The sequence below is a fragment of the Robinsoniella sp. KNHs210 genome (assembly GCF_000686105.1).
Taxonomy (GTDB): domain Bacteria; phylum Bacillota; class Clostridia; order Lachnospirales; family Lachnospiraceae; genus Robinsoniella; species Robinsoniella peoriensis.
This window is the reverse complement of the sequence record NZ_JMLZ01000002.1, coordinates 1,750,929-2,212,301: the sequence shown is the minus strand read 5'-3', so window position 1 is coordinate 2,212,301 and position 461,373 is coordinate 1,750,929. Positions and strand designations below refer to the sequence as shown.

367 protein-coding genes, 2 tRNA genes, 2 other RNA genes, 3 pseudogenes and 1 other annotated feature (2 of these 375 running past the window's edge) are annotated in these 461,373 nt (G+C 40.8%); of the genes and pseudogenes, 302 read left to right on the top strand and 72 right to left on the bottom strand.

From position 1 onward, the window contains the following. Positions 1–533: the final stretch of a 2-isopropylmalate synthase gene (locus CD03_RS0116560; protein WP_027294605.1), read on the top strand. Its footprint begins 1,129 nt before the window's first position; only the last 533 of its 1,662 coding nucleotides appear in the window; its start codon lies beyond the left edge, outside the window; its stop codon occupies positions 531–533. Positions 534–656: 123 nt separating this feature from the next. Here CD03_RS0116560 and CD03_RS0116555 read toward each other — a convergent pair whose 3' ends face one another. Both CD03_RS0116555 and CD03_RS33780 read right to left on the bottom strand, forming a co-directional pair. Further along, complete coding sequence (locus CD03_RS0116555; protein WP_027294604.1) at positions 657–845, bottom strand: hypothetical protein; 189 nt, start codon at positions 843–845, stop codon at positions 657–659. A 109-nt stretch (positions 846–954) separates the two neighbouring features. Further along, the gene (locus CD03_RS33780; protein ID WP_330373721.1) at positions 955–1,116 is read right to left on the bottom strand and encodes a DUF1540 domain-containing protein; all 162 of its coding nucleotides are present in this window, start codon (positions 1,114–1,116) and stop codon (positions 955–957) included. A gap of 605 nt (positions 1,117–1,721) precedes the next feature. Here CD03_RS33780 and CD03_RS36180 point away from each other — a divergent pair. The 3 genes from CD03_RS36180 (at position 1,722) to CD03_RS0116535 (ending at position 4,522) form a co-directional block, all read left to right on the top strand. After that, complete coding sequence (locus CD03_RS36180) at positions 1,722–2,543, top strand: cell wall hydrolase (protein WP_242849110.1); 822 nt, start codon at positions 1,722–1,724, stop codon at positions 2,541–2,543. A 118-nt stretch (positions 2,544–2,661) separates the two neighbouring features. Beyond that, positions 2,662–4,149, top strand: coding sequence for a threonine synthase (thrC, locus tag CD03_RS0116540; RefSeq protein WP_027294603.1), 1,488 nt, complete (start codon positions 2,662–2,664; stop codon positions 4,147–4,149). Between the two features lie 28 nt (positions 4,150–4,177). Continuing rightward, positions 4,178–4,522 (top strand): hypothetical protein, encoded by a 345-nt coding sequence (locus tag CD03_RS0116535; RefSeq protein ID WP_027294602.1) that lies wholly within the window; start codon positions 4,178–4,180, stop codon positions 4,520–4,522. Positions 4,523–4,590: 68 nt separating this feature from the next. Here CD03_RS0116535 and CD03_RS0116530 read toward each other — a convergent pair whose 3' ends face one another. Further along, positions 4,591–5,961 (bottom strand): citrate/2-methylcitrate synthase, encoded by a 1,371-nt coding sequence (locus CD03_RS0116530; protein WP_027294601.1) that lies wholly within the window; start codon positions 5,959–5,961, stop codon positions 4,591–4,593. 325 nt (positions 5,962–6,286) lie between these two features. On the opposite strand from CD03_RS0116530, the gene ssrS reads away from it, so the two are divergent. The 7 genes from ssrS (at position 6,287) to CD03_RS0116490 (ending at position 14,868) form a co-directional block, all read left to right on the top strand. Further along, positions 6,287–6,467: non-coding RNA, 6S RNA (gene ssrS / locus CD03_RS36770), on the top strand. Positions 6,468–6,627: 160 nt separating this feature from the next. Beyond that, on the top strand, positions 6,628–7,677 hold the full coding sequence (locus CD03_RS0116525; RefSeq protein ID WP_027294600.1) for an aldose epimerase family protein: 1,050 nt from the start codon (positions 6,628–6,630) through the stop codon (positions 7,675–7,677). Between the two features lie 197 nt (positions 7,678–7,874). Continuing rightward, positions 7,875–9,329 (top strand): SpoIID/LytB domain-containing protein, encoded by a 1,455-nt coding sequence (locus tag CD03_RS33770; RefSeq protein ID WP_052377837.1) that lies wholly within the window; start codon positions 7,875–7,877, stop codon positions 9,327–9,329. 134 nt (positions 9,330–9,463) lie between these two features. Then, positions 9,464–10,300, top strand: coding sequence for a YihY/virulence factor BrkB family protein (locus tag CD03_RS0116515; protein WP_027294599.1), 837 nt, complete (start codon positions 9,464–9,466; stop codon positions 10,298–10,300). Positions 10,301–10,360: 60 nt separating this feature from the next. Then, positions 10,361–10,587: a binding site (T-box leader), on the top strand. 194 nt (positions 10,588–10,781) lie between these two features. Then, complete coding sequence (gene pheS, locus CD03_RS0116500; protein WP_027294598.1) at positions 10,782–11,801, top strand: phenylalanine--tRNA ligase subunit alpha; 1,020 nt, start codon at positions 10,782–10,784, stop codon at positions 11,799–11,801. 29 nt (positions 11,802–11,830) lie between these two features. Next, positions 11,831–14,248, top strand: coding sequence for a phenylalanine--tRNA ligase subunit beta (gene pheT / locus CD03_RS0116495; protein WP_027294597.1), 2,418 nt, complete (start codon positions 11,831–11,833; stop codon positions 14,246–14,248). A 2-nt stretch (positions 14,249–14,250) separates the two neighbouring features. Continuing rightward, positions 14,251–14,868, top strand: coding sequence for a histidine phosphatase family protein (locus CD03_RS0116490; protein WP_027294596.1), 618 nt, complete (start codon positions 14,251–14,253; stop codon positions 14,866–14,868). A gap of 149 nt (positions 14,869–15,017) precedes the next feature. Here CD03_RS0116490 and CD03_RS33765 read toward each other — a convergent pair whose 3' ends face one another. Continuing rightward, positions 15,018–15,557 carry a DUF6512 family protein gene (locus CD03_RS33765; protein WP_052377836.1) on the bottom strand — a complete coding sequence of 180 codons (540 nt, stop codon included), beginning with the start codon at positions 15,555–15,557 and terminating at the stop codon, positions 15,018–15,020. 247 nt (positions 15,558–15,804) lie between these two features. On the opposite strand from CD03_RS33765, the gene CD03_RS0116475 reads away from it, so the two are divergent. From CD03_RS0116475 to CD03_RS0116405, 15 genes are all read left to right on the top strand, one after another. Next, positions 15,805–16,809: a LacI family DNA-binding transcriptional regulator gene (locus tag CD03_RS0116475; protein WP_027294595.1), complete on the top strand. Its 1,005-nt coding sequence runs from the start codon at positions 15,805–15,807 to the stop codon at positions 16,807–16,809. Positions 16,810–17,203: 394 nt separating this feature from the next. Next, entirely contained in the window at positions 17,204–17,677 is a 474-nt protein-coding gene (locus tag CD03_RS0116470; RefSeq protein WP_027294594.1) for an RNA polymerase sigma factor, read from the top strand. Between the two features lies 1 nt (position 17,678). Continuing rightward, positions 17,679–18,128, top strand: a complete 450-nt coding sequence (locus CD03_RS0116465; RefSeq protein ID WP_027294593.1) for a DUF3955 domain-containing protein — start codon at positions 17,679–17,681, stop codon at positions 18,126–18,128. Then, the gene (locus tag CD03_RS33760; RefSeq protein WP_044289430.1) at positions 18,125–18,760 is read left to right on the top strand and encodes a TlpA family protein disulfide reductase; all 636 of its coding nucleotides are present in this window, start codon (positions 18,125–18,127) and stop codon (positions 18,758–18,760) included. The genes CD03_RS0116465 and CD03_RS33760 overlap by 4 nt, the downstream gene beginning before the upstream one ends. Further along, on the top strand, positions 18,757–18,918 hold the full coding sequence (locus CD03_RS39985; protein ID WP_156042928.1) for a CD1871A family CXXC motif-containing protein: 162 nt from the start codon (positions 18,757–18,759) through the stop codon (positions 18,916–18,918). The genes CD03_RS33760 and CD03_RS39985 overlap by 4 nt, the downstream gene beginning before the upstream one ends. A 17-nt stretch (positions 18,919–18,935) precedes the next feature. Continuing rightward, positions 18,936–19,769, top strand: a complete 834-nt coding sequence (locus tag CD03_RS0116450) for a 4Fe-4S binding protein (RefSeq protein ID WP_052378083.1) — start codon at positions 18,936–18,938, stop codon at positions 19,767–19,769. Between the two features lie 548 nt (positions 19,770–20,317). After that, positions 20,318–21,649, top strand: coding sequence for an ABC transporter substrate-binding protein (locus CD03_RS0116445; RefSeq protein ID WP_027294591.1), 1,332 nt, complete (start codon positions 20,318–20,320; stop codon positions 21,647–21,649). A gap of 69 nt (positions 21,650–21,718) precedes the next feature. Further along, positions 21,719–22,591, top strand: coding sequence for a carbohydrate ABC transporter permease (locus CD03_RS0116440; protein WP_027294590.1), 873 nt, complete (start codon positions 21,719–21,721; stop codon positions 22,589–22,591). A gap of 9 nt (positions 22,592–22,600) precedes the next feature. After that, positions 22,601–23,440, top strand: coding sequence for a carbohydrate ABC transporter permease (locus CD03_RS0116435; RefSeq protein ID WP_027294589.1), 840 nt, complete (start codon positions 22,601–22,603; stop codon positions 23,438–23,440). Between the two features lie 69 nt (positions 23,441–23,509). After that, complete coding sequence (locus CD03_RS0116430; RefSeq protein WP_027294588.1) at positions 23,510–25,045, top strand: DUF5605 domain-containing protein; 1,536 nt, start codon at positions 23,510–23,512, stop codon at positions 25,043–25,045. Between the two features lie 403 nt (positions 25,046–25,448). Next, complete coding sequence (locus CD03_RS0116425) at positions 25,449–26,849, top strand: L-fucose/L-arabinose isomerase family protein (protein ID WP_027294587.1); 1,401 nt, start codon at positions 25,449–25,451, stop codon at positions 26,847–26,849. Positions 26,850–26,853: 4 nt separating this feature from the next. Beyond that, complete coding sequence (locus CD03_RS0116420) at positions 26,854–27,684, top strand: transketolase (RefSeq protein ID WP_027294586.1); 831 nt, start codon at positions 26,854–26,856, stop codon at positions 27,682–27,684. After that, the gene (locus tag CD03_RS0116415; protein WP_027294585.1) at positions 27,677–28,609 is read left to right on the top strand and encodes a transketolase family protein; all 933 of its coding nucleotides are present in this window, start codon (positions 27,677–27,679) and stop codon (positions 28,607–28,609) included. The genes CD03_RS0116420 and CD03_RS0116415 overlap by 8 nt, the downstream gene beginning before the upstream one ends. A gap of 1 nt (position 28,610) precedes the next feature. Then, on the top strand, positions 28,611–28,742 hold the full coding sequence (locus CD03_RS38915; protein WP_255348092.1) for a hypothetical protein: 132 nt from the start codon (positions 28,611–28,613) through the stop codon (positions 28,740–28,742). A gap of 255 nt (positions 28,743–28,997) precedes the next feature. Then, complete coding sequence (locus tag CD03_RS0116405) at positions 28,998–30,482, top strand: FGGY-family carbohydrate kinase (RefSeq protein WP_027294584.1); 1,485 nt, start codon at positions 28,998–29,000, stop codon at positions 30,480–30,482. A gap of 160 nt (positions 30,483–30,642) precedes the next feature. Here CD03_RS0116405 and hcp read toward each other — a convergent pair whose 3' ends face one another. Together hcp and CD03_RS0116395 are read right to left on the bottom strand one after the other, a co-directional pair. Continuing rightward, a complete protein-coding gene (gene hcp, locus CD03_RS0116400) occupies positions 30,643–32,247 on the bottom strand; it encodes a hydroxylamine reductase (RefSeq protein WP_027294583.1) in 1,605 nt (534 codons plus the stop codon). Positions 32,248–32,392: 145 nt separating this feature from the next. Further along, on the bottom strand, positions 32,393–33,142 hold the full coding sequence (locus tag CD03_RS0116395) for an ATP-binding protein (RefSeq protein WP_027294582.1): 750 nt from the start codon (positions 33,140–33,142) through the stop codon (positions 32,393–32,395). A 160-nt stretch (positions 33,143–33,302) separates the two neighbouring features. Here CD03_RS0116395 and CD03_RS0116390 point away from each other — a divergent pair, with 160 nt between their 5' ends. Continuing rightward, positions 33,303–33,968: a Crp/Fnr family transcriptional regulator gene (locus CD03_RS0116390; RefSeq protein WP_027294581.1), complete on the top strand. Its 666-nt coding sequence runs from the start codon at positions 33,303–33,305 to the stop codon at positions 33,966–33,968. A 36-nt stretch (positions 33,969–34,004) separates the two neighbouring features. On the opposite strand, the gene CD03_RS0116385 is transcribed toward CD03_RS0116390, so the two are convergent. From CD03_RS0116385 to CD03_RS0116365, 5 genes are read right to left on the bottom strand one after another with little or no spacing between them, the layout of a single operon-like run. Next, positions 34,005–34,253 carry an acyl carrier protein gene (locus CD03_RS0116385; protein ID WP_027294580.1) on the bottom strand — a complete coding sequence of 83 codons (249 nt, stop codon included), beginning with the start codon at positions 34,251–34,253 and terminating at the stop codon, positions 34,005–34,007. Continuing rightward, entirely contained in the window at positions 34,246–35,913 is a 1,668-nt protein-coding gene (locus CD03_RS0116380; protein WP_027294579.1) for an AMP-dependent synthetase/ligase, read from the bottom strand. The genes CD03_RS0116385 and CD03_RS0116380 overlap by 8 nt, the downstream gene beginning before the upstream one ends. A gap of 23 nt (positions 35,914–35,936) precedes the next feature. Beyond that, a complete protein-coding gene (locus tag CD03_RS0116375) occupies positions 35,937–37,463 on the bottom strand; it encodes an HD domain-containing response regulator (RefSeq protein ID WP_027294578.1) in 1,527 nt (508 codons plus the stop codon). 24 nt (positions 37,464–37,487) lie between these two features. Beyond that, positions 37,488–39,311, bottom strand: a complete 1,824-nt coding sequence (locus CD03_RS0116370) for a histidine kinase N-terminal 7TM domain-containing protein (RefSeq protein WP_242849109.1) — start codon at positions 39,309–39,311, stop codon at positions 37,488–37,490. A gap of 3 nt (positions 39,312–39,314) precedes the next feature. After that, entirely contained in the window at positions 39,315–46,676 is a 7,362-nt protein-coding gene (locus CD03_RS0116365; RefSeq protein ID WP_027294576.1) for a non-ribosomal peptide synthetase, read from the bottom strand. Positions 46,677–46,753: 77 nt separating this feature from the next. Here CD03_RS0116365 and CD03_RS36175 point away from each other — a divergent pair, with 77 nt between their 5' ends. From CD03_RS36175 to CD03_RS33720, 26 genes and pseudogenes are all read left to right on the top strand, one after another. Then, positions 46,754–47,317: a 4'-phosphopantetheinyl transferase family protein gene (locus CD03_RS36175; RefSeq protein WP_052377835.1), complete on the top strand. Its 564-nt coding sequence runs from the start codon at positions 46,754–46,756 to the stop codon at positions 47,315–47,317. A gap of 116 nt (positions 47,318–47,433) precedes the next feature. Continuing rightward, a complete protein-coding gene (locus CD03_RS0116355; RefSeq protein ID WP_027294575.1) occupies positions 47,434–48,246 on the top strand; it encodes an alpha/beta fold hydrolase in 813 nt (270 codons plus the stop codon). A gap of 255 nt (positions 48,247–48,501) precedes the next feature. After that, positions 48,502–50,724 (top strand): diguanylate cyclase, encoded by a 2,223-nt coding sequence (locus CD03_RS0116350; RefSeq protein ID WP_027294574.1) that lies wholly within the window; start codon positions 48,502–48,504, stop codon positions 50,722–50,724. Between the two features lie 169 nt (positions 50,725–50,893). Beyond that, entirely contained in the window at positions 50,894–52,768 is a 1,875-nt protein-coding gene (gene rlmD, locus CD03_RS33750) for a 23S rRNA (uracil(1939)-C(5))-methyltransferase RlmD (RefSeq protein WP_242849108.1), read from the top strand. Positions 52,769–52,797: 29 nt separating this feature from the next. Continuing rightward, positions 52,798–53,138 (top strand): annotated as a pseudogene (rhuM, locus tag CD03_RS39540) (RhuM family protein); the annotation flags it as partial. A gap of 74 nt (positions 53,139–53,212) precedes the next feature. Further along, positions 53,213–53,722 carry a hypothetical protein gene (locus tag CD03_RS0116340; protein ID WP_027294573.1) on the top strand — a complete coding sequence of 170 codons (510 nt, stop codon included), beginning with the start codon at positions 53,213–53,215 and terminating at the stop codon, positions 53,720–53,722. A gap of 83 nt (positions 53,723–53,805) precedes the next feature. Then, positions 53,806–55,092 (top strand): MFS transporter, encoded by a 1,287-nt coding sequence (locus tag CD03_RS0116335; protein WP_044289429.1) that lies wholly within the window; start codon positions 53,806–53,808, stop codon positions 55,090–55,092. A gap of 382 nt (positions 55,093–55,474) precedes the next feature. After that, positions 55,475–55,939: a VOC family protein gene (locus CD03_RS0116320; RefSeq protein ID WP_027294571.1), complete on the top strand. Its 465-nt coding sequence runs from the start codon at positions 55,475–55,477 to the stop codon at positions 55,937–55,939. Positions 55,940–55,974: 35 nt separating this feature from the next. Continuing rightward, the gene (locus CD03_RS33745) at positions 55,975–61,980 is read left to right on the top strand and encodes a DUF4011 domain-containing protein (RefSeq protein WP_242849107.1); all 6,006 of its coding nucleotides are present in this window, start codon (positions 55,975–55,977) and stop codon (positions 61,978–61,980) included. Positions 61,981–62,048: 68 nt separating this feature from the next. Beyond that, a complete protein-coding gene (locus CD03_RS0116310; RefSeq protein WP_027294570.1) occupies positions 62,049–62,894 on the top strand; it encodes a hypothetical protein in 846 nt (281 codons plus the stop codon). Between the two features lie 87 nt (positions 62,895–62,981). Next, positions 62,982–64,151 carry a UvrD-helicase domain-containing protein gene (locus tag CD03_RS38595; protein WP_242849106.1) on the top strand — a complete coding sequence of 390 codons (1,170 nt, stop codon included), beginning with the start codon at positions 62,982–62,984 and terminating at the stop codon, positions 64,149–64,151. Positions 64,152–64,273: 122 nt separating this feature from the next. Continuing rightward, positions 64,274–66,364: a UvrD-helicase domain-containing protein gene (locus tag CD03_RS38590; RefSeq protein WP_242849105.1), complete on the top strand. Its 2,091-nt coding sequence runs from the start codon at positions 64,274–64,276 to the stop codon at positions 66,362–66,364. 46 nt (positions 66,365–66,410) lie between these two features. Then, a complete protein-coding gene (locus tag CD03_RS0116300) occupies positions 66,411–68,162 on the top strand; it encodes an ABC-F family ATP-binding cassette domain-containing protein (RefSeq protein ID WP_027294569.1) in 1,752 nt (583 codons plus the stop codon). 162 nt (positions 68,163–68,324) lie between these two features. Next, positions 68,325–69,065, top strand: coding sequence for a GNAT family N-acetyltransferase (locus tag CD03_RS36170; RefSeq protein ID WP_052377834.1), 741 nt, complete (start codon positions 68,325–68,327; stop codon positions 69,063–69,065). A gap of 69 nt (positions 69,066–69,134) precedes the next feature. Continuing rightward, positions 69,135–70,277 (top strand): DUF429 domain-containing protein, encoded by a 1,143-nt coding sequence (locus CD03_RS36165; protein ID WP_052377833.1) that lies wholly within the window; start codon positions 69,135–69,137, stop codon positions 70,275–70,277. Positions 70,278–70,541: 264 nt separating this feature from the next. Further along, positions 70,542–72,146 (top strand): phosphoenolpyruvate carboxykinase (ATP), encoded by a 1,605-nt coding sequence (pckA, locus tag CD03_RS0116280; RefSeq protein ID WP_027294568.1) that lies wholly within the window; start codon positions 70,542–70,544, stop codon positions 72,144–72,146. Positions 72,147–72,592: 446 nt separating this feature from the next. Further along, on the top strand, positions 72,593–73,957 hold the full coding sequence (locus CD03_RS0116270) for an FAD-dependent oxidoreductase (RefSeq protein WP_027294567.1): 1,365 nt from the start codon (positions 72,593–72,595) through the stop codon (positions 73,955–73,957). A gap of 435 nt (positions 73,958–74,392) precedes the next feature. After that, a complete protein-coding gene (gene ku, locus CD03_RS0116260) occupies positions 74,393–75,172 on the top strand; it encodes a non-homologous end joining protein Ku (protein ID WP_027294566.1) in 780 nt (259 codons plus the stop codon). After that, positions 75,173–76,096 (top strand): ATP-dependent DNA ligase, encoded by a 924-nt coding sequence (locus CD03_RS0116255; RefSeq protein WP_027294565.1) that lies wholly within the window; start codon positions 75,173–75,175, stop codon positions 76,094–76,096. A gap of 149 nt (positions 76,097–76,245) precedes the next feature. Beyond that, on the top strand, positions 76,246–76,404 hold the full coding sequence (locus CD03_RS37905; protein ID WP_156042926.1) for a hypothetical protein: 159 nt from the start codon (positions 76,246–76,248) through the stop codon (positions 76,402–76,404). A gap of 492 nt (positions 76,405–76,896) precedes the next feature. After that, positions 76,897–77,268: an iron chaperone gene (locus CD03_RS0116240; protein ID WP_027294563.1), complete on the top strand. Its 372-nt coding sequence runs from the start codon at positions 76,897–76,899 to the stop codon at positions 77,266–77,268. A 13-nt stretch (positions 77,269–77,281) separates the two neighbouring features. Next, positions 77,282–77,818, top strand: coding sequence for a dihydrofolate reductase family protein (locus CD03_RS0116235; RefSeq protein WP_027294562.1), 537 nt, complete (start codon positions 77,282–77,284; stop codon positions 77,816–77,818). Between the two features lie 179 nt (positions 77,819–77,997). Next, entirely contained in the window at positions 77,998–78,576 is a 579-nt protein-coding gene (locus CD03_RS0116230) for a TetR/AcrR family transcriptional regulator (protein ID WP_027294561.1), read from the top strand. A gap of 356 nt (positions 78,577–78,932) precedes the next feature. Then, positions 78,933–79,880 (top strand): ABC transporter ATP-binding protein, encoded by a 948-nt coding sequence (locus CD03_RS0116225; RefSeq protein ID WP_027294560.1) that lies wholly within the window; start codon positions 78,933–78,935, stop codon positions 79,878–79,880. Beyond that, on the top strand, positions 79,873–80,643 hold the full coding sequence (locus tag CD03_RS0116220; protein ID WP_027294559.1) for an ABC transporter permease: 771 nt from the start codon (positions 79,873–79,875) through the stop codon (positions 80,641–80,643). Before CD03_RS0116225 ends, CD03_RS0116220 begins: the two co-directional genes overlap by 8 nt. Positions 80,644–81,031: 388 nt before the next feature. Further along, the gene (locus CD03_RS33720; protein ID WP_044289428.1) at positions 81,032–81,586 is read left to right on the top strand and encodes a GNAT family N-acetyltransferase; all 555 of its coding nucleotides are present in this window, start codon (positions 81,032–81,034) and stop codon (positions 81,584–81,586) included. A gap of 49 nt (positions 81,587–81,635) precedes the next feature. On the opposite strand, the gene CD03_RS0116210 is transcribed toward CD03_RS33720, so the two are convergent. Continuing rightward, positions 81,636–83,030 carry an aminotransferase-like domain-containing protein gene (locus CD03_RS0116210; protein WP_027294558.1) on the bottom strand — a complete coding sequence of 465 codons (1,395 nt, stop codon included), beginning with the start codon at positions 83,028–83,030 and terminating at the stop codon, positions 81,636–81,638. A gap of 174 nt (positions 83,031–83,204) precedes the next feature. Between CD03_RS0116210 and CD03_RS0116205 the strand changes: the two genes are divergently transcribed. Continuing rightward, positions 83,205–83,687 (top strand): peptide deformylase, encoded by a 483-nt coding sequence (locus CD03_RS0116205; RefSeq protein WP_027294557.1) that lies wholly within the window; start codon positions 83,205–83,207, stop codon positions 83,685–83,687. Further along, positions 83,684–84,382, top strand: coding sequence for an aspartate/glutamate racemase family protein (locus CD03_RS33715; RefSeq protein ID WP_044289427.1), 699 nt, complete (start codon positions 83,684–83,686; stop codon positions 84,380–84,382). The genes CD03_RS0116205 and CD03_RS33715 overlap by 4 nt, the downstream gene beginning before the upstream one ends. 12 nt (positions 84,383–84,394) lie before the next feature. Here the strand turns inward: CD03_RS33715 and CD03_RS0116195 are convergent, their stop codons facing one another. Continuing rightward, positions 84,395–84,727, bottom strand: a complete 333-nt coding sequence (locus tag CD03_RS0116195) for a winged helix-turn-helix transcriptional regulator (RefSeq protein ID WP_027294556.1) — start codon at positions 84,725–84,727, stop codon at positions 84,395–84,397. Positions 84,728–84,952: 225 nt separating this feature from the next. On the opposite strand from CD03_RS0116195, the gene CD03_RS0116190 reads away from it, so the two are divergent. Beyond that, complete coding sequence (locus CD03_RS0116190) at positions 84,953–85,501, top strand: flavodoxin family protein (RefSeq protein WP_027294555.1); 549 nt, start codon at positions 84,953–84,955, stop codon at positions 85,499–85,501. A 362-nt stretch (positions 85,502–85,863) separates the two neighbouring features. Here the strand turns inward: CD03_RS0116190 and CD03_RS38910 are convergent, their stop codons facing one another. From CD03_RS38910 to CD03_RS39980, 3 genes are read right to left on the bottom strand one after another with little or no spacing between them, the layout of a single operon-like run. Then, positions 85,864–85,986, bottom strand: coding sequence for a hypothetical protein (locus CD03_RS38910; RefSeq protein WP_255348072.1), 123 nt, complete (start codon positions 85,984–85,986; stop codon positions 85,864–85,866). Positions 85,987–86,009: 23 nt separating this feature from the next. Next, positions 86,010–86,093, bottom strand: a complete 84-nt coding sequence (locus tag CD03_RS39530) for a DUF6783 domain-containing protein (RefSeq protein WP_334291697.1) — start codon at positions 86,091–86,093, stop codon at positions 86,010–86,012. A gap of 30 nt (positions 86,094–86,123) precedes the next feature. Next, positions 86,124–86,189, bottom strand: a complete 66-nt coding sequence (locus CD03_RS39980; protein ID WP_442969739.1) for a DUF6783 domain-containing protein — start codon at positions 86,187–86,189, stop codon at positions 86,124–86,126. A gap of 183 nt (positions 86,190–86,372) precedes the next feature. Between CD03_RS39980 and CD03_RS0116180 the strand changes: the two genes are divergently transcribed. The 6 genes from CD03_RS0116180 (at position 86,373) to CD03_RS0116150 (ending at position 92,384) form a co-directional block, all read left to right on the top strand. Then, positions 86,373–87,782, top strand: coding sequence for a cation:dicarboxylate symporter family transporter (locus tag CD03_RS0116180; RefSeq protein ID WP_027294554.1), 1,410 nt, complete (start codon positions 86,373–86,375; stop codon positions 87,780–87,782). Between the two features lie 184 nt (positions 87,783–87,966). Continuing rightward, positions 87,967–88,254, top strand: coding sequence for an ArsR/SmtB family transcription factor (locus CD03_RS0116175; protein WP_027294553.1), 288 nt, complete (start codon positions 87,967–87,969; stop codon positions 88,252–88,254). Positions 88,255–88,270: 16 nt separating this feature from the next. Next, complete coding sequence (locus tag CD03_RS0116170) at positions 88,271–89,518, top strand: MFS transporter (RefSeq protein WP_044289426.1); 1,248 nt, start codon at positions 88,271–88,273, stop codon at positions 89,516–89,518. Positions 89,519–89,573: 55 nt separating this feature from the next. Further along, on the top strand, positions 89,574–90,320 hold the full coding sequence (locus tag CD03_RS33710) for an ABC transporter ATP-binding protein (protein ID WP_052377832.1): 747 nt from the start codon (positions 89,574–89,576) through the stop codon (positions 90,318–90,320). Continuing rightward, positions 90,317–91,222, top strand: a complete 906-nt coding sequence (locus tag CD03_RS0116160; RefSeq protein WP_027294551.1) for an ABC transporter permease — start codon at positions 90,317–90,319, stop codon at positions 91,220–91,222. The genes CD03_RS33710 and CD03_RS0116160 overlap by 4 nt, the downstream gene beginning before the upstream one ends. A gap of 451 nt (positions 91,223–91,673) precedes the next feature. Beyond that, positions 91,674–92,384 (top strand): DinB family protein, encoded by a 711-nt coding sequence (locus CD03_RS0116150; protein WP_027294549.1) that lies wholly within the window; start codon positions 91,674–91,676, stop codon positions 92,382–92,384. A 72-nt stretch (positions 92,385–92,456) separates the two neighbouring features. Here CD03_RS0116150 and CD03_RS0116145 read toward each other — a convergent pair whose 3' ends face one another. Both CD03_RS0116145 and CD03_RS0116140 read right to left on the bottom strand, forming a co-directional pair. Continuing rightward, complete coding sequence (locus CD03_RS0116145) at positions 92,457–93,998, bottom strand: response regulator transcription factor (protein WP_027294548.1); 1,542 nt, start codon at positions 93,996–93,998, stop codon at positions 92,457–92,459. Continuing rightward, positions 93,991–95,796 (bottom strand): cache domain-containing sensor histidine kinase, encoded by a 1,806-nt coding sequence (locus CD03_RS0116140; protein WP_027294547.1) that lies wholly within the window; start codon positions 95,794–95,796, stop codon positions 93,991–93,993. The genes CD03_RS0116145 and CD03_RS0116140 overlap by 8 nt, the downstream gene beginning before the upstream one ends. Before the next feature lie 155 nt (positions 95,797–95,951). Between CD03_RS0116140 and CD03_RS37900 the strand changes: the two genes are divergently transcribed. From CD03_RS37900 to CD03_RS33705, 6 genes are all read left to right on the top strand, one after another. Beyond that, complete coding sequence (locus tag CD03_RS37900) at positions 95,952–96,107, top strand: hypothetical protein (protein ID WP_156042924.1); 156 nt, start codon at positions 95,952–95,954, stop codon at positions 96,105–96,107. A gap of 61 nt (positions 96,108–96,168) precedes the next feature. After that, entirely contained in the window at positions 96,169–102,762 is a 6,594-nt protein-coding gene (locus CD03_RS0116135; protein WP_027294546.1) for an Ig-like domain-containing protein, read from the top strand. A gap of 218 nt (positions 102,763–102,980) precedes the next feature. Next, positions 102,981–104,339 carry an ABC transporter substrate-binding protein gene (locus CD03_RS0116130; RefSeq protein ID WP_027294545.1) on the top strand — a complete coding sequence of 453 codons (1,359 nt, stop codon included), beginning with the start codon at positions 102,981–102,983 and terminating at the stop codon, positions 104,337–104,339. A 78-nt stretch (positions 104,340–104,417) separates the two neighbouring features. After that, positions 104,418–105,317, top strand: coding sequence for a carbohydrate ABC transporter permease (locus CD03_RS0116125; protein WP_242849104.1), 900 nt, complete (start codon positions 104,418–104,420; stop codon positions 105,315–105,317). Then, positions 105,317–106,153, top strand: coding sequence for a carbohydrate ABC transporter permease (locus CD03_RS0116120; RefSeq protein ID WP_044289424.1), 837 nt, complete (start codon positions 105,317–105,319; stop codon positions 106,151–106,153). The genes CD03_RS0116125 and CD03_RS0116120 overlap by 1 nt, the downstream gene beginning before the upstream one ends. 9 nt (positions 106,154–106,162) lie before the next feature. Next, entirely contained in the window at positions 106,163–107,923 is a 1,761-nt protein-coding gene (locus CD03_RS33705) for a glycoside hydrolase family 36 protein (RefSeq protein WP_052377831.1), read from the top strand. Between the two features lie 1,005 nt (positions 107,924–108,928). Here CD03_RS33705 and CD03_RS0116110 read toward each other — a convergent pair. Continuing rightward, the gene (locus CD03_RS0116110) at positions 108,929–109,144 is read right to left on the bottom strand and encodes a DUF4177 domain-containing protein (protein WP_027294542.1); all 216 of its coding nucleotides are present in this window, start codon (positions 109,142–109,144) and stop codon (positions 108,929–108,931) included. 405 nt (positions 109,145–109,549) lie between these two features. On the opposite strand from CD03_RS0116110, the gene CD03_RS0116105 reads away from it, so the two are divergent. Beyond that, positions 109,550–110,218, top strand: a complete 669-nt coding sequence (locus tag CD03_RS0116105; protein WP_027294541.1) for a YkgJ family cysteine cluster protein — start codon at positions 109,550–109,552, stop codon at positions 110,216–110,218. Between the two features lie 106 nt (positions 110,219–110,324). On the opposite strand, the gene CD03_RS0116100 is transcribed toward CD03_RS0116105, so the two are convergent. Further along, the gene (locus tag CD03_RS0116100; protein WP_027294540.1) at positions 110,325–110,651 is read right to left on the bottom strand and encodes a hypothetical protein; all 327 of its coding nucleotides are present in this window, start codon (positions 110,649–110,651) and stop codon (positions 110,325–110,327) included. A 129-nt stretch (positions 110,652–110,780) separates the two neighbouring features. On the opposite strand from CD03_RS0116100, the gene CD03_RS0116095 reads away from it, so the two are divergent. From CD03_RS0116095 to CD03_RS0116085, 3 genes are all read left to right on the top strand, one after another. Beyond that, positions 110,781–111,200 (top strand): potassium channel family protein, encoded by a 420-nt coding sequence (locus tag CD03_RS0116095; RefSeq protein WP_027294539.1) that lies wholly within the window; start codon positions 110,781–110,783, stop codon positions 111,198–111,200. 117 nt (positions 111,201–111,317) lie between these two features. Next, positions 111,318–112,439 (top strand): ROK family transcriptional regulator, encoded by a 1,122-nt coding sequence (locus tag CD03_RS0116090; RefSeq protein ID WP_027294538.1) that lies wholly within the window; start codon positions 111,318–111,320, stop codon positions 112,437–112,439. A 238-nt stretch (positions 112,440–112,677) separates the two neighbouring features. Beyond that, positions 112,678–113,733 carry an NAD(P)-dependent alcohol dehydrogenase gene (locus CD03_RS0116085; RefSeq protein WP_027294537.1) on the top strand — a complete coding sequence of 352 codons (1,056 nt, stop codon included), beginning with the start codon at positions 112,678–112,680 and terminating at the stop codon, positions 113,731–113,733. 125 nt (positions 113,734–113,858) lie between these two features. Here the strand turns inward: CD03_RS0116085 and CD03_RS0116080 are convergent, their stop codons facing one another. Then, positions 113,859–114,425: a helix-turn-helix domain-containing protein gene (locus CD03_RS0116080; RefSeq protein WP_027294536.1), complete on the bottom strand. Its 567-nt coding sequence runs from the start codon at positions 114,423–114,425 to the stop codon at positions 113,859–113,861. Positions 114,426–114,618: 193 nt separating this feature from the next. Between CD03_RS0116080 and CD03_RS0116075 the strand changes: the two genes are divergently transcribed. The 8 genes from CD03_RS0116075 to bioA all read left to right on the top strand — a co-directional run bounded on the left by CD03_RS0116075 (position 114,619) and on the right by bioA (position 123,322). After that, complete coding sequence (locus CD03_RS0116075) at positions 114,619–115,695, top strand: mandelate racemase/muconate lactonizing enzyme family protein (protein ID WP_027294535.1); 1,077 nt, start codon at positions 114,619–114,621, stop codon at positions 115,693–115,695. A 25-nt stretch (positions 115,696–115,720) separates the two neighbouring features. Beyond that, a complete protein-coding gene (locus CD03_RS0116070; protein ID WP_027294534.1) occupies positions 115,721–116,890 on the top strand; it encodes a DUF819 family protein in 1,170 nt (389 codons plus the stop codon). Positions 116,891–116,905: 15 nt separating this feature from the next. Beyond that, positions 116,906–119,029, top strand: coding sequence for a CocE/NonD family hydrolase (locus CD03_RS0116065; RefSeq protein ID WP_027294533.1), 2,124 nt, complete (start codon positions 116,906–116,908; stop codon positions 119,027–119,029). A 55-nt stretch (positions 119,030–119,084) separates the two neighbouring features. Further along, on the top strand, positions 119,085–119,483 hold the full coding sequence (locus tag CD03_RS0116060) for a hypothetical protein (RefSeq protein WP_027294532.1): 399 nt from the start codon (positions 119,085–119,087) through the stop codon (positions 119,481–119,483). A gap of 176 nt (positions 119,484–119,659) precedes the next feature. After that, positions 119,660–120,229 carry a biotin transporter BioY gene (locus CD03_RS0116055; protein WP_027294531.1) on the top strand — a complete coding sequence of 190 codons (570 nt, stop codon included), beginning with the start codon at positions 119,660–119,662 and terminating at the stop codon, positions 120,227–120,229. Between the two features lie 16 nt (positions 120,230–120,245). Next, entirely contained in the window at positions 120,246–121,217 is a 972-nt protein-coding gene (bioB, locus tag CD03_RS0116050) for a biotin synthase BioB (protein ID WP_027294530.1), read from the top strand. Next, a complete protein-coding gene (bioD, locus tag CD03_RS0116045) occupies positions 121,210–121,890 on the top strand; it encodes a dethiobiotin synthase (protein ID WP_027294529.1) in 681 nt (226 codons plus the stop codon). Before bioB ends, bioD begins: the two co-directional genes overlap by 8 nt. Before the next feature lie 88 nt (positions 121,891–121,978). Beyond that, complete coding sequence (gene bioA, locus CD03_RS0116040) at positions 121,979–123,322, top strand: adenosylmethionine--8-amino-7-oxononanoate transaminase (protein WP_027294528.1); 1,344 nt, start codon at positions 121,979–121,981, stop codon at positions 123,320–123,322. A gap of 141 nt (positions 123,323–123,463) precedes the next feature. On the opposite strand, the gene CD03_RS0116035 is transcribed toward bioA, so the two are convergent. After that, complete coding sequence (locus CD03_RS0116035) at positions 123,464–124,060, bottom strand: TetR/AcrR family transcriptional regulator (RefSeq protein ID WP_027294527.1); 597 nt, start codon at positions 124,058–124,060, stop codon at positions 123,464–123,466. Between the two features lie 33 nt (positions 124,061–124,093). Then, positions 124,094–124,822, bottom strand: coding sequence for a DNA alkylation repair protein (locus CD03_RS0116030; protein WP_027294526.1), 729 nt, complete (start codon positions 124,820–124,822; stop codon positions 124,094–124,096). A gap of 257 nt (positions 124,823–125,079) precedes the next feature. Between CD03_RS0116030 and CD03_RS0116025 the strand changes: the two genes are divergently transcribed. From CD03_RS0116025 to CD03_RS0115985, 9 genes are all read left to right on the top strand, one after another. Next, positions 125,080–126,495 (top strand): ABC transporter substrate-binding protein, encoded by a 1,416-nt coding sequence (locus CD03_RS0116025; RefSeq protein WP_027294525.1) that lies wholly within the window; start codon positions 125,080–125,082, stop codon positions 126,493–126,495. A 32-nt stretch (positions 126,496–126,527) separates the two neighbouring features. Further along, positions 126,528–127,415 carry a carbohydrate ABC transporter permease gene (locus CD03_RS0116020; RefSeq protein WP_052377830.1) on the top strand — a complete coding sequence of 296 codons (888 nt, stop codon included), beginning with the start codon at positions 126,528–126,530 and terminating at the stop codon, positions 127,413–127,415. 18 nt (positions 127,416–127,433) lie between these two features. Next, a complete protein-coding gene (locus CD03_RS0116015; protein WP_044289423.1) occupies positions 127,434–128,285 on the top strand; it encodes a carbohydrate ABC transporter permease in 852 nt (283 codons plus the stop codon). Positions 128,286–128,443: 158 nt separating this feature from the next. Then, positions 128,444–130,228, top strand: coding sequence for a sensor histidine kinase (locus tag CD03_RS0116010; protein ID WP_027294522.1), 1,785 nt, complete (start codon positions 128,444–128,446; stop codon positions 130,226–130,228). Then, a complete protein-coding gene (locus tag CD03_RS0116005; protein WP_027294521.1) occupies positions 130,218–131,753 on the top strand; it encodes a response regulator transcription factor in 1,536 nt (511 codons plus the stop codon). Before CD03_RS0116010 ends, CD03_RS0116005 begins: the two co-directional genes overlap by 11 nt. Before the next feature lie 35 nt (positions 131,754–131,788). After that, positions 131,789–132,862 carry a hypothetical protein gene (locus CD03_RS0116000; protein ID WP_027294520.1) on the top strand — a complete coding sequence of 358 codons (1,074 nt, stop codon included), beginning with the start codon at positions 131,789–131,791 and terminating at the stop codon, positions 132,860–132,862. 160 nt (positions 132,863–133,022) lie between these two features. Continuing rightward, the gene (locus CD03_RS0115995; RefSeq protein ID WP_027294519.1) at positions 133,023–133,790 is read left to right on the top strand and encodes a GNAT family N-acetyltransferase; all 768 of its coding nucleotides are present in this window, start codon (positions 133,023–133,025) and stop codon (positions 133,788–133,790) included. Between the two features lie 62 nt (positions 133,791–133,852). Beyond that, complete coding sequence (locus tag CD03_RS0115990; RefSeq protein WP_027294518.1) at positions 133,853–134,557, top strand: DNA alkylation repair protein; 705 nt, start codon at positions 133,853–133,855, stop codon at positions 134,555–134,557. 14 nt (positions 134,558–134,571) lie between these two features. Beyond that, positions 134,572–134,829: a hypothetical protein gene (locus CD03_RS0115985; RefSeq protein ID WP_027294517.1), complete on the top strand. Its 258-nt coding sequence runs from the start codon at positions 134,572–134,574 to the stop codon at positions 134,827–134,829. A 64-nt stretch (positions 134,830–134,893) separates the two neighbouring features. Here CD03_RS0115985 and CD03_RS0115980 read toward each other — a convergent pair whose 3' ends face one another. Beyond that, positions 134,894–135,616, bottom strand: a complete 723-nt coding sequence (locus CD03_RS0115980) for a UTRA domain-containing protein (RefSeq protein WP_027294516.1) — start codon at positions 135,614–135,616, stop codon at positions 134,894–134,896. Between the two features lie 496 nt (positions 135,617–136,112). Between CD03_RS0115980 and CD03_RS0115975 the strand changes: the two genes are divergently transcribed. From CD03_RS0115975 to treC, 4 genes are all read left to right on the top strand, one after another. Beyond that, positions 136,113–136,391, top strand: a complete 279-nt coding sequence (locus CD03_RS0115975) for a hypothetical protein (RefSeq protein ID WP_027294515.1) — start codon at positions 136,113–136,115, stop codon at positions 136,389–136,391. A gap of 8 nt (positions 136,392–136,399) precedes the next feature. Next, positions 136,400–136,816 (top strand): hypothetical protein, encoded by a 417-nt coding sequence (locus CD03_RS33700; RefSeq protein WP_027294514.1) that lies wholly within the window; start codon positions 136,400–136,402, stop codon positions 136,814–136,816. 196 nt (positions 136,817–137,012) lie between these two features. Continuing rightward, the gene (treP, locus tag CD03_RS0115965) at positions 137,013–138,944 is read left to right on the top strand and encodes a PTS system trehalose-specific EIIBC component (protein ID WP_027294513.1); all 1,932 of its coding nucleotides are present in this window, start codon (positions 137,013–137,015) and stop codon (positions 138,942–138,944) included. 14 nt (positions 138,945–138,958) lie between these two features. Further along, entirely contained in the window at positions 138,959–140,659 is a 1,701-nt protein-coding gene (treC, locus tag CD03_RS0115960) for an alpha,alpha-phosphotrehalase (protein ID WP_027294512.1), read from the top strand. An 83-nt stretch (positions 140,660–140,742) separates the two neighbouring features. Here treC and CD03_RS0115955 read toward each other — a convergent pair whose 3' ends face one another. Further along, positions 140,743–141,129 carry a desulfoferrodoxin family protein gene (locus tag CD03_RS0115955; protein WP_027294511.1) on the bottom strand — a complete coding sequence of 129 codons (387 nt, stop codon included), beginning with the start codon at positions 141,127–141,129 and terminating at the stop codon, positions 140,743–140,745. A gap of 282 nt (positions 141,130–141,411) precedes the next feature. Here CD03_RS0115955 and CD03_RS0115950 point away from each other — a divergent pair, with 282 nt between their 5' ends. Both CD03_RS0115950 and CD03_RS0115945 read left to right on the top strand, forming a co-directional pair. Beyond that, complete coding sequence (locus CD03_RS0115950; protein WP_027294510.1) at positions 141,412–142,041, top strand: CatB-related O-acetyltransferase; 630 nt, start codon at positions 141,412–141,414, stop codon at positions 142,039–142,041. A 70-nt stretch (positions 142,042–142,111) separates the two neighbouring features. Beyond that, complete coding sequence (locus CD03_RS0115945; protein ID WP_027294509.1) at positions 142,112–143,125, top strand: nucleotidyltransferase domain-containing protein; 1,014 nt, start codon at positions 142,112–142,114, stop codon at positions 143,123–143,125. A 184-nt stretch (positions 143,126–143,309) separates the two neighbouring features. On the opposite strand, the gene CD03_RS33695 is transcribed toward CD03_RS0115945, so the two are convergent. The 3 genes from CD03_RS33695 to CD03_RS0115930 form a co-directional block, all read right to left on the bottom strand. Then, on the bottom strand, positions 143,310–144,533 hold the full coding sequence (locus CD03_RS33695) for a LysM peptidoglycan-binding domain-containing protein (RefSeq protein ID WP_044289422.1): 1,224 nt from the start codon (positions 144,531–144,533) through the stop codon (positions 143,310–143,312). A 180-nt stretch (positions 144,534–144,713) separates the two neighbouring features. After that, a complete protein-coding gene (locus CD03_RS37895) occupies positions 144,714–144,878 on the bottom strand; it encodes a hypothetical protein (RefSeq protein WP_156042923.1) in 165 nt (54 codons plus the stop codon). Positions 144,879–144,970: 92 nt separating this feature from the next. Then, a complete protein-coding gene (locus CD03_RS0115930; protein ID WP_027294508.1) occupies positions 144,971–146,578 on the bottom strand; it encodes a dicarboxylate/amino acid:cation symporter in 1,608 nt (535 codons plus the stop codon). Between the two features lie 320 nt (positions 146,579–146,898). Here CD03_RS0115930 and CD03_RS0115925 point away from each other — a divergent pair, with 320 nt between their 5' ends. From CD03_RS0115925 to eutJ, 5 genes are all read left to right on the top strand, one after another. Next, positions 146,899–147,237 carry a hypothetical protein gene (locus CD03_RS0115925; RefSeq protein WP_152614195.1) on the top strand — a complete coding sequence of 113 codons (339 nt, stop codon included), beginning with the start codon at positions 146,899–146,901 and terminating at the stop codon, positions 147,235–147,237. Positions 147,238–147,274: 37 nt separating this feature from the next. After that, positions 147,275–148,285 carry an NYN domain-containing protein gene (locus CD03_RS0115920; RefSeq protein ID WP_027294506.1) on the top strand — a complete coding sequence of 337 codons (1,011 nt, stop codon included), beginning with the start codon at positions 147,275–147,277 and terminating at the stop codon, positions 148,283–148,285. A gap of 106 nt (positions 148,286–148,391) precedes the next feature. Further along, entirely contained in the window at positions 148,392–149,210 is an 819-nt protein-coding gene (locus CD03_RS0115915) for a DNA-3-methyladenine glycosylase family protein (protein ID WP_027294505.1), read from the top strand. A gap of 70 nt (positions 149,211–149,280) precedes the next feature. Continuing rightward, positions 149,281–150,228 carry a 2-hydroxyacid dehydrogenase gene (locus tag CD03_RS0115910; protein WP_027294504.1) on the top strand — a complete coding sequence of 316 codons (948 nt, stop codon included), beginning with the start codon at positions 149,281–149,283 and terminating at the stop codon, positions 150,226–150,228. 19 nt (positions 150,229–150,247) lie between these two features. After that, complete coding sequence (gene eutJ, locus CD03_RS0115905) at positions 150,248–151,066, top strand: ethanolamine utilization protein EutJ (protein WP_027294503.1); 819 nt, start codon at positions 150,248–150,250, stop codon at positions 151,064–151,066. Positions 151,067–151,284: 218 nt separating this feature from the next. Here the strand turns inward: eutJ and CD03_RS38905 are convergent, their stop codons facing one another. Continuing rightward, positions 151,285–151,407: a hypothetical protein gene (locus CD03_RS38905; RefSeq protein ID WP_255348091.1), complete on the bottom strand. Its 123-nt coding sequence runs from the start codon at positions 151,405–151,407 to the stop codon at positions 151,285–151,287. Between the two features lie 306 nt (positions 151,408–151,713). Between CD03_RS38905 and CD03_RS0115895 the strand changes: the two genes are divergently transcribed. The 5 genes from CD03_RS0115895 to CD03_RS33690 all read left to right on the top strand — a co-directional run bounded on the left by CD03_RS0115895 (position 151,714) and on the right by CD03_RS33690 (position 158,470). Then, entirely contained in the window at positions 151,714–152,148 is a 435-nt protein-coding gene (locus CD03_RS0115895; protein ID WP_044289421.1) for a MarR family winged helix-turn-helix transcriptional regulator, read from the top strand. A gap of 18 nt (positions 152,149–152,166) precedes the next feature. Next, positions 152,167–153,894, top strand: coding sequence for an ABC transporter ATP-binding protein (locus CD03_RS0115890; protein ID WP_027294501.1), 1,728 nt, complete (start codon positions 152,167–152,169; stop codon positions 153,892–153,894). After that, positions 153,894–155,753: an ABC transporter ATP-binding protein gene (locus CD03_RS0115885; RefSeq protein ID WP_027294500.1), complete on the top strand. Its 1,860-nt coding sequence runs from the start codon at positions 153,894–153,896 to the stop codon at positions 155,751–155,753. Before CD03_RS0115890 ends, CD03_RS0115885 begins: the two co-directional genes overlap by 1 nt. Before the next feature lie 218 nt (positions 155,754–155,971). Further along, positions 155,972–156,325 (top strand): Hpt domain-containing protein, encoded by a 354-nt coding sequence (locus tag CD03_RS0115880; protein WP_027294499.1) that lies wholly within the window; start codon positions 155,972–155,974, stop codon positions 156,323–156,325. A gap of 15 nt (positions 156,326–156,340) precedes the next feature. After that, the gene (locus CD03_RS33690; RefSeq protein ID WP_044289419.1) at positions 156,341–158,470 is read left to right on the top strand and encodes a GGDEF/HDGYP domain-containing response regulator; all 2,130 of its coding nucleotides are present in this window, start codon (positions 156,341–156,343) and stop codon (positions 158,468–158,470) included. Between the two features lie 37 nt (positions 158,471–158,507). Here the strand turns inward: CD03_RS33690 and CD03_RS37890 are convergent, their stop codons facing one another. After that, complete coding sequence (locus tag CD03_RS37890) at positions 158,508–158,672, bottom strand: hypothetical protein (RefSeq protein WP_156042920.1); 165 nt, start codon at positions 158,670–158,672, stop codon at positions 158,508–158,510. 104 nt (positions 158,673–158,776) lie between these two features. Between CD03_RS37890 and CD03_RS0115865 the strand changes: the two genes are divergently transcribed. The 32 genes from CD03_RS0115865 (at position 158,777) to CD03_RS0115705 (ending at position 209,793) form a co-directional block, all read left to right on the top strand. Continuing rightward, complete coding sequence (locus CD03_RS0115865) at positions 158,777–159,016, top strand: FeoA family protein (RefSeq protein WP_027294498.1); 240 nt, start codon at positions 158,777–158,779, stop codon at positions 159,014–159,016. Positions 159,017–159,028: 12 nt separating this feature from the next. Further along, positions 159,029–161,176, top strand: coding sequence for a ferrous iron transport protein B (gene feoB / locus CD03_RS0115860; protein WP_027294497.1), 2,148 nt, complete (start codon positions 159,029–159,031; stop codon positions 161,174–161,176). Between the two features lie 655 nt (positions 161,177–161,831). Further along, a complete protein-coding gene (locus CD03_RS0115855) occupies positions 161,832–163,583 on the top strand; it encodes a cache domain-containing sensor histidine kinase (protein WP_027294496.1) in 1,752 nt (583 codons plus the stop codon). Next, positions 163,583–165,094 (top strand): response regulator transcription factor, encoded by a 1,512-nt coding sequence (locus CD03_RS0115850; protein WP_027294495.1) that lies wholly within the window; start codon positions 163,583–163,585, stop codon positions 165,092–165,094. Before CD03_RS0115855 ends, CD03_RS0115850 begins: the two co-directional genes overlap by 1 nt. 92 nt (positions 165,095–165,186) lie before the next feature. Continuing rightward, entirely contained in the window at positions 165,187–166,533 is a 1,347-nt protein-coding gene (locus CD03_RS0115845; protein ID WP_027294494.1) for an ABC transporter substrate-binding protein, read from the top strand. A 51-nt stretch (positions 166,534–166,584) separates the two neighbouring features. Continuing rightward, positions 166,585–167,472 (top strand): carbohydrate ABC transporter permease, encoded by an 888-nt coding sequence (locus CD03_RS33685; RefSeq protein WP_044289417.1) that lies wholly within the window; start codon positions 166,585–166,587, stop codon positions 167,470–167,472. Then, entirely contained in the window at positions 167,469–168,311 is an 843-nt protein-coding gene (locus CD03_RS0115835; RefSeq protein ID WP_027294493.1) for a carbohydrate ABC transporter permease, read from the top strand. The genes CD03_RS33685 and CD03_RS0115835 overlap by 4 nt, the downstream gene beginning before the upstream one ends. 13 nt (positions 168,312–168,324) lie before the next feature. Then, positions 168,325–169,317, top strand: coding sequence for a zinc-dependent alcohol dehydrogenase (locus CD03_RS0115830; protein ID WP_027294492.1), 993 nt, complete (start codon positions 168,325–168,327; stop codon positions 169,315–169,317). A 2-nt stretch (positions 169,318–169,319) separates the two neighbouring features. Then, on the top strand, positions 169,320–170,426 hold the full coding sequence (locus tag CD03_RS0115825) for a Gfo/Idh/MocA family protein (protein WP_027294491.1): 1,107 nt from the start codon (positions 169,320–169,322) through the stop codon (positions 170,424–170,426). A gap of 2 nt (positions 170,427–170,428) precedes the next feature. Next, entirely contained in the window at positions 170,429–172,555 is a 2,127-nt protein-coding gene (locus CD03_RS0115820; protein ID WP_027294490.1) for an alpha-L-fucosidase, read from the top strand. Positions 172,556–172,577: 22 nt separating this feature from the next. Continuing rightward, positions 172,578–173,219 (top strand): YesL family protein, encoded by a 642-nt coding sequence (locus CD03_RS0115815; RefSeq protein WP_027294489.1) that lies wholly within the window; start codon positions 172,578–172,580, stop codon positions 173,217–173,219. Continuing rightward, positions 173,206–173,358, top strand: coding sequence for a hypothetical protein (locus CD03_RS38285; RefSeq protein WP_197041667.1), 153 nt, complete (start codon positions 173,206–173,208; stop codon positions 173,356–173,358). Before CD03_RS0115815 ends, CD03_RS38285 begins: the two co-directional genes overlap by 14 nt. Further along, positions 173,358–174,572, top strand: coding sequence for a hypothetical protein (locus tag CD03_RS0115805; RefSeq protein ID WP_027294488.1), 1,215 nt, complete (start codon positions 173,358–173,360; stop codon positions 174,570–174,572). Before CD03_RS38285 ends, CD03_RS0115805 begins: the two co-directional genes overlap by 1 nt. Positions 174,573–174,948: 376 nt before the next feature. Next, entirely contained in the window at positions 174,949–179,475 is a 4,527-nt protein-coding gene (locus tag CD03_RS36160; RefSeq protein WP_052377829.1) for a glycosyl hydrolase family 95 catalytic domain-containing protein, read from the top strand. 514 nt (positions 179,476–179,989) lie between these two features. Beyond that, the gene (locus CD03_RS0115795) at positions 179,990–181,651 is read left to right on the top strand and encodes a sensor histidine kinase (RefSeq protein WP_027294487.1); all 1,662 of its coding nucleotides are present in this window, start codon (positions 179,990–179,992) and stop codon (positions 181,649–181,651) included. Continuing rightward, positions 181,632–182,414: a response regulator transcription factor gene (locus CD03_RS0115790; protein WP_027294486.1), complete on the top strand. Its 783-nt coding sequence runs from the start codon at positions 181,632–181,634 to the stop codon at positions 182,412–182,414. Before CD03_RS0115795 ends, CD03_RS0115790 begins: the two co-directional genes overlap by 20 nt. Positions 182,415–182,557: 143 nt before the next feature. Then, positions 182,558–184,222, top strand: coding sequence for an ABC transporter substrate-binding protein (locus CD03_RS0115785; RefSeq protein WP_027294485.1), 1,665 nt, complete (start codon positions 182,558–182,560; stop codon positions 184,220–184,222). A gap of 70 nt (positions 184,223–184,292) precedes the next feature. Beyond that, positions 184,293–185,234, top strand: a complete 942-nt coding sequence (locus CD03_RS0115780) for an ABC transporter permease (protein WP_044289415.1) — start codon at positions 184,293–184,295, stop codon at positions 185,232–185,234. Positions 185,235–185,245: 11 nt separating this feature from the next. Next, positions 185,246–186,145 carry a carbohydrate ABC transporter permease gene (locus tag CD03_RS0115775; protein ID WP_027294483.1) on the top strand — a complete coding sequence of 300 codons (900 nt, stop codon included), beginning with the start codon at positions 185,246–185,248 and terminating at the stop codon, positions 186,143–186,145. A gap of 45 nt (positions 186,146–186,190) precedes the next feature. Then, the gene (locus CD03_RS0115770; protein WP_027294482.1) at positions 186,191–187,126 is read left to right on the top strand and encodes a nucleoside hydrolase; all 936 of its coding nucleotides are present in this window, start codon (positions 186,191–186,193) and stop codon (positions 187,124–187,126) included. A gap of 24 nt (positions 187,127–187,150) precedes the next feature. Then, positions 187,151–189,556, top strand: a complete 2,406-nt coding sequence (locus tag CD03_RS0115765) for a glycoside hydrolase family 3 N-terminal domain-containing protein (protein ID WP_027294481.1) — start codon at positions 187,151–187,153, stop codon at positions 189,554–189,556. A gap of 171 nt (positions 189,557–189,727) precedes the next feature. Further along, positions 189,728–192,412, top strand: coding sequence for a leucine-rich repeat protein (locus CD03_RS38575; RefSeq protein ID WP_242849103.1), 2,685 nt, complete (start codon positions 189,728–189,730; stop codon positions 192,410–192,412). A 131-nt stretch (positions 192,413–192,543) separates the two neighbouring features. Continuing rightward, positions 192,544–194,904, top strand: coding sequence for an alpha-L-rhamnosidase-related protein (locus CD03_RS0115755; protein ID WP_027294480.1), 2,361 nt, complete (start codon positions 192,544–192,546; stop codon positions 194,902–194,904). Between the two features lie 81 nt (positions 194,905–194,985). Further along, positions 194,986–197,994 (top strand): alpha-L-rhamnosidase, encoded by a 3,009-nt coding sequence (locus tag CD03_RS0115750; protein ID WP_044289414.1) that lies wholly within the window; start codon positions 194,986–194,988, stop codon positions 197,992–197,994. Between the two features lie 78 nt (positions 197,995–198,072). After that, positions 198,073–199,149 (top strand): family 43 glycosylhydrolase, encoded by a 1,077-nt coding sequence (locus tag CD03_RS0115745; RefSeq protein WP_027294478.1) that lies wholly within the window; start codon positions 198,073–198,075, stop codon positions 199,147–199,149. Positions 199,150–199,307: 158 nt separating this feature from the next. Further along, complete coding sequence (locus CD03_RS0115735) at positions 199,308–200,861, top strand: DUF5060 domain-containing protein (RefSeq protein WP_027294477.1); 1,554 nt, start codon at positions 199,308–199,310, stop codon at positions 200,859–200,861. Positions 200,862–201,159: 298 nt separating this feature from the next. Beyond that, complete coding sequence (locus CD03_RS0115730) at positions 201,160–202,530, top strand: ABC transporter substrate-binding protein (protein WP_027294476.1); 1,371 nt, start codon at positions 201,160–201,162, stop codon at positions 202,528–202,530. 71 nt (positions 202,531–202,601) lie between these two features. Next, positions 202,602–203,462, top strand: a complete 861-nt coding sequence (locus CD03_RS0115725; protein WP_027294475.1) for a carbohydrate ABC transporter permease — start codon at positions 202,602–202,604, stop codon at positions 203,460–203,462. Then, positions 203,459–204,286, top strand: coding sequence for a carbohydrate ABC transporter permease (locus CD03_RS0115720; protein ID WP_141728679.1), 828 nt, complete (start codon positions 203,459–203,461; stop codon positions 204,284–204,286). Before CD03_RS0115725 ends, CD03_RS0115720 begins: the two co-directional genes overlap by 4 nt. A 53-nt stretch (positions 204,287–204,339) precedes the next feature. Then, entirely contained in the window at positions 204,340–206,010 is a 1,671-nt protein-coding gene (locus tag CD03_RS0115715) for a sensor histidine kinase (protein ID WP_027294473.1), read from the top strand. Then, complete coding sequence (locus tag CD03_RS0115710; protein ID WP_027294472.1) at positions 206,010–207,464, top strand: response regulator transcription factor; 1,455 nt, start codon at positions 206,010–206,012, stop codon at positions 207,462–207,464. Before CD03_RS0115715 ends, CD03_RS0115710 begins: the two co-directional genes overlap by 1 nt. After that, positions 207,442–209,793: an alpha-L-rhamnosidase-related protein gene (locus CD03_RS0115705; protein ID WP_081820258.1), complete on the top strand. Its 2,352-nt coding sequence runs from the start codon at positions 207,442–207,444 to the stop codon at positions 209,791–209,793. Before CD03_RS0115710 ends, CD03_RS0115705 begins: the two co-directional genes overlap by 23 nt. A gap of 38 nt (positions 209,794–209,831) precedes the next feature. Here CD03_RS0115705 and CD03_RS39975 read toward each other — a convergent pair. Next, a pseudogene (locus tag CD03_RS39975) lies at positions 209,832–209,890 on the bottom strand (DUF6783 domain-containing protein); the annotation flags it as partial. Positions 209,891–209,905: 15 nt separating this feature from the next. Here CD03_RS39975 and CD03_RS39970 point away from each other — a divergent pair. Further along, positions 209,906–209,968, top strand: a complete 63-nt coding sequence (locus tag CD03_RS39970; protein ID WP_442969738.1) for a hypothetical protein — start codon at positions 209,906–209,908, stop codon at positions 209,966–209,968. Between the two features lie 256 nt (positions 209,969–210,224). Here CD03_RS39970 and CD03_RS0115695 read toward each other — a convergent pair whose 3' ends face one another. Together CD03_RS0115695 and CD03_RS0115690 are read right to left on the bottom strand one after the other, a co-directional pair. Next, positions 210,225–211,706 carry a response regulator gene (locus CD03_RS0115695; protein WP_027294469.1) on the bottom strand — a complete coding sequence of 494 codons (1,482 nt, stop codon included), beginning with the start codon at positions 211,704–211,706 and terminating at the stop codon, positions 210,225–210,227. A gap of 19 nt (positions 211,707–211,725) precedes the next feature. Continuing rightward, positions 211,726–213,468 carry a sensor histidine kinase gene (locus CD03_RS0115690; RefSeq protein WP_027294468.1) on the bottom strand — a complete coding sequence of 581 codons (1,743 nt, stop codon included), beginning with the start codon at positions 213,466–213,468 and terminating at the stop codon, positions 211,726–211,728. A gap of 249 nt (positions 213,469–213,717) precedes the next feature. Between CD03_RS0115690 and CD03_RS0115685 the strand changes: the two genes are divergently transcribed. The 5 genes from CD03_RS0115685 (at position 213,718) to CD03_RS36150 (ending at position 230,525) form a co-directional block, all read left to right on the top strand. Continuing rightward, complete coding sequence (locus tag CD03_RS0115685; protein ID WP_027294467.1) at positions 213,718–215,130, top strand: ABC transporter substrate-binding protein; 1,413 nt, start codon at positions 213,718–213,720, stop codon at positions 215,128–215,130. Positions 215,131–215,226: 96 nt separating this feature from the next. After that, a complete protein-coding gene (locus CD03_RS0115680; protein ID WP_027294466.1) occupies positions 215,227–216,099 on the top strand; it encodes a carbohydrate ABC transporter permease in 873 nt (290 codons plus the stop codon). Further along, the gene (locus tag CD03_RS0115675) at positions 216,099–216,926 is read left to right on the top strand and encodes a carbohydrate ABC transporter permease (protein ID WP_027294465.1); all 828 of its coding nucleotides are present in this window, start codon (positions 216,099–216,101) and stop codon (positions 216,924–216,926) included. The genes CD03_RS0115680 and CD03_RS0115675 overlap by 1 nt, the downstream gene beginning before the upstream one ends. A gap of 14 nt (positions 216,927–216,940) precedes the next feature. After that, positions 216,941–223,825, top strand: a complete 6,885-nt coding sequence (locus tag CD03_RS0115670; RefSeq protein ID WP_027294464.1) for a chitobiase/beta-hexosaminidase C-terminal domain-containing protein — start codon at positions 216,941–216,943, stop codon at positions 223,823–223,825. A 103-nt stretch (positions 223,826–223,928) separates the two neighbouring features. After that, positions 223,929–230,525: an NPCBM/NEW2 domain-containing protein gene (locus CD03_RS36150; protein WP_052377827.1), complete on the top strand. Its 6,597-nt coding sequence runs from the start codon at positions 223,929–223,931 to the stop codon at positions 230,523–230,525. A gap of 100 nt (positions 230,526–230,625) precedes the next feature. On the opposite strand, the gene CD03_RS0115660 is transcribed toward CD03_RS36150, so the two are convergent. Continuing rightward, the gene (locus tag CD03_RS0115660; protein WP_027294463.1) at positions 230,626–232,200 is read right to left on the bottom strand and encodes a response regulator transcription factor; all 1,575 of its coding nucleotides are present in this window, start codon (positions 232,198–232,200) and stop codon (positions 230,626–230,628) included. Continuing rightward, positions 232,197–233,996, bottom strand: coding sequence for a cache domain-containing sensor histidine kinase (locus CD03_RS0115655; RefSeq protein WP_027294462.1), 1,800 nt, complete (start codon positions 233,994–233,996; stop codon positions 232,197–232,199). Before CD03_RS0115655 ends, CD03_RS0115660 begins: the two co-directional genes overlap by 4 nt. Positions 233,997–234,205: 209 nt before the next feature. Between CD03_RS0115655 and CD03_RS0115650 the strand changes: the two genes are divergently transcribed. The 11 genes from CD03_RS0115650 to CD03_RS36140 all read left to right on the top strand — a co-directional run bounded on the left by CD03_RS0115650 (position 234,206) and on the right by CD03_RS36140 (position 256,365). Further along, positions 234,206–235,579 carry an ABC transporter substrate-binding protein gene (locus CD03_RS0115650; RefSeq protein ID WP_027294461.1) on the top strand — a complete coding sequence of 458 codons (1,374 nt, stop codon included), beginning with the start codon at positions 234,206–234,208 and terminating at the stop codon, positions 235,577–235,579. 42 nt (positions 235,580–235,621) lie between these two features. Next, entirely contained in the window at positions 235,622–236,518 is an 897-nt protein-coding gene (locus CD03_RS33665) for a carbohydrate ABC transporter permease (protein ID WP_052377826.1), read from the top strand. 11 nt (positions 236,519–236,529) lie between these two features. Further along, positions 236,530–237,351, top strand: coding sequence for a carbohydrate ABC transporter permease (locus tag CD03_RS0115640; protein WP_052377825.1), 822 nt, complete (start codon positions 236,530–236,532; stop codon positions 237,349–237,351). Positions 237,352–237,361: 10 nt separating this feature from the next. Continuing rightward, the gene (locus tag CD03_RS0115635) at positions 237,362–238,468 is read left to right on the top strand and encodes a glycoside hydrolase family 172 protein (protein WP_027294459.1); all 1,107 of its coding nucleotides are present in this window, start codon (positions 237,362–237,364) and stop codon (positions 238,466–238,468) included. A 599-nt stretch (positions 238,469–239,067) separates the two neighbouring features. Then, the gene (locus CD03_RS36145) at positions 239,068–243,918 is read left to right on the top strand and encodes an Ig-like domain-containing protein (protein ID WP_052377824.1); all 4,851 of its coding nucleotides are present in this window, start codon (positions 239,068–239,070) and stop codon (positions 243,916–243,918) included. A gap of 96 nt (positions 243,919–244,014) precedes the next feature. After that, positions 244,015–245,727 carry a sensor histidine kinase gene (locus CD03_RS0115620; RefSeq protein WP_027294458.1) on the top strand — a complete coding sequence of 571 codons (1,713 nt, stop codon included), beginning with the start codon at positions 244,015–244,017 and terminating at the stop codon, positions 245,725–245,727. A gap of 74 nt (positions 245,728–245,801) precedes the next feature. Next, the gene (locus CD03_RS0115615) at positions 245,802–247,346 is read left to right on the top strand and encodes a response regulator (RefSeq protein WP_052377823.1); all 1,545 of its coding nucleotides are present in this window, start codon (positions 245,802–245,804) and stop codon (positions 247,344–247,346) included. Between the two features lie 95 nt (positions 247,347–247,441). Continuing rightward, on the top strand, positions 247,442–248,887 hold the full coding sequence (locus CD03_RS33655) for an ABC transporter substrate-binding protein (RefSeq protein ID WP_242849102.1): 1,446 nt from the start codon (positions 247,442–247,444) through the stop codon (positions 248,885–248,887). 21 nt (positions 248,888–248,908) lie between these two features. Then, positions 248,909–249,799 carry a carbohydrate ABC transporter permease gene (locus CD03_RS0115605; RefSeq protein ID WP_027294456.1) on the top strand — a complete coding sequence of 297 codons (891 nt, stop codon included), beginning with the start codon at positions 248,909–248,911 and terminating at the stop codon, positions 249,797–249,799. Continuing rightward, positions 249,796–250,641 carry a carbohydrate ABC transporter permease gene (locus tag CD03_RS0115600; RefSeq protein ID WP_027294455.1) on the top strand — a complete coding sequence of 282 codons (846 nt, stop codon included), beginning with the start codon at positions 249,796–249,798 and terminating at the stop codon, positions 250,639–250,641. The genes CD03_RS0115605 and CD03_RS0115600 overlap by 4 nt, the downstream gene beginning before the upstream one ends. Before the next feature lie 1,194 nt (positions 250,642–251,835). Beyond that, on the top strand, positions 251,836–256,365 hold the full coding sequence (locus CD03_RS36140; RefSeq protein WP_052377822.1) for a beta-L-arabinofuranosidase domain-containing protein: 4,530 nt from the start codon (positions 251,836–251,838) through the stop codon (positions 256,363–256,365). 78 nt (positions 256,366–256,443) lie between these two features. On the opposite strand, the gene CD03_RS0115585 is transcribed toward CD03_RS36140, so the two are convergent. Further along, the gene (locus CD03_RS0115585; protein WP_027294454.1) at positions 256,444–257,310 is read right to left on the bottom strand and encodes an AraC family transcriptional regulator; all 867 of its coding nucleotides are present in this window, start codon (positions 257,308–257,310) and stop codon (positions 256,444–256,446) included. A 142-nt stretch (positions 257,311–257,452) separates the two neighbouring features. On the opposite strand from CD03_RS0115585, the gene CD03_RS0115580 reads away from it, so the two are divergent. Further along, positions 257,453–258,739, top strand: coding sequence for a hypothetical protein (locus tag CD03_RS0115580; protein WP_052377821.1), 1,287 nt, complete (start codon positions 257,453–257,455; stop codon positions 258,737–258,739). A 93-nt stretch (positions 258,740–258,832) separates the two neighbouring features. Here CD03_RS0115580 and CD03_RS0115575 read toward each other — a convergent pair whose 3' ends face one another. Continuing rightward, entirely contained in the window at positions 258,833–262,747 is a 3,915-nt protein-coding gene (locus CD03_RS0115575; protein ID WP_027294452.1) for a glycoside hydrolase family 98 domain-containing protein, read from the bottom strand. Between the two features lie 350 nt (positions 262,748–263,097). On the opposite strand from CD03_RS0115575, the gene CD03_RS0115570 reads away from it, so the two are divergent. The 23 genes from CD03_RS0115570 (at position 263,098) to CD03_RS0115460 (ending at position 288,905) form a co-directional block, all read left to right on the top strand. Continuing rightward, the gene (locus CD03_RS0115570; RefSeq protein ID WP_027294451.1) at positions 263,098–263,850 is read left to right on the top strand and encodes an IclR family transcriptional regulator; all 753 of its coding nucleotides are present in this window, start codon (positions 263,098–263,100) and stop codon (positions 263,848–263,850) included. A gap of 94 nt (positions 263,851–263,944) precedes the next feature. Continuing rightward, complete coding sequence (locus CD03_RS0115565; protein ID WP_027294450.1) at positions 263,945–264,871, top strand: dihydrodipicolinate synthase family protein; 927 nt, start codon at positions 263,945–263,947, stop codon at positions 264,869–264,871. A gap of 4 nt (positions 264,872–264,875) precedes the next feature. Continuing rightward, the gene (locus CD03_RS0115560; RefSeq protein WP_027294449.1) at positions 264,876–265,766 is read left to right on the top strand and encodes a carbohydrate ABC transporter permease; all 891 of its coding nucleotides are present in this window, start codon (positions 264,876–264,878) and stop codon (positions 265,764–265,766) included. A gap of 20 nt (positions 265,767–265,786) precedes the next feature. Next, entirely contained in the window at positions 265,787–266,626 is an 840-nt protein-coding gene (locus CD03_RS0115555) for a carbohydrate ABC transporter permease (RefSeq protein ID WP_242849101.1), read from the top strand. A gap of 61 nt (positions 266,627–266,687) precedes the next feature. Further along, entirely contained in the window at positions 266,688–268,010 is a 1,323-nt protein-coding gene (locus tag CD03_RS0115550; protein WP_242849100.1) for an ABC transporter substrate-binding protein, read from the top strand. Between the two features lie 17 nt (positions 268,011–268,027). After that, positions 268,028–269,545 (top strand): FAD-dependent oxidoreductase, encoded by a 1,518-nt coding sequence (locus CD03_RS0115545; RefSeq protein ID WP_044289413.1) that lies wholly within the window; start codon positions 268,028–268,030, stop codon positions 269,543–269,545. Positions 269,546–269,776: 231 nt separating this feature from the next. Next, on the top strand, positions 269,777–273,964 hold the full coding sequence (locus CD03_RS36135) for an Ig-like domain-containing protein (protein WP_156042918.1): 4,188 nt from the start codon (positions 269,777–269,779) through the stop codon (positions 273,962–273,964). Positions 273,965–274,208: 244 nt separating this feature from the next. Further along, a complete protein-coding gene (locus CD03_RS0115535; protein WP_027294445.1) occupies positions 274,209–275,504 on the top strand; it encodes a bifunctional folylpolyglutamate synthase/dihydrofolate synthase in 1,296 nt (431 codons plus the stop codon). Beyond that, the gene (locus CD03_RS38280; RefSeq protein WP_176731149.1) at positions 275,501–275,647 is read left to right on the top strand and encodes a hypothetical protein; all 147 of its coding nucleotides are present in this window, start codon (positions 275,501–275,503) and stop codon (positions 275,645–275,647) included. Before CD03_RS0115535 ends, CD03_RS38280 begins: the two co-directional genes overlap by 4 nt. A gap of 10 nt (positions 275,648–275,657) precedes the next feature. Further along, positions 275,658–277,361: a tetratricopeptide repeat protein gene (locus CD03_RS33640; protein WP_052377818.1), complete on the top strand. Its 1,704-nt coding sequence runs from the start codon at positions 275,658–275,660 to the stop codon at positions 277,359–277,361. A gap of 156 nt (positions 277,362–277,517) precedes the next feature. Further along, a complete protein-coding gene (locus CD03_RS0115520; protein ID WP_330373713.1) occupies positions 277,518–277,943 on the top strand; it encodes an STAS domain-containing protein in 426 nt (141 codons plus the stop codon). Positions 277,944–277,957: 14 nt separating this feature from the next. Further along, the gene (gene spoIIAB, locus CD03_RS0115515) at positions 277,958–278,404 is read left to right on the top strand and encodes an anti-sigma F factor (RefSeq protein WP_027294443.1); all 447 of its coding nucleotides are present in this window, start codon (positions 277,958–277,960) and stop codon (positions 278,402–278,404) included. A 20-nt stretch (positions 278,405–278,424) separates the two neighbouring features. Continuing rightward, positions 278,425–279,141 carry an RNA polymerase sporulation sigma factor SigF gene (sigF, locus tag CD03_RS0115510; RefSeq protein WP_027294442.1) on the top strand — a complete coding sequence of 239 codons (717 nt, stop codon included), beginning with the start codon at positions 278,425–278,427 and terminating at the stop codon, positions 279,139–279,141. A gap of 68 nt (positions 279,142–279,209) precedes the next feature. Continuing rightward, positions 279,210–279,368 carry a hypothetical protein gene (locus CD03_RS37875; protein ID WP_156042916.1) on the top strand — a complete coding sequence of 53 codons (159 nt, stop codon included), beginning with the start codon at positions 279,210–279,212 and terminating at the stop codon, positions 279,366–279,368. Then, positions 279,365–280,000, top strand: a complete 636-nt coding sequence (locus tag CD03_RS0115500; RefSeq protein ID WP_027294441.1) for a stage V sporulation protein AA — start codon at positions 279,365–279,367, stop codon at positions 279,998–280,000. The genes CD03_RS37875 and CD03_RS0115500 overlap by 4 nt, the downstream gene beginning before the upstream one ends. A gap of 53 nt (positions 280,001–280,053) precedes the next feature. Beyond that, entirely contained in the window at positions 280,054–280,467 is a 414-nt protein-coding gene (locus CD03_RS0115495) for a stage V sporulation protein AB (protein WP_027294440.1), read from the top strand. Positions 280,468–280,585: 118 nt separating this feature from the next. Beyond that, entirely contained in the window at positions 280,586–281,056 is a 471-nt protein-coding gene (spoVAC, locus tag CD03_RS0115490) for a stage V sporulation protein AC (RefSeq protein ID WP_027294439.1), read from the top strand. After that, complete coding sequence (gene spoVAD / locus CD03_RS0115485) at positions 281,053–282,063, top strand: stage V sporulation protein AD (RefSeq protein WP_027294438.1); 1,011 nt, start codon at positions 281,053–281,055, stop codon at positions 282,061–282,063. The genes spoVAC and spoVAD overlap by 4 nt, the downstream gene beginning before the upstream one ends. Before the next feature lie 30 nt (positions 282,064–282,093). Beyond that, entirely contained in the window at positions 282,094–282,450 is a 357-nt protein-coding gene (locus tag CD03_RS0115480) for a SpoVA/SpoVAEb family sporulation membrane protein (RefSeq protein WP_027294437.1), read from the top strand. Between the two features lie 241 nt (positions 282,451–282,691). Continuing rightward, on the top strand, positions 282,692–283,792 hold the full coding sequence (locus CD03_RS0115475; RefSeq protein ID WP_027294436.1) for a glycerol dehydrogenase: 1,101 nt from the start codon (positions 282,692–282,694) through the stop codon (positions 283,790–283,792). 150 nt (positions 283,793–283,942) lie between these two features. Further along, positions 283,943–284,608 (top strand): response regulator transcription factor, encoded by a 666-nt coding sequence (locus tag CD03_RS0115470; protein ID WP_027294435.1) that lies wholly within the window; start codon positions 283,943–283,945, stop codon positions 284,606–284,608. Next, positions 284,592–286,259, top strand: a complete 1,668-nt coding sequence (locus tag CD03_RS36130) for a sensor histidine kinase (RefSeq protein ID WP_052377817.1) — start codon at positions 284,592–284,594, stop codon at positions 286,257–286,259. The genes CD03_RS0115470 and CD03_RS36130 overlap by 17 nt, the downstream gene beginning before the upstream one ends. A gap of 102 nt (positions 286,260–286,361) precedes the next feature. Further along, positions 286,362–288,905, top strand: a complete 2,544-nt coding sequence (locus CD03_RS0115460; RefSeq protein WP_027294434.1) for an ABC transporter substrate-binding protein — start codon at positions 286,362–286,364, stop codon at positions 288,903–288,905. A 969-nt stretch (positions 288,906–289,874) separates the two neighbouring features. Here CD03_RS0115460 and CD03_RS38900 read toward each other — a convergent pair. From CD03_RS38900 to CD03_RS0115445, 3 genes are all read right to left on the bottom strand, one after another. Next, positions 289,875–289,997: a hypothetical protein gene (locus tag CD03_RS38900; RefSeq protein ID WP_255348072.1), complete on the bottom strand. Its 123-nt coding sequence runs from the start codon at positions 289,995–289,997 to the stop codon at positions 289,875–289,877. A 67-nt stretch (positions 289,998–290,064) separates the two neighbouring features. Continuing rightward, positions 290,065–290,625 carry a chromate transporter gene (locus CD03_RS0115450; protein WP_027294433.1) on the bottom strand — a complete coding sequence of 187 codons (561 nt, stop codon included), beginning with the start codon at positions 290,623–290,625 and terminating at the stop codon, positions 290,065–290,067. Beyond that, the gene (locus CD03_RS0115445) at positions 290,622–291,185 is read right to left on the bottom strand and encodes a chromate transporter (RefSeq protein ID WP_027294432.1); all 564 of its coding nucleotides are present in this window, start codon (positions 291,183–291,185) and stop codon (positions 290,622–290,624) included. The genes CD03_RS0115450 and CD03_RS0115445 overlap by 4 nt, the downstream gene beginning before the upstream one ends. Positions 291,186–291,421: 236 nt before the next feature. On the opposite strand from CD03_RS0115445, the gene CD03_RS0115440 reads away from it, so the two are divergent. From CD03_RS0115440 to aroE, 3 genes are all read left to right on the top strand, one after another. Continuing rightward, positions 291,422–292,294, top strand: a complete 873-nt coding sequence (locus CD03_RS0115440) for a LysR family transcriptional regulator (protein WP_027294431.1) — start codon at positions 291,422–291,424, stop codon at positions 292,292–292,294. A 180-nt stretch (positions 292,295–292,474) separates the two neighbouring features. Next, positions 292,475–293,335 carry an NAD(P)-dependent oxidoreductase gene (locus CD03_RS0115435; protein WP_027294430.1) on the top strand — a complete coding sequence of 287 codons (861 nt, stop codon included), beginning with the start codon at positions 292,475–292,477 and terminating at the stop codon, positions 293,333–293,335. Positions 293,336–293,365: 30 nt separating this feature from the next. Beyond that, on the top strand, positions 293,366–294,223 hold the full coding sequence (aroE, locus tag CD03_RS0115430) for a shikimate dehydrogenase (RefSeq protein WP_027294429.1): 858 nt from the start codon (positions 293,366–293,368) through the stop codon (positions 294,221–294,223). 110 nt (positions 294,224–294,333) lie between these two features. Here aroE and CD03_RS0115425 read toward each other — a convergent pair whose 3' ends face one another. Continuing rightward, positions 294,334–295,329 (bottom strand): ABC transporter substrate-binding protein, encoded by a 996-nt coding sequence (locus CD03_RS0115425; protein ID WP_027294428.1) that lies wholly within the window; start codon positions 295,327–295,329, stop codon positions 294,334–294,336. Between the two features lie 191 nt (positions 295,330–295,520). Between CD03_RS0115425 and CD03_RS0115420 the strand changes: the two genes are divergently transcribed. The 4 genes from CD03_RS0115420 to CD03_RS0115405 all read left to right on the top strand — a co-directional run bounded on the left by CD03_RS0115420 (position 295,521) and on the right by CD03_RS0115405 (position 299,065). Beyond that, positions 295,521–297,461: an OPT family oligopeptide transporter gene (locus CD03_RS0115420; RefSeq protein ID WP_027294427.1), complete on the top strand. Its 1,941-nt coding sequence runs from the start codon at positions 295,521–295,523 to the stop codon at positions 297,459–297,461. 2 nt (positions 297,462–297,463) lie between these two features. Beyond that, complete coding sequence (locus tag CD03_RS0115415) at positions 297,464–297,826, top strand: PqqD family protein (protein ID WP_027294426.1); 363 nt, start codon at positions 297,464–297,466, stop codon at positions 297,824–297,826. A gap of 148 nt (positions 297,827–297,974) precedes the next feature. Next, the gene (locus CD03_RS0115410) at positions 297,975–298,697 is read left to right on the top strand and encodes a phosphatase (protein ID WP_027294425.1); all 723 of its coding nucleotides are present in this window, start codon (positions 297,975–297,977) and stop codon (positions 298,695–298,697) included. Positions 298,698–298,768: 71 nt separating this feature from the next. Next, positions 298,769–299,065, top strand: coding sequence for a YerC/YecD family TrpR-related protein (locus tag CD03_RS0115405; protein ID WP_027294424.1), 297 nt, complete (start codon positions 298,769–298,771; stop codon positions 299,063–299,065). A gap of 107 nt (positions 299,066–299,172) precedes the next feature. Here CD03_RS0115405 and CD03_RS0115400 read toward each other — a convergent pair whose 3' ends face one another. The 3 genes from CD03_RS0115400 to CD03_RS36125 all read right to left on the bottom strand — a co-directional run bounded on the left by CD03_RS0115400 (position 299,173) and on the right by CD03_RS36125 (position 300,564). Continuing rightward, positions 299,173–299,784, bottom strand: a complete 612-nt coding sequence (locus CD03_RS0115400; RefSeq protein ID WP_027294423.1) for a DUF1836 domain-containing protein — start codon at positions 299,782–299,784, stop codon at positions 299,173–299,175. Positions 299,785–299,902: 118 nt separating this feature from the next. Continuing rightward, positions 299,903–300,073 carry a hypothetical protein gene (locus CD03_RS37870; RefSeq protein WP_156042914.1) on the bottom strand — a complete coding sequence of 57 codons (171 nt, stop codon included), beginning with the start codon at positions 300,071–300,073 and terminating at the stop codon, positions 299,903–299,905. A 17-nt stretch (positions 300,074–300,090) separates the two neighbouring features. Beyond that, positions 300,091–300,564, bottom strand: coding sequence for a hypothetical protein (locus CD03_RS36125; RefSeq protein WP_027294422.1), 474 nt, complete (start codon positions 300,562–300,564; stop codon positions 300,091–300,093). A 386-nt stretch (positions 300,565–300,950) separates the two neighbouring features. On the opposite strand from CD03_RS36125, the gene CD03_RS0115385 reads away from it, so the two are divergent. The 30 genes and pseudogenes from CD03_RS0115385 to CD03_RS38895 all read left to right on the top strand — a co-directional run bounded on the left by CD03_RS0115385 (position 300,951) and on the right by CD03_RS38895 (position 335,897). Continuing rightward, positions 300,951–301,181, top strand: coding sequence for a hypothetical protein (locus CD03_RS0115385; protein ID WP_027294421.1), 231 nt, complete (start codon positions 300,951–300,953; stop codon positions 301,179–301,181). A gap of 104 nt (positions 301,182–301,285) precedes the next feature. Further along, positions 301,286–303,493, top strand: coding sequence for a DNA helicase PcrA (gene pcrA, locus CD03_RS0115380; RefSeq protein ID WP_027294420.1), 2,208 nt, complete (start codon positions 301,286–301,288; stop codon positions 303,491–303,493). A gap of 83 nt (positions 303,494–303,576) precedes the next feature. Continuing rightward, positions 303,577–303,792 (top strand): annotated as a pseudogene (locus CD03_RS0115375) (hypothetical protein); the annotation flags it as partial. 561 nt (positions 303,793–304,353) lie between these two features. After that, complete coding sequence (gene rlmD / locus CD03_RS0115370; RefSeq protein WP_027294418.1) at positions 304,354–305,715, top strand: 23S rRNA (uracil(1939)-C(5))-methyltransferase RlmD; 1,362 nt, start codon at positions 304,354–304,356, stop codon at positions 305,713–305,715. A 349-nt stretch (positions 305,716–306,064) separates the two neighbouring features. Beyond that, positions 306,065–306,817: a hypothetical protein gene (locus CD03_RS0115365; protein WP_156042912.1), complete on the top strand. Its 753-nt coding sequence runs from the start codon at positions 306,065–306,067 to the stop codon at positions 306,815–306,817. 11 nt (positions 306,818–306,828) lie between these two features. Further along, positions 306,829–307,269, top strand: a complete 441-nt coding sequence (locus tag CD03_RS0115360; protein ID WP_027294416.1) for a hypothetical protein — start codon at positions 306,829–306,831, stop codon at positions 307,267–307,269. A 104-nt stretch (positions 307,270–307,373) separates the two neighbouring features. Beyond that, a complete protein-coding gene (locus CD03_RS0115355; RefSeq protein WP_027294415.1) occupies positions 307,374–308,381 on the top strand; it encodes a PDDEXK nuclease domain-containing protein in 1,008 nt (335 codons plus the stop codon). Between the two features lie 379 nt (positions 308,382–308,760). After that, on the top strand, positions 308,761–309,498 hold the full coding sequence (locus tag CD03_RS0115350) for a hypothetical protein (RefSeq protein ID WP_027294414.1): 738 nt from the start codon (positions 308,761–308,763) through the stop codon (positions 309,496–309,498). A 14-nt stretch (positions 309,499–309,512) separates the two neighbouring features. Further along, positions 309,513–313,286 (top strand): AAA domain-containing protein, encoded by a 3,774-nt coding sequence (locus CD03_RS36765; protein ID WP_156042910.1) that lies wholly within the window; start codon positions 309,513–309,515, stop codon positions 313,284–313,286. A gap of 558 nt (positions 313,287–313,844) precedes the next feature. Further along, positions 313,845–316,739 carry a DUF3427 domain-containing protein gene (locus CD03_RS0115340; RefSeq protein WP_044289410.1) on the top strand — a complete coding sequence of 965 codons (2,895 nt, stop codon included), beginning with the start codon at positions 313,845–313,847 and terminating at the stop codon, positions 316,737–316,739. A gap of 22 nt (positions 316,740–316,761) precedes the next feature. Next, on the top strand, positions 316,762–317,148 hold the full coding sequence (locus CD03_RS0115335; RefSeq protein WP_027294411.1) for a (deoxy)nucleoside triphosphate pyrophosphohydrolase: 387 nt from the start codon (positions 316,762–316,764) through the stop codon (positions 317,146–317,148). Between the two features lie 57 nt (positions 317,149–317,205). Continuing rightward, on the top strand, positions 317,206–318,357 hold the full coding sequence (locus CD03_RS0115330; RefSeq protein WP_027294410.1) for an HNH endonuclease domain-containing protein: 1,152 nt from the start codon (positions 317,206–317,208) through the stop codon (positions 318,355–318,357). A gap of 42 nt (positions 318,358–318,399) precedes the next feature. Next, positions 318,400–319,470 (top strand): oxidoreductase, encoded by a 1,071-nt coding sequence (locus tag CD03_RS0115325; protein WP_027294409.1) that lies wholly within the window; start codon positions 318,400–318,402, stop codon positions 319,468–319,470. Positions 319,471–319,733: 263 nt separating this feature from the next. Beyond that, positions 319,734–321,623, top strand: a complete 1,890-nt coding sequence (locus CD03_RS37230; protein WP_052377816.1) for a sensor histidine kinase — start codon at positions 319,734–319,736, stop codon at positions 321,621–321,623. A 218-nt stretch (positions 321,624–321,841) separates the two neighbouring features. Then, positions 321,842–322,981 (top strand): ATP-binding protein, encoded by a 1,140-nt coding sequence (locus CD03_RS0115315; RefSeq protein WP_027294408.1) that lies wholly within the window; start codon positions 321,842–321,844, stop codon positions 322,979–322,981. A gap of 148 nt (positions 322,982–323,129) precedes the next feature. After that, positions 323,130–324,113 carry a 1-aminocyclopropane-1-carboxylate deaminase/D-cysteine desulfhydrase gene (locus CD03_RS0115310; protein WP_027294407.1) on the top strand — a complete coding sequence of 328 codons (984 nt, stop codon included), beginning with the start codon at positions 323,130–323,132 and terminating at the stop codon, positions 324,111–324,113. 133 nt (positions 324,114–324,246) lie between these two features. Continuing rightward, positions 324,247–324,723 (top strand): GNAT family N-acetyltransferase, encoded by a 477-nt coding sequence (locus CD03_RS0115305; protein ID WP_044289408.1) that lies wholly within the window; start codon positions 324,247–324,249, stop codon positions 324,721–324,723. Positions 324,724–325,021: 298 nt separating this feature from the next. Continuing rightward, a complete protein-coding gene (gene sufC, locus CD03_RS0115300; protein WP_027294405.1) occupies positions 325,022–325,786 on the top strand; it encodes a Fe-S cluster assembly ATPase SufC in 765 nt (254 codons plus the stop codon). Further along, positions 325,783–327,189 carry a Fe-S cluster assembly protein SufB gene (gene sufB / locus CD03_RS0115295; RefSeq protein WP_027294404.1) on the top strand — a complete coding sequence of 469 codons (1,407 nt, stop codon included), beginning with the start codon at positions 325,783–325,785 and terminating at the stop codon, positions 327,187–327,189. Before sufC ends, sufB begins: the two co-directional genes overlap by 4 nt. A gap of 15 nt (positions 327,190–327,204) precedes the next feature. After that, entirely contained in the window at positions 327,205–328,302 is a 1,098-nt protein-coding gene (locus CD03_RS0115290; RefSeq protein WP_027294403.1) for a SufB/SufD family protein, read from the top strand. Further along, positions 328,292–329,506 carry an aminotransferase class V-fold PLP-dependent enzyme gene (locus CD03_RS0115285; protein ID WP_027294402.1) on the top strand — a complete coding sequence of 405 codons (1,215 nt, stop codon included), beginning with the start codon at positions 328,292–328,294 and terminating at the stop codon, positions 329,504–329,506. The genes CD03_RS0115290 and CD03_RS0115285 overlap by 11 nt, the downstream gene beginning before the upstream one ends. Continuing rightward, a complete protein-coding gene (gene sufU / locus CD03_RS0115280) occupies positions 329,496–329,915 on the top strand; it encodes a Fe-S cluster assembly sulfur transfer protein SufU (protein WP_027294401.1) in 420 nt (139 codons plus the stop codon). The genes CD03_RS0115285 and sufU overlap by 11 nt, the downstream gene beginning before the upstream one ends. Before the next feature lie 241 nt (positions 329,916–330,156). After that, positions 330,157–330,489 (top strand): MmcQ/YjbR family DNA-binding protein, encoded by a 333-nt coding sequence (locus tag CD03_RS0115275; RefSeq protein WP_027294400.1) that lies wholly within the window; start codon positions 330,157–330,159, stop codon positions 330,487–330,489. A 72-nt stretch (positions 330,490–330,561) separates the two neighbouring features. After that, the gene (locus CD03_RS38275) at positions 330,562–330,708 is read left to right on the top strand and encodes a hypothetical protein (RefSeq protein WP_176731142.1); all 147 of its coding nucleotides are present in this window, start codon (positions 330,562–330,564) and stop codon (positions 330,706–330,708) included. 41 nt (positions 330,709–330,749) lie between these two features. Then, positions 330,750–331,424, top strand: a complete 675-nt coding sequence (locus tag CD03_RS0115265) for a uracil-DNA glycosylase family protein (RefSeq protein ID WP_197041666.1) — start codon at positions 330,750–330,752, stop codon at positions 331,422–331,424. A gap of 39 nt (positions 331,425–331,463) precedes the next feature. Further along, positions 331,464–332,210 carry an alpha/beta fold hydrolase gene (locus CD03_RS0115260; RefSeq protein ID WP_242849099.1) on the top strand — a complete coding sequence of 249 codons (747 nt, stop codon included), beginning with the start codon at positions 331,464–331,466 and terminating at the stop codon, positions 332,208–332,210. A gap of 21 nt (positions 332,211–332,231) precedes the next feature. Beyond that, on the top strand, positions 332,232–333,098 hold the full coding sequence (locus tag CD03_RS0115255; RefSeq protein WP_027294397.1) for an AraC family transcriptional regulator: 867 nt from the start codon (positions 332,232–332,234) through the stop codon (positions 333,096–333,098). A gap of 119 nt (positions 333,099–333,217) precedes the next feature. Further along, positions 333,218–334,561: a glycoside hydrolase family 30 protein gene (locus tag CD03_RS0115250; RefSeq protein WP_027294396.1), complete on the top strand. Its 1,344-nt coding sequence runs from the start codon at positions 333,218–333,220 to the stop codon at positions 334,559–334,561. 97 nt (positions 334,562–334,658) lie between these two features. Continuing rightward, on the top strand, positions 334,659–335,657 hold the full coding sequence (locus CD03_RS0115245; protein WP_027294395.1) for a LacI family DNA-binding transcriptional regulator: 999 nt from the start codon (positions 334,659–334,661) through the stop codon (positions 335,655–335,657). 117 nt (positions 335,658–335,774) lie between these two features. Further along, the gene (locus CD03_RS38895) at positions 335,775–335,897 is read left to right on the top strand and encodes a hypothetical protein (RefSeq protein WP_255348045.1); all 123 of its coding nucleotides are present in this window, start codon (positions 335,775–335,777) and stop codon (positions 335,895–335,897) included. Between the two features lie 210 nt (positions 335,898–336,107). On the opposite strand, the gene CD03_RS0115235 is transcribed toward CD03_RS38895, so the two are convergent. Both CD03_RS0115235 and CD03_RS0115230 read right to left on the bottom strand, forming a co-directional pair. After that, positions 336,108–337,121: an IS3 family transposase gene (locus tag CD03_RS0115235; RefSeq protein ID WP_027294394.1), complete on the bottom strand. Its 1,014-nt coding sequence runs from the start codon at positions 337,119–337,121 to the stop codon at positions 336,108–336,110. A gap of 11 nt (positions 337,122–337,132) precedes the next feature. Continuing rightward, entirely contained in the window at positions 337,133–337,552 is a 420-nt protein-coding gene (locus tag CD03_RS0115230) for an HTH domain-containing protein (RefSeq protein WP_027293389.1), read from the bottom strand. Positions 337,553–338,497: 945 nt separating this feature from the next. Between CD03_RS0115230 and CD03_RS0115225 the strand changes: the two genes are divergently transcribed. The 14 genes from CD03_RS0115225 (at position 338,498) to CD03_RS0115160 (ending at position 355,413) form a co-directional block, all read left to right on the top strand. Next, positions 338,498–339,967 (top strand): ABC transporter substrate-binding protein, encoded by a 1,470-nt coding sequence (locus tag CD03_RS0115225; protein WP_027294393.1) that lies wholly within the window; start codon positions 338,498–338,500, stop codon positions 339,965–339,967. A gap of 1 nt (position 339,968) precedes the next feature. After that, entirely contained in the window at positions 339,969–340,865 is an 897-nt protein-coding gene (locus tag CD03_RS0115220) for a carbohydrate ABC transporter permease (protein WP_027294392.1), read from the top strand. Further along, positions 340,865–341,695 carry a carbohydrate ABC transporter permease gene (locus CD03_RS0115215; RefSeq protein WP_027294391.1) on the top strand — a complete coding sequence of 277 codons (831 nt, stop codon included), beginning with the start codon at positions 340,865–340,867 and terminating at the stop codon, positions 341,693–341,695. Before CD03_RS0115220 ends, CD03_RS0115215 begins: the two co-directional genes overlap by 1 nt. A 4-nt stretch (positions 341,696–341,699) precedes the next feature. After that, entirely contained in the window at positions 341,700–343,367 is a 1,668-nt protein-coding gene (locus CD03_RS0115210) for an alpha-glucosidase (protein WP_027294390.1), read from the top strand. Positions 343,368–343,550: 183 nt separating this feature from the next. Then, positions 343,551–344,753 carry a class I SAM-dependent rRNA methyltransferase gene (locus CD03_RS0115205; RefSeq protein WP_027294389.1) on the top strand — a complete coding sequence of 401 codons (1,203 nt, stop codon included), beginning with the start codon at positions 343,551–343,553 and terminating at the stop codon, positions 344,751–344,753. 466 nt (positions 344,754–345,219) lie between these two features. Further along, the gene (locus CD03_RS0115200) at positions 345,220–346,614 is read left to right on the top strand and encodes an MATE family efflux transporter (RefSeq protein WP_027294388.1); all 1,395 of its coding nucleotides are present in this window, start codon (positions 345,220–345,222) and stop codon (positions 346,612–346,614) included. A gap of 205 nt (positions 346,615–346,819) precedes the next feature. Further along, entirely contained in the window at positions 346,820–347,551 is a 732-nt protein-coding gene (locus tag CD03_RS0115195) for an SIR2 family NAD-dependent protein deacylase (protein ID WP_027294387.1), read from the top strand. Between the two features lie 148 nt (positions 347,552–347,699). Further along, positions 347,700–348,725 carry a tRNA preQ1(34) S-adenosylmethionine ribosyltransferase-isomerase QueA gene (gene queA / locus CD03_RS0115190; protein WP_027294386.1) on the top strand — a complete coding sequence of 342 codons (1,026 nt, stop codon included), beginning with the start codon at positions 347,700–347,702 and terminating at the stop codon, positions 348,723–348,725. A gap of 203 nt (positions 348,726–348,928) precedes the next feature. Next, on the top strand, positions 348,929–350,887 hold the full coding sequence (locus tag CD03_RS0115185) for an EAL domain-containing protein (RefSeq protein WP_242849098.1): 1,959 nt from the start codon (positions 348,929–348,931) through the stop codon (positions 350,885–350,887). Positions 350,888–350,918: 31 nt separating this feature from the next. After that, complete coding sequence (locus CD03_RS0115180) at positions 350,919–351,341, top strand: acyl-CoA thioesterase (RefSeq protein ID WP_027294384.1); 423 nt, start codon at positions 350,919–350,921, stop codon at positions 351,339–351,341. A gap of 496 nt (positions 351,342–351,837) precedes the next feature. Further along, positions 351,838–353,202, top strand: coding sequence for a uroporphyrinogen decarboxylase (locus CD03_RS0115175; protein ID WP_027294383.1), 1,365 nt, complete (start codon positions 351,838–351,840; stop codon positions 353,200–353,202). 58 nt (positions 353,203–353,260) lie between these two features. Beyond that, positions 353,261–353,902 (top strand): cobalamin B12-binding domain-containing protein, encoded by a 642-nt coding sequence (locus CD03_RS0115170; RefSeq protein WP_027294382.1) that lies wholly within the window; start codon positions 353,261–353,263, stop codon positions 353,900–353,902. A gap of 11 nt (positions 353,903–353,913) precedes the next feature. Continuing rightward, positions 353,914–354,723: a methyltetrahydrofolate cobalamin methyltransferase gene (locus tag CD03_RS0115165; RefSeq protein WP_027294381.1), complete on the top strand. Its 810-nt coding sequence runs from the start codon at positions 353,914–353,916 to the stop codon at positions 354,721–354,723. Between the two features lie 27 nt (positions 354,724–354,750). After that, positions 354,751–355,413, top strand: coding sequence for a DUF1638 domain-containing protein (locus CD03_RS0115160; RefSeq protein WP_027294380.1), 663 nt, complete (start codon positions 354,751–354,753; stop codon positions 355,411–355,413). A 119-nt stretch (positions 355,414–355,532) separates the two neighbouring features. On the opposite strand, the gene aroA is transcribed toward CD03_RS0115160, so the two are convergent. From aroA to aroF, 3 genes are read right to left on the bottom strand one after another with little or no spacing between them, the layout of a single operon-like run. Further along, the gene (gene aroA / locus CD03_RS0115155; RefSeq protein WP_027294379.1) at positions 355,533–356,810 is read right to left on the bottom strand and encodes a 3-phosphoshikimate 1-carboxyvinyltransferase; all 1,278 of its coding nucleotides are present in this window, start codon (positions 356,808–356,810) and stop codon (positions 355,533–355,535) included. 42 nt (positions 356,811–356,852) lie between these two features. Continuing rightward, positions 356,853–357,950: a prephenate dehydrogenase gene (locus CD03_RS0115150; RefSeq protein WP_027294378.1), complete on the bottom strand. Its 1,098-nt coding sequence runs from the start codon at positions 357,948–357,950 to the stop codon at positions 356,853–356,855. After that, entirely contained in the window at positions 357,947–358,963 is a 1,017-nt protein-coding gene (gene aroF, locus CD03_RS0115145; protein ID WP_027294377.1) for a 3-deoxy-7-phosphoheptulonate synthase, read from the bottom strand. The genes CD03_RS0115150 and aroF overlap by 4 nt, the downstream gene beginning before the upstream one ends. Positions 358,964–359,191: 228 nt before the next feature. On the opposite strand from aroF, the gene CD03_RS0115140 reads away from it, so the two are divergent. Further along, positions 359,192–361,282 (top strand): elongation factor G, encoded by a 2,091-nt coding sequence (locus tag CD03_RS0115140; protein ID WP_027294376.1) that lies wholly within the window; start codon positions 359,192–359,194, stop codon positions 361,280–361,282. Between the two features lie 284 nt (positions 361,283–361,566). Then, positions 361,567–361,953: a DUF3783 domain-containing protein gene (locus CD03_RS0115130; RefSeq protein ID WP_027294375.1), complete on the top strand. Its 387-nt coding sequence runs from the start codon at positions 361,567–361,569 to the stop codon at positions 361,951–361,953. A 142-nt stretch (positions 361,954–362,095) separates the two neighbouring features. Here the strand turns inward: CD03_RS0115130 and CD03_RS0115125 are convergent, their stop codons facing one another. Beyond that, positions 362,096–362,719 (bottom strand): flavin reductase, encoded by a 624-nt coding sequence (locus tag CD03_RS0115125; RefSeq protein WP_027294374.1) that lies wholly within the window; start codon positions 362,717–362,719, stop codon positions 362,096–362,098. A 300-nt stretch (positions 362,720–363,019) separates the two neighbouring features. Here CD03_RS0115125 and CD03_RS0115120 point away from each other — a divergent pair, with 300 nt between their 5' ends. From CD03_RS0115120 to CD03_RS0115110, 3 genes are read left to right on the top strand one after another with little or no spacing between them, the layout of a single operon-like run. Then, on the top strand, positions 363,020–365,608 hold the full coding sequence (locus CD03_RS0115120; protein WP_197041664.1) for an HlyD family efflux transporter periplasmic adaptor subunit: 2,589 nt from the start codon (positions 363,020–363,022) through the stop codon (positions 365,606–365,608). A 10-nt stretch (positions 365,609–365,618) separates the two neighbouring features. Continuing rightward, entirely contained in the window at positions 365,619–366,287 is a 669-nt protein-coding gene (locus CD03_RS0115115) for an ABC transporter ATP-binding protein (RefSeq protein WP_027294372.1), read from the top strand. Next, on the top strand, positions 366,287–367,543 hold the full coding sequence (locus tag CD03_RS0115110; protein WP_027294371.1) for an ABC transporter permease: 1,257 nt from the start codon (positions 366,287–366,289) through the stop codon (positions 367,541–367,543). Before CD03_RS0115115 ends, CD03_RS0115110 begins: the two co-directional genes overlap by 1 nt. A 76-nt stretch (positions 367,544–367,619) precedes the next feature. Here CD03_RS0115110 and htpG read toward each other — a convergent pair whose 3' ends face one another. Then, the gene (gene htpG / locus CD03_RS0115105) at positions 367,620–369,695 is read right to left on the bottom strand and encodes a molecular chaperone HtpG (RefSeq protein ID WP_027294370.1); all 2,076 of its coding nucleotides are present in this window, start codon (positions 369,693–369,695) and stop codon (positions 367,620–367,622) included. Positions 369,696–369,898: 203 nt separating this feature from the next. After that, positions 369,899–370,366 carry a DUF5721 family protein gene (locus tag CD03_RS0115100; RefSeq protein WP_330377215.1) on the bottom strand — a complete coding sequence of 156 codons (468 nt, stop codon included), beginning with the start codon at positions 370,364–370,366 and terminating at the stop codon, positions 369,899–369,901. A gap of 351 nt (positions 370,367–370,717) precedes the next feature. On the opposite strand from CD03_RS0115100, the gene CD03_RS0115095 reads away from it, so the two are divergent. The 5 genes from CD03_RS0115095 (at position 370,718) to CD03_RS0115075 (ending at position 375,889) form a co-directional block, all read left to right on the top strand. After that, entirely contained in the window at positions 370,718–371,557 is an 840-nt protein-coding gene (locus tag CD03_RS0115095) for a DegV family protein (protein ID WP_027294368.1), read from the top strand. Positions 371,558–371,678: 121 nt separating this feature from the next. Further along, positions 371,679–371,933, top strand: a complete 255-nt coding sequence (locus CD03_RS0115090) for a hypothetical protein (RefSeq protein ID WP_027294367.1) — start codon at positions 371,679–371,681, stop codon at positions 371,931–371,933. Between the two features lie 72 nt (positions 371,934–372,005). Continuing rightward, a complete protein-coding gene (locus tag CD03_RS33620; RefSeq protein ID WP_052377815.1) occupies positions 372,006–372,914 on the top strand; it encodes a leucine-rich repeat domain-containing protein in 909 nt (302 codons plus the stop codon). Between the two features lie 59 nt (positions 372,915–372,973). Beyond that, positions 372,974–374,323: a vWA domain-containing protein gene (locus CD03_RS0115080; RefSeq protein ID WP_044289404.1), complete on the top strand. Its 1,350-nt coding sequence runs from the start codon at positions 372,974–372,976 to the stop codon at positions 374,321–374,323. Positions 374,324–374,338: 15 nt separating this feature from the next. After that, the gene (locus CD03_RS0115075; RefSeq protein ID WP_027294365.1) at positions 374,339–375,889 is read left to right on the top strand and encodes an ATP-binding protein; all 1,551 of its coding nucleotides are present in this window, start codon (positions 374,339–374,341) and stop codon (positions 375,887–375,889) included. Between the two features lie 99 nt (positions 375,890–375,988). Here the strand turns inward: CD03_RS0115075 and CD03_RS0115070 are convergent, their stop codons facing one another. After that, entirely contained in the window at positions 375,989–377,212 is a 1,224-nt protein-coding gene (locus CD03_RS0115070; RefSeq protein ID WP_027294364.1) for an argininosuccinate synthase, read from the bottom strand. A 555-nt stretch (positions 377,213–377,767) separates the two neighbouring features. On the opposite strand from CD03_RS0115070, the gene argC reads away from it, so the two are divergent. The 31 genes from argC (at position 377,768) to rnpB (ending at position 416,487) form a co-directional block, all read left to right on the top strand. Further along, positions 377,768–378,808 carry an N-acetyl-gamma-glutamyl-phosphate reductase gene (argC, locus tag CD03_RS0115065; protein WP_027294363.1) on the top strand — a complete coding sequence of 347 codons (1,041 nt, stop codon included), beginning with the start codon at positions 377,768–377,770 and terminating at the stop codon, positions 378,806–378,808. A gap of 64 nt (positions 378,809–378,872) precedes the next feature. Next, a complete protein-coding gene (gene argJ / locus CD03_RS0115060) occupies positions 378,873–380,093 on the top strand; it encodes a bifunctional ornithine acetyltransferase/N-acetylglutamate synthase (RefSeq protein ID WP_027294362.1) in 1,221 nt (406 codons plus the stop codon). 141 nt (positions 380,094–380,234) lie between these two features. After that, positions 380,235–381,149, top strand: coding sequence for an acetylglutamate kinase (argB, locus tag CD03_RS0115050; RefSeq protein WP_242849097.1), 915 nt, complete (start codon positions 380,235–380,237; stop codon positions 381,147–381,149). Continuing rightward, the gene (locus tag CD03_RS0115045; protein ID WP_330373772.1) at positions 381,133–382,332 is read left to right on the top strand and encodes an aspartate aminotransferase family protein; all 1,200 of its coding nucleotides are present in this window, start codon (positions 381,133–381,135) and stop codon (positions 382,330–382,332) included. The genes argB and CD03_RS0115045 overlap by 17 nt, the downstream gene beginning before the upstream one ends. Before the next feature lie 244 nt (positions 382,333–382,576). Beyond that, positions 382,577–385,477: a penicillin-binding transpeptidase domain-containing protein gene (locus tag CD03_RS0115040; protein ID WP_027294359.1), complete on the top strand. Its 2,901-nt coding sequence runs from the start codon at positions 382,577–382,579 to the stop codon at positions 385,475–385,477. 156 nt (positions 385,478–385,633) lie between these two features. Beyond that, positions 385,634–387,430, top strand: a complete 1,797-nt coding sequence (locus tag CD03_RS0115035) for a sensor histidine kinase (protein ID WP_027294358.1) — start codon at positions 385,634–385,636, stop codon at positions 387,428–387,430. Next, positions 387,420–389,039: a response regulator transcription factor gene (locus tag CD03_RS0115030; RefSeq protein WP_027294357.1), complete on the top strand. Its 1,620-nt coding sequence runs from the start codon at positions 387,420–387,422 to the stop codon at positions 389,037–389,039. The genes CD03_RS0115035 and CD03_RS0115030 overlap by 11 nt, the downstream gene beginning before the upstream one ends. A gap of 80 nt (positions 389,040–389,119) precedes the next feature. Further along, entirely contained in the window at positions 389,120–390,487 is a 1,368-nt protein-coding gene (locus tag CD03_RS0115025; protein ID WP_027294356.1) for an ABC transporter substrate-binding protein, read from the top strand. Positions 390,488–390,527: 40 nt separating this feature from the next. Further along, a complete protein-coding gene (locus CD03_RS0115020) occupies positions 390,528–391,394 on the top strand; it encodes a carbohydrate ABC transporter permease (protein WP_242849096.1) in 867 nt (288 codons plus the stop codon). Further along, positions 391,394–392,221 (top strand): carbohydrate ABC transporter permease, encoded by an 828-nt coding sequence (locus CD03_RS0115015; RefSeq protein ID WP_027294354.1) that lies wholly within the window; start codon positions 391,394–391,396, stop codon positions 392,219–392,221. The genes CD03_RS0115020 and CD03_RS0115015 overlap by 1 nt, the downstream gene beginning before the upstream one ends. Then, positions 392,218–394,296, top strand: a complete 2,079-nt coding sequence (locus CD03_RS0115010; RefSeq protein WP_141728583.1) for a beta-galactosidase trimerization domain-containing protein — start codon at positions 392,218–392,220, stop codon at positions 394,294–394,296. The genes CD03_RS0115015 and CD03_RS0115010 overlap by 4 nt, the downstream gene beginning before the upstream one ends. 282 nt (positions 394,297–394,578) lie before the next feature. Beyond that, positions 394,579–395,412, top strand: coding sequence for a PocR ligand-binding domain-containing protein (locus CD03_RS0115005; RefSeq protein ID WP_027294352.1), 834 nt, complete (start codon positions 394,579–394,581; stop codon positions 395,410–395,412). Positions 395,413–395,568: 156 nt separating this feature from the next. Then, complete coding sequence (locus CD03_RS0115000) at positions 395,569–396,633, top strand: sugar ABC transporter substrate-binding protein (protein WP_027294351.1); 1,065 nt, start codon at positions 395,569–395,571, stop codon at positions 396,631–396,633. 62 nt (positions 396,634–396,695) lie between these two features. Further along, a complete protein-coding gene (locus CD03_RS0114995) occupies positions 396,696–398,180 on the top strand; it encodes a sugar ABC transporter ATP-binding protein (RefSeq protein WP_027294350.1) in 1,485 nt (494 codons plus the stop codon). 78 nt (positions 398,181–398,258) lie between these two features. Next, positions 398,259–399,224, top strand: coding sequence for an ABC transporter permease (locus CD03_RS0114990; protein ID WP_044289402.1), 966 nt, complete (start codon positions 398,259–398,261; stop codon positions 399,222–399,224). Positions 399,225–399,321: 97 nt separating this feature from the next. Beyond that, positions 399,322–400,002 carry a D-lyxose/D-mannose family sugar isomerase gene (locus CD03_RS0114985; RefSeq protein ID WP_027294348.1) on the top strand — a complete coding sequence of 227 codons (681 nt, stop codon included), beginning with the start codon at positions 399,322–399,324 and terminating at the stop codon, positions 400,000–400,002. Between the two features lie 153 nt (positions 400,003–400,155). Next, entirely contained in the window at positions 400,156–400,578 is a 423-nt protein-coding gene (locus tag CD03_RS0114980) for a potassium channel family protein (RefSeq protein WP_027294347.1), read from the top strand. 88 nt (positions 400,579–400,666) lie between these two features. Further along, positions 400,667–401,095 (top strand): DMT family transporter, encoded by a 429-nt coding sequence (locus tag CD03_RS0114975; protein WP_027294346.1) that lies wholly within the window; start codon positions 400,667–400,669, stop codon positions 401,093–401,095. A 99-nt stretch (positions 401,096–401,194) separates the two neighbouring features. Next, positions 401,195–401,815 (top strand): ComEA family DNA-binding protein, encoded by a 621-nt coding sequence (locus CD03_RS0114970; protein WP_027294345.1) that lies wholly within the window; start codon positions 401,195–401,197, stop codon positions 401,813–401,815. 15 nt (positions 401,816–401,830) lie between these two features. Next, complete coding sequence (locus tag CD03_RS0114965) at positions 401,831–402,520, top strand: response regulator transcription factor (protein ID WP_027294344.1); 690 nt, start codon at positions 401,831–401,833, stop codon at positions 402,518–402,520. Positions 402,521–402,679: 159 nt separating this feature from the next. After that, the gene (locus CD03_RS0114960; protein ID WP_330377211.1) at positions 402,680–404,065 is read left to right on the top strand and encodes a sensor histidine kinase; all 1,386 of its coding nucleotides are present in this window, start codon (positions 402,680–402,682) and stop codon (positions 404,063–404,065) included. A 14-nt stretch (positions 404,066–404,079) separates the two neighbouring features. After that, entirely contained in the window at positions 404,080–405,150 is a 1,071-nt protein-coding gene (locus CD03_RS33615; RefSeq protein ID WP_052377813.1) for a GerMN domain-containing protein, read from the top strand. Further along, the gene (locus tag CD03_RS33610) at positions 405,147–407,363 is read left to right on the top strand and encodes a DNA internalization-related competence protein ComEC/Rec2 (protein WP_052377812.1); all 2,217 of its coding nucleotides are present in this window, start codon (positions 405,147–405,149) and stop codon (positions 407,361–407,363) included. Before CD03_RS33615 ends, CD03_RS33610 begins: the two co-directional genes overlap by 4 nt. A 168-nt stretch (positions 407,364–407,531) precedes the next feature. Continuing rightward, complete coding sequence (locus CD03_RS0114945; RefSeq protein WP_027294342.1) at positions 407,532–408,539, top strand: deoxyguanosinetriphosphate triphosphohydrolase; 1,008 nt, start codon at positions 407,532–407,534, stop codon at positions 408,537–408,539. A gap of 11 nt (positions 408,540–408,550) precedes the next feature. Beyond that, positions 408,551–410,317 (top strand): DNA primase, encoded by a 1,767-nt coding sequence (gene dnaG, locus CD03_RS0114940; RefSeq protein WP_027294341.1) that lies wholly within the window; start codon positions 408,551–408,553, stop codon positions 410,315–410,317. A 77-nt stretch (positions 410,318–410,394) separates the two neighbouring features. Beyond that, positions 410,395–411,495 carry an RNA polymerase sigma factor RpoD gene (gene rpoD / locus CD03_RS0114935; protein WP_027294340.1) on the top strand — a complete coding sequence of 367 codons (1,101 nt, stop codon included), beginning with the start codon at positions 410,395–410,397 and terminating at the stop codon, positions 411,493–411,495. A gap of 16 nt (positions 411,496–411,511) precedes the next feature. Beyond that, positions 411,512–412,204, top strand: coding sequence for a tRNA (adenine(22)-N(1))-methyltransferase (locus CD03_RS0114930; RefSeq protein WP_027294339.1), 693 nt, complete (start codon positions 411,512–411,514; stop codon positions 412,202–412,204). Further along, positions 412,201–412,998: a Nif3-like dinuclear metal center hexameric protein gene (locus CD03_RS0114925; RefSeq protein WP_027294338.1), complete on the top strand. Its 798-nt coding sequence runs from the start codon at positions 412,201–412,203 to the stop codon at positions 412,996–412,998. The genes CD03_RS0114930 and CD03_RS0114925 overlap by 4 nt, the downstream gene beginning before the upstream one ends. 83 nt (positions 412,999–413,081) lie before the next feature. Continuing rightward, complete coding sequence (locus tag CD03_RS0114920; RefSeq protein WP_027294337.1) at positions 413,082–414,323, top strand: cation:proton antiporter; 1,242 nt, start codon at positions 413,082–413,084, stop codon at positions 414,321–414,323. Between the two features lie 73 nt (positions 414,324–414,396). Beyond that, complete coding sequence (locus CD03_RS0114915) at positions 414,397–416,064, top strand: nucleoside kinase (RefSeq protein WP_027294336.1); 1,668 nt, start codon at positions 414,397–414,399, stop codon at positions 416,062–416,064. Between the two features lie 78 nt (positions 416,065–416,142). Further along, positions 416,143–416,487: RNase P RNA component class A (gene rnpB, locus CD03_RS36695), an RNA gene on the top strand. 109 nt (positions 416,488–416,596) lie between these two features. On the opposite strand, the gene CD03_RS0114910 is transcribed toward rnpB, so the two are convergent. Together CD03_RS0114910 and pyrB are read right to left on the bottom strand one after the other, a co-directional pair. Further along, positions 416,597–417,025 carry an aspartate carbamoyltransferase regulatory subunit gene (locus CD03_RS0114910; RefSeq protein ID WP_044290011.1) on the bottom strand — a complete coding sequence of 143 codons (429 nt, stop codon included), beginning with the start codon at positions 417,023–417,025 and terminating at the stop codon, positions 416,597–416,599. Between the two features lie 134 nt (positions 417,026–417,159). After that, positions 417,160–418,077, bottom strand: coding sequence for an aspartate carbamoyltransferase (pyrB, locus tag CD03_RS0114905; RefSeq protein ID WP_027294334.1), 918 nt, complete (start codon positions 418,075–418,077; stop codon positions 417,160–417,162). A gap of 298 nt (positions 418,078–418,375) precedes the next feature. On the opposite strand from pyrB, the gene CD03_RS0114900 reads away from it, so the two are divergent. Then, a complete protein-coding gene (locus CD03_RS0114900; protein WP_027294333.1) occupies positions 418,376–418,777 on the top strand; it encodes a PH domain-containing protein in 402 nt (133 codons plus the stop codon). Positions 418,778–418,830: 53 nt separating this feature from the next. Here the strand turns inward: CD03_RS0114900 and CD03_RS0114895 are convergent, their stop codons facing one another. Beyond that, on the bottom strand, positions 418,831–419,211 hold the full coding sequence (locus tag CD03_RS0114895; protein ID WP_027294332.1) for a putative ABC transporter permease: 381 nt from the start codon (positions 419,209–419,211) through the stop codon (positions 418,831–418,833). 219 nt (positions 419,212–419,430) lie between these two features. Between CD03_RS0114895 and CD03_RS0114885 the strand changes: the two genes are divergently transcribed. From CD03_RS0114885 to CD03_RS0114830, 12 genes are all read left to right on the top strand, one after another. Continuing rightward, a complete protein-coding gene (locus CD03_RS0114885; RefSeq protein ID WP_027294331.1) occupies positions 419,431–420,525 on the top strand; it encodes a LacI family DNA-binding transcriptional regulator in 1,095 nt (364 codons plus the stop codon). Between the two features lie 101 nt (positions 420,526–420,626). Beyond that, positions 420,627–421,970 carry a sn-glycerol-1-phosphate dehydrogenase gene (locus tag CD03_RS0114880; protein ID WP_027294330.1) on the top strand — a complete coding sequence of 448 codons (1,344 nt, stop codon included), beginning with the start codon at positions 420,627–420,629 and terminating at the stop codon, positions 421,968–421,970. Continuing rightward, positions 421,958–422,758: an HAD-IIA family hydrolase gene (locus tag CD03_RS0114875; RefSeq protein ID WP_044289401.1), complete on the top strand. Its 801-nt coding sequence runs from the start codon at positions 421,958–421,960 to the stop codon at positions 422,756–422,758. Before CD03_RS0114880 ends, CD03_RS0114875 begins: the two co-directional genes overlap by 13 nt. A 238-nt stretch (positions 422,759–422,996) precedes the next feature. After that, positions 422,997–424,286: a bifunctional folylpolyglutamate synthase/dihydrofolate synthase gene (locus CD03_RS0114870; protein ID WP_027294328.1), complete on the top strand. Its 1,290-nt coding sequence runs from the start codon at positions 422,997–422,999 to the stop codon at positions 424,284–424,286. Positions 424,287–424,291: 5 nt separating this feature from the next. Then, positions 424,292–424,846, top strand: a complete 555-nt coding sequence (gene folE, locus CD03_RS0114865; RefSeq protein WP_027294327.1) for a GTP cyclohydrolase I FolE — start codon at positions 424,292–424,294, stop codon at positions 424,844–424,846. A 10-nt stretch (positions 424,847–424,856) separates the two neighbouring features. Next, entirely contained in the window at positions 424,857–425,339 is a 483-nt protein-coding gene (locus tag CD03_RS0114860; protein WP_027294326.1) for an HD domain-containing protein, read from the top strand. Between the two features lie 36 nt (positions 425,340–425,375). Further along, a complete protein-coding gene (gene folP / locus CD03_RS0114855) occupies positions 425,376–426,185 on the top strand; it encodes a dihydropteroate synthase (RefSeq protein ID WP_027294325.1) in 810 nt (269 codons plus the stop codon). Positions 426,186–426,255: 70 nt separating this feature from the next. After that, positions 426,256–427,071: a 2-amino-4-hydroxy-6-hydroxymethyldihydropteridine diphosphokinase gene (folK, locus tag CD03_RS0114850; protein WP_027294324.1), complete on the top strand. Its 816-nt coding sequence runs from the start codon at positions 426,256–426,258 to the stop codon at positions 427,069–427,071. Then, a complete protein-coding gene (locus tag CD03_RS0114845) occupies positions 427,064–428,194 on the top strand; it encodes a bifunctional chorismate mutase/prephenate dehydratase (protein WP_027294323.1) in 1,131 nt (376 codons plus the stop codon). Before folK ends, CD03_RS0114845 begins: the two co-directional genes overlap by 8 nt. A 109-nt stretch (positions 428,195–428,303) precedes the next feature. Then, the gene (locus CD03_RS0114840) at positions 428,304–429,602 is read left to right on the top strand and encodes an ATP-binding protein (RefSeq protein ID WP_027294322.1); all 1,299 of its coding nucleotides are present in this window, start codon (positions 428,304–428,306) and stop codon (positions 429,600–429,602) included. Between the two features lie 25 nt (positions 429,603–429,627). Then, positions 429,628–431,151, top strand: a complete 1,524-nt coding sequence (locus CD03_RS0114835) for a Ppx/GppA phosphatase family protein (RefSeq protein WP_027294321.1) — start codon at positions 429,628–429,630, stop codon at positions 431,149–431,151. A 15-nt stretch (positions 431,152–431,166) separates the two neighbouring features. Then, the gene (locus tag CD03_RS0114830) at positions 431,167–433,287 is read left to right on the top strand and encodes an RNA degradosome polyphosphate kinase (RefSeq protein ID WP_027294320.1); all 2,121 of its coding nucleotides are present in this window, start codon (positions 431,167–431,169) and stop codon (positions 433,285–433,287) included. 865 nt (positions 433,288–434,152) lie between these two features. Here CD03_RS0114830 and CD03_RS38890 read toward each other — a convergent pair. Together CD03_RS38890 and CD03_RS0114820 are read right to left on the bottom strand one after the other, a co-directional pair. Then, a complete protein-coding gene (locus CD03_RS38890) occupies positions 434,153–434,275 on the bottom strand; it encodes a hypothetical protein (protein ID WP_255348072.1) in 123 nt (40 codons plus the stop codon). A gap of 112 nt (positions 434,276–434,387) precedes the next feature. Next, positions 434,388–435,389 (bottom strand): Cof-type HAD-IIB family hydrolase, encoded by a 1,002-nt coding sequence (locus CD03_RS0114820; RefSeq protein ID WP_052377811.1) that lies wholly within the window; start codon positions 435,387–435,389, stop codon positions 434,388–434,390. A 289-nt stretch (positions 435,390–435,678) separates the two neighbouring features. Here CD03_RS0114820 and CD03_RS0114815 point away from each other — a divergent pair, with 289 nt between their 5' ends. From CD03_RS0114815 to CD03_RS0114800, 4 genes are all read left to right on the top strand, one after another. Next, on the top strand, positions 435,679–436,524 hold the full coding sequence (locus tag CD03_RS0114815; RefSeq protein WP_027294318.1) for a PHP domain-containing protein: 846 nt from the start codon (positions 435,679–435,681) through the stop codon (positions 436,522–436,524). A 99-nt stretch (positions 436,525–436,623) separates the two neighbouring features. After that, positions 436,624–438,864 carry a heavy metal translocating P-type ATPase gene (locus CD03_RS33605; protein ID WP_052377810.1) on the top strand — a complete coding sequence of 747 codons (2,241 nt, stop codon included), beginning with the start codon at positions 436,624–436,626 and terminating at the stop codon, positions 438,862–438,864. Between the two features lie 29 nt (positions 438,865–438,893). Further along, complete coding sequence (locus CD03_RS0114805) at positions 438,894–439,196, top strand: metal-sensing transcriptional repressor (RefSeq protein WP_027294317.1); 303 nt, start codon at positions 438,894–438,896, stop codon at positions 439,194–439,196. A 55-nt stretch (positions 439,197–439,251) separates the two neighbouring features. After that, on the top strand, positions 439,252–439,431 hold the full coding sequence (locus CD03_RS0114800; protein ID WP_027294316.1) for a heavy-metal-associated domain-containing protein: 180 nt from the start codon (positions 439,252–439,254) through the stop codon (positions 439,429–439,431). Here CD03_RS0114800 and CD03_RS38885 read toward each other — a convergent pair. After that, positions 439,428–439,550, bottom strand: a complete 123-nt coding sequence (locus tag CD03_RS38885; protein WP_255348090.1) for a hypothetical protein — start codon at positions 439,548–439,550, stop codon at positions 439,428–439,430. The two genes, CD03_RS0114800 and CD03_RS38885, sit on opposite strands and share 4 nt — an antisense overlap. 75 nt (positions 439,551–439,625) lie before the next feature. Here CD03_RS38885 and CD03_RS0114790 point away from each other — a divergent pair, with 75 nt between their 5' ends. Both CD03_RS0114790 and CD03_RS0114785 read left to right on the top strand, forming a co-directional pair. After that, entirely contained in the window at positions 439,626–440,282 is a 657-nt protein-coding gene (locus CD03_RS0114790; protein WP_242849095.1) for a GNAT family N-acetyltransferase, read from the top strand. Positions 440,283–440,286: 4 nt separating this feature from the next. Next, on the top strand, positions 440,287–441,093 hold the full coding sequence (locus CD03_RS0114785) for an alpha/beta fold hydrolase (RefSeq protein WP_242849094.1): 807 nt from the start codon (positions 440,287–440,289) through the stop codon (positions 441,091–441,093). An 89-nt stretch (positions 441,094–441,182) separates the two neighbouring features. Here the strand turns inward: CD03_RS0114785 and CD03_RS0114780 are convergent, their stop codons facing one another. The 3 genes from CD03_RS0114780 to CD03_RS0114770 all read right to left on the bottom strand — a co-directional run bounded on the left by CD03_RS0114780 (position 441,183) and on the right by CD03_RS0114770 (position 441,927). Then, positions 441,183–441,650 (bottom strand): TspO/MBR family protein, encoded by a 468-nt coding sequence (locus CD03_RS0114780; protein ID WP_027294313.1) that lies wholly within the window; start codon positions 441,648–441,650, stop codon positions 441,183–441,185. Positions 441,651–441,774: 124 nt separating this feature from the next. Then, positions 441,775–441,845 (bottom strand) — tRNA-Gly (locus CD03_RS0114775). Between the two features lie 7 nt (positions 441,846–441,852). Further along, positions 441,853–441,927: transfer RNA gene (locus CD03_RS0114770), tRNA-Pro, on the bottom strand. A gap of 244 nt (positions 441,928–442,171) precedes the next feature. Between CD03_RS0114770 and CD03_RS0114765 the strand changes: the two genes are divergently transcribed. From CD03_RS0114765 to CD03_RS0114755, 3 genes are all read left to right on the top strand, one after another. Continuing rightward, on the top strand, positions 442,172–442,693 hold the full coding sequence (locus CD03_RS0114765; protein WP_027294312.1) for a hypothetical protein: 522 nt from the start codon (positions 442,172–442,174) through the stop codon (positions 442,691–442,693). Between the two features lie 144 nt (positions 442,694–442,837). Next, positions 442,838–443,383, top strand: coding sequence for a helix-turn-helix domain-containing protein (locus tag CD03_RS0114760; protein ID WP_027294311.1), 546 nt, complete (start codon positions 442,838–442,840; stop codon positions 443,381–443,383). 22 nt (positions 443,384–443,405) lie between these two features. Then, entirely contained in the window at positions 443,406–444,212 is an 807-nt protein-coding gene (locus tag CD03_RS0114755) for an alpha/beta fold hydrolase (RefSeq protein ID WP_027294310.1), read from the top strand. Positions 444,213–444,324: 112 nt separating this feature from the next. On the opposite strand, the gene CD03_RS0114750 is transcribed toward CD03_RS0114755, so the two are convergent. From CD03_RS0114750 to CD03_RS0114735, 4 genes are all read right to left on the bottom strand, one after another. Beyond that, complete coding sequence (locus tag CD03_RS0114750; protein ID WP_027294309.1) at positions 444,325–444,531, bottom strand: hypothetical protein; 207 nt, start codon at positions 444,529–444,531, stop codon at positions 444,325–444,327. Positions 444,532–444,902: 371 nt separating this feature from the next. After that, positions 444,903–445,166, bottom strand: coding sequence for a hypothetical protein (locus tag CD03_RS0114745; RefSeq protein WP_027294308.1), 264 nt, complete (start codon positions 445,164–445,166; stop codon positions 444,903–444,905). Positions 445,167–445,180: 14 nt separating this feature from the next. Next, positions 445,181–445,564: an SHOCT-like domain-containing protein gene (locus CD03_RS0114740; RefSeq protein WP_027294307.1), complete on the bottom strand. Its 384-nt coding sequence runs from the start codon at positions 445,562–445,564 to the stop codon at positions 445,181–445,183. A gap of 22 nt (positions 445,565–445,586) precedes the next feature. After that, a complete protein-coding gene (locus tag CD03_RS0114735) occupies positions 445,587–445,946 on the bottom strand; it encodes a DUF2089 domain-containing protein (protein ID WP_027294306.1) in 360 nt (119 codons plus the stop codon). Positions 445,947–446,283: 337 nt separating this feature from the next. Here CD03_RS0114735 and CD03_RS0114730 point away from each other — a divergent pair, with 337 nt between their 5' ends. From CD03_RS0114730 to CD03_RS0114715, 3 genes are all read left to right on the top strand, one after another. Beyond that, a complete protein-coding gene (locus tag CD03_RS0114730; RefSeq protein WP_027294305.1) occupies positions 446,284–446,712 on the top strand; it encodes a hypothetical protein in 429 nt (142 codons plus the stop codon). A gap of 478 nt (positions 446,713–447,190) precedes the next feature. After that, positions 447,191–447,403, top strand: a complete 213-nt coding sequence (locus tag CD03_RS0114720) for a helix-turn-helix transcriptional regulator (protein ID WP_027294304.1) — start codon at positions 447,191–447,193, stop codon at positions 447,401–447,403. Continuing rightward, complete coding sequence (locus CD03_RS0114715) at positions 447,396–447,719, top strand: hypothetical protein (RefSeq protein ID WP_027294303.1); 324 nt, start codon at positions 447,396–447,398, stop codon at positions 447,717–447,719. Before CD03_RS0114720 ends, CD03_RS0114715 begins: the two co-directional genes overlap by 8 nt. A gap of 161 nt (positions 447,720–447,880) precedes the next feature. Here CD03_RS0114715 and CD03_RS0114710 read toward each other — a convergent pair whose 3' ends face one another. From CD03_RS0114710 to CD03_RS0114680, 6 genes are all read right to left on the bottom strand, one after another. Beyond that, entirely contained in the window at positions 447,881–448,498 is a 618-nt protein-coding gene (locus CD03_RS0114710) for a DUF2812 domain-containing protein (RefSeq protein ID WP_027294302.1), read from the bottom strand. After that, positions 448,485–448,820: a PadR family transcriptional regulator gene (locus CD03_RS0114705; protein WP_027294301.1), complete on the bottom strand. Its 336-nt coding sequence runs from the start codon at positions 448,818–448,820 to the stop codon at positions 448,485–448,487. Before CD03_RS0114705 ends, CD03_RS0114710 begins: the two co-directional genes overlap by 14 nt. Before the next feature lie 826 nt (positions 448,821–449,646). Continuing rightward, positions 449,647–449,976 (bottom strand): cupin domain-containing protein, encoded by a 330-nt coding sequence (locus CD03_RS0114700; protein WP_027294300.1) that lies wholly within the window; start codon positions 449,974–449,976, stop codon positions 449,647–449,649. A gap of 57 nt (positions 449,977–450,033) precedes the next feature. Continuing rightward, positions 450,034–450,420 carry a hypothetical protein gene (locus CD03_RS0114695; RefSeq protein ID WP_027294299.1) on the bottom strand — a complete coding sequence of 129 codons (387 nt, stop codon included), beginning with the start codon at positions 450,418–450,420 and terminating at the stop codon, positions 450,034–450,036. A gap of 478 nt (positions 450,421–450,898) precedes the next feature. After that, positions 450,899–452,191 (bottom strand): hypothetical protein, encoded by a 1,293-nt coding sequence (locus CD03_RS0114685; protein WP_027294298.1) that lies wholly within the window; start codon positions 452,189–452,191, stop codon positions 450,899–450,901. Between the two features lie 23 nt (positions 452,192–452,214). Next, a complete protein-coding gene (locus tag CD03_RS0114680) occupies positions 452,215–452,571 on the bottom strand; it encodes a hypothetical protein (protein WP_027294297.1) in 357 nt (118 codons plus the stop codon). A 248-nt stretch (positions 452,572–452,819) separates the two neighbouring features. Here CD03_RS0114680 and CD03_RS36110 point away from each other — a divergent pair, with 248 nt between their 5' ends. The 7 genes from CD03_RS36110 to CD03_RS0114640 all read left to right on the top strand — a co-directional run. Further along, the gene (locus tag CD03_RS36110; RefSeq protein WP_052377809.1) at positions 452,820–455,264 is read left to right on the top strand and encodes an Ig-like domain-containing protein; all 2,445 of its coding nucleotides are present in this window, start codon (positions 452,820–452,822) and stop codon (positions 455,262–455,264) included. A 308-nt stretch (positions 455,265–455,572) separates the two neighbouring features. After that, positions 455,573–457,900, top strand: a complete 2,328-nt coding sequence (locus CD03_RS36105; RefSeq protein ID WP_052377808.1) for a S8 family peptidase — start codon at positions 455,573–455,575, stop codon at positions 457,898–457,900. Positions 457,901–457,935: 35 nt separating this feature from the next. Next, a complete protein-coding gene (locus CD03_RS0114660; RefSeq protein WP_027294296.1) occupies positions 457,936–459,015 on the top strand; it encodes a leucine-rich repeat domain-containing protein in 1,080 nt (359 codons plus the stop codon). Positions 459,016–459,108: 93 nt separating this feature from the next. Next, on the top strand, positions 459,109–459,495 hold the full coding sequence (locus CD03_RS0114655; protein WP_027294295.1) for a hypothetical protein: 387 nt from the start codon (positions 459,109–459,111) through the stop codon (positions 459,493–459,495). 13 nt (positions 459,496–459,508) lie between these two features. Continuing rightward, a complete protein-coding gene (locus CD03_RS0114650; RefSeq protein WP_027294294.1) occupies positions 459,509–460,579 on the top strand; it encodes a hypothetical protein in 1,071 nt (356 codons plus the stop codon). 68 nt (positions 460,580–460,647) lie between these two features. Beyond that, positions 460,648–461,013: a hypothetical protein gene (locus tag CD03_RS0114645; RefSeq protein WP_027294293.1), complete on the top strand. Its 366-nt coding sequence runs from the start codon at positions 460,648–460,650 to the stop codon at positions 461,011–461,013. Positions 461,014–461,116: 103 nt separating this feature from the next. Then, on the top strand, positions 461,117–461,373 hold the beginning of the coding sequence (locus tag CD03_RS0114640) for a hypothetical protein (RefSeq protein WP_027294292.1). 379 nt of this gene lie beyond the right edge of the window; 257 of the gene's 636 nt are visible here — the first part of the coding sequence; it begins with the start codon at positions 461,117–461,119; its stop codon lies off the right edge, out of view.

The following is a 461,373-nucleotide window of genomic DNA, read 5'->3' as shown; positions in this document are numbered from 1 at the left end:
TCCGTATCAACAGCCAGTCCGGAAAAGGCGGTATCGGATATATTCTGGAACAAAATTTCGGCCTGAATTTACCTGCAAAGATGAGAGAAGCAATGGGGTACGCAGCGAAATCCGTATCGGACGAACAGCACAAAGAACTTATGCCGGAAGAAATCTTCCAGCTGTTCAAAGACAAATACGAAGATATTACAACTCCATACGATATTACAGAAGTACATTTCAAACAGCATAATGGCATCATAGCAGAAGTTGTAGTAGATGTAAATGGAGAAAGCCGCACTGCTATTGCAGCCGGTAATGGACGTTTGAATGCCGTAAGCAATGCGCTTAAGAAACAGTTCCGTCTGGAATACGATTTAATTACTTACCAGGAACATGCATTAGAACAGAGTTCCAGCTCCAAAGCGATCGCTTATGTGGGAATCCGCAATAAAGACGGCGAACTCTTCTGGGGTGCAGGCGTAGATCAGGATATTATCCAGGCATCTATTCATGCATTAGTTACAGCAATTAATAATATGGTTGCAGAATAAAATAAAATTATATAAAAAGCCTTAATATTTATGTGTTTATCATAAATATCAAGGCTTTTCCAATGCAATGCAATGGTGTAATCATTGCCGTATTATTTGATGTGCTGCGGAATATAATAATTATCAGATAAGTCCGTTATCTTTACACAGCGCTTCGATACTGCGGTCATATGTGGCTTCCGCTTCTGCTGAAAAGAAGCAGCCGGGTACCCCTTCGTTATTGTCACGGTGATGAGCCACACATTCACAGCATTTACCGTGACGGGGGCAGTCGTATGTACAGGTACATGGTCTTTTGTTAGAACAGCCCATTAAATAGTCCTCCTTATGTTTAGTGAGACTATTTTATCAATAAAAAGTAAAAATTGCAAGTTAAGAGATATATAGAGAGGAGCATCAGGCCCCTCTCTGATAAAAAATCTTATTTGCTTTTGTTTACGAAAGATTCGCAGTCTGTACATTCGATCTTAGTTGGGTTAGATTCATGTGTTCCAACTTTGATAGCATTAAGTGTACAATAGTTTTCTGTTTCTGCATGATGAGTGCAATTGTTTACGGAACATTTGATGGATTCGTTTTTCATATTTTTCACCTCCTTGATAATGGTACTAAATAGTTTGCACAAAAATGAAAATTATATACCTGCTGAAGCACAAAAAAAAATATTTAGAACGAAAATCTAATGCTAAATTTTAAATGTTATCCACAGAAGAACCGACAGACAAACCCAGTAAATTACAAAATTATATAAAATATTTCAAAATAATTAAATTGTTGCAAAAATATTACTGAGAGATTAAATCAACATTAAAATGCCCAAAAACAAAGGGGTTTAGAGAAAAATGTTGTAAAATGTAGAAAAATAATCCATAAAAATAGTAAAAACTTGGAAAAAAGAACTAGTAATATTATATAAAAATATGCATATAAAATCATTAAAATATATAATAAGTGCACATATCAACAATGTGATAAAAAAATGTACATGTAAGATATTACAAAAATATGAATTCGTGCTTGACACATTCTTTTCTTTTCAATATAATTGCAATACACAGACAAGCGAGGGGGCTTTGTGTACATAATATTTGTTTTTAAATATTTAAAAATATAAAAATAAAGGGGAGCAATTATTTTAGGAAAGATGAGGAACGCCGTATGTGGCTGTTAAAATCGCTAGTTAGGAAGTTGTACAAATTAAAAAAATATTTGTTCAGACGAAGATACCGCGGATGCCGTATTAATTGCGTAGCTGCTACTTTTGTTGCAGTTATATGTACTGCAGTCCTGCTTTGTGCAGTCGGCTTCAGTGATGGCGGTAAAAACAAGGTATATGCCGTTACACAACAGAATGCGGTTTCAGACGAAACACCGCAAAAGGCGAAAGATAAAAAATTCCAGGCAGGCCTTATGGGTATCATGAATTGTATATCCAGTATGGAAGAACTGTCCATGTCTTCAAAAGCACAGGAAGTATCAGGAGCAGGAGAGGAAATACTGGTAGGTGCATCCAAAGCCAGCAGGAGAGAAGTAAACAGGATGACAATTGAAAAGGGAATGGAACAGGCCGGTGCAGTTGGTTACAGTGCTTCGCAGATTGTGAAGGACAACCATATGCCGGTGGAAGATTACGATGCACTTCTTCGCATAGTGGAAGCGGAAGCAACCGGCGGGGATATGAAAAGTAAGATTCTGGTGGCAAATGTAGTGCTGAACAGAGTGAATAACAGCCATTTCCCGGATAGTATTTATGATGTTGTATGGGAGCGGGTGAATGGTGATCCGCAGTTTTCGCCCACGGCAGACGGAAGAATTGACAGTGTTACGATTTCAGATGAAACAATTGAAGCAGTTGACCGTGCTTTAAATGGGGAAGACTATTCCGAAGGGGCATTGTACTTTATTGCAAGATCCAGTGCAGACCAGATTAATGTGAACTGGTTTGATACCAAATTGCAGAAATTGTTCGTGTATGGCGGACATGAATTTTTTACATACGAAGGTTATTGATAAATAGGCGGCTGCGTTTTTGTGCGGCTGCCTTTTTTCGTCTTGTGTACTTTGGAAAGGTATGCTATAATCTGTACTTAAAGAATATAATTTAAACCAAATGTAAAGGATGAAGATGATGGATTTGTTATACAAAAGTACGAGAAGTAATGAAACTGCAGTAACAGCTTCCCAGGCAATTTTAAAGGGATTATCCGCAGACGGTGGGCTATTTGTTCCATCCGGCATTCCTGCATTAGATGTAGACATGGAGACTTTGGCAGGTATGAGCTACCAGGAAACAGCATATGAGGTTATGAAGCTGTTTTTTACGGATTTTACAGAGGAAGAATTAAAATCCTGTATTGCCAAAGCATACGATGAAAAGTTTGATACTACTGAGATAGCACCGATTAAGAAAGAAGATGGCGCTTACTATCTGGAGCTGTTTCATGGCGCTACAATTGCATTTAAAGATATGGCACTTTCAATTCTGCCTCATTTACTTACAACTTCAGCGAAAAAAAATAATGTAAAGAATGAAATCGTAATTCTGACAGCTACTTCAGGAGATACCGGAAAAGCTGCTTTAGCCGGTTTTGCAGATGTTCCCGGTACCAGAATTGTAGTTTTCTATCCCAAAGACGGTGTTAGTCCGATACAGGAAAAACAGATGGTTACCCAGAAGGGTGATAATACGTTTGTTGTGGGGATTAATGGAAACTTTGATGATGCACAGACAGGTGTAAAGAATATATTCGGGGATAAGGAACTGGAAGCACAGATGGCAGATGCCGGATTCCAATTTTCTTCTGCCAACTCCATCAATATCGGACGTCTGGTGCCACAGGTGGTTTATTATGTATATGCTTATGCAAAATTATATGCGTCAAAAGAGATAGACAAATCTGAGAAAATCAACGTAGTTGTACCGACCGGTAACTTCGGGAATATTCTGGCTGCATATTATGCTAAGAATATGGGTGTGCCGATTGATAAGCTGATCTGCGCGTCTAATGATAACAAAGTATTGTATGATTTCTTTACAACCGGTACATATGACAGAAACCGTGAATTTATTCTTACCACATCTCCATCTATGGATATTTTGATATCCAGTAATCTGGAACGCCTTATTTATAAGATTGCCGGAGAAGATGCGGATAAGAATCTTGAAATGATGGCTGCCCTTGGCAAAGAAGGTAAGTACCACATTACGGAAGAGATGAAGGCACAGCTTTCTGATTTCTGTGGTAATTATGCCACGGAAGAAGAAACTGCACAGGAAATTGCTTCGGTTTACCAAAAAACCGGATATATCATGGACACCCATACAGCAGTAGCTTCCTGTGTATTTAAAAAATATGAAGCAGAGAAAAAAGATAATAACAAGTCTGTAATTGCATCTACCGCAAGTCCTTATAAATTTACAAGGAGTGTTATGGATGCTATTGATATGAAGTATGATGCTATGACTGATTTTGAATTGGTAGATGAGCTTTGCAAGATTTCTAAAGTGAAAGTTCCGGGTGCAATTGAAGAAATCAGAACAGCTCCGGTACTTCACGATACTGTTGTAGAAGTAAATGAGATGAAAGACATCGTGAAAAAGTTCTTAAATATATAAGCGGGTCTTGGAAAGGCAGGGTTTTGTTATGGATAGTATGTACATGCTCATGGATTTACTTTTCGTAGGCTGCGGCGTATATGTTTTATATGCTTTTTATCTTATGAAAACAAAAGGTGAGATAAAAGAAAATGTTTTGTTATCCAGAGATATCTCGGTTTCAAAATGTAAGGATAAAGCAGGTTACATCAAATATATGACACCAAGGCTTTTAGTCTTTGGTATTGTATTGCTGATCATTGGAATCGTCAGTCTTATAGGTGACTATTTTAAAATTTTGGGAATGGGGTCATTAATCATTCTGGCAATCGGACTGATTGTGATGGTATGGTTTGTAATGATTACCAGAAAGTCAATGAAAATATACTGGTAAATATTAAAAAGAGTTTCAACCGCTGTGTCATGGTGGTTGAAACTCTTTTTATAGATAATAAGATAAGCCTATTCAGCCGATCCGCGTTCATGGAGTGGTGTGTACTCTTTATGCTTGGCAACACTCTTGTAAGCAGGACGGATAATTTTTCCGTTATTTGCCAATTCTTCGATACGGTGAGCGCTCCATCCGACAACACGGGCGATTGCAAAGATCGGGGTAAATAACTCAGTCGGAAGATCCAGCATGCTATAAACAAATCCGCTGTAGAAGTCCACGTTAGCGCTTACACCTTTATAGATTTTACGTTCTTCGCCGATAACCTGGGGAGCCAGGCGCTCAATCATGGAGTAGAGCTTAAATTCTTCTTCCCGGCCTTTTTCTTTAGACAGGCTTTCTACAAAAGATTTAAAAATATTTGCTCTTGGATCGGATAAGGAGTAAACCGCATGTCCCATACCATAGATCAATCCGGCATGGTCAAATGCTTCTTTGTTTAACAAGCGTTTCAGGTAATTTTTGATTTCACCTTCATCGGACCAGTCTTTTACTGATTTTTTCATGTCTTCAAACATCTTAACTACTTTGATATTGGCTCCGCCATGTTTCGGTCCTTTTAAAGAACCAAGAGAAGCAGCCATAGAAGAGTAGGTGTCAGTTCCGGATGAAGAGACTACATGGGTTGTAAAGGTAGAGTTATTACCGCCGCCATGTTCCATATGCAGAATCAGTGCAACATCTAAAATCTTGGCTTCCAGTTTCGTGAATTTGCTGTTTGGACGTAATATGTGAAGTATGTTTTCAGCGGTAGATAGTTCTGGCTGGGGTGAGTGGATAAAAAGGCTGTTGCCGTCGTGATAGTGGCTGTATGCCTGGTAGCCATATACAGAAAGCATAGGGAAAAGGCTGATTAACTGCAGGCATTGTCTAAGGACATTTGGAATGGAAACGTCATCTGCCCTGTCATCATAGGAATAAAGTGTCAGGACGCTTCGTGCAAGGGTGTTCATCATATCCTGGCTTGGCGCTTTCATAATGATATCCCGGACAAAGCTGGTAGGCAGTGTACGGTATGTAGCAAGCAGGTTGGAAAAGTCACGTAACTGCTCTTCCGTTGGAAGTGTACCGAAAAGAAGCAGATAAGTTACTTCTTCGAAGCCATAACGGTCATCATGGATGAACCCCTGGACGATGTCTTCTACATCGATACCGCGGTAGAAGAGTTTACCTTCACAGGGAATCATTTCGCTGTCTACAACGGTATAAGAGCGGATCTCTGCAATGTCGGTCAGGCCTGCAAGAACGCCCTTACCACTAATGTCACGAAGACCTCTTTTTACCTCGTATTTTGTGTACAGCTCCGTGTTGATCTGGCTGGTATCAGTTGCCAGCTTAGATAGAGCGAGAATATCAGGTGTAATTTCTGAATACGTACTCATAGTTGTTTCCTCCTGTTCTGTTTTAGTGTGCTAAAGGATTAAAATCCATTCTTTATCATATCATAAATTGGAAAAGAAAAATAGTAAAATTTTTTAATTGTAAAATATGTATAAAATAAGAAAAATAGATTGTTAATTGCTTGACATTTAAAATTAATGATGCGATAATAAAAACAAATTTTGAACAGTGAGATCCGGGTGGATAACACCGCCCGGTATATTTATGCAATAGTACATAATTTCTGGTAAATCATTCTTTATTGAATTATATATTGAAATTGAATGAATACTAGAGTATAATATTTATATAATAACATAAATAGTAAGTTACCTGGGGTGTTCGACAATCCTATCATTTTGAACCTACATGTACTTTTATGGGATTCCTACATTGCTGTGAAGGATGTCAGGCCACCGATTGCAGTGGAAGACAGATGTCGCAGTTGCGGTTACCCACCTAGCTTTGCTAGGAGTCAAAAGATAGGAAACGGCACTTTGGGGCTTACAAAAAAGAGCATTTGCTTAGCAGATGTTCTTTTTTTGCGTTATTATGTTGTTTGAAAAATGTGGAAAAACAAGTTGTAAGCTTTTTAGACTGGGTGTATAATAGTGACATCGTATAAAGATCGATATAAGTACATAAAACTAAAAGGAGCAGACAGAGATATGGGGATGAAGACGAGTTTGTTTGGGAAAACCGGAAATGGCCAGGAGGCCAAAATTGTTACGATTATGAATAAAAAGGGCATGGGGATTGAAGTGACAAATTATGGAGCTACCCTGGTGTCTGCAACAGTGCCGGATGAAAAAGGCCATATTGAAGATGTGATATTAGGATATGAAGATGTTACGGATTATGCTGCCAACGGCGGTTTCTTTGGAGCTGTGATCGGAAGGAATGGCAATCGTATCGGTAAAGCAAAAGTAACGATTAATGGTGTGGATTATCAGATGGAACAGAATGAAAATGGCAATAGTCTTCACAGCGGAACCAGAGGATTTGATAAGGTAATCTGGGATATGGAGCTTCTGGAAGAAGAGGCAACAGTAAAATTTACCCATCATAGTCCGGATGGAGATGAAGGACTGCCCGGAAATTTTGATGTTACGGTATCTTATACACTGACAGATGAAAATGAAATCAGGATTCATTATACAGGGGTGTCTGATGCAGATACGATTGCAAATATGACAAATCACAGCTACTTTAATCTGGCGGGCCATGATAAAGGGACGATACTGGATCACACCTTATGGATGGATGCAGATGCCTTTACCGTAATCGATGAAGAATCTATTCCGACAGGAGAGTTGAGAAGTGTGGAAGGAACTCCTATGGATTTCCGGAAAACAAGACGTATTGGTGATGATATTGATGATACATATGAACAGATACAGCTGGCTCACGGCTATGACCATAACTTTGTATTGAATCAAAATGGTGAAGAAAAACTGCGTAAAATAGCTAAGGTAACAGATCCGTTAACCAAAAGAACAATGGAAGTTTACACGGATTGTGTAGGTGTACAATTCTATACCGGAAACTTTATTGAAAAAACACAGATAGGAAAAGGCGGCATCGCATATCAGAAGAGAAGCGGATTGTGTCTGGAAACACAATTTTTCCCGGATGCGCCTAATCATGAGCATTTTCCTTCTTCCATTTTGAAGGCAGGGGAAGTTTATGATACAACAACAATCTATAAATTTGTATAGGATTGTAAAGATTGAATTTGAGCAGGTCCGGCATTTTAACTCTTTTGGCAGTACAATTTAATTGTATTGTCAAAAGAGTATAAAATGCCGGATCTTTTACTATTTCAAAAAAATAACACTATGTCCTTATTTCACGTTCTTTTTCTCCTGTTTTTGGATATACTAGTAAATAAATGAAGAGAAAACAGGAGCAAGGAATGAAGGATGACAATACCTTTGGAAAAATTCTTATATTAAGCGGCTGTATCATGGCTTTTTTACTGCTGTGTTTTTATGACACTTATAAAAAAAAGGGTGATGATGTCCTGAATAAATTACAGGAGACAATTCAGACAGATTTGGCAAAGCAAAAAGAAGCCCCGGAAACAAATGAGACAAAGACGGCTAAAAAGAAGTCCGATGGAAAAGAAAAAGAAAGTAATCAGCAGGCAGCAGACGAGCAGAAGCAGTCGAAGGAAGAGGAAACGCAGGATGGACAGGCGGCACCCGGGGATACACAGACTGCAGCACCGGAAAATCCCCTCATACGTGTTTTGATTAAGACAGATGATTATGCAGGTGAGTATCATAGTAGTGTTACTCTTCAGTGCAGTTCGGATTATGTGCTGCAATATGGAGAAGCAACAGAAGAACATCCGTCTTCTGAACCGCTGACGATAACTGCCGACAGCCCTTATTTGAGTAACGGTGTATTGAGAATCCAGCCAAAGGGAGAAGACGGTGAGATTACTTTGCCGGGGTTGAAAAGGGGTTATGAAAATCCATCGTACCTGGGGAACTTTGAAATTGTAAAAAGGGATGCAGGGCTTCTTGTTATAAATGAGCTGCCCCTGGAAACTTATCTCTGTTCCGTTGTGCCCAGTGAAATGCCGGCTGCATATCCGCTTGAATCTCTCAAAGTGCAGGCGATCTGCGCCAGAAGCTATGCGCTTAAACAGATGCAGAACGGGCGGGGAGCTGAATTTGATGTAGACGTTGACGATAGTGTCTCCTATCAGGTTTATAATAACCAGAAGCGGGATGAGCGTGCTACAGAGGCCGTAAATGCTACCGCCGGAGAGGTGATGCGTTCCAATGGAGAAATTGTAGATGCGCTTTATTATTCTACATCCTGCGGTGTGAATCTGAGTCAGGATCTGTCTCAGGAAACAGTTTTTGCCTCATTTATGACAACTGATAATCATACGGCGTATGAAGCAACTGAACCCTGGTACCGCTGGAAGGCTGTTTTTACAGTCGATGAGCTTACGCGGCTGGCAAATGCGTGGCAGCCGGGCACTGGGAATGTAACGTCTCTAAGTATCGATTCCAGAGAAACAAACGGGGCAATTGCGAAATTTACCGTTCAGGGAGAGAATCAGAATATTTCGGTAGAGGGAGAGTACACGGTTCGTAAATTGCTGTCCCCTGCCAATATTGCGGTAGTGGAACAGGATGGAAGCGAAGCCACCGGTATGTCACTGCTGCCAAGTGCATTTTTTTATCTGACTCCCAATTATGAAAACGATGCATTGGTAAGCTATACGCTTACAGGCGGTGGATACGGGCATGGAAAAGGAATGAGCCAAAACGGAGCAAGGCATATGGCGGACGCAGGTATGGGATATGAAGAAATATTAAAATATTTTTATGGTGATATACAGATTGGATAAAAGATTAATATGTCCCTTTAAAAATGCAGAGCCGTTCAAACGTGTGGAGAACGTGCGTGGGTCAAACATGCGGGCTTGCAGTGAGACCAAAAACGTGCTATGATTGGTTCACATAAAAAAGTTAGAGGGGTATTATGAAAGCTATTTGCACTATCATCAGATTTATTTTGAATTTTTTGAGGAAAGCTAAGCGGGACCGTGTGGATGCTTATTCTGCACAGTCTGCTTTTTATGTTATCATGAGTTTTATACCCTTTATCATGCTCCTGCTGACTCTGCTCAAGTATACCCCGCTTACTCCGGACGATGTGGTGGATATGGTAATGGGTGTTTTGCCTGCTTCTTTTCGCGAGGTTCTGGATGGACTGGTGGGCGGTGTCTATACCGGATCTACCGCATTGCTGTCAGGAACGGCTATTGCTGCCGTGTGGGCTGCGGGAAGAGGAGTTATGGCAGTTACAAACGGGTTAAACTCCGTTCAGGGAATTCGTGAGACTAGAAATTATATTTATATGCGTCTGCGTTCCGCATTCTATACAGTGCTCTTTCTGGTTTCTATTGTAGCAGCAATGCTGTTGCTGGTATTTGGAAATCAGGTACATGATCTGATCATCAGATATGTTCCTCTTCTAAAAGAATTCTCCGGATTTATAATCAGCGTCAGAACCATTGCAACAATTACGCTGCTCACACTGCTATTTATGGCGATGTATAAACTGCTGCCCAACCGTAAGGACAGATTTGCCAACCTTCTACCCGGAGGATTATTTACGGCACTTGCCTGGTCCATTTTTTCTTATGGATTTTCCATTTATTTTGAAATGGCAAAAAGAATGTCATCCATTTACGGAAGTCTGACATCTGCTGTTATGGTAATGCTGTGGCTGTATTTCTGCATGTGGTTTATATTCATTGGTGCTGAAATTAACTGCTATTTAGAAGATAGTTCGAGTTTTGACTTGACAGATTAAGTAAATATGATAAAATAGGTCATAGTAATAGTAAGTGAGCAATATAAAATTTATTAATAATAAAAAGCGATGAAGGTGTCAGTAGAAGATCATTTTCTTACAGAGAGAGGAAGCCGTCGGCTGGAAGCATCCTTAAGTTCAGATGATAAATTCGAATTTCCCACCGGAGCTGCATTTTTGAAATCACAGTAGGAAATGCCGACCATGCGCGTTAAGCATACTTAATTAAGAGCCTGCAGCAGCAGGAATTAGGGTGGTACCACGGAACTCCAAGCTTCGTCCCTTACACCAGGGGGATGAGGCTTTTTTTGCGCGAAAGCAAAGAGGCAAAGGGCGATAGCCCGCGACCGAGCCGTCAGGCGAGGTGGCATGCCGGATGAACGGCTGCCAGCAAGTGAAGGGATGCGAGTAAATAGCCTGCTTGCAGAGCGATTTGCGCAAGGATCCACAAGAACCAGATCAATTGAAAAGGAGAATTAAAATGAAAGACAAATTGCAAGCTATCAAAGAAGAAGCATTGAGTCAGATCCAAAATTCCGATGCACTGGACAAATTAAATGACGTTCGTGTGTCATTCCTGGGTAAAAAGGGGCAGCTGACAGCAGTTTTAAAAGGAATGAAAGATGTAACACCGGAAGAACGTCCACTGGTAGGACAGATGGTGAATGACACCAGAGCTGCTATTGAAAACTTTTTGGAAGAAACAAAAAAGAAGTTAGAAGCTAAGGTTCGGGAAGAAAAATTAAAAAGTGAAGTGATTGACGTTACACTTCCGGCGAAGAAGAATAATGTAGGTCATCGTCATCCAAATACCATTGCTTTAGAAGAAGTGGAACGTATCTTTGTTGGCATGGGATATGAAGTGGTGGAAGGACCGGAGGTAGAGTACGATCTTTACAATTTTGAAAAATTAAATATTCCGGCGAATCATCCGGCTAAGGATGAGCAGGATACTTTTTATGTAAATAAAGACATTGTTTTAAGGACACAGACTTCACCGGTACAGGCGCGTGTAATGGAACAGGGCAAACTTCCTATCCGTATGATTGCACCTGGAAGAGTATTCCGCTCCGATGAAGTAGATGCTACACATTCACCGTCTTTCCATCAGATCGAAGGATTGGTAATTGATAAGAATATTACATTTGCAGATTTAAAAGGAACGCTGGAAGAGTTTGCAAAAGAATTGTTCGGGCCTGAGACGAAGACAAAATTCCGCCCTCATCATTTCCCGTTTACAGAGCCAAGTGCAGAAGTAGATGTGACTTGCTTTAAATGCGGCGGAGAAGGATGCCGTTTCTGTAAAGGTTCCGGATGGATTGAAATTCTGGGCTGTGGAATGGTACATCCTCATGTTTTAGAAATGTGCGGCATTGACCCTGAGGTCTACAGTGGTTTTGCATTTGGTGTGGGACTGGAACGTATTGCTCTTTTGAAATATGAAATTGACGATATGAGATTACTGTATGAAAACGATATTCGTTTCTTAAAACAATTTTAATGGAAATTAAGTAAAGAGAGGAAAACAGAATGAATACATCATTATCATGGATTAAAGCATACGTTCCGGACCTGGAAGCGGATGCACAGGAATATACGGATGCAATGACATTGTCAGGCACCAAGGTAGAAGGATTTGAGAGGCTGGATGAAGATCTGGAAAAAATTATAATCGGACAGATAGAATCTATAGAGAGACATCCGGATGCAGATAAGCTGATTATCTGCCAGGTAAATGTGGGTACGGAAACGGTACAGATCGTAACAGGCGCTCCAAATGTAAAAGAAGGAGATAAGATTCCGGTTGTTCTGGACGGTGGACGCGTAGCGGGCGGACATGACGGCAAGAAGACAAAAGGCGGAGTAAAGATCAAAAACGGAAAACTGCGAGGAATTGAATCCTGCGGTATGATGTGCTCTATTGAAGAACTGGGTTCTACAAGAGAGATGTATCCGGAAGCACCAGAGTATGGTATTTATATTTTCCCGGAGGATGCAAAGGTAGGAGAAAGTGCCATACATGCGCTGGATTTAGACGATGTTGTATTCGAATATGAGATTACATCCAACCGTGTGGACTGCTATAGCGTAATCGGTATTGCCAGAGAAGCGGCTGCGACATTTAATAAAAAGTTTGTACCTCCGGTTGTTGCTAAAACCGGAAATAACGAAGATGTAAATGATTATATCAAAGTGACAGTACAGGATACGGAGCTGTGCCCCCGCTACTGTGCAAGAGTAGTTAAGAATATTAAAATAGCTCCATCACCGAAATGGATGCAGAGACGCCTCGCAGCAAACGGTATCCGTCCAATTAATAACATTGTCGATATTACCAATTATGTTATGGAAGAGTACGGTCAGCCTATGCATGCTTATGACTATGATACCATTGCAAATCATGAAATCATTGTGAGACGTGCAAATGCAGATGAGAAATTTGTTACCCTGGACGGTCAGGAAAGAACGATGGATGAGTCTGTTCTGATGATCTGTGATGGGGAAAAAGCAGTTGGTATTGCCGGAATCATGGGTGGAGAAAATTCTATGATTACGGATGATGTTAAAACAATGCTCTTTGAAGCGGCATGCTTTGATGGAACGAATATCAGACTTTCCAGTAAGAAAGTAGGACTTCGTACGGATGCTTCCGGTAAATTTGAAAAAGGGCTGGATCCAAATAATGCCCAGGCAGCGATAGACCGTGCATGCCAGCTGGTAGAAGAGCTGGGAGCAGGAGAAGTTGTTGGCGGTATGGCTGACGTGTATGGTAAGAAGAAAAACCCGGTTCGTATTGGTTTTGATGCGGATAAGATTAATACGCTGTTAGGAACTGATATTTCAAAAGAAGAAATGCTGGGATATTTTGAGAAAATTGGATTGGTATACGATGCAGAGGCAAACGAGATTATAGCACCTACTTTCCGTCATGATTTGTTCCGCATGGCTGATCTGGCTGAAGAAGTAGCAAGATTTTATGGTTATGACAATATACCGACGACACTTCCAAGAGGAGAAGCAACCACCGGGAAGCTGACCTTTAAGTTGAGAATCGAAGAAGTGGCAAGGGATATTGCAGAATTCTGCGGTTTTTCTCAGGGTATGACGTATTCTTTCGAAAGTCCTAAGGTGTTTGACAAACTGCTCTTGCCGGAAGATTCGGAATATAGAAAGGCAATCCAGATCTCTAATCCTTTGGGGGAAGATTTCAGTATCATGAGAACCATTTCTCTGAATGGGATGCTGACCTCCCTGGCATTTAATTACAATCACAGAAATAAAAATGTTCGTTTGTATGAACTTGGAAATGTATATCTGCCAACAGAACTTCCGCTTAAGGATCTTCCTGATGAGAGAATGCAGTTTACGCTTGGAATGTATGGAGAAGGTGATTTCTATACAATGAAAGGTGTAATTGAAGAGTTCTTTGAGAAAATAGGACTGCATGAGAAGGAAACCTATGATCCCAGGTCTGGCAAACTGTTTTTGCATCCGGGACGTCAGGCAAATATCATTTACAATGGAAAAGTTGTGGGATATTTGGGCGAAGTGCATCCGGAAGTAGCGGATAATTATGATATTGGCGATCGTGTTTATGTTGCAGTGCTGGATATGCCTCTGGTAGTGGAAATGTCTACCTTTGACCGTAAGTTTGAAGGAATTGCCAAGTTCCCTGCAGTTAACCGTGACCTTAGTATGGTTGTGCCAAAAGAAATTCTGGCGGGTCAGATTGAAGCTATGATTGCACAGAGAGGCGGCAAAATATTAGAAAGCTACCAGTTATTTGATATTTATGAAGGCTCTCAGATTAAAGAAGGATTTAAATCCATTGCTTACTCTATTACATTCAGGGCTAAAGATAAAACGTTGGAAGAAACTGAAGTTTCTGCAGCAATGAAGAAAATTTTGAATGGCTTAGAATCCATGGGAATCGAGCTGAGACAGTAGTTATGAAAATTTATATAATGAGGCATGGGGAGACAGACTGGAATACCCAGAAACGTCTCCAGGGCCGCACGGATATCCCGTTAAATGAAAATGGGAGAAAATTGGCAAAGATTACGGCAGAAGCTTTAAAAGAGATACCATTTGATCTGGCTATCAGCAGTCCGCTGGAACGGGCTCTGGAAACAGCCAGAATTGTAATGGGAGAACGCAATGCTCCTATATTAACTGATGAGCGGATTATAGAGATCAGCTTTGGTGTTTTTGAAGGGATGATAAGCGGCAGGGAAAACTACGAGATTCCGGATCCCGAGTTTTCTAACTTCTTTCGGGCACCGGATAAGTATGTTCCTCCTTCAGATGGAGAGGATATCCGATCCCTGGGGGAGAGGACAAAAGCATTTATGGACGATATTTTAAATCGTGAGGAGTATCAGGATAAAACAATCCTGATTACAACTCACGGCGGTGCAATGCGGGGATTACTCAACAGCGTGCGTACGTTTGAAATGTCTGATTTCTGGAATGGCGGAGTTCCGAAAAATTGCTGTGTGGCAATTCTGGAATGCCATGATAAAAAGGCAGAAGTGCTGGAAGAAAATAAAATATATTATCAGGTATGAAAAATGCCTGTACCGGAAGGTGCTTTTTGGTTGTATCCGCAACTGTGAAGTTACCGTATGGTACAGGCATTTTCTGTTGTTACTGGAATCCTGTTTCGTATCTTGATATTGGATGAAAATAATGTCGTTTCCGGAAATAATGACAGGGTTTAATTTTTTAATACTTCCGATGGAATCGATTTAAATAAATTAATATTGGGTGTATGGTTGGTAAATGCGGCGAAGAAAAATGCTAACAGAAGCAGAAGGCACAGGCACAATATATTCGAAGTGTGATTTCCCGTTTTTTTGCATGCACTCAAGTACCAACTGCAAAAGTAACAGATCAGAACGCCCAGGACAAATGTCAGAATATCCATGGCCAGGTAGTTTGTTCCGATTATACCGGTGTAAGTATAAAAGAATGCAACGATAAACAACAATCCTGCGAAGCATCCGATTGTTTTGGCGGTGACAAAGGAGGAAAAGTTCTTCCCAATCAAAAAGTATTCAATAAATGTGAGAAACAGAAAAGGAAAGAATAACATTTTCAGGTGTTCCCAGGTGGATTCATTAATCGGGGAAATAAAGGCAATAAGGTAATGGTAGCCGCTCCATTTATATATAAAGTGGAAAAGAGTCCCAAAAACGATAGCCAGCAGGGCAAAGGTAAGCTCATAGTAAAAGTATTGTTTTTTAATTGATTTCATAGTTATACCTCCTGCATACCGCGGGCTCCGCCTGCGATACTGCATTAATAAATAGTTTGATAGGAAGTTTCAAACGTACCTCCAAAAGGGGATTTTAACTTAGTGTATGGGATATTAGAAAAATTATGTAAAAGATTAGAATTAATCCATTGCAATTATATATAAATTTTGATAAAATAATATATAAATAATTTAATTGGACGTTTATATGCGATAAAATCGTGTGAAAGGAAGGGTATATTCGGTTATGAAGGTGAGTATAAAAAGTATTAGCGAGAAGACCGGTTTCTCGCCGGCTACTATTTCCAATGCGCTAAATCATAAAAAAGGTGTGAATGCGCAGACATCAGCAGAAATTTTTCGTGTGGCTAAGGAGATGGGATATATCAGTGAATCCAGTATTCGTAAGATCAAATTTGTCATCTTTAAAAAGAATGGTTTGATTATCGATGATACGCCATTTTTCTCGCTGCTGATTGATGGATTCGAGAAGGAATGCCGGGAGTCAGGGTTTGAGATGGTTATATGTCATTTGAACCAGAAAGATGAAGACTATGAAGAACAGGTGCACTGGATGATTAATGACAGTGCGTCTGCTATTGTATTGCTTGGCACGGAGCTTATGGAAGAGGATGTGAAGATCTTTAAAAGCGCAGGATGTCCGTTTTTAATGCTGGATTATTGGGCTGGAGATATGTCTTTTAACGGAGTATTGATTAATAATGCGGATTCTTCCAGGAAAGCGGTGGAGTATCTGATTCAAAAAGGCCATAAGGAAATCGGTTATCTGAGAGGGAGTTTTCGTATTAAGGCGTTTCGTTCCAGAGCGGTAGGCTATGGTACTGCAATGCAAAAAGCAAATCTTCCGGTAAAAAATGAGAATACGGTAACCCTTCCCACTACATTAAATGGGGCATACCAGGAAATGCTGAAGTACCTGCAGAAGAAATCAAAATTACCTACGGCGTATTTTGCGGATAATGATATGATTGCCCTTGGTGCAATGAAAGCGCTTCAGGAAATGGGATACCGGGTACCCGAAGACGTTTCGCTGGTTGGTTTTGATGATCTCCCTTTCAGTGAGATATCATCCCCGGCGCTTACCACCCTTCGCGTACCAAAGCAGGAGATGGGGAAACTTGCAGTGCGCCGGGTAATTGACATGATTAAAAAAGATGATGACCAGGTCAATACAAAAATTCAGGTGTGTACGAAATTTATTGAACGTGATAGTGTTTGCGAACGGTCGTAAAGCACGCTTGTTTGAAAACAGCCGGGGGAAACCCCGGCTCAGACTGCATATAGATCAACTCCATTTGAATTTACCGGGAATAAAAATGTGTTCCTGCCGGGCGCATATCCGGCGTAATGGGAAGCTTAGATTAATGGGAAGTAAAACAGGAATCCGCCGTAATAAAAGGATATCCTGATAGTTTACTTCCCATTTTTTTGTCTTTTTGTATAGTTGTATTATCCTATCAGTAATTATCACAGCGCGCTCTGTTAACTTTCAAATAAAATTTGATTAGCAATTTACTTTAAAGGGTTATACTCTAAAATAAGATTTGCCCCCACAATAATTATTTAAAAAAGTTTGTAACGAATTTTATACTTGAGAGTCTTATATACGAAAGCGAGGTGAGAAAGTGACAGATTTTAACGAAATATACAAGCTCTATTTCAGGGATGTATATAAATATGTTTTATCCTTAAGCAGAAATGAAGCAATTGCTGAAGAAATAACCCAAGAAACTTTTTTTAAAGCACTAAGAAATATCGACAAATTTGAGGGGAAGTGCAAACTTTATGTTTGGCTATGTCAAATTGCCAAAAACTGTTATTTTACTTCTGTTAAAAATGAACAGAAATCAACAATGTTAAATGAAACACAGGAAACTGCCAATGAAGTAAACATTGAACAGAGTTTATTGACAAAGGAGAGTGCCTTGGAAATCCATAAAGCCCTGCACAGCTTAGAAGAGCCTTATAAGGAGGTTTTTACACTGAGAGTTTTTGGAGAATTATCTTTTAAACAAATAGGCATCTTGTTTGAGAAAACGGAAAGTTGGGCCAGAGTCACTTACCATCGAGCCAAAACAAAATTAAAGGAGAGACTATAATATGAGTATAAATTGTGAAGTTGTCAAAGATTTACTGCCGCTGTATCACGATAATGTATGCAGTGAAGACAGCCGTAAGTTAATTGAGGAGCACTTATCCACCTGCTTAAAGTGCACAGAAGAGCTAAAGCAAATAAATGAAGAAATTTTGACAGTAAGTCATACGGAGGATATAAGCCTGATAAGTAATATTTCGAAAAAATGGAAGCGAGACATATTATCTGCTTTTTTACTGGGTACCTTAATGCTTTCGATTCTGGCAAGCATCGGCTGTGCAGCAGCATTTATGGCAATAGGAAGCTATGTTACGGCAGAGGGTGTATTAGTGGAACCCTTTGCATTAATTCCAATTGCATATTTTTTTGCATTTACTGCGATACTGTCTGCAATCGGCTTAGCTGTCACTTATCTTGTGAAGCACAATAAAAAGAAGAGGGAGATAAAGAAATGAAAAAAGCTTTTAAAGTAATTGGAATTATAGTTGCCGTAATAATCAGCATTGTTATAATACTGGCTGTTCTCCTGCTGATCAAGGGTCCAAGTGATGTTATTGTTTTAACGGAAGAAGAATTGAATGCGCAGAATTCCGAGCAAATTGAATTATTTTCGAACATAGATATATCCGGTTTTAACACGGCAACGCTAACCGGTGAAACCGTATCCTCCGACATTTTTAAAGATTATGAAATTACATTGATAAACCTGTGGACAACGGATTGCAGCCCCTGTATTGCTGAAATGCCCGATATTGCAAAGCTGTATAATGCAAAACCAAAAGGCAGCAATATTATTTCAATTTGTGTCGATACTGTGGATCTTAAAAAAGATATAGACAAAAAAGCAGTTAAATTCGCGACCCGAATTATGAGTGATGCAGGTGTGAATTTTATGACACTTATTCCTGACCATGTGCTTCAAGAGAAGCTAACAGACCGGACGAATATTTTTCCGACAACTATTTTTGTAGACAGTAAGGGCAAGGTGGTCGGAGAGCCTCATTTTGGAGGTACATCAGAAGATGATTACAGAGAAGCGATTCTAGATAGAATTGCTCTTGTTTCGAATAAAACAGAGCAGAAATGAAAGGTGTTAATATGAAACTCACACGTCTTATTTACTTTAAATTTTATATTCTGGTAGCATCACTGGTGATGATAGGAATTGGTTTTATGCGGGAGGAACAATTCACGGTTCTAAAAAAAGCAGTCAACATTTGTCTTGAGTGCATAGGGATAGGCTGATGAAACAAATGAAACAAATGAAAAACAAAAGACATATCATTCAGCTGGTCTCTGCCATTTTTACAAATGGGTATTTGGCCGGATACACCAAGGGAAAAATATTCACGGGAAACACAAAGCTGTTTTGTGTGCCGGTACTTAATTGTTATTCCTGCCCAGGCGCACTGGGTTCTTGTCCAATAGGGGCACTGCAGGCGGTATTGGGAGATCACAACTATAATTTTTCCTTTTATGTTTTCGGGTTTATTATGCTGTTTGGTGTTTTACTCGGGCGCTTTATCTGTGGATTTTTATGCCCTTTTGGGTTTATACAAGACTTGCTTTACAAAATTAAAACCCCGAAGCTAAAAATACCAGGCAAGGTCGATAAACTCCTGCGGTATCTAAAATATATTATTTTACTCGTTTTCGTTATTGCTCTGCCGATTATTATTACAAATCAATATGGAATGGGAAATCCATTTTTTTGCAAACTGATTTGCCCCGCCGGAACATTAGGCGGCGGTATCCCCCTGATGGCAATTAATGAAGAATTAAAAAACACTATAGGGTTATTGTTTTATTGGAAATTAGGCATATTGATTGGGATTTTGCTATCTTGCATTTTTGTTTATCGCCCCTTTTGCAAGTACCTTTGTCCATTGGGAGCACTGTATGCCTTATTCAATAAATTCAGTTTTTATCAGCTTGCCATTGATAAGGCAAAGTGCACTAACTGTAAGCTGTGCGTGAAAAACTGCAAAATGAATGTGGAAGTTACAAAAGATATCAATAGTAAAGAGTGCATCCGCTGCGGCGAGTGTAAAAGCATCTGCCCACATATGGCGATTAGTTCCCGTTTCAGCAGATAGTCACTGTTTGGCATTCGCCGCAGCACCTTTCGGGTGCCGGCAAAAAGCCGGGCGCACCTGGCTTTTTTAATCTTGTAGAGCAGGCTCTGGAGGCTTTTTGGTCATGGATCGATCAACGGAAGTCAACCCGGAAGGATAAAGCTGTCACATATAAATTACTCCAACTCATAAAGGGTCGGAGTAATTTTATTTTATGCCGCGTCATTATTTGGTAATTGCAATGTAACAAAACAAATCAAATTGCAAAAATTTAAATGTTTGTAAAAATAAATTCAAGAGTTGAAAATGTAGTTTCATATAAATATTTATGTGAATATATATAATCTTTATATTCTAATCAATATTAATGTAAGAAATGCACAAAATACAACAAGTAACATTGTTAAAATATACAGAATAACGATAATTTGCTTGAATAAATTTAAATATTATGGTACTATTGATTTAAATCAAATTTAAATAAATTTAAGAAATGACAAGAAAAGACTTGAATATTTAAAGAATGATTTAAATTATTCAAAAAATATTTTATTCAGGAGGATTTCATTATGAAGAGTAAAAAGATTACATCATTATTATTGGTATCAGCTATGCTGGCTGCAACGGTTCTGAGTGGATGTTCCGGCGGCGGTTCAGGGGCTGGGACAAATGCCGGGACGGAAGCTGGAACTGCAAAAGGAAGTGAAGCAAAGCAAAACGGTGCGTCTTCGGGAGATTCCACAGAAGTGACATTCTGGACATTAAATACCAGGCAGAATGCAGTAGACCCAATTGTGGAAGAATTTAATGCAGCACATGACGATATGAAAGTTACCGTTGCTTATTATGATACCGATGGTATTAAAGATGCATGTAAGGTTGCGGCCTCTTCTAAAACACTTCCGAATATGTGGTTCAACTGGGGCGGAAGCCTGGGCGGATTCTATGCGGAAAACGGACTTACATATGATATGACGGAATATGCAGGGGAACATAAATGGAACGAAACATTCAGTGAAGGAGCGTTGACGCTGTGCGAACTTGGCGGACAGCTTTCCGGTTATCCAACCAGCTACAATGTACTTGACGTTTATTATCGAAAAGATATTTTTCAAAAATACAATATTGCAGTACCTTCTACCTTTGAAGAGTTTGAGCAGGCATGTGCGGTATTAAAGGAAAATGGTATTACACCCATTTCCACAGCGGGACTAAACGGATGGCATGTAATGCGTTTTGTTGAACTTTTAATTGAACACTATGCCGGGGCTGAGGAACATGATAAGATGAATACCTTTGAAACCAGTTATGATAATGATGCTACGGTACAGGCACTGACAAAATATAAAGAATTCTGTGATAAGGGTTATTTTCCGGAAGGATTTGTTACAGCAGACCCCAATGATACCCAGATGGCAGTATTTTCAGGAACAGCCGCAATGGATATTCAGGGACAGTGGTACGATGGAAAAATCGTACAGGAAGAACAGGATATTAATCTGTACGGAACATTCCCGTTCCCTTCAGGCGGAACAAACAGATTATCGGCATTTGTGGAGATGACACAGTTTAATGCAGACAATACGGATGCTCAGTTAAATGCTTGTGTGGAATTTATGGATTATTATTACAGCAAAGAAAATACAGACAAGTATGCAGAATATTATAATCTGCCGCTTCCAAAAGCAGATGCAGAAATGCCGGAAGGGCAGCCCAATGTTCCGATTATGCTGGAAACAGCGGAAAAGAATGGTACCTTTACGATTACCGATCAGGCTTTCCCGACAGAAATCGCAGATGCCCTGTTTGATGTGCAGGACGGAATAGCAAACGGGCAGACCTCACCGGAGGATGGAGCAAAGAAGATCCAGGAAGCGATTGACGCTTACAATAATAAGTAAGTTCCCATGATTCTGTACCGGCGGGTGAATTGCTTTGCCTGCCGGATAACAATAGATTGGAGTGAAACCATGAAGAAAAAAACTAAAATAGACTGGGGTGCATATGCATTTATGATTCCGGCAGGGATTATCTATCTCTCCGTAATTGTTGCGCCGGTGTGTTATTCCTTTTTTATAAGCCTGTTCAAATGGAATGGAATCGGCGATATGGAATTTGTAGGGGCAAAAAATTACATACAGTTATTTACCAATGACCCGATTTTTATAACCGCCATTAAAAATAATCTGATTTGGATTGTGCTGACTGTTTTTGTTACGATGACGGTAGCACTTGCCTTTGCAGTAATATTGAATAAGAAATTTAAGGGGCGCACATTTTTTCGTGGATTCTTTTATTTTCCATGTGTAATCGCTCCAATCGCTGTATCGATTATCTGGAGATGGATTTATAACCCTAATATCGGATTTATTAATCAATTCTGCCAGGCACTTGGAATTAATTTTTCCCAGAGCTGGATATCAGATCCGAATGTTAGTTTATATGCAATTTTTGCGGCATCTTTATGGCAGGCAATCGGTCAGCCTATGATTCTGTTTCTCGCGGGACTTCAGGCAGTATCAATTGATGTACTGGAGGCAGCAACGATTGATGGGGCATCCGGTATTAAGAAATTTTTCTTTATTACCGTACCGCTTCTGAAAGAGACATTTGTAATCGTCATAGCGACTCTGGTAGTGGCAGCCATGAAAGTATTTGATGTGGTGCAGGGACTTACCGGCGGTGGGCCAAATAACTCCACACAGATGCTGTCTACCTATATGTATTCTCAGACTTTCCAGTACAATAATGTAGGTATGGGAACGACAGTAGCGTGTATTATGGTTATCATCATGCTGGTAGTAATTGTGCCGTATGTTGTATTTACGGCGAAAGAAGATTAGGAGGCTGTTATGGATGGAAAACAGATGAAAATTTCAAAAAAAGTGATCCTGTATGTCATATTGGCGGTACTGGCGCTGATCTGGATTGTTCCTATGCTCACCCTGCTTCTGACAGCGATCAAAGGAAAAAAAGATTTCTACAGCGGGCTCAGCCTGTTCAGCGTTCCGGCAGAGATTGCCTGGGATAACTTTACCAATGCAATTACCAAAGGAAGACTGCTTACTTACATGAAAAACGACCTGATTGTTTCCGGTCTGAAGGTGCCCATTGGAATTGTTATTGAAGCTCTGGCTGCTTTTGCACTAACCAGGCTGAATATCAAACATAAAACCGGATGGTTTGTGTTTTTCCTGGTGGGAATGATGCTTCCCATGCAGACAGCACTGGTTCCGATCAATATTATCTACAGTAAATTAAATCTTTTAAATTCTTATTTCGGTTTATTTTATGTATATGTTGGTTTTGGAATTTCTTACGGCATTTTGATACTCAGAGGATTTTTTAAAGGAATACCAAAGGATATCGATGAGGCGGCTTATATTGATGGCTGTACCAGGTGGCAGATGTTCTGGCGGATATTACTTCCCATTGCAAAACCGGCAGTGGCAACGCTTATTATAACGGATTTTCTGGCAACCTGGAATGAATACCTTTTAGCAAGCGTTATTATAAATGATAATATGAAGAAGACGGTTCCGGTAGGTATTATGACTTTTGTTGGGGAACATGGTACGGATTATGGTTATCTCTGTGCCGGTGTACTCTTATCGGTGATACCGGTATTGGCAGTCTATCTGATTTTCCAGCGCTATTTTGTAGAAGGTATGGCAGGAGCTGTGAAATCGTGATGTTTCATAAAAAGGGATAGGAAATGGCAGTCAGACAGAACTGTCTGCCGGGAAAGCGAGGATATAGACATGAAATTACGCGGCTATGAGAAACAAATTGAAAAGTGGGATATACTGGAGATTGCCTGCGAAGGACCGGATGATGGAAATCCTTTTGTGGATTATAAGATCCGGGGTGTATTTGAAAGTAAGAATGAAGTAAAAAGCATAGATGGGTTCTATGACGGAAATGGGATTTACAAAATACGGTTTATGCCATCTTTTGAGGAGAATTATACATTTGAGATTACAGGAAATTTTAGCGATGAGACAGTAAAAGGGGATTTTATTGTAACGGCTCCATCCAGGGATAACCATGGACCGGTGCATGTGGCTAATACATATCATTTTGCTTATGAAGACGGAACCCCATATTATTCCATCGGAACTACCTGTTATGTATGGGAACTGCAGTCTGAAGAGTTACAGGACAAAACACTGGAGACCTTGAAGAACAGTGCATTTAATAAAATCCGGTTTTGCATTTTTCCAAAGCATTATGACTATAACCTGACAGAACCAAGATCTTATCCGTATGTGGGAACCCCTTGTGACAGCTCGGTGCTCACCAAGGAAAACTTTATGGAATACAATGGGGCGGCAGAGGGCAATGACTGGGATTTTGAACGGTTTAACACAGAGCATTTCCAGCATATTGAAAAGTGCATCGGGCAGCTTCGTGATCTGGGAATTGAAGCGGATCTCATTGTGATGCACCCATATGACCGATGGGGATTTAGCATGATGAATGAAAAATGTGATGATCTGTATTGGAAATATGTAATTGCCCGCTTTGCGGCTTATCGAAATGTGTGGTGGTCCCTGGCAAATGAATACGATCTGATGCCTCAAAAATCCATAGCGGACTGGGAGCGTTATGCGAAGATCATCTGTGATTTTGACCCATATGCCCATCTGCGTTCCATCCATAACTGCAAACCTTTTTACGACCACTCCAGACCATGGATTACCCATTGCAGTATCCAGCGGCAGGATGTCTATAAATCTGCTGAACTGGTAACAGAGTGGAGAGAGCGGTATAAGAAACCGATTGTGCTGGATGAAATCGCCTATGAAGGGAATATTCAGCATGGATGGGGAAATATCAGTGGAAGGGAACTTACCAGGAGATTTTGGGAGGCATCCCTTCGCGGCGGCTATGCAGGACATGGAGAAACTTATATGCATCCCCAGGATATTCTCTGGTGGTCCCACGGCGGTGAACTTCACGGAGACAGCCCGGAAAGGTTCAAATTCCTCTATCGTATATTAAGTGAAACACCAGGTATGGGGCTGATGCCAATACAAAGAGGATGGGATGAAATATGTGCAACGGCTGAATCCACCACAGCAGCAGGCAAACCGGTACAGGATTATTATTTGTGCTATTATGGATTCAATCGTCCTGCTTTTCGGGAGTTTTATTTTGATGAAGAGAGCAGATTTGAAGTGGAAGTGATCGATACCTGGGAAATGACAATAGAAAAGAAAGGCGTGGCATCCGGGAAGTTTAAAGTGGAACTGCCAGGGAAGGAATACATGGCAGTGCGGCTTCGGCGTGTATGAAAATAGAAAAGCAGAAATTTTTATAAATGATATAGGTAAGATTGGGCATGACGGGAGTCGTGCCCTTTTTGCTGTGGATAAAAGCTAAATATAAGAGTTACGGAATTTTATATAAATAATAATTCAGTTCGTTTATATAAAAAATTATAGTAAAATTTATATGAATATTTATAGCGATTCGACATATTTGATGTAAAAAGCGTATTACTACTAATATAAAAGATGTTTTTCACAAATTAAGTACTGCAAAATTAGAGGAAAACAACAAAAATTAAATATAAGAATAAAATTTTATATAAAAATACTTGAATTATTTACATAAACGTTTATAATATAAGTATAGAAAAAGATAAATACAAAGTAAATAAATGAAACATGAAAAATCAAATTGGAGGTAAGGATTATGGCACATATCAAATTAGGTTATGCACCTACCAGAAGGAGTATTTTCAGTGCTCCGGACGCAATCAAATACAGAGGTCTTACAGCTGACCGGTTGAAGGAACTGGGCGTAGACTTTGTGGATATTACAGATATCAACGAAGAAGGACTTCTTTATAATGATGAAGATATGCTGAAAATTGCTGAGAAATTCAAAAAAGAGAAGATTGACGGTTTATTCCTTCCGCATTGCAATTTCGGTACGGAATATGAATGTGCAAGACTGGCTAAAGAGTTAAACGTACCTGTTTTATTATGGGGACCGCTGGATGAAAGACCAGATGAAAATGGTGTTCGTCTGCGTGATACCCAGTGCGGATTATTTGCAACCGGCAAGGTTTTAAGAAGATTCCAGATTCCATTTACCTATATGACCAACTGCAGATTAAATGATCCGGTTTTTGAGCGTGGCTTAAAGGATTTCATGGCTGTCTGTAATGTAGTAAAAACATTTAAGAAAATCCGTATCTTACAGATTTCCACAAGACCTTTTGATTTCTGGACGACGATGTGTAATGAAGGCGAACTTCTGGAGAAGTTTAATATTCAGCTTTCCCCGATTCCGATGCCGGAACTGACGCAGGAGATGAAGAAAGTAAAAGCAGAGAAAACTGAAGTAGAGAAGGTAATTGCTTACATAAAAGAAAATATGGAAATCCAGATCAAAGAGGATGAAGTGGAAAATGTGGCTGCATTGAAAGTAGCTATGAAGAGTCTGGCGACAAAGTACGGCTGTAATGCGATTGCGATTCAGTGCTGGAACTGCCTGCAGTCAGAAATTGGAATTATGCCTTGTGCCGCCAATGCGTTATTAAATGATGAAGGTATCCCGGTTGTATGTGAAACAGACATCCACGGAGCGATTACTTCCTTATTGGTAGAAGCAGCAGGCATGGACGAGACAAGAAGTTTCTTTGCTGACTGGACCATCCGCCATCCGGATATTGAAAATGGAGAATTGCTGCAGCACTGCGGTCCATGGCCGATTTCCGTTGCAAGAGAAACACCGAAGCTGACTTATCCGCTGGCATTTGATCATCCGGGAAGCATTACGGCAGAAGCCAGACACGGAGAAGTTACGCTTGTCAGATTTGATGGAGACAATGGAGAATATTCGATGCTTCTTGGAAATGCAAAAGGCGTGGACGGACCAAAGGGTATGGGAACCTATCTCTGGGTAGAAGTGGATAATATTAAGCGCCTGGAGGATAAAATCGTCTGCGGACCTTACATCCATCACTGCGTAGGTATTCATAAAAATGTTGTACCTGTATTATATGAAGCATGTAAATACATCAATGTGAAACCGGATTTATATGATCCGATTGAAGAAGATGTGAAAGCATATTTAAGAGGAGAATGAATCTATGAAGAATTTAAAAGCATTGTCATTTGAACTGCGAAAAAATGTCCTGGATATGATCTATAAAGCAAAGACCGGTCATATCGGCGGTGATTTTAGTGTGATGGACGTTTTGGTTACCCTTTATTTTAAGCAGATGAATATTTCTCCTGATAACCAGGATGATGAAAACAGAGACCGTTTTGTTCTCAGTAAAGGTCATTCAGTAGAAGCATATTACAGCGTACTTGCTGCAAAAGGATTCTTTCCCATTGATGAAGTAATTGAGCAGTTTTCTACCTTTGGGAGCAAATATATCGGACATCCCAATAATAAACTTCCAGGTATTGAGATGAACTCCGGTTCCCTGGGACATGGACTTCCTGTCTGTGTCGGCATGGCGCTGGCAGGTAAGATGAATCAAAAGGATTACCGCGTTTATACGGTTATGGGCGATGGTGAACTTGCGGAAGGCTCCGTATGGGAAGGTGCTATGGCAGCAGGACATTATAAATTAGATAACCTTGTTGCAGTGGTCGACAGAAACCGTCTTCAGATTTCCGGAGGTACGGAAGAGGTTATGGCACATGATGATCTGGATGCCAGATTTGGCAGCTTTGGATGGCATGTAGTTCATGCAGACGGAAATAATATTGATGCTTTAAATGCAGCATTCGAAGAAGCTAAAACGGTCAAAGGAAAACCAACGGTAGTCATTGCAGACACTACAAAGGGCTGTGGCGTTTCCTTTATGGAAAATCAGGCAGCATGGCACCACAAAGTACCAACTGCAGATGAATACGAAAAAGCAACTATTGAATTAGCAGAGAAAAAGGAGGCGGCTCTTCATGAATAAGATTCCAAATCGTCAGGCTATATGTGATGTATTAATTGAAAAAGCAAACACCGATAAAGATATTGTGGTATTATGCAGTGACTCCAGAGGTTCCGCATCCCTGGCTCCATTTACGAAAGCTCATCCGGATCAGTTTGTTGAAGTGGGAATCGCAGAGCAGAACCTGGTAAGTATTTCAGCAGGACTTGCAAAGTGCGGCAAGAAACCATTTGCGGCTTCTCCTGCCTGCTTCTTATCAACAAGAAGCTTTGAACAGGCTAAAGTAGATGTGGCATACTCTAATACGAATGTGAAATTAATCGGTATCAGCGGCGGGATCAGTTATGGTGCCCTTGGAATGAGTCATCATTCTGCACAGGATATTGCGGCGCTTGCCAGTGTTCCCAACATGAGAGTTTACCTTCCAAGTGACAGACATCAGACAAAGTGTCTGGTAGAAGCTTTGCTGCAGGATGAAAAACCGGCATACATCCGTGTCGGCAGAAATGCAGTAGAAGATATCTATGAAGAAGGAAATGTTCCATTTGAAATGGATAAAGCAACCGTTGTTACACAAGGCAGTGATCTTGCAATTGTTGCCTGCGGTGAAATGGTAAAACCGGCTGTAGATGCAGCTGCTATGTTAAAAGAAAAAGGGATTGGGGCAACAGTTCTGGATATGTACTGTGTGAAACCACTGGATAAAGAAGCAGTAGTGAAGGCTGCCGGAAATGCGAAGGCAGTGATCACAATCGAAGAGCATGCACCCTTTGGAGGTCTGGGATCAATGGTCAGCCAGGCAGTTGCCAGCGAATGCCCGAAAAAAGTCATCAATATGACCCTCCCGGACGCTCCTGTTATCACCGGTACGTCAAAAGAAGTATTTGATTACTATGGCTTGAATGCAGAGGGGATTGTAAAGAAAGCCCTGGAAATTCTGCAGTAATTTGTATATTGGCAATGAAGAAATAGAATGTTATAAAAAACTGTATTCCCGTATGCTGGGATGTTTTGCAGTAAATGGGGCATGTGAGGAAAGTGTGAAAGAAAAGCACTTTCACACTGCTGATTTGGAATAGCGCAAGCTGGCTTGCGCTATTCATGGAGATAAGTGTGAAAGAAAAGCACTTTCACACTGCTGATTTGGAATAGCACAAGCTGGCTTGCGCTATTCATGGAGATAAGTGTGAAAGAAAATCGCTTTCACACTGCTGATTTAGAATAGCACAAGCTGGCTTGCGCTATTCATGGAGATAAGTGTGAAAGAAAATCACTTTCAAACTACTAATTCAGGAATAGTGCAAGCCAGCTTGTGCTATTCAGAGGGTGTAACTATGGCGAAAAAGTATGTTTTAGGAATAGATCAGAGTACCCAGGGAACGAAAGCATTGCTTTTTGATGAGGAAGGAGCGCTCCTTTACCGGAGTGACCTGCCTCATGAGCAGATTATAAATGAAAAAGGCTGGGTATCTCATAATCCGATGGAAATCTATCGGAATACAGTCCAGGCAGTTAAGAACCTGCTGGAAGAGAATAAGATTGATAAGAATAAAATTGAAGTTATCGGCATCAGTAACCAGAGGGAAACAGCACTGGTTTGGGAAAAAGAAAGCGGTCAACCGGTTGCAGATGCCGTTGTCTGGCAGTGTGCAAGAGGGGAAGCTATCTGTAATCAGATAGAAGAGAAAGGCTGCGGTGAAATGATCCGTTTACATACGGGATTGCAGCTGTCTCCCTATTTTTCAGCGGGAAAGATAGCATGGGTATTACAGAATATTCCGGGAGCCCGAGAAAAGGCTGATCGTGGTGAACTTTGCTGCGGTACAATCGACAGCTGGCTGGTCTATAAACTGACCGGACATAAAATATTCCGTACGGATTATTCCAATGCCAGCAGAACCCAGATGTTTAATATCAGTACATTGACCTGGGACGAAGAAGTGTGCGGTTTATTTGGTATACCAGTGAAATGTCTGGCTGAAGTGACTGATTCTAATGGCTATTACGGAGAAACGGATTTCGAAGGATATTTTGATCACCCGGTAGCGATACGTGGTGTTATGGGAGATTCCCATGGTGCGTTATTTGGACAGGGATGTCTGGAAAAAGGCATGATAAAAACCACATACGGTACCGGATCTTCGGTGATGATGAATATCGGAGAAGAGCCGGTACTGAGTAAAAAAGTAGTAACTTCTCTGGCATGGAGTATGGATGGTAAAGTGAACTATGTACTGGAAGGAAATATAAACTATACCGGTGCAGTGATCACCTGGCTGAAGGAAGATTTAAAGCTGATTCAGTCTGCAAAGGATACAGAAGAACTGGCCAGAATGGCAAATCCGGAGGATCATACTTATCTGGTACCTGCATTTTCAGGATTATCCGCACCTTACTGGGACGGAAAGGCAGCTGCAATGATCAGCGGTATTACCAGAACGACAGGCCAGGCTGAAATTGTGCGTGCAGGACTGGAATGTATCGCATACCAGATTACGGACGTGGTCCGTGCCATGGGTGATGAATCCGGAATTGAGATTGGCGAACTCAGGGTAGACGGAGGTCCCACAAAAAATGGCTATTTAATGCAGTTCCAAAGCGATATGCTGGGAATCGGAGTACAGGTACCTGACCAGGAGGAACTGTCAGGAATCGGCGCAGCATACGCCGCAGGAATCGCCGTAGGAATGTATGACAAAAATCAGATCTTCGACGGAATGAAGCGGACTAAGTTCACACCTCAAATGGCTAAAGCGATGCAAAAAGCCAAGTATGAGGGTTGGATAAATGCCGTTAAGATGGTGTTGACTGAAAAGTAGACGCTGTTTAGATATAGGCTGTGTACGAAAGGAGGAGGAAGCGGGCAATTGTCCGCTTCCTCCTCCTTTTAAATGTACTTCAATGAATACCCGTGTGCCGCCAAAAAGTGCTCCGGCAAGGGTAGAAAATGCCCCTATTTAAGATAAGCAAGACTTCTAATTATTTTCCAAGAATCTCCTTCAAATCTTCTCCCGCATCCCCTGTCGGATGAATATTGAAATTAGCTACCAGATATTCCAGTACGTTTGGAGATATAAATGCCGGCAGTGTAGGACCAAGGTAAATATTCTTAATTCCAAGAGATAAGAGTGTCAGCAGGATGCAGACAGCCTTTTGTTCATACCAGGAAAGCACCAGGGTCAGAGGCAGTTCATTTACATCACAGGAGAAGGCATTTGCAAGTGCAACAGCTACTTTAATGGCGCTGAATGCATCGTTGCACTGTCCCATATCCAGGATACGCGGCAGTCCGCCCAGTGTTCCCAGGTCTAAATCGTTAAAACGGAATTTTCCACAGGCAAGAGTGAGGATCAGGGAATCTGCCGGTGTTTGTTTCACGAAGTCGGTATAGTAGTTTCTGCCCGGTTTTGCCCCGTCACATCCTCCAACAAGGAAGATATGCTTCAAATCACCGGAGTTCACAGCATTGATTACGGTATCTGCTGCGGCAAGAACGGTATCGTGTCCGAATCCGGTAGTTACCTGTGTACCGCCATTGATTCCGGGAATAGTAACTGCTTCGTCATAACCGCCCAGTTCCAGGGCTTTTTTAATAACAGGAGAGAAATCTTTTGTGCCGCCCGCTTCATCAATATGGGCCATGCCAGGGTAGGCAACTTCAGCCGTTGTAAATACACGGTCCTGGTAACTTTCTTTGGGCGGCATCAGGCAGTTTGTGGTAAACAGTACCGGAGCCGGAATGTCAGCAAATTCTTTTTGCTGGTTCTGCCATGCTGTACCGAAGTGTCCTTTTAAGTGGGGATAAGCATTTAATTTTGGATAAGCATGTGCAGGCAGCATTTCCCCATGGGTATAGATCTGAATGCCCGTGTCCTTTGTCTGTTCCAGCAGCAGTGCAAGATCGTGGAGATCATGACCGGAGATAACAATAAACGGTCCTTTTTCAATAGTAAGGGAAACTGTTTTTGGGGATGGTGTTCCGTAGGTTTTTGTATTTGCAGTATCTAAAAGCTCCATACATTTCAGGTTGACCTGACCTGTTTCCATTACGAAGGGCAGAAGCTCTTCCATGGTGTAATCATATCCAACAGCGAAAAGGCCCTTGTAAAAGAACTCATTTACTTGCGTATCCTGGTAGCCCAGTACCATTGCATGGTATGCATAAGCTGCCATACCGCGCAGACCGAAGAGGATCAGGGATTTTAAGCTTCGTATGTCCTCCTGGGCATTCCAGAGCATGTCACAATCATAGTCATCATTTCTGGAACAGGGAGATCCGCAGGAGCCGCATTTTGGAATTAAAGCATCCTTTTCCTGATGTACCCGGCTGATCAGCTTTTCAATTGCTTCATCATCAAAGCTTACATTTGTGAGTGTGGCAAATAATCCTTCAATCATAATACGGTGGGTGGAGGCAGAGGGGGTATTGCCGTCTGTGGCTCTTGCAAGACCAATCAGTGCTCCTGTTAACTGGTCCTGAAGTCTGGCTGTACTTTCCTTTTTGCCGCAGACCCCGGATTTTCCTGTACAACCGGTACATCCGGCTGTTTGTTCACATTGAAAGCAAAACATTTTGTTCATAATTAATTCCTCCATATTTTTTAATTTATAATTTAAAGAGCGATCTCCCGCAAAGCGGATCAACCATTTAGCTATAGCAGTTTTAAGACACGCTCTAAAGTGCTCATGGTAACCTTGAATTACATATAAATGAAACGGCAAGTCTGAACTAAACAGATACATATTCCGATTTCAGAATTTTACCGTCGATTGAAATAATTACCACCCGGCAGGTTAAATTTTTACCACTTTGCGCCAGGGCAGTTTTGACTGCATGTTCCATACCTCCGCAGCAGGGAACTTCCATGCGTACTATGGTAATGCTTTTTAAATCATTTAAACGGATGATTTCTGAGAGCTTTTCGGAATAATCCCCATCATCCAGCTTCGGGCAGCCAATCAGTGTGATATGATTCTTTATAAAGTCCTGATGAAAACTGCCATAGGAAAATGCAGTACAATCGGCTGCGACTAACAAATCCGCCTGGTCAAAATAAGGTGCCTGTACAGGAACCAGTTTGATCTGTACCGGCCATTGGGAGAGCTCGCTTACGACAGGGCTGTCCGTATTTACGGGTGTGTGTCTTTCGTGGCTGATTGTGTGGGATCTGCTTCCCGGACATCCGCCGTGGTGCCCATGGTGCTGCATAGAAGTATCCGGCTGCGCCAGTGATTTGCGTTTTGCTGCCATGTTCGCCAAAACGGCTTCTTTATCGTAAGCAGGTGCCTCTCTTTCTTCAAAGGAAATAGCATCCTCGGGACAAGCCGGCAGACAGTCGCCAAGACCATCGCAATAATCTTCTCTCAGAAGTACAGCTTTGCCCTTTACAATCCCGATAGCACCTTCGTGGCAGGCATCGGCACAAATACCGCAGCCCGTGCATTTCTCCTCATTTATTTTTATAATTTTACGTATCATATAGATTCCTCCTCCTGCATATCACAAGTCTTCTTGCAATATCGCGTAAATATATTGTTTATAGCTTGAATTCTCAAACACGTTTTAAGATTTATCCCTTGACTTCATGCTCAAATTCTACTATATTAAAAAGAAAAGTTCTGTTGTAATTACAACAAAAATGAAAAAAAGGAAAAATAATATGATGCAGTCACCGCTTTTTAAAGGTATCGAAGAAAATGATTTGAACGAGTTGATGAAATGTCTGAATGCGAAGGAGTCGGCATATGAGAAAAACGAATTTATATTTCGGGCGGGAGACAGAGCTTCTTCTATTGGTGTTATCTTATCCGGAGCAGTATATGTATTAAAGGAAGATTTCTGGGGAAACCGTACCATACTGGCAAAGTTAGAAGAGGGAGATCTGTTTGGAGAGGCATTTGCCTGCAGAGAAGAAGAGAAGCTTCCGGTAAGTGTTATGTCGTCTGCGAAGTCCCGGATTTTATTTGTGGATTATCGGCGGATTATAACCAATTGTCCCAATACCTGTGTATTCCACGCCAGATTAATTGAAAATATGATTCGTATTCTGGCCGGGAAAAATGTGATGCTGACACAGAAAATGGAGCATATGAGCAAAAGAACTACCAGGGAAAAAATTTTGTCTTATTTATCGGCGCAGGCTGTCCGGAGCGGGAGCAATGCATTTACGATACCATTTAACCGCCAGGAACTGGCTGATTTCCTCTGTGTAGAGCGAAGTGCAATGTCTGCAGAGCTGGGAAGAATGCGCAGGGAGGGGTTACTTACCTGTGAGAAAAGCCGGTTTGTGCTGAATAAACAATAATGTTTACTCACCACAAACCGGCTTTTTCTAATGGTTTTACAGAAGTTTTTTCCCGCCATCTTTTGTAAGATATTCCACAACATCCTTTACCTGATTCAACTGCCATACATCTTTTAGAGGAATTTCTGTTTGAAAACGTTCCTCAAAGGCACAGACCAGATTGGCAACATCCAGAGAGTTTAAAGCCAGATCTGCAACAAAATTGGTATCGTAGGTTAAAGTTTTAATTCCAGTGATCTGATAAATGGTTTCCTCAATAATTTTAAATGCCTGCTCCTCAGTCATGGGCGGTATCACCTCTTTTCAATTTCTGAATGGATGTTTTGCGAAATTCAGTTTCGGAGATTTTTATAGAATAAATACGCATATAAGTAGGAAGGGCGTGATTTAGTTCCAATACTTCTTCCTGAATCTGCTCCAGTACCTGAAAGGAGGACATCCCGTGTGTCTGGGCTGAGTCGGCATAAATAATCACGGACAGCTTTACATCATCGGCTGCTTTTCCGTTACTGGCACCATAGACCATGGCTTCTTTTACCAGCGGAAGCTTTAAAATGCGTTTTTCCAGTTCTTCCGGAACTACTTTTTTTCCATTACTGAATACGATCAGGTTCTTTTTTCGTCCACTGATATATAAATGGCCTTTGCGATCCATATATCCCAGATCCCCGGTTCGAAACCAGCCATCTTCAAAGGTTTTTTTGGTCATTTGAGGATTTTTATAATACCCTTTAAATACCGAGGGTCCTTTTATAAGAATTTCCCCATTGGAAAACTTAACTTCCATTTCCGGAAGCAGCAGACCTACAGACGCGTACTTATTGTCTTTGTTGCGGTTGACACTTACCAGAGGGCTGCATTCTGTGATGCCGTATCCCTGAAGAACAGTAATGCCGTATGCTTGAAACTCTCCTGATATTTCTTCATTCATATGAGCGCCGCCGCTGATAATCAGCGCTGCGTTTTCCCCAAGAACCTTTTTGACGGCATCATTCAGATAAGGTTTGCCTGGCAGGTGGAGTTTTTGAAGCTTTTCATACTTCTGTACAGCATTAGCTGCTTCCTCACGTATGCCGCATCGTTTCTGTTCCAGGTGAATGCTCTTTAAAAGGGTTTCGGTAATCATAGGAACAGATAAGATCAGGGTGGGAGAAAAAAGTTTCAGTTCTTCCATCAATGTTTTCAGGTTCCCATTGATGCAGATGTTCTGCCCCTGGGTTAAGACGTTGATAGCGCCGCAAACCAGTGAATAGGTATGGTATAAGGGCAGGGGAGTGAAAACACGGTCTCCGGTCGTCACCAGCGCCTGGGCGTTACAGGCATTGTGCAGCAGGTTTCCATGGCTGAGCATCACCAGCTTTGATGCACTGGTAGTCCCTGAGGTATTGATTAGAAGTGCCAGGTCATCCTCCTTTACCGCCGCCATAACGGGAGCCAGCAACGTATCGTCTGGATCGCAGGGAGATGATTTTCTGATGCATTCCCAAAAGGATAAGATAAGGTCGTTTTCCCCATAGTCCATAGAAATAATGGTCTCAGCAGAAAATGTACTTTCTTCCGTCAGGGAAATAAATTCTCCGGAAACCACGGCAGCCTGTACGTCGGCATGATCCAGCATGCGGCAGATCTCCACAGCCGTCTGTTCCACATCGATGGCTACGGTTACGCTGCCAATGCAGCCGACTGCCCAAAATGCTACCAGCCATTCGTAACGGTTTTCACTGATAATGGCAATGTGCTTGCGGGAGAGTCCCAGTGATGTAAGTGCTTTTGCGAAAGCGCAGATATCCCGGGAGAGCTGCTGGTAAGAATATTCAAATAACTCTCGTCTGGAATTAAAAATGGTAACAGCCGTATTATCTTTATGCAAAGGAGCCATTTTAGACAGGCATTCCGGTAAGGTGGTGTATTGATGAATTTTATTTAGCGGATATTTTCGATTCATAAATTCCTCCATGGGGGTCTGATTTAATAAGTCCACTGTAATTCCTGGTTCATTTGTTCGTAATTGGATTCAACTATATTGATAAATACATCAACCAGCCTGCCGTCGAATTGTGTGTTTCTCCCTTCGCGCAATTCACAGAGCGCTTTTTCCAGAGATAATTTCTTGCGGTAATGGCGGTTAGACATCATAGCGTCAAAGGCATCTGCAATAGTGATGATACGTGCCTGGAGGGGAATCTCTTCTCCCTGGCGCTGATTGGGATATCCGCAGCCATCATATCTTTCATGATGGGACAAAACAATATCATCCAGATCCTGAAACATGTCGATGCAGGAGAGGATTTTTGCACCCATTCTGGGATGGAGGCGGATACTGTCATATTCTTCGTCAGTCAGTTCTTTATTTTTACACAGTACGGAGTCTGCAACCCCTACTTTACCAATGTCATGGAGCAGTCCCGCAACACGTACACATTCACAGAAGGAATCGTTTTTGTTCAGTGCTCTCGCCAGCTTCAGGCTATAATAGGATACCCGGTCGGAATGGCCTCCGGTATAGATATCTTTGGCATCTACAAGAAGCCGAAGGGCTTCTACTGTCTGCATATAGCTTTCCTTTAATTTCGATATGGCTTCAGCAAGTGCTTTGTTATTGGTGTTTAAGAGAATATTTAAAATGGTATTGTGTAAAGCGGTGGAGATCTGTTCCACATATACAGAGACCAGATAAGCCTGCACTTCATCCAGGGCGTTCTGTCTGCGCAGTCCGATTACCCCCAGCCAGGCATCCCTTCCGCCGGGGAGGGGGAGAAGCGTTAGCTTATCCTCACTGATGATTTTATTTTCGGACAAACAGGTCTGAAACAGGTCGATACGGACCTGAAAATCTTCTTTGCTAAAGGTTTCGAATTCTTTATCAAAGCAGCCTGTTCCGCAGAATACGTTCTCAGGGAGTACATCTACCGGCATGGAACGAATGATATTTCTGGGCTTCAGCCACACAAAAATATTCCGGTTACCAAGTAAATGATGGATCTGATCCATGATCTGTCCGGCTATATCTGTTAAGGGAAGCAGATGATGAAGCCGGGGGATACCGGAAAGTATCTGGGTAAGTCCATCCTGATATCTTTCTATGGTTCTTATCTGGCGGATGGATTTGAGGCTGCTTTCTACCAGCAGTTCCAATTGGTCGAAACGGTCCGTTTTTTCAAAATAACCCTGGATATCTAATTCACGGATTGTATTCAGGGGCGGTGCGATCTCTTTATGACCGGTCAGTAAAATAACAAAAATTCTCCGGTCAAATTCCCGAAGGCGAGCCAATACTTCATCGCCGCAGATTGGAGACATCAAAAAGTCGAGAAGCAGTATATCATAAGAATGCTGTTTCATTTGTTCCAGTGCATTTATTGGGTCATTTGATGTATCCACGGTAAAACCGGATGCATCAAAATAAGAAGACAGAGCATCGGTGATATTACAGTCATCGTCTAATACCATCATTGAAAAACCATTTTTTTCCCGACCTATTCTGTTCTTGCGCATACTAATACCTCTCTTTAGCTTATTTTATTCGGCGGATACCGGAATTTTTACGTAGAAGACAGCGCCGCCAGCCGGATTGTCCTCTACCCACATACTCCCACCAAATTTACCCCTTATCAGGCCTTCTGAACTGTAAAGGCCTAAACCGGTTCCATTTGCTCCCTTAGTCGTAATCATGCTGTGAAAAAGCTTCTTTTTCACCTCCGGCGAAATACCGGGACCGTGATCAGCAACTTTAATAATAATAAACTCATCTTCCAGATAAGGATTCAATATGATTTCCCCGCCTGTCTCTTTCATGGAGTACACAGCATTATCAATCAGGTTGTTTAATACCTGTACCAGATTATTTACATCTCCACTTAATAAAAGTTCAGGGGGTACCTTATTTATAATAGTTAATTGGCATTTGTTCTTTGTCAGGCTGTGATTCATCAGCAGCTGTACCTTTTTTACGACTTCGTCCATGGAGAATTCTACAATATCTGAGGTGTTCATATTAGTAGCCAGACCTTTTACTGTAGTAATGATATCGGACATATAGCTGCAGCAGCCGCGGATTTTAGCCAGCCATTCTCTCATTTCCTGTGCGATTTCCTGATGGTCTTCCAGAGTTACCGCAGGGTCATCAATGCTGAGTTCATATTCTGTTACCAGGTTGCCCAGACTTTCCACATTACCGGAGATGGACATAATCGGTGTTTTCAGGTTATGGGAGATCCCGCCCATCATCTGACCCAGGGACGCCAGGCGTTCTCTTTCCATGGTACGGCTTAAGTTCAGCTGTTCCCGTTTCATGTTTTCTTTTAGCTCGGTCACATCTTTTAACAGAGCGACAACACCCACCATGTTGTTCTTCTGAAAGATGGGAGATACTTCAACGGAATAGTAGAATTTTCCGTCTTCACGCAATACAGCCTGTTCATAAGAGATAACACTGATAGACTGTTTACAGATGTCAAAAAAATTCAAAAGGTTATAGATTACATCTTTTTTTCGGTCTTCCAGAGCGTCTACGGCGTTTTGAAGATAAGTATCCACCTTCATACCGTAAGATTCCCCAAAGGTTTCCTCAAAAGCCTGATTCGTATTCAGAATAAAGCCATCAGAGGAGATTACTGCATAGCAGTCTGAAATATTATTTAAAATATTTTCCTGGGCAGTCGGCTTGATCTGCAGGAAATTCAGGTAATAAATAGCAATACCATGAAATGCTATCGTTACCAGAAAAGCCAGTGGTGTGGCTGTTATGGGCAGAGGGAGTATTTTCAGCGTTGCAACTAAGTTTACAAGGACCGGTATCCCAAGACCGGCGGCAAATAAGGATGCCTGCCACAATATTCCCCTGTTCCTGCATTTATAGCCATAGCGCAGACTGATGATAATAGAAGCAATACAATAAACATAATACTGGGTACCGGATAATATAAACAGCGGACCAAACTCCACCTCTGAAGCATAGATGGAAAAATTCCTGTAAAATAAATGATGGTACGGATTGGTAAATACAATCAGTGATGTCATAACAGGAAGCAGGTATAATAAATAATATGCCTTTGGCAGATGTGTAAACTGTTTAACAAAGGTTATGGAAATCAACAGTGTAGTTACGACCATAAGGGCACATGCCGAACAGGTTATGGCATCCATCAGCATCAAAAGGTTCTTCCTGGAATCCGGAATACATAAGATTCCCAGGATAGCAGTCATCCAGATAAGTAAAAAGACGGAGGATGCCACATAGAGCTTTTGAATCAGTTTTAAGCGTCCTTTTGAGATGCAGCTGATGATGAAAAAAAGCAAGATAGCAATGGCGATATCTACGATATGAGGGGCTATTCCCAGCAAAATTTATTCCTCCTTCCGGGTGCAGTCAAAGCACCGGCTGATTTTTGTAAGATCCGGCTGGGGCCAGGTAAATCCAAGCTGCTGCAGCTGATAAGCCGTATCCCTTGCCTGAATCTGAATCTGTGTATGGAAAGCGGTGCCGGAAAAATAAGCCTCGGCAACTGCCTGAATAAAAGGAGAACTGTTTTGTGCAGCCTGATCACGGAGCAATTCTTCGAATTCTTCCCGTTTAGCCAGTTCCATATCACAGCAGGATTTTAAAATATCTCCCAATGCGGATTCCTGGGGATTGATTACATGGAAAGCAGTGCCCGGCTGATATAATAATTTTACGATTGCCTCCGCACACAAATCCACGCTGGTCATTTCCATAAATACACGGTCAAATTCCCTGGGAATCTTCTTTAAAATCAGCAATCCCCTGATAATGCGGTAAAATGCATTACTGTCTGGATTTAACTGGAAGACGCCGTCTTTTGCCCGGGAAACCAGGCGCCCGACACGGAAGATCCTGGCATTTACACCATCCTCTATAGCTTCGGCAACAGCAGCTTCCGCAAGAATTTTGCTTTTTGTATATGGATTATCCATCCAGTTTTGCCCCATGTCCAGATCACGTTCGCTGTAAAATACAGGGAGTCCGGGGGCATCCATAATATATTCTCCGGCTACACTGATTGTGGAAATATGTATCAGTGCGGCAGCGGCATCTCTGGCAAAAGCTATGCAGTTTTCGGTTCCAAAGGTATTTGTAAGGGCAAGCTCATCATTTGGGGCATAGTGTCTTACATCTGCTGCACAATGGATGACCATATCAACACGATCTGTCAATCGTTCATATTCGGGTGCTGATATGCCAAAATGCTTAAGGGTGATATCACCGTTTACAATTTCTATACGCCGGGAGACAAAAGAGTAAAAACTTTCTCCAAAATAGCTGGAAATAACTTCTTTAAGCTTCTTTTCCCCTCCGGTACGTACCAGACAGATTAATTTCTCTATCCCGGTTCCAAGCAATTCATACAGCAGATGTGCCCCCAGATATCCGGTTGCACCGGTTAAAAGAGTTATCCGGCTTTTTGGGACAGCCTTGTTATTGTCAGGCAGAAACCTTGCAAGCCTTTCTGATTCTGCCCCTGTTTCCACAGTGGCGGCTGTTTCCGGATGGATCTGGTTACGGCTTCCTGTTATTTTCTCAATCTGACCCGAAAGAGTGGGACAGCTGTAAAAATCATTTAATGAGAAATCCATGTGGTTTTTGTAATACTGGCTGAGTACCATAATTGCAGTCAGGGATGTTCCGCCCTGTTTAAAAAAGGAAACATTCCAGTCCGGCTTTTTCCCAAGCGCTTCTTCCCAGACTGACTGCAGTAATGCCTCCTGAGGATTAGCAAGGGGCTGTCTTTTTGGTATATTCTCTTTCGGCGGTTCCATTTCCATCAGCTGTCGGATATCCAGCTTACCACTGGCGGTACGTGGAAGAGCACTTAACGGAATAAATATAGAAGGAATCATATAGTCGGGCAGCTGTTCCATTAAATAATCCCTTAACTTTTCCTCTGTGTATTGATTGGCAGGAACCAGAAATCCCCTCAGTGACTGCACCATATCATTGTTCTTCACAGGAACTACAGCCGCTTCAGAAGCAAAGCGTGACTGAATGATCTGGGAGGCAATCTCTTCCGGTTCAATCCGGTGACCGTTTAATTTCAACTGGTTATCAACACGCCCCAGGCATTGCCAGTTCCCGTCGGCACGAAGCCTCCCAAGATCTCCTGTTTTGTACATGCGCTGGTTTGCGCATAGCAGATCCGGTACAAATACCTGGTTTGTCAGATCTTCCCGGTTAATATATCCTGCAGCCAGGCATTCCCCGGCAATGTAGATTTCGCCTACCGCGGTTGGGGGAAGTGGGCGCCTGTTTTCATCCAGCAGATAATAACGGCAGTTTCCGATAGGTTTTCCGATGTGAATGCTCTCAGATACAGTCACATTCCCCAGGCAGTTGTGAACAGAAGTTTCCGTAGGTCCGTAAATGTTGTAAATCCGGGCATTTGTCAACTCACGGATTTTATCCCTCAGCGAGAGGGTCCAGGGTTCCCCAAGCAGGATGATAATTTCAGCTTCTTTTAATGCTTCACAAAATGCGGAATCGCCCAGGCACATCTGAAGCCTTGATGGAGTCATCTGTATAATTTTCCCCTGGTCTTTTATAATCCGGTCTGCCAGTTTCCAGGGAAGAAGCATTTCTTCTTCATCTGCTATGGAGATGCATCTGCCGTTGGCAAGGGCAAGCAGGGTTTCTGTAGTAAATACGTCAAAAACACAGTTGGATGCGCAGAGGACAGGACTGCCGTTTTCACCCAGCAGAGGGGTAACGGTACCTGACAGGTTGGAAATAGCCTTGTGCAGCATCATAACGCCTTTCGGCTTACCGGTGGAACCGGATGTATAGATTACATTTAACACATCCTCCGGGGTTCTTTTGAGTTCCGGAGTCCAGTGGTCATCCAGGGTAAAATTCAGGGGAAGCACCGGGCAGGCTGAAATATCAGGGGGCGTGACAGAATCTCCCAATAACAGCAGACGGGCTTTTGCATTTTCCAGCATATAGGAAATGCGTTCCGACGGAAAATCAGGATCTACAGGAAGATAGGCAGCGCCTGCTTTTAAAATACCGAGCATGGTTACCGGCATGTCCCCGTCACGTTTTGGCATAAATGCAACCACATCCCCATGGAGTACGCCTTCCCGAATCAGGTAAACAGCAAGAGCATCGGAACGCTGTTTTAACTGTGCAAAGGTATAACTGGAATTTTCACCCCAGCAGACAGCTGTACTTTGCGGAGAAAGCAGGGCATAGCGGTCAATCATCTGATCAACCATAGCGGCGTCATAAGGCATCCGCATCTGATTTGGTATTTCCAGTAACTGCAGCTGATCCACAGGTGCTGTGGGAGATACTTCACTGAGAGGCATTTCCGGATGGATCAGCATGGTTTCCAGAATATAGAGGTAGGACCTGCTGTAAAATTCCATTGTGATACGGTCAAAAATATTTTTCGCATATTCCAGTGTGAAACGGTATCCATCATGGGTATGTATGGTCTCCAGGTGTAATTCCACTTTAGCTGCATGAATGTCGGAAGGTACCATCTCAAGGTGTGCATCACCCAGAGAGAATTCAGAAGGGTTCACGGGCGCCAGGGAAAATAAAGCGTGATACAGTGCCTGGCTGCCACGGCGTTCCTCTGTTTGTGCCAGATTAACGATCTCTTCTAATGAAAGATCCTGATGCTCCAGCATATCCAGTACGTCCTGTTTTACTTCCTTTAAATAAGCCATAAAATTCTTGTCGGAAGAAGGATTTAATAAAACAGGCAGCGTATTCACAAATACTCCGGTAAGTTCAGACAGTTCCATGTGCCGCCGTCCGGAGACTGGAGATCCGATTATCAGATTTTCATTTCCGGCAAATTTAGAAAGCATAAGCGCATAGACACTGAGCAGCAGCATATATGGGGTAACCTGATGAGTTTTACAAAATGCTTCGAAAGGAACCAGTATATTTTGCGGCATGCTAAATACGACTTTGTCCCCTTCACCCAGAAATTCTTTCGGGCGGGGGCGGTCAGTCGGCATGGTCCATTGTGGTACAGATCCCTGTAAACGGTTTTTCCAATATTCCCGCTGTTCCAGGAGCCATTCTTTGGGCTGCTGTTCCATCCACCAGGCATAGTCTCGGTATCGGACCGCAGCAGGGGCGGGGATTTCATTGCGGTAATATTGATCCAGCCTGGACAGGGTAAGGGCACTGCTGATTCCATCGGATATAATGTGATGCATATCAAAAAGCAGATATTGTTCCCGGGCTTCTGTTTCCAGCAGCATTACCCGAAAGAGCGGAGGAACGGCAAGCTCAAATGGACGCACAAATTCTTCCAGTGCCTCATGTGGGTTGTTATGGCTTCTACGCTCTAAATGGAATTCTGCTTCTGAATGAATACGGGAAACAACATTCATTCCCTCAATTTCAAAACCGGTACGCAGCATTTCATCATCCGCGATTAACTGCAGCAGTGCGGCTTCCAAACGATCAGCATCAATCGGGGTAGAAACACGGAATACACCCGGCATATGATAACTGATACCGGTATTATCCAATTGCTGTAATACATAGAAATTTTTCTGCGCCGCTGTAAGAGGGTAGGTACTGCGGTTTGGTGCCGGAGGTATTTTACTTTGCCGCCGGCTTACCGCTACCGGTTCGCCTCTAAGGAAGTTGCCAAAGCGGCGGATCGTATTATTGGCATACAGATCGGAGATTTTCGGTAATTTCGAAAACACTGCCTCTACCTCTGTAAGCATGGCTACTGCATTTAAGGAATCCCCACCGGATAAAAAATAGTTGGTGTGAATGCCAAGCTGCTCATTGGACAGCAGCCTTCTCCATATTTCCAGCAACTTTTCTTCAATTTCATCAGCAGGAGATTCATGTTCATCTGGAAGCTCCGGCTTCTGAAGGTTATTATAATCTGTCTTTCCGTTAGCCGTCAGTGGAATCTCGGGAAGCTTCACAGCCAATACGGGCAGCAGGTAATGAGGGAGGTAGCTGGAGGCGAATGCCAGCAGGTCTTCCCCTGAAAGATTCTGATCTGATGTAAAGTATGCAATTAAATGATGATCAAAAGCACGTACGGCTACATTTTTAACCAAAGGATGATTTTGGAGCTGTTCTTCAATTTCTGCAGGTTCTACCCGGTGTCCCAGAATCTTCAGCTGGCTGTCAATACGCCCCTGGAAGACGATCTCCCCTCTGGAATTCCAATAGCCTAAATCTCCGGTCCGGTATAGACGTTCACCTGGAAGATAGGGGTCAGCAACGAATTTCTGCGCCGTCAGCTCCGGAGCATTCAGGTATCCTGCGGCAAGACAGGTTCCCCCGATATATAATTCTCCGGCAGATCCGATGGGAAGAGGGCGCATAGAATCATCCAGGATATAAATGCGGCAGTTTGCCATAGGTTTTCCGATGGTGATCATTTCGTTGCCGGATACCACACTGTGGCTGACTGCAACGGTTGCCTCTGACGGTCCGTATTGATTATACAGCCGTGCAAGAGTACAGGAGCGCAGAATCTGGTAGATTTCAGGCGAAAGACTTTCACCACCGCATATGATTGTTTCGATACGGTTCATGGCACTTAAAAATGCAGGCTCTTTTAAGTAAGACTTCAGCCTTGATGGTGTCATTGAGAGAAAACCAACGTCGAAACGCTCAATCAGCTTAGCCAGTGAAGCCGGATGATTCATTTCTTCCTGTGAAGTGAATACAATGGTTCTGCCGTTCAGCAGTGCGCTCATACTTTCCAGCAAAAAGGCATCAAAACTAACATTACAAATAGAAAGAACAGCACCCTTTGGATAAAGGGGCGCCATATTATTAGCCAGATTCATTACACTGTACTGGCAGATCTGAACGGCCTTCGGCTTACCGGTACTGCCTGAGGTATATACCAGGTAAGCGAGACTGTCGGATGTAATTGCCGGCATATTGTCGATGGCGAAATCGGCTGCCTGATTCGCAGGGTGAACCAAGAGACTGCGGATACTATTTTGGGGAATCCGGGTATCCATTTCTTCGCCTTCTTCTGTGATACAGTAAGCGGCTCCGCTTTCCGCTAAAAGTTCAAGAAGCCGGTTCTTTGGCATCGTGATATCCAATAAAAGCCACGCATTTCCCGATATGGCAACCGCGCACATTGCTTTAAATAATGATTCACTGCGCTCCATTAACAATGCAATGGTTTCATTTCCGTCAGGAACAGCGGTAAGCAGATTCCGGGCAATGGTAAGTGCGTCCTGGTAAAGTTCGCCGTAAGTCGTACGGCGGCCGCAGCAGATGATTGCCGCGCGATCCGGCATAGTGAGTGCCTTATCGCGAAGGACATCCCGTAATGTACTTTCTTTTGGATACCATGCATCTGTCTGGTTAAAATCAAAAATCAGATGTTCTTCCTCCTCTTCGCTGATCACGGAAAGATCCGCAATTGGAATATCCGGATTCATAAGGGCACTATGGAGGATCTGCATAAGATGGTGGTGCAGGGTATCTATTTCCTCTTCTGAGAAAATCTGGGTAAGATAATCATAATCTACTAAAAAGCGGTTATCTGCATCCCGGCTGCTCAGGTGGACGCACAGAGATTCCGCCTGATATCCGCTGTAAAGCCAGCGCCCCTCCAGCGTAACCTGGGCCCCTCTCAGATGATGGATCTGCGTGTTCTGATAGGAAAGTGCAATGCTGAATAACTGGCTGGCTGCCAGATCGTTATCTTTTGCGGTAATTGTCTTCTTAATCTCACTAAATGGAAAGCGCTGATGATAAAGCAGTTTAAACCAGTCATTTTTCAATTTTTCATTAAATTCCTGAAAAGAAATCGAATCATCCAGTTCATTTACAAAAGGAAGGGTATTCACAAACATGCCGGCAGTCTGTTTTTCCTGATAGTTTATGCGGTTGACAGTTGGAACACCGATGCAAAAGCGTGTCTGCCCCTTAATACGTTTTAAATATATGGCAAGAACCATATAAAAGACAGCAAAAGGAGACACCTTATTCTGTGCACAAAAACTCCCGATCATACGATTTGAACGATTTGAGAGAGAATAAGACTTTCGAATGCCCACAGGGCTGATATGTGCATACTGGTATTCTTTTGTAAACGCAGGCGGAATATCGGTCAGCATTTCCTGCCAATATGCACGGTCCTTGTCACTTCTCCTGGAAGTAAGATAGTCCAGTTCAGTCTGGATATGTACAGCATATTCCGGCATAGAAGTACAATCCGGTGCTTCGTTTTGGAGCAGCCGGAAATAGTTATGAATGATCTGGTTGGTGACAAGGGTTTGTGACCATGCATCTGCAATAATATGGTGGATCTTTGTCAAAATACCCCCTGTATTTTCAGATAGTTTAAAAATAATCATCTGACACAGCGGAGAGTCACAAAGGGTAATATGTTCTCTGGCAACAGAAACGTCCCAAATAGATGCGCCCTCCTGGTTTGTTTTGGAAAAATCCAGAAAAGGTGCTGTCTTTGGTATTTCCGGATCAATATATTGGACAGGGTTATGTTCCTGAAGCGTGATCCGGGTTCTAAGCGTTGAGAATGCTTCATAAGCGAAGGTAATGCACTGCTGGAGCAGTTCAGCATTAAAATTTCCTTCAATGCGTAATACGGTACAGATATTGTTGATCGGAACTCCGGGATTTGCCATTTCCAGGTTCCAGATATTCTGCTGGCTGTAAGATAGAGGTAAGTATTTTATCGTTGTATCGTCTGCAAAGTTATGATTATCCACTTTTTTTCCTTTCGTACAATGAACTTGACATAAAAATAAGTATCCAATAGAATGAAAATAGGATTGGAGTACTGTTAATGAATACGCTTAATTTTTATGATGTTTTTGTTTACATATGTAAAGGAACCGACCCATCTCTTCGCAACCGGCGTCTTCAAAAATGTGCCCGGCATTTTGCAGGGCTGTATGGAGACGAAATCAACTGCTATACAGAAAAATATGGGAATTATGGAAAACCGTATTTTTCAGAAAACAGGGGAGTCCATTATTCAATTTCCCACAGTGGGGACTACTGGATGTGCGCATTTCATAAAGAACCCATCGGATTTGATATACAAGAGCATAAAGCGATAGATTTTATAAATATTGCGAAACACTGGTATCATCCGCAAGAATATGAAACAGTTCTTGAAAAAGGCGCAAACCAATTTTACGATATTTGGTGCGCCAAGGAAAGTTATCTGAAATATATAGGCATGGGACTGCGTCAGCCAATGAAAGATTTTTCAGTTATTGAGGAAAATAAACTGAAAAATCGGATATTAGACACAGAACTGGTAAATATTTCCAGAAAGCCCGGATATTCTTTATGCATATGTGCAGAAAAAATCATAAATATTTATTTTTTAGTATATTTCTAAAAATTGTATAGCTTATTATACAAGGATTAACCATATAGTGTCAATAGAGGAAATTTTGGGTTTCCCGATTTCGGATCTTCTGCATATACTGGTAAAAAAGAGATTGGATAATTACTATGTTTCATGTAAAATCAAATGATGGTACGAAATTGGCTGTTTATGATCCCAATCCACAGGGGAAATGGACGATTGTATTAATCCATGGCTGGCCGCTGTCGCACAAAATGTATGAATATCAGGAGGAATTGTTACTAAATTGCGGTTTCCGTGTGGTAACTATGGACTTAAGGGGATATGGGAATTCGGATGCTCCACGATGCGGTTATTATTATGACCAGATGGCAAGAGATATCTATAATATAGTAAAAGCGCTGCGCCTGAAGTCTTTTATATTATGCGGATTTTCGATGGGTGGAGCGATTGCACTGCGCTACATGAATTGTTTTCAGGGATATGGGGTTCATAAATTAATACTTATTGCAGCAGCGGCACCCAGCTGGACACAGAGAGAAGGGTTTCCATATGGGCTTCCCCGGGAAAAGGCAGATGAGTTAATCTGTCAGGCGGCAACGGACAGACCGCAGTTATGCCACAATTTTGCACACGAGATGTTATTTGCAAGTCCTCACAGCGAGCCGCTGAAGAACTGGTTTGAAGATATTGCACTTTCAGCATCCGGTATTGCCACCATTCAGTCCGCTTATGCCTTACGGGATGAAGACGGAAGAGAAGATTTGAAAGCTGTACACGTTCCTACGGCAATCTTTGCCGGAGCTAAGGATCAGGTAGTATTAAAGGAATTGACAGAGTGTCAGCATCGTGAGATAGCAAATTCCAGGTTATACATTCTGAAAAATAGTGCACATGGAGTGTTCTATGATGAATTGGATCGGTTTAATGAGTATTTTCTTGAATTTATAAACGAATAAAAATGAGTACTTTTTTGAAATTATAAACGAATAAATCGGACTATAGGGGGAATGGAAACTGTAAAAAGGTTTCCATTCTTTCCTATTTTATAAGTTTTTGATCTAATATGGGAAAATGTATCTAAAAAAGCGCTTGCTGTTTGTTACCTCAAATTATATAATGATATTATATGGATGATACTCATACAAAAGGTGACGCAGCTTGGAATGACATGAGAATGTAAATCTAGGGGGTATCGTTTCGGGGGAAGGAAATTGAAAAAAAGAATTATAAAATATCGGTCAGTTTTTCTGGTACTTGTTTTATTAATAGCAGCTATAGTAGCAGGTGTAATTTGCGTGGACTTTACATTGCAGACGAATAATAATTCTCAGAAGCTTTCTATGGAGATTACCGCAAGAGATATCCAAAAGAAGTGTATTAATGTTTCCTTTATCTTAGATGATCATTTTTCAGATCTGGAATCCCTGGCAACTACGATTTCCAGATTTGATCAATATGAGAATGAAGAGTTGATGGACATCCTTGCTCAGTTCGGGAACCACCATGATAATTGCCGGGTGAGTATTGCAGATCCTTTGGGACGGACATATGAGAAGGACAGGGAGGAGGTATCTATTGCTGACCGTGATTATTTTAAGAGTGCTTTAAAAGGCGGCCGGATTATTTCTGATCTGATCAAATCCAGGGTGACGGGAGAGTACAGCATCGTATTTGCAGTGCCGGTGTACCGGGAGGGAAAGGCTGTTGGGGTATTGCGTACAGTCTATCAGAATATACAGCTAAACCGGCTTTTGCATGTTTCCGGAATGGATGCCCAGGAAAATGCCTACATCGTTCAGCGTGACGGGACCATTGCCCTGTCTATGAACGGAGAACTGTGCGGTGAAAACATAGAGGCGGCGCTGGGGACTGGAACTGCCCAGGACAAAATTGATCAAATCCACTATAATATGGGAAAAACAGCGGTGGGGAATCTGGCTTTTGAGGTGGATGATTTCCTTTATTATTGCAATTATGCACCTGTTCCCGGAGGAAAGTGGTATCTTTTTAACATATCGTCTGCATCAAAACTGGGTGAATATACCTCGAAAAGTACCGTAACCGGAATGTTGTTTATGGGTAAAATGGTAGTGCTTTTTCTGATTATTATGGGAGGGATTTTGTGCTATCTGTATTTTAATAACAAACAGATGCGCAAGCTTGCAAATTTGCTTGAGAATGTATCCAGTCATGCCCCGGGCGGAATGTTCCGATATGATCCCAAATCAATGCAGCTGTCTTTTATCAATAATGGATTATACCAGATGCTGGGCTGCAGGGAAGAGGATTTCAAAGAAAATTTTCACAACAATTATCTGGAGCTGGTATATGACCAGGACAGGCAGATGGTATTAGAGAATATAGAAAAAATGATACCGGAACGAAAAAGCTTTAAAATGAGGTTTCGACTGAACAGCCTTTCTTCACCTGCTTACTGGGTACAGCAGGTCAGTAATATTTTTGAAGAAGATGGGGAACTGCATGTCTATGGAATTCTGGTGGATATTGCGGAATACAAGGCATTTGAAGATGAGCTGTCATTTAACAATCAACGTTATAAAATCATTGTCAACCAGATGGAATCTTGCTTCGTAGAATACGATGTCCATGATATGCGTGTTCTGGTAATGCAAAATTTTGAAGAGATATTCGGCAGAATGCTGAAAATGGAAATTGAATCAGAAGATGGAAAAGAGTTTGTCTATGAAGAAGACTGGAATATGATAAAAGATAATTTTAAAAAAGTTCTTTATGGAGAGAAGCCCTATGAAGAATGTGAGGCAAGAATCAAAAAAGGTGATGAGACCTATCTCTGGTGCCTGATCCGTTTTTATTCCATGGTAGATGAAAATGGTGCAATCAGCCGTCTGATCTGTAAGATTAACAACATAGATAAACGTAAGCGCCGTTCTATAGAATTAGAAAGTAAGGTACAAAAAGATCCAATGACTGGCCTTTATAACAAGAGCGTCTCTAAAAAATTAATAGAGGATCATTTGGAATCGGCGCCTGATGATATCCAGGGATTATTTGTTCTGGATATTGATAATTTCAAGGGCATCAACGATACCTATGGGCACCATAATGGAGACCGGGTATTAAATATGATGGCTCAAACGCTTCATAATCTGTTTCGGAAAAGCGATGTAGTAGGGCGGATTGGCGGAGATGAGTTCATTGTATGCATGAAAGACTGCTACAATGAAGAATATGCTATGAAAAAAGCAGGTCAGCTGTCACATGACTTTGCCGAAATCACAGCAGAAGCGAATCTAGCTGCAACCTGCAGTATCGGTGTGGCGCTCTATCCAAAACATGGAAAAGACTGGGATGAGTTATTTGAAAAAGCCGACATCGCACTGTACCAGGCGAAGAGATGTGGGAAAAACCAGTATGCGGTTTATTTTGAAAAAGGATTGGATGAGAAGGAATAACAGAATTAGAATAGATGGAAAATAGACAGTAAAGCAGGTAAGCGGCAGTAAATGAATAGAATGCTGCTAATAGTCAATAGAAGAATAGAAAATATAAAAACAATAGAAAATTAAAAACAATAGAAAGATAACAGGTGAATTTGTGAAGACAGGAACGCAAAAAAGAGAAATGAAAAAGACGGATGGCCGGAAGGATTATCAGAATAAGGAAGGGAAAAGTTTTGAAAAAGGCAAGTCAGGGAAGAAGAAAGCTGATATGGCAAAAAGAGATGATGCTTTTAAAGGGGACAAGAATAATAGAAAATCAAGACCAGGACGGGAAGAAGATAGACAGAGCAGGGTATCAGGAGTAAGCCGGGAAGATTGGCATAGTAAAAAGCCGAAAGCTGGTCGGGATGATAATAGGGAAAGTAGAAAATTGGGAGCAGAGCCGGGAAATAGAGGAAGTAGAAATTCTGGGGCAGAGCCGGGAAATAGAGGAAGTAGAAAACCAGAAACGGAGTCGTTAAATAGAGAAAATAGAAAACCTGGAGCGGTGACGGGAAATAGAGAAAATAGAAAACCTGGAACGGAGAGTGGAAATAGAGGAAGTAGAAATTCTGGGACAGAGTCAGGAAATAGAGGAAGTAGAAATTCTGGAGCAGAGTTAGGAAATAGAGAAAATAGAAAACCTGGAGCAGCGTCGGGAAATAGAGAAAATAGAAAACCTGGAACGGAGACGGGAAATAGGGAAAGTCGGAAACCTGGAGCGGTGTCGGGAAATAGGGAAAGTCGGAAACCTGGAGCGGCGTCGGAAAATAAGCAAAAAAGAAAATTCGGAGATAGCGGGGAAGGAAGAAAAAATAGTAAAAGGGGTCAATCTGGAGAAAAGAAACAAAGTGATTTAAAAAAGGTAAATGGTATGGAGATATGCCCTGTTTCTAAAAAATGCGGTGGCTGTCAGTATCAGGGAATTTCTTACCAGGAGCAATTAAAATTAAAAGAAAAAGAAATCAGGAAATGGATTGGAAAGTTCTGTAAAGTAAATGCTGTGATTGGAATGGAAAACCCTTACCATTACCGAAATAAGGTTCACGCAGTATTTGACAGGGATAAAAGAGGGAATCCCATCTGTGGTGTATACCAGGCGGGGACGCACAATGTGGTTCCAATAGAATCCTGTATGATCGAGGATCAGAAAGCAGATGAAATTATTCAGAGTATCCGGGGACTTTTAAAATCATTTAAAATAAGAACATATGACGAGGATACGGGATATGGACTCCTTCGCCATGTGCTTGTAAAACGTGGATTTACCACGAACGAAATCATGGTGGTACTGGTGACCGCCTCCCCGGTATTCCCTTCCAAAAACAATTTTGTCGGCGCGATACGCAAACTTCATCCGGAGATTACGACCATTATCCAGAATGTAAATGCCAGAGGAACCAGTATGGTCCTTGGAGATAAGGAAAAAACACTGTTTGGTAAAGGCTACATCGAGGATATACTCTGCGGCTGTACATTCCGCATCTCTTCAAAATCCTTCTATCAGGTGAATCCCGTACAGACGGAAGTTCTGTACAAAAAAGCTATTGATGCAGCAGGTCTTACGGGAAATGAACTGGTAATTGATGCATATTGCGGCATTGGAACAATCGGATTAATTGCAAGCAAGAAAGCAAAGCAGGTAATTGGCGTGGAGTTAAACAAAGATGCAGTCCGTGATGCAGTAACCAATGCCAAGCGCAATGAGATAGAGAATGTAAGATTTTACTGTGCCGATGCAGGGAATTTCATGGCGGATATGGCAGCTCAGGGCGAAAAAGCAGACGTGGTATTTATGGATCCGCCAAGAAGCGGAAGTACAGAAGAATTTATGGATTCTATGGTGCAGATGGGGCCTGAGAGAGTGGTTTATGTTTCCTGTAACCCGGAGACGTTAGGCAGGGATTTAGAGTATTTGACGAAGAAAGGGTATGGATGTAAGGGGAGTTGGGGTGTGGATATGTTTGCCTGGACTGGGCATGTTGAAACCGTCGTACTGCTGGTGCGGAAAGGTTGATTCCAGGCTGGTTGAGGGATTTTGTGGTTCATTATAATCTCCAGATGATTAGCGCTGTTGGTTTTAAGGTCAATAATGACCGCGCAGTCCGTTTTCCTAAATAGTCTGGGCAAATTGTCAAGGATTACACCATTCAGGGCTGGACGATGGATAAGGATCGCCTCCAAAAAGGACATATGTTCACGGATTAATACTTTGCGTGACAGTTGCAAAATATCCGTGAGATTCGCCTTTCTGTGCATAAATTCTATCAGAAAATTACAGATTTGTATGCCACGGGTTTCGATTATGATAAGTACGCAAAGACCACCAGACGTTTTTTCAGACTGTGCAGAATAAGATGCAGTGGGCTATTCACAGACACACGGCGGAAGCCAAACATCCAGATACTAATAAATAAGGTTTAGCTGAAAGATAAATTAAATTTTGGAGGCGGGAAAGATAATGGTAAAAGAAAAGGCTTCATTCCAAGCGTTCCTATCGGCAGTTGCGCCGGAACACCAGGGGTTTGTGGAGAAACTTAATGACAAACTCATAGAACAGGGCTGTGACCTTGTAATCAAGGACGTAAAAAATGGTTACGCTGCTTCCTATCAAGTTGAGAAGAAAACAGTAATGAATTGGGTGTTTCGTAAAGCGGGTATTTTGGCACGGATTTATGGTGACAATGCCGAAAAGTATGAGGATGTAATCGCGTCTCTGCCGGATGATATGAAAAAGAAAATGACTGATTCTCGTGATTGTAAGAGACTTATTGACTCTAATGCCTGCAGCCCTACTTGTGTGAAAGGTTTTGTTTATACCATGAATGGAGATGTACATAAAAAATGCCGTAATGACGGAATGTTCTTTCTGCTCACTAATGAAACTGCGGAACATATAGAGGGGTTGGTCTGTGCAGAAGTAATTGTGCGTAAATCGGCTTTAGAACGACAGAAAAAGGAAATTGAGTAATTGTGCAGCGGTTTGTTGCACAAATTAATGATGTTTGTTCTTAGAATAATAAAGTGATAAACATACATAGAATGGAGAAAACTGTGAACACAGCACAAAAAACAAAATCTTTGCGAAAACACCCGCTTATAGAATTATTAAAACATAACAAAGGAAATCCAAGAACTCTGATATTAATGGAGCCGCTATGGGGTATTCCATATAATCTGATCGCACCTTTTGCCACACTATATATGTACTCACAGGGAATAACGGACGTACAAATCGGACTGATTTTGTCTATTTCCATGTTTGTTCAGGTGTTCTTTTCCTTCTTTGGCGGCATCATAACAGATAAGATGGGGCGAAAATTTACAACCATGATGGGTGATTTCTTTGGTTGGACTGTTGCTTGCCTGATATGGAGCATATCGGGTAACTTCTGGCTCTTTTTAATTGCAGTTTTATTCAACAGCTTTGAGCAGATTAACCAGACCGCATGGTATTGCTTATTGATTGAAGATGCGGAACCCAAAGATTTATTGGGAATATATACTTGGGTGAATATCGGCGGATTGATTGCAATCTTTTTTGCACCGATTTCTGGATTGCTGATCAATTCCTTTACTGTGGTTCCGGTTGTCCGGGTTTTATATTTGGTTTTCGCTGTGAATATGCTGATTAAGGTAATTGTTACTTTTCGGTATTGTAAAGAAACCCGGCAAGGCAAGATCCGAATGGCTGAGACTAAAGATACCCCTGTTTCACGGATGTTATATGAATACAAGTATTTGATACCTAAAGTGCTGAAGAATAAAGAGATTATGAAAGTACTTATTGTCTCCGTGATATTGTATATCACGAATCTGGTCAGCACCAATTTCTTTAGTTTGTACGCAACACAAGAGTTAGGTATAGAATCGCGCTATCTGGCTTTTTTTCCGATTTTGAACGCGGCTGTGATGTTGATTTTCTTGATAGGAATACAGCACCGATTGGAATTCGTGAAATTCCGCATCCCTATGTGGAGCGGTTTGGTATTGTATGCTGCAGCAGCGATACTTCTGATACTGGCACCGAATGGTAATATGCCGTTTATTATTATTTATGTCTTTGTTGTGGCAGTAGCCGGTTCTCTTGTCATGCCTCGTAAGGATGCCTTGATCCAGCTAAGTATTAATCCGGAGGAGCGGGCTCGTATTAATGCGTTGATTATGTCCTTCACAATTGCTTTTTCTTCACCATTCGGTTATTTTGCAGGGTGGTTATCAAGTATTGACCGCCGGCTGCCATTTGTGTTTACATTTATTTTATTTATTGTGGCAATCATAATCGTGGGTCGCATCCGTGATCCCGAATTCGCTAAGGAGCATGAAGAGGTTGATAATTAATGGGGGTTATCTTCCGATAGCATCTAATATCGCAGAAATGAGTGAAACCTATTTGGAATTTATTAACGAAATAATTGTGAAATAGTGTGTTTCTATGAAATTAAAATGGATAAATTTTTTCTGGATAGGGACGGGGTAAGGCCGTATGAGTATAAAAAATGGGTTTTGTCAGGTGGAAATGAACCACAGGGCAAAACCCATTCTTTTTAGCAAAAATGAAAATATTAGTCAAAACTTATACCCTGTGGAGAAATATGTTCAGGAACAGATTTTAGCATCAAAAGAAAGCTATTATTATAGACGGTTAATCTGAAATATAGTAAACTTATCTTAGTGATAAATTAGAATGCAGCAGGGAACTATTATACAGGAGGTAATTTAAATGAAATATGAAGGTGTATGCATTGCGGTGAAAGATATAAATCTATCCAAAAAATACTATCAGGAGTTATTTGGACTTGAGATTTTTCAAGATTATGGTATAAATATTTCCTTTGGCGGGTTGTCTTTGCAACAGGAATTTGACTGGATGCTAGGTGTCCCGAAGGAGAGTATATTGAATAAATCTCATAATATGGAGTTATATTTTGAGGAAGATGATTTTGACGGCTTTATTGCTAAATTAGAGCAGCGTAACGACATTCAATACATTGGTGATGGAATAAAAGAAGCTGGGTGGGGACAACGCTCTATACGTTTTTACGATTTGGATGATCATATTATCGAAGTAGGTGAAAATATGAAAATGGTTGTGAAGCGTTTCCTTGATTCCGGAATGTCAATGGAGGAAACTTCAAAACGTATGGATGTATCTATATCGGATTTAGAGACACTTTTGTGTAGTTAATTCGATAAACTACAATGAAGATTGGGGGAGTAAAAGTGGAACAGAGAACACTTTTTAAACAAAATTTGGAACGGGAGAACACTTTGCTGGAAGAGCCGGAAGAGGTAATGCCTGCTAAGAATGTTTTGCAGTTATCTTGCGAAATTGATGATGTGCTGACCTATGCCATCGTTCATATCGGTGCATACGTTGTCAGAGATGTTTGTGTGAAAAATGTTTCCGAAGCAGATTTGGATAATCTGGTTGTTAAAATCAGCGCAAATATTGAAATGGTGGAGAACTTTAAATTTGGCATTGAGAAGATAAAACCGGACGAAGAGCTGCATTTTAAGAATCTGAATGTTCCGATTAATGCCGGTTATCTGGCATCGCTTACGGAAAGAAACATCTTCCAGCTTACAGTGGGGATATATTTTGAAGAGACTCAGCTTGCATCTCAGACTGTAACTATTACGGCACTTGCCTTTGATCAGTGGCCGGGACTTCAGTATACACCAGAGCTTCTGGCAGCGTTTTCTATGCCGAATCATCCTGTGGTTACAAGCATAATACAGCTTGCGTCAAAATATCTGGAAAAATGGACCGAAGATCCTTCTCTTGCCGGATATCAGTTCCAGGATCCGAATCGAGTTAAAAATATGGCTGCTGCAGTGTATGCGGCAATTCAACAGAAAAACATTACTTATGCAGAGCCTCCTTCAAGCTTTGAGGTGTTTGGTCAGCGGATACGTCTGGCGGATGCTGTGTTAGATCAGCATCTGGGAACCTGCATGGATATGACGTTACTTTATGTGGCATGCCTGGAAGCCATGGGATTGAATTCGGTCATGGTGATGATGAAGGGCCATATATTCGCCGGTGTCTGGCTTCTTGAGGAGTCTTTTTCGGACATGATTATGGATGATCCTTCCCAGTTGGAAAAACGTATGTCCAAGGGCATTCATGAGATGATTGTCGTTGAATGTACCGCTATGTGTGCCGGAAAGAGCAGAAGTTTTGATGAGGCAGTCACGTTGGCAGAACGCGAAGTATCGAATTATGGTAATTTTGCTTTTGTTATCGACGTGAAGCGCGCCAGAAGCATGGGTATAAGGCCCCTTCCGGTTCGGGTAAAGACGTCAGCTGGCTTTGAAGTTCAGCATGAAGAACGCAAAGAGATGGATGTTACGAATGCACCGAAAGCGATTGGAGATACTTTTGAACTGCCTGATTCAGCACAGAAGGATACGGTTACAAAGCTGACTCAGTGGGAGCGTAAGCTTTTAGATCTGAGTTTACGAAATATGCTGATTAATATGAGAATGACGAAGGCGGTGGTTCCGCTGTTGTCTTCCGATGTGAGTATTTTGGAGGATGCCCTGTCTGATGGAGAGGAGTTCCAGGTTATGCCGCGCCCGGCGGATATGACAATCGCAGGTGATGGAGGAGTACCGGTAGAAGCACTGGGAGAGCTGGGCCCTTTTGCGGATTTTATTGCATTGGAGAGTAAACACCGACGGCTGCATTCTCTGTATACAGAAAAGGAATTAAACAGCTGTCTGACCAAGATGTACCGGTCAGCAAAAACGTCAATGGAAGAGAATGGTGCCAGCACGCTGTATCTTGCATTGGGCTTACTCCGTTGGTTTGAAGGTAAAAAGAGCGCCACGGTAAGATATGCACCGATTGTATTGGTTCCTATTGATATCGTTCGTAAATCTGCAAGCAAAGGCTATGCAATGCGCATGCGTGATGAGGATGCGCAGATTAATATCACACTTTTAGAATTTTTAAAACAGAGCTTCGACACGCAAATTTATGGACTGAATCCGCCGCCAATGGATGAGCATGGACTGGATCTTCCTAAGATATTTGCGATTATTCGGCATGCAGTGATGAATCTTCCTATGTGGGATGTGGTGGAAGCGGGATTTATCGGCAATTTTTCATTTTCACAGTTTGTGATGTGGAATGATATACATACAGATAGTGCCTTTCTTAAGAATAACAAAATAGTCCATAGTCTGATGAATGGAGCCGTAGATTGGGATTGCAAGATACCCGAGGGTGTAGATACGGATGAAGCATATCTGCCGATAACAGTGGATTCCTCACAGCTGCGGGCAATTAATATGGCAGCAGCAGGTGTCAGTTTTGTGCTGCACGGACCACCTGGAACCGGAAAATCACAGACTATTACAGCAATGGTTGCAAATGCGCTTACAAAGGGGAAGACGGTTCTTTTTGTGGCGGAGAAAATGGCTGCACTTGAGGTTGTGCAGAAGAGACTGGCAGCACTTGGTATTCAGGATTTTTGTCTGGAGCTTCATTCCAATAAAGCGACTAAGAAAGCCGTGCTGGATCAGCTGAAAAGAGGTCTGGAGATTGGTGTCTGGGGTATTACAACGGAATACGATAAGAAAATCCAGGATATTCGGAAAATGCGTGGGGATCTGGATGCCTATGCAAAGGCACTGCATGTAAAGAGACCGTTTGGAAAAACGCTGCGTCAGCTGATGGATATTTATGAAATGATTCCGGAGCTGGAGAAGAGCGTTCGTTTTGATCATGCTTATGTAAGCTCGCTTACAGAGAGTGATCTGGATCATAAGGTTAACAGCCTGGAGCGGCTGATTGCTGCCGGTAAAGGGATCGGACACCCTCATAACCATCCATTGGCTGCGGTTCAGCAGACTGAATATAATCAACGTCTGAAATTTGAACTGGAAGGTGTTGTACGTACTTATGCTTCGGCGCTGGAAACGTTCAGGGATCATGTGTTGGCCTTTGTAGAATTGGTGGGTATTGAGCCGCCGGTAACGGAAGACCAATGGAATCATATTTGCAATTATGCCAAAAGTGTGATTGCAGCAGAGGAGATACCTGTATTTTTGAAGCAGGCTGATGATATTGACCAGGCATTTTCTGAGCCAATGATGTATCTGGAACATAAAACTGAATTTTCTGCAAAGAGAGCTGATTTCTTTGCTCAGTGGAATGAGAATTTTCTGCGCATGAATATGGACATTTTTCGTGAGAAATATGACCAGGCTAATAAAAAATTCTTTGGTAAAGGGAAAGCATTTGCTGCATTAACTTCTGAAATGCAGGCTTATGCGTCCTTTCAGATAGAAACGGAGCGGATTCCCGTATATCTGACGGATATTACATTCTACCAGCGTGAATTGCAGGATATATCCGATGCTGAGGCTGCATTGCCGTATGAGTGGAAGAAAATATTGCAGGATTATCCTTCTGCAGCTGCATTGCAGGGATATAAGAAAAATGTGAAGAAACAGCTGCAGGTGATGGAGCAGTTCTCAGTTCAAATCCAGAAGCCCTGTATTCAAATAGCTCAGAGCCTGCCTGGCGATTTACAGGCAGTGAAGAATGGTGAGGCTGAAGCGACGGCATTGATTAATCTGAAGTTTGCGGATGATGAATTGAATTGGATGGAAAGCCGTCTTAAGATGTGTTCATGCATCCTTGAAAATGCCGCTTCGATTAAAGATTGGATTGTATACAGACAGTTTGCTGCTGAGTGCCGCGAGCAGGGACTGGCTCCGGTATGTGAGGCTTATGAAGCAGGATTGCCTCATGAAGAGGTTATGACAGTTTATCTGCGGTCTATCTACAGATCTATAATTCTGGCAGTGATTGAGAAAGAACCGGTATTGAACAGCTTTACGGGGATTGGATTTAATGAGAAGATTGTCCAGTTTAAGAAGCTGGATCAGGAATTTATGGAACTGACCAAGGATGAGATGTTCTGCAAACTGACACATCAGCTTCCGACATCGTATGATTCTGTGGAGGTTAGCAAGGAGCTCAATATACTAAGAAGAGCAATCAGCAGCAATGGAAGAGGCTTATCTGTGCGAACGTTGTTTGAACAGATTCCGCACATTCTGACCAGATTATGCCCATGCATGCTGATGAGTCCCATTTCTGCAGCGCAGTATCTGAAAGCAGAAAATGATTTGTTTGATATTGTAATATTTGACGAGGCATCCCAGCTGCCTACCTGTAAGGCGGTAGGTGTCCTGGCCCGTGGTAAGAATGCTGTTATTGTAGGGGATCCGAATCAGATGCCGCCAACCAGCTTTTTTGCCGGGAATACGGTAGATGAAGATAATTTGGATATTGAGGATCTGGATAGTATTCTGGATGACTGTCTGGCACTTGGCATGCATTCAGCATATCTGCACTGGCATTATCGCAGCAGACATGAAAGTCTGATCGCTTTCAGCAATCAGGAATTTTATGAGAATTCAATGCTTACCTTCCCGTCAGTTAATGACAGGGAAAAGAGGGTGCGCCTGGTTAAGGCAGATGGTTTTTTTGACCGTGGAAAAGGGCGTGTGAATGAGGGGGAAGCAAGGGCGATCGTTGCTGAGATAAAGAGAAGATATCAGAAGCCGGAATTGATAAATCAGACGATTGGAGTTGTTACATTTAATATCAGTCAGCAGACATTAATTGAGGATTTGCTGCAGGAAGAGTATCAGAAGGATGCTGCATTTGATAAGTGGGCGAATGTTGGTGAAGAAACCATGTTCATTAAAAATCTTGAAAATGTACAGGGAGATGAGCGTGATGTTATCTTGTTCTCAATTACTTTTGGTCCGGATGCAGATGGAAAGCTTTCCTTAAATTTTGGTCCGCTGAATAAGAATGGCGGCTGGAAGCGGCTGAACGTTGCGGTATCCCGCGCAAGAACGGAGATGGTGGTATTTACAACTATGACTGCCGATATGATTGATCTGAAACGCACAAAATCCAAAGGCGTTGAATCGCTGAAAGGTTTCCTTGAATTTGCTCAGAAGGGACGGCTGCAGGGAGAATATGTGGAGACCAGGGTTCAAAATTCTCAGGGTATCATGGAGCATATCTGCCAGCGTATTACAGATGACGGTTATAAGTATCAAAAGGCGGTAGGGCATTCTAAGTTTAAGGTGGATATTGCTGTGATCAATCCATACGATGAGAAAGAATATCTGCTTGGTATCATGCTGGATGGAGAATCCTATCGTCAGTCTTCCAACACAAAGGATCGGGAAGTGGCACAGATCAGTATTCTTAACGGACTTGGCTGGAAGCTGCATCGTATCTGGACGATGGATTGGTGGGATAATCGGGATAAGGAACTGTCTAAGCTGATGCAGATTCTTGAGGAAAAGAAAGCAGCTGCATATCAGATGTATCAGGAGCAATACACGGTTGATGCAGTGAATAATGATGTATTGGAGGATGCAATCAGCGACAGGGCGGAAACGGAAGCTATTCCTTCTGATGCAGAATTAGCAGAGCCGGTAGAGAACGCAGTAAAAAATACAGAGAAGCAGGCTGCGGAGCAGATTCCAGTGGTTGATGTGAAAGAACGTTTTGTGGTTAATAACCCTGTCATCGAGGCTGCTAATGTCAAAGTGGCTGCCGGAAAGAATGAAGCAGCCAGCACTATCACGCAGGCCGAACAATTGGAACTGGATTATCGATTAGAGGAATATGTACCTGCAGTGGTTGAGATGACAGATCTGTCTACGATGGATTATGTTAAGAAGGAAAACCTGATGCAAATTACAGAGAAATTGCAGCAGCTCATCGATGCAGAGGCTCCAATTACCTATGATAAGCTGGTTAAGAAGACTCTTAGGGCATTTAATATTTCGCGTTCAAGTACACAGACTCTGGAAGCAACTGACAAGGCACTGAAAAAGGCCTCATCAAGGATGAATAAACAATCCGGTGTTAAGTTCTACTGGCGCAGGGATCAGAACCCGGAAAGGTATTGGAGGTATCGCAATGACAGCAGTTTGGCGGATAAGCGATCTGGGGATGAAATATGTCAGCAGGAGCTTAAGAACGCTGTATGCGTGACATTGAGAGAAAAGGTGGCTTTGGAAAAGGACAGTCTTGTCAGGGAAACCATTCGTACTATGGGATATGCCAGAAGCAGTGCGGCATTGATAGCTGCAGTTGAAAGAGGCCTTAAATATGGGCGAAAAACTGGTGAGATTGTGCAGGATGCGGAGAACCGGTTTACGCTGAATGAAAATATGTAAAGTGGAAAATGAAAGCCGGGTATATAATGGATACGAAAAAAGGTACAGAAAGGATCAGGTTAAGATAAGTGAACTATCAAAAGATAGACGGAATAGAATTCAAAATGGGTAAGCAATTTGACTTTAGTTTCTTAAAAAAATATGGTAAAGTGTTTAAAGTATTTGATGACCAAGATTCAGGAAATATTTGTTTTGGAATAGAGAGTCAAGGAGGAAGAATATTTGTCAAATTTGCAGGAGCACAAACTGCAGAATATGATGGGGATATTTCTAAAGCAATTGAAAGATTAAAGTCAACAGTACCTGTATATGACTCTATCAAACACACCTCACTGATTAAGTATATTAGTTCAGAAGAAATTGGCAAGGGATTTGCTATGATATTTGAGTGGCAGGATGGAGAATGCATGGGGAGAATGTATGAAGAATCTCATCGAAATATTATGAGTTTACCTTTGGATGAAAAGATACTTATTTTTCAAAGTATTATTGATTTCTTAATTGATACAGCCAAAATGGGGTATGTTGCAATTGATTTTTACGATGGCAGTATTATGTACAACAGATTAAATAAGACTACTAATATTTGTGATATAGATTTCTTCAGAAAGAGTCCAAGCAGCAACGATATGGGACAGATGTGGGGAAGTGCAAGATTTATGTCACCGGAAGAATATAAATTGGGAGAAATTCTAGATGAAATCACCAATGTTTTTACAATTGGACAGATGGGATTTTCTTTGTTTACGGATAGCGAACGTGATAAGGAAGGATGGCCACTGTCTGCATCAAGTTATAATGTTCTTATGAAAGCAATCAGTCCGGATCGGATGGATAGATATATAAGTTTAGCTGAGTTTAGTGAGTGCTGGAATGAAGCCATTAAAAGCAGTATTGCCGTCAGGTATATCTGATAATTTGGGTCTGATGCTTCAGTGGACATGGTATCACGATGACATAGAGATTATTGATGAGGAAAAATAGGGAGGAGGCGTACACGTATGGGGTTTATTCGCGATTTGTTTAAAAAGATAAAGACTATCGAAGTCAAAAGGCAAAATATAACAGCAGAACAAAATGTAAATGTCATGCAATTACTGAGCCTTCGTGAGTATATGAATGAAATTCTTCAGGCGGATAGATATATTGCAAAGAGTGAATATAAAGACGAGATTCATAAGCACAAAGACGTAATAGAATTCTTTATAGTGCTTAAAAATAGTAGTATGCTTGATTTGTTTTGCAAAAAGTATAGTGTTGATTTGGAAGTGGTACAAGAGAGTATAGATTTATATTCGAACTTTGAATGCTTTGTTGACCGGCACAATGAAATATTTGTTTCAAATAAGATGCTGGCAGAAAAAGAATATTTGGATAATATTTTAAAGACAGTAGATCCGAAGATATTATTAGATGATGATCAGCGCAAAGTAATATTAACAGATGAAGATTATTGTTTGGTTATTGCCGGTGCCGGAGCAGGAAAAACAACAACAGTAGCAGCCAAGGTAAAGTATCTTGTGGAAAAAAGAAAAGTTGATCCGGCTCAGATTTTGGTAGTGTCATTTACAAATAAGGCGGTTAATGAGCTAAAAGAAAAAATAAATGATGATCTGAATATAAAATGCCCTATTGCAACGTTTCATTCAACAGGAAATGCTATTATTCATAAGAATGCACCTGATGAAAAGTTGAATATCGTAGAGAATTCAAAACTGTATTTTGTTATAAGGGATTATTTTAGGGGGTCTATTATTCAGAATGAAAATGTAGTTAATAAGCTGATTATGTTTTTTGCATCATACTTTGATGCACCATATGAAGGTGATAACTTAAATGTTTTTTTTAATCAGATAGCTAAAGCAAATTATTCTACCATGAGAAGTGATTTGGAGGATTTTAAAAGGGAGGTTATAGATTCTCGTACAAATAAGTCAGTTACAATACAGAATGAAGTGTTGCGCTCACACCAGGAAGTTGAAATAGCCAATTTCCTGTATTTGAATAATATTGATTATGAGTATGAGCCTATTTATCAGTATAATATTACATACGCGCGCAAACCATATACACCCGATTTTATTATAAAGCAGGATGGAAAGGTTGCATATATTGAGCATTTTGGGATTACTGAAGATGGAAAAATGACAGATTCAGTGATAAGGAAGTAGAAGCATATAAGAAAGCAGTAAATGACAAAGTAATACTTCATCGTAAGCATGGAACGATTCTGATCTATACATTTTCAAAATATAAAGATGGTAAACCGTTACTTACTCACTTAAGAGAAAGGATGGAGCAGCATGGATTTGAATTAAAGCAGCGTTCTAATAAAGAAGTTATGGAAATGCTCGTAGCTGGTGAGGAAAATAGATATGTTCGTAAACTGGTTAATCTTATCTGTCGATTTATATCTAATTTTAAGGTAAATGGATACACGTCAGAAGATTTTAATCGAATGTATCACTCTACCCAGAACGTGAGGACAAGACTATTTTTAGATATTTGTAACGACTGCTTTTTAGAATATGAGAAATATTTAAAGAAAAATAAAGCTGTTGATTTTCAGGATATGATAAATGAGTCTGCAAGAATTTTACGTGAAGTACAAGAAATGAAACAAAAACTGGATTTTAAATACGTGATTGTTGATGAATATCAGGATATCTCCCGTCAGAGATTTGATCTGACTAAGGCTCTTTCAGAAGTAACGGATGCAAAGATCATTGCAGTGGGGGATGATTGGCAGTCAATCTATGCATTTAGTGGTTCAGATATTACCCTGTTTACAAAATTTCAGGAAAAAATGGGATATGCTAAACTCCTGAAGATTGTAAAAACATATCGTAATTCCCAGCAAGTAATAGATATTGCCGGTAATTTTATTCAGAAAAATACAGAACAAATTTCAAAAAAACTGGAATCACCAAAGCAAATTAGTGAGCCGGTAATTATCTATACTTATGACGGAACATACAAAGGTAAAAACGGAACTAGAAGAAGCGGTGTTAATTATGCAACAGCCAATGCCACCCAGGTGGCATTGAAACAAATAGTGCATTACAGTAAACAAGAAGGACGAAAGTCAGAGTCCATACTGTTACTTGGACGATTTGGGTTTGACGGTGACCAGTTAGAAAAATCAGGTTTATTTGAATACACGAGCAGAGGCAGTAAGATAAAAAGTGTGATGTTTCCAGAGCTGGATATTACATTTATGACAGCGCATTCGTCCAAAGGTCTTGGTTATGATGAGGTTATTATTATAAATGGAAAAAATGAAACTTATGGATTTCCATCAAAAATAGAGGATGATCCGGTATTGTCCTTTGTGATAAAAGGGGATCGATCCATTGATTATGCTGAGGAACGCAGACTTTTTTATGTTGCAATGACAAGAACAAAAAATCGTGTTTACTTTATTGCACCGGAACAGAATCCGTCTGAGTTTTTGGTTGAGTTAAAGAGAGATTACAAAAACGTAGTAATTCATGGAAATTGGAACGAAGAGGAACCTAAAACGATAGGACGAAAGTCATGCCCATTATGTGGATATCCGCTGCAGCTTAAATATAAAAATTCATATGGATTAAGGTTATATATTTGTACAAATGAACCGGAATTATGTGGATTCATGACGAATGAGCATAAAGCAGGAAAGCTTTCAATATTGAAATGTGATCAATGCAGAGATGGTTATCTTATTGTAAAATCTTCTAAATCGAATGATTACTTTCAGGGATGTACAAACTATAAGAAGGATGGAACTGGCTGCAACAATGTGATAAGCAAAAATAAGTTTTATGATATGATGGGATATGAACTCGAATCAGATCAGCTGCAGGAAACAAAAGATGATACAAAAAGCCAGCTGATGCACAACTCACAAAGCGATACAGAAAATAAAAAGAAACAAAAAATACTGCATGTGTATGAAGCCCGGGAAGATAGTATTTCCATAAAGATAGGCAAATTTGAACCCGTTTTATGTAGAGAACGGGATTTGAATGAAATCGTACATTGTATTCTTAGTGCGCTGCAAAGTGTTAGTAATGTTCGTTATTATGGCATAACAATGCTGACGGATGTGCTCGTAGGAAATACTACGAAAAGACTATTGGATAATAAGCTAAATACAGTACCACAATTTGGGAAAATAAACTATGCATCCAGAGACGAGATCTACGCAATTATTGAATGGCTGATTGATAATAAATTTATTTTAAAAACAAAAGGCCAGTATCCTGTACTGCATCCAACCTATAATGGAATGCATTACGATGAGAAGATGACATTAAAGCAACTGAAACAATTAAAAAGGTATTTAGAGCAGCAGACAAAGAATGTGATAGAAAATGTAGATATCCGTGCCACCACACGGTGAGGATTGTATAAAATTGTGTTAAAAATAAATGTTACAGGAGGTATATATGATTAAGGTTCAAAACCTGTCCTACTCGTATCAACAAAAGGACTTATATAAAAAGGTTTCATTTACAATAGAGGATAATAAGCATTGTGCATTGATTGGTGCCAATGGTACAGGAAAAAGTACGCTGCTGAATTTGCTGATGAACTCAGATGAGTATCTGTACGATGGAAAAATAGAAATTGAAGGTTCAGGCAGGATTGGATATGTCAGCCAATTTTCGCAATTAGATCAAAAAGAAGATTTGACTGTTTTTCAGTATCTCAGTGAGGAGTTTGTGAAGCTTGAGCAGAAAATCATTGATTACTGTAAGGAAATGGAGACTGCTGTCAATCTGGAATCTATTTTTGAGGAATATCAGAAAGTACTGGATGAATTTAATGCCATTGATGGAGATTGTTACGAAAGCAATATTAAGAAGCAGCTAAAAGTAGCTGATTTACAAAAGGCAGAAGGACAGAAAATCAGTAGTCTGAGTGGCGGAGAATTTAAGCTGGTTCAGGTGATCAGAGAGATGATGCTTAGCCCAAGACTTCTGATAATGGATGAACCTGATGTGTTTTTGGATTTTGATCATCTGAATGCTTTGAGCAATCTGATTAATGCCCATAAAGGAACCCTTCTTATTATCACCCATAACCGGTATCTGTTAAACCATTGTTTTAATAAGATACTTCACATGGAAAACATGGATCTTCAAGAATTTGAAGGAACCTATACAGAATATAATTATGAACTTCTTGCCACAAAGATTGATCTGGAAGCAGCTGCTGCTGCAGACCAGGCAGAGATAGACCGTCAAAGTAAAATCTTAGAAAAGGCCAGAGTAAAAGCAACATCAATGGATAATGCATCCCTCGGTAAAGCGGTACATGCAAGACAGACTTTGCTTGATCGGCTAAAAACCAGAAAAACTAAGGCTCCTTTCGTAGATATCAAATATCCGGAGATTCATTTTGAACTTGAAAGAGAAGTGGTAAATGAAAACATTCTTGAATTGACTGATTATAGTGTTGCATTTGATGAACAGCTTTTAGACCATGTAAATTTTGTAATGAAACCCCAGGATCATGTCGCAATTGTTGGGAATAATGGAACTGGAAAAACAACACTGCTTCGTGAAATCTTTGAAAATAATAAAGAAGCTATTAGGATTAGTGAGCATGCTGAGATTGGTATTTTTTCTCAGATTACGGGCTCATTATATGATGACACAAAAACTTTGCTTGAGATTTTTGAAGAAAAAGGTGTTGAAACCAAACAGAATGCAGTGGACTATTTGAAAAAATATGGATTTGAAGAAGAGACTCTAGATCAAAAAGTGAGTGAATTATCTGGTGGAGAAAAAGACTTATTTCAATTAGCTGTGATTTCATTAGGAAGGGCCAACTTCCTTCTGTTGGATGAGCCCACGGGGCATTTGGATGTTTATGCACAGATTGCATTGGAGCAGGCGATTTCAGCGTACAAAGGTGCAATCCTTATGGTATCTCATGACTTTTACACGGTAGCCAATTGCGTGGACTATGTATTATTGGTAGAAAATAATACTGTACGGAGAATGTCTATCCGTAAATTCAGACAGATGATTTATGCCAATCATTTTGACAAGGATTATCTGCTTTTGGAACAAAAGAAGAAAGAGACAGAAACCAGAATTCAACAGTTGCTTCAGATAAATGAATTTAGTAAGGCAAAGGATCTAATGGGATTATTAGGAGAAATTATTAAGAAAATGAGCGTATTGGAGTAGAAGTAATTGCACGTGTAATATCAACTCATACTACAGAATATTTGCAAGAACGATATTTTGAGGGGGAGTCATATCAGCAGGTATGGGTTATAACGATTCCATGAAATGGAATTGTAACTTTGTATAATAAGAATTTAGATGAAGCGCGTATAGGGGGAAATCGTGGCGGCAGCTCTCTATGATACGGACCTGGGAAACGGACATTTTTGTATAAAGGATGGCTACAGTCATCTGAAAGAAGAGATGCTTCTTTACGCTGAAAAGAATCTAAAGAACGATGATGTATTTGAAGCATTTATTGCAGATTCTGATTTGGAATTTCAGCGTATTGCTTATCGAAACGGATACTTTCCAACTACAAATAAAGAGTGTGATGCATATTTTCCCATTGAAGAACGCTCTCTGGACTATAAATTGCCTGAGGGATTTCGAATTGCCAGCATGGCCGATCAATATGATATATTCAAGTATAGAGAGGTATTGTTTAAGGGCTTTAACCATGAAAAAGAAGACAAAAAATTTTCCCCGACAGAAAAGGAAATTGAACATGGTCATGATGAATTTAATGCTCCGAAAGTAAATAAGGAACTGAAAATGATTGCACTGGATTCAGACAGCGAGTTTGCTGCTTATTGCGGTATGTGGTATGATCAGGATTCGGAATATGGAATTGTTGAACCGCTGGCAACAATACCAAAATACAGAAAAATGGGGCTTGGCAGAGCTGTTGTCTATGAAGGAATAAAACGATGCAGAGAATTAGGAGCGAAATACATATTTGTGGGCTCTTCTCAGCAATTTTATTATTCCATTGGATTTATTCTTTTGGAAACGGAACCTATTGGGCGAAGAAGCGTGTTCAGTAATGTAAAAGCAGCAATCCAGGAAGATGCGGTCCCATAAAGTGTGATACACGGCTGCCAGAAAGTAATTTTCAAACACGCTGTAGAGTGATAAATGAAAGGAGATGTGATGAAAAAATATAATTATTTTGTTGTACTAAATGAGAGCAAAGAAAAAGTCCTTTTTTGTAAAAGGATGAAGGAGTCATGTAAAGGTATATATAGTTTTGTAGGTGGTAAAGTTGAAACTGGTGAAGACAGTATGAATGCTGCTTACAGAAAATTACAGAAAGAGACTGGTATGGGGAAGTTTGATATTAGATTATTTCATCTGATGGACATTACAAATTATGATCAGGATATTTTAATAGAACTTTATGTAGGGCGCATTCAAAAAAGTGAGAAGTTGCAAGAAGAATTAAATTCGTTGGAATGGCTTTCAATAAAGGAAGATTTCACAAATCAGGAACGTTTTGCAGGAGAACAGAATATTTCATACATCATGAAGGTGGCAATGAAATATCTGCTGAAGGAATTTGCTGCAGACAGAAGTATTGATTTAAATTCAATTTGTATTGGAGTCGATGGTTGTAAGGGTGGATGGGTTGCGGCTGTAATTAATAAGGGCAACTTATCAATTGAGAAATATGATTCTATCAAAGCAATTTTGGAAGATAATCCAGTATTTCATGAGTTTATTGTTGATATGGTTATTGGTCTGCCAAATAATGATTCACATATAAGACCTGATACAGAAGCTAGAACCCTAATACCAGGTAGAACTTCAACAATATTTGCAGTGCCTAGCAGACAGGCTGTTTATGCTAAATCAGAAGTGAAGCAGGCAGAAGAGAATAAGAAGGCATTAGGTAAAGGTCTGGCCAAACAGTCCATGGCTATTATTCCGAAAATAAGAGAATTAGATTCTTTTCTTAATTCTGAAACAAAATACAAGAACATTATAAAAGAGAGTCATCCCGAGGTATGTTTTGCAAGATTAAACAGTGCTGTTGTTATGACAAAGAAAGCCCAATTTTCGGGATTGTGTGAAAGAGTTCATATACTAAAAAAATATATATCAGAGGCAGATATAAGTGATATTCTAAAAAAAGCGAAAGAGTTAAAGTGCAATGCAGATGACATTGTTGACGCAATGTGTCTGGCCTTAACTGCAAATTTAAATCATCAAGGTCTTGGTGAAACAATTCCGGCTAAACCAATGCGTGATGAAAAAGGATTATTTATGCAAATGATTATTCCCAAAGAAGTGTGAGCACTTATGCCTTAGAATTTAACTAAAGACATAAGCACTTCTGGCAACGATTTAAAGTGTACTTTATGTTGCCAATTTTTACTGACACAGCAGGTATTTTGTATACATTTTTTATTTACAGCAACCCCAAAAGTCTATCAGATTCTGTACATGATAAACATTCATAAATTTTACATTATTTTTATAATTAAAGCTATTGACTTTTTATTCACAAAGTGAGATGATAGAAACAAATTCGGAAAAATGAAAGTGAGGTAAATTAAGATGAGTAATATTGATTTAACACAGTATGGCATTAATGGTGTAACAGAAATCGTTCGCAATCCTTCTTTTGATATGTTATTTGAGGAAGAGACAAAAGCAAGTTTAGAGGGTTTTGAAAAAGGCCAGGTAAGTGAACTTGGTGCAGTTAATGTTATGACTGGTATTTATACAGGACGTTCACCTCAGGACAAGTACATAGTTATGGATGAAAATTCTAAGGATAACGTATGGTGGACTTCTGCTGAATATAAGAATGACAATCATCCGGCTAGCCAGGAAGCATGGGATACAGTAAAGAAACTTGCTCAGGAAGTTCTTTCTAACAAAAGACTTTTTGTTGTAGACGCATTCTGTGGTGCTAACGAAGATACACGTATGGCAATTCGTTTTATCGTTGAGGTTGCTTGGCAGGCTCATTTCGTTACAAATATGTTTATCCAGCCTACAGCTGAAGAACTTGAAAACTTCGAACCAGATTTCATCGTATATAACGCTTCTAAAGCAAAAGTTGATAATTATAAAGAGTTAGGTCTTAATTCTGAAACTGCTGTAATGTTCAACATTTCCAGCCGCGAGCAGGTTATCGTTAATTCTTGGTACGGTGGAGAAATGAAGAAGGGTATGTTCTCTATGATGAACTACTATCTGCCACTGAAAGGCATTGCTTCTATGCATTGCTCAGCAAATACTGATTTGAACGGTGAAAATACAGCAATTTTCTTCGGACTTTCCGGTACAGGTAAGACTACATTGTCAACAGATCCGAAAAGACTTCTGATCGGTGATGACGAACATGGCTGGGATGACAAGGGTATCTTTAACTTTGAAGGCGGATGCTACGCAAAAGTTATCAACCTTGACAAAGAATCTGAGCCAGATATCTACAATGCGATTAAACGCGACGCTCTTTTAGAGAATGTTACGGTTGACGCTGATGGTAAAATTGATTTCGATGATAAGAGCGTGACTGAGAATACTCGTGTATCTTACCCGATTAACCATATTAAAAATATTGTTCGTCCAGTTTCAACTGCTCCAGCTGCAAAGGATGTTATCTTCTTATCAGCAGATGCATTTGGTGTTCTTCCTCCAGTATCAGTTTTAACTCCAGAGCAGACACAGTATTACTTCCTGTCTGGATTTACAGCAAAACTTGCTGGTACAGAGCGTGGAATTACAGAGCCTACACCTACTTTCTCTGCTTGCTTCGGCCAGGCATTCCTGGAACTGCATCCTACAAAATATGCAGAGGAACTTGTTAAGAGAATGCAGATGAGCGGCGCTAAAGCATATCTTGTAAATACAGGATGGAATGGTTCCGGAAAACGTATCTCTATCCGTGATACACGTGGTATCATTGATGCGATTTTAGATGGTTCTATTGCAAAAGCACCAATGAAAAATCTTCCATACTTTAACTTTGAAATTCCTACAGAGCTTCCAGGCGTTGATCCTAAGATTTTAGATCCTCGTGATACTTATGCAACTGCTTCCGATTGGGAGACAAAAGCAGTAGATCTGGCACAGCGTTTTGTAAAGAACTTTGCAAAATATGAAGGTAATGAGGCTGGAAAAGCATTAGTTTCTGCAGGTCCTCAGTTATAAGATTAACCGGATTCTCTATTTTAATGAGTACGATGGTGTAATAATATAATGTGAATAAGATAGGGATCGGACTACAAAACCGCAAGGTTTGGTAGTCCGGTTCTTTTTTGCATCTAAAACTTACCAGGATCAGGCAAGGCAAAACTATTTCTTCTAGGGAATTCTTCTTTGAACCTGTTAAAAAACATTAATGCAGATACGCTGAAGCTGGATAAAGTTCTTTTCTGTTCTCTGAAGGCGAACACGTTCCCCGGAAATGGGTTATCATATGTCAGCAGCTTTGAATAATTGGTATTTGGACGGTAATGGTAAGCCATAAGTTTTTGATGCGTCAATTATAGGGGCAAATTCTGCAGGTTTATATTACAGCACATATCTTAACATATCTACATATAATATAAAAAATTCTGGCGCATGCAGCCAGCATATAAAGGTTTCGATGAATCATGTTTAATGAAGATATATGCAGTAAAATCATATTGCCTATCTGTCCGGACTATAATAAGAAAAGACAGATTTTTAACAGGTCTATACAAAAATATCCTTCAGCTATTGTATATTGTGAGAATGCTGAGGACGTAAAAGAGGCAGTACTCTACGCCGCCAGACATGAGATGGACATCCGTGTAAGGGCAGGAGGGCATAATTATGAAGGGTTTTGTATTGGAAATAAGAGATTAGTAATAGACACCAGCCTTTTCAAGGACAAGAGTATTTGTGAAGACACCCATACCGTACAAATTGGAAGCGGTGTAAATAATAGAGAGCTCTACCATTTTTTGTTCCAGTATGGTTACCCTTTCCCCAGCGGTACGTGTCCTACCGTAAATGCAGTGGGTCTGACCCAAGGCGGTGGCTGGGGACATTCGTCCAGAATGTTTGGGCTTACTTGTGATTTACTTGTGGAGGCCGAGCTTGTGGATGCCCGGGGAAACCTGATTGTTGTAAATGAAACCGATCATCCGGATCTTTTTTGGGCGCTGAAGGGTGGAGGCGGAGGGAATTTTGGCGTAATTACTTCGCTCCGATATCATCTTTTGCCTAAGTATTCCAATGTAACCTATGTGGAAATTCTATATTCCAAAATCAATGAGAAAACAGCCCTTCTTTTCTTTCAGACCTGGCAGGAGTGGGTACAGAAGAAAGAAAAGCGATTTACTCCCAACAGCCGTATCTTTAATTCCGAAAAAGAAGGTATGGGAATATTTTTAAGGGGATTTTTTTACGGGACTCCGGAAGAAGCATCTGCGTCGGTACAGCCATTCTTAAAGATATGTGGGGCAAAAGCTACATTTCGTTATGTCACTTTTTTGGAGGCCACCGAGATAGATGCGTCAGTTTATCCCAAATCAGAAAAATTTCAATTTGCAGGGCGTTTTGCACGTGGAAGCTATTCGGACAGACAGATAGAGTCTATCCTTCGTCTGATAAAAGAAAGGGCCAGGGGATCAATCTATGCTTCGGTTGCCCTTTATGCCCTTGGGGGAAAGGTTCGTGATACGGATCCCTGTGACACAGCCTTTTACTACAGAAAAGCAGATTATATCATTGGGATTGAAACGATTTGGAGAGCACCAGGTGCCCAGCCGGAAAATCGGGCATGGCTCCATTCACGTTTCAGATGTCTATGTTCCCTGACCATGGGTTCTTATATTAATTTTCCTTATATTTGTACCGGAAATTATATGAAAGCATACTATGGGGGAAATGCGAAACGTTTGGTGTGCATTAAGAAAAAGTACGATCCGTGTAATCTATTTCGTTTTGCACAAAGTATAAGACCATGTAGAAACAGAGTTGACATGCTTTAGTACTATAGCGAACAAATTCTTGAATTGGGGTTTAGCTGAGAAGGTGACGCTTTGTAGCTGGAGATGGTGTACGGAAAGAGAAGGTGGCGAACCATGGCAAGGGGTACAGTTCATTTACTTACCTTTCCGGAGTGTTTTTTGGCGGATAGTATTCGACTGGCTCCCATCGGATACTAAGCGGGTACTGAACCGAGAAATGCATCAGGATTTCTCGGTGAATGCCCGCGTGCCGCCAAAAAGCGCTTCGGAAAGGCTAGAAAATACCAGTTCTGCGGCCAGCTGACGGAGCCCATACCAGTTTCGCGCACCCATCTTCCCGTTGCACTATCTCCATCTACAAAGCGTCCCCTTCCTCAGCGAAACCCAAATTTAAGATCTTTTATACATAAAAATAATGACAGTTGCTAATGCTAAAAAATAAAAAGGGGTGTTTTTATGGCAGTAGCACACAAGGGCAGTATATCTATGGGACTGGTTTTAATACCGATTGGAATGTATAAATCAACCATAGATAATGACATTCATTTTAACCAGTTAGATAAAGAGAGCAAGGCTCGGATCAGATATAAAAAATACTGCAGTCACTGTGGCAAAGAGGTAACTTCTCAGGACATTGTCAAAGGTTATGAATACGAAAAGGATAAATACGTCATTATGACGGATGAAGACCTGGAGAAAATTAAGACGAAGAGGGACAAAACGATTCATATCATACAATTTGCCAAAATCAGTGAAGTTGATATGATTTATTATGAAAAAGATTATTATGCTATACCGGACACAGGGGCAGAAAAAGCTTATGAGTTATTGCGTCAGGCATTGCTCGCCCAGAAGAAAGTTGCTATTGCAAAATCAGTCATGGGAACAAACGAAAAATTGTTGGTATTATACCCAACGAAAGAGGGTATGATTGTGAAAACGTTATATTACCATGATGAAATTGCTGCGGTACCAAAACAGATACCGAAAATGCAATTGGAAAAAAACGAATTGGATATGGCAAAACTTTTAATCGAAAATATGACGAAACCTTTTGTCGCTGCTGAATTCCATGATGAGTACCAGGCAAGACTGCGGGAAGCTATTATGAAAAAGATACAGGGTCAGGAAATTGTGACAGCGGATCAGGGAACTGATGGCAATAATATTATTAATTTAATGGATGCTTTGGAAAAAAGTCTGGAAATTACACAAAACCAGCAGGGAATGGCATAAATGGATATTTTCAATGACCGCAGCGTAGAACCGATGCTCATATCTGAGATGCGGGATCCCTTTAATAATCCTAATTGGATTTACGAATTAAAATTGGATGGCAGCCGTTGTATTGCATATCTCGATCGAAAGAGCGTGGAATTAAGAAATAAGCGGAATATGCTTCTTTTACAAAAGTTTCCGGAACTCAAAGAGTTATTTAAACTTGTTACCGATCAGTGTATTCTGGATGGGGAGTTAGTTGTTTTAAAAAACGGAGTCCCCGATTTCTACGAGCTGCAGCGGAGAAGTCTGCTTTCTGACCAGTTTAAAATAGAACTGGCTTCGAGAAGGTATCCGGCTTCTTTTGTCGCTTATGATTGTCTCTATTATGGGGGCAGGCAAATAACACTGGAACCACTATTAGAAAGAAAAGAATACTTAAAAAAATCTTTTGGTGCAGAAACGGCTAAATTTGCAATTTCAAGATTTATACCGGAAAACGGCATTGGGCTATATAATATAGCAGACCAGAAAAAACTGGAGGGTGTAGTAGCTAAACGCTCAGACAGCCTGTATTTCATGGGGAAGCGGTCAAAGGATTGGATTAAGTTTAAACGAATGGCAGATGAAGATTATATTGTCACCGGATATATAGTGAAAAAAGAGAATACCTTTAGTATTATTTTGGGCAGATTTAAAAATAACAGGCTGCTATATAAGGGACATGTTACCTCCGGAGTAACAACGGAGGTTATAAAAAGCCTGAATCCGGTATCCAACAATCCATTTTCCATATTGCCAAAAGGAAATGAAGACGCTATATGGGTTACGTTTAAGGTGTGTACCATTGAATACATGCCGAATACAAGAGATGCTATGAGACAGCCGGTATGGAAGGGGTTCCGGGATGATATATTTCCGGAAGAAGTAACGGAAGATTAAAATTCAACAACTAGAGGGTCAGTGGAGTAAGCAAGTCAAGGAGTTCTCTTATTAAATGTAACATTTTGAAGGAACAGGTGGCCGAAGACCAGAAATGCAGTTTTCGGCCTTTTCTTACGTAACTATTAATTCTTTTAACGCAGGGGCTTATGTATAAACTTGGAATCAGAATACTGGAAGTATATTTTAAAAGGCTTTTCCCCCACATAATCAAAGATATTACGGTACATATAGATTATGGTCCGGTATTTACGAAGATCATTATACTGGACCTGGTGCCGTGCAGTGATGCCGGATACAGCATTTAATATTTGCCTTTCAAAGGTCACATTTCGCACGATAGCGTGTACTATACAATTACCATTTTGATCTATATTATGTTCAGAATCAATTAGTACATATTCCGGGTCCTTCAGGTATGCAGCTTCTATGGGGATGCGTATGATTGAAGCAAATATGAGTATAAGGATAAAAATTCTCCAGAAAGGTGTTATTGTCAGTTTTCTGTATATTTTAGTCCTGCGCTGGAAATTTAAATTGCCGGCTGGTTTAGTTAAGGCATTGTCTTTTTTATTTTCCATAGTGGTTCCCTCCAATGTATTGATATTTTATCATAACAAACAGGTGGTTTAATATGGTAAAATATGGTAATTGAATTTTGGAGTAATTACGCTAAGGAAAAATCTTACTTCAAAATTTGGAATGCAGTAAGTGCTAGTATAAACAGAATGATTTTCTATTTCCTGGACATAATTAAATACGAACGACTGGATAGAAATCATTTGGAAAGGAGGAATGAAATGGAACCTTTTGCAGAGTATCTGGAAGCCATTGGCGATGAGGGGCATCGCGACCGTATACGGGAAGTTTTGAACTGGGTGAAACATAAATTTCCAAATCTGGAATCTAAAATCGCATGGAATCAGCCGATGTTTACGGATCATGGAACATTTATTATCGGGTTTAGTATATCAAAACAGCATTTTGCTGTTTCTCCTGAAGTCAGAGGAATTGATGAATTTTCGGAAGAAATAATAAAATCCGGATATAGCCATGGTAAAAATATATTTCGGATCAAGTGGGATGATCCAATTGATTATCCACTGTTAGAGCGTATGATACAGTACAATATAAAGGATAAAGAAGACTGCACAGCTTTTTGGAGAAAATAAATGGGAGGAACACATGCGAAAAGTAATTTTATTTATTGCCATGAGCCTTGACGGCTATATTGCAGGAAAAGACGGAAATATCGACTGGCTGTGTGGACAAGAACCTGCCGCGGACGATATGGTCAGCTATTTTGAGTTTATCAAAGGAATTGACACGGTGATCATAGGATGGAAGACCTATCATCAGATAGTGACAGAATTGTCTCCGGATGATTGGATGTACAAAGACCTGACAAGTTATGTGATTACGCATAAGGAGCTTCATGATACAGAAAATATTAAATTTGTAAATGAGAGTGTCTGTGAGCTTGTAAAAAATTTAAAAGAGGAACCAGGGAAAGATATTTGGATCTGTGGTGGCGCAACAGTTATTCAGCCGCTTGTTCAAGAAAATTTAATTGATAAATTTCATATCTCTATTATCCCCACAATTTTAGGTAATGGAATTCGTCTGTTTGAAATATCAGAAGGTGAAAGACAAAAACAATTGAAATTAATTAAATCACAAAGTTATAATGGGATTACAGACGTAATCTATGAATTGAGATAAATTTGTTTTGTTGTTTTTGATGTTATTGCACCTGAAAAAATCAGAAAACATCTCTTTGGGGATGTTTTTGTCTTATGCCTATTTTTCTTGAGGAATAGCGATTTGACAGATACAGAAAGTTTTGATATACTTAGCACAAGATAAAACAGTGAGTAAATACTCAATGAAAGGAGAATGTAATGACAACACGGGCAGAACAAAAAGCAAAACGAGAAGAAGAGATTTTAATTGCATCTATAGAACTTTTTATAAAAAAAGGATATGCATCCACAAAAACAAGTGAAATATCGAAATCTATAAATATAAGTGAAGGATTGCTTTTTCATTATTTCAAAACAAAAGAAATCCTATTGGAGACCCTGGTAGATATTGCACTGCAGAAAAGTGACACTTGGACAGGCCTTGAAAATCCGGATCCAATTACTTACTTTGAACAAGTTGCCGAATCTGTATTGCGCTGCTTAAAAGAGGATGAAATGGGATCGAAATTTTTTATTCTTGTAGCACAGCTAAAACAAAGTGAAGGTATTCCAAAACATATCTATGAGAAAGTGAAATCCAGGGAGCAGGATGCTGATAAAATAGCTGAAATCATTAAAAGAGGGCAGCAGATGGGCACAATTCGACAAGGTAACCCTTATGCTTTGACTTATTTATTTAGCAACACTTTACAGGCAATAGCGGTGCAGTATGCTTTACATAGCAAAATGCCGTTTCCAGAAGTTGAATGGATTGTTGATATGTTAAGAAATCATTAAAACTAAATATAGTTATAAATTTAAAAGCCGTTTGTTCTAAAAGAGCAGGCGGCTTATTGTATTTAGCAAACAAATCCTTATAGTGACGGGGTTTAGAGATAAAAAGTGGAAAATTAAGGAATGGTATTTTACCGGTTGACAGATATTAAAAGCTTTGATATACTGGTGAAGTATTAACTCAACGAGTTTATACTCAATGAGTTCAAACTTGAAGTAATGATAGTAAAGGACTAGATAAGAAGATTATATTCCGAAGATAGATAGAAATTATATTTAACGGATGTGAGCCTTTTGCATTGAGAAGAGAAAAATTACTTCTACAAAGATGATCAAATTAAAATAAGGAGGATTTAGAAATGGATAATTACGAATTTGCAATAAAAGTGAGTGAATTAAAAAAGTCTTATAGAGAAAAAGACGTTTTAAAAGGAGTTACATTTGAAGTTCAGAAGGGCACCATTTTCTGTCTGCTGGGATCGAATGGAGCCGGTAAAACAACAACCGTGAAAATCTTAGCAACATTGCTTCAGATGGATAGCGGAACTGCTTTCGTCTGCGGACAAAATGTAAAAAAGGATGGGGCGCAGGTTAGAAAAAAGATCAGCCTGACCGGACAGTTTGCAGCTGTGGATGAAATACTGAGCGGGAGGGAAAATATGGAGATGGTTGCCCGGTTGAGCCATATCAAAAATTATAAGATGCAGGCAGATAAATTGTTAAGAGATTTCCAGTTGGAAGATGCGGCAGATAAGCGGACTTCCACTTACTCCGGAGGAATGCGCAGGAGGTTAGATATCGCAATGAGTCTATTAGGAAATCCTTCTGTTATATTTTTGGATGAACCGACAACCGGTCTTGACCCACAAAGCAGAAATGCAATGTGGAACATTATTCAAAAGCTTAAAGAGAGTGGAGTTACCATCTTTTTGACCACCCAGTATTTAGAAGAGGCGGAAGAACTTGCTGATCGGGTTGCAATCTTGCATGAGGGTGTTATTATTGCAAATGGCAGTGTGGAAGAGATTAAGAAGATATCATCCAGCGAATATATTCTATTTACTTTAAAACATCGTGAGAATTTGCAAAAGATGAAAAAATTGTTTTCAGAGGATATAACAGCGGTGGATGAAGATAACTTGACGGTGACGATAGAAATAACTGGTGGAATGAAACAAATAACAAATATATTTACAACAATGGAACAGTATGGGGTAATTTCTTCCTCATTTACGCAGAAGAAAGCAACATTAGAAGATGTATTCCTGAATTTAGTGGATGGGCAAAGGAGAATAGTACATGAATAAAATAGCACTTAGTTTAAATGACACGTTTACAATGGTTTCAAGAAGTATGAAACATACAACCAGGCATGTTGAAATATTAATCATGACAGCGGTTTTGCCTTTGGCGCAGTTATTGATGCTTGTGTTTATCATAGGGGGTTCGATGGAGATTGGAGACTTCTCCTATCTGGATTATATTCTGCCGGGTATCTTATTAATGTCAATAGCAAGCAGTGCTTCCATGACTGCCATTTCAGTTAAAGAAGATATGACTAAGGGAATTATGGATCGGTTTCGTACGATGGATATTGGTAAAACAGCCGTATTAAATGGTCATATGGCTGCAACTTTATTAAGATGTGCCATTACAGCACTGGTAGTTTTAAGCGTTGCGGTGTTAATCGGATTTCGGTCTAATGCCGGTTTTATAAATTATTTAACGGTCTTTATGGTTGTATTTATTTTTACGCTGATGTATACGTGGGCGGCGATTGTCTGGGGACTTTTTTGTCCCAGCTTAGAGGCGGTAAGTGCATTTACTTATATCGGAATGCTTCTTCCTTATGTCAGTTCCTGCTTTGTACCTGTGGATACTTTGCCGGCGGCTATTCAGGTCTTTGCAGAGAACCAGCCATTTACACCGATAGCAGACAGTCTCAGGGGATTGCTTCTGGGTTTTGATACTGGAAATAGTATTATTATAGCGATAGTCTGGTGTCTGGGATTGTTTGTAGTGTTCTATATCTGCTCTTTAAAAATTTATCACAAAAGAGCAAATAAGTAGGAACGGTTTTATCCGGTAAGGAAAGGAAGATAAGAGGGTGGATAAGGATTTTCATTAAATTATCTGTTTTTCATTCTGTGAATCTGGTATAATAATAAAAATATAAATTTATTACAATCATGGTGCTGCAGGGAGAGGGGTTATAATATTGGTTCGTGAACTGGATAGAAATGAATTGGAATATGGTATAAATTTAGCTTGGCACGTGTTTTTAGAGTTTGAGGCTCTGGATCACAGTTAATTCTTCTCCGTTTGCAATTTCTGTTTATCATAAACTTGGATTCGTAGATACAGATACGTAAAAAGTTACAAATGGTTTGATGTATACACCAATGGAAATTAGTCTGTTAGAGGTTCATGGCAGCGCGCAAGAAAGGGAGGAATGCTTATGATAAATCTGGAAACTAGTCGTCTTATATTAAGAGATTATAGTGAAAAAGATGAGGAACTTTATTATCGGCTGAAAAGTCATGATAAAACAATGTATTACCTGCAGGATATTAAGATTCATTCTGCCAGCGAGGCGAGAGAAGAGTTTCAAAATATGCTTCAGGATATGAATTCGAAAGACAGAAAATTCTATTTTCTTCACATGATGTTAAAAGGTTCCGGGCAGCAGGTAGGAAGTATTGGTTATACCGTTATGGATTATACACCCGTAGGGAAACTTGTGCATTTGGGGTATTTCACGTATCCTGAGTTTTGGGGGAATGGGTACACAACAGAAGCCTTAGAGAAAGTACTTGAATTTGCATTTGCTGAAAACGGGGTATACCGAATTACAACGGGTTGTTTGAAAGAGAACAAAGGTTCAGAAAAGGTTATGATAAACTGTGGATTGGTGAAAGAAGCGGAACACGTAGATTGGGAATGGCATGATGGTAAAATGAAAACACGGTTGGAATATCGATTGCTAAAGCAGGAATGGAAACGTAATAAGTAAAAGAAAAAGTTTTTTAATATATCAGGAGTCCATTTAAAAAGGGCTCCTTTTACTTTTGCGGCCATTCTAAGAGAGTTTCTTTTATTATATTAAGTCCCCTGGCCAGATCTTCATGACGATCAGGAGAGCAGACAGCCAGGCGGACAGCCGGAATAAGATTGCTGTTTCCTACTAAAAAACGTTCACTGCAAAACACATGTACGCCCTTCTTTTTTAAACAAATTTCCAACGCATGACTATTAATAGGTTTACGGAGTGTCAGCCAGCGAAACTGGCTTCTTTGGTTTCCCCAAAGTTCATTTCCGGCTAATATGTTTTCCGTAATTCTATTTCTTTTTTTGATTTCCTGAATCTTATCCGTAATAATGTTCCCTGCCAAACCAGTTTGAATTAACTGTGCGGCAAGTTCAGTTTCAATAGGTGATGACATAACATTAATATTTCTGATTCCAGTCAGCAGGCTTTCGCGAAAAATAAGGGGTGTAACCATAAAAGATATTCTTAACCCGGCTGACAGAGCATTAGAAAGTGTGCAAATATGAATGGTTTGATCGGGTAGTAATTCATACAGAGAAATGCCTGGCTTTTCGGATAAAAAGGTATAGGTGCCATCTTCAATATTAATCAGTGCGTATTTTTCTATAATGCGGCTCAACTGGGAGCGTTCATTTATATCCATTGTGACAGTCGTTGGATTATGGAAATCGGGAATCACATATATTCCCTTTATACGCTCTGTCCTGCATACCTGTTCTAAATATTTTAGATCCATTTGTTTGCCCAGATAAGGAATAGGAACCAGTATGATTCCCAGCATATTTGCAATATTTTTAATTCCCGGGTAAGTAAGGGAGTTTGTAACAATTTTATCACCGTAGTGAAAGAGTGAAGCTAATACAACCGTTAAGGAATTCTGTAATCCGGATGTGATTAAAATATTTTCTGGCTTCGTATGAATGCCCAGCATTTTCAGCCATTGGCAGGCACTTTCTTTTTGCGGCAGACTTCCTGAAATATCGGTGTATTTTAGTATGTTATCAATATTTACCTTGGATGGAAGCCTTTTTAGCATCTGCGTAATATATTTATTTTGCTGATATAGCGGATGAGATGCGCCAAGGTTAATACAATTGAAATCTTCGATCTCGTGTAACATCGGAAGATTTGCGCTTACATCGGAAGCAACGTAGGTTCCTCTGCCGATGGTTCCGCTGATTAAGCCCTTTGCTTCACATAATTTAAATGCTCTTGTAATCGTACTCAGGTTAACATCCAGATAATCAGCTAACTCCCTTTGGGGAGGCAGCTTATCATTAGGACGCAAAATTCCCGCACCGATATCTTTTTCTAATGCAGCTGCGATAGTAAGATATACTGGCTTTTTTTCTTTATTTAGTTTTGGCCTCCAGCTCATAGGATAATTTTCAAATGAATTAACCGGCATGATTTCCACCTCTCACAAATAATTGTTCTGCATACAATTTTAGCATTGAAACCATACAATATCAAGAGTTATAATTTGGGGGTAAACAGCCAGACTTAGTCCTTCCGCAAAAGGAATGTGAGCATTGGTGCAAAGAATTTGAAACGAACTTTATAGTAAATGAGGATAAAGAATATGGTAAAAGAAATATTGCTGCTTGGGGATAAACGATTATATCAAAAAAGTGAATTAGTACAAGTGGGTAAGGATCTGGATCCTATTATCGCCGATCTGCATGACACCTTAATGGATTTTAGAATCAGGTATCAGGCGGGGCGTGCTATTGCAGCACCACAAATCGGAGTAGGGGAACGTATTATTTATATGCATCTGGATTCACCCACAGTCTTTATTAACCCGGAACTGGAATTTCCGGACGGCGAAGAAATGGAAGTTCTGGATGATTGCATGTCTTTTCCTGATTTATATGTAAGAGTAAAAAGGCACAAACGCTGTATCATAAAATATTTTGATACAGGCTGGAAGAAAAGGGAGATGATTTTAGAGGGGGGTCTGGCAGAATTATTACAGCACGAATATGATCATTTGGACGGTATACTTGCAACTATGAGGGCAATAGACAATAAAGCATTTTACATGAGAGAGGAGATAATATGAAAAAGTTAGGGATACTTGGTGGCATCAGCTCAGCTTCCACGGCAGAATATTATAAAAAAATATTGAATTTGTATTATGGAAAATTTCAGAATTATTATTACCCGGAGATAGTGATAGAGAGTCTTAATTTCCAGTATTTTACCGACCTTGAAAATCAGAACCGCTTGGATGAATATTTAAATTACATTAAAAAAGGAATTGTAAATTTAAAAAATGCAGGTGCAGACATAGTAATCATGGCTGCCAACTCTCCCCATTCGGTATATGGTTTACTGGAAAAGGAACTTGAAATACCAATTTTAAATATTGTGGATTCTGTAGCGAAACAGGCACAGGCACTGAAGATGAGAAAGCTGCTTTTGACCGGAATACGGTATACAATGAACCATTCCTTTTATAAGGACAGAATGAAGAAATATGGGATTGAAATGATATCGCCGGATGAAAAACATCAGAATATAATTAATCATATCATTTTTGATGAATTGGTAATAAATAAAATTAATCAACAATCTCAGAGGAAATTTATCGAGATTGTTGATTATTACAAGAAAGAATATGGAATTCAGGGGGTAGTCTTAGGATGTACAGAACTGCCCCTGCTGGCGGAGGGGTTGGAAGCACCCGTACCATTTCTGGATTCTCTGGAATTGCATTGCTTGGATACTTTGGCGTATATTTTGCGCCCGGAATGAAGTGAATGATTGTTATAGCCGATTCTTTTCTCCCCATTCACACATTCCGTCCAGAATTGGTATCAGGGATTTTCCGCGTTCTGTCAGGCTGTATTCTACTTTGGGAGGGATCTCCGGGTATTCTTTCCGGTTGACAAGCTGATCATTTTCCAGTTCTTTTAATGTGGAACTAAGGGTTTTATAAGAAATTGTACCGATATATTTTTTCATTTCATTAAATCTCACGATGCCATATTCCATCAAAGTATATAGGATTGTCATTTTATATTTTCCGTTAATCAGTGACAGGGTATAGCTGAAACCTGTTCCTTCTAAATTTGAATCAGAGATACATTCCAAACCCATATTTACACTCTCCTTAAGGTAAGTATTATACATAATTGTTAGTATCGCACTTTTATGTGCGTACTTGTTTTATGTATAGTTCTGGGTATAATTATATTGTAGATAAAAGAAAAAGTCAATTCCGGAGGAGCCAGTAAATGTAATTTCTAAAATAAAATTCGAACAATTAGCAAATGTTTATTCCGGAGCAGGCAGTAAGCGTATATGAAAATGGAGGATACCGTAATGGGAAAGAAAATAATTATCTTAAATGGAAGTCCAAGACAAAAAGGGAATACGGCAGAATTAATTGAAGCATTTACGAAAGGGGCAGAAAGTTCAGGAAACACCGTGATGAGATTTGATCTGCAGAAGATGAATATTCATCCATGCCTGGGCTGTTATGGCGGAGGAAAAAATCCGGATAGCCCTTGCGTGCAAAAGGATGATATGGATCAGATTTATCCCTATTACATAGATGCAGATGTGGTAGTGCTTGCAACGCCGCTTTATTACTGGTCCATGAGCGGACAATTAAAATGTGCGTTTGACCGTTTGTTTGCAGTTGCAGAATGTGATTCCGGTTATAACAATCCGAAAAAAGATAGTATTCTTTTGATGGCAGCAGAGGGGAACGGATTTGATGAGACGGTATACTGGTATGACCATTTAAGCCAACATATCGGATGGAAAGACCTGGGTCGGGTACTTGCCGGTGGTGTTACGAATGTAGGTGATATCAACGGAAGCCAGAAACTCACAGAAGCCGAAAATTTAGGGGCATCTATTTCATAGGAAAGATGAAGAGTAGAAAATATTGTAAATTTGAATTTAGCTGATTAGGACGCTTTGTAGATGTAGGTAGTGTACGGAAAGAGAAGGGGACGTTATCTTCTTTTATGCATAAACAGGCAAAAATATACTGCAATCCATCCAATAAAGAACAGCCAGCCACACCCCAGGGTTACAACATGCTGAGAAAACCAGCTTTGTGGCGGCAACCTGGATCTCGGAAAGATGGGTGTGGGAAACTGGTATGGGCGTAGGAAGCGTAGAGCAGAGCTGAGTATTTACTTACCTTTTCGAAGTGTTTTTTGGCGGATAGTATTCGACTGGCTCCCATCGGATACTAAGCGGGTACTGAACCGAGAAATGCATCAGGATTTCTCGGTGAATGCCCGCGTGCCGCCAAAAAGCGCTTCGGAAAGGTTAGAAAATACCAGTTCTGCGGCCAGCTGACGGAGCCCATGCCAGTTTCCCACACCCATCTTTCCGTACACTACCTATCATCTACAAAGCGTCCTTAATCAGCTAAACCCAAATTTAAGATGAAATTATTCGCAGTAGTACTGGAGCGTGTTTTAAAATTCATTCCTGCCAGATGCACGCCCCACTTTGCGGCATATTTGCCCCGAATTCAGGTTGCGTAGCCCGCTACGCGCCTTTCATCCGGGACAAATCTACCACAAACTGTGACGCACATCTGTCAGAAAGTAATTTTCAAACACGCTCTAGGAGTATAGAGTTAAATTAGAAAAATTCTTGTCCATTATAGGACGATATGTTACAATGGGGAAGTTGTATGCATCACCTTATTAATGGGCATTATAATTAGAAACATTATATGACACAGCAAGATAATCTTTTGTTAAAGGAAGTAGATAAAATGGATAATGTATTTTTTAAAGAATTTTTGATGTTAAGTGATATTCGAACACTGCTTTGTCTGGGGCTATTAGTTGCCTTATTCATAGTTATGAACAGAATTCAAAAGCGAAAGGTAAGCTTTTCCAAAAGAATGATTATCGGTACCGTATTCGGATTGGTGCTGGGACTGATTGTACAGGCTATATCCGGATTTGTCAATCAGCCGATGGATATTACTTTCGTTGCGGAAACCACAAAGTGGTATGGGTTATTTGGCAACGGATTTATAGATCTGATCAGAATGCTGGTTGTACCGTTGGTTATGGTATCGATTATCCATGTGATTATCAACATGCAAAAAGATGCCAACATTGGTAAACTGACTAAGAATACCATTGTTGTAACTATGGTAATGGTTATTATAGCTGTTGTGGTAGGCCTTTGCGTAGGCATCCTGTTCAAAGTTGGAACAGGGATGTCGACTACTGCTGAAGCAGTAGAGATGAAAGAAATTAAAACAGTAGTAGATACCTTGAGAGGATTACTGCCTGCTAATCCGGCACAGGCAATGGTGGATGTAAATATTATTGCACTGGTGATTGTAGCTGTATTTTTTGGCCTGGGAGCCAAAAGAATGTCCAAAAAATACTTTGATGTTGTAAAGCCATTTTTTGATTTGATTAATGCACTGCATAAAATTATTATGAGTATTGCCATGACAATTATCAAATATATGCCATATGCAGTAATTGCTTTACTGGCTAATACGATTGCCCAAAAGGGTATTGAAAGTATTTTGGAAGTGGGTATTTTTATTGCAGCCCTTTATACAGCGGTGGCAATTATGTTTATCATCCAGTTGATTACTTTGGTGATATTTGGTGTGAATCCGGGGATTTATCTTAAAAAAGGTATCTCTGTTATGATTCTGGCATTTACTTCAAGGTCCAGCGTAGGTTCCCTGCCCCTTACCATTGAAACCCTAACGGATAAAATGGGCGTAAATGACGGCACAGCCAATTTTGTTGCCGGTTTTGGTACAACTGCGGGTATGCAGGGATGTGCAGGAGTATTTCCGGCATTGCTCCTTATATTTGTGGCTAATGTAAATGGTATGCCTATAGATATTACTTTTATTGCAATGTCCATTATTGTTGTTACTTTAGGTTCGTTGGGGATCGCAGGAATACCGGGAACAGCCACCATGGCAGCCTCCGTTGCCCTGTCAGGTGTGGGTCTGGCATCTTCCTTTCCGGTAGTCAGCCCGATTCTGGCAATCGATCCTATCATTGACATGGGAAGGACACTGCTTAATGTGACTGGATCTATGGTTAATGCCATTGTCGTAGACAGATCATTAGGTCAAATGAATATGGAAAAATTTAAGGATATGAATACAGAAGTTATACCGGAAAGTAGGAAAGAGTAGTAAAATTGATAAGGTGAATAAGCAGCAAAGAAGATGTGCCATGCAGGATGCGGCACATCTTCTTTTTGGAGAATGAAATAGGCGGGGCTGCCCCGTCTGTTTTTATGTCACATATCACATTGACATTTTTCGATATGAAGTTTATACTTAGATATATCGAAAAAAATGAATGTGAGGTGATTTTATGGGGAACTATGAGAATGAAGCAAAAGTTTTTAAAGCTTTTTGCGATGAGAATCGGTTACAGATATTAGAAATGCTCCGCAGCGGGGAAAAATGCGGATGCAGGCTTCTGGCTGAACTGGATATTAGTCAGTCAACCCTGTCTCATCATATGAAAATCTTATGTGATTCCGGAGTTGTCTCCGGGAGGAAGGTTGGAAAATGGACACATTATTCTATCAGCAGGCAGGGCAGTGAAAGAGCAGGCATGCTTCTTAGGGAATTGACAAAAACTGAGGGTTCAGAATAAGAGGTTAATAAATAATATGAAACATATGAAACCATGGAAGAAAAATTTTTTTACTATATGGAGCGGGCAGGCAGTTTCTCAATTTTCCAGTTCTGTTTTACAATTTGCTATCGTCTGGTATTTAACGGATGTGACAGGTTCTGCGTTAGTACTATCGGCAGCCATGCTAATGGGTTTTCTGCCCCAGGGGATTTTAGGACCGTTTATCGGTGTGTATATTGACCGCTATCAACGAAAGAAAATTATGATTATATCTGATCTTTTGATTTCTGCAGCCAGTTTTGTCCTGGTTATTGCTGGGGTGTTCGGATTCCTTTCAACAGGAGTTATTTTGGCTGTTTTGCTGGTACGCTCGATTGGTTCCGCTTTTCATACACCGTGCCTGCAGGCGGTAACACCTCAGATTGTTCCAGCGGATCAGCTGACTCGCTGTGCGGGATATTCTCAGTCACTGCAATCTGTTTCACAGATATTCAGCCCTGTATTGGCGGCTGTACTTTATCAGATATGGAGCCTGAGTGGAATTATTTTTTTAGATGTTATCGGAGCGCTGATTGCAGTATTCACATTGATAATCAGTTATATTCCAGAGTTAGAAAAAGGTGAAGAGACAAAAAGACTGCCCGTAATACGTGAAATGCTGGAAGGTTTTCGGATTTTACGTACAAATAAAGGAATGCTTGGGCTGGTATTAATCAGCGCATTATATACATTGGCACTGATGCCCACCAGTGCATTGTTTCCCTTAATGAGCATGTCCTATTTTGGAGGAACAAGCACCTATGCAAGTATTGTTGAGGTTATTTTTTCAGTAGGGCTGCTGATCGGTTCTTTAATTTTAAGCAGGTGGGGCGGGACAAAAAACAAAGTTTACACGATTATAGGTTCTTATCTGTTAATGAGTGCGAGCCTTTTTGCTTCCGGATTGCTTCCTCAGAATGGATTTGTCGCTTTTACCATATTTTCTTGTATGATGGGCATATCCGGACCGTTTTATTGGGGAATGTATACACCGCTGCTGCAAAGTAAATTTGATGCGAAATATTTGGGAAGAGTGATGTCTCTGTCAGGCAGTATTATGGTAATCACATCACCGATAGGACTTTCTTTGTCCGGAGTATTTGCAGAGGCATTTGGGGTAGAGAAATGGTTTTTGGTAGCTGGTACATTGACTTTCCTGGCGGCAGTACTGTGCCTGTGTATTCCAGCCATTCGTAACTGTGATAAAGATACGGTCCAGGAGAGGAAGAAACAGGCAATATGAATGAATAATACCATCAGTCTGCTCATATACCATAGGTAGAAGTGAGGTGGTATGAATGGAAGATTGTCTGTCGGTAAATGGGCTTTGTAAAGCCTATGGCAAAAAGAAAATAGTCAAATCTCTGGAATTCCAGGTGAAACAGGGACAAGTGCTGGCATTTTTGGGGCCAAATGGTGCGGGGAAAAGTACGACCATGAATATGATTGGAACCCTTCTTGCCAAAACAGATGGGAAAATATATATTGACAACAAAGATATGGACACTGATAAAAATGAGATTAAGAGAAAAATCGGTATGGTTTTCCAGGAAGATGTACTGGATGGGGATTTGACGATCTATCAGAATCTGTGGTTTAGAGGGGGATTGTACTGGAAACGTGACAGCGAATTGAAGAAACAGATTGGTGAGCTGATTCATTTGCTGGACATGGAAAAGATTCAGAATCAAAAATACAGGGAATGTTCCGGGGGACAGCGAAGACTGGCACAGATTGCCCGTGCATTAATATCTAAACCCAGACTGCTGATTCTGGATGAACCCACTACCGGTCTGGACCCGGTTACCAGACAAAATGTCTGGGATGTGCTGCTAAAGCTGAAAGAGCAGCTGCAGATGACGATATTTTATACCACACACTATCTGGATGAAGCGTCCTATGCAGATACACTTTGTATTTTAAAAGATGGTAAAATAGCTGCTTGCGGAAGTCTGAGACAGATTCAGTCAAAATGGAAAAACAGTCTGAAAACGCCGGATTTGGACGAAATATATTTCCAATTGTTAAAAGGAGAAGCATTATGAGAAGCTTGCGGTTTCTGGTACAGAGAAATATAGCTTTATTCTTAAATAACCGGATGAATATAATGCTGTCTTTTGCTTCCATACCGGTAGTAATCAGTCTGTATACTTTTTTTCTCAGAGATTTTCTGACTGATATGGTAAGCCAGACAGGGATCAGCCCGTTTTATGTACAGCAGTTAACCGACCGTATGATGTTTGCCGGTCTTTTGATTGTTATTAATACCACCACTTGCTTTGGTATCATTCAGATTTGTGTCAATGACATGGGAACCGGCATACGAAAAGATTTTCTGGTTGCACCGGTTTCACCATTTTCTATTTTGTCCGGTTATTGGTTTACCAGTATGCTGGTTTCCTGCATTTTTACAGTGCTGACAGCTTTGGGCGGTGAAGTCTTTTTTTCATTTCAGTACAGCAGTACCCTGCCTGTGTTCAGACAGTTGAAAATTCTCATGATTATTATGTTTTCATCCTGTGTTAATTCGGGAATCCTATTGTGTTTTGCACACAAATTAAAAAGTACCACTACATTTTCTACCTTTGCCAATCTTTATGGTACAGTAATAGGTTTTCTGGCTGGTGCCTATCTGCCTTATTATTTTTATCCGGCTTGGATGAAATCCATATTGCTGTGGTTTCCGCCCACTCAGCTGACCAGTATTATCAGACGGGAATACATAAGTATTGCAAATAATTGGGTAGAAAATGGGAACAACCCGGATTTTCTGGGAACGGTGTATCAGAATTTTGGTGTGGAATTAATTCATAACAGCCGAATTCTGTCCGTATTGCAGCAATGGTCCATACTGATATTGGCACTGGCTGTCATACTACTCTATTTATGGGTTTGCAGCTATGAGAGAGTTCCATGCAGTAATACAGGGAAGAGTTTTCATGATTGATTATGCAGTAACTTTTCCAATTCAATACCCAGGCTGTTTTTCATAATTTCTAATTCTTTGTTACTGGGCCGGTTATTATCGGAATACATTTTATCGTGAGGCAGCAGCCAGACAGGGCCTTTATTCGGGGTATCTCCTGAAACCCTTGGGAATATATGCCAATGTAAAAACAGGGATAACGGCAGCAGGCTTATGAGCTGCGATATACAGCTGTGAACGGATATCACTCCTGTTAATTCAATTATATAGGGTAGTTACGATACGATGAAGTCAAAGCTTTCTGGAAATGAATGGACTGAGGATAAATACAACAATTGCATTTAAGTATCGCTTACATTATAATATTGTTAAATACCACAAATATGGGCTGCATCATACCATCACAGCAAGGATCAGTCTTTTAGATGCATGATGCAGACATACACAAAGCCTATATAAGGAGAGCAGAGATATGAAATATTTTGGAAATGGATTAAGCGAATTGCATAAAGAACTTAACAGCATGATTCGTAAGCCGGATAAGATCCGACAGGCAAAGGATATTTTCCTAAAGCTCCATGGGAAGCTGCACGAGTCTAAAGTATCAGATGGAACACACAATGAAGTGGACGAGCTGGTCAGAGACCTGGAAGATGAGGAATATTCTATTATGCCGACGAGCAGGGATGAGACAATTGCATGGGTTTTATGGCATATAGCAAGGATTGAGGATTTAACCATGAATATACTTATTGCCGACGGCAATCAGGTATTTGATGATCGGTGGAAAACGAGATTGAATACTACGGTCACCGATACGGGAAATGCACTGACAGATGAAGAAATCATATGTTTAAGCAAAAGTTTAAATATTCCCGAACTGTTAAACTACAGAAATGAAGTTGGAAGGAGAACCAGAGAAATTGTTCAAAATCTCTTAGCCGAAGATATGAAAAGAAATGTTTCACAGCAGGGGTTAGACCGGATTTTGTCGGAGGGAGGCATTACACAACAGGAAGATTCTATATGGCTTCTGGATTTTTGGGGTAAAAAGGATGTGGCAGGGCTTTTATTAATGCCTCCGACCAGACATGTAATAATGCATCTGAATGATTGCTGCAAATGGAAATCCGTGATCCGGACGAAAAAGAAAACCAGAGATGTAAGCGAGCATCTGCAATAGATCACCAGGGTATAGCAACAGCTTCAGGAAATTAATCCTGAGGCTGTATTTGATTAGATTTTAATGAAGGTCCTATTTCACATCCTGATATTTAATCCGGTATTCAGAAGGAGAAATCCCCATAATCTGCTTAAATGCTTTACTGAAATAAAACTGGTTGGAATATCCGCATAATTCCGCCACTTCACGGATGGACATGGTGGAAGAGAGAAAGTAATGGCATGCCTGTTCTATCCGGTATTTTGTTAAATATTCGATTGGCGGGATACCTTCCTGTTTCTTGAATATCCTGCTGAGGTAAGCGGGAGTAATCGAAAATTTTGTGGCAATATTGTGTATATTGATTTCCTGGGAATAGTGTGAGTGGATATATGCCTTAATTTTATCAATAAATTGTGAAGAGTCAGAATTTATTTCCATATTCATCAGCGTATTTTTACAGGCTTGTTCAAATAAAAACAGCAGGGAATCGGTAAGGTCGGTATATCCCTTGGAGGTAGAGAGGTATTCTTCTATTTCCAGAGCGTAATTAGTGAACAATTTATGATCGGTATAATCAAATATATAATATAAAATCTTTTTCAGGCATTCATCCAATTGCTTTTGTGTTATCTTATCTTTGTCACATAAATGTAAAAAAACTTTCAAATGGTTTAGAAAAGAGGGGAGATTCTTATTCTGTATGTCCAATTTGAATTTCTTTTCCGTTGAATCATCCAGAATTTGGCGGAACTCGGTTCCATTTTCCAGAAAATCTTTTTGATAAAGGATGGAGGAATGGCCGAATATCAGATGATTGGCTATCTGGGTCCGCATCAGGGTATGTTTGCTCCGGATATCTGACAGGTCGCAGGTTCTTGAACTGAGACACATTGTAACCGGATAGCCGGAAGGTTTTAAAATGTCCATCAGCCCCAGAAGTAAATTTTTAATCTTTGTAGTATTATTTTGTTTCAGGGAAACTAACAGGAATTTTTCATTTCTGGTAACCCCGTCCAATAAATATACAGTATCATGATTACCCAGGTAATTATGCTGTAAATCTGCGGCAGATAATTGAGAAAGGGCTTCCTCAGAGGGATAAATATCATGCAGCGTAAGTGAGGAGTAGGAGCCGACGTTAATCAGGATGCCGTAATAAACAGCCGGTTCCAGTTTCTGTAATTCCTGACTGGAAAGTGAGCCCTTATAATTATGCAGCAGGGAATTCAACATGGTGTGTATGTTTTCTTTTTTTGATGTCTGGATTTTCTCCGACAAGGTATTCAATGTGTAGTGTAAATCTTCCACAGAGACTGGCTTTAACAGGTAATCATCTACCCCCAGTTTCATTGACTGCCTGGCATATTCAAAATCTTTATATCCGCTTAAAATAACCGTATAAACGGGGATATCATTTTCTTTTAGGTTTTGAATCAGATCCAGTCCGGATGCAATCGGCATACGGATATCCGTAAATAAAATATCAGGCGACAGATCGTATATTTTTTGGTAGGCTTCCTGGCCATTGAGTGCAGTACCTACAATCTCAATGTCAGCAGAAGCTTTTTTCAGTTTTGCGCATAAATCTTTTTGAATCAACAGCTGGTCTTCAGCTACAAATACTTTAATCATCCGGGAGTACTCCTTTCATTGTAATTCTGCTTCCGGGAGAAAGGTTCGAAACAGTAAAATCGAATTTACATGAAAAATGTGCATATAAACGTGCAAAAGTGTTGTAAAGTCCTAAACCATCTATTTCTATATCTTTGTAAGAAAAATTACGGTCCAAGAGGGTGGTTTCTTTGAATACCTGAAGTTCTTTTAGAACATCATCCGGAAATCCCTGACCGTTGTCTTCCACAATAATAATCCATTGTTTCTGACTGATATAAAATTGCAGTGAAATCTTCCAGGGAGGAGCGGAGCATTCAAAAGCATGTTTAAAACAATTCTCTACAAAGGGCTGGATTGTCAGCTTGGGAATACGAAGGTCATAAAGGCTGGAATCAATTTGAAGTTCATAGCTTGAATTTCCATCATTAGAGATCTTCATAAACTCCAGATAATTTTTGGTGTGGTTAATTTCTTCTATTAATGGTACAATCTGTTCTTTGGATGTAATATAGCGCATCATGGAGGAGAAGCCCTGACACATCCTGGTGGTAACTTCACTGCCGTACACCTCACTTGCTGCGCTGATTGCGTTTAAGGCATTGTATAAAAAATGAGGATTTATCTGAGCCTGCAAAGCTGTGAGATTCGCGTTGCTTTCCCTGATCTGCAGTTCATAATTTTGGGCGATGGACTGTTCCAGCCGCTTCAGCATGTGATTGAAAGACGTATTAATGATTTCAAATTCATCAAAGATATCCTCCGGCAGATCCAGGCAGGTATCCTGGTCTAACTGCAGGTTATCAATATGGTTAATCAGCTGCTTTAGTGGTTTCGTTACAACGGATAGTATAATAAACATAATAATTAATGCAGCCAGAAGCACAAGCAGAACCGTAAAGACAGTCGTTGCAATATACGAGATATTCTGTGACTGCATTGTTTTGTTATTTGAAATCAATACTGTCGTAAAAGGTGTAAGACTGCTTCCGGATGAATTGTAAGAATAGCTGTTGGCGAAATTATCTGTCTTACCGTTTTTTATATTTTCTAATACAGAAGCCAGCTGTTCGTCAGTAATGACATATTCGTCCTGCTCATATGGATAAATAATATTATATTCGGAATCCAGAATTAATATTTCTTTTTCATTAGAAAACGTATTCTGTGTACAAATATCAGCCAATACACTGTAAGGTACCTGTATCTCTACCATAGTATCCCGGGTGATGGAGTTATCAGAGAAATTCTTACATACCGAAAGAACGGTTCTGGAAGAGCTGTTCCAGTCATTTAAATGTGGACCGTAATACAGCGCGGAAGCATTTGCTTCCGTCAATAATTCGATAGCTCTGTTTTCTGCCAGGGTTGCCGAGATCAGTTCCCGGTCGCTTAGATAAATTCCGGTATAGTAAAAATAGCCGCATTCGCGGTTATATAACATGACGTTGGAGATAATGGGAGAAAACATCATATTTATCAGTGTCTTCTGTATAATCCGCTCCTCTGAAAGCTGTTCCATATATTCCCTGGAAGTATGTTCAGCCCCGGCAGTGTTCAGGGAAGAAATAATCTGTTTCAGAGAATCATTTTTTGTGATTGAAGTTGCGGCGATATTCATTTGCTCATAGAGGGAATCTACCTGAGCGGAAACCCGGTCTAAAACAATCTGGGATGAAGATATTTCAGTAGATTTTGCATTTCGGATAGCGGTGGTGGAAAAGAGTAGAGATACTATTAGTGCAAGACAGATGAAAAGGCTGCCTACAGAAAAAAATAGTCTTAATTTAAATTTTCCTTTTGTTTTATGTTTGATCATTCATATACGCGCATACAGTAAGCTTTCAACTGTGAGAACAGTTCATCATCTTAACGTATTTCCTTTCCTTTGTATCGTTCCTGGAAGTTCATTATAACAAAGTTTTCTTTCAAAAAACAGTAAAAAAGTTATATGTCAAAAAATTATAAAGCAGGTTGACAAAAAAGTACATACCAAATGTGTTGCAGGATTCTTATAATGATAACCATGGAGTTGCCGGTAAATGGCAGAAAAGGGGGTGCTATTGTTTTGAAAGCCGTAAAATTGAGAAGCTGACAGAGTTTGAAAGAGAGTCGCTTTCAAACTACTAATTAAGGAATAGCATAAGCCAGCCTTCGCTATTCAGGGGTATAATCATGGAAGGAGAAACAAATGAAAAGGAAGATAGGAAAAAGATTATTATCGATGTTATTAAGTACAAGCATGCTGTTTGGAACTGTACTTCCGGCAGCAGCAGCAGAGCCTGGGAAAGAGCCCAAAACCGGAAATGCACAGATCGTGGTGGATTACAATACCAGTATAGGGACAGGAAACCCGATGATCTTTGGGGGACTTGGTACGCCAGCCGCAGAAAGTAATGCATGGAAAAGCCTGACACAGGAAACAGGATTAAAAGTAATGGGAGTAGATGTAGATCTGTCTAAATTATTCCCGGAAGGTACCGATGCGGACTCTGAGGTACTGGAGTCTTATACTCATGTAGCGGGAGGTATTCTTACAAGAATAAAGGGTGCAGGTATCAAAGCTTTTATAACTTTTGACAAGCTGCCGTCATGGTATCAGAGTACCCCGGACAAGGCAGGTGCATTTGCTGCAATGGTAGAGACCTTTCTAAGTGCCGCAAAACCAGATTATGAAGAAAGCATTGGATACGTGGAGTTAAAACCGGATACCTCTCTTAGCGCTGAGGATTTTACGAATTCTTATTATCAGGCTGCTGCAAAGGTTAGGAGTATACTTCCACAGGTACAGATCGGAGGAATGGGGTATGAACTGAAGGATAAAAATGATTCCCTCAGCACAGCGCCCAATGTGAAGGCAGTACTGAATGCCTATGCAGACCATGACCAGTCGCTCCTACAGTTTGTATCCTTCAAAGCATATGGTGCAGATCCTACGACGGATTGGAAAAATGATGTTTTCGGAGAATTCAAACCCGGAAGAAAAGCAGTCAGGGCAGCGCTTCACAATGCAGACATGCCGCTTTTTCTCACCGGATGGTCATCTATGGCAAAAGGGGCAGACAGCCCAGATGGTACCATCACCGGTGCAGATGGAATCAAGTACCATTCTCTGGCATTATTTAAGGCAATGCGTGACGGATGGGACATGGTTTTGTTCGACGGGTCTGTAGATGCCCGGACAAATGCCGGAAGTTATATGTACACGGAAGATGACGGAGCCGTAACCCTGAATCCATTTGCGAAAGCATATACGCTGCTGAGCAGTCAGATGGGACTGGGGGAAGGAGAATTTAAAGTTGTTTCCACTGATATGGGCAGCAGCTGGCCGGTGGATGATTCCATAGCAATGGTAAATTCCAAAAATGAGGCAATGATGCTGTTAACAAATTTCGGAGACCAGCAAAAGCAGAATGTGAGTATTGAGCTGCGCAACGTGCCTTACGAAGACGGCACTGTCACATTAAAAGGATATGCGGCTAACACTGGTACGGAAGTTTCGAAAGAAGTTATATCGATACCGGATCTTGAGGTACACAATGGAATTATTACGGCATCTATTCCGATAATACCGGCAAAATCAGCCATGGGACTGGTAGTGACAGGCGGAACAGACAGAACCCTGCCGGCGCAGGAAATGTATGAATTTGAGAGCCAGGATAATCATTTTGGGGGTAATACGGAAATTTCCTGGACTACAGGAGCTTCTTTTAACCGTACAGTAAAAGGGTTTGGAGGAGCGGATAACTTTGTTACGCTGCGCAAGGTCGCGGCAGACGGATCGGGTACCTATAAGGCACACTTATACGCATCACCTTCCGGAAACGTCAGCGGTACCAAAGTAAGTGTCAACGGTGGAGAGCCCATGGACATTGATGTCTCGGGCATTTCATTAACAAAGGATATTTCATTTGATATTTCTTTGGAGGGCGGAAATCAGAATACCATTCAATTTTATACGGAATCCGGGGATTTACGGCCTGACAAATTAGTTTTAGAATCGGGAGATGTTGCATTATCAATCGGAATCCAGAATCTGAATGCATTGGAAAAAGATGGGGATGCATATGTTCTTTCAAAAGTAAAGCAGGATTTTGTGATTGACGCAAGAATTTTCCCTGCTTCCTCTGCAGCAGGAAAAACGCTGGAATATACCTCTTCTGACAGCAGCGTGGTATCCGTAAATGAAAATGGACTGCTTACCCCTAACAAGGAAGGGAAGGCTGAAATTACGGTATCTGTCAAAGGGGAGGCAGTTTCATCTTCTTTTGAAATCATGGTTAAAAATTCAGTTGCTTCCGTATCGGTATCACCGAAGGCATTGACACTGAAACAGGGGGAAAGCCAGACGCTTACGGCTTCCATTGTACCGTCAGATGCCGCGAACAAAAATATATCCTGGGAATCTTCACGACCGGATATTGCCAGCGTAACACCTGGGGCAGACGGGACAGCGCTTGTCACGGCAGCAGGGGAAACTGGTGCTTCTGTTATAATGGTTATTACCCAGGATGGAAATAAAAGAGATACGGCAGCGGTTACTGTGGTAGAACCGGCAGAAGGGGGAACCGTAACCATTGACTATGGGAATACCATTGCTGCCGGCTCACCGAAGATATTCGGGGTAACGCATTATCCCAGCCTTGACGGGGAAGATTCTGACATCGGAGATCATTCTAAGGTATGGCCAATGCTGACAAATGAAGCCGGAGTTCGGTTCATGAGAGCAGATGCGCGTCTCCAGGAAATTCTTCCTGTCTGGACAAAAACTCCGGATACAAATTGGGCACCGGCAGACGGAACCCAGGGATCTGACCAGCCATCTTATGTGCGGTCTGATTACTATTATGTTCCAACACCCGACGGGACCGGAGAAAACAGATTCACTCTGGAGGGCTATCGGGCGGATATGGATTACTATAATGAGCGGGGCGAATATCTGAACGGGCTGTCTAATCCTGCGAACTGGAATACAGGCAGACTTCTGCGCTGGGTAAGAGAGGCAAAAACCCAGGGATATGAGGTGATGGCTATGACTTTCCAGATCCCGGAATGGCTGTCGGCAGGAGTAGTAACCGGAACTGCACATACGGAAAAAGTATGCAATGGTGCACCGAAGGATTGGGAAGTTTACAGGGATATTATTAAGAAAGTATATCTCATGTTAAAAGCAGAGGGAATTGACAGTTACGAATTCTTAAATGAACCTCATTGGTATGTACCCCAGGGAGGCGATCAGCGGGATCCGGAGGGGAATGCATATCCGGCTGGCAACAGACAGAACCTGATTGCCGCAGATCAGTTCTATCAGGCAATCGATGCCATCTATGAAGCAGAAGGCGGCAGCAAGCCGGAAGTTAAAATGGGCGGAGGTGCAGATGACAGCTGGGGAGGCGATTATGGAGTACTTGGAACAATTCTTTCAAAAAAGTATGAAAAATGGTTTGACAGAATAGATTTTGTTTCTATTCATAAATATGGAGAACGTCCGGCGAACCAGGATACCGGTAATCAGGGGGCGAATTCCAGAAATGCAAAGTATTGGTTAAGAAATAAGCTGGGAAGAGAAATACCCCTTTATTTAAATGAGTATAATGTCAGCACAGGCCAGCCTGTCAATGAAACTTATGGATACAAGAGCACAGGCTGGCATGCCAAAAACCTTATTGATATGATGACAGATCAATATGAGGGCGGAGGATATTACACCTGCTATCCGGCTGACGTACCAATGGATGATTATGAAGCCAGTTCCGGATGGATCGAACGGGGCAAAGGAATGTATACCTGGAATGCGGGGGAACCGTATCTTGCAAACTTTACAAAAACCTGGGGTATGCTTTCGGTTAATCTGGGACTGGGTAAAGGGTATTTTGACGTAAAATCAAGTTCAATTCAGGGCGGCATGACACAAAGCGTGGGTGCCGTAAATGCAGACGGAACTCCCGTAGCACTTATTAATAACTATACGGCAACCGCTTATGACCGTACCAAAGTGATTATGAAAAATGTTCCTTTTGAAGCAGGAGCAGAAGTGACAGCAAAAATATATCCTTATACGTATGATTCCGATATCAGCCATTTTGAATCACAGACAATAATGGTATCCGAAGATGGTACGGCAGAAGTTATTGTTCCTGTAATTGACGGATATGGTACGGCAGGCATTCTTCTGGAAGGAGAAATCACGGCAAAACCGGATGTAACCTATGAATTTGAGTCCTATAAAAATAATCTGAACGGGACGGCAAAAATCATGGAACAGTCTGGAATGTCTAATGGAAGATATGTAGAACAGATGAACGGCATAGAAAATGCTGTGGAAATTCCGGTAAACAGTAAAAACACAGTAAATGCGATTATGGAAGTGAGTTATTCCGGTTCCGGAAATCTGACTTACATTCTGGATGGACAGGAAAAGAGCTTACCGCTGCCGGATGGAAGCAATACAGTGAATTTCGAAGTGAATCTTAAGGAAGGCATAAACAGGCTGCAATTCTTCACAGATAAGACCGATATCCGTATGGATAAACTGGTTAAACAGGAAATAAACAAAGAAGAGCTGCAAAAGCTGGTTAACAGAGAATTTAATCCGGATGGGTATACAGAAAAAAGCTGGAAGGTATATGAAGAAGCAAAAGCTGGTGCTCAGGCAGTACTGGATAGGGAAAATGTATCCATTGGAGAGGTAGAAGCTGCTTACATAAAATTGTCGGATGCCATTGATGCCCTGGTGGCTATGGTGGATTTATCTGCACTAATTACAGAGGCAGAAGCAATAGATGCAGGGATGTACACAACAGAGTCATGGATCACATTTGCGAAAGCACTGACGGATGCAAAAGAGGTGCTGGCACAGTCTGATGTATCACAGGAAAGTCAGGTTGAAGCATATTATCAGTTACAGGGAGCGATGAAAGCCCTTATAAAGCTGCCGTCCGGAACGGAGAATATGCTTTCCGGGAAAGAGGCTGTGACCAACTCTGCAATGGAAATTGAGAACCCGGGAAATGCCACAGATGGAAACCTTTCGTGCTCTTATGATGACCCCTTTATCCAGATTGCGGCGCTTGGAGAAGATAATGGCAATCCGGAAACCTGGGAACCGGTTTATCTGCAGTATGATCTGGGCACAGAGCGCCAGATTGACAAAATGGATATTTACCGCACCTATTACGCGGATGGGAATGTGGATATCCGCTGGTTAGACTGCCTTGTAGAAGTAAGCTCAGATCCGGAATTTCCGGAAGAAGCAGTTCAGGTTTTATTTGGACCGGAAGACGTTGTTTCAAAACCATTTCAGGAAACACCTCAGGAAATTGTTCCGGATGCACCGGTAACTGCCCGCTATATCCGCATTTACGGAAAAGGCCATACCTGCAGCTGGGGCAGCAGTAATAAGATAAATATCTCAGAAGTAGAAGTATTTGGAAGCGGTGCCGCGGATGCATCTGTATTAGAAGCAATGATTGCACAAGCAGAACAGCTGCAGGAGGCAGATTATACTTCAGATAGCTTTGGCATATTTTTGGCGGAACTGCAGCGGATTAAGGAGATCCTGGGAAAACCGGATCTGAATCAGGCAATGGTCAACCAGGCAGCAGCAGATCTGGGCTGTATCATGGAACAATTAGTGAAAAAAGCGGACTTTTCTTCATTAAATGCTGCAATTGATCAGGCAAGGCAGTTAGCAGAAATCCATTACACACAAGCCAGCTATCAGGCATTGGCAGCGGCACTTGAAGCAGCGGAAAGGATTGCTGCAGATGAGCTGTCTGCACAGGCAGCTATCGACCAGGCGGAGACAGACTTACGGGATGCGGTGGAAAGATTAGTTCCAAAAGCAGATTTTACCGCCCTGAACAACCTGATAGAAGAAGCAAATAGCAAAATTGAAACAGATTATACCCAAATCAGCTATCAGGAAATGAGAAAAGCATTGGAAGCGGCAAAGAAGACTGCTGCCGATGAATCCGCTGCGCAATCAGCGGTAGATGAGGCGGCAGCAGGGCTTAAAAAAGCAATGGACGAGCTGGTCTTAGTGCCTAAAACAGACTTTTCGAAGTTAAATGCTGTAATTGACCAGGCGAAACGGCTGATAAAAGCAGATTATACGGATGCAAGTTACCAGGCAGTGGCAAATGCACTGAAAAAAGCAGAAAGGATTGCGGCGGATAAAGCATCTGACCAAACTTCCGCAGACAGCGCAGCAGCAGCACTTAAAAAGGCAATGGACAGTCTGAAAAGACTACAGAATGCAGTGATTCATATTAAGAAGACAAAATATAAAAAGACTTATGGAAATAAGGCATTTTCTCTGGGGGCCCGGGCAAACTGTAAATTAAAGTATAAGAGCAGTAATCCCAAGGCTGCAGCCGTGAACAGCAAGGGAAAGGTGACCATAAAAGGATGTGGAAAGGCAACGATTACCCTGACAGCATCTGCAACAGACTTTAAAACAGCGGTAAAAAAAGTAACGGTTACCGTGAAACCAAAGAAGGCCGGAATCAGCAGCTTGAAATCTTTGAAGAAAAAGACAGCAGCGGTGGTTTGGAAGCGGGATAAAAAGGCAACCGGTTATCAGGTACAGTATTCCCTGAGTAAAAAATTTACCGGGTCAAAGACGAAAGTGAAGACCGTCTCCAAAAGTAAAACCACACGGTTAGAACTTAAGAAGCTGAAAAGTAAGAAGACCTATTACATCCGGGTCAGAAGTTACAAGAAAGCGGGCAGTTCGAAAATATATGGTAACTGGAGTAAGACAAAGACGATCAAGGTAAAATAATATTTACGAGGAAAGACCGGGCAGGCAGCGTTTGTCTGCCCGAATACTGCTTGATACCCACAAATTTGTGAGAAAGCATGTTTAAAATTTATTGGGATGTCAAAAAAATATATACAAACCGGACAGAAAATTACATTCCAAAATGACCATATGATTTATATAATAAAAACACAATAACAGTTGTAAAAAAATAATTGTTAAGAATAAGGAGGATTTGTATGAAAAAGAAAAATCTAGCAAAAAAGGTGATGGCAGTCGGGATTGCAGCAGTCTTAATGATGTCAGCTGCAGCCTGCCAGGGTGGAGAAAAGAAGACGACTGATGGGGATACTTCCCAAGAGAAAACTTCCAATGCGGCTGCTTCCAGTGATAAGGCGGAAGGTGGAGTTACGATTACCGTTGGATTAAAGGCATCCCATGTAGAAATCTCCAATATTGAAACCTTTAAAGAGAACTGGGAAGAAAAAACAGGAAACAAACTGGATATCCAGGCAATTGATGACGACCAGTTTGATTCTCTTTTACAGACAAAAATGTCTACAAGCGGCATGTGGGATATCTTCATCGGAGATACCGGAACTCAGTCAACCTCTTACCAGCACGAAAAAAATCTGGTAGATTTATCTGACGAAGCCTGGGTACCTAAATTAACGGAAACAGGCAAGGAATTTGTAACCCATTCGGATGGAAAAGTATATTGTTTCCCAAATGGCGGAGTCAATTCTTTTGGTATCGTTTATAACACAAAAGTATTTAAGGACAACGGACTGGAAGTGCCCAAAACATATGAAGAATTTGATGCGGTATGTGCTAAATTAAAAGATGCAGGTATTACACCAATTTATGTATCTATGGCAGATGCGTGGACAGTTAATCAGATTATGAATGCTGAGTGGCCGAATATCTTAAGCAAGAACCCGGATGCATTAGAAAAATTAAATAAGAATGAAATCCGCTGGGATTCCCTTCCTGAATTTACACAGATGTTTGAAAGATTAAAAGGTTATGTGGATAATGGTTATATAAATTCAGATATTTCAACTGCAACTTATGAGATGGGACAGAAAGCACTTGCCTCCGGACAGGCTGCCATGATGTACATGGGTGACTGGGCAGATCCCGAATATGTGAAAGTAGAGCCGGCAGGAGAGGGTAATATCGGAATGTTCGCAGCACCTTCTAAAGATGGTGACAGCCAGCTTGCAATTGCAGGTCCGGGCGGATATTATATCTCCAATCAGTGTAAAAATCCGGATGTGGCAAAAGATTTTATCAGCTTCATGGCTGAAGATGATAATTTACTGCTCAATATGAAGACCAGAGCTTGTACATCCGTATGGAATGATCTGGATGCACCGAACTTAAGCGGTACGTTAAAGGATACACAGAAGTATATCGATGAAGGAAAAACACAGATTCACTATAACCAGACATATGTTATAACACCGTCAGATGACGCAAACAGTGCATTCCTGTCTGATTTACTGGGTCAGAAGACACCGGAAGAATGTGCAAAAATCTGGAGTGATGCAGTAATAACAGTAGGAAAACAGTTAGGGTTTGAAGGATTTAAATAAAATCTGAGCATAAAGTGCAAAAACCACCATCGTTCATACGTAGGTGGTTTTTGTACAGAAAGGAGCTGTATGAGAGACATGAAGAAAAAAAGCAGCATGAATAAACTGGAAAAGAAGTATTATCCTCTCTATATTGTAATTCCGGGAGTTGCTATTTTTACGATATTTTATATTTTTGCAATTGGCGGAGGGTTTATATTTTCCTTTACGGACTGGAGCATTTACAATTTTGAAACACCAAATTTTATCGGTATTTCTAATTTTCTGGATCTGTTCGCTTCCCAAAGCTTTCTTCCGGCCTTAGGCCATACATTTCAATTTGCAATCATAACAACGATTATCAAAGTGGGGATTGGACTGCTGTTTGCTCTTTTGCTGAACCGGGCATTTAAGGGAAGGAATTTTTTCCGTGCAGTAATCTTCCTGCCATGTACCATTGGTGCCCTGGTAATCGGTTATGTATTCACCTTTATTCTGCAGCCGGATACCGGTATTTTAAATATCTTCTTAAGAAGTATCGGCCTTGGGACTTTGGCTCTGAACTGGCTTGGAGATACCAATGTGGTGCTCTATTCCGTATGTACGGTGGAATCCTGGATGTGGATCGGGTTCAACACCGCAATCATTCTGGCAGGTCTGCAATCCATTTCCGGCGACTTATACGAGGCGGCGAGAATCGATGGTGCAAGTGCATGGCAGACAACGAAATCAATTACCCTGCCTCTTGTCACACCGTCAATTAATACAACCATTACTTTATGCGTTATAGGTGGATTTAATATATTTGATATTGTCATGTCCATGACGAATGGCGGTCCGAACGGAGCTACCCAGGTCATCAGTAAATTATCTTACGATGCCATGAGAGTAGGAACACTTGGATACGCATCAGCAATTAACCTTGTTCAGTTTCTGCTGATTGTTATTATTATTTCCCCATTATTGAGTTTCTTAAGAAGAAGGGAGCCGGATATTTGATGAAAGCAAATTATAAGACCAAGAAAGCTATTACAAAAACAGGAATCTATGTGATCTGCCTTCTGATGACATTTGCCGTAATATTTCCATTTATTCTTGTAATTCTGACGGCTTTTAAATCAGTGGAAGAATCGGCAGTGGTTACCCTTTCCCTTCCAAAAGTATTTCTGTGGGAGAACTTCCGCTATGTAATTGAAAAAGGACAGCTGCTGCGGGCATTTAAAAACAGTTTTATCATTACCGGTCTGGTCGTGCTGCTGACAGTTTTTATCTCATCCGTAACGGCATTTATTATCTCGAGGCGCAGCGATAAAACGAGTAAAGTTCTCTCAGGTTATTTTTTAATCGGAATGATTGCTCCGCTGGCACTGATTCCGGAGGTTATCATCGTAAAGACACTGGGACTAAGCGGCACCTATGCTTCCATTATTTTAATACATATCGCAGCCAGGATGCCTCTGAGCATCATGATTTATTCCGGTGTAATCAAAGGTATACCTAGAGCGCTGGATGAATCGGCAATGTTAGAAGGTGCAGGATTTTTTAATATGTTTTACCGGGTTATTTTCCCATTGTTGAAACCTGCTATTTTTACTAATGTAATAATAACATTCATGGGTGTATGGAATGATTTCCAGATTTCTTTATATTTTGTAACAGATACGGCAAAGAATACCGTACCGCTGAGTATCTACAGTTTTGTAGGGTATATGACCTATAAATGGAACTATGTATGCGCGTTTATTGTGCTGTCCATTCTCCCGATTCTGGTCGTATATTGTGCAGCACAAAAATATATTGTGGATGGTATGATTGCCGGCGCAGTTAAGAGTTAGGAGAGTCGTATGAAGAAATTATCATATAGAATCGGTGAAATACCTAAAGAAAGCAAAAGGGAAGTTACTTATACTGCAGAACAGAAAGGGGAGACAGCATATATTCATTTTTCTGTGCAGACAGAGGGGGAAGAATTATTTTCCCCACTTACTTTAAGGATTTATGTACCTGCAATCGAGGTGCATTACAGATGGACTCCGAAACTGCATCTGATCAAAGCACTTAATTCTGATTGGTTTGAAAATCTATATCTGACCAATGGATTTACGGGTGCCCCAGTGGAATGCCTGCTTTCCCCTGATCATAAAAACTGCGCCTGTATCGGGCTTTCCGATACTTTAAGTACCATTGGTTTAAAGGCGCTTCCGGTTGAAGAAACTGGAGAATATGAATTTGAAATTATTTTATTCAGCCGGGAGACCACTCTTAGAAAATCATATGAGGTCACCGTAAGACTGGATATGAGAGAGATTCCCTATTATCAGAGCCTGAAGGAAGTATCCCGGTGGTGGGAAACTTTGGAGGGAATGGCTTCTGCTTTTGTCCCCCAGGGAGCAAAGGAGCTTGTATACTCCACCTGGTACAGTTACCATCAACGGGTCAGCCAGGAGGAACTACTGAGGCAGTGCGGAATGGCAAAAGAAATCGGCTGTGGAACGGTGATCGTCGATGACGGATGGCAGACAGAAGATAACGCCAGAGGATATGCATACTGTGGAGACTGGGAAGCAGCGGAATCAAAAATGCCTGATATCCGTAAATTTGCGGATAGTCTTCATAAGATTGGAATGCGGGTCCTCTTCTGGTACAGTGTACCGTTTATTGGAGAAAGATCTGCAAACTTTGCACAATTTCAAGATATGCTTATCGATACCGATGCTGACAGGGAATGGCATGTGCTGGATCCGAGATATCCGGCAGTCCGTGAATTCATAATCGGACTTTATGAAAAAGCCCTGACAGAGTGGGGGCTGGACGGCTTTAAGCTGGACTTTGTGGATGAGTTTGTGGTAACGGCATTCAGCGGCAGAGAAGCGGATGAGAGAAGAGATTATCAGTCTTTTGAAGAAGCGGCTGACCGATTAATGACTGATTGTATCAGCAGGCTTAAGCACATTAAGCCGGATATCCTGCTTGAATTCCGTCAGACATATAACGGACCCAGAATGCGTACCTATGGCAATATCTTCCGGGCGGTGGACTGTCCGATGGACGATGTGGAAAATAAGGTCCGGGTTACGGATATCCGTCTGATTGCAGGAGAGAGTGCGGTACATTCTGATATGGTTATGTGGCACTACGAAGATTCGGTAGAAAGCGCAGCACTTCAGATGATTCAGGTTTTATTCAGCGTACCCCAGATTTCTATGCGCCTGGAAGATCTGAAGAAAGAGCATTATCAGATGCTGGAATTTTATTGTTCCTTATGGAACAAATATAAACAGGCATTTATCAGCGGTGAATTTATTCCGTTGAATCCCACAGAAAGATATAGTGTAATCAAAGGAATTTATAAGAATACGCTGGTATGTACCTATCATCTTACAGAGTTAATTGAACTGGAAAGAAGTTATGATGAGATGGTTTTTGTAAATGGTACCTTCCGGTCCGATCTGATTCTTTCGGTGAAAGAGGAAGGAGTATATGACAGGGAAGTATATGACTGTATGGGAAATCTGGTAGAAAAAGACTCTTTCTCCTTTAATAAGGGGGTACATATCTGGGATGTTCCGAAATGTGGATGTGTGGTATTAAAAATGAGGTTATAAAACATTATATTTGGGTTTAGCTGAGGATAGACGCTTTGTGTAATATAGGTAGTGTGCGGAAAGATGGGGGTGGGAAACTGATATGGACTCCGTCAGCTTGCCGCAGAACTGGTATTTTCTAACCTTTCCGAAGCACTTTTTGGCGGCACGCGGGCATTCACCGAGAAATCCTGATGCATTTCTCGGTTCAGTGCCCGCTTAGTATCCGATGGGAGCCAGTCGAATACTATCCGCCAAAAAGCACTCCGGGAAGCTAAGTAAATACTCAGCTCTGCTCTACGCTTCCTCCGCCCATATCAGTTTCCCACCCCCATCTTTCCGAGATTCATGTTACCGCCACAAAGCTGGTTTTCTCAGTAGGTTGGAACCCCTGGGGTGTGGCAGGCTGTTCTTTATTGGATGCAGCGTAGTATGTTTCGGCTGTTTATGCGTAAAAAAAGATGAAAGTTTGCTACTTTTTCTGGAATGAAGAAGCAAATTGCGGTGATAAGTCCAGTTACCCTATGCTACTCGTTCTCAAGATCAGTTGCTTGACATCATTAGCTTTATGCCAATAACGTCCAGCATGCCACAACCCCAGGGTTCCATCATGCTGAGAAAACCAGCTTTGTATCAACGAATGCTATCTCGGAAAGAGAAGGGGGCGAGCCAGGACATTGATTTGGAAGGCGTATAGCAGAGCTGAGTATTTACTTACCTTCCCAGCGTGCTTTTTGGCGGATACAATTCGACTGGCTCCCATCGGATTGTAAGCGGGCAGTGAGCTGCGAAATGCATCAGGATTTCGGAGCGAATGCCCGCGTGCTGCCAAAAAGCGCTCTGGGAAGGTTAGAAAATACCAGTTCTGCGGTAAGCTTTCCAAATCAATGTCCTGGCTCGCCCCCTTCTCTTTCCGTACACTACCTCTATATACAAAGCGTCCTTCCTCAGCTAAACCCCAATATAGTTAAACAAACAGCTTCAGGAAATTAAATCCTAAAGCTGTTTTTGTATATTTTAATAAAATTATTGTGCTTCCCGTTCAAAAATTATTTGATAATTCATCGCAGAATAAATTCCGGTTTTCTCATTAAATGGAACGACAACCTGCTTCAGCCGCCATCCTTTTTCGGCTTCCATAAGTATGGTTTCTTTGCATTCTTCGAAAGTGTCCCCGGCTTTTGTTTTAAGGCCATTTTCTTTTTTCGGTATTTCCACAAATTTATACTCGTATTTTTTCATAATCTTATCCCCCTGGACTCGTCCAAATATGTATAAATATATAACTCTAATTAGTGTCTATATAAGTATTATAATAAGGGAAACTGTCAATGTCAAAGATTTCTGAGAATTAAGGTATTAAGGTATTGTATATGAGAATTAAGGTTGTAAAATATATTAAGAAGGTATAACCCGGACGTGGGATCCGGGCTATGAGAGAAAGTAATAACATTAGTTGTTATTACACTAATAGTTTAATATACATTTCTGGTTATGTCAATAAGAAAAAGCAGGAATTGTGGGATTAAATCTTAAGTGAGGGTGAGTGGTATTGCTTTTTCATCCGATAATTATTGAAAATAAACAGGTGATAACATATAATAATGTTTAATATATGAAAATAAAAAGTTATATGAGGAAAATAATATGATTAGAGAAGTAGACCTTCAAGAAATATCGGATGGAAAATTATATGGATTAAATGATATGGTGAAAGCAGACTGTCAGGATTGTAACGGGTGTTCCGCCTGTTGTCAGGGAATGGGAGATTCCATAATTTTAGATCCTCTGGATATTTACCGGTTAACAGCCAATCTAAATTGCTCTTTCGAGGAACTGCTGACGGATAAAGTTACATTAAATATCGTAGACAAGATGATATTGCCAAATCTGAAAATGGCAGAAGGATCAGAGCACTGTGCTTTTTTAAATAAAGAAGGAAGATGCAGTATTCATAAATTCAGACCGGGAATATGCAGGATTTTTCCCCTTGGAAGATTTTATGAGAACAATTCTTTTCAATATTTTTTGCAGATACATGAATGCAAAAAGGACAACAGAACTAAAATAAAGGTTCGGAAATGGATTGATACACCGGATGCAAAAAATTATGAACAATTTATTGTGGAGTGGCATTATTTTTTAAAGGACATGCAGAAGATGCTGGAAAGTGAGCAAAACGATCATCTGATGAAAGAGGTTGGGATGTACATATTGAAATATTTTTATTTAATGCCCTATGATAAAGGCAATGATTTTTATGAGCAGTTTCGGGAACGGCTGGAAACGGCAAAAGAATTTGTGAGGACCTTATAAAGAGATAAGGTCCTCACAAATAGGATGCAGGGGCAGCGTATCATATAGTTCCTGCAGTCTATATACTCTGCGAATAGATTGGCTGTTACAAAATCAGCAGCTAAGCTTATAGCAGTTGCTGGTCAAAAGTGATTTCATCAAAGTTTTCGTTATTTTCAAGATCATGCTGGTTATGATAGAATTTTACAGTAAAGGAATCGGCATCTGAATCCGGATTCTCATGCTGGTATTCCTTAAAGGTTTCCAATGCAATTTCTTTTAATTGGGCAGATGACCAGGTGTTAGTTACAATAATGTTCAATACGCAGGTATTGGTACGGTCGGCTTCGGTACTGAATGCATTTACTACTTTATATTCCGGACCTTTCCATAGGGCGAAAGCCCAAAGGGAAGCAAGACATACCAATGTGACAAGGATTTTCTTTTTCTTCATAATGAACACCTCCTATCTATACTGTACCATAAATGGCAGTGGTTTTATGCTGGTATTTGATGGGAGTGCAGAGAAATAGCGGGAAAAATCTGAAAACCCTCTGAAAATGAAATGTAAAAGGAATATAAAATGAAAAAATTAAAGAGACTCTGGAAAATTTTAAAAATAACAAATGTAGATAAGATGTTAATTGGATTTTTGCTGTTTATACTGGCAATTTCCTTTGCATTTCTGGCGGCAGAACCGGAAGTAAAGACATATGGAGATGCACTGTGGTATGCATTTAGTATTATTACAACCATCGGTTTCGGAGATTACTATGCGGTTACGGTTGTGGGGCGGATCTGCACGGTGGTTTTGGGACTTTACGGTATTTTAATCGTTGCGCTTATCCCAGGGGTAGTGGTCAGTTATTACCTGGAATTTATTCAGAGCAAAATGGATGAAACAACCGGTGTATTTCTGGAAAAATTAGAAAACCTGGATCAGTTGTCTAAGGAGGAACTCCGGGATATTTCTGATAAAATTAAGAAGAGCCGTTATAAATGATGTCCCTTACGATAAAAAATGCGAGAAAATACAAGTTTTTATTGTATTATGAGAAAATCTTATCTATAATATATTTAATAAAAGGATTTATAAAACTTTCATAAGCAGGTAAAAAGTATGGGAAGAAATGGTAAGATAATAGAGACGAAACGTATGAATAAGATTCGCATTGCCAAATTTATATCATCAAAAGGGGTTACATCAAAAGCTGAGATTGCAAATATACTGGGATTAAGTATGCCTACGACACTGCAGAATGTAAAAGAGTTAGTAGAGGAAGGCATCGCTGTGGAAAATGGAGTATATGAGTCTACCGGCGGGCGAAAGGCAAAGGCACTTTCCATTGTCCCGGATATCGGATATGTGATTGGAATTGATATTACTAATCATCACATTACGATTGTGCTTGTGAATATGAAAAAAGAACTTTTGCAGATTGAGCGGATCAGAAAAACATATGCACCGGATTTTTCATATTATGAAGCGCTGGGTGACTTCATCAGAAGGTTTATCTTAAAATTAAAGGTAAAGAGTGAAAAAATTCTGGGTGTGGGAATATCACTGCCCGGAATTGTAGACCAGGAGCAGAAACTGCTGATACGCTCCCATACATTGGGTGTGAGCAATGTCAGCTTTAAAAGCTTAGATGAGTTTATAGATTTTAATTTTGCGTTGGAAAATGATGCAAACAGTGCAGCATATGCAGAACTTGGAAACGAGACAGAAAATACCGTATATCTGTCATTGAGCAATACGGTAGGCGGAGCGGTCTTTTTGCATGACCGTCTGTATCTGGGTGAAAATTTTAAAAGTGCAGAATTTGGACATATGGTAATTGAAAAGGATGGACGAACCTGCTATTGTGGCAAAAAAGGCTGTGTGGATGCCTATTGTGCGGCAAAAGTCCTGATGGAACATGCAGATGGAAATCTGGAGACGTTTTTTGACAAGCTAAGGAAACAAGATGAGGAATGCCTCAGAGTCTGGGACGAATATCTGGAGTATCTGGCATTAACCATTACAAATCTGCGCATGGCATTTGACTGCAACATTATACTGGGTGGGTATGTTGGGGGTTATCTGGAAGAATTCCGGATGGACCTGAATAAAAGAGTATTGAAATACAATAATTTCGATATAGATACGTCCTATATCAGAATGGGAAAATACAAACTGGAAGCATCCGCCTACGGAGTTACCATGGGATTTGCAGATGCTTTTTTTGAAAGTTTGCAGTAAGTGAAGATAGGACTAGTGTACCAACTAGTTGGATTAGCAAAGAAACTCTTTTGGTTTAACCGGAAGGGTTTTTTTTTATACAAATTACATAATATTATCGAAATAATTTGGGTGAATCAACGAAAATAAATTTAGGGATTGACTTTTGGGCAAAATGGAATAATAATATAATTACTTTGATAAAACATTTAATAAAAGAAATGAAGTTATACATAGCATGTAAAGGAGAATGATGATTATGGATGGAAAAATGAAAGTCGCAGTGATGAATGGAATTGGTAAAATGGGATTTGAAGAGCGTGAGATTCCTAAGGTAAAAGAAAACGAAGTTTTGGTGAAATTGGATTATGTAGGAATCTGCGGTTCGGATCTTCATTACTATGAAACCGGCGCTATCGGAGATTATGTGGTAGAGCCTCCTTTTGTACTGGGACATGAGCCGGGCGGCGTAGTTGTGGAAGTTGGCGAAAGCGTAACGCATTTGAAGGCAGGAGACCGTGTTGCCCTGGAACCCGGGAAGACATGCGGGCATTGTGAATTTTGTAAAACCGGCAGATATAATCTGTGCCCGGATGTGGTATTCTTTGCAACACCTCCGGTAGACGGGGTATTCCAGGAATATGTGGCGCATGAGGCGGATCTGTGTTTTAAACTTCCGGATAATGTCAGTACATTAGAAGGTGCACTGATTGAACCGCTTGCAGTGGGATTCCATGCGGCAATGCAGGGAAATGCACATGCAGGCCAGACGGCAGTTGTTATGGGAGCCGGATGTATCGGCCTGGTTAGCATGATGGCATTAAAGGCAATGGGCGTATCCAAAGTTTATGTGGTGGACATTATGCAGAAGAGACTGGATAAAGCAATGGAATTAGGAGCAGACGGAGTAATCAACGGGGCAGAAAAAGATGCGGTGGAAGAAGTATTGCGGCTGACAGGCAATAAGGGCTGCGATCTTGCTATCGAAACGGCAGGTACACAGATCACAACAGTACAGACAATACATATGACGAAAAAAGGTTCCGACATTGTCCTGGTTGGCTATAGCAAGAGCGGGGAAATGACCCTTCCAATGAGTCTGGCTTTAGATAAAGAGCTGACCTTTAAAACCGTTTTCCGCTACCGCCATATCTATCCAATGGCAATAGAAGCAGTTGCTTCCGGAAAGGTAAATCTGAAGGGAATTGTTACGGATATATTCAGGCTGGAGGAAGCCCAGAAGGCAATGGACTACAGCGTAAATAATAAGGCAGATGTGGTGAAGGCTGTTATTAAAATATCAGAAGAAGCGTAACCAGGCAGAAGTATGCGCATAAAATTATAGAACCATATTAAATACAGCATAGAAAAAGACAGGGGCAATCAGTTCCTGTCTTTTGTGTATGTTCTGATGCGTGTATAAATTACCGGGAAGTCTGATTAATTCAAAGCCATATTCCCCCAGACGGGAGGTGTGAGGCTTGAAATGCCTTCCACCATCGTATCATGGTCATTTCTGAATAAATGCGGGATATCTTCTTTAATCAATGAAGAATCCCCTTTTTTTAATATAATTTCATCGTTTCCCACAAGAAGGGTTAATGTTCCCGACAAAACAGTTACGATTTCCTCGGAATGATGGACAACCGGAAGTTCCGAATCCTGTGTATGGGGTTCGATGGTAAACCGGATCATCAGGCTTTGGGGCATAAATTTATGGGAAGGGAGGGGGCTTAGAAAATGATAAGTAACAGATTCCTGGTGGTTGTGCATACGAATCTGCCGGTCTTCCCGAATTGTAAGTGCCTCATCTTCTTCATAGTCCAGCAACAGATAAAGCGGTACATCCAGAGCTTTGGCAAGCTTTCGAAGGGATGAGAGGGAGGGTTCTACCTGCCCGTTTTCTACCTGGGATATGTAGCCAATGGAAAGACCGGTTTCTTCAGCCATGATTTTCAATGTTAAATTTGCTTTTTTTCGATATTGTTTAAGTTTATTACCAAGCATGGTATCCTCCTGATAGTAGTGTCTGTGATTTAGTCTGTATTTTATTTGATTATAGCATATCTAAAAATAAAAGGGAAACATTTTAAGTAATACTAAAATTTCAGAAAACAATTGACATATAATTATATAAATAGTAATATAAATCTAAAATATTTATAAAAAGTTTAGTATTTATAAAAAAGGAGAAGCGGGTATGAAGATTGTTGATTTGAAGTTGGAAAAAATTCGGATTCAGTTAAGCGAGCCTTTCCGGGTAGCATTTGCTGTTATTGATTATTCTGAAAATGTACTGGTGAAAATCATTACGGACGAAGGGATTGCGGGATATGGTGAGGCAGCACCGCTGGCATTTGTGACCGGTGAAACCATTGAAGGGGTCATAGCGGCACTTCAGATGTTCCGTCAGGGACTGATCGGGGAGGATCCTCTGAATATTGAAAGGATACATGCTCTTATGAATGGTGCAATTGCAGGAAATACTTCTGCAAAATGTGCAATTGACCTGGCGCTTTATGATATCCGTGGTAAAGTGATGGGACAGCCTGTATATAAGGTACTGGGCGGTTTTGCAAACCAGGTAGTCAACGATATAACCATTGGCATGGACGAAACTGAAAAAATGGTAGAAAAGGCCAGGCATTACGTGCAGGAAGAAGGATATCATATCCTGAAGATTAAGACGGGAAGCAATCTGGAAAAGGACATAGAAAATATACATAAAATCCGGGAAGCGGTAGGACCCCATATCCGTCTCAGGGTGGATGCTAATCAGGGATATTGTGTAAGCGATGCGGTAAAAGCATTGGATGCATTTGAAAAGGCGGGTGTTGAAGCTGTGGAACAATGCCTTGTGGATTGGGATATGGAAGGCGCAGCCTGTATTCGCCAAAAAGCAAGAGGAATCAAGGTTATGCTGGATGAGTCTATTCACAGCCCGATTGATGCAGCAAAAGCCTGCAGGCTGGGTGCTGCCGATACCTTGAATATCAAACTGATGAAATGCGGCGGCCTCTATCAGGCAGAACAGATCAATGCAATCGCAATGGCTAATGGAGTAAATTGTATGGTTGGTTGTATGCTGGAAACAAAACTTGCCATCACTGCCGGACTGAGTCTGGTTGCATCCAAGCAGAATATTACCGAGGCGGACTGCGATAGCTTTCTGTACTATAAGGATGAATCAACGGGCATGAACGGCGGGTTTACCAGGGAGGGAGATATCTTTACCCTTTCAGATAAGCCGGGCTTTGGATTAGATATTAATTTCTAGAAGACTAAGGAGGTGGGTTTATAAAATGACATTACCTATTTTTAATTCGACGGAAAGTTTGCTGGCGGTTGTATTTATCATGATCGCTTTCAGTATGTGGCTGCAAAAGTATTCCGCCCTGAAAAGCATCGGTCCGGTACTGACCGTGATCGTGATCGGGATTATTTTATCCAACTTGAAAATTGTGCCGGGCAGCCATGAATTATATGGTACGCTGGGGACATATTGTATTCCAATATCAGTATCGCTGTATCTGCTGAATGTGGATTTCCAGGGCTTGAAAAAGCTTTCCAGGCAGCCATGGATCGCTATTATCTGTGCGGTTTTCAGTGTGAGCATCATCAGTGTCATATTTGGGGTAGTATTTGGAAATGTCATTCCGGAAGGCTGGAAAGTTGCAGGGATGTTCGTAGGTACCTACACAGGCGGAAGCGCAAATCTGACGGCAATAGCAGTAGGGCTTAATGCTGCACAGGAAACCATTGCTTCTGCAAATGCGGCTGATTATGTAATCGGAATCCCGGTACTGATTCTTTTATTTGCAATGCCGGCTATCCTTCGGAAAATGAAATGGATTGAAAGAGTATGGCCTTACCATTACACCGAAGCAGAACGCCAGGAAAGTGACGGTTCAGGCAGTCTGATGGGATCGGATACCTGGAGCATCCGGGATATTGCTTATCTGCTGGCACTTGCCATTACGATCTCTACAGTGGCAGGAATCATATCAGCTAAGCTTTTCCCAGAGTCTTTTATGAGTGCCGGTAAAATTCTTTTAAATACAACGATTTCTCTGATTATGGCACAATTACCTATGGTAAAGAAGCTGAAAGGAAATATGAGCCTCGGACTGTTATTCGGTATGATGTATCTCTCTACCATTGGTTTTATGGTGGACATCCGGGCATTTTTTGGATCCACACTGGCAATTACGCTGTTTTGTGCATGTGTAATTTTTGGTGCAATGGCACTTCATCTTCTGATTCTGCGCCTGTTCAAAGTGAAGTATGAATATGCTGTATTGTCTATTACAGGAGCGATTGCAGACGGGCCTACGGCTGCGCTGGTAGCGTCCGGCGGAGGATGGAATTCCCTTGTGGGAATCGGTCTGATTATGGGTGTAATTGGCGGAGTATGCGGAAACTATGTGGGAATTGGTGTTGCGTATCTGATTAAAATGCTGATCGGAGCTTAAAAGGGAGGCAGAGATATGGTTCAGTGGAAGTTTTATACTTCGGGAATATTGTATGGAATCTTCTGGCAGGAAGCGGACGGATTTTATTGCAGAACATTGGATTTTACCAGCGGGATACTGACAGAAACGGCTGTATTTGATGAAGCGGTGAATGAAAAATATAAGCAGATGAGCCGACTGGATATATTGAGGTTTCTAAGGCGTAAAGATACTTATGAAAAGATTTTCACCGGCTGTGACCAGCCTGAAGCGGATACGCCATTTGCGGAGCGCTATACGAAAAGGCTAGATGGCATCTGGGGACAGAGAGATATCAAGTTCCCTCAGAATTTCCTGGTATCGGAATCAGTTCTGGCCGGGGTAATCTGCCCGAACAGGGAATGTGCCTGGATACTGGTACGGGATGGGTATGAGAAAAAAACTGTACTGAAGGATTGGATAAATTATGACGGCAGATACCACAAGCCCTGTCCGGTCAGGTATGCCGGGATGTATGATGTTATCACCCGGGATGGAATTACACTGTCAACCGATGTCTATCTTCCGGGGAACGGGGATGGTCCGTTTCCAACCATGCTGGTGCGTACTCCTTACGAAAAAGAATCCGGTGCAGAAAATTATTTCCGCTATGTACAGCGTGGATATGCGGTTGTGATTCAGGATGTCCGTGGGCGAAACTTAAGCGGTGGAGAGTTCCTTCCTAATTATTATGAAGTGGAAGATGGCGATGATACTCTGAACTGGATTGCTGCCCAGCAGTTCAGCAATCAGAAGGTTGGGATGGTAGGAGGTTCCTATCTGGGGTATGTACAATGGGCAGCGGCAGCCAGTCAAAACCCTTATCTGTGTGCTATCTTAAGCATCGTATGTGCGGGAAGTGCGTTTGTGGATGTACCAAGAAGAGGCGGATGCTTCACCTCCGGAATGCTGGCATGGTCGTTTGCCATGTCTAAGAAGAAAATGGATCCGGCCCTTATGGTACGGGATGATTGGGAAAAGGTTCTGAATATCCGTCCCTTGTCCCAGGTAGCTCCTGAGGCACTGGGTTATGATATTCCCTTCTTACAGAAATGGCTGAAGCATACGGATAATGATGAACTGTGGAAGCGTTCGGACTGGCAGGCCAGGAATCCCAAACAGCGTATTGTGCCTGCTCTGATTATGTCAGGATGGTTTGATGATAATGGGATGGGAACCACTCAGGCGCTGGAACTGACAAAGGACTATCCGGAGGGAATGCGAAAAGTGATTCTTGGTCCATGGATGCACAGCGGCAATGCTAATTATGATATTCATGGAATACACATGGGCATGGATGCAGTACGATTTGATATTGACCTGATGTTTTTCAAGTGGATTGATCACTTTCTGAAAGGACGGAACAACGGGATCTGCAGCACTTCTCCGGTAGAGTATTATACACTGGGCGAGAATAAGTGGAAACAGGCGGACCGGTGGCCGATAGAGCATGCTAAGAAGAAGGTGCTTTATCTTTCGGGGACAGGCAATGCGTTAAGTGAAGCAGCTGGAAACAGTTTAAACGGAAAATCAAATGGCATGCTGACCGGTAATCCGGGTGCAGATGGCAGTGATACTTATAGCTATGATCCGGAAAATCCCGCTGTGCATCTGATTGACATGTCGGAAAATGAGCTGGAAGTTCCGGAAGATTATACAGAGGAAGAGAAACGAAATGATGTACTGGTCTACAGTACGCCTGTTTTAAAAAAGGCAGTTACCATTACCGGAGATATGCTGGTTAAATTATACATCTCTTCGGATGCACCTGACACGGATTTTATTGTACGAATCACGGATGTACAGGAAGACGGGCGTTCCATTAAACTGGCTGACGGTATGCTGTGTGCCAGGTACAGGGAAGGATTTGAACAACCTGTATTTATGGAACCGGGGAAGGTGTATCCCATTCAAATCAGAACCACAAAGATTTCCAATACTTTTCAGCCCGGTCACCGGATCCGCCTGACGATTACATCCAGTGCGAAGAACTTTATTTTTCCAAACAGTAATACCACAGGTGGATTTGACAGTGAAGAATTCATGGTAGCTCAGAATACGGTCTATTATGGTAAACAGTACCCATCGTCTGTGGAGATTAGGGTGGAAGAAGCACTGTAAAATGTTATAATTATAATAAAGTTGTTTATAACAGGAAAGAAAGCAGGGAGAAGATATGGCTAATGAATTTGATTCTGAATTTAGCAATGTGAAGTATCTTGACAAAGAAAATATAGTATTTTTAAAGTGGAAAAAGTTTTGTTGTTTTGGTGACTACAGAAACCCTACAACATTTGCGCTGAATTTATTACGTGAAAATCCAGGCAGCAATTTTGTGATCGATGCACAGAATGGATTTGAGGATGAAAAAGCGGATGTGGAATGGGGATTCTCCTTTCTGCTTCCGGAAATGGCAAAGACGGATTGCAGATATGTAGTTTTTATCATGAATGAAGTAAATGAAATTGAAGAAGAAATGGATATGTGGACTAAAGAATTCAAGAAATATTTTGCAGTGAAAAAGGTGGAAAGTTTTTCCCAGGCGAAAGAATATCTGGAAATGGTTACTGTGTAAATTTTTATTTTTCTATTTTATTGATTATTTTTAAGTAGGTAAGCCGCTGGTCAAAGATCAGCGGTTTTCTCATTTGCATATTGTTAACCAAAAAAATAAATTAGTTGACAATAGGACGGGGCTATTATATATTTACTGGTGTAACAGTTATTCAGATGAGAACAGATATTATATTTATGGGAGGTGAAAAATTGAAAAAACGATTGAAAACAAGTGATATGGTAATGTGTGCGTTGTTTACGGCATTGATTGCAGCAGGAGCATTTATAAAGATTCCGGTTCCGGTAGTTCCCTTTACACTGCAATTTTTATTTACCATGCTGGCCGGACTTTTACTGGGCGGTAAACTTGGAGCACTAAGCGTATTTGTATACCTGATACTGGGGCTCGCAGGCTTGCCGGTATTTTCCGAAGGAGGGGGTATCGGTTATATTTTCAAACCGAGTTTCGGATATATAATTGGATTTGCAATTGCCAGTTTTGTGACGGGACACATGGTCAGAAAAGCAGGCAGTTTACATATGGGCAGGATACTTGCCGCCAATTTTACAGGGCTTGCAATCGTATACGGCGTAGGAATGCTGTATTACTATCTGATTTGTAATTTTGTCATTGATACGCCAATCGGTCTTTGGCCATTGATTTTATATTGTTTCATTCTGGCGGTACCGGGAGATATTTGTCTTTGTTTTCTGGCAGCGTTCATTGCAAAAAGATTAAAGCCGGTTATCAACCAGCTTTTATGAAAGAGGAGGAGCAGCATTGTATAGTGTAGAAGGTTTAAAGGAGAAAATTTGGAACTCAGGTACGATAAACAAGGAGGAGGCGATGTTTTTGGCTGAGGCGCCGCTGGAAGAACTTTGCAGGGCAGCGGATGATATACGAAAAAAATTCTGTGAAAATGCATTTGATATCTGTACCATCATAAACGGGAAAAGCGGAAGATGTTCGGAAGACTGTAAATACTGTGCCCAGTCCGCTTATTATCCGGCGAAAACAGAATCCTATCCGCTGATGTCATCTGAAGAGATCGTAAGTCAGGCAGTCTATAATGAAGAGCGCGGTGTACTCCGTTATTCAATTGTCACATCCGGAAAAAGGTTAAGTGATGAGGAAATAGACCAGGTCTGTGAAAGTATACGTCAGATCAGAAAGGAATCAAATATCGCTGTCTGTGTGTCCTTTGGGTTGTTGAATGAGACACAATACCGCAAGATCCGGCAGGCGGGAGCTACCAGAGTACATAACAATCTGGAATCATCCAGGCGCTATTTCAAAGAGATTTGTACAACCCATACTTATGACGATAAAATAGAGGCATTGCTTGCTGCAAAAAGAGCTGGTTTAAGTATCTGCAGCGGAGGGATCATGGGGCTTGGAGAAACTATGGAGGATCGTATTGACATGGTGCTGACACTGAGGGATCTGGGTGTAAAATCCATTCCGGTAAATCTTCTGAATCCTATTCCAGGGACCCCATATGAGGGAAAAGAAATATTATCTAATGATGAAATGTGCAGGATAACAGCTGTTTTTCGATTTCTGATTCCGGATGCGTCTATTCGGCTGGCGGGTGGAAGAGGACTTCTGACGGACAAAGGTGAGCAGTGCTTTTCCTCCGGTGCCAATGCAGCCATATCGGGAGACATGCTGACCACGTCAGGGATCAGTATCCGGCAGGATATGGAGATGTTAGAAAAATTAGGGTATAAGGCGGTGCTGTATCATGGGTAAGAGTATATTTATAACAGGAACAGGCACCGATGTGGGGAAAACTTTTATTACGGCACTCATAGTAAAAAAGCTGCACGAAGCAGGGAAAAAAGTGGCTTATTTCAAGGCGGCTGCCAGTGGAAATGTAAGATCAGAAAAAGGTCTCATTCCGGGGGATGCGGATATGGTCAGGAAAATTTCAGGCATTGATATGAAGCTGTCTGATATGATTCCTTATGTATATGAAAATGCAGTTTCTCCACATCTGGCTTCAAGAATAGAAGGAAATCCCGTAAATTTGGAAGTTGTAAAACAAAAATATGCAGAACTTTGCCGTCATTATGATTATGTTACCATGGAAGGAAGCGGTGGAATCCTTTGTCCGGTCTGTTTTGATGAAAAGGAAATCTGGCTGGAGGATATTATTAAAACCCTGGGCCTGAGTTCAATTCTCATTGCAGATGCCGGACTTGGAACAATTAATGCGGCAGTACTGACAGTTGAATATATGAGGCAGAAGGGATTGCCGGTAAAAGGTATTATATTAAATCATTATCATCCTCAAAATCCCATGGAAGAAGATAATAAAAAAATGATTGAACACAGAAGCGGCATACCGGTAATTGCATGTGTGGAGGATGAGTCCGGGGATCTGGATATAGAATTACCAAAGCTGATGCAATTATATGAGTAACGGAGGAAGAAGTTTTAAAGAAAATTTACATTCAAACTACTAATTAAGGAATAGCCCAAGCTAGCTTGCGCTATACAGGGGGATAAATATGAATTTAATTGAGAAGGACCTGAAGTATATCTGGCATCCATGTTCCCAGATGAAAGACTATGAAGAATTAAAGCCAATTGTAATTGATCGTGGAAACGGCGTATATTTATATGACAAGGATGGAAAATCCTATCTTGATATTGTGAGTTCCTGGTGGTGCAATCTTCTGGGACATTGTAATCCGAAAATAAATGAAGGGATGAAGCAGCAGCTGGATCAGCTGGAGCATGTAATATTTGCAAACTTTACCCATGAACCTGCAATAAAATTATGTGAAGAGCTGGCTGGGATATTGCCGGAGGGACTCTGCAAATTTAACTTTTCCGACAATGGATCTGCAGCAGTAGAGTGTGCTCTGAAGATGGCATTCCAGTACCAGTATCAGACCGGACATCCAAAGAAGACGAGATTCATGTGCCTGAGCGAAGGATACCATGGGGAAACCATCGGTGCTCTGTCCGTTGGCAGCATGGACCTCTACGCTAAAATTTATCAGCCGATGCTAATGGATACCATACGGATAGAAGCACCGGACTGTTATCGGTGTCCCTTTGGAAAATGCAGGGATAATTGCGATGGAGAGTGCATCTGCCATGCCGAAAAAGCATTTGAGGAATTTGCAGATGAGACCTGTGCAATGATTGTAGAGCCTTTGCTCCAGGGCAGCGCTGGAATGCGGATGTATCCTCCGGTTTATTTAAAGAAACTACGCCGGCTTTGCGACCGTTATCAGGTACTTTTAATCGCCGATGAAATCGCAACGGGATTTGGCCGTACCGGCAGGATGTTTGCTTTCGATTATGCGGGAGTCAGTCCGGACATTATGTGCGTCTCCAAAGGACTTACCGGGGGCTATATACCAATGGCAATTACCATAACTACGGATCAGATCTATGATGCTTTTTATGCCGATTACAGTGAAGGAAAAGCTTTTATGCACAGCCATACATACAGCGGCAATCCTCTGGGATGTTCGGCAGGGCTTGCGGTACAGAAAATACTGCGGGAAGACCATATATTAGAACAGGCTGCCACAAGAGCAATTTATTTGAACAAAAAAATAGAAGAAGCTTTTTTGGATCATCCCAATGTAGGGGAAATAAGACATCTTGGATTAATCAATGCCATAGAGCTTACGCCGGATAAAAAGACAAAGTCAGATTACCCTTCCCAGCTGCGCATGGGTTATCAGATATATAAGGAAGCGTTAAAGAAGGGCCTGATCTTACGTCCTCTTGGCAATGTACTTTATTTTAATCCGCCGCTGATTATTAATGAGGAAGAAATCGATAAGGCAGTAAATATGTGCAGGGAGTCAGTTCGTGAAGTATTGAAAGTCTGATTGTAGTATTTATTGAAGAAAGTATTCGACTGGCTCCAATCGGATACTAAGCGGGCACTGAGCCGAGAGATGCATCAGGATTTCTCAGCGAATGCCCGTGTAAAAACGTCTCTTAATCAGCAGATCCCAAACGTACAGCGCTTACTGTTGCAGAATATTTTTTCTATATCCATTAACCATATATTCTATCGTAAGCCCTATTTTTTGATTGATCTCGGCAGTTTTATGCACCGGGTAATTTAACGCCAACTCATTCAATGCACCTGAAATGCAATAGGTCATTAATTTTGTATCAACGTCATCCGCCAGGTAACCCTGATGTTTTAACAGGTCAATATGCGTCTGCAATACATCCATTGAATTTTCCAGGTCTGCTTTTCTCCAGGCATCCCAGCCGATCACAACAGGGGCGTCCACCAACAGGATACGCCTGCAGTTTTTTGCATTGGCGCCTTTCACAAAACCCAGACATCCCAATGTAAGCTGCTGCCACGGATCATCACTTTTTAATGCTTCTTTTTCAATATGTTTTGCAATATCTTTTTGAACAATCTCCAGTACCGCAAGGAAAAGTCCCTGTTTATTCTTAAAATGGTGATACACCGCTCCCCGTGTCACGTCAGCTTCCTCTGCAATTTTTTCCAGAGATACATCATAGTATCCATGTTGTGTAAAATGTTTTCTTGCAATTTTCAATAAGGCTGATGTCGTCTTTTGTCTGGCTTCTTCTCTTTTCATTACTGTAAACTCCTCCTTATTTTTAATTTTTCCTTACTTTTGATTTCTCATTCCGTGTTTGATGATCCATTCCTGTGCTTTGCTGGAGGGTGTTTTCCGCCATTGTGCAATGATAAGATCTGCCTTCTCCGGCGATTCCCGATATAAATCATTCAGATTATTGCCAACGCTTTTTTGTACAAACTTTTCAGGATCATCTTTTAAATTAGTGAGTATTTCTGTGTACCGTTCAAATTCATCCAATGCGGAAAGAAGTTTTATACCCCAGGGCAAGCGTATTCTTACACCTTCACTGGCAAGCCTGCGCACATGGACATTATCATCATGTGTCCAGAGGATCAGCTCATCCATTACTTCACCTGGATGCTCCTTCAGCAAAGGACGGATAGCAAACTCACCAGTAAAACGTTTTGTCAATTCTTTTAGGAAAGCCAGAGACTCCTTCCAGTTTTCGATTCCGTTACGTTCAACGTACCTCCCAATAGGCCAGAGCCACCATCCAAGGTTAAACATTCCTTCCGGCTGTGTTAATTCCGGGCCCAGCAGCTCATAAAAGGTTTGAATATTTTTCATATAATCATTCCCCATGCTTTTTTCCATGGCATCAACAATACAGTCAAATCTTGCAAATAATTCTTTGTCGTCAAGATTTCCGATTAAGTCACTGCAAAAGTTCTGTGAGTTGAAGTGGGGCATTACTGAGTACAGTTTTGAAGAAAGTTCCAGAACATATTCGTCATTGTAATGCTCTTTGTGCTTCATATGTATTACCTCCTTTTCAATGCTTTATCTTATATTAACATACGTACAGTATGTACGTCAAATTGTTTTTTCAGCTTTTGTAACCGTCAATGGGCAGCAGATTAAAGTCTGATTTTGGTTCTTGGAAACGGAAAGTAAAAAGCACAAATATTACATCTCACACACGGCTGATACATTTCAAATTAGATTTATATTTGGTAAAATATGTATACAGAACAAGTAACAGAAAAAGATGAGAAGCAAAGGAGAAGCAGGGTATGAAAAAAGGATTATTAGTAAAATTGTTGTCAATGGCAGTTGCAGCATCAATGATAGCAGCAGGCTGCGGTGCTGCCACAGAAACATCTGAAACAAAAGAGTCCCGGACTAACGGGACAGAAGCAGTATCGAAAGAATCAGCCAGTGGGACAGAAAAGGCCGGTGGCGAAACGGAAAAAGCCGGAAAATCAGCCGGAGAGAAAAGTGAGGGCGATATCCCATCGGAATTGACACTTTACACCTATTATGCAGACAGTGCAATAGAACAGGTTGACAGAGCACTGGAGATTATGAAAGAGACATATCCGGATTTAAAGATAAATATTGAACATCGGACGGATTCGGATGGAAGTGTCTTAAAAACAAGAGCAGCCGTTGGAGAATTGCCGGATATATTTGAATGCACCGGACAATTAACGGATCTGATGGTGAAATCAGGTGATTTAGCAGAATTAGATTCTGTTATTGAAGAGACGGGTTTCTTTGATAAGTATCTGGACGGAAATTTTGAAGTAAAAAGATCGGCTGACGGACATTTTTATGCTATATCATCAACTACACCGGAGTGCTGCCTGATGTTCTATAATAAAGAAGTATTTGCGAGACTGGGTCTGAGTGAACCGAAAAATTTTGATGAATTTAAAAATGTGGTAGAGAAATTAAGCGGGGACGGGATGATACCTTTGGCTCTGTTTGCACAGCAGAAATGGCCGGGGCTTCAGATGTTTGATATGGCAGTTATCGGGGAGGGCCAGCCACTTGGCATTACCGGTTTAGATGATGGAACTGCGAAAGTTACAGATCCTGAATATCTGGCAGCAGCTAAGAAGCTGTCTGAGCTGGTTTCTATGGGATTGATCGGCAAAGGTGCATTAAATACAAATGCCAGTCAGGCTTTCGAATTACTGGAGACAGGACAGGCGGGTATGCTGGTCAATGGCAGCTGGTTTTTCAATGATGCGGCAGTTGGGGGATACGGAGATAAAATAGGATATTTTGAATATAATCCCTTTGCGGACGCAGGAAAAGAAGAAGAAATGCATTGGACAAAATCCGGCGGAACCGGTGCAATGGGAGGATATGGTGTAAGTGCAAAAGGAAAATATGTTGAATATTCTAAAAAAGTGTTGATATCATTTTTAGAGGCAAGAGATATAGCAAATGCAGAACTTGGTTCTCTCAGTGTACGAAAAGAACCGGTAAAACCATTAGAACCAAGAGCAGAAGCATACCAGGCTTATGCAGACAGCCTTGATAAAATAGAATCTACGACTAAATATGAATGGGCTTTAAATAATCAGGAATTAATTACCGGTCTTGAAGATGCTTGTGAATTGCTGCTTACCGGATTAAGTACTCCCGAAGATTATATAGCAGATCTGGAGGAACGTATTTCTATGGCGCTTGGTGAATAGATCAGGAAACTTTGCAAGGAAGAAAGGGTAAGATGATGAATCCGTTATTTAAAAAGAAAAAAGCTGCTATGTTTCTGTTTGCTGCACCGGTTGTAATCTTATTTTCCATAATTATAGTGATTCCTCTGATACAATCTGCAGCAATGAGTTTTACGGAATGGGACGGTATTAATAAAGCTGTTTTTAATGGACTAAGTAATTATAAACGTCTTTTTACATCCAGAGATTTGAATGTTTCCATACGGAACAGTCTTTTATATTCTGCAATACTGACTGTTTATCAAATTGGTATTGGAACGCTTCTTGCATATTTTATTGTGAATTTCAAGATTAAAGGGAAACGGTTTTTTAAAGATGTATATTTCTTTCCGGTTTTGTTGTCCGTATCTGTTGTCGCTCAGCTTTGGATATCAATTTACCATGGTGATTTTGGTTTAGTAAACCAGCTGTCCGGCTTATTAGGATCAGATTGGAAGCAGAACTGGCTCAATGAACCGGTAAAAGGAATTATTGCGATTGTTATAGCAGAATCCTGGAAAGGAATGGGATATCATATGCTGATTATTTATGCAGCAATGAAAAATGTTCCTGATGTTTACTATGAAGCATCTATCATTGACGGGGCGGATAAAAAACAGCAATTTTTTCATATTACCCTTCCCCTGACAGTGTCCACGATAAAAGTCAGTGTGGTTATGTGCATTACTTATGGATTCAGGGCATTCGAAATGATATACCTGATGACTGGAGGCGGTCCCGGCAATTCCAGCTATACTATGCCAATCATGATGTATAAGGCATTATTCAGCCTGCAGAAATATGGTTATGGAAGTGCGATAGCAGTAGTTATAGTGGTGATTTGTGTAGGGATGATGCTTATTATAAATAAATTAACAGAACGTTTTGATGTGCAGTATTAACTGATTTGGAGGTATGGTATGAAGAAGATAAAATCTTCTGAGAGAAAAATAAAATCTTCCAGGATAATCGTATATACCATTATGATTCTCTACGGAGCGATATGTCTGTATCCGGTTATCTGGATGGGATTTTATTCATTGAAGAATAATGAAGAAATATTTGTAACGAATCCTTTTGGTCCCCCCATGATACCCCAATGGGGAAATTATATCAAAGCAGTAACACAGTTTGATATCCTTTTGTATTTTAAAAACAGCATCTGGGTTTCGCTGGCTGCAATGTTTCTTGGAATACTGTTTTGCCTGATGTTTACATACGTGGTGTCCAGAGTGCGGGTACGAACCACAAAAGCACTGCATTCTATGGTAATAGCCGGAATGTTTATACCTATACAGGCAGTTATGACACCTCTGGTTGTTATGGTGAAAAATCTACATTTGACAAATACATTGTGGTCTTTGATTGTTCCCTATGTTGCTCTTAGCTTTCCCTTTGGCGTGATGGTTCTTTATGGTTTTTACCGAAGCCTGCCGATTGAGTTAGAGGAGTCCGCTTACATGGAAGGAGCGGGTTTTTGCAAAACCTATTTTCGTATCATATTACCCCAGATGAAATCAGCGGTTTCCGTGTTGATCATTTATCAGTTTATATCCCATTGGAATGAATTCAGTCTGGCATTAATTTTAATTACTAAAAATGAGTTAAAAACACTTCCGTTGGGACTGGCAGGTTTTTATGGGCAGTTTTCTACGGATTGGGGACCGGTTGGAGCAGCATTGGTAATTGCAAGTTTCCCGGTAATCATGCTATATGTATTTTTCAGCAATAAAGTAAGTGATGCCATGGCTTTTTCCGGAATGAAAAATTAAATTCATTGTGGGGATACTCCTATCCCTTTATAATATTAGATGATATAAACTTGCATTCTTTTGAATGTACGGGAGAGATTTTGATATTGCCTGTACCGGAGCCTGTTTAACACGCTCCGGCAATGTTAATACAGCTAAAAATAAGATGGAGGGAATGGATGAAAAAGAGATTACAAAACATGATGATTCAACAGCGAATCAGCTATTCTTTTATTATATTTTTTACAGTATTTGCAGTATGTGTCATCATTGGGCTGCGAGGGATTTACAAAGACCAGATGTATGAGAAACTCATTCAGGGAAGGAACTATGAAGATAATCTGATTGTGCAGCAAATCGGGATGTTGTCAACAAATCTGAATAGCTGCTGCAACAGTGTCATTGTGAATTTAAACAATACCACAGGTCTGAAAAAAAATAATTCGCTGTACCCGGATTTATATGACAGCGCAGCCAAACAGACGATATTAAATATTATTGAAAATAGTTTCCTGATGTTTCCCGATGTCAGTCAGATTGCTGTTTTGTATAGTAACGGGGATCTTTACCAGAAGGATCGAAACCGTTCTTATATTTGCTCGGACGGGAATGATGATTTAATTCAGCAGTTTGACTCTATGGGAATATCGACTACGGGACAATGGTATTATTCATTACAAATGGAATCAGCCTTTTCAGAATTCAGCCTGCACTATGTAAAAACGCTGCGTGATGTAAAAGAAAACACGGATATAGGCTATGTGATATTGGAGTTGGATGAGCAGAATATTTATGATATTTATCGAAATAAGAATAGCAGTGAGGATGTAGAGTTTTATCTCCTGGACTATAATCAAATGATGATTTCCAGTGATGACCGGGACGCCATGAACAATATTAAAGCGATTTCAGCTTATGATTCACAACTGGGTTATTCAAAAAATATCATCCGTAAGCTGGATGAGAAAATATCTGATACAGGAAACTATTACACCAGTGAATATCAGGTAAATGATTTATGGAATCTGGAATCTGTTTTAGATGTGAAATCCATGCTCTCCGATGTAAATAATATTACTATTGTGATCATCAGTATCAGCCTGGTATTGCTTATGATATTTTATATGCTTACAATCATGATTGCCAGGCATATAGCCGGACCGATCTCAGCACTATCAGAACATATGAGAAAATTCACGAAATCTTTGCCGGAGAAGCTGCCGGATATTGATACACATAACGAAGAAGGTATACTGATTTCCAGTTTTAATCAGATGGTTGATATGAACCAGCAGCTGTTTGAAGATATTACAAATGAGAAGAAGGAAAAAAGACAGTTAGAGCTGGCACTTTTGCAGGCCCAGATCAAACCGCATTTCTTATATAATACATTAGATACCATATTTTGTCTGAATAGTATGAAACGTCATGCAGATGCCAGCCGGATGATAAAATTACTGGCGGGATATTACCGTCTGGTTTTGAATAAAGGACTGGACTGGGTCTGGCTGGATCAGGAACTGGATGCATTGCAGAAATATCTGGATATCCAAACGGTTCGTTATCAGGACAGTCTGAGCTATTCCATTGCCATGCCGGAAGAATTAAGTGCATTACATATCCCTAAATTAACCTTGCAGCCATTGGTTGAAAATGCCATTTATCATGGAATCAAACCCCGGAATGGTAAGGGACATATACTGATAACGGGAGAATTGGAGGAGGAGTGGGCTTACATCCGTGTGATCGATGACGGCATAGGGCTGACTAAGGAAAAGTTTGCGCTAATATTATCCGGGGAACAGCGAGAGACGGATTCGGAAAGTTTTGGATTAAAAAATGTGTCAGAACGCTTAAAGATTTTTTATGGAGAAGGAACCTGTATTCAGTTAGAAGATACCCCGCTTGGCACCAGTATTGTCTTGTGTATTAATTTAAAAAGGGGTGAAGAGCATGAGCTATAAAGTACTGTTGGTGGATGATGAGAGTATATATCTGGATTACCTTAGCCAGATTATAGACTGGGACGCTATGAAGTGTTCTATTTGCGGATATGCAAAAGACGGAGAAGAAGCGCTTCAGGTTATTCAAAAAGAAATTCCGGATATTATATTTATGGATATCAATATGTCCAGAATGAATGGACTTGAGGCATGTGAGGCAATCAAATCATGGAGCCTGGAATCAAGAGTAATTATTATGACAGCATATGATGAATTTTCTTTTGCACATCAGGCGATTAAGCTTAATGTTTTTGATTATCTTTTAAAACCTTTTGACGGAGAAGAACTGCAGGAGGCACTGGGCAAATGTATAGAAGACATTGAGACGTCAAAGAAAAACAAACAGATGCAGCAGGAGTTATTTTTAAGGGGGATAATAGAATTCCAGCCTGATTTGGATATTATAAATGGAGAAATAGCCCAAACCGGTTTGCCGTCGCTTGTTACCATGGTAAAAATAAGAAAGGGTTATGCTAATTATAAACTGTCAGTAATCAGGAACCTATTAAATCATTATTTGAACTGCATAGGTATCGAGAATTATTGCCTGAGAAATGATGGGAGCTGTATTACGCTTGTACATGTAATGAATTCCGGCGAGAGATCTATGGATGAAATAAAAATAAGCTATGCGAAGCTTTTGAAAGATGAGGCGGCTTACATGCTGGATTCGGTGGCCATGGGGAATATTGTACCCGGATTGGATCAATTACAGAATTCTTATAAACAGTCACAGATGGTTTTCGAGAACAGTATCAAGGTAAATGAAAAAATCGCCTGTTTTAGTGACATACAGAATCTAAGCAAAGAAGTTACATTTTACAGCACACAGGATGTGAACTTACTTATCAAGTATTTTGAAATGAGAGAATATGCAAAAGTGGATACGATTATAGAAAAAATGTTTGGACTATCGGAAAACCAGATGTTTTCGTTTCAATATGTGATTTCTATATATCATGCACTTTCAATAGGAGTCCGTTCCTATTTTCATTATAATAAAGAAAATCAGCTTTCGGATTATATGCAGACTCAAGAATGTATAATTACGGAATTAAAGGATTGTTTTTCCTGTCATCAGGTAAAAGATATCATTAAAAATTATGTATATGAAATGCTGACAGACTGCACTTATATACAGATAAGCAGTAAAAAAGAAATATTGGTTACAAAAATTGAAAAATACTTACAGAGCCATTACAGTGAAGCAAATTTATCTGTTAGTAATATAGCAGAAAATTTATTTTTTGAAAACAGTTATATAAGAAGGGTTTTTAAGACGCAGACAGGCAGGACGATCATGCAGAGACTGGAAGAGATAAGAATAGAAAAAGCAAAAGAATTATTACGGGATGATCAATACCGATGCAGTGAGGTTGCAGAGATGACTGGATTCTCAGATCAGTTTTATTTTAGTAAACGTTTTAAACTGTTTTGTAATTGTACACCATCAGAGTATCAATCCGGATCTATGCAAAGAAGGTAAACAAAATAAAATGTAGACAAACGGAGGAGTAAAATATGTTATATTGTAATAATTGGGATAAGATAATAGTGAGATATAAAGAGTATTGGGCATTAGAAAATCATGACCGTCCAATCTTAAGCATCCGGGCACCGAAGAAGGACTCCCAAAGCAGAGCAGAGTGTTTTCCTGGATCTTTAAAAGAACAATGGATGGATACCGAGTATATGATAAAAAGCAATAACCGGGAAATGCAGAACACCTATTACGGAGGGGAGGCATTTCCAGCATTGAATCCAAACCTTGGACCGGATTATTTTGCTGCTTGTTATGGAACAGAGCTTGCATTTGGCGCGGATACCAGCTGGTCTATTCCTTTTTTAAGTGATGATGATGTAGAGGAATATCAGGGATTTCTTCTCCAGACCCAGAATGAGTATTACCGTAAAATGATAGAAATGACGAAAGCAGCGGTAGAAGATGGAAAAGATAAATATTTGGTTGGCATAACAGATATTCATCCTGGGCTGGATGGGTTAGTATCCATGCGGGGGCCTCAGGAACTCTGTATGGATACACTGGATAATCCGGAGTTTATTAAAAAAGGAGCTATGGATCTGCTGGACGGTTTCAAATTCATCTATGACGAGCTGTATGCACTGACGACAGCATGTCAGAAGGGCAGTACTAATTGGATGGGGATCTGGCATGAGGGCAGATGGTATCCAACCTGCTGCGATTTTTCCTGTATGATATCAGAACAAATGTATGAAGAACTGGTGGTGGAAGAACTGGAAGAAGAACTGAAATTCTTAGATGCCAGCATCTATCATCTGGATGGACCGGATGCTCTGAAGCATTTAGACCGCTTATTGAAAATAGATCATTTAAAGGGGATCCAATGGGTGTATGGTGCAGGACAGCCTACGGCTTCTCACTGGATTGACGTATTGAAAAAGATTCAGGATGCAGGTAAAATGATTCAGATTGAGGTAAGGGCAGAAGAGCTGGAAGTGATGCTTGAAAATCTGCGCCCGGAAGGTGTGATGTATACGATAAATGCAAAATCACAGGAGGATGCAGAAGACTTGTTAAGAATAGCTTCTGTCTATAAGAAAAAGGTTTTCTAACCCTTTAAAGAGTAGAAATAAATGCTGCTTTGCAATAGAATATATAAAAATAAATATTCATGAATAGACATAGCGTTCCGAATGCATTAAAATAAAAGCAAATGTTACTTCAAAAGAGGCTGACGATTACGTGAACCTGTAATTAGGTGAGGGAGGCTTTATGACAAATAAAGAAATTATGGAAATTGCTATGCAGCAATCAGCATTCGATCTGAATTGCAGTGTGGAGGATTTTAAGCAAGGTGAAAATAAAGTTGTTATATCAAAGGCAAATGACCAGGCAAGGCGCTATCTGGAGCTGCCTTTTTTCTGCAATCTGGTTTCTTATGGAAACAATATTGTGGCTTCTGTTGATCCCAGAGTGAAAGAGTTTGTTGCTGGTTACGTAAATCGTTTCCAGGTGGAACACTGCTTTGAAACGCCGGATATTCATGTGCTGTCAAAGGAATTTGAAAAATATGATAAGTCCATATGTTTTATGGCGGAATATTTTTTGCCGGACGTAACACAGGTAACCCTACAGCCCTGTGATTATGAAATTCGAATTCTGGAACCAAAAGATTTCGCAGAACTCTATACCGAAGAATGGAGCAATGCCCTTTGCGAGAAAAGAAAACACCTGGATGTGCTGGCTGCGGCAGCTTTTGACGAAGGTAAAATGATTGGAATGGCGGGCTGTTCTGCAGACTGCGATACGATGTGGCAGATCGGCATTGATGTTTTGCAGGGATATCGTAAAGGAGGTATTGCATCGGCACTGACCAGCAGGCTGGCAATCGAGGTATTAAACCGTGGCAAGGTACCGTTTTATTGTGCGGCATGGTCTAATATCGGTTCCGTCCGCAATGCAGTCAGAAGTGGATTCCGACCCGCATGGGTGGAAATGACAGCGATTGATAAGAAAAAGGTGGAGAAAATGATTAAGTGACAGCAGATACCATTCGAAGTAAGTGGAAATGCGAGTAGAGCTGATAAGAGAGGGCAGGTTACATGAGCAGGGAATTTAAAGAAATCATGAAGCAGTTATCCGAAATGGGGGATGACAAAAGAAAAAAATACAATAAAAAACTGGGGGCTGATGATAATCAATTTGGTATTGCCATGGGGAAACTGCGTGCTTTGGCAAAGCAGATTAAAACAAACCATACCCTGGCGCTGGAATTATGGGAGAGCAGAAATTATGATGCCATGGTCCTGGCCGCAATGCTGTTTGACAGTAAGCTGCTGCGGGAACAGGATTTTGAAGAATTAATAAAGGATGCATATACTTCTAATCTGGTTGACGAGCTCATATTCCGTGCTTTATCATTGAGCAGTTATGCGAAACAATATTTGAAAAAATGGGCGAAAATAGACGATGATCGAATTGGACAGGGAGGTTGGGATCTGGCGGTTGCACTTTTAATAAAGGGCGAATTGCCGGATGACGAAATCGAGGAATTACTGGTATATATAGAAGAACATCTGGCAGGTGCACCTGCTGCAAAGCAGTGGGCGATGAACCGTTTCCTGTGCGAAGTCGGAATCCGTGATGACAAGTATACAGACCGGTGTATTGCAATGGGAGAAAAACTTGGGATTTATAAGGAATTAAAAGTAGCAAAAGGCTGTACTTCGGCCTATGCGCCGGAGTGGATACAAAAAGGTATAGAGAACCGAAGAAAAGCCAATAATAGAAAGAACAATCATAGATAGAAAGAGGAAGAACAGTGAGCGAAATGGAAAATGAATCTCAAAAACAGGGGCAAAACCGCTTTTTAGAATTTATTATGGAGCGGGTGGCACCCGGCAGTGAAGAAGAGGCGAAAGGTCTTCTTACTGACAGTTTCTACAGAATGGATCAGGGTAAACTGACGAAAGAATACCTGGATGAATTTATGCCAAAGCTGTTATTGTTGTTAAAAGAAGAATATATTGAAGAAGTAACACGTGTTATGGTTGACTTTAATTCCAGAAATGTAAATTAGTGTTTCACTTGAGAAATCCCGTAAGCAGGCAGTGTCCTTGTCTTTCTGTCTGCTTACGGGATTTTTATTTTCTGGTTGCCGTATCCTGAAAGCAGAAATAATCAGGCCGGTGGCGGGATTGGGTAAATTCGAACATGACACCATCATCATTGTAAGTCTGACTGCTGATTACGGCCATACAGTTATATCCATTTAATTCCATATATTTTTCATCAATCTCAGTTACCCGCTCTACCGTCATAGTACGTTTACTGGTGACTATGGAGATATTTAGGATCTGCTCCAGATAGTCGTAAATGGAGTTTTGGGCTATATCAGCTGTAAGTCCTGTTACAACACTTTTCAGAAAATAATTGTGATCGATGATCAGGGCTTTTTGGTCCAGATAACGAAGCCTCTGAATATAATACAGCTCACTTCCTATCGGAAATCCGGTACGTTTTTCGATTTTTTCGTCACTGACCAGATCATCTACAAAACACAATACTTGTGTTTTTGCTGTCCTGTGATTGCGAAGTGCAGATTCTTTAAAAGATTCAATCCCCGCCAGAGTGAAGGAATTCTGTTCCACAGGTTTGAAGATATTGCGGACACCTTTGCCATGCAGCGTCTGGACATAGCCCTCTGTAACAAGGCTGCTGACTGCTCTGCGGATTGTATTGCGGGAACAGTTATAAGTGGTTACCATGGTATTTTCCGATGGAAGCAGTTCTTGGAATGCAAATTCCCCGGATTCTATTTTTCGTTTAATATCCTGATAAATGATGTCGTATTTTGCTTTTGGCATATTAACACCCTTTCTATTCTTGTTTAAACATCTTTATACTATTATAAATCGGGTCAGGAGAATGTCAAGGAAAAAACTCATCCATTTTCAAAATCATCTTGTTATCATCGTATCCGCGGTTGCTGGAGAGGGCTGTCTTACCAAAGAGTGCTGCACTCGGCTCCATTGCATCGAATGAGATGGTATTTGCGTATTTATAATCCTTCTCAGAAGAATAAAGTAATTGACAGCAAACAGATAATTTGCTATTATTTTTGTAAGATATTGGTTTCGTGCAAAAGTTTATCTATTTTGGCTGCATTCATTAATTCCTATTAATTTTAAGATTTAACTTCTGATTTCAGATTCAATTCTAAGCTTTATATCAAAGCAAAATTCACTTATAAAACAATATAAAAGGAAAACCATTATCTGTAATGCCGGAGCGTTTCTGTTTAATTGCGCCCTGTATTTGAAATAGGTAAATTCTGCATAAGTAAATAGAAAGAGAGGTTGTATGCAGGAAGAGAAACAAAAGCAGAATAGTGCCAATCAAATTGAAGACTCGGCAATGAAAACGATGGTTCGTTTTTTTGCAGATGAGATGCTTCCCTATTTGGGAATCCAGGGCAAGGTGAAACGGATTGCTCCAACAGAAGAAATTCATATGGAAATAAAAAGGCTGTATGAGGATATGAATCTGGTAATGGAAGATGGAACCTGGAAACATTTTGAGTTTCAGTCAACAAATGGCACAGGCCTATTTCACGGGAAGATTTGGTCTCTCTGGTATTAACACCGCTGATGCAGGGAAAAATACCCATCAAAGACCGCATTAAAAACGCTTTTCAGATATTGGAAAAAGAGAGGTGCATGAAGGATGAAGAATCACAAAAGATCCAGGCTGTAATTTATGCATTGGCTGAGAAATTTTTGAAGTATGAAGAAATGGATGAAATAAAGGGGGTGATAAATATGACAAGGTTAGGACAGATGTTAGTAAATGATGGTATAGCGCAGGGCTTAACCCAGGGAATAACCCAGGGAATGTCTCAGGGAAAGGCAGAAGCCGTTGTGGAAATTTTAAATATTAAGGGAATGATATCAGATGATTTAAAGCAAAGAATTGTCACAGAAAAAGATGTGGATGTACTGACGAAGTGGATTAGAATAGCGATGGTTTCAAATACCGCTGAGGAGTTTCAGAAGCAGATGCAGTAATGGGAAACTACGCTGAATGAATGGGTGCAAATTTTTGCAGAAAAATGGAAGAGGTATCCTTTTTGTGATTTTTTAATTTTCTCAGACAGGTAAATGAAGCAGGAAAACTTTTTTTAAAAGAGTTGACATGTTTAAACAAGTTTGCTATACTGTACTTGTTCAAACAAGTTATTTTATATGGATTGGGAGGTTAGAAATGGCAAATTATACGGATGATGTTAAAAAATTATTGGAGCTTATCGGGGGAAGAGATAACATCCAGGCAGTTTCACACTGCATGACCAGAATGCGCTTTGTGCTGATAGACCAGGAGAAGGCAGATGAAAAGCAAATCGAAAAAATTCCCAGTGTAAAAGGTACATTTACCCAGGCGGGGCAGTATCAGGTCATTATAGGAAATGATGTGTCCGGTTTTTATAATGAATTTACCAAATATGCAGGAATAGAAGGCGTCAGTAAAGACCAGGTGAAACAGGAAGCAAAGAAAAAGCAGAATCCGCTGCAAAAAGGAGTATCAAATCTGGCTGAAATTTTTGCGCCGCTGATACCTGCAATTATTGTAGGCGGTTTAATTCTCGGATTCCGTAATATTATTGGTGATGTTAAATTTCTGGAAGGCGGGACCAAGACACTGACCGATGTTTCCGTGTTCTGGAGCGGGATATACAGTTTTCTCTGGCTGATTGGAGAAGCGGTATTTCATTTTCTTCCGGTTGGAATCGTATGGTCTGTCACGAAAAAAATGGGAACTACGCAGATTCTTGGTATTGTGCTGGGAATTACGTTGGTCTCTCCGCAGCTGCTCAATGCCTACGAGGTAGGGCAGGCGGCAATGAAGTACTGGGATTTTGGCTTCTTTCAAATGCAGATGGCGGGATATCAGGGACAGGTTATTCCTGCGATACTTGCCGGATTTACCCTGGTATATCTGGAGCGGTTTTTTAAGAAAATCACACCTGCGGCTATCAGCATGATTGTGGTTCCGTTTATGTCATTGCTGCTTTCCGTTATCGTTGCCCATGGTATTTTAGGTCCGATTGGATGGCAGCTGGGTTCCTGGATTTCGGCAGGCGTTTATGCAGGGCTTACTTCAAGCTTCCGGGGATTGTTTGGAGCATTCTTTGGATTTATTTATGCACCTTTAGTAATTACGGGGCTGCATCATATGACCAATGCAATAGATTTACAGCTGATTGCGGATTACCAGGGCACAATTCTGTGGCCTATGATAGCCCTTTCCAATATTGCACAGGGCTCCGCCGTTTTAGCTATGATCGTATTACAGAAGAAGAATGAACGTGCTCAGCAGGTAGCAATACCGGCATGCATTTCCTGTTACTTAGGTGTTACCGAGCCGGCAATATTCGGTGTCAATTTAAAAGCAGGTTTTCCGTTTATCAGCGGAATGATCGGTTCCGGTATAGCAGGCGCACTGGCGGTAAGTACCGGGGTAATGGCTAATGCAGTAGGCGTTGGAGGTATTCCCGGAATTCTTTCCATTAAAACAGAGTTTATGGCGGTGTTTGCCATTTGTATGCTGATCGTACTGGTAGTACCATTTGTTCTGACATGGATTATGGGGAAAAAGAAACTTACTTTACAGGAGAGAGGGATCGCGGCAGCAGAGGTGGATACAGCTAAAGAAATGGATGCCGCTGCTCCTTCCAAAAAAGAACAGGTTCTGATGTCTGTTTTAACCGGTAAAATTATTCCGATTGAGGAAGTACCGGATGATGTGTTTTCACAGAAAATTATGGGAGAAGGTGTTGGAATAGAACCGGAGAGCGAGACAGTAGTTGCACCTGCGGACGGATCCGTAAGTGTTGTAATGGAAGATTCCGGACATGCCTGCGGTCTTGTACTGGAAAATGGAATGGAGATCCTGATTCATGTAGGGATTGATACTGTAGATATGAATGGAGAAGGATTTGAACTCTTTGTAAAAGAAGGAGATACCGTTCGCTGCGGCGATCCATTGATTCGCTTCTCAAAAGAGAAAATTAAAAAAGCCGGTCATCCGGCAACTACGGTATTTATTGTAACCGATGAAGGGAATGCATCTAATATACGCTTCCTGTCTAACTTGCAGGCAGAAGCAGGAGAAACTGTTATTGCGGCATATGAATAGAGGAGGATGGCACCATGACAGATTTTAAGAAAAGCACAGTTTATCAAATTTATCCAAAATCCTTTGCTGACAGTAAAGGAAACGGAACCGGTGATCTGAGGGGCATAATCAGCAAACTGGATTATTTGAAAGAATTGGGGATAGATTACATCTGGCTGACTCCTTTTTTTCTATCACCCCAGAAGGATAACGGTTATGACGTTGCAGATTATTATCAGATTGATCCTTCTTACGGGACAATGGAGGATTTCGAAAATCTGGTAAAAGAAGCGGCGAAAAGGGAAATATCACTTATGCTGGATATGGTATTTAACCATACCTCAAACCGTCATGAATGGTTTCAAAAAGCATTAACAGGTGATGCGAAATATAAAAATTATTACATTTTTAAAAAGGGAAAAGGATCTGGAATTCCACCAACGAACTGGGAAAGCAAGTTCGGTGGTAATGCCTGGGAGTATGTAGAGGCATTTGACGAGTATTACCTGCATTTATTTGATGTATCCCAGCCAGACCTGAACTGGGATAACGAGGATGTACGAAAAGAAATGCAGGAAATAGTTCAATTCTGGATGGGGAAAGGTGTGAAAGGATTCCGGTTTGATGTAGTGAATCTGATCAGCAAGGAAGCATTTGAAGATGATTATGAAGGGGACGGCAGAAGGTTTTACACCGATGGTCCCAATATTCATAAGTATTTAAGAGAGCTTAATGAAAAGACATTTGGAAAAGAAAAAGGAATAATTACTGTAGGGGAAATGTCCAGTACTTCTATGGAAAACTGTTATCAATATGCTGGAGAAGATGGAAAAGAGTTTTCCATGGTTTTTAGTTTTCATCACCTTAAGGTGGATTTTATGGGGAACGAAAAATGGGTACTGATACCTTATGATTTTGCAAAATTAAAGCAGATCCTATTTGACTGGCAGACGAATATGGCAAAAAATCATGCATGGAATGCGGTGTTTTGGTGTAATCATGACCAGCCAAGAGTGGTTTCCCGTTTTGGGGATACGAAAAAGTACTGGAAAGAATCTGCGAAGATGCTGGCAACGGTGATTCATTGTCTGAGAGGAACCCCTTATATTTACCAGGGAGAAGAATTGGGAATGACTAATGCAGGATTCGAAGATATCTCCCAGTATCGGGATGTGGAAAGCCTGAACCATTTTCAGATCCTTCGGGAAAAAGGATTAAGCGAAGAACAGGCATATCAGATTCTTATGGCACATTCCAGGGATAACAGCCGTACTCCCATGCAGTGGAGTGAGGAAACCCAGGCAGGATTTACAAAAGGAGAACCATGGATAGAGGTAAATCCTAATTATAAGAAAATTAATGCCAGAGAGCAGTTGGATGATCCGGATTCGATCTTCTATTACTATAAGAAATTGGTCAGCCTGCGTAAAGATTATGAAGTGATCGCCTATGGGGATTTTGAAGCGCTGGATATAAATAACCCATCTGTAATGGTTTACAAGCGCACCTATAAAGGTGAAGTACTAGTGGCAGCAAGTAACTTCTATGGAAAAGAAGCAGGGTGGGATCCGGGAATGGATCTGGGGGATTATCAATGTCTTCTGGGAAATTATGATGGGCAGGGCCTTATGAAAAGTTATGATAGCCAGGGCCTTATGAAAGGTTATGATAGTCAGGTTCCTGAGAAAGTGACGGTTCTGCGTCCATATGAGACAAGGTTATATTATAAGAAATAAAAGTATATGATTATAAAAAGCAGCCGGAAACAAAAATGATTTTTTATTAAAATCAGATTTGATCCGGCTGTTTTTATATTTCTTTAGACTTCTGTTTTCCAGAAACCATGCAGATTGCAGTAAGCATAAGCTGCAATTGCTTCATCTCCGTCAGTTAATACAAAATTTGCTACCGGCTCACAGGTTGGACAGAGATTTATTCTCTGACAGCCCATTTTTGTCTGCAGATACACCCATGCAATGCTGTGCTCTTCTGTCATTGGGTGATAGATACTGCCGACTTTAACAGTAACCTGATTACCGCTGATTTCAATAATGGGAAGATGTTTTTCCGAAGCACCCTCAGATGTATTGGGTTTCAGTTCGGTAAAATCCTGACAGGTACAGGATGCTGTTGGGTTGCCGGGACTGATCACTTCAAGGACGAGATGGTTTTCTCTATCAATAATAAATTTTGGTTCTAAATGCATGTTGATTCCTCCAATTCTTATATATTACCCTGTTTATTTTTGCCTTAAATAGATATCTTATGTATAGGGAATGATTTTCTTTGAAAAATGAAATAAAAGAAACGCTTGGCAAAACAGTAAGAATATAATATAATGTGTAAAAATAATCGAAATACTGACATCCCGTGAACAGGGGAATTATGAACAGGAGATATAAATAGGAGGCGGACCCAGGTGAAACGCTGTATTGCATAAACTGGAATAGTAAAAAAGAAAATCAGCATTAAAACAGGAGGATTTGAAATGACTATTCCAGTAAATAAAATATATCCAAGAAGTAATGATAAAGAGACCGTATATTTAGACCAGGTAGTAACAAACCCAAATATCAAAGTAGGAAAATACACCATCTATAATGATTTTGTAAAAAACCCTGCAGATTTCGAAAAAAATAATGTTCTGTACCATTATCCCGTGAATAAAGACAAGCTGGTCATTGGGAAATTCTGTTCCATTGCCTGTGGAGCAAAGTTCATGTTCACCAGCGCCAATCATGCTATGGGATCTCTTTCTAACTATACATTTCCCATTTTTTTTGAAGAGTGGGATTTGAAGAAAGAACATGTAACTGATGCATGGGATAACAAGGGTGATATCATGATTGGAAATGATGTCTGGATCGGATATGAAGCCGTAATTATGTCAGGCGTGCATATCGGAGATGGGGCTGTAATCGGAACCAGAGCGGTAGTAACAAAGGATGTGCCGCCCTATACCATTGTAGGCGGAGTTCCCGCAAAGAAGATTAAAATGCGCTTTGACAGGCAGACAGTGGAAGACCTGCTGGAATTAAAATGGTGGGATTGGACGAGTGAAAAAATAAAGAAGAATCTTTCTTTGATCATGAGCGGAGAGATTCGTGGATTAAAGTGATTTTCTAACTAGAGAGGAAAGTTTGTGAGTATATCGCAGATTTATCTGCGATATACCACAGGGTACAACCATGAACTTTAAAAACCTGATACATACACCGGAGTATAATTTCCTCTGGCAGGATGAGCATCTGGGAAAGAACCTGATTCTCCTTTCTGTTGCAGGAAGCTATGCGTATGGAACAAATAACGAATTCAGCGATTATGATGTCCGTGGGATTACCCTCAACCGCAAGTCGGATCTGATCGGACTGAGCAGCTATGATCAATATGCAGATGATAAAACAGACACTACAATTTACACTTTTAACAAGATTATAAAGCTGTTAATGGACTGTAATCCCAATACCTGTGAAATGCTGGGACTAAAACAGGAACATTATCTGTATTTATCCCCGGTGGGACAGGAACTGCTGGATCATAAGAAATTATTTTTATCAAAGCGCGCTATTCACTCCTTCGGCGGTTATGCCGGTCAGCAGCTGCGAAGACTGCAAAATGCTCTGGCAAGGGATACAATGCCCCAGGCAGAGAAGGAACAGCATATATTGCGGTCTGTAGAAAATGCCATATACAATTTTCAGGAACGTTACGCACAGTTTGGAAATGGAAGTATCAATATTTATCTGGACCAAGCTGTAAACCCTGAATTTGAGCAGGAGATTTTTATGGATGCAGATTTGTCCCATTATCCATTGAGAGATTACCGCAATATCTGGTGTGAGATGAACAATGTGGTAAAAGAGTATGACAAAATTGGCAAACGCAATCATAAGAAAGATGAAAATCATCTGAATAAACATGCGATGCATCTGTTGCGGCTTTTTATGATGGCCATTGATATTCTGGAAAAAGAAGAGATTTGTACTTACCGGGAAGAAGAGCATGATTTGTTGATGAGTGTCAGAAATGGAGCATTTCAAAGAGAAGACGGCATGTACCGGGATGAGTTTTATGAAATATTGTCGGGTTATGAAAAACGATTGGATAATGCGGCGAGAAATACCGGTCTGCCGGATGCACCTGACAAAAAGAAAATCGAAGATTTTGTTATGAGTGTTAATGAAAGAGTAGTTAAAGCGTAAATAAATTCGTATATGTATTGAATGGGAAAGGTAATTAAATGAAAAGATAATTTAAGCTGCCCTGCAGTATTGTATAACAATATTGCAGGGTAGTTTTAATTGCAATCAGATATGCCCTGAATTCTATTTTTCATCCGCCACAGAACGTGTTTGAAAATTCATTCATGTTATCAGCACATTTTACTTAGCTTGGAATCTGCAGTTTCTGCCCGATTAAAATAAAGTTTGGATTTGAAATATGGTTAACAGATACAAGAGCGCTGATTGTAGTGTTGTATTTAGCGGCTATAGCCCAGAGGGTGTCGCCGGATTTTACCGTATACCATTGAACCGGTTTTGAAGAACCGGAATCCGGCGTACAGGGAATTCTGAGTTTTTGGCCAGGATAAATCAGATTCTCATTGTGAATCTGATTCAGTTTTACAAGGTCTGCAATACTGGTATGGTAATTTCGTGAAATTGCCCAGAGTGTATCCCCTGGTTTTACCGTATAGGTCAGGTACGTATCTTCAGACGGTGTATTATCCGGTATGGGAATGCGCAGTATCTGACCGGGATAAATAAGATTGGGGTTTGCAAGAGCATTTTCGTTTGCAATTGCGGTAATACTGGTGTGATAGAGCTGGGCAATATTCCAAAGTGTATCACCGGATTTAACCCTGTATTCCACATATGAAGTAGAGGGTTCCGGTGGGGGAGGAACAGGATTTACCGGGCCGCTGTTGTCCAGAAAGATGCCATCGGTAAAATAGTCCAGATCGACATTTGTACTGATTCCCGGAATCCTGCCTGTGTCCGAATGCTGCCAGCCAACCCAGAAATTCCAATTTGAATTATCGGATGGGGAAGCTGCGCCATATTCGGCTACCCACAGTGGGTAGTCAGTAATCGCTCCGCTAAATGTGTAACCTGCATTATAGGAATCACTATAGACCACAGCTTTCTTGCCGCTTAACTGTTCTACAGTCTGGATAAATGCCAATCCAATGGCATTTATTTCTGTATCTGTCAGATATTGCAGATCTTCAAAATCCATAGCCAGCCTGCAGTCGAAGTCCTTGTCTTGGATAGTGTTTACAAAAAATTGTGCCTGATACTGTGCCTGGGAGATGCTTCTTGCGGTTACATAATGGTAAAAGCCAATGGACAGCCCGGCAGCAGAGGCCTTGGCGTAATTGTCTTCAAATTTTGGATCAATATAATCGCCACCTAGGCTGGAACGTATATAAACAACCTGAATTCCAGAGTCAGCAACCTGTTCAAAATCAATATCTTCCTGATAAAAGCTCACGTCAATACCAAGGTAGAGGGGATGTGAGGAAGGAGGAATCGCACAAACAATAAATACAGGAAAAAAAGAAAACAGCAGTAACGTAGATAAGAGAATGGCTAAAATTTTCTTGAGCATAAACCCTCCTTTGTCAAATATTCGTTTTAAGATAATATATGGTACAAGAAAAAAATTGCTATGAAATCATTGCAAAGAAATGAAAAATGAGAGTAGAGTAATTCAAAAGTGACAGAAAATAAAAATGTGCCGGATAATAGAAAAGCACCCGGATTTAAAATAATCCGGATGCTTTTGCGGCTATGAATTCTTTTTCTTCTTCTTTTTACTTTTACTTTTTGTACTGGATTGTGCTGCTTCTTCTTCTTCCTCTTTGTCCAGTTCGTTTACCATGTGTTCCATAACGGATTTACAGGACTGGGGAAGTTCGGTAACATCATAATTATTATAACCTTTGTTTTCCATATTCAAATCTCCTCTCTTTTCATGCATATACTTTGCATAAGTGTTATGGCAATCGCCTGCCATATTACTTAGTATGCACAGCAGGCAATTTCTTATGAGAGTGTATTATCGTTTAAGACTTCAGTATTCAGCAAATCTGACCTTTTCGCACAATGTAAAACTTCAAATTGTAAAATTATTACATTAATTGCAGCATTTAAGGCATTCATAACAATATCAGCAATGACCGCCAATCCAAGTGCTTCTGCGGGAATTCCGGCCTGTATAAAAAGAACGGCATAACCTGCAAGAAATCCACCGGGTATAGATGGAGCTGCCGCAGCCAGTGTAAATGACACAATCATGGTAATTACCAGCATAGCTATGGTTATTTTGATCTCGAATGCCTGTGCAGCAAATACAGTAAGCAGTATTAAATGCACCACGGTAGCAGGTTTAAATACAACGCTTCCAAAGGAAATGGTAAATTTGGAAAGCCGGTGGTCAATACCCAGTTTCTTATCGCAGTTGTTTCGCATATCAGAATAAGCTGCGGATGAGGAAGCATTTACTAAGGCAAGAAAGGAGGAAGGCATAATTTTCTTCAATATACGGATTGGCGAAATTCCCTCTTTTACCTTTACCGATACCAGATACAGGAGGAATACAATTGCCATGCATAGCAGATAGACACCTGCCATTTGCAGCATATATAAAAGAAGAGGTATGTAATTGCCTACGATAAGCCGGTAAATACTTAAAAAAACGAAAGCCGGTGAAACGGCGGAAATAAATCCTAAAATACTTTGCGATATAGCATTGCACTGTTCAACTAACTGTCCGGCAATGCTGATCCGGTGTTGCAGCAGTACCATTGCCATTCCCACAAGTACAGCCAGAACAATGATCTGTATGGCATTTCCGGTCTGGAACGGGTCGATGACATTTTCCGGAATGGCATCAAGTAGCAGTTGAAAAATGGATTCTGCCTGAATGCCGTCTGCACCTGTTGAGGGAAAATGCACCTTTGTGAACAAGGCTGCCGCAATCCCTCCTAATATGGTCATTGTTATGAGAATTGCGCTAAAGTGCTGCAGTACTTTTTTGCCCACACTTCCCAGCCGGTTCGGTGCTCCGATATGGTAAATTCCCCATACAACGGCAAAAAACAGCATAGGACAGACCACCGTTGTCAGAATACCGGCAAATGTGTCAAATAGAGGGATTGCTGCCTGGTTCAGCAGAAAATCAGAAGCATCTATAGGCAGGTAATGGGTTACCACACCTGCGGCCAGTGCCAGGATGATCGCAATTGCGATAGGCAAAAATGGGTTGGAAGCCTTGTGCTTGATACTAACTGAAACAATATTCATTCCCTTGGAGTACACATAGCCGCATCCGCTGCCAATAGCCGCAAGAAACGGCTGGCTGAAAAATGCATCTCCAAACTGGTCATCATCATTCTGTTCGTAAGGGTTTGCCTCTTTGCCCTGTACCTTCAGTGTTATCTGTATTTTTTTCAGACGTGTCTGGATAATTAATTCCCCGGAATTGGGTGCCAATCCTTTTTCCATCCAGCTATCCAGTGCCTTTTCCAAAGAGAGACGTATCTTTAATATTTCTTCCGGTGCTGCAGAAAGCTGCTGCAATGTTTCTTCTATGAGATCTGCAACCATATCCGCATTCTGTTCCGACAATATAAATTTCTTTGTTATTAACATCTTGCTATCACATCCTTTTCGGGAGCAATCTAAGAGATTTTGTTAGCCGCTCTGTATATTTATATTATGTATAAGTTTCAAATTATATTAAAAGAGTATACCATACCTGATGTAGAAAACAATAAAAAATGTATGTGCAATCATTTATAAAAAGTGAAGATAAACTTATGAAAAGGTTAAGATTGATTCTGAAAGTTAAGGAAAGTATACGCGTCCGGAGTAGGAAATAATAACTTTATCAAAGAATCCCTCAGATAACATTGCTATTTGCGTTCATTTAAATTATAATAAAATAAGAAAAATTACGCAATAAGTGCCAAATGAAGGAGAAGATCGGGAGATTGGAAAAAGGGAAAGACTACGACGAAATAATGAAGGACAATCCGGAACTGGCAGAAAAGCTGAACCGGGCTTCCAAAGAAAGGTTGTTAGATAAGAGAAATATTGACGGGGTTGCAAGAGCGCTGTCCCGTTATGTTTACAAAAATAATTCTGCAGCAGATATAGTAATAAAGGCGGTAAAAGAGGGACGCTGGCTGCAATTGGAACTTCTGTATGGCTATTATAGCGGGTTTGAAGATGACCGAAATGAGGGCGGATGTGCAGTAGCGGATCTGGAACAGCTCTTGAAAGAACTGCTTCGGAGTCTATTGTATTAATTCACATGATATGAAATGAAAAGAGGGCAACAAAAAAATGAGAGAAAAAACATTTGCAGTATTGATCGATTCAGACAATATTTCTTCAAAATATATATCTTGTATTCTGAATGAAATGACCAAGTACGGAGTCATCACATACAAGAGGATTTATGGAGATTGGACCAGTGCGCAGACGACGAGATGGAAACAGGCACTCCTTGAGAATTCTATTATGCCAATCCAGCAGTTCAGCAATACCGTAGGGAAAAATGCAACCGATTCCGCATTGATTATTGATGCCATGGATATATTGTATACCAATAATGTAGATGGTTTCTGTATCGTTTCCAGCGACAGCGACTTTACACGGTTAGCGGGGAGGCTGCGGGAATCCGGCAAAGATGTAATCGGAATGGGAGAGGAAAAGACACCAAGATCTTTCCGTGCCGCCTGTACGGTATTTACGAATCTGGAGATTTTGCTGGAGCAGGATGAAGAAACACAGGAAGAAGTCTTTGTTCATAAGAGCCGGTTAAGTGACAGCTCTATCGGCAGCAGAAGCCGCCTGGGAGACAGCCAGCCGGGGATGGAAGACAGCAGTATTATCAGCAAACGTGTCATTGAGAATGACATCGTATCCATTATAACAGAAAATGATGACAAGGACAGAATGACCGGCCTTGGGGAAATCGGAAGCCGGCTGGTGAAGAAATATTCGGATTTTGATGTCCGTAATTATGGATACAGTTCCCTGTCAAAGTTTTTGGAAGAAATGGAAAGCTTTGAACTTACCAAGAACAATAATGCCATCATGGTTCGTATGAAAGATAACAATATTAAGAAAGAGCAGCTGTCGGAATATGCCATTAACCTGGTACGAAGCAGCGGCAGGGAAGGCATGGAACTGGCATTCTTAGGCAATCGGATTCACCGAAAATTTGATAACTTTAAAGTGAAGGATTACGGTTATGCAACTTTTGCAAAATTTGTACAGAGTATTGGGCAGTTAGAAATAATTGAAAACAGAACGAAAAATAAAATTGTACATTTAAAGTCGAATGATTAGAAGTATGAGGTACTAATCAATTGCTTTACACAAAGATACAGATACCGGAGATATTTACAGAAATTTATATATAATACATTTACACAAAAGACAGTAAGGAAAATACATGACAGAAAAGACAATAAAGATCATTAAGGACTTTGATATAGCACAGATTGCTGATTCAGGGCAGTGTTTCCGCTTGAACAAAAGGGAAGACGGCAGCTATTCCCTGATAGCCCGGGAGCGGTATCTGGAGATAGTGCAGCAGGAGGAAGAAATCACTTTTTTCTGTGAAGAGAATGAATTTCGTGAGATCTGGGATTCTTACTTTGATCTTACGACAGATTATGGAGCATTTAAGGCACAGATTGAAAGTAAGGATCTGTACATGCAAAACGCTTGTGCATATGGCAGAGGGATCCGCATCCTGCGCCAGGAGCTTTGGGAAATGGTAATTACTTTTATCATATCCCAGCAAAACAACATTCCGAGGATTAAAAAATGCGTAGAGTCTCTTTGCAGAGCCTATGGAGAAAAAAGAACAAATTTCCGGAATGAAACATATTATACGTTCCCCAAACCGGAGGCGCTTGCAGGTCTGGGTGAAGAGGATCTGTGTTCCTGCAGCCTGGGGTACCGGAATAAGTATATCAGAAAGACCGCAGATATGGTCGTAAGCGGAGGTTTTGATTTATACCGTCTCTATGATTTAAATTATGAGGATGCCAGAAGAGAACTCTTAAAGTTATGCGGAGTTGGAATAAAGGTGGCAGAATGCATATGTCTGTTTGCACTGCATCATATCGATGCATTTCCCATAGATACCCATATTCAGAAGGTATTAGACCGTCATTATCCGGAGGGTTTCCCATTTTCAAAGTATCAGGAATTTGCCGGAATTCTGCAGCAGTATGCTTTTTATTATGATGTTGAGGGCTATTGATTTCTGCGGACGGCTGATGTATACTCTATTTGAATTTTTTAATTTTACCAAAGAATAAAGGAGTAATTTCATGAATATTGTAATGTTAGAATCCCTTGCAGTCAGCGAGGATATATTAAAAAGCTATATAAAACCGCTGGAAGAAGCAGGACATACCTTCCGCGCATATGAAAAGAGCAGTGATGAGGAAGTATTAAAGGAAGAAAGCAAAGATGCGGATATCCTGATACTGGCAAATATGCCGCTGAGACAGGAAGTAATTCGCAATTGCAGCCATTTAAAATTTATAGATGTGGCATTTACCGGTGTAGATCATGTAGATCTGGAGGCCGCAAAAGAAATGGGAGCTGCCCTTAGTAACGCTTCCGGATATTCAAATGAATCAGTAGCAGAGCTTACGCTGGGCATGATACTCTCACTTCTTCGAAATGTTCCTCAGGTGGAAGCACGCTGCAGGGAAGGAAAAACGAAGGATGGTCTTGTTGGTTTTGAATTAAAAGGAAAAACTGTGGGAATCATAGGTACAGGAGCAATCGGAATGCGTACCGCACAGCTTTGCAGTGCATTCGGCTGTAAAGTCATTGCCTATAATGGATTTTCAAAGAAGGAGAACAGTGAACTGATCACTTATATGCCGTTAAAAGACTTGTTGGAAGAAGCAGATATTGTAGCACTCCACTGCCCGTTAACGGAACAGTCCCGCCATCTGATCAACCAGGAGACCATTGGATATATGAAAAAATCTGCGATCCTGATAAATGCTGCAAGAGGACCCGTAGTGGATTCAGATGCTCTGGCAAAGGCACTGAATGAAGGACGCATTGCAGGAGCAGGCATCGATGTATTCGAAGTGGAACCTCCGCTTAATACCGATCATCCGCTGCTTCATGCGAAAAATACCATTGTAACTCCCCATGTGGCATTTGCTACAAAAGAATCTATGGAAATCAGAGCTGAAATTGTGTTCCGAAATATCGACCAGTGGTTAAAGGGCGAGCAGATCAATAAAATATTGTAATTACGGGAGAGTTTTTTGAATGAATATAGAAAAAGTAAATGAGTACATGAAAAAGGTCACAGAAGCTGAGACAAAAACTTTCCCCTATAAAGGCAAGTTAAAGGTAGGATTGGACCTGGGTACGGCATACATTGTAATTGCTGTATTAGATGAAAATAATCAGCCCGTGGCATGTGAAAAGCAAAGTGCCAGAGTATTGAGAGACGGTGTTGTGGTAGATTATCTGGGCGCACTTGAGATTGTTAAAAAATTAAAGGCAAAGCTGGAAGAACGTTTGAAATGCGAATTGACACAATGTGCGATTGCAATGCCGGCAGGTACGCAAAGCAGTTTAAAGACCCATACTTATGTAGCGGAAGGGGCGGGGTTCGAGGTAATCAATATCCTGGATGAGCCATCTGCCGCCAACTCAGTCTATGAGATTAAAGATGGAGTAATTGTTGATATCGGAGGCGGTACTACAGGGCTGGCAATCATCAAAAACGGCAAAGTAGAAGAAATTCAGGACGAGGCAACAGGAGGAACCCATGTGACCCTGGTTCTTTCCGGAAGATATCACATATCTTTTGAAGAAGCCGAGGTAATGAAACAGGATTACAGCAATCATAAAGAAATATACCCGGTTGTAAAACCGGTTTTCGAAAAAATGGCATCCATTGTCAACAAATATATCCACGATCAGAAAATCAAAGGAATCTATCTGTGCGGAGGAACTTGCTGCCTTACAGGAATAGAGGAGATCTTCGAGAAGAAGACAGGAATTAAAACAATAAAGCCGGAAAATCCGTTTTTGGTGACACCGGTGGGTATTGCTATGAATTGTGTGTTTATCCAATAACGAACAGCCCGCCACAGCCCAGGGGTTCCAACCTGCTGAGAAAACCAGCTTTGTATCAACGAATGCTATCTCGGAAAGATGGGTGTGGGAAACTGGTATGGGCGTAGGAAGCGTAGAGCAGAGCTGAGTATTTACTTACCTTTCCGAAGTGTTTTTTGGCGGATAGTATTCGACTGGCTCCCATCGGATACTAAGCGGGCAGTGAGCTGCGAAATGCATCAGGATTTCGGAGCGAATGCCCGCGTGCCGCCAAAAAGCGCTTCGGAAAGGTTAGAAAATACCAGTTCTGCGGCCAGCTGACGGAGCCCATGCCAGTTTCCCACACCCATCTTTTCGTACACTACCTACATCACAAAGCGTCATTACTCAGCGAAACCCAAATTTAAAATGAAATTATTCGCTGAAGTATTAAAAAATCTATTCATCTAATTTATGAAATCTTCAAACCCAGATCAATTGTAAATTATCATAAATCTATCCGTAACAGAAATCGATAATCTAAAGCATATATTTTCCGAAAAATGAATTCCAATCCAAAAACAACAGATATCTCCCTCCATTATCAAAAGAGGTATTGACTCCCGTCACATATAGCGATATAGTTAGTATACTAATAGTTAGTTGACTAATGATAGGAGGTATTACAAATGAATATAAATATTAAAAAAGATTCCCTCCACCTGCTTATCTCAAGGACATTTCATGCCCAGAGAAATATGATCCGCCCCAAACTTCTGGAAGCGGGACTTTGTGTGGGGCAGCCTAAGGTTCTGCATTATCTCTATGATCATGGAGCATGTATGCAGAAGGAACTGGCTTCGTTTTGCAATGTGGAGCCGGCTACCATGTCGAAGATGCTGGATACGATGGAAAAGAACGGATTGATAAAACGAATGGATGTAGCGGGAAACCGCCGGGCATTTCACATTGTACTGACGGATGCAGGGCTTGTTTCCCTTGGAGAGTGGGAAAAAATCTGTGAAGAGGCAGATGAAAAAAGCCTGCAGGGATTTACAGAAGAAGAACGGGAGCAGTATCGGAATTTTTTAAACCGGATGTATGAAAATATAAACGGCAAATAGCGGGAAGGAGAATGTGCAATGATTCAGAAATTCATGAGATATTTTCATAATTATAAAAAATATCTTTACATCAGCTGCATTTGTGTAGTGCTGGAAACCATGTTTGAATTAATTATTCCCATGATTATGGCAGATATCATTGACGTAGGCGTGGTGAATAAAGATGTTCCGTATATCTTTCTGAAAGGTTCTCTGATGGCATTGTGTGCTCTTTTATCACTGTTTCTGGGAATCTTATATGCCCGTTTTGCGGCACTGGCGGGACAGGGATTTGGGGCAGAGCTTCGGGGGGAAGAATTTCGCCGGCTTTCGGAGTTTTCCTTTGGGAATATGGACCGGTTTTCTACTTCCTCACTGATCACCAGGCTTACCAGTGATGTAGCTGTTCTGCAAAATGCCATCAGCGGAGGAATACGGCCGGCTGTTCGGGCACCTGTCATGCTGGTGATGGCAATCACGATGTCATTTGTGATTAATGCCAGGCTGGCACTTGTCTTTGTAGCAGCAGTACCGATTTTGGCTGTTGCACTTATTTGCATTATAAGGAAACTGCGTCCCATGTATGGAAAAATGCAAAAAGCTGTTGATATGGTGAACCGGGTGACCCAGGAAAACCTTATCGCAATCCGGGTTGTGAAATCATTTGTCCGGGGAAATTATGAAAAGGAAAAGTTTGAAGAAGTAAATGATAATCTACAGTTTACCAGCGAAAAAGCTTTTCATACGGCAGTGCTTAATATGCCATGTTTTCAGTTTGTGATGTATTTTACCATTGTGGCTATTCTCTGGTTTGGCGGCAATCTGATATTTGTGGGCAGTATGAAGGTTGGGGAACTGACCGGTTTCTTAAGTTATGTACTGCAGATATTGAATTCCCTGATGATGCTTTCCAATGTATTTATGATGCTTACCAGAAGTGTTGCGAGTGCAGGACGTATCCAGGAAGTCATGGAAGAACAAAGCGAAATCAAAGATGACATGGCAAAAGATATAGAAGTAGGAAGTGGTAGCATCGATTTTGAACATGTCAATTTCAAATACAAAGAGGAAGCAGAAGAATATGTACTCAGCGATATTACATTTCACATCGAAGCAGGGCAGACCATTGGTATTATAGGCGGCACAGGATCTGCCAAGACATCTCTGGTGCAGTTGATTCCGCGGCTGTACGATGTGACGGAAGGAACCGTTAAGATTGACGGTATCGATGTAAAAGAGTATCCGATGAAGCATTTGAGAGAAGCAATCGGTATGGTATTACAGAGAAATACATTATTTTCGGGAACGATCCGGGAAAATCTGCTCTGGGGAAATGAAAAGGCGGATGACAGTGAAATTAACCGGGCATGTCATATTGCATGTGCTGACGAATTTCTGAAAAAGATTCCCCAGGGTCTGGATTTTGATCTGGGTCAGGGGGGTGTCAACGTATCTGGTGGACAGAAGCAGCGTCTCTGCATTGCCAGGGCATTGTTAAAACGTCCTAAAATACTGATCCTGGATGATTCTACAAGTGCGGTGGATACCGCAACGGAAAAGAAGATCCGGGACGGACTGGAACAGTACATGGGAGATACCACAAAGATAATAATCGCCCAGAGAATCAGTTCTGTCAAAAATGCAGACCAGATTATTGTATTGGATGACGGGCATATCAATGCGATAGGGACCCATGAAACGTTAGTGGAGACAAACCCCATTTATCAGGAAGTATATACTTCGGGACAGGAAGGAGCTGATAAATAATGGCAAAAGTAATAGGATATAAGAAGCCCAGAAACATCAAGAAAACCTTAAAAACTATGCTGCGCTATTTTAAACGCCATATCTTTGCGCTATGCCTGGTGACGGTTATGGTTATAATATCAGCGGGAGCCAATATTTACGGCACTTATCTTTTAAAGCCTATTGTAAACGATTATATCGTTCCCGGAGATATACCCGGGTTAATTAAAATGCTGCTCTTTATGGGAACCATGTATCTGACCGGAGTTTTATGTACCTTTGGTTATACCCAGTTGATGGTGAGAACGGCACAGGCAATGGTAAAGGAAATCCGAAGTGATCTGTTTAGTAAGACCCAGAATCTGCCGCTGTCTTACTTTGATGCAAAGACCCACGGCGAGTTAATGTCACGGTTTACCAATGATATGGATACGGTACAGGAAGGGTTGAACAATAGTTTCACCATGGTAATACAAAGTTTTATTGTCACTGTGGGAACGATTGTAATGATTGTGGTTTTAAATGCCAGGCTGAGTCTCGTTGTTTTTGTATCTTTTATCTGTATGTTTGCATTCATCCGTTATAGCAGCAAAAAAAGCCAGAAGTATTTCGCACAGCAGCAAAAATATCTGGGAAGCCTGAACGGGTTTGTAGAAGAAATGGTGGAAGGCGCTAAAGTGGTCAAGGTGTTCAACCATGAAGAAGAAAATATCCGGGAATTTGAGAGGAGAAATGAAAAACTCCGGGCATCTGCAACAGAAGCGCTCACTCATGGGGGACGAATGGTGCCGGTAATTGTCAGCATTTCTTATCTGAATTATGCGATTTCAGCGTGCATTGGCGGTTTGTTTGCAATCAGCGGGCTGATGGATCTTGGCAGCTTATCCAGTTATCTGGTATATGTACGGCAGACAGCAATGCCGATTAATCAATTTACTCAGCAGATGAATTTTATACTGGCGGCAGTCGCAGGTGCGGAGCGGATATTTGAAGTTATTGAAGAAGCAGAAGAGGCAGATGCTGGAAAGACTACACTGACGCCGGTGGTTGCAGGCGCAGATGGAAGCCTGGTGCCATGCAGGGAGCGGGATCATCACTGGGCATGGAGTTGTCCTGACAAAGATGGAAAAGAAGTTCTGGTTCCCATGAGAGGAGATGTACGTTTTCATGATGTATCCTTCTCTTATGAAGAAAATCATGAAATTCTGCATAAATTAAATCTCTATGCCAAGCCAGGGCAGAAGATCGCTTTTGTGGGTTCAACAGGAGCCGGAAAGACTACCATTACAAATCTGATCAACCGTTTTTATGAAATTAATCAAGGCGTCATCACCTATGATGGAATTGATATAAAGCAGATCAAAAAGGATGACCTGCGCCATTCATTATCAATGGTTTTACAGGATACCCATCTTTTTACCGGAACAATTGAAGAAAATATCCGGTATGGAAAACTGGATGCGGATCATGAAGAGGTGGTTGCGGCAGCAAAGCTTGCCAATGCCCATTCCTTTATCCGGAGGCTGCCAAATGGATATCAGACCATGCTGCACAGTGACGGAACCAATCTTTCCCAGGGACAGCGCCAGTTATTGTCCATTGCCCGTGCGGCAATTGCTGATCCCCTGGTACTGATACTGGATGAGGCAACCAGTTCCATCGATACCCGTACAGAAAAGCTGATCGAAAAAGGCATGGATAAACTGATGCAGGGAAGAACTGTATTCGTCATAGCTCACCGTCTGTCCACCGTTCGAAATGCCAATGCCATTATGGTTTTGGAAAATGGCTGTATTATTGAGCGTGGAAGCCATGAGGAATTATTGGAACAAGAAGGTAAATATTATCAGCTTTATAATGGTATGTTCGAATTGTCATAGGGACAACAAAATATTTTTGATGAAGCCTGGATGCCACGTAAACCACGGATTAATAAAGGATATCTGGCGAGATATGCAAGAAGTGTAACTTCCGGGAGTACAGGCGCTGTACTGGAATAAACAGGCATTTTAAAAACCTGCTCTGAGTCCAAATATCATTGACTATTCAGGTTTACACCTTTATAATAGATATAAAGTGAACAGGATAGGAGAAGGTTATGGAAATAAAAAACGTATATGAGGAATTAGGGCAGGAAAATTATTCCGCCGTTAAAGATCGTTTTTGTGGCAATGAAAAATTGTTAGAGAAATTTGTGAAAAAATTTCTTCTGGATCCTACGTATGAAAAACTGGAAGAGTCTGTCAGCGCAGGAGACCGGCAGGGTATAGAGATAAATGCCCACACATTAAAGGGGGTTGCCGGTAATCTGGGATTTTGCAGCCTGCAGTCAGAATGTGCGGAACTGGTTGGCTGTATCAGATTAGATAATAATGAGCAGATTCCGGAGTTATTTGAGCGTGTAAAAAGCACCTATACGAATATCATACAAGTAATCAAAAAACTGGATTAGGGCAGAGGGTGGACTATGGAACAAAAAAGAAGAACCATTTTAATAGTCGACGATATGGAGCTGAACAGAGCAATCCTCAATGAGATGTTTTATCAGAATTACAATGTACTGGAAGCCTGTGACGGTGAGCAGGCACTGCAGTTAATTTCTCAGAAAAAGCATGAGATTGATATTATACTGCTGGATATTGTAATGCCTGTAATAGATGGATTTGGAGTATTGGAAAGTCTGCAGAGGCAGAATCTGATGGAGCGCCTGCCGGTGGTTATGATTACGGCAGAGAATTCGGAAAGCGTTATGAAAAAAGGCTATGCAATGGGAGTTACGGATATTATAACGAAACCTTTTAATCCAGACATTGTAAGAAGGCGTGTAAAAAATGTACTTGCTTTATACAGCAGGCAGGAGAGCCTGGAAGAACTGGTTGAACAACAGACACAGGCGCTGCGCAATCAGACCAGACAGCTTCTGGATGCCCTTAGCAGTATTATAGAGTTTAAAAATATGGAATCGGGTCAGCACATACTCAGAATTCGTATCATAACAAAGTTTTTACTACAAAAATTATCTAAGAAATTTCCGGGATATGATCTTACCGCAAAGCAGATAGATACCATATCAGAAGCTGCTGCAATGCATGATATCGGAAAAATCGCTATTTCCAATTCAATTTTAAATAAACCGGGAAAGCTTACCGCTGAAGAATTTGAGATTATGAAAACTCATACGGTAAAAGGATGTGAGGTAGCAAGAAAATTAAAATATATACAAAACCAGGACTTTATGGGATACTGCCTGGACATTTGCCGCCACCACCACGAGCGCTGGGACGGCAAAGGGTATCCTGACGGTCTGAAAGAGGATGAGATCTCCATATGGGCACAGGTAGTATCTCTTGCAGATGTCTATGATGCGCTTACAAGCGAACGGGTGTATAAGCGGGCTTACAGCCATCAGGAAGCCTTATATATGATTCAGAATGGTGAATGCGGTATATTTAATCCCCGGCTTTTGAAATGTTTCATGGAAAATGCAGATGAGATGTATCAGTATCTTTTAAATTTGACGGATGAAAATGCAAGTACCTTCGGTTATGAGGACGAATACGAGCAAAAAACAACGGCCAATATGACAAATATTTCCGACCGCACCTTACAGTTATTGGAGCTTGAGCGGGAAAAATATAGAATTATAACGGAACTGTCAGGTGATATCGTGTTTGACTATGACACGCAGAGAGATCTGCTAAGCTTCTCAGAGAAATTCAGGGAAGTTTTTGGAAGAAATATCATAATAGAAGATGCCCGGCACTGGATGCAGAACAGTGGTTTTTTGTATGAGCAGGACAAAAGCAAGTTTATAAAGCATCTGATGATTCTTACCAGTCAGAATGTAACCTGTAAAGTTCAGGTGCGTCTGATGGTAACTCAAGATACTTATGAATGGTTTGACGTCTATGTCCATTCCATCTGGAATCAGGAAACCGGTGAGTGCCTGACCCTGATGGGCAAGATGGTCAACGTAGACCAGCGTTACAAAGAACTGGAGCAATGGAAGAAAGTAGCCAATACCGATGCCTTAACAGGTCTGTATAATAGAAAGGCATTGGAAGAGAAGATCAGTGAGGTGCTGGTCAACGAGCATGCACAGCAGTCAGCACTTTGTTTTATAGATTTGGATGATTTCAAACAGGTAAATGATGGTTATGGACATCCTTACGGAGATGAATTATTAATTGAAATTGCCAGACAATTGAAAGGCTGTGTCAGAAGTACAGATATTACCGGCAGAATAGGCGGAGATGAATTTATTGTACTACTTCGCAATATAAAATCGGTTCGGGATATGATGGAAAAAGCATCACAGCTTTGTCATACTCTCGGAAAAGGATTTAAGGGATATAACTATTCCGTCAGCATCGGAATTGCGGTATTCCCCGAAGCCGGAAAGACTTATGAAGAACTGCTCAGCCGGGCTGATCAGGCATTATATTGTTCCAAAAATGCAGGAAAAGACCAGTATGTGATCTATGGTGATGATACGGCAGAGATGCCATTTCGTTCTCTGTTATCAGAGGTGGACAGCTTTGTGCAGACCGAAAATGAACTGGCCAAGATTTTAAATAATGCGGGTATGGAAAAATAAGGCGGATATAACTGCCTTATTTTTTTTACCCTTTTATTTAAACATTATATGTTACAATCGTCCATTTTTCATTTTGTTTCATTAAAAAGCAGGGAGTATTTATTTTTTTACGGTAATAGTATTCAAATAATTTTTGAAAGAAGCGGTAGTCTAAAAATAAGGCAATATTTTCGTTTACAGTCATATATACATCTCCAATCATTCAAAAATATTAGTATTCATGTAACCATATGGCCTCCGGCAGCATACATTAGAATATAGTATCATACTGCTCTATTCTAATTATATTCCGGAGGAGAGAAATATATGACGCATATTGTACAACTTACTGAATTAAAAAGGGGAGAAAAAGCAGTGATTACAGAGCTGATCTCTTTTAAAGAAATGAGGCGCAGGCTTCAGGATATGGGAATGATAGAGGGGACAACAGTAGAATGTGTGGGAAAAAGTCCTTTGGGTGACCCTTGTGCTTTTTTAATAAGAGGTGCAGTAATTGCTCTTCGAAAAGAGGATGCGGGAAGTGTAATGGTAGAATGCAGTGATTAATAGGAGGTGCTTATGGGACTAAACAGGACATCATCAGGAATGAATTCTGTTGACAAAGAACTCGTAATTCAAAAAGAAAGAGAAGAAGATAAGGTTATTGCACTTGCCGGAAATCCCAATGTAGGGAAAAGTACTGTTTTTAATCAGCTGACGGGCATGAAGCAGCATACCGGTAACTGGCCGGGGAAAACGGTTGCCAATGCCCAGGGATATTGCTCTTATGGGAATCAGGGTTATGTAATGGTGGATATTCCGGGATGCTATTCCCTGATGGCACATTCCATTGAAGAAGAAGTGGCAAGAGACTTTATCTGTTTTGAACATCCGGATGCAGTCGTGGTAGTTTGTGATGCAACCTGTCTCGAACGTAATCTGAATCTGGTATTGCAGATACTGGAAGCTTGTGCCAATGTAGTAGTTTGTGTCAATCTTATGGATGAAGCAAAGAAAAAGCAGATTAAGATACAATTAGAATCATTATCTGAAAAGACAAAGGTTCCGGTAATCGGAATAACAGCAAGAAGCAAAAAAGGTCTGGATCAGATCTTTGAAGGTCTGAATCAAATCTGGGGCCAAACAGAGAACAAGGAACCACTGGTGACCTATCCTGATTATATTGAAGATGCCATTCACCAACTGGAGCCAGCCGTAGAAAAATTATGCAAAGGAGTACCAAATTCCAGATGGCTGTGTGCCAGACTGCTGGATGCAGATGACTGCCTGCGTAAATCAATGCGGCTGCATATCGGAAATGATCTTCTGGAAAATGAAGAGATACATAATATCCTTTCCGATATTAAATCCAATTTGTCAGACTCAGAAATTTCCAGAGAACAATTGAGTGATGATATCGCCTCTGCCTTTGTAAAGAAAGCAGAAGATCTATGCAGAGATACGGTTGCTTTCGAAGATAAATCCTATAACCGAAAAGACCGCCGGCTAGACCGTTTATTCACAAGTAAGGTAAGCGGGTTTCCGATAATGTTCCTGGTCCTGCTGTTTGTCTTCTGGCTTACAATCACCGGGGCAAATTATCCGTCACAGCTTTTGAGCAAGGGCCTATTCATGTTGGAAGACCAATTAGTATTATTCTTTCAAAAAATAGGTGCCCCCACAATATTATATGAAATTCTGGTATTTGGAATATACCGGGTACTGGCATGGGTAGTGTCCGTCATGCTGCCGCCAATGGCAATTTTCTTCCCTTTGTTTACACTGTTAGAGGACTTTGGATATTTGCCGAGAGTCGCATTTAATCTGGACAGGTGTTTTAAAAAATGCCAGGCGTGCGGGAAACAGGCTTTGACTATGTGCATGGGGTTTGGCTGTAACGCAGCCGGCATCATCGGCTGCCGCATCATAGATTCTCCAAGGGAACGTTTCATAGCAATCATCACCAATAATTTTGTCCCCTGCAATGGAAGACTGCCAATCTTAATATCAGTAATTTCCATGTTTTTTGTAGGAAAGGTAACCGGAGTGTTTTCCTCCCTGTTGTCAGCAGTCATTTTAGCAGGAATTATTGTACTTGGCGTAATAATGACCCTGGTAGTATCCAAAATACTGTCCAAAACAATATTAAAAGGAATGCCATCATCCTTCACTCTAGAATTGCCGCCTTACCGAAGACCGCAGATCGGAAAAGTGATTGTGCGATCCATCTTTGACCGTACACTCTTTGTATTAGCCCGTGCAGTAGTGATTGCAGCACCTGCAGGACTGGTTATCTGGCTGATGGCAAATCTGTCAATTGGAGATATGACCATATTAACCCACTGCACCCAGGCACTGGATCCCTTTGCAAAGATGCTGGGTATGGATGGTGTTATACTGATGGCGTTTATACTGGGTCTGCCTGCAAATGAAATCGTGATCCCGATTATGATCATGACGTATATGGCACAGGGCAGTCTGATGGAAATTAATGACCTGGATGTACTAAAACAGCTGCTGGTACAAAATGGCTGGACCTGGGTTACGGCAGTCAGCACCATGCTGTTTACGCTGATGCACTGGCCCTGTTCCACAACGTGTTTAACCATACACAAAGAGACGCAGAGCATAAAGTGGACGCTGGTCTCGGTGGTGGTACCAGCAGTTGTGGGGATCGTGGTGTGTTTTGTGTTTACATCGGTGGTAAGGCTGCTTGGGATTGGGTGAGATTATTATGAAATAAGTGGGAAAATGAGAATTCAGGAGTTGCAGAACCTGGCAGGCAGTAAGTCAGATTGGGTTTATTGCAACTCCTGTGAAATAACAGGAGCAGGTTCTGTTGTCCTTCAACAAAGATTTGAAGCTTTGAAAACTCGAATGAAAGTTTTGCCGACATGAACTGTGGTATCCTAATCAGCCCGTCATCAATGTCGATGACACTGATGTGAATAAGAGTCGGATTTAAATTTGAATCCCTTGACCTGGTACGCAATGGCTTGACATCTACCTTCATTCTATTGAATTTGATTGGCTATATGTGTTAATCACTTTTCCGTGATCCATTTCAATGACGCTGTCACATAATAAGTATAGTAATAATAATATATTCTAAACATATTGTCAATAAAAAGGTAGATTACAAAAAACGACATGGTAAGTGATTCAAAACTGCGTCAGGGCAGGATTAAATCAGTTAGTAAATCATAAAAAATAGCACAAATTAGAATATTTTTCCACTTCAATAAGAAACGCTGGTTGCTATAATGATAATAGAATAGAAATGTATGCAGCGGGGATATACAAAATGCCTGCTTTGTGGCCGTTGCAGTAATACACAGAAATTTAAAAGGAATGAACCAATCTTCAGCGAAAGGAGAAGTGGATGAAAAAACTAAAGAATATGGGACTTGCCAGGAAGTTTTCTGTCACAATATTATTCAGCCTGATACTGCCGCTGGTACTTCTTTTTAGTATCATGAACAGTGTAATCGCCAGTGAATTTATGGAGAAGCAATATGAAAAGGAACTGGAAGTATTAAAACAGTCGAAGCCCAGCCTGGAAAATGTGCTGGAGGATACCCAGACTTTATCCAGAAATATTGTGGGAAACAAAGAAGTTCAGGCACTGTTGGAGGAATATGAGAAGTCAGGTATGGTGAATGAGGAGACCTTGAGCAGAGCTAAAATATACATTGAAGAAATGATCTATATGAAACGTTATATTTCCTCCCTGTCCCTATTCAGCAAAGGAAAGACTCTGTATCAATATGGAGGATATTATAAGAGCGAAGATATCTTTGATTTGCCGGAGCTGGAAAAGGAGCTGGGCGAACTGGATGGAAAACCTATGTGGGATTCTGCCAGAATGCATAGGGGATATATAGCTGGAAAAGAAAACTGCCCCATGGTGTCTGTATACCGTATTATCAATCATCTGTATCGTCTGACTCCCGTGGGAGCAGAAAGAATCAGTATCAGTGAAGAATACCTTTGTTCATTATATGCGTCTGCGGAGTCATCGGAAGAAGATCAGTCATACATATTTGATGAAGATGGAAGAATTGTTTCTGCCAGAGAAAAAGAGCTGCTAACAGGGAATGTATCAGAAGAGATTGTAGAGAGAGTGAATGGACAGGATGGATATTTCGTGGAAGAAAAACACGGACAGGCAGTTTTTTATTACAAAGTTCCGATTACAGGCTGGACGGTAGTTCGGACCAAAAGTATGAGTGTTTTGCAGGAACAGATTCGCATGATCAACAATATTATCTGGATGTGTCTGACGCTGGCAATTTTCTTTGGTTTTGTGTTTTCAATAGTACAGAAACGCTCTGTCATTGATCCGGTGGTTAGATTGGCAAGTGACGTAGAAAAGGTGGATGAAGGGAATTATGACATTAAACTTCATACTGGAAACCAAGATGAGATTGGAATGTTAAATCAAAGTGTCATTCAGATGACTTCCCGTATCCGGGACTTGATTGAGACTGTCTACAAAGGGCAGATTCATATGAGAGAAGCGGAAATCCTGTCTCTTCAGGCTCAGATTAACCCTCATTTTCTGTATAATACTTTAGATACCATGAGATGGATAGCCATAGAGCATGAAGAGGATTTGCTGGCATGTCAGATAGAAGCATTATCAAGTATGTTCCGCCACGTACTAAATAACGGTAAAGAAGTGACCACTGTAGAGGAAGAAGTTGCTCATCTGAAAAATTATCTGGAAGTACAGCACTGCCGTTTTGGGGAAAAGATACAGGTAGAGATGAATGTGGATGAACAGCTATATTCATGCCGGGTATTGAAGCTGATTCTTCAGCCGCTGGTAGAAAATTCCTTTGTTCATGGGTTGGAAGAAAAAATTGGGGGAGGAAAGATTTCGGTTTCTGTGACAGGGGAGAAGGGAGCAATTGTTTACCGGGTTACTGACAATGGGGTTGGAGTGGATGCGGTAAAAATACGGGAGATATTGAGGACAGAAAAACAGACAGGAAAGATATACGCACTGAAAAATGTAAATGATAGGATTAAACTTAAGTATGGAGAAGCGTATGGAGTAACTTTTCAATCGAAAGTAGGAGAAGGAACAGAGGTAGTGGTTCAGATTCCCATGGCACTAATGGAGGACTAATGATGAAAGCGTTGATTGTAGATGATGAGATGCATATTAGAAATGGATTGCAGAAAAGTGTAAAGTGGAGAGAACTTGGAATAGAACAGATATTTACAGCAGAAGATGGCAGGGAAGCACTGGCAGTCTGTCTAAAGGAAAAGCCGGAGATTCTAATTACGGATATCCGGATGCCTGGAATGGATGGACTTACATTGGCACAGGCAGCAATTAATAAGGCCAAAGTGAAAAAAGTGGTGATACTAAGCGGTTTTTCTGAGTTTGAATATGCCAAAACAGCGATCCGTCTGGGAGTGGTGGATTATCTTCTTAAGCCAGTGAAGCTGGAAGAATTATCAGTTCTTTTGAAAAGAATGGTAGAAGAAATCCGTCTGGAGTCCAGGCAGAAGGAATTACAGAACCAGGAAATGGTATGGGAAGTGATACGGGGAACAAAATCTCCCGGAATACTTCGAACATTATTTGGAGAGAACCAGGGAGAAGTACTTCTGGCTGTATTAGAGAGAGATGTTCCTTATGGCAGATGCTTTTCCGTTTTAGAAATAAAGACAGAATATATGCAAATTCTGACAAAGATGGAGAATGAAGTGGTTCTTCTTTTTCAAATAAAGGGAAAAGATGATCGTACAGAGTATCATAACGTATTCTATCAGGAACTACATGCAATAAACCGAAGGCAGAATACCGGGTGCAGCTGTTCCATAGGGGTCAGTGAAAGAGGGCAGCTTAAGGATATCTGCCGGTTGTACCGACAGGCACAGGAGGCATTGAAACACCGCTTTTATAAAGGAAACGAAAACTGTATATTTCATGAAGAAGTAGAGGAGAATGAGACAAAATTTTACCCTTTATTGAACTTAGATAAAAAGGCTATTTCGGAAAGTGTTTCGTTGTTTCAGATAGATTTGCTGCATGATCAGATTCACAGGCAATTTGAGTTTCTCAGGAAAGAAAGATGCATGGAAGAAAGGGTTGTTCAGGAACTGTGTCTGGGGATACAGAATATTTTATTTGAGAGCATGATGGAGAGAGGGGTGGACATTGCAGGAATTTTGAATCAGAATCAGGAGTTGTTTTCCGGGCAGATGTCCTTTTCTTCTATTACAGATTACGAAGCCTGGATATCCGATTATTGTTATCTTCTGTTAAAGGGATTTGAAGATTTGTCGGGGAAGAGATACAGTGCAGTTATTTCAAAGGCGGTGGATTACATTAATCAGCACTATTCAGAAGAATTGTCTCTGGTACGATTGGCAGAGAATGTCAGTAAATCTACCAGTTATTTTAGCTGCATATTTAAAAAAGAAATGGGTGTGAATTTTAATGAATATTTGAATCAAGTGCGAATCAGAAAGGCAAAGGAACTGCTACGTGTGCCGGACGCAGTTATTTATGAGGTGTCAGAGAAGACTGGATTTTCAGACTATAAGTATTTTACCAAGGTATTTAAAAAGCAATGCGGGTGTTCGCCCAGTGAATATGTCAAAACCGGAGAATGTAAGATATCGTAAAAAATTGCACATAATCGAATTTTTGTCCTCTGTAAGCGGAAACAAATAAAAGGTAAAATTAAGTTACCAAATGAAACAAAGGAGGAAAAGGAATGAGAAAAAAAGGTTTAGCAATGGGACTTACTGCACTGATGACAGCTGGGCTTTTGACTGGATGTGTGAGTGGACAGACTCAGACAACAGAAACGACAAAGGTGCCGGAACAAAAAGAGACAACGGCTAAGGACACGGAAGCAAATACGAAAGGGGCTGAAAAAACATCAAGTGAAAGTTCTTCAGAGGACGTGGTCACTTTGGAGCTGTTCTGGCAAAAATCAAATACCAATGTTATTCAGGAGATTATTGACAAATTCGAGGCGGAAAATCCCAATATAAAAATTGAATTGACAGCAACTTCCTCGGATACGGGAAAGCAGATTTTCCAGACCAGAATGGCCACCAACGAACCCATGGATTTAGTGCAGCATTGGCCATCACAGGCTGAATTCAGGGCTATGTGCAAGGAAGGCAGAATGGTGGATTTGTCTGATTATGCATGGAATGACAATATTATTGATACCTATTATGACATGTCTACCGTAGACGGAAAGTTATATTCTGTGCCCCTCTCTATTAACGCAGGTGTTGTAGCGTATAATAAAGAAATTTTTGAGGCAAACAATCTGGAAGTTCCCAAGACCTGGGCTGAGTTGGTTAAGGCAGCGGATACTTTGAAAGCAGCAGGAGTTACTCCTTTTATTTTCAGTAATGGTGATAAAGAAAACTGTTCTCAGAAATTCCATATTATGACCGCAGCGGTTGCAGATGACAAGTGGAATCCATATGATTTCTATGTGGGAATGTATGAGGGAAGTGGAGCAAAATTTGCAGACAATGAGTACTCGAAGAAGGCTGCTGAACGTCTGTATCTTCTTTCCAGTGATTATGCACAGCCAGACCCTATGAGCACTAATTATGATTTGGCAATGCAGATGTTCGCAAATGGTGAGGGAGCAATGATGATTGCCGGAACCTGGGCACAGTCAGACATTGAAAAGAACAACCCGGAGATTCAGATGGGTATGTTTGCAATGCCGGCAGATGATGGAGTTAATATGTTGATTTCCGGAATTGACCCTGGTATTGCAGCCATGACAGGTACCGGGAAAGAAGAGTATGCGGCAAAATTCCTGGAGTTTGTGACCAGAACAGAAAATGCACAAATTTATACAGATTATGATAAGTCCCCAAGCCCGATTAAAGGGGTAAAGACGGACAATCCTACCATTGATCTGATGCTGAGTTATATTGAAGAAGGGAAAGCAATACCCTGGTGGCGTGATTATATCAGTACTGGTGTAGTCAGTGATGAAGCAGATTTGGCACAGGCATTTTTAATGGATGGTGATTTGGATACTTTCTTAACAGGTGAGGAAGAAATTGTACTGCGTAAGGAATAGGGAAAAAGCGGGATGAATTCCCGCCTTTTCTAAAACAGAAAGGAGGCCTATATGAGAAAGAACAGTATCAGCCACAAAAGAAATGTTTCTTATATGCCTGTCATCGCTATAGCGTTACTTTTATATACCGTATTTTTTATTGTTCCGGCTGTTTACAGCTTCTATTTTAGCCTGACAGACTGGAATGGTTTTTCTCTGGAATACAATTTCGTAGGCTTAAAAAATTTTGTGAAAGTATTTCAGGATAAAGACCTTTTTAATTCTGTGAAATTTACTGTTATCTATACAGTAGTTATCAATGCCACAACGATACCCTGTTCGGTGATTTTAGGTGTTTTTCTGACAAAAAAATTAAAAGGTGTTAATTTCTTCCGTTCCGTGTTTTTTTATCCGGCCATTATTTCCATGTTATCTCTAGGCTTGATTTTTAATGAAATCTTTCGCCGAATGCTTCCTATGATTGGGGATGGTTTGGGAATTGGGTTTTTGCAGACCAGTTTGTTATCTACAAAGACTGGGGCAGTGATAGCCGTAATCCTATTGGGGTTCTGGCAGAATTTATCCATTCCTACCGTTTTGCTGATTGCTGCACTGCAGAGTGTACCCCAGGAGCTGACAGAAGCGGCGAAGATAGACGGGGCAGGTGTGATGGACAGATTTCGCGTCGTGACATTTCCGTTTCTGGCATCTACCCTGGTGATCTGTTTCGTAAAAGGAATCCGGGATGCCCTGGTAGTCTTTGATTATATTATATCGCTGACACAGGGGGGACCTGCTAAAGCAACCACCTCTATGGGATATAAGATTTATCTGATGGGAAGTACAGACATGAAGTTCTCCCAGGGATGTGCTACGGCAATTGTTCTATTTTTTATCATTGCCCTGGTATCGTTTCTCATCATGAAGGTAATCGGGAGAGGAGGTATTGAGCAACAATGAACAATATGCGGACGAAGAAAAGAATTACAAATATTTTGACTTACTTCTTTCTGGTATTCTGGTTTTTATGTATTGCTCTGGTGTTATATGTAACGATAGTTAATTCTTTTAAGACACAGGTAGAATCCAGCAAAAGCTTTCTGACACTTCCGGAGGCATTTCAGCTCGATAATTATATTGCTGTATTCCAGAGAAGCGGATTTGTACAGGCAGTGGGCAATACCATCTTTTTTACATTGATTTCCATTATCATAGTAGCCGTTTTCGTGCCAGCAGTGTCCTATGCGGTGAACCAGATGATCCATCTTAAAACGGGAAAATTTTCTTTATACTATATAACAGCAGCGATGTTTGTTCCTTTCCAGATTGTAGCATTACCTTTATCCATGTTTATGAAAGCTCTGGGTTTAGGAAACCGGCTCAGTATTGTTATTATATTTATCACTTATCCATTGATACAGGGGGTGTATCTGTGCAACGGCTATCTGAAGACAGTGCCAAAAGAACTTGCGGAATCCGCCTATGTGGAAGGTGCAGGCACCTGGAAAACTTTTTTTTCTATAGTATATCCAATCATGAAACCGATGACAGCCACCATCATTATCACCAATTTTTTGTGGATGTGGAATGAGTTCCTGATTTCACTGATGATTCTGGGGGCGGACAAGAAGACACAGACTCTGCCATTATTCATCTACAGTTTTAAAGGACAGTATTCCATTGAGTATAACCTGCTGTTTGCGGCAATAGTATTGTCCTCTATTCCACTGACGGTAATGTATGTGTTCTTACAGAAATATATTGTAGCAGGTTTGGCAGGCGGAGCAGTGAAGGGTTAGGTAGGATGATGTTATGAAGGGTTTACATTATATTGGAAATAGACAGGCCAAGATCAGGGAGATGGAGATTCCCAGGCCAAAGACGAAGGAAGTATTAATAGAGGTAACCCTATCTGCACTCTGCGGCAGTGAAAGAAATGATTATGAACAAGGCTGTTCCTTCGTGTCAGGTCATGAGTTTGTGGGAATTGTAAGGGAAGCAAAGAATTGCAGAGAGTCAAAGCCCGGTAACCGGGTAGCTGTAAATGTAATAAAAGGCTGTGGGAAGTGCTATTACTGCAGAATGGGAAAATCCCAATTCTGTGAGTCCATGATAATCTGTCAGGGAGGACATGCGGAATACGTCTGTGTACCAGAGGAATGCTGTTTGGAGATACCGGAAGATGTAGAGGATCGGGCTGCGGTTTTGCTAGGGGGGGATACCCTGGGGGTTGCATATCGTGCAGTACAGAAATTACCGGCAGGGATGGGGAGGGTGGCATTGGTAATTGGGGCTGGGCCAATTGGTCTTGGTGCCGTGTCACTACTAAAATATTACGGATATTATGTTGTAGTCTGGGAAATGAATCCGGTACGGATGAAATATGCACTTCTGACCGGAGCCGATGAAGCAATGGATTCTGTAGATTTAAATTCAGAACAGAGGATAAAAGAATTGACGAATCGCCTGGGGGCGGATGTGGTATTGGAATGTTCCGGAAATCCGGTGGGACAGAAAAATGCACTTCATGCAGTGAGGCCGGAAGGTACCGTAGTTTTCTGCGGAGAGAACTACAAAGGGCTGACGATTGTACCTTCCGAGGATATTATACATAAGGAGATTACGTTGACCGGAGCTTTTTATTTTACAGGACAGGATTTCTATAGTCTCTGTGAATTGTACAGGAGAGGATTTGAACCGGGGAAAGCAGTCAGCCATATCTGGAACCTTGCCGAAGCCCCATTGGCATGTAAGATGTTTTTTGAGGGAAAAACCGGCAAGGTCTTGTTGGAGAGGAAGGTGTAGAAATGAAGTGTTTATCTACCGTCATAGTGGGAATGGGAGAACGGGGAAAGGTACATCTCCACGGATTCCTTAAAAATAGAGATATGTTTGAAGTGAAAGGAATCTGTGACAGGAGAGAAGCGCATCTTCAGGAGTCTGTCAGGCAGTATGGCATCAGCCCTGATATCTGCTACACAGATGCGGAGGAAATGCTGAAAACGGTAAAACCCGATGTGATGGCTTTTGTGACCATGCCTCATATTCGTCTGCCCATGGTGAAACTGGCAGTTAAATATCAGGTGAAAGGTTTGCTTTTTGAAAAGCCAATGGCAGTTTCACTGGAAGAAGCAGATGAGATTGTACGCTTGTGTGAGGCACATGAAATTAAAACCATCGTTTGCCACCAGCATAAATACCTCAATTCTTTCCTGGAATTAAGGAAAGCTCTGGACAGCGGGGAACTGGGGCAGATTACAGATATCCGTGCAAGCTGCCAGCCCCAGGCTTCCCAGCTTGGAACCCACTATTTAGACTACATGATATGGGCTAATGGAGGAAAACAGATTGTAAGCGGAGTGGGACATATTCATGGCAGTTTTTATTTAGAGGACAGCCATCCTTCACCCGATTATGTTATGGGACAGTTAATTTTTGAAAATGGTGTACGGGGATTTTTAGAATGTGGGTATTTGGCGAAGCAGACGGAAAAGTATCAGGCTTGCTTTAGCCATGGCAGCGGGGAGCCTGCTTACTGGACAGATGACAGGCTGACGGTCTATGGATCAAAAGGATATGCCTGGGCTTCCTGCAATGGGAAATATGCGGTCTTTTCTCCAGAAACATCCCCTGAGATAAGGCATGGAGATTATCAGGATTTTTTCCAGCGGGAGCAATTTGAAGCACAAGTCCGCTATACGAAGGAGTTTGGGGAGTGGATGTTGGGAAAAAGAGAGCGCCACGACTGCGATGTAAAATTAGCATATCATGGATTTGAGGTGCTGGAAGGCATTTATAGCAGTGCCCTTGACTGTACCAGAGTGGATTTTCCGCGGGTTTGGCCCAATAAGTATGAAGCATTGGAAGAATGCAGGAAAAGATTACATAGAGTCACTTACAGAAAATGGAGGTAATTATGGATAAATGGTATAAGAAGCATTACCGAAGAACATTACTGGACATGCATATTGAAGATTGGAATGAAGAATTCCTGTCCCAATATGACCCCAAGAAGTATTTTGAACTATTGAAAAAAGCTGAAATTACAGCACCTATGATATACGTGCAGTCTCATGTGGGGCTCTGTTACTGGCCTACAAAGACTGGCATCATGCACAAAGCATTCCATGGAAAAGAAGACATGGTAAAGCAGGTTTTTGATATGTGCCGGGAGGCAGAAATGCCAACGGTTCTGTATTATAGCATCATTTTCAATAACCGGGAATATGAACGCCATCCGGAGTGGAGAATGAAGGATGCAAATGGACAGGATTCCAGATCGAATGGAGGGCGGTATGGGTTGTGCTGTCCCAACAATGAAGAATACAGGGAGTTTGTGAAAGCACAGATTCGGGAATTCTCCCAGTATTTCCAGTTTGAAGGTGTATTCTTTGATATGACCTTTTGGCCGGAGGTATGTTATTGCAAATCATGCCAGAAGCGCTGGAGAGAAAAACATCAGGAGCCAATGCCCGAAATAGTGGACTGGAATGATGAGAATTGGCTGGCCTTTGACCAGGAGCGCCATGAGTGGATAAAGGAATTTGCTTTTTTATGTACCGACGAAGTACATAAGTTTTCTCCCGAAGCAACCGTAGAGCATCAGTATGGAAATTCTATTGCATTTTGGAGATTTGGAAATAACGAAAATGTATCTATGGCAAGTGATTATATTGGCACGGACTTATACGGAGGAATCAGGCAGCAGTCCTTTGCTTGTAAAGCCTGGTACCATCTTACCAAGAACAGACCTTTCCAGTATATGACAAGCAGATGCTATCCAACTCTCGCGGAACATACTTCTATGAAATCCTATGACCAGCTTCGGCAATGTGTAGCCATGACATATCTTCATCACGGAGCCAGCCTGTTGATTGATGCCATTGACCCCCTGGGGACCATGGATGAGCGGGTATACGAACTGATTGGAAAAATCTACGGGGAAATGAAAGAATATGAGCCTTACATGACAGAAGGAGAACAATCCTTTGATATCAGCTTATATTTCAATTTAAACGGAAAATATGACCCCAGACAAGAGGGTATTCATGTAATGGATCACCGCCTGGACAGGGATAAGGGCAGTGCAGGTACCATGCCTCATTTCGATGCATTGATGGGAGCTTCTGATATCCTGGCATCCCATCATATTCCCTATGGAATTGTAAATAACTGGAGGCATGAGGAAATACAGAAACATCCGGTTCTGGCAATTATGGATGCGCCAGGGCTTTCTGAAGAAGAAATCTCGGATGTGATATCTTATGTGCGTGATGGAGGAAATCTGTATTTAAGCGGTTACACAGATAACAGGCTCCTGCAGAAATTCTTTCATACAGAAATGGATGGGTATACAGATGGAAGAATGACATATCTGGCACCCTGCGGGGAATCGGGGATTATGGAAGGATATAGTACCAGAAAATATCCGCTTGTGATGTTTGAACCGGCAGTAAAATTAAAACCAGGATACATGGGAACTAAAATGGCAACATTGACGTTCCCCTATACAAAACCAGGCATTCACTGGTCTATGTTCCCTACGGATGTTCATGAGGAGGAATATGTGGACGTAAATTCAGATGCATATCCATTTTCTACCATACACGCAAATCCTCCTGGAATAGAGACAGAGATGCCGGGTATGCTGTATACCACCTGCGGGAAAGGAAAGGTCATATGGTCTGCCCTGCCTCTTGAAAGAGCTGAGAGGTACCAGCATGGAGAGGTATTTATAAATATAATGAAAATGCTTGCCGGTGGTGCGTTTTCCATTCAGGTAGAAGCAAGTGAAACAGTAGAGAGTATAATCTTCGAAGATAAACCGGCTAAATCCCTGTTAGTGGGGCTGATTGAAACCAGAAACGGTTATACCATTGCAGACACCCATGATATAGACATTGCACTCAATACACCTGTGAAACCGGCAAATGTATGCATGCTGCCGGAGAAAAAAGAAATAGCTTACTGCTATGAAGACGGATGTTTAAAAATACATCTGGATAAAATATCTGTTTTTGCCATGTTACAGATTCAGTGGTAAAAAGTTGTGAAGGAGGGTGCTTATGGAAAAATTATTTGCACTGGATGGGAAGTTCAATCGATTTATGTCAAAGGCAGCAGATCTTCTGCTGTTGAATCTCATGTGGATGACTTGTTCCCTGCCGATTATTACAATCGGGGCATCCACTACAGCATTATTTGATGTCCTGATCGAAATGACAGAGGATAAGGAAGCTTATGTAGTCAGAACTTATATCCGATACTTTGCCAAAAATCAAAAAGAGAGTACAAAGCTCTGGTTATTATTTCTGACTGTACAGACACTGCTCTGTGCGCTCTTTGCAAGTGCCTTTCAGGTGGGAAGTAGTGTAATTGTAGCAGGGAGTATGATTGGAGAGGTATTTTTCCTGGCCTGTACGGTTTTTGCCTTTCCCCTTCTGGCATGGACTGGTGACAGGAAACTTGGAAGTTTGCTGAAGAAATCAGCCTTCCTTGGTGTGGCGGCACTACCCTGGACGGGAGTGCTTCTCTTAGGAAGTGGTATTTTGATTGCTGTCACACTGTGCTATCCACTTCCAGCGGCGCTGCTGCTGCTTTTTATAGGTGTGGCAGGTATTTCTTATATGATGAGCGTCATATACCGGCATGTTTTTCAGAAATATGGTGTGTTAAGGGCAACGGAATTAAAACATGAAGTTATCTGATCGGGAAAAGCTTTCTGCCTATATGGGAAAACCAAAAGAAACAAAGGCGTTTACATTTACGGCGAAAATTTTAGAAGAGAAAGAAAAGATTGCCTTGTACAAGGAAAGGGCAGAGTACTCTAGAAAGGAAGGATATTGATGGAGAAAAAGGAATTAGCAGTAAAAGCATTACAGAAAGGAAAAGGTATCTTCCGGTTGGCACCTACCTGGGTTCCCAGGTCATTTTGCAGACCAGGGAAGAGGATTAAGCTGCATCCGGATGATTACTATGCACTGGGGGCAGAGAGGGGAGGCATCGATGAAAGGTGGTTTGCATCCACAACCTGGGCTGAAAACGGACCGGGGACGCCAGAAGATGAAGGCATGAGTTATATTGTGGTGGATCAGGAAGGCAAAGAAAAAATCCTCCTGAAGGAAGCCATAGATTTTTTGGGAGCAGAAATCGTGGGCGATTATCTGTGGGAGAAGTATAGGGGGTGGCCCATGTTTTCCAAATTCTTTGACAATGCAGGGCCTCTTCCTCACCATATTCATCACCGGGCAGAACACGCAGCCAGGGTAGGGGCTTCCGGCAAGCCGGAGATGTATTTCTTTCCATCCCAGGTTAATAACCATGGTGGAGAGTTTCCTTTTACTTTCTTTGGATTTAATCCTGAAACAGAAAAAGAAGAAGTATTAGATGTACTCAAAAATTTCACCAAAGGAGACAATAATATTCTTGGTTTATCCAGAGCTTATAAATTAGAACTGGATACAGGATTTGATGTTCCCCCCGGAGTGATGCATGCTCCCGGAAGTCTCTGTACCTATGAACCGCAGTTTGCCTCAGATGTGTATGCAATGTATCAGTCAGTACTGCTAAACGGTCAGGTAATCGGAGAAGATTTGCTGTGGAAGAACACTCCGGAAGAAGAAGTCGGAAACTATGAATATTTGCTGGACGTAATTGACTGGGAGGAAAATACAGATGCAGATTTCCATAAGAAACATTATATGAGGCCAAAACCGGTGAGAGTGGTAGAAGATATGCTGTCAGAAGGGTATTTAGAGGAATGGATCTGCTATAAATGCAGTACCGTTTCTGCAAAGCGCTTAACTGTATTTCCGGGACAGAAAGTGGTAATCAAAGATGCGGCTGCATACGGTATCATCTGTTTGGAGGGACATGGAAGATTTGGACAGTGGAAATTGGAAACACCTTCCCTGATTCATCTGGGCGAATTGACAAATGATGAATTTTTCGTGACAGAACGTGCTGCAAAAGAAGGAGTAGAAATTATCAATGAGTCATCCACGGAAAACATTGTAATTCTAAAACACTTTGCGGAAAATCCAGAGTTGGTTTTGGAATAGCTTTTCAAGTGCATACAGCATGAGAACTAAAGAATCAATAATACATAGCCACAGGGCCTGCCGGGGCAGACGAAGGAGCGGATGCAGGGTAGCAATAGGAGGTGGAGCAATCACCAACCGAACCAGAGACTGGGAAGAATCTGGGCTTTCCCCCTTATAGCTTATGAAATGGTTTTTTGTGATTAGCATCCTTAACAAAATACTAAATTCATAAATAAATTCTAAAACTCAACAATCACATTAAAAAATTGAAAAATTTGGTCAAGAAAGTACTAAAGAAATTTCTAATACCGCGCTACTATAAGATTAGAATTGTTTATTGTCCATATGATAGCATTAATAATCATAAATAAATTATAGTAGAATGGAGGAAATTATGAAGAGTAGAGAAAGAGGAATTAGCAAGGGTATGGCAATTGTATTGACAGTTGCATCAATTCCTTTTAGCGGCAGTGTATCTGTGCAGGCTGCGTATCAAAAGGTTAATCAGGCTCCGATGAGTATTGTATTTGATGAACCGGTATCACAGGGGCATGTAAGTGGTGGCGACAGTGATACGGAACGGTGGCAGCAGTTATCGTTTCCTATAGGAAATTCTTACATGGGTGCAAATGTCTATGGAGAGATTGAGAAAGAACATCTTACTTTCAATCACAAGGAAATGTGGAATGGAGGACCCTCAGAGACAGAGCCTTATACCGGTGGGAACATTGAGGAAGTAAACGGTCAGCCTATGGCTGAATATATGCAGTCTGTGCAGAATGCATTTCTAAACGGAGATGGAAATGCGGCTTCCATGTGTGATTCCCTGGTTGGAAAAGAGAGCAGGGAATACGGTGCTTATCAGGCATGGGGAGATATTTATCTGGATTTTAACAGAGATTATATGTATGAACCAGAATCTTCTGATGGTGTTATCAGCGATACCAGCGACCGTATTCGATATGGAGATGGATGGAAAAGATGGGACCAGGGCTCCTGGGAGGCAGGTTCAGAGCATTACAATGAGGCACCGGGTACTTTTACAGTGAACTTTCAGGGAACCGGAATGCAGATGATTGGGGTAAAGGCTTCCAATATGGGAGACTACAGGGTAACCGTGGACGGAGAAGTGGTAGATTCAGGAACTATGAATGCTTCTGAAAAAATGGAAAATCAGGTACTTTTTGAAGTAAGTGATTTGGAATACGGGAAGCATGTTCTCACATTTGAGTCTCTGAAACATGAAAGTGGAGCACAGAAAACATCTTTTGATTACCTGAAGGTTTTGTTTGGAGAGACAAATGTAAACTGGAATGTGGAAGCACCCGAAGAAGGTCTGGAATTTACAGGAGAATGGAAACGATGGGACCGTACAGAGGAATCTGACGGGAATTCCTGGTTTGGAACAGACGAAGTCTATGTGGATGGCGATAAAGCGAAGGATGCTTCACTGACCTACACATTTACGGGAACGGGATTTAAGCTGTTTGGCGCTATGAGTTTTCAGGTAGGTACATTTGAATATGCATTGGATGACTCTGAGGAATACACGGCAGTCAATACCTACTCTGATTACTACAGCCGCAGATGCCAGCTGCAGGTGAACAACCTGGAGAACACAAAGCATACTCTGAAAATCAGGGGCGTGGAGGGAAGTAAGGTATCCTTTGATGGTATTGCAGTCAACCCTTACGATATGGAGGCGGAGCTCCCCCGTCCTGAGCATACGGAAGTAACGAATTACAGCAGGGAGCTAAATCTGGACAACTCCATCGCAGAGGTCTCATTTGACAGGGATAACACACATTATCACAGAGAATATCTTGCCAGCTATCCCGATGGGGTCATTGCGATGAAGCTGACTGCAGAAAAGGCAGAAGGCGCTGGGGAGGATACGCAGATGCGTCCACTGGAATTTGAGGTTAATTTCCCCATAGATCAGCCCGAAAAAAATGCGGAAAGCCTGGGTAAGGATGTTCTTTATGAAGCATCAGGGGACAGTATTATCGTTTCCGGTAAACTCAGGGATAATGGAATGCAGTTCAATGGAAGACTGAAGGTCGTTTTGCCGGATGGACAGGGAAAGGTGGAACCGCTGGCAGGTACCACAGACACACTTGCGGTGACAGGTGCAAGGGAAGCTTACATTTTCGTGTCAGCGGGAACGGATTATGACACCAATTATCCGGTTTACCGTACAGGGGAAACATCAGAGGAATTGTCACAGCGTGTGGAGGGGATTCTGGAGGGAGCATGTCAAAAAGGATATGAAACAGTAAAGAAAGATGCAGTTGCTGATTATAAAGAAATCTATGACAGAGTAAAAATTGATCTGGGTCAACAGGAAACAGGTATGCCCGCGGACCAGTTAATGGCGTCTTATAAAGAGGGTAGTGCCGATGCCGCTGCACGCAGTTATCTGGAAACCCTGATGTTCCAGTTCGGGCGTTATCTGCAGATTGCATCCTCCAGAGAAGGGGATAAACTGCCGGCCAATCTCCAGGGGGTATGGCTGAACAATTCCGGTGCTGCCAACGATCCGGTAATGTGGGGATCAGATTACCACCTGAATGTAAATATGCAGATGAATTACTGGCCTACTTATGTGACCAATATGGCAGAATGTGCTGAACCAATGATCCGGTACATGGAGGGACTGCGGGAACCGGGACGGCAGACGGCCCAGGTATACTTCGGAGTTGATAATTCAGAGGGACAGCAGAATGGATTCACAGCAAATACCCAGAATACGCCTTTTGGCTGGACCTGTCCGGGCTGGACATTTTCCTGGGGGTGGTCACCGGCAGGTGTTCCCTGGATGCTCCAGAATGTTTATGAGGCATATGAATACTCAGGAGATGTTAACAAACTGAAGAATGAAATCTTTCCTATGATGGAAGAGGAGGCAAAATTCTATCAGTCCATTCTGAAAAAAGCAGTGGATCCAGACGGAACTGAGCGCTATGTTACAATACCTGCTTTTTCCCCGGAACATGGTCCATATACGGCGGGAAATACATATGAAAATACATTAGTATGGCAGTTATTTAACGACTGCATAGAGGCAGCAGAAATATTGAACGAAACAGAACCGGGAACAGTATCACAGGAACAGATTGATACCTGGAAAGAATTTATGGATGGACTGAAACCAATAGAAATCGGAGACAGCGGACAGATTAAAGAATGGTATGACGAGACAAGCTTTGGACAGAACACATCAGGCACTATTCCTAATCATTCAGGGGGGCACCGACATATGTCCCATCTTCTGGGGCTGTATCCGGGAGATCTGATTACAGTGGAAAATGAGGAGTATATGGAAGCGGCAAAAGTATCCTTAAACGACAGAGGTGACGATGCAACAGGATGGGGTGTGGCACAGCGGCTGAACACATGGGCAAGAGTCGGAGACGGAAACCGTGCTTACCAGATTATCAATTCCTACTTTAACAACAGCGTTTATACCAATTTGTGGGATGCTCACCCACCCTTTCAGATTGACGGAAACTTTGGATATACCAGTGGGGTCGCTGAGATGCTTATGCAGTCGAATGCGGGATATATCAATCTGCTTCCCGCACTTCCTGAGAATCAATGGGTTTCCGGATCGGTGAGTGGTCTGGTTGCAAGAGGAAACTTTGAAATCAGTGAAAGCTGGGAGAACGGTGAATTGAAGACAGCACAAATCATATCCAATAACGGAGGTGAATGTACGGTCCAGGGAAAAGGATGGAAGAGTGTCTCTATTACGGATCAGAACGGAACTCCGGTAAAAGTGGAAACTACCGGAGAAAAAGAGGGAAGGTTTTCCTTCATCACAGAAGCAGGAAGCACCTATATGCTTACCGGCAGCAGCGAAGAAATGCCGGAACCTTCCGAAGATACAGATCTGACAAGCCTGAAACTTGCGGTTGTTATGGCGGAAAGTATGGCGGCAGAGCAGGAAGAAAACAAATGTTACACAGAGGAAAGCTGGGCTTCGGTGGAGCAGGCATTATACGCAGCCAAGGAACTTATGGAAAACCAGGATATCAATCAGAAACAGGCTGACGAAGCTTTTCTGGCACTCATAACTGCATGTAATATGCTGGAAAACGGGACACAGAAGGTGGGATTGAAAGCAGCTATAGAAGGCACAGAGGCGATACTTGCAGACACAGAGAGTTTGTCAAAGTACACAGAAAAAAGTGTGGAGGCGGTCAGAACAGCCCTTCTGGCAGCGCAGCAGATATTTGAAAACAGCGGTTCCGACCAGGGAACGATCAATAATGCGACCACAAATCTGCTCACTGCTGTAACGTCTATGCTGGTGAAAGAAGATGACACAAGACTTGGCATCCTTATACAGACGGCAGAAGAGATTCTGGAGAAAGAAGATCAGTACACACCTGCAAGCGTACAGAAGCTTCGAGACGCACTGGAAGCGGCCAGGGAAATTGCGGAGAGTGGACAGGCAGAAGAAGCAGACATCAATGAATCATATAGGAACCTGTCAGAGGCAATGACTTCCCTTGTGAGAAAAGGAAACAAAGAAGAGTTGAAGGCCGCACTGGATAAAGCGGATGAGATTCTGAAAGAGTTCGGAAAATATCTGGAAAGCAGTATGGAAGGTCTCCGGGAAGTGGCAGACAGTGCACATGCTGTGTATGAGGATCAGAACGCAGATGCAGATGAAATAGGGAAAATTTTGAAGAAACTTGTTGGAGAAATCCTGGAGGTACGCCTCATGGGTGATGTGGACCAGAACGGTATGGTGAATACCCGGGATGCGGCAAAGCTGCTTAGATACAGCGCGGAACTGGAACAACTCTCAAAAGTACAAATCCAGACAGCAGATGTAAATAGGGATGGATTGGCAGACGGAAGCGATACAGCTGTCATCCTCCAGTATGCATCAGAGAAAATCAAGTCATTCTGAGCTCGGAAAGACATGATACGGTTGAAATAAAGGGACTAAGGGATTGCGCACTGCAGTGTTTATTGCAGTGTGACAATTCCTTTTTAGTTGATAAATTAAATGCGTGTGATTTGGTGGGCAGATATTGCAGCCTTAATGCAAAGGGGAATGTCATGTTCCCAAAATCCTGCAAGGCTTATTACTACCATAACACACAGGATGACTGGGTAGAAATAACAGACATTTCACAGGAGGACTTACATCTCCTGCAAAGATAATAAAAAATATAGAATAATATAGAAAAATATAGAAAAATATACCCTCTTTTATCTGACTATAGATTAGTCTTTTAAAAGAGGGTTTATTTTTTTCATTGTTACCTTATAATGTATGATATTTTAATTTCAAAAGAGATTATTACTCGGTTTTTTGGTCAAGATATGATAAACTAAGGGTAAATGCAAATCAGGAACTCAAAGTATGTATAACTGGTTTCAAGGTTGCTGTAATTAACCTGAAAAGGGAGGAATTATTTATGAAGAAGAGAGTCTGCCATTTGTTTAACTCCATATCAACCAAGGTTATTTTGATTATGCTGGTAATGGTGCTGCCGCTGAATCTGATTGCCATCATCGCAAATGAGAAGGTGATTGATACTATGGTAAATCAAAATAAAATGTCCGCCCAGACTCTGGCGGATACTTTTACGTCAGAAATCGAAACCCAGATGACGAATACCCATACCTTATTATATTATTTTTTAACCAAGAATCCGGATTGTATCCAAATGAAACTTCAGGAAGAAGATAATTATACATATCAAAGCTCGAAGCAAAAATTGTTTTTCAGCCTGAAATCTATGGGAAGCATGACGGATGGTGGAGACGGCTATTTTTATTATATGAAGAAGATGAAAGATGTGGTTGTCTATGATGAAAACCCTAAGGATAGTAATAACCTGTACCATACGATGAATGAATTTATAGAGAAACAGCTGGATGACGGAATTACAGGCGGGTGGCATATTTATGAATTCAATTCGTATAAATACTTGTTTTTAATAGTGGAGCAAAAAAGTATGGTCTATGGAGGGTGGTTTAATCTGGATGCACTTATGAAGAAACTGGAACACAGATTGAGCTATACTGATTATTCAATTGATTTGTCAGAGGGTATGAGCCCTCCGAATACCAGCGATCGAATTGTTGTTTCAGCGAATTTGAAGAAGCTTAATTTAGTGATCAGTGTAAAGAAAAGTGAAATTGTAGGCGGAATATCTAAATATGTCACGGCATTGCAGACCATGGCATTCTTATATTTGGCATTGATACCTCTTTTGTTTATATTTTTGAAAATCATTTTAATAAAGCCATTGAAAATAGTAAATCATGCACACCGCCAGATAAAAAAAGGCAATCAGGACTACAGAATCAGTGATAAAGCTAATTCTGTGGAGTATATGGAAGCATACCAGTCTTTTAACCAGATGGCGGATAACATCAAGGCCCTGCGGATTGAAGGCTATGAAAAGGAAATTGCAAGGCAGAAAATAGAACTTCGCAATCTGCAGCTGCAGATTCGTCCACATTTCCTTCTGAATACGTTTAACCTGATATATACCTTGTCACAGCGCAAAGAGATGACTGCGGTTCAGCAGATTATCATATACCTCTCAGAATATTTTCGGTATATTTTCCGAAGTGAGAAGGAATTAGAGCTTTTTCCCAAGGAGCTTAAGCTGATACAGGGTTACGTAAAGATGGTCTGTATCAATTATTCAGGAAACGTGGAAGCAGAGTATCATATAGAACCGGAGGTTCAATATGTCCGGGTTCCGCCGCTACTGATACATAATTTTATTGAGAATGCAGTTAAGCATGGAGTGAAGCAGGGAACCATGCTCCATATAACGGTTACAGGACGATATGCGGATAAAAAAGTGATCTTTCAGATTACGGATGACGGCAATGGCATGAGCGGGGAGTCCCTGGAGAAATGCAGGAAGCTGCTGCAGGGAGACACAGAGCCAGAGAATTTTACCTCTGGCATCGGATTATCCAATTCCATAAGGAGATTAAGGCATTTTTATGGTCCGGAAGCAAAGATTGAAATAATGTCAGTACAGGGGGAAATGACCTCCGTGATCATACAATTCCCATACAATTTGGAGGTAGAAAATGAAGTTACTATTGATTAATGATGCTATTTTAACAGTTGAGACAATGAAAACAGATATTCCATGGGAGCAGTATGGGGTGGAAGAGGTATTTACCGCTTATGATGCAGAAGCCGCCAAGCTTTGTATCCAGAAAAATCCCATTGATCTGATGCTCTGTGATATTGAGATGCCTGGTGAAAACGGGATAGCAGTACTGCGCTGGGTCAGGGAGAACAAAAAGGAGATTGAATGTATTTTTTTAACCTGCCATGCCAGCTTTGAATACGCAAAGGAAGCGATTCAGCTGGGCTGCCAGGACTATTTGCTGATGCCAGCCATGTACGAGGATATCGGAGCGGCTGTTCTTAAGGTAGTTAACCGGATTAAAGATAAACGGGAGTCTGCCCGTTTTCAGGAATACGGCAGGCAGGCGGTTAAGGAAAAAGTGGAACTGGCAACAGAAAATTTCGGACAGAAGAAAACGGAAAAATCGGTGGATGCAGCGATAAGCTATATTGTAGAGAACCTGTCCAGTGAGACGCTTTCTTTAAATGAAATAGCTGAAAAGCTGTTCATACATCCGGCATATTTAAATCGGATTTTTAAAAAGGAAAAGAATATAACCGTTGGCCAGTATATAATTACGGAGCGGATGAAGATGGCAGCAGAGCTGCTAAAGACCAGGAATCTTAGCGCAAATGCTGTGTCAGAGCTGGTTGGCTATAAGAGTTATGCTAATTTTAATTCTATGTTTAAGAAATCATTTGGGTGTTCACCATCCCAATATAGTGGAGAAGATTAAAGGATAAGTAGAGCCGTTATTCATATGCAATAAAAAAAGTAGTTCGTTTTCGAGAGATTCCAGTTTGAAAATAGTATGGTATTTAGAGTCAAAAAAAAGTATAAATAAAGCATAGAAACAAATACCTATTAAGGAGGAAATTTATGAAGAGGAAAGTAGTTGCTTTATTAGTATGCAGCAGCCTGGCGGTAAGTATTTTAGGAGGATGCGGACAACAAAAGGAGACGAGCGGGAACGAGACAAAAACGGAGACAAATAAAGATACAAATAAAGAAACAAATGAAGAATCAAATAATGAAACAAAGACGGAAGCTGTGACATCTCAGGAAGATACAGCGAAAAGCAGTTCAGAGACAGGGAAAGAGGAAGCGGCTGGTACCGAGTCGAAAGCAGATGGAGATATTGTAGAAATTTTCTGGCAGTATCCGGCAACCAGCGAGGTAACGGAAGGATTTTACCGGATGGAAGACGCGCTGAACGAGATGATGGAAAAAGACATCGGTGTTCACGTAACCTTTGTACCCACAGATCTTATGACTTCCCAGCAGGATGCTACATTGATGATATCATCCGGAGAACAGCTGGATGTTTCACTGACAGCCTTCACAAGTGTGGGAAATCTGGTTGAAGATGGTCTGATTTTACCGTTGGATGAATACATGGAGGAGCATGGCAGCAATATTGAACCAAACTGGATCAGTGGAAATTATTATGATGGCAAGCTGTACTCGCTCCCATCTTGCGTAGATTACCAGGCTAAGACTTATGGTTTCAATATGAAAAAAGAGTACTGCGATAAGTATGGATTTGAACAGGATGATAATAAACTTTATACTTTAGATGAGATAGAAAAAATGTTCGCAATTGTGAAAGAGGGAGAAGGTGAAGGCTTTTATATGACAACTCCCTGGAATAATACATATGAGCCTTTAAATTACAGCTATCAGGAATACGATATGTTATCGGGAAGTTTATCAGCCGGCGTATTGATGCTGAACAGAAGTTTTAAAGATTTGACGGTATACAATTATTTTGAAACAGAGGAGTATAAGAAGTATTGCGAGATGATGTATGACTGGGCAGCAAAGGGATATATTGCACCTGATGCGGCAGTGGATACAGACTTTTCAAATCGTGCTATGGAAGAAAATTATTTAGGAACATTTGGTTATTGTGATGTGGAAAGCAGTATGTTATCAACGAACTCTTCCTGGGGACAGGATGTTGTACAATTTCGTACAGTTGATGGATTTATTAGACTCAATGGCGGATCTAACGTTAACTGGAATGTACCCATAACTTCTGCAAATCCCGGAAAAGCGGTGGAAGCGATCGCTTATGTACTTAATAATAATGAGGCAGGAACTTTAATTCAATATGGCTTTGAAGGGGAAGAGTACGAAGTAGTGGAGGATAATGGCGAGTATCAGGTAATTAAATATCTGGCTGATGACGTTACCCAGCTTCCCTACAGTAACGTATATGGACTATGGGGAAATCGTATGAAACTGCCAGCGGTTTATCCGGCGGATATTGATCTGAGTAATAAGAGAAATGCCTATGAAAATGCCGTACCAAAAAGCCGTTATTCACCGGCGATGGGTTACAGCTTTAATGCCAGCAGCGTAAGCACGGAAATTGCTGCAGTTGAGACCGTGATGGAACAGTATTGCTATAGCTTTAATGCAGGAGCACTGGATCCTGAAAAAGCTTTGCCGGAATTTAATGCCGCGCTAAAATCAGCAGGCATTGATAAAATAATTGCAGAAAACCAAAAGCAGCTTGATGCATGGGCAGCAAGTAAATAATCTATCATGACAAAGGGCTGCTGTTACTTACAAAAGTTAGCGGCAGCCTGAAATATTATAGGAGATTAACATGATCGGAAAAAGAAAATTACCGGCAGCAAAGAAGAGAATAGGACTGAAAAAGGTACTGCCATTTTATCTGATGGTTTTGCCTGGATTAATTTACTTATTGATTAATAACTATTTGCCGATGTTTGGCATTGTCATAGCATTTAAGAAAATGAATTATACCAAAGGTATTTTTGGAAGTGACTGGAGTGGCCTGGATAACTTTCGGTTTCTGTTTGCATCAAAGGATGCCTGGTCCATCACCAGAAATACAATTTGTTACAATATAGCCTTTTTTGTAATTGGAACTGTTTGTGCAGTACTGCTGGCGATTTCGATCAATGAAATTCGCTCAAAGCATACTTCTAAATTGTACCAGATATTTATTTTACTGCCTTATCTCATGAGTTGGGTTGTTGTCAGTTATCTGGGATATGCATTTTTATCCAGTGAAAGCGGATTCTTGAACAAGACATTGTTTCCGGCGATGGGGCTGAAACCGGTTAATTGGTATCAGGATAAGACTTATTGGCCGCTGATTCTGATATTTGTAAATACATGGAAAAATGCAGGATACAGTATGATTATCTATTATTCCAGTATCGTGGGAATCAGTCAGGATTTTTTTGAAGCAGCACGGATTGACGGAGCATCGAAATGGAAACAAATCAGATATATCACGCTGCCCTTATTAAAACCTACTGTAATTACGCTGTTTATCTTAAGTGTAGGCCAGGTATTCCGTTCTGATTTCGGGTTGTTTTATCAGGTGACAAGAAACAGCGGGCCGCTGTATGAATTCACCAGAACAATAGATGTATATGTATATCAGGCATTGATGAAGAATGCGGATTACGGAATGGCAGGAGCAGCAAGTGTGTACCAGTCTATCTGTGGTTTCATCCTAATTTTAATCGCAAATAAGATTGTGAAAAAGTATCAGGCAGGCAGTGCGCTGTTCTAAAGGAGGCATAAATGAAAACAAGAGAAAATATGAGGACACAAATCATCACGAATGCAATCTGTATCATTGCGACTGCTGTTGCACTCTTACCATTCATTCTTTTGATTATTGCCTCATTTACAGATAATAGCTGGGCATCCGTCAACGGATTTACTTTTTTTCCAAAGGAATGGAGCTTATCAGCATATGAGTACATTGCTATGAAATGGCAGACGATTGGCCATGCTTATTTGATGACCATTATTGTAACTGCAGCAGGCACAGTGGCATGCCTTTTCATCAGCGTCTTATTTGCTTATGGCATCAGCAAGCAGTGGGTTCCGGGTATGAAAATTGTAAGCTTTCTGTTGATTTTTACCATGCTGTTCAATGGAGGTCTGGTGTCCACTTACTACTGTTATAACAAGATCTGGAATATTAAGGACACCATATGGGCATTAATTGTCCCGAATATGATGATGAATGCATTTAATATCATACTGATCCGGAATTATTTTATCAACAGTATTCCCATCAGTTTGGAAGAAGCAGCGAGAATAGACGGAGCCGGTGCGGTGCGGATCTTAATATCTATCGTGATTCCACTTAGTAAACCGATCATTGCAACCATCGGACTGATGACGGCTCTAAGCTACTGGAACGACTGGCTGAATGGGCTGTACTATTTATCAGCAAGAGGTGGTTCGGAGTATTATACCATTCAGATTGTATTGAATAATATCAGCAATGATATTCGTGCGATTTCCGCTGCAGCAACGAGCAGTGCGGCAATGGCGACGAATGTAAAATTGCCATCCACAACAATTCGGATGTCTATTGCTGTGATTGGTATCATCCCCATAGTGGCTATTTATCCGTTTTTCCAGAGATATTTGGTAAAAGGAATTACACTTGGAGGTGTAAAAGAGTAGCAGCGTTATTTATTACACGGTATGAAATACAGGAGGAAGAAACCGATGATTTACAGTAATTATTCATTTACAATCCCGCAGGAAAAGCAGGTCCGGGTCATTATTGATACGGATGCTAAGAATGAAGCAGATGACCAGTATGCCATTGTACAGGCTTTACTTAGTCCGAAGCTGGACAATGTAGGATTCATTGCCGCACGTTATGGATGCTTAGAGGACAGTGTGGACAGAAGTTATGCTGAACTGGAGAAAATATTTGATTTGATGGGCTTAAAGAAAGAGGATATGTTGTATCATGGGGCGCAGAGTGCGTTAAGGGATGAGCTTACCCCAGAGATTTCTGAGGGGGCAGAATTTATTATAAAAGAAGCACTTAAAGAGGATGAACGACCTTTGTTTGTACTGTTCCTGGGCGGCATAACCGATCTGGCAAGCGCCTATCTGATGGAGGCTAAAATTGCAAAGCGTCTAACCGCTGTCTGGATTGGAGGAGGGCCATATCCCCTCGGAGGGGATGAATTTAATCTCTGGAATGATATCAATGCAGCAAATGTTGTGTTTTCCTCGCCAATTGAATTGTGGCAGATTCCACAAAATGTATATAAGCAGGCAGCGGTAACGCTTGCCGAACTGGAATACCGCGTTCGTCCTCAGGGTGAAATCGGAAAATATCTGTTTGAGCAATTGGATGAATTTAACCAATGCGAAGGTGTTCGTAAGATGGATTATTTTACCGGAGAAAGGTATATTCTGGGTGACTCTCCGGCGGTTGGCGTGCTTTTGTATGGAGATAGTGCCAGTTATGAGTGGCGGCAGGCACCGCGGATAGCATCTGATATGACCTATGTACATCATGGAGTCAGCCGTCCCATCCGGGTGTATGATCAAATTGACCATCGGCTTCTGCTGGAAGATTTTTATTGCAAGCTGGCATTGTTTGCACAGAATGGAGTATCCCGTAACGAACGGGATAATATGTAAAAAATGAATGGAGAAATAAAGCTTATGAATCAATCATATAGGAATACGCAACTGAGCAGTGAAAAGCGGGCAGAATTGCTTTTACAGGAAATGAACACAGAAGAAAAGCTTGCACAGCTGACCTGTTTCCTGCCTGCAAAGGATCGGATGGAGGAATTAAAGGAGAAGTGCAGGAATGGTATTGGTGAGATCAGTACGCTGGAAATGAGAAATATTGAAAGTCTGGAAGCAGTGGCTGATTTTCAGCGGGATGTTCAGAAAATCATTATGGAACAGAGCCGCCATCACATCCCGGCGATTTTTCATATGGAAGGCTTATGCGGTGCGTTTATACAGGAAGCAGCCAGTTTTCCGGCTGGAATTGCACGAGGCTCATCCTGGGATGTTGAATTGGAGGAAAAAATTGCAGATGTTGTGTCAAGGCAGGAACGGGCAGTGGGGATTACCCATACGTTAGCTCCGGTACTGGATGTGGCAAGAGATCCCCGCATGGGAAGGCAAGGTGAGTCCTACGGGGAAGATGCAGCATTGGTATCCGCAATGGGAGCAGCCTATACGAGGGGGATTCAGCAGGGAGAAAGTGCAGGAAGAAAGTCTGAAGCAGTGGCGAAACATTTTTTGGGATCCCATCATACGCAGGGAGGAATTCATGGCACTCACCTGGAAATTCCGGATCGTCTGCTGCGGGAAGTGTACGCAAAGCCGTTTCAGGCTGCAATCAGCGAAAGCGGGCTAAAGGGAATTATGCCTTGTTATTGCGGCATAGACGGAGAACCGGCATCAGCATCGGCAAAACTTCTGACCGGGCTGCTGCGGGATGAAATGAAGTTCGATGGCGTGACCGTTTCGGATTACAGTGCAATCAGCAATATTCACGAAGTGCAGCATGTCTGTGAAAGCTATACAGATGCAGGCGAGCAGTCATTGCTGGCAGGAATGGACGTGGAGACGCCAAACCGTATGGCTTTTAACGATGAACTAATGATCAGGCTGCAAAATAGTGAGAAGGGCATAAAGCGTTTAGATCAGGCGGTTCTGGGCGTGCTGACTGCGAAGTTCAGAATGGGATTATTTGAAAATCCTTATGCACTTGCCGGTCAGGAATTAAAGCAGACATTTCTGGCAGGGGATGAAGAGGAAATTGCTTTACAGGCAGCCAGGGAGTCTCTGATCCTCCTTAAAAATAATGGAATACTTCCGCTCAAAGGAGGTATAAAAAAGATTGCCGTTATTGGTTGTCATGCTGAGAATGCCAGGGTCTTCTTTGGTGACTATACCCATTTGAGTATGTCTTCAGCAGTGCTGGCAGTGGCAAACTCCATAGCAGGAATTGGTGAATCAGGAACTGCGGGGAATAAAGACGCGGTTCTGATATCGGGAACTCAGGTTCAAAGTGATGAGACAGAAGAATTTATGGAGTTATTAAAGCTTCAGAAACCAAATGTTCTGAGTTTACTGGATCAACTGAAAAAAGATCTGCCAAATGTGGAAATTAGCAGTGCATACGGTTATCCCGCAGCGGGTAGCGATGAATCCGGATATGGGAAAGCATTGGAAATTGCAGCAGCAGCGGACCTGGTAATTATGACCCTTGGCGGCAGGTATTGCAGCTGTTCCATTGCGACTATGGGGGAAGGTGTAGACAGTTCAGATATTAATCTTCCGTCGTGTCAGGAACATTTTATCAGAGAGGCAGCAAAGCTTGGAAAGCCCATGGTGGGCATACATTTTAACGGCCGTCCCATATCCAGTGATGCAGCAGATGAATGCCTGGACGCAATACTGGAAGCCTGGGCACCAGCTGAGGGCGGTGCCAGAGCAATTTCCGAAGTGCTGCTGGGAGCATTTAATCCATGCGGAAAATTACCCGTGTCAGTTGCTTACCACACCGGACAGCTGCCTGTATATTATAATCATCCCTGGGGATCAGCATGGCATACGGGACGCAGCATAGGTTTTCAGGATTATGTGGATTTACCTCATACCCCACGCTATTGTTTTGGCTATGGCATGTCGTATACGCAGTTTGAGTACTCAGCGTTGCATATCCAAGCGAAAGAGATTTCTCCGGATGAAACAATTATGATAACCTGCGAAATTAAAAATACCGGATCTGTGGATGGAACAGAAGTGGTACAGCTGTATTTTTCCGACAGCTATGCAAGTTTACAAAGACCGGTTAAAGAACTGGCGGGATTTGCCAGGGTGACGCTGATGGCGGGAGAAAAGAAGCAGGTGAAATTTACAGTGGAGCCCGGACAGCTGGCGTTTCTGGATAAAGATATGAGATGGAAGATTGAATCCGGTGAATTCAAAGTAATGATAGGCAGTTCCTCAGAAGATATTCATTTAGAGGATTGTTTTGTAATAACGGATAGCCTTTTTATTGAGGGGAATGAGCGGGGATTTTATGCAAAGGTGGAGGGATAGATTAGAAGTGACGCTTTGTAGTTTATAGGCAGTGTACGGAAGGATGTGGCGTAGGGGGACGTGGCTGGCGAAATTTTTATGGCTACCACGATGGGAAGTTAGAATATTTTACACATGAGTTTGGGGATTTTTTTACTTGAAAATGAAAGAGGAATATTGGGAGGAAGGAAATTGAGAAGATTAAATCTTATGAAAAAAGTGTTAGCGGGTTTTATGGCTTTTGCAATGGTGATGAATGCCGGATTGCCGGCATTGGCTAAGGAATCAGATATCATTCTGGAAAGGGAGGCAGGAAGTAAAACGGGAATAGAAGTGGAAGCGCAATCAGACCTTATGGCAGCAGAACAGAAGGGTGTGGCAGAAGGAGAAGTAACTGCTGAGGGTCTGTTGGAGGGCTATGCCAATACGACGGGTATAGACCAGGCTGACAGCCCCACCATTACGTCTATAGAAGAACTTACTGCACCGGTACCGCATCTTAAAGTTATGGTTACAATTGGCAGCTTAGGCGGATTTGATGTGCATCTTCCTCCGAAAGATAAATTTGAGGGACGCTTTTACCAATTGGTGCACCCAACATTTCTGGACCGGAATGTGTCCGATCATAATATAGCGCTTGCTTATGACAGCGGGGCATATACCCTGCAGACAAGCGGAAGCGGCTTTGTTAAGGTTGGAATTAATCTTGACGCGGCTGCAGCGCATATATCCAGAACGATTGCGAAAAATTACTATGGTTATGAGGATAAGATATATGGCTATATTTATGGTGGCAGCGGCGGTTCCATGCAAGTAGTCGGGGCTATGGAAACCACCAACACCAAACTGCAGAATATATGGGATGGAGCGGTACCGTATATTACAGCCTCTCCGGTTTCACTTGGCAATTTTAATATAAGATTATTTGCCCGTGCTGTTCTGGAAGAGAAAGCGCCGCTTATTAAGGATGCGGTGAGTCCCGGAGGCAGCGGTGACCCTTACGCGGTGCTAAATGATATGGAAAGCGAAGTTCTGCGTGAAGTTACGAAGTTAGGCTTGCCTTTGCAGGCATGGGAGAATTATGAATATTTGCTTTTGATGAATAATCATAAAACTTTGCAAGATGCCCTGGCTGATGCAGAAGGTATTACAACTAATTTATATAAAGAAAAATTCTGGACTGAGCCGGGGTACCTGGGGACAGAAGATTCAGAGCTTGGCAGACTTTTTAGAAAATTAAGAGATTCGGGTATCAACCAGGACGGACTTTCGAATATTGCATATCACAGGCATATAGATCCAGGGATGACCTATCATACCTGGGATCATTTAAAAGATGCTGAAGGGACACCTTACTATGCACAGATCGGAGGACAGCATTCAGGCGTTGGAACAGCGTCTATGATGTCAGGCGGCGCCTCTTACTCTGGGAAGATTGGCATGAAGGTTATTATGATTCAGAATCTGATGGACGTTGATTCCTTTCCAACGGACGGGGACTGGTACAGGCAAAGGGTAAGGGAACAGGGACTTGAATCAGATTTTAGAATCTGGGTTAACCAGTATGCGGATCATCAGGAGAACAAATATATGCATTTAGATCATCCATATCCCCTGGAAGATCTTCCGGAGCGTTTAATCAATTATGTGGGCAGTCTGGAACAGGCGCTGCGTGATCTGTCGGCTTGGGTGGAGGAAGGTGTGGAACCTCCTCAATCATCCAGTTATGAAGTAGTTGACAGCCAGTTTGTTTTGCCGGATGATGCTGCGTCACGCTGGGGAATACAGCCGGTAGTTGATCTGTATGCAGATGGTGCCAAGAGGGCAGATATTGCTGCTGGCGATACCGTTACGTTAGAAGCAGCAGTTCAGGTACCGCCGGGAACCGGTTCTATTGTAAGTGCGAAGTGGGATTTATATGGTGATGGTAACTTTGTTGATACAGATTATGAAACGCTGTCTGACGGTAGTGTAATCGTCAGGGGATCTGCAGTATATACCCAGCCTGGTACTTTTTATCCCCAGGTGCGGGTAGCCTCTCAGCGTGAAGGGGATTCAGACACACCATTTGCAAGGGTAGAGAATCTGGGACGTGCACGTGTTGTTGTAAAAGCCCAGGAACCGGATCCGGAAGAAACGGAACCAGAAACGAAACCAGAAACAAAACCAGAGACAGAACAAGAGACTGAAAAAGGACCAGAAAATGCTAAAATTGATATCTCCAAGTCTGTTTTAAGTAAAATTGCCTCACAGGTATTTACCGGAAAAGCCATTACACCAGAGGTTCGATTAACATGCAATGGCAAGACAATGGCCAAAGATAAAGATTATACAATTTCTTACAGCAAAAATGTCAATATCGGTAAAGCAAAAGTGGTAATAACAGGCAAGGGTAATTACCAGGGCAGCCTGTCCACCACATTTGCAATCAATATGAAAAAAGGCAGGAGCTACACAATAGGCAACTACAGGTATAAAGTGACGAATGCCAGTGTCAATGGAAAAGGAACGGTAACCGTAACCGGTGTTAAAACAAAAGCATTAAAATCCATCACCGTTTTGAATACCGTAAAGATCGGAGGAAAGTCATTTCAGATAACTTCCATTGGAACTGGTGCATTTAAGAACTGCAAAAAAGCTACCAGAGCATCCATTGGAAAAAATGTGAAAACGATTGAGGCAAAAGCATTCCAGAATTGTAAAGGATTAAAGAAGATTACAATAAAAAGCACAGTGTTAAGGAAAACGGGAAAACAAGCGCTCAAAGGAATCAACAGGAATGCCAAAATCATAGTTCCCGGGAAAAAATTAAAAGCTTATACAGATCTTCTGAAAAATAAAGGACAAAAGAATACCGTGAAGATTAAAAACAGATAAACTGATTCAAGTATAGCCTCTCGGAATCTCTGATAAAAGCGGATTTTCCGGGAGACTATTTTAAAGTGGAGATAAAGAGTTCTACATAATCAGAAAGAGAAATGTATGATGAGTGAAGGGAGTTTTAGTCAATGTTTAAAAATGCAAAATGGATTGGAGTTCCAAAGCAGGAGCTTCAAAGATGTAATATTTTACAGGGAGAACAGAACAACAGATTTGCTTATTTTTATCTGGATATCCCGCTAAAAGAAACCGGTGTGCTGAAGATATGTTTATCTGCCGCAGCAAGGTACCGCATGTGGGTAAACGGGCATTCTATATTATCAGGACCCTGCAAAGGAGACCGTTATCGACAGTATTACGATGAAATCATGGTATCAAAATACCTGCGGACAGGAACAAACAGAATTGCCATTCAGGTGCTGGCATGCGATTCTTATATTGTGAATAACAGGATGAAAACCGGCACCCAGCCTTTGATTGCCTATGCAGGTCTTCCCCTGGGACACCGTCTTGCAGTCCAGGGAGGTATATTCAATGCAAAGGAAGAAAAAATTGCCGATATTACAACAGGTATCGCTGACTGGAGGGTGCGTCTGGAAGGAAGCTATCAGTTGGAGTTTCAGGAACCATATCTCACTTGGTTTGGGGCAATAGCAGAGCGTATTCCCAAGACAGCAGTGCCTTTTTCCTGGAAGAAGGCAGAAAGCCGGATAGAATTTCAAAGGGCAGAGATGCTGGAACCGGTACAGACAGATGATGGGAATGCAGGTTTTGGTAATATCGGTGCACTTGTAATGAAAGAGCGGGAGATACCGCTGCTCTATGAAACCGAGAATACCTTTCAAAAAGAACTGCTGGAGCAGGTTATTCCAGGGGATATTCATATCGGGAAAAATACCAGAAGGGAGTTTATCCTGGATGCGGGTGAAATAAAGACAGCGTTTGTAAAATATGCATTTTCCTCTGGAAAAGATGCAAAGGTAAGTTTTACATATGCAGAACGGTTTATGGGAGGGCAGGTGGATGTCAGGCGGGATGATTATATAAACGGCACGTTGGACGGGATGCAGGATGAAATTTTTTTGGATGGTACGGAATTGCTATATGAACCTTTCTGGTACCGCACGTTTCGTTTTATTAAGATTGTAATAGAAACCGGTGACAGTGAGGCATATTTTCGCAAGCCGCATTTTATGGAAACCGGATATCCCATTGAGGTACAGACCTGGGTGGATTCCTCTAAAAGCTGGGTTAAGGAAGTCTGGGAAATCTGTGTAAATACGCTGAAGAGATGCATGAATGAAACCTATATGGATTGTCCCTATTATGAACAGATGCAGTTTCCCATGGATACCCGTCTGCAGGCACTGTACACCTATATTTGCAGCAATGATACCCGGCTGGCAAAAAAGGCAATTAAGGATTTTCATTATAGTATTATTCCGGATGGGCTGGTTCAGGGGAAATATCCCTGTTCCCACACACAGATTATTTCCACATTTTCACTGCACTACATCTTTATGCTTAAGGAATATTATATCCAGACCGGTGACCGGGAGACGATCAGAAGATATCGCCCGGATGTGGATCTGATATTAGATTATTATGACCGCAAGATCAAAAACGGGCTTGTTGAAAATCTGGGCTATTGGGAATTTGTTGACTGGCAGCCTGAATGGGAGGCACAAAATGGTTCCCCCGAGGCCACGGCTTATGGTGCCTCTACGATTATTAATCTGATGTATTCTTATGCACTATCCTGTGGGGCGGATATAAATGAGGAAACCGGGCGGTGCGGCGTGGCGGCAGAGTATCGTAACCGCCAGAGAAGCATATGTGATGCAGTGGAGAAACTTTGCTGGTCAGAGAAGAGGAAGCTATATCGGGAAGGACCGGAGTTTGAACAATACAGCGTTCATGCACAGGCATGGGCGGTATTAAATAAAATGAAGGAAGGGCGCCTGGCAGGGGAGTTAATGGAACGGGCATTGGCTGGTACCGGTGTGGTTTCATATTCTTTTTCCACCAGCTTCGAGCTGCTAGAAGCACTTGCCCTTGCTGGAAAATATGAACTGGCTAAAAGCATATTTAAACAGTGGCAGGATCTTAAGGGCAAGGGCTGTACAACCTGTCCTGAGGTGCCGGTAAACAGCCGGAGTGATTGTCATGCATGGAGTGCCCAGCCGATCTATGAGCTGATTCATCATATCCTGGGAATCCAAATAGAAGAACCGGGTTGGAAAAAGATCAGCATAAAACCCCATTTATCTTTTGTCAGTGATCTGAAAGGGGAAATGATCACACCAAAAGGGATTCTGCGTTTTCAGATGGAAAAGAAGCAGGGGGCAATACGCGGGGAAATCTTTGTTCCTATGGGTATGGAAGCATCTTATACGGACGGGGAAGGGGCAGTAATACCATTGAATATGGGAGAGCGTAATGAGATTATTGTTGATGGCCATCAGATCAGAGAAGAGAGTAAAGCTTAATTGCCGGAGAAAGTCCGGCATTACAGGGATAGTCCATGAATTTAACCTTTGTGGACTGAAAGACTCAGAATGGAGAAAATAATGAAAATTGTAAGATGCAGAACGAATCATATGAAAAACCCGTTGGGATTTTGGTTTGAACAGCCTGTTATATCATGGACAGTAACGGAAACCTTGGATAAGAAGCAGGAAACAGCCAGAATAGTAGTGGCATTGGATGCCCAATTGAACAAGATCATATATGACACCGGTAAGGATAACACACTGTCTGGCTTAGGTACGACCATCCCCATTGAACTTTTGCCGTTTACCAGATATTACTGGCAGGTATCAGTTTGGGGAGATGGGGGCGATGAAGGGGTTTCTAAGGTTTCGTGGTTTGAGACGGGGCGTCGTGATATACCGTGGAAGTTTCACTGGATTACACCTGCATGGGAAGATAACACCATTCATCCATATATCTGGCACAAGTTTACCCTGGAACAGCCGGTCAGATCAGCCAGAGCCTATGCAGTTGGTGTGGGGATGTATGAACTAATGTTAAATGGGTCCAAAGTGGGCAATGAGTATTTTGCACCGGGCTGTACCGTATATGAAAAGGGAATACAGTGTTACACCTATGATATCACAAAGTTTTTGGGAATAGGAGAAAATGTAATCGGGGCTATTTTGGGCAATGGCTGGGCGAAAGGACGTTTCGGTGTCTTTGGTCCGGTTGTGCACTCACAGGCATCAGACAGGTTTGCTTTACGGATGGAACTGCGTATCACTCTTTTAGACGGCAGTGAAATGGAGATTGGGACGGATACTGACTGGAAATGTATAGAAGCACCAGTCATAGCAGATAGCCTTTATGACGGAGAAATCTATGATGCCCGCAAAGAAATCCGTGACGGTCAGAGGCCTGAATTCAATGTGGATAAAGATTCTGGAACAACGGAACCGAGCAATGTGGATAAAGGTTCTGGTACACTTGAACCGGACAATTTGGATAAAGGTGCTGGTACACCGGAACCGGACAATGCAGACCTGGATGAAGTACGGCGGTGGGAGCCGGAAAACTTAGGCAGGATTGTGGACCGGCTGTCGCTGCCAGTATGCAAAAAAGAAACGGTGAAACCTGTCTCGCTTTTTAGAACGAAGAGGAACGAACTGGTGCTTGATATGGGACAGAACTTAGCAGGGGGGCTGGCTGTACGGATACATGAGCCATGTGGTACCAGGTTAAAGTTTAGTTTTGGAGAAGTATTGCAGGATGATTGCTTTTATAATGAGAATTTACGAAGTGCTAAACAGGAGTACATCTATATTGCCAATGGGGAAGAACGTATTGCAGAGCCGCATTTCGTATTCTATGGTTTTCGTTATGTTAAGCTGGAGGGATTTACGAAAGAGCCGGTCATAGAGGATTTTACCGGATATGCGATGTATTCTGATTTAGAAGAAACCGGTCAGATTACCACTTCTGATCCACAGGTCAATCAACTGTTTGAAAATGCCAAATGGAGTCAGAGAGGAAATTTCGTGGACGTCCCGACGGATTGTCCGCAACGTGACGAACGGATGGGATGGACAGGAGATGCTCAGGTTTTCAGCGAAACTGCCTCCTACAATATGGAAACTTACGAATTTTATACGAAATATCTGCAGGACCTTTGGAATGAACAAAAACTTCAGAATGGAATGGTCGGAAATATCATTCCATCTTTTACGAAAAGGAAAACGGATGTCAGCGATCCGATTCAGGGTGGATCTGCTGCATGGGGGGATGCCGCGGTTATAATACCCTGGCGCCTGTATCTGCATTATGGGGATATCACGATTCTTAAGCGCCAGTATGAGAGCATGAAGGCCTGGGTAGACTGGATCAGGCGGCAGGATGAGGCGGATGGCAGTTCCTGGCTGTGGAGGACAGGATTTCAATTTGGTGACTGGCTAGCTCTGGATGGCAGGATAGTGGGCGGAACCCAGGGAGGCACTGATAAAGTCTACATTGCATCTGCCTACTATTCTTATTCGGCGGATTTGGTCAGCAAAAGTGCTAAGGTACTGGGCTTTACGGAAGATGAAGAATACTACGGGGAATTGTCGGAGAAGGTAAAACAAGCGATTTTAAATGAATTCTTTTCACCCAACGGCAGATTGACAATCAAAACCCAGACGGCATATATTCTCGCCTTATATATGGAACTGATACCAAAAGAGTGGGAAACAAGAGTGGTGGAGGACTTAGCAAGGCGGGTGGAAGAGGATAACATGCACCTGACTACAGGATTTGTTGGAACACCGTATCTCTGCCGGGTACTGTCTGCGTATGGTTATGCGGATCATGCATACCGAATCTTTTTTCAGGAGGATTATCCGGGATGGCTGTATGAGATCAGGATGGGAGCGACAACCATTTGGGAAAGATGGAACTCCATATTACCGGATGGCAGAATATCAGACACCGGTATGAATTCATTGAATCACTATGCCTATGGGTCAATTGTAGAGTGGTTGTACCAAAGCGTTTGCGGACTGCAGATTCAGGAACAGTATCCGGGATTTAAGCAGTTTGTAATAAAACCCACTCTTTGCAATAAGTTGAAATATGCACAGGTAGCCTATCAGTCACCGGCAGGCTATATTTTCAGCCGCTGGGAGGTGGCGGATAATAAGATGCAGATGAATATTACGATACCCTTTGATGCGAAGGCGGCAGTTTACCTTCCCTGTCCAAAACCGGAAACAATTGTGGGGATCGACAGTCAGCTCCTGCAGGAAGCCAGCGGCGGGTACAGGTACGCAGATCTTCAGGCAGGAGAGTATCAGATAACCTATGATTTGCAATGGGATGCAGGGGCGTGCTATTCATTTGACTATTCGGTGAATGAAATGATATCGGTACCCGAGGCGGCAGACGTTTTATATGATCTGACGGATAGGATTGGGATCATGTCAAAGGAACTGGCACCGGATCTTAATAGACCACTGTGTGATGCCCTTAAGGAAATGGATCCGGCTGCCCTGGAACAAATTCGGGAACTTATGGACCTTGAGCAAATGGAACGCAGGCTTAAAATGATACCGGTAAGAAGAATAAGGTGAACATGCAATTTCAGACCGGTTTCTGAGCGAACGGATATCAGGAATGAATCAAAAGACAGACTTGAGGAGGTAATATAAATGTATCATACAATACGTCCCGGCCAAATCTGGCTGGATACAAACGGCAGCAGAATACAGGCACACGGTGGTTCCGTAATATATCTGGACGGCGTTTACTACTGGTACGGTGAAAATAAGGAAAAAACCACCGGCAGAGATGATATCTGGCATTGGGGAGTGCGGTGCTATGCATCAGAAGACCTGTATAACTGGGAGGATAAGGGGCTGATCATAAAACCGGATACAGAAGATCCGGCATCTTCTCTGCATCCCACAGCGATGATGGACCGTCCGCATATTATTTACAACGCGGGTACCAAAAAGTATGTTTGCTGGTTAAAAATAATGAACAAAAATGGCTCCCAGACAGAAACGATATTGACGTCCGATCACATATTAGGACCATATACAAAAGTCCGGGAAGGGCTGAAACCCTTAAATATGAGTGCCGGGGATTTCGACCTGGTGGTTGCGCCGGATGGAAAAGCCTATTATTATTTTGAACGGGTACACAGTGAGACGATCTGTGCTGATCTGACGCCTGACTATACGGACGTAACCGGATATTACAGTACGCATTTTCCCCATAGTGGACCACCCTATGTAAGGGAGGCAACAGCACATTTCATGAGAAAGGGCAAACATTACCTGCTTACATCGGGAACAAGCGGCTACCTCCCCAATCCGTCAGAAGTTGCTGTGGCGGATACCTGGCACGGTCCGTTTCGTGTACTTGGAAATCCCCATCCCGATGATGAATCAGGGACATCTTACCATTCACAAATTTCGTCAGTATTCAAAGTGCCGGGAAAGAAAGATCTGTATATCGCCTGCGCCGACAGGTGGCTGCCTGAATTCGTACACACCGGCTACGAAGATTACCGGAAAGTATTTGAGATGGCATTTCATCCGGATGAAGAGAAAAGGAAGGATATTGATGAAATCATATCCTCCGAAGGGCTGGACAGGCATCTGGTCCATGATGTAAACAGAAATACTTCTATTGCTGATTATGTATGGCTGCCACTGCGGTTTACGGACGGCATGGTATATGTGGATTGGAAAGAGGAATGGAAGATCGAGGATTATGAGTAAGCGGCTGAATGGAAAAGAGGAATGGAAAAGAGGAATGGAAGATCGAGGATTATGAGTAAGCAGCTGAATGGAAAAGAGGAATGGAAGATCGAGGATTATGAGTAAACGGTTGAATGGTAAAGAAGAAAGCAAGCTTGCGCTATTGAGGAGGTATATAGATGAAGCAATATGATGTATTAGAAATAGATTTAATAGGATGCGATCCCGGAAATGACTGGGTGCATGTAAATGTTTTAGCAGAATTTGTACTGAATGGAAAGCATTATACCAGAAAAGGTTTCTATGCCGGAAAGGGAAGATACAAAGTGCGGTTTATGCCGGAAGAGCCGGGTATTCTACGCTACAAAGTGAGCGGAATCGTGCAGGCGGCTGGAGAAGAACAGGTAGAGCCGGCATCAGAAGACAAACATGGGATAGTAAAGGCAGAAGGGACTGTTTTCCGATACCAAGACGGGACAAAATACCTGCCTTTTGGCACCACTGTGTATGCCTTGCTGCACCAGGAACATCAGGTAGTGGAACAAACTATGGAGACCATGAAGGGTTCACCATTTAACAAGATCCGCTTCTGCGTATTCCCCAAACACTATGCATTTAATGATAACGAACCAAAGCTCTTTGCATTCGAGAAAAATGAAGAGGGCAGCTGGGATGTGAACCGTCCATGCATGGAATTCTGGGAAGAACTGGAGCTGCGCATTTCACAGTTTGATGAAATGGGGGTACAGGTAGATTTAATTTTATTCCATCCCTATGATCACTGGGGGTTTATGCATCTTAATCGGGAAGAATGCCTTACTTATCTGGAATATGTGATACGAAGGATTTCAGCATATCCAAACGTATGGTGGTCACTGGCTAATGAATACGAACAGATGACAGATTTTACAAAGGAACGCTGGGAAGAAATGGCGGCCTTTTTAGGAAGAAATGATGGGGGCGGGCATTTGTTAAGCAACCACAATTTTGTACATCCTTGGGATTTTTCCAATACGGATACCACCCATGTCTGCTTGCAGGATGCGGATGCCCCCAAAATACCGGCATTGTTCCGGAAATTTGGTAAACCGGTTATCTATGATGAACTTGGCTATGAAGGAAATATTCCCTACAGCTGGGGAAATCTGTCTGCGTTTGAAATGGTGAACCGTTTCTGGAAGATCGTCTGCTATGGGGGATATGCCACTCATGGGGAGACTTATATGGATGATATGAACGATGATCAATGTCTATGGTGGAGTAAGGGCGGAATCCTAAAAGGGCAAAGTATGGAGCGGATAGGCTTCTTAAGAAAATTGACGGAGTCATTTCCGGGAACGCCGGTTTTATTTAAGCCGGAAGACAGTCTGCAGATAGAGAACCAGGCGCAGTTAAAACAAATGCTGGAACAGAATATACCCGGCGTCAGTGATAATCCTGTATATATCTGCATGTCGAACATGACAGATGAAGAATTCACCCATATGCTGGAGTTTTTCACAGAGCCGGTTATTCATGTGGGGAAAGAGGTGTATCTGAAGTACTTTGGAGACATGTGTACGATTTATGGTAAAATGCAATTACCGGAAGACCATCTATATACCGTGGAGGTTATCGATGTATGGGAGATGACTAGGACGGTTGCAGCTGAACATGTGAATGGTATTTTTGAAGTGAAACTTCCGGGAAAACCGGGGATTGCCATACTGGCGGCAAGGGAGACTGGGGAATAGTAAAGGGATTGCTATGCAATATTAATATGTTTTCTAACATGAGAAATAAAGCCGGGTATCAATATGATACTTGGCTTATTTCGATTAAGTGCGGATAGAACGCGTTGAAAATTCATACCTGCCATCTGCATGATGTCAGAAGCAATTTTAAAACACATTCCATTGTACGTTCTGTATTAAAAATTATCCTTGGATTTTACATGCAACTTCCTTTAAAATTCTATGGCAAAAGTTTTAATAATCATCTAGAATAGCACTACAAAGTACACATCGATGTATCATGTTAAAGGAGGATTATATGAAAAGGAAATTAGTAACATTAGTTATGGCATCAGTAATTATTACAGTTACTGCATTGGCAGGTTGTGGAAATGACAATGGTGGTAATACGGGAACAGTTAAGACGACGGAGGTTACAGATAAGGGAAAAGACACTGAGAAAACGGATAGACCAGATACTGAAAATGAAGAAGAAGTAACATTGACAGTAGGATATCCTACCAGTTTTGTACCGGATGCTTTTGAGGTAGTGGCAGAGATGGCGAAAGAGCAGATGGGGATAACAATAGTGGCTCAGCCGTATTCCGATGCAGATGAGACAACCCTGCGTTCGCTGCTGGCCAGCGGTGAGGCACCCGATTTGATATTTTATAATTCTGGAAGTCTTATGAAGCGTTTGAATCCCTCGGAATATTTCATTGATATAAGTACCTATGAAAACCTGATGAATCGAATGGAGGATACTTTTAAGAGTTCTGTGACAGTAGATAAAGCAGTATATGGAATACCTCAGTCTGCATCAATGGGTGGAGGGGTTCTTTACAACAAAGAAATGTATAAGAAATACGGATTGAAAGTGCCGAAAACATGGGATGAGTTCCTACAGAATTGTGAAGTACTAAAAGAAGCAAAAGAAACTGCAGTGATAGGAACCTTTGGCTCTTCATGGACAAGCCAGCTGGTATTTTTGGCGGATTATTACAATATCACTGCTGAAGAACCGGATTTTTCAAAAGAATTTGAATCTGGAAAAGCGAAATATGCAACTACACCAATAGCAGTCCGCAGTTTTGAAAAATATGCAGATATTATTCCTTATTACAATGAAGATTATGCAGTGGCTACCTATGATGATGGATGTGTGATGCTGGCCGAAGGAGAAGGGTGTCATTATTTTATGCAAACACAGGCATTATCTAATATTTATTCATTATACGGTAAAGATGTGGTAGACAAGATTGGTTTTTTTGCGGTTCCTGGTGATGATGCAGATAAAAACGGAATGACTGTATGGCCTCCAAATGCAGTATATGTAAGCAAGGACAGTGACAAAATAGATGCAGCGGTAAAATTCCTTGAGTTTTACATATCTAATGAAGCCCTGGATGCATACAGTGAAATTCAGTTACCAACAGGTCCTTACAGCGTCGTTGGATATGCATCAAAAGGGGAAGCTTTTAAAGCGGTAGAAGAAGATATGCAGGCGTATTTTGACGAGGGGAGAACAGCGCTGGCGCAGGAATATGAAACACCAGTGAAGGGACCGGGATGTGAATCTATATGTGTTGAAGTAGCTAACGGACAAGTGACTGGTCAGGAGGCAGCTGTGAAATATGATAAGGATTGTTATAAACAAGCTGTACAGCTGGGACTGGATTGGAGCGAATAGCAAAAGGATATGGGCTGTGTGTCTTGAATAATAAGGCTCACAGCCTGTTTTAAAGCAGAAAGGAATTGAGCATGAAACAGGAAAAAATGTATTCACATAAATTTTTACTGCCGGCAATGATTGTATTTGGGGTGTTCTTTATGATTCCAACTGTTATATCTATTTACTATAGTATGACGGTTTGGAACTTTGACACGGCTACATTTTGTGGATTTGATAATTATAAAATGTTTTTTGATGATTCATCTTTATCGATAGGAATTAAAAACACACTTATTTATTCTATTCTAACGAGTGGTACAAAAGTTTTGCTGGCATTTGTTATCGCTTTATTTTTAACAGGAAGATTAAAGAGCAAGACATATATTCGATCTGCTGTGTTTTTTCCGAATCTTGTTAGTACTATTGCAGTTGGGATTACGTTTAGCAGCTTGATGCATCCAACAAAAGGTATGATTAATAAAATAATAGAGTTGTTTGGATTAGCTGGCGTGAATTGGCTGGGAAATGCGGATATTGCATTATATTCTGTTGTTTTAGTGGATATATGGAAAGGGTTGAGTGTTGCAGTAATTATATATATTGCTGGAATACAGTCAATCGATCGTACCTATTATGAAGCTGCTGAGATTGATGGAGCCAATAAATGGCAGAAGATGAGGTATATCACCGTACCGTTATCTGCAAGTGCCAGAAATTCTGTAATAATTCTATCGTTTATTGGGGGAATTCGAAGTTTTGATCTGATATGGTCTATGACAGGTGGTGGTCCTGGATTTGCAACAGATACGTTAGCGTCAATAGTATACAAACAGTATGTCAGTGGTTTTTATGGACTTTCAACAGCAGGCAATGTGATTATGCTAGTGCTGATTATCGTATTGGCAGTACCGCTGCAGAGCTATTTATACCGTAAGGAGGCACAATTATGAAAAAGTATAAGATATGCTGGTTAAAAGAAGGTATCGGATGTTTCATGGCAACGTTTATTTTTGTCCTCCCCTTTCTCTTTATGCTGTTTAATTCTCTAAAAAGCAGACCTGAAGCTAACAGATTGAGTTTTTCTCTGCCGACGGAACTGCATTTTCAGAATTATATTGAAGTGTTCACAAATAACAATTACCAAATTGTTATGGCATTTAAGAACAGTGCAATTTTAACACTGGGAGCAGTGACTTTACTCATTTTCTTTTGCTCGATGGCAGGCTACGTGATACAAAGAAGAAGAAGCGGCATGACTAAAATAGCTAATCTGATGGTCATGATTGGCTTAATGCTGCCGCCATCCATCTTACCAACGATTTGGCTGCTTAAAATATTTCATATCTACAAGACAATGTTTGCAATGATTTTGATTGAAACTTCGCTATTAATTCCGTTTACAATAATGCTGTATCGTGGTTTTGTGGGAACAATTCCGGTCGAACTTGAAGAGGCTGCTTATATAGATGGATGTTCATCATGGAAAGTGTTTTTTAGAATTATTTTCCCGCTGCTTAAGCCTGTTACGGCAACAGTGATTATTTTAAATGCCGTAACAGTATTTAATGATTTTACAAATCCGTTATATTTTCTTCCGGGTTATGAAAATTCCACGGTTCAGTTAACCTTATTTAATTATAAAGGAACTTTCCAGAGCTCATACAATTTATTGTTTGCTGATATCATTATAATTATAGTTCCTATGCTTATTTTGTTTCTGATTTTTAATAGAAGAATTGTAGAAGGAATGGTGGCAGGTTCCGTAAAAGGATGATTGCAGGCAGCTGAATCTTCCGATATACTTAGGTTAAATTAGGAGGTTATGATATGAAATATAGCCGGAAGGTATTTTTCCTCTTTGCAGCAATGGGAATTATTATTGCAGTGATATCATTTAGTTTTTACTATAACCATAAAATTCAAGTATATGAAAAGGAAGAACAGGAGGTACTAAAAAAGCAGGCGGAACAGATTGGTAACAAGATGAATACGGCGGTGGAACAGATGGAATTTGCAATAAGCTTTATTTTATCTGATATAGATGTTCTTAACGGCATGAAGATACTAGTATCTGAAAATAAACGTCCTGAAGAGAAATATGATGTGGCAGAAGCCATTAGAAGTATACGCATTAATTTGGGGGCGTGGTATCTCAATCGTAATTTTTCTAATGTAATTGTATTCAACAAAGATGGGACAGCTATAACGAAATCAGGTAAACTGAATGAAGAATTTGTGAAATCTGAATTAAAGGAACAAAATTATCAGGAGATGACTGAACATAAGAAACAGGGCAGGATAATTCGTTCGGTTCATCCAAGTAATTGGGATGACAGTAATAAACATGTCATATCCATGGTACAGGAAGTCAAAGGATATCAAGGTACTTATATTGAGGTAGAATATGACATTACAAAGCTGGAACTGCCAGATGACATAAGTTATATTATTCACGATAGTCAGGGGAATCCCCTGATTGATAATATTCAAAACAGCAATGATCAGGAAATTATTAATAGTTTTTCATCATCTTTGACAGGAATCAAAGCGTCTGTTCTTGCTGATGGTAAGATACTTAAATCAAAGGCACGTATGGCATCGTATCCGGATGTAATTATTATCCTGGTATTTATTATCGTTATTCTGATTTTTGTTCAGCTTTCAACCCGTTATTTAACGAAACCAATTATTGAGATATCGGATTTAATTGAAAAGAAGGATATTGAAAATCTCAGAGACCCTTTTGTTTTTCATTCAAATATTAAAGAAGTTGAATCTCTCGGAAAATCATTTGATCATCTGCTGAAGCGGCTGGATCATTCACTGGAACTTGAAAATAGGGCAGTGAAGCTGCAGATGCAGGCTCAATTTGATGCGTTGCAGGCGGGTGTTAATCCGCACTTTATTTTCAATGTGTTAAATATTATAGCAAACCGGGGAATGAAAGCGAATGATGACATGATTTGCCGCATCTGCAGCAAGCTTGGTGCCATTTTACGCTATTCCACTAATACACGGGAACGGGAAGCCCCTGTAAGTGAGGAAATACAGTATCTCAAAAATTATTTCTTTCTGATACGTGAGAGGTTTAAAGAAGATTTTACTTATGAATTTATGATTGACAAAGATATGGAAAATATGATGATCCCCAAACTTGGATTACAGCAACTCGCTGAAAACAGCATTAAACATGGTTTTGGCGGATCTAAGATGAATGTTGTGGTTAGGGGTGAAAAGTTAACAGATGGTTGGTTATTAGCTATTCAGGATGATGGCTGTGGATTTCAAGAAGAGAAATTAAAGAATGTTAGAATGAAAATTGAAGAAGCTCGTAATGAACTGTTATGCAGCCAGCCTGGGTTTGAAATTGGAGGAATGGGAATTGTAAATACTTATCTGCGCTTTTTTCTGATATATGGAGAAAGATTGAGTTTTAATATAGAAAATAATGACATCGGTGCATTAGTGACTGTGAAGATATGCCAGGAGGATAAATAATGTATAGAGTAATACTAGTGGATGATGAGGTTGCAGCAATCGAATATATCCAAGGGATTATTGAGTCAAAATGCACAGGCTTTGAAGTAGTGGGAACAGCGAAAAGCGGAGAAAAGTGCCTTGAAGTTTTTGAGCGTTCGGGAGCAGATGTGATAATTACTGATATTAAGATGGCTGGTATAGGTGGAATGGAGCTAATTGAAGAGATAAGAAGAAGAAATCGGGATATTCAGCTCATTATTGTAAGTGGCTACTCAGAATTTGAATACGCAAAGAAAGCGATTACCAATCAGGTTTTTGAATATATCTTAAAGCCCGTGGATCCGGAAGAATTTACAAATATTATGGTAAGGCTTTTTCAAATGTTGGAAAATCTGGAACTCAGCGAGAAGAAACAGCTGTTCAAGGACTTATGTCAGGGAATCGCAGTGGAAAAAGAAAAACTTAAGAGATTTTTTGGAAATGAAGAATATTATGCATTTCTGTTGCGAAGAAATCATTTGCCTGCTCAGTTTCGGGATAATAAAAATGCAGAAGTAGTGACTAATATCTATGGTTCATACTTTCTATATGCCAGGGATGAGGAGGAAGCATTTTATCTGTTACCAAAGAGCTGCTTGAATTCAAAAAGAGAACTGAAATTAATAATAAAGAAGTGCAGCGAGAAATTTTATCAGGAACAGGGGTTTTTAACAATTGTTGAAATTCCAAGAGCTTTCGGTATCGATATGATGATGACATCAATTGGTGAAGTTTATAAGACACTGCAACAATGTTTAATCTGTGGAATCAGTCAAAATATTGTTCTTAGAGAACAACAAGAACCGGTTGATATTAATGAGGAAGAGCAGGACAGAATACAGAAGATTGTATTTTATTTAAGTAAAAAACAATATATTAAAGCAAAAGCAGAGCTTAAAATACTGTGTTTAAGTTTTGAAAAACGTCGAGTTGTGCAAGTACAGGTAGAAACTGCGATCAAAAAAATTTGCCGCTGTAGTTATTATAACAATGATAGTGAATATCTCCTGAATGAGATATTGTATCATTCTTTAAGTATAGAGGAGTTATTTCAAAATATCTGTGATTTTCTGTTTAAAGAAGAGAAAGAAGGAGGAAAATTGGATACACCTGAGTATTTCGAATCTGTTTGCCGTTTTGTGGAGAGTCACTTGGCAGAGCATGTTTCATTACATTCAATTGTAAATGAATTCCATGTGTCACAAAGTCATTTGAGTTATATTTTTAGAAAATATGCCAATCAGTCGTTTAATATGTATCTAACATCAAAAAGAATTGAAAAAGCAAAACAGATTCTCATGAGAGACCCGGATATTCTAATTAAAGATGTAGCTCTAATGGTAGGTTTTCGTGATCAATTTTATTTTAGCAGAGTTTTTAAAATGTATACAAATGTGAGGCCAACAGAGTATGGGAGCAAGAATGATGGATAAAAAGTTAGAATGGAAAGAAGCAATGTGGCTGGGGATACCAATGAGTGAGAAACGCAGATGGAATATTCTGCATGGAGATTTGAATGGACGTTATGCATATTATCGATGCGTAGTTGAGAGTGGAGAAATCGATAAAGCGGTAATTAATATAACCGCTAATTCCAGATACCGCTTGTGGGTCAACAGTCATTCAGTATTATCTGGTCCCTGTAAAGGAGATCGTAACCGACAGTATTATGAAACTGTGGATATTACCAGATATATGAAGACCGGTAAAAATATTCTGGCAGTTCAGGTGCTATTTTGTGATCCTAATGCAGTATCACACCAATATCAGGAACGTGCTCCTATATTTGCAGTATCATCGCTGCCAGCAGGGCATTTACTGGCAGTAGAGGGGAAGGTTTACGGGAAAGGAAATGATGTAGATCTGACGACGGGAAAAGCACCCTGGCGGGTATATCTAGATGGTAGTTTTTATTTGAAATCAGATGAAATAACAATGAATCTGGGGGCTGTTATAGAAAATATTGATTTTAGAAAACACCCTTTAGGATGGAAGACGGAGCAGTTTGATAGCAAAGGATGGGCAGAACCGCTTAGATGGGGGCTGGTAAAAGCGGATGGGTTGATGGAAAAGGTGGGTCTTTATGGTGCTTTCAGAATACAGGAGCGTGAGATACCGTTGCTTTATGAAGAACAGCAGTTGTTTACAGAAAAATGCAATCCGGAGCTTCTGGTACGAGAAAAATGCATGTTGATAAAGCCTGACAGCTGTCAGAAAATAATTCTTGATGCAGAGAAGCATACGAATGCCTATCTTAAATTTCAGTTTTCAAAGGGAACCGGAGCAAAAGTTCGTATTACATATAGTGAGAAATATAGTGCAGCAGGAAGTGAAATAAAAAGGACAGATTATAAGAACGGAGAACTCCGGGGAGAAACGCACCAAATAATTTTACCGGGTCAATTATTTACTTATGAGCCTTTTTGGGTGAAGACCTTTCGATTTATTTGTATCGAGGTTCAGACCGCTAAAGAAGAAGTACAGCTTTATCTTCCTCAGATGTATAGAACGGGATACCCGCTTATGATTGAATCTACTATTAAATCCTCGACAATCTGGATTGAAAGATTATGGGACATGTGTATTCGTACACTGCAAAATTGCATGATGGAAACCTATATGGACTGTCCCTTTTATGAACAAATGCAGTTTATTATGGATACCCGGTTACAGGCGCTGTTTACCTACTCGGTGAGCAGTGATGTGAGACTGGTAAAGAAAGCGCTCAAGGATTTCCATTATTCAATGATTCCGGATGGATTAATTCAAGGGAAATATCCAAGTGTATTTCCACAAATTATTTCGACATTTTCCTTACATTTTATTTATATGCTGGAAGAATATTATCTACATACAAAAGATATAACAGAGTTACTGCGTTACCGGGTTGATGTTGATTCTATTTTATCGTACTACGAGCTGCATATTGGGAATGAAGGATTAGTGGAACATCTTGGTTACTGGCAATTTGTTGACTGGCAGGAAGCCTGGAGAGATAATATGGGGGTTCCAACGGCTGCATTAACCGGACCATCAACGATTATCAATCTGATGTATGCGTACGCATTAAAATGTGGTGCCCGCATTAACGAAATTACCGGAAGATATGGTATGGCAGAAGAATACACACGGCGGCAACAGAATGTATTGATTCAAGTTCAGAAGTTGTGCTGGGATGAAAAGAATGGTTTATATAAAGAAGGTCCAGATACTGACGAATATAGCCAGCATGCACAGGCTTGGGCCATTTTGAATAGAATGGTTACCAAAAAAGAAGGAAGTATTATACTGAAGAAAACACTTGATTATCCAAATATTCTTCCGTGTTCTTTTTCTACCTCTTATGAATTATTCAGGGCATTTGAGTGGGTTGGAGACTATTATCTAACGAAAGGATTTATGGAGAAATGGAAACGCCTGATTGAGTGGGATTGTACAACTTGCCCGGAAGAGCCTGAAAACGGACGAAGTGAATGCCATGCATGGAGCGCCTTACCACTTTTTGAATTTAGCAGAAGTATTGCAGGTATCAAGATGGGAAGTCCAGGGTGGGAGACTGTTTTGATCCAGCCAAATCTCGACTATGCAGATGATATAGCAGGTAGTGTAGTAACTCCAAGGGGCAATATAAATTTTGACTTCTGCAAGTGCGAAGGAAGGTATAGGGTAAATATACCAAAAGGGTTAACTGGAGAGTTCATTATGCCGGATGGATGCCGAAAACCAATTGGAGAAGGAGTCACAGTTCTTGAGTGTGTTTGAAAATTGCTTTCTGACAGATGTGCGTCACAGTTTGTGGTAGATTTGTCCCGGATGAAGTCGCGTAGCGGGCTACGCAACCTGAATTCGGGGCAAATATGCCGCAAAGTGGGGCGTGCAGATGGCAGGAATGAATTTTAAAACTACTACAACGCACATTTCTTTAATGATGTTCTGATGAAGAGAATTCTAAGCAGTTTGAATAAATGTCGATGGAACTATTGAGAACATATCTCTATATGATGTACAGGCTGGAGCCTCATGCAAGTAGAAATTCCTGATATTAGTCAGAAAATGTATATTAAACCGAAAGAAAAAACTCTGCGGGTACACATTTTATTTCGTGTTTCTGCAGAGTTTTATTTCTGGAAAATACAGCAGAGAAGGTACAGGTGGATATTACGCAAATTGACTTTTGATACTATAAACCATACTTATAAGGACTGAACACCACCGGACCTGATTCTCTTTTGAAATTCTGAAGGATAAATCCCTACATTTTTAAGAAATACATTAGTAAAGTGCCTGGTACTGAAATAGCCAACCAGTAAGGTAACATCTTTGATCAGAATATCCGGATTTTCACACATAATACGTTTGGCATTCAGTATCCTTACATCACTGACATAATCGATCAGTTTCACACCGTTTTTTTCGTGAAATACTTTGCTTAAATAGGTTGGCGTTATATTAAAGGTATCAGCAAGGGAGATAATGCTCACATCATTGGCATAATTAAGCTGTATGTATTCCTTGATCCTGTCAGCCAGATTTGTTGAAGTAACCGGATTCTGGCGATACATGGCATGAGCCTGGTTCTTTAGCTTTTCGCAGAAAACAGCGTACGGATCCGTATTGGAAGAGGACAGTCCCAATGTCTGGTAAGTATAATCCAGGATAGGTTTTTGAAACTTATTAAATATCAATTGTAAAGGCTCATTGTTTATCATTTTTTCAAGATAACGGTTATAGCGTATTTCATCTTTATCACAATAAGATTCCGCAAGTCCTGTAATCAAAGAGATACCTTCTGATATATAAGGAATCTGTTTAATCCTTTCTAAATCCCGGCTGGGATATATTGCACACTTTTTCAGACAGATGCCAAGCGGCAGATCATCCTGCAATGTATCGCATTTTGCAATTAGGGATTTGATTCCTTTCGTACTCTGACAGTAAAAAACTGTTACAGAATCCTGGGAACCAAGATCAGGCAATAGTTTTCCAAGATAATTACGGATACGTGCAGCCTGAGTATCCGTGGAACGGATTACGAGGCATAGAGTACCGCTGGAGTTGCAGAACAGAGCGGATTGATCCTGTGAAGTGTTCCATGTGGAAAGCCATTGGTGGAGATTGGGCAGTATGGTGCGGTAGAGCAGGCTGCTTTCTTTATTCTTAAAAAAACGGCTTTCTGTAAATAAGAAAGCAAAGTACTGCTGATCTTTGGATAATTTCAGCTTTTCTTCTTCACAGGGCATGCCATATGCATTGAACAGACTGGTTACCTGCAGTTCAAAGTAGTGGTTATAGTCCAGTTTTTTCTGTTTTAAATGTTCTTTTGTATGGTTGATAATTTCAATCATAGCATCCACTTCCACCGGCTTTAGCAGATATTCTTTTACTCCAAGTGAAATGGCATCTATGGCGTATTCAAATTCAGAAAATCCGGTTAGAAGAATCCAGTTTGTGTCCGGGCAATCAGACTTTACATTGCGTATGGCATCCAGGCCGTTTAGAACGGGCATTTTAATGTCTACAAAAGCAAGGTCAGGTTGATAATTCTGGCAAATGGATACCAGCTCTTTTCCATTTTTTGCTTCTAATATGATGGAATCCTCAATATTCATATCCTTAATAATCTTTTTTAGATAAATTCTTACAAGATTTTCATCATCAGCGATTAAAATAATCATTGGTTTTCCTCCAGAGTTTCTATTTATATTTTGCGTGAAGAATGATGGTAACTTCGGTACCGGATTCTTCAGAGCTTTTGATAGTAAAGGTACTGTCCGGATCAAAAAGCAGGAGACGGGACCTGACATTACCAAGACCTACGCTTTCCTGGCATGCAATATCTTCGAATTGAAAGCCGATACCATTATCTGCTACTTTTATATGCAGCATATTATCGAAAATATATGCTTTTATGGAGATGATTACCTGGATATCGTAAGGTTCCATTCCATGTACAATGCTGTTTTCTGCCAGAGGCTGAAGCAGGAATTTAGGAATAATGCAATGCTGGCATTCTTTTCCAATGCTGATCTTATATTTCAGCCTGTCACTGAAGCGGATGCTTTGCAGCTGTAGATATTGTTCCAGAAAATCACACTCTTTGGAAAGCCGGCTATCTTTTTCCGGAAGACATGAGTATCTCATAAGTTTTGTGAGATTAGAAATGGTCTCCTGTACCTTTGTTTTTTCTCCCATTGTATTCATAATGGAAATGCTGTTCATTATATTGTATAAAAAATGAGGATTAATCTGAGACTGCAGTGCCAGATATTCCATCTCTTTTCTTCGGATCACAGACACATATTCCCGGTTAATATATTCCTCGAGTCGATCCACCATCCGGTTAATAGCATCTCCGATGATAGCAAGCTGATCATTTCCTTTTACTGTAACTTTAGTAGAAAGATCACCTTTTTCCACGTTCTCTAACACATGCAGGATCTGATTAATAGTTCTTACCATGGAGCGGGAACTGGAACGATAGCTTACCAGGGATATTATAACGAATACGATGGTAATGATCGTAAAGAACAGAATAATAGTAGATGAAATTTGATTTAAGTCTTTTTCGCTTGAAAGGGAAACCAGTGTCCAGTTTGCACTTGGCAATTCGTAATATTGTGCAGTGTAATATGTATCATCCACCAGCCTTTCCGGTTTATCTTTTAGTTTCTCTAATATACTATCCGTAACATCCCTGGCGCTGTAAATTATGTGCCTGGCTTCATCCAGCAGTACAAGATTGCCGCCGTCCCCAAGGTCAAGATTCTGGAAGATTTTCTGTAGGTTTTTATCGTACACGTCCACCCTGAAGATTCCAACGGGTTGTTTGCTGATTCCGTCTCTAAGCAGACGGCTTGCGGAGAAAAACAAATTGTTGGAAAGGAGGGGTGACTCATCGTAGGTAAGATCATCGGCATAACTAAAATAAGAAGATCCGTTTTTGGCCATAACAGCTTCCTGCCAGGCTTGATTTGCCAGAATTGCTTCTTCCAGAGGAGTAGCATCGGATATGCCTTTAGACAAAACAACAGCCGTATCGGAACTGACATGATCTGAAGTGAAAGGAATGTAAATGATAGATAGAATATCATCATGATTTAAGTAAATAATTTTGCTGATGGATTGTATGTATTGCTGCTCCATTTTATATTTTTGATATGTGTCGATCTCAGATTCTGTTTTTCCCATTTCTATCATGTAATTCATAAGCTCCTCGTATGCATAAGGTGCTGTTGTAAGGGCATTTAACTCTTTGAGATATGTTTCTACATTATTTGCTGTAGAAGTCAAAAGAGCTGAATTTAATTCGTAAGTATCGTGCTGGTAAGTGCGGTAGAAAAACAGGGAAGATACGATTGCTACTAATAAAAAGGGGCATACGATACTGATCATATAGATAAAAGAAAGTTTATGTCCAAAATTATATATCGATTTCATAATAACCTCCGATAAAATGTATGTATTTCAGCATCATTGACAGCTAAAATCAATTTTCAAACAAGCTGTAAAGCTTATATAGGATATTATACATAAAAATTAGAAAAAAGATAGGTGAATCATGAATATGCATAAAAAAGAACGCTTACAGATTGAATTTATGACATATGAAACAATGAGAACATCTGATATACTTTCGATATAACAAAAACTCAACAAAACATAATAAAAAGAAAAAGGAGAGAAAGTATGAGAAAGAGAGTAATCAGTTGTTTGCTAGGAGCATGTATGGCAGTATCTCTGATGACAGGATGTTCATCAAAACCGGCAGAGGAGACAAAGGCACCGGAAACGTCAGCAGCTACGGAGAAAGCGGAAACACAAAAAGCGGAAACACAAAAAGCGGAAACACAAAAAGATTCCGGCGAAACCAAAGAAACAGAATCTGCAAAATCGGACACAGGTTCAGAGGAAGCAGGAAATAAAAAATATGAAGGAATTACATTAAGCTTCATGAGTAATATTGCTGGAGTGCAGAGCGAGGCTATGGAGGAAGTGATTGCCCAGTTTGAATCGGAAACGGGTGCCAAAGTAGAATACAGTTCTCCGGGAGCAAATTATGAGGAACTGATGAAAACAAAAATGGCGACAAATCAGCTTCCCGATCTTTGGACGACACATGGATGGAGCGTTGCCAGATACGGACAATATTTAGAGCCGCTGAATAACCAGGAATGGGCATCTCGCCTTTCTGAATCGGCAAAGCAGATTGTAGTAGATCCTAAGACCGATAATTTCTACTGTTTGCCGGTGGATGTGGATATTGCAGGTATTGTCTATAACAAAACTGTCCTGGATGCATCAGGAGTATCGGTTGATGATCTTAAAACATGGGTTGAATTTAAGGAAGCGCTTGGAAAAATTAAAGAGGCAGGTTATACACCGGTACATATTGGTGGGAAAGATAGCTGGACGATCGGACAATTCTTTGATTTTGCAGCACCTTCCTTCTATATTACAAACGAAGAAAGCAATGACCGTGCAGCTTTGAAGGACGGAACATTTGACTGGTCTAAATGGTCTGAGGTAGCGCAGATGATGGCAGACTGGAAAGCAGAAGGATATTTTAACACAGATTGTCTGACCGCTGATTATAATGCTGCGATGAAGGCTATGGCAGAAGATAAAGTTGCTTTTGAATTTTACGGAAATAGTGCTATCAATGAGATGTTATCCTTAAATCCAAATGCTAATGTGGGAATGATGAGCGTGCCTTCTAATAGCGAATCGGATGAACGTACACTGATTGGTGGAGAAAGAATTGCAATCGGGGTATGGAAAGACTCACAGAATAAAGACGCTGCTCTGGAATTGTTGAGCTACTTTGCGAAGGATGAGAATATGGCAAAAGTAGCATCATCAGACGGAGCACCGGCAAGCTTTGACGGAGTAGAGAGTGATACCGGTATCGTAAAGGCAGATCTTGAAAAATATATGGCAAGCTGCCGTGTATTCCCTTATTTTGATCGTGAATATTTACCAAGCGGCATGTGGGATGATATGTGTGTAACAGGTGCTTCTATCCTGGCAGATGAAGCAAATGCAGTGGAAAATGCCTGTACAGCAATGAAAGACAGTTATTTGGCTAAATTAGAACAGTAAAGGTAAAAGTGCTGCTGCAAACAGGTTTCAGGAAGTGCAGCAGCACTTTTACGTACTGGCTACTTGAGTCCATATTACGCAGTTAGGAGTATAATCATGAAAAAATGGAAACGCAGCATTATAAATATATATTATATCCCTGCATTATTGCTGTTTGGAATTTTTGTTATCTATCCGATCTTGAAAGGAGTTCAGATTTCTTTCACTAACTGGGATGGATTTTCACAGAATTCTAAAAACATCGGGGTGGCAAACTATATTACTTTATTAAAAGATCCTCATATCAGGTCTACGCTGATCAACAGTTTAATTTATGGATTTGGCAGTACATTACTGCAGAATATCATCGGACTTGGATATGCGGTTTTTTTAAACCGGAACTTTAAAGGGAAGAATCTGGCGAGGGCAATTATCTATGTACCTGCAATGGTAGCGCCATTAATTATGGGATATATGTATTATTTCATTCTTCAATATGATGGAGGTGCTTTAAACGACCTTGTGATGCTTTTGGGTATGGAAGCAAAGGACTGGCTTGCCAATGGTAAGACAGCAGTAGGCTGGATAACATTTATCAACTCCATTCAGTTTGTAGGCGTTGCTATGATTATTTATCTGGCCGGTCTTCAGGGAATATCCACATCCTATTATGAGGCAGCAAAGCTGGATGGTGCAAGCTTCTGGCAGAGGTTTTGCTATATTACCCTTCCGCTGCTTACGCCGGCGATTACCAGTGCCGTTATGTTAAACCTGATTGGTGGATTGAAGCTGTTTGATATTATTCAGGCTTTAACCGCCGGAGGACCGGGATTTGCCAGCCATTCACTGGCAACTTTAGTATCTTACACTTATTTCAGAGGTCAAAATGCCGGATATTCTTCTACGATTGGTATCTTCTCTTTTGTTTTGATTATGTTGATCAGCATCTTGTTTATGAAATATTTTAACCGGAAGGAAGTGGATATGTGATGAAGGAAAAAAAGATTAAGAGTAAATTTCGGATTAGTTCCATTGTCGCTATCCTCATCTGTGCCTTTCATTTGATACCATTTTATATCATGATTGGGGTAGCAATGAAAAGTCCTTTTGACACCAGTTCCAGATGGATGCTGCCCGGATATCTGTATCTGGATAATTTTAAAGAAGCAATACGATACGGTAAGATTTTGGGTAGTATCTTATCTAATATCATTATTACAGGAGGATCAATTATCGGGATTACAATTATTGGGGCGTTGGCAGCCTACCCGCTTGCCAGGAACCAGACCAGACTGAATAAGGGAATGCGTACCTTTATGCTGGGAATGATGATGGTGCCGGCATTGAGCCTGTTGGTTCCGCTGTACAGCCTTATGGGGAAAATAGGAGGTATCAGTACCTATTGGGGGATAATCCTGATCCTGATTACATTTTCCCTGCCAACCAGTATCTTTCTATATACTAATTTTGTGATTTCAATACCAACTGCTTTAGACGAGGCAGCGGCAATTGACGGCTGCCCGCGTTTGAAGATATTCTTTTTAATTATTTTACCCCAGCTTAAGCCGGTGACTGCATCAGTTGTGATTATGACGGGAGTCAGCTGTTGGAACGATTATATGTTTAGCCTGTATTTCCTGCAATCACCTCAGTTAAAGACAGTGACCTTATCAGTTGCCAGCTTTTTCACCCAGACTCAGAGTAATATGGGAGCAGCGGCGGCCGGCGCATTGTTGGGTATTATACCAATCGTCACTTTATATTTATGTCTGCAGAAATACTTTATCAAAGGTATGGTGGACAGTGCAATTAAATAGGATGGGAGAATTCTATGGAGAGAAAAAGTTTACGCAGGATAATGGCATTTACGCTGGCATTTGCGGTTGCTTTCAGTAATTTACAAATTCCTGTTAATGCGCAGGAAACGGAACTGGCCACAGAGGAAAATATTTTGGAAAGTGAAGTTGAGAATAATAAAACAGAGATTCCGGATTCAGAGGATACAAAAGAACATTTAGCAGACCTGGCGGCGGAAGAAGATCCCTATATTTTCCTCACGGATCTAGACTGGGTAAGTGCGGTTTCCGGATGGAAGACAGTACAAAAAGATAAAGATGTAAATGGTGGAACGTTGAACTTTAATGACGGGACGGTTTACGGGCGCGGTCTTGGCACGCATGCAGCTTCTGAGGTGGTCTATAACCTGGATGGGCAATACAGTCGTTTTACAGGTATAGCAGGCATTGATAAGGATAAGGTGGCAAATAAAAATACAGCGCCTTGCCAGTTCAGGATTCTCGGTGACGGGGCTTTACTCTGGGAAAGTAAGGTAATGGGGATTGCGGCAAATAACTTTGTTCCGGAAGCCTATGAGATAAATGTAATTGGTGTTAAGGAGTTAAAATTAGAAACAGTTTTGTTAGAAGAGAGTAATACCAGCTGTTGGACGGACTGGGCGGATTCGAAACTATATGCCAAAATAGACGAAACATTATTTCTTACGGAGCTGAAAGTAGGAGATAGCACCATTGATGGGTTTGATCCTGCTGTTTTCCGTTATGTGCAGGAAGTAGCAGCAGAAGATCTGGAACATCTGGAAGATTTAATTCCTCCGGAAGTATCCGCTCTGGCTTGCGAAGGGACACAGATTGAAATAACCCAGGCAGAGCATGTTCCCGGATTGGCGGAGATAAAAGTATCGAATGACAGCGGATTCCTTACTTATCAGGTTTATTTTGTGATACAGGATGTGGATTTCCTAAGTGATCTGGATTATGCCGGGAATACCGGAAATAAAATAAGCCGGGACACGGATGCAGCAGGTAATGAAATACAAATGCTTGGCAGCATATACCGCAAAGGAATCGGAATGAAAGGGGACTCCGCAGTAACCTATAATCTGGATGGACAATATGTAAAATTCCGTACCAGCTATGGCTTAATTGATGCTTTGATGAGTGATCCATATATCAAAGGTACTTTTGTGATAAAGTGTGACGGTGTTGTCAGACATACAATGTCCATTAACCTGGATGATCAGGGCTGGCATGATGTGATAACAGAAATCAATGTAGAGAAGGTTCGGACACTGGAACTTAGCATGACAGGGGAAGAAGGCCAGGAAGGTAATGTATTTGGAGCCTGGGGAGATGCAATGGCTTTGCGCGGAGAACCCAGCGGAACACTGCTTGCAGGTATTACAGTAGACGGTAAGGAGTTAGACGGCTTTACAGATAATATCATGAATTATGAGGTGGCCCTTAATGCAGGAACATCGAAAGTACCGGTTGTGGCAGCAACTGCCCAGGATAGTGAAGCGAAAGTTGAAGTAACGGATGCGAAAAAAATTCCTGGTACAACCGTTATAACAGTCACAAAAGGAGAGAATACAACCGAATATAAGATTGCATTTAAACTCCGGGATGAAGGGCTGGAAAGTATTGATGTATCTATTGATCACTCCAATATTAACCCGGTAAAAAACCGCGGCCAGGTTGGAAAGATATCGGTAAAAGCAAATATGGGTACCGGCGAAGTATTTACGGAACAGGATCCTCAGATCGAGGTGGCATATGAAATTATGACGCTTCGTTCCAGCGGAGGTGTGGAAATTGCAGCCATTGATGAAAACGGTGTTGTAACACCGCTGAAAAATGAAAATTATGTTAAGGAAGGAATGGAAGAAGCGTGGAATGGCGGTACCGGTAAAGTTACGGTATCTGTAAAAGCCGGGGAACGAATTTTGACAAAGGATGTAAACTTTGCAGTTACACCGTTTTGGATTGATTACAGTAAAACATTGGTTATGAAAATGGATTTACATATGATGGCACGAAACAATGCGGTAAATATGAATTTCGGTCAGGCTTTGGATGTGATAAAAGAATATGATAACATGACCAGAGGGATTCCCAAAGTCGTATACCTGGTTGGCTGGCAGTCAGATGGCCATGACACCGGATATCCATCCTGGGATGAGGTGGATGAATATCTGAAGATACCGGGAATGACCGCAAAGGAAAGCCTTGCCTATTTTATGCAGGAGGCGAAAAAATATAATACTACAGTTAGTTTCCATCTGAATATGAGCACCACTTATACTGACAGCCCCCTCTATGATGAGTATTATGCAAAAGATATTCTGGGCCGCAGAAAAGATGGCGGTCAGACAGTATACGGGGAAGGCGGCGTTATTTCTTATACCCGTGACTGGGAGCTTGGAACCATGCAGCGCAGAATGGAGCGCCTGATTGAGACATATCCCACGCTGGCAGAAGGGCATACCATACATTCAGATGCTTTTCATATTGTAGTACCCCAGTCTACCACAGGATTCGGTGTGGCTGAACCAATGAGCCAGTATGCCCAGGATAAGTATGGATACAGCCGTTCCACCGATATTGAAAGTATGCGTAAAATGTTCCAGTACTGGAGGACTCTGGGATTAGACCTTACATCAGAATTTGTAGACAGCTATCGCCCCAGCGATGTGTCAGGCAATGAAGCTTTTATCGGACTCCAGGCGATGGCATGGCATTTCCGAAAAGCAGATACCGACTGGAATATGTCCATACCTGCATCGCTGTATACCGGAGGCGACGGCGGATCAGAGCTATTCGGTACATCCCATACACCGGAAGGCAATCTCCAACCGGGAAAAAGTGCAGATGGATGGCTTGCCGATTTTGCCACTACTACACTGCCCTGGCAGTATTTGAACAGCTTTGACCGTATATCGGCATCGGCAACGAGGGTACAGTTTTCGGATGGAGTAACGTCTGAGAACACAGCAAAAGGAATCGTAATTAAAGAAGATAATAAGGTACTTTCAGAGGGAACAGACTATTTTATACCTGCACTTTGGAATTGTGACTATCCGGAAGTGATCGCGTACAGTAAAAACGGATATACAGACAGAACCTGGGAATTTCCAAAGGCATGGAAAGAGGTTTCCCATGCTGATGTGTATCAGATAACAAAAGAGGGCTTGACCCAGGCAGCACTTAAAAATGTAGATATTTCATCAGGCAGCATTACATTGTCATTAGGAGCAGGAAAAGGTTATTCAGTAGTACCTGCAGGCACAGATGTTTCCAGAACATATAAAACGGCAGAAGAGCTGCTCATCGAAGAAAACAGGCTTACTTTACAAGCAGGAGACCGGAAAAAACTTCATGCTCAGATTCTCCCATATGATGCCACAGATAAAGGAATCCGCTGGGAAAGCAGTAACCCTCAGGTGGCTGAAGTCTCTAACAGTGCAATTGTGACTGGAAAAACAGAAGGGAATGCATTGATTACAGGTACAACAGTAGATGGAAATATCCAGGCAGTATGTAATGTGCACGTTGAAGGAAGTCTGAAAAAGATTGAGAGGGTTACAGCAGACAAAGAGAGCGGTAGTTACGATGGACCTATAGAAGTGTCATTACATACGGATTCAAGTGATGCGGATATTTTTTATACTATTGATGGCAGTACTCCCTGTGAAACTTCTTTGTATTACAGTGAAAACAGTACGAATCCGGCGCCGATACTTGTATCAGACAGCAAGGTTATAAAGGCAGTTGCTATGAAAGACGGCATGATTACCAGTGATGTTATTACATTGGACTATCAGATTAAGAATGCCGGAATCAGCCCGGTACGTGCAATTTCCCAGCCCGATCACTATACTTCTACCCAGGCAGTTTATCTGACTACGGATACGCTGGATGCAGAAATATATTTTACAATTGATGGAACTGAACCTTCCAGGGAATCAAAGACTTCCATACATTATAACACCTCGTCTCCATTAACCCTGAACAGCGATATAACGGTGAAAGCAATAGCCTGTAAAGGGAACGCAGCCAGTGAGGTACGTACTTTTACCTATCGGTTTACAGATCAGACAAAGCGGGTATTGACACCATACGTGGAAGTAAACGGAGCAGCAGGCATGGGTGGAATTTATCAGGAACCGGTTACGATTGAACTAAAAACCAGGACACCAAATGCAGTCATTTATTATACTACAGATGGCAGCAATCCGGGTACCGGATCTAAAAAATATAATGGAGCTCTTACTTTGAACAAAAGTACAAACCTGAAAGTGATGGCGGCGGCAGACGGACTTACGGCTTCCAATTATGGGTGGTTTAACTTCATCATCGGGGATTCAGTAGAAAACCGGACGGCGCCCGCTACGGCAAGTGTTGAACCTGGAATCTATAAGGATTCGTTTGAAGTGAAGTTAGCAACAGAGACTCCGGGTGCAGTAGTAAAATATACGATAAGCGGCAGAACACCCAGACTTTATACTGCCTGTTACAGGGAAGATATCCCTCTGCTTATTACAGAAAATACAAAGGTAACGGCTATCTCTTATAAAGATGGCATGATAGATGGCCCTGTAAGAGTTTTTGAGTATGCTATTGGGGAAGAGGGAGCAGAGGTAGAAAAACAGGTACAGGCTCCTGATTCATCCCTAAAAGATGGTACATATAAAGGAGTGCAGGAAGCAACGCTGTCTACTTCTACCATGGGTGCAGACATTTATTATACCATAGATGGAACCCTGCCAACAAAAGAATCTCTGCAGTATAAAGCACCGGTTAAAATAGAAAAATCCATGTCCTTAAAAGCAATTGCAGTAAAGGAAGGATATAAAGACAGTACCATATCAGTATTTTCCTATGTAATAGAAGAACCACAGGACGAAGGGGACAGTTTTTACCTTAGTGACATGGACTGGAAATGGGCATATGCCGGAACCCGTTCTGATAATACCCCAATGTTTGGCGATGAAGATAAGATGCAGGGCAAGTACAGTATTCCCAAGAAAGACCGGAGGTATAGTGAAAGTGCATCCTGGTCGCCAACAACAGTGATGCATTTGAGCTACAGTGCCCAGAAAGGTATTTATGATTGGAATACGATTGCTGCCAGTGAGGATACAAAAGCAGCTGATAAAGGAATTGGTACGGCGGCATGTTCGGAAATTGTGTATGAACTTCCGGATAATAGTGAAATATTCTATTCTACGATTGGATTTGATGCCAGCGTATTAACAAATAAAAACCGTCCGTCTTCGGTACAGTTTAAAGTTCTGGGCAGCAAAACCACAGATAAGTCAGAAAACTATGAAGAACTGTATGTCAGCAGCATTGCCTATACCGCGGATAAGGGCGGCAGCGCCAGACCTTATTTTGTACCTCAGGATATTGAAGTGAATATCAGTGGATATAAATACATGAAATTATGGGTATCCGATGCATCAGAGACAGGCAGCGGAGGAACAAATCCTACAAATGAAAGTGATGCTGTTAACTGGGTTAATGCCCGTATTCAGTATAGAAAAGATATTGCTGATAAAACCACTCTAAAAGAAGCGCTGGAAGAAGCCGCAAGAGTGGAAAAAGAATATTCTGTAGACAATACAACTGCCAGCAGTTGGAAAGCGTATGAAAAAGCGCTGGAAGCGGCAAGAGCAGTAAAGCGTGATCCAAATGCAGAGCAGGAGACTGTGGACACAGCGGCAGAGGAGCTTTTGGCTGCAATAGCGGGCATAGTAAAAAGAGCAGAATTGACAAAGGTATATGATCTTCGGGCTTTGGCAGAACTTTGCAAAAAGATGGAGGTACAGTATCCGTCAGATATTTACCAGCCAATGAAAATATTGTTAGGGCAGATACAGGAATTACTGCAGGAAGATGAGAGGGAAATTGGAGAAACAGTACTGGAAGAAGCCTGTGCATTATTAGAATCCGCACAAAAAGAGCTGTTACAGTATAAGCCTGTGAATACAGAAGTTTTAGAAGAGATGCTCCAGGCGGCAAAAGCTCTGGATTCGTCTAAATATACGAAAGAGTCGTATAAAAAGGTGATGGATGCACTATCCAAAGCTGAAAAGGCAGATATGTCAGATCAAAAGGCAATTGACCAGGCAGTGACAGTTTTGATGGATGCTATTTGCGCTCTGGAAGAAAAGGAAACGGAGATTAAAAAGGAATATGCAGATCTTACTGTGCTAAATGCGGTAATTAGGCAGGCAGCGACGATAAACCGAAGCCAGTATACGGCATTATCACTGAAATCCATGGACAGTACTGTAGAAATAGCAAAATCACTTTCAGCAGCAAAACCGGTAAAAGAATTGCAGTCCCTGGTGGACACTGCAATAAAAGCGGTGAAAGAATCCATACTTAGCCTGGTGAAAAAACCGGTTGTACCAGTGAAGAACTCTAAACATACAGTTGGTAATTTGGTATACGGTGTTACGAAATCCGCAGCAAAGAATGGCACCGTCACTGTACTGAAACCAACAAAAAAGACACTGACTACAATTAAGATACCGGATACAGTCAAAATAAATGGATTCACTTTTAAAGTAACGGCAGTAGGCAGCAAAGCATTCAAAGGAAATGCAAAATTAAAGAAAGTTACAATTGGAAAATATGTAGGGACTATTGGAAGCAGTGCATTTTATAAATGTACAAAACTTTCGGGGGTTACTATTGGCAGTGGCCTAAAGGTAATCGGGAAGAAAGCATTTTATGGTGATAAAGCATTAAAATCTATAGTTGTCAAATCATCAATTCTTAGAAAAGCAGACAGCCAGTGCCTGAAAGGAATCCGCAAAAATGCGGTGATAGATGTGCCGGGTAAAAAGGTGAGTGCTTATAAAAAGCTTTTCGCAGGTAAGGGGCAGCCCGGTACTGTAAGAATTAAATAGATGCCTTCATTGTAGCCAGCTGTGAGAGAGCAATTTGAAACACCCTCTGAACCATATATAAATGCAGCAATGATTCTGAGGGTGTTTATTTAAGGAGAAAAATATGGGAGAAAGAAAAAGAAAACATGCAGTATTGGCCGGGGTTATGGCTTCGGTATTATTTTTAACAGCGATTCCTATGCCAGCTTTGGCAGAGGAGGGCGAAAATATTCCATCTCAAAATGAAGTGTTTTTAAGCGACCTGGATTGGGAATGGGCATATGCGGGCACACGTACAGATACGACGCCCATGTATGGCGATCAGGATAAGGTACCGGCGAATGCTAAAAAGCCAAAAAAGGATTACAGATTTGACGGAAATAATGTGGGAATGTATATCTCCTATGATGTAAATGCCAGGATTTATGACTATAATACTCTTATTTCGCTGGATACTACTGCAAAGGTGGATAAGGGTATAGGTACTGCGGCGGCTTCTGAGATTGTATATGCCCTGAACGGAGAATATAAAGAGTTTAAGGTAACTCCGGCGTTTGAGGTATATGCCCTGACAAATAAAAACAGGCCATCTTCCGTAGAGTTCAAATTGCTGGGAAGCAAAACTACAGATGATTCCAGCCAGTATGAAGAACTTTGGGGCAGCGGCATCGTATATTCTTCCGATAAGGGAGAAGAAAGACCTTATTATGTTCCACGGGAAGTACAGGTATCCGTACAGGATTACCAGTATTTAAAATTATGGGTTTCGGATGCCGGAGAAACCGGAATGGGCGGAACAAATCCAACAAATCAGAGCGACGCCGTAAACTGGGCATTTGCGCGGCTTACAAAATCAGACGGAACAGAGGATCCGGAAAATAATGCTGTATATTTAAGTGATCTTGGTAATTCTGCATTTACGGGAAATGCCACATCACAGGATACTAATTTTAATGGTAACGCAATCACAGTGGGAGGACAGGTTTATAAAAAAGGCCTTGGCATGAAATCAGATGCGTCCGTAACCTATGATCTGGGCGGCGTCTATGAGTATTTTCGGGCAGATATTGGTTTTGATGATGTTTCTGCACCGGCTGAGACTGTCTTTACAGTCTATGGATACAATGAATCAGGTGGAAAAGATACCATTACCGAAGGTGTCTTAAATGAAGAAAACCGAAACCAGATTATAGGAGGACCAGTGAGCGGGATTGTATCCCTGGAACTTTGTATTACGAGTAGTTCACAGGGAGAAGTACTGGTAAACTGGGGAGATGCAAGGCTGGACAGGATACAGTCGGAAACGGCAGTGGAAGCGAATGAAATAACCCTGGATGGAAAAACCCTGGATGGATTCCTTCCTTCCAATACGCAGTACGAGGTAAAACTGGACAGGGATGCCCCTATTCCGGTTGTTGATGCAAAGGCGGCAGAAGGTTTATCCGTAGAAATCCAACAGGCAGATTCTATACCGGGAAATGCAGTAATAAAAGTCACGGATGGTACAAGGGAAAAAATTTATACCATTTCATTTTCCCGCCAAACCGAAGAATTGCTCAGTAAGATTGAAGTTCTGGCAGACAAAAAAGAGTTAAATCCATTAAAAAGTCCGGATGAAACAGCAAAGCTTAGCCTGAGGGTATATGATCAAAAAGGAGAACTCACAGCATTGCCGGAAGGCTCAACAGTAACATATAAAGTCCAAAGCTTATATAAAAGCGGTGATGTGACTGTGGCAAGCGTAAGTGAGGATGGCACAGTCACACCTTTAAACGGAGGGATTGCTGAAGTAACGGCACAGGTTCAGGCAGGAGAGCAGATATTAAAAAGTAAAGTAAATATTACAGTACGGCCATTTTACCGGGACTACCATCAATCGATGGTTATGAAGATGTTTCTCGGACAGAACGGAAGTATTAAAGTAAATTTGGATGAAGCGCTTGGTATCATCAAAAATATAGATAACATGACAAGAGACATTCCTAAAATCATCTATCTGGTGGGGTGGCAGTATGAGGGGCATGATTCAGGATATCCTTCTTTTGCAAAAGTGAATGAAAAACTCAAACGGGAAGAGGATGAAAGTGCAAGGGACAGCCTGATCTGGCTTATGGAGGAAGCAAAAAAGTATAATACAACGGTGAGCCTTCATATTAACATGCTGGATGCATCAGAACAAAGCCCTCTCTGGGATGAATATCTGGAAAAGGACGTGATTGCAAGAAATGCGGATGGAACCTTAAAGTCTTATGTATGGGGATATCCTATTAGTTATACTGCTGAATGGAATGCGGGACTTACCCAGAGGAGAATTGATGAATTATTCGATCTTCTGCCGCCATTAAAAGAAGCAGGAACAATACATATTGATGCATTTCATACCATTATTCCTGGATACACCAATGAAGCGATCAGCCCTTATCATGAGGCTAAATATGGTTATACAACGACTGTAGAGGAAGAGACGCAGAGAAAAATATTTGCTTACTGGAAAGAAAAAGGTGTAGATGTAACCAGTGAATTCGTCAGCAGTTACCGTAAAGACAAATTTATTGGGCTTCAGCCAATGGCATGGCACTTTTCTACACTCAGTAATGCAGAATATCTGCAAATACCTCCATCGCTGTATTGCGGCGGGGACCGCGGACTGGCGGTATTTGGAGAAAACATGGCTGCAGAGGGAATTATTAAGGCTGACAAAATAACATTAAAAGGATTTATGGAAGACTTTGCATTAAAAACAGTACCGTTCTATTTCCTGAACAGGCTGGAACGTTTCAATTACGATTCTAAAAGCAAGACAGCAACACTTTCCAATGAGGTAACCAGCTGGCAGGAGACGGATAATTCTCTGCATATTACCCAGAAGGATGCCGTACTCAGGGATAATACAGATATTTTCATGCCGGCTCTTTGGAATGAAGAACGCTATCCAGAGTTGTTTGCCTACAGTAAGACAGGATATACGGACAGGGCCTGGAAACTTCCCCAGGGATATGAAGATATTCAGGCAGTGGATATATACAGAATAAACCTAAGCGATGTACAGCAAATATATATGAATGTACCTGTTGTGGACGGAAGCCTCACATTAACATTGTCAGCGGATGAAGCCGTATCAATTGTTCCGGCGGGAACCGATCTGGAAGCAACCGGGGAAGAGAAATTTGAGTATCTGTCGGATTTGACGCCTGCATCGGTCAAGGTAGGATATGGTTCGCTTGGTATTGATAAAACCGTGAATAATTCCGGAACGTTGAAATTGGACGGTGTGGAATACAGCAAAGGACTGGGGGCACATGCGCCGGCAGAGCTAATGTATGAACTGGATGGAAAATACGATTTCTTTCATGCAATAGTGGGAATAGACGATTTAAGAGTTACCAATACCAACCTTGGAAGAGTACAGTTCCAGGTATTTCTAAATGATAACACGGTTCCTGCATTTGAAAGCGCAGTAATGGGAACGAATGCGAAACCGGAAGAGATTAATTTAGCACTAGGAAATACAGTACAAAAGCTTAGAATAGTTGTTTTGACCCCAGATGGTAAAAATACCAATGATTGGACGGATATAGCGGATGCCAGACTTACGCTTAACGATCAGGGATTAAATTATGCGAAATGCAATGTAACCGGATTTTCCCTGAAAGAGCAGGTGAATCATACAGTGTTGGATAATGAGCAGCAAACTATATCCATAAAGGTACCTTATGGAACAGATCTGTCAGCGCTTACCGTCAAAGAGGCAGATTATACTCCCAGAACGCAGGGAAGCATCCATGCAGGGGACATCATTGATGCTCATGAGCCTGTTGTCATTACAGTGAGTAATCTGGCGGGAGAAACAAAGGAGTGGACCTTGTTTGTGACTGAAAAAGAGCAAAAGGCAATACTGAAGTCTGATAACAAGATTCTGGAAGATAATTTTTATTGGGCAAGCCATAAAGTTGACCAGTTTGTAATGACAGGACAAAGCGGCCTTGTAAATAAAGCAGCAGACAGGCCAGGCAGCGGACCAGTGGAATATGCTCCATCTTATTGGGCTGGCTATTATGACAGAACAGCTTACTATGGAAGAGACTTTTGCCATCAGGCTACCGGAGGACAACTGGCAGGCCTTAGAAATGAAAACTTTAATATGTTTAAAACCTTTGCCCAGGGTTCTACCGAGGCAAGAAAATATTATACCTTGTGGGCATTTAATTTTGACGGAAGCCCTTATACCATTGATTATCGATCAGACACAAACTTTGTAAGAGAGGTTCCGGCACAGTTTGAACTGGTGGAGAAAGCGTATGAACAGTATTTGTGGACCGGCGACGATCGATATGTGAATGATGAAGATATGTTCCGGTTTTACACAAATGTTATGACAAAATATATTGAACTGCATGATGACCAGGTTCCTAACGGTGTTGCAGAGGGGTATGGGAGTATCTGGAGCGGATCCTGTACTTATAATGAAAGAGGTGAGCATCCAGTCGAAGCTGGAGATGCTATTGGCGCCCAGTATCAGGCAACTCTGGCTTATGCAGGAATCCTGGATGCAAGGGGAGAGATAACTGAAGCAGCGGCATGGTATGAAAAGGCTCAGAAACTAAAAGATTATTTTAACAAAGAATGGAGTGTGAATCCCAACGATCCAAATGGAAATTATGCCAGAGTCATCACCCAGGAAGGAACAAAACTTTATGATTTTGGTAAAGAAAATAGCTGGTTTATGCCTATGAAGCTGATAACGGAGCCAGGGGAAAGAAATGATGCTTATCTGGACTTCATATCAAAGAAACTGGGAAATGGAATCGGAGATAAAAATGCTCCGGATGCACCAAAGAATATTGAAGCTTATACCTATATACCTGAAACCTATTTTCCATATAACCGCAATGAAGAGGCATGGAAATGGATGAAATACATAGCGGGTATAAAGGATAATCCTCATGAACGCCCCGTACAGGGAACTAACGGTGATTATCCGGAGATATCATTTACTTTTGTATCTCAGACAATAGAAGGAATCATGGGGATTGAACCGGATGCAGGCAAGCATGAAGTTGTTACCGCATCTCATCTCACAGAAGATATGAATTATGTAGATGTTACAGATATTCGTATGGGGAACCACTTGCTGGACGTAAGGCATGATGGGCATACAAAAACAACTTTAACAAATCATGGAGACGCAACTTTAAGCTGGGAAGCCAGATTTTATGGTGATTATCCTTATATAAACTATAAAGGTACAAAAACAGACGCTAAACAGAAAAAAATAAACGGAGTTACGGTTAGTTATGCAGTAATAGATATTTTACCAGATGAGACCGTAATTGCAGAAGCAGGGAAGATCCCTGTTGATAAGACCCTTTTAAAAGACGCAATACAGGCGTCAGAAAATGCATTAATAGAATATCAGCAGGAAAATACAACGAAAAGCAGCTGGGAAATATTCTATACGGCATTGGAAAAGGCTGCAAAATTAAACGAAAGTCCGGACGCAGTGCAGGAAGATGTAGACAGAGCGGCAGAAGAACTTCAGAATTCCGTGAAAGGTCTGACAAAACGGGCAGAGATTTCAAAAGTATCAGAATTAAAAGTGTTGGCTGAACTCTGTAGAAAGATGGAAGCGCAGTATCCAAAGGAGATTTATGCACCTGTAAAACAGATTCTTAATGATATAATGGTATTATTGGAAAAAGAAGCTGCTGACGCAGGAGAAACAGAAGTAAAAGAAGCATATACAGCGCTTGAAAGAGCTCAGCAAAAACTGCTGTATTATCAGCCGGTAAATACAGAAGTACTTGTAGAAACGATAAAGGCGGCGAAATCATTGGATAAATCCAGGTATACTGAAGAATCCTTTGATAGAGTGGTGAAAGCCCTTGCAGCAGCAGAGCAGGCAGATAAGACAGACCAAAAAGCAATCAATGAGGTAATTAAAAATCTTCTGGATGCTATCTGCGGCCTGAAAGTAGTACAGAAGGAAGTTAAGCCTGAATATGCAGATGTATCGAAGCTGCATACTGTACTTGCAGCAGCATCTGGTATAAACCGTACTAAATACACAGAAGACTCTTTAAATATCCTTGATAATACTGTGATGGTAGCAAAAGCCCTTGCGGCGGCTAATCCTGTTAAAGAACTGCAGGCAGCTGTGGATAATGCAGTAAAAGCAGTAAAGGATTCTATGGGAAGTTTAGTTGTAAAACCGGTTATACCAGCCAAAAATTCCACGCATAAAGTGGGAAGCCTAATCTATAAAGTAACTAAATCATCCGCTGGAAATAAAACGGTAGCTCTGGTAAAACCATCCAGGAAAACATTAACGTCCGTAAAAATACCGGATACGATAAAATTAAATGGTTATACATTTAAGGTAACTTCAATCAGTAAAAATGCTTTCAAGGGAAATTCAAAATTAAAAACGGTTTCTGTTGGAAAATATGTTGAAACAATTGGAGATGCAGTATTCTATAAATGTACGAAGCTTACAAAGATCACCATAGGCAGTGGATTAAGAACCCTCGGAAAGAAATCTTTCTATGGTGATAAGTCCTTACAGAAAATAATATTAAAATCATCCAAACTCAAAAAGGCGGGAAGCCAGTGTCTGAAAGGAATTTCTTCAAAAGCGGTTATTGATGTACCGAATAAGAAGGTAAAGGATTATAATAAGATCTTCAAAGGCAAAGGTCAGCCGGGTTCTATTAAATTAAAATAAAAGAAGCGGGGAGGGAAATAGCCAGCCCAATAATAGGAAAGCTGCATTAATAGAAATGAATCAGTCCCCAGTCCTGATGATCAGGAGCTGGGGACATTTTTTAATTATTAACATATTTACGGTAATCATTAGGTGTAATTCCAATCTTATTTTTAAAAATACGCATAAAGTATTTCACATCGTGATACCCAGCCAGATTTGCAATATCAACTATTTTTAGATTTGTTTTTTGTAACATTTCTTTTGCTTTTTCCAGCCGTGTAAAGGTAATATATTCTACCACTGACATTCCTGTCTCTGTTTTAAAATGAGTGCTTAAGTAATTGGCATTGATATTGGCTAAGTCTGCAAGGTCATTTAGAGACAAGTCTAAAGTATAATTTTCATTTATATATTGTGTTACAAAACCAACTATTCGGCTTTGCTTTTTACTGGCAATGATTTCAAAGAGAAAGTTAGTGTAAAGAATTAATTCCCGAAGGGAATCCTGTAGCTCAGAAGAACTATATATATGCTGCAAATCTTGTACGAAATTAAACATGGAAGAAAAGGTGTTATCAATTCCTGATTCTGATTCCAGACAGCGCATCAGGCAATAAGTAAAATATTGAATACTTTTAGTAATAGAAAATATATTAGGATTGTACTTAATTAAACCATCGAACCACACATCAAAGTAGGTAAGAGCAGTCCCGACATTACATGAATGTAATGCATTAATTAGTTTCTGTTCTAATCTTTCGTCTGAAAATATTGTTTCAGTGAAGATGGAACTGGAATATTCACAACATATGACAGAGGAATCGGTCAACTTTTTTTTGGAGGCAATATAAGATTGCCAAAAGCATTTGGATAACCTATTTTCTTCATTAGAAGGATTACTAATTCCAGCGGAGGCAATAATAGAAAATTTTTGTTTTAACAAAAGTATTAAATTGTTTGCAAATTGATAAATATTGTATGTTTCATCACAACTAATCAGAAAACACCATAAGGATTTATTCCTAAAAAATACTAATGTATTTTTAAAATATTCATTACTAAAATATTTTAAGGTATTCCTCATTTCCACAATATAATCACCCTCTTCAGTAAAGGTGCTATCTGACAGTAAATTCTTAAGATCCATATCAATACACAAAAGGCGATAAGAGTGTTTTATATTAGGAAAAAATTCTATAATCTGTTCCTCGATATCCACGTCGCTGTTTAATATTTGATTGATCAATGAATTTACATATTCAATTTTGTGATTTTCAGTTAGGATGTCTTGATTTGACTTTGCATCCAATGAACGCTCTATTTGTTTAAGAGTGGATGCAAATTCGTTTATACTAATAGGCTTAAGTAAATAGTGTGAAATTTTGTTATGCATCGCTCTTTTTGTATACTGAAAATCATCATGACCACTGATAATGATAACCTCAAGAAGAGGTAAGGTTTGTCGGATCTCCTCGATAAGCTGTAAGCCGTCGTTTCCCGGCATTTTAATATCGGTTATTAGTAGATCAACAGGGGAAGTCTTTAATAAGGCTAGGGCCTCTTCAAAACAAGATGCACTCCCTACAATGAACCAGTTAGGATAATTTTTTAATACCAATTTTTCCAATCCATTTCGTATGTGTTCTTCATCATCCACAATTACCATACTGAAATACTTTTTCTTATCGATCATTTTAACGGGACCTCCTCATCTGCTTTTGGAAGTAATATACATACATTAGTACCCTCCTTTGGTACAGATGTAATTTTAATACCATACTGTGAACCGTATTTTAATTTTATAAATTGGTTTGTATTATACAAAGCGATTCCCTGAGTTTTTCCAGTCATAATATTAGCAATTTGAGTGGAATTAATACCACAACCATTATCACCTACGCTGATAATAATAAAGCTGTCTTGCACATAAATAGAAATTAATATGAAGCCACCGGATTGTAATTTTGAAAAACCGTGATTAATTGCATTTTCTACTAAAGGTTGTATGATTAACCGTTCTGTATGTTTATTTAATACATCTGGATCTATCTTGTATTCAACGTTAAACTTATTTCCAAAACGGCATTTCTGTAAAAATACGTAGTTTTTAATCATAGCGATTTCATCCGCATAAGTTACATAAGTATATTTTTTACTTACACTGTAGCGCATGATTTGGGATAGAGCTTGTATCATTTTTTGTATATCCTCTGAACCTGCTTCTATTGCTATCCAATTAATGGTATCTAGAGTATTATAAAGAAAATGAGGTTTTAATTGTGCTTGCATGGTTAATATTTCCTGATTCAATTTTTGTTTATGAAAATTAGTCTTTTGTTTCATTAGAAGATTGATTCGTTTTTCCATGCTAAGAAAACTTCGATATAAAGTACCAATTTCATCATTATGCAAATAATAAGGAGTTTTTTCAATAAACGAGTCAGATTGCAGAGTATTCATACGGACAATTATGTGTTTCAGTGGTTTTGTAATCAGTATATAGAAAAAAAAGATACCGATAATTAATACAGCGAAACACACAATCCATACAATCTTTGAAAATAATTTTAGTGGGGCCATCTTTTCAGAGAGCACCTGGCAGGGTGTTAACATGTAATAAATCCACTGATTATAGTTGGATGGAACCTGTGTGATGTAATACTCGATTCCATTTACCAAATATTTGGAATCCGGGTCAGAATAAGAGGTAATACTTGTTAATTCTGAACTTTTTGATAGTGACCGGGCAATCCAGTCTGAGTTATTTGACCATACAACGGTATCGGCTCCATCGCTGATTAAAAGTTTAATATTATTAGGTGTTGCATTATCAAAACAATCTTCAATAAAGCTCACGTCTATATTTTGGACAAGATAGCCGATCTTTTCAAATTTATGAGCCGTATTTTTGAAGACTCGGACAAGGGAAAAATTTTGTTGTGATAACGAAGAACTTTTATTACCGGCTGATGCTTGTAAAGTAAAGGATGGAACCCATATGCAGCGCCCATTCTTCTCGTCAACAAGATCTTTTATATAAGCTTGTCTTTTGAAAAAATCTTGATACAACGATGAAAATGAATAGGATTTGGTACCGGTGCTACTGATGACCTGACCGTTGTCAAGAAAAATAAATATAGAGTTTGTAAATGGGTTATCCAGAACATATCTTCTCAAAGAGCCTTGAATAGACTGCATTTCAAGATTAGTAAGCGCCGTGGGTATCTTTAAAAAGCAGTTCATAAGGTTCACATTGTCATAAAGTGTTTTCTGCGTTTCATCAATTTGTCCCAGGCGATATTCGATACCACGGGAAATAAATGATAAAACATGAGCGTCACTGTTCATTTGTTCTTGCCTTAAGGTCCTTAGTGAAGTAGTAGAAATGCGATTCGCTACCAAAGCAAGGGGAAAAACCACTAAAATTAAAAAGAAAAGTGCTAACTTAATAGAGATAGAGCAGTAGAAAGATTTAAAATGCTTTTTCAACTGTATTTTCCTCCAATCTTATATATGATTTTGAGTGTTGTTTTCCTTAGTATTCGTTGAAATTATATCATAGAAGTGTTAAGTTTGATAGAGGTATATGAAAAATGTCCACCTATTGTGAGATATTTAGAATATATATATGAAATTTGTAATGATACAATCTAATTATTAGAAAATAATATAACAATAAATTATTAGGAGGATTTTAAATGAAAAGGAAAATGAAAAAAATAACCAGTGTATTGTTAAGTGGAATGATGGTTATGACTGTACTTAGTGCATGTGGAGGAGCTGCCACTTCGGAAGATTCATCTGCTAATACGCCAAAAAGTGGAGAGACATCATCAAAAAGTACTGAAAAATCCACAGAAAAATCTGCAGATCAAGGTACAAAAGAAGAGCCAATTGTATTGGAAGTATGGTCTCATCATTCAGACCCGCAAGCACAGGTATTGCGTGAACTTGGGGAAAAATATTCTGAAGCAACAGGTGAAAATGTTGTTGTTAACTACACAGAAGTAGCATGGGACGATTACATTGGCACAAAACTTACAACTGCTTTTGCAGCAGGAGATGGACCTGACATTTTCACTACTTGCCCACCACAAATTGCAAGATATGTTTCAGCGGGTATTGCAATGCCTTTGGATGATTATTTAACAGAGGATATGCGAAAAGATTTTACCCCTTCCTATATAGAGGGAGTAACATTTGATAATCAGGTATACGCAATTCCAACGCAAGGGGAGCTATTAGCACTGTATTATGATAAAGATGTATTTGAACAGGCAGGACTTAAGCCACCAACAACATGGGAAGAGATGATTGCAGACGCAAAACAATTAACGACACAAACAAGAGCAGGTTTAACTATGCGTGTTGCAGATGATAGTTCTGTTGTTTTTGACTGGCTCCCGCTTTTATGGTCCACCGGGGCTGATGTTATGGATATCTCAGCAAAGAAATCTTTGTTAGATACTCAAGGAGTTGCAGATTCATTACAGGTCTATACTGATTTGATGTCTTCAGGAGCTTTAAATATTAAACCATCTAGAAATGCAGATGAGATTGGTATCTTATGTGATGGAGAAACGGCTATGCAGATTTGTGGGACATGGGCAATTTCCAGTATCGAAGAAGATTATCCGGACAGTAATATTGGAGTCGTTCCTTATCCGGTACAAAAAGCAGGCGACGAAGTATCCAGTGCCGCTGGCGGATGGTCTATGGTTGTAAATGCACAGAGTAAGAAGGCAGAAACGGCAGCAAAACTAATTACATGGGCATTTGCACAAGATACCGAGATACCGGTTGAATGGTGCACAAAAGTTTCTTTTTGCTATCCTACAAGAGATTCCGTATTAAAAGAAGCATCGGATGTGTATAAGAATGGGCTGCGCGCTGTGTTTACAGAAGAGATTTTCGGTCATGAAAAACCGGAACTTCGAGCACCAGCAGAAGTATATAAAATCTTACAGGATATGATTCAACAGTCTATGTATACCAGTGATGGGAAAACAGCAGCAAAAGAGGCACATCAGAAACTACAGGAATTTTTGGATGATTATGATGATTTAATTTAAAAATATTCAACGGCCATATCTATTTTAGAAAAGAGGTTTTATATGCATGCTTCAAAGAAGAAAATAAATTCCTTGTATAAAAAAGAAGAAAAAACCGCATGGCTGATGTTATTGCCGAATACATTAGGTTTAATAATCTTCGTGTTCATACCTATTATTTTTGCCTTTTATATTAGTTTTCATTCCTGGAATGGATTAACGGAAATGAAGTTTTTAGGAATTAAAAATTACCTGAAATTGTTTAGAGATACTTCGTTTTTAAAATCTTTATTAGTTACATTAAAATATGCATTAATGTATGTACCGGCAATATTTTTTCTATCAATTTTATTTGCCACCCTGGTTCATGCTATTACAAATAAAATGCAGCAAGTAGTCAGAACAGTCATTTTTTTTCCGTATTGTGTATCTGCTGTAATATCCGGTCTTTTATGGGGATTTCTTTTTGATCCCCTTAACGGGTATATTAATCAGATTTTGCGTATAGTTGGATTACCAAGTCAGGCTTTTTTAGGAGATCCCAAACAAGCACTTACATGTATTGCAGTTACGAGCGTATGGATTAATGTTGGTTATAATATGATTATTATGTTAGCAGCCATCAAAGACATACCGAAAGATTATTATGAAGCTGCCAGCATTGATGGAGCCAATGCGTTTCAAAAGTTTATAAAAATCACATTACCACAGTTAAAAAATGCCACGTCATTTGTTTTGGTCTTGTCTACAATTAATTCTTTTCAGGTCTTTGACCAGATAAAGATTTTAACCAGCGGGGGTCCAAATAGTTCTACCACGACAACTGTTTATAATATATTCCAACAAGCATTTGAGCAAAATAAGCTGGGATATGCATCAGCACAGGCTTTTATCTTATTTATTGTTTTGATGATTTTATCACTTATACAGTTAAAAGTAATGTCGGCACAAGAAAGTTAGGGTGAATGAAAATGAAACATAAAGTGAAAAAATCACAAATTTTATTTACAACACTTGGCATTATCATAGGTTTATTTTTTATATTTCCTGTTATTGTTATGCTGGTAACTTCAGTAAAGCCGGATACGGAAATATTTAGTGTTAATTTAATTCCAAGTGCTATATCTTTTGATGGTTACCTAAAAATTTTTACAGAGTATCATTTTTTAAAGAATATTGGAAATTCTCTGTTTGTTGCAGTTATCACGACAATGCTGTCTTTATTTATGCAGTCTACTTCTGCATATGCCTTTTCCAGACTGCATTTCAGAGGAAAGAATGTCATGTTTATTCTGGTGCTTAGTACTATGATGATCCCATTTTCAGTTTTAATGATTCCTCTATTTTTGGTTACAAAAAGCCTTCATCTTACCAATTCGTTGTGGGGAATTATTATACCTGTTGCAGCTAATGGGTATGGGGTATATCTATTAAGACAGTTTTTTATAACAATACCAAGAGATTTAGACGAATCTGCATTTATAGATGGCGCCTCTCATTTTCAGATTTTTTATAAGGTTTTACTGCCTTTGTGTAAGCCCATTTTAATGACGCTTGGGACCTCGTATTTTATTTTTAATTGGAATAATTATTTATGGCCGTTAATTGTAACGACCAGTGAGGAACTTAGATTGGTTCAGGTAGCCATTGCAGGATTCAGAGCGGAGAGACAGACTTTATGGAATCTGACTTTTGCGGGGACGGTAGTGGCATCAGTTCCTATTTTCTTATTATTTTCCTATTTTCAAAGTTATATTGTGGATGGAATTAAAACAAGCGGTATGAAAGGGTAGAGGATTTTTTATGTGTGACGAAATGATGCAAGGTGGGTTAGAGTCATTAATGATTTTAAGTGATGGAGAAAGCAGCAGGTCTATTTGTGCAGAAAACCCCAGTGGGGAAAAAGAAGGAGGAGGGAAGTCAACAGATGGTGCTGCAAAAAAAGCGGCCAGGCATTTAGGAAGGGGATGGAAAATCTCCCCTTATTATGAAATCTCCCCAAATGTGGAATATATATTAGCAGATATTGAAGGCGAAGGCCAGGTGGAAAGTATGTGGTTTGGAGGGAATATATCCAGAAATTACATATTAAGAATATATTGGGATAACGAAACGAAGCCTGGTGTAGAATGTCCCCTCCCGGAATTTTTTGCATATGGGTGGCAGACAGATAATAGCGATCCGTTCAAAGGGCCCTTTAGCCAGATTAGTTCCATTCCCGTGGCAGTTAATCCAAACAAGGGACTAAACTGTTTTTGGACGATGCCTTTCAAAAAACACTGTAAAGTGACCATTGAAAATAGAAGTTCAAAAGCATATATTTGTTATTATCAAATAAATTATTGTCTTAAAAGGGTACCGGAAAATGCAGGTTATTTTCATGCACAGTACAGGCAAAAATGCCCGGTAGAGTACAAAGAAGAATTTACCATATTAGATGGTGTATCTGGGAAGGGAAAATATGTAGGTACGGCTCTGTTTGTAGGCCTGAACGGTGCCGGAAACTGGTGGGGAGAAGGAGAATTAAAATTTTATATTGATGGAGATAAGGAGTTTCCCACTATTTGTGGCACGGGTACAGAAGATTATTTTGGGGGTTCTTATGACTGGGAAGTAGATGGAAAATATCAAACTTATACCACACCTTTTATGGGAATGCACCAGATTTTACAGTCTGATGGTTTATACAACCATCAGCAAAGATTTTCTATGTACAGATGGCATATCATGGACCCGATTCGATTTTCGAAAGATTTAAGGATCACAATCCAGGATTTAGGATGGGCAGAAACCGGAGAAACCTATTTGGCACGAAGAGATGATTTTGCAGTGGTTGCATTTTGGTATGAGGATCATCCAGCTCTTAGAACATGTACTTTACCGGATAAGGAAGAAATACGGGTAATCTAGAAAAGAGGAGAGCATCGCCTTTATGGAGCAAACAATAATATTAATACACGGACAGGAGAATAGGATGCATCAAAAGTAAGAGATATGTAGAGTAATAAACGAGCTACTACAACGAATAATGTTATCTTAAATTTGGGTTTAGCTAAGAAAGGGACGCTTTGTAGATCGATGTAGCGTTCGGAAAGAGAAGGGGACAGCTCAGGGGATTACACCCTGCAGTAAAACCATCTTTCCGTGCACCATCTCCATCTACAAATCGTCCCTTTTCATCGTGATCTCAGAATAAAGAGAAGAGAAACCAGAGAAGTCTTTAGAATTTCGAATATTACCATAGTATTTTGAATTTTACATTGAGAATTTTGTGTGGTTTGCCATATAATTGAAGTAACTCATAGATCAATATGGTCTATTTAACTGGCAAAGTATTACCGAAGTCAAGCCGCAGGTAATGGATTGATTGTTCTGGCAGAAAAATATTATCGAGAGATATGCCGGTTTGAATGGGAGAAAAAGGATAGGAGGGAAATCAGAGGTTGAAGCGGAAACAGGAACTGAAAAAAGGTAATGAAAACAGGAAATGAATAAAGGAGGATGGTGCTTTGAAGAGGATTAAGATTTTTGGGGAGAGAAGAGGAAAAAAAGTATTGGCGTTAATTCTGGCAGTTATACTGGCAGCTGCACCGGCATTTGATGTGTCTGCAGCATCTGAGACGGGCAGTACAGAGGAATTACCGCATCTGACTACATGGGTTGAGAAGAATAAACAGGCACCAATGGTTTGGAGTACGATCCAGTATTCGGGAAATCAACGATATTATGATCGGATAACACAAAATATTGACTGGCTTTCGAAGGAATGGCTGCAGTATGGATACAATTATGCGGTTTTGGATGGATGGCTTGCTCAGAAAGATGACGGATCAACTGCTCCTTATGGTTCTTATTTATATAATAAAAACGGATATCTGATTACACCATATAAAGAGTGGGAAAAGTCAGGTGCAACTTACGAAAGTTTTGCAAAGTACTGTCTGGATAGAGGGATAACACCAGGTGTATACTATAATCCAATGTGGGTATATAAAAGAACTGTAAATGACGTAAATGAAGACGGTGAGCCGAATAATATTAATCCTGTAGTTGCCGGGACCAATATCCCGCTACGGGATATTATCAATACTGGTACAAGTCCAATTGGCACCAGTGAGGGAAGAAAGGGCGATGATCTGGCTGAATTCCAGAGTTGGTATTATGTAGATCCCAACAAAGAAGGAGCAAAAGAATACATGCAGGGCATGATTAAGTACTTCAAAGATATGGGGTATGGTTTTATGAAAATTGACTTTATTCGTCAGGGGCATTATTTCTACGGTCAGGAGGCCATGGAAAAGGTTTACCGATGGTGGAGAGAGGCTGCTGGAGATGATTTTATTATTTCTTTTGCAAATGCTAGACAAGTAGATTATATGGGTGCAGAAACGGAATATGCCGATATGAACAGAATTTCTGCAGACACAAATGGATGGGCGAGACTTTGTTCAGAGAATAGAGGAACAGTTCAGAGAAGCGAATGGGATACCTGTAAAAATGGTTTTGATGCGTATAATTATTTTTCGGAAAGAGTTGCAGGAGGTCCAAAAGCCGGTGAAGTAATATTGGATGGAGATCACACCAGAACCAATCAACTGACCGTGGATGAAACAAAATTTTCGATTGCACTGAAGGTATTGAATGGCAGCGGTATTCAGATGAGTGACACGGTTGAGAATACAGTGGGTAATGCTCAGAATCAGGTTAAGCCGTGGGCTTTTAAGAATTGGAACTTCATCAATTTGGTTAAAGAAGGCTTTTTTGCAAAGCCGCTTAAAGAGTATAAAAAACAGGATGTGTACACAAGGGGGAAATATGATCTAAAAGACCAGACATATGATCAGAAAACCCAAATCTGGACAGGTCAGGCAGAAAATGGTGATTGGATTGTAGGGCTGTTTAACAGAGAAGATACACCGGAAGTGCGTTCCATTGATCTGAAGGAAGATCTGGGTCTTGAAGGTGCTTATCAGGCGCTGGATCTTTGGGAAAATAAAGTCGTTGGGGAGGCTGTGGAAAGGTGGAGTGAAGAACTTCCGGCACATGCCTGTCGTGTTCTTAGGCTTAGCCGTACAGATTATATTTCACTCAATGAAAGCCAACTGGAGCTGAGCATCAATGGAGGATTGGGAAACTATCAGCTGACAGCAGAGGTTTTTGCTGAAAATGAAGAGGATATTACGGTAAACTGGTCATCATCAGATATTGATGTAGCAGATGTAAGTAAAGAGGGGATGGTTACAGCAATAGGTACCGGCACAGCGGTAATCACTGCTGCAAGCAGTTCAGATCCAAATTTGACGGCCTCTTGTACGGTTAAGGTTTATGATTTTAATGGTAATATTGAGCAGATTATTTTGTCAGAAAGCGATATAGAAATTAATATGGGAACCCAGATCCTTCTATATGCATCTTTGGAACCGGAATATGCAGGGAACCGGAATGTTGTGTGGAGCAGCAGTAATCAGGATGTTGCTAGCGTGGACAATGGAATGGTAACCGGCATTAGCCTGGGTGAGACAAGGATCCGTTGTACAAGCACCGCCTCGGAGGCTGTTTTTGGGGAGTGTGTGGTACGTGTTACACCCAGAAACATTGAATATGGTGATGTTATAGGAGTAACATTGGATCGGAATGTGGTGAGCATGCTGCCGGGAAAAACTACCCGCTTGCACGCAGAAATTACAAATGCGGAAGATGATGCAACTATAAACTGGAAGAGCTTGGACGAGACAATTGCTACAGTAAATGCAGAAGGCATAGTGACAGTGGTAGGTAACGGCTGTACTACCATTCTGGCACAGGTGAATGGGAAAGAGGAATATGCTGCACAGTGTATCGTATATGGAGCTCTTGAAGATGCATCATATGAGACTGAACTTTCCAAAGGCCATACATTGAATGGTACAAAGGCAAAAACGAATAAAAGTGCATTTTCAAACAAAGCAGGAACTGGAAATATTGGAAACAGTGCCACTAATAACTTTCTGCTAATGGATGTAGATGTTCCGGAAGCAGGTTTGTATAACTTCGGTCTGTATTATGCACAGAATAATGTAGACACACAGGATACGGGACTGGTAGCGGGCGGAGCATCCCGCAGCGTATATGTAACTTCGGATGGAGGAGTAAGCTCCAAGTTTTTAGTGCTGCAGGGAACCATTTCGGGAAATTTTGACAATCCTGAGCAGGAGCCTGCATCAACTACTCTGGAACTCAAGGCAGGAACTAACGAACTGAAATTGTATAACAGTAAGGGATGGTGCTCAGATCTGGATAAATTCAGCATTACAAAGGCATTTCCACTGACTGGTACAGCTGCCAATGTTGCAGGGGTAAGAGATGGAGGAAAAACCTTTGTGTTAACACAGACGGTGATTTCCGGTACCATGGATGATTTGAAGGATTACGAAGTAGCCGGTGAGTATACAATTTACAGGGATAATGAGGCGATCGCTTCTGATGAGGTAGAAGGCCAGACTGGAATGGAACCTGTTCAGAGCAGTGGTGGAAGAGCAAGAATGAATGGGTTTGTGTATCAGCGCGATTTTCAGACAGAGATGATTGATGTCAGCGGTTATACCGAACCGGGAAGTTATACTGTGATTTTTACCGCTATAAAGGATGGTATAAAAGTAGAAAGCCAGCCATTGTTTCTGTTTAAAATACCATACCCTCTGGAGATATATACGGTAAGCTATGACCTGAATGGCGGAGAAGGTACTGTTCCCGAACCAATTATTAAAGAAGAAGGAACAAAGGTGACAATAGCGGAAGGAGACGGATTCAGCAGAACCGGTTATACGTTCATTGGTTGGAATACGCAAATGGATGGATGCGGAGCTGTATATCTTCCGGCCAGTGAATTAGAAGTCGGCTCAAATATGGTACTGTATGCACAGTGGAAGAAAATAGCTGATAAAACAGACTTGAAAGATGCTTATAATAAATACAAAGAGTTGATAGAAAAAGATTATACTTCTGGTTCCTGGGATGTTTTCAGTATAGCGTTGATCAATGCCGGGAAGATACTTGAAGCCGATGATGCGGGTGAAGAGGAAGTGGCAGAAGCTGCAGAAATGCTCGAAACAGCAGTTAAGGATTTGAAAAAAATATCAGATTTAACATGGGAAGAATTGCTGGAGGAAATGGTTGCCCAGGCAGAAAAAGCTCAGGCACAGGCAGAAGAGGCTAAGAAGCAGGCAGAGGAAGCAAGGCAGCAGGCCCAGCAGGATAGAGATGCAGCAGAAACAGCAAAAGCAGAAGCGGAAAAAGCTAAACAAGAAGCAAAAACAGCGGAAGCAGAGGCTAAAGAAGCAAGGGATCAGGCTATAGCAGCAAAAGATCAGGCTGAGATGGCAAAGATTGAGTCAGAAAAGCAGCTTAAAGAAGCAGAAAAAGCGAAGATAGAGGCAGAAGAAGCAAGTAAACAGGCTGAAGAAGCAAAAAACCAAGCAGGTGCAGATAGCGCAGCTGCGAAAGAAGCAGAACAGAAAGCGAAAGAAAAAGCAGAGGCAGCAGAAGCAGCACAGTTAGCAGCAGAAAAAGCTCAGAACGCAGCGGAGCTAGCCATGGAGCAGGCGGAACAAAATGCAGCCCAGGCAGACATAAAAATGCAGCAGGCGGAAACCGCAATGAAAAAAGCAGAAGCAGCACAGAAGCAGGCGGAAACTGATAGAATTGCTGCCGAAACCGCAATGGAACAGGCGGAAGCAGAACGTCAGGCAGCGGAGACCGCAAGAATCAAAGCTGGTGAAGAATGTATAGCAGCAGAAGCAACAAAAAAAGCGGCAGAAGCAGAGCGTCAGGCAGCAGAAACGGCAAAAGAAGCGGCAGAAGCAGAGCGTCAGGCAGCGGAAGCGGCAAAAGAAGCGGCAGAAGCAGCTAAAAAAGCGGCAGAAGAGGAATCAAAAAAATCAGGAGCAGATCGTGCAGCAGCAGAACAGGCTCTTAAAGCAGCAGAAGCAGCAAGGATAAAAGCGGAAAATGCTCAGAAGGCAGCAGAAAAAGCCAGGGCAGAAGCAGAGAAGGCCAATGCAGATGCACAAAAAACAATTAACAGCCAGAGAGTAACTGTAAAAAAGGTGACACTTAAATCTGTGAAGAATAATGGGAAAAAGGCATTCAAAGCTGTCTGGACTAAGGTTAGCGGTGTGACTGGATATGAACTGCAGTACGCTTTAAATTCTAAATTTAAGAATGCAGATATTAAAAAAGCCGGTGGAGCAAAGACAAGCTGCACTATTAAAAAGTTGAAAAGCAAAAAGAAATATTATGTAAGGATACGTGCGTATAAAACAGTGAATAAGAAGTTGGTGTATGGTCCGTACAGCAAGGTCTTTAATGTGAGAGTAAAATAATGATTAATAAATGGAAGGTGGGATGCATTACAGCATCTCGCCTTTGCATGCAGTTATGGGAATAATTATGCGCAGAAGCAGGAAAGAGAAACGCAAATGATTAAAGAACAGATAAATAAACTTTCAATTAAGAATAAGATTATCATACTGATGATTCCAATTATTATTGTTCCAATTACTGTTTTTTGCATTCTTTTTCATCGATCCTATGAGAATGTAATAGAGGAACAGAGCATGAAAAGCGTATCGGATAATCAGACAATGATAGCAGATCGCCTGGAGAGAATTTTGATTAATATGGTGGATTGTTCGAATTACATGAGCATTAGCATTAATAAAATACAGGCAAATACAAGGAATATACTGCTATGGGATGTGCGTACTGCAAACTCCATCTATACGGAATTAAATTTAGCACAGGTAATATTCAGTGATGTTGACACTATTGTATATGTAGACGCCGGTAATAGTCTCTTCAGTAACAATGTACATATGCTGCGTTGTAAGCAAGAATGGTCAGATGCTGTTAAACTTTTAGAGGATTCTCGCGGGGAATCTGTTTTGCTTAGCAAACAGGATGTTGAGAGTATCGGTATTCTAAATGAGGAGGGAAAGAGTGACGGCATGGTTGTCATGGGCAAAAAAATTATAGAGATAACGTCTGGAAAGACCATGGGATATTTGTTTGTAAATGTCAGAATGGAACTATTTTCTGCACATCTTCATAGCCAGATGACAAAATTTTATCTGTTGGATCAGGAAAATAACTTGTTAGGAAGGAAAAAAGATTTTCCATCTGAAATGTATGGAGATATAAATCAGGAGGGATTTTCCATTGGTTGGGCGGATCGAAAAAAGTTTTTATATTCCACATATCAGATGCATAACTATAATTGGAAGATACTGGGGGTGACGAGCCTTGAAAAATTTAACATTGGGCAGGAAAGACTGGTGTCCATATTTCTTATGGTTGGAATTGGTATGGTGTTTGTGGAAATATTACTGTCATTTTATTTCACCAATCTGATTACCAGGCCTTTGGTTAAGCTGAAGCAGAATACCGAGAGAGTTACTACAGGAGATTTTTCCATACGCTGTGGTTTTCAGAAGAAAGACGAAATCGGTCAGCTTGGGCTCAGTTTTGATGCTATGGCTGAAAAGATTCAGGATCTGATTCAGAAAGTTAATGATGAATCCAGGAAAAAGAGAGAGTATGAACTGGCATTAATTCAGGAACAGGTAAAGCCTCATTTTCTATATAATTCGCTGGACATGATTATTAAACTTTCGGAGATGAAAAAGTACAGAGAATCCCAGCGAGTGGCTAAAAAACTGGCGGACTATTATAGAAATACACTTTCGGACAGCCAGGAGGTAATTCGGCTGGAACGGGAATTACTGATTGTATCAGACTATATGGATTTGCTCCAGATGCGGTATTATAATCTGTTCGAATACCACATTAAAGTCAGGGAACCAGATCTGAAGAACAGGTTGGTACCTAAGCTGATTCTGCAGCCACTGATTGAAAATGCAGTATACCATGGTTTAAAGTATAAAGGAGAGAAGGGAGCGATAGTTATTTCTGTGGAAACAGAGGATAATAGGATTCTTATAAAGATTATAGATAATGGAGTGGGTATGCCAAAACAGGTCTTGGCAGCATATCAATCTGGAGAAAAAATGGATAATCATTTTGGAATCTATAGCGTAAACCACAGAGTGAAACTGTTTTATGGAGAATCATATGGACTTAGCTTTGAGGAGGTTTCAGAAGGTACAACTGCTGTTTTGACTCTGCCATTATAAGTTAGTAAAAATACTGTCAGCGTCAATTATGGATACAAGGCAGCCGGGAAAAAGTCATATAATGGGGGAACAGTATGATAGGAATCATGTTAGTGGATGATGTGATAATCTTTCGGGATTATCTGAAAAGTTATGTGAACTGGGAAGAGTATGGGTTTGAAATCTGCTGTGAAGCTCAGGATGGAAAGCAGGCATTGGAAATGTATGAACGGTACGAACCAGAGATTATTCTGGCTGATATTTCCATGCCGTATGCAGACGGATTTATGATGACGGAACTGATTATGCAGATAAATCCAGATGTGATTATTGTGCTGATTACTGGTCACAGTGAATTTGAATATGCCAGAAGAGCTTTGCGCTTGGGCGTGTATGATTATATTGTTAAGCCTTTTGAAAAGGAAGAACTTATATTTACCCTGCTTAAGATCAAAGATAATATTGGTAAAGTAATTGAAATGAAATCCGAAAAAGAGGCATTGGATGCAATAAGGTGGGAAGAGAAGTATCGCAAATTGATCTATGGGAATGATAGGGAACTGGAAAAAGAGCTATTCAAATCCCAACATTATATTGTCTGTACAATTACAATACGAAGGGATGACACTGGATTGCTGAAAGAAACCGAGTATCAGTGGGAAGAAATTCTTAAGCAGATGTTCCGGGACATTCTGTGTGAAGAGCAGGAATGTGTTATATTCAGTGACTTTGAAGGGAATCTGGTGGTAGTACTCGGATTTGATGATGAGGGGAAAAAGAATGAGTACCATGGCTACGAATTGCTGGATTTTGCCAAGCTGGTAAAAGAACATCTTGGATACACTTTAAAAATTGGAATTAGCGAAGGAAGTGTATCAGATTGCGGAGTAAGTGAAGCATATCAGAAAACATTACAGGCACTCGGTTTCCAATATGAAAATAAAGATGAAATAATTTTTGACTCCAGGTATTATGAATTATCAGATAAAGAGTCTTATTCCTGGGAAGTGATCGCTCAAACTAACAGCTGTATGGAGAATATGGATTTTGATGAAATAAACCGAATTTTGACTGTAACCTTTGAAGAGAAGAAGTTCCGAATGGATTATAATTATAACACGATGCTTTCAATGAGTCTGATCAGTCAGCTGCTGGCATTTGTTGACAGAAAAGGAAGAAAAGCGGAGGATATTTTCCAAGGGGAGTTAAGCTCATATCACATTCTCACAGAAAGTCTTTCCTATACTGTAAAGGGGAGATTTGTTTTAGCGTGTTTTGGAAAAGTTGGCCTATATTTCCAAAGCCACAATGAATCTAAAGATTATCAGATTGCATACGGGGCAAAAGCTTACATTGAGAAGAACTTTGGCAATCCAGAGCTTTCTGTAGAGGACATTTCAAGAGCACTGCTGATCAATCAGACATATCTAAGAAGAATGTTTAAGAGTGAGATGAATACGACCATCAGTGAGTATATTACGAAATGCCGCGTGACAAAGGCAAGAGAATTACTGGAGGGAGGAGTGTATAAGGTTTCGGGCATTTCTGAAATGGTTGGGTACAATGATGTGAGTTATTTTAGTAAATGTTTTAAAAAATACTATGGTGTATCGCCGAATTCAATAATTATAAATAAGTAATTTTGAGAATTACCAATCCATTTTGGATATTACATGGAGTATTGATGAATAGTGCCATATAATCAGGGTATCAAAGAAAAGGAGGAGGTTTTTCTATGACAAACCTGAAAAAAAGAATGGTGGCATTATCAATGATCCTAGCTATGGGTGTTACAAGTACTATGGGGTGTGGTAATGGGGGAACAAAGGACAAGGAAGTAAATTCTTCGACTGAGGCTGTAACGGAAGAAACTGACACAGCGAAGGAATCAAGTGAGACTGCAGCAAAAGAAACCAAGGCATTAAACGAGTCAAGTGAAGCACCTACAGAAAAGGCAGCAGTAGCGGAAGGTGTTATCAGTGATGAAGAAGCTACTCTGAAGATCTATGCTCAGTATGCGGATGAGGATACCAAAATTCCATTTGATTATGCCAAAAAACAAATGGCGATTGCTTATCCAAATGTAACTCTGGATTTAGACATTGAGGCCCAGGATGACGGACAGAAGCTGCAAACTTATGCAGCGACCGGAAATCTTCCGGATATTTTCCGGGTAGAGCTTGCCCAGATCGAAGCCTTTAAAAAATCGGGTAATGTTATGGTACTGAATGATATCTCGGATAAGATAGGGTTTACGGATAAAGTATATGATTCCTGTAAAAACATTTTATACCATGATGACGGCAACATTTATGCTTTCCCGTATGCAGGCAATGAAGTGGTGCTATGGTACTATAACAAAGACCTTTTTGCACAGTACAATTTAGAAGTGCCAAAGACATATGAGGAATTGAAGAATGTTATCAGAGTTATGAAAAAGAATGATATTATTCCAATGACAATATTTGCTAAAGAAAAATGGATTACTACAGCTCTTTATGACTCAATTGCAACAAGATATGACGTAGGCGGAATCGATAAGCTGGATAAGCAAAATGGCAGTATTACAGATGATGCTTATGTAAAGGCAGCAAATACAATGCATGAACTGGTGCTTGAAGGACTGCTTCCGAGTGGTGTAACCAGTATGAACTATGATCAGGCAGCATCCTTGTTTTATGAAGGTAAGGCGGCGATGTTTATGAATGGGCAGTGGGAGATTGAGATGGCAACAGATAACATGGGCGATAAAGTAGACTGGATGTATTATCCGGCAGAAGATGAGGCGGCCTATGAAGCATGCAAAACAGCCTGGTCAGGCGGCGGGTCCCCTAGTGGATTTGCAGTAAATCCTAAATCTGAGCATGCAGAACTGGCTGCAGAAGTAGCCGCATTTATTTCTGAGAAGTTCTGTGAAGCTAAGTATATGTATCGTTCTAACCCTTTGATTGCAGTTAAAGTGGATGTTGAGCCAGAGAAAGCGCTTACACCTATGATGCAAAAACTGGCTGAGGTGCTTCCTGACACAACTAGTAATACGAAATTCGACTGGGGTCTGACAAATTCCATATTCAAGACCGGTATTGAGGATCAGTCACAATTCCTGTGTACAGATCAGTATTCAGCGGAGGAATTTATAAATGAAATGACAGGTGTAATGGAGAGAATGGGACAAGAATAGGGAGGGAAAGGGTGAAGTACTTTGAAAAAGTATCTTGGAAATAAGACAGCCATTGTTCTTTTTATCTTTCCTGCAATGCTTTTGTTTGTAGTAATGATTTTTATCCCTATTCTTCAGGTATTCTACAGGAGCATGTTCTCATGGGATGGGGTGAATACTGGAATATTTATAGGAATGGCAAACTATATCAGAATATTTAGTGATAAGACCTTTTGGATATCCAATAAAAATGCGTTGATATTTGCTGCTATTATTACCTTTTTTCAAGTGATTATGGCAACCATATTTGCAATTGTAGTATCTGCGCCCAGGACCAGAGGCCGGAAGATACTCCGTGTCAGCTATTTTATCCCCGTGGTATTATCGGTAACAGTAGTTTGTCAGTTATGGTTGTCTATCTACAATTCGGATACAGGTCTGTTAAACCGCTTCTTTGAAGCCATAGGGATTTCTTACAGACAGAATTGGTTGTCTGACAGGAAGAGTGCAATCATTGCTATAGCTGCAGTAAATGCATGGCAGTGGACCGGTTATCAGTTTGCCCTGATTTTAGCGGGAATCAAGACAATTCCGGAGTCATACTACGAGGCGGCTCGTATAGACGGCGCGTCTTCTACAAGAGCACACCTTTTTGTAACAATACCACTGCTGAGGGAAACTTATAAATTTTGTCTGATTTTGTCTGTAACAGGTGGTATTAAGGCATTTACAGAGATGTATATCATGACTGGCGGAGGACCGGGAACTTCAACTTATACACTTTCTTATATGATGTATAGTTCCGCTTTTCGGAGTCAGGAGTATGGGTATGGTTTAACGGCGGCAAGCATACTGGTATTGGAGTGTCTGGTGGTTATATTAATCATTAATTTTTTACTCAAAGAAAGAGAAGGTGGGAAAAGGCAGAAATGAAATTAGGGAAAAAGAATATAAGACCGGCAAGCCTTTTGTCGCAGATGCTCCTATGGATATATGCATTCATTTCAATCTATCCTATGTTTTGGATGGTGTGCTATTCTTTAAAAAATAATCAGGAAATATTCGTGACCAACCCATTTGGAATACCAAAAGTGTTCAGGATAGAAAATTATGTAAGGGCTTGGGAAGAGTTCGATGTGCCAAAGTATTTTGTGAACAGTTTGTTTGCCTCTATAGCTACGGTGATCATTACGATTCTCATTGCAATTTTGTTTTCTTATGCTGTGTCCAGACTAAGATGGAAAGGAAGAGAGGCAGTATACATATTTATTTCTATGGGTATGTTTATACCGGTACAGGCGATTCTGATACCGATGGCGAGAACCGTGAAGGTTATGAATCTCATGGAAACCCGCTGGGGACTTATCATTCCATATGCAGCGGTGAATCTTGCCCTGGCATGTATGGTATATTACGGTTTTTTCAAGGGAATTCCTGTGGAACTGGAGGAGGCTGCCTGCATCGATGGGGCTAATATTTTTCAATGCTTTTGGAAAGTTATCGTTCCTCTGGTGCAGCCGGCAACAGCTACACTCGTAATTTATATTTTTCTGAATGCCTGGAATGAATTTATTCTTGCCAATGTATTAATTGTTTCAAACGACCTCAAAACATTGCCATTAGGGATTTTGTTTTTCCAGGGACAGTTTACAACTGATTGGGGGGCAATGGGAGCAACAATGACGATTGCCAGCCTGCCTACAGTAGTGTTATATGTGTTGTTTAGTGAACAGGTCGAACGTGCAATGACAATTGGGGGAGCAGTAAAGGGATGAGTGCGCCCAGGAAAGGGCGGATAGTTTAGCGGGTGGAACCTGCTGTTTCAGTGGATGAACCGCAGAAGTCAGAAGAAAAGCTACAACTGGGAGGGATTCAAGCAGATGTTGGATTATTATCCGATGGTATATCCCAAGAGATATTTTAATCTCTATGCGTAGCTTGCAACTGTAAATGTTATTATGAAGAGCCGTATGCGGGAAAGCCGCACGTACGGTTCTGGAGAGGATTTCATATGGTGACATATGATTTTACTAAACACAAGTCTGGAAAAGGCTAAGCGAAGACAGTCAGGCCTTATCGCAAATCGGCTGTTTTGTCCTGCTATGGCAGTTATGGAAGCAGTAAGCGGGTAACTACCAGGAAATAGCGGGATTATTAATTGATATGATAATGAGATAGAGAGTATTGCTGAGGGATTTAGGTCCCGGGCAATGCTCTCTTTTTATAGGATTTAGTTATATTTAAACTTCTTGGCAAAAATCATCATAGAATGGTAACCAAAACGCTTAATTAAAATTACATCATCGAACATGGTAATGCTGGTTTTTCTATAGAACGCGATGATAACAGCTATTACAAAGCCCGTTACCAGACTAAAGGGTATTCCATAGAGTAGTTTTCCTCTCCTGATTCATATAGAATCTTACTTTATGATGTCAATTGTAAATTTACCGGAAGGATGCTTCCCGCTAAATATCAATCAATTATAAAATTTATGAATGTTTTATACAATACCTCAACGTTTTTATTAATTAACGAAGGGGGATCCAAACGAAGGGCATATTCTATCTGGGGCTGTTATTAATGAAGTCTAACAGATTTCCTGCTATATATTTTTCCAATGTATTGAATGTATACTTTGATGTAATGAAAAGTAAATGATATAAAGAACCTAAAAACCTATCTGAAATAAATCCACTAACATTAATAAATTACAATACAAAGAAAGAGAAAACCAAATTACAATATAATAGACCTCCTTATGCCATACCATAGACAGGCTGTGACACATCACATAACGCTAAAAATGCGATGCACATCCAGTCTATAATAATAGGATGGAGGTTCCCTGTGAATTCATAATATATCACACAAACACAGTATAAAATCCCGTATATTTTTAAAATTCCAATAGATATAATAAAGATAATAAACGCATAAAAATTTGCGAAAAAGAGGGAGGAATTGGTGTGAAACGACAGATTTTAGCAACGATTATGAGCTTTACACTACTTGTCTTGGCATTACCGTGTATGAACGTACATGCTGAGGAAGGGCAATTGGGAGAAAACATTGCATTAAAAGCGGTGGCTTCTGCCGAACATGAAAACACATCGGCTGCAAATGTGAATAACGGCAGTCTGGCGACGAGTGATCCTTTTACCTCATGGAATACCTGGAATAACAGCGGTTCATATCCCACACCGGTTACGCTGACGTGGGAGGAGCCCTATGAAATATCCAGTATGCAAGTGATGTGGTGGGCAGATAATGCAACGCAAAATGCAAGTGGGAATGTGACGTTTCCAAAATCCTGCAAAGCTTATTACTATGATAACACACTGGACGACTGGGTGGAAATTACGGACATGCAGGACGAAAATGATGTGGATACGTCTTCTGTGGGGGTTCGGTATGATGGCAATAACGGCGGAATAAATGGTGCAAACAGTTACTGGAACGGCGTACTCCTGAAGACACCGGTCAGAACAACGCAGATGCGGCTGTACATAGACCGCAGCGGAACGGGAAGCAATGGAGTTGGAATCAGTGAATGGGAGGTGTATGGCGAACCAATTAAGGACGAACTTTTTGCTGCTAAAATCATCGGAAAAGAGCGGATCGGTCTTGGCGAAACTGCTGAGTACCAGGGATTTTGCATACCCTCAGAATTGCCTGATGTTACGTATGAATGGTCTGTTCCCGAGGCGTACAGCGAAATTCTGGAAATAACGGGTAATGATACAGATGCCAGTAAGATTACGGTAACGGCAAAAGCGGCTGGAGCTGGTGCCTTAAAATTAAAATGCACTTATGGAACTACGCAGCGGGAAGTATCCTTTCCGGTATCGGTGGAATCCATACAGAGTATTGATGATTACATCACGGCAACGGCAGCCGGAAGGGAGCCGATTCTTCCCAAAATGGTTGTTGTAAATGGAATTAGCTTCGACGATCCCACTCCTTCGCTGAAAAGTGTTAATAAGACACAGAATGGCGGAACAGAAGCGTTCGACTTTGGAGAGGAATTCAATTCCAAACTGATGCCCGTTGAATGGGAAGCAGTAGACCCTAAGCTGTATGCAGCGGATCAGGCAGGAAAGACATTTACCGTAAACGGAACAGTCAATTACGGAGGTGAGCAATGGGATGCCAAAGCACAGATCACGGTAAAGAAACCCGTTGTAGCACCGGATGCCAATAGTGCGGTAACTTTTGAAAATGTAAAACTGAATGATGAGTTCTGGCAGCCAAAGCAGAAAGTGAATGCGTTGAATTCTCTAAATGCAGGAATCAGCAGGATAGCCATGGAAGCAGGCGGAGAACCAAATTTTGATAATGCAATTAAAAAATTGAACGGGGAATCCTATGAACCTTTTCATGGATTTGTTTTCCAGGATACGGATATCTATAAATCCATCGAAGCAATTTCATATACGCTTTCAGTTATTCAGGATGACAAGGATCCGGAAATTGCAGCACAAAGAGAAAAATTAGAGGATAAATTGGCTGACTGGATCAGTAAGATTGAGCAGGTTCAATATGCAGACGGTTATATTAATACACACTTTACTTTAAGGAGCACTACATTTGCAGGAGGAAGTTCTCCCGGCACTCATCGCTTCCGGGATTTTAGCAATCATGAGATGTATATAGCAGGACATTTTTTTGAATCAGTCGTAGCGTATACCCGGTACCGGGAAGGAATCGGAGATCCTGATTACAGCCTTTATGTAGTGGGCAAGAGATTTGCAGATGAAATTGTACGCCTTTTCGGACCGGACGGGCAGCGCCACGAAGTTCCGGGGCATGAGGAAATAGAACTTGCCTTGATAAAACTGGCGAAGCTTGCAGAAGAGTACGAAGGTGAGGGTGCAGGCCAGAAATATATAGATACAGCCAAACTGCTGATTGACAGGAGAGGGGAAGATCAATCCTTAAGGGAAAGCAATTACAAAGGCGGTGACTATTCCCAGGATAAAACGCCCTTTACACAGGAGAAAAACGGAGTGGGACATGCAGTTCGTGCCACATATCTCTATGCGGGAGCAACAGATGTAGCGACTTTACTGCCGGATGGAGATGCTGACAAAGAGGCCTATCTGGATACGCTGGACACTATTTGGGATTCCGTACAAAATAGAAAAACCTATATAACCGGCGGTATTGGGGTAAGATCTCATGGAGAAGACTTCGGCGGAGATTATGAGCTTCCCAATGATGATTCCTATTGTGAGACTTGTGCATCGATTGCAGTGGCTAACTGGAACCAGCGAATGAATCTGGTGCATCAGGATGCAAAATATGCGGATGTAGTGGAAAAGGCACTTTATAACGGTATACTGGTAGGAACGAATCTGGAAGGAAATCTCTTCTATTATGATTCACGCCTTGAGGTATCTAATGGAAATGCCCGTTCAGAATGGTTTGCATGCGCCTGCTGTCCTCCGAACCTAATGAGGACAATTGCTTCCCTGAGCGGTTATATGTATTCTGTCCATCAAAATGATGTCTATGTAAATATGTACATCGGAAGCGATGCAAAAGTAAATGTAGACGGCACAAAAGTGGCATTAAAACAGGAGACAAAATACCCATGGGAGGGGAAAACAGCCATCACCGTTACACCGGAGTCAGAAAAGGAATTCACTGTTAATATAAGGATTCCGGGCTGGATACAGGACCAGAAAAACAAAAATACGGATATCTCAGTAAATGGAGAGAATATTTCAGCAAAAGCTGTCAATGGATATGTTGCCATTAAGCGGAAATGGACGCCAGGTGATGTAATTACAGTGGATATGCCAATGGAAATAAGATTGACAGAAGCGAATCCAAATGTCAAAACAAATAGCGGGAGAGTGGCAATAGAAAGAGGGCCTCTTGTATACAGCATAGAAAAAGCCGGGAATACCAGTTTAAATCCTGAAGTCCAAAATCTGAATCCATTGAACTATGTGATTCCCAGATCCACAGAATTTACAGCGCAATATAACCCGGAGCTGCTTAAGGGCGTTGTAGAAATCACCGGAGATGTATATTACGAAGCAGGAGATAAATTAGTTCCGGCAAAACTACAGGCAATTCCTTTTTATGCATGGAATAACCGGGGCGATGACGGTATTTACGGACAGAATAATGCGACTAAAATGCTTATATGGACAAAAGCAAATGGATTTGCGGTATCAGTCCAGGCTGATAAGAATACCATCAATATCGGTGATACAGCTGCATTAACTGGAATAGTAACCGCTCCTGCGGATGTATCTGACAATATTTATCAATGGTCTGTCACAGAAGGCAGAAGTGTGGAAATAACAGATGGGGAAGGCAGCGCCAGGGCTACCGTAAAGGGAATAATGGCGGGGGATTCAGAGCTTACGCTGACAGTATCTAACAGCTATGGTACACAAAGCGCCACATACAGTTTGAAGGTAAATGCTCCCACGGATCCGGAAGAACCAACAGACCCGGAAGAGCCGACAGATCCGGAAGAGCCGACAGATCCGGAAGAGCCGACAGAGCCGACAGAGCCGACAGACCCAACAGACCCAACAGACCCAGAAGATCCCACTGACCCTACAGAACCTGTTGATCCTGCAGTCAGAGCGGTAGAGGATTTTATTAATAAAATCGGAGATAAAATTACCATCCAAAGTGACCAGGCGATCGTAAAGGCAGAGCAGGAATATGCAGCGTTAAATGCAGTCCAGAAGACAAAGGTAACGAACTACAGTAAATTAAAACAGGCCCGTCAAACCTGTAATAATCTAAAAGCTGCTGATGCAGTTGTGATTAAAATTAATGCGGTTGGGACGGTTACTTATAGCCAGGCATCCAAAAATAAGATCGACGAGGCACAGGCTATGTATCAAAAGCTGTCCCCAGACCAGAGAAAACTGGTTACAAATTACAGCCTTCTAACCCAGGCACAGTCCAGATACAATGAACTGGAAAGACAATATAAGGAAAAGGAAAAACAGGAAAATACAATTATTACAGGAAAGACTTATACAACAGGTACCTACCGTTATAAAGTGACCAGCCTAAAGAACAAGACCGTAACCCTGACCGGAGTGACGAAGAAAACCCTCACTTCCATTAAAGTCGGCAAAACAGTTAAAATAAAAGGCAAAACTTTTAAAATAACTGCAATTGGAAAATCTGCATTTAAAGGCTGTACGAAAGCGAAAAAAGCAACTGTTGGAAAATACGTAAAAACAATTGGTGACAACGCATTTTATCAGTGCAAAAAACTAAAATCCGTTCATATAGAAAGCACAGAACTGACAAAGATCGGTAAAAAAGCATTCTATAAGAACAGCAGTTTAAAGAGTATTACCATAAAAAGTAAAAAGCTGAAATCAGCCGGATCCCAGGCATTCACCGGTATCCACAAAAATGCAAAGATGAAAGTGCCTTCGTCATGCCTGAAAAAATATGAGACAAAAATCCTGAAAAATAAGGGACAGAAGAAAACAGTGAAAATTGTAAAATAAATTAAAAAGGATATTTCTGGTTCTAAGCACAACCGGAAATATCCTTTTTCCAACAGTAACGAAATATCTTGAATCCGGTTAAAACGGGCTGCTGCGATATCTTCCCGGTGAGATTCCTACTTTTTCACTAAAAGCGGAAGTGAATCCCATCTCACTTTGGTAGCCAACAGCGTTTGATATTTCTCCGATAGTTTTATCTGTTGTTTGCAACAGATGTTTGGCAGTATCCATGCGCAGCTTTTGCAGGTACTCATATGGTGAATATCCGGTATTGTTTTTAAAGACCCGTATAAAATGATATTTGCTCATGTGAACCGAGTCAGCAATATCAATGAGGTTGATTTTGCTGCTGAGATTATATTTCATATATTCAATAGCAACCGTGGAGACTCTGGTTGATTTTGAGGCAGTGCTGTTATTATCGGCAGAAAGTGAAGAAATCAGGGTCTTATAGATTGCGGAGGACAGATCTGTTTTGCTCAGCATCTGTCCTGTTTTGAAGGAAGAAAGTATAAAACGAATATTAGTTTTAATATCATTACAGGTATAGTCATGGATGATAATACCGTTTTTACTGCGATAGAGTTCATAAATATTATTGCAGATATTTCCTTTTATATGAAGCCAGCTAAAATCCAGGCTGCCTGCAGCGCCATAGCGGTGGGGGGTTTTTAAATCCATGAAAACAACATCCCCCTTGATAGCGGTATAGTGGGATCCTTCGTAATCGATATCCATGGCACCCTGATCAATATAAGCAATAAAAATGCAGTCATAAAACAGACGGTCTATCACATAACCGTCTATACAATGGTACTGGCCGCACATAACCAGATGATTGAAGATATCCGTATCCCTGCATTCTTCTGATGCAATGAAAAACTCGGATCCGGGAGATACTCCGGCTTCATTTCCAAGCACATAACTCTTACGTTCAATATTCATATCGGACCTCTCTAAAAACAGCAATTTTGATATAATAGAACAGCAACTATTTCGATTGTTAAGCAGGATTCTTTCAACTATACTCATTATATCAGATTGTACAATCTATAGTAAGAACTTAATTGAAATGGAGTGATTGTTTATGGAACATATGAATATCAGAGTGAATTTTAATATGGCTGATTACAGCAATTTGAATTTTCCAAAAAAGGATCAGGACATCTTACGAGAACTGGCTAAGAGAATGGCAGAGTCAGCGGCTAAGCCGGTTATGTCAGAAAGGCGTAAACTGTGGACTGCGCACAATATGCTGAAATGTACCCGCCCTCTGATTCTGTGTGATCCTGAAAATGGCTGGAATGAAATTATACCGGATGAAGAGATAGAGTGCGAAAACAGTATAGCCAGATACTGGGAGTTACATATCAGAAAACAGATTTATTGGGGCGAATATATGAATGATGATTATGTCGTGGAACCCGTATTTACACTTCCGTATGTTCACAAAGTAAAATCCTGGGATTTAAAGGGCAAAGAATCAAAATTTACAAAAGGAATAAAAATGGAGCAGGGGAAATCCTATCACATTGATGCGATTATGAAAGACTATGGTGAGCTTGCCCAGGTGGAAAAAGAAGAGTTTCTCTTGAACCGCAATGCAACAAAAGAGTTGTTTGAAACTGCCTGCGATTTATTTGAGGGCAGTTTGAAAACACAGCTAAATACGGCATGGTTTTGGTCATTTGGCCTGACGGATGAAGCAGCTTTCTTAAGAGGCATGGAACAGCTGATGTATGATTTTTATGATGAACCAGAAAATATACACAAAATGATGGCAATGCTCCGGGATGGAGTTATGGCAAAACTTGATTTCCTTGAGGAAAATGATCTTTTTTCAATGAATAATGATAATTCCTATGTAGGTTCCGGGGGAATTGGCTATACTACGGAACTTCCGGCATCTGATTATACCGGCAGGGTTCGAACCAAAGATATGTGGGGGCTGGCTGAGAGTCAGATCACAGTTGGGGTATCAGCGGAAATGTTTAAAGAATTTGTGTTTCCCTACCAGAAACCAATCATGGAGCGTTTTGGTTTGACGTGCTACGGTTGCTGCGAACCAATGGACCAGAGGTTTGATATAGTAAAAGAGGTAAGTAATCTCCGCAGAGTCTCAGTATCACCCTGGGCAGATAAAAGAATAATGGCATCTAAACTGAAGCAGGACTATATCTATTCCCTGAAGCCATCGCCGACTGATCTGGCATCATCTGAACTGGATCAGGAAAAGGTCCGGCGTGAACTTAGAGAGACACTGCGTATATGCCGGGATAATTGTGTGGAAATTATTATGAAAGATAATCATACATTGGGCAAGAATCCAAAGAATCTGACAGACTGGGTGAGAATTGCCAGGGAGGAAATCTGAGCTGCCTTTTACAATAATGACAAGCGCCAGAGTGTCTTTTAGACACGGTCTGGCGCTTGTCGTTAATTATATGGAGTTAGAAAAGTATACAGCTTATGATTTGTATTTTTTAAAAGTAACCGTTGCCGCCTGCCCTTTGTTTTTAAATTTTGATTTATAGGAAGACCATTTTTTAGCAGGTACCTGAATGGTGGCTGTTTTATGAATATTCTTTAAAGCATCTTTTTCCACTGTTTTTATCGATGAAGATTTTACTAATATCTTTTTCAGCTTTGAACAGCCACTGAAGCTTTGTTTTCCAATAGAAGTGATATTTGAACCAATTGTTATGGAAGTTAGCTTATTATTTTTTTGAAAAGCCTTGTCAGAAATTCCGGTTACTTTAAAAGTAAATGAATTTACTTTAATAGAAGAAGGAATCGTTAATTTGGTAAATGTATTCTTTTTTGGTTTCACAACAGTAGCAGTTCTGGATTTGGAAGTGGCGCTCGTAATTTTATATACGAAATTTCCAATGGTAACTTTAGTTCCCTTTTTCGGGATCTGTGGGACACTCTTTAATCCACGGATTGCTGTTTCGGCGGATTCTGTAGTGATCGTAACCAGAGTCTGCAATTCTGCCTTGGGACTAATGCTCAATAATTCCTGTGCTGCTTTTATAGATTTGTCAACAACCGCTAAGGTTTCTGTAGTGTATTTATTTCTATCCAGCTTTGCGGCTTTGTTAATAACAGCGGTTAATGCCGATACATCAGCTTTTTTCTCAGGCTGTGCAATATTTTCCTTTAAATTGTTTACTGCTGATGCCAAAGCCTGCAAGGTGTTATTGACGGTATTCTGCTCATCAATATCAGGATTTAATTTCACAATACGTTCAGCTTCAGCCAATGCTTTATCCAATATGGATAAGGAACCTGCCTGGTATTTTGTCCGGTCAATTTTCTTAGCCAGATTAATGCCGGTGATGAGTACAGTCAGATCAGCAGGTTTTTTTACCAGTGATTTCATGGCATTTTGTATGGATGCCACTGCAAGATCCACCGTTTCCTGGGTGATGTCTCCCGGAAGTGAAACGATGATTTTATAAGCATTTGCCGCCGCACTGTCTAAGCTGTTTAAAGAAGTAGCAGTGTAGTTATCCCGCACGATTTCCTGGGCATTGTCTATAGCCTGGAGTAAGAGGTCCGTGTTAAGCGGCTCTTCAGGTGTTGTTTTTACTATCTCAAAATTCATATACCCGTTTGCGTTTATTTCTAAAGTATATTCTCCTGTCTCTTCATTCCAGGTTTCTTTAGGGGCATCATACTGATTTTTAAGCCCTGTCAGATTCTGAATCTCAGGTTTAGACTGGAGGTCTTTAAATGTTATGGAAGCTTTTTTAAATTCATTATCACGGGTTTTATCTTTTGGAATATAGTTTTCCATCAGATAATCCTGGAAGAGCAGGTTATAGTCTCCATCCCAGCGTTGTGTGTAGTTTTCCCAGATATCACTTTTATCTACGAAATAGTTATTGAAATTGACAGTAACTTTTTCGCTAGTTTCTAAGAAATTAATGTAGGTATAAGGATCAAATGATACATGAATGCCATTGCTGAATTCTGTATTTTTCAGATCCGCAGTCTGCACAAGAGATGACACCGGATATCCGGTCCAGCGGTTATTGTAAGTAAACCAGTAGTTGTCAATGTTTTGAACATAAGCGTTACCAGTTGCGTTTTCCTCGTAAAACTGGTTGAAATATTCCTGCACAGCTTTTTGTGTTGCGGTATCTTTTCCGGTTTTTACTTCATCTAATGTATTTTTTTTGAACTTTTCTATTACGGAGTCTTTGTTCAGCAGCTGTATCCCATTATCGGTAAATATTTTTTTGTCTTCATCCGTTGCAAGGGCAGGAATAGATGGAATGATTCCATATCTTCCGGAAAGCTGCATCATCAGCATTTCATTTTCATCTGATCTGTCTCCTTTATGATTTAAATTCCCATCGCCGTATAGAGCCTTTATCAGATTTACACCAGCTTCCGCTGTTTTATTGAGCGTACCTTTTCCAGAATCAAATGCAACTTTGGTTCTGCTCATAACTTCTTCACGTGTCTGGCTGTGGTTTGCTATTATATAGTCCATTGCCTGTACAATGGCGTTATCAAAAGCAGGAGTGGTATAAGCCGGTTCATTTTCACTTCTTGCGATGGCTGTACTGTAAAAGGGATGCTCAAATGAAAATACAGTAGCACCCGAATTGGCTTCAGACAGCATACGGATTGGATAATTTAATTCCGGGAATGAAAATGGGTGACGGCATTCTTCTCCACCGCCCAGACGTTCTACGCGGTTTTCGCGGAAAGGATCATTATAGTAGTAGAGATCCCACCATTGCCAGGAATCAATTAAGGATCCCCAGTTTCCGGCATATCCGCTCAGCCAGGTACCCATGGCAACGCTCTGATAGGAATTATATCCTGCCATGCTCCATTGGCTGGTATACTTTGGCATAATGATGAAGTTGTCTCTGTATTTTTTAGCAGCTTCCATGAGGACGGTATTTTTTAAAGTGCTTTCCATGTATTCATCATAATTGTTGGTATCTGCAAAGATAACGTATCCGCCGTATTCCGCAGACAATTCCAGTTTAGATGCAATTTCCTCACTTCGGTATCCGCCATGGTTCTGCCATACGGATGCATGGTTTTCTGAGTATACCACGCCAAGCATATTTGGATATTGTTCATACATTTCAGCCAGCCAATCATTGTCAAAAGGATGGTCGGTGTAAGAGTTGGATATCATCAGGAAAAAGGGAATTTGATCGGCTGTCGTCTTATCCATTTCCATATTATACCATCTTCTGGTGTCCTCGTCATCATTAATATTGCCGCCTGCATGTATGAGAATTGCCTGATACTGCTTGGTTTCCGGCGTCATGGCTGCATCCAGGCTGTCCCAGAATGTCTGAATGTCAAGTCCGCCCTGAAGAGAATCCTGTCCTTGTCCAAGATTTTCGGGATTGGACTGGCGGTACAAATGGTGATAAAACAAAGGATGTTCACTATCGATAACTCTTCTAAGCGCTCCCACCTGTGTTGATCTGACCTCCAGCCAGAAGGATTGATCTAAGCCATTTATGGAGGCAGTGATCTGGGTTTTGCCGTTGGAAAGGGCTGTTATAAGGCCTTTTTCATTTATTTCGGCAACAGCAGGAACACTGCTTGCAAAGGAAAGCCCACTTGCGTACACTTGACTATCTCCTTTTTTTAAGGATACATCTAACTGTAGTGTTTCACCTGTCTTCATTTTGCCGGTAGAATTATTAATTACAAGGCTGTCAGCTGTTACAGGTGTCTGGTCAGTAGTGTAAGCCAGTGCATCTAATTCTATAAAATTAATATTGTGAGCTGAATTAGGTGGACCCTGACTTTCTATCACAAAAGTATGTTCTCCATAAGGGATACCGATTAACGTATAGATTGTACGCTGATACATAGGGCTGTTATTGGAGTCAGGCATAGCCATTAGTTCACCGTCCAGGTATACTTTTGCTTTTGTGAAATTTGTATCTGTTTGTCCAATCCATTGAATTCCGGTACCTGTAAACTGATAACTTGCGGTAGCGCCAACGGCGTCGGACTGATGAGCGCTGCCCTGGCTGTGTCCCTGTTCGGAATATTGATTCCAGGTGCCTTCATATGTAATGGAACCGGAATCATTTTCAACCAATGTCCAGCCCTCCAGAGCTTTTGCAGTTGTTTCAGAATAGATGCTGTCAATAGAAACCTCGGTTTCAACTACTGCATTCTGTTCTGTGATGCTGTCTGCTTCAGACGGGGGGAGTTCTATCCCCGGAGTTTCTGCGGTTAGCGGTTCTGTTTCCACCTGCTCCATATTATTCTGTTCTGCAAACTCCGATTCTGACGCAAAAGTATTCAGTGGAAAGTTCAGCGAAAGCGTGCTGGTTATGAAGATACCCGCCAGTACAGCTGAAGTTATGCGTTTCATTCTCTTTTTCATACATTCTTCTCCTTTTTTATGTGCCTCTATATTATATAATAGTTGAATCAGGAGAAAAATGACATTCGAATTTTTGTCTAAATATTACACATTTTTTACTGGATTCTAAATGGATCTATGAGGTACGGAAAAAATAATACATATGGTTGAAATGACAATGATAAGTGATAAATAAATTACGGATTTTACACTGTTCTATATGACAGAACCTTGTATGTTAATAATGAACAAAGCGTTAAGAGAAAATTTGCATATTTCAGCCAATTGTCATATCTGATTGTTTGTGATATGATTTAAATATAAGAAATATAAGAACAATGTTCTTTAATACAGAACGGGTGGGTGAGTGTATGGAAACAGAAGTAAAAGTGAAGAGCCTTCAGAAGGCAATTGAAGTATTGAATTGCTTTACCAGAAAGCCCAATTTGGGTGTAACTGAAATTAGTGAGCAGCTGGGCTTGTATAAAAGCAATGTACATAATATCCTGAATACCTATAAGGCTATGGGATATTTGGAACAAGACCCGGAGACAGGGAAATACAGCCTGGGAATTGGTATTTTTGACTTAAGCAGAGCATTAGGTGATCGGTTTACACTAACAAAAGTAGCCATGCCCTATATGCAGGAGTTGGCAAATACAACGAATAAAAATGTATATCTGGCAGTCCCAAGGGAAGATGAGGTGCTGTATCTGGATGCAACCTATCCCGCAGATGCAACCTACCTGATGCGGTCTCTGCTGGGGGAACGTGCAAAGATGTATTGCACGGGTTTAGGAAAAGCAATGTTATCCGGTATGAATAGCGGGCAGATAGAGGAGTGTATATCGGCAGATATGCGGCCATACACAGAAAATACTATTACAGACAGGCAACAATTGCTGGAAGAGCTGCAGCTTACAAAGGTCAGAGGATATGCAATCGATAATATGGAGCATGAATTTGGAATTAAATGTGTCGCACTTCCTATTTTTGATAACAGGCGGCAGGTAGTGGCAGCCATTAGTGTAAGCGGGGCATCGGTACATTTTACTGATGAAAAAATTGTGGAGATTGCAGAGCTGATCAAGAAATACGTAAAGCTGATTGAAAGCAGGATTTAAAGGAAGAACTTAGGTACATGGATACCTAAGTTTTACTTAAATAGATTTATTAGAACATTGTTCTATATTATAGAACAAAAAGGAGGAGAAGGAAATGGAGAAACAATTTCCGGGAGGGGTCTGGCCGGTTATGCTGACACCTTTCACAAAAGAAAATGAAGTGGACTATGAAGCGTTGGGGAGTCTGGTGGAGTGGTACATAGAAAAAGGAGTTTCCGGATTGTTCGCGGTATGCCAGTCCAGTGAAATGTTCCAGCTTTCACTAAAGGAGCGGATTGTGGTTGCAAAAGCCGTTGTACAAGCCTCCAAAGGAAGAATTCCGGTTATCGCATCCGGTCATATTTCGGAATCCCTAAAGGATCAGGAGGCAGAAATTACCGAAATGGCATCGACAGGAGTAGATGCTGTTATTCTTATTACAAACAGGCTAGCCAAAAAAGATGAGGGAGATGATATCTGGCTGAAGAACTGTGAACAGCTTCTTGCCAGGATACCCAGGGATATCCCTCTTGGATTCTATGAATGTCCGTATCCCTACAAACGGCTTTTGTCGGAAGATAATATCCGCTGGTGCCTGGGAACTGGGCGCTTTTACTTTCTCAAAGATACCTGCTGCGATATCCGTCAGATTGAGGAAAAACTTTCCTGGCTGAAAGGAAGTAAATTAAAGCTGTATAATGCAAACACGTCAACTCTTTTGGAGTCACTGCAGATTGGGGCTTCAGGTTACAGTGGGGTAATGGCCAATTTCCATCCGGAGCTTTACGTATGGTTATGTGAGCACTATAAGGATGAGAAAGCAAAAGAACTGTCAGACCAGCTTGCCATGATGTCTCTCATTGAGCGCCAGTATTATCCGGTAAATGCAAAGTATTTTCTGTCAGTTGAGGAGAAACTTCCTATTCGGACTGTCTGCAGGGTACAGGATGAGGGAGGGCTGACAGAAACATTTAAAAAGGAAATTGATATGCTTTCCCGTGTTTCAGATGAACTGGCAGAAGCTTATGAAGTGAGGAGGTAGCGGTATGGAAGGAAAGACAGTAAAAAAGAGACGTATAGGGGAAGAAAAACTTCTGGCTATTATTTTCCTGGCACCGGCAGTCATTTTAATTCTGGGTATGACGGTTCTGCCTATCATCATTGCCATCAATACCAGCCTGCACAATACAGAATATGCAGAAGTAAAGGAATTTGTCGGCCTGAAATATTACATAGAAATTCTTGGCTCTAAAAAAGGATGGAATAGTATCTTTAATTCCATTACTTATGTATTGATGTCCCTGGTATTAGTTATTCCCCTGGGGGTGGTGAGTGCGGTACTGCTGAACCGTAAGATGAAGGGGCGCACAGCCATCCGGACATTGATTATCATACCGTGGGTACTCTCGCAGACAGTGACCGCATTATTGTTTAAATGGCTTTTAAACAGCAATTATGGACCAGTCAGTTATATTGTATATACTCTTACTGGGCAGAAAGTGGATTTCTTTAATTCTCCGCTGGCAGCAAAGCTGACAGTTGTATTGGCAAATGTCTGGAACTCCTTTCCAATTGTACTGATCTTAATATTGGCTGCCTTACAGTCTATATCCAGAGATGTATACGAAGCGGCTGAGGTAGATGGTGCTACAAAGCTGCAGACATTTTTCAAGATTACGCTTCCTCTTTTGAAGCCTACCATTTTGACCTCTGTTGTATTACAGAGCATGGAGTATTTCAACATGGTTACCTTAATTTATACCCTGACGTCGGGAGGGCCTTTTGATGCAACGCAAACGGTCAGTGTCCTGGCATTTAAGGAAGGCTTTGATTACTGGCACCTGGGTTATGGGTCTGCAAGCAGTATTGTAATTCTTCTTTTAAATATGGCATTTAGTATCATCTACATGCGGATATTGAACAAAAAAGAAGATTAGCCATGAGAGGAGGAGATAATATGAGAGGAAAGACAAAGATAAGGATATCCCTATTTTTGACGTATCTGGTTTTAGGAATATTTATTATAGTCATGATAATTCCAATTTTATGGGGATTCATGACATCATTAAAAAGTACAGGGGAAATCAGCAGGTTTCCTCCAACCATTTTTCCAGAAGCCATAGATATGGCTAATTATTATAAAGTTTTGTTTTTATCAAATTTTTCAACTTATTTTAAGAACAGCTGCATTATTACGCTTCTGTGTGTAATCATTTCAACCGTAATTGCAGGACATGCAGCATATGCACTGGCAAGATTTCACATCAGGCATAAAGAACAGTTTATGTTTGCAATTCTGATGACCAGCATGGTTCCGGCAGTAGCGCTGTTAATACCGCTTTATATTATTGCAGTAAAAGTTGGTATTTATAATACACGGTTTATGTTGGTACTGGTGTATACAGCCTGGAGAACACCAATGCTTACCTGGATTTTAAAAGGATTTTTTGAATCAACACCGGAGGCAATCGAAGAAGCGGCATTGATCGACGGCTGCTCCAGATTGCGGACATTTTACAGGATTGTAGTGCCGATTTCGCAGCCTGGTATTGTATCCAGTGCATTACTTACAGCAGTTTATGTCTGGAATGACTTCCTGGTATCATTTACATTTGTAACAAAGGAGGAACTAAGGACGGTATCCGTTGGCTTATATTCCTATATTACACAATACGGCGTACAGTGGGGGGAATTATTGTCAGCCGTGATGATTACGATTATTCCAATTATCATTTTATTTGTCTGCCTTCAGAAGAAATTTGTAGACGGAATGGCAGCGGGGGCGGTTAAGGGATGATCGTGTTGCAAATTCATTATAAGTAACCAATAAAATTAATATCATAAAGGAGAAGAAGTATATGAAGATGAGGAAAGCAATGAGCATGGTTTTAGCATTCGTTCTAGCGTCCGGACTAATGGCATGTGGGCAGGGGACAAAGGCAGATCAGACAGGCACAGGAAAAGAAACTTCGGCTAAGAAAGAAAGTACAGCAGATGGAGGAACTGATCTAACCTTTTGGATTTTCTTAAATCCCGAATCTGCAGAGGATCCGAGGAATGTGGTTTTGAAAGAAATTGTAGAAGATTATAATAAGAACAATACAATGGGAAATACCGTGACAGTAGAAAGTATTCACTATAGTAAATTTGAATCCCAGGCGATACAGGCAGCTGCAGCGGGAACCGGACCCGATATCATTAATATTTACACAGATATGTTGAAACAGCACATTGCAGGCAAAACGGTGCAGCCTATGACAAAATATGCCGAAGAATTGATTCCTGCAATGGAAGGGTATACCTATTCGGCTGACAGTCTGAAAATTAACAATGAAATTTATACGCTGCCATGGGAAAGCCGTACCTTCACCTATTGGTATCGTACCGATGTATTTGCAGATGTGCCAAATTCCCTCAGTGATTTGGCTGATACGGCAGGGGCGAAGTCAACCGCTCTGGAGCAGGGATTTGTAATTGGTCTTTCGGATGGAAGTAATGCAGCCAGTTTCATGGAATCCTTTATTCCATTCCTGAGATCTGCAGGGGGCAGTCTATTTGATGATAATGGAAAAGCTGTGTTCAATGATGATGCAGGAGTGAAAGTACTGGAATACATGAAGGGGCTGGTAGACAAGGGAGCTATGGATAACTCTACCTTAAGCCTTGGTGTAGATGATGTGGTAGATGCATTTAAAGCAGGCACCATCCTTTCCTGTAATGCAGGTACTCAAAGGGCAGCAGCCATTCGTTCTTCGGAGTTAAATGACAAGATCTCATCTGCTCCTATTCTTGGATTTGAAGACGGTATGGAGAGTCCGGCAGTTGTAGCAGGGCAGAGTCTTGGAATCGGTAAGTATTGTAAAAATACAGACGCAGCTTTTGATTTTATCAAAACCTTCTATACGAAAGAAAATCAGGTGAAGTGGCTGAAGGCGAATGTACTGCCTGTTCTTTCCAGTGTATATGATGAAGAAGAGATCAAGGCTCTTGCTAACTATGAAGAGTTAAAAATGTGGAACGAATATGCAGCCACCGGTGCAGTGGAATTTTATCCCGAAGATTATTCGGAACTTTCCGTGAAACTGGTACAGGCGGCGCAAAATGTTGTATTTAACGAACAAGATGCGAAGACAGCTTTAGATGAAACAGCAAACTGGTATAATGAGAAAAACGGACTGTAAGAGAGGGGAAGAAGATTATGGAGCAACAGTTTAAAGAACAATATGATGTGATTATCGTGGGCGGAGGCCCGGCAGGAATCATGGCAGCCCTGGCAAGTGCCAGAGTAGGAGCCGCCACACTGGTGATTGAGAGAAATGGCTTCCTTGGAGGGGCAGCGACAAATTCTGTATTAGGCCCGATTTCCCCGTTCCATTTTGGAGATGAGCAGGTAATCAATGGGATTCCTCAGGAATTTATGGATGAATTAATAAAGGTACATGGAAGCACAGGACATTTAAAAACGCTTGATCCGTATGGAAGCGGCGCGTATCTGGGCTTTTATGACAGAGAAAAATATAAATATGTGGCAGAAGAAATGATGTTAAAGGATGGAGTGCAAATCTATTATCATGCGTTTATCAGCCAGGTGAAAAAAGATGGAAATCGCGTCATGGGAGTAACCGCTGTTACTAAGGCAGGATCAAAAGAATTTGCATGCAAAATATTAGTAGATGCCAGCGGAGACGGTGATGCAGCAGTACTGGCTGGAGCAGATTATGTGTATGGAAATGAAAACACAGGAAAAGCGCAGCCTGGATCGGCTATGTTCGAAATGGCAGAGGTGGATACAGATAAGGTCTATGATTACATATATGAGAATCCGGAGGACTTTGAATGGAAGTCGGATTTAGTTCCCATACGGGAATACAGCGACAGGCTGAAGCAGCATTATTTTGTGGCACAAGGTTTTAAGAAATTGGTGAAAAAGGCTGTTGAGGCCGGAGATCTGCAATTTGGCAGGGACAGTGTTATTGTTTTAAATGGAATTCATCCTGGAAGTATCCACTTTAATGCAACCAGAGTCAGTGGTTATAATTCTTCCGATCCGGAGGAAAAATCAATCAGTGAAATTGACGGCAGACGGCAGATTGAATCCGTATCAGAATTTATGATTAAATATGTGCCCGGATTTGAAAAATCCTACGTCAGTGTTACCAGCAATGAGGTGGGGGTGAGGGAAACCAGACATATTAAAGGACTTTATACCCTCACTGGTGAGGATGCCGGGGAGGGCAGAAAATTTAAGGATGTTGTATCCAGGGGTTATTTCCCAATGGATATCCACAACCCGGATGGTGCTTCCGGATATACGCAAGGCAGTCAGGGAGGATGCTGGGTAGATTTGAAGGATACTTATGATATTCCCATGCGCTGTCTGATTCCAATGGGAATTGACGGTTTGGTTTTAAGTGGAAGATGTATTTCCGGAACCAGTGAGGCACATGGTTCTTACCGTACCCAGGGAGGCATTATGGGAATTGGGCAGGCTTCCGGTGTATTAGCCGGGTTATGTGCTGTACAGGGAATCCAGCCAAAAGATATGGATGTAGAGCAGGTACAGAAGAAGCTGATAGAATTCGGAGCTTCGGTCTTCCGAGACGAGGAGAAAAAGGCAGGAGAAGAGGCTCATGCCAAGAAGTGTGTCAAAGAATATATGAAGAAACGAGTGAAATATATTACTAAAGAGGAGGTAATAAAAAAATTTTTCGAATAACAGGGAGTGGCAGCAGGATACGACTTTGGAAATACCGAAAATGGAAGGGACAGACAGGAAGCAGGCGCCGTAAAGGCACCTACTTCCTGTTTATTTTCTAACAACGCTGCAAGATACTATTATTTTTCAACAAGATATACTATTGATTGGAAAATAAATCCAAAATATAATGGATATAAGTATAAACCGGTTATATTTAAGATTCTTATAATATGTAATGGAGGGATTGCAGTGAAAAAGAAAATAGCTTTAATGCTTAGCGTTGTCATCATATTTCAGAGCGGTTACACCACCTACGCATCCGATGGAAAGGAAGTAAGAAGTTTTAATGAACCGGATCCGTTGTATGAGACTTTTGAAGTACCGCCGTTTGAGAGCAAATCCAGGCCTCTTTGGTTCTGGAACAGCCCTACCCGGAGTCTCAGTGATATCACCAAAGAAGATATCCGGGAGATCATGGTCCGCTCTAAGGAAGAGAGTGGATACCATGGCTTTGGAATCCTGCCGAACTGGCTGGATAACTACATGAGTGACCAGTACTTGGAGTTGTACGGATATGCATTGGAAACTGCAGAGGAACTGGGTATGAAGATGTGCCTCTATGATGAGGACGGTTTCCCCAGTGGACCTGCAGGAGGCCTGCTGGCATCCAAGTATCCGGAAGCTACACTGAAACGGCTGGATAAACAGGAAAAAGACGTGGAAGAGGAAGGAAAAGTGATTGTCCGGATTCCACAGGGGGAATATCGTACTTATCTTGGGGCAGTGGCGCTGAACAACGATACAAAAGAAATAATTGATATATCTGATCAGGCGGTTTTTTACGAGGAAAACGGTCCAGGCGTTTATGCATCCAGTTTTCATCCTGCAATAGGAGAACAAAACTTTACTGCAGAAGAAGCTTTCGACGGTGATCTGAACACCCGTTGGAATTCGGCGAACGGAAAAGTAGAGAACCAATGGCTGGAGGCTTGTTTTCCAACTGCTGTGACAATTGATAAGATAGAAGTTTATGAAGCTCTTGACAGAATCAATGAGTATCAGCTGCAGTATTATAACGGTGCCGATTGGGAAGACCTTGATGCAGGAACCGCTATTGGTGATTTTAAGGAAATTCATATACCGCAAACGACGTCACAACGTTTCCGCCTGGCAGTTCACAACCGCGGAGGGGAAGAAAACCAGCCTGTGTCCATTAAGGAAGTTAAATTCTTTAACGGCTCCAGTCAAGTGATGCCGCCTCAAAATACAGATGAGAGTTATGACCATGTCAGTTGGGACGCACCGGGTGGTTCCTGGAAAGTTATGACCTTCGCCAGCGTAAAAGATGATACAAACAGCCGCGGGCTGGTTGATTATCTCAGCAAAGAGTCGGTAGATGCGTTTATCAATGTTACACACGAGGTATACTATAAGAATTTCTCGGAGTATTTTGGATCGGTAATTGACAGCGTTTTTTATGATGAACCGCCGCTTTATCATGCCCAGGGAAGAACCTGGACCGGTAAATTTAATGAATTGTTCCAAGAGAAAAAGGGCTATAATCCCATTACGCTGTATCCGTCACTGTGGTATGATATAGGGAAAAATACGGCTTCAGCCAGAAGTGAGCTTTACTCCTTCCGTTCGGACCTGTTTGCTACTGAGTACATCAAAAATATGAATAACTGGTGTAATGAACATGGCGTTAAACTCACCGGGCACATGGATCAGGAGGAAAATGTAAATCCGGTTCAGTCCAGCGGCGATATTATGAAAGTATTTAAATACCAGGATATTCCCGGTGTGGATGAGATCAGTTATTATGACCGTGCACTGAAAGCGTACAAGCTGGTCAGTTCTTCGGCGAATAACTGGGACAAAGGTCTGGTTATGAGCGAAACTTATGGAGCCATGGGAGAAGGTATGGGAATTCCTGTGCTGTATAAAGATATCATGAACCAGTTTACCAGGGGAATTAACTACGTAGTGCCGCATGCAATCTGGCAAAACAATACCCAGGCGGTAGACAATCCGCCGGAATTGTCTTACCGCAGTGAGCAGTACGGTCCTGAACTGCCGGCATATAACGACTTTATCGGGCGGGTACAGGGCTTGCTGCAGGAGGGCAGACATGCAGCGGATATCGGCGTGCTGTATCCCATAGATACCCTGGAGGCCCACACGATGTTCGGAGTTGGTGATCCTTATATGGGCGTGGCGCCGGAAGAAGCCGATTATATGGAATTAGGCGAATATCTTATGTCTGCGATCCGTAAAGACTATACGTTCCTCCATCCGGAGGTAATTGCAGAAAACTGCACCGTAGATGGCCGCACGTTTAACCTGAATAATGAAAATTACCCGGAATCTTATAAAGTGATTGTTATGCCGGGAGCGAAAACCATCAGTGTGGATGCATTGAAAAAAGTAAAAGAGTTTTACGATGCGGGTGGACAGGTGATAGCAACCACCCAGCTTCCGTCACAGTCAGCAGAACCTGGCAGTAATCAGGAAGTAGTTGATATCATTACAGCAATGTTTGGAATTACTCCGGAGGAGATCAATCCAGAGCTTCCGGTAATTCACTACCAGGCATCTTCCAGTTTCAACGAGAACTATGGCCCGGAGAAAGCATTTGATAAGGTTGCCTCGGATGGCAGCAGATGGAATGCGGCAGATCTCTCAGGCGGAGATCAGTGGCTGATGGCGGAATTTGAAGAAGACGTGACCATAGAAAAAGTGGTAGTCAAGGAGAACAATCCTTATCGAATCACGAAGTTCCGGGTTCAGTACTGGAATGGCGGTGACTGGGTGGATGCAGCAGAGGGTACGGAAATTGGCCAGCGGCAGGAAATTCGTTTTGACCAGCCGGTAACAACAAATAAAATGCGTCTGTATATCGATACAATTGTGTCTGACAGTGTATCTATTCAGGAATTTGAGATTTACGGAGAAAAAGGTTTTAACCTGGCGTGCCCAAAAGACTACCCCATCGGGCTGGGTGACCAGACCAACGATAATGGCGGACGCGCAGTATTTCTGGGTGGCAACTATACAGAAACTCTCAGAAATTGTATCAATGAGATGCTTCCGGTAGCTGATGTTACCGTTGAAAATGTTGCAGATCAGCTTCCTGGCGGCAGCTTTACTTACATTCATAAAATCAAGGATGAACGGGACGTCTATTATTTTGTTAATTCCAGTGATGAGGCGGTTAAAAGTATGGTAACCCTTCGTGGGCGGATGAAAAAAACCATGCTCTGGAATCCCAAAACAGGTGAACAGCAGCCGGCAAAATTTGAAATAGGAACTCAAAATGGAGAAGATGTGACCAGAATCAGCCTGTCTCTGGACTCTGTTGAATCTGCATTCATTATTGATACCTATGGAGATATTGAGGTTCCTCTGAAGAGTATCAGCCTGGATAAGGCCACGATGAATTTCAAACGGGGTGATACAACAGGAACATTGAAAGTAAGTTACAATCCGTCCGATACCACCGATGACAAGACAATCCTTTGGTCGAGTAGGAATACAAACATAGCGACCGTAAAGGACGGTGTGGTGACTCCGGTTGCTCCCGGAAGTACTGTAGTAACGGCAAAATCGGTGATCAATGGTATCGAAACAACTTGTAAAGTGACTGTGGACAAAGACTTCCGGACGGTTTCCGTAAAAAACCTCCAGGTGAGTCCAAAGGCAGCCACGATCTATACAAAGGATAAAACAGCGCTGAAGGCAGATATTCAGCCATTCAATGCCACCTGTAAGGACATCGTCTGGGAATCTGAAGATACGGGGATAGCGAAAGTTGATAAAAATGGGGTGGTAACCGGAGTGAAAGCCGGCAAGACAACTATTACAGCGGTTTCCGTTGACGGCAATATCCGTGCCGCCTGCCAGATTACAGTGAAACAGAGGATAACCAGCATGAAGTTTAACACACCTGCCTTTACGATCACGAAAAAAGGTCAGACCGTTAAATTAAATAAATACCTGGTAATAACTCCAAAGGATGCCAGCAGCAGGAATGTGTCCTGGAAGTCCGGCAACAAGAAGATTGCAACAGTTGATAAAAACGGTAAAGTGAAGTTCAAAGCATCAAAGGGAAAAGTGACGATCACGGCCGCCGCCCTTGATGGCAGCAAAAAGAAAGCGAAGATCACACTCATCTACGGCAAAAGAATCAGCAGGATGAAGATCAACGATAGAAAGGTGACACTGAAAAAAGGAAAGTCCTTTCAATTGAAGGTGGAAATTGTAAAGCCGGAAAAGCCGGCCTATAAGAAATTGACCTGGACGTCAGCCAACACGAAAGTGGCAAAAGTGGACAGCAAAGGTAAAGTCAGGGCAGTGGGCCGCGGCAGGACCGTGATTACAGCGAAGGCTTGTGATGGAAGCGGAAAGAAAGTAAAGTGTAATGTAACGGTAAGTTAGAGCGTGTTTTGAATTTTTTTGACAGCACTTGCCGGGCGAGTTTCTCGTCCGGCAAGTGCTGAACTTTTTTCAGTTGTATTTATTTAATGAGTGGTACTGCAATTCAGCCAGCTGGGCGGCGGCTTCTGTTAGCAAAAGTTCACTCTAGAACGATTGATGACGGATATTGCGAAAAAAATTACTTGCATATTATATAGACTATATTATAATAGGAAAAGAACAACGAAAGCGGAGTGACCATGAAATGAACTATACTGAAGCAGTGGAATACGTATTGAGTGTTCCAAAATTTACGAAAAAAAATAAGCTGGAAAACACGATTGAATTAATGGAGCGTCTTGGCAGACCGGAACGTGGCATGAAGATCATACATGTGGCTGGTACAAACGGAAAAGGATCTGTTTGTGCTTTCCTTTCCTCTATATTGGACAAGGCTGATAAAAGGGTAGGTCTGTTTACATCCCCTCATCTGGTAAAAATTAATGAGCGGTTTCAGATCAATAATGTCCCCATATCGGACGAAGCCTTTTTAGGTGCATACCGGCAGGTGTGGGCAGCCATAGAGGAAATGCAGGAGGACGGCTTCTTCCATCCTACTTATTTTGAAATATTATTTGCCGTAGCCATGGTGGCTTTCAAGGAGGCTGACGTGGAGTATGTGGTATTGGAAACGGGACTTGGCGGCCGCCTGGATGCTACGAATATCGTAGAGAAACCACTGGCTGTTATCATAACATCCATCAGTCTGGACCATACGGAAATACTGGGCGATACCATTGCAAAGATTGCATTCGAAAAGGCTGGAATCATCAAAGAAGGTGTTCCTGTCATCTATGACGGAAGGAATGCAAATGTGGCTGAAGTCATTGAAAAAAGAGCAAAAGAACTGCATGCACAGACGTATCCGCTCTATGAAGAAATGTATGAAATTTTAGTAAATACGGATAAAAGCATTGATTTTTCCCTGAATTGTAGTTATTATAAAAATGTCAGGGTTACAGTTCCTTACATTGCTCCATATCAGGTAGTGAACAGTTCACTGGCGATGCTGGCGATTAAAGTGATTGAGCTTAAGCAGGAAATTCAGCTTCAGACGATTGTTGACGGTATTGCTTATACAACCTGGGCAGGCAGAATGGAGACGGTTATGCCGGGAGTAATTCTGGATGGCGCACATAATGCGGCAGGAGTGGACGAGTTTGTTAAGACACTGGGACGAGTGGATAGCAGACGAAAAGTGGTATTGCTGTTCTCGGCAGTGGTGGAGAAGAACTACGAATCCATGATAGAGTCCATTTGTAAATCAGCGAAATTGGATGAAGTAATTGTTACCGAAATCCAGGGAGACAGAATTGTGCCTGCAGAGCAGCTGGCAGATATTTTCCAGCGATATACACAGGCAGCAGTCACAGAAATTCCTGATATTAAGGAAGCATTCGCAAAAGCACTGGATAAGAGGCAGGATGGATTATTATTCTGCGTAGGTTCTTTATATCTGGTCGGCGAGATTAAAGGAATAATTGAGGAGAATTACAAATGATTGATTATGAAGAAGAATTGAAGAAATTTCATCCGAGCCTGGATGTAAATGAAGCAGAAGACGCCATTTACAACAGAGACTTTACCGATATTACCGATATCCTGAAGGAATTGATTCAGGAAGAAAAGAAAAAGAGAAAATAAGGGGAATCATATGAGATGTATTTATTGCGGCACCCCCTTATCTGCCATAGATTATTGTACCGGATGTGGGGCGGATATCAGCTTACAGAAAAGAACCATAAGAATTTCTAATCTTCTCTATAATGAAGGATTGGAAAAGGCAACGGTTCGTGATTTATCTGGAGCGATTGCTTGCCTGAAAAGAAGTTTGAAATTTAATAAAGAAAATATTGATGCCAGAAATCTACTGGGACTTGTTTACTATGAAATGGGCGAGGTTGTTTCGGCACTGAGTGAATGGGTAATCAGTAAAAATCTGCAGGTGCCGGAAAATGCTGCGGACGGCTACATAACCAAACTGCAGGCGAATAAAAATAAACTGGATACGATAAACCATACCATCCGCAAATACAATCAGGCACTGCAGTATTGCAGGCAGGATAATGAAGATATGGCGGTCATTCAGCTGAAAAAAGTTTTGACACAGAATCCAAAGCTGATCAAAGGTTACCATCTTCTGGCGCTGCTTTATCTGAAGCAGCAGGAGTATGAACGTGCCAGGAAGCTTTTGCGAAAAGCGATCCGGATTGATGCCACGAACACTACCACACTGCGGTATCTGCATGAGATAGAAGATGCGACCGGCATAGGGACAAGTCTGGATGTAAAAAGGCGGAAGCGCTATGCAAAAGATGCCATGGAGAAGAAATTCACAGGTCCCATGACGTATTTAAGCGGAAATGATACCATCATACAGCCTACACCGTTTCGTGACAGTTCCACGATTGCAACATTTATCAACATTTTTCTGGGACTCCTTCTGGGAGGCGCAATCGTATGGTTTTTGGCGGTACCGGCGATTAAGCAGAGCGTTAATCAAACGGCCACAAAGCAAGTTACAGAGGCAAATACAAAGCTGGCATCTGAAAATGCAAAGAATGTGAAGCTTCAGGAAGAAATTGATGGTTATCAGGCAAAAGTGGACTCTGCAAATAAGACCATGGACGAAGCGAAGGCGAAAGCTACGGGGTATGAAGATCTATTGAAATCTGCAAATCTGCTGATTAAAGGAGATCAGACAGGTGCGGCTACTGCACTTAGCAATGTGGACGCAAAAAGCCTGGATGGTTCTGCAAAAGAGCTGTATGAGCAGATTATGGCAGGGGTTAAGGATGCGTTATATGCAGAGCAATACAACAAGGGTTCTACAGCTTTTGCAGCAGGTGATTATAAGACAGCTATTGAACAGCTGACGCTTGCCAGCCAGACGGATCCTGAATCGTGGAATGCGATGTTTTATCTGGGATTTTCTTACTATTACACGCAGGACACTACCAATGCGGATAAAATATTTAAACAGTTATTAGAAAAATTCCCAGCAGAAGCAGCAGCAAATAATATTAATGGTTTTATTTCTAATAAAGGAAATAATAATTCAACCGACGGAAATACTGCTGGAACTACCGGGAATGCCGCAGGCGGAACCACTGGTGATACCACCGGAAATGCCGCAGGCGGAACAAATGGAAATGCTGCAGGTGGCAACGCAGAAGGTGCCAATGGCAATGCCGCAGGCGGAGATGCAAACGCACCGGGCGGTAACCCAGACGGTGTAAACGGAAATGGAACTGCAGGTGGTGACGGAAACGCTGCAGGTGGAAATACAGCCGATAATAACGGCAATGGAGCAAACGGACAGGCAGGCGGAATCGACGATAATAACGGCGTTCAATAGGCTTGTATCACACACAAAATGAGGAACCTCCAGATTGGGGACGTGTACAATAATATGTACACGTCCTTTTTCTATTTTATATTGGATCGGCAGTGAAAGATTATGAATAATGCAGCCATTGCCGATTACACAGCTTGAGAGAATGGAGAATCTGTTATGAACCCGGAAGGATCAAATTTATACACACAGGAATTAGAAAAGGCATTAGAAGCGGAATTAATGGGGAGTAAAGGGGGATTTAGGCTAATGGATGATTGCTTTAAAGTAAAGGGGACGAATCTTACAATCGTGGTACCAATGGAGTTAGACCACCACAGTGCAGAAAAGATCAGGACAGGAGCTGATAAAATCGTACAGGGCAGGAATATAAGAAGTATTGTATTTGATTTTGGAAAAACGAATTTCATGGACAGTTCCGGAATCGGCATGATTATGGGCCGCTATAAGGATATGAGGTTTATGGGCGGAACGGTTATTGCAGTTCGTGTAAATGAACGGGTGAGAAGAATTTTAACCCTGTCAGGTATCTATAAAATGATTGAAATATATGAAGGATTGCCGCAGCAATCAACGCTTAATTAAAGGGGGGAGCCAATATGAGCTATGCAAACGAAATGAAACTGGAATTTGACAGCAGATCCTGTAATGAGGGATTTGCAAGGGTGGCGGTAGCTGCTTTTGTAACGCAGCTGAATCCGACACTGGAAGAAGTGGCAGATGTTAAGACGGCGATCTCAGAAGCAGTTACAAATTCAATCCTTCATGGATATGAGGGAAAGATATGTAAGATACTGATCGAATGTTTTATTGACGGGAATGAATTTATTATCCATGTGATTGATCATGGAAGAGGAATTGAAGATGTAAAAAAAGCAATGGAGCCTTTGTTTACCACAAAGCCGGACTCGGAGCGTTCCGGGATGGGATTTGCTTTTATGGAGGCCTTTATGGATGAAGTGAAAGTAGAATCAACTGTCGGCGAAGGTACCAGAGTAATCATGAAAAAGAAAATAGGCAGACCCAGAAGTGAATATGAAATTTAATATCGGGAAAGGATGGGCAAATGGAGCATACCCTTGCGTTAATTGAACAGGCACACCAAGGGGATAAAGATGCACGAGAAAGACTGGTAGAGGAAAATATGGGGCTGGTTTATACCATTGTCAGGCGGTTCTTAGGCCGTGGTTATGAGATGGAGGATTTAATCCAGATTGGAAGCATCGGACTGATTAAGGCAATTGATAAATTTGACCTGTCGTTTGATGTGAAGTTTTCCACTTATGCGGTACCCATGATTACAGGAGAAATAAAACGATTTTTACGGGATGACGGTATGATTAAAGTGAGCCGTTCCTTAAAAGAAACAGCATATAAGGCATATGCCACCAGGGAAGCGCTGGAAAAAAAGATGGGCAGAGAGCCGACTTTAGAAGAAATTTCAGCCGAGATTGGCGCTGCAAAAGAAGATATTGTACTGGCAATGGAATCATCAGCCGAAGTAGAATCATTGCATAAAACAATTTATCAGGGAGACGGAAGTGCAATCTTGCTGATGGATAAATTAGAGGAAAAGGAGAATAAAAACGAGGAGCTGCTTAATCATATTGTGCTGGAAGAACTGCTGGATTCCTTAGATGCCCAGGAGCGTTCGCTGATCTATCTTCGCTACTTTGGCGACAAGACTCAGGTACAGGTTGCGGCGGCAATGGGAATGACCCAGGTACAGGTTTCCAGGCTTGAAAAGAAAATACTGAAAAAGATGCGGGGAAAGATATCATAATTTCCCCGTATATTTTTTGCTAAAATTCAAATAATAAACAAAAATGATGGAAAAAGGAAGTGAGAAAAATGTATAAAAAAATTGCGAAGGGATTTGCGCTTTTCATGATCGTGGCAGCAATTGTAGGAATCTTTTATTATATGACCTATCTGAATAATCATGATGGCCAGATGAAAGGAACCCTTGTCAATACATTTCAGATGAAAGAGAATGAGGAAATGATATGACGAATGATACACTGTATTTAAAGATAGATCAAAATGTCCAGGTGCATGACGATTGTGTATTTTTAAAGGATATTGCCCAGTTAGAGTGCAGTAACAAGGCTATTGAAAATAAGATAAAAACCTTGAAACTGGATAATCCTACCGGAAACAAGCCAGGGCGCCATGTCATGTCTGTAATGGAAATTATAACCCAGATCCATGCGGTTTATCCAAGTATTGAGGTAAACAACATTGGTGAGGCGGATTTTATCATTACCTATGAAAAGTCCAAACAGCCCAGTCAGGCATTCAGCTGGATAAAGACTATATTTGTGTGCTTTCTGTCTTTTTTCGGAGCAGGTTTTTCCATTATGACATTTAATAATGATGTTAGTATCACCAAATTATTTGCTCAGCTTTACGAACAGTTTACCGGGACTGTTTCGGATGGATTTACGATACTGGAAATTTCATATTCGATAGGGCTTGGTCTTGGAATTATCATATTCTTTAACCATTTTGCAGGGAAAAAACTTACTGCGGATCCTACGCCTATGGAAGTGCAGATGCGTACCTATGAAGATGATATTAATAAGGCGCTGATTGAATCCAGCAACCGTGAACCGAAGAATGAGAAGAAAATGAAACAATAGGAGAAAGTGAGGACAATATTGCAAGTAAGCTTGTGATACTCAGGAGGTAAAATATGTTAACACATTTAATATTAGCCCTCATAGCTTTCAGTTCCGGTTTTGTCATAGCAGGAGGCGTCATCGCGCTGATCGCCGGACTTGGAATTATAAACAGACTGATTGGGGTTACTCATACGGGGAAACATATCCGGATATTTGAAACCTGTATTTTATTTGGAGGTTTATTTGGAAATCTGCTTACTGTTTATAATGTTAGTATTCCACTGGGCGGCTTAGGACTTTCCATTATTGGAATATGTTCCGGAATGTTTGTAGGAGGCTGGATTTTAGCGCTTGCGGAAGTAGTCAATATTTTTCCTATCTTTTTCAGGCGTATCGGTCTGGTAAAGGGAGTAAGCTTTATTATGATTACCATAGCGCTTGGAAAGACTCTGAGCAGCCTGCTGCAATTCTATATGAGGTGGTAAAAACAATCTGCATACTGCATGAAGCAGAGGTTTGAAAGAAAATCGCTTTCAAAATACTGATTAAGGAATAGCGCAGTTTGTGCTATTCAGGGAGATAAAGACGAAAGGAAGTATTATAATGGCGGATGTTTTAAAAGAGAGAAAAAATCAACAGTATAATGATTACGTCAAGAAAGTAACACCTACTCACAATCTCTGGGCAAATATGGCTAAGGCGTTTTTGGTAGGTGGAATTATCTGCGTCATTGGACAATTCATATTAAACTATGCATCTAATATGGGACTTGACAAAGAGACGGCGGGAAGCTGGTGTTCCATGCTTCTGGTTCTAATCAGTGTGATTCTGACAGGATTTAATATTTATCCTAAAATAGCAAAATTCGGTGGTGCAGGAACGCTGGTTCCGATTACCGGTTTTGCAAATTCAGTGGCAGCTCCTGCAATAGAATTTCAAAAAGAAGGTCAGGTATTCGGAATTGGATGTAAGATCTTTACAATCGCCGGTCCTGTAATTTTATATGGTGTATTTACCAGCTGGGCACTTGGTTTAATCTATTATATTCTAAGAATTACGGGGGTGGTAGGATGACTCAGATAGCAGGGCAGCAAAGTATAAAATTTGATAAATCCGCTCATATTATAAGTGCGGCATCTATCGTCGGGAAAAAAGAGGGTGAGGGTCCTCTTGGAAAATTATTTGACCTGGTCGGAGAAGAAGCATCTTTTGGTGAAAATACCTGGGAAGAAGCAGAGAGTACGCTGCAAAGAGAAGCATGTCAGCTGGCACTTGGAAAAGCAAAACTGCTGCCAACCCAGATGCGGTATGTTTTTTGCGGAGACCTTTTGGGGCAGCTGATTGCATCCTCCTTTGGTGTAATGAATTTCAACATTCCAATGTTTGGATTATATGGAGCATGCTCCACCTGTGGGGAATCACTGTCACTTGGAGCAATGGCGGTCAGCGCAGACTATGCCGATTATGTGATGGCGGTTACATCCAGTCATTTTGGAAGTGCAGAAAAGCAATTCCGTTTTCCTCTGGAATATGGAAACCAGCGGCCATTGGCAGCGACTTGGACAGTCACCGGCAGCGGGGCATTTATCCTGGCTAAAAAAGGAGGACATGCAAGAATTACCGGCATTACGACAGGAAAGATTGTAGATTACGGTGTAAAAGACTCCCTGAATATGGGAGCATGTATGGCGCCGGCAGCTTGTGACACCATCTATCAGAACCTGATGGATTTCAACCGCCAGCCGGATGACTATGACAAAATCATTACAGGAGATCTTGGATATGTGGGACAGACTATCCTGATTGATTTATTGAAAGAAAAAGGCTTTGATATCAGCCGTGTGCATATGGACTGTGGTATTGAAATTTATGACAGAGAGACACAGGATACTCATTCCGGTGGAAGCGGATGCGGATGTTCAGCAGTCACTCTGGCGGCTAAAATACTCCCTAATGTGGAAAAGGGAGCCTGGAAAAGAGTGTTATTCGTACCAACCGGTGCACTGCTGTCACCTACCAGTTTTAACGAAGGTCAGAGTGTACCGGGAATAGCGCATGGTGTAGTGATCGAGCATTGCTAACACCTGGGATTGTCAGCAAAGGAGATAGTTATGGAATATATTAATGCTTTTTGGGTGGGCGGACTGATCTGTGCACTGGTACAGATCCTGATGGAAAAAACAAAACTGATGCCGGGACGCATCATGGTTATTCTTGTGTGTCTGGGAGCGGTACTAGGAGCAGTGGGGCTCTACGGACCATTCCAGGAATTTGCAGGAGCCGGTGCAAGTGTTCCGCTTCTGGGCTGGGGCAATGTATTGTGGAACGGTGTTAAGAAAGCAATCGAGACGGACGGATTTATCGGGATTTTCATGGGGGGATTTACTTCCAGTGCAGTAGGTGTGTGTGCGGCACTGGTGTTCTCTTATCTGGCAAGTTTGGTATTTAAGCCAAAAATGAAAGAATAGCCCGATATGTAAAACCAGCCGGGATGCAGAAGCAGGCTTCAAACCCTTTTAAGAGTTTGAGTTATGGTTCGGCCGTCCCGGCTGGTTTTATGTATGACGTTTTGCTGGTTTTATATCTGCCCGGAATTTACTTTCACCATGCAGCGTGATATAATAAATACCGTACGGTCCGTGTTTCTTACATAAATGATAAGAATATGGATAAACAGACAATTACATTATTTATAAGGAGGAAAGCAACATGGCAAATATAATTGGAAGCCCAAGCCGTTATATACAAGGAAAAGGCGAATTAAAAAATCTCTGCAGCCATGCAGAAAAATGTGGAAAGAACCTATTTATTTTAACAAGTGAATCCGGGAGAAAACGTGTAGAACCTGTCATAAATGAAGGGATGAAAGATACTTCCTGTGCAGTTACTTATGAAGTATTCGGGGGAGAGTGCAGCAAAACTGAGATTAATCGGATTATAGATGCATGCAGGGAAAAGAACGGAGAAGTCATCGTTGGAATCGGCGGGGGAAAAACCCACGATACTGCAAAAGCAGTAGCTTATTATATGAATAAGCCGGTTATCATTGTACCAACCATAGCGTCCACCGATGCACCTTGCAGCGCACTTTCCGTAATCTATACAGAGGAAGGGGTATTTGAAGAATATCTGTTCCTTCCCTCCAGCCCGAACATGGTTCTGGTGGATACGGATATTGTCAGCAAGGCACCTTCCAGGCTTTTAATTGCAGGAATGGGAGATGCACTGGCTACTTATTTTGAAGCCAGAGCCTGCCAGAAATCAAATGCAGCCAACTGTGTGGGAGGAAAGTCCACAAAAGCGGCTATGGCGCTGGCTGAGCTTTGCTATGACACATTATTGGAAAACGGCTTATCGGCAGCATTGGCTGTAAAAGAAAAAGTGTGTACAAAAGCCGTAGAAAATATTATTGAAGCAAATACTTATCTGTCCGGTATCGGTTTTGAAAGCGGCGGCCTGGCAGGAGCACATGCGATCCACAACGGACTGACAGCCATTGAAGAAACACATTCATTGTATCATGGGGAAAAAGTAGCGTTTGGTACCCTGGTTCAGCTGATATTGGAAGATGCAGATTCAGATGAAATCGATACGGTAATTGGTTTTTGCGAGGAAGTGGGCTTGCCGGTGACCCTGGAAGGCCTTGGCATAAAGGAAGTAAAACCGGAAAAAATCATGGATGCTGCAAGGCTTGCATGCGCACCTGGTGAAACCATTCACAATATGCCATTTGAAGTTACACCGGAGGACGTGTATGCCGCTATCATGGGGGCAGATGCAATGGGAAGATACTTGACCTGCGATGAATAACAGAAGAAATTGTGAAAAAGATGAATGTCCCTGTGGCATCCATCTTTTTTTATGCCATAAATTACCCGGGACAAATACTGAAACTTCACACAAAACACAAAAAAGTATGATAAAATTACATTGATTCTTTAATATAATAAGAGGTGTGATATGAAAGAGATACTTGTCATAGAAGATGAAGCAGATATACAGGAACTGTTAACGGCATTTTTGGAGGATTCCGGGTATAAGGTCACGGTGGCGGGTGACGGAGTTGCGGGAATTACCAGCTTCCATGGCCGTCCCTTTGATCTGGTACTGCTGGATATTATGCTGCCTAAAATTGACGGATATGGTGTATGCGAGGTAATCCGCCAGGAATCTTCCGTTCCTATTGTAATGCTGACGGCTTTGGACAGTGAAGAAAATCAGGTGAAAGGCTATGATCTGAGGGTTGATGACTATATTACCAAACCATTTTCCATGCAGATCCTGATCCGTAAGATAGAGGCGGTACTTCGGCGGACTTCCCCTGTACAGGAGACAAATCAGCTGGTATACCGGAATCTGGTACTGGATTTGGACGGTTATAAAGTATTCGTTGACGGTGAAAACATAGAGTTAACACAGAGGGAATTTGAACTTCTCCGGGAGCTGCTTCAAAATCAGGGCAAAGTCCTGACAAGGCAGGCGCTGCTGAACGGACTTTGGAAATATGATTTTTATGGCGATGAGCGGGTTGTAGATACCCATATAAAAAATTTACGGAAGAAACTGGATGTAGATTATATTGAGACAATCAGAGGGGTGGGATATCGGATTGATAAAACGTATTAGAGGAAGCCTTACACTTAAAATATTTCTCATTACCAGCCTGATACTGATCTGCGTCTGTGGTGTTACATATGGTTTTATCGCTTATTTTATGCCGCAGACCTATACTTATGGAATCAGCGAGGACATGGATAAAAAGACGGATGCTCTTGTGGCAGATTTAGAGAATATAAAATTTGAGGATAGTGGTCCGCTATTTGATGATTTTATTGTAAACAATACGGTAGACCTGCAATTATTGGATGCTGAAGGCAATGAAATCCAGCGCCCGGGCAGCGTGCAGTCAGGATTTGTAGAAACCATTGGAAAACAGTCAATGCTGGCCATCACTATCAATGAAAAGGAGCAGAATTCTGCTGCAGATGCAAGCAGTATTGCTGTTGGCTCAATGCATTCAGCTACTACGGGAAACGAGGCGATTGAAACAGTTGAAGTAATTGACAGAAGCGCTGTAAAAAAAGAATCATCAGAAGAAACAGAAGAGAAGTCTGATGATAGCCTGCTGGCTTATTCGAATGCCCTTGCAACAAACACAGACATCTATGGTTTTATTGAGAATCCTGTGGATATATCCGTCATGACTACAAGTGCCAGCGTTGATTATGGTATGCAGAAACCAGTTACGTTTTCCGGATCAGATAAAGAATATGAACTTTACGTATTAGGAGCGTACCGGTTTGTGAATCAGGCGGTAGAGGCGATGAATAAAATATTGCCCTGGCTGATCGTTGTCATTGTATTTATATCTACGCTGACTGCCTATTTATATTCCAGGTATATCACAAGACCGGTAGTACGCCTTAGCAAAATATCAAAAAAGATGTCTGACCTGGAGTTTAACTGGATCTGTGATGAAAAACGCAATGATGAGATCGGGGTACTGTCCTCAAGCCTGAATGAACTGTCCCTGAAGTTATCTACCGCATTAAGCGAACTGAAAAGTGCAAACGAATCGCTGCAGAAGGATATTGAAACAGAACGTAAACTGGAGCAAAAACGGCTTGAATTTTTCTCTGCCGTATCTCATGAATTAAAGACGCCCATTACTGTTATGAAAGGGCAGCTGGAAGGAATGATGTATCAGGTTGGTATCTATAAAAATAGGGATAAATATCTTGCCAGATCTTATTCAGTTGCCTGTACGATGGAAGACATGGTGCAGGAGATTCTGACGGTATCCAGGATGGAAGCGTCGGGGTTTATGCCCCAAATGGAAGAATTTAACCTGGGAAATATGGTAAAGGATTGTGCCCATAGACAGGATGATTTGTTTATCCAAAAGGATATGGAGGTTTCTTACCACATTAGCAATGACCTCTATGCACGTGGAGACAAGAAGCTTCTGCAAAAGGCATTAAATAACATTATCAGCAATGCCATCCACTATTCACCGGATGGAGCAAAAATTCAGATTGAAGCATATAAAGAGGACCAAAAATTGACGGTGAGGGTAGAGAATTCCGGTGTACATCTGGATGAAGCAGCAGTCCCACGCATTTTTGAAGCATTTTTCCGTGTTGAAAAATCCAGAAACAGAAACACCGGCGGCAGTGGACTTGGGCTGTATATTGTCAAAATGATCCTGGAACTTCACAAAGCCGACTATAGAATAGAAAATACTTTCAATGGTGTAGCTTTTACATTCTCCATATAAAACACATATAAAATACAAAACATCCACAAAAGGTTTTGTTAGGATTAGAACGTGCAAAAGCGCAAAGAAAAATCATTCTAACAAACAGGAGGTTACAGTGAGATGATTCTTAAAAGGATGGCAGGAGTGGTAATGGCAGCAATGCTGTTAACAACCTTCTTAACAGGGTGTTCCTCAAATGGAACTGAGCAGTCGGATGGCAGTAATGGCACTGGTAATGGAAATACAAAAGAGGCTGCAGCTATGGGAAGGTATCTGGAAGAGGATGTAGTTCTTCCGGAGGGTATTACAGATATACAGGCATTGTGTGAAATGGAAGATGGAAGCCTGCGGTTAGCAGGAATGGGGGAAAACTATACCGGCGGAGTCTGGGAGACAAAGGATCAGGGAAAGAAATGGGATAAAGTATTTGATTATCCGGAAGAATTAAAAGGAAACGAAATGAAATATTTAACTTCCGTAGCCCTGTCGCCAAAGGGAGGCGCAGCTGCAATTACTACCGATTATTCTAAGGTGGATATGCAAAGCGGACAGGGCGCCGTTGAGACCGGTTACTGGACTATGGATGATTCAGGTAAAGCCGTTCCGTTACCGGTAGCCCTTGGAAACAGCAGTGGCGGGGGGCAGAGTACAAATATTTCCAATCAGGAACCGGTCAGTGAAGGGCAGGAAAAAGGCGGAGCAGACAAACTGGATATACAGATGAGCAGTAGGGAAATGGATGAAGCTGATAATACTGAGGTTCAGACCGGAGCTGAAAGTGCAGGACAAAGTGCAGGCGAAAGTGTAGGCGAAAGTGCAGGACAAAGTACGGGACAAATTTCCCAGATGGAAATACCCCAGTATCTGAATAGCTGGAAATATGCGCCGGATAACAATCTGGTAGGAATGGGGATGGATGGGAAAATTCATATAATAGACCCGGCAAACGGAGCAGTGCTAAGGTCTATTGAAAATAGTGACGCATATTTTACAAATACCGGTTTTGTGGGAAATACATTGGCAGCATATGCAGGCAGCGGGGTTTTTTACTATGATATGACTACCGGAAGCGCCCTGGAAAAAGATGAAGTTTTAAACGAACAGCTGGGTACCAATAATGAAAACGGCGGCATTTCATTTGGCGGGGGCAATTCGGCTGTTCTTCTGCAGGGGGGGAAAGAAGATAATATTTTATACTATTGTAACAAAGATGGTATTTTCCGGCATGTCCTTGGCGGTAATGTATCTGAACAGCTGATAGATGGATCTCTGAATTCAATGGCGGATCCAAGTGTTACATTCAGCAATCTGTCAGCAATGAAAGACGGTGTGTTCTTCCTGGCTTACTGGAAAGATATGAGCAGCCATCTGGTTCGGTATACATATTCTGAAGATACGCCGTCTGTTCCGGAAAAAGAAGTGAAAATCTATTCTCTGAATGAAAATGCAGAAGTGCGGCAGGCAATTGCATTATACCAGAAACAAAATCCGGACATCCGAGTGAATTATGAAGTTGGACTTACCGGCGATGATGGAGTCACGGTGTCCGATGCAATCCGAACATTAAATACAAATATTATGGCTGGAAAAGGACCTGATCTATTCGTTTTAGATGGAATGTCCATAGAATCTTATCAGAATAAAGGACTTCTGGCAGATATGAGCGAAATCATAAAGAAGGTATCAGGGCAGGACGGTTTCCTGGAAAATATCACAAAGCCATATGAAATGGATGGTAAAATATATGCAATTCCAACCAGATTTATGGTACCGGGAATTCAGTCTGATAAGAAAAACCTGGATGGAATCAAAGATTTAAAGACTCTGGCAGATACTTTGGAAGGCTTGAAACAGGAAAATGCAGATAAAGATATTCTGGGAAGTAAACAACCGGAAGATTTAGTAAAACGCTTGTATGATACATCCGCCAGCGAGTGGATAAAGGAAGACGGAACCTTAAAGGAAGATGCATTAAAAGAATTTTTTACCCAGCTAAAGAAAATCTATGATCTTGATAAGAAAGAACAGACAGATAGCTATAACTCTATTACTATGAATATTAGCGGTTTATCACACATGAGTGGAATTGCAGATGATTCCATGAGCTACCTTGCAGGAGCCACCATGGCAAATATAGGAAATATCAATTCCATAACTGATCTTATGCAGGTAGTGGCAGTAAATGAAAAGTTAAAAGGCAGTGGTTATAAAACACTGGATGGCCAGGCTTCCAAAGTCTTTGTACCAGGTACTATGATTGGTATCAGCAGTAAGGCAGCGAACAAAGAGTCTGCCGAAAAACTGGCATCCTACATGTTATCCAAAGATGCCCAGACCGTAAGCCAGGGAGGCGGATTCCCGGTAAACAAAGCAGCTTTTGATCAAATTTTCACAGAGGAAGCCGGTAATAGTGTTCCTGGGATGGCGATTTCAACCATTAGCGAAAATGGCGTAGATCTCTCTCTTGAGCTGAAATGGCCCACAGAGGAACAGGCTGCAGAATTTAAGGCTTTAGCCGAAGGTCTGACTACACCTGCAAACACAGACAGCATTATACGGGAAGCAGTGAACAGTGCAGCGGATAGCTGCCTGAATGGAACTACAAGTATCGATGAAGCGGTAAAAGCAGTGATGCAGAAAGTAAATCTTTATCTTTCAGAGTAAACGCAGGCAGGAAGAAAGGTAAATTATAACAGCCGGTTGGATCGTAAGTAATATCCAACCGGCTGTTTTTGCTGTATTAAATTTTACATATGGCTTATGGGCCGCTATTCCAAACAATCTTATGAGTCATTACTTGAAATCGAGACTCACTGCAGGTTTATTATATTTGGGTTTCGCTGAGGAAGGGGACGCTTTGCAGATGGACGTAGTGCGCGAAAAGAGAAGGGGGCGGACCATGGCAGGCGTTTGGAAGGCTTACCGCAGAACTGGCATTTTCTAACCTTCCCGAAGCGCTTTTTGGCGGCACGCGGGCATTCGCTCCGAAATCCTGATGCATTTCGCAGCTCACTGCCCGCTTAGTATCCGATGGGAGCCAGTCGAATACTATCCGCCAAAAAACACTCCGGCAAGGTAAGTAAATGCTCAGATCTGCTATACGCCTTCCAAACGCCTGCCATGGTCCGCCCCCTTCTCTTTCCGGGATCCAGTTTATTGATACAAAGCTGGTTTTCTCAGCAGGGTGGGACCCCGGGCGTGTGGCATGCCGGACGTTATTGGCTTAGATCACATAAAAACCAATAAACCAGCTGGATGTTATCATTCTGAACTGTCTCTAAATTCTACTACAGTATATTTGTGGTTTTAGTACCTACATCCAGTTAAGTCTGTGATCAGGAAAGCAGGTAAAATTTCGTCTTATCATCCCCTTTCACACTGAACTGCCGTAACACACTCTGCTGCATCCAAAAACGAGCAGACCGTCACAGCCCAGGGGTCTCTACCAGGCTGAGAAAACCAGCTTTGTATCAACGAATGCTATCTCGGAAAGATGGGTGTGGGAAACTGGTATGGGCGTAGGAAGCGTAGAGCAGAGCTGAGTATTTACTTACCTTTTCGAAGTGTTTTTTGGCGGATAGTATTCGACTGGCTCCCATCGGATACTAAGCGGGTACTGAACCGAGAAATGCATCAGGATTTCTCGGTGAATGCCCGCGTGCCGCCAAAAAGCGCTTCGGAAAGGTTAGAAAATACCAGTTCTGCGGCCAGCTGACGGAGCCCATGCCAGTTTCCCACACCCATCTTTCCGTACACTACCTACATCTACAAAGCGTCTTACTCAGCAAAACCCAAATTTAAGAAGAATTTGTTCCCAGTAGTACTAGTAGATAAAATAGCCAGCGATACCGGAAAGCACCATAACCAGAATGGGATTCCATTTCCATTTGCGAAGCAGGAGCAGGCAGGCACCAAAGAGGCAACAGGCGAATATGTCCGGATGCAGAGCGGAAATATCTAATTCAGATTTACCGCAGAAAGCAAGCAGAAGGATTACACCTGCAGAGGATGCAATCAGTCCTGCGGATACCGCTTTTAATCCGTTTAATACCTGGAACAGATAGCGATTACTGCGGTATTTATTGAAAAAGCGGTACAGAAATATGGATATGATAAAGCCGGACAGAATACATCCAATAGTTGCGGTAACAGCCCCCGGGATGCCTGCAATTCTAAGTCCCGTAAAAGTGGAGGTATTGACTGCCAAAGGTCCGGGTGTCATCTGGGAGATTGTAATGATATCGGTGAACTCCTGAAGTGTAAGCCAGTGTTCCAGTTCAACCACCTGTTCCTGGATCAGGGGAATTGTGGCGTAGCCCCCTCCGATGCTGAACAGCCCGATCTGGGTAAATCTGTAAAAAAGCATGAGCAGCAGCTTTGTCATTCAGTCACCTCATTTCTGCGTATAAAGCATTCCAGCAGGCAGAGCAGGGCACTGGCTGCAATGATCAGTGCAGCATTTATCTGCAGGAAGAAGCTGGCAATAAAAGCCAGAGGAATTAAAATTGAAAAAAACAACCGGCCTTCTTTAAAAATATTGCGGCACATATCGTAGACCAGATCCACGATTAAAGCTGCGACACCGGCCTCCATTCCTTTTAAAACGGCAGATACCACCGTATTATCGCGAAATGCCTGATAACCGGCACTGATCACGGATAATATGAGAAGTGCGGGCAGGACAGAAGCCAGTCCGCTGATAATGGCGCCTTTAAGCCCGGCGGTTTTATAGCCTGCGAGCACGGAGAGATTGACGGCAATTGCACCTGGTGAGGACTGTGCGATTGCAGCCATATCCAGAAGTTCGGATTCGCAAAGCAGGTTCTTGTTCTGCACAAAATATTTCCGGATCATAGGAATGACTACATAGCCGCCCCCGAAAGTAAAAGCGCTGATAAAGAAATTAATTCCAAAGAGCCAGCAGAGCAGAGGTAATTTTTTCATAGGTGAAATCTCCTTTTTCATAAATGGTCAAGTCGAAAACTACACCGCAGGCAACCGTGTTTGGACTTTTCCAAAAGCCGCAGTCGCCAAATGATCCCCAAACGCGCTCATACGGCTCGTTGCCTGCGGGAATAAATTATTTAGCAGTTTCATTATAACCCCTGATGATATATAATTAAAATTATATTATTTTATATAGAACATAACAAAATAGTAATGAATAGGAGGAGATAGAAATGACAATACGCCATCTTCGGATTTTTAAAATTGTCTGTGAAGAAGAAAATATTACAAAAGCAGCGAAAAAACTATATATGACCCAGCCTGCTGTGTCTTATGTCATAAACGATCTGGAAGAAAAAATAGGCAATACACTGTTTGACCGGGTGTCCAAGCGGATTTATCTGAATGAATTCGGAAAGTTATTTCTGGACAAAGCCATCCGTGTACTGGATTTGTACGATGATCTGGAAGGCGGCCTGGATACCCTGAAAGAGCAGGCAGTTTTACAGATTGGTTCCAGTATAACGATTGCTAATTTCTGGCTGCCGTCCCTGCTGAAGAGATTTGAAGAGCAATGGAAGAATACTCCCGTCCGGGTAGAAGTGGAAAGTGCCCGGGTTATTACCGAAAAGCTTTTGCAAAATAAAGTTGATCTTGCATTGATAGAAGGAGTCTTTCCCAGGGATAATCTGGTCTGTATTCCTTTTTCTTCGTACCGCCTTGTGGTGTTGTGCGGCACTGGACATCCTCTGGCATCTGCAAGTGAAGTGCAGATTGAAGAACTTGCACAACAAAAATTATTGCTAAGAGAGAAGGGGAGCGCAATACGGGATACTTTCCAAAGTGCAATGACTTTACATAATCTGTCTGTGTCTCCGGCATGGACCAGCGTAAATTCCCAGGCATTGATTCAGGCAGCCAGAAATAACCTGGGTGTTACCATTATGCCTGATATTCTGGTGGAAAAAGAATGTGAGAGAAAAGAACTGGTGCCATTGACGGTAGCCGGACTTTATATGGAGAATCAAAATTATCTTGCATATCATAAGGATAAATTTTTGTCGGGGCCAATGCAGGGGTTTCTGAAAATCCTGGAGAGTGTCTGAAAATTCATTCCAGCCGTCTGCACGTCCCACTTTGTGTTATATTTGTTCCAAATCCAGATATATAGCCCGTTGTGCGTCTTTCATTTATGTATCGGTGCAGGAGCTATTGACATTCCGGCATTATTGCGGGTAAAATAAAATTATTGCTGTACCCCTAATACATAAAAAGGAGAAGATGAGATGAAGAAAATCGGGTTTATCGGTGTTGGAATTATGGGAAAATCAATGGTGAATAATTTAATGAAGGCAGGATATGAAGTTTCTTTCTATGCCAGAAATAAGGCAAAAACGGAGGATGTAATTGCAAAAGGAGCCGTTTATCATCCAACTATTCCGGAGTGCGTAAATGGCTGTGACGCGGTAATTACAATCGTAGGATTCCCAAAAGATGTGAGAGAAGTCTATTTTGGGAAGGATGGCATACTGGAAAATGTATCGGAAGGAACATATGTGATCGATATGACCACCTCAAGCCCTAAATTAGCGGAAGAAATCTATGAAGAGGCTAAAAAACGCGGAATTCACGCGCTGGATGCTCCGGTAACCGGAGGGGATGTAGGCGCCCAAAATGGGACGCTGTCCATACTGGCAGGGGGAGATCCACAGGCATACGAGAAATGCCTCCCTGTTTTTGAGGCGATGGGAAAGAACATCCATCTGGAAGGGAAAGCAGGAAGCGGGCAGCATACCAAAATGGTAAACCAGATAATGATAGCCGGCACCATATCCGGTATCTGCGAAGCATTTGCTTATGCAAAAGAGAAGGGTTTGGATATACCTACGGTGCTGGATTCCGTTGCCACAGGGGCAGCCGGAAGTAAGCAGCTGGAACTGCAGGCGGCGAAAATGCTGGAACAGGATTATGCACCGGGATTTTTTATTAAGCATTTTATTAAAGATATGAAACTGGCTAAGGAAGAGGCTGAGGCAGACGGACTCACCTTAAAAGTGTTGGATCAGACACTTGCAGCATACGAAGAATTGGAAAAAAGAGGAGACGGAGAACTTGGAACCCAGGCACTCATTAAATATTTTGAATGACTAAAAATAAAATGAAAGAAGGGGATTAATATGTCGAAAAATTACCGGTCTGAACTGGTTGGCGTTTTTGGCTGCCCGGTAGATGAAAATCCAACAGGTGTCATGGAAGAAGCTGCATTTGAAAAAATGGGTCTGGATTACCGTTATCTGACAATCAAAGTAGAAAAAGAAGATCTGGGAGCGGCTATGAATGCCGTGCGTGCATTTGGAATGAAGGGGATTAATTTAACCATCCCTCATAAAGTCAAAGTACTTTCATACCTGGATGAGTTGTCAGAAGCCGCAGAAATTATCGGTGCCGTGAACACCGTAGTAAACCGGGAAGGGAAACTGTTTGGAGAAAATACAGACGGAAAAGGATTTTTAACAGCCCTTAAAAAAGAGGGCATAGAAGTCCGGGATAAGAAAATCGTGATATTAGGAGCAGGAGGTGCAGCCCGGGCAATCGGTGTGGAGTGTGCGCTGGCTGGGGCTCTGGAAATTACGGTTGTAAACCGTAATGAAGACCGTGGTATGGAACTGGCGGCACTGATTGAAACAAAAACGGAAGCAGCAGGGAAATTTGTGAAATGGGAGGGCTGCTATCAAGTGCCGGAAGATACAGACATTCTGATTAATGCCACCTGTGTAGGCCTGTATCCAAATGTATCGGACAAGCCGGAGATTAACTACGACACCATAATGTCCGGCATGGCAGTCAGCGATGTGGTTTTTAATGATCCCAATACGCTATTCTTACAGGAAGCTGCAATAAGGGGCGCGAAGACCGTAAACGGACTTGGAATGCTGGCCCAGCAGGGAGCGCTTAATTTCACCCTGTGGACGGGAGCTGACGCACCTGTGGGAGTGATGGAAGATACCTTGAAACGGGAGTTTGGATTAAAATAAGCAGGTTATTTGTGGTTCCTTACAATAAATGGATTGTGGGAAATACGCGCTGGAATGTGTTTGAAAATTGCTTAATGCCATCTGCAAAATATACAGATGGCATTTTATTGTTATTTTGCCGCTTTTTGGGCAAAACTAGTATTAACCAGCTTATCATAAGGTGCGCGCTGGCTCAGTTCCCCGGCATTATCCAGGATATCCTGAAGGAGATTGAAACTATTTTCTTCAAATACCATGTTATCTTTCCAGGTTTCCTGTTCGTGGTAACGTTTTACAATGGTTGTAATTGTAGCAAGATCTGTTTCTTTAAACTGCGGTTCAATAATTTTTGCGATTTCTTCCGGCGTATGGGAATTCACATAGTCCATACCTTTTTGCAGGGCATCGGTGAAGCCCTGGATAATTTCAGGATTCTTTTTGATGAAACTGCCTTTAGCGCTGTATGCGGTGTATGGCACATAACCGGAATCCGTACCGAGGGAGGCAACAACGTGGCCGCTGCCTTCTTTTTCAAGAGAAGTGGCACCAGGCTCAAATTCTACCGTAAAGTCACCCTGACCGCCGGAGAATGCAGCAGCTGTAGATCCAAAATCAATACTTTGGTCTATATTTAAATCGGTTGCCGGATTCAATCCATTTTGTTTTAAGATGTACTCGAATACCATTTCAGGCATACCGCCTTTGCGGCCGCCAAGAACATTTTTTCCTTTCAGGTCACTCCAGGTAAAATCAGGCATATCCTGTCTTGCAACCAGGAAGTTACCTGCACGCTGAGTGAGCTGTGCAAAGTTTACCACATAATCTGAGGCTCCTTCGTTATAGGCGTAAATGGTAGATTCGCTTCCCATAAAACCGATGTCAGCATCACCCGATACTACAGCGGTCATAGTTTTGTCCGCACCAAATCCTGTGACAAGCTCCAGTTCAATTCCTTCTTCCGCAAAATAACCTTCCTGAATTGCCACATACTGTGGTGCGTAGAAGATGGAATGTGCCACTTCATTTAAAGTAACTTTGGTCAGTGTGTCCGATTCTTTTTTACAGCCGATACAGGTCAATGCCAGAAGAACTGTAAAAGCAGCTAACAGTAAAAGCTTTTTTTTCATAACTTACCTCCAAAAGATCTAATGCTATAAGATATGAAAAATTGCGTAAAAGTTGCAAAGAAAACCAACAAATCTAAAAGATAAATAAAAAAGATTAACAAATACTAAAGAAATTATGTAAAATTAGTTGATATTATGAACAAAATCATGTTATAATAACACGAACAAAAAAGATAAAGGGAGAAAGACACATGAACGAAAAACAAAGTTTCAAGCCGTATATTCCTGCTGACAAGTCAGTACCGGAATTTACGCCGACAGCCATCATCCTGGGTGTATTGCTGGCTGTTCTGTTCGGTGGCGCAAATGCGTATCTTGGACTTCGTGTAGGTATGACCGTATCTGCATCAATTCCAGCTGCCGTTATCTCAATGGGCGTTATCCGCGTCATTTTGAGAAAAGACTCCGTATTGGAGAACAACATGGTACAGACGATTGGTTCTGCCGGTGAGTCTGTAGCCGCAGGTGCTATTTTCACGCTGCCAGCGTTATTTTTGTGGGCAAAAGAGTGGGGAACAGCAGCACCGTCTTTACTTGAGATTGCAATTATTGCATTTATCGGTGGTACATTAGGAGTTCTCTTCATGGTACCTCTTCGTAAAGCCTTAATTGTACAGGAACACGGAACACTTCCATATCCGGAAGGTATGGCATGTGCTGAAGTACTTTTGGCTGGTGAGCAGGGTGGTGCAAAAGCGTCCACTGTATTTGCTGGTTTAGGTATTGCTGCAGCTTACAAATTTATCACAGACGGATTTAAATTATTCCCAAGTGAAGTACATTATGAAATTCCTGCTTATAAAGGAGCGGGTGTTGGTATGGACGTATTACCAGCACTGTTAGGTGTTGGTTATATCTGCGGACCAAAGATTTCATCATATCTGTTTGCAGGTGGTGTACTCGGATGGTTTGTGTTAATGCCATTAATCGTATTATTTGGTGCAAATGTTACATTGTTCCCGGCTACTATACCGATCGCTCAGATTTATGAAGAGGGAGGATCTTTTGGTATCTGGTCCAATTACATTAAGTACATTGGTGCAGGAGCTGTAGCATGCGGTGGTATCTTAAGTTTAATTAAGTCACTGCCACTTATCATCAAAACTTTCAAGGACGCTATTAAAGGATATGGAAAAGGCGCAACTGCTAATTCCAACATTCGTACTGACCAGGATCTTTCCATGCCGGTTATTTTTATTTCTATACTTGCATTGGCTATTGCAATCTGGCTGATCCCGATTATTCCGGTAAACTTATTTAGTGCTGTTTTGATCGTAGTATTCGGATTCTTCTTTGCAACTGTATCTTCACGTATGGTTGGATTGATTGGAAGCAGTAATAACCCGGTTTCCGGTATGGCTATTGCAACACTGCTGATTTCATCAATGGCATTGAAAGCAACCGGACAGGTTGGACAGAGTGGTATGACCGCAGCAATTGCAATCGGTTCTGTTATCTGTATTATCGCAGCAATTGCAGGTGATACTTCACAGGATTTAAAGACAGGTTATATTTTGGGTGCTACACCTAAGAAACAGCAGATTGGTGAGGTTATCGGTGTATTAGCTGCGGCGATTGCTATCGGTGGTATCTTATATCTGTTAAATGAAGCATGGGGATATGGTTCTGCTGAACTTCCTGCACCACAGGCTACTCTGATGAAGATGGTAGTAGAAGGTGTTATGGGCGGTAACTTACCATGGAACCTGGTATTTGCCGGTGTGTTCATTGCACTTGTAGTAGAAGTATTAGGAATCCCGGTACTTCCATTTGCAGTTGGTTTATATCTTCCAATCCATTTAAGCACACCTATGATGGCTGGTGGACTCGTAAGATTATTTATTGAAAAGAAAAAGGGAATGGACGAGAAGAAAAAGAAAAATGCCATCGATGGCGGTGTTCTTTACTGTTCTGGTCTGATTGCCGGAGAAGGTTTAGTTGGTATCCTGCTGGCTGTATTTGCAATTATCCAAATTAAAGGTGAATCTCTTGGAGACATTATCGCCAAAGTTGGCGGTGGTATATTCCCGGAAAGCGTTGCTAAGATCGTAGGATTAATCTTCTTTGCACTTTTAATCTTCTCATTATTGAAGTTCTCTTTATTCTTAAAGGAAAAGAAAGCTAAGGCATAAGAATGGGAAAGAAAAACAAGAAGAATTATCTTGACTTTGTTCCGATCTGTAATCCTAAGTTTGAATGGGATCTGGATAAAAAAGGGAACGTAGTCGTTCACATGGAAAATAAAGGTTTCTACAATTGGATTGCCCAGAAAGTATTTAAAAGACCCAGATTCAGTCATATTACACTGGATAACTACGGAAGCTTTGCGTGGCAGCTGATGGATGGCAGAAAAACAGTATTTCAAATCGCAAATGAGATGAAAGTACAGTTTGGCGATAAAGCTGAACCGTTGTATGAACGCATGACGAGATTTTTTCAGACATTGTATCAGAACAATTTTATTGGATATGTGAGTGAAAAGAAAAAGAAAAAATAATTACAGACAGCCCGGTGATTCAGCCGGGCTGTTTTTCTGTGAAAGACACTTTATTGGAACAAAATTATCATAAAAGGAAAACGGAACTTGAAATTTCCCCATGAAACACGTATAATAACCATGTTAGAACAGAAAGAAGGTTAACGAGATGAGATACGTATTAGATTCACATACACATACGCTGGCCAGCGGACATGCATACAGTACGATTCATGAAATGGCCTATGAGGCTGCAGCAAAAGGTCTGGAACTGCTTGGGATTACTGAGCATGCACCTAAGATGCCGGGGACCTGCCATGAATACTACTTCATGAACCTGCGTATATTGGAGCGCAGCATGTGTGGAATAGAAGTTTTATTTGGGGCAGAAGTTAATGTACTGGATTATGACGGTAATCTGGACATGGATGACAGCCTTTTGAAAAAAATGGATGTGGCAATTGCAAGCCTGCACACACCCTGCATAAAATCCGGTACAAGAGAAGAGAATACAAGAGCATGTCTGAATGCCATGAAAAATCCATATATTAATATTATCGGACATCCGGATGACAGCCGTTTCCCGCTGGACTATGAAGCGCTTGTCCTGGGGGCAAAAGAACATCAGGTACTGTTAGAACTTAATAACAATTCCCTGCATCCCCTGGGAGCCAGAGAGAACCCAATCCCAAATGATATTGTGATGTTGGAAATGTGTAAAAAATATCAGGTACCAATCATCTTAGGCAGTGATGCCCACTGCGCCGCAGATGTGGGAAATCATCAGTTTATAGACAAACTGTTTGAATGCTTTGAATTTCCGGAAGAATTAATCGTAAATCGTTCTGTGGATGAATACAAAAAGTATATCAACCGCTATAAAAATCGATAAACTTCTTTACACTAAAGTTTCGCTGTGCTAATATATAAAGTACAACAACGAACGAATGAAGGGGTAATTTTATGAGCAAAAAAATCAGGACAGAAGCAGTTGACCAACTGTTTGAGGCTATTTTAAATCTAAAAGATAAAGAAGAATGTTATTTATTCTTTGAAGACGTATGTACTGTTAATGAATTGCTTTCTTTATCACAGCGTTTTGAGGTAGCTAAGATGCTAAGAGAGCATAAAACGTATCTGGAAATTGCAGAAAAGACAGGAGCATCTACGGCAACCATCAGCAGAGTAAACCGTTCATTGAATTATGGTAATGATGGGTATGAAATGGTATTCGACCGTATGCAGGAAAAAAAGCAGTAATATTAAAAAGATAGAAGAATATAAAACAGGCAGAGCTGCTCTTTAAAAAGCATCCTGCCTGTTTTTAGATTTTTGATATTAGATTTTTGATATTAGATTTTTGATTTTCACTTTTTACTTTTTTCTAAATCTTTTTTTGGAAGTTCATCAATTAATTTTTCAATCAGCTGTTTTTTAATATATACATCAAAACTCAGCAGGCAGATAAAAGAAAAATGTTTTAGAAATGCCTGATCTTCTTCATCTGCATTTTCAAAGGTCTTCTGGGAAGTATTGTATTTTTCCAAAATATCCTTAGAAATTTCATTTACCTGGCTTTTCTCCAAACTGAATACTTCCTGGTAGAGTGTCTCCATATTAAAGTCGGAATCGTTATGAAAGTATTTTTCTGTTATGGGATGGAGCAGTGTCTGAATGTCAGTGATGGATAGCACGCCTTTAAAATAATATATAAAAATCAAAACCAGCAGATGTTCTTTTGAATACTTTTTCTTCAGCGGTGGCGGAAGCAGGTCATTTTTAGCATAATTATTAATCATGGTCTTTGTCAAAATTTTATCATCTGAATTTCGTTTCGAATGGGCTAAGTGCGAATCCATAAAAGTAGTTACCTGGTCCATGTATAGGTCAATATTTGGAATATCTGCAGGTTTGATATAATCAATTCTGGATAAGCTGCGCAATATGCTGTTTATCATATCATCTGTATCTATTGTCATCTTGTTCACCTCTGATTACATTATATAGTTTTCATTACTATTTGTAAATGTTTTTATTGTAGTTTGTAATATTTCTTAATACTATCTACAATATCAGAGAAAAACATAATTGCAATTTCTACCTTAAAACGTATTTTTTAGCAATAACACATTCATAGATGATCATGATAATGATACAGCCCGGCATTGCACTCAGAGTGAGGCACACCGTACATAATGTCTGATCCTTCAATCCCACAAATCCGCTTGCTATAAAGAACAGTGAATATCCCATAAACAGAAATCCCACCGCATGGTTATATTTTTTCAGATCAGATATTTTCTCCTGTTCCGGGCTTTCATAACGGAGTAAATACCCACCGGTTTTTTGGCAAAGCACATCGTGATTCCACCCAGAAAAATAAAGATTCCAATAATCCAGGTAACAACAGCAAGAGAAGGCTTAAAGTTAATTCCGTTCTTAAAAAATGCGGAAATATCTGTATCATGGGAAAAGGTACCAATTATTGTAATTATTGTGATAAGATTAAAAATAACAACCAGGATGATGCCTGCAATATGAGCATCTTCCGATTTCAAAATAACCTTCACGAATGCACAGATTGCCAGAGTAAAAATAGGGAAAATCAAAAGTTCATACTTACTCCCGATGACATTCATTCCGCTATTGGATAAATTAACTGAAGTCGTGATTTTATCCGGTAGGAAATACAAGCTGATCAGGGTCAGAATCAAAGGCAGGCACATCAGAATGTTATATATGAGGTAACGGCGTTTCATAACATTGACTCCTTTCATTTTTTTAATTTAGTGTAACACCGATTTGGGTACCCTTCAACCGGTTTGGCTTAAGGTAAAGATATTTCAGATTGAGATATAGCTCTATTCGTGTAGAAGATGAATATAGGCGTGTAGAATATAGGGAATGTATCGGTACACAATGAGCGAGTATGTAATGAATGAGCATATAATGTGAGTGCATGTAATGAGGGAGCATGTAATAAATGTGCATGTAATAAGTGGGGATGTAATTAAAATGCCTGTAATAAGAAGCATGTAATAAGAGGAATGGTGGGTGTCATGTAATAAGAGGAATGGAGGGTTGCAAATTAGGAGGGAATGTACTAAGATATTAGAGGTATATCTATGGAAAGGAATGAAAATTAATGCGTGAAGAACAGTTTAAGATGGAAAGGCCGGGGCTGGTAGAGGAAGGACAGGAAGTAGAGATCGTAGAGATCAACACCTCGATGAATTACAGCTATATCATAGAGCCTGCAGTCGCTATGTCCGGGTGCTTTCCGTCTGGCAGAAGAATTAAGGCAAGAAAAGGGATCATTAAGAAAATTGAAAATACCCCAAGAGGTTACATCGTCACCGCGGCTTTTGATGAATAGAGGGGAATAATCTTAAAATAAGATGAAAAATGTGGATTCTTGGTGACAGAAGCCTCATTTTATTATATAATAAAACCCGAGACTAAAAGTTAGGTGGTATTACAATGAGCATATACGATACATTGAATGACATGCAGAAATCGGCGGTATTCCATACGGAAGGTCCGTTATTATTACTGGCTGGGGCAGGTTCCGGCAAGACCAGGGTTCTGACACACCGCATTGCATATCTGATTGAAGAAAAAGGGGTAAACCCGTGGAATATTATGGCAATTACCTTTACAAATAAAGCGGCAGGAGAGATGCGTGAGCGTGTAGACAGCCTGGTGGGTTTCGGATCCGAAAGTATCTGGGTATCCACATTCCACTCTACCTGTGTCAGAATCTTAAGACGTTACATAGACCGATTGGGTTATACGAATAATTTTACCATTTATGACAGCGACGATCAGAAAACTCTGATGAAGGATGTCTGCAAACGCCTGCAGATAGATACTAAAGTATATAAAGAAAAAGCACTGCTGGGAGCTATTTCATCTGCAAAAGACGAACTGGTTAGTCCGCAGGCATACGAATTAAATGTTGCAGGTGACTTTGGAAAGCAGAAAATTGCACAGGCTTATAAAGAATACCAGAAGCAGCTTCACAGCAATAATGCGCTGGATTTTGATGATTTAATTGTAAAAACAGTAGAGCTGTTCCAGAATTGCCCGGATGTATTGGATTACTATCAGGAACGATTCAAATACATCATGGTAGATGAGTATCAGGATACCAATACGGCACAGTTTAAGCTGGTAAGTCTGTTTGCAGAAAAATATCAGAACCTTTGTGTAGTGGGTGATGATGACCAGTCTATTTACAAATTCCGTGGTGCCAATATCGGAAATATTTTAAATTTTGAAAAAATGTTCGCCAATGCAAGAACAATTAAACTGGAGCAGAATTACCGTTCCACCCAGAATATCTTAAATGCCGCCAATGATGTGATTCGAAACAATGTAGGCAGAAAAGAAAAAACACTCTGGACCGATAATGAGGAAGGTGATTTAATTCATTTTCGTCAATTTTTAACTGCTTTTGATGAAGCAGAGTATATTGTGGGAGATATTGCGCAGAATATACGAGAAGGCAATTATGAATATAAGGATTGCGCGATTCTCTATCGAACGAATGCCCAGTCCCGTATGTTCGAAGAAAAATTCCTGATGGCAAATATTCCTTATAAAATCATCGGGGGCGTAAATTTCTACGCCAGAAAAGAAATCAAAGACCTTCTGGCTTATTTAAAGACGGTAGATAATGCCATGGACGACCTGGCAGTTAAGAGAATCATTAATGTACCAAAAAGGGGTATCGGAGCCACTTCCCTTGGCAAGGTGCAGGAATATGCAGATGAGTATGATATGAGCTTCTATGATGCGTTAAAAGATGCTGAGAGCATTGCAACACTGGGAAGAAGTGCAGTAAAAATAAAACCATTTGTAACCTTCATCCAGACACTGCGCAGTAAACTGGATTATCTGTCAGTACAGGAAATTATGAAATCAATCATCGACGAAACCGGCTATGTAAAAGAACTGGAAGCAGAAGACACCGATGAGGCGAGAGCCAGAATTGAAAATATCGATGAATTGATCACTAAAGTTGTATCTTATGAAAGTGATGCTGAAGAGCCGTCACTGAGCGGATTTTTAGAAGAAGTAGCCCTGGTAGCGGACATCGATAACCTGGATGAAGAGAGCAGCCATGTAGTACTGATGACCCTGCATAGTGCCAAAGGACTGGAGTTTCCAAACGTGTATCTGGCCGGAATGGAAGATGGCATATTCCCGAGTTATATGACTATAACTTCCGACGATCCCCTGGATATCGAAGAAGAGCGCCGTCTGTGTTACGTGGGAATTACAAGAGCAAAGCAGCGTTTGACCCTGACCAGTGCAAAGCAGCGAATGATCCGCGGTGAAACACAGTATAACAAAGTATCCAGATTCATCCGGGAAATACCACGGGACCTGGTAGCTGTTGGCGGACAGGTGAAGGATAAAGTGGAAGATATTCCAAAACCAACCAATTATGCCCAGGCAAAAACAGCATTCAAAACAAAAATATTTGATCCCAAACAATTCCAGGTAAAGAAGGCGGATACCTTGGATTACGGTGTTGGAGATCAGGTAAAACACATTAAATTCGGCATAGGAACCGTAGAGGGAATCGTAGAAGGCGGCAAGGACTATGAAGTAACCGTCAACTTCGAAAAAGCAGGCATAAAAAAGATGTTTGCGGCCTTTGCAAAACTAAAGAAAGTATAAAATATTTTTTTCATATAGTAAAATTTAGTATTTAGTGATATACTAGTCATAAGAGTAAATCTAATGAAAGGACGTGTAAGGATATGAACAAATTTGAAGAATTACTGGCTGCATTACAGAAAAAAGAGGATGACAAAAACAAAAATACAGTGCTTTGGGTTTTGGCAATTATCGGTGCTGTAGCAGCAGTAGCAGCAATCGCTTATGGTGTTTATCGTTATTTCACGCCGGATTATCTGGAAGACTTTGAAGAGGACTTTGATGATGATTTCGATGATTATTTTGATGATGCGGATGATATAATTGACGATGTAAAAGAAGACGTCAAAGAAGCAGCAGAAAAAGTGAAAGACGCCGTTGAAGACGCAGTAGATTAATTAAAAATGCATAAAAGGGCAGATGTCATTTGGCACCTGCTTTTTTTTACGAAAAAATTGTAATATGTCGAGAGATTTGGTAAAATAGAGATATTGGATAAATGTTGTGAAAATATGTTGTAGATATATGTTGCTTTGAAGCATATTTTTAAATATAAGCATAGTGGTTTAATCATATGATTTCTTCACTGGTTCATAGAAAATATTATTTATATGTTGGTAGAAAACAAGATGAGATGGAATTCTATTTTAAGCGAAAGGGCAGCTAAAAAATTAGTTTAGTTAATATTGATAATAAACATTTAGCTATAAAGAATATATATATTTCCAGAGTAATGTTTTCGCATACTGGTAAAAGAAAAATATTTATATTATGCAGAGTGATATATATTAATGTAAAATATAAAACATGGATAGTTTTTGATTAAAGATAACAAAGAGTCATTACGAAAAATATGAAATGTAAATGGAGCGTAAGTTATAGTGAAAAAAGGTCAAGTATTAGAAGGTGTTATAAAAGAAGTTGTATTCCCTAACAAAGGGATTGTAGAAGTTGAGAATGAAACAAAAACAGTAATAGTAAAAAATGGAGTTCCCGGACAGAAAGTACGCTTTTCCATCAATAAAATCCGAAAAGGAAAATGCGAGGGACGTTTGTTAGAAGTAATTGAAAAGTCACCTGTGGAAGTAGAACCCTCCTGCCCGCATTTTGGTATCTGCGGTGGCTGTACATATCAGAATCTGGATTATCCAACTCAGCTGGCTATGAAAGAAAAACAGGTAAAAGATCTGGTAGACAGCGTCTGTCAGAATTATGAATTCGAGGGAATAAAAGGCAGCCCACGACAGTTTGCATATCGTAATAAAATGGAATTTTCATTTGGGGATGAAGTTAAAGATGGCCCATTGGCATTAGGTATGCATAAAAGGGGAAGCTTTTACGATATTGTAACGGTTGATCAGTGTGAAATCGTGGATGCTGATTATAATAAGATTCTGGCCTGCGTGTTGGAATATTTTAAAGAAACGGATCTTAGTTTTTATCATAAGCTATCTCACCAGGGATACCTGCGTCACCTGTTGGTACGTAAAGGACAAAAGACAGGAGAAATTTTAATTGATCTTGTAACCAGTACGCAATCAGTTCCCAGTCTGGAGGGACTGAAGGACAGGCTTTTGGAATTAGAATTAGAAGGCAGAATCGTTGGGCTATTAAATACATTGAATGACAGTCTGGCGGATGTGGTTCAGAATGATGAAACCAAAATTTTATATGGACAGGATTATTTTTATGAAGAATTGTTAGGGCTGAAATTCAAAATCTCTCCATTCTCATTCTTTCAGACGAATTCACTTGGTGCAGAGGTGTTGTATGAGACAGCACGTTCCTATGTGGGAGAGACGAAAGACAAAGTAATTTTTGACCTCTACAGCGGCACTGGAACGATAGCACAGATGTTAGCTCCGGTTGCAAAAAAAGTGATTGGAATTGAGATCGTAGAAGAGGCAGTGAAAGCTGCTAAAGTAAATGCGGCTTTGAATAATCTGTATAATTGTGAGTTTATTGCAGGAGATGTATTGAAAGCAATTGATTTAGTTAAGGAAAAACCAGATCTTATTGTCCTTGATCCGCCAAGGGATGGGATTCATCCGAAGGCCTTGTTGAAGATTATTGATTTTGGGGTGGATAGAATGGTTTATATTTCCTGTAAGCCTACCAGTCTGGTGAGGGATTTGGAAGTGCTGCAGGGGAGAGGGTATGAGGTTGTGAAGGTTGTGGGGGTTGATATGTTTCCTGGGACTGGGCATGTGGAGACAGTGGCATTGCTGACTCGGAAACCTTGATTCTACGGGCATTTAAGGGGTTATAGGATAGAAATGCAGTTGTGTTTCAGCGGAAATTAAAATGGATAAGTTTCCCCGGAAGTGGGGATGGGGTAACGCCGAGTGGGTATGCGAAAGAGGTTTGGCTAGTAAAGTATAGACGTTTTGGCAAAAGGTAAACAAATTGGAAAAACATACACTCCTTAGCAAATCTATAAATAGAATTATCTAAAATTCTACACATCATTAAATATTTGATATAATTTATGTAGCTATATATTAACTGGAAATATTAAGAACGGTGGTGTTAAAGATTAAATATTTATTTTGGAATGTCTATAAAAAGAATCTTATCGGACCTCTTTTACAAGTGATTCTGGAAAATGACATAGATATTGTGGCCCTTGTTGAAACCCAAAATCTGGATATACAAGGTTTGATAAATTCGTTAAAGTTACAATACCAAGAATGGAAAAGTGTTGAGATATGTCCAGAAGGAGATATCAGAGTACTGGCTAAAACCAATGTTCATATAACTCCTCATAAAGAGGATAAAAGATTTGCAACATATAAAATAGATAATGAAAAGGAAGTTTACTTATTTAACGTTGTTCATCTATCAAGTCCTATGTTTATGGAAGAAAGTGCAAGAGATATAAGGGCCATAAATGTTAGCAGAATATTGCTGAAGATGGAAGAAGATATTTTTAAAGATTCTGAATTTAAAAGTATTATAGTGGGAGATTTTAATTTACAACCCTATTCCCAGGGTATTTCAAGTGTATATGGATTTAATGCTACGATGTCTATAATAAAGGCTAGAAAGAAAACACGTAAAGTTGAAGGTGAACAAAAATATTTCTATTTTAACCCAACATGGAAATTGATGGGTGATAATCAGCTTGCACAAGGTACATATTATAGTAGCAATGATCAACAGGAGAAATCTATATTTTGGTATTCGTTTGATGAAGTCTTGATTAGACCATTCTTCATTGATAGGTTTAGCTGGGAGTTTTTTGATATAATTGAGAAAACAGAAAAGCATAAATTTATGAGCAAGGATATTATAAATAAAGTTAATTATTCCGATCATTTGCCATTAAAATTTGAAATTATATAGGAGGTTTTGATATGTCACTAGATTTATGGGGATTCAAAGATGTCAAGGATTTAGAAAAAAATACCAAGGATATGCCAGATAGCATTCTAAAGGAACAAATTAATCTATTGGGTGAAAAAACAAGCTTTACAATTTATGGAAGGCCAGTTTTTATGAAAGTAAAAACTGATGAAATTGAATTCAAAGTTGCAACTATATTCAATGTGATAGTTCCAGCTCTTGACAATTATGAAAAATCTATTTTAATTATGTATTCTGATCCAGAAAATGAATACCCGGTTGCCATTACTGTAGGGAGCAGTTACGAAGAAGATTGCGAAAATTTTATACCTAGATATAACTGTCAGGATAAAGATTCGTTTGTAAACTCAATTAAGGAAGTATTATCATCAGATCAAGTAATGAAAATTATTCAAATGCTATATTCAAAAGCATCCATGTTATCAAATTGAGTTGGTGTATGTAGTAAAAGAGACGATTGTAGATTTTGTTGCATTACAATAAATAGATAAATGTTAAGTGACTCTAGTATAAGTGTTTAGGCTAAAGGAGATTTATGGAACAACAATTTTATGAACAAATTAAAAGAATTCTATCTGAAGCCAGAAACAAAGTATATCAAACTGCAAACTTTGCAATGGTGGAAGCGTATTGGAACATAGGAAAGAGTATTGTGGAACAGCAGGATGGCTATGAAAAAGCAGAGTATGGCAGCAGATTAATAGCGGAATTATCCAAACAGATGACGGTAGATTTTGGAAAAGGTTTTACGCCGACTAATCTTAAATACATGAGACAGTTTTATCTGACTTTTCCAAATAGTCACGCACTGCGTGACGAATTGAGTTGGACACATTATCGCCTGCTTATGCGCGTGGAAAATGAAAATGCCCGTGAATTCTATACAGAAGAAGCAATAAAATCAAGTTGGAGCACACGGCAGTTAGAAAGACAGATTAATTCGTTTTTTTATGAAAGGTTGTTGTCCAGCCAAAATAAAGAAAAAGTTTCGGAAGAAATCCAGAAATTGGAACCCACAAAAGTTCCAGAGGATATTATACGCGATCCATATGTATTAGAGTTTCTGGGCTTAAGTCCGAATGATGATTTTTATGAGAGCGACCTTGAAGAGGCGTTGATAACACATTTGCAGAAATTCCTCTTAGAGTTGGGGAGAGGGTTTTCTTTTGTTGCCAGACAAAAGAGGATTACATTTGATGGCCGGCATTTCCGAATAGATCTTGTGTTTTATAATTACATTTTGAAATGCTTTGTATTAATTGATTTAAAAATTGGAGACTTGACACATCAGGATTTAGGGCAGATGCAAATGTATGTGCATTACTACGAACGTGAATTGATGAATGAAGGAGATAATCCGCCAATAGGGATTGTACTGTGCGCGGATAAAAGTGAATCTGTGGTAAAGTATACATTGCCAGAAAATGAAACACAGATTTTTGCATCAAAGTATAAGCTATATCTTCCAAGCGAAGAAGAGCTGTTACAGGAATTGCAAAGAGAGTATAGAGCATTGGAATATGATAAAGAAAAATCAAATTAATTTTACTTAAAGATAATGTAATTTTGGTGGGAGGGGGTAAATTTATTCATAAAGGGGTAATTTTCCTTCAAAAGGGGTAAGAGAGGTAAAATCATCGAAAAAATTTACTCCACCATTATGTAATGAAAATACTTCTGCCATGTAGTATAAAACCTTTGTTCCAATGCATGTAGAGACGGTGGTGTTGCTGGAGCGGAAAGTCCGGTAAATCAAAGGGTTTTGGTGATTTGAGGTGGATATGTAGGTGTGCTTTTGTGGTTGAATGGAAGGCAATCTGTTTCCGGTTACTGTGGTGGGGTAAGGGAAATGTATGTTTTGGTAAAATGGCCATTTAACAATGATATCGAAATGATGACATAAGATTTAGGAGGTAATATTTGTGAATTTGCAAAAAGATAAAATTGCAATTCAGATATTGGAATATTGGTTTGCAACCGAATTTTTAGGTCAGGACTCATATGAAGCGTGTACAAATGCACTGTTTAATCAACATAAAGTTAAGGCGTATAAAAAAAAGCTGAGTCTGAAAGATAAAGATAAAAATACGAGAAAACAGATCACTTCGTTTTTTGAGGTAAAAAGAGGGCAGTCCCTGTATAATGTAATAAAAAAGGAATGTGAAGACTGTGAGATGGGAACCTGGGGTAATATAACCATTTATATTGGAAAAGTCCGAAGAGAACTTTGTATCCAAACGATTGCCCAATATTTTGAAACTGAGTCTTCAAACAGGCCTGAAAAAAGCTATGATAATATTGCGGTTGCAAGCTTTCAACTAACACCTAACGGACAATATATAGACCATACATTTTCTCTTTCTACGGTTATCTGGGCGATAAGTAGACTGGATCAGACTTCCGGTTCGCAGTTGTCAGACAGTTTGTCAGAAAGTGCTTACCAAGATGATATAAGCAGTATTGCGACGGTGTTGGAGAGGAAAGTCAGTACTTCCGATGGATTAGGAGAAGAAGCACACTCCAAGAAGAATCGGATACTGATGCCGGTATTTTCGGAAGAGAGTGTCACGTTAGATACAATAACGAAACTGTACTTGCAGATTAAGCATCAATATATTTATAAATTTAAACCTGTAAAGCGGGGGAGTTGGATTCTGTAGAAGAAGTGTATGGTGTGTCAGTCCAATTTTTTAAGAATGAACAGGCACGGGATAAATATGATGAGGATAATTATTTAGGATTAAGACATGATTATTATTCAAATGATTTAAAGATGTTAAAAAATTGGTCTGAAAGCAGCGAGTTTAGCCATGCCAAAGGGATGTGTAAAGATCTTATTAATTATATCAATGCACCTAATGATGAAAATAATATATGGGAACGCCAGGATTTAATCAATGTTAAAAATCCTGAGGATTTGGAGCTTTGGTTACATGAAGTGTTGAGTCTCAGAAATGCGTCGCTGGGGAAATGGCCGTCACGCTATACGCCGGCATTGATGCAGCAAGTTGCAATTAACCTGGTCACCGGAAAAGAGATGGCAGGTGAATTCGGTCCCAAAGGAAATATGTTTTCGGTAAATGGTCCTCCGGGTACTGGAAAAACGACGTTATTGAAAGAACTGGTCGCTGACAATATTATTGAAAAGGCCAAGTGTCTGGCGCAGTATCATGATCCTGATGAGGCATTTGAAAAACATAAGTTTTCAGAAGGAGAAAAGGCAAACGGAGGTTATTCCAAATATGTTCCTTACTGGTATTCAATAAAAGATGACAGGATCAATGATTATAGCTTATTGGTAACATCGTCTAATAATACTGCAGTCGAAAACATAACAAAAGAGCTGCCATTGGAAAGTGGCATTTTAAATAATCTGACAACAAATGATAAAGATAGTGACTTATTTAAACAGCAATTAGGCGAGGTTGAAGAACTTTTCCGGGTTGAAAAAAGCAGTAAATCTGAGCTGCTCTATAACCGAAAAGAGAATAAGGAAGGGCGATATAAGGAAATCTATTTTTCTGGATATGCCCGCTATTTGTTGGATACGACTGATGCATGGGGTCTGGTAGCTGCGCCATTGGGCAAAAAGTCAAATATCAAGTCTTTTTATTATAATGTTTTGGAACCGCTGTGTTGGGACTTTTATCCGGACGGCAAATTTAAAGATAGACGTATAGATTTATATGCTAATGCACAAAAAGATTTTTTACAGCAATTGCAGAAAGTTGAAAAAATTCAAAAAGAATTGACCTCGCTGAGTGACATTGTCTTGCGTGCGAAACAGACAGAGCGAGAAGGCAGAACGAAATGCTTGGATTGTATAAACTCAGTTACTGCAGCGAAACAGAGACTGGAACACTTGGCCATGGCGAAAACGGAATATCAGAATCTTATAGAAAGCCGTAAACAAGAAATAAATCATGCATTACAAAAAGAGCATGAACTAAACGATGCATGTGAGGTGGCCAGAAAGGAATGTGCCGAATATAAACAATCAGTAATAGAGGCGCAACAAAAGGCATTATCTACCACTGGTACTGTCGGTTTCTTCGCCAGAATCTTCAATAAGAGAAAATGCCAGGATGCCGAGAATCTGGCTGAGTCGTATCGTCAGCAAGCTCAAGAATTCCAAATGAAGGTAGGAGAAGCAGAAACTCAAATAGTTGATCTGCAAGCAAAGGTTAACGCGATACATAATCAATGCAAGTATACAGAATCTCTGCTAAAAGTGAAAGAAACAGAATTGCAAAATGTGATAAAACAGGAAGCAGAAATAAATAGTGAGATACAGGACTGTGAGGCGAAGCGCGCCGGATGGAATGAGAAGATACAGCTGATAAAAAAACAATGTGAACAGGAGATAGAGAAGTTTCGGGCCAAAGATGACTGTTACAAGGGGATAATATTAGACAGTCACTTTGTCGCGGATTTACTTTCAAGTGACGAAGTTGTCTCTACCCGTGCTCAAGTCAGTAATTTGTGGACTACTGATTATTATAATCGTGAAAGAGAAAAGCTGATGTATTATGCTTTACAGCTGACAAGAGAATTTATATTAAATTCTAGATGTTGCCGTGATAATTTTGTTTCACTGGGGCAGTATTGGGGGCTGCGTGTAAATGAAGATAAGGAACGGGTAATGTTTGGCAAAAAGGACAAAGAACAGATGGTGGGAGCGTTGTATCAGACACTCTTTCTTTTGGTACCGGTCATATCTTCGACGTTTGCTTCCATCGGGACACTGCTGAGAGATATTAAAAATCCGGGGACGATCGGCACACTGATTATTGATGAAGCTGGACAGGCACAGCCTCAGGTTGCAGTCGGGGCATTATACCGTTCAAGAAGGGCAGTTATTGTTGGCGATCCAAAACAGGTTGAACCAGTTGTAACTGATGATCTGGAACTATTAAAGAAGTCTTATAATGAAGAAGTATATCGGCATTATAAAGATAAAACGTTGTCGGTGCAAAAGTGTGCGGATATTTTGAATCCGTTTGGAACCTATCTGTCAAATGGTACGGATTATTCGGAATGGGTGGGTTGCCCACTGCTTGTTCATCGCAGGTGTATATCCCCAATGTATGATATATCCAACAAAATTTCATATGGCGGAATTATGAAACAGCAGACAAAACAGCCAGGAGATGAAAAAGATGAAAAATTTATTTACTGGAACTCCCGGTGGATGAATATTGCAGGTACAGAAAACGGAAGAAAGGATCATTTTGTCAAAGAACAAGGGGAAAAAGTATGTGAAATCTTAGATATAGCATTTAAAAACAGCAATTTTCCGGATCTTTATATTATCAGCCCTTTTAAATCCGTAGTATCTGGAATCCGGGGATATATAAAGGACTATTGTTATCGAAACAGAAATTCCGAGATAAACAAGAGTTCATTAAAGGAAGATTGGCTCTCGGATAATATTGGTACGGTACATACTTTTCAGGGGAAAGAAGCTGAAGAAGTGATTTTTGTATTGGGTTGTGATGGCAGTAAAGATGCAGAAGGGGCAGTTCAATGGGTAAACAGTAATGTTGTCAATGTGGCTGTCTCAAGAGCGAAATACCGTCTTTATGTGCTGGGGGATATAAGAGTTTGGCAAAGAAATCTGTTTGTTGGTGAAATGAAGGCGATTATGGATACTTTTGCCTTAAAACAAATTGACTCTCTGCAAAGGAGCAATTTGAGTGAACAGGAAAAACTGGAAGAATACCCTAAAGCGGCAAAACACATCCCTTCTTTGTCGTCCTTTCCTGTTGATGAACATATAAACGAAGAAGGTGATACAGAGTATTCGGTTGAAGCTGAGGGATTTATCAACAACTTGGATAAAGCGGGATTTCTGGAGACGAGATTAAGCAGTGAACAGCTGCAGTTTTTTGGCTTTCATGATTTTGATGAGCTGGATAAGCTACCGGACAATATTAAAAGGTATATTATATTTGGGATCAAATTGTATTATTTACTTGAGCCGGTATATCTGAGTAATACAAATTTAGATGCTTCCTGCTGCGCAATTTTATTCTGTAAAGCGTTGGAACTGCAGCTTAATGCTAATTTTGCTGACGGGTTAAAAAGAAGGTTTCCGGAATATGAGATTAAGGTGCGAAACAATAAGCTTAAACTGAAAGATGCAGCGATTAGAGATTTGATGATTGGCGTTATCGAATATACGCTCAGGCAAAAATCCAGCGAATTAGATCGTCTCATGAAATCATTGGGTGAGAATTCATTTGATGTTAAGTGGTGGAATTCATTTGATAAAAAGTTGAACCTGCTTACTAAAAAAAGAAATCTCTGCTGCCATTCTCAATGGTTTAAATGGCAGGATATGAGACAACTGATTCATTATGAATTTGAGCAGGATGACGACAAAGACCAGCGAAATCCAAAAATCGGCGGAGTTTTTCATGAAAGTATAGTAGGAAAGAAACTATAAATGCGAAAGAGCAGTCAAGTTCTTGATATACGCTGACATCTAGCTACTTGACGTCTATATTGGTAAGAGATAGATGTTGCCGACGAAATTTTATGATATATGTCATACCAAAGGTGTTGTTCTGATAAAGAAAATTCAACGGGGCGAAGACTAACTTTTGTCATGTAGTATAAAAACCATCTTTCGCCGCATGTTGAGACAATCGTGTTACTCTCCAAACTAGATGTAATAAGACATATCAGAGTGGAACTTCCGATTGCCGAAATGGACTTAACAAGTGCAGAGAGTAAATCTACTTATAAACAAATTCAAAATTATGTGCTTGAAAAGTATGGATTCAAAGTATCTACTATTTACATCGCACAGGTTAAGAGAAAACATGGTTTAGCATATTATTCGTTACGCCAATATGGAACTAGATGGATATAATGTAAAAATACTTATTACGGTAAGGGATTATGCTCTTCAAAAAGTAATAAATGATGTTCGAGAAATTGCTTCGTAATATTTGATAATAAAAAAAAGAGAAAAATATTTAGGATCTTAAGGAGTACGAGTATGAAGAATATGGCTGATCAAATCCTAGAAGCAGCTAGAACGAGTTTGATTGATATAAATTATGAATCTAAAGAATTTTTACGTCCTAAGCTTCTTTATAATGATACAAATAGAGGAAATACTGTTTTGGCTTGTATCGAAAGTGAGTTACAAAGATGTAGTTCTTTCTGGTTTTCAGTAGCATTTGTCACAAAAAGTGGCTTAATAGCAGTTAAGGAAACTTTGAAGGAAATTACAAATAGGGGGATAGTGGGGCAAATACTTACTACGGATTATTTGGCATTTAATGAACCAGATGCATTAAGGGATTTATTGAAATTTTCTAATATTGAAGTGCGGGTATATACACGAGAAATGTTTCATACTAAAGGATATATGTTTAAAAGTGACGAAAATCATGTATTTATTGTTGGCAGTTCAAATATGACACAAGGTGCTTTAAAGTCAAATAAAGAGTGGAATATAAAAATAACTTCTATGGAAAATGGTGAGTTGATAAAAGAAAGCAATGACGAGTTTACGAGGATGTGGAACGAAGCAGAAATATTATGTGAAGACTGGATCTTAAACTATGAAGAAATTTACCTTGAAAATAGAAAATTAAGGAGTCAACAAAAGGAAGAAAATATAAAATCGTCCGTTTTAAAGCCGAATAGTATGCAAATAGAGGCCACGAGATCATTAGCAAATCTTAGAGCCGAAAAGAAGAATAAAGCATTATTAATATCTGCAACTGGAACAGGAAAAACTTATTTAAGCGCTTTTGATGTTCGTAATGTAAAACCTCAAAAAATGTTATTTTTAGTACATAGAGAGCAGATATTGAAGCAAGCAATGGAAAGTTTTAAAAAAGTCTTAGGTTGGAATATTGATGCAGGGTTATTTACAGGAAATAGGCAGGATTATAATGCGGATTACTTATTTTCCACAGTACAAACTATGTCAAAAGAAACAAACCTTCAAAGATATGAGCCGGATTACTTTGAATATATAATTATTGATGAAACGCATAAAGCTGGTGCAGATAGTTATAGAAGAATAATGAATTATTTTAAACCAGCGTTTTTACTAGGAATGACAGCGAGTCCTGAACGTACGGATGGTTTTGATATTTTTCAATTGTTTGACCACAATATCGCTTATGAAATTCGGTTGCAAAGAGCAATGGAAGAAAATTTATTATGTCCATTTCACTATTTTGGAATTACGGACCTTATAATAGATGGTCAAATAGTAGATGATAACACCGAATTTCGTTATTTAATATCTTCTGATCGTGTTGAAAATATTATTCGACAAATTAAGTTTTATGGTCACAGTGGGAGTCGGGTAAAGGGGTTAATATTCTGCAGTACCAATAAAGAAGCAATGGAATTATCTTATTTATTCAATGAAAGAGGTTATCATACCATTGCTCTATCCGGCCAAAATTCCCAAGAAGAACGTGAAGACGCGATTGAGCGATTAGAGCAGGCTGAATATGAGAATGCTTTAGATTATATTTTTACGGTTGATATTTTTAATGAGGGGGTAGATATACCAGAAGTAAATCAAATTGTAATGTTGAGACCTACCCAGTCGGCGATTATTTTTGTGCAGCAATTAGGGCGCGGACTTCGCAAGGCAAAAGAAAAAGAGTATGTTGTAATAATTGACTTTATTGGTAATTATCAAAAGAATTTTTTGATACCAATTGCTTTATCTGGAGATCGAACTTATAATAAAGACACATTAAGAAAATATATTGCTGAAGGGAATCGAGTGATACCAGGATGTTCCACAATTCATTTTGATGAAATTACCAGAAAGAGAATTTATGAATCAATAGATGTTGCGAATTTTAATGAAGTAAGGCTTATTAAAGAAAGTTACCAACATTTAAAGAATAAATTGGGCAGAATACCTAAAATGCAGGATTTTGATGACTATGGGGAAATGGATATTCTACGTATTTTTGATAATAACTCGTTAGGATCTTATTATAAATTCTTAGTTAAATATGAAAAAGAATATAATATACGGTTTTCCGAGCAACAAGAAAAATTCATAGAGTTTATTTCTAAAAAATTTGCTTCAGGAAAAAGAGTACATGAGTTAGAGGTAATAAAGAGGTTACTATTATATAAACAGGGATTATTTGGATATTTAAAGAAAAAATTAAAAAATGATTATGAGATTGATGTAACGGAACAAACAAAAGAAAACTTAAAAAATATTTTGACTAATAAGTTTGTGGCAGGAACAGGTAAAGTTACATATAAAGATTGTATTTTTATTGAAGAAGACGGATATGATTATAAAGTAAGTAAGAAATTTCATGATTTAATACAAGATCGAGAATTCAATTTAATGATAAACGAGATAATAGAATTCGGATTAAATCGATATCACAAGAATTATTCGAAACGCTATATGGATACAGAATTTCAATTGTATCAGAAATATACTTATGATGATGTATGCCGGCTGTTAGAGTGGGAAAAAGGAGATGTGGCGTTAAATATAGGCGGATACAAATATGATAAAAAAACAAAAACTTATCCTGTATTTATAAATTATGATAAATCAGAAGGAATTCAAGATACAATTAGGTATGAGGATCGATTGATCGATCCTTCCAATTTAATTGCAATTTCAAAATCAGGTAGAAATCTATTATCCGATGATGTCTACACTGCTTTACATGCAGAAGAGCTAGGGGTGCAAATGGAACTGTTCGTTCGAAAGAATAAAGATGATAAAATTTCTAAGGAATTTTACTATTTAGGCAAAATAAGCGCAACAGGTGAGGCTCAAGAGTTTACTATGCCAAATACATCTAAAAAAGCAGTAGAAATACATTATAAATTGCTTACGCCTGTGAGGGATGATCTTTTCGAGTATATTGTAAGTTAAAGATGTTTAGGAGGATAACTTTATGAAGACAATCGAGGTAGTAGCCGCTATCATACAAAACGGTGATAAAATTCTGGCAACCCAACGCGGTTATGGAGATTTTAAAGATGGTTGGGAATTTCCAGGTGGAAAGGTAGAAAATGGAGAGTCTCTAGAAAATGCAATTATAAGAGAAATAAAAGAAGAATTAGATGCGGAGATAAAGGTAAACCATTTTTTGCACACAGTAAAATATGATTATCCCCAATTCCATTTAACCATGCATTGCTTTATTTGTGAACTAATAAAGGGAGAATTCACCTTATTAGAGCACGAAGCCGCCAGATGGTTAACCAAAGAAGAATTAGATAAAGTAAACTGGCTTCCAGCAGATGTTGAAATTGTTCATATATTAAAAAGAAACATGTAATTAAAGTATTTGTGTTATATCTTTATAGTTTAATTTACAAAGAAAGGAGGGGTAATAATGCCCAATCCGCCCATCCATCAAATCCTCCCAGCATCTACAACCGTGGAATCCGGTTACTTGGAAAGTATGCTGGATAAGTTCTCTTCCAGTTACAAAATTTATTGGTTCAAAGGAATTTTTACAGAAATACAAAAAGGTGAAAGAATTCTGGAATACAAAAGACTTGTAGCCAGAATGATAGCTGGGGCATGGTATCCTGTAGTGTATTTTAATTTAAGTCTTGGGCATTCAGATAAATTGGCAGATGCTATTTGGTATATTCACAGAGAATTAAAGGTTCCCAGAGAAGAGCAGGAAGAAAAGATCGTAGAGTTTGTTTATTGTAGTGAAGATAAGCTTTTATTAAAAAAAGTAAAAGACTTTACCAATATGGTACCTTATAGATTAATCCGGCCATTTTATCAACGGGAAATTGAATTTGAAAAGAAAACGGATCATACTTTCAAAGATAAAGATGTAAACGGACTGATTGAAAAGTATAATAAGAATGATCACAATCATGCCTTATACGTAATGGATCGAATAAATGGAACCCTTACGGTTTCGAAAAGTTGGTCTGATTATATCAAGACCAATGCAGCAGTGATAGAAGGGTGGATGCATTACAAATTAATTGAGTATATTCAGGCACGCAATTTGAATGTTCCTGCTATTCCGTTTAAAATATTTCCACCTATACAAAGGAAATTGTCTGAAGCGTCAAAATATTGGGAACTGGTACAGGAGAGAGAACATTTACCGGACTTATACACTGGGCAGCCATTTACGAAAGAAAATAAGGAACGGTTTGGAACGGTTAGCATCGACCATTTTATACCCTGGAGCTTTGTTTTACATAATGAAATATGGAATTTATATCCGGCGTTTAAAAATGTAAACAGTCAGAAGGGAAATAAATTGCCGGACTTGGACCGGTATCTTAATGGCTTTTGTCAGTATCAGTTTCAGGCCTTTCTAGCTGCAAAGAAGATACCGCAGATCAACAAAAAGACTATGGATCAGTTTCTTACAATCAACCGTGATATACGCCACATCGATAATTGCGCAAGGGGACGTGATGCCTTTGTCACATCCCTTAGACAAACAATCGAACCCCTGTATCAGATTGCCAATAACCAGGGCTATGGAATCTGGTGGTACGAGCAGTGACGCATTTATCTCAGTAATTAAAATGAAAGCAGAGGTATCAAGATGGATCAATTATTCCAGCCATTTCATATAAAAAATCTCAAAATTAAAAATCGTATCTGTTTTCCACCTGTAGTATGTTACAGTGCAGGGAGGGAAGATGGTTCTGTTACAGAGCAGCACATTGAACATTACAGGAATATAGCAAAAGGAGGGACTGGCTTAATTATTCAGGAAGCAACCTGCGTAGATGAATTAGGCCGTCTGTCCAGGCGACAGCTTGGTATCTGGAAAGATAGTCAGATAGAAGGGCTTTCTGCCATTGTTCAGGCTGTACATCAGGAAGACTGTCCAATATTTATACAGATACATCATGCAGGTGTTGCAGGTGTGGAAAAGGAGCTTTTGTGCCCTAGCAATTATCGTTTTCAGAAAAACGGGGGCGAAAACGCTGGAAGAGAAATGACGTTGGAGGAAATACATAAGACCCAGCAAGCGTTTGTGGATGCTGCAGTCCGCGCTTATAAAGCGGGATATGACGGAGTGGAATTACATGGCTGCCACCAATATCTGATGTGTGAGTTTTTTAATTGCAGGGTAAATAGAAGAAAAGATGAGTATGGAAGGTATCCCCAGAAATTTGCGGTTGAGATTTTAAGAGCTATTAAAGATAAAGTCCCTTCAGATTTTGTGGTGGGTATTCGTTTGGGAGGATTTGAGCCTGATTTGGAGGCATCACTGAGATTTGCAAAAATACTGGAAGAGGAGGGCATTGACTTCCTGGATATTTCTTATGGATTCTCTGGTGAAGATGAACCGGCTGCACCAGAAGAATTTCCTTTTCAGCCATGCATTTATGCGGCTCAGGAGATTAAAAGGGCGGTATCAGTACCGGTATTTGCAGTTAACAGTATTATGAGCCCGAAAATGGCAAAAGACGTACTTCAGAAAACCAATGTAGATATAGTAGATATTGCGCGGGGAATCATGGTAAACCCAAACTGGGCAAAAGATGCACTTGAGGGTCGAAATCCTGGTAAATGTCTGCATTGCAAAGAGTGTACCTGGAGCAGGGAAATGGAGACGTGTAAAGGAAGGATACTGCTTAAAAGGCAGAGGGAAATTGTTCAATAGAATTGTTTGTTACGGATGCCTTTTGTTTAGTAGAAATCTTTATCCATAAAGTTTTTCCTCTAATATAATTGTTGGGCGGTTGGGGGCTGGCTGTCCAGCGTAATAGAGTCAACTTCGGAAGAGAACAATTTACGAGTAACACTCACTTTCAACAGGTTCTGTAGTATGCGTGATTTATAAGAAGAGAATAACACATAAAAGGAAATGCGGGAGACTTTGAAGGGGTTTTACTCTATCGATGGCTTTCGCTGAAGGACGGATTGATGAAAAGGAAAGCACTTTTTTGGAGTACGCTGATTGTAATTGTTATATTTTTTCTACTTTATTTGTATAGTTTTACAACTACTAATGCCAGCAATTTGTATTTAACCGTTGACTATGAAAATAACAATGGATGGGAAATCTCAGGTGTTGAAAACGGAGAAGAAAAATCTTTAACTGCCACTCAGGCAATAGACTATACAAAAACAGTTTTTTTACGAAGAACGATATTAGAAAACTGGGCATCGTACAGCAAAATTTATATTGATACTGGCAGAGCTGTTTTAGTTTTTGTAGATGAAAGTTTAGTGTTTAGTAACTATCAAACGGATTTATCCGTACCGGGAGAATTGCCACGGATGCAAAAGCCTCAAAATCAACCTTTTTCTTTGGTATTTTCTTTTAATCCCTCATGGGTGGGTAAAACCATTACTGTAGTAACGAGGGTGTATGACAATGAGCCATATGGATCTATTGGTTTTGAGCTGGTGAGTGATGATGTTCTTTTGTTTCAGCATGAAGCATGGGTAAATCAACATGCTTTGCCCGGTGCCATTTATGGAATCATTTCGGTGCTGTTGTTTGGCTTGTTTTTGTTTCAGCTTTCAACCTCGAAAAAAGGGTTTCCTATTTTATTACTCGTTTTTGCCTCCTTGCTGCAAATGTTTTGCTATATGAGTGTCTTAAATGAAAACCCCTTGCCGATGATAGATAGTGGCCTGGCGACGGCATTTTATTTTTTGTTTCCCCTCTTATATTTGGGAACTAAAATGACAAATTTAAGAAAAATGTATTTTATTACGATTCTTTCTGTCTGGAGTATTTATTTTATCCTCTATACAGCCACATTTGTATTACATTTGCCCTTGCCATATTGGTTTGATAAAGTAGAATTGTTTTGCTTTATACTCCTTGGGATTATGTTGTATTATTGTTTAAAAGAGCGGCGGACAAATACTTTTTTACGATACTTTTTGTCATTGCTTGTTGTGTTTTTGGCAGGGTATACGATGTTGTTTTTCGCCTCGGCAGCGCTTAATAAGCCTCTAAATCAGTACATGATTATCATATTTAAAGAAGCATTTCGTTTATACTGCAGACCACTTTTGTTTTGGGTGTTTACCACGATATTGTTTGCGCTGTTTATTCTTGCAGTGTGGGAAGTTTTGCAGGATAGAATTTGGGTAGCAAAACAGTTAGAACGTATGAAAAGTGAACAAGCTATGCTAGATTTACAAATAGAAGCCGCGAAGGAGCAATTGAATGCCTTGCGTACCGCCAATGAGCAGACAGTCATCTACCGCCATGATATGCGCCACCATTTATCACTGCTTTCTGGTTTTGCCATGGATGGCGATATGCAAAAAATAAAGGAGTACCTTGTGGCAGCTGAGTCTGATATTAACGCAGTAACCCCTGTGCGTTACAGTGAAAATGAAACTGTGAATTTAATTTTATCCTCCTTTGACGCTAAAGCGAATAAAGTGGGTGTATCCCTGTATGCGAAGGTTCAGCTGCCTGCAGTGCTTGAGGTCAACGATACAGAGATTTGTTCATTACTCTCCAATGGACTGGAAAATGCCATTACTGCCGCTGCAAAGATGCAGGATGAAACGCTGCGTAAAGTAGATATCCGTGTCTTTGTCAAAGATGGAAAGCTCCTGATTTCCATCAAGAATGCCTATGCGGGTACCCTTGAAATGGAGGGTAAGTTCCCTAAAACACAAAATAGGGAAGAAGGTCATGGCTTTGGTATCAAAAGTATGATTGCCATTGTAGAACGGTATGGTGGATTGCACTCTTTTAAAACTGTAGATGGGGTTTTTGTCATTCAACTTGTACTGCCGATCATACAGCGGTCAAAAGTCAGCCTTGCTGTCAATGAACCTTAAACAGTAAAATATTGTTTGGAAAAATAAAGGGTGATCTTTCCCATAGCCTGTCTTCATACAGACAGGTTACAAATTGACAACCACCCCCAGGAAGTGTATAATATGTTATCCTAGTATTTTAATAGGAAATAACAATATAAATAAACGGCCTTTTATCACTTTGCTTAAAATGTTAACCATGAAGCAATGATAAATTGGAACGGTTAAGGATGAGCATAATGGAATCTATAAATATTGAAGAGTTAGAATTAATAAATCAAAATGAACGTATAATTATTGATATAAGAAACAGAGAAGATTATGAAAAAGAAACCATGCCGGGGGCGATCAACATTCCGCTGGACGAATTTGATGCCTCTCTTTTAGATATCAATCAGGCAAAAATGGTTTATGTTCTTTGCCATACGGGAGAACGCAGCAGAGATGTGGTGGATACATTGCAGCTTGCAGGCTATCAGGCATTTAATATAGAAGGCGGCTACCGCTCTTACCTTCGCCTGAATTTAAGCAGACTAGTTCAAAAAGATGATGAGATAAAAGAGCGCAGGTCAGATATTGAGCGAAGTATCATAAAGAAATATAAGAAAACCGTATGGAGACAGTTCACCAAAGGAATCAATGAATATGAAATGATTCAGGACGGTGATAAGATAGCGGTCTGTATTTCGGGTGGTAAGGATTCCATGCTGCTGGCAAAGCTTATGCAGGAATTGAAAAAGCATGGCAGGAATAATTTTGAGGTTGAATTCCTGGTGATGAATCCCGGATATAATGAAGAGAATTGGACGATTATTGAGAATAATGCTAAGCTGCTGGGGATTCCGATTAAGGTGTTTCATACCGAGATTTTTGACATTGTAGCAGGTGTGGATGACAGTCCCTGTTATTTATGTGCACGTATGAGAAGGGGCTATCTGTATTCGAAAGCAAAGGAGCTTGGGTGTAATAAAATTGCTTTGGGACATCACTATGATGATGTGATTGAAACGATATTGATGGGTATGATGTACAATGGGCAGATTGAGACTATGATGCCAAAACTGCATAGCGCTAATTTTGAAGGAATGGAGTTAATTCGTCCTTTATATCTGGTAAAAGAGGCAGCAATCAAGGCATGGCGTGATACAAATGATTTGCATTTTATTCAATGCGCCTGCAGATTTACGGAAAATTGTGCAAGCTGTGGTGGAGCAAAAGGGTCAAAACGGGATGAGATGAAAGAACTTATTCAACAGTTCAGAAAGAAAGATGAAATCATCGAAAAAAATATTTTCCGCAGTGTAGAAAATGTAAATCTTGCAAAAGTGATAGGATACAAAAAAGATAAAAAGAAATACAATTTCCTTGAAAACTATTAAATGAAATGCCTTTACAGGTCCCCGCACAGCATTCGCAATGCAATTTTCCATAATGAGGCTTTTATGACGGATTTTGGTTAGGAGTTATCATTCTATTCCCTGACAGACAGGCATATGATAAACAAATCGTATTTGGAGGTCAGTCAGAATGAGAAAACCGGACAGACTTGAGCTCGCCAATTTACCAACGCCAATATGGTCTCTTGATGGGATGGACTACTGCAGGGAAAATGCCAGACTTTTTATGAAAAGGGATGATTTTACCGGATTTGAGATGGGTGGAAATAAAGTACGTAAGCTGGAATATGCATTAAAACAAGGGATGGATCAGGGGGCAGAGGTATTTATTACATGCGGAGGGATCCAATCAAACCATGTCAGGGCAGTTGCATCGGCAGCAGCATTGTTTTCCAGAAAGGCGCATCTTGTTTTGAGTGGAAGTGATATGCAGCCGGATGGAAATTATTTTCTGGATCTGCTTTTTGGTGCCAGCGTGCAGTTTGTTTCAGAGGAGGATTATAAATACCGCAGACAGCAGCTTATGGAGGAGATCAGGGCTTCTTATACCCGAAGGGGGATTCAGGCATATATTCTTCCGGAAGGAGCTTCAAACGGAATCGGATTTTTTGGGTACTATCAGGCATATGAAGAAATTATGATGCAGGAACGTCTCTTACGGGAGCCGTTTGACACGATTTGTGTGGCGGTTGGGTCGGGAGGAACATACGCCGGGCTTTATGCGGCAAATGAGATGTATGGATGCCGGAAACGGATTGTGGGATTCAATATCTATGATAAGAATGCAGATGCAGAAATGCAGATAGCCGGAATTATTGAAGAGGGGCTGCGTGTAGGTGGGTGCCGTAACCGGATAAGTTACGACCGCATTCATATAGTGTATGATTATGTGGGAGAAGGTTATGGGATAACTTCATCTCAGGTGATGGATTTTATCCATAAAACGGCGCTTCAGACAGGCATCCTGCTGGATCCTGTGTATACCGGAAAAGCCCTGTACGGGGTTGTCTCCGAGTTATATAAACGAAATCCGCTTTTGACAGGAAATGTGCTCTTCATACATACCGGCGGCCAATTTGGCATATTTCCGCAAAAAAACAGATTTTGTTTATAACTTTACTTATAAAACACTAAAAATACCGGAATAATTTGGAAGATTTCAAACGTTACCAGGCTGATTCGGTTGTCCAAAGGACAGGGCAGGTGTTATAATACAGTACAGCTTGAGCTATTAAGGGGGTATAAGTATGATTATCAGAAAGCTTAAACCGAAGGAAAATAATATTTTGGAAGAGATGTTATATAATGCAATCTATCAGCCGGACCAGGAACCAAAGCTGCCCAGAGAGGTTATCTATCAACCTGACTTATACCACTACATAGAGAATTTTGGAAAAAAGGATGATCGATGCCTGGTTGCAGAGACAGAAGGGAAGATTGTCGGGGCAGTATGGACCAGAATTTTAGCAGGAGCGGATCCGGGTTATGGAAATGTTGATGCAGTTACCCCGGAGTTTGCAATTTCCGTAAATAAAAGTTACAGAGGTCAGGGAATCGGAACCCGGCTGATGGAAGAGATGATACAGTTGTTGAGGGAAGATGGTTATGCTCAGGCATCCTTAAGCGTGGACAAAGATAATTATGCTTTGAAGATGTATGAAAAAACGGGATTTCAAATAATAGAAGAAAAAGAAGAAGATTATTTAATGTTATTGAAACTTTAACCAGGTCACAAAACTTAATAAGAATGAGAATAGAAGAACAGAGAATAAAGTACAGGGAATAAAAAATAGAGATTAGCAAAAAGAGAATAGAAGAGCAGAGAGCAGTGTATAAAAAACAGAGAACAGGCAGCGGGGATTCCATATACCTCAGCTTCTGTTCTCTATTTTTGTCCACGATCTTTAAATTTTTAGAAGTTGCCTATTGCTAATTTTAAAGAAGGGGATTATAATGTAAGTAAATTAATTCCCAGTAAAATACTCGGAATTAAAATATACACAAATACAGGAGGTTTTTAAAATGTCTAAAGAGTTACTACAAATAAATGATTTATCCGTAAGTATAGATAACGGTCTGATTTTACAGCATGTGGACCTGAAAATGAAAAAGGGGGAAACACATGTCTTAATGGGCCCAAACGGCGCCGGAAAATCCACTCTGGGAAATATCCTGATGGGGAATCCACAGTATCAGGTTGATCAGGGTTCCATCTTATTTGAAGGAAGGGACATTACAGAGGAATCCACAGATAAACGGGCAAAGATGGGAATGTTTCTTTCTTTCCAGAATCCGCTGGAGGTTCCTGGAATTTCACTTCAGAGTTTTATCCGCAATGCCATTCATCAGCAGACCGGGGAGAAGTTAAAGCTGTTATCCTTTCAGCGTTCCATGAATAAAGCTATGGAATTGCTCCAGATGGATCCTTCCTATGCCGAAAGAGATCTGAATGTAGGATTTTCCGGCGGAGAGAAGAAAAAATCGGAGATCTTACAAATGCTGATGTTAAAGCCCAAACTGGCAATCTTAGATGAAACGGACTCCGGACTTGATGTGGATGCGGTCCGGACTGTATCTAAAGGGATAGAGGAATACCAGAAGCAGAAGGAGGGTGCACTTTTTATTATTACCCATAGTACGAAAATTCTGGAATATCTGCATGTGGATTATACCCATGTTATGTTGAAAGGGAGACTTGTGAAAATCGGCGGACCAGAACTGGTAGAAAAAATTAATAAGCATGGATTTGAACAGTTCTATGAGGAGATGGGAGATGAGCCAGTATGAAAGAAAAAACCTATGTAGATGATATCGACAGAAGTATATATGATGTAAAAGATGATGAAAAGGACTTTTACCGGGTACGGGAAGGTCTGACACCGGAAATTGTGGAGCAGATATCAAGAGAGAAGAAAGATCCTGCATGGATGGAGTTGTTCCGCCTGCGCTCTCTTCAGATCTATAACCAGATGGAAGTGCCCCAGTGGGGACCTGCACTGGATGGCTTACATATGGAGCAGATTGTTACCTATGTAAGGCCTAATACTGCTATGAGCGGTAAATGGTCTGATGTTCCCAAGGAGATTAAAGAGACCTTTGAAAGACTGGGGATTCCAAAAGCGGAGCGGAAATCCCTTGCAGGAGTGGGAGCCCAGTATGATTCAGAACTGGTCTATCATAATGTGAGACAGGAAGTGCTGGAACAGGGCGTTATCTATACGGATATGGAAAGTGCGCTGAAAGGTGAATACGCAGATATGGTGAGAAGGCATTTTATGAAGCTGGTAACACCGAGAGACCATAAATTTGCAGCGCTCCATGGAGCAGTGTGGTCAGGGGGATCCTTTGTTTATGTTCCGCCGGGCGTATCCGTAACCATACCGCTGCAGTCCTATTTCCGTTTAAATGCACCGGGTGCCGGACAATTTGAACATACACTGATTATTGTGGATGAGGGCGCAGACCTGCATTTTATCGAAGGCTGTTCTGCACCGAAATACAATATAGCAAATTTACATGCAGGATGTGTGGAGTTATTTGTAAAGAAGAACGCTAAGCTTCGCTACTCTACTATTGAAAACTGGTCAAAGAATATGTTTAATCTGAATACCAAACGTGCCATGGTAGAAGAAGGAGGAACCATTGAATGGATTTCCGGTTCTTTTGGTTCACACGTGTCTTACCTGTATCCTATGAGCATTCTGAATGGTGAAGGGGCAAGGGCAGAATTCACAGGGATTACCTTCGCGGGAAATGGACAGAACCTGGATACGGGAGCTAAAATGGTGCATAAAGCGCCCCATACATCTTCTGTTATCAATACCAAATCAATTTCTAAATCGGGTGGAAACAGCACTTTCCGCAGTTCGGTAACGGTGACGAAAGAAGCAAAGCACAGCAAAGCCTCGGTATCCTGCCAGTCTCTGATGCTGGACAGCGAGTCCAGGTCAGATACTATACCGGCAATGGATATCCGGACTTCGGATGCGGATATCGGACATGAAGCAAGAATTGGCCGGATCAGTGATGAAGCTGTATTTTACCTTATGTCCCGAGGTATCAGCGAAGAAGAAGCAAAAGCAATGATTGTCAGTGGTTTTGCCAATCCGGTATCCAAGGAACTTCCACTGGAATATGCAGTGGAAATGAATAATCTGATCCGCCTTGAGATGAGCGGATGTATCGGATAGAACGGAGGATTAAAAATGCAGATAGTATGTAATAAAAAGGTGAACAGACTTCCGGTTCCCACCTGGAACTGGTTAAAAATAAATGATAGTCAAATGGATTTCAACATCGATGCGGTACAGAAAAAAATGGAGTGCAGTTTTGAGATTCCAGCTGGAATACGTGTTATGGAAACAGAGGAGCTGCAGCGTTTCATGCCTGCTATGGAAGGCATAGAAACAGGAATGGGTGAGGAAACCGGTGAATTTCTTCAGGAGATGCAGACAGAGATTACGGGGTATCTGGCTGAAAAGGAATGTCGGGTGGCGGAACCCCTGTTTTTACATTATACCAGCCAGGATCATGGCGCAGCTTTTGAAGATCAGCTGATATATGCCCGGGAAGGCAGCGAAATGACGATTATTATGGATTACCATTCCCGAAGTGACAGCGAAGCACTGTTTGGGATTCGTACCAGGATTTATGCGGAGAAAAATGCGGTAGTGCGGATCATTAAGCTGCAGCTTCTGGGGCGGGAAGTTATACATTTCGATGATATGGGAGCCGTTTGTGAGGAACAGGCAAGGGTTGAGGTAGTTCAACTGGAGATCGGAGGAAACAGGGGATGGTCAGGCTGCCATACCCGGCTAAAGGGATATAAAAGCAGTTTTGAAAGCGGAACCGGATATCTTTGCAGAGCGCAGCAAAAGCTGGATATGAATTATGTGGCAGTGCATGAAGGAAAGAAGACCGAAAGCCGAATGGAGGTAAAAGGAGCACTGCTAGACCAGGCAGAAAAGGTGTTCCGGGGTACGATTGATTTTAGAAGTGGTGCAAAAGGCAGTGCAGGTGAAGAGCAGGAAGAGACTTTGCTATTTGGCAGGGACGTAGTTAATAAGACAATTCCCCTGATCCTGTGCCAGGAAGAAGAGGTTGATGGAAATCATGGGGCAACCATAGGGAAAATTGATGAATCACTTCTATTTTATATGCAGACCAGAGGAATTACGGAAGATGAGGCTAAGGAAATGATTATTCGTGCCGGTATAGATGCAATCTGCCGCCGGATACCCGATGAAGCTTCCGTGAAAAAGGTTCAGTCCTATATAGAGGAGGTGTTTCAATATGAAACATAATTACAGAGATGATTTCCCTATCCTGCAAAACAAGGAACTGATTTATCTGGACAGTGCAGCAACTTCTCAAAAACCCCGTCAGGTAATGGATGCGATGACCCGTTTTTATGAAGCAGAGAATGCGAATCCAATGCGGGGACTGTATGGACTTAGCATCCGGGCGACGGAGACTTATGAAAGGGCCAGGCATACGATAAAAGAATTTATCGGTGCCAGGCATGACTGTGAAATAATATTCACCAGAAATACAACAGAATCCATTAATCTGGCGGCATACAGCTATGGGCTCTCTAATATAACGAAAGGAGATGAGATTGTGGTGACCATTATGGAACACCACAGTAATCTCCTTCCATGGCAGATGGTGGCTAAACAGACCGGTGCGAAACTGATTTTTCTGTATTGCAGCGAGAATGGAAGTATCCCCTGGTCTGAGGTGCAAACTAAAATCGGCAGCCGCACAAAACTAGTGGGGATTGCCCATGTATCGAATGTAATCGGATGTACAAACCCAGTGAGGGAAATCATCACATATGCACATAAAATGGGTGCCGTTGTATTAGTGGACGGTGCCCAGGCGGTTCCTCACATGGCAGTAGATGTACAGGATCTGGATGCTGATTTCTACGCTTTTTCCGGGCATAAATTACTGGGGCCCATGGGGATCGGTGTACTGTATGGCAAAAAGCAGCTGTTAGAAGAAATGCCTCCATTTTTGACCGGTGGTGAGATGATCGATACGGTTAGCCAGCAGGATGCTTCATTTGCACCGCTTCCCCATAAGTTTGAAGCCGGAACGGTAAATGCACAGGGAGCAGCAGGATTAGAGGCAGCGGTCTGTTATCTGAAGGAAGTGGGATATGAGGAAATTCAAAAACAGGAAGAGATTTTAGTAGAAAGAGCAATGGAAGGAATCCGTAGAATTCCCCATGTGCATCTCATCGGTTCCGGAAATCCAAAGGAACATAGCGGTATTCTGACATTTACCATAGACGGCGTACATCCTCATGACATAGCGTCTATAATGGATTCTGCACATATTGCAATTAGGGCAGGGCACCACTGTGCTGAACCGCTGATGAAATTCCTAAATGTGAATGCCACGGCGAGAGCCAGCGTATACTTTTACAATACGGAAGAAGAAATCGATATTTTTCTGGAAAATTTAAGACAGGTAAGGAGGTGGCTTGGATATGGGGCTTAGAGAATTATATACCGAAATTTTAAATGAACATAATCTGCATCCAACCCATAAAGAAGAGATGGAACACCCTACAAAGGTATTAAGAGGTGTGAATCCAAGCTGTGGGGACGACATCCTATTGCAATTAAAAATCGAAGATGGTGTAATTACAGACGGGACTTTTACCGGAACAGGATGTGCCATTTCCCAGGCATCCGCAGATATGATGCTGGATTTAATCATAGGAAGAGAAGAGCAGGGAGCCCTGGAACTGGCGGAGTTGTTTGGGAAAATGATAAAAGGAGAAGCAAAGGAAGAAGAGCTGGAGGTATTGGAGGAAGCTGCGGCGCTGAAAGATATTTCCCATATGCCGGCACGTGTAAAGTGTGCGGTACTTGGATGGCATACTATGGAAGAAATGATTTCCTAGTCGGACAGTATCAGATATATCAACGGTGTACCAGATTACTTGTCTCTCGTGTCATTCGCCGAATGAACATGCAAGCATTCCGCTTGGTTGTCCGGGGAAATAAAGTATTTGAAATATTTGTCAAAATGTGCGAAAATAGGATTGTCAGAAAAGGCAGGAAGAATTTCTGTGTAAGTAGTTGAGCTTGTCTGTAAGCAATTCTAACAGGCTTTAGAACAGATACGCGATCTAAAGGAGAAAAATGGAGACAAGAGAAGAGGTTATCCGGTTTTGCCAGACATTTCCCGGTGTCTATGAAGATTATCCATTTCATGATGATAACTGGACTGTTATGAGGTATGGAAAAAATAAAAGAAGTTTTGCATACATCTATGAGAGAAACCAGCAAATCTGGGTAAATATTAAATGCAGTCCTGAATGGGTTACATTCTGGCAAAATGCATTTCCATCCGTAGTGCCGGCATATCATATGAATAAAAAGCATTGGAATTCACTGATTCTGGATGGAACTATACCTGATAAGGAAATCAAAAGGATGCTGGCTGAAAGCTATGACCTGGTAAAAGACAGGTAAGGGACTATGATTTTTCTAAAATATCTGAATAAATATGCTTCACTTCAGCCATAGTAATACTGAGGTGATGATATGAATAAAAAAGAGTTGGAACATCAGAATAAAAAGAAGAATCTGGAAGAATTCAACAGTGTAACCCAGAAAGTGAAACCAGAAAATCAAAATCAGACGCACAATGTAAGAGAAGAAGCAGTAAATCCAAAAATCAGGCAGGTATAAGCACCCGAAAGGGTGCTTTTATCAGGAAAGGGGTGGGAGACATGACGGATCATAAAGGCCGGATATCAGATAATAAATGCTGGACAGCAGATCATAAAAGCCAGATATCAGATCATAAAAGCCGGATTTTCAGAGAAATAAAATACCGGGAACTTCGCAGACAGATACGGGAATGCCGTGCCTGTGAGGAATTGTTTGGTTATGAACCCCGCCCTATCCTGTTTGGAAATGCAGATGCCAGAATCATGCAGATCAGCCAGGCTCCGTCCAGGCGGGTTCATGAAACGGGTAAGCCTTTTAACGATGCCAGCGGACAGAAGCTGCGTCATGATTGGTATGGCATTACGGATGAAGAGTTTTATAATCCGGACTTCTTTTATATAGTTTCAGTTGCCCACTGTTTCCCAGGAAAAGCTTCTGGAGGAGGAGACAGGAAGCCTCCGAAGATATGTGCCGGAAAGTGGCTTTTGCAGGAAATGGAACTGGTTAATAATGAGATCTATATCCTGGTTGGCAAATATGCAGCGGACTTTTTCTTCCCTAAAAGCAATTTCACGGATTTGATTTTTGAGGATCAGAGGCTGAATGGGAAACCGGCATACGTTCTCCCCCATCCATCTCCACTGAATGTAAAATGGTTTTTAGACCATCCTGCATTTGAAGAAAAAAGAATAAAAGAAATACGTTATGAGATTCACCGGATTTTAAATAAGTAATCAGAAAATGAGGCATAAAGAATGAAGTCCAAAATGAAGATGAGTTTATGGAAAAAAATAGCCATAATAACGGCAAGTGTGCTGGTAGTTATGGCGGGAGCATTTTTTATTTATACAGGGAGTTACTATCATGCGGAACATCCTGTTTTAACAGAAGCGCTGGCGCAGGCTGACGGCAGCAAGGGTGTGGATATTACAAGTAAGGGAAACAGTTATTTTTTTACTCCATCCGATCAAAAACCGGAAACGGCGCTGATCTTTTATCCAGGAGGAAAGGTAGAGTATACTGCATATGCAGATCTTATGCAGATCATAGCGAAAAAAGGATACCTTTGCATATTAGTGAAAATGCCGTTTAATCTGGCTGTCTTTGATATGAATGCTGCCAAGGATTATATGGATACATATGATACAATTAAAAACTGGTATGTGGGAGGCCATTCTCTGGGCGGTGCCATGGCTGCAGAATTTGCAGCAAAGTATAGCAGCCGGCTGGCGGGGCTTATCCTATTGGGCGCTTATCCAGCATCCGATCTTAGCAGCAGCAGTCTGAAAGTACTCAGTATGTATGGAAACATGGATCAGGTCATGAACCGGGAGAAGTTCAGAGAAGGTCTGAAAATGATGCCAAAAGTGCATGAAGAAATCGTGATAGAGGGAGGAAATCATGCCCAGTTTGGCAGTTACGGAAAACAAAAAGGAGACGGCGAAGCTGCAGTTTCCCAGGAAGAACAGCAGAATACAGCAGCAAAAGAGATTACCGGATTTATGAGTGATAATCCGTAACACAACAAAGGAGAAATGATTGTGGAGTCCTATACACATGAATTTATAGAACCGAATGATGCGATTGACATTAATCTGAATTATTCTATTGACGAGGGAAGTGTAGTTCCCAAACACTTTCATGACTGGATTGAGATTGTTTATCTGGTGAAAGGCAGCTTGGAAGTGTATGACAACAACCGGATGATTCCTTTGAAAGAAAATGATTTCGTGATAATTAATACAATGAGCATCCACTCCACCAGATGCATTGGCGGGAATCAGGCTATTTTACTGCAGATTCCCATTGCATTTCTGAAAAAGTTTATGCCGGATGTGGTAAATTACAGCTTTGAAATTGACCTCGATACGGAGGATGAGCGAGTGAAAACCAGACTTAACAGAATCCGAATGCTTATGCAGGACCTGCTTCTTGCATATGAAATAAAAGCAGAAGGATATATATTTCGCTGTTATAGCCTGGTCTTTGAACTGCTCTATATCTGTATACATTCTTTTTCGCGGCGGATAGATGAAGTGACCATGATGAAATCACAGAAAAACCAGCTGCGGATGCGGCAGATTATGGACTATGTGAACCAGCATTATAACGAAGAAGTTACGCTGCATGATATCGCCGATACAGTAGGGTTAAATCAGATATATTTCTCCAGATTTTTTAAACAGCAGACAGGGATCACATTTCTGGAATATCTGAATACAGTTCGAATGGAGAAAATCCACAAAGAATTACTGCATACCGATTATTGCATCAAAGATATTCTGGAAAAAAATCATTTTTACAATTACAAACTCTTTATGAGAATGTTTAAAAATGCCTATGGCTGTACACCAAAAGAGCTTAGAAAACGTTTCTCAGCCGGAAATCCGGAAACAGGCCGATTTTAAAAGTTAAAATCGACCTGTTTTTTCGTTTGATTAGAACCTACACAAAACGGAGGATAATTGTTATATTAGGACTAACAAAAACAATTAACCGGATAGATATTAGAAGGGAGAAGCGATATATGAAAACTGTGACCCATGTAATGAGCATGAAAAGTGATTATTGGAAAGAAGTGGAGGTGCAAAGCGGGGGAGAAAGTAAAGATACCCTTTTGCTTACAACAGATTACCGCCAGAAAGTACTTGGATTCGGAGGCTGTTTTAATGAACTGGGATGGGATGCACTGCAAAAAACAGATGAAGATACAAGGGAAGCTTTTATCAAAGAATTATACGGAGAAGAAGGCTGTGCTTTTTGTATGGGAAGGGTTCCCATTGGCGCCAACGATTTCAGTCTGGAATGGTATAGCTGTGATGATACCGATGGGGATTATGAACTGAAGGATTTCAATATTGAAAGAGATAAAAAATATACACTGCCCTTTATTAAAGCCGCCCGTAAGTATTGTCCGGATTTAAGTCTTTTTGCATCGCCCTGGAGTCCGCCCATCTGGATGAAGACAAAGAAAGCTTATAATTTTGGAAGAATCCGTATGGAAGAAAAAGTATTGGATGCCTATGCCAGATATTTTGTGAAATTTGTGGAAGCATACAGGGAGCAGGGGATACCTGTGGATATGGTTCATGTTCAGAATGAGCCGATGGCGGATCAGAAGTTCCCTTCCTGCCTCTGGTATGGTTCTGATATGCGGGACTTTATCAAAGGATATCTGGGGCCGGAATTCGATAAGAGCGGACTGGACACTCAGATCTGGCTTGGAACTATTAACGGGCCTTTTGTAGATTTCAGATGGCCGGGAAATGGTGCCCCTTATCATGAATTCTATGATCAATTTGCCAATACCATACTGTCAGATAAGGATGCCAGAAAATATATCACGGGTGTGGGTGTGCAGTGGGGCGGCAAACATCAGCTGGAGCAGATCGAAGCAAGTTTTCCTGAAATGCATATCATGCAGACTGAGAGTGAGTGTGGAGACGGCTTAAATGAGTGGGAACAGGCGGAATATATTTTTATGCAGATGTGGTATTATTTCCGCCATGGTGCAGAGCGTTATACATACTGGAATATGGCATTGCCGGAAGGGGGTATCTCTACATGGGGCTGGTGCCAGAATTCCCTTGCAACCGTAGATCCCGAAACCGGAAAATTAACCCTGCAGCCGGAGTTCTATCTGATGAAGCATTTTTCCCATTTTGTGAAACCGGGAGCCAGAATAATCCGTACGACCGGATACTGGACCTCCAATGCTATTGTATTTGAAAATCCAAATGGGGAAGTGGTCATAACCCTGATGAATAGTATGGACCGTGACCGGGAATTTACCTGTGAATATCCTCAGGGGCAATTTACGGCTGAGATTCCGGCACACTCTATTCATACCTTTGTTGTTAAGCCGGAATAATGTAAGGGGCGCTTTGGCGCCTCTTTTAAAATCTGTTTACATATTTTCCAGCCCGTGCTAAAATGAATGAAACATATTTCATAAGGAGTTGGTAATTATGGCAAGTATTCGTGATGTGGCTAAAAAGGCCAATGTGGCAGCCTGTACAGTTTCCAGAGTATTAAACGGTACAGCCCATGTGGCACCGGAGACGAAAATGAAGATAGAGCAGGCGATGAAAGAATTAAATTATATTCCAAATGAGCTTGCCAGGGGAATGTTTCGGCAGCGGGCAGGGATCATTGCTATGTTAGTGCCGAATATCCGGCATCCGTTTTTTTCGAGTCTGGCTGGATATATGGAGAAAGAGCTTTATGAATGCGGATATAAGCTGATGCTTTGCAGTACAGATGATGATTTGGAACGGGAACAGGAATACATGAATATGCTGAAATCCAATATTGTGGATGGCGTGATTATGGGAGTGAACAGTCTGGACGACAGTGAATACGAGTCTTTTCAAAAGCCGCTGGTCATGTTGGATTATCAGGTAAATCAACAGATTCCGGTAGTTGCTTCCAATCATGGACTGGGCGGCAGGCTTGCAGCTGAAGAATTTATCAGAAGCGGATGCAAATCAGTGATTCATATCTGCGGAGAGTCGAAGAAAAAGGTTCTTTCTTATGAATCACATGAAGAATTGGAGCGGGTACTTCAGGAGCACAAAATTGCATGCAGGAGAGTTACTATCCCCTGGAACGATTTTGATTTTGACGGATATCTGGGCCTGGCGAAAACAATTTTGCAGGAATCTCCGGAGATAGACGGTCTGATGTCAGCAGACATGCCCTGTACGGCGTTTTTGAAAGCAGCAGTGCAGTTAGGAAAACGAATCCCGGAAGATTTCTGTGCAGTGAGCTATGACGGAACCTATGTAGTAAATATGAATCTTATAGATATCACAACAATAAAACAGCCGGTAAAAGAGATAGCAAAGCAGACGATTGCCGTATTGAAATCCTTGCTTGAGGGAAAAGCCCCCAGGCAGAACAGGTATGCATTAAAGGTATCTCTGGTAAAAGGCAGTACCACTAGGACTGCAACGAACAGTTTATAGTGGCTTATGGCTCATGATTCAATACAATTTTATGGGTTATTACTTGGATTTGAGACTCCTGCTGGTTTATTATATTTGGGTTTTGCTGAGGAAGGGGACGCTTTGTAGATGTAGGTAGTGTACGGAAAGATGGGTGTGGGAAACTGGCATGGGCTCCGTCAGCTGGCCGCAGAACTGGTATTTTCTAACCTTTCCGAAGCGCTTTTTGGCGGCACGCGGGTATTCACCGAGAAATCCTGATGCATTTCTCGGTTCAGTACCCGCTTAGTATCCGATGGGAGCCAGTCGAATACTATCCGCCAAAAAACACTTCGAAAAGGTAAGTAAATTGAACTGTACCCCTTGTCAAGGACATTTTAAAAAGTGGGGCACTTTTTTCGCACCTTTACTTCCAAAGTATCCTGCATACAGGTACACCTCTTTAAATGTCATGGTATTCTATGAAATTTTTTAACTATCCGTATTTTTCTGATATAATTGGCATCCAAGTTCTTCCGGTTTTTTGGCTATGACCGGATGCGCAGGTATTTTGGGAACATCCAGTGGATATTCTCCAGTGATGACAAATTTATAAAACTCATTGGGTGCAAGCTTCGCCAGATGCCATTGGTACCGCTGATTATTATAATAAGCCATGTAGTCATCAATGACAGACTGTACCTCTACAAAGCTTACGCATTCAGCCAGTTTTGCCTTGATATGGTCCTTCATATGCCCAAAGAAACTCTCCTGGGGCGCATTGTCCCAGCAGTTGCCACGCCGGGACATGGACTGGCGCAGCTTCTTGTTATAAAGTATATGAAGAAAACTTTGGCTGGTGTAATGGCACCCCTGATCACTGTGGATGATTGTTTCTGCTTGAAGTGAGATCCCATGATCGGCCACCAGTTTATTGACCGTTTCAAGAACAAAATCCACTTCCAGGGAGTCACTGAGCACATAAGAAAGTATCTGCCTGGTAAAGGCATCCAGGATGGTTGACAGGTAGGCAAAGGATCCGCTATAGGACAGATAAGTGATATCCGTCAACAAGACTATTCTTGGTCCATAACATTCGAACTCACGGTTTAGCAGGTTGTCCGCTACATTGCTGGTCCTTAGTGCCTTTGCCATTCTTTTATATGGATTTGGGCCTCGGTATGGACAGGAGAGGTGGAACTTTTCCATCAGCCTGCGGATCTTTTTCAGGTTCATGATCACCGGCGGGGTCATATGGAGCAGTTCCATATAGATGCCCCTGGCCCCTTTGGCATAACCATGCAGCCTGTAAGCGGCCAGAACCAGATCAAAATCCTCCCGGTCCTTCTGTTCCTGAAGCGCACGGACAGGAGCTGCCTTTATCCAGGCGTAATAACCGCTTCTGGAAACACCGGCTATGGAACAGAGTTCTTTGGCAGAAAGGGAATTCGCGCTTTGCCGGATCGTTTGCTGGATAATCTCAAATATACAGGAAGAGTCGTTCATAAGCAGTGCACCTACTTCCTTGTAGTCCTGAGTGAGGAAATTTTTTTTAAGAACTCAACTTCCTGTTTCAGATAATCAACCTCATGCCGAAGCTGTTTTAATTCATCCTTTTCGGATGGCGGCAGATCAGCAGCCGGGGAGACGGAGCTTTGCATCCTGTGAGGGGAATGTCCTTGGTGAAACCCGCCATATTTATCGTACTGTTCCCGAATGTGTCTGGCAATGCTCCATACCCTGCGGTCCCCAAGGACGGCAGGATCATAGCCATGATCTGCGAGGATCTGCCGCGGAATCTCCCCTAACTGGTATTCCGAGTAAAAGATCTCCTTGAACTCCCTGGTAAAGGTTAATTGGAATTTGGACACCTTGTAGGTGTAAGGATTTTGACGAAGCAGCAGCATTTGTTCATTGGTAAAAGGGTTTTTGGTCATGGTATTCCTCCTGTTCTTAGATAAGAATACCATAAGCCAAGAGAGGTGTCTAAGCCAAAAGAGGCCTCAGCAATCATCCAAGACAGTTGTCCCAGAAGCAGGGTATACCAGCAAGGCATGTCCACAATTGGGGTTCTGAAAGGTGAGGGGGTGTCCATTTATATGGAACTAATGGGAAGGGATGTCTAAAAAAATGGGAGCCCCGCTAAATGATGTGTCCACACTTATGGGTACATTATAAATACTCAGCTTTGCTCTACGCTTCCTACGCCCATACCAGTTTCCCACACCCATCTTTCCGAGATAGCATCCGTTGATACAAAGCTGGTTTTCTCAGCCTGGTGGAGGCCCTTGGGTTGTGACTGTCTGTTCGTTTTTGGATGCGGCAGAGTGTGTTACGGCAGTTCAGTGTGAAAGGGGGATGATAAGACGAAATTTTACCTGCTTTCCTGATCACAGACTTAACTGGATGTAGGTTCTATAACCACAAATATACTGTAGTAGAATTTAGAGACAGTTCACAGTGATAACATCCAGCTGGTTTATTGGTTTTTAAGTGTTCTATGCCAATAGCGTACACTACCTACATCTACAAAGCGTCCTTACTCAGCTAAACCCAAATTCAATATGAAATTGTTCGCTCCAGACAGCATTGCACCAATTAACAGTGATGCAAATGTACTAAAATAGAAACAGTGATTTTGTATATTTCGATGAAACGGTTGGAATATCCTCAAATATATTGACAGTAATCCAAAAAAAGAGTAGTATGAAATACATAAGAAACATGTTTCATGGAAATAATCATTAAAATAAACTTGAATCCAGGAACTCATCATTATAAAAGATAAGTGTTAGAAATATGTTATGGTTCATGAGGATCACCATAGCATATTTTTATAAGAGAAATGAAACATGTTTCACTTAGAAGAAAAGGAGAAGGACATGAAAAGAAAATTTCTATTGGGAGCCACGCTATTATTATGCATGGGACTGTTCACCGGATGCGGCGGGAAAGATTATGATTTTTATATTTTCAATGTAAAAAGTGAAAATGCGGATGCACTGGAAAAAGTATGCAAGGCCTATGGAGAAGAGACGGGTCAGAAAATTAAAGTCTTTTCGATTGGTACCACAGACGGTATAGACCTTTTAAGGGCAGATATGAATTCCAATCACAAACCGGCGATCTATTCCGTGAATGCGGAAACAGTGCCGGAATGGGAAGAGGGAGGATTCTTAAAGGATCTTCGGGAAGCATCCACTCCTGAGATGCGGGAGCTTGCAGAAAGTATTCCCCAGGGGATGCAGCTGTCTTCCGGAAACGGAACGAACTATGGCATACCTTATAATGTGGAAGGTTATGGATATATTATAGATACGAAGATGGTAGATGCTTTGTTTGGGGAGAAGAACACCATGAACTGGCTGGAAGATTTTAAAACAGCCACTTATGATGAATTTGAAGCACTGGTAACAGCCGCTGACGATTACATAAAAAATGGTACAGGTGGAACTGTTCATTTGAGCGGAAATGAATATACTTTCCAGCCGGAAAAAAATGAAATTTCTAGTCAGCTCAATGGTGTCTTCTCCGTGGCAGGAGCTGAGAAATGGACTTATGGTGACCACATGAGCAATTTTGCATTAAACGCAGTGCTAGACAGCCTGTCATCAGCGCAGAATGCTACCGATGAACAGGTGGATGAATTAAAAACACCCCTGGAAAAATCCATACAGGTGGAGGACCTGATGACTAGCCATGCGGCAGGGGCAAAGGGGACATTAAAGAGAAGTCCTGATTTTATTAACTCCACAACCAGCGGATATGATCAGGCAATCCAGATTTTCGCAGATCATAAATCCATTTTTATCAAGCAGGGAAACTGGGTATACAGCAATATAGAGAAGATTAATCCGGAAATTGTCAAAACCATTACCATGCTGCCTGTGAAAATGCCATTTACCCAGGAGGATATCAAGATACCGGGAATGACTGTAGAAAAATTTAACAGCTCAGTACCGGAATTTGTTCCCAGTTACTATGCCATCAATAAAAAAGCAGAGCCCGAAGAGCAGGAAAAAGCAGAAAAATTCCTATACTGGCTGAATACATCAAAAGAAGGACAGGATTTTATTATCAATGATTTTGCTTTCATCCCATTTACCGCAGATGCATCCGTAGAATTTGAAAATCCCTTAAATAATGCACTGATTGGATATCTGAGGGAGGGAAATGTGTTGTCAAACCCATTTAACGGAGCACCGCCTACCTGGGGGCAGGAAGTGTATGGCAAGATCCTGATGGAACAGTATTTTATCAAGGAAGACTGGGAACCGGATGCTTATGAAAAGATTGCAGATGAATGTATCAGCCAATGGAAAGCCTTAAGAAAATTAGGGGAGGAAGATTAAGATGGAAAAATATTATAAGAAATGGTTTAAGCCGTTACTGCTTCCGGCAGTCATACTGTTTGTAGGAGTTATTATTATACCTTTTATCATAGGTGTGTTCTATTCATTTTCTGCATGGAGGGGAACTTATTTCCACGGCGGGGCAAATGCATTTGAATCTTTTGTAGGACTTCGTAATTATGCTAAAGTATTTCAGAACAGCCAGTTTCTGGATGCTTTGATTTATACTTTAAAATTCACCCTTATGGCAGTGATTGCCGTGAGTGTGGCAGGCCTTGTTATGGCGATGATGATCAGTATTTTAAGAAAGGGCAGCGGTGTTTACCGTACGATCTTTTTTATGCCGAACCTTCTTGGCGGGCTTGCGCTTGGCTTTATCTGGCAGTTTATATTCCAGATCGTATATTCAAAAATGTTATTTGGAGAAGAGGGACTTCTGCATATTCCATTTTTAACGAATATGACCCAGGATTCCACAAAAACCCTGGTTGCCCTGGTCATCATGGTAGTCTGGCAGATGGCGGGCTATATGATGCTGATCTTCGTAGCCGGAATCAATAATATTTCCAGTGATTTGTATGAGGCAGCTTCTATTGACGGAGCAGGAGCATTTACCAAGTTCAGAAAAATCACGCTGCCAATGCTGATGCCGTCCTTTACCATTGTATTATTTTTGACCTTATCCAATTGCTTCAAACTGTTAGACCAGAACGTAGCGCTTACGGATGGTAACTTTAATACCAGACTTCTGGCATTGCAGATCTTAAGAACGACAAAGGATACCAGACCCCCGGATTACGGTCTTGCACAGGCACAGGCAGTCATATTTTTTATCTTAATTGCAATTGTTGGATTGATACAGGTATCCTACACTAAGAAAAAGGAGGTTGAAATGTAATGAAAAGAAAAGCAGGAGCAGTTCTCGTACGCATTTTACTGGTCATTATGGCAGTATATACTTTGTTTCCAATCGCATTTCTGGTTTTGAACTCCTTTAAGAGCCAGGCTGAAATTGTAGATTCACCTATGGCGCTTCCGGCGGTATGGACCCTGGATTATATTAAAAGTGCCCTGAATCAGATTCATTTTGTACAGGGATTTGGAATTACCCTTTTCATCACTGCAGTTTCTGTGTTTGTCCTGGTTATCGTATCTTCACTTGCTGCATGGATGATGGTAAGAAATAAAACGAAATGGTCTCAGGCAGCATTTTTACTGTTCACGGCTGCCATGCTGATTCCGTTTCAATCTGTCATGTATCCGCTACTCAGTGTATTTGATATGCTGCAGCTTCGGAATCTGGCAGGATTGATTCTAATGTATTGTGGTTTTGGACTGAGCATGTCGGTTTTCTTATACCATGGTTTCTTAAAAAGCGTTCCCCAGTCTTTAGAAGAAGCGGCTGCCATCGATGGGGCGACCATTTTTCAGATGTTTTTCAAGGTGGTATTTCCCATGCTGAAATCCACCACGGTTACGGTAATTATTTTAAATGGTATCTGGATCTGGAATGATTATCTGCTGCCATTTCTGACTATTGGTAATTCAGAGTATAAGACCCTGACCCTGGAGCTTTATTTTGCAAAAATGGTATCAGGACAATACAGTAACTCCTGGGAACTGATTTTCCCGGCGGTACTGGTTACGATTATTCCAATTATTATCGTATACCTGTTTTTACAGAAATATATTATGAAAGGAATTGCCGATGGGGCAGTAAAGGGATGATACCATGGAAAAGAAATGGTGGAAAAGCGGGATTGTATACCAATGTTATCCGAAAAGTTTTCAGGATTCCAATCATGATGGCATTGGGGATATACGGGGAATTATAGACAGGCTGGACTATCTGGAGGATCTTGGAGTGGATGTCCTGTGGATCTGTCCGGTATATAAGTCTCCTATGGATGACAATGGTTATGATATTTCTGATTATTATCACGTAGACGAAAGCTTTGGCACGGATGAGGATCTGGACCTTTTGATCACGGAGGCAGGAAAAAGAGGTATAAAGATATTAATGGATCTGGTCGTAAACCATACTTCTGATGAACATGTCTGGTTCCAGGAAGCATTGAAAGATCCCCAGAGTGAATATGCAGATTATTATGTCTTTAAAGAAGGGGCAGATGGGGGTCCCCCTAATAACTGGCGTTCCTATTTTGGCGGTTCCGCCTGGGAAAAAGCAGGAGATAACCGTTATTATTTACATGCATTCAGTAAAAAGCAGCCGGATCTGAACTGGGAGAACCCGAAACTGCGGGAAGAGATCTATAAAATGATCAATTACTGGCTGGATAAAGGCATTGGCGGATTTAGAATCGATGCCATATCCAATATTAAGAAAAATTTTGAAGCCAATAACTTTGAACCGGACGGAGAAGACGGACTTTGCTTTGTGGGAAAAGGCATCGCCAATCAGCCAGGGATAGAGGTATTCTTATCTGAATTAAAAGAAAGAACGTTTCAGCCCCACAACAGTATGACGGTAGCTGAAGCAAATGTCCCGGACTATCTGCTGGATCAGTTCATTGGTGACAATGGGTTCTTTTCCATGGTGTTTGATTTCAGTTATGCAGATATTGATATTCCACAGACCGGGGAATGGTATAAGCCTTCAAACTGGACACTGAAGGATTTAAAGCACAATATTTTCCACAGCCAGCTGGAAACACAGAAAAGAGGGTGGGGAGCCCTTTATCTGGAAAATCATGACCAGCCTCGTTCTGTTAATAAATATTTGCCACAGGGAGAGATAAATTATCATAGTATCACTATGCTGGCTTCGCTCTTTATGCTGCTTCGCGGAACACCCTTTATTTATCAGGGACAGGAAATCGGTATGTGCAATATTCCCATGGACAGCATGGATGACTATAATGATCCTGCAACAAAGGACCAGTATCAGCGTGCGGTGGAAGCAGGAATGTCACCGGAGCAGGCATTTAAACTGGCAGGCAAAAGAAGCCGCGATAACAGCAGAACACCAATGCAATGGAGTAATGAGAAAAATGCCGGTTTCTCCGATGCAGATAAAACCTGGCTCAAAGTAAATGAAAATTACCCCGAAGTAAATGTGGAGTGTGAGTTAAAAGATGATAAATCCGTTCTGAACTATTACAAAAAATTAATTCAGCTGAGAAAATCCGGAGAATATAAAGAAATTCTGACAGAAGGGGAATTCATTCCCGCTGATACAGAAGATGAAAATGTAATTGCCTATAGGAGAGTGACTGCAGAGGGTGAGATTTTAGCTATACATAATTATCAAAATAGAGAAGCCAAGATGGTACTGGAAGGCAGCTGGGAAAATATTCTGAGTAATTATGGAGATATGAAGCTGGAAGGAGACCGGGTTTTACTGAGGGCATATGAGGCATTAGCAGTTGGAAGAAAGTAGTCAGTGCTGCGCAGAAACTTTTTAAAATAGATGTTCCTCTCTAAGAAAATGGAATTATGTTTACATGCTGCTCTAAATGAAATATAATAGCACAAGAGTATGTTTTATAAAATGCTGCTGACTTCATGGGACTGTTTTGTAGTCCGGAGTTAAATTAGAAAGTTAATGGAGAGGAACAACAAAATGGAACAGACAGTTGTGAGAATAAAAAAAGGCGAAGGCCGCTTATTGAAATCCGGAGGAATGTGGATTTTTGATAATGAAATTGACCGGATTGAGGGAGATTTTATCAATGGGGATATCGTCTGTGTAGAAGATTTTGACGGATATTTTCTTGGACGTGGATTTTTGAATACCAGATCAAAAATTACAATCCGAATGATGTCCAGAAAGAAAGATACACAGATTGATGATGCATTTTTGGAGATGCGTGTGAGAGATGCCTGGGAGTATCGTAAGGCAACTGTGGATACATCAAGCTGCAGGCTCATTTTCGGAGAAGCAGATTTTTTTCCGGGACTCGTTGTGGATAAATTTGCGGATGTTCTTGTAGTGGAGTCACTGGCACTGGGCATTGACCGTTTAAAAGTAAAGATACTGGATTTGCTGAAGAAAGTTCTGAAAGAGGATGGCATAGATATTCGTGGTATTTATGAGAGAAGTGATGCAAAAGTGCGCCTTCAGGAAGGCCTTGAAAGAACGAAGGGCTTTCTTTCAGATCCTTTTGATACTAAGGTGGAGATTGTAGAAAATGGAGTAAAATATATCGTAGATGTGGAAGACGGACAGAAGACAGGATTTTTCCTGGATCAGAAGTATAACCGCCTTGCAATCCAAAAACTGTGTAAAGGCAAAAAAGTTCTGGATTGCTTTACCCATACCGGCTCCTTTGCGCTAAATGCGGGAGTGGCAGGAGCATCAGAGGTCCTGGGGGTAGACGCATCCGAACTTGCGGTGTTACAGGCAAAAGAAAATGCTGCTTTAAATGGTTTGGAAGAACGTGTCTGCTTCCTTTGTCAGGATGTATTCGAACTGCTTCCGGAACTTGAGAAAAACGGTGAAAAATTTGACGTTGTCATACTGGATCCGCCGGCATTTACAAAGTCCAGGAATTCTATTAAAAATGCGGTAAAAGGTTATCGGGAGATCAATCTCAGAGGAATGAAGCTGGTAAAAGACGGCGGCTACCTGGCTACCTGTTCCTGCTCCCATTTTATGGATCCGGAACTATTTGCCAAGACAATCCGTGAAGCGGCAGGCAATGTACATAAAAGGCTTCGGCAGGTGGAATACAGGACACAGGCAGCAGATCATCCGATACTCTGGGCAGCACAGGAATCATATTATCTGAAATTTTATATCTTTCAGGTTTGTGACGAAAAGTAGGGAATTGCTGTGAAGCCTGAATCATATAATTGCTGGGCAGTCTGAATTTATGTTGACATAGACTAAGTACTGCAATATAATAAATGAAGTGTAAAAGCACATTAAATTAGTCAGGAAAAGGAATGTTCTTATGATATGCATTTTAAGTAATGTAATGAGAAGAAGAGAAGGCTTTGGACAAAACAGAACGATGAAACGTTGTGCAAAGCCTGATAATAGATAAGCAGATGCTTGGTTTCATCGGAAATGGGCAAAAGTGTAGGATGCTATACTTCTTTTTTGTGTACCATTTTCCGGTGACAGATGCATGCGGCAAGAGGCTGTGGACGATGTTTTGTCTGCAGCCTTTTGTTTGGAAAAATATTTCCGGATAGAAGGCGGTCTCAGGCGGCCTTCTTTTTGTGGGCAAAAATATGAAAGAATGGAATTGCGGGCATAGTAAAGCACCGTGCAGGAGGAAGAAAAGATGGAACATCAATCAAATCAAGAAGAAAATATATTAGGAACAGGGTCTATCGGCAAGTTGATTGCGAAATTTGCAATCCCCAGTGTTGCGGCGATGCTGGTAAATGCCCTGTACAATATTGTAGATCAGATTTTTATAGGAAGAGGAGTTGGTTATCTGGGAAATGGAGCCGCAAATGTGGTTCTTCTCATAACGCTGGTGACCCTTGCACTATCGCTGCTCATTGGAGATGGAACAGCAGCGTACTTTAGCCTCCGTTTGGGAGCAGGCGAAAAAGAGGATGCAGCAAAGGGTGTGGGCAATGCGATTCTGTTGATTACATCCGTCAGTGTTCTGGCAATGGCTGTGGGTATGCTGTTTTTAGAGCCGATTCTCAGAGGATTTGGAGCAACGGATACGCTGATGCCTTATGCTAAGGATTATGGATACATCATAGTAATGGGGCTTCCTTTTATTATGGTCAGTACGTCTTTAAATTCGGTCATTCGCGCAGATGGGAGTCCCAAATATGCAATGGCGTCCATGATCATTGGGGCATTGGTTAACGGATGTCTGGATCCGGTATTTATTTTTGGCTTTGGATGGGGGATAAAAGGAGCTGCCTGGTCTACATTTATCGGTCAGATGATCTCATTTATCTTATCTGTCTGTTATCTGCGGAAGTTTCGCTGCATTAAAATTACAAAGGAAATTTTAAAATTACGGTTTCAGACGGTACGTGAAATATGCGGGCTAGGCATTTCAAGCTTTATAGACCAGCTGGCATTTTCCATGGTCATGGTTGTGAATAATAATTTAATTGTCCATTATGGTGCGGCAACGGTATATGGAAGCGAAATTCCCCTGACGGCGTATGGAATTTCCATGAAAGTTCAGGAAATTTTATTTACGGTGCTTCTGGGTATTGGAATAGGTATGCAGCCAATTGCAGGCTATAACTATGGTGCAAAAAATTATGCACGTGTAAAAAAGACATATCACATGGCAATTATAATCGGGACTGTCACATCGGTGGCAGCTACGGCACTGTTCGTATTTTTCCCGGAGCCCATAATTCAGTTATTTGGAAATACAGAGCATAAATTATATATGGAGTTTTCTAAGAAATTTTTCCAGACGTATTTCCTGTTCTATATTTTCTTTGGGTTTCAGACAATAACCGGTGTATTTTTCCAGGCGATTGGAAAACCGGCTCAGGCAGCGGCTATTTCCCTGTCATATCAGTTAGTGTTTAAAATATTGTCGGCAGTCCTTTTAACATCTGCAATCGGATTAGATGGCGTGCTGTGGTCCGGTCCAATTGCAGATCTGCTTACGTTTCTGATTTGTTTTACGCTTATAGCGATTCAAATGAAAAAGCTGGGTCAGCAAATAAGCACACAGACAGTTATGTAAGTGTAAATTGATGGATAAGATGGTCATGATTAGGTGAAAACCCACCTTCTTTAAGAAATTGGAAATAATTTGGATTTGAAATTAATATAGTATCAATGGTATTTTATATAAAATAATTGTATAATTATTTTAACAGAATAACATCAGGCGGCATCTTAATACAGTGAGTCTGTAATGCCTGATATAAAAGAGGAAGGAGGTACCGATTATGACCAAGATTGAGCATTTGAAAAAAATACTGGAAGAAAGCCGGTATACGGTAGCATTATGCGGATCAGGGATGATGGAAGAAGGAGGGTACACGGGTGTAAAAAAACCTTTGCGGGCATATGAGATTGAACAGAAGTATGATGCATCACCGGAAGAAATCTTCTCAAGTGCTTTTTACAGTACCAGACCGGAACAGTTTTTTGATTTTTATATTCATGAAATGTTGCAGAATCCGCCGGTAATTACAGAATCCGGTCCTGCGCTGGCAGCCATGGAACAGGCAGGAAAACTCCAGTGCATCATCACCGCAAATATCTACGAGCACAGCAGGCAGATGGGATGCAAAAATATCATCAACCTTCATGGGAGCATTTATCATAACCAATGTCCGCGCTGTAAAAAAGAGTACACCCTGGATTATATGTTAAATGCCAAAGGTATGCCGATCTGTGAGACTTGCAAGATTCCCATACGCCCCATGGTTTCCTTGTTTGGTGAAATGGTGGACAGTAGGCTGATGACGAAAACAACGGAGGAAATCGAAAAAGCAGACGTATTGCTTTTGCTGGGAACAACGCTTACATCTGAAGTATTTGTCAATTATATTAAATATTTTGAAGGCAGTAACCTTGTCATCATCCACGATCAGGAACACTATACAGATACAAAAGCAGATCTGGTAATCATTGAAGAACCAAGAAAAGTATTGCCTCTGTTAGGATATTAGTATGATGTAGTAAGCAGGGATAAGAACAGGCTTTGGCATATTTTGCTAAGGCCTTTTTATACGCTCTTGAAAGGTGGATAGAACGATGCTATACTATAGAAAGTTTAAGAAAAACCATACATAATCAGAAAACATAGGAGAGCTGCACATGAAAACTTCAGATTTTTATTTTGATTTACCTCAGGAATTAATTGCTCAGGATCCATTGGAAGACCGTTCCAGTTCCAGACTTTTAGTATTAGATAGAGAAACCGGCGAAATCCGCCATCAAATTTTCAAGGACATCGCTGCATACTTAAATCCCGGGGACTGTCTGGTAGTAAATGATACAAAAGTAATTCCGGCACGTCTTTTTGGGACGAAAGTGGGAACAGACGCAAAGATTGAGGTACTTTTACTCAAACGGAAAGAAAATAATATTTGGGAGACTTTAGTCAAACCGGGAAAAAAGGCAAAACCAGGTACAAAGATATCATTTGGCGAAGGATTATTAATGGGTGAAGTCATCGATGTGGTTGAAGAAGGCAATCGTTTGATTCAGTTTTCTTATGAAGGGGTCTTTGAAGAAATCCTGGATCAGTTGGGCCAGATGCCGCTTCCTCCGTATATTACACATCAATTGAAAGATAAAAACCGTTACCAGACAGTCTATGCAAAACATGACGGATCTGCAGCAGCCCCTACAGCAGGACTGCACTTTACACCGGAACTTTTGGAAGAGATACAAAGGAAAGGGATTAAAATAGCTCACGTTACACTTCATGTTGGACTTGGAACTTTCCGGCCTGTTAAAGTAGAAGATGTGACGGAACACCATATGCACTCCGAGTTCTACATTGTAGAAGAAGATCAGGCAAAATTGATCAATGATACAAAGAAAAACGGCGGGAAAGTTATCTCTGTTGGGACTACCAGCTGCCGAACTCTGGAATCAGCCACGGATGAAAATGGCATCTTAAAAGCGGGAAGCGGATGGACAGAGATTTTCATCTACCCAGGATATCAGTTTAAAATGATAGATCATCTGATCACGAATTTTCATTTGCCGGAATCCACTCTTTTGATGCTGGTTTCTGCACTTGCAGGGAAAGAGAATATTATGAATGCTTATGAGACGGCAGTGAAAGAAAGATATCGGTTTTTTTCTTTTGGGGATGCCATGTTTATAGTATGACCGCAGATATGATACAGATATGATACAGATATGACAGCCAAAGGCATTAAGAAAATATTCAATTATGGAGTTGCTTTTTAGTGGAAAAAAGTTGAAATATCAGTGATGTAGTTTAGATTGAATTCTTTCCAAATATCGGTTATAATCATTAATAATTATAAAATACAGACAACAGTTCATGGAAGACAAATACCCAGGAATACTTGTTAGATGATAAAGAGGAAGAAGGTGAAGTTTTGAGGTGGAATGTGGCAGCGGAATGTATTTCCGTAGTTTTTCTCGTTATCATCTGGTCTTATGCAAGAAAAGGGGATTTGATTCCATCCTTGAAGAATCGTTTATTTCAATGCTGCTTTTTGGCGACGTTTTGTGCTATGGTTTCGAATATATTATCTACGGCAGCGTTAGCATTTCCCCAGTATGTCCCATATCAGTTTTCCTGGGCAGTGACAATCATTTATTTTATTTCAACTCCATTAATGGGAATGGCTTATTTTTTCTATACTACAGCCACAGTATATGAAAATCACAAGGGCATTTCGAAAGTGATTGGTTGGTCAAGTATACCAGGCATATTATATCTGCTTCTGGCGATTGCTAACCTGCCGTGTAAATTACTGTTTAATATAATGCCGGACGGCACTTATACGCAGGGACCGCTTATAATTACCACCTATCTGGTATTCTACATATATTCCCTTGCGGCTATGGTTATTGTACTGATTAAGCATTCCTGGATAGAGAAAAAAATACGCCGGATATTGGCGATCTTTCCGTTTATAGCTATGATTGTTATTGTAATTCAGCAGTTATTTCCTAATATATTGCTGTCTGGATCTGCAGCAACCAGTGCTTTGCTGCTGATTTACCTTTATCTGCAAAATAAGCAGATATCTTTTGATTATCTCACGGATATACCAAACCGGCAGGAATTTTTGAAAATGCTGGAGCTGATGATCCGGAAGAATGAAAAAACATCGTTTACGATTATCGTATTGTCTCTGCGTGGTTTTAAGCAAATTAATGATACCTTTGGACAGCAGAGCGGTGATGCATTTTTAAAAGCAGTCAGCGCATATCTGCATACGATTATTGAAAAACAGTATTTGTTCCGGTTTAGCGGTGACGAATTCGCCATTTTGGAAAAAAACACAGAGAAGGAAAAGATTTATCACATCATCGATACCCTTAAGGAGAGAATGACTATTCCCTGGACGGTAAAAGAATATAGCTGTATAATCCAGTCTGCTATGGGAATTGTGAGTTATCCCCAAACGGCGGATAGTGTGGAAGGTCTGATTAATGGAATTGAATATGCAGTTTCTAAGGCAAAGCAGGACCGGACAAAGGCAGTCTGTTATTGTGGACAGGAAATGATGCGGGAATTAAGACGCAGAATCCAAATCGCTGAGATCCTGAAAGCAAAATTAGAAAACAATGATTTTGATGTGTACTATCAGCCAATAGTAGATACCAGAACCAATAAATTTGTCCTGGCGGAATCCCTCTTGCGAATTCCCAGCTCACCCATTGGTGCGGTTTATCCGGATGAGTTTATACCTATTGCAGAAGAGACAGGAATGATTATTGAGATGACCTATCAGATTCTGGCAAAAGTATGCCGTTATATAAATCGTTTGCTGGAACAGGGTATTGAACTGGATGGAATTCATGTGAATTTCTCAACAGTACAGTTTACCCAGATTGACCTGGCTGAAAAGGTTTTGAATATTATTGAAGAGCATCACACGCCATATTCAAAAATTAAGATTGAAATAACAGAAAGTGTTCTGGCTGAAAGTGCACAGTTAGTAATCGGATTTGCGGAGGAGATGCATAAGCATGGCGTAATGATGGGACTAGATGATTTTGGGACAGGATATTCAAATATTGTATCGGTCATGGAAACGCCTCTGGATGTAATTAAAATTGATAAAAGTCTGGTATGGTCTTCTATGACAGTACCGAAATCAGCAGGGATGCTGCGCAGTATGACAGGCATTTTTCACGACATGGATTTAAAGGTACTGGCGGAAGGCGTAGAGACGCCGGAGCAGGATCAGTTTATAAAAGAATCCGGTATTGACTATATTCAGGGCTTCTTATATGCACGACCTATGCCGGGAGATGACATGCTGAAATTATTACAGGCAGACAAATGAAGCAGTAAATGACAGGAGAGCAGGACAGTTGATGAATTTTAAAAGCTATGAGCATAAAGCTCAGTATTATGAAACAGATCAGATGGGGATTATCCATCATTCCAATTATATCCGCTGGTTTGAAGAAGCAAGAATTGACCTGATGGAACAGACGGGGCTTGGATATCAGGCAATGGAAGATGCGGGGATTATAAGCCCTGTACTATCTGTGAAATGCCAATACAGAACGATGGTACATTTTAACGACATCGTATTAATTGAGGCCAGGTTAAAAAAATATAATGGCATTAAAATGACACTGTCATACATAGTACGGGATAAAGAGACGAAAGAAATCCGCTGCAACGGAGAAAGTGAGCATTGCTTTCTTTCGAAAGAGGGAAAGCTTTTATCCTTGAAAAAAAGTAATCCTGTTTTTGATCAGATGTTTCGGGAGATCTTATGCAGGGATTGATAAAATTATAAGTAAGGGACAGCTTTTTGATACATATCATAAGTCCGGTATTTTTTATATTGTCTGTGAAGAAGCAGATTTTGGGGTTGGAAGATTTTCAACTGCAATAATGCTCATGGAAATATGGAAAATACCGGATTTTTGCAGTAATGAAATAGTCAAAATAGGTCGAAAACTTTAAAAATGACTGTGTTGAAGAGGTGCAATTTGAATAAGGAGGAATAATTTAATATAATTGTTAATATAATAACAGATTTTTTGCAAAATATTTAAAATAATATATAACTTGACACAATTTAAAGCGAGTGATAGAATAATTATATACAAAATACCGAAATGAAATGGGTGGTGATTTGAAAAATAAGTGATAATCACTAACAGAAAAGTATGAGTAAAAGGAAAATGGCACAGCGGGGTGTCTTTTTTTTAATACTTTTATAAGATTTGCAGGGTTAGTGGAAACTAAAAACGGATCAATTTAAAGGAGGTATTATTAATGGGTGATGTTGAACAATTAAGGCAGGAGAGAACCCGGATATTTCAGGATGTATTTGATAACAAGATTCCAAAACGTGTACCGATTAATGTAAGTCTGACGCTGGAAGTTGTTGCGGGATATGCGGGAGTGGATGGAAAAGAAGCAGCATGGCATCCGGAGATTCTGATGCAGGCTGCAGATGAATTGTGCCAGAAAGTGCCATCCGATATCTGTGTTTTCGGCGGTACGATCCGTATGCCGGATTCTTATCAGGCGCTTGAATCGAATAACTTTAAAATGAATAAAGCCGGGCTTATGCAGCATCCCAACACAGTAGGTCTATTGCCGGAAGAATATGATGATTTTATTGAGAATCCATTGGATTGTCTGATTGAGAAGATTCTACCCAGAAATTATAGTGCACTGGATTTTGAAAAAGACCCGGTCAGAGCGATGTTTGCATTAAATCAGGGGATGACCGCAAGAAATCAGTATATGATGAAAAATGGCGCCATTATCGGAGCTCTGACTCAGAAATACGGCTTTTACGCGGCAGATCCTGCAACGAAAGGCATGTGTTATGCACCGCTTGATATTCTGACTGACAATATGAGAAGCTTAAGCGGCATGTGTATGGATCTTCGCAGGAAACGTGATAAAATCGCAGCTGCGGTGGAAGCAGTATATCCGTTTAATTATATGGTCGGTATTCCTAAGAAGATCAGTAATTACGGACAGGTATTCTTCCCACTGCATCTGGCGACTTATATGAAAGAAAAAGATTTTGAAAAATTGTGGTGGGAACCATTCCTTCGCCAGGCAAATGACTATGCATCCCTTGGACTTCACATAAATGCATTTTGCGAGCATGATTGGATGCGTTACCTGGATTATCTCTATGAAATGCCTACCGATACATACCTGACATTCGAGATGGGTGATGCGAAGCTGGTAAAAGAAAAACTTGGTAAGAAGCATATACTTGCCGGTCTATTTCCTCTGGGAATGCTCAGAACGGCTACCAAACAGGAATGCATTGACTATACAAAAGAATTCCTGGATATCATGATGCCGGATGGTAAATTTATCTTCCAGTTTGACAAGGGAGCATTAACATATAACGATATTAACCTTGAGAATCTGATTGCTGTCTGCGAGACTGTACGGGATTATGGGGTATACAAAAATGCGGGTGAGACTGCAGGCATGCAGTTTAATAAAGAAGATTATACGCACTCAGAAGTGGCACCTCTTCAGAGTAAGTATTACAGAACCTGGGAGCAGTATCGGGAATTAAATCCGGAGACACCGGAAAGTGCCAGAGAAGTTGTTATGAATCTGGAAAACGATATTATAAAATATCTGTATTTCTTATGTGAATAAAATTGCGGGAATATAAAACAAACGAAATAAATATTGCGGATGGATAGGAGGATTTTTTATGGCTGATTTTGATAAATTGAAGGATGCAATGGGTGATCTGGAGGAAGATGATGTATTAGAGATGCTGGAGAAGGTAATGGAGGACGGCGGTTCTCAGGCTGGTGAGGCAATGAAAGCGTGCCAGGAAGGTATGAACATTGTTGGCGAACGCTTTGCAAGCCAGGAGTATTTTGTATCTGATCTGATTTTTTCCGGTGAGTTAATGACAGAAGCCATGGATATTATACGTCCTGCACTTTTGTCGCAGTCCAGTGAGAAAGTAGGGAAAATGATTTTATGTACCGTGGAAGGAGATCTCCACGACATCGGCAAAAATATTGTAAAAGCCATGTTGGAAGCAAGCGGCTTTGATGTTGTGGATATGGGGATTGATGTTCCGGCAGCAGAAATTGTAAAAAAAGCAAAAGAGGAAGGCATTCATATTATCGGACTGAGCGGTGTTCTTACACTGGCAATTGATTCTATGAAAGCCACAATCGAAGCATTTAAAGAGGCAGGATTGAGAGAAGATGTTAAGATCGTAATCGGCGGAGCACCGGTTACAGATAAAGTATGTGAACTGGTAGGTGCAGATGCCTGGGCAATTAATCCGGCAGATACAATTAGAACTTGTCGTGAATGGTCCGGCAGTGCAGCATAGGTGGTGAATATATGATAATTATCGGAGAAAAAATTAACGGTGCTATACCCTCTACTGCGAAAGCAATAGCAGCCAGGGATGAAGAATTTATACGTAATCTGGCAATCCGCCAAACGGAAGCAGGGGCCGATTTTCTGGATGTGTGTGCAGGCGGAGCTCCGGAGAAGGAGTTAGATGATCTGACCTGGCTCATGAAGATTGTTCAGGATACCGTAGATACCCCTCTTTGTATCGACAGTCCGAATCCTCAGATTCTTAAGGAAGTGATGCCTCTGGCTAAAAAGAGTGGGATTATTAACTCTGTTTCCGGAGAAGGAGATAAATGTGAAGTTATTTTCCCATTATTAAAGGATAATGATTGGGAAGTGGTTGCGTTAACCTGTGATAATAAAGGCATTCCGGCAGATGCGAAACGTAAGACGGAGATCGCATTCGAATTAATTGAAAAAGCGTCTGCTTATAACATCGCACCGGAACGTATCTATATTGATCCGCTGGTATTGGCGCTTTCCGCAGTAAATGACTCTATGTTAAATTTTATGGAAGCAATCCGAAATATTAAAGAAAAATATCCAACAGTAAAAATAACTTCAGGTTTATCCAATATATCCTATGGGATGCCTTACCGGAAAATAGTAAATCAGAATTTCCTTGCACTGGCATTATCTGCAGGAATGGATTCTGCAATTGTAGACCCGACAAACCGGGATACTTATGCAACGATTTTAGCTGCAGAAGCCCTGCTTAATCAGGATCGGTTCTGCCGGAAGTATAATAAAGCGTACCGGGCTGGGAGAATTGGACCAATAAAAGACAAGTAAGCAGAGAAGGAGGCGTTTCGAAAAGTTATGAAAACTACAATTATAGGTTGTAAAACCCTTCAGGATGAACTGGAAACCGCCCTCCAAAAAACCGGATTATCTTATCCGATCATCTGGGTTGAGTCGGGACTTCACAATACTCCGGATAGATTAAGAGCACGGTTACAGGAAATATTCAGTAAAATTACAGATGCCGAAAGAGTGCTTGTGGCGATGGGATTTTGCGGGAATTCCGTGCAGAACTTAAAAGCAGGAAACTTTGAAGTTATTATTCCAAGAGTAGATGACTGTATTACCCTTTTACTGGGATCGGTTCAGCGAAGAGAGGAGATAGCCAGACAAAAGGGAACATATTTTCTCAGCAAAGGATGGCTGAACGGAGAACAGAATATATGGGCAGAATATCAGTATGCCCAGAAGAAATACGGGGTAAGAAGGACAAAATCACTTTACAGAGAAATCTTAAAGCATTACAAAAGGCTTGGTATACTGGATACCGGATGCTATCCCATTGAGAAGCTGATGGAAGAAACAAAAGAAATAGCAGCTACACTTGAATTAGAACAGGAAAAACTGAGTGCATCTGTGGATTATCTGGTGAAATTATTGGAAGGCCCCTGGCCAGCAGGACAATTTCTTACAGTCGCCCCGAATGCAATTATTGAATATCGGGATTTGTGGTTGAAATAGGACTTGCGCCACAGGACTTACAAAAAGGCGGTATCCGCATTTACGCAGATACCGTCTTTTTACATTTCCTTCGTGCCGGTCACGGATAAGTTCATAGATGCGTGCCTGGAAAACGAAACTCAGTTATTTAATCTTGCAAGATCCTGGTAAAATCCAGGATAACTGATATTTACACAGTCCGCATCTTCAATATGCGTCGTGCCGCTGCTTGCCAGGGCAGCAATTGCAAATGACATTGCAATACGATGGTCTTTATGGCTTTTTATTATACTGCCGTGAAGCCCGGTTCCGCCTTTTATAACCATACCGTCTTCCGTTGCCTGTATATCTGCGCCCATGGAGGCCAGGTTATTCACCATTACGTCAATGCGGTTAGATTCTTTCACTTTTAATTCCTGAGCATCTTTAATAACAGTTGTGCCTTTGGCAAAACAAGCCAGAACGGCTACCACGGGAAGTTCATCAATAAGTGTAGGTATCATGGAACCGCCCACCGTAATGCCTTTCAGGCTGCTGTGACGGACTAGGATATCTGCAGTAGGTTCGCCGTTGTCACAATTTTCATTTAACAGTGTTAAATCTGCGCCCATTTCCCGGCAGACATGGAGGAGACCATCTCTGGTAGGATTTATTCCCACATTTTTAATCAGTATTTCAGAACCAGGTACAATCAATCCTGCTGCAATAAAATACGCAGCGGATGAAATATCTCCGGGAACGGATACGCTTTGTCCCTTTAACACGGGATTTGGCAGGATGGTTGCAGTAGTTCCTTTACAGGTAACATTTCCACCGAAATAATTCAGCATAATTTCTGAGTGGTTACGGGAAACGAATGGTTCTGTAACGCTGGTAGGTGTATCGGCATATAGTCCGGCAAGGAGAACGGCCGATTTTACCTGGGCAGAAGCCACGGGTGAAGTATAATGTATCCCGTGCAGATGCTTTCCAATGATCCGAAGAGGAGCACAGCCGTTATCCCGGATGCTGATAAGCTCAGCCCCCATCATGGATAACGGATCAATAATCCGCTTCATGGGACGCTTCTGGATCGATTCGTCACCGTTTAAGATACTTTCAAATGACTGTCCGGACAGAATACCGGATATCATACGTGTAGTTGTACCGCTGTTACCGGTATCCAGGGTATCAGCTGGAGCTGTCAGTCCATGGAGCCCTTTTCCATGTATGCGGATGCAGTCCGGGGTATTTTCAATATCAACACCCAGCTTTTTAAAACAGCTGATCGTAGAAAGGCAGTCAGCTCCCTGCAGAAAATTTCTCACTTCTGTAGTTCCTAAGGAGAGTGCGCCGAACATAACGGCACGATGTGAGATGGATTTGTCACCGGGAACTGTGATTTCTCCTTTTAAAGCTTTTGTTTTTGTGAATTCCATAAAACCTCCATATGTAAATCATCCGTTTAGAAAAGTAAAATCCTATCGCTCATAAATGGTATAGCGGTATTTTCTTAATAAATCTACGGCCTTTTTCAATGCGTTTTCTTCATAAAATTCTACCCGCAGGACACCTTCTTCGAATTCACGGTTGTGTACGATCCCGATATTCTTAATACTGATGCCATTGGTGGCAAGAATGGTTGCAAGAGCAGCGATCCCGCCGGCTTCGTCTACCATATCACAGTAAAGCATATGAACCTTTTTCAGAGGACCGCTGGAAGAGTCCGAGATAGAATCCCTGTATTCCCTGGAGCTGTCAAATAATTGATAGATATCCTGGTTATCTTTTTCAGTTAAAGCAGTTTTTACCTGGTTCAGACTATCAATATAGCGGTTTAGAACAGTCAGGATATTACCGCTGTTTGTCATGCAGATCTGTTCCCACATTTCTGCAGAAGAAGAAGCAATTCTGGTAATATCTTTAAAGCCTCCGGCTGCAATTGTTTTCATGGTTTCATTCCCCGTATCAGAATCTTTTACCAGATTTACCAGAGTGGAAGCGATGATATGGGGCAGGTGGCTGATGGCAGCTGTAGCAAAATCATGTTCTTCATAATTTAACACAAGGGGTATTGCTTTTAATGCTGATACAAATGTTTTATACTTTTGTACCATTTCTGCAGGGACAGTAGCTGATGGAGTAAGGATGTAATATGCATTCTCAATTAAATGACGCTTAGCATTTCGAATCCCTGTCTTTTCACTGCCCGCCATGGGGTGCCCTCCTATGAAATTATCTTCCATATCAAGGGCAATGACTTTCTCGTGGATATCGGTCTTAGTGCTGCCTACATCTGTCAGAATGCAGTCTTTTTTTATGAAATCCTTTAACTGACAAAGATAAGCGGCATTGGATTCAACCGGTGCGCATAAAAATATATAGTCGCAGCTGCCAAACTCCTGTGTAATTCCTTCGCAGGCAGCATCAATAATGCCTTCAGCCAGAGCATAGTCAATGGTTGACTGACTTCTGGTATGGGCGATTATTTTCGTTTCCGGGTAAAAATAGCGGATGGCTTTAGCAATCGACCCGCCAATGAGTCCAAGGCCGATAAAGCCAACGGTTACATCATTCATTTAAATGTCCTTTCTGCAAGTTTTGCAAATGGTATCAGTTCGTCAGAAAGTCCATCGAACTGTTCAAAGGTCAGTGACTGCGGTCCGTCGGAGAGCGCGCAGGCAGGATTGTTATGTACTTCGATCATCAGTCCGTCTGCTCCGGCAGCGATTGCACATTTAGCCAATGGTGCTACATAGGCTCTTACTCCGGTAGCGTGGCTTGGATCAACGATGATTGGCAGATGGGACTTGGATTTAATTACAGGGACAGCACTGATATCCAGCGTATTCCTGGTGGCAGTTTCGAAGGTACGGATTCCTCGCTCGCAGAGAACCACATTTGGATTCCCCTCCGCGATAATATATTCCGCGGCATTTAACCATTCATCAATTGTTGCAGCAAGACCACGTTTTAATAATACCGGAAGTCCGGAACGCCCTGCTTCTTTCAGAAGCTGGAAGTTCTGCATATTTCTGGCACCTATCTGGATCATATCCACATACCTGGCAGCAGCTTCGATAGCTTTTTCACTGATTACTTCACAAATAGTGTTAAGCCCTGTTTCCTCCCTTGCGGTTTGCATGTAACGGAGTCCTTCTTCTTCCAGTCCCTGGAATGAGTATGGGGAGGTACGTGGCTTGTATGCACCGCCGCGAACAAATGTTGCGCCTGCTTTTTTAACAGCGTGGGCGATTAAAAGAAGCTGTTCCTCAGATTCAACCGCGCAGGGACCAGCCATGATTGTTAAGTTATTTGGTCCGATCTCTGTATTGCCTACTTTAATTACGCTGGGTTCCGGATGAAATTTTTTGTTGGATAATTTGTACGTTTCTGTTACAGGAACAATCTTATCAACACCGGGAGCGATTTCCAGATTCTGGTTGGATAGTTTAGTTTTGTCTCCAACTACACCGATAATCGTTACTTCCTGGCCCTGTGACAAATGGGTTTCTAATCCTTTGGATTTTATTAACTGCACCACGTGGTCAATATTTTCCTGGGGTGCGTGAGGTTTCATTACAATAATCATAATTTTATTCTCCTTCTATGTTTAGCTCCTGTTATTCTACTATTGAAAAGCTCTTCTGTCAATACTTTGACGCTTTAACGCGGCGAAAATTTGGGGTTAAAAAAATATTTGTTAAAAGTGAATAAAATACTTGAAATATTGTGACAATTTTAGTAAAATATATCCATAGACTAAACAAGGGATGACAGCAGTGTCATTCGCAAATAACTAGTATTGGAGGAATTTAATATGAAAGTGTACACATCAGACAGGATTCGCAACGTAGTTGTCTTAGGGCATGGTGGAGCAGGTAAGACCAGCTTAGTAGAAGCAATGGCTTATTTATCAGGAATTACCAGCAGATTAGGCAGCGTAACAGAAGGCAATACCGTAAGTGATTTTGATAAAGAAGAGATCAGAAGAAAATTCTCAATCAGCACATCCGTTGTACCGATTATTTGGAATGATGTCAAAGTGAATGTTTTAGATACCCCCGGATACTTTGATTTTGTAGGTGAAGCGGAAGAGGCAGCTGCAGCAGCAGATGCGGCGGTGATTGTTATTAACGGTAAAAGCGGTGTGGAAGTAGGTACACAGAAGGCATGGGATCTCTGTGAGAAGTATAAGCTACCCAGAATGTTCTTTGTAACGAACATGGATCTGGATAATGCCAGCTACCGTGAAGTAGTAGAACAGCTTACCGATTTGTACGGAAAAAAGATTGCGCCAATCCATCTGCCTATACGTGAAAATGAAAAATTTGTAGGATATGTAAATGTTGTTCGCAAAGCGAGCAGGAAATGGGTGGATAAAGGTCAGAAGGTTGATTGTGAGACTCCTGAATATTCATTAGAATATCTGGAGAAATACAGAGAAATCTTATTAGAGGCTGTTGCAGAGACAAGCGAAGATTTCATGGACCGCTATTTTAGCGGAGAAGAATTTTCTGTTCATGAAATTATGGCAGCGCTGACCGTAAATGTTTCCGACGGTTCCATTGTTCCGGTATCTATGGGTTCCCCGGTAAATATCCAGGGTGTCGCTAATCTTCTGGATGACATCGTACAATATTTCCCAAGTCCGGATAAAAGAAATTTTGCTGGAATTAATATGAAGACCAAAGAGATCTTCGAAGCGAATTACGATTTCGCCAAGGCAAAATCTGCATACATTTTCAAGACAATTGTAGATCCGTTTATTGGAAAATATTCTTTGATAAAGGTATGCTCCGGCGTTATTAAGAATGATGATACTCTGTTTAATTATGATAAAGATTTAGAAGAGAAGATTAATAAACTGTATGTATTTGAAGGAAGTAAGCCAATTGAAGTTACGGAATTGCATGCCGGGGATATCGGGGCAATCGGAAAACTGTCCCATGCACGTACCGGTGATACGCTGTCTACAAAGACAACTCCAATCCAGTTTGGCAAGATGGATCTGTCCATTCCTTATACATATAAGAGATATAAGGCAAAGAACAAAGGCGATGAAGATAAGATCTCACAGGCATTGACGAAGATGATGCATGAAGACCTGACCATGAAAGCAATAAATGATGGTGAAAACCGACAGTCTCTGCTCTATGGAATGGGAGACCAGCATTTGGATATTATCCAGAGCAAGCTGTTAAGTAAATATAAAATTGAAATTGACCTGGATAAACCAAAGGTTGCATTTAGAGAAACTATCCGTAAGAGTTCCGATGTTGAATCTAAATATAAGAAACAGTCCGGCGGACATGGACAGTATGGTCATGTTAAAATGCGTTTTGAGCCATCGGGTGATCTGGAAACGCCATATGTGTTTGAACAGGTCGTAGTGGGCGGTGCCGTACCAAAGAATTACTACCCGGCAGTAGAAAAGGGAGTTCAGGATTCTATGCAGAAAGGCCCGTTAGCAGCATATCCGGTTGTGGGTGTGAAAGCGGTACTCTATGATGGATCTTACCATCCGGTAGATTCTTCTGAAATGGCATTTAAGACAGCAGCAGTGCAGGCATTCAAGAAGGGCTTTATGGAAGCTTCCCCGGTACTTCTGGAGCCAATTGCATCATTGAAAGTAATTGTTCCGGATAAGTATACGGGTGACGTTATGGGCGATATGAATAAGCGCCGCGGCCGTGTACTTGGAATGAACCCGGATTCTAAGGGGAACCAGGTTATTGAAGCCGACATACCTATGACAGAACTTTATGGATATTCCACAGCACTTCGCTCAATGACAGGCGGAAGCGGAACCTTCTCATATGAATTCGCACGTTATGAGCAGGCACCATCTGATATTCAGGCAAAAGAAGTTGAAGCCAGAGCAAGTAAAGTAAATACAAATGAAGAATAAATTGGAATAGGAAAAGGGGGCAGAAATTTTGCCCCCTTTTTGCAATTAGAGATATACCTGTCCTGTAAATATACAGGATACAGAATAGCTGGTGCAGCTGTTTTCTAAAACAGGATTTCTAGATATTGTTGTATATATTTATGCCAATAATGAAATGATACCTTATATATTGGCTGAAGTGAAGCAGCCAGGTTACGGAATCAAAAACGCCCAGGGGGGGCAGATGAAATCATATCTGGTGTCAGCACCCTAAGCAAGGAAAAGAGAATTATAGGAGAGTAAAAATGAAAAGCAGTACATGTGTATTATTATATGGATTAAAAGATACGCCAAAAGGAGAGAAAGTCAAAGCAGTTCTGAAAAAGATGGGCATTGAAGCCAAAGATATTCCATTAGAAGAATACTACCAGCCCATAGGTCTGCTGGCAGGAATTCCGGGATTTCAAAAAGAAGAAAGAAAATACACCGGAGGTGGATTTCCGGATGAGATGATGGTGATGCATTTAAACAGCAGCCAGGTAGATGCCCTTTTAGCCAGGTTTCGACAGGAAGGAGTAGAGCGTATCGACCTGAAAGCAATCATTACAGAGTTCAACCGTTCCTGGAATTCCCTGCAGCTTTATTTAGAACTGCATAAGGAGCATGAAACAATGACCAGGCGAAATCCATAAGGCATATTAGTTAAACCAATAAAAAACAGCCCGCAAAAATCAGGAAGGGGGCTGTTTTTTATGTAAATAGGAGGTACCATATATAGTATAGGAATTGTAGTGCCTGCGGATGACATTACAATTCCGCCGTAAGCTAATAAATTCAATCTATTTTTTCAAAATAAGATGCATCCTTTCCACATACCGGACATATAAAATCTTCCGGAAGTTCGTCTGCTTCTAATATATATCCACAGACACTGCAGCGGAAGCCCTTTGTCTGACTTTCCTGATAGGAAGGAGCATTTTTAGGAGTAGTACCTTTCTTTTTGCTATGATAATCGGCATAAGTCAGAACCTGGGAATCAGAAGGGATATCAGCTTCTGTAACTTCTCCAATTAAAATCACATGGGTATCAACGTCCAGTCTGTCTGTTACTTTACAGGAAAACCTTGCTGCAATACCCTCTGTGGGGTAGGGGTTTCCGTTTAAGTCACGCTCATAAGATGCCTGTTCAAATTTCTCGGCGTCCCTGCCAGACTGGAAACCAAAGGTTTTAATGAGTTCCATATCTACCTCTTCGGAAAGTACGACAGCAGAGAAAGATCCGGCACCCTCGATCAGACGCAGGGTTTCGTTATTCTTATTTAAGGCGATAGATAGTCTTGCAGGTGAGGAAGTCACCTGGGCCAGAGTGTTAATCACACAGCCGCCGTCTTTATTTTCATAATTGGCGGAAACGATATATACACCATAACTGAGTTTAAAAAAAGCTTTTGTATTCATTGTAAAATTCCCTTTCTTAATGTAATTCGGTGATCAGAATTTACAGCTATTGCTATATCATATCTTTCCACGGAAAATGTTTTTGTATTCCTATATTCGTATTATATAGCATAAATTTCCAAATGTCAATAACAATAATTATTACTAATATTGAATTATTTCAGGTTAATTTGGGTTACCATCACAAAACTACCATTTATCATCCATGGATTCAACACATTTATCGATTATTCTAGTTGCATAAGATTTTAAGAAAAATTAAGACAGATGAAGAGATCGCAAATGGAGGGAAATATGGTAATGAAACAGAAAAACAAAAAAATGAAAATCTGGAAAGACAAGAAAAAGCGGAAATGGATATTGATCATCCTGGGAGTCTGTATAATCGGAGCTGGCGGTACTGCATTTTTCATGACCAGAAAAAGAATGCCGGTAGAAGCGGCGGTCCAAAAGTCACAGACGGCAACAGTGGAGAAAGGAAATATTTCCAATACCATTGTCGGTACCGGAACTTTAGAAGCGGATACAGCAAGTGGAATTGAAATACCTTCCGGGCTTGTCATAGATGAAGTGAAAGTGGAAAGTGGTGACAGTGTAAGTAAAGGCGATGAACTGGCTGTAATCAATCAGGCGTCACTGTTAACGAAAATCGAAGATACACAGGAAGAAATTGCAAAACTGGATAAAGAAATTAATGAAGCAAAAGAAGATTCAGATGCAGATACCATTACTACCAGTGTCAGTGGCCGTGTCAAAAAAATTTATGCCGCATCAGGTGATAAAATAACAGATGTAATGTTAGAAAACGGGGCACTGATATTGCTTTCACTGGATGGAAAGATGGCACTGAAACTGGAAAATGTGTCCGGCATTGCAGCAGGAGACAGTGTAACTGTAACGCTATCCAGCGGTACAGAGAAAACAGGAACCGTCGAAAGTGTTTCCGGGAAGACCGGTGTAATTACCCTGACCGATTACGGACCCGAATTGAATGATACAGTTTCGGTTAAGGATTCTGATGGAAAGGAACTGGGAACAGGGAAGCTTTATATTCATCAGCAGCTGGCAATTACAGGTACTGCAGGAACAGTAAGTTCCGTAGATGTTTCGCTGAATGAATCGGTAGATGCAGACGAGACCCTGATTGAATTAAAAGAAAGTGCGTCACTGGGAACTTACCAGGAACTGCTGGCAGCCAGGGAAGAGCTGGCACAGTCACTGCAGGAGTTAATGAATCTGTCTGCAAACCCAACCATTACAGCTGATTTTGATGGAATCGTCCAGACGGTAAATGTAACGGCGGGCAGCAGTTCTTCCAATAGCAGTACTTCCGGCAGCAATTCCACGGGGAGTTCCAATTCCTCGAATGGAATGACAGGAGCATCCTATTCCTCAAACTCAGGCAGCCAGCCAGTCTTCGTGACTGCTTCCGTTAAAAAAGAGACAGTCGGAACAGCCAAGACAGTCGGAACAGCCAAGATAGTCGGAACAGCTGTGACAGCCGTAAACACATCGGAGTCCACAAAGGAGCCGGCACAAACACAGATCTCTATTTACACAGAGACAGAGCAAAATAAAACGGAGATTTCGGAATGCACACCGGATATCACAGCGCCTGTAAAAGGGGCTTCACCTCAGAACATACTGCAGGAAACACAAAGTTATGCCGGAAGCATAGTATGGAATCCTTCAGACAGTGTCTTTCAGCCTGCCACTACCTATACGGCGGCAATTACGCTGACGGCAAAGGAAGGATATCAATTTGCTGCCGGTATTGCACCACAGTTAAGCGGAGGTGTCATTTCCGGAATAACCTTAAGCGCAGATAATAGTATTCTAACGTTTTCCGTTGCTTTTCCGGCTACGGCAGAAGAGGCTACAGAGAAGCCGACAGATACACAGACAGACCCGGTAACGGAAACTTCCGGGGGAAAGGAAACAGAGACAAATCCTCAGCCGTCAACAGAACCAAAAGAAACACAGCCTCAGACAGAGTCAGATACGAAGAATGAAAAGGACAGCAATAAGCAGTCTGAGTCACAGAAAAATACGGACAAAAACAACGGACAGGAGACCAATGGAAAGAGCAGTGAAAATTCGGATAATCTAACAAATGGTAACTTAACAAATAATACAAATGGGAATAACAACAGTGGTTCCGGGAATAGTGGAAGCGGCAGTGGAAATGCAGCACAGACAACTGTAAGCGAAAACAGTTCCACAGAAAGTAAATCCAGTTCAGACGACACAACTTCCACCGCATCATCTGGTTCGAATGTTTCCATAATGACGGTATCGCCCCAGGACAACGTAATTCTTACCGTAAATGTAGATGAATTAGACATCTTATCGGTAAGTCTGGATCAGGAAGCGGAGATTACCTTTGATGCCATCGAAGATCAGACATTCAAAGGCAGCGTAACTAAGATTTCCAACTCAGCCAGCTCAAGCGGCGGAGTAACAAAATATCCGGTACAGATCACTATACCAAAAGATGCGTCAATGCGCATCGGAATGAATGCGTCAGCAACTATTACAATTGAGAATAAAGAAAATATTCTGCTGATACCGATGAATGCCCTTCAGGAACGGGGAAATAAAGTATTTGTCTATACCAGCGAAGACGAAGAAGGGGCATTATCCGGTGAAACAGAGATTGAAACAGGATTGTCAGACGGAACAAATGTGGAGGTAGTAAGCGGACTGAGTGAAGGAGATACCGTCTACTACAATAAAACAGGATCTTCCTCCTCTAATTCAGAGGGTGGATTCATGGGAGGTATGCAGGGTGGTGAAATGCCGTCCGGAGGTTTTGGCGATGAAATGCCATCCGGAGGCGGAGGACCAAGTGGAAGTTCGGGCCAGATGAAGGCACCGGGCGGACAGTGAGGTGACGGCAATGATTATATTTCAGGATGTTTGTAAATATTATCAGATTGGCGGGGAAGAAGTGAGGGCTTTGGATCATGCGAATATGAGGATTAAAAAAGGCGAATTCGTCAGCATTATAGGACCTTCAGGAAGCGGTAAATCCACGCTTATGAACATTATAGGGTGTCTGGATGTAGCTGATTGCGGGGAGTATTATCTGGACGGACAGGAGATAGAACAATATTCAGAACGGGAACTGGGCAGGATACGGAATCATAAAATCGGATTTATTTTTCAGAATTTTAATCTGATTCAGAAGATGACGGCAGAAGAGAACGTGGAACTCCCTTTAATCTATCAGGGTATCCATGCTTCTGAGCGCAAGAGAAGGGTTATGGAAGCGTTAGAAAAAGTGGAGCTTTCCAGCAGGATGCATCATAAACCCACAGAGTTATCCGGCGGGCAGCAGCAGAGAGTTGCAATAGCGAGGGCACTTGTAACAAGTCCCTCTCTGTTTCTGGCAGATGAGCCTACCGGAAATCTGGATTCCAGAACCGGAGACGATATCATGAACCTGTTTCATGAACTGCATGAACAGGGGAATACCATTGTGTTAATTACCCATGATAACAAAGTGGCAAAACAGGCACTGCGCAGAATTCATATTCTGGATGGTCATGTAAAGGAGGTGGAGTGATGGTCTTTCAGTCCTTAAAAATGGCATGGAGTGCCATAACCTCCAATAAAATGAGATCCTTTTTAACCATGCTGGGAATTATCATCGGTGTAATGTCGCTGGTAGTACTGGTCTCTATCGCAAATAGCGCAACGACTTCTGTAACAGATGAGATTTCGAATATCGGAACGAATCTTTTAACGATTCGGATCGAGGATAACAAAGAAAATCCGTTGAAGTTATCCGAACTGTCAGACTTTACGGAAAATGAGGAAATTGCTCTGACAGCACCAATAGCCCAAAGCAGCGTAACAGCAAAAAGCGGATATACCAGCAGTACGGTTACCACATATGGAACAACAGGCTCCTATCTGGATATACAAGGCAAGGAATTGGCCTATGGGCGTTTCTTAAAAGCGGCAGATATTGACAATCATTCGAATGTAGTGGTATTAAATGAGGATGCGGCTACGGAGATTATTGGGCGTGCTAATGCAGTGGGAGAAAGTATTTCCTTAGACGGCAGAAGTTTTTTAATTATAGGAATTATCAAGAGTGACGAGACCAGCAGTAAATCATCATCCAGATCATCGGGAAGCTCTGGATCAGGCAGGGGGAGTGCTTCTTCTAAAAGTTCATCGTCTACCAGCACCTCTTATGCAAGCCTGGACGCCTATATTCCCTATACAACGCTGACAAGAATTGCCAGCAATATATCATCAGAAATCACGACGTTCTATGCCACAGCTACCAGTGAAGACAGTCTGGATGCAGCAGAAGATGCCATGTCAGAAATGCTGTTAAAGCGTTTTGGACAGGATGAGGATGCATTTACCATACAAAACCAGTCTACGCTTATGGAAACAATGAACAGCGTAACCAACACCCTTGCTTTGATGCTGGGAGGTATCGCAGCGATCTCATTAGTTGTGGGCGGTATTGGGATTATGAATATTATGCTGGTATCCGTAACTGAGCGTACGAAAGAAATCGGTATCCGAAAAGCAATCGGGGCAGGCAGGGGAAGCATTATGCTGCAGTTTATGCTGGAAGCATTGATGATCAGCCTTTTAGGGTGTCTGTTTGGGATATTTTTGTCCTGGGTTATTTTGCAGGCAGCCGGTATGATTATGGATTCCATGAGTTTCCAATTGTCCAATCAGGTAGTATGGATCGCTGTAGGTTTTTCTAGTATTATCGGGGTAGTCTTCGGTATTTATCCGGCAAATAAGGCGGCAAAAAAGCATCCGATAGAAGCGCTCAGATATTCCGGGTGACAATTATAAATGAGCAGGAGCTTTGTCAATAAGCAAATAAAAACGTCCAGACATTATTATCTGGACGTTTTCAAAATCATAATTTTGATAACATCATCATGATTTCATTGCTTCTGGAAATGAACTTTGTCATTTCTTCCGGAGCCAGCTGTTTGTGGCTTAAGAGTGCAAGATCGTATAACTGCTCACACATCATCGGAATATTTTCAGAATCTTTGTTTTCAAAGATATATTTTACTAATTGATTATTAGCGTTTAATACAAGGGTTTCGGAAGATCCAAACATGCCTGGATCCATACCGTACATATTGTACATCTTCATCATATCCTGCATACGTCTGCTTTCTTCAGAAAGAGTCATTACAGAAGAGATGTTTTCGTTTTTCAGCTTTTCAACTTTGACTTCCAGTTTTTCTTTGCCAAGAACTTTGCGGAATAATTCAGTAAGTGTATCTGTAGTTTCCTTTAATTCTTCAGCATTTACTTCTTCCTTGAAGTGCTCTGTTACGTCGGAATCGATGCGCTGGAATTTAACTTCCTCATTTTTTTGTTCGATATGGCTGATGAAAGCGGAATCAATGTTGTGCTTTAAGATAGCCGCATCCAGACCTTCCTCTTTGAACATATTAATGTACTGGCTCTGCTGTACTTCATCCGTAACATAGAAGAGTGTAGTCTTTGGCTTTTCCGATTCTTTTTTATCTGCATCTTCTGTGTTATCAGCACTGGTTTCTTCAGCAGCAGTTTCCTCAGTTTCCGGCTCGTCTTTTTTGTTCTCTGCAATGAAATCAGGCAGAGTCAGATAATTGCTTTCCAGGTTTTTTACAAGAATGTAATCCATCATCTTATCACTGAACTTGCCGTCTTTTAAGCAGCCGAATTTGATGAATGGGCTGATGTCATCCCAGTATTTTTCATACTGTTCACGGTCTGTTTTGCACATGCCGCTTAATTTGTCAGCTACTTTCTTGGAGATATAATCAGCGATCTTCTTAACAAAGCCATCGTTCTGAAGAGCACTTCTGGATACGTTAAGCGGTAAGTCCGGACAATCGATGACACCTTTTAACAGCATCAGGAATTCAGGAATTACTTCTTTGATATTATCTGCGATAAATACCTGGTTATTGTATAACTTAATGGTACCTTCAATAGAATCATATTCCGTATTGATTTTCGGGAAGTAGAGGATACCTTTTAAGTTAAATGGATAGTCCATATTTAAGTGAATCCAGAATAAAGGTTCTTTGAAATCCATAAATACCTTACGGTAAAAATCTCTGTATTCTTCTTCTTTACAGTCATTTGGATGCTTGGTCCAAAGAGGAGCAGGATCACTTAAAGATACAGGACGTTTGTTTATTTTTACTTTATCCTTTGCAGGAGAAACTTCCACGATTTCTTTTTCACCGTTTTCGTTTTCTTTTTCTTCCGTTTTTGCTTCTTCGTGGATATGTTCTACAACCACATCATCTTCACGAAGATCTGCTTCATCGATGGTTTCGAATTCCTGCTCTGCATTTTCCTTGGAAAGGAAAATTTCTACAGGCATGAAAGAACAATATTTTTCCAATACTTCACGAGCGCGGTATTCGTTAGCGAATTCCAGGCTTTCTTCGTTTAAGAAGAGTGTGATTTCCGTACCTACGGTATTTTTATTCCCATCATCTAAAGTATATTCAGTGCCGCCGTCACATTCCCAGTGAACCGGGACAGAACCTTCTTTATAGGAAAGAGTATCGATGTGTACTTCTTCAGCAACCATAAATGCTGAATAAAAGCCCAGACCGAAATGACCGATCATTTCGTCGTCGTTTGTTTTGTCTTTGTATTTTTCAAGGAAATCGGTTGCACCGGAAAATGCGATCTGTGTGATGTATTCTTCTACTTCATCAGCTGTCATACCAAGACCGGTATCAATAAATTTTAATGTTTTCGCTTCCGGATTTACTATTACTTCAATTTTGTTTTTGTGTTTTTCCGGGAATGAGTATTCACCCATTACTTCCAGTTTCTTTAACTTTGTGATTGCATCACATCCGTTGGAAACCAATTCACGGAAAAAGATGTCATGGTCAGAATATAACCATTTTTTGATAATTGGAAATATGTTTTCGCTGTTAATTGATAAGCTTCCTTTTTTGTTGCTCATAAGTAACACTCCTTTTGTAATTATTTCATTTTTATCTAAAGCTAGTTTAATACGGGAAAAATAAATTGTCAAGAAAAAATTAGCACTCAATCAAGATGAGTGCTAACAAATTTCTATAAACTTTATAAACAAATTATAAACTCATCCATTTTTTGGATATAAACATAAAAAATACCTGAGTTGGAAAGAATAATGGTAAATGATCAGAGTAGCTCAAATGCAATTTCTTTCTGCCTGAGAAATTTCTGTACCATGGTATCCCAGGACTGCTCCAGTGTTTTATCCATTGTAAAGATTCGGATGGAAGAACCGGTGATACAGCTCAGATTATGTCCATCATATTTTAAATTTAAAAACAGGCCGTTGATATCAGAAGAGGACATAGGCAGTTTAGTCTGAACTAACAATTTTTCAAGATTGGCAGGAGAGAGCTGAAAGACAAATTTAAAATTCAGCGGCGTGCGCTTTCCTTTAATTAATTCAAAACAATAGGGACGTAACTGCATCCAGGACGAATAATTGGTATTGGAAAGGCCTCGTTCTTCCAGTTCATCCGGATTGTAATAATCTTTTTGCAGGCGGCCGTCAATATGAAAGGTATTATAAGTAGTAATAACGGCTTCAGACAGCAGAAAATGGTCAAAAGTATCATTCAGCAATAGTTTTGACATAAATTGTTTGACATCTAATATATGTAGTGCGATCAATTTTTTGCTCCTTTTTTCATAAAAAATTTCATCTGTTATTATTATAACCGCAATGTAAGAAGACGGCAAGCAGGGATTCAGCCGGAAATGGAAAAAACCCCTTTTCAAACGAATTTATATGTGCTATGATTATGTGGTATTAAAAACTACATAATAAGATATGCTAATTAGTACTAGTACATCCTTGTGCAATTAACAGTGAATAAAGACGCAGATACCAGGCATTTTATTTACCAATAATTATGCAATGCTGTACAAGATTGTACTTGATGAATATTCTGCATGAGTGATGCAAGATTTTAGGAGGAATTTTTAATGGATTACAAGATAATTATTGACAGCTGCGGCGAATTGACAGAAGAGATGAAGAAGGACGGTCATTTTGCTACAGCATCACTTTCTATGCAGGTGGATGATTGCACAATTGTGGATGATGAAACATTTAACCAGGCAGATTTTTTAAGACGGATTGCAGCTAGTCCGAACTGCCCTAAATCATCATGTCCATCACCGGAAGCCTATATGAGTGCTTTTGACTGCGGAGCGCCGAGAGCTTATGCGGTTACGCTGTCGGCGGAATTAAGCGGCTCTTACAACAGCGCAGAGCTTGGCAGAAAGTTATTTTTGGAAGAACATCCGGATAAAAAGGTTCATATTTTTAATTCTCGTTCAGCATCTATTGGTGAGACCCTGATCGGTTTGAAGATACAGGAATGCGAAAATGCGGGCATGGAATTTGAAGAAATTGTGGAAACCGTAGAAAAGTATATTGCCGGACAGAGCACCTGGTTTGTTTTGGAGAATCTGGATACCCTCCGGAAAAATGGACGTCTCAGTAAAGTGAAGGCATTTGTGGCAACGGCGCTTAAGATCAAACCGGTAATGGGAGCTACACCCGAGGGTACCATTGTGCAGCTGGATCAGGCTAGAGGAATGAATAAGGCATTGGTTAAAATGGTAGATTTTATAGTCGAGAAGGTAGAAAATTCGGAAGAAAAGATTTTGGCCATTTCTCACTGCAACTGCCCGGACCGTGCTAAAATGATAAAAGATGCTTTAGTGTCCAGATTATCACTTAAGGATATTTTTATTGTTGATACCGCAGGTATCAGCAGTATGTACGCTAATGACGGTGGAATTATTATTGTTGTTTAAAATAATTGCCGTATAAATGTCAAAACAAGTAAAAAAAACATGCAATTCCTACAAATCTGTGATATAATATAAAAAATATGCTTAAAGAAATGACAGATAGCAGAAGTAAGGAGAAGAACATATGAGTCAGGAGAAAGTAGACCGCTACAAACAAGAAAAAGCAAATCGTGAAAAGCTTCTTAAAAAACAGAAACGCAATAAAATGCTCATGAAGCTGGGCGGTTTGGCAGTATGTCTTGTCATTGTAGGCTGGGTAGGTTTTTCGGCTTTTAATAAGTTCTATACACCTCCGGTGAAAAATTACGAGGTGAAGACTACAGCCGTAGACGATTATTTACAGGGATTAAATGAAACGGAAACAGAAGCAGCAAAATAATGGACAGCCGGAGTGCGCAGCATTCCGGCTGTAACTTTTTGGTAATGAGGAAGACAAGGAGGAACCGGAAGGTTGCAATTTGATTATATTATAGAAAATAAAGAGGTATGTATTTTACGCTGTTTTGGGGAGGGGAGAAAAGTAGTGATCCCAGGACAGCTGGAAGGATACCCGGTGACTGCTCTGGGAAAATATATATTTTCCGGGGCGTACGACGGGGATGGCGGCAAAAAAGCCGTTTGTGCCGACATGCCGGAAGAGGTAATTTTACCGGAAACCGTACAGAAAATCGGTGATTATGCATTTTACGGGTGCAGACAGCTTAAGAAAATGGCATTGTATCAGGGGGTCCGTGAGATCGGCGGCGGAGCATTCACCGGATGTGCAAAACTATCCAGGCTGAAGATCAGTCTGGATGGCCCGATGGGATATTGTTTTAAAAATGTAATTGCTGAGTTAAATCATGAGGTGGAAGTAAAATTAAGCAGAGAAGGACAGACTATCGCCAGGCTGCTGTTTCCGGAATATTACGAAGAAGCTGTGGAAAATACACCTGCCAGGATTTTAGAAACCCGTATCCATGGTTCCGGATATACTTATCGGCAGTGCTTTCATAACGGAGAATTTAAATTTCTGGAATATGACCGCCTGTTTTATGATGCAAAAGCATGGGAATCCGAGGATTTCTGTGTACACCTGGCACTTTACCGCCTGGAATATCCTTTGCAGTTGACGGGGGAGCATGAGATACAGTACCGGGAATATCTGTCCCAACACAGTATAGCCGCAGGGATGTGGCTCATTCGTTCTGACCGGATGCATCAGCTGAATTTTTTAAGCAGCCAGATTGTATGGCAGCCGGAGATTTTAGAGAATCTGATACGTTTTGCAGGGGAGCAGGAGCGTATGGAAGCGGTGGGTTATCTGATGGATTATAAAAATGAACACTTTGCAAAAAAGAAAAAGAGCTTTGATTTATAATACTGTGACGCGCAGCTGTCAGAAAGCAATTATAAAACACGCGCTAGAAAGGAGTCAATATGACCGAAGATTTTACAGCGAGAGAGCAGGAGATATGGGACAGACTTTATCAGGCAGGTTTCGATATCCTGATTAACGCCAGAAATGAGTTATATATTCATATGCGTTTCCTGGACGTGGCACTGTCATCATTTCAATATCAGATGGATATGGAAATGAACAGTCTGGGAACGGACGGAAACGTTATTTATTACAACGCCCGGTTCCTTGGGGGATTATTTCGGGAGAGCCGTACTATAATTAACCGTGCATATCTGCACCAGGTACTGCACTGCCTGTTTTGCCACGTAGTGGAAACAGAGAAACGTGAGGAAATCTACTGGAATCTGGCATGCGACATTGCCGTTGAATCCATTATTGACAGTATGCAGATACGCTGCCTGAAAAAGGGAATGTCCTGGCTTCGGGAAAGCACGTACCGGGAGTTAGGCAGGAGCCTGAAGGTGCTCACTGCAGAAGGTATTTATCTGGAACTGCAAAAAATGGATTTTGGCGTGAATAACCGAAAACTGGATAAACTGATCCTGGAATTCTGCAGGGACAGCCACCAGTACTGGAATAAACAGGAAGATTCGGAAAAAAACAGTGAAATGAACCAGAAATGGCAGGATATCAGGGAGCAGATGGAGATGGATCTGGATACTTTCTCTAAAGAATCCGTGGAGGCATCCGGAGGTTTGCGGGACCAATTGAAAGTCCGTAAAAAACAGGGAGATGATTACCGCAGGTTTTTAAGAAAATTTTCCGTGTTAAAAGAAGAGATACAGGTGGATACGGATCAGTTTGACTATGCATTTTATACCTATGGCATGACCATGTATGGCAATATGCCGCTGATTGAACCGGTTGAATCCAAAGAAGTAATGAAGATTGAAGAATTTGCCATTGTCATTGACACTTCCATGTCCTGTTCGGGACATCTGGTGCGTCTTTTCCTGGAAGAAACTTATCATATTCTGCAGGAGAATGACAGCTTTTTTAGAAAAGTAAATATTCACATTATTCAATGCGATGAAAAGGTACAGCAGGACCGGAAGATTACAACGGAAGAAGAATTACAAAAATATATGGAAGAGATGGAAATCGTGGGAAGCGGAGGAACGGATTTTCGTCCGGCTTTTGCTTATGTGGATGAGCTTTGCAGAAGAAAAGAATTTACAAATCTCAAAGGCCTGTTGTATTTTACAGACGGATTTGGGATTTTTCCAAAGAATATGCCGCCCTATGAAACAGCATTTGTATTTATGCGGGAGGACTACGATGATACGCAGGTGCCTCCCTGGGCGATAAAAATAATAATAGATGAAGAGGAGCTGTCAAACCGGTATCCTGTTCAAAATGATAGATGATATAGGAGAATAGAAATGAATATTAAAAGAGCTAAGGAAGAAATTAAAAATTCCATTGAAGCATATCTGATGAAAAATGAATACGGAGAATATCAGATTCCATCAGTGCGGCAAAGGCCCCTGCTTCTGATCGGCCCCCCCGGAATCGGTAAGACCCAGATTATGGAACAGATTGCGAAAGAGTGCCGGGTAGGGCTGGTAGCCTATACCATCACCCACCACACCAGACAGAGCGCCATTGGTCTGCCTTATATCGTTGAAAAAGAATTCCGGGGCGAAAAGGTATCCGTTACGGAATATACAATGAGTGAAATCATCGCTTCGGTTTATGAAAAGATCGAAAAAACCGGCATCCGGGAAGGTATTTTGTTTATCGATGAGATTAATTGTGTGTCGGAAACCCTGGCGCCCACCATGCTTCAGTTTTTGCAGTGCAAAACCTTTGGAAATCAGAAGGTTCCGGAGGGCTGGGTGATTGTAGCTGCCGGAAATCCGCCTGAATATAATAAGTCGGTGAGAGATTTTGATGTGGTTACCCTGGACCGGATTAAGAAAATAGATGTAGAGGCGGACTTTTCTGTCTGGAAAGAATACGCCTACCATGCCGGCATTCATCATGCTGTGCTGTCATATCTGGAATTGAAGAAAAATCACTTTTACTGTATTGAGACTACTGTGGACGGCAAGCTTTTTGCAACGGCAAGAGGATGGGAGGATTTGTCCCAGCTGATCAAGGTATATGAAGAAATTGGTAAGAGAATTGACAGGGAAGTGGTGTACCAGTATATTCAGCATTGGAAGATTGCAAAAGATTTTTCTAATTATCTGGAATTATATCAAAAATATAAAAAGGACTATCAGGTTGCAGATATTTTAAAAGGACACATTTCGGATGCGGCAATTGATAAAGTACGGCGTGCGGCATTTGATGAAAAATTAAGTGTAATTGGACTTTTGGTTTCCAGGCTGGATGAATTGTTTCGGATATGTTACCGCAGCGATGCGTTTGTGACAATGGTCTATGAGCAGTTAAAGTATTTTAAAGACAGTTTGGGCACTTATGACGGCACCAGGGACAATACGGATGCAAATGGTGCTGCTTACGAGGCAATGACAAAGCTCACCCGTAAGATGGAAGAAGACACCGCCAGACTGCTTGCTGCAGAGCAGTTAACGAAGGAGCAGGAGCATATCCGCAGAAAAGCGGGTGCCCAGTTGGAATCCTATGAAAATCTGTTAAAAGGAGGAGACTATATTGACAGCCGGAAAGCTTTTGAAGCGGTAAAGGAAAGATTTGCAGACATCACGGATTCCCGCAGTACTTTGATACAAGAAGCGGAAGAGGCACTGAATTACGCGTTCGATTTTATGGAAACTGCATTTGGAGACAGCCAGGAAATGGTTATCTTTATCACAGAACTAAATACGGATTATTACAGTGTATGGTTTGTGGATGAAAATGGCTGTGACCGGTATTACAAATATAATAAAACGTTATTATTTGCTGAGAAACAGAAGGGGATTTTACATCAGCTGGATGAAATAGAAGAGCTTGGGAATATTTAAAGGCATTCGGCAAGTGTATGAAAACAAGAAAGCAGGCAGGACATATATTGCCGATATGTCCTGCCTGCTTTCTTGTTTCTTGCATGTATCTATTATTTTTTATTTATTTTTTTCGATCTCAGCCATTTTCATTGCACGAACTTTTAATGGAAGGCCAAATAATGTGATGAATCCATCAGCATCATGGTGGTCATATAATTCACCTGTGGTAAAGCTTGCTAAAGATTCACTGTATAAGCTATATGGAGAAGTAGTGCCTGCTTTGATAATATTGCCTTTGTAAAGTTTGAATTTTACCTCACCGGTTACATATTCCTGTGTCACATCAACAAAAGCCTGGATTGCTTCGCGAAGAGGGGTAAACCATTTTCCTTCGTATACGATCTGTGCAAATTTGTTGCCCATATCTTTTTTCGTTTCCATGGTGGCACGGTCTAATACTAATTCTTCTAACTGGTCATGTGCTTCCATAAGGATTGTTCCTCCTGGTGTCTCATATACACCGCGGGATTTCATTCCAACAACACGGTTTTCTACGATATCAACAATACCGATACCATGCTTTCCGCCCAGTTCATTTAATTTTGTAATGATTTCAGATACTTTCATCTGTTCACCATTTAAGCTGGTTGGAGTACCTTTTTCAAAGGTCATGGTTACGTATTCGCCTTCTTCCGGAGCTTTTTCCGGAGATACGCCCAGCACTAATAAGTGGTCATAGTTTGGTTCGTTTGCAGGATCTTCTAATTCCAGACCTTCATGGCTGATGTGCCATAAGTTACGGTCACGGCTATAGCTGCTGTCTGCTGAAAATGGAAGATCGATGCCATGCTCTTTACAGTATTCGATTTCATCTTCACGGGACTGCATGGTCCAGATATCGGTCATTCTCCATGGAGCAATTATTTTTAAGTCAGGAGCCAGTGCCTTGATGCCCAGCTCAAAACGGATCTGGTCATTACCTTTTCCGGTAGCTCCGTGGCAGATAGCAGTAGCGCCTTCTTTTCTGGCGATTTCTACTAATCTTTTTGCAATACCGGGACGTGCCATAGAGGTTCCCAGTAAATATTTATTTTCATATACAGCACCTGCTTTTACGCATGGCATAATATAATCGTCACAGAATTCATCAATGATGTTTTCAATATATAATTTGGAAGCTCCTGACAGACTTGCTCTTTCTTCCAATCCGTCCAATTCATTTCCCTGTCCACAGTCGATGCAGCAGCAAACTACATCATAATCAAAATGTTCTTTTAACCAAGGGATGATTGCGGTCGTATCCAGACCACCTGAATATGCCAGAATAACTTTTTCTTTCATAGGTGTATCCTCCTAAATATTATGTATTATTTGATTGCTTTTCGCTAATGACTACTATACATCAATTGTCATAATTATGCAAGAGTAAATTTACATAAATTCTAAAATTATTTTTGTGTGATCCGGGGAAAAAAGCATAAGTTCTATTATATAGTAGAAAAGGCATATAAATAGGGAAGAAAGGAATTCTGGTATATCGAAGGCTGTCGGAAATAAAATTGCCGGGAAGAAAGTTTTTCCAGAAATTTTAAAAAAGTACTTGCATAATATACATATTCAATGTATAATTATGCGCATATTATTCATGCGGAGGAATTAAAATAAATGAAATCGCAACCCATACCCAGGAACGGCAGATATGCCGCAAAGTGGGGCGTGCAGATGACAGGATATTCAGCACTGTCAATATAAGTTTACGCAGGGAGGCACTAGAAGAAAAACACTTTACTTCGCTGAAATCTTATTATATATTAATAAGAAAGCAGCCTGGAGAAATGAGCAAGAGTTCTATTAGACTGGAAACAAAGGAAAAAAAGAAGAAAAGGAGTTTTGAAAATGATAAAAGCAGGAATTATCGGAGCAACCGGATATGCAGGCGGTGAACTTGTGAGGTTATTATTAGGGCATAAGGAAGTGGAAATTGCGTGGTATGGTTCCAGAAGTTACATAGATAAAAAGTATTCGCAAGTATATCAGAATATGTTCCAAATCGTAGATGCAAAATGTATGGATGACAATATGCAGGAGCTGGCAGATCAGGTGGATGTGATTTTTACTGCTACCCCTCAGGGACTTTGTGCTTCACTTGTTACCGAAGAAATACTTTCCAAAGTAAAAGTCATTGACCTGAGTGCGGATTTCCGTATTAAAGATGTAAAGACCTATGAGGAGTGGTATAATATTTCCCATAAGACTCCGCAGTTTATTGGAGAAGCAGTATATGGATTATGTGAAATCAACAGGGAAGCGGTGAAAGCGGCGAGACTAATTGCGAATCCGGGATGTTATCCTACCTGCAGTACATTGTCGATTTATCCTTTATTAAAGGAAGGATTGATTGATCCGGCTACGATTATTATCGATGCTAAATCCGGTACTTCCGGAGCAGGACGCGGTGCAAAAGTAGATAATCTCTACTGTGAAGTAAATGAAAATATCAAAGCATACGGTGTTGCCTCCCACAGACATACTCCGGAAATAGAAGAACAGCTGGGCTATGCGGCAGGAGAGGAGATCCGGATTAATTTTACACCTCATCTTGTTCCTATGAACAGAGGAATTCTGATCACTGCGTATGCTTCATTGAAGAAAGATGTCAGCTATGAAGAAGTGAAAGCAGTTTATGATAAATACTATGAGAATGAGTGTTTTGTACGTGTACTGGATCCGGATGTATGCCCTCAGACGAAATGGGTAGAGGGAAGTAATTATGTGGATGTGAATTTCAAGATCGACAAGAGAACGAACCGCATTATTATGATGGGCGCAATGGATAATCTGGTAAAAGGCGCCGCAGGCCAGGCAGTGCAGAATATGAATCTGCTCTTTGGGTTTGATGAAACTATGGGATTACAGCTAGTGCCCATGTTCCCGTAAGATGGGATATTTGAAACGTTATTACAGTAAGGAAAATAGTTTCCACATATAAGGAGGAAGAATCATGAAGGTGATGGATGGAGGAGTTACTGCTGCAAAAGGGTTTCAGGCAGCAGGGATTTATGCAGGGATTAAGAAAGACAAAAAAGATATGGCTATGATTTACAGTGAGGTGCCTTGTGCGGCAGCAGGCACCTTTACCACGAATATTGTTAAAGCGGCTCCTGTTAAATGGGATATGGACGTGGTTTACAATTATCAGAATGCCCAGGCGGTTATTGCCAACAGCGGTGTGGCAAATGCCTGTACAGGAGAAGAAGGGATGGCTTATTGCAAGGATACCGCGGACACGGCGGCAGAACTTTTACATATAGATCCCAAGGCTGTTCTGGTTGCATCTACCGGTGTAATCGGCAAACAACTTCCCATGGTGCCCTTAAAAGATGGAATCAGAAAAATGGTTCCTCTGCTTTCCGGGTCAATAGAGGCAGGTACATTGGCGGCGGAGTCAATTATGACTACGGACACGGTAAAAAAAGAAATTGCAGTAGCGATTGAAATAGGGGGTAAAACAGTCACCATTGGCGGCATGTGCAAAGGCTCCGGCATGATTCATCCAAATATGTGTACCATGCTTAGTTTTGTAACAACAGACGCCGCAATTTCAAAAGAGATGCTGCAGAAAGCACTGAGCGCCGATATTAAAGATACTTACAACATGGTATCTGTTGACGGGGATACTTCTACAAATGATACGGTGCTTCTTCTTGCAAACGGAATGGCGGGCAATCCTTTGATCACCGAAGAAAATGAGGATTATAAACTTTTCCTTGAGGCTCTCAATTATGTGAATACCTGTCTTGCTAAAAAAATTGCAGGAGATGGAGAGGGAGCAACTGCGCTGTTCGAAGTCAGGGTAATCGGTGCCTGGTCCAAAGAGCAGGCAGTTACTTTAAGCAAGTCAATTATAACATCCAGTCTCACCAAAGCAGCGATTTTCGGACACGATGCAAATTGGGGGCGCATACTTTGTGCCATGGGATATTCCGGAGCTGACTTTGATCCAGAAAAGGTAGACTTATTCTTTGAAAGTGCAGCAGGAAGGTTACAGATTATTGAAAATGGAGTTGCACTGGATTACAGTGAGGAAGAAGCTACAAAAATCCTGTCTGAACAGGAAGTGACGGCAATAGCAGATATTAAAATGGGTAAGGAAACTGCCACGGCATGGGGATGCGACCTCACCTTTGATTACGTAAAAATCAATGCAGATTACCGCTCCTGATATTCATAAGCAAACAAATAGTAAAAGTAAAATGAAAAGAGGATAAGGTTGAAAGAAAATTATGATATAGAAAGGTGCCACGGTGTGATTCTTTCAACCAGTTTTATTGTGGCAATATTGCAGGCAAGCCTGTAATATGCAATGGGTATAATTATGGAAACAATGGAAAACTGGCTGCAAAAAGCAGGTGTATTAATAGAAGCATTACCTTATATTCAACGGTTTCACGGCAAAACGATTGTAGTAAAATACGGCGGAAGTGCCATGGTGGACCATCAGTTAAAGAAAAATGTAATCCGTGACGTAGCGCTGTTAAAGCTGGTGGGATTCCGTCCGATTATTGTGCATGGAGGCGGTAAAGAAATTACGAAATGGGTAAATAAAATCGGTCTGGAAACCAACTTCGTAAATGGTTTGCGGGTAACAGATAAGGCTACTATGGAAGCAGCAGAAATGGTTTTAAATAAGATTAACAAAGGTCTGGTTTCCATGATGGAAAAACTGGGTGTCAGGGCAGTTGGAATCAGTGGAAAAGACGGTTCGGTATTACGTGTTGACAAAAAGCTTTCCGGCGGAAAGGACATTGGATACGTAGGAGAAGTGAAGAAGGTAAATACGGAGTTATTGAATATTTTATTAGATAATGATGTAGTGCCTGTGATCTGTCCGATAGGCTCAGATGATGAATACCATTCCTATAATGTCAATGCCGATGATGCCGCATGTGCCATTGCCTCGGCGGTAGGAGCTGCAAAACTTGCGTTTTTAACTGATATAGAAGGGGTATACCGGGATCCGCTGGATAAGTCCACCTTAATCTCAGAGATGTCAATTCCCGAAGCGGAAGAATTCCTGGCAAGCGGAAATGTTGGCGGCGGGATGCTTCCCAAACTGCAGAACTGTATCGATGCCATGAAAGCCGGTGTTTCCAGAGTTCATATTTTAGACGGCAGAATCGAGCACTGCCTGCTGTTAGAGTTCTTTACGAACAGAGGGATCGGAACTGCAATCATGGGTGATCAGGAGGAACGATATTATAATGAAGACAATGAATAGCTATATGGAAGAAGCCGAAGAGGTCATATTACATACTTATAATCGGTTCCCCGTAGTATTTGAAAGGGGAGACGGAGTATACCTGGAGGATACACAAGGAAAAAAATATCTGGATTTTGCAGCAGGGATTGCAGTTTTTGCCCTGGGCTACCACTATCCGGGCTACGATGCTGCTCTGAAGAACCAGATTGATAAAATTATCCATACTTCTAATCTGTATTACAATGTCCCAATGGGTGAAGCTGCTAAAAAGCTGGCAGCATGCAGTGGAATGGATAAAGTGTTCTTTACAAACAGTGGAACAGAAGCGATTGAGGGAGCCATTAAAGCGGCCAGAAAATACGCGTATACGAAAGACGGCTGTACCGATCATGAAATTATAGCCATGAATCATTCTTTCCACGGAAGGAGCATTGGCGCGTTATCAGTGACGGGAAATCCTCATTACCAGGAAGCTTTTAAACCTTTGATGGGTGGAGTTAAATTTGCTGATTTTAACGATCTGGAAAGTGTAAAAGCGCAGATTACCGGCAAAACCTGTGCGATTATCATGGAAACGGTTCAGGGTGAAGGCGGTATCTATCCGGCGGACAAAGATTTTCTGGAAGGAGTTAAGGCAATCTGTGAGGAGAAGGATATTCTGCTGATATTAGATGAAATTCAATGCGGTATGGGACGAACCGGCAAGATGTTTGCCTGGCAGGACTATGGAGTGAAACCGGATATTATGACCTGTGCCAAAGCGCTTGGCTGCGGGGTTCCCGTAGGAGCATTTATTCTGAATGAAAAAACTGCAGGGAATTCACTGGTTCCCGGGGATCATGGAACAACCTACGGCGGAAATCCATTTGCCTGTGCAGCGGTTTCAAAAGTATTTGATATATTTGAAAACGACCATATCATAGATCATGTAAATGAAATTGCTCCTTATCTGGAAGAAAAGTTAGACCAGCTGGTTGAAAAATATGATTTTCTGGATACCAGAAGAGGAAAGGGCATGATGCAGGGGCTTGTGGTAAAAGGCCGTCCAGTGGGAGATATCGTCAAGAAATCTCTTGAAAATGGACTGATCGTTATTTCAGCAGGCAGTGATGTGCTGAGACTGGTACCTCCCCTGGTGATTGAACGTGAGCATGTAGATGAAATGATTGGGAAGTTGGAGACGGTATTAGAAGAAGTGTAAGGACAGTTTTAGATTAGAGACTTTGTGAAATAAGGTGGTATGCCTTAAGAAACGAAGCAGTGACGGGCAGGTGCCCTGACAGTTTAGGAAAATGACAATTTCCCAGACTCGACGGGCTCCTGCCCGTTCGTATTTTCCCTTTTGCTGCCACTTGACTTTTAAAACCTACAGATGTAATATATAAAGTATTACATCTGTAGGATATAATGAATTTCAAGTTGTGTACGAAAAGTGAGGAAATTATATGATAAGAAACAGGAAGATTATGAAGGCTTTGAAAAAGCAAACCTCGGTTTCCAGGGTAAAGATTTTAACAGCTGTTTTTATTGGAATGTGTATGATTTTGTTTTACCGGCTTTATCAGCTGCAGATTTTAGGAGGGGAGGACTATCGGAATAATTTTGTTATGAAGATTAAGAAGACCCGTGTGCTGAAAAGCACCAGAGGGAATATCTATGACCGAAATGGGAATCTTCTTGCGGGAAATAAAATGACTTATGGGATAACCATGGAGGATAATGGGTCGTATCAATCCGAACGGGAGAAACAGTTGTCCCTGAACGGGACAGCCTATCAGGTGATCCGGCTGGTACATAGCCAGAAGGAAACATTGACCACGGCACTTGCCATCGTGTTGGATGAAAAGGGGGAATATGTATTTAATACGGAGGGGGTTTCTCTGGACCGTTTTCGGGCAGACGTTTTTGGCAGGGCTTTTATAGAAGATATGACAGATATGGAAGCGGCAGCCGGGGCAGATGAGATTGTGGCATATTTAGCAGGAGAAGACCGTTTTGCTTTATATGAGAAAAACGGGCAGGCATATACCAAGGAGGAACTGGAAAGCAGCGGGCTTCCCAAACAACTCAGCAAAAAAGATGCCCTGGAGATTTTAAATATCCGGTATATGCTGTCACTTAACACTTTTCAGCGTTACATTCCCGTTACGGTGGCAGTGGATGTATCCCAAGATACCGTGTCATATGTACTGGAACATAAATCCCAATGGCAGGGAGTGGGGATCAGTGATGAGGAGATCCGGGTATATGAGGGCGGGGATGCCTTTGGGCATATTCTGGGGTATACCGGCAAAATTTCCGCAGAAGAACTGGAGGAACTGCAAAAAGAAAATAAAAACTATACCAGTGATGTTGTGGTGGGTAAATCGGGGATTGAACAATCTATGGAGCAGTATCTTCAGGGAATAGAGGGGTCAGAAACGGTATATGTTAACAATATGGGAAAGGTGGTCCAAAAAGAAAAAACCCCCAAAGACCCGGTTCCGGGTAAAGATGTCTACCTGAGCATAGACAAAGACCTGACTGAAGCCGTGTACCGGATTCTGGAACAGCGGATCGCAGGCATCCTAACGACTAACATTGCAGATATCAAGGAATTTGATACCAGTAAAATTACAGATTCGGCAGATTTGGTTATTCCGGTCTATGATGTGTATTTTGCTCTTCTGGATAATTCTGTGGTAGATCTCACTCATTTTGGACAGGCGGATGCGACTGCTTTTGAAAAAGAAATTTACGTAAGGTTACAGGATAAACTGGGGCGGGTGATGCAGAAATTAAACTCGGAGCTAAAGGGAGATGGAAGCATCTATAAGGATCTGGATAAAGAAATGCAGGAGTATCAGGATTATATTGTGGATACGCTGCTTATGGAGGAAACGGGTTTACTGGATGCAGGGAAAATAGACAAAGAAAATGAAAGATACCAGTCCTGGAAAAAGGATGGGGATATAAGCCTGAAGGATTTTCTCACAGAGGCAGTTGCAGAGGGCTGGATTGATATGTCACATATACCTTCAAAAGATACTTATATGGATTCCGGGCAGTCCTTAGAATTACTGAGCAAGACAATCAGCGAAAGCCTTGCTGCAGATGAAGGTTTCTTAAAAAGACTTTGCTGGTATATGCTGCAGCAGGAAGAGATAGCGCCGCGGGAGATCTGCCTGCTGCTCTATGAACAGGGGGTTTTATCAAAAGAGGATGCGGTCTATGAAGGATTAGCAAGTGGAAATATTTCAAGTTATCAGTTTGTGATTGATAAAATTAACAGTCTGGAGATAAAGCCGTCCTGGCTTGCCCTGGATCCCTGCTCAGGTTCTGCGGTTATCACAGATCCGGGGACAGGTGAAGTGCTGGCATGTGTTACCTATCCCGGATATGATGTGAACCGGCTTGCCAACCAAATGGATGAAGCATATTATCAGAAGCTCTATGAGGATAAATCAGTACCTTTCTACAACAGAGCCACCCAACAGCTTACGGCACCGGGATCCACTTTTAAGCCGGTCACTGCCATAGCGGGCTTAATGGAAGAAGTAATCTGGTCAGATACAGATGTATTATGTGACGGCGTGTTTGATAAAGTTGAGCCGCCGCTGCACTGCTGGAACCTGTCGGGACATGGGGATATCCCAACGGTTGCAAGTGCGATAAAGAATTCCTGCAATGACTATCTGTGTGAAATATCCTACCGGATGGGACTGGACGGAAATGGTAAATTTTCCGATGAACAATCCCTGAAGCGGCTTATATCCTACACCAAAATGTTCGGTTTAGACCGGAAATCAGGAATTCAGCTTCCCGAGTCGGAGCCTCATATCACGGATAAATTTGCCATTCCTTCTGCAATCGGGCAGGGTACGCATAACTATGCCACGGTACAGTTGGCCCGGTATGTGAATACGCTTGCCAATGGTGGGAGCTGTTATGACCTTACCCTGCTTGACAAAGTGATGGATAAAGAGGGTCACATAACAGAGGAAAACCCTCCGAAATTAAGGAATCAGATCGATCTTCCGGCGGAGGTATGGAACGATGTTCACACCGGAATGGAGGAAGCAGCCGGCAGTAATGCAATGTTAAGCAAGCTGAGTATTAAGATTGCCGGCAAGACCGGAACCGCAGAAGAAACACCCAGCAGACCAACACACGGTCTGTTTGTGGGGTACGCTCCGGCGGAGAACCCGGAAATTGCAGTAGCTGTCCGTATTGCACATGGATTTGCATCCGGGAATGCAGTGGGAGTATCCCAGGATATATTTAAATATTATTTTAAACTTGAGAAAAAGGAGGATATTCTGACCGGAACGGCATCCAGGGCTAGTGATAATGCACATATGGATTAGATATGGGGGCTGAGTAAGGATGATGTAAAAAAAGCTAATATAAAGTAAATTATTTCCAATAGAATCATGTTAAAATTACAGATATGATTAGAGAAGGTAAAGTATGTCTGATTACAGATAAAAGTAGAAATCTGCCTGGCATAAAAGGAGAGGGACATGAAAAACTATTGGATAAAATTTTCAAATTTAAAAATAAAACAGAAGTTACTGATTTCTAATATCGGTATTATTCTGATTATGGTTTGTCTGACAGGTGTATCGGGGTATTATATATCCAGAAACCTGCTGATAACCACCTCGGTAAAATCCTCCGTAGATTTAATGGAACAGCTGAGTTCCAACTTTGATTATGCAATAGAATCTCTGGAGGATTTTATTTTAATGCAGACATTTAATAAGGATTTTTCCGGCATTATCGGGAAAGAGACGGAGAAGGGGAACAGCAAGGCATTATTTGACCGGAAGAAAAAGCTTTTGAATTTCAGTTATAACCTTATGAATTTTAATAAGTACATCAAAGCAGTGCTGGTACAGGATAATTTTGAGAATATTTATTATTATTCAACGGATTACAGCTCTATGAGCCTGGAAGAGCAGGCTGATAACCTGGCATTTCAAAAGGCTTATGAAATGTGGGGGACTACATACTGGAAGCCATATAATGAAGAACTTGTTTTTGCCAGCAGCCTGGTTTTTGATTTTGAATCCATGAAACCCCTGGGGGTAATTTCCATAGGGATTGACACCGCTTATTTTAAAGAACTGTATAAAAATATTTCTTCCGAAAAGGCAAATGAGATATTAGTGCTGAACCAGGACAGGCAGATATTAATCGGAGAAGACAATAAGGGTAGGGAGCTGGCTGAAATCATTTTGGAGAAGTATAAACCTATAAATGAAGAAGGGAAAGAAATCTATTATAAAAATGAAAAATATATCTATACAACCTGGAAGGCAAAAGGGAACGGAATTCAGGTCATGAACCTCATTTCAGAGAAGGTAATTATGGATGGCATTTTTAAATTGTTAACCCCGGTAATCTGGTCTGCTCTGCTGGGGGTAATCCTGTCAGCAGCCATTGCTGTTTTGATTTCCGGGCAGATTTCTTCCAATATAAAATTATTGCTTACAAATATCCGAAGCATCTCCAAAGGAGATTTTTCTCAAAAAATTGTCCCGGCAAGCTATGATGAAGTGGGAATGCTTGCAGTAGAATTTAATCATATGTCGGAACAGATTGTACAGCTATTCAAATCCGTAACCGATGAGAAAATCCAAAAGAAGAATAGTGAATTAAAAGCGCTGCAATTTGAATACGATTCCCTCCAGGCAAAAATTAACCCCCATTTTCTGTATAATACATTGGAAAGCATTAACAGTCTTGCAAAGTTAAAGGGACAGCAGGATATAGCGGACAGCATATTTCTGCTTGGTAAATATCTGCGGGAAGCCATCAGCAGTAAGCGGAAGTTTGTTTTATTAGAAGAAGAAATCCAGAATATCCGCAATTATGTAAAGATACAGCAGTTGTCTTATGGCGATAAAATCCAGATCATTTTCCATGTGGATGAAGCTCTTTTGGATGTGGTTGTGCCAAAGTTAATTCTACAGCCGCTGGTAGAAAATTCGATTGTTCATGGAATAGAGCCAAAGATCGGGAAAGGCAGGATTGAGATTACGGCACGCTGTGAAAAAAAGGATATGTACCTTGTGGTCTGGGATGATGGTGTGGGGATATCCCGGGAGCAGCTTGAAAATACAATGGAGCATAAGCCGGGAAATTCCGGTTATGAGCACACCAAAGTGGGGCTCATGGCGGTGCATAAAAGAATTCGAATCCTCTATGGAGAAGCCTATGGCATACATATTCACAGTTCCCCACAGGAGGGAACTTCCATTATGATTAAACTGCCCATAAACTTTGAAGATGAGGAGGTACACTATGAGATTTAAAGTAGTAGTGATTGATGACAAACCCCTGATACGCAGATCCCTGATTGAGACAATTCAGTGGGAATCCCTGGGATGTGAGATAGCGGGAGAGGCGGAAAACGGACTGGAAGCAAGAGAAGTAATCCGGAAGGTGAAACCCCATTTAATCATTTCCGACATTAAGATGCCCGGATTGGATGGGCTGTCGCTGACAGAATATGTGAAACAATTTCTGCCGGATACAAAAGTGATTATCATAACCGGATACCAGGAATTCGAATACGCTAAAAAAGCGATTCAGCTTGGTGTGTGTGACCTGGTTTTAAAGCCGATAGACAATGCAGCGATGGTGGATATTATCCAAAAGGCTATTGACTGTATCCGGGAACAGCTTCAGAAGGAGCATTATCAAAAACAGCTCTTAGAAGAAAATGACCGGTATAAAGTAAAAATAGACCGTTCCTTAAAGGCGCTGCAGAGCCAGTTTCTGCTGGAAATGATCAAGGGCAGGCGTTCCCCTGAAAGGATAGAGGGGGAGGAAATTGTGAACCTGCACTTAGCGGAAATGAATTTTTCTGTAATTCTTGCAAGAATCCGGTCTTCCGATAAGCAGGTAGTCAGGGAAACTGCAAATACGGCAGTGAAACTCATGGATCATTTTAAGGAAGCCTGCGATATGGGATTTGTAGATTTAATGGTAAATCAGGATCTGGTATTAATTGCATTTCACCGTCCGGGTAAGAGTGCCAGGGAACACCGTGTACAGATGAAACGCTGTCTCTATGCTATGAATGACCGGCTGTTAAAGGAACAGGGCAGCCTCTGCTGTTTTGCGGTGAGCAGGATTACAAATGATGTGGCTAAATTGGAAGAATGCTATAAAAATACGGTAGAAATTTTAAATCAAAACTATTTCACGGCAGAAGAAAATATTTTGTTTCAGTCCGCAAGCACCTTAACGGTATCACCTGATTCGGGATATCTTCTGAAAGAATTAAATCAGTTTTATACAGATCTGGAATATATGGGAGATGGTGAGCGGGACCAAAAGGTTGTGGATATGATTGGGAAAATTGTGCAGGAGACAAAAGGAGACGAATTCCGGATTAAATGCATGTTAAGTGAAATCTGCATTACCCTTTTGCGTCATTATTCTGCAAAATTTCATAAGGATGATCTGAAGAACAATACCAATAAAGTGATGGAGGAAATTAACGGTCTGGTGGACATCCGTGATGCCAATGAATATCTCGTTGATTTTATCCGGGAGATCCGCAAGAGTTTAACGAAAGAAAACCGGTTAACCCATCCACTTGCCCAGGGTACCATGGATTATATCAGACAGAATTATAAACAGAACATAACTTTGACGCAGGTTGCGGATACTTTATGCGTCAATTCCTCTTATCTAAGCCGTTTGTTAAAAAAGGAGACCGGAGAGAATTTTGTGGATCTTTTAGCGGGATTTCGGATTGATATAGCCAAAAGGCTTCTGGATGAACCGGGAAGCAAGGTGCTGGATGTCTGCGAAAAGGCAGGATACAGCGACTATGCTTACTTCTATCAGGTATTTAAACGGGTGGAGAAGATTTCCCCAAGTGAATATAAGAAAAGAGGTAAAAGAATCTAATATATTGTCAAATCAGGCGTATGGTTTGTCAGGTCTTCTGTTGTTATAATAGCAGCATCAAATGAAGGAGGAATGATTTTATGAAGAGAAAAGCAGCGTTGGCTATGGCAGTTTGTATGGCAGCCTGGATGTTGACCGGGTGCGGAGGACCTAAGGAAGCAGGAAAGGCTGGTGAAACAAATGCCGGCATTGCCCAGACGGATACTGCAGCAGATATGAAAAGCGGAGAAGTAAAAAGCGAAAATGCGGAAAGTCAGGAAGCAAAGGCAGGCAATGAAGCAGAGGAAGTAGTTGTTAAGATTTTCCATCATATAGGGGAACAGGATGGAAGAGACCAGCTGGATAAAATCATTGAAAAGCTGGAAAGTGAGAATCCGGGAATAAAATATGAAGCCCAGGGAATTGACTTCAGCCAGTTCGGAACGATGCTGAAAACGAAAATTGCAGGCGGAGATGCGCCGGACATTATCATGGGAAGACCAAGAGTCTATGCGGACCTGATTGAAGCCGGACATATAGCAGATTTATCAGACCAGCCATTTTTAGAGAACTTATCGGACACGACTTTGTCATCCATGAAGGTAGACGGAAAGGTATATGGCATACCATTAAGCCTGGGAGGAATGGGCATATTCTATAACCGGGAAGTTTTTGAAAAATATGGTGTGGAAGTTCCAAAGTCCCATAAGGATTTACTTGCGGCGGCAGATAAATTTGAAGAAGCGGGAATTATACCATTTGCCCATGGATTTAAAGAGGGGTGGACAGCTCAGTGTGACATCCAAAGTGATTTATACGGATATCCGCTGCAGCAGAACCCGAAAATGTTTGAAGACATCCAAAACGGAACGAAAAAATTTGCGGATTATCCGGAATTCAGGGAATGCCTTCAGCGTAACGCAGAGCGCCTGTCTTATGAGGGCGGAGATGATTTTGGAACAGATGTATCCAAGGCGCGCAGTATGCTGATTAATGGAGAAGCAGCCATGTTCATTGGCGGTAACTGGGATATCAGCGAATTTATCAATAATAAGGTAGATGACAAAATTGGTTTTTTTGCAACACCCAATACAAATGATTCAGAACCGGTTCAGGGACTGGCGCCCGATGGCAGTTTCATGTTGTATTCCAAATCAGAACATAAAGAAGAAGCACTGAAATTCCTGGAATTCTGGTCCAGCGAAGAGGCTTTCACCATATGGAATGTAAATGGTTCCAATATCCCATGCTCCCTGGATGCGTCAACCGATGGCGTATCACCGCTGGTAGCAGATATTATGGAAATTGCTCGCAATGGCAAGACCTATAACTACGAATCCGAACCGGTATTTTCAGGGCAGTTTGATTCCACATTCCGGGCATGGCAGGAAGAATTTGCAGCAGATCCGGACCGTGATGTGGATACATATATTCAGAAACTGGATGACGAATTAGGCGCTATAAAATAAAAAAGGATGCAGCATATTGCAGGGAAACCTGCAATATGCAATGGGTGTAAAGATGAGAATAAAAGTAAAAAAACATGCCGTAAACATGTTGTTCCTGGCGCCCGCTCTGATCTTATTTATCATCATGGTAGTTGTGCCGTTTGCAAAGGGAATGCAGTTTTCCGTAACGGATTGGGATGGTTTTTCCCCGGTTTATAATAATGTGGGGCTGGAAAACTTTAAAAATGTACTTACAGATCCCAGTATTAAAAAGCCCATTCTGAATTCCGTTTTTTATACGGTGGTAACAGTCATTGTAGATAATGTTCTGGCGTTGTTTATCGCGCTTGCATTAAAGAAGAACACAAAGTCTAACAAGACATTTCGGACATTTATGTTTATGCCATTTATTATCAGTCTTGTGCTGACCGGATATATCTGGACTTATATTTACAGTGATGTATTTTACGGGATTTTTGGAATCAAAAGTCTGCTTGGGAATTCAAAAACGGTTATGATCGGTATCTGCCTGATGAGTGTCTGGAGGGATACGGGGTATGCCATGCTGATCTATATCGCAGGGCTTCAGGGGATTCCCGATACCTACTATGAAGCGGCTAAAATTGACGGAGCCGGTCCGGTAAAGCGTTTCCGCTATATTACGTTACCGCTGATCGGTCCTGCAATTACCATTAATGTAACGCTGTTTCTGGGGTGGGGCCTGAAAATATTTGACTATGTCATGACAGCAACAAACGGCGGTCCGGGCAGATCGTCGGAGACATTTGCAATGTATGTCTACAATTATACGTTTCCCTATAACCGTGCAGGCTATGGGCAGGCGGCGGCGCTGATCATGATGACGGGGATTTTCATCGTAACCGGAATTGTTACGGCGGCCCTTCGAAAACGGGAGGTGGAATTATAATGAGCAGACAGATAAAGACGGGAGCAGCCTTCCTTTTGAAATTAGTGGTCGTATGTCTTTTCATTGCCCCTTTTTACATTGCGGTAGTATATGCACTGAAATCTCCGGAAGAGACTATTGCCACAGGTCTGGCACTTCCCACGCAGATTCATTGGGAGAACTTTACGGAGGCAATCGAAGTATCTAATTTCTGGATTGCCACGAAAAACAGTTTGATTGTTACGGTATGCAGTGTGGTGATACTGATGGTAATCTGCAGTATGGCGGCATATGTAATCGCCCGCAACCAGAAATCCAAAGTATACCAGTCTCTTTATTATATTTTTCTGGCAGCGATTTTACTTCCTTTTCAGGTGGTAATGCTTCCGCTGTATGTACAGTTAAAAGAGTTTGGATTAATGAACTCCAGAATAGGGCTGATCCTAACCGTGTGCGGTTTTCAGCTGGCCTATAATGTATTTGTCTATGTGGGATTTGTAAAGTCCATCTCACCTGAAATTGAAGAAGCAGCATTTATTGACGGAGCCGGTAAATTCAAGACCTTTTGGCTCATTGTATTTCCGCTTATGAAACCAATTATTTCTTCGACCCTGATTCTCAATGCCCTGGCGGTCTGGAATGATTTCCAGATCGCGCTGATTATTGCACAGACTCCGGAAGTAAGAACCATACCTCTTACCCAGTTTTTCTTCTTTGGGCAGTACAGTATTCGGCTGAATATGGCATTTGCGGCTTTTGTACTTGCAATGGTACCGATTATTATTCTGTATTTTATCATGCAGAAATATATTATTGGCGGTGTTATGGCTGGAGCAGTCAAAGGATGATCTATAAAAAAAATATGGAGGATATGATAATGAACCAATTACAACTGCGTTACCGGCAGGTGCATCTGGATTTCCACACCAGCCCGCTGATACCGGATATCGGAGAAAAATTTGATGGTGCAGAATTTGCACAGACATTAAAAAATGCGCATGTGGACAGTGTAACCTGTTTTGCAAGATGCCATCATGGGATGTTATATTACGATTCCAAAAAGTTTCCGGAAAGGATACATCCAAACCTTACTAATAAAAATATGTTGAAGGAAATGATACAGGAATGCCACAAAAGAGATATCCGTGTTCCAATCTATATTACCATCCAATGGGATTATTTTACCGCAAAGGAACATCCGGAGTGGCTTGCCATAGATGCAGACGGAAGACCCGTTGGAACCGGTCCTTATGAAGCAGGATTTTATCAGGTACTGTGTGTTAATACAGGTTATCGGGATTTGTTAAAGGAACAGATCACAGAACTGTTTGAAGAAATGGAAGTAGATGGGATCTTCATGGACATCGTTTATCCCACAGAATGTTCCTGCAAGAACTGTATGGAGAAAATGAAGGCTGCCAAAGTGGATGTCTATGACAGTGAAGCGAGAATGCAGTATGCCCAGAACATGATAGACGAATTTAAGTATGACATCAGCCGCCATATCCGTTCTTTTCGTCCGGATGCCAGTATCTTTTATAATACCAGCCATATCGGAGTGAAACAGCGAAAGGTGAAAGATGCCTACACACATTTTGAACTGGAATCTCTGCCCAGCGGAGACTGGGGATATATCCATTTTCCGGTAACCATGCGCTATGCCAGGACACTTGGGCTGGACTGTCTCTCCCACACGGGGAAATTTCACCTGGAATGGGGAGATTTCCATTCTTTTAAGAATCTTGCAGCACTGGAATACGAATGTTTCCGCATGCTGGCTCTTGGCAGTAAATGTCTGATCGGGGATCAGATGGAGCCTGGCGGAAAGCTTTCCAAGCCTGTTTATGATTTAATCGGGAATGTATACGAAAGGGTAGAGAAATTAGAACCCTGGTGTGAAAATGCAGTTCCTGTTTCAGATATAGGTGTGATTTCGCCGGAGGAATTTATGGGCGGAAACCGCGGAAGGCTTCCGGAGAGCTTAATGGGGCTTGAAAATATGTTTGACCAGTTGGGTTATCAGTTTGATATTCTGGATTCACAGGGGGATTTTTCTAAATATCCGCTGCTGGTTCTTCCGGACGACATAGTAGTAAATGAAGAGCTCCATAAGAAGCTAAAGGATTATCTGGACAACGGAGGGAAGATGATTGCCACTTTTGAGTCAGGGCTGGACGAATGCAAAACCACAATGGTTCTGAAGGAAACCGGGGTTTCGCTGCTTGCGGATCCGGACCGGAATTTGGATGGAGAGCTGGCAAGAGGAAAGATTACGAAGAGCAATGATTATGTGGATTATATGATTCCTAATGAAAAAATCGGTATCGGGCTGCCCATGACAGAACACGTGATGTATGCAAAGGGAACCGAAGTATTAGCAGCAAAAGAAGCGGAGACGTTGTTAAAATTTACAAAACCCTATTTTGACCGTAATTTTAAACATTTCTGCTCCCACAGACAGACCCCCTCATCCGGGCAAGCGGGAACAGATGCAGTTGTGCAGCTGGGGCAGGTTATTTACTTTGCAAGCCCCGTATTCCGGATTTACAATGCCAGAGCGCCAAAGTGGTGTAAAGTTATGGTAAAGGATGCTGTAGACCGCCTGCTGCCAGAGAAAAGCCTGGAATATTTTGGACCATCCACGTTATTTACGGCATTGAATGAACAGAAGGAGGCGCACAGGAAGGTGCTGCATCTGCTGCACTATATTCCACAGAAAATATGCCAGGATATCCATACACTGGAAGATGTAATTCCCCTATATGATATTCCGGTAAAAATAAAGGAAAACCGTAAGGTAACTGCCGTCAGAAATGTCCCGGAAGGAAAAGACCTGGAATTTGTCCAAAAGGATAACTGGGTAACCTTTCATGCAGATGAAATAAATGGGTGCCGGGTAATTGAAATTGTTTATGAAGAATAAAGAAGGTTTTTAATAGCGTATTTGTTCAAATATCTGTTTGCATTACTGCATTATTTGTGTAGCGCCGTACGAGAGCATCCTCATCAAATTTGAGGATGCTCTTTTTGTGCCGGTCTGGTGGGAGCGGTTTTTTGTAGTATATTTATAAATGGAAATATGATATGATTGATGTGAATACAACTATATGACATTTATATGCAATATACAGCATTGTAAATACAATACAAAGTTGTATTGAAGGAATACAGATGGAATAAAATATACCAAAAACAGGAGGGGAATATGGAACTGGAATTGAATATGGAAAAAATGAAGAGATTTATGCGTAATTTTTACATCACTACCGGAGTCCGCAGCGCGGTGTATGACAGTAATTATAGAAAAATAATTGCTTATCCGGAGAAAAATACCGGCATCTGCCAGCTGATGCACGAAAATGAAATCAGTAATATGGAATGCCAGAAAAGCAATATGAGAGCATTTAAACTCTGCAACAAGGCAGAAAATACTATCGTATATAAATGCCATGTGGGGCTGAATGAAGTCATCACACCACTTAAGGACAAAGATGTAACCATTGGCTATGTAATTTTCGGACAGATATCCAATGTAAAAGATAAAGAGTATCTTCTGCAATTAATTGAAGAAGCCTGTGCAAAATACAATATGCAGGATATTGACCTGAAGTCTGAGATGAAAAATATACACGTCAAAACTACGCAGGAGATATTGGCAATTGCCAAAATTTTAGAAGCCTGTACCTACTACATTATTTATAATGATATGATACGCCTCAGTAAAACAGATTTTCTATCAAAAATGGATCATTATATTGAGGGGCATATCAGTGAGACGATTACTGTTAATAAAATATGCAGTGAACTGGGAGTGAGTAAAACAAAGTTATATGAGATTGTCAATGACAGAGTGAAAAAAAGTATTGCCAGATATATTAAAGAAAAGAGAATCGACAGAGCAAAAATACTCTTGCGGGAAACGGAATTGTCCATTTCAGAAATAGCCCAAATGGTGGGAATCGGAGATTATAATTATTTTTGTGCTGTTTTTAAGAAAATGACGGGGTTAACAGCAAAAAAATACCGGGATAGAAAATAACAGAAAAAACTTTGAAAAAATTGTAAATATGGAAATACGCAAAGTTTTTTGGACATTTTATACTATAAATCAAATATGCAAACTGATATAATGCAAATAAGTTATACAGGACGTCACTGATAACAAAATAATTTAATATGGCTGGAGGTAAAATCTATGAAAAAGATGTTAAAAATGGGGATCACATTGGTAATGGCAGTAAGTTTTCTGACCGGATGCGGTTCAGGAACCCAAACGGCAGACACAGAAAAAACGGCAGACGCAGACAAAGAGGATACAGATACCGCACAGGCAGGGGATAAGGCTTCGGGAACGGAAAAAGCTTCGGGGGAAAGCGGAAACAAAGATATCAAATTAGGCTTTGTCTGTATGAATCTTGGAAATCCCTGGTTTGTTGAAGTAAAAAAAGGATTTGAGGATGCGTGCAAGGAACTTGGCGTAACCGGTATGGTTGTAGATTCCCAGTACGATGTTGACAAACAGGTAAGTGATCTGGAGAGTTTAATCAATGATAATTACAATGGTATCATGATCTCTCCCATTGACCAGAATGCGACCTCTGCGCTCATTGATAAGGCAAAAGAAAAAAACATTGCAGTCAGCTGTGTTGCCCAAAGCCAGGACAACGCAGATATGAGATATATTGTAAATGAATATGAATATGGCTCCATTATCGGTGAAAATGCAGCAAACTGGATTAATGAAAATCTGAAGGATCTGGATAAAGTTAAAGTCGCGATTATCTCTCAGGACAATGTTGAGGCTGTGATACCGAGAGGAGACGGTGTGCAGGAAACCCTGGAAAAGATGTGTCCTAATGTAGAGATCGTATCAAGACAGCCAGGGGATACACCTGAGGCGGGGATGAAGATTATAGAAGGTGTACTGCAGCAGACACCTGACCTGAATGTCGTAGCTGCTGTCAATGATTCAGGCGGAATCGGCGGATATCAGGCACTCTCTGCAGCAGGTTTTACCGGAGATGACCCGGTAGCGGTATTTTCTGGTGATGCAACGGATGAAGCTTTAAATGCGATGAAAGAAGAGGATACGATCTACCGTGGAACAGTTGATCTTTATCCCTACCGGGCAGGTTTTGAAAGTGCAAAGAAACTTTTTGAATATGTCCAGAATGGAAGACCGGCAGAGCAGGAGGATATCTTTCTGAAACCTGTGGCAGTTCCGCTAAATGATTTATTAGATGGAACTTATAAAAAATAAATCGTGAATCAGTAAGAAATGAGGGAGAGGATATATCCTCTCCTGAATCCGGGAGGTTTGAAATGCAGAACACAATTTTAAAGGTGCAGGATATTTGCAGATATTATCCTGGAGTTAAGGCTCTGGATGGGATTTCCTTTGAGATCGGACGGGGAGAAGTACATGCCATATGCGGAGAAAACGGTGCAGGAAAATCTACCTTTATTAAAATATTGACAGGGGCAAATGAACCCAGCAGGGGGATTATTGAATTTGAAGGTAAGCAGTATAAGAGACTGACTCCAAGGATGTCAATGGAACTGGGGATCAATGTTATCTATCAGGAGTTCAGTCTCGTTCCGTTTTTGTCTGTAGCTGAAAATATATTTTACGGAAGAGAAATCAAGAAGCACGGAGTACGGGATATTAAGGCAATGAAACAAAAAGCACAGGAGTTGTGCGGGGAAATGGGAGTAGATATCGATATCAATGCTCGGATCTGTGATTTGGGTATTGCTTATCAGCAGATTGTTGAGATCTTAAAGGCGGTCTCACAAAAGTCCAAATTTATTATCATGGATGAGCCAACTGCACCGCTTACCGTAAATGAGACACAGATATTTTTCAGGATCATTGAGAAGCTTAGAAAAGACCAGGTAACCATTGTATTTATTTCTCACAGGCTGGAGGAGGTATTCCAGATCTGTGACCGTGTGACTGTATTCTGCGATGGAAAATATGTTTCCACTAAAAAGGTATCAGAAATCACTCAGAAGCAGTTAATTTCCAGTATGGTTGGCAGGGAACTTGCGGATGATTATCCGGTACCCCGCCGTAATATAGCAGAGGAGACCATCCTGAAGGTAAATAACCTGTGTAACCAGAATCTGAATCATATTTCCTTTGAACTTAAAAAAGGTGAAATTCTAGGTTTTGGGGGATTGGTGGGCGCGGGGAGGACAGAACTGGCAAGGGCTATCTTCGGAGCAGACAGTATTTCAGAAGGGACAATAGAGCTAAGGTGCAGTCCATACGTCCCCCACACGCCTAAAACAGCATTAAAAGCAGGAATTGGTTTAATACCGGAGGATCGCAAGAATCAGGGGTGTGTGCTGAATTTGTCCGTGAAAGAAAATGCATCATACAGTATCCTGAAAAAGTGTTCCAGGGGAATGATCATATCTGCAAAGACAGAAAATGAATACGTGGAAAAATACATAGGAGAATTGAATATTAAAACTCCTTCGAAGGATCAACCCGTAAAAAACCTTTCTGGCGGCAACCAGCAAAAAGTAGTGTTGGCAAAGATGCTGGCTACCAATTGTGATGTACTGATCTTTGATGAACCTACCAGAGGAATAGATGTTGGCGCAAAATATGAAATATATTCCTTAATGTGTAAATTGGCGGAACGTGGAAAGAGCATCATTATGATCAGTTCAGAGATGTCAGAGCTAATCGGAATGTCAGACCGGATTCTGGTAATGGGAGCCGGGTGCATAACAGGAGAATTAAATAAATCAGAATTTAAGCAGGAGACTATCCTTGAGATGGCATCCGCGGTATAAAGCTTTAGAACGTGTCTTAATAATCATTGCATCCGTCTGGTACAAGCATTTTTCAGACACGCTACAGGAGGAGACATAATGAGTAAGAATAAAAGAGCAACAGCCATATTGCTGAATTATGGGATTTTGGTTGTTTTGGTTATCATGATCGGTATTTTTGCATTGGCATCCAGCAATTTTTTTAAGTTTTCAACCATGTTTACCATACTAAAACAGGTTTCCATTACCGGAATAATCTCGGTGGGAATGACCTTCGTTATGCTGACCGGAGGCATTGATTTATCGGTAGGATCTATAGCAGGGGTGTCAAGCGTTACAGCTGCTATGCTGATGCTGAATAAGGTTCCAATTTTTTTGACCTGTATTCTTGTATTAATAATTGCCGTTTTTTACGGTGCAATCAACGGTTTTTGCGTTACCAGACTGGAGATGCCGCCGCTGATTGCCACGCTTGGACTTCAGACAGCGCTCAGGGGGCTGGCGTATATTGTAACCGGAGGTCTGCCGGTATTTGGCTTCAATAAAGCCTTTGGTAATTTTGCAACAGGAACGGTAGCCGCGATCCCATATCCGGTGATACTGGTGATCCTTATTTTTATCATTGCAATTTATGCACTGGAGAAAATGACAATCGGACGTTATCTGTATGGTGTGGGAGGCAATGAAGAAGCTTCCAGATTGTCCGGTATCAATGTAACCAGGATTAAATTATTCGCGTATGCAATAAGCGGTTTATTGGCCGGAATTGCAGGTCTGGTACTGCTGTCCAGAACAAATAGCGGACAGCCCTCCGCCGGAACGAATTATGAGATGGATGCGATTACGGCGGTTGTTCTTGGAGGTGTAAGTCTCAGCGGAGGAGAAGGAAAACTCTCAATGGTTATCATTGGCGTATTGTTAATGGGAATTCTGGGAACCGGTATGATTATGCTAAATATCAATGATTATGTACAGCAATTAGTGAAAGGACTAGTTTTGATTGCGGCAGTTGCATTCTCTTCCTATTCCAAACGGGTCAGAAGTAAAATGATTGCCGCATCTTAAAATGTACTATAAATGAAAAGGCCGTAAACTGCCTGTGCTGCAGCGCTGGCAGGACATAAGGGAGCCGGTGAAGTCTTGCCGGATTAGGAGGAAAAATATGAAACGTTCTGAAGTAAATAATATCATACAATACGCCGTGGAACTGATGGAGAAGAGAGGTCTGCCGCTGCCGCCATTTGCAAAGTGGGGTCCTGAAGAATGGAAGATGGCAGGAGCGGATGAAAGAGAAATTATAGATAATATGCTGGGCTGGGATATTACCGATTTTGGAAGCGGGGATTTTGAAAAGATTGGTTTGACCATCTTCACATTTCGAAACGGAAGCTTACGGGATAAAGAAACTTATCCCAAGCCTTATGCTGAAAAACTGCTTCTTGTAAGAGACGGACAGATACTTCCTTATCATTTTCACTGGAGCAAGATGGAGGATATTATTAACCGCGGAGGAGGAGATCTTGTGCTGACACTTTATAACTCCAATGAAGATGAAGCGTTTGCGGATACAGATGTATTAGTGACAATTGACGGACAAAAAAAGGTCGTACCGGCTGGTGGAAATGTGATTTTAAAGCCGGGACAGAGTATTACCCTGAAGCCGGGGCAGTATCATACCTGGCAGGGTATACCCGGAACCGGTGATGTGCTGTTATTTGAGGTTTCATCTGTGAATGATGACCGTGTCGATAACCGGTTTCACACGGCTGCCGGAAGACTGCCTGAGATTGAAGAGGATGAACCTGCAAAATATTTGATCTTTAATGATTATGGCAAGATTTGATACTACTGGCAGAAATTTTTGCATCCTGTATAAAAAACAGATTAAATTCTCATGCTCCATATGAAAACAGATTTAAAATTCCATTTCCACGCAAGACAAATAAAAAAGTTATGATATAATCCTCTTATCACAGAAAAATAGGAGATAATGGTTATGTGGAAGCAGAGAAAAAATATTTTAATTGCCGGATGCGGACGTTTCGGAGCTGGCCTTGCCGGGGAGCTGTCCAGGGGAGGCAGCCAGGTAGTAATTATTGATCAGGATCCGGAAGCATTCCGAAAACTGCCGTTGGATTTTAACGGAGTCCAGGTGCTTGGAAATGCAGCAGATCCTGATATATTGGAAGAGGCGGGCATGAAAGATGCCATTCAGGTAATTACCGCTACCAATGACGACAATATCAATTGTATTGTGGCACAGATGGCAAAACAGATCTATGAAGTGGATACTGTTTTTGCAAGACTGGAGGATATGAAAAAACAATGCCTCCTGGATTTTATGAAAATTAAAGTAATATGTCCCGTAAGTCTTTCCATCAAAGAATATGATCATCTGACCTGCAAACCGGCATCATAAATGAGGGTCTTGCAACGAATTTTAATAAAATACATACAAAGAACTCTTTTTGTGCATAATAAGCAGAAAAACAAAAGGAGTTCTTTTTATGTTGGGAATATTAATTGCACTTTTATCCGGAGCCCTGATGAGCGTACAGGGTGTTTTTAATACGGACGTAACGAAAAATAGCAGTCTTTGGGTGGCAACCAGCTTTGTACAGTTTTCAGCATTAATTGTTTGCCTGATTGCTTGGTTTTTTACCGGACGGGAAAGCTTTGGGGCGATTTTACAGGTTCCGAATAAATTTGCTCTGCTGGGCGGTGTAATCGGAGCTTTTATAACAATAACTGTAATTAAGAGTATGGATTCCCTTGGACCGGCAAAGGCAGCCATGCTGATTGTAATTTCTCAGCTCATTGTGGCATATGTCATTGAATTGATGGGGATATTCGGTGTGGAAAAGCAGCCTTTTGAATGGCGGAAGCTCTTAGGAATGGGCGTTGCAATCGTAGGAATTGTAATATTTAAGTGGTAATTTAAAAATAGCTATTGTAATCGGGGAGAAAGTTCGTTAAAATATAAGAGATTGCATAGGGGGCCCTTACATCAAAATGATGAAAGGGGATTATGTAATATGAAGTTCAGAATCAAATGCTTAGGCGCCTGCATCCTGCTGAGTGTACTCCTTTTGACCGGATGTCACGATAATGATATGCCTCTGGTTCTGGAGACAGAAACCATAGGGACAGAAGAGACAGGCAGTCAGGATCAGAGTAACCGTCAAAGCGAAGAGCAGCATACGGACGTACAGATAAAGACTGAAATTTATATAGATGTGAGCGGGGCGGTTTTAAACCCCGGAGTCTATGAGCTGCCTTCTGATGCCAGAATTTATGAAGCAATAGAAAAGGCCGGTGGACTTCTTCCCGATGCAGATAAAGACTCACTGAATCAGGCAGAAAAGCTGAGTGACGGGCAGAAGATCAGAGTTTATACATCAGCAGAGGCCGAAACAATGGCGCAGGCTGAGATACCTGCAGCCCCCGGGGCACCAGGAGAAACCAGTATTGTGAATTTGAATACAGCCGATGAGGCAGGACTTATGACACTGCCCGGAATAGGAGAAGCAAAAGCGAAGGATATTATTGCATATCGAACAGAACAGGGTGGTTTTAAAAGTATAGAAGAAATCAAGAACATCAGTGGAATCAAAGACGCAGTATTTAATAAAATAAAAGATAAAATAGTGGTTTAATAAGGAGAATGAAGCATGGGAAAGAAAGTATTAGTTGTTGATGATGAAAAGTTAATCGTAAAAGGGATTCGTTTCAGTCTGGAGCAGGATGGCATGGATGTAGATTGTGCATATGACGGAGAAGAAGCGGTCAGACTTGCAAGAGAGAATGAATATGATATTATGCTTTTAGACGTCATGCTTCCAAAGCTGGATGGATTTGAGGTATGCCAGCAAGTCAGGGAATTTTCCAGTGTTCCGATTGTAATGCTAACTGCAAAAGGTGACGATATGGATAAAATTCTGGGATTGGAATATGGAGCAGATGATTATATCACAAAGCCGTTTAATATTCTGGAGGTAAAGGCAAGGATCAAGGCAATCATCAGGCGTACGGCTAAAAAGGCAGAGGCATCGACCAGAGGCAGAATGGTTGAAGTAGGTGACCTGGTATTAGACTGTGAAGGAAGAAGAGTCAGCATAGCCGGGAAAGAAATTAATCTTACGGCAAAAGAATTCGATGTCCTGGAACTGCTTGTATTTAACCCAAACAAAGTATACAGCAGAGAAAATCTTCTGAACATCGTATGGGGATATGAATATCCGGGCGATGTAAGAACAGTGGATGTACATATCAGACGTTTGCGTGAAAAAATAGAGATAAATCCAAGTGAGCCAAAGTATGTTCACACAAAGTGGGGCGTTGGTTATTATTTTCAGCATTAGTTTTCAGACACATTTTCAGACAGGCTCTGGAGCAGGGCTGTGAAGAGGGGACGAGGCATCTGTGTGCATCGTCCCTGCTTAGAAAAAACGAGGGGATTATGAGACGTGCGAGGGATTTTTAACAATAAATTTATCAAGAAATATGCCAAGAGCCTTCAAGTGCGCATATTTGTAATTTTCTGTCTGGTTGGAATGCTGCCGATTATGGTCCTGAAATTCGGGATTCTGAAAAGCTATGAAAACCAGTCTATTCAGCAACGGGGGAAAATGGTTCAAAACCAGTGCAATAATATTGCGGACCAATTAAGCGATTCGATGTATTTTAAGGGGAATTCATCGCCTGTCATTGATAATGAACTGGCACAACTGGCAAATCTGTACAGCGGACGTGTGGTTATTGTAAATAATCAACTGCGGGTCATCAAAGATACATACGGGATTGACGAGAAAAAATTTATCGTATCAGAGGAACTGATCAAGAGTTTTAAAGGGGAAGATACCCTCCATTATGATAAAGACGGAGAATTTATCGAAATGACCGTCCCTGTAAAAGATGCAGTTACCAAAGAATTAATCGGCGTTATGATTGTAAGCACGCCCACTCAGGATATTAAAGATGCAAGGGATTTATTAGGCAGACAGGTATTCGTACTGCAGATTGTTTTGGCTCTTTGCGTTATTGGAATTGCATTCTACACATCCAAGATTCTGGTGCGTCCATTTGGTAAAGTGACGCAATCTCTGGAAGAGCTTACCGGGGGATTTCTGGAAGACGATATCAAGCTTTTAGACTATACGGAGACACAGCAGCTGTCGGAGGCATACAATAAAATGCTGGGCCGTATGAAGGCGCTGGATGATTCCAGGCAGGAATTCGTATCCAATGTCTCCCATGAGTTAAAGACACCCATTACCTCCATGAAGGTACTGGCTGATTCTCTTCTAATGCAGGAAGAAGTTCCCAATGAACTGTACAAGGAATTTATGACAGATATTGCAGAAGAAATTGATCGGGAAAATAAAATTATCAACGATCTGCTTTCATTGGTTAAGCTGGATAAAAAGGCTTCGGATCTGAATATACAGCCAACAAATATCAATGAATTATTAGAGCTCATTTTAAAAAGACTGCGGCCCATTGCAGCAAAACGCAATATCGAGCTGGTTCTGGAAACTTTCCGTCCGGTATCGGCAGAAGTGGATGAAACAAAGCTGACTCTTGCAGTATCTAATCTTGTAGAAAACGCGATTAAATATAACAAGGAAGGCGGATGGGTTCATGTGTCCATCAACGTAGACCATAAGTATTTTTATGTGAAAGTAGAGGATTCCGGAATGGGTATACCCGAAGAATCCCAGGAACATATTTTTGAACGGTTCTACCGGGTGGATAAATCACATTCAAGGGAAATCGGAGGCACGGGTCTTGGTCTTGCTATTACAAGAAATGCAATACTAATGCACCGGGGTGCGATTAAAGTATACAGTAAAGAGGGAGAAGGGACGACTTTTACCGTTAGGATTCCTTTGAATTATGTAGGATAATGGGGAGATACAACATGAAGAATTTCTTTAAACTATTGCTGATTGCAGCAGTGCTGCTGGCTTTGTCCGGATGTACAAAAAAGATGACAGAGCAGGCAAATCTGAAGATTTACTGTACAAACAGCGAAGGAACAAAACTGGTAGAAGAAAATTATAAGGCTTCCTCTGCCAACCCGGAAGACATGATCCGGGAGATGCTGGATAAGCTAAAGGCTGATCCGTCTCCAATGGAGCATAGAAGTGCTATCCCAAAAGATGTTCATATTGCGGGGTATCTGCTGGAGGGTAAACAGCTGATCTTAACATTTGATGATGCTTATCAGAAAATGAACAATGTAACAGAAGTGCTTATGAGGGCTGCAATAGTGAAAACCCTGGTTCAAATCGAAGGCGTGGATGATGTAGTCTTCAAGATCGGTGACCAGGAACTGATGGACGATACGGGTAATCCTATTGGTCCAATGAATGCAGACACCTTTATCGATACAAAAGGAAAGGGAATCAATTCCTATCAATATGCGTCACTGACATTATATTTTGCAAATGAAGACGGTACCAGGCTGGTAAAAGAGATGCGTAATGTGCATTACTCAACAAACACAACCCTGGAAAAGGTAGTTTTGGAACAGTTGATTGCAGGCCCGGTTAATACAAAGCTTCAGCCCGTTTTACCCGCTAATACGAAAGTGTCGAATGTATTGGCTGATAAGGAAAGCTGTACCATTAATTTTGATGAAAGCTTTAATAAGATTCTTTTAGACAGGGAAATTTTACCGGAGGTCACGATTTATGCCATGGTTAATTCAATCATTGATTCCTGTAAAATTACCAGAGTCCAGATGCAGATAGGTGGAAATGCCGAAGTGCAATACCGGGATAAGATTAGTTTCAAAGTGCCGTTTGAACGGAGCAAAGATATTATCATGCAGGTAGAGGGTACGAAACAAGAGAGTACCGTACCTGACAGCCAGACAGATACGGATATGACCGGAACAGAAAATGATTCCAGTGTTCATGAACCAACCATGGGGATTGATCCAAATCTGAAGCAGGAAACGGATACCACAAAGGAGAGTGACAAGTGACAAGAAGACCGCTTTGTGTCATTTGTTTTCTGGTAATCGGCTGGCTGCTGGTCAGCGGGAAGTACGGGATGAATGAAAATTCATCCTGGACCTCCCGGCTTTATGACAAAAAAATAACCGTCACAGGCCGGCTTGTGAAACAGGAACAAAGCGCCACATCAAATCAATTATATCTGAAAAACAATTCTATTATTTATCAATCGAAATCTTATAAAATTCCAAAACAAAAACAAATTCTTATATTTACCGACGATGTAACAATGTATAAAGCTGGCAGTTTACTAAAAGTAACCGGGATCTGCCGGGAAATGGAAGAGCCGGGAAACCCGGGACAGTTTGATTTAAAAAAGTACTATGAAATTAAAGGAATCCTGATGGTTCTGAATAAGGGAAAAGTGAATAATACCGGCAGTAAGTATTGGCATATCCGGCAGTTTCTGTGGGATCTGAGACAACGCTTTAAACGGACGTTTCTTCAAGTAGCAGGGGAAGAAAATGCCTCTGTACTGACCGCAATGCTGCTGGGTGAGAAAAAGGAACTGGACCCGGAAGTGAAAAGCTTATATCAAGATAACGGGATCGCTCATATTTTGGCTATTTCCGGTCTGCATATCTCCATGCTGGGAATCGCTTTACACAAACTACTGCGCAAACTGGGGATTTCCTGGTACATATCCGGGGGAGCAGCAGGAATTACGATGTGTGCATACGGCTTGATGACGGGATTTGGCGTTTCCACCACCCGTGCGGTTATCATGTTCCTGATGTACCTGCTGGCGGGGATTCTGGGCAGGACTTATGATATTGTGTCAGCACTTGCGCTGGCTGCGGTAATGATTTTAATAGAGAATCCGCGGTACCTGACAGATGCAGGCTTCTTATTATCTTTTCTGGCAGTACTTGGTGCAGCTGTACTGGCACCTGTGATGCGGGAGATATTCTCCTGTAAAAATAAACTGCTGGAATCATTTCTGGTCAGCATGGCGATTCAGCTTACAACGGTTCCCATTGTGTTATACTTTTATTTTGAAATCCCCCTGTATGGAGTAGCTTTAAACCTGATCGTGATCCCGCTGATGAGTCTCGTATTGGGATTTGGCATTGCAGGCGGTATAGCTGGTCTTATTTCTATTCCGGCGGGTATCTTCCTGATCTCCCCCTGTTATTATATATTAGGACTGTATAAATACCTCTGTGTTGCGGTACTGCAGCTGCCATTTGCAAAAGTGATCATTGGAAAACCCCAAGTATGGCAGATTATTTTATATTATCTTATTTTACTGGCCTTATGTCTGATTAAACAAAATAAACAGTATGGAGAGGTTGTAAAGTGGGTATGGGGAACAGCATTTATGTTCTTTCTGATTTCCAGACAGCCCATAACAGGGATGAGAATTACCTTTCTGGATGTGGGTCAGGGGGATGGCATCTGTATCCAGGCGCCCGGAGGAATAAATTGTCTCATTGACGGGGGCAGCAGTGATGTAAAACTGGTAGGGAGTAAAAGGATTGAGCCCTTTCTTAAAAGCCGGGGGATTCAGGAACTGGATTATCTTTTTATCAGCCATATGGATGCCGACCATATAAATGGAATTATGGAACTACTGCAGGCATATGCTTTAAACTTAGCAGGAGATAATGCGTCCGGAGTGTCAATCCGGCATCTGATCTTGCCAAAATTGGCAAAAAAGGATGAAGAATATCTGGAAATTGAAAATTTAGCGAAAAAAAATAAAATAAAGGTTCTATATTTTCAAAAAGGTGATAGAATTTTAAATGGCAGGTTTTCTTTTTCCTGTCTTCATCCTTCTGGGAATGCAAATTCGGAAGACAGAAATGAAAATTCTATGGTATTGCAAATGACCTATAAAAATTTTCGTATATTTCTTGCAGGAGATGTGGAAGGAAAGGGAGAAGAAGAGTTAATGGGATCAAAGGAATTGAAAAGGGCTGATATTTTAAAAGTTGCACACCACGGTTCAAAAAACAGCACACCAGACGCCTTTCTGGATAAAGTTCGTCCCCAGATAGGTATCTTGTCCTATGGAAAAGAAAACCGTTATGGACATCCCCATGAAGAACTTCTGAATCGTCTTCGGATGGCCGGGGTGACTTATTATTCCACCACGGATTATGGAGCCCTGGAAGTGACCAGTGATGGCGAAGAAATGAATATTCACGGGATGAAAAACCCAAAAAAATCAGATAAGTAAAATTTTCAAAGAAAAATAAAGGAAAAAACCATTTTTTGCGGAATATATTTAGTATGAGAATGTTAGAGCGTGTTTGAAAATTCATTTGGAACGAATCACCCAAAAAGTGAGACACACAGCTGCCGGAAAGCAATTTCAAACACGATCTGGAAAAGGAGGAGACAGGTGCTGACGATCAGAGAAAAAGCAGAACTTAGAGAAGAACAGATTTTTAGTCCCTATGCATCTTTGAGTAAGAACTCCAGGGGCCGGGACAGAGATGAACCACAGTGTGATATCCGTCCGGTATACCAGAGAGACCGGGACAGGATTTTGCACTGCAAGTCTTTTCGCAGGCTGAAACATAAGACACAGGTGTTTTTGACTCCCTTGGGAGACCACTATCGGACCCGCCTGACTCACACGCTGGAGGTTTCCCAGACGGCAAGGACGATTGCACAGGCATTAGGGCTCAATGACAACCTGGCAGAGGCAATTGCCCTGGGACATGACCTGGGACACACTCCTTTCGGACATTCCGGAGAAAGTGCGTTGAATGAAGTCTGCCCGCTGGGATTTGCTCATTTTGAACAGAGTGTGCGGGTAGTGGAGTTACTTGAGAAAAAAGGAAAAGGATTAAACCTTACCTGGGAAGTGCGGGATGGGATTTTAAATCACAGAACCGCCGGTGATCCAAACACACTGGAAGGAAAAGTTGTGCGGCTTTCGGATAAGATTGCTTATATTAATCATGATATTGATGATGCAGAGCGTGCCGGTATCCTTCGGGAAGAAGATATTCCACTGGAGTATCGGGAGATTTTGGGATTTACCATCCGGGAAAGGTTAAATACCCTGATTCATGATATTGTAAGAAACAGTGAGGATAAAGCGGATATCATTATGTCACCTCATATAGAAGAGGCAATGCAGGGGCTTAGGTCCTTTATGTTCAAGCACGTTTACCGCAATCCAAAAGCTAAGGGAGAAGAGGCAAGAGCCAGGAATATGCTGCAGGAATTATACTATTATTATTCCAGGCACCTGGAAATGCTGCCAGGCGAATATCTCGAGCTGATTGAAAAAAGAAATGAAAGAGAAGAGCGGGTTGTGTGCGATTACATAGCTGGTATGACAGACCAGTATTCCATAAATAAGTTTTCGGAGCTTTTTATTCCGAAGTCCTGGCAGGTGTAAGGAGAGTTAAAATGTTTTATTCAGATGACATGATAGAAGAAATAAGGTTAAAAAATGATATCGTTGATGTAATTTCAGGATATGTAAAACTGCAGAGGAAAGGGAGTTCCTATTTCGGACTGTGTCCGTTCCATAATGAAAAGTCTCCCTCCTTTTCAGTAAGCCCGGCAAAACAGATGTATTACTGCTTTGGCTGCGGAGCAGGTGGAAATGTATTTACCTTTGTTATGGAATACGAAAATTACACCTTTCCGGAAGCTGTAAAATTTCTGGCTGACCGCGTAGGTGTGGATCTGCCGGAGCAGGAATATAATGAAGAAATGAAAAAGCAGCAGGATTTAAAAAGCCGTATTCTGGATTTAAATAAAATGGCTGCTAATTACTTTTATTTCCAGCTTCGCCAGGAGTGCGGCAGGCAGGCGATGGATTATCTGAAGGGCAGAGAATTAAGCGATGAGACCATCAAAGGATTTGGCCTTGGATTTGCAAATAAATACAGTGATGATTTATATCTGTATTTGAAAAAGAAAGGGATCTCGGACGAGCTGTTAAGCCAGTCGGGATTGATGAACGTGGATGAGAAACATGGAATGTATGATAAATTCTGGAACCGCGTTATCTTCCCAATAATGGATGTAAATGGAAGGGTGATTGGTTTCGGCGGCCGTGTAATGGGGGATGGAAAGCCTAAATACTTAAATTCACCGGAAACGAAGGTATTTGATAAGAGCCGTAATCTATATGGTTTAAACATTGCCAGAACATCCAGAAAGAAAAATCTCCTGGTCTGCGAGGGCTACATGGATGTAATCTCCATGCACCAGGCAGGATTCAAAAATGCGGTAGCTTCTTTAGGTACGGCGCTGACGACTCAGCATGCGAGCCTTTTAAAGCGGTACACAGAAGAGGTAGTACTAACTTATGACAGTGATGAGGCCGGTCTGAAAGCGGCACTTCGGGCTATTCCGATATTAAAAGCAGCGGGACTTTCAGCAAAAGTGCTGGATATGAAGCCATATAAGGATCCGGATGAATTTATCAAAGCTCTTGGAGCAGAGGCTTTTCAGGATCGAATTGATCATGCAGTAAACAGTTTCTTTTTTGAAATAGATGTGATGCAAAAGGGTTATAATATGGATGACCCGGAAAGCAAAACCGATTTTTATAATCAGGTTGCTAAGAGACTTCTGGAATTCGAGCAGGAACTGGAACGGGAAAATTATATAGAAGCCATTGCCTCCAGGTATCATGTGGGATTTGAAAATCTCAGAAAATTGGTTAACCGTATGGCTATGAAGAGCATTTCAGCACCGGAAGTAAAGCAGAGGCCGAAAAACCGGAATGCGGAAAAGGAAGATGGGATGCTGAAATCCCAAAAACTGCTGCTGACCTGGCTGATCGAAAATCCCGGTTTGTTTGCACAGATAAAACCATACGTAGGACCGGATGATTTTACCACAGAGTTGTATCATACAGTGGCAGGAATGCTGTTTGAACAGTATGAGAACGGTGCTTTAAATCCGGCAAAAATCATTAATCATTTTACAGATCCTGAGCAGCAAAGAGAAACCGCTGCACTTTTTAATACCAGTATCCGCGTTGAGACAAAAGAAGAAATGAATAAAGCACTAAAAGAGACAATCGCAAGAGTGATGAATAATAGCATCGAGTATAAGACCACACATCTGGATCCTACAGATATTGTTGGTCTTCAGCAGATTATCCAGGCAAAGCGAAGGCTTCAGGATATTGAAAAAGTGCATATTTCCCTGGATTGAGGACAGAATAGTAATCAGTACAGCATTGATTAGTAAGCCTGAGATCTCGGTGGAAGCTATGAAAGGAAGGATGCAGGATGGAAGAACAAGTACTGGATTTTACGGAAAAATTAAAAGCTTTATTAGCATACGCCAGAAAAAAGAAAAATGTGTTAGAATATATAGAGGTGCAGGAGTTTTTCAAAGGCACTGACCTCACCGAAGAGCAGTGCGAAAAAATTCTGGACTATTTGGATAATAATGGAGTAGACGTACTGCGTATCTCGGATGACGAAGAAGAACCGTTGATCTTAGATGATGAAGATGAGATCAATCCGGAAGAAATAGACCTGTCCGTTCCGGAAGGAGTGGGAACAGATGATCCCGTCCGTATGTACCTCAAAGAAATCGGTAAGGTACCATTGCTTACTACAGAAGATGAAATCCAGCTTGCTATTCGAAAAGAAGAAGGTGACGAAGCGGCGAAGCATCAGCTGGCGGAGGCTAATCTGCGTCTAGTTGTGAGCATTGCCAAACGATATGCAGGAAGAGGTATGGCTCTGCTTGATTTGATTCAGGAAGGTAATCTTGGACTGATCAAAGCAGTTGATAAATTTGATTACAGCAAAGGATATAAATTCAGTACCTATGCCACCTGGTGGATTCGTCAGGCGATTACCCGTGCGATTGCCGATCAGGCAAGAACTATCCGTATTCCGGTTCACATGGTGGAGACAATTAATAAAGTGATCCGCACATCCAGGCAGCTTGTCCAGGATCTGGGCAGAGAACCTAAGCCGGAGGAAATAGGTGAAGTGATGCATATGTCACCGGAGCGAGTGAGAGAGATTCTGAAAGTTTCCCAGGAACCGGTCTCTTTGGAAACTCCGGTTGGAGAAGAAGATGACAGCCATCTGGGTGACTTTATCCAGGATGACCATGTTGCGGTTCCGGCAGAAGCAGCTGCATATACTTTGCTCCGGGAGCAGCTGGTAGAAGTTCTGGATACACTGACTGACCGTGAACAAAAGGTATTATCCCTGCGTTTCGGTCTGGTGGACGGAAGAGCAAGAACCCTGGAAGAGGTTGGAAAAGAATTTAATGTCACAAGAGAACGCATTCGTCAGATTGAGGCGAAAGCACTGCGTAAACTGCGTCACCCAAGCCGCAGCCGCAAGCTAAAGGACTATTTGGATTAAGAAAGGAAGTTATCATATGCAGTTATCAAAAAGATTGTTAGCAGTCTCTGAAATGGTAACTTCCAATAGCCGCTTGGCGGATATTGGAACGGACCATGCATACATACCAATTTACCTGGTTGAGAATCAGAGAGTGCCCCATGCAATTGCCATGGATGTAAATAAGGGCCCCTTAAACAGGGCAAAAGAAAATATTGAACTTCATGGACTAAAGGAATACATAGAGACCAGGCTCTCCGACGGAGCAGCGGCACTACGGAATGGGGAAGTGGATTCTGTTGTTATCGCCGGTATGGGCGGAGGCCTGGTAATTAAAATACTGACCGAAGGATCAGAGGTTTTGGAAAGTGTAAAGGAGCTCATTCTGCAGCCACAGTCTGAGCTCGCTTTTGTGCGCCGCTTTTTACAGGAAAACCAATTCGCAGTCATTGAAGAAAATATGGTATTGGATGAAGGAAAATATTATCCCATGATGAAAGCGGTACATGGAAAAATGGATTACAATAGAGAGATTGATTTTAAATATGGCAGGCTCCTCCTGGAGCAGAAAAACGAATGTTTAAAATCCTTTCTGGATAAAGAAGAGAAGACTTATGAAAAAGTATTGGTAACTCTTCGGGGGAACGATGGGGATCACGCAAAACAGCGTTTCGCAGAAGTGGAACAGGAACTGGAGTATATTCGCAGAGCAAAGGAGGATATGGCATGACAGGAACAGAAATCATAGAAAAATTAGAGGAAATTTATCCGGCTTCTTATGCAGCACACTGGGACAACCCCGGACTGCAGGTGGGAAGAAGAGAAAAAGAGATTAAAAAAGTGTTTGTAGCATTGGATGCTACGGATGAAGTAATTGAGGCGGCAGTTGTTAAAAAAGCAGATATGCTGATTACCCATCATCCGATGCTTATGTCCGGAATGAAAAAAATTAATACAGATGATTTTATGGGACGAAAAATTATCAGGCTGATACAAAATGATATATCCTGCTTCTCAATGCATACAAATTATGATGTTCTGATGATGGCAGGTTTAAGTGCCGAATACTTAGAATTGCAGGATCCCTCCGTAATGGAAGTGACTTACCGGGGATATGAAGGCAATGCTGTCCGGGAAGAGGGATTTGGCAGGGTTGGAAGATTAAAAAAAGAAATGACCTTAAGAGAAGCCGGCGAGCTGGTCAAACAGGCATTTAGTCTGGATACGGTAAAAATATTCGGTGATTTAGACAAAATTGTCAGTCTGGCGGCAATATCTCCGGGATCCGGTAAAAGTATGATCACTCCGGCACTGTCATCCGGTGCCCAGGTGCTGATTACAGGAGATATCGGACATCATGAAGGCCTGGATGCAGTTTCCCAGGGACTTTCCATTATAGATGCGGGGCATTATGGACTGGAACATATTTTTATTAAACAGATGGCTGAATATCTAAATCAAATTTTCCCACAGCTGGAAGTGGAGCAGGAGTTTGTAAAAAACCCTTTTTATGTCCTTTTTTGATTGAAAGGATATACCGCCTTGTGATAAGATAGGAATACAGAGATAAAACTGGATTTTGAGACAGAAAGAAGGAGAAAAGTGTTATGGATGGTTATGGTTTTTTGTTGGATTTGGCGCTCATTTTATTGAGCACAAAGGTGTTGGGACTGATTACCAGGAGGTATCATATGCCTCAGGTAGTAGGTGCGCTGCTTGCAGGGTTGATAATGGGTCCCGCGATGCTGGGAATTCTGAAAGAAACTGATTTTATTCAGGCTACGGCAGAACTTGGTGTAATTGTGCTGATGTTCTGTGCAGGAATGGAAACAGATATAGAAGAGCTAAAGCGCAGCGGAAAAGCCAGCTTTGTCATAGCAGTGTTGGGGGTAATCGTACCGCTGGCGGGAGGGCTTGCAGTGGGTTATTTCTTTAACCGGCCGGGTGTTATTGAATCAGACGCAAATGCATCCCTGTTATTGCAGAACATATTTATTGGCATTATCCTGACAGCTACCTCAGTGAGTATAACGGTTGAAACATTGAAAGAAATGGGAAAATTAAAAACCCGTTCCGGAAATGCAATTCTGGGGGCAGCAATTATCGATGACATCCTTGGCATTATTGCATTGACAATCGTAACCAGTATGGCGGATACATCTGTAAATGTGATTTATGTTTTATTAAAAATCGTTGCATTTTTCATCGTGGCTCTGATAGCAGGATATCTGTTTTACCTGTTTTATAAAAAGTGGAGTGACCCTTCAGAAAGAGGGCTGCAAAGACATGCAATTGCGGCATTCGTATTCTGCCTGCTGATGTCTTACGCTGCAGAACATTTCTTTGGCGTTGCTGATATCACCGGTGCATTTATTGCAGGTCTTATCATGTCCCGGACAAAACGGGCTCAATATGTGGAAGCCAGATTCAACACCTTATCATATCTGATGCTTTCCCCCATATTTTTTGCCAGTATTGGAATAAAGGTGGAACTTCCGGCTATGACGGGAGAAATTATAGCATTTTCCGTGATATTGGTTATAGTGGCAATACTGACCAAGATCATTGGATGCGGAATTGGTGCAAAGGTATGTCATTATAAAAATTATCAATGTGCCAGGATCGGTGTCGGGATGATATCCAGAGGTGAGGTTGCACTTATTGTAGCAAATAAAGGTTCCAAACTGGGATTGCTTGGTAAAAGTTTTCTGGGACCCATTGTAGTCGTCGTTGTAATTACAACGATTATTACACCCATTCTGTTAAAGATCATATTTAAAAAAGGGCCGGGACCGGAATTGCCGCTCAGTGATTCTGCATTGGTAGATTCATTCGATAAAGTAATTTAATTCAAAAAAATTCATATAATACATATACAGGGTATTTATACAAGTTTTATTACAGAAAGGGGCAGGGGATAATATGGCTGAACAAATGGCAGTAGTAGAGTCAAGAGGAGAAAAGAAGAAGTATCCTTACGGTACCAGTTTCTACAAAATAGCAAAAGATTATCAACATCATTATGAACAGGATATCCTGCTCGTCATGGTAAATGGAAGACTAAGGGAACTTCACAGGGAATTAGAGGAGGATTGCCAGCTTACATTTCTGACGGCAGAGGATAAGATTGGATTTGACGCATACCGCAGAAGTATGATTCTTTTACTTCTAAAGGCAATCTATCATATGGGCGGCCATGCGAATATTAAGAAGGTCTGCGCCCATTATTCGGTAAGCGAGGGTTATTATTTTACCGTGGATGGGAAATTAAAGGTGGATAAAGAATTTCTCCAGCATGTAAAAGCTTATATGTTAAAGCGGGTAGAAGAGGATATTCCCATCACAAAAAGAAATGTCAGCATTGCGGATGCCAAACGCCTGTTCCGGCACTATGGAATGATAGATAAAGAAAAATTATTTAAATACCGTACGGTATCTACAGTTAATCTCTATGATCTGGATGAGTTCGAAGATTATTTCTACGGTTATATGGTATATAGTACCGGGTATCTAAAATATTTTGATATGCATCTCTATGACGAAGGCTTTGTTTTACAGTTTCCAACCCGCAGCCATCCGAGAGTTGTACCGGAATTCCTTCCGGAAACGAAAATCTTCCATGTTCAGAAGGAATCACTGAAGTGGGGGAAAATGCTGGATATTTCTACCGTGGGAGATTTGAATGAACGGATTGTCAATGGAGAGATTAATGAACTCATTCTGATTCAGGAAGCCCTGCAGGAGAAAAAAATGGGCGAAATGGCGGAACAGATTTTGAATAATCCAAGTAAACGTCTGGTGATGATCGCCGGTCCGTCTTCTTCCGGGAAGACTACATTTTCACACAGGCTATCGATTCAGCTGTCGGCACATGGTTTAAAGCCACATCCCATTGCCGTGGATGACTATTTTGTTGACCGGGATAAGACGCCGGTGGATGCAGAGGGCAAACACAATTTTGAATGCCTGGAAGCAATTGATGTGAAACAGTTTAACCAGGATATGAACGCGCTGCTTGCAGGAGAACGAGTAGAGCTGCCTCATTATAATTTCAAAACCGGCAAGCGTGAATATAAAGGAAACTATAAACAGCTGGGTGAAAATGACATTCTGGTTCTGGAAGGAATTCACTGTTTGAATGATCAATTGTCCCACAGCCTGCCAAGGGATAGTAAGTTTAAAATTTATATCAGCGCACTTACCCAGCTTAATATTGATGAACATAACCGAATTCCAACGACCGATGGAAGGCTTTTAAGGCGTATGATCCGTGACGCAAGAACCAGAGGAACCAGTGCAAAAGGAACAATCAGTATGTGGCCATCTGTAAGAAGAGGGGAAGAAAAATATATTTTCCCATTTCAGGAAGAGGCAGATGTGATGTTCAATTCAGCATTAATCTATGAACTGGCAGCACTGAAACTCTATGCGGAGCCGTTATTATTCAGTATCGATCCAGATGAGCCGGAATTTTTGGAAGCAAAACGTCTGTTAAAGTTTTTGGATTATTTTGTGGGGATGCCAAGTGAGAGTATTCCGCATAATTCTATCTTAAGGGAATTTGTGGGTGGAAGCTGTTTTAATGTATAAATGAAATGTCTGCATGTTAATGTATAAATGAAATACCTGCATTGACAAAAATAAAAAGAGATGGTAGAATACCCAAAGTAAGTAGAATAAATGGTCGCGGCTGGCAGACCGAAAGGTGCCAGACGAGGAAAGTCCGGGCTTCACAGGGCAGGGATGCCGGATAACGTCCGGTGGAGGCAACTCTAAGGATAGTGCAACAGAAATGAACCGCCAGTTTTACTGGTAAGGGTGGAAGGGCAGTGTAAGAGACTACCGCCTTTCTGGTAACAGAAGGGGCATATGTAAACCCCATCCGAAGCAAGACCGAACGAAAGCATATGGCGGCCCGTCAGCTTTAGGTAGGTCGCTGGAGCCTTTTGGCGACAAAAGGCCTAGATAGATGACCATTCACGACATAACCCGGCTTATCGTTCTGCTTATATTTAATAATATTTTAGATTGAAATGATTTGGACATAAAACAGCCGCAGGCATATTAATTGCCTGCGGCTGTTTTATGTCCGGAGTTCGTTTTTCGAAAACACGTTTTCAAATTAACGTCCGGCATATTTTTCTTCACAATACTTACAGCGGTAAACTTCTTTTTCCGGATCAGTTAATACAAAGACCTGATCCAGACCTTGTTCGATAGAAGTGATACAGCGGGGGTTTTTACATTTAATCACGTTTGTAATTTTTTCCGGGAGGGAAAGTGCTTTTTTGTTTACAATCGTTCCATCTTTGATAATATTAATAGTAATGTTGTGATCTATAAATCCAAGGATGTCCAGATCCAGCAAATCAATGGGACATTCTACTTTAATAATATCTTTTTTTCCCATTTTATTACTGCGGGCATTTTTGATTATTGCAACACAGCAGTCCAGTTTGTCCAGTCTCAGATAGTGATAGATAGACATGCTTTTTCCGGCCTCAATGTGATCCAGTACAAAGCCTTCACTTAATTGTCCTACATTTAACATATTTATACCCATTGCATATTGCAGGCTTGCCTGCAATACTGCCACAATAAAACAGGTTGAAAGAATCACACCGTGGCATCCTTTCTATATCATAATTTTCTTTCAACCTTCTACCCATTGCATATTGCAGGCTTTCAACCTTCTATCTCCAATAAGGTAAGAATTAATGCCATTCTGACATATACACCATATTGTACCTGTTTGAAATAGGCAGCTCTCGGGTCATCATCTACCTCTACCGAGATTTCATTTACTCTTGGCAGGGGGTGGAGCACCAGCATATCGTCTTTGGCAAGTTCCATTTTCTGTTTGTCCAGAATATAGAAATCTTTCATGCGGACATAGTCTTCTTCATTAAAGAAGCGTTCCCCTTGAACTCTGGTCATATAGAGCAGGTCTAATTCAGGAAGGGCTTCTTCCAGGCGGACTACTTCTTTGTATTCCATATGGTTTTGTTCCAGAACATCTTCACGGATATAATCAGGAACACGCAGTTCATCCGGAGAAATCAGTACAAACCGGATACCGGTATAGCGTACCAGAGCATGAATGAGTGAGTGAACTGTTCTTCCAAACTTTAAGTCCCCGCATAATCCAATCGTCAGGTTGCCAAGGCGTCCCTTTAAAGAACGGATGGTCAAGAGATCGGTCAGTGTCTGGGTCGGATGCTGGTGTCCGCCGTCACCTGCGTTAATAACTGGGATAGAAGATTTCATAGAGGCTACCATAGGAGCACCTTCTTTGGGATGTCTCATAGCGCAGATATCTGCGTAGCAGGAGACCATACGGATTGTATCGGCAACACTTTCGCCCTTGGAAGCTGAGCTGGATGCGGCCGAAGAAAAACCAAGTACATTACCTCCCAGATTCATCATAGCTGCTTCAAAGCTTAATCTGGTTCGGGTACTTGGTTCATAAAATAAAGTTGCCAATTTTTTTCCTTCACATGCATGGGCATATTTCGATGGATTGGCTTCAATATCATTAGCTAAATTCAAAATAGTATTTAATTCCTCCACGCTAAAATCTAAAGGACTCATTAAGTGTTTCATAGTTTTCTCCTTTCGCGCAATGAATATTTGCTTTTAATATCATATAATAGATGGTATTGAATTTCAAGTGCTTTTTTCTATATTACAGCCGGAGTATTTACTTGGTATCAAAATAGATTTGAAATGTAAAAGGAATGGGAGGGAAATGCGGCTTAGACAGGGGAAAAATCTTTTGCAATTATGGGGCGTATGAGATATAATAAAAACAAAAGTTTTGGTATTTATTCAGAAGAAATTTACTATGGAATACTGCCTGTTTCCGGGTTTTGAAGGTAATTGGCGGTGGAGGAGGTAATATATGAAGTTTGTAGAGAAAAAAAGAGTGCTGTTTTTTGGACTGCCATGGACGTTCACAAAATATACGATTACGAATGAGTACATTACAGTGAATTCAGGTTTGCTAAATCATGAGGAGAATGATGCATACATGTATAAGATTGTGGATGTACGGCTGGATACCAGCCTTCTGGAGCGGTTGTTTGGACTTGGTACGGTGCATTGTTATGGGGGAGACGTAACGAATCCCACATTGGCGCTGGTACATATTAAGAATGCAAAACAGATAAAGAATTTTATTCTGGAAGCTTCTGAGGAACAACGAATCAAACGAAGAACATTGAATACCATGGATGTTGCCGGCAGTTTTGACGGGGCACAGGGGAATGTGGACTGTGACTGTGGCGGACAGCATATGGGCTAGAGTGTGTTTGAAGACAGGAAAAAGGCTGTTACATCGTTTGTATGCAACAGCCTTTATCGTTTTAAAATTTTTTCATAGAGCAGCCCTGTGGCAAACCACAAGGGAGCGTAGTCCAGTCTGATTACTCCTTTTACATTTAATTTTGCATTGCTGTAATCCCAGGGGCACATACCACGTTTTTTCAGGAAAGCACCGGTTAGAAATTCGGTACCGAATATGGCCATGGTGTAGATAAATCCGCGGAAAATAGCGCTTTTTTTATTTATGCGCTGGTAAATTGGACCGATAAAAGCTGCCATGCCATAGATAGGAAACATCCAGATCGAGGATTTTCCGGTTAATTTCAGTTCTCTGCGCCGGAATGAAAGAAAGCCGGTCCAGAGGATTTCCAGACACCAGCCGCAGATGCCGCATTTAATAAAATTATTCTTCATATGGAGAGTATGCGCCGGATTATCATGTATTATACATTTCGTTCATAATAAATAAAAAATTCAGTCACGCCCTGCTGCAGTGCTTTATGTTCCGGGAAGGATGCCACATGTTTATCATTAGAATCCGTATTATTTTGGCAGTATTGCAGGCTGCCTGCGGTATACAACTTATTAATGCAGTATTGCAGGAGGAACCTGCGATATGCAGGGGGTATAAAGATGAATAAAAAAGAAGTTACGGCTACGGATGTAGCAAAAGCAGCGGGAGTATCCCAGGCTGCTGTTTCTATGATCCTCAATAAGAAATACAATGTTTCTTTTTCCAGAGAGACAATTGAAAGAGTTGAAGAGGCAGCACGGAATTTAGGATATTCAATGGAAAAGAAATCTGCCAGGCAGCAGTCCAGAATGAAAGGGACAATCTTTGTAGTATGTCCCAATCTAAACAATCCCTATTATGGTATGCTGATTGACGGAATTGAACAGGCAGCTTTAAAAAACCGTTTTGATATATTCGTCTGCCAGACGAACCGGAACCTGCAGACAGAAGAGAAATATTTGAAACGGCTTGAAAAGCTTTGCCCTTCTGGTATTATCTATACCTGTATGCCGGCTTTTCCGGACATGGTCAACCGGATGGCCATGAAAATACCGGTAGTGTTTATCGGTGAAAAAAATAATAAATTATTAGTTGACTCCATAGAACTGGACAGCCGGAAGCCTGGCAGTATGATAGCCAGATATCTGCTGGAGCTTGGGCATCGGAAAGTAGGGTATATTTCGACTGCTGTAAATGAAAAACAGCCCGCCAGACTAAGGCGCAAGGAGGGATTTACAGAAGAATTCGAAAATGCGGGAATAGATCATCAGGTATTTATAAAAGAGCCTGATGAGGCACGAAAAGCCCCCTGTCTGCAAAACATGGATATGGAATTTCAAGTGGGTTACCTGCTGACGCTGGAGCTGATCAGGGAGGTGCCGGATATTACGGCAATCGTAGGGTTAAATGATATGATAGCGCTTGGAATCAGAGATGCTCTTTTGCAGGAGAAATACAGAATACCCAAGGATATTTCGGTTGTAGGCTGTGACAATATACTGGCATCCCAGATGCGTGGAATTGATCTGACGACGGTAGATCATTATGCAGGGAAAAAGGGAGAAGATGCCTGTAACCTTCTGATGCAGAAAATGGAACGCCAGAAGAGAGAAAAAGAGATAATGACAGAACATGTGGTTCACAGAGTGGAATATGAACCGCGTTTGATTATACGTGGGACTTCATCTTATGCTGTTTATAATTTAAAATATTAATAATAGAATTCATTTATAATTTGATACCGCCTTTGACAAAACAGAAAAAGTCGGGTAGAGTAGCAGCATAAGAAAATTTCTCAGGAAAGAAGGAGTCCATTATGAAGATAAAAGACTGGCAGGAATATTTAAACAGGGAAATACCATGCAGCTGCAGCAAAGAACATCGCTGCGATATTGATGAAATACTGATAGAAGCGGGTGCGTTAAAGAAGCTTCCGGGCATTTTATCCCGCTATAACTACCAAAATATCTGCGTCGTATCTGACATTCATACGGAGCAGGTTGCAGGTAAGACAGTCTCCGCTCTATTAAATGAAAATGGATATCAATATACGAAGGTAGTGTTTCCGGAAGATGAATTGATTCCGGATGAAAGGATATTAGGGAGCCTGTTGGTTGATTTGCCGCAGAATTGCGATTTGATCCTGGCAGTAGGCTCCGGAACCATCAATGACCTTTGCAAGTTTATCAGTTACAAATTAAATATTGATTATTTTATTTTGGCAACAGCGCCTTCTATGGATGGATTTGCTTCCAATGTAGCTCCGCTGATTGTAAAAAATCTGAAGACCACATATGAAGTTGGGAAACCAAAAGTAATCATCGGAGATCTGGAGATCTTAAAAGAAGCTCCGATTTCTATGATCGCTGCAGGTGCAGGAGATATTCTGGGCAAGTACGTGTGTTTAACAGACTGGAAACTGGCCCATCTGGTTACCGGAGAATATTACTGCGAGTATGTAGAATCTTTGATCCGCAGTTCCATCGAAGCTGTAGTATCAGCTATTTCAAGAGTCAAAGAGCGGGACGAAGAGGCAATAGGTTCCATTATGGAGGGATTGGTTTTATCCGGTATCGCTATGAGTTATGTGGGGAATTCCCGCCCGGCATCCGGAAGCGAGCACCATTTATCCCATTATTGGGAAATGATGTCATTATTCGGAGGCAGCCATGGGGCACTGCATGGGACAAAAGTAGGAATCGGTACGGTTCTGGGATTAAGAATGTACGAAAAGCTGGGTGAAAAACTGAACAATCTGAAGGAAAAAAGTGCTTCCTTTCATCGGGATGCATGGGATCAGCTGATTCGGGAAGCATACAGGCAGGCAGCACCTCAGGTGATCCTGTTAGAAAATCAGGTACATAAAAATGCGGACGATGCTGTTCACAGCCGTGTAAATGAGCTTGAAAAGCATAAAGAAGAGATCAGAAAAATGATAGCAGCCCTGCCAAAAGCAGATGAAATTGCAGGGATGTTAAAAGAAATGGATGCTCCTTTCCAGCCGGCGCAGATCGGAGTAGATCATAAAACACTAAAAAATAGTGTATTATATGCAAAAGAACTGCGTAACCGTTTTGGACTACTGCAATTTTTGTTTGATACAGGAGAATTAGAAGAAATGTCAGAATTAGCTGTGAGGGAATTTTCATGTCAGAATTAAGTAATAAAAAATTATTTTTATTCGATATCGATGGTACCTTATCCGTCGGTGATACCTTGTTTGACGGGTCCAGGGAACTTTTGGAGTATATAGAGAAGATCGGTGGAAGTGCATATTATATTACTAATAATTCCACGAAAAGCAATCGGGATTATGTTGAAAAATTTGCCAAATGGGATCTTAGCACTGAGGAAGAGCAGTTTGTCACGTCGGGATACATGGCAATCCGTTATTTAAAAAGTTATTTTCAAAATCAGAAAATATTTGTACTCGGAACAAAATCTTATATTGCAGAATTACAAAAACAAGGCATTTTGGTAACCGAAGCTGTGGAAGATGACGTGGCATGTGTGCTGGCTGCATATGACAGTGAGTTAAACTATCAAAAATTGGAAAAAGCCTGTGAGCTGCTCTATCGAAAGGAAGTTGCTTATCTTGCCACCAATCCCGATCTTTGCTGCCCGGCACCTTTTGGATTTATACCGGACTGCGGTTCGATCTGTAATATGCTGGAGGCAGCCGTTTACCGCAAACCAAAGTATCTTGGAAAACCAAGCCGTGAAGTAGTCGAACTGTGCCTGGAACGGTCTGGATTTACAAGAGAAGAAACCCTGGTGGTAGGGGACCGGCTGTATACAGATATCGCCTGCGGCATAGAGGGAAAAGCACAGACATGCCTTCTGCTGACTGGTGAAGCGAAGCGGGAAGATCTGGAAAGTACAATTTATAAGCCGGATTATTGTTTTGAGACAGTCCGGGAATTATTGGAATTTATAGAGCGATCCTGATTCGGTGTATACCAGTGCCTCCCGGCGTAAATACGCCGTGAGGTACTGGAGAGCCCAGACAAAGAAGCGACAAAAAAGCTTCTTTGTCTGGGCTCCTTCTTTATGTATAGATTTTAATCCCTAAAATCCGCACAATTTCATTGAATTTTGCTAAGAAGTATAATATAATAAACAATTAAAGTAAGTAGAATTTTATCATAATGAGCAGATCATTATTTAAAAAATAGATTGGAGAATCATGAACTACGAAGAAGCAAGAGTATATTTAGACAATGCGGCTAAATACGGAAGTGTACTTGGTCTTGACAACATGAAGGAAATGCTCGCAAGGCTTGATAATCCGCAGGATAAATTGAAGTTTATCCATATTTCAGGAACCAATGGCAAAGGCAGTGTACTGGCATATCTGTCAACTGTCCTGAAGGAAGCCGGCTACCGGGTAGGACGTTATATCTCCCCGGCATTGTTCCGGTATCGTGAAAGAATCCAGGTAAATGAGATCTTTATTGAGAAGGATTCCCTGGCAGCCCATGTAGCAGCAATAAAAGCGGCGGCAGATGCAATGGAAGAAGAAGGACTGCCGCATCCTACTTCATTTGAGATTGAAACGGCGTTGTCCTTTTTATATTTCAAAGAAAAAAAGTGTGATATCGTAGTTCTGGAAACAGGACTTGGAGGTTTGGATGATGCAACCAATGTGATTACCACCACGGTTATGGAGGTCATTGCATCAATCAGCATGGATCATATGGGGGTACTTGGCAATACCATCGAAGAGATTGCAGCTAAGAAAGCCGGTATTATAAAGCCGGAAACCCTGGTTGTTACCATGCAGCAGAAGAAAGAAGCCATGCAGGTAGTTCTCGACACTGCTAAGGAGAAGAACTGCAGTGTGATGATTGCTTCGCCGAAAAGGGCAAAAGATATCCATTATGGATATGAAGAGCAATCTTTCACCTATGGAGGATACGACAATCTCAGGATTTCCCTTGCAGGAAGTTATCAGATTGCTAATGCAGTACTTGCAGTGGAAGCGGTCAAGGGGCTGGTACGTTTGGGCTACCAGATAACGGAAGAGGTCCTGCGCAGCGCTTTTTTCCACACGAAATGGCCGGGACGTTTTACCCTGATTCGTAAAGACCCGGTATTTATTATTGATGGAGCGCATAACCGGGATGCGGCTCAGGTTTTAAAAGAATCCATCGAACTGTATTTTCAGAACAAAAAAATATATTATATAATGGGTGTTTTTAAAGATAAAGAATATGATCAAATATTAAAAACAACCGCTCCATTTGCGGAAGCAATTATTACAATCGAAACGCCACATAACGACAGAGCGCTGCCGGCACAAGAGCTGGCAATTGCAGCAGCAAAGTACCATAATCATGTGGAAGCAGCAAAAAGCATCCGGGATGCACTGGATAAGAGCCTTTCAATGGCGGGGAAAGACGATGTAATTATTGCCTTTGGTTCCCTTTCTTTTTTAGGAGAGATTACCAGAGAAATGGGAGAAAGTGAGGATTAACTATCATGATAGATCAGAGTAAAATCAAAGAAGGCGTTAGACTTATTTTAGAAGGAATCGGTGAAGATACCACAAGAGAAGGACTGATTGAGACACCGGATCGTATTGCAAGGATGTATACAGAGATCGTAGGCGGAATGGAAGAAGATGCGGCTGAGCATTTAAGCAAACGCTTTCATGTGAAAAATAATGAAATGGTATTGGAAAAAGACATTACATTTTATTCTACCTGTGAGCATCATATGCTTCCGTTTTTCGGAAAAGCACATATTGCATATGTGCCAAATGGTTCTGTAGTAGGGCTTAGCAAAATCGCAAGAACGGTAGAAGTATTTGCAAAGCGCCTGCAGCTGCAGGAACAGCTGACAGCACAGATAGCGGATGCATTTATGGACAATCTGGCTCCCCAGGGAGTAATGGTTATGGTAGAAGCAGAGCATATGTGTATGACCATGCGTGGAATTAAAAAACCGGGTTCGAAAACAGTTACCGTAGTTACCAGAGGAATTTTTAAAGATAACGAAAAACTGCAGAACACATTTTATCAAATGTTAAGGTAGGTTGAAGCAAATGGATCGGGTTAATGAAATATTATTGAACAGGACTTACCGGGAATGTCTGGGGAAAATCCGTGTATGTGAAGCAGACCGGATCTTCTGCAAGCACGATATGGCACATTTTATGGATGTGGCAAGGCTTGCATATATTATAAATCTAAGAGAAGGACTGAATATCAAGGAGGAGCGGATCTATGCGGCCGCTCTTTTACACGATATAGGGAGACATGAACAGTATATAGATGGTACACCGCACCAGGAGGCAAGCGCCAGAATTGCTCCGGCTATTTTACAGGCGTGTGGCTTTGCAAAGGCAGAGAGTGAAGATATTATAAATGCCATTGCCCAGCATAGAAACAGTGAAATAAAAAATGAAAAGAGTCTTGCAGGCATTATCTACAGGGCAGATAAGATGTCCAGAAGCTGCTATGGATGTGAAGCTGAAAAACAGTGCAGCTGGAGTGATGAAAAGAAAAATTTAAAGATTCTTTTATAGTTATAAAAACAGAATATAAAGGTGGTTAGAGACATGATGAGAATAGGCAATCGGGATTTTGATGTAGATAAACATACTTATATTATGGGCATTTTAAATGTAACGCCGGATTCCTTTTCTGATGGAGGAAAATGGAATAATAAGGATGCAGCCCTTAAGCACGCACAGGATATGATAGAAGAGGGTGCAGATATCATTGATATCGGGGGCGAGTCCACGAGACCGGGATATACCCTGCTGACTGATGAAGAAGAAATTGCACGTGTTGTTCCGATGATTCAGGCGATAAAGAGCCGGTTTGACGTTCCGGTATCCATCGATACTTATAAAAGCCGCGTAGCCAGAGCTGCGTTGGAAGCAGGAGCAGATCTGGTAAATGATATCTGGGGCCTGAAATATGATGATGAACTGGCAGGTGTAATTGCAGAATATCAGGCACCCTGCTGCCTGATGCATAACCGCAGAGAAGCGGATTATCAGGATTTTATCAACGATATGCTGCAAGACCTGAGAGAAACAATTTCCATCGCGAAAAAAGCCGGAATAGCAGACAACAAAATCATCTTAGATCCCGGAGTTGGATTTGGAAAGACTTATGAAAATAATCTGGAAGCGATAGACAGGCTGGAGCGCATGCATGAACTTGGCTGCCCGATCCTCCTTGGAACCTCCAGAAAATCAGTGATCGGACTTACCCTGGATCTTCCGGCTTCCGAGCGATTAGAGGGGACACTTGCCACAACGGTAATGGGCGTCATGAAAAAAGCTGCTTTTGTGAGAGTTCATGATATCCGGGCAAATGCAAGAATTATTAAGATGACTGAGGCGATCATTGGACGTGCTTGAATATGATAGAAATTTAAAACATATTCCGGAGAGCGGACATATAAAAACATAAGCTGGAGGAACGGAACGCATGGATAAAATAAAGATTAAAGACCTGGAAATATACTGTCACCACGGTGTGTTTCCGGAGGAAAATACATTAGGACAGAAGTTTATTGTATCGGCAACGCTGTATACGGATACCAGAGAAGCGGGAATGAATGATGATTTAACCAAATCCATACATTATGGTGACGTAAGTCATTTTATTACGGAATTCATGCAGAATCATACATTCAAACTCATTGAAACGGTTGCGGAAAAACTGGCAATGGAATTGTTGATCGAAGTTGCGAATCTAAAAAAGGTTAAGCTGGAGATCAAGAAACCCTGGGCGCCGGTAGGTCTTCCTTTAGATACCGTAGCAGTGGAAATTAAAAGAAGCTGGCACACGGCTTATATTGCCATTGGTTCGAATATGGGAGATAAAAGTTCCTATCTGCAGGGTGCGGTAAAATCCCTGGATGAACTTTATGGCTGCCAGGTAGAAAAGGTATCGGAACTGATTACCACAGCACCTTACGGCGGGGTAGAACAGGATGAATTTTTAAATGGAGCCCTGAAGCTTAAAACACTGTTTACACCTCAGGAGCTGTTAGAAAAACTTCATGAAATAGAGTTGGAAGCCGGCAGGGAGCGGGTAATACGCTGGGGTCCCAGAACGCTGGATCTGGATATACTTTTGTATGATGATATCATCTTAGATACGGAAGATCTGCACATACCTCATATTGAAATGCATTTGAGAGACTTTGTACTGGAACCTATGGTTCAGATTGCACCATATAAGAGACATCCGCTGCTAAAGAAAACAATGGAACAGTTAAAGGGAGAATTAAATGACTGATTTAACAGAATTAAGAGATGAGATTGACCGTATTGACAAGGAAATGGTTGCTTTATTCGAAAAAAGAATGAGCATCAGTGGCCAGGTTGCAGAATATAAAATTGATACCGGAAAGAAAGTATTTGATAAAGCAAGAGAAGCATCCAAAATTGAAGCAGTTACCAATATGACTCACAATGATTTTAATAAACATGGTGTGGAAGAATTGTTTCAGCAGATTATGGCTATGAGCAGAAAACTGCAGTATCAGCTGCTGGCACAAAAAGGTGCAGTAGGAAGACTGCCGTTTATTGAAGTGGATGAAATCCAAAAAGAGAATATAAGAGTTGTTTTCCAGGGGGTGGAAGGTGCATACAGCCATGCGGCAATGAAGGAGTATTTCGGAGATAAAGTAAATGCTTTCCATGTGGAAACCTGGAAGGATGCCATGGAAGCCATCGCAGAGGGCTCAGCAGATTATGCGGTGCTTCCCATCGAGAATTCTACAGCCGGAATCGTGAACGATATGTATGATTTATTGGTTGATTTTGAAAATTATATTGTGGCAGAGCAGGTGATCCGCTGTGAACATAAGCTTCTGGCTGTTCCCGGTACTAATCTGGATGAGGTGAAAACCGTATATTCCCATCCGCAGGGGCTGATGCAGTGCAAGCAGTTCTTAGACCAGCACAGAGGCTGGAAACAGGTGCCTTTAGATAATACGGCAGTAGCTGCAAAGAAAGTATCAAATGACCGGGATAAAACCCAGGTGGCCATAGCCAGTGCCTTTGCAGGAGAATTTTTTGACCTTCAGGATATGGGTGTTCAGGTATGTTATAACGAAGTCAATTCCACCAGATTTATTATTGCCACTAACCAGAGAATTTTCAGAAAAGATGCAGACAAGGTCAGTATCTGTTTTGAAGTGCCTCATAAGAGCGGTTCGTTATATAACATGCTTTCTCATTTTATATACAATAATCTGAACATGAGCAAAATTGAATCAAGACCCATACCGGGCAAAAACTGGGAGTACCGGTTCTTTATCGATTTCGAAGGAAATCTCAGTGACAGTGCAGTAAAAAATGCACTGCGTGGTATTCGGGAAGAAGCAATCAATATGAAGATATTAGGTAATTATTAGAGAACGTTTGAAAATTGCATATATCAGTATGTGCGATTCCGTCAGTAAAACGGGGAGTGTATGCTGAATTAATAGATAGTCGAAAAGGCATCAGAGAAAGGCAGTCAAAATGGCAGGAATAAATGAATTAATTGTATACAGAAACTTTGAACAGGGACAGGTGCTGGAGGATATGACCTGGATTATGGGACATTTGTATAATGAATATTATAATGTAGAAGATATCCGGGCTTTATTTTATGACTGCATACACGGTCTGGTAGAGCTGGCGGGCAGCTATGGCTTTTCGAAAAATCTATGGCATAACTACCTTACCTTTCTGCTGGTGAATAATGAAAACACCTTTAGCACTGCCTGTGAAATTGTGGGGCCGGTAGATGGCAGCATCAATGCATTAGTGCGTCATGATTTTGAAATCTTAAAAGAACTATTTGATTATGATTTCGAACCGGTAGAAAAGTTTCTTCAGGTGAATTGTTTTAGTTTTGTAAGTAATTATCAGAACATTAATGAAAACAGCAAAATGTTTAACAAGAGAATTCGTGACCGTATCTGCGACCTGAGTGTGAAACTTGGGAACGCCGGAAGCATCGATGAATTTATGGAGGATATGACGACGTTTTACAAAGACTTCGGTGTGGGAAAGCTGGGCCTCCACAAAGCATTCCGTGTGGCGCATGAAGAAGACGGTGTACATATTGTACCAATTACAAATATCGCACATGTACATCTCGATGACCTGGTGGGATATGAGATAGCCAAAAAGAAACTGATCGATAATACAGAGGCTTTTGTTCAGGGCAGAAAAGCCAATAACTGTCTGCTATTTGGAGATGCAGGTACCGGTAAATCTTCCAGCATCAAAGGTATTTTAAATCAGTACTATGATCAGGGACTTCGCATTATTGAAATTTATAAGCACCAGTTCCAGGATTTAAATGAAGTAATTGCTCAAATTAAGAATCGAAATTATAAGTTCATCATATATATGGATGATTTATCTTTTGAAGAATTTGAAATCGAATATAAATATCTGAAAGCTGTGATAGAGGGGGGACTTGAGAAAAAGCCGGATAATATACTGATCTATGCTACCTCAAACCGCAGGCATCTGGTTCGTGAACAATTCAGTGATAAAGAGGGCCGCAGAGATGACCTTCATTCATCTGATACGGTACAGGAGAAGCTGTCCTTAGTATACCGGTTTGGAGTTAAGATTTTCTTCTGTGCTCCGGATAAAAAAGAATTCCAGAAGATCGTCAGAACTCTGGCAGAACGGTATAACATAAAAATGGAGGAAGAGGAGCTGCTGCTGGAAGCAAATAAATGGGAACTGCAGCACGGCGGACTGTCAGGCCGTACGGCACAGCAGTTTATCGATTATTTATTAGGTAAAATACAGGAGTAAACACAAACTATATGGGGGTGATAAAGTGACAATCGCAACATATGCAGCAATTGATGTGGGATCTTATGAAATAGAAATGAAGATTTTTGAACTTTCCGCCAGACAGGGGATGCGTGAAATTGACTGCATCCGTCACAGGATGGAACTGGGAAAGGACGCCTACCGGACAGGGAAGATCAGCGTGGACTTAGTGGAAGAGCTTTGCAGTGTACTTCAGGATTTCCTTTTAATTATGAAAACTTACCGTGTAAATGCTTTTCGTGCCTGTGCAACCAGCGCAGTCAGAGAAACCAAAAATAAATTAATTATGCTTGATTATATCGAAAAGCGCACAGGTATTAAAATTGAGGTGCTGGGGAACTCAGAAGAGCGTTTTCTGGATTATAAGTCAATTGCATCCAGAGAAGCGGAATTTGCCAATATCATTCAAAAAGGTACTGCTATTTTGGACGTTGGCGGCGGCAGTATGCAGATTTCACTGTTTGATAAGGACAGTCTGGTAACAACGCAGAATATCCGTCTTGGCAATATGCGTATCCGTGAACGTCTGTCCGTAATGGAGAATCAGGCGCCCCATATGGAGGTTCTGATCGAAGAACTGATTAACAATGAGGTTTTAGGATTTAAAAAGTTATATTTAAAAGAAAGAGAGATTCAGAATGTGATCCTGATCGGAGATTATATCCTGGATCTGACCAAAAAATCTTTTTTGACAAAAGAAGAATTTCTGAAACTGTATGACACAGTGATCCGTAAATCTCCGGAAGATATAGCTGAGGCATATGAGATTCCTTATGAAAGTGCATCTCTTATCATTCCGTCGGTTATTATTTATAAGCGTTTATTAGAAGAAATGGAAGCAGAGGCGATCTGGGTGCCTGGTGTTTCCCTGTGTGATGGCATGGCATATGAATACGCTCAGAAAAATAAAATAATCAAGTCACTTCATAACTTTGATAATGATATCATTGCTGCTGCCAGAAATATTTCCAAGCGGTACCAATGCAATAAAGGTCATATCAAAGCACTGGAAGACCTGGCAATTCCTATTTTTGACAAGTTGAAAAAAGTGCATGGAATGAATGCCAGAGACCGGCTTCTGCTTCGGATTGCAGTGATACTCCATGGGTGTGGTAAATATATCAGCCTCTCTAATGTGGCGGAGTGCTCCTACAGTATTATTATGGCAACAGAGATTATTGGATTGGCCCATGTTGAGCGGGAAATCATCGCAAATGTGGTAAAATACAATACCATGGATTTCTCTTATTATGACGTGACCGAAGGACGGATTACGGAGATCAGCAAAGATGAGTACTTAAGAATTGCAAAATTAACAGCGATTTTACGTGTGGCTAATGCTCTTGACCGCAGCCACAAGCAGAAATTCAAAGATGTAAGGCTGGCATTTAGAGAAAATGAACTGGTGATAACAGCAGAAACCCAGGAAGATATTACATTGGAAAAGGGGCTGTTTAGGGAAAAAGCAGATTTCTTTGAAGAAGTATTCAGCGTCCGGCCAGTGATTAAACAGAAGAAAATAATGTAACAGGGAGGGAGACAGATGGAACAAATTGATTTTACAAAACCTGAATTTTATACCAACCGGGAATCCAGCTGGGTAGGATTTAATGACAGAGTCCTGAGCGAAGCCAGGGATAAATCCCTTCCGTTATTCGAACGGTTAAAATTTCTGAGTATTACAGCTTCAAATCTGGATGAATTCTTTATGATCCGTGTGGCATCTTTAAAAGATATGGTACATGCAGGTTATATGAAAAAAGATATAGCAGGTTTAACCGCCACAGAACAGATTGATATGATCTTAAAAGAAGTACATGAGCTGGTAAATGTGCAGTACTCCACCTATAACCGTTCTCTCTTGCCGGCTTTAAAGCAGCAGGGACTGGAAGTGGTAGTCTGCCACGAAGATTTAAACAAAGAACAGGAACTATTTGTTGACCAATATTTTGAAGAAAATGTATATCCGGTACTCACCCCAATGGCAATGGATTCTTCCAGGCCGTTTCCGCTGATACGCAATAAATCTCTAAATATAGGAGCATTGATTTCCAAAAAGGGTGAAACCGAGTTTGCTACGGTACAGGTCCCCTCAGTACTGCCCAGAATCATCCGCCTTCCGGAAGGAAAAAAGGGAGAAAAAAGGGTAATACTTTTAGAAGAGGTCATTGAGCGTAATATCCAGAAGCTGTTCTTAAACTATAATGTAATCTGTGCCCATCCATATAGAATCATGAGGAATGCAGACTTAACCATTGACGAAGACGAGGCAGCAGATCTTCTAAAAGAAATACAGCGCCAGCTGAAAAAGCGTCAGTGGGGCGAGGTAATCCGTCTGGAAATCGAAGATAAGATGGATAAACATCTTTTGAAAGTATTAAAGAAAGAATTTAGTATAAAAGAAGAAGAGATTTTTTCAATCAACGGTCCCCTGGATCTGACATTCCTGATGAAGATGTATGGATTGGACGGTTTTGATCATTTGAAATACGAATCTTACCATCCTCAGCCGGTACCGGATATGATGGGAGAAGAGGATATTTTTACCCAGATCCGAAATGGGGATATACTGCTTCATCATCCATTTATGACATTTAATCCCGTAGTAGACTTTGTAAAACAGGCGGCGAAAGATCCCGACGTTCTGGCAATCAAACAGACACTGTATCGGGTCAGCGGCAATTCACCGATTATTGCCGCACTTGCCCAGGCTGCGGAAAACGGCAAGCAAGTTTCCGTATTGGTAGAATTAAAAGCCCGTTTTGATGAAGAGAATAACATTGTATGGGCAAAGATGCTGGAAAAAGCCGGATGTCATGTTATCTATGGGTTAGTGGGACTTAAGACACACAGTAAAATCACCCTTGTTGTCCGCAGAGAAGAAGACGGAATTCGCCGTTATGTCCATCTGGGAACAGGGAACTACAATGACGCAACGGCGAAACTTTATACAGACTGCGGCCTTTTGACCTGTTCAGAGCCGATTGGAGAAGATGCTACAGCAGTATTCAACATGCTATCCGGTTATTCCGAGCCAAAGAGCTGGAACAAGCTGGCAGTGGCACCGATCTGGCTGAGAAACCGCTTCTTAAAACTGATCAGGCGTGAGACCAGGAATGCCCTGGAAGGCAAACAGGCTCATATCATAGCCAAGATGAATTCTTTATGCGATAAAGATATCATTGCTGCTCTTTATGAAGCATCGGCTGCAGGTGTGAAGGTAGATCTGATTATACGTGGTATCTGTTGTCTGAAGGTGGGAATTCCTGGTGTGAGTGAGAATATCACCGTACGTTCTATTGTTGGAAACTTTCTGGAACACAGCCGTATTTTCTACTTTTACCACAATGGAAGCGAAGAGGTTTATATGGGAAGCGCAGACTGGATGCCGCGTAACCTGGATAAACGTGTAGAAATTCTCTTTCCGGTTGAAAGTGAACGCTTGAAGATGGAAGTGATACACATCTTGCAGATTCAGTTGGAAGATAATGTGAAGGCACATATTTTACAGCCGGACGGAAGCTATGAGAAAGTAGACAGAAGAGGTAAAGTGAAAATGAATTCTCAGGAGTATTTCTGTGAAGAAGCAATAGAAAGGGCTGTAAAACCGGAAGACGTTGTAAAAGACAGGGTATTTATTCCGGCAGAACCGATAGATAATTGATGAGAAAGCTGTTTTATCATTGAAAATGCCAAAAGGGCAGGAAAAGGGATGAAAATATTAAATTGGGGTTTAGTTGAGTAAAGACGCTTTGTAGATGTAGGTAGTGTACGGAAAGAGAAGGGGACGGACCAGGACATTGGTTTGGAAGGCTTACCGCAGAACTGGCATTTTCTAACCTTCCCGGAGCACTTTTTGGCGGCACGCGGGCATTCGCTCCGAAATCCTGATGCATTTCGCAGCTCACTGCCCGCTTAGTATCCGATGGGAGCCAGTCGAATTGTATCCGCCAAAAAGCACACCGGGAAGGTAAGTAAATGCTCAGCTCTGCTATACGCCTTCCAAACCAATGTCCTGGTCCGCCCCCTTCTCTTTCCGGGATGCAGTTTACTGATACAAAGCTGGTTTTCTCAGCAGGGTGGGACCCCGGGCGTGTGGCATGCCGGACGTTATTGGCTTAGATCACATAAAAACCAATAAACCAGCTGGGTGTTATCATTCTGAACTGTCTCTAAATTCTACTACAGTATATTTGTGGTTATAGTACCTATATCCAGTTAAGTCTGTGATCAGGAAAGCAGGTAAAATTTCGTCTTATCATCCCCCTTTCACACTGAACTGCCGTAACACACTCTGCTGCATCCAAAAACGAGCAGACCGTCACAACCCAAGGGTCTCTACCAGGCTGAGAAAACCAGCTTTGTATCAACGAATGCTATCTCGGAAAGATGGGTGTGGGAAACTGGTATGGGCGTAGGAAGCGTAGAGCAGAGCTGAGTATTTACTTACCTTTCCGAAGTGTTTTTTGGCGGATAGTATTCGACTGGCTCCCATCGGATACTAAGCGGGTACTGAACCGAGAAATGCATCAGGATTTCTCGGTGAATGCCCGCGTGCCGCCAAAAAGCGCTTCGGAAAGGTTAGAAAATACCAGTTCTGCGGCCAGCTGACGGAGCCCATGCCAGTTTCCCACACCCATCTTTCCGTACACTACCTACATCTACAAAGCGTCATTACTCAGCTAAACCCAAATTTAAGCTAATTGTCTATTTCCCACTCTGCTGCATCTTTATTGCTAATTCAAACGTTTTAGACACCGATGGTTAATACAAGAGGAATTTTTCTATCACTTCTGCAATACCGTCATGGTTATTATCTCTTTGGGTTATGTAGTCACCGTATTTTTTAATATCATCAGCCGCATTTTTCATAACGACGCCGATTGCAGCCGTTTCAAGCATAGAGATGTCATTAGGAGCGTCTCCGGCAGCAATGGTATTGCATTTTGGAATGCCCAGAATACCACATAATACTTCAATAGCATGTCCTTTTGACATACCCGGGGCCACTAATTCCAGGTACTGGGGACAGGAAAAGATATGTTCTACCTTGCCGTCTGCCCATTCTGAAATGGATTCCTGGAAGTGTACCAGTTTATCATGGTTTTCATAATCGATTACGATTACTTTCCCCGGCTCAGTGGTTAATTCCATCATAACATCAGGCACAATTCTGGAGGTAAGATTTGTCAGTGACTCGTATCTGTGCAGTGCGGGTGTATCATATTCTGAAAGAATATGAGTGTCTGAATAGGTCTGGCAATGCAGCCCCTGTGCATGCGCAGCATCTAAAAGATAGCGGACAAAAGGCAGCGGAAGCGTTTCTTTAAAGACGGTTTTCTTATGGTATAAATCATAGATTTCTGCCCCGTTAAAAGCAATTGCATAACAACCATCCTGTGTCAATCCCAGTTCTTTTGATAAAACAATTGCACTGGCAAGAGGTCTTCCGGTAGTAATCACGATCTTATGTCCCTGCTTTAAAGCTTTTTGGATTGCTTCATGATTGCCTGATGTAATTTCCTTATCATCATTTAACAAGGTGCCGTCCAGGTCTAGGAATAAGATTTTGATTTTCTTCTCTTTCTCCATAAAATCTTCCAGAGCTTCATCACTGTCACTGATCCAGATATCTTCCTCTGTGGCCGTCAGTCCCAGATATTCACGCAAAGTGCGTGTATCATCACTAAAATTCCATTTGCTGGTATAATCAAAAATTTCATCAAATTCAATTGAACCGTTCATATATAATTCACGAAATGTCATAATTCCTCCATTTGGATGCATAAAAGCATCTTATTATTAGTTAGTATAAAAATATACTCTTCAAATATTATACCTAAAAGTGACAGGGAAGACAAGGGGGAATGTAGCAGCGGGATACAGACCGGCTTTAAGTACATTCCGGGTACACTTGGGATAACCTGGGCGGGTTGAATTCTTTCCAAATTGAGGGTATACTAAAAAGAGCAAAAGGATACTTCCAGAAGATATATCATAGAGAAACGGAAAGGAATATTGTGGGTCTGCCCGCAATATGCAATAGGTATAAATAATGAAATATATAGATTTACATGTACATTCAAATTGCTCTGATGGTACTTTTACACCTGCTGAATTAGTAGATTATGCGATTAAGAAGAATCTGTCGGCATTTGCACTGACAGACCATGATACCACGGCAGGGCTTGAGGAGGCATTTGCAGCCGCAAAGGGGAAAGAAATAGAAGTAATACCGGGAATTGAGTTTTCTACAGAATATCTGGGAAAAGACATTCATATTGTGGGGCTGGAATTTGATTACAAAAGTCCCGCTTTTTTAAGCCAGATTGGAAAATTTCAGGATTCCAGGGATTTGCGCAACCGGAAGATGATAGAGAAACTGCGGGACGGGGGAATTGATATTACCTGGGAGAAGATGGAGGAACGATATCAGGATGCAGTTTGGACAAGAGCTCATTTTGCAAGTTACCTTTTGGAACATGGATACGTAAAAGATATGCGGGATGCATTCAGGTATTATATCGGTGACAACTGTCCTTACTTTGTTCCCAGGGAAAAAGTGACGCCTGTTCAGGCAGTTCATCTGATCCGCCAGACCGGAGGAATTCCGATTCTTGCTCATCCGCTGCTGTACCATTTAAAAGATGAAGAGATGGATAGACTTTTGGAGGATTTAAAGAAAGCCGGTTTAATCGGCATTGAAGCACTTTATTCCACCCATGTTGGATTTGAAGAAAGTACAGTCCGCCGGATGGCACGCCTGCACGGACTTCATATCAGCGGAGGTTCAGATTTTCATGGTACACGTAAGCCTGGAATAGATCTCGGCTGTGGCAGGGGAAATCTTAAAATACCATATGAGATACTAAAACAAATGCGTGATGAGCTGCAGAAATAAAATAATTTAAAATAAATAAAAAAAGGTAATTGACAAATCCTATGATATAGACTATGATGAATATATACCCCACAGGGGTATATGAAAGGAGGAATAGATTTGAAGACAGAAGTATATATCATAAAAGGGATGACATGTGCATCCTGCAGCAGTGCTGTTGAACGTGTAACCAGAAAAATGGATGGCGTAACGAGAAGTGATGTCAATCTGGCCACCAACAAGATGACCATAGAGTATGAAGAAGAAAAGGTCACACCCGAAGATATCATGAACCGGGTAGAACGGGCGGGGTTTGCGGCAGAGCAGGAAGTTTTAAAAGATGAGAAAAAAGTGAAGGAAGAAAAAGAGGAGCGGGAGGAAGCATCCCACAAGATCAAACGCAGACTGATCATCAGTATTGTACTTGCGGTTCCCCTGCTTTATATTTCTATGGGACATATGATTCCATTTCCCCTTCCACTGCCGGGATTTTTGGATATGCATAAACAACCCCTTAACTTTGCGCTGGCGCAGCTGATTCTTACTACTTTCATATTAATCTGTGGAAGAAAATTTTATATTATTGGTTTTAAAACATTGTTCAGAGGACATCCAAATATGGATTCACTGGTGGCAATTGGTACGGGAAGTGCGTATATTTACAGTCTGGTTATGACAGCGCTAATACCTGCATCCCACATGTATGTTGAACGGTTGTACTACGAGTCAGCAGCAGTTGTAGTAACTCTTGTTATGCTTGGTAAATACCTGGAGAGCCGCAGTAAAGGTAAAACATCAGAGGCGATTCAAAAATTAATGGAACTGGCTCCAGATGTTGCAGTCGTACTGCGAGACGGCACGGAAGCGGAAGTTCCCACAACGGAAGTAAAAAAAGGTGATATCTTATTAATACGTCCAGGCAGCAGAGTTCCTCTGGATGGATTAGTCGTTAGTGGAAACAGCAGTGTGGACGAATCCATGCTGACAGGAGAAAGTATACCGGTAGAAAAGACCGCCGGAAGTGAAGTGATAGGCGGCAGTATCAATTATAACGGTTCCATGCAGGTTGAAGTAACCCATACAGGCAGTGATACTACATTGGCGAAGATCATCAAGCTGATGGAGGATGCACAGGGAAAGAAAGCACCTATATCGAAGCTGGCGGATACCGTGGCGGGGTATTTTGTACCGGCAGTTATTGTCATAGCAGTTGCGGCGGCAATTATCTGGGCATTGGCGGGGCATGACCTGGCATTTGTTTTAACAATTTTTGTATCCGTATTAGTAATTGCATGCCCATGTGCACTGGGACTGGCAACACCCACAGCCATTATGGTTGGTACGGGACTTGGAGCAAAATATGGCATACTGATAAAAAGTGGTGAAGCGTTGGAAATCACCCATAAAATAGATGCCGTTGTTCTGGATAAAACAGGAACCGTTACAGAAGGAAAACCCAGAGTGGTTGAAATCGTCAGTCCGGAGATGGAAGCAGAGGAATTACTTCGGATAACGGCATCCTGTGAGCGTGATTCCGAACATCCTCTTGGCAGAGCGATTGTAGAGGATGCGAAAAATAAAGGAATTCGATTAACAGAGCCGGAAGCGTTTGAAAGCATTACCGGAAAAGGAATTAAAGCAGAATTTGCAGGCAATGAAGTATATATCGGAAATGAACGGATGATATCGGATCTTGGTATTGACCTTGGAAGTATGAAGCAGTCAGCGGATTCTATCGCAGATAAAGGCCAGACGCCTATGTTTGTGGTAATCGGCGGAGAATTGAAGGGCATTGTAAGTGTTGCCGATACGATGAAACCAACCAGTACCAAAGCCATTGATGACATGAAGAAGCTGGGGATTACGGTAACGATGCTTACCGGAGATAATAAACGGACTGCCCAGTATATTGGAAGACAGGCACACGTAGATCACGTAATTGCAGAAGTGCTTCCGGGTGATAAAGCAGCAGTAGTAGCTGATCTTCAGAAGCAGGGAAAAAAAGTTATGATGGTTGGAGACGGTATCAATGATGCACCTGCACTAGTGCAGGCTGACGTAGGTACCGCAATTGGAAGCGGAAGTGATATCGCCATGGAATCCAGTGATGTGGTATTAATGAGATCTGATCTCCAGGATGTATACCGGGCAATTAAGCTAAGTAAAGCTACGATCCGGAATATTAAAGAAAATCTGTTCTGGGCATTTATCTTTAACACCATAGGAATTCCGGTTGCAGCCGGTGTGCTGTATGCATTTGGAGGCCCGCTGCTGAATCCCATTTTTGCAGGGCTTGCAATGTCCTTCAGCTCAGTATTCGTAGTAAGCAACGCGCTGCGCCTGAAACGGCTTAAGTTATAAAAACAGATTAATGAAAAAGAGGTGGACAGATGAGCGAAGAAATATGTAATTGTGAAAAACATAAACACAGGGAAGACAAGGAATACAAGGATCTGGTTCACCGGCTGAACCGCATTGAAGGACAGATACGGGGGATAAAGAACATGGTAGAAGAAGAACGTTATTGTGTGGATATTTTGACACAGGTTTCAGCCATTCAGTCAGCATTAAACAGTTTCAATAAAAGTCTTCTGGCAAATCATATTAAATCCTGTGTAGTAGAAGATATACGGGGTGGAAATGATGAAGTCGTAGATGAATTGTGTAAAACGATTCAAAAATTGATGAAATAGAAATTCATCTATGAATTTATATAAGAAAAAGTATAAGAAAAAGGAGTGTACGATTATGACAGTATTAAAAGTAGAGGAAATGCATTGCGAAAAATGTGTAGAAAGAATCAGTAAAGCTTTTGACAAGGCAGGGCTTACCTATGAGGTAAATCTGGCAGATAAAACAGTTTCTATTGATGGATGTGATAAGTGTATTGCTACTGCAAAAGAAATTCTGGATGATCTCGGGTTCTAAATCGTGTTTGAAAATGCATTCCCGCCATATTGCATGGACGGGGAGGCGTAGAGCAGAACCGTGTTAGACAGAAGAACCGGCAGCCTGACAGTATTTGAAGAAGAAGGGATTCTTTTCATAATGAATCACTTCTTTTTTGAACGTTTAAATATTTTTATTGTAAAATATTAAATAATATAGATGAGGTGACGAGTATGAATCACAAAGCGAAAAAAGAAGATAAGATCAAAATTATCCATTGCTCAGAATTTGATGATTTTAACTACGGGGATATTTTGATTGTAAACGATACATGGTACGGAGGTGTCTGGGCAAAAGACAGCGCGGGTGTATCGGTTGCTGTAAATGAAGATGCATATGAGATTTTTGAAACAGCAAAATGCAATAAAAAAGATGTTATAGAAATCCAGATAGAGGTGGTGATGGATGAGTTTACCATCAGGCATGGAAATGAATGGATGCAGGCGGACAGAATTAAAAATCTGCTGAGTCAGACTTACTGGGCGAATACGAGAGATTTGGCTACGATAAATAAGTCGATTGAAAACTCTTTGTGCTATGGTGCATTTCGCAATGACACCGGAGAACAGATTGCTTTTGCCCGTGTGATAACAGATTATGCCACTACGTACTATCTTTGTGATGTAGTTGTAGACCAACGTTACCGTGGCGCTGGCATAGGGAAAGCCTTACTTACAGCAATCGAAGGGAATGTGGAAATCTCATCTCTGAGAGGAATCCTGGCGACACAGGATGCCCATGAATTTTATAAGAAATATGGTTTTCAGGATGAAGGCACTACTTTTATGGGAAAACCCAGAAAGGAGAATAATGATGCTGGAGTACATTGATGGTATGCAAATTCACTATGAAGTAATCGGTGAGGGAAAACCTGTTATTATGCTGCATGGTTGTGCATGTGATTACAGACTAATGCTGGGATGTATGGAACCGGTGTTTAACATGTGTGAAGGATATCAGCGTATCTATATAGATTTGCCCGGGATGGGAGAGACGAAGGCGCCGCTTTCAGTAGGGAGTTCCGATAAAATTATGGAACTCTTAATTACCTTTATAAAAAGAGTGACAAAGGGTTCATTTCTGATAGCAGGGGAATCCTACGGAGGATATCTGGCGAGGGGGATATTGACCAGGTTATCTCAGGATATAGATGGATTTCTAATGATATGTCCCGTAATTGTCCCCGGTCATAATCTGCGAAATGTGCCAGGTAAAGAAGTTTTACAGTACGATGAAGAATTTCTAAGAGGACTTTCTGCGGATGAAAGGGAATCCTATTGTGGATATGCAGTCGTTGCAAATCAAGACATATTTCTGCGTTACCAGGAGGAGATTTTGCCCGGATTGAAAATGGCTGATTCGAGTTTTATAGAAAAACTTCAAAATGACTATGCATTTTCTTTTGACGTTGATAGGAAAAGCCGTGAATTAAGATTTGAGAAACCTGTGCTTTTACTTGCCGGGCGTCAGGATAACTGCGTAGGCTATCAGGATTTATGGAGCATTATAGAAGATTACCCAAGAGGAACATTTGCAGTACTGGATATGGCGGGGCACAATTTACAGATTGAACAATCAGAGATATTTAATAGTCTGGTGAAAGAGTGGATTCAGAGGACCGAAAAAAATAGTATCCAGTAACATGATTTTCGGACAAAAGATGAGCCAAAAAGAATGTCTTTATCTCTTTTTATATGAGATAAAGGTTCATTTTGGCTTTATTTAATTTATTATTTATTCAATAAATAGATAGAGAAATTCAAGTATGCTGCAAATATACACCAAAGTAGATAAGGGATTTGCAAATAAGCAGCCAGGGGGTTGATCTTGTAAAATTTAATGATCATGATAATAATAGTGACGATTAAAAGGAGCAGCCAAATAAAAGCAAATAAGTAAAAATGCAGGTTAAAAAAGATCAGACTCCAAAAAAAGTTAAGTACAAGCTGCAAAGCATACCAAGTCAATGCATTTTTCGTATTTTCGTTACCGGAAGTAATAATAAGATAGCAGGATATTCCCATCAAAATATAAAGAATAGTCCATACAATCGGAAATACCACGCCAGGTGGGCTGAGAGGAGATTTGCTCAGCATAGCATAGGTGTCTGCGGAGCTGCGGGTCAGCAGGGCAGAAATCTGACCGACTGCCAGTGGAATTAAAATACTTATGATTAATTTATCAAATTTAATCTTCATGTTGTGATCCTGTTTTTGTTTATATATATGAAATAGGAGCAGGAAATATGATAAAATCAGGGGATAAGGGAAAGAGAAAAAGAAAAAATTGTTGGCTAGAATAAGATTTTTAGGCAAAAAAATAAGCGGGTGATGGGAATCGAACCCACGTATCCAGCTTGGAAGGCTGGTGTTCTACCATTGAACTACACCCGCATAAAAGTCGGGGTGACAGGATTCGAACCTGCGACCTCCTGGTCCCAAACCAGGCGCTCTAGCCAAGCTGAGCCACACCCCGTAATAATATTTTCGCAAACCAGCGAACGAATAATATAATAGCATATATAGAATATAAATGCAAGTAATTTCTTATATTTTTTTAAAACTTGTCAAATTACTGAAATTATTCAGATTTGATTAGAAGTTGTTCAGTTCCGTGGAATGTTAAACAGATAGTTTTGATATGTACATTTGTCTATATTGAGAGTAAAATATAGTCAATTAAAAGGATAGTACAAGCAAAAGAGCAGAGAGGAAACAGAATGAAAGTTAATGAATATGTAAATATAATTTCAGATCAGATGAAACGTGCATTGTGGGAAGTAAAAAATGTAGTAGACTGCATACCGGAAGAATTATGGAAAAAAGAATATTGTGAAATGCCTCTGTGGAAACATGTATATCATATGATGCATTCTTTGGATCTATGGTTCATCAATCCCAGAGACAGTCACTTTCAGGAACCAACTATTCACGTGAAAGATTTAAATAACCTGAATGTGGTTTCAAAAAAAGAGTTAACCTATAATGAAATAAAATCATATTTTTCTCAAATAGAGGAAAAGATAAACCAGTATTTGTTGGATTTAAAGGATGAGGAGCTTCTACAACGTCCTGAAGTCTGTGAATATAACAGATTCACATTGATAATGGCACAAATCCGGCACTTACATACACATATGGGAATGATTATGGGATTTATTGCAGCGGATACAAATTTATGGCCCCGGGTGCTTGGGCTAGAAGGGAAGTTGCCGGAAGGCGGGTACAACAAATTTTTCTAAAAGTAAAAGCTAGGAATTATATCTTTGCCGCTCTGATTATCTTGAAACCGGAACACCAGTTGAAAATGAGGTGTTGCAATTTTTTTATTGACCAATCTAAAAAATTAGACTATAATAAATTTATAGACGAAAGGGGATCGAAAAATGGATACAGCAAAATTAATTCTCAATCCTGCAAGGCTTCGCATAATGCAATATATTCGCTTGCATGGTAGTGTCCGAACATCTGATATAGTTGAATACCTGAAGGATATACCCCGGGCAACGGTATATCATCACGTAAAGATTTTGGAAGATAATAAAATCATTGAAGTTGTGCAGGAAAATAGAGTGAGGGGGACACTTGAGAAGGTTTATTCCATGTGTGAAAATGATACCCCAATGGAAAAAGAGACATCTGTTGCCCTCTCTACAGCATTTCATATGGGGTTGATGCAGGAAATGAATGAGTATTTAAGCAGCAATGACCCGGATTGTAAGAGAGATCAGGTATGGTTTACAACGGGGCTGCTTTTTATAACAGATGATGAATACAGGAATCTTGTGCAGGATATTGGGAATTTGTTGAAGCCGTACATAGGAAGAAACCCAGATTCAGGCCGGCCGCTCCGAAAACTTTCCATTATTTCTGCACCGCCACTAAAAGAGGAAGATAAGAAGAATCTTAAAAAGGATAGCCCGGATGTTTAAATAAAACGAGGAGAAATAAAATATGAAATTTCATGAGTTTGGAAATAAAAACAATCCGTATATCATGATGATCCACGGTGGTGGGAATTCATGGTGGAACTATTTGCGTCAGGCACGCGTTTTATCCGACCGTTACTATGTGATTCTGCCTACAATGGACGGGCATGGCGAGGAATATGCCTCAAAATACATTTCAACTGAGGATACAGCAGACAAGTTGATGGCTTATATTAACACTGAATGCAAAGGTCATTTATTTGCACTATGCGGTGTATCTCTTGGCGGTCAGATCGTGATGGAACTTTTATCCCGAAAACCAGACTTGACCCAAAAAGCTATTATTGATGGCAGCATTTGTTACCCAAAGCCCGTTATGGCACGTTTCTGTATGGGATCGATCCGCTTTTGTGGCGGACTTTTATTTAGTAAAAGAGCCTGTCGTCTGCAAGTAGCGATGATGCCAAAACTGCTGCCAAAAAAAATGATGTATCCGGAAGAGCTTGTCCAATATTATATGCAGGATATGCCGCACCTTAGGAAAGAGACACTCTATACCATGTACCGTACTTATATGATGCAATATACGCTGAAAGACAGTGTAAGGAAGACGAAAGCTGAGGTAATGTATTGGTATGGGGAAAAGGAAATGAAGTGTGTCAAGAATTCTGCAAAGATGTTTAAATCTTATGTACCATCCTGTAAGATATATGAGGCAAAAGGATATAATCATGGATATTTATCAATTTATCTGCCGGATGAGTGGCTGGAAATTGCCGAACCATTCTTTCAGAAAGATAAAAAACCTAAGGATATAATATCTAAAGAATAAAAAGCTAAACATAAGATGTTGGATAAAAAGATACGGGAAAAGAATACAAAGAAACAGGAATAAGATAATATTCTATTGAAAAACCGGACAAGTGATTATATTGTCACTTGTCTTATTCAAGTTTATTACGCTCATCAATTCTTAATAATATTTTACTATATAAGTTCTCACTGAGTTCATCAGTTAGATCCGGACATTCCTCATTAGTAAGAAATTTCTCGTATTCATCTGTGATTAAAATCAATATTTCTCTGATCCGGGCAGAAAATCTATGGTCACATGATTTTTGAAGTTTCTTTTTTCGTTGGCGTTTATTCATGGTATCCCTCCAGTATTTGTTATACTGATTATATTACATAACTAACAAATTGTGCCTGGTAATTAATGGCAGAATAAAGAGCGTTTTATAACGCTGATATATTGCTGTTACAAAGAACGTGTTTGTAAACAGACTTTAACAGTCTATAAAGTTTGATTTTGCATATGCCCAGTGTTTCGAAAAACAAAAGAACAAGTATTTCATGCAAATTCAAGTTTAAAGGACTATTATTATAAATAATTATAAAACAAATAGCTATATGTGTCAAAAAAAATTATGAACCATACACTGAATAGGCTGGTGTAAGAATAGAATAGAGCAGTACCCTACAGATGATATTTCATCCAACGAGGTACTGCTCATAATAACATCTATAGCCTTAAGGATACGAATGTGCCATCCGCTGCTTCCACATGCACGATCTCTAGACCTTTATTTTCTTTTAAAATATCCAGACATTCTCCCAATATCATGCTGATGTATTCTTTCGTAATCAGACAGCAATAAGGTTCCGGTGTATTTACTTTTAATTCTTCAAATATCCTGTCAGGAAGTATTTTTATAACAAATCCAATCATGGCGACCGGCACAGGCATGTAAAAACGAAAATCTTTTGTTCTGATTTTTACTTTCATATCATAAATCTCTATTAGTCAACAAATATTCTGACTGTTGTTCCATCCGCTGCCTCTACATTTACAAAATCGCCTTCAATTTCCCCATCCAGACATTCTGAAATGGCATCCATCATGCTGGAAAGATCGACACCCTTCAGGTCTTTTTCCGGTATGGGAAGTTTACCGGTTACTTTCAAAATCTTCTTAATGGCCCCTACCGGAAACTGGATATTTACCTTATCGCCGGAAATACTGTCGACGATAACGCGGAACATCTTTTTATCATAGCTGCTCTTGACAATAGCGGACTGCTGTACCGGTAAATCTATATTCATGGCTGACATCAGTTCTGCGGCCTGCTCAGCAGTAATTGTTCCTTCTTCTACCATTTTTAAAATTCTCAATCTTTCATCCATAATAAATCTCCTTTTTTGCATCTTATTTTAATTGTGCAATCGCCTGATCTGCGGTAATTTCTCCATTTTCCAGAGCCTTTAGAATTTCCTCTCTTTTAACCGACTGATCGTCTGTTCCTGCTTCATATCCAAGCTTTTTAATTATTGAGTCCAGTTTGGAGCGGACTGTGGGATAGGATATGCCAAGTTCCTTCTCCACTTCTTTGATATTCCCCCGACACCTAATAAATGTCTCTGTAAAATACAGGTCCTCATCTGACAGATAATCGAATTTGCTAAGTCTGAAATTATTTTCAATTACCGTATCGCAGGAATCACATTTAAGTCTTGCAACTGTCAACTCATTGTTACATACCGGACAACGACTAATGATCTTTTGCATACCAACACTTCCTTTCTGTTAATATCAATATAGTATCAAAAATTAAAAATGTCAACCATTAAATTAATATATTCAATATAAATATTAAAAATATTAATGCAGGGTTATATTATGGCATCTGGATGCCATCTGGGAACGGGATGTGGATGGAAGTGATTGCGATTCGATTTACATATGAATCTGACGTGAAATTGGCGTGATGTAATAAACACCAAATCACCTTACAAAGTGAGGAGACTCTTCAGCTATGTCATAAATTTTATAATACCACAAATCTTTTTCTTAAAATAATATACCTTATATGATATAATATGGAAAGATCCGGGAGGTAATAGATATGTACAAAAAAAGCAGCTACGAAAAAAGAAAGATAAATAATTTTATTAAATTCTGCTGTAATGCAAGAGTAGGTGAGATAAAAAGGAGAATAAAAGACATGAGTGAAGGAGAGGTAGTCTGGATTCGGGCAAAGTTGAAATACAAAATTACTGCAAACGAGAATAGTTCTATGAATTTTTCAATGTTAGCACTTTGCATATCAACTGTCTCAATATTAATGACTATTGTTCAATTTTTGATGAATTCTGATAAAATAATTTTAACAGAAGAAAAAATCTTAGAATTGAAAACATTATTTCTGGTGTTGGTTGTATGCATCTCTATTTATGTGATAGGTGTTATGTGCTATTCAGTATATTTATCAGTTAAAAACGCCAAGGCTACAATGGCATTGAGCTACCTCGATGATTTCGGGAAAAAAGAATAGGAGATAGGTCCAGGTACTGCGTTATAAAAATGAGTCAAATGATAACATTTTCATTTGACCATTAGCAGATACTTGCTTTGCATGAAATATAAAAAAATCATTCATTTTCATTCACATCCTGACAAATCATTTCCAACAATATCTGTTAAACTTATTTCCATTTAAAAATTTTCTCCATAATTATTTTTATAAGATCTTTTTCATTCCACCACTTCTGTAATTCATTGATACCAAAATCATCTTTATTTATTTTAATCCGATGCGGCAATATTGTTTCTTCAAAGAGTCAATTATAATAGTAAGCAAACATGTTGACTTTAAACACTTTCTTTTGCTAACTATAAATAATGGAGTATACCATATAGAATTAAATGATGTAACACATAGATGTACTTGCTTATTGACAAAATGTAATGAGTGTGTTACATTTAGAATGTAAGCAAGCCGTTACATTTTGTGAAGTAAAGGAGGTTGAAATTTGATATATAATCGCATTAAGGTTTTGAGGGCAGAACGTAATTGGACACAGGCTGATTTAGCGTTTAAAGTAGGAATATCCAGGCAAGCTGTTATATCAATAGAAAAATATAAATATGTGCCTTCATTAGAATTAGCTTTCAAGATAGCAGAAGTATTTGATATTTCAATTAACGAAGTGTTTGAACATAAGGAGGACAAAATCAATGAATGAACAATTAATTATTTTATTTTTCCTGATTATAGGGGTGGCAGCTACACTTTTTCTATATATATGGAAGGCAAAGAAAGAGATTGAGTACAAAAAAGATGAACGTTGGCAAGTTATTCAAAATAGAGCAAATAGTGCTGCAAATGTTTCTAATTATATTTTGATATTAGTAGTTACAGTATTAGATATTCTGGTGTTATATGCAGATATCCAAATATCCCTAACATGGAATAGATTTCTTACTTGGGTTATATTATTCATTGCTATGCGTAATGCATTGGAGCTGGCTGCTTTATTATATTTTGATAAGAAAATGTAAATGAATGTTGAAAAATGTTTAAAGAGCAGGATAAAGTAAGTGCGGCAGTAATTAGTAAATCCCAGTATGAATACCGGTCAATGTCTTCTTGAGTGCTAATACACAGATTTATATTTAGTGACAATTGTAAAGCCCTGCCGCACATACCTATAAACCGCTTTTTATATCTTGTTAAGACTTTTATCATACAATAGTGTCGATTTGATTGCAAAAAAACTATATAAAATGATAAAGAAAATACAAAATAGCCACGAACATCCTCTAAATAGCGCGAACGGCGTTTCAAACAGAAAACACCACAGAAAACCTAACCCATCTAATTCCCATAATCCAGGGGTAAGATACCAGTCTTTAGGAGTGAGCAGGGTTTGAATGCTTATCATACCTTGTGATTTCAGCACAATAAAATATGCAATAAAAGCTAATTCACAAGTCAGCCACATATTTGCTATTCTTTTGTATCTGCCTGCACGCGAACGAACATCAGAAAAAATATCTTCATCACTGTTGCTGTCTGCTTTTTTAAAATATTGAACACCTGATGATTTTGTACCCACTATATGTTTCCAGCCACTATCCTCAAACATTGTCTCATAATCAAGAAAATCTTGATAGTTGCTGAATTTTCTATAATCTATTCTAAATGTAGCTTTTGGGAAATCAACTTTTTTAAAATGATAACACAAAGCTTTTTTCTCGAATAAATATCCTTGCTTTGCCATTTTGTTAAGCCATTTTTCTTCCTTTTCAAAGCTTAAAAAGAATTTAAATATCTTCATCTAAAATCTCCTTCCGAAATATATGTTCAGTAGTCTTAAGCATAAATTGCATTCTTTGATAATCAGCATATAAAACGTCCTTGCCTAATTCTGTAATTGTATACACCTTTCTGCGGGGATCGTCACTTGGCAGTGACATTATAAGTTTCTTTTTTTGCAAATTTTCAATAGCACCATACATCGTTCCAGCAGCTAATCGTACCTGCCCACTACTTAATTCTTCAACTTTTTGCATTATTGCATAACCATGTGCTGGCTCTATTAAAGCTAGAAGAACATAGTATATAGTTTCAGTTAATGGTAAATTTTTATCTCTGTTCATCTGTATTGCATCCTTTCTATACAGTCAAACTATATAGTTTGATTATATACAGTGAAGATGTATATGTCAATAGATATTGAAATAATAGAAAAGAAGCAGGGATTTTCTTGCTTTCTTGCAATTTTTGAAAATCGGGAGAACTTATGAGATTGAATTTATTACCATATAGACAAGAATAGATACTAGTTGGTCAATAGGGGATAAAAATGTGATAGTAATGCTGCCAGTAAATAATACTATGGCTGCAAATAACAAAATATTAGTAATGACAATACTGGTATACCAGATTAAGTTTTATATCAAATCCAGACCTAAAACTACATGCGAAATTAGCAGATGCTAATTTTAAATATAATCGAATTAGCAGAAAAGAATTGACGAAAAAGCTGCCAGATCTGGCTTAGAAATAACAATTGGTTTAAAATTCACATTAAACTACAAAATCTTGTGAAAACAATAGTCTAATTAAACCAAAGACATTTAATAGAATCAATAAGAGTACTAAACAAATAATTGGAAAAGCAAATAAAAAGTCGAAGATAGTGCTTAGAGATTCTAATAAACAAAGAATACAAACAGTAAAATCAAGGTACATTTAGCAGTGAAGTTTATTGTCCGAAATAACAAAGTAATCCATGTAAAATAAATGAATATCATCAATTAGATAATAAGCCTGTAACCGCTTAACCGCAGTTATGGGCTTATTTCCTTAATTATTCAATTAGTAACTACTGTATTTGTCTAAAGAAAGATATGCAATTTGGCAATTGAAGATATCCCAGGTTTATATCGGAGAAAGTAGTATAGTTATATTAAACCAGAGATGTTATCGTTCTACAACAATTGTCAACATAACTAAATCTTCGTCACCAGTATTGGTAATGCTATGCTCAGAACCTTTTTGGCAAATATGGCATACTCCCGCCATAAGAATTTCCTCTTTGCCATCACAGATAGCTTTTCCGGTACCTGACAATATATAGTTAATATCATCACTTGTTTGATGACTATGCACACCAATAGAACCTCTAGCATGAATACGGCATGGAATAATTTTTCCATTGTCGCTCATAAACATCTTAGCTGACATTTCACCATTACCACCATTCATTCCAGTTATTTTTCGCTCTGCAATTTCATTAAAATTAATAAACATGTTATGACCTCCACAAACTAATTTTGGTTTTAACAGCTTTACTGTTAAGTTAATATTCTATTCTATTCGAACTTCAATATCTTTAAATTTAACATGAACCGTTATATCTTCATCTGTTGTATTTTGCACGGAAACCCCAACCTTAAACCAAGAACCTTTTTTTACATGTATATCTATTGGTTTTCCAGGTGTAAGATATATTGGTCCATAAGCGTTTTTATCTTTACCCTCTATCGTTTTTAAAACGATTTCCGTATCAACTAATCCCTCACCAGATGAAATGGTAATTTGATTATTAAGGGGAGAAATTTCTTCATCAGAATAAACATATTCTGAATTTCCAGCAGGTACTACAACGCTGATATCAAAATCGGCTCTTTTACCACAACCAGTGATTGCAATACATAACATCAATGATATGGCAAACGAATTTATTTTTTTCATTATTCATCTTCTCCACAACTTTAACTTTAATTGATTTAAATATATCATATAGAAGTAGAAGAAGCTACTAATAAAATGGTAGTTTCTCATAACCGTGTAGAACATCAAGAATATGACCAAATTCATAGTTTGGTAAAGACACAAGATAAATGTTAGGCAATCAAGGGCAATCAAAAAATAAAGACGTAAAAAAAGAGGAAAACCCCAGTAAATACAAGGCTTTTCCACAATTCAATTAACAGTCCGTAGGGGAATCGAACCCCACGACACACTGAAAAACACTGATAGAAAGGGGATTTTTTGCACATCTTTTTTTTAGGCAATCAACTAGGCAATCAAAAGGTACTAATAATAATAGATATGCAACACAATAATGATAAAACAAATATGAGTATTAAAATAGTCATAGAAGCCGTTTCAGATGAAACTCTGTTTTTATGACTATTTTAGTGCTTATTAGGATAATTGTCTATATTACTTATTTAATTTTGTGAAAAAATAGACCATCTGTTGCATTACTATATGTTAATTTATATTTATGACTATTCCAATAATTAAAATCTGTTTGATCCTTAGTATTAGGGAACGTAGGTTCACCAAGAAACGTAGAAATATAATCAACAGTGTCATTAAATGTATCCCTATTATCATTATCATAATAATGAACCCAATACATTTCTTTTAATGTAGTTTCATCGAAGATAAATACAATTTTACCAGGAATGTTATCTATAGTATACTCAGACTGGAATTCCATGTAACGATGAAAAGATTGATCGGCTGTACTGCGACTACTGAGTTCATAGTTGTCTCCTAGTAAATTACTTATATCTTGAGGTTTCATGTCAAAATTTATAGATTCAAAAATATTTATTACCTCTTTATCAGAGTTAGTATTCATAGCGTTATTATTCATCTCACTGGAAGAATCACTTTGACCGATGTTTGTTTTAGGCGACGAATCTTTTTCGCTGTTTTTCATAGTATTCCACATAGTTACAACAATGAAGAAAATAACAATAGAAATACCTATAAATATTATCTTATATTTGTTATTATTGGGAGTGTCTTTTTGTAAACTTTCTTCATTTGATGTTTCTGCATCATTGGTTGTCTCGGATATAGTTTTAGAGGGATATTTATCTTGCTCCAAAATGATCTTTTCTTTTGATAAAAAATCAGAATTACTTATTTCAAATAGTTTTATTTTGTCAAGATTACAATGGAGACAGCGATTACTTTTATTTAGATTGAAATGTCCGCACGTACAGATCCAATAACCGTCTCCTTGATATGGCAAATTTTCACAAATAACAGAATAATTTAATTTATGTACTTCAATTTTGAATTGATCTTTTAAATCATTAAGATCAGTAAGTTTATTAGGTGTGGCAATAGGCATTAAGCATTCAGATGATTGCCATTTTGTACCATCTGCAAAAACAATAGTGGAAACGATGTAATCAAATGACCTTGCCTGTTTAAAAGTTAATTCAATAGGTACAGAGTTTCCAAAATACTCATTAGATTTCACAGATAAATCTAAGTAGAAGCGCTCAATATCTCCTAAAACATTACCCATCACATCTTTTTGCTTAATAATCAAGTAAACAGCACTAATAGGGATTTCCTGAAGATTCCTAAATTTCAACTGTAAAACATTAATATTTTTCTTTGTGTCGATTAAAAGTGCTCCTTTTTCGAGTAAAACTGGGCAATCGTGAGACCATAACATACCATCGATAAAACAAATACGTTCAAATCTTTCCATAGCTGACCTCCTACTGTTCTTTATTATAATGGTGGAAGAGTTTCATTGTAATTCTCTGCAGAAGGTTGCTTAGTATTATTAGATATTTCATTAAGGCTTGATTCGAAACCATTGATTTTCTCTTCAATTAGGGTATTTTTATCATAGTTTTGTTGTAGTAACTCAATAATTTCTGCCAAACCAATGATAACGAGTCCAATAAATACGGAAGAGATACAACACATAATTGCCAATGACCAGTTATAGGTGGATCTTTCTATTCCTGTAAATGAATAAGATACTACTTGATACACGTCGCCTATAACGAAACTCCCTATAACGCCCACAATAATTGTTATCCATCCCATAATGTTAATTGCATAAGCTTTTGAATTTTTCATTCCACAACTCTCCTTTAGTTTAATTTGTTTCAATACTATCATAGATTTGTGTAATATTCTACAATAGATTATAAGAATCTATCATAAAAAGCAATAAATACATTGTATTAAAATGAATACATTATTAAAATGGTATGAATTACATGCGAATTAATGCTTAAATTTATATATTTTATACATAACAGTTGTAATGGTAATACCTGGGAGTTATAATATAAGAAATATTAATTTTATGGAGGGAAAGGGATATGAAGGGAGAGAACAATATTAGGGCAAGAAAGCGAGCAAAAAAACTATTTAGACTTATGATTCTGTTTTTGTTTGTAATATCAATTGGAAGTATATCGATTAAGGCGGAGGCATCCCAAGTTGAATCTAGAAGCAATAGTTTTGCACAGAGAATAACTGAATTAAAAAATGTCTATAAACATGGAGAATACTGGAATAAATATAATGGACTTGATAGAACAGGTACTAAAATATGTCCTTGTAGAAATACAACCTGTACACCTGATTGTTCATGCTCATGTGGAGCGTTCATTTATGATGGTAAGGAAAAAGCATGGCAATGTCATGGATTCGCTTTGAAAATGGCAGACTTAACATTGGGTGGTTATGCTAATTCATGGGAAAAACATTCGAATGTAAATAATTTATATGCAGGTGATGTAGTCCGTATAAATAATGAAACTCACACCATTTTTATTACTAAGGTGTCAGGGGATACTATATATTATGCAGATTGTAATTGGACAGGTAAATGCCAGGTAAATTGGAATGGTGTAATTACTCGTGCTCAGCTACGAAATAAGCTTTCGTTTGTTAGACATAAACCAGGTAATACAAATACTGGAAATGATGAAGATAATATAAAACCAGTGATTTCCAACGTCCAGATCACAGATGTAAATAAAGACGGATACACAGTCACTTGTACCGTTACCGATAATGTGGGAATCGATAGAGTTGAGTTTCCAACTTGGAACGCTGGACAAAGCGGAGGCGGGAAAGACGCAACATGGCTACGGGGCACTATTAATGGTAATACAGCTTCTGTAAGAGTAAATGTGAGAGACTGGAATAATTACGAGGGTTATTATTTCACACATGTTTATGCATATGATACTAATAAAAATGAACTATCAGAAAAAGCAGAACCAACGTACATTGATCGTACAGACCCTAGAATAAGCAATGTAAGGATTGAGCAAATAGACAATACTGGTTATACTATTATCTGTGAAGCTGATGATAACTGGGGAGTAAACAGAGTACAATTCCCAACATGGACAACCAATAATGATCAAGATGATATTATGGAAAATTGGTGGGTGAATCCATCGGCTAGTGGAGTTAAAGATGGTAATACATATAGTTATAGAGTAAACGATTCAGATCATCATTTTGAACGTGGATATTATCGTACTCATATTTATGTTTATGACAGTTGTGGGAATACTGCAGTATATTGTCCAGAGGACATCATGATTAAAAATACTTTTATGGCTAAAAAGTCTGTAGTTTATAATGGCAATCGTTATTCAATTTATGAAGATATACTTGACTGGGAGCAGGCAGAACGTAAATGTGAGGAGCTAGGCGGTCATTTAGTAACAATTTCAACTTTAGAGGAAGAAAAGATTGTTGAATCATTGTTAGATAGTGGAAATCGTGCAAATTACTTTATAGGTGGTACGGATAAGGTAAGTAAGGGGCATTTTCGATGGATTACAGGAGAAAAATTCGTATACACTAAATGGGGAAATGGTGAGCCAAATAATTATCAAGGAAGTGAAGATTATGTAGAAATATTAAGAGAGCAAAAAGTTTGGAATGATGTTAATCTAAATGATTTTGGTAATTACGGCAGAGGATTTATTTTAGAAACAAAAGCATATTACGATATAACTGGAATAAGCTTGGCAAATTCAAACATCAATCTTAGAAAAAAAGGTGAACAGCAAACAATTAAAGCAACCATTTCACCCGCCAACGCAACCAACAAAGCAGTAACCTGGAAGAGCAGCAATCCATCCGTAGCAACAGTTGATCAAAATGGTAAGGTTACAGCAGTTTCAAACGGAACAGCCAATATCACAGTAACGACCCAAGACGGCAACAAGACAGCCACATGCAAAGTAACCGTGAATATACCAAAACCAGCACAACCCACCAAGCCTGTAACCCCGGATAAGCCGTCAGTTAGTGCTACATCTATTAAGCTTAATAAACCGTCCTTGACACTGTATAAAGGCAAGACATACACGCTGAAAGCTACAGTGAAGCCGAAAACGTATAATTCAGGCATTAAATGGAGCTCTTCAGCTAACAAATATGCTACGGTTTCCAGCAAGGGTAAAATTACCGCTAAGAAATCTGGCAGGACAGTAATCACCGCCCAGACGAAAAACGGGAAGAAAGCTACCTGCATCGTAAATGTTAAGGAAAGAAAGGCTACAAAGGTCAAACTGAGCCGTAAGAATCTAACACTGACAGTTGGCAGGAAATACGCACTGAAAGCAACAGTATATCCAAAGAATACAACCGACACGAAGAAATGGACAATCAACAAAAAAGGAATTGTTAAGGTTTCAAGCAAGGGTGTAGTAACTGCTTTGAAGAAGGGGAGATGTAGAATCACGCTTAAGACAAGCAGTGGAAAAAGCGCATATTGTAATGTAAAAGTAGAATAAGATTTGAGGATAGAGGCGTACATTTGTATGTCTCTATTTTTTTGAAAGGATTTATCCATTCTAAGAGGTGGATAATATTACCAATTAGACGAGAATAGATACCAGTTAGTCAATAGGGGGTGAAAAAATGATGAAAGTGTGATATGATAATTCAAATTCAATGTGCAATATACATAAAATAATATGAATATTTTATGAAAATATAGTAAGAAGGGAGAAGAGTAAGAATTTAATATTTGGCAATTCCAGATTCATATTAGTAAGTAGTATGTTCAATGAAACTACCAAAGAGAAAAGGGAGAATATCTATGAAGAGAAAGATGAAGATTTCAGGCAAAAAAGTAGTAAGTAGCTGTTTGGTATTCGCAATGATGTGTCAGTTGGTTGGCAGCAATAATATGATGATCGCAAATGCAGAAAATGAAACGGATGCAGAAACAAAAACCTATATCGTTATGGCAGACAGTTCAAAAGAATTTAACGATGTTACTAGCAGAGCAGCATTTAGTATTTCAGAAGAAGATCCAGAGTTATCGGATAACAATATTGCAGTAATGGAATTATCACCAGAAGAAGCAGAAGAGATGCAGCAAAATGATGGTTTGATTGTGGAAGAGGATATCATAATTTCTGCAAATTCATTGGAAGAAGAGATTATCACAGAAGGTACAGAAGCAGAAACGATTCTTACGGAAAGTGAAGAAGAAAGCCAAACAACAACAGCGGAAACAGAAGTAACGGAAGAGGCAGAGATTACGGAAAAGTCAACAGTGAGCACAGAAACAATTGAAAGTACAGAGAATTTAGCGCAAGAAGATCCTGAAGAGACAGAAACAGAGGATATAGAAAAAGTTAAAAAAAGAGAATTTATGGCTAAATTACGTGAAGCAAGAAACAATGCAAGTGAAACTGAGGTTGAAGCTGACTGGAACTTACAGGTGATTAATGTAGATGAAGTTAATACAAATGCAAGAAGTATACAGAAAGTGAAAGTCGCTTTATTAGATTCAGGAGTAGATTATGTTGACGGAATAGTTCTGGCTGATAGTATTAATTTAGTTGAAGAAGAGGATTATGTGGTTCCCATGTATCGGGATTTAACAGGTCATGGTACTGGTATTGCCAGTATTATTTGTGCAAATGGAGAGGGTGGAATCAAAGGAGTTAATCCAAACGTAGATTTATATTCGGTAAAAGTATTAGATGGTGAAAATAAAGCTCCTTTAAGTCGTATCATAAAAGGAATTTATTGGTGTATTGATAATGATGTGAATATTATTAACATGAGCTTTGGAACATCCACATATTCAAATGCTATGAAAAAAGCTGTAGAAGATGCGTATGATGCGGGTATATTAATGGTTGGAGCATCAGGAAATAACGCAGGCAAAGTGGAATATCCAGCAGCATTTAAAGAAGTAATGGCAGTAGCCGCTACTAATCCAGAAGCAGAGATTAGTTCATTTAGTAATACTGGAAAAGAATTAGACGTTGCGGCGCCAGGAGAAAAGATTCAAACTGCATCATTTTTTGGTGGATCAGTTGTAACACATGGTACAAGTATTGCAGTGCCTCATGTGGTAGGAGTGGCTTCTCTGTTATGGGAAAAAGATTTATCAAAATCGCATGAATTTATACGACAATTGATAGATGCAACCTCTAAAAACATTACAAATTTCGATGAATGTGGACTTATTGATACAGATTATGCAATGCGTATGTACGAAACCTTTTCTGAAAATTTTTATAATTCAAGCATAGAAGGAGGAGATATTATCCCAGAAAATACGGATACTCCTGATATTTTTGAAGAAATCTGTGATAATGAGGCGTATGTAGAAGGTAGATGGGGGGGCAGCACCCATCAGGGCGTTATTGATGATTCTAAGAAAGATAAAGATTTGGATTCTAAGGCTATTGCTATCATGAAATTAGGTGCAATATATCCGGATAAACATGAGGCTAATGTTGTTGGATATGGTAATTATCCGGAATATCATGGCGGTGTTAAGTGGGATAAGGTGCCGGACAAGGAAGTAGTACCTGTTAATTTTGTATCCTGCTATCTATTTTTAACAAGGATAGCGCTTAGGGGAGGAGATACTTCAGTATTTAAAAGAGTACCAATAGGAATGGATGCAAGGATATTTAATAAAATCAAATCGAAAATTACCACTACAAAATTTGGAGATTTGCCTTGGAGCCAAATACTTGCGCAATACGGAAACACAAAAGCAAACAGAAAATATTTCTTATTTGGGGTTGCGATACACCTTGTTTCAGATTCCTTTGCCCATAGGGTCTGGTATAAGAATAATGGTGTAGTAGGGAAGTTTATAAGCCATGGTGATAAAAATGATCCCAAAAAACCAAATGATGCAGATAATGCTAAGATTGTTCCAAACAGGATTAAAGTTACAAGGGAGGCTGTAGATAATATTCTTTGGAATGTGGTTGAACCTATTACTGCGGGCGCTTACTGGGATATTGCCTGGGCATTCGATCTATTTAATGATACATTTGCTAGACAAAATTTATATCAATGTTTCATTGAGATTGCGGGAAGTGATTCAAATTTAATTGAAGAATACTGTGATGTGAAAAAAATTAAAAATGCAACACATACCCCTAAATAAAAAAACAGAAATAAATTAAAAAGGAGATATGCGATATGAAAAAAAGAAAAAAAGTTCTGCTTGCCTCTGTTATCATGATGTTAATGATGGCATTCTTACCTATGAATACCATGGCAGCAAAAAGCAAGATTATTCCGAATGACAAGACGGGGATACCGGATAAAGTATTGTATCAAACCATACTGAAAAAGCTGGGGAAAAGTAAAAACTTTACAGAAAATGATGCAGCAAAGATAAAGCGTTTAAATGCCCATAATGAGGGGGGAAAAAGTAAGATTAAGAGTTTAAAGGGTATTGGTAAGCTTAAAAATTTAAAGGTACTGGATGTTTCTTTTAATAATTTAAAAAAGCTAACAGGGATTGAAAACTTAAATAAATTGACCTCGTTATCAGTACATGGTAATCAGCTTAAGAGTATAAAACCAATAAAGAATTTAGTAAACTTAAAAACGCTGTATATATCTGCCAATAACTTAACATCCCTGTCTGGGATTGAAAACTTAAAAAAATTAACTAGTTTATATGCAGACGGTAATCAGCTTGTGAATTTAAAAGAAATCAGGGATTTGGTGAAACTAGAAACGTTATGGGTTTCTGGAAATAAATTATCAAGCCTTGAAGATATTGAAAAATTAACGGGATTGAAAGCCCTCCGTGTATCTATGAACAAAATAAAAAAATTGCCGAACCTAAATAAATATCCAGATTTAGATGAAACTGAGTTTAAATATAATAATATCAGTGCAAAAGAATTTGATAAAAAACTGCCAAAAGCGTGGCCTAGGGATAGCTTGTGGTATCAGACTACTGTAGAGTTCCAAAATCTGGTAGAAACTATCCACCTGATTGTACCAACTTCCCGTGACAGGATCACTAAACATACGAAGCAAATAACAGGTATTGCAAATAAAAATTCATATATTGTGCTGGAAGATCTCCGTGGCAAAAAGATTGCAGAGGTTAAATCAAACCGCAAAGGTAAATTTACCTTTAAGAATCTGAATCTTATGCAATGGGCAGGTAAAAGATTGGTGTTAAGATCATATATCGTAGACACGTTTTATGATGATGAGTCTTCTACGTTGAGGAAAGTTAAATTTACAGTCCGCAATTAACAACAAATCATCTAAAATTAAACAATATCACAATAACAAGCCTGTAACTGCTTAACCGTAGTTATGGGCTTATTTTAATTAAAAGAGAAAATTATGAAAACAGTAAATACAATATCAGCACTCAAAGCGCAATTAATGAAAAAAATGGAAGCAGCCGTAGCCGAAACAGTAGATGAGTCATTCAAAGATCTACACGTAAACGTTGACAGATTTTACCACTCACCCCAAGGAGGATATTCCAGAATCGGGCAGTTAGCAGAATCCCCACAACATGACGGCATCCAATCAGGAGGAGATACAGTAACCGGAGGTATAAGTCTGGACACGGGCTATCGATACGACCCAAGCGGACGAGACACCCAGACAATTTACGGTTACGCTGAAGACGGAGGATTGATCGGAAAAGGCGGATTCTGGGCAAAAACGAAAGAAGATTTTGAACGCAATATAAAAAGTGCATTTGGCAAACGGTTTAAATAGGAGGAAAAAATAGATGACAAAAAAGGAAATGATAAAGCGGAAACAGAGAAAAGAGTTCTGGGAATTTGCGGATCTAACAGATGCAAGAGTTCTGGATTTAGCGAAAGCGGAAATAACACCCTTAAGCAAAGAAGAGGTCTTTGTCCAGGTAAAGGACTCCCAGAATTATTGGATATCCAACTACGGCAGGATGGTTAATAATCTCAGGAAATATTTCTACATGCACAAGACAGGGAATGTCCACTATACGATTAATCTGGTTGATGAGTATGGGGAGAAGTATAAAAAAGAAACGAGTCCGGCAGAACTGGTAGCAGAACAATTCTTAGAAAGAAACAGTGAGACTACCTGGATTTGGCATATTGACGAAGATCTCAGTAATAACTATTACAAAAATTTATTGTGGGTAAGCTGGGATGAGTACATATCATTAAATAGAGGTTATATAAAAGTGGAAGATATTGACCGGAACCAGGAGTATATCCCCTACATTACCTCATCAAGGAATCGTGCATTTGGTATTTGGCAGGGCATAAATCACCGATGCAACAAAAAGAGCAACAGGAGGTGCTATGATGATTCAGTAATTTGTGATAGCTGGGCAAGAGATCCAGAGTTATTTATGGAGTGGTACTGGGCAAATTATTATGAATGTGAGGGTGAATCTATGGCGGTGGACAAAGATTTGCTGTGTCCGGGAAACAAGGTATATGCACCGGACAAATGTTGTATTTTGCCACAAACCCTGAATACCATGCTGTCTAACAGCAAGAAACATTATTCTTCCCGTAGAACCAGAAGAAATAATCCTGTTTTACCACTGGGAGTTAGATACAGTAGCAGCCATGAGAAGTATTATGGAGTATTTATGCCGTGTGGCGGTGAATCAATTGTGTTAGGTTACTGGGATACGCCAGAAGAAGCATTTGCTGAGTATAAAAGGCACAAGCAAGCAGACATTATTAATATGGCAGACAGGTACAAGAATAAGATACCAAAGCATGTATATGATGCCTTGCTAAAAGTGGATGTCAAACCGTTTGGCGATAATTCCTATCAAGATGATATAGTACATGCTGGTTAATTACCATATATTACCATCCACAACCGGAAGGGAGAGGGATATAATTGTCTTGAAAGGATGTGGTTGGAATGTACAATATTAGTAGTTTAGAACCAGGGGAATGCTTTTACTATGTTTTTGAATACTATTATTTTCAACATCTGAGAGTGCTCAAGAAAAGAGCTGAGATGATGCGGGTAGAAATCGTTGGTTCGGATCAAGACAAAGATGATATACGGATTATTGATTTTGATCAGTGCGTAGATTGTTTTGAAACATTGGAGGAAGCGAGAGAGGTATATGAACGAAATCTGAAAGCCAGAAAAGAAGAACTGGCTGACATTGATTTCTTATTTGATGAACTTATAAATGAAGCTGGGGAAACTACCACAGACAGAGATATTGAACTTTATAAAGAAGCATTTGAGAACTTTAAGAAAACACTGGTAAAGTAAAATTGACGCACTCAAATATTAAGCAAAACGATTGAATCTGATTAAGTATTAGCATATAATATATGTAGTTATGAGATTAAAATACAATTGGAGATAAGAAAAAATGGTTATTTATGCAGTTGACATTGGATCAATTAAGAAAAAAAACTTTGGTTGGTGTAGAATAGAAGGAGAGTCTATCAGATGTAATACAGATATTAATAAGCTTGTTGATACATTAGTTTGTGATTTGACAACTTCAAAAAAAGTCACCCTGGGTTTTGAATGCCCAGTTACAATTAGTATTCGAAAAGATGAAAAATTGCTTACAGCTCAAAGAGATGGAGAGAATGGAAGACCATGGAGTGCAGGAGCAGGAGC

Bases quoted from the DNA above. Each gene is read 5' to 3' on its own strand.
- CD03_RS0116555 (WP_027294604.1), bottom strand. From the start codon at position 845: ATGGGCTGTTCTAACAAAAGACCATGTACCTGTACATACGACTGCCCC.
- CD03_RS33780 (WP_330373721.1), bottom strand. From the start codon at position 1,116: ATGAAAAACGAATCCATCAAATGTTCCGTAAACAATTGCACTCATCAT.
- thrC (WP_027294603.1), top strand. From the start codon at position 2,662: ATGGATTTGTTATACAAAAGTACGAGAAGTAATGAAACTGCAGTAACA.
- CD03_RS0116535 (WP_027294602.1), top strand. From the start codon at position 4,178: ATGGATAGTATGTACATGCTCATGGATTTACTTTTCGTAGGCTGCGGC.
- CD03_RS0116530 (WP_027294601.1), bottom strand. From the start codon at position 5,961: ATGAGTACGTATTCAGAAATTACACCTGATATTCTCGCTCTATCTAAG.
- CD03_RS0116525 (WP_027294600.1), top strand. From the start codon at position 6,628: ATGGGGATGAAGACGAGTTTGTTTGGGAAAACCGGAAATGGCCAGGAG.
- CD03_RS33770 (WP_052377837.1), top strand. From the start codon at position 7,875: ATGAAGGATGACAATACCTTTGGAAAAATTCTTATATTAAGCGGCTGT.
- CD03_RS0116515 (WP_027294599.1), top strand. From the start codon at position 9,464: ATGAAAGCTATTTGCACTATCATCAGATTTATTTTGAATTTTTTGAGG.
- pheS (WP_027294598.1), top strand. From the start codon at position 10,782: ATGAAAGACAAATTGCAAGCTATCAAAGAAGAAGCATTGAGTCAGATC.
- pheT (WP_027294597.1), top strand. From the start codon at position 11,831: ATGAATACATCATTATCATGGATTAAAGCATACGTTCCGGACCTGGAA.
- CD03_RS0116490 (WP_027294596.1), top strand. From the start codon at position 14,251: ATGAAAATTTATATAATGAGGCATGGGGAGACAGACTGGAATACCCAG.
- CD03_RS33765 (WP_052377836.1), bottom strand. From the start codon at position 15,557: ATGAAATCAATTAAAAAACAATACTTTTACTATGAGCTTACCTTTGCC.
- CD03_RS0116475 (WP_027294595.1), top strand. From the start codon at position 15,805: ATGAAGGTGAGTATAAAAAGTATTAGCGAGAAGACCGGTTTCTCGCCG.
- CD03_RS0116465 (WP_027294593.1), top strand. From the start codon at position 17,679: ATGAGTATAAATTGTGAAGTTGTCAAAGATTTACTGCCGCTGTATCAC.
- CD03_RS33760 (WP_044289430.1), top strand. From the start codon at position 18,125: ATGAAAAAAGCTTTTAAAGTAATTGGAATTATAGTTGCCGTAATAATC.
- CD03_RS39985 (WP_156042928.1), top strand. From the start codon at position 18,757: ATGAAAGGTGTTAATATGAAACTCACACGTCTTATTTACTTTAAATTT.
- CD03_RS0116450 (WP_052378083.1), top strand. From the start codon at position 18,936: ATGAAAAACAAAAGACATATCATTCAGCTGGTCTCTGCCATTTTTACA.
- CD03_RS0116445 (WP_027294591.1), top strand. From the start codon at position 20,318: ATGAAGAGTAAAAAGATTACATCATTATTATTGGTATCAGCTATGCTG.
- CD03_RS0116440 (WP_027294590.1), top strand. From the start codon at position 21,719: ATGAAGAAAAAAACTAAAATAGACTGGGGTGCATATGCATTTATGATT.
- CD03_RS0116435 (WP_027294589.1), top strand. From the start codon at position 22,601: ATGGATGGAAAACAGATGAAAATTTCAAAAAAAGTGATCCTGTATGTC.
- CD03_RS0116430 (WP_027294588.1), top strand. From the start codon at position 23,510: ATGAAATTACGCGGCTATGAGAAACAAATTGAAAAGTGGGATATACTG.
- CD03_RS0116425 (WP_027294587.1), top strand. From the start codon at position 25,449: ATGGCACATATCAAATTAGGTTATGCACCTACCAGAAGGAGTATTTTC.
- CD03_RS0116420 (WP_027294586.1), top strand. From the start codon at position 26,854: ATGAAGAATTTAAAAGCATTGTCATTTGAACTGCGAAAAAATGTCCTG.
- CD03_RS0116415 (WP_027294585.1), top strand. From the start codon at position 27,677: ATGAATAAGATTCCAAATCGTCAGGCTATATGTGATGTATTAATTGAA.
- CD03_RS0116405 (WP_027294584.1), top strand. From the start codon at position 28,998: ATGGCGAAAAAGTATGTTTTAGGAATAGATCAGAGTACCCAGGGAACG.
- CD03_RS0116395 (WP_027294582.1), bottom strand. From the start codon at position 33,142: ATGATACGTAAAATTATAAAAATAAATGAGGAGAAATGCACGGGCTGC.
- CD03_RS0116390 (WP_027294581.1), top strand. From the start codon at position 33,303: ATGAAAAAAAGGAAAAATAATATGATGCAGTCACCGCTTTTTAAAGGT.
- CD03_RS0116385 (WP_027294580.1), bottom strand. From the start codon at position 34,253: ATGACTGAGGAGCAGGCATTTAAAATTATTGAGGAAACCATTTATCAG.
- CD03_RS0116380 (WP_027294579.1), bottom strand. From the start codon at position 35,913: ATGAATCGAAAATATCCGCTAAATAAAATTCATCAATACACCACCTTA.
- CD03_RS0116375 (WP_027294578.1), bottom strand. From the start codon at position 37,463: ATGCGCAAGAACAGAATAGGTCGGGAAAAAAATGGTTTTTCAATGATG.
- CD03_RS36175 (WP_052377835.1), top strand. From the start codon at position 46,754: ATGAATACGCTTAATTTTTATGATGTTTTTGTTTACATATGTAAAGGA.
- CD03_RS0116355 (WP_027294575.1), top strand. From the start codon at position 47,434: ATGTTTCATGTAAAATCAAATGATGGTACGAAATTGGCTGTTTATGAT.
- rlmD (WP_242849108.1), top strand. From the start codon at position 50,894: ATGAAAAAGACGGATGGCCGGAAGGATTATCAGAATAAGGAAGGGAAA.
- CD03_RS0116340 (WP_027294573.1), top strand. From the start codon at position 53,213: ATGGTAAAAGAAAAGGCTTCATTCCAAGCGTTCCTATCGGCAGTTGCG.
- CD03_RS0116320 (WP_027294571.1), top strand. From the start codon at position 55,475: ATGAAATATGAAGGTGTATGCATTGCGGTGAAAGATATAAATCTATCC.
- CD03_RS38595 (WP_242849106.1), top strand. From the start codon at position 62,982: ATGGGGTTTATTCGCGATTTGTTTAAAAAGATAAAGACTATCGAAGTC.
- CD03_RS38590 (WP_242849105.1), top strand. From the start codon at position 64,274: ATGGAGCAGCATGGATTTGAATTAAAGCAGCGTTCTAATAAAGAAGTT.
- CD03_RS0116300 (WP_027294569.1), top strand. From the start codon at position 66,411: ATGATTAAGGTTCAAAACCTGTCCTACTCGTATCAACAAAAGGACTTA.
- CD03_RS36165 (WP_052377833.1), top strand. From the start codon at position 69,135: ATGAAAAAATATAATTATTTTGTTGTACTAAATGAGAGCAAAGAAAAA.
- pckA (WP_027294568.1), top strand. From the start codon at position 70,542: ATGAGTAATATTGATTTAACACAGTATGGCATTAATGGTGTAACAGAA.
- CD03_RS0116270 (WP_027294567.1), top strand. From the start codon at position 72,593: ATGTTTAATGAAGATATATGCAGTAAAATCATATTGCCTATCTGTCCG.
- ku (WP_027294566.1), top strand. From the start codon at position 74,393: ATGGCAGTAGCACACAAGGGCAGTATATCTATGGGACTGGTTTTAATA.
- CD03_RS0116255 (WP_027294565.1), top strand. From the start codon at position 75,173: ATGGATATTTTCAATGACCGCAGCGTAGAACCGATGCTCATATCTGAG.
- CD03_RS37905 (WP_156042926.1), top strand. From the start codon at position 76,246: ATGTATAAACTTGGAATCAGAATACTGGAAGTATATTTTAAAAGGCTT.
- CD03_RS0116240 (WP_027294563.1), top strand. From the start codon at position 76,897: ATGGAACCTTTTGCAGAGTATCTGGAAGCCATTGGCGATGAGGGGCAT.
- CD03_RS0116235 (WP_027294562.1), top strand. From the start codon at position 77,282: ATGCGAAAAGTAATTTTATTTATTGCCATGAGCCTTGACGGCTATATT.
- CD03_RS0116230 (WP_027294561.1), top strand. From the start codon at position 77,998: ATGACAACACGGGCAGAACAAAAAGCAAAACGAGAAGAAGAGATTTTA.
- CD03_RS0116225 (WP_027294560.1), top strand. From the start codon at position 78,933: ATGGATAATTACGAATTTGCAATAAAAGTGAGTGAATTAAAAAAGTCT.
- CD03_RS0116220 (WP_027294559.1), top strand. From the start codon at position 79,873: ATGAATAAAATAGCACTTAGTTTAAATGACACGTTTACAATGGTTTCA.
- CD03_RS33720 (WP_044289428.1), top strand. From the start codon at position 81,032: ATGATAAATCTGGAAACTAGTCGTCTTATATTAAGAGATTATAGTGAA.
- CD03_RS0116210 (WP_027294558.1), bottom strand. From the start codon at position 83,030: ATGCCGGTTAATTCATTTGAAAATTATCCTATGAGCTGGAGGCCAAAA.
- CD03_RS0116205 (WP_027294557.1), top strand. From the start codon at position 83,205: ATGGTAAAAGAAATATTGCTGCTTGGGGATAAACGATTATATCAAAAA.
- CD03_RS33715 (WP_044289427.1), top strand. From the start codon at position 83,684: ATGAAAAAGTTAGGGATACTTGGTGGCATCAGCTCAGCTTCCACGGCA.
- CD03_RS0116195 (WP_027294556.1), bottom strand. From the start codon at position 84,727: ATGGGTTTGGAATGTATCTCTGATTCAAATTTAGAAGGAACAGGTTTC.
- CD03_RS0116190 (WP_027294555.1), top strand. From the start codon at position 84,953: ATGGGAAAGAAAATAATTATCTTAAATGGAAGTCCAAGACAAAAAGGG.
- CD03_RS0116180 (WP_027294554.1), top strand. From the start codon at position 86,373: ATGGATAATGTATTTTTTAAAGAATTTTTGATGTTAAGTGATATTCGA.
- CD03_RS0116175 (WP_027294553.1), top strand. From the start codon at position 87,967: ATGGGGAACTATGAGAATGAAGCAAAAGTTTTTAAAGCTTTTTGCGAT.
- CD03_RS0116170 (WP_044289426.1), top strand. From the start codon at position 88,271: ATGAAACATATGAAACCATGGAAGAAAAATTTTTTTACTATATGGAGC.
- CD03_RS33710 (WP_052377832.1), top strand. From the start codon at position 89,574: ATGGAAGATTGTCTGTCGGTAAATGGGCTTTGTAAAGCCTATGGCAAA.
- CD03_RS0116160 (WP_027294551.1), top strand. From the start codon at position 90,317: ATGAGAAGCTTGCGGTTTCTGGTACAGAGAAATATAGCTTTATTCTTA.
- CD03_RS0116150 (WP_027294549.1), top strand. From the start codon at position 91,674: ATGAAATATTTTGGAAATGGATTAAGCGAATTGCATAAAGAACTTAAC.
- CD03_RS0116145 (WP_027294548.1), bottom strand. From the start codon at position 93,998: ATGATTAAAGTATTTGTAGCTGAAGACCAGCTGTTGATTCAAAAAGAT.
- CD03_RS0116140 (WP_027294547.1), bottom strand. From the start codon at position 95,796: ATGATCAAACATAAAACAAAAGGAAAATTTAAATTAAGACTATTTTTT.
- CD03_RS0116135 (WP_027294546.1), top strand. From the start codon at position 96,169: ATGAAAAGGAAGATAGGAAAAAGATTATTATCGATGTTATTAAGTACA.
- CD03_RS0116130 (WP_027294545.1), top strand. From the start codon at position 102,981: ATGAAAAAGAAAAATCTAGCAAAAAAGGTGATGGCAGTCGGGATTGCA.
- CD03_RS0116125 (WP_242849104.1), top strand. From the start codon at position 104,418: ATGAAGAAAAAAAGCAGCATGAATAAACTGGAAAAGAAGTATTATCCT.
- CD03_RS0116120 (WP_044289424.1), top strand. From the start codon at position 105,317: ATGAAAGCAAATTATAAGACCAAGAAAGCTATTACAAAAACAGGAATC.
- CD03_RS33705 (WP_052377831.1), top strand. From the start codon at position 106,163: ATGAAGAAATTATCATATAGAATCGGTGAAATACCTAAAGAAAGCAAA.
- CD03_RS0116110 (WP_027294542.1), bottom strand. From the start codon at position 109,144: ATGAAAAAATACGAGTATAAATTTGTGGAAATACCGAAAAAAGAAAAT.
- CD03_RS0116105 (WP_027294541.1), top strand. From the start codon at position 109,550: ATGATTAGAGAAGTAGACCTTCAAGAAATATCGGATGGAAAATTATAT.
- CD03_RS0116100 (WP_027294540.1), bottom strand. From the start codon at position 110,651: ATGAAGAAAAAGAAAATCCTTGTCACATTGGTATGTCTTGCTTCCCTT.
- CD03_RS0116095 (WP_027294539.1), top strand. From the start codon at position 110,781: ATGAAAAAATTAAAGAGACTCTGGAAAATTTTAAAAATAACAAATGTA.
- CD03_RS0116090 (WP_027294538.1), top strand. From the start codon at position 111,318: ATGGGAAGAAATGGTAAGATAATAGAGACGAAACGTATGAATAAGATT.
- CD03_RS0116085 (WP_027294537.1), top strand. From the start codon at position 112,678: ATGGATGGAAAAATGAAAGTCGCAGTGATGAATGGAATTGGTAAAATG.
- CD03_RS0116080 (WP_027294536.1), bottom strand. From the start codon at position 114,425: ATGCTTGGTAATAAACTTAAACAATATCGAAAAAAAGCAAATTTAACA.
- CD03_RS0116075 (WP_027294535.1), top strand. From the start codon at position 114,619: ATGAAGATTGTTGATTTGAAGTTGGAAAAAATTCGGATTCAGTTAAGC.
- CD03_RS0116070 (WP_027294534.1), top strand. From the start codon at position 115,721: ATGACATTACCTATTTTTAATTCGACGGAAAGTTTGCTGGCGGTTGTA.
- CD03_RS0116065 (WP_027294533.1), top strand. From the start codon at position 116,906: ATGGTTCAGTGGAAGTTTTATACTTCGGGAATATTGTATGGAATCTTC.
- CD03_RS0116060 (WP_027294532.1), top strand. From the start codon at position 119,085: ATGGCTAATGAATTTGATTCTGAATTTAGCAATGTGAAGTATCTTGAC.
- CD03_RS0116055 (WP_027294531.1), top strand. From the start codon at position 119,660: ATGGGAGGTGAAAAATTGAAAAAACGATTGAAAACAAGTGATATGGTA.
- bioD (WP_027294529.1), top strand. From the start codon at position 121,210: ATGGGTAAGAGTATATTTATAACAGGAACAGGCACCGATGTGGGGAAA.
- bioA (WP_027294528.1), top strand. From the start codon at position 121,979: ATGAATTTAATTGAGAAGGACCTGAAGTATATCTGGCATCCATGTTCC.
- CD03_RS0116035 (WP_027294527.1), bottom strand. From the start codon at position 124,060: ATGAAAAGAGAAGAAGCCAGACAAAAGACGACATCAGCCTTATTGAAA.
- CD03_RS0116030 (WP_027294526.1), bottom strand. From the start codon at position 124,822: ATGAAGCACAAAGAGCATTACAATGACGAATATGTTCTGGAACTTTCT.
- CD03_RS0116025 (WP_027294525.1), top strand. From the start codon at position 125,080: ATGAAAAAAGGATTATTAGTAAAATTGTTGTCAATGGCAGTTGCAGCA.
- CD03_RS0116020 (WP_052377830.1), top strand. From the start codon at position 126,528: ATGATGAATCCGTTATTTAAAAAGAAAAAAGCTGCTATGTTTCTGTTT.
- CD03_RS0116015 (WP_044289423.1), top strand. From the start codon at position 127,434: ATGAAGAAGATAAAATCTTCTGAGAGAAAAATAAAATCTTCCAGGATA.
- CD03_RS0116010 (WP_027294522.1), top strand. From the start codon at position 128,444: ATGAAAAAGAGATTACAAAACATGATGATTCAACAGCGAATCAGCTAT.
- CD03_RS0116005 (WP_027294521.1), top strand. From the start codon at position 130,218: ATGAGCTATAAAGTACTGTTGGTGGATGATGAGAGTATATATCTGGAT.
- CD03_RS0116000 (WP_027294520.1), top strand. From the start codon at position 131,789: ATGTTATATTGTAATAATTGGGATAAGATAATAGTGAGATATAAAGAG.
- CD03_RS0115995 (WP_027294519.1), top strand. From the start codon at position 133,023: ATGACAAATAAAGAAATTATGGAAATTGCTATGCAGCAATCAGCATTC.
- CD03_RS0115990 (WP_027294518.1), top strand. From the start codon at position 133,853: ATGAGCAGGGAATTTAAAGAAATCATGAAGCAGTTATCCGAAATGGGG.
- CD03_RS0115980 (WP_027294516.1), bottom strand. From the start codon at position 135,616: ATGCCAAAAGCAAAATACGACATCATTTATCAGGATATTAAACGAAAA.
- CD03_RS0115975 (WP_027294515.1), top strand. From the start codon at position 136,113: ATGCAGGAAGAGAAACAAAAGCAGAATAGTGCCAATCAAATTGAAGAC.
- CD03_RS33700 (WP_027294514.1), top strand. From the start codon at position 136,400: ATGCAGGGAAAAATACCCATCAAAGACCGCATTAAAAACGCTTTTCAG.
- treP (WP_027294513.1), top strand. From the start codon at position 137,013: ATGGCAAATTATACGGATGATGTTAAAAAATTATTGGAGCTTATCGGG.
- treC (WP_027294512.1), top strand. From the start codon at position 138,959: ATGACAGATTTTAAGAAAAGCACAGTTTATCAAATTTATCCAAAATCC.
- CD03_RS0115955 (WP_027294511.1), bottom strand. From the start codon at position 141,129: ATGCATTTAGAACCAAAATTTATTATTGATAGAGAAAACCATCTCGTC.
- CD03_RS0115950 (WP_027294510.1), top strand. From the start codon at position 141,412: ATGACTATTCCAGTAAATAAAATATATCCAAGAAGTAATGATAAAGAG.
- CD03_RS0115945 (WP_027294509.1), top strand. From the start codon at position 142,112: ATGAACTTTAAAAACCTGATACATACACCGGAGTATAATTTCCTCTGG.
- CD03_RS33695 (WP_044289422.1), bottom strand. From the start codon at position 144,533: ATGCTCAAGAAAATTTTAGCCATTCTCTTATCTACGTTACTGCTGTTT.
- CD03_RS37895 (WP_156042923.1), bottom strand. From the start codon at position 144,878: ATGGAAAACAAAGGTTATAATAATTATGATGTTACCGAACTTCCCCAG.
- CD03_RS0115930 (WP_027294508.1), bottom strand. From the start codon at position 146,578: ATGTTAATAACAAAGAAATTTATATTGTCGGAACAGAATGCGGATATG.
- CD03_RS0115925 (WP_152614195.1), top strand. From the start codon at position 146,899: ATGAAGGAGAAGATCGGGAGATTGGAAAAAGGGAAAGACTACGACGAA.
- CD03_RS0115920 (WP_027294506.1), top strand. From the start codon at position 147,275: ATGAGAGAAAAAACATTTGCAGTATTGATCGATTCAGACAATATTTCT.
- CD03_RS0115915 (WP_027294505.1), top strand. From the start codon at position 148,392: ATGACAGAAAAGACAATAAAGATCATTAAGGACTTTGATATAGCACAG.
- CD03_RS0115910 (WP_027294504.1), top strand. From the start codon at position 149,281: ATGAATATTGTAATGTTAGAATCCCTTGCAGTCAGCGAGGATATATTA.
- eutJ (WP_027294503.1), top strand. From the start codon at position 150,248: ATGAATATAGAAAAAGTAAATGAGTACATGAAAAAGGTCACAGAAGCT.
- CD03_RS0115895 (WP_044289421.1), top strand. From the start codon at position 151,714: ATGAATATAAATATTAAAAAAGATTCCCTCCACCTGCTTATCTCAAGG.
- CD03_RS0115890 (WP_027294501.1), top strand. From the start codon at position 152,167: ATGATTCAGAAATTCATGAGATATTTTCATAATTATAAAAAATATCTT.
- CD03_RS0115885 (WP_027294500.1), top strand. From the start codon at position 153,894: ATGGCAAAAGTAATAGGATATAAGAAGCCCAGAAACATCAAGAAAACC.
- CD03_RS0115880 (WP_027294499.1), top strand. From the start codon at position 155,972: ATGGAAATAAAAAACGTATATGAGGAATTAGGGCAGGAAAATTATTCC.
- CD03_RS33690 (WP_044289419.1), top strand. From the start codon at position 156,341: ATGGAACAAAAAAGAAGAACCATTTTAATAGTCGACGATATGGAGCTG.
- CD03_RS37890 (WP_156042920.1), bottom strand. From the start codon at position 158,672: ATGATTGGAGATGTATATATGACTGTAAACGAAAATATTGCCTTATTT.
- CD03_RS0115865 (WP_027294498.1), top strand. From the start codon at position 158,777: ATGACGCATATTGTACAACTTACTGAATTAAAAAGGGGAGAAAAAGCA.
- feoB (WP_027294497.1), top strand. From the start codon at position 159,029: ATGGGACTAAACAGGACATCATCAGGAATGAATTCTGTTGACAAAGAA.
- CD03_RS0115855 (WP_027294496.1), top strand. From the start codon at position 161,832: ATGAAAAAACTAAAGAATATGGGACTTGCCAGGAAGTTTTCTGTCACA.
- CD03_RS0115850 (WP_027294495.1), top strand. From the start codon at position 163,583: ATGATGAAAGCGTTGATTGTAGATGATGAGATGCATATTAGAAATGGA.
- CD03_RS0115845 (WP_027294494.1), top strand. From the start codon at position 165,187: ATGAGAAAAAAAGGTTTAGCAATGGGACTTACTGCACTGATGACAGCT.
- CD03_RS33685 (WP_044289417.1), top strand. From the start codon at position 166,585: ATGAGAAAGAACAGTATCAGCCACAAAAGAAATGTTTCTTATATGCCT.
- CD03_RS0115835 (WP_027294493.1), top strand. From the start codon at position 167,469: ATGAACAATATGCGGACGAAGAAAAGAATTACAAATATTTTGACTTAC.
- CD03_RS0115830 (WP_027294492.1), top strand. From the start codon at position 168,325: ATGAAGGGTTTACATTATATTGGAAATAGACAGGCCAAGATCAGGGAG.
- CD03_RS0115825 (WP_027294491.1), top strand. From the start codon at position 169,320: ATGAAGTGTTTATCTACCGTCATAGTGGGAATGGGAGAACGGGGAAAG.
- CD03_RS0115820 (WP_027294490.1), top strand. From the start codon at position 170,429: ATGGATAAATGGTATAAGAAGCATTACCGAAGAACATTACTGGACATG.
- CD03_RS0115815 (WP_027294489.1), top strand. From the start codon at position 172,578: ATGGAAAAATTATTTGCACTGGATGGGAAGTTCAATCGATTTATGTCA.
- CD03_RS38285 (WP_197041667.1), top strand. From the start codon at position 173,206: ATGAAGTTATCTGATCGGGAAAAGCTTTCTGCCTATATGGGAAAACCA.
- CD03_RS0115805 (WP_027294488.1), top strand. From the start codon at position 173,358: ATGGAGAAAAAGGAATTAGCAGTAAAAGCATTACAGAAAGGAAAAGGT.
- CD03_RS36160 (WP_052377829.1), top strand. From the start codon at position 174,949: ATGAAGAGTAGAGAAAGAGGAATTAGCAAGGGTATGGCAATTGTATTG.
- CD03_RS0115795 (WP_027294487.1), top strand. From the start codon at position 179,990: ATGAAGAAGAGAGTCTGCCATTTGTTTAACTCCATATCAACCAAGGTT.
- CD03_RS0115790 (WP_027294486.1), top strand. From the start codon at position 181,632: ATGAAGTTACTATTGATTAATGATGCTATTTTAACAGTTGAGACAATG.
- CD03_RS0115785 (WP_027294485.1), top strand. From the start codon at position 182,558: ATGAAGAGGAAAGTAGTTGCTTTATTAGTATGCAGCAGCCTGGCGGTA.
- CD03_RS0115780 (WP_044289415.1), top strand. From the start codon at position 184,293: ATGATCGGAAAAAGAAAATTACCGGCAGCAAAGAAGAGAATAGGACTG.
- CD03_RS0115775 (WP_027294483.1), top strand. From the start codon at position 185,246: ATGAAAACAAGAGAAAATATGAGGACACAAATCATCACGAATGCAATC.
- CD03_RS0115770 (WP_027294482.1), top strand. From the start codon at position 186,191: ATGATTTACAGTAATTATTCATTTACAATCCCGCAGGAAAAGCAGGTC.
- CD03_RS0115765 (WP_027294481.1), top strand. From the start codon at position 187,151: ATGAATCAATCATATAGGAATACGCAACTGAGCAGTGAAAAGCGGGCA.
- CD03_RS0115755 (WP_027294480.1), top strand. From the start codon at position 192,544: ATGTTTAAAAATGCAAAATGGATTGGAGTTCCAAAGCAGGAGCTTCAA.
- CD03_RS0115750 (WP_044289414.1), top strand. From the start codon at position 194,986: ATGAAAATTGTAAGATGCAGAACGAATCATATGAAAAACCCGTTGGGA.
- CD03_RS0115745 (WP_027294478.1), top strand. From the start codon at position 198,073: ATGTATCATACAATACGTCCCGGCCAAATCTGGCTGGATACAAACGGC.
- CD03_RS0115735 (WP_027294477.1), top strand. From the start codon at position 199,308: ATGAAGCAATATGATGTATTAGAAATAGATTTAATAGGATGCGATCCC.
- CD03_RS0115730 (WP_027294476.1), top strand. From the start codon at position 201,160: ATGAAAAGGAAATTAGTAACATTAGTTATGGCATCAGTAATTATTACA.
- CD03_RS0115725 (WP_027294475.1), top strand. From the start codon at position 202,602: ATGAAACAGGAAAAAATGTATTCACATAAATTTTTACTGCCGGCAATG.
- CD03_RS0115720 (WP_141728679.1), top strand. From the start codon at position 203,459: ATGAAAAAGTATAAGATATGCTGGTTAAAAGAAGGTATCGGATGTTTC.
- CD03_RS0115715 (WP_027294473.1), top strand. From the start codon at position 204,340: ATGAAATATAGCCGGAAGGTATTTTTCCTCTTTGCAGCAATGGGAATT.
- CD03_RS0115710 (WP_027294472.1), top strand. From the start codon at position 206,010: ATGTATAGAGTAATACTAGTGGATGATGAGGTTGCAGCAATCGAATAT.
- CD03_RS0115705 (WP_081820258.1), top strand. From the start codon at position 207,442: ATGGGAGCAAGAATGATGGATAAAAAGTTAGAATGGAAAGAAGCAATG.
- CD03_RS0115695 (WP_027294469.1), bottom strand. From the start codon at position 211,706: ATGATTATTTTAATCGCTGATGATGAAAATCTTGTAAGAATTTATCTA.
- CD03_RS0115690 (WP_027294468.1), bottom strand. From the start codon at position 213,468: ATGAAATCGATATATAATTTTGGACATAAACTTTCTTTTATCTATATG.
- CD03_RS0115685 (WP_027294467.1), top strand. From the start codon at position 213,718: ATGAGAAAGAGAGTAATCAGTTGTTTGCTAGGAGCATGTATGGCAGTA.
- CD03_RS0115680 (WP_027294466.1), top strand. From the start codon at position 215,227: ATGAAAAAATGGAAACGCAGCATTATAAATATATATTATATCCCTGCA.
- CD03_RS0115675 (WP_027294465.1), top strand. From the start codon at position 216,099: ATGAAGGAAAAAAAGATTAAGAGTAAATTTCGGATTAGTTCCATTGTC.
- CD03_RS0115670 (WP_027294464.1), top strand. From the start codon at position 216,941: ATGGAGAGAAAAAGTTTACGCAGGATAATGGCATTTACGCTGGCATTT.
- CD03_RS36150 (WP_052377827.1), top strand. From the start codon at position 223,929: ATGGGAGAAAGAAAAAGAAAACATGCAGTATTGGCCGGGGTTATGGCT.
- CD03_RS0115660 (WP_027294463.1), bottom strand. From the start codon at position 232,200: ATGATCGATAAGAAAAAGTATTTCAGTATGGTAATTGTGGATGATGAA.
- CD03_RS0115650 (WP_027294461.1), top strand. From the start codon at position 234,206: ATGAAAAGGAAAATGAAAAAAATAACCAGTGTATTGTTAAGTGGAATG.
- CD03_RS33665 (WP_052377826.1), top strand. From the start codon at position 235,622: ATGCATGCTTCAAAGAAGAAAATAAATTCCTTGTATAAAAAAGAAGAA.
- CD03_RS0115640 (WP_052377825.1), top strand. From the start codon at position 236,530: ATGAAACATAAAGTGAAAAAATCACAAATTTTATTTACAACACTTGGC.
- CD03_RS0115635 (WP_027294459.1), top strand. From the start codon at position 237,362: ATGTGTGACGAAATGATGCAAGGTGGGTTAGAGTCATTAATGATTTTA.
- CD03_RS0115620 (WP_027294458.1), top strand. From the start codon at position 244,015: ATGATTAAAGAACAGATAAATAAACTTTCAATTAAGAATAAGATTATC.
- CD03_RS0115615 (WP_052377823.1), top strand. From the start codon at position 245,802: ATGATAGGAATCATGTTAGTGGATGATGTGATAATCTTTCGGGATTAT.
- CD03_RS33655 (WP_242849102.1), top strand. From the start codon at position 247,442: ATGACAAACCTGAAAAAAAGAATGGTGGCATTATCAATGATCCTAGCT.
- CD03_RS0115600 (WP_027294455.1), top strand. From the start codon at position 249,796: ATGAAATTAGGGAAAAAGAATATAAGACCGGCAAGCCTTTTGTCGCAG.
- CD03_RS0115585 (WP_027294454.1), bottom strand. From the start codon at position 257,310: ATGAATATTGAACGTAAGAGTTATGTGCTTGGAAATGAAGCCGGAGTA.
- CD03_RS0115580 (WP_052377821.1), top strand. From the start codon at position 257,453: ATGGAACATATGAATATCAGAGTGAATTTTAATATGGCTGATTACAGC.
- CD03_RS0115575 (WP_027294452.1), bottom strand. From the start codon at position 262,747: ATGAAAAAGAGAATGAAACGCATAACTTCAGCTGTACTGGCGGGTATC.
- CD03_RS0115570 (WP_027294451.1), top strand. From the start codon at position 263,098: ATGGAAACAGAAGTAAAAGTGAAGAGCCTTCAGAAGGCAATTGAAGTA.
- CD03_RS0115565 (WP_027294450.1), top strand. From the start codon at position 263,945: ATGGAGAAACAATTTCCGGGAGGGGTCTGGCCGGTTATGCTGACACCT.
- CD03_RS0115560 (WP_027294449.1), top strand. From the start codon at position 264,876: ATGGAAGGAAAGACAGTAAAAAAGAGACGTATAGGGGAAGAAAAACTT.
- CD03_RS0115555 (WP_242849101.1), top strand. From the start codon at position 265,787: ATGAGAGGAAAGACAAAGATAAGGATATCCCTATTTTTGACGTATCTG.
- CD03_RS0115550 (WP_242849100.1), top strand. From the start codon at position 266,688: ATGAAGATGAGGAAAGCAATGAGCATGGTTTTAGCATTCGTTCTAGCG.
- CD03_RS0115545 (WP_044289413.1), top strand. From the start codon at position 268,028: ATGGAGCAACAGTTTAAAGAACAATATGATGTGATTATCGTGGGCGGA.
- CD03_RS0115535 (WP_027294445.1), top strand. From the start codon at position 274,209: ATGAACTATACTGAAGCAGTGGAATACGTATTGAGTGTTCCAAAATTT.
- CD03_RS38280 (WP_176731149.1), top strand. From the start codon at position 275,501: ATGATTGATTATGAAGAAGAATTGAAGAAATTTCATCCGAGCCTGGAT.
- CD03_RS33640 (WP_052377818.1), top strand. From the start codon at position 275,658: ATGAGATGTATTTATTGCGGCACCCCCTTATCTGCCATAGATTATTGT.
- CD03_RS0115520 (WP_330373713.1), top strand. From the start codon at position 277,518: ATGAACCCGGAAGGATCAAATTTATACACACAGGAATTAGAAAAGGCA.
- spoIIAB (WP_027294443.1), top strand. From the start codon at position 277,958: ATGAGCTATGCAAACGAAATGAAACTGGAATTTGACAGCAGATCCTGT.
- sigF (WP_027294442.1), top strand. From the start codon at position 278,425: ATGGAGCATACCCTTGCGTTAATTGAACAGGCACACCAAGGGGATAAA.
- CD03_RS37875 (WP_156042916.1), top strand. From the start codon at position 279,210: ATGTATAAAAAAATTGCGAAGGGATTTGCGCTTTTCATGATCGTGGCA.
- CD03_RS0115500 (WP_027294441.1), top strand. From the start codon at position 279,365: ATGACGAATGATACACTGTATTTAAAGATAGATCAAAATGTCCAGGTG.
- CD03_RS0115495 (WP_027294440.1), top strand. From the start codon at position 280,054: ATGTTAACACATTTAATATTAGCCCTCATAGCTTTCAGTTCCGGTTTT.
- spoVAC (WP_027294439.1), top strand. From the start codon at position 280,586: ATGGCGGATGTTTTAAAAGAGAGAAAAAATCAACAGTATAATGATTAC.
- spoVAD (WP_027294438.1), top strand. From the start codon at position 281,053: ATGACTCAGATAGCAGGGCAGCAAAGTATAAAATTTGATAAATCCGCT.
- CD03_RS0115480 (WP_027294437.1), top strand. From the start codon at position 282,094: ATGGAATATATTAATGCTTTTTGGGTGGGCGGACTGATCTGTGCACTG.
- CD03_RS0115475 (WP_027294436.1), top strand. From the start codon at position 282,692: ATGGCAAATATAATTGGAAGCCCAAGCCGTTATATACAAGGAAAAGGC.
- CD03_RS0115470 (WP_027294435.1), top strand. From the start codon at position 283,943: ATGAAAGAGATACTTGTCATAGAAGATGAAGCAGATATACAGGAACTG.
- CD03_RS0115460 (WP_027294434.1), top strand. From the start codon at position 286,362: ATGATTCTTAAAAGGATGGCAGGAGTGGTAATGGCAGCAATGCTGTTA.
- CD03_RS0115450 (WP_027294433.1), bottom strand. From the start codon at position 290,625: ATGACAAAGCTGCTGCTCATGCTTTTTTACAGATTTACCCAGATCGGG.
- CD03_RS0115445 (WP_027294432.1), bottom strand. From the start codon at position 291,185: ATGAAAAAATTACCTCTGCTCTGCTGGCTCTTTGGAATTAATTTCTTT.
- CD03_RS0115440 (WP_027294431.1), top strand. From the start codon at position 291,422: ATGACAATACGCCATCTTCGGATTTTTAAAATTGTCTGTGAAGAAGAA.
- CD03_RS0115435 (WP_027294430.1), top strand. From the start codon at position 292,475: ATGAAGAAAATCGGGTTTATCGGTGTTGGAATTATGGGAAAATCAATG.
- aroE (WP_027294429.1), top strand. From the start codon at position 293,366: ATGTCGAAAAATTACCGGTCTGAACTGGTTGGCGTTTTTGGCTGCCCG.
- CD03_RS0115425 (WP_027294428.1), bottom strand. From the start codon at position 295,329: ATGAAAAAAAAGCTTTTACTGTTAGCTGCTTTTACAGTTCTTCTGGCA.
- CD03_RS0115420 (WP_027294427.1), top strand. From the start codon at position 295,521: ATGAACGAAAAACAAAGTTTCAAGCCGTATATTCCTGCTGACAAGTCA.
- CD03_RS0115415 (WP_027294426.1), top strand. From the start codon at position 297,464: ATGGGAAAGAAAAACAAGAAGAATTATCTTGACTTTGTTCCGATCTGT.
- CD03_RS0115410 (WP_027294425.1), top strand. From the start codon at position 297,975: ATGAGATACGTATTAGATTCACATACACATACGCTGGCCAGCGGACAT.
- CD03_RS0115405 (WP_027294424.1), top strand. From the start codon at position 298,769: ATGAGCAAAAAAATCAGGACAGAAGCAGTTGACCAACTGTTTGAGGCT.
- CD03_RS0115400 (WP_027294423.1), bottom strand. From the start codon at position 299,784: ATGACAATAGATACAGATGATATGATAAACAGCATATTGCGCAGCTTA.
- CD03_RS36125 (WP_027294422.1), bottom strand. From the start codon at position 300,564: ATGAAACGCCGTTACCTCATATATAACATTCTGATGTGCCTGCCTTTG.
- CD03_RS0115385 (WP_027294421.1), top strand. From the start codon at position 300,951: ATGCGTGAAGAACAGTTTAAGATGGAAAGGCCGGGGCTGGTAGAGGAA.
- pcrA (WP_027294420.1), top strand. From the start codon at position 301,286: ATGAGCATATACGATACATTGAATGACATGCAGAAATCGGCGGTATTC.
- CD03_RS0115360 (WP_027294416.1), top strand. From the start codon at position 306,829: ATGTCACTAGATTTATGGGGATTCAAAGATGTCAAGGATTTAGAAAAA.
- CD03_RS0115355 (WP_027294415.1), top strand. From the start codon at position 307,374: ATGGAACAACAATTTTATGAACAAATTAAAAGAATTCTATCTGAAGCC.
- CD03_RS0115340 (WP_044289410.1), top strand. From the start codon at position 313,845: ATGAAGAATATGGCTGATCAAATCCTAGAAGCAGCTAGAACGAGTTTG.
- CD03_RS0115335 (WP_027294411.1), top strand. From the start codon at position 316,762: ATGAAGACAATCGAGGTAGTAGCCGCTATCATACAAAACGGTGATAAA.
- CD03_RS0115330 (WP_027294410.1), top strand. From the start codon at position 317,206: ATGCCCAATCCGCCCATCCATCAAATCCTCCCAGCATCTACAACCGTG.
- CD03_RS0115325 (WP_027294409.1), top strand. From the start codon at position 318,400: ATGGATCAATTATTCCAGCCATTTCATATAAAAAATCTCAAAATTAAA.
- CD03_RS37230 (WP_052377816.1), top strand. From the start codon at position 319,734: ATGAAAAGGAAAGCACTTTTTTGGAGTACGCTGATTGTAATTGTTATA.
- CD03_RS0115315 (WP_027294408.1), top strand. From the start codon at position 321,842: ATGGAATCTATAAATATTGAAGAGTTAGAATTAATAAATCAAAATGAA.
- CD03_RS0115310 (WP_027294407.1), top strand. From the start codon at position 323,130: ATGAGAAAACCGGACAGACTTGAGCTCGCCAATTTACCAACGCCAATA.
- CD03_RS0115305 (WP_044289408.1), top strand. From the start codon at position 324,247: ATGATTATCAGAAAGCTTAAACCGAAGGAAAATAATATTTTGGAAGAG.
- sufC (WP_027294405.1), top strand. From the start codon at position 325,022: ATGTCTAAAGAGTTACTACAAATAAATGATTTATCCGTAAGTATAGAT.
- sufB (WP_027294404.1), top strand. From the start codon at position 325,783: ATGAAAGAAAAAACCTATGTAGATGATATCGACAGAAGTATATATGAT.
- CD03_RS0115290 (WP_027294403.1), top strand. From the start codon at position 327,205: ATGCAGATAGTATGTAATAAAAAGGTGAACAGACTTCCGGTTCCCACC.
- CD03_RS0115285 (WP_027294402.1), top strand. From the start codon at position 328,292: ATGAAACATAATTACAGAGATGATTTCCCTATCCTGCAAAACAAGGAA.
- sufU (WP_027294401.1), top strand. From the start codon at position 329,496: ATGGGGCTTAGAGAATTATATACCGAAATTTTAAATGAACATAATCTG.
- CD03_RS0115275 (WP_027294400.1), top strand. From the start codon at position 330,157: ATGGAGACAAGAGAAGAGGTTATCCGGTTTTGCCAGACATTTCCCGGT.
- CD03_RS38275 (WP_176731142.1), top strand. From the start codon at position 330,562: ATGAATAAAAAAGAGTTGGAACATCAGAATAAAAAGAAGAATCTGGAA.
- CD03_RS0115265 (WP_197041666.1), top strand. From the start codon at position 330,750: ATGACGGATCATAAAGGCCGGATATCAGATAATAAATGCTGGACAGCA.
- CD03_RS0115260 (WP_242849099.1), top strand. From the start codon at position 331,464: ATGAGTTTATGGAAAAAAATAGCCATAATAACGGCAAGTGTGCTGGTA.
- CD03_RS0115250 (WP_027294396.1), top strand. From the start codon at position 333,218: ATGAAAACTGTGACCCATGTAATGAGCATGAAAAGTGATTATTGGAAA.
- CD03_RS0115245 (WP_027294395.1), top strand. From the start codon at position 334,659: ATGGCAAGTATTCGTGATGTGGCTAAAAAGGCCAATGTGGCAGCCTGT.
- CD03_RS0115235 (WP_027294394.1), bottom strand. From the start codon at position 337,121: ATGAACGACTCTTCCTGTATATTTGAGATTATCCAGCAAACGATCCGG.
- CD03_RS0115230 (WP_027293389.1), bottom strand. From the start codon at position 337,552: ATGACCAAAAACCCTTTTACCAATGAACAAATGCTGCTGCTTCGTCAA.
- CD03_RS0115225 (WP_027294393.1), top strand. From the start codon at position 338,498: ATGAAAAGAAAATTTCTATTGGGAGCCACGCTATTATTATGCATGGGA.
- CD03_RS0115220 (WP_027294392.1), top strand. From the start codon at position 339,969: ATGGAAAAATATTATAAGAAATGGTTTAAGCCGTTACTGCTTCCGGCA.
- CD03_RS0115215 (WP_027294391.1), top strand. From the start codon at position 340,865: ATGAAAAGAAAAGCAGGAGCAGTTCTCGTACGCATTTTACTGGTCATT.
- CD03_RS0115210 (WP_027294390.1), top strand. From the start codon at position 341,700: ATGGAAAAGAAATGGTGGAAAAGCGGGATTGTATACCAATGTTATCCG.
- CD03_RS0115205 (WP_027294389.1), top strand. From the start codon at position 343,551: ATGGAACAGACAGTTGTGAGAATAAAAAAAGGCGAAGGCCGCTTATTG.
- CD03_RS0115200 (WP_027294388.1), top strand. From the start codon at position 345,220: ATGGAACATCAATCAAATCAAGAAGAAAATATATTAGGAACAGGGTCT.
- queA (WP_027294386.1), top strand. From the start codon at position 347,700: ATGAAAACTTCAGATTTTTATTTTGATTTACCTCAGGAATTAATTGCT.
- CD03_RS0115180 (WP_027294384.1), top strand. From the start codon at position 350,919: ATGAATTTTAAAAGCTATGAGCATAAAGCTCAGTATTATGAAACAGAT.
- CD03_RS0115175 (WP_027294383.1), top strand. From the start codon at position 351,838: ATGGGTGATGTTGAACAATTAAGGCAGGAGAGAACCCGGATATTTCAG.
- CD03_RS0115170 (WP_027294382.1), top strand. From the start codon at position 353,261: ATGGCTGATTTTGATAAATTGAAGGATGCAATGGGTGATCTGGAGGAA.
- CD03_RS0115165 (WP_027294381.1), top strand. From the start codon at position 353,914: ATGATAATTATCGGAGAAAAAATTAACGGTGCTATACCCTCTACTGCG.
- CD03_RS0115160 (WP_027294380.1), top strand. From the start codon at position 354,751: ATGAAAACTACAATTATAGGTTGTAAAACCCTTCAGGATGAACTGGAA.
- aroA (WP_027294379.1), bottom strand. From the start codon at position 356,810: ATGGAATTCACAAAAACAAAAGCTTTAAAAGGAGAAATCACAGTTCCC.
- CD03_RS0115150 (WP_027294378.1), bottom strand. From the start codon at position 357,950: ATGAATGATGTAACCGTTGGCTTTATCGGCCTTGGACTCATTGGCGGG.
- aroF (WP_027294377.1), bottom strand. From the start codon at position 358,963: ATGATTATTGTAATGAAACCTCACGCACCCCAGGAAAATATTGACCAC.
- CD03_RS0115140 (WP_027294376.1), top strand. From the start codon at position 359,192: ATGAAAGTGTACACATCAGACAGGATTCGCAACGTAGTTGTCTTAGGG.
- CD03_RS0115130 (WP_027294375.1), top strand. From the start codon at position 361,567: ATGAAAAGCAGTACATGTGTATTATTATATGGATTAAAAGATACGCCA.
- CD03_RS0115125 (WP_027294374.1), bottom strand. From the start codon at position 362,719: ATGAATACAAAAGCTTTTTTTAAACTCAGTTATGGTGTATATATCGTT.
- CD03_RS0115120 (WP_197041664.1), top strand. From the start codon at position 363,020: ATGAAACAGAAAAACAAAAAAATGAAAATCTGGAAAGACAAGAAAAAG.
- CD03_RS0115115 (WP_027294372.1), top strand. From the start codon at position 365,619: ATGATTATATTTCAGGATGTTTGTAAATATTATCAGATTGGCGGGGAA.
- CD03_RS0115110 (WP_027294371.1), top strand. From the start codon at position 366,287: ATGGTCTTTCAGTCCTTAAAAATGGCATGGAGTGCCATAACCTCCAAT.
- htpG (WP_027294370.1), bottom strand. From the start codon at position 369,695: ATGAGCAACAAAAAAGGAAGCTTATCAATTAACAGCGAAAACATATTT.
- CD03_RS0115100 (WP_330377215.1), bottom strand. From the start codon at position 370,366: ATGTCAAAACTATTGCTGAATGATACTTTTGACCATTTTCTGCTGTCT.
- CD03_RS0115095 (WP_027294368.1), top strand. From the start codon at position 370,718: ATGGATTACAAGATAATTATTGACAGCTGCGGCGAATTGACAGAAGAG.
- CD03_RS0115090 (WP_027294367.1), top strand. From the start codon at position 371,679: ATGAGTCAGGAGAAAGTAGACCGCTACAAACAAGAAAAAGCAAATCGT.
- CD03_RS0115080 (WP_044289404.1), top strand. From the start codon at position 372,974: ATGACCGAAGATTTTACAGCGAGAGAGCAGGAGATATGGGACAGACTT.
- CD03_RS0115075 (WP_027294365.1), top strand. From the start codon at position 374,339: ATGAATATTAAAAGAGCTAAGGAAGAAATTAAAAATTCCATTGAAGCA.
- CD03_RS0115070 (WP_027294364.1), bottom strand. From the start codon at position 377,212: ATGAAAGAAAAAGTTATTCTGGCATATTCAGGTGGTCTGGATACGACC.
- argC (WP_027294363.1), top strand. From the start codon at position 377,768: ATGATAAAAGCAGGAATTATCGGAGCAACCGGATATGCAGGCGGTGAA.
- argJ (WP_027294362.1), top strand. From the start codon at position 378,873: ATGAAGGTGATGGATGGAGGAGTTACTGCTGCAAAAGGGTTTCAGGCA.
- argB (WP_242849097.1), top strand. From the start codon at position 380,235: ATGGGTATAATTATGGAAACAATGGAAAACTGGCTGCAAAAAGCAGGT.
- CD03_RS0115045 (WP_330373772.1), top strand. From the start codon at position 381,133: ATGAAGACAATGAATAGCTATATGGAAGAAGCCGAAGAGGTCATATTA.
- CD03_RS0115040 (WP_027294359.1), top strand. From the start codon at position 382,577: ATGATAAGAAACAGGAAGATTATGAAGGCTTTGAAAAAGCAAACCTCG.
- CD03_RS0115035 (WP_027294358.1), top strand. From the start codon at position 385,634: ATGAAAAACTATTGGATAAAATTTTCAAATTTAAAAATAAAACAGAAG.
- CD03_RS0115030 (WP_027294357.1), top strand. From the start codon at position 387,420: ATGAGATTTAAAGTAGTAGTGATTGATGACAAACCCCTGATACGCAGA.
- CD03_RS0115025 (WP_027294356.1), top strand. From the start codon at position 389,120: ATGAAGAGAAAAGCAGCGTTGGCTATGGCAGTTTGTATGGCAGCCTGG.
- CD03_RS0115020 (WP_242849096.1), top strand. From the start codon at position 390,528: ATGGGTGTAAAGATGAGAATAAAAGTAAAAAAACATGCCGTAAACATG.
- CD03_RS0115015 (WP_027294354.1), top strand. From the start codon at position 391,394: ATGAGCAGACAGATAAAGACGGGAGCAGCCTTCCTTTTGAAATTAGTG.
- CD03_RS0115010 (WP_141728583.1), top strand. From the start codon at position 392,218: ATGATCTATAAAAAAAATATGGAGGATATGATAATGAACCAATTACAA.
- CD03_RS0115005 (WP_027294352.1), top strand. From the start codon at position 394,579: ATGGAACTGGAATTGAATATGGAAAAAATGAAGAGATTTATGCGTAAT.
- CD03_RS0115000 (WP_027294351.1), top strand. From the start codon at position 395,569: ATGAAAAAGATGTTAAAAATGGGGATCACATTGGTAATGGCAGTAAGT.
- CD03_RS0114995 (WP_027294350.1), top strand. From the start codon at position 396,696: ATGCAGAACACAATTTTAAAGGTGCAGGATATTTGCAGATATTATCCT.
- CD03_RS0114990 (WP_044289402.1), top strand. From the start codon at position 398,259: ATGAGTAAGAATAAAAGAGCAACAGCCATATTGCTGAATTATGGGATT.
- CD03_RS0114985 (WP_027294348.1), top strand. From the start codon at position 399,322: ATGAAACGTTCTGAAGTAAATAATATCATACAATACGCCGTGGAACTG.
- CD03_RS0114980 (WP_027294347.1), top strand. From the start codon at position 400,156: ATGTGGAAGCAGAGAAAAAATATTTTAATTGCCGGATGCGGACGTTTC.
- CD03_RS0114975 (WP_027294346.1), top strand. From the start codon at position 400,667: ATGTTGGGAATATTAATTGCACTTTTATCCGGAGCCCTGATGAGCGTA.
- CD03_RS0114970 (WP_027294345.1), top strand. From the start codon at position 401,195: ATGAAGTTCAGAATCAAATGCTTAGGCGCCTGCATCCTGCTGAGTGTA.
- CD03_RS0114965 (WP_027294344.1), top strand. From the start codon at position 401,831: ATGGGAAAGAAAGTATTAGTTGTTGATGATGAAAAGTTAATCGTAAAA.
- CD03_RS33615 (WP_052377813.1), top strand. From the start codon at position 404,080: ATGAAGAATTTCTTTAAACTATTGCTGATTGCAGCAGTGCTGCTGGCT.
- dnaG (WP_027294341.1), top strand. From the start codon at position 408,551: ATGTTTTATTCAGATGACATGATAGAAGAAATAAGGTTAAAAAATGAT.
- rpoD (WP_027294340.1), top strand. From the start codon at position 410,395: ATGGAAGAACAAGTACTGGATTTTACGGAAAAATTAAAAGCTTTATTA.
- CD03_RS0114930 (WP_027294339.1), top strand. From the start codon at position 411,512: ATGCAGTTATCAAAAAGATTGTTAGCAGTCTCTGAAATGGTAACTTCC.
- CD03_RS0114925 (WP_027294338.1), top strand. From the start codon at position 412,201: ATGACAGGAACAGAAATCATAGAAAAATTAGAGGAAATTTATCCGGCT.
- CD03_RS0114920 (WP_027294337.1), top strand. From the start codon at position 413,082: ATGGATGGTTATGGTTTTTTGTTGGATTTGGCGCTCATTTTATTGAGC.
- CD03_RS0114915 (WP_027294336.1), top strand. From the start codon at position 414,397: ATGGCTGAACAAATGGCAGTAGTAGAGTCAAGAGGAGAAAAGAAGAAG.
- CD03_RS0114910 (WP_044290011.1), bottom strand. From the start codon at position 417,025: ATGTTAAATGTAGGACAATTAAGTGAAGGCTTTGTACTGGATCACATT.
- pyrB (WP_027294334.1), bottom strand. From the start codon at position 418,077: ATGAAACACTTAATGAGTCCTTTAGATTTTAGCGTGGAGGAATTAAAT.
- CD03_RS0114900 (WP_027294333.1), top strand. From the start codon at position 418,376: ATGAAGTTTGTAGAGAAAAAAAGAGTGCTGTTTTTTGGACTGCCATGG.
- CD03_RS0114895 (WP_027294332.1), bottom strand. From the start codon at position 419,211: ATGAAGAATAATTTTATTAAATGCGGCATCTGCGGCTGGTGTCTGGAA.
- CD03_RS0114885 (WP_027294331.1), top strand. From the start codon at position 419,431: ATGAATAAAAAAGAAGTTACGGCTACGGATGTAGCAAAAGCAGCGGGA.
- CD03_RS0114880 (WP_027294330.1), top strand. From the start codon at position 420,627: ATGAAGATAAAAGACTGGCAGGAATATTTAAACAGGGAAATACCATGC.
- CD03_RS0114875 (WP_044289401.1), top strand. From the start codon at position 421,958: ATGTCAGAATTAAGTAATAAAAAATTATTTTTATTCGATATCGATGGT.
- CD03_RS0114870 (WP_027294328.1), top strand. From the start codon at position 422,997: ATGAACTACGAAGAAGCAAGAGTATATTTAGACAATGCGGCTAAATAC.
- folE (WP_027294327.1), top strand. From the start codon at position 424,292: ATGATAGATCAGAGTAAAATCAAAGAAGGCGTTAGACTTATTTTAGAA.
- CD03_RS0114860 (WP_027294326.1), top strand. From the start codon at position 424,857: ATGGATCGGGTTAATGAAATATTATTGAACAGGACTTACCGGGAATGT.
- folP (WP_027294325.1), top strand. From the start codon at position 425,376: ATGAGAATAGGCAATCGGGATTTTGATGTAGATAAACATACTTATATT.
- folK (WP_027294324.1), top strand. From the start codon at position 426,256: ATGGATAAAATAAAGATTAAAGACCTGGAAATATACTGTCACCACGGT.
- CD03_RS0114845 (WP_027294323.1), top strand. From the start codon at position 427,064: ATGACTGATTTAACAGAATTAAGAGATGAGATTGACCGTATTGACAAG.
- CD03_RS0114840 (WP_027294322.1), top strand. From the start codon at position 428,304: ATGGCAGGAATAAATGAATTAATTGTATACAGAAACTTTGAACAGGGA.
- CD03_RS0114830 (WP_027294320.1), top strand. From the start codon at position 431,167: ATGGAACAAATTGATTTTACAAAACCTGAATTTTATACCAACCGGGAA.
- CD03_RS0114820 (WP_052377811.1), bottom strand. From the start codon at position 435,389: ATGACATTTCGTGAATTATATATGAACGGTTCAATTGAATTTGATGAA.
- CD03_RS0114815 (WP_027294318.1), top strand. From the start codon at position 435,679: ATGAAATATATAGATTTACATGTACATTCAAATTGCTCTGATGGTACT.
- CD03_RS0114805 (WP_027294317.1), top strand. From the start codon at position 438,894: ATGAGCGAAGAAATATGTAATTGTGAAAAACATAAACACAGGGAAGAC.
- CD03_RS0114800 (WP_027294316.1), top strand. From the start codon at position 439,252: ATGACAGTATTAAAAGTAGAGGAAATGCATTGCGAAAAATGTGTAGAA.
- CD03_RS38885 (WP_255348090.1), bottom strand. From the start codon at position 439,550: ATGAAAAGAATCCCTTCTTCTTCAAATACTGTCAGGCTGCCGGTTCTT.
- CD03_RS0114790 (WP_242849095.1), top strand. From the start codon at position 439,626: ATGAATCACAAAGCGAAAAAAGAAGATAAGATCAAAATTATCCATTGC.
- CD03_RS0114785 (WP_242849094.1), top strand. From the start codon at position 440,287: ATGCAAATTCACTATGAAGTAATCGGTGAGGGAAAACCTGTTATTATG.
- CD03_RS0114780 (WP_027294313.1), bottom strand. From the start codon at position 441,650: ATGAAGATTAAATTTGATAAATTAATCATAAGTATTTTAATTCCACTG.
- CD03_RS0114765 (WP_027294312.1), top strand. From the start codon at position 442,172: ATGAAAGTTAATGAATATGTAAATATAATTTCAGATCAGATGAAACGT.
- CD03_RS0114760 (WP_027294311.1), top strand. From the start codon at position 442,838: ATGGATACAGCAAAATTAATTCTCAATCCTGCAAGGCTTCGCATAATG.
- CD03_RS0114755 (WP_027294310.1), top strand. From the start codon at position 443,406: ATGAAATTTCATGAGTTTGGAAATAAAAACAATCCGTATATCATGATG.
- CD03_RS0114750 (WP_027294309.1), bottom strand. From the start codon at position 444,531: ATGAATAAACGCCAACGAAAAAAGAAACTTCAAAAATCATGTGACCAT.
- CD03_RS0114745 (WP_027294308.1), bottom strand. From the start codon at position 445,166: ATGAAAGTAAAAATCAGAACAAAAGATTTTCGTTTTTACATGCCTGTG.
- CD03_RS0114740 (WP_027294307.1), bottom strand. From the start codon at position 445,564: ATGGATGAAAGATTGAGAATTTTAAAAATGGTAGAAGAAGGAACAATT.
- CD03_RS0114735 (WP_027294306.1), bottom strand. From the start codon at position 445,946: ATGCAAAAGATCATTAGTCGTTGTCCGGTATGTAACAATGAGTTGACA.
- CD03_RS0114730 (WP_027294305.1), top strand. From the start codon at position 446,284: ATGTACAAAAAAAGCAGCTACGAAAAAAGAAAGATAAATAATTTTATT.
- CD03_RS0114715 (WP_027294303.1), top strand. From the start codon at position 447,396: ATGAATGAACAATTAATTATTTTATTTTTCCTGATTATAGGGGTGGCA.
- CD03_RS0114710 (WP_027294302.1), bottom strand. From the start codon at position 448,498: ATGAAGATATTTAAATTCTTTTTAAGCTTTGAAAAGGAAGAAAAATGG.
- CD03_RS0114705 (WP_027294301.1), bottom strand. From the start codon at position 448,820: ATGAACAGAGATAAAAATTTACCATTAACTGAAACTATATACTATGTT.
- CD03_RS0114700 (WP_027294300.1), bottom strand. From the start codon at position 449,976: ATGTTTATTAATTTTAATGAAATTGCAGAGCGAAAAATAACTGGAATG.
- CD03_RS0114695 (WP_027294299.1), bottom strand. From the start codon at position 450,420: ATGAAAAAAATAAATTCGTTTGCCATATCATTGATGTTATGTATTGCA.
- CD03_RS0114685 (WP_027294298.1), bottom strand. From the start codon at position 452,191: ATGGAAAGATTTGAACGTATTTGTTTTATCGATGGTATGTTATGGTCT.
- CD03_RS0114680 (WP_027294297.1), bottom strand. From the start codon at position 452,571: ATGAAAAATTCAAAAGCTTATGCAATTAACATTATGGGATGGATAACA.
- CD03_RS36110 (WP_052377809.1), top strand. From the start codon at position 452,820: ATGAAGGGAGAGAACAATATTAGGGCAAGAAAGCGAGCAAAAAAACTA.
- CD03_RS36105 (WP_052377808.1), top strand. From the start codon at position 455,573: ATGAAGAGAAAGATGAAGATTTCAGGCAAAAAAGTAGTAAGTAGCTGT.
- CD03_RS0114660 (WP_027294296.1), top strand. From the start codon at position 457,936: ATGAAAAAAAGAAAAAAAGTTCTGCTTGCCTCTGTTATCATGATGTTA.
- CD03_RS0114655 (WP_027294295.1), top strand. From the start codon at position 459,109: ATGAAAACAGTAAATACAATATCAGCACTCAAAGCGCAATTAATGAAA.
- CD03_RS0114650 (WP_027294294.1), top strand. From the start codon at position 459,509: ATGACAAAAAAGGAAATGATAAAGCGGAAACAGAGAAAAGAGTTCTGG.
- CD03_RS0114645 (WP_027294293.1), top strand. From the start codon at position 460,648: ATGTACAATATTAGTAGTTTAGAACCAGGGGAATGCTTTTACTATGTT.